General features: G+C 70.8%; 441 protein-coding genes, 6 tRNA genes, 2 pseudogenes and 1 riboswitch (1 of these 450 only partly in view). Of the genes and pseudogenes, 209 read left to right on the top strand and 240 right to left on the bottom strand.

What is annotated here, in order from left to right; translation table 11 throughout:
* Window positions 1-123 precede the first annotated feature (123 nt).
* From A4R43_RS33180 to A4R43_RS33150, 7 genes are all read right to left on the bottom strand, one after another.
* The gene (locus A4R43_RS33180; RefSeq protein ID WP_113698049.1) at window positions 124-867 is read right to left on the bottom strand and encodes a phosphoglyceromutase; all 744 of its coding nucleotides are present in this window, start codon (window positions 865-867) and stop codon (window positions 124-126) included.
* Between the two features lie 716 nt (window positions 868-1,583).
* Complete coding sequence (locus A4R43_RS33175; protein WP_113695691.1) at window positions 1,584-2,489, bottom strand: DUF4349 domain-containing protein; 906 nt, start codon at window positions 2,487-2,489, stop codon at window positions 1,584-1,586.
* Window positions 2,490-2,544: 55 nt separating this feature from the next.
* Window positions 2,545-3,057 carry a type III secretion system chaperone family protein gene (locus tag A4R43_RS33170; RefSeq protein WP_113695690.1) on the bottom strand — a complete coding sequence of 171 codons (513 nt, stop codon included), beginning with the start codon at window positions 3,055-3,057 and terminating at the stop codon, window positions 2,545-2,547.
* Complete coding sequence (gene mshA / locus A4R43_RS33165; protein WP_205215121.1) at window positions 3,054-4,349, bottom strand: D-inositol-3-phosphate glycosyltransferase; 1,296 nt, start codon at window positions 4,347-4,349, stop codon at window positions 3,054-3,056. The genes A4R43_RS33170 and mshA overlap by 4 nt, the downstream gene beginning before the upstream one ends.
* Window positions 4,350-4,378: 29 nt before the next feature.
* Window positions 4,379-5,209 carry an alpha/beta fold hydrolase gene (locus tag A4R43_RS33160; protein WP_113695689.1) on the bottom strand — a complete coding sequence of 277 codons (831 nt, stop codon included), beginning with the start codon at window positions 5,207-5,209 and terminating at the stop codon, window positions 4,379-4,381.
* A 20-nt stretch (window positions 5,210-5,229) separates the two neighbouring features.
* Complete coding sequence (locus A4R43_RS33155; protein WP_236808433.1) at window positions 5,230-6,408, bottom strand: L,D-transpeptidase; 1,179 nt, start codon at window positions 6,406-6,408, stop codon at window positions 5,230-5,232.
* A 78-nt stretch (window positions 6,409-6,486) separates the two neighbouring features.
* Window positions 6,487-7,560, bottom strand: coding sequence for a UDP-N-acetylmuramate dehydrogenase (locus tag A4R43_RS33150; protein ID WP_113695688.1), 1,074 nt, complete (start codon window positions 7,558-7,560; stop codon window positions 6,487-6,489).
* 25 nt (window positions 7,561-7,585) lie between these two features.
* On the opposite strand from A4R43_RS33150, the gene A4R43_RS33145 reads away from it, so the two are divergent.
* The 4 genes from A4R43_RS33145 to purU all read left to right on the top strand — a co-directional run bounded on the left by A4R43_RS33145 (window position 7,586) and on the right by purU (window position 10,551).
* Window positions 7,586-8,083: a DUF2505 domain-containing protein gene (locus A4R43_RS33145; protein WP_113695687.1), complete on the top strand. Its 498-nt coding sequence runs from the start codon at window positions 7,586-7,588 to the stop codon at window positions 8,081-8,083.
* The gene (locus A4R43_RS33140; RefSeq protein WP_113695686.1) at window positions 8,065-8,865 is read left to right on the top strand and encodes a class I SAM-dependent methyltransferase; all 801 of its coding nucleotides are present in this window, start codon (window positions 8,065-8,067) and stop codon (window positions 8,863-8,865) included. The genes A4R43_RS33145 and A4R43_RS33140 overlap by 19 nt, the downstream gene beginning before the upstream one ends.
* 217 nt (window positions 8,866-9,082) lie before the next feature.
* The gene (locus A4R43_RS33135) at window positions 9,083-9,712 is read left to right on the top strand and encodes a DedA family protein (protein ID WP_236808432.1); all 630 of its coding nucleotides are present in this window, start codon (window positions 9,083-9,085) and stop codon (window positions 9,710-9,712) included.
* The gene (gene purU / locus A4R43_RS33130) at window positions 9,685-10,551 is read left to right on the top strand and encodes a formyltetrahydrofolate deformylase (protein ID WP_113695685.1); all 867 of its coding nucleotides are present in this window, start codon (window positions 9,685-9,687) and stop codon (window positions 10,549-10,551) included. The genes A4R43_RS33135 and purU overlap by 28 nt, the downstream gene beginning before the upstream one ends.
* A 19-nt stretch (window positions 10,552-10,570) precedes the next feature.
* Here the strand turns inward: purU and A4R43_RS33125 are convergent, their stop codons facing one another.
* From A4R43_RS33125 to A4R43_RS33095, 7 genes are all read right to left on the bottom strand, one after another.
* The gene (locus A4R43_RS33125) at window positions 10,571-10,810 is read right to left on the bottom strand and encodes a glutaredoxin family protein (protein ID WP_113695684.1); all 240 of its coding nucleotides are present in this window, start codon (window positions 10,808-10,810) and stop codon (window positions 10,571-10,573) included.
* Window positions 10,803-11,813 carry an NADP-dependent oxidoreductase gene (locus A4R43_RS33120; RefSeq protein WP_236808431.1) on the bottom strand — a complete coding sequence of 337 codons (1,011 nt, stop codon included), beginning with the start codon at window positions 11,811-11,813 and terminating at the stop codon, window positions 10,803-10,805. The genes A4R43_RS33125 and A4R43_RS33120 overlap by 8 nt, the downstream gene beginning before the upstream one ends.
* A 76-nt stretch (window positions 11,814-11,889) precedes the next feature.
* Window positions 11,890-12,321 (bottom strand): SRPBCC family protein, encoded by a 432-nt coding sequence (locus A4R43_RS33115; RefSeq protein WP_113695682.1) that lies wholly within the window; start codon window positions 12,319-12,321, stop codon window positions 11,890-11,892.
* A 188-nt stretch (window positions 12,322-12,509) separates the two neighbouring features.
* The gene (locus A4R43_RS33110) at window positions 12,510-13,064 is read right to left on the bottom strand and encodes a YbaK/EbsC family protein (protein ID WP_113695681.1); all 555 of its coding nucleotides are present in this window, start codon (window positions 13,062-13,064) and stop codon (window positions 12,510-12,512) included.
* A 64-nt stretch (window positions 13,065-13,128) separates the two neighbouring features.
* Window positions 13,129-13,410, bottom strand: a complete 282-nt coding sequence (locus tag A4R43_RS33105; RefSeq protein WP_418190863.1) for a DUF2516 family protein — start codon at window positions 13,408-13,410, stop codon at window positions 13,129-13,131.
* Between the two features lie 102 nt (window positions 13,411-13,512).
* Complete coding sequence (locus A4R43_RS33100) at window positions 13,513-14,220, bottom strand: hypothetical protein (protein ID WP_113695679.1); 708 nt, start codon at window positions 14,218-14,220, stop codon at window positions 13,513-13,515.
* An 8-nt stretch (window positions 14,221-14,228) separates the two neighbouring features.
* Complete coding sequence (locus A4R43_RS33095; protein WP_113698045.1) at window positions 14,229-14,633, bottom strand: helix-turn-helix domain-containing protein; 405 nt, start codon at window positions 14,631-14,633, stop codon at window positions 14,229-14,231.
* 134 nt (window positions 14,634-14,767) lie between these two features.
* On the opposite strand from A4R43_RS33095, the gene tgmC reads away from it, so the two are divergent.
* Window positions 14,768-15,913: an ATP-grasp peptide maturase system methyltransferase gene (gene tgmC / locus A4R43_RS33090; protein WP_113695678.1), complete on the top strand. Its 1,146-nt coding sequence runs from the start codon at window positions 14,768-14,770 to the stop codon at window positions 15,911-15,913.
* On the opposite strand, the gene A4R43_RS33085 is transcribed toward tgmC, so the two are convergent.
* From A4R43_RS33085 to A4R43_RS33075, 3 genes are all read right to left on the bottom strand, one after another.
* A complete protein-coding gene (locus A4R43_RS33085; RefSeq protein WP_113695677.1) occupies window positions 15,902-16,537 on the bottom strand; it encodes an AAA family ATPase in 636 nt (211 codons plus the stop codon). The two genes, tgmC and A4R43_RS33085, sit on opposite strands and share 12 nt — an antisense overlap.
* A gap of 13 nt (window positions 16,538-16,550) precedes the next feature.
* On the bottom strand, window positions 16,551-16,907 hold the full coding sequence (locus tag A4R43_RS33080) for a TFIIB-type zinc ribbon-containing protein (RefSeq protein ID WP_236808429.1): 357 nt from the start codon (window positions 16,905-16,907) through the stop codon (window positions 16,551-16,553).
* Window positions 16,908-16,975: 68 nt separating this feature from the next.
* Window positions 16,976-17,353, bottom strand: coding sequence for a VOC family protein (locus tag A4R43_RS33075; protein WP_113695675.1), 378 nt, complete (start codon window positions 17,351-17,353; stop codon window positions 16,976-16,978).
* Between the two features lie 89 nt (window positions 17,354-17,442).
* Between A4R43_RS33075 and A4R43_RS33070 the strand changes: the two genes are divergently transcribed.
* Window positions 17,443-17,916: a CGNR zinc finger domain-containing protein gene (locus tag A4R43_RS33070; protein ID WP_236808427.1), complete on the top strand. Its 474-nt coding sequence runs from the start codon at window positions 17,443-17,445 to the stop codon at window positions 17,914-17,916.
* Between the two features lie 319 nt (window positions 17,917-18,235).
* Here A4R43_RS33070 and A4R43_RS33065 read toward each other — a convergent pair whose 3' ends face one another.
* The 4 genes from A4R43_RS33065 to A4R43_RS33050 form a co-directional block, all read right to left on the bottom strand.
* Window positions 18,236-19,426, bottom strand: coding sequence for an RNA polymerase sigma factor (locus A4R43_RS33065; protein WP_113695673.1), 1,191 nt, complete (start codon window positions 19,424-19,426; stop codon window positions 18,236-18,238).
* Window positions 19,426-19,773, bottom strand: a complete 348-nt coding sequence (locus A4R43_RS33060; RefSeq protein WP_113695672.1) for a YciI family protein — start codon at window positions 19,771-19,773, stop codon at window positions 19,426-19,428. Before A4R43_RS33060 ends, A4R43_RS33065 begins: the two co-directional genes overlap by 1 nt.
* A gap of 29 nt (window positions 19,774-19,802) precedes the next feature.
* A complete protein-coding gene (locus A4R43_RS33055; RefSeq protein WP_113695671.1) occupies window positions 19,803-20,201 on the bottom strand; it encodes a DUF6069 family protein in 399 nt (132 codons plus the stop codon).
* A gap of 94 nt (window positions 20,202-20,295) precedes the next feature.
* A complete protein-coding gene (locus A4R43_RS33050) occupies window positions 20,296-21,582 on the bottom strand; it encodes a DUF445 domain-containing protein (protein ID WP_113695670.1) in 1,287 nt (428 codons plus the stop codon).
* Between the two features lie 29 nt (window positions 21,583-21,611).
* On the opposite strand from A4R43_RS33050, the gene A4R43_RS33045 reads away from it, so the two are divergent.
* Window positions 21,612-22,778, top strand: a complete 1,167-nt coding sequence (locus A4R43_RS33045; RefSeq protein WP_113695669.1) for a pyridoxal phosphate-dependent aminotransferase — start codon at window positions 21,612-21,614, stop codon at window positions 22,776-22,778.
* Window positions 22,779-22,803: 25 nt separating this feature from the next.
* Here the strand turns inward: A4R43_RS33045 and A4R43_RS33040 are convergent, their stop codons facing one another.
* Window positions 22,804-23,361, bottom strand: a complete 558-nt coding sequence (locus A4R43_RS33040; protein WP_113695668.1) for an RNA polymerase sigma factor — start codon at window positions 23,359-23,361, stop codon at window positions 22,804-22,806.
* A 353-nt stretch (window positions 23,362-23,714) separates the two neighbouring features.
* Here A4R43_RS33040 and A4R43_RS33035 point away from each other — a divergent pair, with 353 nt between their 5' ends.
* On the top strand, window positions 23,715-24,806 hold the full coding sequence (locus A4R43_RS33035) for a hypothetical protein (protein WP_162788673.1): 1,092 nt from the start codon (window positions 23,715-23,717) through the stop codon (window positions 24,804-24,806).
* A gap of 422 nt (window positions 24,807-25,228) precedes the next feature.
* On the opposite strand, the gene yczR is transcribed toward A4R43_RS33035, so the two are convergent.
* The gene (gene yczR / locus A4R43_RS33030; RefSeq protein ID WP_236808425.1) at window positions 25,229-26,671 is read right to left on the bottom strand and encodes a MocR-like transcription factor YczR; all 1,443 of its coding nucleotides are present in this window, start codon (window positions 26,669-26,671) and stop codon (window positions 25,229-25,231) included.
* A 61-nt stretch (window positions 26,672-26,732) separates the two neighbouring features.
* On the opposite strand from yczR, the gene yczE reads away from it, so the two are divergent.
* Entirely contained in the window at window positions 26,733-27,374 is a 642-nt protein-coding gene (gene yczE / locus A4R43_RS33025) for a membrane protein YczE (RefSeq protein ID WP_113695666.1), read from the top strand.
* On the opposite strand, the gene A4R43_RS33020 is transcribed toward yczE, so the two are convergent.
* Together A4R43_RS33020 and A4R43_RS33015 are read right to left on the bottom strand one after the other, a co-directional pair.
* The gene (locus A4R43_RS33020; RefSeq protein ID WP_113695665.1) at window positions 27,351-27,899 is read right to left on the bottom strand and encodes a Clp protease N-terminal domain-containing protein; all 549 of its coding nucleotides are present in this window, start codon (window positions 27,897-27,899) and stop codon (window positions 27,351-27,353) included. The genes yczE and A4R43_RS33020 overlap by 24 nt on opposite strands.
* Window position 27,900: 1 nt before the next feature.
* Complete coding sequence (locus tag A4R43_RS33015) at window positions 27,901-28,110, bottom strand: RNA polymerase sigma factor sigma-70 region 4 domain-containing protein (protein WP_113695664.1); 210 nt, start codon at window positions 28,108-28,110, stop codon at window positions 27,901-27,903.
* A gap of 62 nt (window positions 28,111-28,172) precedes the next feature.
* On the opposite strand from A4R43_RS33015, the gene A4R43_RS33010 reads away from it, so the two are divergent.
* Together A4R43_RS33010 and A4R43_RS33005 are read left to right on the top strand one after the other, a co-directional pair.
* Window positions 28,173-28,934: a hypothetical protein gene (locus tag A4R43_RS33010; RefSeq protein ID WP_113695663.1), complete on the top strand. Its 762-nt coding sequence runs from the start codon at window positions 28,173-28,175 to the stop codon at window positions 28,932-28,934.
* A 73-nt stretch (window positions 28,935-29,007) separates the two neighbouring features.
* Window positions 29,008-29,682 (top strand): DUF998 domain-containing protein, encoded by a 675-nt coding sequence (locus A4R43_RS33005; RefSeq protein ID WP_113695662.1) that lies wholly within the window; start codon window positions 29,008-29,010, stop codon window positions 29,680-29,682.
* Here the strand turns inward: A4R43_RS33005 and A4R43_RS33000 are convergent.
* Window positions 29,675-30,637: a D-cysteine desulfhydrase family protein gene (locus tag A4R43_RS33000; RefSeq protein ID WP_113698043.1), complete on the bottom strand. Its 963-nt coding sequence runs from the start codon at window positions 30,635-30,637 to the stop codon at window positions 29,675-29,677. The genes A4R43_RS33005 and A4R43_RS33000 overlap by 8 nt on opposite strands.
* Window positions 30,638-30,694: 57 nt before the next feature.
* Here A4R43_RS33000 and A4R43_RS32995 point away from each other — a divergent pair, with 57 nt between their 5' ends.
* The 4 genes from A4R43_RS32995 to A4R43_RS32980 are packed head-to-tail and all read left to right on the top strand — an operon-like array spanning window position 30,695 to window position 33,910.
* Window positions 30,695-32,068, top strand: coding sequence for an amidase (locus tag A4R43_RS32995; protein ID WP_113695661.1), 1,374 nt, complete (start codon window positions 30,695-30,697; stop codon window positions 32,066-32,068).
* Window positions 32,065-32,613, top strand: a complete 549-nt coding sequence (locus tag A4R43_RS32990; RefSeq protein WP_205215120.1) for a TetR/AcrR family transcriptional regulator — start codon at window positions 32,065-32,067, stop codon at window positions 32,611-32,613. The genes A4R43_RS32995 and A4R43_RS32990 overlap by 4 nt, the downstream gene beginning before the upstream one ends.
* Before the next feature lie 9 nt (window positions 32,614-32,622).
* Window positions 32,623-33,471, top strand: a complete 849-nt coding sequence (locus A4R43_RS32985) for an oxygenase MpaB family protein (RefSeq protein WP_113695660.1) — start codon at window positions 32,623-32,625, stop codon at window positions 33,469-33,471.
* A gap of 10 nt (window positions 33,472-33,481) precedes the next feature.
* On the top strand, window positions 33,482-33,910 hold the full coding sequence (locus A4R43_RS32980; RefSeq protein WP_113695659.1) for an acyl-CoA thioesterase: 429 nt from the start codon (window positions 33,482-33,484) through the stop codon (window positions 33,908-33,910).
* On the opposite strand, the gene A4R43_RS32975 is transcribed toward A4R43_RS32980, so the two are convergent.
* Together A4R43_RS32975 and A4R43_RS32970 are read right to left on the bottom strand one after the other, a co-directional pair.
* A complete protein-coding gene (locus A4R43_RS32975) occupies window positions 33,855-34,682 on the bottom strand; it encodes an SdrD B-like domain-containing protein (RefSeq protein ID WP_113695658.1) in 828 nt (275 codons plus the stop codon). The genes A4R43_RS32980 and A4R43_RS32975 overlap by 56 nt on opposite strands.
* Window positions 34,683-34,771: 89 nt before the next feature.
* Window positions 34,772-35,218 (bottom strand): nitroreductase family deazaflavin-dependent oxidoreductase, encoded by a 447-nt coding sequence (locus A4R43_RS32970; protein ID WP_113695657.1) that lies wholly within the window; start codon window positions 35,216-35,218, stop codon window positions 34,772-34,774.
* 159 nt (window positions 35,219-35,377) lie between these two features.
* On the opposite strand from A4R43_RS32970, the gene A4R43_RS32965 reads away from it, so the two are divergent.
* Together A4R43_RS32965 and A4R43_RS32960 are read left to right on the top strand one after the other, a co-directional pair.
* The gene (locus tag A4R43_RS32965) at window positions 35,378-36,052 is read left to right on the top strand and encodes a TetR/AcrR family transcriptional regulator (RefSeq protein WP_113698041.1); all 675 of its coding nucleotides are present in this window, start codon (window positions 35,378-35,380) and stop codon (window positions 36,050-36,052) included.
* A 166-nt stretch (window positions 36,053-36,218) separates the two neighbouring features.
* Window positions 36,219-39,245 carry a PQQ-dependent sugar dehydrogenase gene (locus A4R43_RS32960; RefSeq protein WP_162788672.1) on the top strand — a complete coding sequence of 1,009 codons (3,027 nt, stop codon included), beginning with the start codon at window positions 36,219-36,221 and terminating at the stop codon, window positions 39,243-39,245.
* 51 nt (window positions 39,246-39,296) lie between these two features.
* Here the strand turns inward: A4R43_RS32960 and A4R43_RS32955 are convergent, their stop codons facing one another.
* The 5 genes from A4R43_RS32955 to A4R43_RS32935 form a co-directional block, all read right to left on the bottom strand.
* Window positions 39,297-41,183 carry a lyase family protein gene (locus tag A4R43_RS32955; protein WP_113695655.1) on the bottom strand — a complete coding sequence of 629 codons (1,887 nt, stop codon included), beginning with the start codon at window positions 41,181-41,183 and terminating at the stop codon, window positions 39,297-39,299.
* Between the two features lie 222 nt (window positions 41,184-41,405).
* Window positions 41,406-41,482: transfer RNA gene (locus A4R43_RS32950), tRNA-Phe, on the bottom strand.
* A 31-nt stretch (window positions 41,483-41,513) separates the two neighbouring features.
* Window positions 41,514-41,587: transfer RNA gene (locus tag A4R43_RS32945), tRNA-Asp, on the bottom strand.
* Between the two features lie 29 nt (window positions 41,588-41,616).
* A tRNA-Glu gene (locus tag A4R43_RS32940) sits at window positions 41,617-41,689 on the bottom strand.
* Window positions 41,690-42,705: 1,016 nt separating this feature from the next.
* On the bottom strand, window positions 42,706-42,957 hold the full coding sequence (locus A4R43_RS32935) for a hypothetical protein (RefSeq protein WP_113695654.1): 252 nt from the start codon (window positions 42,955-42,957) through the stop codon (window positions 42,706-42,708).
* Between the two features lie 695 nt (window positions 42,958-43,652).
* On the opposite strand from A4R43_RS32935, the gene A4R43_RS32930 reads away from it, so the two are divergent.
* Window positions 43,653-44,096 carry a hypothetical protein gene (locus A4R43_RS32930; protein ID WP_113698040.1) on the top strand — a complete coding sequence of 148 codons (444 nt, stop codon included), beginning with the start codon at window positions 43,653-43,655 and terminating at the stop codon, window positions 44,094-44,096.
* A 64-nt stretch (window positions 44,097-44,160) separates the two neighbouring features.
* On the opposite strand, the gene A4R43_RS32925 is transcribed toward A4R43_RS32930, so the two are convergent.
* A complete protein-coding gene (locus A4R43_RS32925; RefSeq protein ID WP_027941311.1) occupies window positions 44,161-44,364 on the bottom strand; it encodes a cold-shock protein in 204 nt (67 codons plus the stop codon).
* A 387-nt stretch (window positions 44,365-44,751) separates the two neighbouring features.
* Between A4R43_RS32925 and A4R43_RS32920 the strand changes: the two genes are divergently transcribed.
* From A4R43_RS32920 to A4R43_RS32890, 7 genes are all read left to right on the top strand, one after another.
* Window positions 44,752-45,936: a L,D-transpeptidase gene (locus A4R43_RS32920; RefSeq protein WP_113695653.1), complete on the top strand. Its 1,185-nt coding sequence runs from the start codon at window positions 44,752-44,754 to the stop codon at window positions 45,934-45,936.
* A 91-nt stretch (window positions 45,937-46,027) separates the two neighbouring features.
* On the top strand, window positions 46,028-46,378 hold the full coding sequence (locus A4R43_RS32915) for a hypothetical protein (RefSeq protein ID WP_113695652.1): 351 nt from the start codon (window positions 46,028-46,030) through the stop codon (window positions 46,376-46,378).
* Between the two features lie 4 nt (window positions 46,379-46,382).
* Window positions 46,383-46,934: a SigE family RNA polymerase sigma factor gene (locus tag A4R43_RS32910; protein ID WP_113695651.1), complete on the top strand. Its 552-nt coding sequence runs from the start codon at window positions 46,383-46,385 to the stop codon at window positions 46,932-46,934.
* Window positions 46,931-47,404 carry a hypothetical protein gene (locus A4R43_RS32905; RefSeq protein ID WP_113695650.1) on the top strand — a complete coding sequence of 158 codons (474 nt, stop codon included), beginning with the start codon at window positions 46,931-46,933 and terminating at the stop codon, window positions 47,402-47,404. The genes A4R43_RS32910 and A4R43_RS32905 overlap by 4 nt, the downstream gene beginning before the upstream one ends.
* 32 nt (window positions 47,405-47,436) lie before the next feature.
* A complete protein-coding gene (locus A4R43_RS32900; protein WP_113695649.1) occupies window positions 47,437-48,834 on the top strand; it encodes an MFS transporter in 1,398 nt (465 codons plus the stop codon).
* A 43-nt stretch (window positions 48,835-48,877) separates the two neighbouring features.
* Window positions 48,878-49,456 (top strand): PaaI family thioesterase, encoded by a 579-nt coding sequence (locus A4R43_RS32895; protein WP_113695648.1) that lies wholly within the window; start codon window positions 48,878-48,880, stop codon window positions 49,454-49,456.
* On the top strand, window positions 49,456-50,598 hold the full coding sequence (locus A4R43_RS32890; protein ID WP_113695647.1) for a metallophosphoesterase: 1,143 nt from the start codon (window positions 49,456-49,458) through the stop codon (window positions 50,596-50,598). Before A4R43_RS32895 ends, A4R43_RS32890 begins: the two co-directional genes overlap by 1 nt.
* On the opposite strand, the gene A4R43_RS32885 is transcribed toward A4R43_RS32890, so the two are convergent.
* The 4 genes from A4R43_RS32885 to A4R43_RS32870 all read right to left on the bottom strand — a co-directional run bounded on the left by A4R43_RS32885 (window position 50,595) and on the right by A4R43_RS32870 (window position 57,096).
* Complete coding sequence (locus A4R43_RS32885; protein WP_236809295.1) at window positions 50,595-52,985, bottom strand: serine/threonine-protein kinase; 2,391 nt, start codon at window positions 52,983-52,985, stop codon at window positions 50,595-50,597. The two genes, A4R43_RS32890 and A4R43_RS32885, sit on opposite strands and share 4 nt — an antisense overlap.
* A 513-nt stretch (window positions 52,986-53,498) precedes the next feature.
* Window positions 53,499-54,554, bottom strand: coding sequence for an iron-containing alcohol dehydrogenase family protein (locus tag A4R43_RS32880; RefSeq protein WP_236808424.1), 1,056 nt, complete (start codon window positions 54,552-54,554; stop codon window positions 53,499-53,501).
* Complete coding sequence (locus A4R43_RS32875) at window positions 54,551-55,990, bottom strand: aldehyde dehydrogenase (protein WP_113695646.1); 1,440 nt, start codon at window positions 55,988-55,990, stop codon at window positions 54,551-54,553. Before A4R43_RS32875 ends, A4R43_RS32880 begins: the two co-directional genes overlap by 4 nt.
* A complete protein-coding gene (locus A4R43_RS32870) occupies window positions 55,990-57,096 on the bottom strand; it encodes a mandelate racemase/muconate lactonizing enzyme family protein (protein ID WP_113695645.1) in 1,107 nt (368 codons plus the stop codon). The genes A4R43_RS32875 and A4R43_RS32870 overlap by 1 nt, the downstream gene beginning before the upstream one ends.
* Window positions 57,097-57,211: 115 nt before the next feature.
* Between A4R43_RS32870 and A4R43_RS32865 the strand changes: the two genes are divergently transcribed.
* A complete protein-coding gene (locus A4R43_RS32865) occupies window positions 57,212-57,997 on the top strand; it encodes an IclR family transcriptional regulator (protein ID WP_113695644.1) in 786 nt (261 codons plus the stop codon).
* Here A4R43_RS32865 and A4R43_RS32860 read toward each other — a convergent pair.
* The 15 genes from A4R43_RS32860 to lanKC all read right to left on the bottom strand — a co-directional run bounded on the left by A4R43_RS32860 (window position 57,988) and on the right by lanKC (window position 74,233).
* Window positions 57,988-58,956, bottom strand: coding sequence for a glutamate ABC transporter substrate-binding protein (locus A4R43_RS32860; RefSeq protein WP_113695643.1), 969 nt, complete (start codon window positions 58,954-58,956; stop codon window positions 57,988-57,990). The genes A4R43_RS32865 and A4R43_RS32860 overlap by 10 nt on opposite strands.
* Window positions 58,953-60,398 (bottom strand): hypothetical protein, encoded by a 1,446-nt coding sequence (locus A4R43_RS32855; RefSeq protein ID WP_162788671.1) that lies wholly within the window; start codon window positions 60,396-60,398, stop codon window positions 58,953-58,955. The genes A4R43_RS32860 and A4R43_RS32855 overlap by 4 nt, the downstream gene beginning before the upstream one ends.
* 211 nt (window positions 60,399-60,609) lie before the next feature.
* Entirely contained in the window at window positions 60,610-61,248 is a 639-nt protein-coding gene (locus A4R43_RS32850) for a response regulator (RefSeq protein WP_113695642.1), read from the bottom strand.
* On the bottom strand, window positions 61,245-62,357 hold the full coding sequence (locus A4R43_RS32845; protein ID WP_113695641.1) for a sensor histidine kinase: 1,113 nt from the start codon (window positions 62,355-62,357) through the stop codon (window positions 61,245-61,247). Before A4R43_RS32845 ends, A4R43_RS32850 begins: the two co-directional genes overlap by 4 nt.
* A gap of 129 nt (window positions 62,358-62,486) precedes the next feature.
* On the bottom strand, window positions 62,487-62,690 hold the full coding sequence (locus A4R43_RS32840) for a cold-shock protein (RefSeq protein WP_113695640.1): 204 nt from the start codon (window positions 62,688-62,690) through the stop codon (window positions 62,487-62,489).
* Between the two features lie 249 nt (window positions 62,691-62,939).
* The gene (locus A4R43_RS43000) at window positions 62,940-63,116 is read right to left on the bottom strand and encodes a hypothetical protein (protein ID WP_162788670.1); all 177 of its coding nucleotides are present in this window, start codon (window positions 63,114-63,116) and stop codon (window positions 62,940-62,942) included.
* Between the two features lie 101 nt (window positions 63,117-63,217).
* Window positions 63,218-64,828, bottom strand: coding sequence for a thiamine pyrophosphate-dependent enzyme (locus A4R43_RS32835; protein WP_236809294.1), 1,611 nt, complete (start codon window positions 64,826-64,828; stop codon window positions 63,218-63,220).
* A 143-nt stretch (window positions 64,829-64,971) separates the two neighbouring features.
* Window positions 64,972-65,511, bottom strand: a complete 540-nt coding sequence (locus A4R43_RS32830) for a hypothetical protein (RefSeq protein WP_113695638.1) — start codon at window positions 65,509-65,511, stop codon at window positions 64,972-64,974.
* A gap of 34 nt (window positions 65,512-65,545) precedes the next feature.
* Window positions 65,546-66,775, bottom strand: coding sequence for a hypothetical protein (locus A4R43_RS32825; protein WP_113695637.1), 1,230 nt, complete (start codon window positions 66,773-66,775; stop codon window positions 65,546-65,548).
* Window positions 66,775-67,392, bottom strand: coding sequence for a DUF3558 domain-containing protein (locus tag A4R43_RS32820; protein ID WP_113695636.1), 618 nt, complete (start codon window positions 67,390-67,392; stop codon window positions 66,775-66,777). The genes A4R43_RS32825 and A4R43_RS32820 overlap by 1 nt, the downstream gene beginning before the upstream one ends.
* Window positions 67,392-67,862, bottom strand: a complete 471-nt coding sequence (locus A4R43_RS32815) for a hypothetical protein (protein WP_113695635.1) — start codon at window positions 67,860-67,862, stop codon at window positions 67,392-67,394. The genes A4R43_RS32820 and A4R43_RS32815 overlap by 1 nt, the downstream gene beginning before the upstream one ends.
* Before the next feature lie 118 nt (window positions 67,863-67,980).
* Window positions 67,981-69,696, bottom strand: coding sequence for an ABC transporter ATP-binding protein (locus A4R43_RS32810; RefSeq protein ID WP_113695634.1), 1,716 nt, complete (start codon window positions 69,694-69,696; stop codon window positions 67,981-67,983).
* Window positions 69,693-71,354 (bottom strand): ABC transporter ATP-binding protein, encoded by a 1,662-nt coding sequence (locus A4R43_RS32805; RefSeq protein ID WP_113695633.1) that lies wholly within the window; start codon window positions 71,352-71,354, stop codon window positions 69,693-69,695. Before A4R43_RS32805 ends, A4R43_RS32810 begins: the two co-directional genes overlap by 4 nt.
* 140 nt (window positions 71,355-71,494) lie before the next feature.
* Window positions 71,495-71,641, bottom strand: coding sequence for a SapB/AmfS family lanthipeptide (locus A4R43_RS32800; protein ID WP_113695632.1), 147 nt, complete (start codon window positions 71,639-71,641; stop codon window positions 71,495-71,497).
* Between the two features lie 21 nt (window positions 71,642-71,662).
* Window positions 71,663-74,233 carry a class III lanthionine synthetase LanKC gene (gene lanKC, locus A4R43_RS32795; RefSeq protein WP_113695631.1) on the bottom strand — a complete coding sequence of 857 codons (2,571 nt, stop codon included), beginning with the start codon at window positions 74,231-74,233 and terminating at the stop codon, window positions 71,663-71,665.
* A gap of 465 nt (window positions 74,234-74,698) precedes the next feature.
* Here lanKC and A4R43_RS32790 point away from each other — a divergent pair, with 465 nt between their 5' ends.
* The 5 genes from A4R43_RS32790 (at window position 74,699) to A4R43_RS32770 (ending at window position 77,433) form a co-directional block, all read left to right on the top strand.
* The gene (locus A4R43_RS32790) at window positions 74,699-75,028 is read left to right on the top strand and encodes an ArsR/SmtB family transcription factor (protein ID WP_236808423.1); all 330 of its coding nucleotides are present in this window, start codon (window positions 74,699-74,701) and stop codon (window positions 75,026-75,028) included.
* Window positions 75,025-75,267 (top strand): hypothetical protein, encoded by a 243-nt coding sequence (locus A4R43_RS32785; protein ID WP_113695630.1) that lies wholly within the window; start codon window positions 75,025-75,027, stop codon window positions 75,265-75,267. Before A4R43_RS32790 ends, A4R43_RS32785 begins: the two co-directional genes overlap by 4 nt.
* A 113-nt stretch (window positions 75,268-75,380) precedes the next feature.
* Entirely contained in the window at window positions 75,381-76,106 is a 726-nt protein-coding gene (locus A4R43_RS32780; RefSeq protein ID WP_113695629.1) for a GNAT family N-acetyltransferase, read from the top strand.
* Complete coding sequence (locus A4R43_RS32775) at window positions 76,103-76,819, top strand: lysophospholipid acyltransferase family protein (RefSeq protein WP_113695628.1); 717 nt, start codon at window positions 76,103-76,105, stop codon at window positions 76,817-76,819. The genes A4R43_RS32780 and A4R43_RS32775 overlap by 4 nt, the downstream gene beginning before the upstream one ends.
* Entirely contained in the window at window positions 76,804-77,433 is a 630-nt protein-coding gene (locus A4R43_RS32770; RefSeq protein WP_113695627.1) for a DedA family protein, read from the top strand. Before A4R43_RS32775 ends, A4R43_RS32770 begins: the two co-directional genes overlap by 16 nt.
* On the opposite strand, the gene A4R43_RS32765 is transcribed toward A4R43_RS32770, so the two are convergent.
* Entirely contained in the window at window positions 77,420-78,016 is a 597-nt protein-coding gene (locus A4R43_RS32765; RefSeq protein WP_236808422.1) for a TetR/AcrR family transcriptional regulator, read from the bottom strand. The genes A4R43_RS32770 and A4R43_RS32765 overlap by 14 nt on opposite strands.
* Before the next feature lie 44 nt (window positions 78,017-78,060).
* Here A4R43_RS32765 and A4R43_RS32760 point away from each other — a divergent pair, with 44 nt between their 5' ends.
* A complete protein-coding gene (locus A4R43_RS32760; RefSeq protein ID WP_113695625.1) occupies window positions 78,061-79,020 on the top strand; it encodes a hypothetical protein in 960 nt (319 codons plus the stop codon).
* Between the two features lie 27 nt (window positions 79,021-79,047).
* Window positions 79,048-80,652, top strand: coding sequence for an Hsp70 family protein (locus A4R43_RS32755; protein WP_113695624.1), 1,605 nt, complete (start codon window positions 79,048-79,050; stop codon window positions 80,650-80,652).
* A gap of 42 nt (window positions 80,653-80,694) precedes the next feature.
* Here the strand turns inward: A4R43_RS32755 and A4R43_RS32750 are convergent, their stop codons facing one another.
* The 3 genes from A4R43_RS32750 to A4R43_RS32740 all read right to left on the bottom strand — a co-directional run bounded on the left by A4R43_RS32750 (window position 80,695) and on the right by A4R43_RS32740 (window position 87,569).
* Window positions 80,695-82,539 carry an OmpL47-type beta-barrel domain-containing protein gene (locus A4R43_RS32750; protein ID WP_113695623.1) on the bottom strand — a complete coding sequence of 615 codons (1,845 nt, stop codon included), beginning with the start codon at window positions 82,537-82,539 and terminating at the stop codon, window positions 80,695-80,697.
* Window positions 82,540-82,609: 70 nt separating this feature from the next.
* A complete protein-coding gene (locus A4R43_RS32745; protein WP_113695622.1) occupies window positions 82,610-86,566 on the bottom strand; it encodes a ThuA domain-containing protein in 3,957 nt (1,318 codons plus the stop codon).
* 28 nt (window positions 86,567-86,594) lie between these two features.
* Window positions 86,595-87,569, bottom strand: a complete 975-nt coding sequence (locus A4R43_RS32740) for a multicopper oxidase domain-containing protein (protein ID WP_113698035.1) — start codon at window positions 87,567-87,569, stop codon at window positions 86,595-86,597.
* 513 nt (window positions 87,570-88,082) lie between these two features.
* On the opposite strand from A4R43_RS32740, the gene A4R43_RS42995 reads away from it, so the two are divergent.
* Window positions 88,083-88,643 carry a dihydrofolate reductase family protein gene (locus A4R43_RS42995; RefSeq protein WP_162788669.1) on the top strand — a complete coding sequence of 187 codons (561 nt, stop codon included), beginning with the start codon at window positions 88,083-88,085 and terminating at the stop codon, window positions 88,641-88,643.
* Window positions 88,644-88,825: 182 nt separating this feature from the next.
* A complete protein-coding gene (locus tag A4R43_RS32730; protein ID WP_162788668.1) occupies window positions 88,826-89,086 on the top strand; it encodes a hypothetical protein in 261 nt (86 codons plus the stop codon).
* On the opposite strand, the gene A4R43_RS32725 is transcribed toward A4R43_RS32730, so the two are convergent.
* Window positions 89,070-89,696: a maleylpyruvate isomerase family mycothiol-dependent enzyme gene (locus tag A4R43_RS32725; protein WP_113695619.1), complete on the bottom strand. Its 627-nt coding sequence runs from the start codon at window positions 89,694-89,696 to the stop codon at window positions 89,070-89,072. The two genes, A4R43_RS32730 and A4R43_RS32725, sit on opposite strands and share 17 nt — an antisense overlap.
* 114 nt (window positions 89,697-89,810) lie before the next feature.
* Here A4R43_RS32725 and A4R43_RS32720 point away from each other — a divergent pair.
* Window positions 89,811-89,883: transfer RNA gene (locus A4R43_RS32720), tRNA-Lys, on the top strand.
* A 162-nt stretch (window positions 89,884-90,045) separates the two neighbouring features.
* On the opposite strand, the gene A4R43_RS32715 is transcribed toward A4R43_RS32720, so the two are convergent.
* Window positions 90,046-90,660, bottom strand: coding sequence for a TetR/AcrR family transcriptional regulator (locus A4R43_RS32715; protein WP_113695618.1), 615 nt, complete (start codon window positions 90,658-90,660; stop codon window positions 90,046-90,048).
* Between the two features lie 53 nt (window positions 90,661-90,713).
* Here A4R43_RS32715 and A4R43_RS32710 point away from each other — a divergent pair, with 53 nt between their 5' ends.
* The 3 genes from A4R43_RS32710 (at window position 90,714) to A4R43_RS32700 (ending at window position 92,520) form a co-directional block, all read left to right on the top strand.
* Window positions 90,714-91,352, top strand: coding sequence for a lysophospholipid acyltransferase family protein (locus A4R43_RS32710; protein WP_113695617.1), 639 nt, complete (start codon window positions 90,714-90,716; stop codon window positions 91,350-91,352).
* Window positions 91,353-91,356: 4 nt separating this feature from the next.
* Complete coding sequence (locus A4R43_RS32705) at window positions 91,357-91,785, top strand: hypothetical protein (RefSeq protein WP_162788667.1); 429 nt, start codon at window positions 91,357-91,359, stop codon at window positions 91,783-91,785.
* A gap of 93 nt (window positions 91,786-91,878) precedes the next feature.
* Window positions 91,879-92,520, top strand: coding sequence for a GGDEF domain-containing protein (locus A4R43_RS32700; RefSeq protein ID WP_113695615.1), 642 nt, complete (start codon window positions 91,879-91,881; stop codon window positions 92,518-92,520).
* Between the two features lie 297 nt (window positions 92,521-92,817).
* On the opposite strand, the gene A4R43_RS32695 is transcribed toward A4R43_RS32700, so the two are convergent.
* Window positions 92,818-93,456 (bottom strand): hypothetical protein, encoded by a 639-nt coding sequence (locus A4R43_RS32695; protein ID WP_162788666.1) that lies wholly within the window; start codon window positions 93,454-93,456, stop codon window positions 92,818-92,820.
* Between the two features lie 79 nt (window positions 93,457-93,535).
* On the opposite strand from A4R43_RS32695, the gene A4R43_RS32690 reads away from it, so the two are divergent.
* The 4 genes from A4R43_RS32690 to A4R43_RS32675 all read left to right on the top strand — a co-directional run bounded on the left by A4R43_RS32690 (window position 93,536) and on the right by A4R43_RS32675 (window position 100,191).
* Window positions 93,536-94,972 carry an LCP family protein gene (locus A4R43_RS32690; protein WP_113698034.1) on the top strand — a complete coding sequence of 479 codons (1,437 nt, stop codon included), beginning with the start codon at window positions 93,536-93,538 and terminating at the stop codon, window positions 94,970-94,972.
* Between the two features lie 88 nt (window positions 94,973-95,060).
* A complete protein-coding gene (gene phoU / locus A4R43_RS32685; RefSeq protein WP_113695613.1) occupies window positions 95,061-95,729 on the top strand; it encodes a phosphate signaling complex protein PhoU in 669 nt (222 codons plus the stop codon).
* A 203-nt stretch (window positions 95,730-95,932) separates the two neighbouring features.
* On the top strand, window positions 95,933-97,678 hold the full coding sequence (locus A4R43_RS32680) for an SDR family NAD(P)-dependent oxidoreductase (protein WP_113695612.1): 1,746 nt from the start codon (window positions 95,933-95,935) through the stop codon (window positions 97,676-97,678).
* Window positions 97,678-100,191, top strand: a complete 2,514-nt coding sequence (locus A4R43_RS32675) for an acyltransferase domain-containing protein (RefSeq protein ID WP_113695611.1) — start codon at window positions 97,678-97,680, stop codon at window positions 100,189-100,191. The genes A4R43_RS32680 and A4R43_RS32675 overlap by 1 nt, the downstream gene beginning before the upstream one ends.
* On the opposite strand, the gene A4R43_RS32670 is transcribed toward A4R43_RS32675, so the two are convergent.
* A complete protein-coding gene (locus A4R43_RS32670) occupies window positions 100,106-102,604 on the bottom strand; it encodes a helix-turn-helix transcriptional regulator (protein ID WP_113695610.1) in 2,499 nt (832 codons plus the stop codon). The two genes, A4R43_RS32675 and A4R43_RS32670, sit on opposite strands and share 86 nt — an antisense overlap.
* 320 nt (window positions 102,605-102,924) lie before the next feature.
* Between A4R43_RS32670 and A4R43_RS32665 the strand changes: the two genes are divergently transcribed.
* Together A4R43_RS32665 and A4R43_RS32660 are read left to right on the top strand one after the other, a co-directional pair.
* Window positions 102,925-103,743, top strand: coding sequence for an AfsR/SARP family transcriptional regulator (locus tag A4R43_RS32665; protein ID WP_113695609.1), 819 nt, complete (start codon window positions 102,925-102,927; stop codon window positions 103,741-103,743).
* Window positions 103,744-103,797: 54 nt separating this feature from the next.
* Window positions 103,798-104,454 carry a ScbR family autoregulator-binding transcription factor gene (locus A4R43_RS32660; protein WP_113695608.1) on the top strand — a complete coding sequence of 219 codons (657 nt, stop codon included), beginning with the start codon at window positions 103,798-103,800 and terminating at the stop codon, window positions 104,452-104,454.
* Here the strand turns inward: A4R43_RS32660 and A4R43_RS32655 are convergent.
* Window positions 104,441-105,082: a ScbR family autoregulator-binding transcription factor gene (locus A4R43_RS32655; RefSeq protein ID WP_113698033.1), complete on the bottom strand. Its 642-nt coding sequence runs from the start codon at window positions 105,080-105,082 to the stop codon at window positions 104,441-104,443. The genes A4R43_RS32660 and A4R43_RS32655 overlap by 14 nt on opposite strands.
* 222 nt (window positions 105,083-105,304) lie before the next feature.
* Between A4R43_RS32655 and A4R43_RS32650 the strand changes: the two genes are divergently transcribed.
* Both A4R43_RS32650 and A4R43_RS32645 read left to right on the top strand, forming a co-directional pair.
* Entirely contained in the window at window positions 105,305-106,282 is a 978-nt protein-coding gene (locus A4R43_RS32650; RefSeq protein WP_113695607.1) for a ScbA/BarX family gamma-butyrolactone biosynthesis protein, read from the top strand.
* A 3-nt stretch (window positions 106,283-106,285) separates the two neighbouring features.
* Window positions 106,286-107,287 carry an NAD-dependent epimerase/dehydratase family protein gene (locus tag A4R43_RS32645; protein ID WP_113695606.1) on the top strand — a complete coding sequence of 334 codons (1,002 nt, stop codon included), beginning with the start codon at window positions 106,286-106,288 and terminating at the stop codon, window positions 107,285-107,287.
* A gap of 3 nt (window positions 107,288-107,290) precedes the next feature.
* Here the strand turns inward: A4R43_RS32645 and dusB are convergent, their stop codons facing one another.
* From dusB to A4R43_RS32630, 3 genes are all read right to left on the bottom strand, one after another.
* On the bottom strand, window positions 107,291-108,436 hold the full coding sequence (gene dusB / locus A4R43_RS32640) for a tRNA dihydrouridine synthase DusB (protein ID WP_113695605.1): 1,146 nt from the start codon (window positions 108,434-108,436) through the stop codon (window positions 107,291-107,293).
* 41 nt (window positions 108,437-108,477) lie between these two features.
* The gene (locus A4R43_RS32635) at window positions 108,478-108,849 is read right to left on the bottom strand and encodes a hypothetical protein (protein ID WP_113695604.1); all 372 of its coding nucleotides are present in this window, start codon (window positions 108,847-108,849) and stop codon (window positions 108,478-108,480) included.
* 180 nt (window positions 108,850-109,029) lie between these two features.
* Entirely contained in the window at window positions 109,030-109,581 is a 552-nt protein-coding gene (locus tag A4R43_RS32630; RefSeq protein WP_113698032.1) for a superoxide dismutase family protein, read from the bottom strand.
* Between the two features lie 116 nt (window positions 109,582-109,697).
* Between A4R43_RS32630 and A4R43_RS32625 the strand changes: the two genes are divergently transcribed.
* Window positions 109,698-110,612, top strand: a complete 915-nt coding sequence (locus A4R43_RS32625; protein ID WP_236808419.1) for a DMT family transporter — start codon at window positions 109,698-109,700, stop codon at window positions 110,610-110,612.
* On the opposite strand, the gene lysA is transcribed toward A4R43_RS32625, so the two are convergent.
* The 3 genes from lysA to A4R43_RS32610 form a co-directional block, all read right to left on the bottom strand.
* Window positions 110,609-111,931, bottom strand: coding sequence for a diaminopimelate decarboxylase (gene lysA, locus A4R43_RS32620; protein WP_113695602.1), 1,323 nt, complete (start codon window positions 111,929-111,931; stop codon window positions 110,609-110,611). The genes A4R43_RS32625 and lysA overlap by 4 nt on opposite strands.
* Window positions 111,932-112,052: 121 nt before the next feature.
* A complete protein-coding gene (locus A4R43_RS32615) occupies window positions 112,053-112,808 on the bottom strand; it encodes an SDR family NAD(P)-dependent oxidoreductase (protein ID WP_113695601.1) in 756 nt (251 codons plus the stop codon).
* Window positions 112,805-114,271 carry a phytoene desaturase family protein gene (locus tag A4R43_RS32610; RefSeq protein WP_113695600.1) on the bottom strand — a complete coding sequence of 489 codons (1,467 nt, stop codon included), beginning with the start codon at window positions 114,269-114,271 and terminating at the stop codon, window positions 112,805-112,807. Before A4R43_RS32610 ends, A4R43_RS32615 begins: the two co-directional genes overlap by 4 nt.
* 70 nt (window positions 114,272-114,341) lie before the next feature.
* On the opposite strand from A4R43_RS32610, the gene A4R43_RS32605 reads away from it, so the two are divergent.
* On the top strand, window positions 114,342-114,758 hold the full coding sequence (locus A4R43_RS32605) for a MarR family winged helix-turn-helix transcriptional regulator (protein WP_113695599.1): 417 nt from the start codon (window positions 114,342-114,344) through the stop codon (window positions 114,756-114,758).
* Here the strand turns inward: A4R43_RS32605 and A4R43_RS32600 are convergent.
* Window positions 114,741-115,322, bottom strand: coding sequence for an alpha/beta hydrolase (locus A4R43_RS32600; RefSeq protein ID WP_113695598.1), 582 nt, complete (start codon window positions 115,320-115,322; stop codon window positions 114,741-114,743). The genes A4R43_RS32605 and A4R43_RS32600 overlap by 18 nt on opposite strands.
* A 102-nt stretch (window positions 115,323-115,424) precedes the next feature.
* Here A4R43_RS32600 and A4R43_RS32595 point away from each other — a divergent pair, with 102 nt between their 5' ends.
* From A4R43_RS32595 to A4R43_RS32570, 6 genes are all read left to right on the top strand, one after another.
* Complete coding sequence (locus A4R43_RS32595; RefSeq protein ID WP_236808417.1) at window positions 115,425-115,961, top strand: ATP-binding protein; 537 nt, start codon at window positions 115,425-115,427, stop codon at window positions 115,959-115,961.
* A gap of 96 nt (window positions 115,962-116,057) precedes the next feature.
* Window positions 116,058-117,584 carry a carboxylesterase/lipase family protein gene (locus A4R43_RS32590; protein WP_113695597.1) on the top strand — a complete coding sequence of 509 codons (1,527 nt, stop codon included), beginning with the start codon at window positions 116,058-116,060 and terminating at the stop codon, window positions 117,582-117,584.
* Window positions 117,544-117,900, top strand: a complete 357-nt coding sequence (locus tag A4R43_RS32585) for an ArsR/SmtB family transcription factor (RefSeq protein WP_113698030.1) — start codon at window positions 117,544-117,546, stop codon at window positions 117,898-117,900. The genes A4R43_RS32590 and A4R43_RS32585 overlap by 41 nt, the downstream gene beginning before the upstream one ends.
* The gene (locus A4R43_RS32580) at window positions 117,897-118,139 is read left to right on the top strand and encodes an SRPBCC domain-containing protein (RefSeq protein ID WP_113695596.1); all 243 of its coding nucleotides are present in this window, start codon (window positions 117,897-117,899) and stop codon (window positions 118,137-118,139) included. Before A4R43_RS32585 ends, A4R43_RS32580 begins: the two co-directional genes overlap by 4 nt.
* A gap of 13 nt (window positions 118,140-118,152) precedes the next feature.
* Window positions 118,153-118,422: an SRPBCC family protein gene (locus A4R43_RS32575; RefSeq protein WP_113695595.1), complete on the top strand. Its 270-nt coding sequence runs from the start codon at window positions 118,153-118,155 to the stop codon at window positions 118,420-118,422.
* A 153-nt stretch (window positions 118,423-118,575) separates the two neighbouring features.
* The gene (locus A4R43_RS32570) at window positions 118,576-120,579 is read left to right on the top strand and encodes a glycogen debranching N-terminal domain-containing protein (protein ID WP_113695594.1); all 2,004 of its coding nucleotides are present in this window, start codon (window positions 118,576-118,578) and stop codon (window positions 120,577-120,579) included.
* Here A4R43_RS32570 and A4R43_RS32565 read toward each other — a convergent pair.
* The gene (locus tag A4R43_RS32565) at window positions 120,536-121,165 is read right to left on the bottom strand and encodes a TetR family transcriptional regulator (RefSeq protein ID WP_205215119.1); all 630 of its coding nucleotides are present in this window, start codon (window positions 121,163-121,165) and stop codon (window positions 120,536-120,538) included. The genes A4R43_RS32570 and A4R43_RS32565 overlap by 44 nt on opposite strands.
* A gap of 129 nt (window positions 121,166-121,294) precedes the next feature.
* Here A4R43_RS32565 and A4R43_RS32560 point away from each other — a divergent pair, with 129 nt between their 5' ends.
* Complete coding sequence (locus tag A4R43_RS32560; RefSeq protein WP_113695593.1) at window positions 121,295-122,461, top strand: alpha/beta hydrolase family protein; 1,167 nt, start codon at window positions 121,295-121,297, stop codon at window positions 122,459-122,461.
* On the opposite strand, the gene A4R43_RS44270 is transcribed toward A4R43_RS32560, so the two are convergent.
* The 13 genes from A4R43_RS44270 to A4R43_RS32495 form a co-directional block, all read right to left on the bottom strand.
* Window positions 122,451-123,236, bottom strand: coding sequence for a hypothetical protein (locus A4R43_RS44270; protein WP_236808416.1), 786 nt, complete (start codon window positions 123,234-123,236; stop codon window positions 122,451-122,453). The genes A4R43_RS32560 and A4R43_RS44270 overlap by 11 nt on opposite strands.
* 36 nt (window positions 123,237-123,272) lie before the next feature.
* Window positions 123,273-123,833, bottom strand: coding sequence for a GreA/GreB family elongation factor (locus tag A4R43_RS32550; protein ID WP_113695592.1), 561 nt, complete (start codon window positions 123,831-123,833; stop codon window positions 123,273-123,275).
* Between the two features lie 2 nt (window positions 123,834-123,835).
* A complete protein-coding gene (locus A4R43_RS32545; protein ID WP_113695591.1) occupies window positions 123,836-125,080 on the bottom strand; it encodes an NAD(P)/FAD-dependent oxidoreductase in 1,245 nt (414 codons plus the stop codon).
* 66 nt (window positions 125,081-125,146) lie between these two features.
* Window positions 125,147-126,691, bottom strand: a complete 1,545-nt coding sequence (locus tag A4R43_RS32540) for a PucR family transcriptional regulator (protein ID WP_113695590.1) — start codon at window positions 126,689-126,691, stop codon at window positions 125,147-125,149.
* 75 nt (window positions 126,692-126,766) lie between these two features.
* Window positions 126,767-127,249 (bottom strand): helix-turn-helix domain-containing protein, encoded by a 483-nt coding sequence (locus A4R43_RS32535; protein WP_113695589.1) that lies wholly within the window; start codon window positions 127,247-127,249, stop codon window positions 126,767-126,769.
* Complete coding sequence (locus A4R43_RS32530; RefSeq protein WP_162788665.1) at window positions 127,246-127,383, bottom strand: hypothetical protein; 138 nt, start codon at window positions 127,381-127,383, stop codon at window positions 127,246-127,248. Before A4R43_RS32530 ends, A4R43_RS32535 begins: the two co-directional genes overlap by 4 nt.
* 415 nt (window positions 127,384-127,798) lie before the next feature.
* Complete coding sequence (locus A4R43_RS32525; RefSeq protein WP_113695587.1) at window positions 127,799-128,707, bottom strand: EamA family transporter; 909 nt, start codon at window positions 128,705-128,707, stop codon at window positions 127,799-127,801.
* Window positions 128,708-128,808: 101 nt separating this feature from the next.
* Window positions 128,809-129,585 carry a phosphate ABC transporter ATP-binding protein PstB gene (gene pstB / locus A4R43_RS32520; RefSeq protein WP_113695586.1) on the bottom strand — a complete coding sequence of 259 codons (777 nt, stop codon included), beginning with the start codon at window positions 129,583-129,585 and terminating at the stop codon, window positions 128,809-128,811.
* Between the two features lie 7 nt (window positions 129,586-129,592).
* Window positions 129,593-130,519 (bottom strand): phosphate ABC transporter permease PstA, encoded by a 927-nt coding sequence (pstA, locus tag A4R43_RS32515; RefSeq protein WP_113695585.1) that lies wholly within the window; start codon window positions 130,517-130,519, stop codon window positions 129,593-129,595.
* Between the two features lie 3 nt (window positions 130,520-130,522).
* Window positions 130,523-131,443, bottom strand: coding sequence for a phosphate ABC transporter permease subunit PstC (gene pstC / locus A4R43_RS32510; protein ID WP_113698027.1), 921 nt, complete (start codon window positions 131,441-131,443; stop codon window positions 130,523-130,525).
* Window positions 131,444-131,624: 181 nt separating this feature from the next.
* On the bottom strand, window positions 131,625-132,764 hold the full coding sequence (pstS, locus tag A4R43_RS32505; protein ID WP_113695584.1) for a phosphate ABC transporter substrate-binding protein PstS: 1,140 nt from the start codon (window positions 132,762-132,764) through the stop codon (window positions 131,625-131,627).
* Window positions 132,765-132,985: 221 nt separating this feature from the next.
* Window positions 132,986-133,876 (bottom strand): mycothiol synthase, encoded by an 891-nt coding sequence (mshD, locus tag A4R43_RS32500; protein ID WP_113695583.1) that lies wholly within the window; start codon window positions 133,874-133,876, stop codon window positions 132,986-132,988.
* A gap of 10 nt (window positions 133,877-133,886) precedes the next feature.
* Window positions 133,887-134,633, bottom strand: coding sequence for a response regulator transcription factor (locus tag A4R43_RS32495; protein ID WP_113698026.1), 747 nt, complete (start codon window positions 134,631-134,633; stop codon window positions 133,887-133,889).
* Between the two features lie 186 nt (window positions 134,634-134,819).
* Here A4R43_RS32495 and A4R43_RS32490 point away from each other — a divergent pair, with 186 nt between their 5' ends.
* The 7 genes from A4R43_RS32490 (at window position 134,820) to pxpB (ending at window position 139,431) form a co-directional block, all read left to right on the top strand.
* A complete protein-coding gene (locus A4R43_RS32490; RefSeq protein ID WP_162788875.1) occupies window positions 134,820-135,698 on the top strand; it encodes an LmeA family phospholipid-binding protein in 879 nt (292 codons plus the stop codon).
* 1 nt (window position 135,699) lies between these two features.
* Entirely contained in the window at window positions 135,700-136,131 is a 432-nt protein-coding gene (locus A4R43_RS32485; RefSeq protein WP_113695581.1) for a TlpA family protein disulfide reductase, read from the top strand.
* Between the two features lie 261 nt (window positions 136,132-136,392).
* The gene (locus tag A4R43_RS32480) at window positions 136,393-136,827 is read left to right on the top strand and encodes a DUF4395 domain-containing protein (RefSeq protein WP_113695580.1); all 435 of its coding nucleotides are present in this window, start codon (window positions 136,393-136,395) and stop codon (window positions 136,825-136,827) included.
* Between the two features lie 45 nt (window positions 136,828-136,872).
* Window positions 136,873-137,709, top strand: a complete 837-nt coding sequence (locus tag A4R43_RS32475) for a sulfurtransferase (protein WP_113695579.1) — start codon at window positions 136,873-136,875, stop codon at window positions 137,707-137,709.
* Window positions 137,709-138,017: a DUF1416 domain-containing protein gene (locus A4R43_RS32470; protein WP_162788664.1), complete on the top strand. Its 309-nt coding sequence runs from the start codon at window positions 137,709-137,711 to the stop codon at window positions 138,015-138,017. The genes A4R43_RS32475 and A4R43_RS32470 overlap by 1 nt, the downstream gene beginning before the upstream one ends.
* A 176-nt stretch (window positions 138,018-138,193) precedes the next feature.
* Window positions 138,194-138,808, top strand: a complete 615-nt coding sequence (locus A4R43_RS32465; RefSeq protein WP_113695577.1) for a heme-binding beta-barrel domain-containing protein — start codon at window positions 138,194-138,196, stop codon at window positions 138,806-138,808.
* 11 nt (window positions 138,809-138,819) lie between these two features.
* Complete coding sequence (gene pxpB, locus A4R43_RS32460) at window positions 138,820-139,431, top strand: 5-oxoprolinase subunit PxpB (RefSeq protein ID WP_113695576.1); 612 nt, start codon at window positions 138,820-138,822, stop codon at window positions 139,429-139,431.
* 334 nt (window positions 139,432-139,765) lie between these two features.
* Here pxpB and A4R43_RS42990 read toward each other — a convergent pair whose 3' ends face one another.
* Both A4R43_RS42990 and A4R43_RS42985 read right to left on the bottom strand, forming a co-directional pair.
* Window positions 139,766-140,026, bottom strand: coding sequence for a hypothetical protein (locus A4R43_RS42990; protein ID WP_162788663.1), 261 nt, complete (start codon window positions 140,024-140,026; stop codon window positions 139,766-139,768).
* A tRNA-Asp gene (locus A4R43_RS42985) sits at window positions 140,016-140,089 on the bottom strand. Before A4R43_RS42985 ends, A4R43_RS42990 begins: the two co-directional genes overlap by 11 nt.
* Window positions 140,090-140,290: 201 nt before the next feature.
* On the opposite strand from A4R43_RS42985, the gene A4R43_RS32450 reads away from it, so the two are divergent.
* Window positions 140,291-141,013 (top strand): hypothetical protein, encoded by a 723-nt coding sequence (locus tag A4R43_RS32450; RefSeq protein ID WP_335645123.1) that lies wholly within the window; start codon window positions 140,291-140,293, stop codon window positions 141,011-141,013.
* On the opposite strand, the gene A4R43_RS32445 is transcribed toward A4R43_RS32450, so the two are convergent.
* Window positions 141,004-141,852, bottom strand: coding sequence for an aminodeoxychorismate lyase (locus A4R43_RS32445; protein ID WP_113695574.1), 849 nt, complete (start codon window positions 141,850-141,852; stop codon window positions 141,004-141,006). The genes A4R43_RS32450 and A4R43_RS32445 overlap by 10 nt on opposite strands.
* A 173-nt stretch (window positions 141,853-142,025) precedes the next feature.
* Here A4R43_RS32445 and ygfZ point away from each other — a divergent pair, with 173 nt between their 5' ends.
* The 3 genes from ygfZ (at window position 142,026) to A4R43_RS32430 (ending at window position 144,764) form a co-directional block, all read left to right on the top strand.
* Window positions 142,026-143,153, top strand: a complete 1,128-nt coding sequence (ygfZ, locus tag A4R43_RS32440; RefSeq protein ID WP_113695573.1) for a CAF17-like 4Fe-4S cluster assembly/insertion protein YgfZ — start codon at window positions 142,026-142,028, stop codon at window positions 143,151-143,153.
* Window positions 143,154-143,238: 85 nt separating this feature from the next.
* Entirely contained in the window at window positions 143,239-143,811 is a 573-nt protein-coding gene (locus A4R43_RS32435) for an RsiG family protein (protein ID WP_113695572.1), read from the top strand.
* The gene (locus tag A4R43_RS32430; protein ID WP_113695571.1) at window positions 143,808-144,764 is read left to right on the top strand and encodes an asparaginase; all 957 of its coding nucleotides are present in this window, start codon (window positions 143,808-143,810) and stop codon (window positions 144,762-144,764) included. Before A4R43_RS32435 ends, A4R43_RS32430 begins: the two co-directional genes overlap by 4 nt.
* On the opposite strand, the gene A4R43_RS32425 is transcribed toward A4R43_RS32430, so the two are convergent.
* Entirely contained in the window at window positions 144,761-145,672 is a 912-nt protein-coding gene (locus A4R43_RS32425; RefSeq protein WP_113695570.1) for a DUF8083 family protein, read from the bottom strand. The genes A4R43_RS32430 and A4R43_RS32425 overlap by 4 nt on opposite strands.
* A 185-nt stretch (window positions 145,673-145,857) precedes the next feature.
* Here A4R43_RS32425 and A4R43_RS32420 point away from each other — a divergent pair, with 185 nt between their 5' ends.
* Together A4R43_RS32420 and A4R43_RS32415 are read left to right on the top strand one after the other, a co-directional pair.
* Entirely contained in the window at window positions 145,858-146,046 is a 189-nt protein-coding gene (locus A4R43_RS32420) for a DUF3073 domain-containing protein (RefSeq protein WP_113695569.1), read from the top strand.
* Between the two features lie 97 nt (window positions 146,047-146,143).
* Window positions 146,144-147,001, top strand: a complete 858-nt coding sequence (locus tag A4R43_RS32415) for a 3-hydroxybutyryl-CoA dehydrogenase (protein ID WP_113695568.1) — start codon at window positions 146,144-146,146, stop codon at window positions 146,999-147,001.
* Here the strand turns inward: A4R43_RS32415 and A4R43_RS32410 are convergent.
* Genes A4R43_RS32410 through A4R43_RS32395 form a run of 4 tightly spaced genes read right to left on the bottom strand, consistent with a single transcriptional unit; the run spans window position 146,992 to window position 151,178 of the window.
* On the bottom strand, window positions 146,992-147,834 hold the full coding sequence (locus tag A4R43_RS32410; protein ID WP_113695567.1) for an ECF transporter S component: 843 nt from the start codon (window positions 147,832-147,834) through the stop codon (window positions 146,992-146,994). The genes A4R43_RS32415 and A4R43_RS32410 overlap by 10 nt on opposite strands.
* Entirely contained in the window at window positions 147,831-149,432 is a 1,602-nt protein-coding gene (locus A4R43_RS32405) for an ABC transporter ATP-binding protein (protein ID WP_113695566.1), read from the bottom strand. The genes A4R43_RS32410 and A4R43_RS32405 overlap by 4 nt, the downstream gene beginning before the upstream one ends.
* The gene (locus tag A4R43_RS32400; RefSeq protein ID WP_113695565.1) at window positions 149,429-150,511 is read right to left on the bottom strand and encodes a CbiQ family ECF transporter T component; all 1,083 of its coding nucleotides are present in this window, start codon (window positions 150,509-150,511) and stop codon (window positions 149,429-149,431) included. Before A4R43_RS32400 ends, A4R43_RS32405 begins: the two co-directional genes overlap by 4 nt.
* A complete protein-coding gene (locus tag A4R43_RS32395) occupies window positions 150,501-151,178 on the bottom strand; it encodes a flagellar hook-length control protein FliK (protein ID WP_113695564.1) in 678 nt (225 codons plus the stop codon). Before A4R43_RS32395 ends, A4R43_RS32400 begins: the two co-directional genes overlap by 11 nt.
* Before the next feature lie 69 nt (window positions 151,179-151,247).
* Window positions 151,248-151,361, bottom strand: a riboswitch (cobalamin riboswitch).
* Window positions 151,362-151,389: 28 nt separating this feature from the next.
* Between A4R43_RS32395 and A4R43_RS32390 the strand changes: the two genes are divergently transcribed.
* Both A4R43_RS32390 and A4R43_RS32385 read left to right on the top strand, forming a co-directional pair.
* Window positions 151,390-152,337 (top strand): Gfo/Idh/MocA family protein, encoded by a 948-nt coding sequence (locus A4R43_RS32390; protein WP_113695563.1) that lies wholly within the window; start codon window positions 151,390-151,392, stop codon window positions 152,335-152,337.
* 51 nt (window positions 152,338-152,388) lie between these two features.
* On the top strand, window positions 152,389-153,024 hold the full coding sequence (locus A4R43_RS32385) for a TNT domain-containing protein (RefSeq protein ID WP_113695562.1): 636 nt from the start codon (window positions 152,389-152,391) through the stop codon (window positions 153,022-153,024).
* 65 nt (window positions 153,025-153,089) lie between these two features.
* Here the strand turns inward: A4R43_RS32385 and A4R43_RS32380 are convergent, their stop codons facing one another.
* The 3 genes from A4R43_RS32380 to A4R43_RS32370 are packed head-to-tail and all read right to left on the bottom strand — an operon-like array spanning window position 153,090 to window position 156,129.
* Window positions 153,090-154,604 (bottom strand): tripartite tricarboxylate transporter permease, encoded by a 1,515-nt coding sequence (locus A4R43_RS32380; RefSeq protein WP_113695561.1) that lies wholly within the window; start codon window positions 154,602-154,604, stop codon window positions 153,090-153,092.
* On the bottom strand, window positions 154,604-155,146 hold the full coding sequence (locus A4R43_RS32375; RefSeq protein ID WP_113695560.1) for a tripartite tricarboxylate transporter TctB family protein: 543 nt from the start codon (window positions 155,144-155,146) through the stop codon (window positions 154,604-154,606). The genes A4R43_RS32380 and A4R43_RS32375 overlap by 1 nt, the downstream gene beginning before the upstream one ends.
* Window positions 155,143-156,129 carry a Bug family tripartite tricarboxylate transporter substrate binding protein gene (locus A4R43_RS32370; protein ID WP_113695559.1) on the bottom strand — a complete coding sequence of 329 codons (987 nt, stop codon included), beginning with the start codon at window positions 156,127-156,129 and terminating at the stop codon, window positions 155,143-155,145. The genes A4R43_RS32375 and A4R43_RS32370 overlap by 4 nt, the downstream gene beginning before the upstream one ends.
* Window positions 156,130-156,297: 168 nt before the next feature.
* Between A4R43_RS32370 and A4R43_RS32365 the strand changes: the two genes are divergently transcribed.
* From A4R43_RS32365 to A4R43_RS32355, 3 genes are all read left to right on the top strand, one after another.
* A complete protein-coding gene (locus A4R43_RS32365) occupies window positions 156,298-157,914 on the top strand; it encodes a sensor histidine kinase (protein WP_113695558.1) in 1,617 nt (538 codons plus the stop codon).
* Window positions 157,911-158,600: a response regulator gene (locus A4R43_RS32360; protein WP_113695557.1), complete on the top strand. Its 690-nt coding sequence runs from the start codon at window positions 157,911-157,913 to the stop codon at window positions 158,598-158,600. Before A4R43_RS32365 ends, A4R43_RS32360 begins: the two co-directional genes overlap by 4 nt.
* A gap of 120 nt (window positions 158,601-158,720) precedes the next feature.
* The gene (locus A4R43_RS32355) at window positions 158,721-159,329 is read left to right on the top strand and encodes a VanZ family protein (protein ID WP_113695556.1); all 609 of its coding nucleotides are present in this window, start codon (window positions 158,721-158,723) and stop codon (window positions 159,327-159,329) included.
* Here the strand turns inward: A4R43_RS32355 and arfB are convergent.
* From arfB to A4R43_RS32325, 6 genes are all read right to left on the bottom strand, one after another.
* Window positions 159,317-159,754 carry an alternative ribosome rescue aminoacyl-tRNA hydrolase ArfB gene (arfB, locus tag A4R43_RS32350; RefSeq protein ID WP_113695555.1) on the bottom strand — a complete coding sequence of 146 codons (438 nt, stop codon included), beginning with the start codon at window positions 159,752-159,754 and terminating at the stop codon, window positions 159,317-159,319. The genes A4R43_RS32355 and arfB overlap by 13 nt on opposite strands.
* Window positions 159,735-160,805: a phosphoribosylformylglycinamidine cyclo-ligase gene (gene purM / locus A4R43_RS32345; RefSeq protein WP_113695554.1), complete on the bottom strand. Its 1,071-nt coding sequence runs from the start codon at window positions 160,803-160,805 to the stop codon at window positions 159,735-159,737. The genes arfB and purM overlap by 20 nt, the downstream gene beginning before the upstream one ends.
* A gap of 44 nt (window positions 160,806-160,849) precedes the next feature.
* Window positions 160,850-162,388, bottom strand: a complete 1,539-nt coding sequence (gene purF, locus A4R43_RS32340) for an amidophosphoribosyltransferase (protein WP_113695553.1) — start codon at window positions 162,386-162,388, stop codon at window positions 160,850-160,852.
* A 153-nt stretch (window positions 162,389-162,541) separates the two neighbouring features.
* The gene (locus A4R43_RS32335) at window positions 162,542-162,964 is read right to left on the bottom strand and encodes a hypothetical protein (protein WP_236808415.1); all 423 of its coding nucleotides are present in this window, start codon (window positions 162,962-162,964) and stop codon (window positions 162,542-162,544) included.
* Entirely contained in the window at window positions 162,951-163,166 is a 216-nt protein-coding gene (locus A4R43_RS32330) for a DUF397 domain-containing protein (RefSeq protein WP_113698024.1), read from the bottom strand. Before A4R43_RS32330 ends, A4R43_RS32335 begins: the two co-directional genes overlap by 14 nt.
* A 238-nt stretch (window positions 163,167-163,404) precedes the next feature.
* Window positions 163,405-164,280: a helix-turn-helix domain-containing protein gene (locus A4R43_RS32325; protein WP_418190760.1), complete on the bottom strand. Its 876-nt coding sequence runs from the start codon at window positions 164,278-164,280 to the stop codon at window positions 163,405-163,407.
* 157 nt (window positions 164,281-164,437) lie between these two features.
* Between A4R43_RS32325 and A4R43_RS32320 the strand changes: the two genes are divergently transcribed.
* Window positions 164,438-165,274 carry an SAM-dependent methyltransferase gene (locus A4R43_RS32320; RefSeq protein WP_113695551.1) on the top strand — a complete coding sequence of 279 codons (837 nt, stop codon included), beginning with the start codon at window positions 164,438-164,440 and terminating at the stop codon, window positions 165,272-165,274.
* Here the strand turns inward: A4R43_RS32320 and A4R43_RS32315 are convergent, their stop codons facing one another.
* Window positions 165,275-165,655, bottom strand: coding sequence for a sterol carrier family protein (locus tag A4R43_RS32315; RefSeq protein WP_113695550.1), 381 nt, complete (start codon window positions 165,653-165,655; stop codon window positions 165,275-165,277).
* 63 nt (window positions 165,656-165,718) lie between these two features.
* On the opposite strand from A4R43_RS32315, the gene A4R43_RS32310 reads away from it, so the two are divergent.
* From A4R43_RS32310 to A4R43_RS32280, 7 genes are all read left to right on the top strand, one after another.
* A complete protein-coding gene (locus tag A4R43_RS32310; protein WP_113695549.1) occupies window positions 165,719-166,339 on the top strand; it encodes a type VII secretion system-associated protein in 621 nt (206 codons plus the stop codon).
* A 95-nt stretch (window positions 166,340-166,434) separates the two neighbouring features.
* Window positions 166,435-167,280: a lysozyme gene (locus tag A4R43_RS32305; protein ID WP_113695548.1), complete on the top strand. Its 846-nt coding sequence runs from the start codon at window positions 166,435-166,437 to the stop codon at window positions 167,278-167,280.
* Between the two features lie 149 nt (window positions 167,281-167,429).
* The gene (locus A4R43_RS32300; protein WP_113695547.1) at window positions 167,430-168,347 is read left to right on the top strand and encodes a lysozyme; all 918 of its coding nucleotides are present in this window, start codon (window positions 167,430-167,432) and stop codon (window positions 168,345-168,347) included.
* A 121-nt stretch (window positions 168,348-168,468) separates the two neighbouring features.
* On the top strand, window positions 168,469-169,041 hold the full coding sequence (locus A4R43_RS32295; protein ID WP_113695546.1) for a hypothetical protein: 573 nt from the start codon (window positions 168,469-168,471) through the stop codon (window positions 169,039-169,041).
* Between the two features lie 120 nt (window positions 169,042-169,161).
* On the top strand, window positions 169,162-169,995 hold the full coding sequence (locus tag A4R43_RS32290) for a Twin-arginine translocation protein TatA (protein WP_113695545.1): 834 nt from the start codon (window positions 169,162-169,164) through the stop codon (window positions 169,993-169,995).
* Between the two features lie 141 nt (window positions 169,996-170,136).
* Entirely contained in the window at window positions 170,137-171,180 is a 1,044-nt protein-coding gene (locus A4R43_RS44265) for a hypothetical protein (protein ID WP_236808414.1), read from the top strand.
* Between the two features lie 4 nt (window positions 171,181-171,184).
* Window positions 171,185-172,240 (top strand): pentapeptide repeat-containing protein, encoded by a 1,056-nt coding sequence (locus A4R43_RS32280; protein ID WP_113695544.1) that lies wholly within the window; start codon window positions 171,185-171,187, stop codon window positions 172,238-172,240.
* A 3-nt stretch (window positions 172,241-172,243) separates the two neighbouring features.
* Here the strand turns inward: A4R43_RS32280 and purL are convergent, their stop codons facing one another.
* Complete coding sequence (gene purL / locus A4R43_RS32275) at window positions 172,244-174,514, bottom strand: phosphoribosylformylglycinamidine synthase subunit PurL (RefSeq protein ID WP_113698023.1); 2,271 nt, start codon at window positions 174,512-174,514, stop codon at window positions 172,244-172,246.
* A gap of 121 nt (window positions 174,515-174,635) precedes the next feature.
* Between purL and A4R43_RS32270 the strand changes: the two genes are divergently transcribed.
* Both A4R43_RS32270 and A4R43_RS32265 read left to right on the top strand, forming a co-directional pair.
* A complete protein-coding gene (locus A4R43_RS32270) occupies window positions 174,636-176,261 on the top strand; it encodes an ABC transporter transmembrane domain-containing protein (RefSeq protein WP_236808413.1) in 1,626 nt (541 codons plus the stop codon).
* 50 nt (window positions 176,262-176,311) lie between these two features.
* Entirely contained in the window at window positions 176,312-177,979 is a 1,668-nt protein-coding gene (locus A4R43_RS32265; RefSeq protein ID WP_113698022.1) for an ABC transporter ATP-binding protein, read from the top strand.
* 191 nt (window positions 177,980-178,170) lie between these two features.
* Here A4R43_RS32265 and purQ read toward each other — a convergent pair whose 3' ends face one another.
* The 3 genes from purQ to A4R43_RS32250 form a co-directional block, all read right to left on the bottom strand.
* A complete protein-coding gene (gene purQ / locus A4R43_RS32260) occupies window positions 178,171-178,857 on the bottom strand; it encodes a phosphoribosylformylglycinamidine synthase subunit PurQ (protein WP_113695542.1) in 687 nt (228 codons plus the stop codon).
* A complete protein-coding gene (gene purS / locus A4R43_RS32255) occupies window positions 178,854-179,093 on the bottom strand; it encodes a phosphoribosylformylglycinamidine synthase subunit PurS (RefSeq protein WP_113695541.1) in 240 nt (79 codons plus the stop codon). Before purS ends, purQ begins: the two co-directional genes overlap by 4 nt.
* Before the next feature lie 139 nt (window positions 179,094-179,232).
* Window positions 179,233-179,676 (bottom strand): L,D-transpeptidase, encoded by a 444-nt coding sequence (locus tag A4R43_RS32250; protein WP_113695540.1) that lies wholly within the window; start codon window positions 179,674-179,676, stop codon window positions 179,233-179,235.
* 235 nt (window positions 179,677-179,911) lie between these two features.
* Here A4R43_RS32250 and A4R43_RS32245 point away from each other — a divergent pair, with 235 nt between their 5' ends.
* Window positions 179,912-181,504 (top strand): GMC family oxidoreductase, encoded by a 1,593-nt coding sequence (locus A4R43_RS32245; protein ID WP_113695539.1) that lies wholly within the window; start codon window positions 179,912-179,914, stop codon window positions 181,502-181,504.
* On the opposite strand, the gene A4R43_RS32240 is transcribed toward A4R43_RS32245, so the two are convergent.
* Window positions 181,479-182,975 (bottom strand): aldehyde dehydrogenase family protein, encoded by a 1,497-nt coding sequence (locus tag A4R43_RS32240; protein ID WP_113695538.1) that lies wholly within the window; start codon window positions 182,973-182,975, stop codon window positions 181,479-181,481. The genes A4R43_RS32245 and A4R43_RS32240 overlap by 26 nt on opposite strands.
* A 38-nt stretch (window positions 182,976-183,013) precedes the next feature.
* The gene (locus A4R43_RS32235) at window positions 183,014-184,174 is read right to left on the bottom strand and encodes an MFS transporter (protein WP_113695537.1); all 1,161 of its coding nucleotides are present in this window, start codon (window positions 184,172-184,174) and stop codon (window positions 183,014-183,016) included.
* A 64-nt stretch (window positions 184,175-184,238) separates the two neighbouring features.
* Here A4R43_RS32235 and A4R43_RS32230 point away from each other — a divergent pair, with 64 nt between their 5' ends.
* On the top strand, window positions 184,239-185,183 hold the full coding sequence (locus A4R43_RS32230) for a DUF5937 family protein (protein ID WP_113695536.1): 945 nt from the start codon (window positions 184,239-184,241) through the stop codon (window positions 185,181-185,183).
* A gap of 36 nt (window positions 185,184-185,219) precedes the next feature.
* Window positions 185,220-185,855 (top strand): MBL fold metallo-hydrolase, encoded by a 636-nt coding sequence (locus A4R43_RS32225; protein ID WP_113695535.1) that lies wholly within the window; start codon window positions 185,220-185,222, stop codon window positions 185,853-185,855.
* Here the strand turns inward: A4R43_RS32225 and A4R43_RS32220 are convergent.
* The 13 genes from A4R43_RS32220 to A4R43_RS32170 all read right to left on the bottom strand — a co-directional run bounded on the left by A4R43_RS32220 (window position 185,827) and on the right by A4R43_RS32170 (window position 195,962).
* Window positions 185,827-186,534 (bottom strand): DUF2334 domain-containing protein, encoded by a 708-nt coding sequence (locus A4R43_RS32220; RefSeq protein WP_162788872.1) that lies wholly within the window; start codon window positions 186,532-186,534, stop codon window positions 185,827-185,829. The genes A4R43_RS32225 and A4R43_RS32220 overlap by 29 nt on opposite strands.
* A 178-nt stretch (window positions 186,535-186,712) precedes the next feature.
* Window positions 186,713-187,657 (bottom strand): sulfite exporter TauE/SafE family protein, encoded by a 945-nt coding sequence (locus A4R43_RS32215; RefSeq protein ID WP_113695534.1) that lies wholly within the window; start codon window positions 187,655-187,657, stop codon window positions 186,713-186,715.
* Window positions 187,658-187,745: 88 nt separating this feature from the next.
* Window positions 187,746-187,841: a putative leader peptide gene (locus A4R43_RS44670; protein WP_335645121.1), complete on the bottom strand. Its 96-nt coding sequence runs from the start codon at window positions 187,839-187,841 to the stop codon at window positions 187,746-187,748.
* A gap of 66 nt (window positions 187,842-187,907) precedes the next feature.
* Window positions 187,908-188,738 carry an MOSC domain-containing protein gene (locus A4R43_RS32210; RefSeq protein WP_205215118.1) on the bottom strand — a complete coding sequence of 277 codons (831 nt, stop codon included), beginning with the start codon at window positions 188,736-188,738 and terminating at the stop codon, window positions 187,908-187,910.
* Window positions 188,739-188,850: 112 nt separating this feature from the next.
* Window positions 188,851-189,579: an amino acid ABC transporter ATP-binding protein gene (locus tag A4R43_RS32205; RefSeq protein WP_113695533.1), complete on the bottom strand. Its 729-nt coding sequence runs from the start codon at window positions 189,577-189,579 to the stop codon at window positions 188,851-188,853.
* On the bottom strand, window positions 189,576-190,331 hold the full coding sequence (locus tag A4R43_RS32200; protein WP_113695532.1) for an amino acid ABC transporter permease: 756 nt from the start codon (window positions 190,329-190,331) through the stop codon (window positions 189,576-189,578). Before A4R43_RS32200 ends, A4R43_RS32205 begins: the two co-directional genes overlap by 4 nt.
* Window positions 190,332-191,099, bottom strand: coding sequence for an ABC transporter substrate-binding protein (locus A4R43_RS32195; RefSeq protein ID WP_113695531.1), 768 nt, complete (start codon window positions 191,097-191,099; stop codon window positions 190,332-190,334).
* Between the two features lie 14 nt (window positions 191,100-191,113).
* Window positions 191,114-191,926, bottom strand: a complete 813-nt coding sequence (locus A4R43_RS32190) for a substrate-binding periplasmic protein (RefSeq protein WP_113695530.1) — start codon at window positions 191,924-191,926, stop codon at window positions 191,114-191,116.
* Between the two features lie 123 nt (window positions 191,927-192,049).
* Window positions 192,050-193,489, bottom strand: a complete 1,440-nt coding sequence (gene purB, locus A4R43_RS32185; protein ID WP_113695529.1) for an adenylosuccinate lyase — start codon at window positions 193,487-193,489, stop codon at window positions 192,050-192,052.
* Window positions 193,490-193,748: 259 nt separating this feature from the next.
* The gene (locus A4R43_RS42980; protein WP_162788661.1) at window positions 193,749-193,919 is read right to left on the bottom strand and encodes a hypothetical protein; all 171 of its coding nucleotides are present in this window, start codon (window positions 193,917-193,919) and stop codon (window positions 193,749-193,751) included.
* Between the two features lie 169 nt (window positions 193,920-194,088).
* A complete protein-coding gene (locus tag A4R43_RS32180; protein WP_113695528.1) occupies window positions 194,089-194,682 on the bottom strand; it encodes a TetR/AcrR family transcriptional regulator in 594 nt (197 codons plus the stop codon).
* Window positions 194,683-194,719: 37 nt separating this feature from the next.
* On the bottom strand, window positions 194,720-195,448 hold the full coding sequence (locus A4R43_RS32175; protein ID WP_113695527.1) for a hypothetical protein: 729 nt from the start codon (window positions 195,446-195,448) through the stop codon (window positions 194,720-194,722).
* Window positions 195,441-195,962 (bottom strand): SigE family RNA polymerase sigma factor, encoded by a 522-nt coding sequence (locus tag A4R43_RS32170; protein ID WP_113695526.1) that lies wholly within the window; start codon window positions 195,960-195,962, stop codon window positions 195,441-195,443. The genes A4R43_RS32175 and A4R43_RS32170 overlap by 8 nt, the downstream gene beginning before the upstream one ends.
* A 148-nt stretch (window positions 195,963-196,110) precedes the next feature.
* Here A4R43_RS32170 and A4R43_RS32165 point away from each other — a divergent pair, with 148 nt between their 5' ends.
* Genes A4R43_RS32165 through A4R43_RS32155 form a run of 3 tightly spaced genes read left to right on the top strand, consistent with a single transcriptional unit; the run spans window position 196,111 to window position 198,652 of the window.
* On the top strand, window positions 196,111-197,145 hold the full coding sequence (locus A4R43_RS32165) for a threonine aldolase family protein (protein ID WP_162788660.1): 1,035 nt from the start codon (window positions 196,111-196,113) through the stop codon (window positions 197,143-197,145).
* A gap of 23 nt (window positions 197,146-197,168) precedes the next feature.
* Complete coding sequence (locus A4R43_RS32160) at window positions 197,169-197,783, top strand: HAD family hydrolase (protein WP_113695524.1); 615 nt, start codon at window positions 197,169-197,171, stop codon at window positions 197,781-197,783.
* 59 nt (window positions 197,784-197,842) lie between these two features.
* A complete protein-coding gene (locus A4R43_RS32155; protein ID WP_113695523.1) occupies window positions 197,843-198,652 on the top strand; it encodes an SAM-dependent methyltransferase in 810 nt (269 codons plus the stop codon).
* Here the strand turns inward: A4R43_RS32155 and A4R43_RS32150 are convergent.
* From A4R43_RS32150 to A4R43_RS32145, 3 genes are all read right to left on the bottom strand, one after another.
* On the bottom strand, window positions 198,649-199,008 hold the full coding sequence (locus A4R43_RS32150) for a DoxX family protein (protein ID WP_205215117.1): 360 nt from the start codon (window positions 199,006-199,008) through the stop codon (window positions 198,649-198,651). The genes A4R43_RS32155 and A4R43_RS32150 overlap by 4 nt on opposite strands.
* A gap of 70 nt (window positions 199,009-199,078) precedes the next feature.
* Entirely contained in the window at window positions 199,079-199,252 is a 174-nt protein-coding gene (locus A4R43_RS43495; RefSeq protein ID WP_205215116.1) for a hypothetical protein, read from the bottom strand.
* A 77-nt stretch (window positions 199,253-199,329) separates the two neighbouring features.
* Window positions 199,330-200,505 carry a pyridoxal phosphate-dependent aminotransferase gene (locus A4R43_RS32145; RefSeq protein WP_113695522.1) on the bottom strand — a complete coding sequence of 392 codons (1,176 nt, stop codon included), beginning with the start codon at window positions 200,503-200,505 and terminating at the stop codon, window positions 199,330-199,332.
* Between the two features lie 263 nt (window positions 200,506-200,768).
* Between A4R43_RS32145 and A4R43_RS32140 the strand changes: the two genes are divergently transcribed.
* The gene (locus A4R43_RS32140; protein WP_113695521.1) at window positions 200,769-201,380 is read left to right on the top strand and encodes a L,D-transpeptidase; all 612 of its coding nucleotides are present in this window, start codon (window positions 200,769-200,771) and stop codon (window positions 201,378-201,380) included.
* 7 nt (window positions 201,381-201,387) lie between these two features.
* On the opposite strand, the gene A4R43_RS32135 is transcribed toward A4R43_RS32140, so the two are convergent.
* Together A4R43_RS32135 and A4R43_RS32130 are read right to left on the bottom strand one after the other, a co-directional pair.
* Entirely contained in the window at window positions 201,388-202,512 is a 1,125-nt protein-coding gene (locus tag A4R43_RS32135) for a transglycosylase SLT domain-containing protein (protein WP_113695520.1), read from the bottom strand.
* 25 nt (window positions 202,513-202,537) lie between these two features.
* Window positions 202,538-202,849, bottom strand: coding sequence for a hypothetical protein (locus tag A4R43_RS32130; protein ID WP_113695519.1), 312 nt, complete (start codon window positions 202,847-202,849; stop codon window positions 202,538-202,540).
* Between the two features lie 156 nt (window positions 202,850-203,005).
* Between A4R43_RS32130 and A4R43_RS32125 the strand changes: the two genes are divergently transcribed.
* Genes A4R43_RS32125 through A4R43_RS32115 form a run of 3 tightly spaced genes read left to right on the top strand, consistent with a single transcriptional unit; the run spans window position 203,006 to window position 207,392 of the window.
* Window positions 203,006-204,889, top strand: a complete 1,884-nt coding sequence (locus A4R43_RS32125) for a serine/threonine-protein kinase (protein ID WP_113695518.1) — start codon at window positions 203,006-203,008, stop codon at window positions 204,887-204,889.
* Between the two features lie 9 nt (window positions 204,890-204,898).
* Window positions 204,899-206,725 (top strand): serine/threonine-protein kinase, encoded by a 1,827-nt coding sequence (locus tag A4R43_RS32120; RefSeq protein WP_113695517.1) that lies wholly within the window; start codon window positions 204,899-204,901, stop codon window positions 206,723-206,725.
* A gap of 10 nt (window positions 206,726-206,735) precedes the next feature.
* Window positions 206,736-207,392 carry a maleylpyruvate isomerase N-terminal domain-containing protein gene (locus A4R43_RS32115; RefSeq protein ID WP_113695516.1) on the top strand — a complete coding sequence of 219 codons (657 nt, stop codon included), beginning with the start codon at window positions 206,736-206,738 and terminating at the stop codon, window positions 207,390-207,392.
* On the opposite strand, the gene A4R43_RS32110 is transcribed toward A4R43_RS32115, so the two are convergent.
* The 7 genes from A4R43_RS32110 to A4R43_RS32080 all read right to left on the bottom strand — a co-directional run bounded on the left by A4R43_RS32110 (window position 207,389) and on the right by A4R43_RS32080 (window position 215,329).
* Complete coding sequence (locus A4R43_RS32110) at window positions 207,389-208,111, bottom strand: ESX secretion-associated protein EspG (RefSeq protein WP_418190862.1); 723 nt, start codon at window positions 208,109-208,111, stop codon at window positions 207,389-207,391. The two genes, A4R43_RS32115 and A4R43_RS32110, sit on opposite strands and share 4 nt — an antisense overlap.
* Window positions 208,112-208,173: 62 nt before the next feature.
* Entirely contained in the window at window positions 208,174-209,856 is a 1,683-nt protein-coding gene (locus A4R43_RS32105) for a hypothetical protein (protein WP_236808409.1), read from the bottom strand.
* A gap of 24 nt (window positions 209,857-209,880) precedes the next feature.
* A complete protein-coding gene (locus tag A4R43_RS32100) occupies window positions 209,881-210,477 on the bottom strand; it encodes a DUF3558 domain-containing protein (protein WP_236808407.1) in 597 nt (198 codons plus the stop codon).
* The gene (locus tag A4R43_RS32095; RefSeq protein ID WP_113695512.1) at window positions 210,461-210,877 is read right to left on the bottom strand and encodes a hypothetical protein; all 417 of its coding nucleotides are present in this window, start codon (window positions 210,875-210,877) and stop codon (window positions 210,461-210,463) included. The genes A4R43_RS32100 and A4R43_RS32095 overlap by 17 nt, the downstream gene beginning before the upstream one ends.
* A gap of 98 nt (window positions 210,878-210,975) precedes the next feature.
* Window positions 210,976-212,238, bottom strand: a complete 1,263-nt coding sequence (gene purD / locus A4R43_RS32090; RefSeq protein ID WP_113695511.1) for a phosphoribosylamine--glycine ligase — start codon at window positions 212,236-212,238, stop codon at window positions 210,976-210,978.
* Between the two features lie 69 nt (window positions 212,239-212,307).
* Window positions 212,308-213,294 (bottom strand): TAXI family TRAP transporter solute-binding subunit, encoded by a 987-nt coding sequence (locus tag A4R43_RS32085; RefSeq protein ID WP_113695510.1) that lies wholly within the window; start codon window positions 213,292-213,294, stop codon window positions 212,308-212,310.
* A gap of 10 nt (window positions 213,295-213,304) precedes the next feature.
* The gene (locus tag A4R43_RS32080) at window positions 213,305-215,329 is read right to left on the bottom strand and encodes a TRAP transporter permease (RefSeq protein ID WP_162788659.1); all 2,025 of its coding nucleotides are present in this window, start codon (window positions 215,327-215,329) and stop codon (window positions 213,305-213,307) included.
* A gap of 155 nt (window positions 215,330-215,484) precedes the next feature.
* Between A4R43_RS32080 and A4R43_RS32075 the strand changes: the two genes are divergently transcribed.
* Window positions 215,485-216,588, top strand: a complete 1,104-nt coding sequence (locus tag A4R43_RS32075) for a glycerophosphodiester phosphodiesterase (protein ID WP_113695508.1) — start codon at window positions 215,485-215,487, stop codon at window positions 216,586-216,588.
* A 123-nt stretch (window positions 216,589-216,711) separates the two neighbouring features.
* Here the strand turns inward: A4R43_RS32075 and A4R43_RS32070 are convergent, their stop codons facing one another.
* Window positions 216,712-217,644 (bottom strand): TIGR03564 family F420-dependent LLM class oxidoreductase, encoded by a 933-nt coding sequence (locus A4R43_RS32070; protein WP_113695507.1) that lies wholly within the window; start codon window positions 217,642-217,644, stop codon window positions 216,712-216,714.
* A 43-nt stretch (window positions 217,645-217,687) separates the two neighbouring features.
* Window positions 217,688-218,974 (bottom strand): adenylosuccinate synthase, encoded by a 1,287-nt coding sequence (locus tag A4R43_RS32065; RefSeq protein ID WP_113695506.1) that lies wholly within the window; start codon window positions 218,972-218,974, stop codon window positions 217,688-217,690.
* Window positions 218,975-219,029: 55 nt separating this feature from the next.
* Here A4R43_RS32065 and A4R43_RS32060 point away from each other — a divergent pair, with 55 nt between their 5' ends.
* Together A4R43_RS32060 and A4R43_RS32055 are read left to right on the top strand one after the other, a co-directional pair.
* Window positions 219,030-219,713 carry a hypothetical protein gene (locus tag A4R43_RS32060; protein ID WP_236808405.1) on the top strand — a complete coding sequence of 228 codons (684 nt, stop codon included), beginning with the start codon at window positions 219,030-219,032 and terminating at the stop codon, window positions 219,711-219,713.
* A gap of 100 nt (window positions 219,714-219,813) precedes the next feature.
* Window positions 219,814-220,458 carry an HNH endonuclease family protein gene (locus A4R43_RS32055; protein WP_113695504.1) on the top strand — a complete coding sequence of 215 codons (645 nt, stop codon included), beginning with the start codon at window positions 219,814-219,816 and terminating at the stop codon, window positions 220,456-220,458.
* On the opposite strand, the gene A4R43_RS32050 is transcribed toward A4R43_RS32055, so the two are convergent.
* Window positions 220,455-221,093: a TetR/AcrR family transcriptional regulator gene (locus A4R43_RS32050; protein WP_162788658.1), complete on the bottom strand. Its 639-nt coding sequence runs from the start codon at window positions 221,091-221,093 to the stop codon at window positions 220,455-220,457. The genes A4R43_RS32055 and A4R43_RS32050 overlap by 4 nt on opposite strands.
* 117 nt (window positions 221,094-221,210) lie before the next feature.
* Between A4R43_RS32050 and A4R43_RS32045 the strand changes: the two genes are divergently transcribed.
* The gene (locus tag A4R43_RS32045; protein WP_418190861.1) at window positions 221,211-222,389 is read left to right on the top strand and encodes a lipase family protein; all 1,179 of its coding nucleotides are present in this window, start codon (window positions 221,211-221,213) and stop codon (window positions 222,387-222,389) included.
* Window positions 222,390-222,460: 71 nt separating this feature from the next.
* Here A4R43_RS32045 and A4R43_RS32040 read toward each other — a convergent pair whose 3' ends face one another.
* Window positions 222,461-222,871, bottom strand: coding sequence for a DUF3151 domain-containing protein (locus A4R43_RS32040; RefSeq protein ID WP_113695502.1), 411 nt, complete (start codon window positions 222,869-222,871; stop codon window positions 222,461-222,463).
* Between the two features lie 230 nt (window positions 222,872-223,101).
* Here A4R43_RS32040 and A4R43_RS32035 point away from each other — a divergent pair, with 230 nt between their 5' ends.
* Window positions 223,102-224,310, top strand: coding sequence for a hypothetical protein (locus A4R43_RS32035; protein WP_113695501.1), 1,209 nt, complete (start codon window positions 223,102-223,104; stop codon window positions 224,308-224,310).
* Between the two features lie 215 nt (window positions 224,311-224,525).
* On the opposite strand, the gene fbaA is transcribed toward A4R43_RS32035, so the two are convergent.
* Window positions 224,526-225,557: a class II fructose-bisphosphate aldolase gene (fbaA, locus tag A4R43_RS32030; RefSeq protein ID WP_113695500.1), complete on the bottom strand. Its 1,032-nt coding sequence runs from the start codon at window positions 225,555-225,557 to the stop codon at window positions 224,526-224,528.
* Window positions 225,558-225,659: 102 nt separating this feature from the next.
* Here fbaA and A4R43_RS32025 point away from each other — a divergent pair, with 102 nt between their 5' ends.
* Window positions 225,660-226,226 carry an HD domain-containing protein gene (locus tag A4R43_RS32025; RefSeq protein WP_113695499.1) on the top strand — a complete coding sequence of 189 codons (567 nt, stop codon included), beginning with the start codon at window positions 225,660-225,662 and terminating at the stop codon, window positions 226,224-226,226.
* Here the strand turns inward: A4R43_RS32025 and A4R43_RS32020 are convergent.
* Complete coding sequence (locus tag A4R43_RS32020) at window positions 226,211-227,032, bottom strand: LLM class F420-dependent oxidoreductase (RefSeq protein ID WP_113695498.1); 822 nt, start codon at window positions 227,030-227,032, stop codon at window positions 226,211-226,213. The genes A4R43_RS32025 and A4R43_RS32020 overlap by 16 nt on opposite strands.
* A 115-nt stretch (window positions 227,033-227,147) precedes the next feature.
* On the opposite strand from A4R43_RS32020, the gene A4R43_RS32015 reads away from it, so the two are divergent.
* Window positions 227,148-228,032, top strand: a complete 885-nt coding sequence (locus A4R43_RS32015; RefSeq protein WP_113695497.1) for an SDR family oxidoreductase — start codon at window positions 227,148-227,150, stop codon at window positions 228,030-228,032.
* Here A4R43_RS32015 and A4R43_RS32010 read toward each other — a convergent pair.
* The gene (locus tag A4R43_RS32010; protein ID WP_113695496.1) at window positions 228,029-228,310 is read right to left on the bottom strand and encodes a YciI family protein; all 282 of its coding nucleotides are present in this window, start codon (window positions 228,308-228,310) and stop codon (window positions 228,029-228,031) included. The genes A4R43_RS32015 and A4R43_RS32010 overlap by 4 nt on opposite strands.
* A 168-nt stretch (window positions 228,311-228,478) precedes the next feature.
* Between A4R43_RS32010 and A4R43_RS32005 the strand changes: the two genes are divergently transcribed.
* The 4 genes from A4R43_RS32005 to A4R43_RS31990 all read left to right on the top strand — a co-directional run bounded on the left by A4R43_RS32005 (window position 228,479) and on the right by A4R43_RS31990 (window position 231,410).
* Window positions 228,479-229,054, top strand: coding sequence for a SigE family RNA polymerase sigma factor (locus A4R43_RS32005; RefSeq protein WP_113695495.1), 576 nt, complete (start codon window positions 228,479-228,481; stop codon window positions 229,052-229,054).
* A 124-nt stretch (window positions 229,055-229,178) separates the two neighbouring features.
* Window positions 229,179-230,315 carry an N-acetylglucosamine-6-phosphate deacetylase gene (gene nagA, locus A4R43_RS32000; RefSeq protein WP_113698017.1) on the top strand — a complete coding sequence of 379 codons (1,137 nt, stop codon included), beginning with the start codon at window positions 229,179-229,181 and terminating at the stop codon, window positions 230,313-230,315.
* A 19-nt stretch (window positions 230,316-230,334) separates the two neighbouring features.
* Window positions 230,335-230,691, top strand: a complete 357-nt coding sequence (locus A4R43_RS31995; RefSeq protein ID WP_113695494.1) for a hypothetical protein — start codon at window positions 230,335-230,337, stop codon at window positions 230,689-230,691.
* Window positions 230,692-230,750: 59 nt separating this feature from the next.
* Complete coding sequence (locus tag A4R43_RS31990) at window positions 230,751-231,410, top strand: DedA family protein (protein WP_113698016.1); 660 nt, start codon at window positions 230,751-230,753, stop codon at window positions 231,408-231,410.
* A 111-nt stretch (window positions 231,411-231,521) separates the two neighbouring features.
* On the opposite strand, the gene A4R43_RS31985 is transcribed toward A4R43_RS31990, so the two are convergent.
* The gene (locus tag A4R43_RS31985; RefSeq protein ID WP_113695493.1) at window positions 231,522-232,910 is read right to left on the bottom strand and encodes an FAD-binding oxidoreductase; all 1,389 of its coding nucleotides are present in this window, start codon (window positions 232,908-232,910) and stop codon (window positions 231,522-231,524) included.
* A gap of 665 nt (window positions 232,911-233,575) precedes the next feature.
* Here A4R43_RS31985 and A4R43_RS31975 point away from each other — a divergent pair.
* Both A4R43_RS31975 and A4R43_RS31970 read left to right on the top strand, forming a co-directional pair.
* Window positions 233,576-234,181 (top strand): RNA polymerase sigma factor, encoded by a 606-nt coding sequence (locus A4R43_RS31975; protein ID WP_113695491.1) that lies wholly within the window; start codon window positions 233,576-233,578, stop codon window positions 234,179-234,181.
* Window positions 234,178-234,660: a peptidase associated/transthyretin-like domain-containing protein gene (locus tag A4R43_RS31970; protein ID WP_113695490.1), complete on the top strand. Its 483-nt coding sequence runs from the start codon at window positions 234,178-234,180 to the stop codon at window positions 234,658-234,660. The genes A4R43_RS31975 and A4R43_RS31970 overlap by 4 nt, the downstream gene beginning before the upstream one ends.
* 21 nt (window positions 234,661-234,681) lie before the next feature.
* On the opposite strand, the gene A4R43_RS31965 is transcribed toward A4R43_RS31970, so the two are convergent.
* On the bottom strand, window positions 234,682-236,178 hold the full coding sequence (locus tag A4R43_RS31965; protein WP_418190860.1) for an MFS transporter: 1,497 nt from the start codon (window positions 236,176-236,178) through the stop codon (window positions 234,682-234,684).
* Between the two features lie 61 nt (window positions 236,179-236,239).
* On the opposite strand from A4R43_RS31965, the gene A4R43_RS31960 reads away from it, so the two are divergent.
* The 5 genes from A4R43_RS31960 to A4R43_RS31940 all read left to right on the top strand — a co-directional run bounded on the left by A4R43_RS31960 (window position 236,240) and on the right by A4R43_RS31940 (window position 241,589).
* Window positions 236,240-236,764 carry a TetR/AcrR family transcriptional regulator gene (locus tag A4R43_RS31960; RefSeq protein ID WP_113695488.1) on the top strand — a complete coding sequence of 175 codons (525 nt, stop codon included), beginning with the start codon at window positions 236,240-236,242 and terminating at the stop codon, window positions 236,762-236,764.
* 166 nt (window positions 236,765-236,930) lie between these two features.
* Entirely contained in the window at window positions 236,931-237,467 is a 537-nt protein-coding gene (locus A4R43_RS31955) for a MarR family winged helix-turn-helix transcriptional regulator (RefSeq protein WP_113695487.1), read from the top strand.
* A complete protein-coding gene (locus A4R43_RS31950; RefSeq protein ID WP_113695486.1) occupies window positions 237,464-240,061 on the top strand; it encodes an MFS transporter in 2,598 nt (865 codons plus the stop codon). Before A4R43_RS31955 ends, A4R43_RS31950 begins: the two co-directional genes overlap by 4 nt.
* Complete coding sequence (locus A4R43_RS31945) at window positions 240,058-240,885, top strand: YceI family protein (protein WP_113695485.1); 828 nt, start codon at window positions 240,058-240,060, stop codon at window positions 240,883-240,885. Before A4R43_RS31950 ends, A4R43_RS31945 begins: the two co-directional genes overlap by 4 nt.
* Before the next feature lie 56 nt (window positions 240,886-240,941).
* Window positions 240,942-241,589: a DedA family protein gene (locus tag A4R43_RS31940; RefSeq protein ID WP_113698015.1), complete on the top strand. Its 648-nt coding sequence runs from the start codon at window positions 240,942-240,944 to the stop codon at window positions 241,587-241,589.
* On the opposite strand, the gene A4R43_RS31935 is transcribed toward A4R43_RS31940, so the two are convergent.
* Together A4R43_RS31935 and A4R43_RS31930 are read right to left on the bottom strand one after the other, a co-directional pair.
* Window positions 241,586-241,996 carry a VOC family protein gene (locus A4R43_RS31935; RefSeq protein WP_113695484.1) on the bottom strand — a complete coding sequence of 137 codons (411 nt, stop codon included), beginning with the start codon at window positions 241,994-241,996 and terminating at the stop codon, window positions 241,586-241,588. The genes A4R43_RS31940 and A4R43_RS31935 overlap by 4 nt on opposite strands.
* Window positions 241,997-242,125: 129 nt before the next feature.
* A complete protein-coding gene (locus A4R43_RS31930; protein WP_113695483.1) occupies window positions 242,126-242,992 on the bottom strand; it encodes a methyltransferase domain-containing protein in 867 nt (288 codons plus the stop codon).
* Between the two features lie 132 nt (window positions 242,993-243,124).
* On the opposite strand from A4R43_RS31930, the gene A4R43_RS31925 reads away from it, so the two are divergent.
* A complete protein-coding gene (locus A4R43_RS31925; RefSeq protein ID WP_113695482.1) occupies window positions 243,125-243,886 on the top strand; it encodes a GntR family transcriptional regulator in 762 nt (253 codons plus the stop codon).
* Here the strand turns inward: A4R43_RS31925 and A4R43_RS31920 are convergent, their stop codons facing one another.
* The 6 genes from A4R43_RS31920 to A4R43_RS31895 are packed head-to-tail and all read right to left on the bottom strand — an operon-like array spanning window position 243,887 to window position 248,932.
* Window positions 243,887-244,627, bottom strand: coding sequence for an SDR family oxidoreductase (locus A4R43_RS31920; protein ID WP_113695481.1), 741 nt, complete (start codon window positions 244,625-244,627; stop codon window positions 243,887-243,889).
* An 18-nt stretch (window positions 244,628-244,645) separates the two neighbouring features.
* Window positions 244,646-245,281 (bottom strand): nucleoside/nucleotide kinase family protein, encoded by a 636-nt coding sequence (locus tag A4R43_RS31915; protein ID WP_113695480.1) that lies wholly within the window; start codon window positions 245,279-245,281, stop codon window positions 244,646-244,648.
* 9 nt (window positions 245,282-245,290) lie between these two features.
* Entirely contained in the window at window positions 245,291-246,121 is an 831-nt protein-coding gene (locus tag A4R43_RS31910; RefSeq protein ID WP_113695479.1) for a PfkB family carbohydrate kinase, read from the bottom strand.
* Window positions 246,118-246,936 carry an ATP-binding cassette domain-containing protein gene (locus tag A4R43_RS31905; RefSeq protein WP_113695478.1) on the bottom strand — a complete coding sequence of 273 codons (819 nt, stop codon included), beginning with the start codon at window positions 246,934-246,936 and terminating at the stop codon, window positions 246,118-246,120. The genes A4R43_RS31910 and A4R43_RS31905 overlap by 4 nt, the downstream gene beginning before the upstream one ends.
* Window positions 246,933-247,922 (bottom strand): ABC transporter permease, encoded by a 990-nt coding sequence (locus tag A4R43_RS31900; RefSeq protein ID WP_113695477.1) that lies wholly within the window; start codon window positions 247,920-247,922, stop codon window positions 246,933-246,935. The genes A4R43_RS31905 and A4R43_RS31900 overlap by 4 nt, the downstream gene beginning before the upstream one ends.
* The gene (locus tag A4R43_RS31895) at window positions 247,919-248,932 is read right to left on the bottom strand and encodes a substrate-binding domain-containing protein (RefSeq protein WP_236808404.1); all 1,014 of its coding nucleotides are present in this window, start codon (window positions 248,930-248,932) and stop codon (window positions 247,919-247,921) included. Before A4R43_RS31895 ends, A4R43_RS31900 begins: the two co-directional genes overlap by 4 nt.
* A 115-nt stretch (window positions 248,933-249,047) precedes the next feature.
* Here A4R43_RS31895 and A4R43_RS31890 point away from each other — a divergent pair, with 115 nt between their 5' ends.
* The 3 genes from A4R43_RS31890 to A4R43_RS31880 all read left to right on the top strand — a co-directional run bounded on the left by A4R43_RS31890 (window position 249,048) and on the right by A4R43_RS31880 (window position 252,044).
* Window positions 249,048-250,085: a LacI family DNA-binding transcriptional regulator gene (locus tag A4R43_RS31890; protein WP_113695475.1), complete on the top strand. Its 1,038-nt coding sequence runs from the start codon at window positions 249,048-249,050 to the stop codon at window positions 250,083-250,085.
* 124 nt (window positions 250,086-250,209) lie between these two features.
* On the top strand, window positions 250,210-251,100 hold the full coding sequence (locus A4R43_RS31885) for a LacI family DNA-binding transcriptional regulator (RefSeq protein ID WP_113695474.1): 891 nt from the start codon (window positions 250,210-250,212) through the stop codon (window positions 251,098-251,100).
* Window positions 251,101-251,258: 158 nt separating this feature from the next.
* Entirely contained in the window at window positions 251,259-252,044 is a 786-nt protein-coding gene (locus A4R43_RS31880; RefSeq protein WP_113695473.1) for a transposase family protein, read from the top strand.
* A 242-nt stretch (window positions 252,045-252,286) separates the two neighbouring features.
* Here A4R43_RS31880 and A4R43_RS31875 read toward each other — a convergent pair whose 3' ends face one another.
* Window positions 252,287-253,300, bottom strand: a complete 1,014-nt coding sequence (locus tag A4R43_RS31875) for a glycoside hydrolase family 76 protein (RefSeq protein WP_113695472.1) — start codon at window positions 253,298-253,300, stop codon at window positions 252,287-252,289.
* A 50-nt stretch (window positions 253,301-253,350) separates the two neighbouring features.
* On the opposite strand from A4R43_RS31875, the gene A4R43_RS31870 reads away from it, so the two are divergent.
* Complete coding sequence (locus A4R43_RS31870; RefSeq protein WP_113695471.1) at window positions 253,351-255,498, top strand: molybdopterin-dependent oxidoreductase; 2,148 nt, start codon at window positions 253,351-253,353, stop codon at window positions 255,496-255,498.
* Here the strand turns inward: A4R43_RS31870 and A4R43_RS31865 are convergent, their stop codons facing one another.
* From A4R43_RS31865 to A4R43_RS31830, 8 genes are all read right to left on the bottom strand, one after another.
* Window positions 255,499-256,146, bottom strand: coding sequence for a TrmH family RNA methyltransferase (locus A4R43_RS31865; RefSeq protein WP_113695470.1), 648 nt, complete (start codon window positions 256,144-256,146; stop codon window positions 255,499-255,501).
* Window positions 256,143-256,802: a hypothetical protein gene (locus A4R43_RS31860; RefSeq protein ID WP_113695469.1), complete on the bottom strand. Its 660-nt coding sequence runs from the start codon at window positions 256,800-256,802 to the stop codon at window positions 256,143-256,145. The genes A4R43_RS31865 and A4R43_RS31860 overlap by 4 nt, the downstream gene beginning before the upstream one ends.
* Window positions 256,803-256,814: 12 nt before the next feature.
* Window positions 256,815-257,219 (bottom strand): DUF2784 domain-containing protein, encoded by a 405-nt coding sequence (locus tag A4R43_RS31855; protein WP_113698014.1) that lies wholly within the window; start codon window positions 257,217-257,219, stop codon window positions 256,815-256,817.
* A gap of 129 nt (window positions 257,220-257,348) precedes the next feature.
* On the bottom strand, window positions 257,349-257,912 hold the full coding sequence (gene pyrE / locus A4R43_RS31850; protein ID WP_113695468.1) for an orotate phosphoribosyltransferase: 564 nt from the start codon (window positions 257,910-257,912) through the stop codon (window positions 257,349-257,351).
* A gap of 43 nt (window positions 257,913-257,955) precedes the next feature.
* Entirely contained in the window at window positions 257,956-258,720 is a 765-nt protein-coding gene (locus A4R43_RS31845) for an SDR family NAD(P)-dependent oxidoreductase (RefSeq protein WP_113695467.1), read from the bottom strand.
* 4 nt (window positions 258,721-258,724) lie between these two features.
* Window positions 258,725-259,444 (bottom strand): type III secretion system chaperone family protein, encoded by a 720-nt coding sequence (locus tag A4R43_RS31840; protein ID WP_113698013.1) that lies wholly within the window; start codon window positions 259,442-259,444, stop codon window positions 258,725-258,727.
* 91 nt (window positions 259,445-259,535) lie between these two features.
* A complete protein-coding gene (gene clpB / locus A4R43_RS31835) occupies window positions 259,536-262,130 on the bottom strand; it encodes an ATP-dependent chaperone ClpB (RefSeq protein WP_113695466.1) in 2,595 nt (864 codons plus the stop codon).
* A gap of 118 nt (window positions 262,131-262,248) precedes the next feature.
* Window positions 262,249-262,713 (bottom strand): MarR family winged helix-turn-helix transcriptional regulator, encoded by a 465-nt coding sequence (locus A4R43_RS31830; protein WP_113695465.1) that lies wholly within the window; start codon window positions 262,711-262,713, stop codon window positions 262,249-262,251.
* Window positions 262,714-263,086: 373 nt separating this feature from the next.
* Between A4R43_RS31830 and A4R43_RS31825 the strand changes: the two genes are divergently transcribed.
* Window positions 263,087-264,262, top strand: a complete 1,176-nt coding sequence (locus tag A4R43_RS31825) for a globin domain-containing protein (RefSeq protein ID WP_162788657.1) — start codon at window positions 263,087-263,089, stop codon at window positions 264,260-264,262.
* Window positions 264,263-264,346: 84 nt separating this feature from the next.
* Window positions 264,347-265,453, top strand: a pseudogene (locus A4R43_RS44870) (globin domain-containing protein).
* 675 nt (window positions 265,454-266,128) lie between these two features.
* Here the strand turns inward: A4R43_RS44870 and A4R43_RS31815 are convergent.
* The 7 genes from A4R43_RS31815 to A4R43_RS31785 all read right to left on the bottom strand — a co-directional run bounded on the left by A4R43_RS31815 (window position 266,129) and on the right by A4R43_RS31785 (window position 273,356).
* Window positions 266,129-266,566, bottom strand: a complete 438-nt coding sequence (locus tag A4R43_RS31815) for a heat shock protein transcriptional repressor HspR (RefSeq protein ID WP_113695463.1) — start codon at window positions 266,564-266,566, stop codon at window positions 266,129-266,131.
* A 1-nt stretch (window position 266,567) separates the two neighbouring features.
* Complete coding sequence (gene dnaJ / locus A4R43_RS31810) at window positions 266,568-267,737, bottom strand: molecular chaperone DnaJ (RefSeq protein ID WP_113695462.1); 1,170 nt, start codon at window positions 267,735-267,737, stop codon at window positions 266,568-266,570.
* A gap of 27 nt (window positions 267,738-267,764) precedes the next feature.
* Window positions 267,765-268,508, bottom strand: coding sequence for a nucleotide exchange factor GrpE (gene grpE / locus A4R43_RS31805; RefSeq protein ID WP_113695461.1), 744 nt, complete (start codon window positions 268,506-268,508; stop codon window positions 267,765-267,767).
* Window positions 268,505-270,385: a molecular chaperone DnaK gene (gene dnaK, locus A4R43_RS31800; RefSeq protein ID WP_113695460.1), complete on the bottom strand. Its 1,881-nt coding sequence runs from the start codon at window positions 270,383-270,385 to the stop codon at window positions 268,505-268,507. Before dnaK ends, grpE begins: the two co-directional genes overlap by 4 nt.
* A 133-nt stretch (window positions 270,386-270,518) precedes the next feature.
* Complete coding sequence (locus tag A4R43_RS31795) at window positions 270,519-271,898, bottom strand: alpha/beta hydrolase (protein ID WP_236808402.1); 1,380 nt, start codon at window positions 271,896-271,898, stop codon at window positions 270,519-270,521.
* A complete protein-coding gene (locus tag A4R43_RS31790; protein WP_113695459.1) occupies window positions 271,895-272,557 on the bottom strand; it encodes a DUF4097 family beta strand repeat-containing protein in 663 nt (220 codons plus the stop codon). Before A4R43_RS31790 ends, A4R43_RS31795 begins: the two co-directional genes overlap by 4 nt.
* A 25-nt stretch (window positions 272,558-272,582) precedes the next feature.
* Window positions 272,583-273,356, bottom strand: coding sequence for a DUF4097 family beta strand repeat-containing protein (locus A4R43_RS31785; protein WP_113695458.1), 774 nt, complete (start codon window positions 273,354-273,356; stop codon window positions 272,583-272,585).
* A gap of 163 nt (window positions 273,357-273,519) precedes the next feature.
* On the opposite strand from A4R43_RS31785, the gene A4R43_RS31780 reads away from it, so the two are divergent.
* Window positions 273,520-274,053: a YbhB/YbcL family Raf kinase inhibitor-like protein gene (locus tag A4R43_RS31780; protein ID WP_113695457.1), complete on the top strand. Its 534-nt coding sequence runs from the start codon at window positions 273,520-273,522 to the stop codon at window positions 274,051-274,053.
* A 56-nt stretch (window positions 274,054-274,109) separates the two neighbouring features.
* Here the strand turns inward: A4R43_RS31780 and A4R43_RS31775 are convergent, their stop codons facing one another.
* The 3 genes from A4R43_RS31775 to A4R43_RS31765 form a co-directional block, all read right to left on the bottom strand.
* Window positions 274,110-275,030 carry a serine hydrolase domain-containing protein gene (locus A4R43_RS31775; RefSeq protein WP_113695456.1) on the bottom strand — a complete coding sequence of 307 codons (921 nt, stop codon included), beginning with the start codon at window positions 275,028-275,030 and terminating at the stop codon, window positions 274,110-274,112.
* 167 nt (window positions 275,031-275,197) lie between these two features.
* Window positions 275,198-275,758 (bottom strand): TetR/AcrR family transcriptional regulator, encoded by a 561-nt coding sequence (locus tag A4R43_RS31770; RefSeq protein WP_113698011.1) that lies wholly within the window; start codon window positions 275,756-275,758, stop codon window positions 275,198-275,200.
* A gap of 5 nt (window positions 275,759-275,763) precedes the next feature.
* Window positions 275,764-276,090 carry a DMT family transporter gene (locus tag A4R43_RS31765; protein WP_113695455.1) on the bottom strand — a complete coding sequence of 109 codons (327 nt, stop codon included), beginning with the start codon at window positions 276,088-276,090 and terminating at the stop codon, window positions 275,764-275,766.
* A 151-nt stretch (window positions 276,091-276,241) separates the two neighbouring features.
* On the opposite strand from A4R43_RS31765, the gene A4R43_RS31760 reads away from it, so the two are divergent.
* Both A4R43_RS31760 and A4R43_RS31755 read left to right on the top strand, forming a co-directional pair.
* A complete protein-coding gene (locus tag A4R43_RS31760) occupies window positions 276,242-278,539 on the top strand; it encodes a (Fe-S)-binding protein (RefSeq protein ID WP_113695454.1) in 2,298 nt (765 codons plus the stop codon).
* An 11-nt stretch (window positions 278,540-278,550) separates the two neighbouring features.
* Window positions 278,551-279,306, top strand: coding sequence for an MBL fold metallo-hydrolase (locus tag A4R43_RS31755; protein WP_113695453.1), 756 nt, complete (start codon window positions 278,551-278,553; stop codon window positions 279,304-279,306).
* Window positions 279,307-279,313: 7 nt separating this feature from the next.
* Here A4R43_RS31755 and A4R43_RS31750 read toward each other — a convergent pair whose 3' ends face one another.
* The 3 genes from A4R43_RS31750 to A4R43_RS31740 form a co-directional block, all read right to left on the bottom strand.
* Window positions 279,314-279,787, bottom strand: coding sequence for a carboxymuconolactone decarboxylase family protein (locus tag A4R43_RS31750; RefSeq protein WP_113695452.1), 474 nt, complete (start codon window positions 279,785-279,787; stop codon window positions 279,314-279,316).
* An 82-nt stretch (window positions 279,788-279,869) separates the two neighbouring features.
* Entirely contained in the window at window positions 279,870-282,032 is a 2,163-nt protein-coding gene (locus tag A4R43_RS31745) for an esterase-like activity of phytase family protein (protein ID WP_113695451.1), read from the bottom strand.
* A gap of 39 nt (window positions 282,033-282,071) precedes the next feature.
* Complete coding sequence (locus A4R43_RS31740) at window positions 282,072-282,575, bottom strand: Lrp/AsnC family transcriptional regulator (RefSeq protein WP_113695450.1); 504 nt, start codon at window positions 282,573-282,575, stop codon at window positions 282,072-282,074.
* Window positions 282,576-282,670: 95 nt separating this feature from the next.
* Between A4R43_RS31740 and A4R43_RS31735 the strand changes: the two genes are divergently transcribed.
* The 6 genes from A4R43_RS31735 to A4R43_RS31710 all read left to right on the top strand — a co-directional run bounded on the left by A4R43_RS31735 (window position 282,671) and on the right by A4R43_RS31710 (window position 288,591).
* Window positions 282,671-283,849, top strand: coding sequence for an MFS transporter (locus A4R43_RS31735; RefSeq protein ID WP_205215115.1), 1,179 nt, complete (start codon window positions 282,671-282,673; stop codon window positions 283,847-283,849).
* Window positions 283,850-284,231: 382 nt separating this feature from the next.
* Window positions 284,232-284,594, top strand: coding sequence for a DUF742 domain-containing protein (locus A4R43_RS31730; protein ID WP_113695449.1), 363 nt, complete (start codon window positions 284,232-284,234; stop codon window positions 284,592-284,594).
* Window positions 284,595-284,615: 21 nt separating this feature from the next.
* Window positions 284,616-285,599 carry a cation diffusion facilitator family transporter gene (locus A4R43_RS31725; protein ID WP_113695448.1) on the top strand — a complete coding sequence of 328 codons (984 nt, stop codon included), beginning with the start codon at window positions 284,616-284,618 and terminating at the stop codon, window positions 285,597-285,599.
* 40 nt (window positions 285,600-285,639) lie between these two features.
* On the top strand, window positions 285,640-286,242 hold the full coding sequence (locus tag A4R43_RS31720) for a TetR/AcrR family transcriptional regulator (protein WP_113695447.1): 603 nt from the start codon (window positions 285,640-285,642) through the stop codon (window positions 286,240-286,242).
* Entirely contained in the window at window positions 286,226-287,833 is a 1,608-nt protein-coding gene (locus A4R43_RS31715) for an acyl-CoA dehydrogenase family protein (RefSeq protein WP_113695446.1), read from the top strand. Before A4R43_RS31720 ends, A4R43_RS31715 begins: the two co-directional genes overlap by 17 nt.
* Window positions 287,830-288,591, top strand: coding sequence for a crotonase/enoyl-CoA hydratase family protein (locus tag A4R43_RS31710; RefSeq protein ID WP_113695445.1), 762 nt, complete (start codon window positions 287,830-287,832; stop codon window positions 288,589-288,591). The genes A4R43_RS31715 and A4R43_RS31710 overlap by 4 nt, the downstream gene beginning before the upstream one ends.
* Here the strand turns inward: A4R43_RS31710 and A4R43_RS31705 are convergent.
* From A4R43_RS31705 to A4R43_RS31690, 4 genes are all read right to left on the bottom strand, one after another.
* Entirely contained in the window at window positions 288,588-289,283 is a 696-nt protein-coding gene (locus A4R43_RS31705) for a CAP domain-containing protein (protein ID WP_236808399.1), read from the bottom strand. The two genes, A4R43_RS31710 and A4R43_RS31705, sit on opposite strands and share 4 nt — an antisense overlap.
* A 58-nt stretch (window positions 289,284-289,341) precedes the next feature.
* On the bottom strand, window positions 289,342-291,420 hold the full coding sequence (locus tag A4R43_RS31700) for a DUF7507 domain-containing protein (RefSeq protein WP_162788656.1): 2,079 nt from the start codon (window positions 291,418-291,420) through the stop codon (window positions 289,342-289,344).
* Window positions 291,421-291,489: 69 nt separating this feature from the next.
* Window positions 291,490-292,071, bottom strand: coding sequence for a dCTP deaminase (gene dcd, locus A4R43_RS31695; RefSeq protein ID WP_113695443.1), 582 nt, complete (start codon window positions 292,069-292,071; stop codon window positions 291,490-291,492).
* Window positions 292,072-292,091: 20 nt separating this feature from the next.
* The gene (locus tag A4R43_RS31690) at window positions 292,092-293,291 is read right to left on the bottom strand and encodes an oxygenase MpaB family protein (protein ID WP_162788655.1); all 1,200 of its coding nucleotides are present in this window, start codon (window positions 293,289-293,291) and stop codon (window positions 292,092-292,094) included.
* A gap of 123 nt (window positions 293,292-293,414) precedes the next feature.
* Between A4R43_RS31690 and A4R43_RS31685 the strand changes: the two genes are divergently transcribed.
* Window positions 293,415-293,485: transfer RNA gene (locus A4R43_RS31685), tRNA-Gly, on the top strand.
* A gap of 75 nt (window positions 293,486-293,560) precedes the next feature.
* Here A4R43_RS31685 and A4R43_RS31680 read toward each other — a convergent pair.
* From A4R43_RS31680 to A4R43_RS31655, 6 genes are all read right to left on the bottom strand, one after another.
* Window positions 293,561-294,259, bottom strand: coding sequence for a class I SAM-dependent DNA methyltransferase (locus A4R43_RS31680; protein WP_113698008.1), 699 nt, complete (start codon window positions 294,257-294,259; stop codon window positions 293,561-293,563).
* A gap of 44 nt (window positions 294,260-294,303) precedes the next feature.
* Window positions 294,304-294,627: an MmcQ/YjbR family DNA-binding protein gene (locus tag A4R43_RS31675; RefSeq protein ID WP_113695441.1), complete on the bottom strand. Its 324-nt coding sequence runs from the start codon at window positions 294,625-294,627 to the stop codon at window positions 294,304-294,306.
* 39 nt (window positions 294,628-294,666) lie between these two features.
* On the bottom strand, window positions 294,667-294,999 hold the full coding sequence (locus A4R43_RS31670; protein WP_113698007.1) for a YnfA family protein: 333 nt from the start codon (window positions 294,997-294,999) through the stop codon (window positions 294,667-294,669).
* Window positions 294,996-295,979 (bottom strand): hypothetical protein, encoded by a 984-nt coding sequence (locus tag A4R43_RS31665; RefSeq protein WP_113695440.1) that lies wholly within the window; start codon window positions 295,977-295,979, stop codon window positions 294,996-294,998. Before A4R43_RS31665 ends, A4R43_RS31670 begins: the two co-directional genes overlap by 4 nt.
* Entirely contained in the window at window positions 295,976-296,473 is a 498-nt protein-coding gene (locus A4R43_RS31660) for a SigE family RNA polymerase sigma factor (RefSeq protein ID WP_113695439.1), read from the bottom strand. Before A4R43_RS31660 ends, A4R43_RS31665 begins: the two co-directional genes overlap by 4 nt.
* A gap of 64 nt (window positions 296,474-296,537) precedes the next feature.
* Window positions 296,538-298,241, bottom strand: coding sequence for a bifunctional metallophosphatase/5'-nucleotidase (locus tag A4R43_RS31655; protein ID WP_113695438.1), 1,704 nt, complete (start codon window positions 298,239-298,241; stop codon window positions 296,538-296,540).
* 202 nt (window positions 298,242-298,443) lie between these two features.
* Here A4R43_RS31655 and A4R43_RS44660 point away from each other — a divergent pair, with 202 nt between their 5' ends.
* Window positions 298,444-299,433 carry a VanZ family protein gene (locus A4R43_RS44660; protein WP_113695437.1) on the top strand — a complete coding sequence of 330 codons (990 nt, stop codon included), beginning with the start codon at window positions 298,444-298,446 and terminating at the stop codon, window positions 299,431-299,433.
* On the opposite strand, the gene A4R43_RS31645 is transcribed toward A4R43_RS44660, so the two are convergent.
* Window positions 299,427-299,801 (bottom strand): VOC family protein, encoded by a 375-nt coding sequence (locus A4R43_RS31645; protein ID WP_113695436.1) that lies wholly within the window; start codon window positions 299,799-299,801, stop codon window positions 299,427-299,429. The genes A4R43_RS44660 and A4R43_RS31645 overlap by 7 nt on opposite strands.
* Window positions 299,802-299,844: 43 nt before the next feature.
* Here A4R43_RS31645 and mug point away from each other — a divergent pair, with 43 nt between their 5' ends.
* The 4 genes from mug to A4R43_RS31625 all read left to right on the top strand — a co-directional run bounded on the left by mug (window position 299,845) and on the right by A4R43_RS31625 (window position 303,847).
* Window positions 299,845-300,402 carry a G/U mismatch-specific DNA glycosylase gene (gene mug / locus A4R43_RS31640; protein WP_418190759.1) on the top strand — a complete coding sequence of 186 codons (558 nt, stop codon included), beginning with the start codon at window positions 299,845-299,847 and terminating at the stop codon, window positions 300,400-300,402.
* A gap of 257 nt (window positions 300,403-300,659) precedes the next feature.
* Complete coding sequence (locus A4R43_RS31635) at window positions 300,660-301,457, top strand: response regulator transcription factor (protein WP_113695434.1); 798 nt, start codon at window positions 300,660-300,662, stop codon at window positions 301,455-301,457.
* Window positions 301,458-301,613: 156 nt separating this feature from the next.
* Window positions 301,614-303,458 carry an acyl-CoA dehydrogenase gene (locus A4R43_RS31630; protein WP_113695433.1) on the top strand — a complete coding sequence of 615 codons (1,845 nt, stop codon included), beginning with the start codon at window positions 301,614-301,616 and terminating at the stop codon, window positions 303,456-303,458.
* Between the two features lie 113 nt (window positions 303,459-303,571).
* Complete coding sequence (locus A4R43_RS31625) at window positions 303,572-303,847, top strand: GlsB/YeaQ/YmgE family stress response membrane protein (RefSeq protein WP_113695432.1); 276 nt, start codon at window positions 303,572-303,574, stop codon at window positions 303,845-303,847.
* A 43-nt stretch (window positions 303,848-303,890) separates the two neighbouring features.
* Here the strand turns inward: A4R43_RS31625 and A4R43_RS31620 are convergent, their stop codons facing one another.
* Window positions 303,891-304,265, bottom strand: a complete 375-nt coding sequence (locus tag A4R43_RS31620) for a hypothetical protein (RefSeq protein WP_236808397.1) — start codon at window positions 304,263-304,265, stop codon at window positions 303,891-303,893.
* Between the two features lie 90 nt (window positions 304,266-304,355).
* Between A4R43_RS31620 and A4R43_RS31615 the strand changes: the two genes are divergently transcribed.
* Together A4R43_RS31615 and A4R43_RS31610 are read left to right on the top strand one after the other, a co-directional pair.
* Window positions 304,356-305,000 (top strand): leucine-rich repeat domain-containing protein, encoded by a 645-nt coding sequence (locus tag A4R43_RS31615; RefSeq protein ID WP_113695430.1) that lies wholly within the window; start codon window positions 304,356-304,358, stop codon window positions 304,998-305,000.
* Between the two features lie 110 nt (window positions 305,001-305,110).
* Window positions 305,111-305,668, top strand: a complete 558-nt coding sequence (locus A4R43_RS31610; protein WP_113695429.1) for a dihydrofolate reductase family protein — start codon at window positions 305,111-305,113, stop codon at window positions 305,666-305,668.
* Here A4R43_RS31610 and A4R43_RS31605 read toward each other — a convergent pair.
* The 10 genes from A4R43_RS31605 to A4R43_RS31560 form a co-directional block, all read right to left on the bottom strand.
* Window positions 305,665-307,536: a VanW family protein gene (locus tag A4R43_RS31605; RefSeq protein ID WP_113695428.1), complete on the bottom strand. Its 1,872-nt coding sequence runs from the start codon at window positions 307,534-307,536 to the stop codon at window positions 305,665-305,667. The genes A4R43_RS31610 and A4R43_RS31605 overlap by 4 nt on opposite strands.
* A gap of 17 nt (window positions 307,537-307,553) precedes the next feature.
* Window positions 307,554-307,847 carry a GroES family chaperonin gene (locus A4R43_RS31600; protein ID WP_113698006.1) on the bottom strand — a complete coding sequence of 98 codons (294 nt, stop codon included), beginning with the start codon at window positions 307,845-307,847 and terminating at the stop codon, window positions 307,554-307,556.
* A gap of 69 nt (window positions 307,848-307,916) precedes the next feature.
* Entirely contained in the window at window positions 307,917-309,677 is a 1,761-nt protein-coding gene (locus A4R43_RS31595; protein WP_113695427.1) for an NHL domain-containing thioredoxin family protein, read from the bottom strand.
* 57 nt (window positions 309,678-309,734) lie between these two features.
* Window positions 309,735-310,205, bottom strand: a complete 471-nt coding sequence (locus tag A4R43_RS31590; protein WP_113695426.1) for an SRPBCC family protein — start codon at window positions 310,203-310,205, stop codon at window positions 309,735-309,737.
* Window positions 310,206-310,224: 19 nt separating this feature from the next.
* Window positions 310,225-312,585, bottom strand: coding sequence for an oxidoreductase (locus tag A4R43_RS31585; protein WP_113695425.1), 2,361 nt, complete (start codon window positions 312,583-312,585; stop codon window positions 310,225-310,227).
* Window position 312,586: 1 nt separating this feature from the next.
* Window positions 312,587-313,342: an amino acid ABC transporter ATP-binding protein gene (locus A4R43_RS31580; RefSeq protein ID WP_113695424.1), complete on the bottom strand. Its 756-nt coding sequence runs from the start codon at window positions 313,340-313,342 to the stop codon at window positions 312,587-312,589.
* On the bottom strand, window positions 313,339-314,148 hold the full coding sequence (locus A4R43_RS31575) for an amino acid ABC transporter permease (RefSeq protein WP_113695423.1): 810 nt from the start codon (window positions 314,146-314,148) through the stop codon (window positions 313,339-313,341). The genes A4R43_RS31580 and A4R43_RS31575 overlap by 4 nt, the downstream gene beginning before the upstream one ends.
* A 78-nt stretch (window positions 314,149-314,226) precedes the next feature.
* Entirely contained in the window at window positions 314,227-315,048 is an 822-nt protein-coding gene (locus A4R43_RS31570) for a transporter substrate-binding domain-containing protein (protein ID WP_113695422.1), read from the bottom strand.
* 144 nt (window positions 315,049-315,192) lie between these two features.
* Window positions 315,193-316,596: a M20/M25/M40 family metallo-hydrolase gene (locus tag A4R43_RS31565; RefSeq protein ID WP_236809290.1), complete on the bottom strand. Its 1,404-nt coding sequence runs from the start codon at window positions 316,594-316,596 to the stop codon at window positions 315,193-315,195.
* Between the two features lie 47 nt (window positions 316,597-316,643).
* Window positions 316,644-318,056, bottom strand: a complete 1,413-nt coding sequence (locus A4R43_RS31560; protein WP_113695420.1) for a M20/M25/M40 family metallo-hydrolase — start codon at window positions 318,054-318,056, stop codon at window positions 316,644-316,646.
* 354 nt (window positions 318,057-318,410) lie between these two features.
* Here A4R43_RS31560 and pdhA point away from each other — a divergent pair, with 354 nt between their 5' ends.
* From pdhA to A4R43_RS31545, 3 genes are read left to right on the top strand one after another with little or no spacing between them, the layout of a single operon-like run.
* Entirely contained in the window at window positions 318,411-319,616 is a 1,206-nt protein-coding gene (pdhA, locus tag A4R43_RS31555; RefSeq protein WP_113695419.1) for a pyruvate dehydrogenase (acetyl-transferring) E1 component subunit alpha, read from the top strand.
* Entirely contained in the window at window positions 319,616-320,644 is a 1,029-nt protein-coding gene (locus A4R43_RS31550; protein WP_113695418.1) for an alpha-ketoacid dehydrogenase subunit beta, read from the top strand. The genes pdhA and A4R43_RS31550 overlap by 1 nt, the downstream gene beginning before the upstream one ends.
* A gap of 14 nt (window positions 320,645-320,658) precedes the next feature.
* Window positions 320,659-321,996 carry a dihydrolipoamide acetyltransferase family protein gene (locus A4R43_RS31545; RefSeq protein WP_113695417.1) on the top strand — a complete coding sequence of 446 codons (1,338 nt, stop codon included), beginning with the start codon at window positions 320,659-320,661 and terminating at the stop codon, window positions 321,994-321,996.
* An 88-nt stretch (window positions 321,997-322,084) separates the two neighbouring features.
* Here the strand turns inward: A4R43_RS31545 and A4R43_RS31540 are convergent, their stop codons facing one another.
* Complete coding sequence (locus A4R43_RS31540) at window positions 322,085-323,812, bottom strand: ATP-binding protein (RefSeq protein ID WP_113695416.1); 1,728 nt, start codon at window positions 323,810-323,812, stop codon at window positions 322,085-322,087.
* A gap of 155 nt (window positions 323,813-323,967) precedes the next feature.
* Here A4R43_RS31540 and A4R43_RS31535 point away from each other — a divergent pair, with 155 nt between their 5' ends.
* Both A4R43_RS31535 and A4R43_RS31530 read left to right on the top strand, forming a co-directional pair.
* Window positions 323,968-324,522 (top strand): TetR/AcrR family transcriptional regulator, encoded by a 555-nt coding sequence (locus A4R43_RS31535; protein ID WP_113695415.1) that lies wholly within the window; start codon window positions 323,968-323,970, stop codon window positions 324,520-324,522.
* Between the two features lie 41 nt (window positions 324,523-324,563).
* The gene (locus A4R43_RS31530; RefSeq protein WP_113698005.1) at window positions 324,564-326,477 is read left to right on the top strand and encodes an ABC transporter ATP-binding protein; all 1,914 of its coding nucleotides are present in this window, start codon (window positions 324,564-324,566) and stop codon (window positions 326,475-326,477) included.
* Here the strand turns inward: A4R43_RS31530 and A4R43_RS31525 are convergent.
* Window positions 326,459-327,817: a pentapeptide repeat-containing protein gene (locus A4R43_RS31525; RefSeq protein ID WP_113695414.1), complete on the bottom strand. Its 1,359-nt coding sequence runs from the start codon at window positions 327,815-327,817 to the stop codon at window positions 326,459-326,461. The two genes, A4R43_RS31530 and A4R43_RS31525, sit on opposite strands and share 19 nt — an antisense overlap.
* A gap of 53 nt (window positions 327,818-327,870) precedes the next feature.
* Between A4R43_RS31525 and A4R43_RS31520 the strand changes: the two genes are divergently transcribed.
* On the top strand, window positions 327,871-328,338 hold the full coding sequence (locus tag A4R43_RS31520) for an FxsA family protein (protein ID WP_113695413.1): 468 nt from the start codon (window positions 327,871-327,873) through the stop codon (window positions 328,336-328,338).
* 8 nt (window positions 328,339-328,346) lie between these two features.
* Here A4R43_RS31520 and A4R43_RS31515 read toward each other — a convergent pair whose 3' ends face one another.
* Window positions 328,347-328,949: an SCP2 sterol-binding domain-containing protein gene (locus A4R43_RS31515; RefSeq protein WP_113695412.1), complete on the bottom strand. Its 603-nt coding sequence runs from the start codon at window positions 328,947-328,949 to the stop codon at window positions 328,347-328,349.
* 68 nt (window positions 328,950-329,017) lie between these two features.
* Window positions 329,018-329,455: pseudogene (locus A4R43_RS31510) on the bottom strand (SCP2 sterol-binding domain-containing protein); the annotation flags it as partial.
* 186 nt (window positions 329,456-329,641) lie between these two features.
* On the opposite strand from A4R43_RS31510, the gene A4R43_RS31505 reads away from it, so the two are divergent.
* On the top strand, window positions 329,642-330,298 hold the full coding sequence (locus A4R43_RS31505; protein ID WP_113695410.1) for a TetR/AcrR family transcriptional regulator: 657 nt from the start codon (window positions 329,642-329,644) through the stop codon (window positions 330,296-330,298).
* A gap of 5 nt (window positions 330,299-330,303) precedes the next feature.
* Here the strand turns inward: A4R43_RS31505 and A4R43_RS31500 are convergent, their stop codons facing one another.
* Complete coding sequence (locus A4R43_RS31500; RefSeq protein ID WP_113695409.1) at window positions 330,304-331,158, bottom strand: MaoC/PaaZ C-terminal domain-containing protein; 855 nt, start codon at window positions 331,156-331,158, stop codon at window positions 330,304-330,306.
* Window position 331,159: 1 nt separating this feature from the next.
* On the bottom strand, window positions 331,160-332,497 hold the full coding sequence (locus tag A4R43_RS31495) for a 3-oxoacyl-ACP reductase (protein ID WP_113695408.1): 1,338 nt from the start codon (window positions 332,495-332,497) through the stop codon (window positions 331,160-331,162).
* Between the two features lie 99 nt (window positions 332,498-332,596).
* Between A4R43_RS31495 and A4R43_RS31490 the strand changes: the two genes are divergently transcribed.
* The gene (locus tag A4R43_RS31490) at window positions 332,597-333,886 is read left to right on the top strand and encodes an acetyl-CoA C-acetyltransferase (RefSeq protein WP_113695407.1); all 1,290 of its coding nucleotides are present in this window, start codon (window positions 332,597-332,599) and stop codon (window positions 333,884-333,886) included.
* Window positions 333,887-334,003: 117 nt separating this feature from the next.
* On the opposite strand, the gene A4R43_RS31485 is transcribed toward A4R43_RS31490, so the two are convergent.
* On the bottom strand, window positions 334,004-334,540 hold the full coding sequence (locus A4R43_RS31485) for a DoxX family protein (protein ID WP_113695406.1): 537 nt from the start codon (window positions 334,538-334,540) through the stop codon (window positions 334,004-334,006).
* Between the two features lie 91 nt (window positions 334,541-334,631).
* On the bottom strand, window positions 334,632-335,669 hold the full coding sequence (locus A4R43_RS31480) for a glycerophosphodiester phosphodiesterase (protein ID WP_113695405.1): 1,038 nt from the start codon (window positions 335,667-335,669) through the stop codon (window positions 334,632-334,634).
* 59 nt (window positions 335,670-335,728) lie between these two features.
* Here A4R43_RS31480 and A4R43_RS31475 point away from each other — a divergent pair, with 59 nt between their 5' ends.
* The 8 genes from A4R43_RS31475 (at window position 335,729) to A4R43_RS31445 (ending at window position 342,991) form a co-directional block, all read left to right on the top strand.
* Window positions 335,729-336,937: a GNAT family N-acetyltransferase gene (locus A4R43_RS31475; RefSeq protein WP_113698004.1), complete on the top strand. Its 1,209-nt coding sequence runs from the start codon at window positions 335,729-335,731 to the stop codon at window positions 336,935-336,937.
* A gap of 78 nt (window positions 336,938-337,015) precedes the next feature.
* The gene (locus A4R43_RS31470) at window positions 337,016-337,762 is read left to right on the top strand and encodes a MerR family transcriptional regulator (RefSeq protein ID WP_113695404.1); all 747 of its coding nucleotides are present in this window, start codon (window positions 337,016-337,018) and stop codon (window positions 337,760-337,762) included.
* A gap of 96 nt (window positions 337,763-337,858) precedes the next feature.
* A complete protein-coding gene (locus A4R43_RS31465) occupies window positions 337,859-339,055 on the top strand; it encodes an ATP-binding protein (protein WP_113695403.1) in 1,197 nt (398 codons plus the stop codon).
* Window positions 339,056-339,273: 218 nt separating this feature from the next.
* Entirely contained in the window at window positions 339,274-339,423 is a 150-nt protein-coding gene (locus tag A4R43_RS42975; RefSeq protein ID WP_020669193.1) for a hypothetical protein, read from the top strand.
* A 338-nt stretch (window positions 339,424-339,761) separates the two neighbouring features.
* On the top strand, window positions 339,762-340,709 hold the full coding sequence (locus tag A4R43_RS31460) for a bifunctional helix-turn-helix transcriptional regulator/GNAT family N-acetyltransferase (RefSeq protein WP_113695402.1): 948 nt from the start codon (window positions 339,762-339,764) through the stop codon (window positions 340,707-340,709).
* A 74-nt stretch (window positions 340,710-340,783) separates the two neighbouring features.
* Window positions 340,784-341,143 carry a YciI family protein gene (locus A4R43_RS31455; protein WP_113695401.1) on the top strand — a complete coding sequence of 120 codons (360 nt, stop codon included), beginning with the start codon at window positions 340,784-340,786 and terminating at the stop codon, window positions 341,141-341,143.
* Entirely contained in the window at window positions 341,140-342,342 is a 1,203-nt protein-coding gene (locus A4R43_RS31450; RefSeq protein WP_113695400.1) for an RNA polymerase sigma factor, read from the top strand. The genes A4R43_RS31455 and A4R43_RS31450 overlap by 4 nt, the downstream gene beginning before the upstream one ends.
* Before the next feature lie 31 nt (window positions 342,343-342,373).
* Complete coding sequence (locus tag A4R43_RS31445; RefSeq protein WP_113695399.1) at window positions 342,374-342,991, top strand: hypothetical protein; 618 nt, start codon at window positions 342,374-342,376, stop codon at window positions 342,989-342,991.
* 4 nt (window positions 342,992-342,995) lie between these two features.
* Here A4R43_RS31445 and mctP read toward each other — a convergent pair whose 3' ends face one another.
* Both mctP and A4R43_RS31435 read right to left on the bottom strand, forming a co-directional pair.
* Complete coding sequence (gene mctP, locus A4R43_RS31440; protein ID WP_113695398.1) at window positions 342,996-344,639, bottom strand: monocarboxylate uptake permease MctP; 1,644 nt, start codon at window positions 344,637-344,639, stop codon at window positions 342,996-342,998.
* A complete protein-coding gene (locus A4R43_RS31435; protein ID WP_113695397.1) occupies window positions 344,636-344,917 on the bottom strand; it encodes a DUF3311 domain-containing protein in 282 nt (93 codons plus the stop codon). Before A4R43_RS31435 ends, mctP begins: the two co-directional genes overlap by 4 nt.
* A gap of 171 nt (window positions 344,918-345,088) precedes the next feature.
* On the opposite strand from A4R43_RS31435, the gene A4R43_RS31430 reads away from it, so the two are divergent.
* Together A4R43_RS31430 and A4R43_RS31425 are read left to right on the top strand one after the other, a co-directional pair.
* Window positions 345,089-345,964 carry a septum formation family protein gene (locus tag A4R43_RS31430; protein ID WP_113695396.1) on the top strand — a complete coding sequence of 292 codons (876 nt, stop codon included), beginning with the start codon at window positions 345,089-345,091 and terminating at the stop codon, window positions 345,962-345,964.
* A 178-nt stretch (window positions 345,965-346,142) separates the two neighbouring features.
* Window positions 346,143-347,759, top strand: a complete 1,617-nt coding sequence (locus A4R43_RS31425; protein ID WP_113695395.1) for an alpha/beta hydrolase — start codon at window positions 346,143-346,145, stop codon at window positions 347,757-347,759.
* A 28-nt stretch (window positions 347,760-347,787) separates the two neighbouring features.
* Here A4R43_RS31425 and A4R43_RS42970 read toward each other — a convergent pair whose 3' ends face one another.
* The gene (locus A4R43_RS42970) at window positions 347,788-347,949 is read right to left on the bottom strand and encodes a hypothetical protein (RefSeq protein WP_162788653.1); all 162 of its coding nucleotides are present in this window, start codon (window positions 347,947-347,949) and stop codon (window positions 347,788-347,790) included.
* Window positions 347,950-348,126: 177 nt separating this feature from the next.
* On the opposite strand from A4R43_RS42970, the gene A4R43_RS31420 reads away from it, so the two are divergent.
* Window positions 348,127-348,393 (top strand): helix-turn-helix domain-containing protein, encoded by a 267-nt coding sequence (locus A4R43_RS31420; RefSeq protein WP_113698003.1) that lies wholly within the window; start codon window positions 348,127-348,129, stop codon window positions 348,391-348,393.
* On the opposite strand, the gene A4R43_RS31415 is transcribed toward A4R43_RS31420, so the two are convergent.
* From A4R43_RS31415 to A4R43_RS31375, 9 genes are all read right to left on the bottom strand, one after another.
* The gene (locus tag A4R43_RS31415) at window positions 348,390-348,980 is read right to left on the bottom strand and encodes an EndoU domain-containing protein (RefSeq protein WP_113695394.1); all 591 of its coding nucleotides are present in this window, start codon (window positions 348,978-348,980) and stop codon (window positions 348,390-348,392) included. The two genes, A4R43_RS31420 and A4R43_RS31415, sit on opposite strands and share 4 nt — an antisense overlap.
* 39 nt (window positions 348,981-349,019) lie before the next feature.
* The gene (locus A4R43_RS31410; protein ID WP_113695393.1) at window positions 349,020-350,357 is read right to left on the bottom strand and encodes a hypothetical protein; all 1,338 of its coding nucleotides are present in this window, start codon (window positions 350,355-350,357) and stop codon (window positions 349,020-349,022) included.
* Window positions 350,354-350,968, bottom strand: coding sequence for an ABC transporter ATP-binding protein (locus A4R43_RS31405; protein WP_113695392.1), 615 nt, complete (start codon window positions 350,966-350,968; stop codon window positions 350,354-350,356). The genes A4R43_RS31410 and A4R43_RS31405 overlap by 4 nt, the downstream gene beginning before the upstream one ends.
* A gap of 156 nt (window positions 350,969-351,124) precedes the next feature.
* The gene (locus tag A4R43_RS31400) at window positions 351,125-352,948 is read right to left on the bottom strand and encodes a phosphoenolpyruvate carboxykinase (GTP) (protein WP_113695391.1); all 1,824 of its coding nucleotides are present in this window, start codon (window positions 352,946-352,948) and stop codon (window positions 351,125-351,127) included.
* Between the two features lie 1,111 nt (window positions 352,949-354,059).
* Window positions 354,060-354,767: a DUF6802 family protein gene (locus A4R43_RS31395; protein WP_113695390.1), complete on the bottom strand. Its 708-nt coding sequence runs from the start codon at window positions 354,765-354,767 to the stop codon at window positions 354,060-354,062.
* 135 nt (window positions 354,768-354,902) lie between these two features.
* Entirely contained in the window at window positions 354,903-355,400 is a 498-nt protein-coding gene (locus A4R43_RS31390; RefSeq protein WP_113695389.1) for a hypothetical protein, read from the bottom strand.
* Window positions 355,397-357,253 (bottom strand): dynamin family protein, encoded by a 1,857-nt coding sequence (locus A4R43_RS31385; protein WP_113695388.1) that lies wholly within the window; start codon window positions 357,251-357,253, stop codon window positions 355,397-355,399. Before A4R43_RS31385 ends, A4R43_RS31390 begins: the two co-directional genes overlap by 4 nt.
* Before the next feature lie 13 nt (window positions 357,254-357,266).
* Complete coding sequence (locus A4R43_RS31380; protein WP_113695387.1) at window positions 357,267-357,737, bottom strand: nucleotide exchange factor GrpE; 471 nt, start codon at window positions 357,735-357,737, stop codon at window positions 357,267-357,269.
* Between the two features lie 45 nt (window positions 357,738-357,782).
* Window positions 357,783-358,472: a TetR/AcrR family transcriptional regulator gene (locus A4R43_RS31375; protein WP_236808395.1), complete on the bottom strand. Its 690-nt coding sequence runs from the start codon at window positions 358,470-358,472 to the stop codon at window positions 357,783-357,785.
* Window positions 358,473-358,561: 89 nt separating this feature from the next.
* Between A4R43_RS31375 and A4R43_RS31370 the strand changes: the two genes are divergently transcribed.
* A complete protein-coding gene (locus A4R43_RS31370; RefSeq protein WP_113695385.1) occupies window positions 358,562-359,746 on the top strand; it encodes an FAD-dependent monooxygenase in 1,185 nt (394 codons plus the stop codon).
* On the opposite strand, the gene A4R43_RS31365 is transcribed toward A4R43_RS31370, so the two are convergent.
* Window positions 359,706-361,331 carry a dynamin family protein gene (locus tag A4R43_RS31365; protein WP_472240945.1) on the bottom strand — a complete coding sequence of 542 codons (1,626 nt, stop codon included), beginning with the start codon at window positions 361,329-361,331 and terminating at the stop codon, window positions 359,706-359,708. The two genes, A4R43_RS31370 and A4R43_RS31365, sit on opposite strands and share 41 nt — an antisense overlap.
* A gap of 79 nt (window positions 361,332-361,410) precedes the next feature.
* On the opposite strand from A4R43_RS31365, the gene A4R43_RS31360 reads away from it, so the two are divergent.
* From A4R43_RS31360 to trmB, 6 genes are all read left to right on the top strand, one after another.
* Window positions 361,411-362,619, top strand: coding sequence for a sensor histidine kinase (locus A4R43_RS31360; RefSeq protein WP_418190758.1), 1,209 nt, complete (start codon window positions 361,411-361,413; stop codon window positions 362,617-362,619).
* On the top strand, window positions 362,616-363,272 hold the full coding sequence (locus tag A4R43_RS31355; RefSeq protein ID WP_113695382.1) for a response regulator: 657 nt from the start codon (window positions 362,616-362,618) through the stop codon (window positions 363,270-363,272). The genes A4R43_RS31360 and A4R43_RS31355 overlap by 4 nt, the downstream gene beginning before the upstream one ends.
* A 167-nt stretch (window positions 363,273-363,439) precedes the next feature.
* Complete coding sequence (locus tag A4R43_RS31350) at window positions 363,440-364,381, top strand: ATP-binding cassette domain-containing protein (protein WP_113695381.1); 942 nt, start codon at window positions 363,440-363,442, stop codon at window positions 364,379-364,381.
* A gap of 34 nt (window positions 364,382-364,415) precedes the next feature.
* On the top strand, window positions 364,416-365,186 hold the full coding sequence (locus A4R43_RS31345) for a hypothetical protein (protein WP_113695380.1): 771 nt from the start codon (window positions 364,416-364,418) through the stop codon (window positions 365,184-365,186).
* Between the two features lie 397 nt (window positions 365,187-365,583).
* Window positions 365,584-366,078, top strand: coding sequence for a hypothetical protein (locus tag A4R43_RS31340; protein ID WP_205215551.1), 495 nt, complete (start codon window positions 365,584-365,586; stop codon window positions 366,076-366,078).
* Window positions 366,079-366,098: 20 nt separating this feature from the next.
* Window positions 366,099-366,794, top strand: a complete 696-nt coding sequence (gene trmB / locus A4R43_RS31335; RefSeq protein WP_113695379.1) for a tRNA (guanosine(46)-N7)-methyltransferase TrmB — start codon at window positions 366,099-366,101, stop codon at window positions 366,792-366,794.
* Window positions 366,795-366,832: 38 nt separating this feature from the next.
* On the opposite strand, the gene A4R43_RS31330 is transcribed toward trmB, so the two are convergent.
* Together A4R43_RS31330 and A4R43_RS31325 are read right to left on the bottom strand one after the other, a co-directional pair.
* Complete coding sequence (locus A4R43_RS31330) at window positions 366,833-369,052, bottom strand: FtsX-like permease family protein (RefSeq protein WP_113695378.1); 2,220 nt, start codon at window positions 369,050-369,052, stop codon at window positions 366,833-366,835.
* On the bottom strand, window positions 369,049-369,750 hold the full coding sequence (locus A4R43_RS31325; protein WP_113695377.1) for an ABC transporter ATP-binding protein: 702 nt from the start codon (window positions 369,748-369,750) through the stop codon (window positions 369,049-369,051). Before A4R43_RS31325 ends, A4R43_RS31330 begins: the two co-directional genes overlap by 4 nt.
* 179 nt (window positions 369,751-369,929) lie before the next feature.
* Here A4R43_RS31325 and A4R43_RS31320 point away from each other — a divergent pair, with 179 nt between their 5' ends.
* From A4R43_RS31320 to A4R43_RS31310, 3 genes are read left to right on the top strand one after another with little or no spacing between them, the layout of a single operon-like run.
* Window positions 369,930-371,690, top strand: coding sequence for a sensor histidine kinase (locus A4R43_RS31320; protein WP_113695376.1), 1,761 nt, complete (start codon window positions 369,930-369,932; stop codon window positions 371,688-371,690).
* The gene (locus A4R43_RS31315) at window positions 371,687-372,340 is read left to right on the top strand and encodes a response regulator (protein ID WP_113695375.1); all 654 of its coding nucleotides are present in this window, start codon (window positions 371,687-371,689) and stop codon (window positions 372,338-372,340) included. Before A4R43_RS31320 ends, A4R43_RS31315 begins: the two co-directional genes overlap by 4 nt.
* 22 nt (window positions 372,341-372,362) lie before the next feature.
* Window positions 372,363-373,667, top strand: a complete 1,305-nt coding sequence (locus A4R43_RS31310; RefSeq protein WP_113695374.1) for an amidohydrolase family protein — start codon at window positions 372,363-372,365, stop codon at window positions 373,665-373,667.
* On the opposite strand, the gene A4R43_RS31305 is transcribed toward A4R43_RS31310, so the two are convergent.
* Both A4R43_RS31305 and A4R43_RS31300 read right to left on the bottom strand, forming a co-directional pair.
* Entirely contained in the window at window positions 373,642-374,304 is a 663-nt protein-coding gene (locus tag A4R43_RS31305) for a response regulator transcription factor (RefSeq protein ID WP_205215549.1), read from the bottom strand. The genes A4R43_RS31310 and A4R43_RS31305 overlap by 26 nt on opposite strands.
* A gap of 5 nt (window positions 374,305-374,309) precedes the next feature.
* On the bottom strand, window positions 374,310-375,389 hold the full coding sequence (locus A4R43_RS31300; protein ID WP_236808394.1) for a sensor histidine kinase: 1,080 nt from the start codon (window positions 375,387-375,389) through the stop codon (window positions 374,310-374,312).
* Window positions 375,390-375,503: 114 nt separating this feature from the next.
* Here A4R43_RS31300 and A4R43_RS31295 point away from each other — a divergent pair, with 114 nt between their 5' ends.
* Window positions 375,504-375,728 carry a hypothetical protein gene (locus A4R43_RS31295; RefSeq protein WP_113695373.1) on the top strand — a complete coding sequence of 75 codons (225 nt, stop codon included), beginning with the start codon at window positions 375,504-375,506 and terminating at the stop codon, window positions 375,726-375,728.
* On the opposite strand, the gene A4R43_RS31290 is transcribed toward A4R43_RS31295, so the two are convergent.
* The gene (locus A4R43_RS31290; RefSeq protein WP_113697999.1) at window positions 375,700-376,383 is read right to left on the bottom strand and encodes an SDR family oxidoreductase; all 684 of its coding nucleotides are present in this window, start codon (window positions 376,381-376,383) and stop codon (window positions 375,700-375,702) included. The genes A4R43_RS31295 and A4R43_RS31290 overlap by 29 nt on opposite strands.
* 57 nt (window positions 376,384-376,440) lie before the next feature.
* On the opposite strand from A4R43_RS31290, the gene A4R43_RS31285 reads away from it, so the two are divergent.
* A complete protein-coding gene (locus A4R43_RS31285) occupies window positions 376,441-377,766 on the top strand; it encodes an MFS transporter (protein ID WP_113695372.1) in 1,326 nt (441 codons plus the stop codon).
* Here the strand turns inward: A4R43_RS31285 and A4R43_RS31280 are convergent.
* Window positions 377,760-378,194, bottom strand: coding sequence for a MarR family winged helix-turn-helix transcriptional regulator (locus A4R43_RS31280; protein ID WP_236808393.1), 435 nt, complete (start codon window positions 378,192-378,194; stop codon window positions 377,760-377,762). The genes A4R43_RS31285 and A4R43_RS31280 overlap by 7 nt on opposite strands.
* Before the next feature lie 166 nt (window positions 378,195-378,360).
* Between A4R43_RS31280 and A4R43_RS31275 the strand changes: the two genes are divergently transcribed.
* Together A4R43_RS31275 and A4R43_RS31270 are read left to right on the top strand one after the other, a co-directional pair.
* Complete coding sequence (locus A4R43_RS31275; protein ID WP_113695370.1) at window positions 378,361-379,305, top strand: ATP-binding cassette domain-containing protein; 945 nt, start codon at window positions 378,361-378,363, stop codon at window positions 379,303-379,305.
* An 11-nt stretch (window positions 379,306-379,316) separates the two neighbouring features.
* Entirely contained in the window at window positions 379,317-380,057 is a 741-nt protein-coding gene (locus A4R43_RS31270) for an ABC transporter permease (protein ID WP_113695369.1), read from the top strand.
* Window positions 380,058-380,128: 71 nt separating this feature from the next.
* Here A4R43_RS31270 and A4R43_RS31265 read toward each other — a convergent pair whose 3' ends face one another.
* The 3 genes from A4R43_RS31265 to A4R43_RS31255 all read right to left on the bottom strand — a co-directional run bounded on the left by A4R43_RS31265 (window position 380,129) and on the right by A4R43_RS31255 (window position 385,735).
* Window positions 380,129-382,219 (bottom strand): PhoX family protein, encoded by a 2,091-nt coding sequence (locus A4R43_RS31265; RefSeq protein ID WP_113695368.1) that lies wholly within the window; start codon window positions 382,217-382,219, stop codon window positions 380,129-380,131.
* Between the two features lie 163 nt (window positions 382,220-382,382).
* On the bottom strand, window positions 382,383-384,428 hold the full coding sequence (locus A4R43_RS31260; protein ID WP_113695367.1) for a PhoX family protein: 2,046 nt from the start codon (window positions 384,426-384,428) through the stop codon (window positions 382,383-382,385).
* 89 nt (window positions 384,429-384,517) lie between these two features.
* Window positions 384,518-385,735, bottom strand: coding sequence for an MFS transporter (locus A4R43_RS31255; RefSeq protein WP_113695366.1), 1,218 nt, complete (start codon window positions 385,733-385,735; stop codon window positions 384,518-384,520).
* Window positions 385,736-385,834: 99 nt separating this feature from the next.
* Between A4R43_RS31255 and A4R43_RS31250 the strand changes: the two genes are divergently transcribed.
* Together A4R43_RS31250 and A4R43_RS31245 are read left to right on the top strand one after the other, a co-directional pair.
* The gene (locus A4R43_RS31250; RefSeq protein WP_113695365.1) at window positions 385,835-386,485 is read left to right on the top strand and encodes an HAD family hydrolase; all 651 of its coding nucleotides are present in this window, start codon (window positions 385,835-385,837) and stop codon (window positions 386,483-386,485) included.
* Window positions 386,486-386,652: 167 nt separating this feature from the next.
* Window positions 386,653-387,297 (top strand): hypothetical protein, encoded by a 645-nt coding sequence (locus A4R43_RS31245; RefSeq protein ID WP_113695364.1) that lies wholly within the window; start codon window positions 386,653-386,655, stop codon window positions 387,295-387,297.
* 244 nt (window positions 387,298-387,541) lie between these two features.
* Here A4R43_RS31245 and A4R43_RS31240 read toward each other — a convergent pair whose 3' ends face one another.
* Window positions 387,542-388,627, bottom strand: a complete 1,086-nt coding sequence (locus tag A4R43_RS31240; RefSeq protein WP_113695363.1) for an inositol-3-phosphate synthase — start codon at window positions 388,625-388,627, stop codon at window positions 387,542-387,544.
* Window positions 388,628-388,685: 58 nt separating this feature from the next.
* Complete coding sequence (locus A4R43_RS31235) at window positions 388,686-389,261, bottom strand: PadR family transcriptional regulator (RefSeq protein ID WP_113697998.1); 576 nt, start codon at window positions 389,259-389,261, stop codon at window positions 388,686-388,688.
* Between the two features lie 266 nt (window positions 389,262-389,527).
* On the opposite strand from A4R43_RS31235, the gene A4R43_RS31230 reads away from it, so the two are divergent.
* A complete protein-coding gene (locus A4R43_RS31230; protein WP_113695362.1) occupies window positions 389,528-389,932 on the top strand; it encodes a DUF5318 domain-containing protein in 405 nt (134 codons plus the stop codon).
* A 79-nt stretch (window positions 389,933-390,011) separates the two neighbouring features.
* Window positions 390,012-392,684 carry a transglycosylase domain-containing protein gene (locus A4R43_RS31225; RefSeq protein ID WP_113695361.1) on the top strand — a complete coding sequence of 891 codons (2,673 nt, stop codon included), beginning with the start codon at window positions 390,012-390,014 and terminating at the stop codon, window positions 392,682-392,684.
* A gap of 73 nt (window positions 392,685-392,757) precedes the next feature.
* On the opposite strand, the gene A4R43_RS31220 is transcribed toward A4R43_RS31225, so the two are convergent.
* Both A4R43_RS31220 and A4R43_RS31215 read right to left on the bottom strand, forming a co-directional pair.
* A complete protein-coding gene (locus A4R43_RS31220; RefSeq protein ID WP_205215114.1) occupies window positions 392,758-393,600 on the bottom strand; it encodes an amidohydrolase family protein in 843 nt (280 codons plus the stop codon).
* A 44-nt stretch (window positions 393,601-393,644) separates the two neighbouring features.
* On the bottom strand, window positions 393,645-394,703 hold the full coding sequence (locus A4R43_RS31215) for a Gfo/Idh/MocA family oxidoreductase (protein WP_113695360.1): 1,059 nt from the start codon (window positions 394,701-394,703) through the stop codon (window positions 393,645-393,647).
* Between the two features lie 54 nt (window positions 394,704-394,757).
* Between A4R43_RS31215 and A4R43_RS31210 the strand changes: the two genes are divergently transcribed.
* Together A4R43_RS31210 and A4R43_RS31205 are read left to right on the top strand one after the other, a co-directional pair.
* Entirely contained in the window at window positions 394,758-395,828 is a 1,071-nt protein-coding gene (locus A4R43_RS31210; RefSeq protein WP_236808392.1) for an ROK family transcriptional regulator, read from the top strand.
* A 45-nt stretch (window positions 395,829-395,873) separates the two neighbouring features.
* Window positions 395,874-397,439 carry a glycosyltransferase family 87 protein gene (locus A4R43_RS31205; RefSeq protein WP_113695359.1) on the top strand — a complete coding sequence of 522 codons (1,566 nt, stop codon included), beginning with the start codon at window positions 395,874-395,876 and terminating at the stop codon, window positions 397,437-397,439.
* Here the strand turns inward: A4R43_RS31205 and A4R43_RS31200 are convergent.
* Together A4R43_RS31200 and A4R43_RS31195 are read right to left on the bottom strand one after the other, a co-directional pair.
* Window positions 397,399-398,730 (bottom strand): glycosyltransferase family 87 protein, encoded by a 1,332-nt coding sequence (locus A4R43_RS31200; RefSeq protein ID WP_236808391.1) that lies wholly within the window; start codon window positions 398,728-398,730, stop codon window positions 397,399-397,401. The genes A4R43_RS31205 and A4R43_RS31200 overlap by 41 nt on opposite strands.
* Window positions 398,727-399,503, bottom strand: a complete 777-nt coding sequence (locus A4R43_RS31195; protein ID WP_113695358.1) for a deoxyribonuclease IV — start codon at window positions 399,501-399,503, stop codon at window positions 398,727-398,729. The genes A4R43_RS31200 and A4R43_RS31195 overlap by 4 nt, the downstream gene beginning before the upstream one ends.
* Window positions 399,504-399,599: 96 nt before the next feature.
* Here A4R43_RS31195 and A4R43_RS31190 point away from each other — a divergent pair, with 96 nt between their 5' ends.
* The 16 genes from A4R43_RS31190 (at window position 399,600) to A4R43_RS31110 (ending at window position 412,537) form a co-directional block, all read left to right on the top strand.
* Window positions 399,600-400,421, top strand: coding sequence for a hypothetical protein (locus tag A4R43_RS31190; RefSeq protein WP_113695357.1), 822 nt, complete (start codon window positions 399,600-399,602; stop codon window positions 400,419-400,421).
* A gap of 132 nt (window positions 400,422-400,553) precedes the next feature.
* Window positions 400,554-401,429 (top strand): hypothetical protein, encoded by an 876-nt coding sequence (locus A4R43_RS31185; RefSeq protein WP_205215113.1) that lies wholly within the window; start codon window positions 400,554-400,556, stop codon window positions 401,427-401,429.
* Between the two features lie 79 nt (window positions 401,430-401,508).
* Entirely contained in the window at window positions 401,509-402,396 is an 888-nt protein-coding gene (locus A4R43_RS31180; protein WP_113695355.1) for a hypothetical protein, read from the top strand.
* Between the two features lie 79 nt (window positions 402,397-402,475).
* Window positions 402,476-402,796: a 30S ribosomal protein S6 gene (gene rpsF / locus A4R43_RS31175; RefSeq protein ID WP_205215112.1), complete on the top strand. Its 321-nt coding sequence runs from the start codon at window positions 402,476-402,478 to the stop codon at window positions 402,794-402,796.
* Window positions 402,797-402,812: 16 nt separating this feature from the next.
* Window positions 402,813-403,313: a single-stranded DNA-binding protein gene (locus tag A4R43_RS31170; RefSeq protein WP_113695353.1), complete on the top strand. Its 501-nt coding sequence runs from the start codon at window positions 402,813-402,815 to the stop codon at window positions 403,311-403,313.
* Window positions 403,314-403,347: 34 nt separating this feature from the next.
* Window positions 403,348-403,596 (top strand): 30S ribosomal protein S18, encoded by a 249-nt coding sequence (gene rpsR / locus A4R43_RS31165; RefSeq protein ID WP_113695352.1) that lies wholly within the window; start codon window positions 403,348-403,350, stop codon window positions 403,594-403,596.
* Window positions 403,597-403,610: 14 nt separating this feature from the next.
* Entirely contained in the window at window positions 403,611-404,066 is a 456-nt protein-coding gene (rplI, locus tag A4R43_RS31160) for a 50S ribosomal protein L9 (protein ID WP_113695351.1), read from the top strand.
* Between the two features lie 154 nt (window positions 404,067-404,220).
* Complete coding sequence (locus A4R43_RS31155) at window positions 404,221-404,574, top strand: hypothetical protein (protein WP_113695350.1); 354 nt, start codon at window positions 404,221-404,223, stop codon at window positions 404,572-404,574.
* Window positions 404,574-405,221 (top strand): DUF3558 domain-containing protein, encoded by a 648-nt coding sequence (locus tag A4R43_RS31150; RefSeq protein ID WP_113695349.1) that lies wholly within the window; start codon window positions 404,574-404,576, stop codon window positions 405,219-405,221. The genes A4R43_RS31155 and A4R43_RS31150 overlap by 1 nt, the downstream gene beginning before the upstream one ends.
* Before the next feature lie 9 nt (window positions 405,222-405,230).
* Entirely contained in the window at window positions 405,231-406,607 is a 1,377-nt protein-coding gene (locus A4R43_RS31145; protein WP_113697994.1) for a hypothetical protein, read from the top strand.
* A gap of 86 nt (window positions 406,608-406,693) precedes the next feature.
* Complete coding sequence (locus A4R43_RS31140; protein WP_113697993.1) at window positions 406,694-407,488, top strand: ESX secretion-associated protein EspG; 795 nt, start codon at window positions 406,694-406,696, stop codon at window positions 407,486-407,488.
* A 371-nt stretch (window positions 407,489-407,859) separates the two neighbouring features.
* Window positions 407,860-409,284, top strand: a complete 1,425-nt coding sequence (gene dnaB / locus A4R43_RS31135; RefSeq protein ID WP_113695348.1) for a replicative DNA helicase — start codon at window positions 407,860-407,862, stop codon at window positions 409,282-409,284.
* A gap of 128 nt (window positions 409,285-409,412) precedes the next feature.
* Window positions 409,413-409,826 carry a hypothetical protein gene (locus A4R43_RS31130; protein ID WP_113695347.1) on the top strand — a complete coding sequence of 138 codons (414 nt, stop codon included), beginning with the start codon at window positions 409,413-409,415 and terminating at the stop codon, window positions 409,824-409,826.
* Between the two features lie 144 nt (window positions 409,827-409,970).
* Window positions 409,971-410,567 (top strand): SLATT domain-containing protein, encoded by a 597-nt coding sequence (locus tag A4R43_RS31125; protein ID WP_113695346.1) that lies wholly within the window; start codon window positions 409,971-409,973, stop codon window positions 410,565-410,567.
* The gene (locus A4R43_RS31120) at window positions 410,564-411,856 is read left to right on the top strand and encodes a nucleotide-binding domain-containing protein (protein ID WP_113695345.1); all 1,293 of its coding nucleotides are present in this window, start codon (window positions 410,564-410,566) and stop codon (window positions 411,854-411,856) included. The genes A4R43_RS31125 and A4R43_RS31120 overlap by 4 nt, the downstream gene beginning before the upstream one ends.
* A gap of 264 nt (window positions 411,857-412,120) precedes the next feature.
* A complete protein-coding gene (locus A4R43_RS31110) occupies window positions 412,121-412,537 on the top strand; it encodes a VOC family protein (RefSeq protein ID WP_113695343.1) in 417 nt (138 codons plus the stop codon).
* Here the strand turns inward: A4R43_RS31110 and A4R43_RS31105 are convergent.
* Window positions 412,525-413,208: a hypothetical protein gene (locus A4R43_RS31105; RefSeq protein ID WP_162788652.1), complete on the bottom strand. Its 684-nt coding sequence runs from the start codon at window positions 413,206-413,208 to the stop codon at window positions 412,525-412,527. The two genes, A4R43_RS31110 and A4R43_RS31105, sit on opposite strands and share 13 nt — an antisense overlap.
* Window positions 413,209-413,259: 51 nt before the next feature.
* Window positions 413,260-413,847: a PadR family transcriptional regulator gene (locus A4R43_RS31100; RefSeq protein WP_113695341.1), complete on the bottom strand. Its 588-nt coding sequence runs from the start codon at window positions 413,845-413,847 to the stop codon at window positions 413,260-413,262.
* A 121-nt stretch (window positions 413,848-413,968) separates the two neighbouring features.
* Here A4R43_RS31100 and A4R43_RS31095 point away from each other — a divergent pair, with 121 nt between their 5' ends.
* On the top strand, window positions 413,969-414,748 hold the full coding sequence (locus tag A4R43_RS31095; protein WP_113695340.1) for a dioxygenase family protein: 780 nt from the start codon (window positions 413,969-413,971) through the stop codon (window positions 414,746-414,748).
* Window positions 414,749-414,811: 63 nt separating this feature from the next.
* Here A4R43_RS31095 and A4R43_RS31090 read toward each other — a convergent pair whose 3' ends face one another.
* Together A4R43_RS31090 and A4R43_RS31085 are read right to left on the bottom strand one after the other, a co-directional pair.
* On the bottom strand, window positions 414,812-418,000 hold the full coding sequence (locus A4R43_RS31090; RefSeq protein ID WP_113695339.1) for a beta strand repeat-containing protein: 3,189 nt from the start codon (window positions 417,998-418,000) through the stop codon (window positions 414,812-414,814).
* 203 nt (window positions 418,001-418,203) lie between these two features.
* Window positions 418,204-419,181, bottom strand: a complete 978-nt coding sequence (locus tag A4R43_RS31085) for a hypothetical protein (RefSeq protein ID WP_113695338.1) — start codon at window positions 419,179-419,181, stop codon at window positions 418,204-418,206.
* Window positions 419,182-419,491: 310 nt separating this feature from the next.
* Between A4R43_RS31085 and A4R43_RS31080 the strand changes: the two genes are divergently transcribed.
* From A4R43_RS31080 to A4R43_RS31060, 5 genes are read left to right on the top strand one after another with little or no spacing between them, the layout of a single operon-like run.
* Window positions 419,492-420,646: an AI-2E family transporter gene (locus A4R43_RS31080; protein WP_236809289.1), complete on the top strand. Its 1,155-nt coding sequence runs from the start codon at window positions 419,492-419,494 to the stop codon at window positions 420,644-420,646.
* Window positions 420,643-421,785 (top strand): MacS family sensor histidine kinase, encoded by a 1,143-nt coding sequence (gene macS / locus A4R43_RS31075; protein WP_113695336.1) that lies wholly within the window; start codon window positions 420,643-420,645, stop codon window positions 421,783-421,785. Before A4R43_RS31080 ends, macS begins: the two co-directional genes overlap by 4 nt.
* Window positions 421,782-422,432 carry a response regulator gene (locus tag A4R43_RS31070; protein ID WP_113695335.1) on the top strand — a complete coding sequence of 217 codons (651 nt, stop codon included), beginning with the start codon at window positions 421,782-421,784 and terminating at the stop codon, window positions 422,430-422,432. Before macS ends, A4R43_RS31070 begins: the two co-directional genes overlap by 4 nt.
* Window positions 422,433-422,487: 55 nt before the next feature.
* Window positions 422,488-423,189 carry a DUF1707 SHOCT-like domain-containing protein gene (locus A4R43_RS31065; protein WP_113697991.1) on the top strand — a complete coding sequence of 234 codons (702 nt, stop codon included), beginning with the start codon at window positions 422,488-422,490 and terminating at the stop codon, window positions 423,187-423,189.
* Window positions 423,186-423,800 carry a DUF1707 SHOCT-like domain-containing protein gene (locus A4R43_RS31060; protein WP_236808390.1) on the top strand — a complete coding sequence of 205 codons (615 nt, stop codon included), beginning with the start codon at window positions 423,186-423,188 and terminating at the stop codon, window positions 423,798-423,800. Before A4R43_RS31065 ends, A4R43_RS31060 begins: the two co-directional genes overlap by 4 nt.
* Here the strand turns inward: A4R43_RS31060 and ptsP are convergent.
* From ptsP to A4R43_RS31045, 3 genes are read right to left on the bottom strand one after another with little or no spacing between them, the layout of a single operon-like run.
* Complete coding sequence (ptsP, locus tag A4R43_RS31055) at window positions 423,784-425,427, bottom strand: phosphoenolpyruvate--protein phosphotransferase (RefSeq protein ID WP_113695334.1); 1,644 nt, start codon at window positions 425,425-425,427, stop codon at window positions 423,784-423,786. The two genes, A4R43_RS31060 and ptsP, sit on opposite strands and share 17 nt — an antisense overlap.
* Before the next feature lie 3 nt (window positions 425,428-425,430).
* Complete coding sequence (locus A4R43_RS31050) at window positions 425,431-426,243, bottom strand: hypothetical protein (RefSeq protein ID WP_236808388.1); 813 nt, start codon at window positions 426,241-426,243, stop codon at window positions 425,431-425,433.
* Window positions 426,244-426,281: 38 nt separating this feature from the next.
* Window positions 426,282-427,151: a ribokinase gene (locus A4R43_RS31045; protein WP_113695333.1), complete on the bottom strand. Its 870-nt coding sequence runs from the start codon at window positions 427,149-427,151 to the stop codon at window positions 426,282-426,284.
* Between the two features lie 98 nt (window positions 427,152-427,249).
* On the opposite strand from A4R43_RS31045, the gene A4R43_RS31040 reads away from it, so the two are divergent.
* The 3 genes from A4R43_RS31040 to A4R43_RS31030 all read left to right on the top strand — a co-directional run bounded on the left by A4R43_RS31040 (window position 427,250) and on the right by A4R43_RS31030 (window position 430,487).
* A complete protein-coding gene (locus tag A4R43_RS31040) occupies window positions 427,250-429,079 on the top strand; it encodes a DUF2339 domain-containing protein (RefSeq protein WP_113695332.1) in 1,830 nt (609 codons plus the stop codon).
* A 356-nt stretch (window positions 429,080-429,435) separates the two neighbouring features.
* Window positions 429,436-429,726, top strand: a complete 291-nt coding sequence (locus A4R43_RS31035; RefSeq protein WP_113695331.1) for a hypothetical protein — start codon at window positions 429,436-429,438, stop codon at window positions 429,724-429,726.
* Between the two features lie 20 nt (window positions 429,727-429,746).
* The gene (locus tag A4R43_RS31030) at window positions 429,747-430,487 is read left to right on the top strand and encodes a TetR/AcrR family transcriptional regulator (RefSeq protein ID WP_113695330.1); all 741 of its coding nucleotides are present in this window, start codon (window positions 429,747-429,749) and stop codon (window positions 430,485-430,487) included.
* A 27-nt stretch (window positions 430,488-430,514) separates the two neighbouring features.
* Here the strand turns inward: A4R43_RS31030 and A4R43_RS31025 are convergent, their stop codons facing one another.
* The 3 genes from A4R43_RS31025 to A4R43_RS31015 form a co-directional block, all read right to left on the bottom strand.
* Entirely contained in the window at window positions 430,515-431,252 is a 738-nt protein-coding gene (locus A4R43_RS31025; protein ID WP_113695329.1) for an SDR family oxidoreductase, read from the bottom strand.
* A gap of 98 nt (window positions 431,253-431,350) precedes the next feature.
* The gene (gene leuS / locus A4R43_RS31020) at window positions 431,351-434,188 is read right to left on the bottom strand and encodes a leucine--tRNA ligase (RefSeq protein ID WP_113695328.1); all 2,838 of its coding nucleotides are present in this window, start codon (window positions 434,186-434,188) and stop codon (window positions 431,351-431,353) included.
* A 173-nt stretch (window positions 434,189-434,361) separates the two neighbouring features.
* On the bottom strand, window positions 434,362-435,378 hold the full coding sequence (locus A4R43_RS31015) for an esterase-like activity of phytase family protein (protein ID WP_113697990.1): 1,017 nt from the start codon (window positions 435,376-435,378) through the stop codon (window positions 434,362-434,364).
* 66 nt (window positions 435,379-435,444) lie between these two features.
* Between A4R43_RS31015 and A4R43_RS31010 the strand changes: the two genes are divergently transcribed.
* Window positions 435,445-435,873, top strand: a complete 429-nt coding sequence (locus A4R43_RS31010) for an SdpI family protein (RefSeq protein ID WP_113695327.1) — start codon at window positions 435,445-435,447, stop codon at window positions 435,871-435,873.
* Here the strand turns inward: A4R43_RS31010 and A4R43_RS31005 are convergent.
* On the bottom strand, window positions 435,842-436,423 hold the full coding sequence (locus tag A4R43_RS31005; RefSeq protein ID WP_113695326.1) for a YqgE/AlgH family protein: 582 nt from the start codon (window positions 436,421-436,423) through the stop codon (window positions 435,842-435,844). The two genes, A4R43_RS31010 and A4R43_RS31005, sit on opposite strands and share 32 nt — an antisense overlap.
* Window positions 436,424-436,760: 337 nt before the next feature.
* On the opposite strand from A4R43_RS31005, the gene A4R43_RS31000 reads away from it, so the two are divergent.
* The 8 genes from A4R43_RS31000 to A4R43_RS44255 all read left to right on the top strand — a co-directional run.
* Entirely contained in the window at window positions 436,761-437,426 is a 666-nt protein-coding gene (locus A4R43_RS31000; RefSeq protein ID WP_236808386.1) for a YbaB/EbfC family nucleoid-associated protein, read from the top strand.
* The gene (locus A4R43_RS30995; RefSeq protein ID WP_113695324.1) at window positions 437,426-437,764 is read left to right on the top strand and encodes a WXG100 family type VII secretion target; all 339 of its coding nucleotides are present in this window, start codon (window positions 437,426-437,428) and stop codon (window positions 437,762-437,764) included. The genes A4R43_RS31000 and A4R43_RS30995 overlap by 1 nt, the downstream gene beginning before the upstream one ends.
* Window positions 437,765-437,779: 15 nt before the next feature.
* A complete protein-coding gene (locus tag A4R43_RS30990; protein WP_162788651.1) occupies window positions 437,780-445,387 on the top strand; it encodes a WXG100-like domain-containing protein in 7,608 nt (2,535 codons plus the stop codon).
* Complete coding sequence (locus A4R43_RS30985; protein ID WP_113695322.1) at window positions 445,387-445,821, top strand: hypothetical protein; 435 nt, start codon at window positions 445,387-445,389, stop codon at window positions 445,819-445,821. The genes A4R43_RS30990 and A4R43_RS30985 overlap by 1 nt, the downstream gene beginning before the upstream one ends.
* A 99-nt stretch (window positions 445,822-445,920) precedes the next feature.
* Complete coding sequence (locus tag A4R43_RS30980; protein WP_205215111.1) at window positions 445,921-447,693, top strand: TNT domain-containing protein; 1,773 nt, start codon at window positions 445,921-445,923, stop codon at window positions 447,691-447,693.
* A gap of 2 nt (window positions 447,694-447,695) precedes the next feature.
* Complete coding sequence (locus A4R43_RS30975) at window positions 447,696-449,819, top strand: YrhB domain-containing protein (RefSeq protein WP_113695321.1); 2,124 nt, start codon at window positions 447,696-447,698, stop codon at window positions 449,817-449,819.
* The gene (locus A4R43_RS30970; protein ID WP_113695320.1) at window positions 449,792-451,858 is read left to right on the top strand and encodes a YrhB domain-containing protein; all 2,067 of its coding nucleotides are present in this window, start codon (window positions 449,792-449,794) and stop codon (window positions 451,856-451,858) included. The genes A4R43_RS30975 and A4R43_RS30970 overlap by 28 nt, the downstream gene beginning before the upstream one ends.
* 3 nt (window positions 451,859-451,861) lie before the next feature.
* Window positions 451,862-452,973, top strand: the start of a protein-coding gene (locus tag A4R43_RS44255; RefSeq protein WP_236808384.1) for an ADP-ribosylglycohydrolase family protein. The gene runs 2,446 nt beyond the window's last position; 1,112 of the gene's 3,558 nt are visible here — the first part of the coding sequence; it begins with the start codon at window positions 451,862-451,864; its stop codon lies beyond the right edge, outside the window.

The raw sequence follows: 452,973 nt of genomic DNA, 5'->3' as shown, positions 1-452,973 counted from the left end.
TGAACCGGATCGGACCCATCGCTCTCACCTCTTCCTCGTCCCAGCGGGCGTCACGGACACCGTATCCCGATGTCCGTGACGCCCGTCAAGTGACTTTTGCCAGCGTGGTCAACCGGAAGGGCCTCAGCGGCCCTGGTTGGCGACCGCGGCCGCGGCCTCCTTGGCCGCCTCCGGGTCGAGATAGGTGCCGCCGGGGGTGACCGGCTTGAGGTCCTCGGTGAGGTCGTAGCGCAGCGGGATGCCGGTCGGGATGTTCAGCCCGGCGATGTCCGCGTCGGAGATGCCGTCGAGGTGCTTGACCAGCGCCCGCAGCGAGTTGCCGTGCGCGGCGATCAGCACGGTCTTGCCGGTGCGCAGGTCCGGCACGATGGTGGACTGCCAGTACGGGATGAGCCGGTCGACGACGTCCTTGAGGCATTCGGTCAGCGGCGCGTCGATGTCGGCGTAGCGCGCGTCGCCGGCCTGGCTGTACTGGTCGCCGGGGTCGATTTCCGGCGGCGGTGTGTCGTACGAGCGGCGCCAGAGCATGAACTGCTCCTCGCCGAACTCCTCCAGGGTCTGCTTCTTGTTCTTGCCCTGGAGCGCGCCGTAGTGGCGCTCGTTGAGGCGCCAGTCCCGGCGGACCGGGATCCAGTGCCGGTCGGCGGCGTCGAGCGCGAGGTTCGCGGTCGAGATCGCGCGGCGGAGCAGCGACGTGTGCACGAGGTCGGGCAGCAGCCCCGCTTCGGCGAGCAGCTCACCGCCGCGCTTCGCCTCCGCGGCGCCCTGCTCGGACAGCGGCACGTCCACCCAGCCGGTGAACAGGTTTTCCGCATTCCACGTGCTCTGCCCGTGTCGGAGGAGCACCAAGGTCCCTAGATCGGCCATGGTGGTCAGCCTGCCAGCCGGGCCACGGCCGGGCACGGTCGGGTGCGGGGTGAACAAAGTTCTACCCACAGTGCGTTACCGCCGGGTAGCGGTATCACCCGAATGCCCGAAGTGACACGCAGGTCCGCATTCGGTTGCCGACCGAACTGCACTCAGTGAGCGCCAGCGACAGATTTCACTCGAATGGAGTAGCCAGTAGTCTTGTGATTACAGACCTGCTTCTGCCAAGTTGGCTATCGACTCGCTCGGCCGGATCCACGCACTCCCCGGCCTGAGCGAGCTAGGACGCAGCTCGTCTCCCCCCTGCCGAGCTGCGGCCCGCCGGCCCCGTTGGCACCCCCCTCGTCACCGGGTCCAGAAGCGGCGGGAACGTTAAGCGGGGCGGCTCGAGTTCGCGACTCCCCCCTCCCTCGAGCCGTCCCGCCTTTCCTCGCGCGTGTTCGTGGCTTCGCCACTTCCCGCGCGCGGCGGGACGACGTGCTGGTAGCGGGGGGCCGAGCCCCCGGACCCCCACGGTGCGAGCTCCTTGCGCTGGCGAGCGCTGGGCGCGATGGGCATGAACCAGCGATTGTGTTGGACCAGCGCCCGGCCCCTACTCCGAACGTTCGCGGCTTCGCCGCATCACTCGGTGCAGCTGGAGTGTCACGAATGTGGCTTTCGAGACGTCCGGCGTCTCGAAAGCCACATTCGTGACATCCTCACCCGGGTTGGCCGCCTCAGGAACTCTCCGGCGGAACGGCCGCGACGCGGCGGCGCCGGGCTAGGAAGAAGCGAATCGCGAAGAAGAGCGGCACGCCCAGCAACACCGCGAAGGGCAGGACCGCGCCCAGAACAGTCAGCAGGCCGATGCCGAAGTCCAGGAAGGCGTCCCAGCCGCCGGCCAGGCCGCCCACGAAGCCGCGGTCCTCCTCGACCGTGGACGGGCCCGGCACCATGCTGACGTTCAGTGAAATGGTCGACATCGCCACGCTCCCCGCCAATGCTTTCTGCCGCGCCTGTAACGACTCCAGCTCCGCTTCCCGCGAAGTCAGCTCCCGCTCCACCGAAGTGATCTCGCTGATCGAGCTCGCCTGCCCGAGCAGCGCCCGCACCCGCTCCACGCTCGCGCGCTGCGTGCTCAGCCGCGACTCGACGTCCACCACCTCTTCGGTGACGTCCTTGGTCTGCAACTCCCGCCGCAGCACCTTCTCCCCGGCACCCGCGAGCTCGGTGAGCACCTGGTCCAGCTTCTCCGCGGGCACCACGATGCTCAGCGACGCCGACTTCTCGTCGGTGCGTTCCTGGCCGGTGTAACCACCCGCGCCGACCGCGATCTGGGCGGCCTTCTGCACGGTCCCGCCGACATCAGCCGAACTCAGCGAAAGCGTCGCGGTCCGCGCCAGCTTCCGGTCCGTGTTGGCGATCGCCTGCCCCGGCGGCACCCCGGCGGCCCCGGCGTCCTTGCCCGGCGCGCTTTCCCCCGCCTGCGGCTTGCCCGCCCCCTTGTCGGCCGCGGCACCCGGCGCGGCCTGCGTCTGCGCCTCCGGCGCCGCCGTGCCCGACGACGACTTCTCGGCGGTGCACCCGCCCAGCACGATGGCCCCCAGCACGAGCGCCGCTACCGCAAAACGTCTCTGTCCCATGCGCTTCATGGGCGAGTAGACGGACCGCGGGCTCAGCCCAGTTGCACGCCCGGCATCACGAATCCATCACCGGACCGGACGACGGCGCCGCCGGCTCCATCAAGTGCTTGAACGCCTGCAGGTTCGCCAGCGACTCCCCGCGCGAAACCCGCCAGTCCCATTCACGCCGGATCGAGGTGGCGAAGCCGATCTCCAGCAGCGTGTTGAAGTCCCCGTCGGCGGCCTCCAGCACCTGGCCGAGGATCTTGTCCAGCTCGGCCTCGGTGACCGACTCCAGCGCCAGCCTGCCGACCAGGTAGATGTCCCCGATGGCGTCCACCGTGTAGTGCACCGAGTACAGCTTCGCGTTGCGGCGCAACAGGAACCGGTAGACCTCTTCGTGGGCCTCGTCGGGACGGCGGCAGACGAACGCCTCCACCGAGAACGCGTGCTCACCGGCGACCAGCCAGCAGTTCGTCTGCAGCTTCTTGGTCCCGGGCAGCGTGACGAAGTAGCGACCCTCGCCCTTCCGCTCGTACTTGAGCCCCGCCGCGTCCAAAGTGGACTGGATAACGCCGTCCACGGTCAAACCGCCACCTCCGTCCGCAACGCCCCGAAGGACACCGACGCCGAAGCGTAGGCGTCCAGCAGCGCGTCGGTGGTGCGCCGCCAGGAAAAGCGGCGCGCGTGCGCCACGGCGTTCGCCGCGAGTTCCCCGTGCCGCTCGGGCCGCAGCGCGACCGAGGCCAGCGCCCCGGCCCAGTCCCGCGCGCGGTGCGTGGGCACCAGCAGGCCGGAGACCCCGTGCGCGACCGCCACCGGCAGCCCGCCGACCTCGGCCGCCACCACCGGCGTGCCGCACGCCTGCGCCTCGACCGCCACCAGGCCGAACGACTCGTTGTAACTGGGCACGGCTACCACATCGGCCGCCCGGTAAACCCGCACCAGTGCCGGACCGGGTTGCGGTGGCAGGAACCGCGTCTGCCGCTCGATACCGAGGGTGACCGCCAGCTCCTTGAGCGCCTGCGGCTGCTCCAGCCCGCTGCCGGACGGCCCGCCGACGATCAGCACCACCAGCCGGTCGGCCAGCGACGGATCCCGCCGCAGCATCGCGGCGGCCGCGTGGAGCAGCACGTCGGGCGCCTTCAGCGGCTGGATCCTGCCCGCGAAAGCCAGGATGACGGCGTCCGCGGGCAGGCCGAGCTCGGCACGCGCGGCGGCCTTCGAACCGGGCGTGAAGCGGTCCAGGTCCACCCCCGGCGACACGGTGTGCACGGCCTGCGGTGCCGCGCCGTACAGGCCGACCAGCTCACGCGCCTCGACCGCGGTGTTCGCCACCAGCCGGTCGGCCTCGGCGACGATCTGCTCCTCGCCGATCACGCGGGTCCGCGGCTCCGGGGTGTCGCCATCGGCGAGCGCGGCGTTCTTGACCTTGGCCAGCGTGTGCGCGGTGTGCACCAGCGGCACGCCCCACCGGTCGCGCGCGAGCCAGCCGACCTGGCCGGACAGCCAGTAGTGCGAGTGGATGACGTCGTAGTACCCCGGCTCGTGGAAGGCCTCGGTGCGCAGCACCCCCGAGGTGAACGCGCACAGCTGCGCGGGCAGTTCGTCGCGGCCCAGCGGCTCGAACGGGCCAGCCGGCACGTGCCGCACCAGCACACCGGGCGCCAGCTCGGCCACCGGCGGCTGGTCGGAGGAGGTGGCGCGGGTGAACACCTCGACGTTGATCCCGCGGCGGGCCATCTCGGTGGCGGTCTGGCTGATGTAGACGTTCATGCCGCCGGCGTCACCGGTGCCCGGCTGCTCCAGCGGTGAAGTGTGCACCGACAGCACCGCAACCCGGCGTGGCCAGCGCGTGGCCCTGTGCAACGTGACCGTCACGTGGTCGCTCCTCGTTCACTCCGCGCAGCTCAGTGGGCGAATCGCTCGCCGGCGAACTGCTCGAGCGCGGAGTTGAACTCCGCGGCGGCCTCGACGAACGGAAGGTGCCCTGTCCCTGGCATCCAACGCGTCCGTGCCCCCGCTATCTTCCCGGCCGCGTACTCCCCGGCCGAGAGATCCACCACTTGGTCCTGGACCCCGTGGATCACCAGCGTCGGCACGTCCAGCCCGGCGAGCACCGCCGAGCTGTCCACGTCCCGGCGGAACAGCGCCGCGCGCACCGCGGGCGGCACCGACAGGCTGGTGCCGAGCAGCGACTGGGCCAGCGGGCCGTCGACCGGGCGCGAGGACATCCCGGCGCACAACGCGGTCAGCGCGGGCACCGCCTCGGCGGGGTCGTCCGACAGCGCGGCGGGCAGCGCGTTCCGCATCGCCGGGCCGACCCGGCCACCCGGCCGGTCCCGCCCGATCTCGGTGATCGCCCCGGCGAACACGATGCCCGCGACGTTCGTGGTGCCGTGCACGCGCAGGTAGTCGGTGATCACCAGGCCGCCGTAGGACCAGCCGACCAGCAGCACCGGGGCACCCGCCCCGGCGAAGTCGATCACCGCGGCCAGGTCCTCGGCCCAGACGCGCGGCTCGTCGTAACCGAGCGCGGGCACGTCGGAGCCGCCGTGGCCACGCAGGTCCACGCCGACCAGCCGGTACCGGGCGGTCAGCCCGGGATCGGCCAGCTGCGGTGACCAGGCCAGCGACGACTGGGCCCAGCCGTGCACAAGAACGATGGCCGAGGTGTTCGCCGCGCCCGCCACACGCAGGCCGAGACGCACACCACCGGCACCGATGACTTCGGTGAGCAAGGGACCGGTCCTTCGGGGAGCTACAGAGCCGACTTGGACTGCCAAGTCTTCCAGTCGAGCAGCCAGTCCATCACGTCGGAGGTGGTCGGCATGTTCGCCTTCGAGCCGGTGATCTCCACCGGGTCGCCGATCAGCGCCGAGTCGAAGTAGGCCTTGGCGTCGGTTTCCAGCAGGTTGATGCAGCCGTGCGAGGTGTTCGCCTTGCCGATGTTGCCGCGGTTCTCCTCGTTCTCGTGGATGAACTCGCCGTGGTTGGAGATGCGGCAGCACCACTTCTTCTTCACGTTGGTGTAGCCGTAGCGCGCGTTGTCGAAGATCGAGGTGGGTTCCTTGGTCATCACGATCAGCGTGCCGTTCGGCGTGTTCAGGTTCGGGTCGGCGTCCTTGCCGTTGCTGCACGGGTAGCTCGCGTGCTCGGAGCCGTCGCGGTAGACCTTCATCACGTGGTCCGGCGTGTGCACCTTGACCACCTGGTTGCGGCCGATCTTGAACTTGGTGGTCACGTCGGACTTGGCGTAGACGCCCTTGCCGAGGTCCACGCCGTACAGCTTGGCGCTGACCTCGACCTGCGTGCCGGCCGGCCAGTACTCCTTCGGCCGCCAGTCGACCTGCCGGTCGGACAGCCAGGCCCAGGCGCCCTCGACCTCCTTGGAGGTCTTCACCTCCAGCGCGGCCTGGGCGGCCTTGCGGTCGCCGACCGCGGCCTCGAACTTCACGCTGATCGGCATGCCGACGCCCACCTCGGCGTCGTCACCGGGGTTGAGCGTGGCGCGGATGACCTTGGCGGGCTTGACCGTGTCGAACTTGCCGGTCAGCTCGACGGGCTTGCCGTCGCTGCCCGCGGCCTTCGCCGCGTAGGTGTAGGACTTGCCGTACCCGAGCTGCTCGGAGCTGGTCCAGACGGTCTTCTCCGGGTTCAGCGCGCCCTCGAGCACCTTGCCTTCGGCGTTGGTCACCTTGACCTCGGTGAGCGTGCCCTCGGTGACCTTGACCGTGACCGGCTTGGCCACCGGCGCGTCCTTGGCGTCCACGGCGGGTTCGGCGGTGAGCACGGCCTTCGGCGGTTCGGGCGCCTGCCCCTGCCCGCCGCCCGGGTTGTCACCGCCGCCCTCGTCACCGGAGCAGGCGGCCAGCGCGATGGGCGACAGCACCACCGGAGTAACCATCGCCGCCCGCAGAACCGTCCGCCGTTCGAACACCGCACACCTCCATGTCCCCGAAAAAAGCACTCGCCCCCTAGACGCCCCCGGGCCGTTCCCGGTTGCTTGCGGCCCAGGTCACAGGCCGCAATTGATCAAGAGAGGCTCCGGGTGGAGTTCCACGCCGAAGCGGGTCTCAACCCCGTCACGCACCTCGCGCGCCAGCGACAGCAGCTCGGCCGTGGTCGCCGAACCGCGGTTGGTCAGCGCGAGCGTGTGCTTGGTGGACAGCGAAACGCGGCCACCGGCTCCAGTGTGCCCCTTGCCGAACCCGGCCCGTTCGATCAGCCACGCGGCGGACAGCTTCACGCCGTTGTCGGCGGGGTACTGCGGCACCGGCACGTCGTCGCCGACCACCTCGGCGATCCGTGCCAGCACCGCGGTGACCCGCGATTCGGGCAGGATCGGGTTGGTGAAGAAGGACCCGGCGCTCCAGGTGTCGTGATCGGCCGGGTCGAGCACCATGCCCTTGCCGCGGCGCAGTTCGAGCACGGCTTCGCGCACCGACGCGGTGGGCACGCGCGCGCCGATCTCGACGTCGAGCTTCTTCGCCAGCTCGGCGTACCGGATCGGGCTGGACAGGCCGTCGCCGTGCAGGTCCAGCTCGACCGAGAGCACCACGCCGTGATCGGTGCCCTTGAGCACGCTGGTGCGGTACCCCAGCCGCAGCTGCTCCTTGGCCAGCGTGCGGACCTCGCCGGTGCGGCGGTCGTACAGGCGCACCGAGCGCAGCAGGTCGGCGATCTCGAAGCCGTAGGCACCGACGTTCTGGATCGGCGTGGCGCCGACCAGGCCGGGAATGCCGGACAGGCACTCCAGCCCGCCGAGCCCGGAACGCACGGTCCAGGCGACGAACTCGTCCCAGTTCTCCCCGGCCTCGGCGGTGACCCGCACCACCGGCCCGTCCGGCTGGAAGGTGCGCCCGGTGGTGGCGATCTTGAGCACGGTGCCGTCGAAGCCCTCGTCGGCGACCACCAGGTTGGAGCCGCCGCCGAGCAGCAGCAGCGGTTCGCCGGCGGCGTCCGCGGCACGCACCGCGGCGACCAGCTCGTCGCTGGTGGTGGCCTCGGCGAAGCGGCGGGCCGGGCCGCCGAGCCGCAGCGTGGTGTGCTCGCTCAGGGCCGCTTGGGTGGGAGTTTGGAGAGTGCTCACGCCCTTGAACGGTACTGTCCCGCTCATGGCATCCCGTATCGAGCACCGCGCGGAGTTCGCGCAGGGCGTGGCCGAGGTCTACCACGCGCAGTCCGCGGAAGAGGTGCTGCGCGCCCGCCTCGACCTGCTGGGCGGCAAGCACGCCGGGCTGCCGGAGCACGCGGCTGACCAGCGGCGGGCCGCCTACAAGCTGGTGCAGGGCATCGGCGCGGACCAGCTGCCGCAGGCCGTGCGGACCTTCCACAAGGGTGACCTGATCGTGCACCGCGAGCAGGTGTGGGAGGCCGCTGGCGAGGGCTACACGGGTACCGCGAAGGCCACTGTGGACGGCGTGCCCGGTGAGATCACCGCGCGCACCGAGCTGGTGCCGAACGGCACCGGCGCGACGCTGGTCACCAGCGGTGAGGTGCGCGTCCGCATCCCGCTGGTCGGCGGCAAGCTGGAACAGGTGATCGCCGAGCAGGTGACGAAGCTGCTGGTGCGGGAAGCGGAATTCACCGCGAAGTGGCTCGCGGACGGCTGAGCGCACCCGTTGGCGCACCGACCAGGGGAACCACCAATCCGAACCGCCTCCGCCGCGTCGATCGCTGGCTGACCGGCACGCCCGCGATCGGCGCGGTGCTGCGGGCGGCGCCCGACCCGCTGGTGGTCGATCTCGGTTACGGCGCGTCACCGGTGACCACGGTGGAACTGGCGCACCGCCTCCGCTCGGTGTGCCCTCCGGTGCGTGTGCTGGGCCTCGAACTGGACCCCGAGCGGGTCGCGGTGGCAGCGGCCGCCGCCGACCCGCCGCGGCTGGACTTCCGGCGCGGCGGGTTCGAGCTGGCCGGGACGCGGCCGGTGCTGGTGCGCGCGTTCAACGTGCTGCGGCAGTACGCGGAGCACGAGGTCGAGGCGGCCTGGCAGCGGGTGCTGGACCAGCTCGCGCCCGGTGGCCTGCTGGTCGAGGGGACCTGTGACGAGATCGGCAGGCGGTGCGCCTGGATCACCTTGTCCGCGGCGGGCCCGCGGACGCTGACGCTGTCGTGCCGCGCGGCGAGCCTGGACCGGCCGTCCGGGCTGGCCGAGCGGCTGCCGAAGTCGCTGATCCACCGCAACGTGCCGGGCGAACCGGTGCACGAGTTCCTGGCGTTGTTCGACGCCTGCTGGGACACCGCCGCCGGATACCAGGCCTTCGGCGCGCGGGCGCGGTGGGCGGAGGCGGTGCGCCTGCTGGCCGAGCGGGGCTGGCCGGTGCTCGACCGGCGGTCGCGGTGGCGGCTCGGCGAGGTCACCGTGCCGTATTCGAGCGTCGCCCCGCGCTGAGAGAGCGCGCAGACAGGGTCGGTGGTTGCCCGTCGTGATCGAGGTGATTCCGGGCGGTGCCGCGCCGGCATCGCCGTACTGGACCGTGCACTCGATACGAGCCCCTGGTGGCCAGTGGCCGCCTCGGCGCGGCGGGCGCCATGCCCTGACTTGCGCACCCGCCAAATATTCACTCCGATCATCCCGGGCCGTCACCGCGGTTGCCGACGATGGGTGCGTGCTCGAATTCCTGCAGGCCGCGCTCGGTTCGCCGTGGTTGTGGCTGCTGGTTTTCGCGGTCTCCGCACTGGACGCGCTGCTGCCGTTCATGCCGAGCGAGACCGCGGTGGTGGGCCTAGCAGTGCTAGTCGGATTCGACCTCGGCGCGCTAGCACTGCTAGCCGCGGTGGCGGCCGCCGGCGCGTTCGGCGGTGACCTGCTCAGCCACACCATCGGCCGCACCGCCGGCCCGGCCGTGGTGGCCCGGCTGCAACGCGGCGAGAAGGGCGCGCGCCGGTACGCCTGGGCGCGGCGGAAGGTGACCGAGCGGGGTGCGCTGCTGATCGTCGCCGCGCGGTACCTGCCGGGCGGGCGGGTGGCGACCGGGCTGGCCACCGGCAGCATGCGGTACCCACTGCGGCGGTTCATCGCGCTCGACGCGCTCGGCGCCTCGCTGTGGGCGGTCTACAGCGTGCTGCTCGGCCTGCTCGGCGGCGCGCAGTTCGGCGGCGAGCCGGTGAAGGGCCTGCTGCTGGCGTTCGGCATCGGCTTGGCGGTGGTGGCCGCTTTGGAGGTGGCCCGCCGCGCCGTGCCGGGGCGCACGGGGAAGGATGGGCAACCGTGCCACCGTCAGAACGCAGATATGTGATCACCTTCGGCTGCCCCGACCGGACCGGGATCGTCGCGCGCATCGCCGCCTTCCTGGCCGAGGCCGGCGGCTGGATCGTCGAGGCCGCCTACCACACCGATCCGGAGACCGGCTGGTTCTTCACCCGGCAGGAAGTGCGCGCCGACTCGCTGCCGTTCGACGTGGACGAGCTGCGTGCCCGGTTCGCCGGGGTGGCGCGCTCGCTGGGCAGCGACACCGACTGGGCGGTCGCCGACACCGCCGAGCGGCGGCGCGTGGTGATCCTGGTCTCGAAGGAGGGGCACTGCCTGTACGACCTGCTCGGGCGGGTCGCCTCCGGGGAGCTGGACGTGGACGTCAGCGCGGTGATCGGCAACCACGAATCGCTCGGCGACATCACGCGGGCGCACGGCATCCCGTTCCACCACGTGCCCTTCCCGGCCGACGGCAAGGCCGAGGCCTTCGCGCGCGTGCGCGAGCTGGTCGACTCGCACGACCCGCACGCGATCGTGCTGGCGCGGTTCATGCAGATCCTGCCCGCGGAACTGTGCGAGGCCTGGGCTGGGCGGGCGCTGAACATCCACCACAGCTTCCTGCCCTCGTTCATCGGCGCGCGGCCGTACCACCAGGCGCACGCGCGCGGCGTGAAGCTGGTCGGCGCGACCTGCCACTACGTGACCGCGGACCTGGATGCCGGGCCGATCATCGAGCAGGACGTGATCCGCGTCGGCCACGGCGACTCGGTCACCGACATGGTGCGCAAGGGCCGCGACATCGAGAAGTTCACCCTGGCCAAGGGCCTGCGGTGGCACCTGGAGAACCGCGTCCTGGTGCACGGGAACCGCACCGTCGTCTTCTGACGCCGGTGCGGCCCGCCGCCTACCTGGCCAGGTGCGCGGAAAGCGCGTCGTCCGACGGTTCGACCAGGAAGGTGCCGTCGCCGAAGACGATGGTGGGGATGCGCCGGGCGCCGTCCTGCAGCTCGCGCACCTTCGCTTCGGCTTCGGCGTCGGCTTCCACGTCGACATAGCGGTATTCGACGCCCTCGCGGTCGAGGAGCGCCCGGCTGCGGCGCACGTCGGGGCACCAACCGGCCCCGTACACGATCAGTTCAGACACGGACCAGCATCTTCCCGGTGTTGGCGCCGCCCAGCATGTCGATGAACGCCTGCGGCGCGTTGCGAATACCGTCCACCACGGTTTCGGAGTACTTCAGCTGCCCGCCAGCGACCAGCGGCGCCACCTCGGCGACGAACTCCGGCTGCTTGGCGCCGTGGTCGAGGACCAGGAAACCGTGGATGTTCAGCCGCTTCCCGACGATCTTCATCAGGTTCCGCGGCCCCGGCACGGCTTCGGTGTCGTTGTAGGTCGAAATCATGCCGCACACCGCGAAGCGCGCGTGCAGGTTCGCCGACTCGATGGCCGCTTCGAGGTGCTCGCCGCCGACGTTGTCGAAGTACAGGTCGACGCCGTCCGGCGCGGCTTCCGCCAACTGCGCGGCGACCGGGCCGTCCTTGTAGTTGAACGCGGCGTCGAACCCGAGGTCCTCGGTGAGCCACCGGACCTTCTCCGCCGAGCCCGCGCTGCCGATGACCCGCTTGGCGCCGTTGAGCTTCGCCAGCTGACCGGCGACCGAGCCGACCGCACCGGCCGCGCCCGAGATGAACACGGTGTCGTCCGGCGTGAGATGCGCGATCTCGTGCAGCCCGACCCAGGCGGTGTGCCCGGTCATGCCGAGCACGCCGAGGTAGGTGCTCAGCGGCGCCAGTTCAGCGTCGACCTTCAGCGCGTGCTTCGCGTCGACCACCGCGTGGCTGCGCCAGCCGAGCTGGTGCACCACCTTGTCCCCGGGCGCGAATCCGTCCACAGTGGACTCGACCACCTCGCCGGCCGCGCCGCCGTGCATCACCTTGCCCAGCTCGTACGGCTCGGCGTACGACTTGGCCTCCGACATCCGGCCGCGCATGTACGGGTCGACGCTGACGAACTCGTTGCGCACCAGCAACTGCCCCGGCCCCGGCGACGGGATCTCGGTGTCCACAATGGAAAAGTCCGCCGGCGTCGGCAGGCCGTGCGGGCGGGCGGCGAGCCGGATCTCGGTTGCCTTGGTCGGTGCGGTCACCACGGAACTCCTGTTCGTCGAGGACGTGCCTGTCTGCCAGAACGGGTCCGGCGGACCCGGCATTCCGGCTTGTGGCTCAGACCGCCTTTTCGAGGTTCTGGAGCACGCCGTCGTAGATCCGCTTGAGGCCCGCGGGCGCGAAGGTCTTCTCGAAGAAGCCGCCGATGCCGCCCGCGCCGGTCCAGGTGGTCTCGATCCGGACCAGGGTGCCCCCGCCCGCCTCGCGCACGGTCCAGGTGGTCACCATCGACGAGTTGGCGTCGGTCTCGACCAGGGTGCCGGGGGCGGGCTCGGAGACGGTGGCCGCGACGTCGCGCACGCGCTTCGAGGTGGCCTGCAGCTTCCACTTGGCGACCGTGCCCGCGCCGGTGCCGCCCTCGACGACCTCGTAGTCGCGGTACTGCTCGGTGAGGATCTCCGGCCGCGCGCTGTAGTCGGCGACGAGTGCCCGCACCTTCTCCACCGGCGCATCGATCCGGCGCTCGGCGGTGGCGGTGACCTTGCCCATAGAACTGCTCCTTCACGGACGGTTGCTGGCTGCGCCCAGCCTGCCACCGCCGGGGCACCCCCACCCGGCCACCCCCGCCGCGGGTTCGCGCCAGCCACCAGGCCATGGCACGGCAGGCCCCCAACTTCCAGCCCAGCCAACGTCAGCCGCCCCGCACGCGAGGTCGCGCCGAAGGCGCGGCAGACAACTCAAACCTTGCCCAGGTCCTCGACCACCTCCGCGCCCGGCAGCGAAGCCAGCAGCGCACCGCTGACCAGCAGCTTGCTGCCGCGGATGCCGCTGCCGACGACCAGTTCGGGTGCCTCGGCCACGGCCTTGTCCACCAGGATCGGCCAGCCCTCCGGCAGTCCGACCGGGGTGATGCCGCCGTACTCCATGCCGGTCAGCTCGACCGCCTCGGCCATCGGCGCGAAACTGGCCTTGCGCACGTCGAGGCGGCGCTTGATCACGTTGTTCACGTCCGCGCGCGTGGTGGCGAGCACCATGGCGGCGGCGTAGCGGACCTCACCGGCGCGCTTGCCGGAGACCACCACGCAGTTGGCGGAAGCGGCGAGCGGGGAGCCGTAGGCCTCGCAGAAGGCGGCCGTGTCGGCGAGTTCGGGATCGATCGGGGCGACGCCGGCCTCTTCGCGGTGGTTCTCCAGCGCGGCCAGTGCCTTGGCCACGGGCTCGGCGAGCAGGTCGGTGCGCTGCGTGGCCGGTTCGACGGACAGGGAACCGGCGATGGTCCAGGTGCGAGTCACCCCGCCAGGTTAGTAACGCGCGAAGCGTCCGTTGAGGGTGGTGGTGGGCGAGGGGCAGGCCTAGTCACCAGTTGTGGCCGCCGCGCTGGACCTCGATCAGTTTCGGGCGGACGTCCACGATGTAGACCAGCGAGGCGACCAGCCCGGCCAGCCAGAAGATCATGCCCGGCCCGTAGAAGCCGAACAGCGCCATCGCCGCGGTGCTGCCACCGGTGATGGCCATCCAGATCGGCTTGGTCTTGCGGTCCGCCGCGGTGTAGGCGTCCGCCCGCTGGGTCAGCGAATGCAGGAAGGCGAACGCGCCAGCCACCACCCCGGCCCAGTGGATGATGTCGACGATCCACATTGCGATTAACGGCACGCTGCCAGGGTACGGCAAACCGGGCGAACACCTCAGGCCCCGGCTCCTCAAGGGGGCCGGGGCCTGCGGAAACCGTGCCGGAAGACCCTACTTGTCGGTCTTCGGGGCGGCGGTGTTGCCGGTGCTGCCGGTGCTCTTCTTGGTGGTGCTGGTGGCCGCGGTGCGACGGGCGGCGGTGGCCGGCTTCGGCGCGGTCCGGTTGGCGGCCTTGCGGCTGGCGCTGCGGACCTCGTGGGCCACGTCCTCACCGAGGTCCTCGACGGACTCGGCGGCCTCGTCGGCGACCTTCTCCACGGTGCGGGCGGTCTTCTCGCCCACCGAGCGGGTCTTGCGGGTCACCTTGCCCAGCACGTCCTCGACGCGCTCGCGGGTCTCGGTGGTCACGCCCTCGACGCGCTCCTCGACCGTGTGCACGACCTCTTCCAGCTGGTCGATCACGTTCTTGACCTGCGGCTGCGCGGCGAAGCGGTCCCACGCCTGCTCACCGGACTCGGCCAGCTTGTGGTACAGCTTCAGCGCCGCGTCGGTGTACTCGTCGATCAGCTTGCGCAGCTCGGCCGGGTCCAGCTTCCCGCGAAGGCTTTCCACGTCGGCGGGCAGCTCTTCGATGTTCTTGCGGGCGGTCTCGCTGCCCTCGGTCACGCGGGCCTTCGCCTTGTTCACGGCCTCGGCCACGGCCTCGGCGGCCAGGTTGCCGGCGCCGAGCGCGGCGAGCAGCGGCGTGCGGACCTGCTCCAGCGCGGTGTTCAGGTTCTTGCGGGCTTCTTCGGTGCGGTTGCTGGTGGGGGTGCTCATCTGGTTCCTCACTCCTTGCTGGTGGTCTCTTCGCCAGCGGTGGCTGGTGGCTTGGCGGTCGCTTCGGCCACATGGTTCTCGCGGCGGAAGGACTCGTACACGTCGAGCAGGACCTGCTTCTGGCGCTCGGTGAGCTCGGTGTCGGCGCGGATGGCGTCGCCGACCGGCCCGCCCTTCGGCAGGTCGAGAATCCCGGCCTGCACGTAGAGCGCTTCGGCGGAGATGCGCAGACCCTTCGCGATCTGCTGCAGGATCTCCGCGCTGGGCTTGCGCACCCCGCGCTCGATCTGGCTCAAGTACGGGTTGGAAACCCCGGCGAGCTTGGACAGCTGGCGCAACGAGATCTTCGCGCTGTTGCGCTGCTGCCGGATGTACTCGCCGATGTCGGAAGCGATGTCCGCGACCTTCTCCATCGGCTTGCCCTGGTCGGTCATCCGCGGAACCTCTCCTCTCGACACCACCGACGGTACGCGGCAGTGCTAGCTATTGCAAGCACTCTGCTTGCAACCATCGAGTGAGGTGTGCGTCACCGGACTAACCTGGGTGGATGGATCGGTGCCAAGCACTGGCGGCCCGGCTGCGGCGGACCGGTGCGCTGACCGAGCCCGCCTGGGCCGAGGCCTTCGCGGCGGTGCCGCGCGAGCTGTTCGTGCCGCGGTTCTTCGCCGCGACCGGCGGCGGCTGGCGCGCCGTGGCCGAGGGCGACGACGGCTGGCTCGACCAGGTCTACGCCGACCAGGTGCTGGTCACCCAGCTCGACGGCGACGAGTCGGCGTGGGAGCGGGCACGGGCGGACGGCCCGGTGCCCGGCACGCCGACCTGCTCGTCCAGCATGCCGACGATCATGGCGATCATGCTCGAGGAGCTGCGCACCGGCGACCGGGCACGCGTGCTGGAGGTCGGCACCGGCACCGGGTACAACACCGCGCTGCTGTGCCACCGCCTCGGCGACGCGAATGTGTCCACTGTGGACATCGACCCGGCACTGGTGCGCACCGCCTCCGCCGCACTCGCCAAAGCGGGCCACCATCCGGACTGCGTCACCGGCGACGGCGCACGCGGGTTGCCTGACAGCGCGCCGTTCGACCGTGTGCTGTGCACCTGCGCGGTGTCGGCCATTCCACCGGACTGGGTGGCGCAGACGCGGCCGGGCGGGCTGATCGTCACCACGCTGAACCGGCCGATCGGCGCGGGCCTGGTGCGGCTGGTCGCCGAGGAGGGCGCCCTCGCGCACGGGCGGGTGCTGACGAAGGACGGCCGCTTCATGCCGCTGCGAGCCCACCGGCTCGACGACCCGCTCGACCTGCTGTCCCGGTTGCGCGACGCCGAACCGGACGAGACGCGCCGGACCTCGCTGCCGATTTCGGCGGTGCTGAGCCCGTCGAGCCCGCTGGAGTTCTTCGCCAGCCTCGAACTGGAGGGCGTGCTGCCCGCGTATCCCGGCGACGCGGGCGTGGTCTACCTGGTGCACCCGGACGGTTCCTGGGTGCGGCACGCCGAGCAGCACGGTCGCCTGGTGGTTTCCCAGGGCGGCCCGCGTCATCTCTGGGACCGCGCCGAGCAGGCACGGGTGCGCTGGCGCAGGCTCGGCAAGCCCGACCGCGGGCGGTTCGGCCTGACCGTCGACGGTGACCGGCAGGAGTTCTGGCTCGACGCCCCGGACAGCCCGCACCGCTGGCCGTTAGGCGGGTAGCCGGGCCTCGATCCAGCGCAGCGCGTGGTCCACCGCGTCGTCAATGGTCGCGGTGGTGGTGTCGAAGAGGTCCACCGGCGGGTCGAGCGTGGCCGCCGATTCGCGCAGCCAATCGTTGAATTCGAGCATCTCCGCGATGCGGGGCTCGTCCCATTCGCGCCACGCGGGCCGCGCGCGCAGCCGCTCGGCCAGCGCCGCGGGCTCGGCGACGAACGCGAGGTAGTGGATGCGGTCGAAGTAGGCGCGCTCGGGCAGCGGCTCGAACTCCGGCGGCGCGACCGTGCCGCAGAGCACCACCGGCCGTCCGCTCTGGTGGATCATCGCGGCCATCCGCAGCCAGGTCGAGCGGAACGCGCCGGTGCCGTAGCCGTCCGGCGAGCTTTCCCGCAGCACGCCGGTCCAGAGCACGTCCTGCTCCAGCGCGACGACCCGGCCGCTCAGCTTCTCCGCCAGCCGCGGGCCGACCGTGGACTTGCCCGCGCCGCTGGGCCCGGTGAGCGCGAACAGCGGCAGGCGCCGGAACGGCCAGTGGTGACCGCAACGCGGGCACGACAGTTCGCCCGCGGCGGTGACCGGGTAGTCGCCCCGGTCACCGCAGCCAGGGCAGATCTTCAGGTCGAGCACGCGTACTCGGTGCTCAGTCGAAGAGGTTTTCGAGGAAACCCTTGCGGCGCTTGTGCCCGTGCCCGCCGTAGGCACGCGGCGAGTCGCCGTAGCCGTGACCGCCGCGGTACCCGCGAGGCGAGTCCGAGTAGCCGTGACCACCGTGCCCGCCGTAGGGGCGCGGGGAGTCACCGTGCCCGTGGCGGAACGGCTTGGGGGAGTCGCCGTAGCGCGGGGCGTGGCCGCCCGGCGCGTAGGCGGGCGGGGCGCCGTGGCCGTAGTAGGAGCCCTCGGCCGCGACGATCTGCTCCAGCTCCCCGGCATCGAGGAAGATGCCGCGGCAGCCGCCGCACTGTTCGAGGTGGACGCCGTTCTTGTTCAGCGTCCTCATCTGGTTCTGGCACTTCGGACAAATCACGTGTCACAGCCTACGCATAACCGGGGCCGCATGGGTGCGCCTCAGCACGCGCAGAGGCAGAACGGGTGCCCGGCCGGGTCGGCGTAGACGCGGAAGCCCTTGCCGTCGTGGTCGTTCGAGTCGTCGAGCAGGCGGGCGCCGAGGTGCAGCGCGCGCTCGTGCGCGGCGGCCAGGTCGGTGACGGTCAGGTCGAGGTGGAACTGCTGCGGCTTCTTCGGCGACGGCCAGTCGGGGGCGCGGAAGTCGGCCACCCGCTGGAACTCGATCTTGGGACCGCCCGCCGGGTTGCTCAGGGTCCGCCACTGTTCGTCGCCGTCGGCGTCGGGCCAGTCGAGCAGCTTGGCGTAGAAGGCGGCCAGCTCGGGCGCGTCCGCGCAGTCGAGCACCACCGAGCCGAACGTGGGTACCGCGGTGGTCATCGTTGTTCCTCCCGTGGTCGGTAACCGGTGTTTCGATTATGGCGGTTAGCGCGGGCGGGCACAACCGGTTCGGTGCCTACACTGGGAACGTGCGCACCACGCCGGAAGCCGACGTCACGCTGGTGCTCGACTTCCTGAACACGGTCGATGTGGAAGAGGGGACCGACGAGCTGCGCGGCGCCGACTCGTGGCACGCCTGGGCCGCGGCCCGCGACCTGCGGCCGGGCCCGGTCGGCGAGGCGCGTTCGACGCGGGAATCCCTGCGCGCCCTGGCCGGTGATCCGCACGCGACCGCGGGCGAGGTGGACGTGCCGGTGCGGATCGCGGTGACCCCGGCCGGCCCGTCGCTGGTCGCGGACTCGGCGGTGGGCGCGGTGCTCGCGGCGGCGGCGCGGCTTTCGCTGCTCGGGGAGTTCGCGCGGATCAAGATCTGCCCGGCGGACAACTGCCGGTGGGCGTTCTACGACCGTTCGCGGAACCGCTCGCGGGCGTGGTGCTCGATGAGCGCCTGCGGCAACCGGGAGAAGGCCCGGGCGTGGCGGCAACGCGCCACCCAGTCGTGAGCCGGGGCCCTACCACACCGTTCGAACCTGTGGACAACCCGGGGGATAACTCGGGTTTCTGTGGATAACTCCCCCGCTGGAGGGTCACCCGGAGGGCCGCCAACCGCCAACCAGGTGATGCCCAGCGTGAACTTCCGACCGGGCGGGGCGGGTGTCACGAATGTGGCTTTCGAGACGTTTGGCGTCTCGAATGTGGCTTTCGTGACGTTGGCGGGGGGCGAGCCGCCCAGCGCCGAACCGCCCGGCGGGCGCGCCGAGGCAGGACACGAATGTGGCTTTGGGGGCGGATTCGGCCCCGGAAGCCACATTCGTGTCCGCGTCAGGCGAGTGTGGCTCGCCGCCCTTTCAGGAAGGCGCGTTCCGTCGGGTTCTTCGCCAGCTCGATCGCCTCGTCGTAGGCGGCGGCCGCGTCCGCCGTGCGGCCGAGGCGCGCCAGCAGATCCGCCCGCGTCGCGGGCAGCAGGTGGTAACCCGGCAGGTCCAGGTCCTCGATGGTGGCCAGCGCCATCGCCGGGCCGTGGACCTCGGCGACGGCGACCGCCCGGTTCAGCGCCACGATCGGCGTCGGCGCGTGCTGCAGCAGCTGGTCGTACAACGCCAGCACCTGCGCCCAGTCGGTCGCCTCGCCATCGGTGTGCACGGCGTTGATCGCCGCCTGGAGCTGGTACGGGCCCGGCTGGTTCCGCCGCAGGCACCGCCGCACCAGCTCGTGCCCCTCCGCGATCAGCGCCCGGTTCCACAACGACCGGTCCTGCTCCGCGAGCACCACCAGCTCCCCCGACGGCCCCACCCGCGCCGGCCGCCTCGCCTCGGTGAGCAGCAGCAACGCCAGCAACCCGAGTACCTCCGGCTCGTCGGGCATCAGCTCGGCCAGCGCCCGTGCCAGCCGGACCGCCTCCGCGCACAGATCCGTCCGCACCAGCTCACCCGAGGTCGAGGTGTACCCCTCGTTGAACACCAGATAGAGCACGGTCAGCACGGGCGCCAGCCGATCGGGCAGCTCCGCCGCCTCCGGCACCCGGTACGGGATGCCCGCGTCCCGGATCTTCTTCTTCGCCCGGACGATCCGCTGCGAGATGGTCGCCTCCGGCACCAGGTACGCCCGCGCGATCTCCGGCACCTCCAGCCCGCCGAGCAGGCGCAGCGTGAGCGCGGTCTGCGCGAGCGGCGAGAGCGCCGGGTGGCAGCAGGTGAAGATCAGGCGGAGCTGGTCGTCGCGCACCGGGCCCACCTCCTCCGGCTCGTCGGATTGGTGCAGCAGCAGGGCTTGCGCGTGCCGCGCTTCGCGGGTGGACTCCCGGCGCAGCCGGTCGATCGCCCGGTTGCGCGCGGTGGTCACGATCCACGCGCCGGGATTGGCGGGCAGCGCCTCTTCCCACTTCTGGACGGCCACCGCGAACGCGTCCTGCACAGCCTCCTCGGCGAGCCCGATGTCGCCGAGGAGGCGCGTCAGCGTGGCCACGCACCGGCCGTACTCCGCCCGGTAGACGCCGTCGAGATCGACGCTCATCACACGACGTCGTCGAACGGCCGCACCTCGATCGGGCGCGCGCACGCCAGCGCGCACCTGTCCGCCCAGGCCAGCGCCTCGTCGAGGTCCTCGCACTGGATCACCCAGAACCCGCCGAGCTGCTCCTTCGTCTCGGCGAACGGGCCGTCGGTCATCGTGGTGGTGCCGTTGCCGGGGCGGACGACCGTGCTGGCGTGCGAGGGCAGCAGCCCACCGGCGAACACCCACGCCCCGGCGGCCTTGATCTCGTCGCTGACCTTCGCCGTCCTGGCCAGCTGCTCCCGCAGCTCGTCCTCCGGCTCCGGCACGGTTTCGTCGATCTGGACGGCGAGCAGGTAGTGCTTCATCTCGGAACTCCTCACGGGAAACGGGGGATTCAGGCGGGCAGGCGACGGGCGACGGCCGGGATGACGATCGCGGCGGCGACCACGTGGGTCAGCATGAGCAGTGCCTTCGTGGTCACCAACGCGTCCGCGAGCACGTCCGGCGCCAGTGACAACACGGTCAGCGCGACGGTGGCGCGGACGAACGCGCGGCGCGGGTGGCTCGCCGTGCGCGCCAGCACCAGCGCCAGTACCAGGCCGAGCACCGAGCAGATGGCGGTCAGCACGGCGAAGCCGAACGCGGGGATCGGCGTGCCGCCGACCACCGGGGCGATCCCGGCGAACTCGGCGGCCGCGGCGACGGTCGCGGTCGCGGCACTGGCGACGGCCGCGGCGGTGAGCCCGCCGCCGGTCACGGTCGTGGCGGCGGGAGCGGCGGTGGTGACGGACATGGTGAGCCTCCGGTGAGCGGCGACCGGCCCGTTGCCGGTCTCTCACCTTGGCTACGAACGGACGCGCCGCCATTCGACACCACGGCCGCGGAAATCAGAAGAGCAGTTGCGCGATGGTGTAGATGACCAGCCCGGCCAGCGCGCCGACCACGGTGCCGTTGATCCGGATGAACTGCAGGTCCCGGCCCACCTGGAGCTCGATCTTGCGCGAGGTCTCCTCGGCGTCCCAGCGCTCCACGGTGTCGGTGATGATCGTGGTGATCTCGCTCGAGTAGTTCAGCACGACGTGCGCCGCCGCGCCCTCGACCCAGCCGTCCACCTTGTCGCGCAGGCCGTCGTCGGACTTCAGCTTGGCGCCCAGGCTGAGCAGGCCGTCGCGCACGCGCTTGCGCAGTTCGCTCGACGGGTCCTCGGCGGCGGTGAGCAGCATGGCCTTCGCCGTGCCCCACGCCGAGCCGATCAGCTTCTGCACCTCCTGGTGCTCGATCACCTGCTGCTTGACCTGCTCCGCGCGTTCCATCGTCTTCGGATCGGTCTGCAGGTCCTGCGCGAACTCGGCGAGGAACTTGTCCAGCGCGAGGCGCATCGGGTGGTTCACGTCGGTCTTGATGGCCCACGCGAACGACAGCACCTCGCCGTAGACCTTGTCCGCGAGCATCTCGTCGACGAACTTCGGCGACCAGCTCGGCGCGCGGTCCGAGACCACCCGGAGCATCGAGGTGTGGTTGTCGCGCACCCATTCGTACCCGCGGTCGCACAGCAGGTCGACCAGCTTGTGGTGGGCGCCGTCGGCGAACACCGAGGCCAGCAGCCTGCCCAGCGGCGGCCCCCACGGCCGGTCCAGCAGGCGGCGGGTGACCGCCTGCTCGACCACGGCCTGCACGTCGTCGTCCCGGAGCACGGTCACCGCGCCACGCAGCACGGTGGCCAGTTCGGAGGTCACGCGGTCCGCGTTCTCCGGTTGTGCGAGCCAGCCGCCGAGGCGCTCGGAGATGCCGACGCGGCGCAGCTTGTCGCGGACCACGGCCTCGGACAGGAAGTTGCTGCCGACGAAGTCGCCGAGGCTCTTGCCCAGCGCGTCCTTCTTGTTCGGGATGATCGCGGTGTGCGGAATCTTGATCCCGAGCGGGTGCCGGAACAACGCGGTCACCGCGAACCAGTCGGCCAGCGCGCCGACCATGCCCGCTTCGGCGGCCGCGCGGACGTAACCCACCCAGCCCGGCCAGCCCGCTGACTGCGCCCAGCTGGTCAGCAGGAAGATCACGAACGCGCCGCCGAGGAAGGACAGCGCGACCAGCTTCATCTTCCGCAGCCCGGCGCGCTTGGCCTCCTCGCCGGCCAGTCCGCCCGGGGGGTCGGCGGGTTTCGTCAGTTGCTCCACACCGCCATTCTCCGTGAAGATTCACCCTTGTGCGTCAACCAGCTCTAGTCCCTCGCCTGCAGCCGTTCACCTCGACCATCTTCGCGGAGATGACCGCCTTGGCCACGGCCACCGGCGCGATCAACCTCGGCCAGGGTTTTCCCGACACCGACGGCCCGGCCGCGATGCTCGACGCGGCGAAGGACGCGCTGTTCGGCGGCCTGAACCAGTACCCGCCGGGCCCCGGCCGCCCCGAGCTGCGCCGGGCGATCTCGGCGCACCGCGCCCGCTACGGCCTCGAATACGACCCCGATGGGGAGATCCTCGTCACCGCGGGCGCCACCGAGGCGATCGCCGCCAGCCTGCTGGCGCTGACCGAGCCCGGCGACGAGGTGATCGTGATCGAGCCGTACTACGACTCGTACGCGGCCGCCGTCGCGCTCGCCGGCGCCTCGCGGCGGGTGGTTTCGCTGGTCGAGCGGGACGGCCGGTTCGCGCTGGACACCGACGCCGTGCGCGCGGCGGTCACGCCCAAGACCAGGGCGATCCTGGTCAACTCGCCGCACAACCCGACCGGCACGGTGTTCACCCGAGCCGAGCTGGCCGAGCTGGCCGCGATCTGCGTGGACCGCGACCTGCTCGCCATCACCGACGAGGTCTACGAGCACCTGGTCTTCGACGACGCCGAGCACCTGCCGCTGGCCGGCTTCCCCGGGATGCGCGAGCGCACGGTCGGGATTTCCAGCGCGGGCAAGACCTTCAACTGCACCGGCTGGAAGATCGGCTGGGTCTGCTCGACGCCGGAGCTGGTGGCCGCGGTGAAGGCGGCGAAGCAGTTCATCACCTTCGTCTCGGGTGGTCCGCTGCAGCCCGCGGTGGCGTACGCGCTGGAGCACGAGCTGGACTGGGCCGAGCGGCTGCGGACCTCGCTGGCGGCCAAGCGCGACCGGCTCGCCACCGGCCTGGCCGAGGCCGGATTCGCCGTGCGCCCGAGCGCGGGTACCTATTTCATCTGCGCGGACGTGCGCCCGCTCGGCTTCACCGACGCCGCGGAACTGGCCTGGCAGCTGCCGGAGCGGGTCGGCGTGGCGGCCGTTCCGGTCAAGGTGTTCACAGACCACCCGGACGAGTGGCAGCACGTGCTGAGGTTCGCGTTCTGTAAGCGCGACGAGGTGCTCGATGACGCGATCGAGCGACTCCACAAACTGGCGACCTAGCCCCTCGACAAGCCGCCGCGTGGGGTCAGGGCGCTCGGGGGTCCCAGCCTGCCTCGGTCAGCAGGCGGCGCATTCGGTCGAAGCATCGCCGCCGGAGGGGGCCGACGCTGCCGGGGGCGACGCCGAGTTCCGCCGCGAGTTGTGCCTGCGTCAGCTCCGGACGCTCGGCGAGCAGCCGCAGCAACCGCCGGTGCCGCGCGGGCAATCGCCCGGCCAGGGCCCAGAAAACGCGACCGCGTTCCGCGGCGAGCGCCTCGGCTTCCGGCCCCGGCGAGCCGTCGGGCCGGTCCGGCGGCAAGCAGAGCACTTCCCGGCGCCGCCCGGCGAGCACCCGCAGCACGCACCGGCGCGCGGTGGTGACCAGCCACCCCGGCAGCCGCGCCGGTTCGCGGACCGTGGCCAGCCGCGCGGCGAGCGCGATCCAGGTGTCCTGGCCGACGTCCCACGCGTCGGCGTCGGCGAGCCGGTGGGCACGCGCGACCCGGAGCGCGAGCCGCACGCAGGCCCGTGCGAGCAGGTCGAGCGCGCCGCGCTCGCCGGTGAGCGCTTTCGGCACCACCGCACCGAAGTCCACATCGGACACCGTGGCCCCTTCCGCCGGTCGACGAACTCCGGGCGATGGGACGACACGCGGGGCGGGCGGGATCCGGCGGACGACTCCGGACAGCCGATCGGGTAGTTACACTCAGCGCAACCGGGTGGCCGAGCGGCCCCCCGGGCGGGCAACGGTGAGTGATCAACAACCAGCGGAGAGCCACCGGGCACGGTAGCTCTGTTCCGCCTTCCGGGGTGGATCGAACGCGATCGAAGTGAAACACTCCACTCGAATGCTAGAAAGAAGGCGAACCCGGGGGTCCGTCGTTGGTTCGGAGCTTCCCCCGTCCCCAGCGAACCGAAGATCTTCCGGGCACCCGGTCCAGGACGGTGGTGATGGCGGTGCACAGCACGACGGAAACGGAGCGCCGCTCCGTCGTCCGTGCTGCCGCGCGCCGCGTGCTGATCACCGCGGGCCTCACCGTCGCCGGCGCCACGCTCACCGTCGCCTTCACCTCGTCGGCCTGGGCTGACGACACCAGCACCTCCAGCGGCACCGGCCAGACCAGCACCACGGCCTCCGCCGAACACACCGAAAGCTCCGGAAGCACCGCAGCCCCGGCGAGCAGCGATCCCGCCACCGAGAAGCCGTCCGAGGCCTCCGAGCCCACGCAGGCGACCGGGAAAACCAGTACCCAGGCGGCAAAACCGAAGCCCACCAAGACCAGCACGCCAGCCGAGAACGCCGAAGACGACCCAGCGGGCACCCTGATGACCACCAGCGCGGCCACCGAGGCGGAACCAGAGCCGGAGCCGGTGAAGAAGTCCAGCGGTGGCGGCCTGCTCGGCGGGCTGGTGAACACCGTCGGCGGTGTGCTGAACGCGGTCACCAGCACGGTCGGCTCGGTCGGTGACGCGGTGCTCAAGCCGATCGTCGCGCCCATCGTGGCGCCGATCCAGCACTGCCCCGGCCCGGACGTGGTGGTCACCCTTCCCGACCTGGACAGCGGTTTCGACGCCTGGCCCGCCCCGGCCACCGCCGACTCGCGCGGCAGCACCAGCACGGTCGCGGTGGTCGAGCCGGTCAGCACGAACGACGCCGAAAGCACCACCCAGGTGCCGGTCGACAAGCCGGAGCCAGCCAGGGTCACGCCCGCGCAACCGGTCACCGTCACCGCACCCGTCAAGCAGCACCAGCCCGTCCCCGCGGCGCCCGCGCCCAAGCCGGACGAGAACACCACGAAGGTTCGCGCCGGTGGTGGCGGCGGAGGCGGCGCCCCCGGTGGCGGCGCTCCGGCGGCCCCACCCTGCGCGCCCGCCGGGCATTCCGCGTCCGCGCATCCCGGTCAGGACAACAACGGCGGCCGCGGCCACTTCGGCGTGCTGCCGTCCGCGGACAGCACCACCCAGCTCCGGCTGATCGGCACCAGCCGCGACCACGCGGCCGACGGTGCGGGCAGGGACGCCGCCCTGCCGACCACCTCCCCCGACTGACGCCAACCCGGTCCCACGGGGAGAACTGCGTTCAGTTCAAGATCAACTTCTCCGTGGCTGAGCCGTTCGGAGTCTTGTTCCTGCGCCATTCACCGGGGTGCTCGTTGTTCCATTCGCCCACCATTCTTCCCGTTCGGCCGACCGCGCCCGGCCGGTTCGGGACCTGGCCCCGGCGCCGCACTGCCCCTGCGGCGCCGGGGCCCGCACCGGGCTCATACCGGGCGTCGCTGCTCACCGCGCCGAGCAGCGGCAACCACCCGGTACGAGCCTGAGGCCGCGCGCTTCCCGGCACGTCGAGGGGCTGTGCCGGGAAGCTGCGGCGGCCGTGCGGCCGGTGCGCTGGATTCCATCGCCGTTTCACCTCCCTGGAAGCGACGGACCAGATCCAGCGCACCGGCCGCATCGTGCTTTTCCGGCCCGGTTCAGGCCACCGGCACGTCGAGGCCGGAGCGGTCGCCGCCGCGGACCGCGGCCGCCGCGGTGCTCAGCCGCCGCACCGCGTCGTGGATCTGCTCGGCGGGCAGCGCGAACGGCAGGCGCAGCCGCCGCTCCAGGCCGCCGTGCACCCCGAACCGCGAACCGGGCGCGATCTGCAGCCCGTGATTGGCCGCGGTCACCGCGAGCCGGGTGCTCATCGGCTCCGGCAGCTTGCACCACACCGACAGCCCACCGGACGGCACGCGGAACTCCCAGTCCGGGCAGTACCACCGCAACGCGCCGACCAGCGCGTCCCGGCGGTCGCGCAGTTCCTCGCGGCGTTCGGCCATGCGCGGTCGCGGGTCGGCGAGCAGCTCGGCGAACACCAGCTGCTCCAGCACCGGCGACCCGAGATCGACCGCGTACCGGGCCGACCGCAACCGTCCGAGCAGTTCCTCCGGCGCCCGCATCCAGCCGATCCGCAGTCCGCCCCAGTGCGATTTGGACGCCGAGCCGATGGTGATCGTCCAGTCCGGCGCGAACCTGCCCAGCGGCGGCGGCCCGTCCACCGGATCGCCTTCGAGATCCAGCTCCACCAGGGTTTCGTCGACCACGGCCGGCGTGCGGGCGCGGGTCAGCAGCGAGCCGAGCCGTTCGCGCCCGGCCGCGTCGAGCCGGTGCCCGGTCGGGTTGTGGAAGTCGACGACCAGGTACGCCAGCCGGGGTGACGCCTGCCGCAGGACCGCCTCGATGCCGTCGAGGTCCCAGCCGTGGTCGCCGAGCGCGACCGGCACCGCGGTGGCGTGCACCCCGCGAATGGCCTCCAGCGCGTTCGGATAGGTGGGCTGCTCGACCAGCACCCGGTCGCCCGGCCCGGCCAGCATGCGCAGGGCCAGCACAAACGCGTGGTGCGCGCCGTTGGTGATCATCACCTCGTCCGGCGTGGTGGGCAGGCCGCGTGCGGTGAACCGCGCCGCGATGCGGTCCCGCAGCACCGGCAGGCCCTGGTCGAAGTAGCCGTGTTCGGGCAGCTCGGCGGCGAGCAGCTGCCGTGCGGAATCCACCGCCGGGATCAGCCCGGCCACCGCGGGCGGGGCCGCGCGCGCGAAGTCGATCAGGCCGCGGCCGGACAGTTCGGGATCCGGGAACGCCTTGCGCGGCGAGGTGATCCACGAGCCGGAGCCGCGGCGGCTGGCCACCACGCCGTCCGCCCGCAGCCGGTCCAGCGCGGCGCCGACCATGGTCCGGCTGGCGCCGAGTGCCTCGGCCAGCTCCCGCTCGGCGGGCAGCCGGGTGCCCAGCGGGAGCTGGCCGTCGAACACCTGCAGTTGGATGGCCGCGGCGAGATCGGCCGCGCCCTGCCGTGAGCCGCTTTTGCGCCACACCCCGAGCATCTTGGCCAGCCGGCTGCCCGATATCCGTCCACCTGGCGGGATCGTCTCGTTCACCAGGCCAATTATTACCAATTGGTCATGGTAAATCGAGCCAATCCTCTCGATAGTGGGACATGTGGCCCAGTTGGAACTGCACCCCGTCAAGGCAACCGTCGATCCCGCACGCCGGTTCACGCAGCTGATCGGCGGGCTCGCGCTGTACGGCGCGAGCATGGCGATGCTGACTCGAGCCGGGCTTGGCCTGGACCCGTGGGACGTGCTGCACGAAGGCGTGATGAAGCAGGTCGGCCTGTCGTTCGGCCTGGTCACCGGGCTGGCGTCGCTGGTGGTGCTGCTGCTGTGGATCCCGCTGCGCCAGCGGCCCGGCATCGGCACCGTGGCCAACGTGCTGATCATCTCGGTCACCGTGGACGCGGTCCGGCTGGTGCTGCCCGATCAGCACGACCTGTTCTGGCAGGTGGTGCTGCTGGTCGGCGGCGTGGTGCTGAACGCGCTCGCCACCGCCACCTACGTCGGCGCCCGCCTCGGCCCCGGCCCGCGCGACGGGCTGATGACCGGGCTGGCCGCCCGCACCGGCTGGTCGGTCCGGCTGGTGCGGACGCTGATCGAGATCACCGTGCTGGCCGGCGGCTGGCTGCTCGGCGGCACCGTCGGCCTGGGCACCGTGCTCTACGCGGTCTCGATCGGCCCGCTCACCCAGTGGATGCTCGGTTACCTCGCCTGGCGGCCGCGGTCACGCGGTCCGGCGGCGGGCTAGCGCCAGTCGCACGCCCGCGTGGTCGATGCCGTGCGCGGCGAGCTGGTCGGCGGCGAGGCCGGGCTGAGTGGTCAGCGCGAGCAGCAGGTGCTCGGTGCCGATGTGCTTGTCGCCCATTTCGACCGCCTCGCGCAGGCTGCGCTCCAGCGCGGACTTGGCCTCGCGGGTGAACGGCAGGTGCCCGAACCGGCGCCGCGGCGGCGGCACCCGGCCGGCCAGCGCGTACTCGCCGTGCGAGCGTTCGACCGCGTCCACGATCTTGAGCACGTCGATCCCCAGTTGCTCCAGCGCTTCGGTGTCGGCGTCACTGAGCCCGCCGCGCCGCCGGATCTCCTCGAACTGCGCGACGAGCCCGGCCTGGTCGGGCAGCCGCGCGTCGAGCAGCTCCGCGATCGGGCCCTGCGCGTTGCCGCGCAAGGCGATCAGCAGGTGCTCCGGCCGGATCTCCCCGGTACCGGCCTCCCGCGCCACCTCCCGCGCGGAGACCACGGTGTGCCGCGCTTCCGCGGTGAACCGCTCGAACATCTCAGCTCCTCCCGTACTTCTTGTGCACGGCCTGGCGGGTCACGCCCAGCTCGCCCGCGATCTCCTGCCACGACCAGCCGTGCACCCGCGCACTGCGCACCTGCACCGCTTCCAGTTGTTCCAGCAACCGGCGAAGCGCCGCGACCGCGCGCAGTCCCACCCGGGGATCGCGGTCGCCGGCCCGCTCGGCCAGATCCGTCGCTTCCGTCATGGCTGTCAATGTAGGTTGACAACGCCGCCGTGTCAACCGCCGTTGACGGCTATCGTCTCCGCATGCCCGTGATCGAGGTCGCCGAACAGGCCGGCGTCGGGGCGGACGGTGAGCCGCGCCCCAGCGAGGACCACCTGGTGGTGCTCGACAACGCGGTGGTGCTGCTGGACGGCGCCACCGCCCCGAGCCCGGACGTGCCCAGCGGCGGCTGGTACGCCGGGCTGCTCTCGGCCCGGCTCGCGGACGGCCTGCGTGCCGCGCCCGAAGCCGATCTCGCCGCCGTGCTCGCCGCGTCGATCGCCGCCGTGGCCGAGGAGAACGGCCTCCGGCCCGGCGAGTCACCGTCGAGCACGGTGGCCATCGTGCGCTGGACGGCGGACCGGCTCGACGGGCTGGTGCTCGCGGACAGCCCGATCGTGGTGTTCGGCCGCGGCGGGCCGCAGCTGCTCGCCGACCACCGCATCGCGTCCCTGCGCGACAACGGAAAGCTCCAGACCGGGCGGGACGTCCGGTTGCGGCGCAACGCCGAAGGCGGGTTCTGGGTCGCCGAAGCCGATCCGGCCGCGGCGGGCCAGGCGGTCACCGCGAGCTGGCCGCTGCCGGTGGTGGAAACCGTGCTGCTGGCCACCGACGGCGTTTCCTGCGGGATCGACGACTATCACCTGTTCGACTGGCCGCGGGCGCGGGCGCTCGCGCGGGAGCGGGGTGCGCACGCGGTGCTCAAGGCGGTGCGTGAAGCCGAGGAGAGCGATCCGGACCGCGTCCGCTGGCCGCGCCCCAAGCGTCACGACGACCAGGCGCTGGCCGTGCTCGACTTCCGGTAGCCGGTAGTCATATCGGGGGATATCAGGGACTTACCCGGATCTCACCGCGCCCGGAAAGCGGGACTATTTCCGCATGGGGAATCCAGGGGCGAGAAAACTCGCCGCACCCGCGATCACCGCGGCCAGGGCGAAGCGCTGGGTGGTGATCGCGGGTGCGGCGATCGGGTGGGCGTTGTTCACCCTGGTCATTCTGCACACGGTCAGCGGCAGAAATCCGGTGACGGACACACTGAGCAGTTACGCGCATTCGGAGCGCGGCGGCGGAATGCTGGAAGCCGCGCTGCTTTCCCTCGCGGTCGGCACGATCGCCGTGCTCGGTGCCCTGCGCGCCACCGGGATGCGGCTCGGGCTGACCACCCACATCCTGTTCGGGGCCACCGCGCTCGGGCTCAGCTTGGCCGCGTTCTTCCCGGCCACGCTGGATTCCGGCGGTGACGTCGCTTCCGGGGTGGTGCACCAATACGCGAGCCTGATCGCGTTCCTGTGCCTTCCCGGTATCGGAATGTCGTTGCGGGAACGCGCCGAACTCGAACACACCCGGATTCTGCTCAACCGGATCTGCGTGGTCTATGCCGCCGGGCTGTTCCTGTTCGGCCTCAGCTACGTCACCCGGGATTTGTCGGGGCTGGAGTGGATCAACGCGATGCTGCCGGTCGGCTTCGCGCAGCGGATCTCCTTCGGCACCGGATTCGCATTGCTCGGCGCGCTCGCGCTGGCGGCTTCCCGCTCGGCGAAAGCACTCAGCTGAACGCGGCCAGCGCCTCCGGGCCGTAACCGAAAACCCCCGGCAGGCCACCGGTGTGCCAGAAGACCACGGGACCCTCCTCCGGCCGCGGTTCGGCGATCAGCGCCGCCGCGGCCTTGCCCGTGTAGACCGGGTCGAGCACCACGCCCTCGGTCCGCCCGAACAACCGCAGCGCCTCCCACACGGCGTCGGTCGGCACGCCGTAGCCGGGGCCGAGCGTGCGGTCGGTGATCCGGACGTGGTCGAGCGACGGCGGCTCGATACCAAGATGCTTCGCCCCGTCGGCGACCAGCGAGCCCAGGGTTTCCGCGGACTCCGCCGTGTCGTGACCGACGCAGGCGACGTCCAGCCTGCCGTCCCAGCCGAGCGCGAGCCCGGCCGCGGTGCCGCCACTGCCTTGCGGCACCAGGATTCGCGCGGGTCCGGTGAGCTGGCGCCGGATCTCCTCGGCGGCCGCGACGTACCCCAGCAGGCCGACCGCGTCCGAGCCGCCGACGGGCAGCGTCGCCACCTTCCGGCCCTCGGCCGCCGCCTCCGCGACCAGCCGCTCGTAGGTGGCGGCGGTTTCCTCCGCGTCGGTGCAGCGGTGCACGTTCGCGCCGAAGAGGTGGTCGAGAATGATGTTGCCGGAGCGCTCGTAGGCCTCGCCGTCGCGCGGCACCTTCGCGGTCAGCACCAGCTCGCAGCGCAGGCCGAGCTTCGCGCACGCGGCGGCGGTCTGGCGCCCGTGATTGGTCTGCAGCGCGCCGAAGGTGATCACCGTGTCGGCACCGTCCGCCAGTGCCTGCCCGAGCGAGAACTCCAGCTTCCGCAGCTTGTTGCCGCCGACGCCGAGGCCGTTCAGGTCGTCGCGCTTGAGCAGCACGGTGGTCCCGAGCGCCTCGCTCAGCCGCGGTGCCTCCTCCAGCGGGGTGGGCCAGTTGCCGAGCGTCACGCGGGGGAACCGATCGAGCGTCATGGCCGCCAGCATGCCAGACGGCTGGTATCGTTCGTTCGAACGAACGAGGAGGTCGAGATGACCGGCACGCTCACGTTCCCCGGCTTGCTGGAGCAGGCCGCGCGCCTCGCCGCGGGCGAGGTGACTTCGGTCGAACTGACCGAGGCGGCGCTCAAGCGCATCGAAGCCGCCCAGCCGAGGCTCAACGCGTTCCGGCGGCTGCGCACCGAGGACGCACTGGCGGACGCCGCCCGCGCCGACCGGCTGCTGGCCGAGGGCAACCAAGCGCCACTGCTCGGTGTGCCGCTGGCGATCAAGGACGACGTCGACATCACCGGCCTGCCGACCGCCTTCGGCTGCCGCGGTGACTTCCTGCCCGCGAAAGCCGATTCCGCCGTGGTGCGCAACCTCCGCGACGCGGGCGCAGTGATCGTCGGCAAGACGAACACGCCCGAGCTGGGCCAGTGGCCGTTCACCGAGGGCCCGGAGTTCGGCGCCACCCGCAATCCGTGGCAGCCGGAGCACACCCCGGGCGGCTCGTCCGGCGGCTCGTCCGCCGCGGTGGCCGCCGGGCTCGTGCCCGCGGCGCTCGGCTCGGACGGCGCCGGCTCGATCCGCATCCCGTCGGCGTGGACGAACCTGGTCGGCATCAAGCCGCACCGCGGCCGGGTGCCGACCGCGCCGGATCCGGAGTTGTTCCACGGGCTGACCGTGCTCGGGCCGCTGGCCAGGACGGTCGCCGACGCGGCCGCGCTGCTCGACGCGGCGTCCGGCACCACCAGCATGTTCCGCCAGGCCGCCGAGCGTGAGCCCGGCAAGCTGCGGATCGGCCTGTCCACCCGGATCGCGTTCACCGCCACCCGCACGCAGCTCGATCCCGAAGTGCGCCGGGCGGTCGAGCGGCTGGCGGAGTCCTTGGCCGGGCTAGGGCACGAGATCGTCGAGATCGAGCCGAACTACGGCATGGTCGGGCTCAACTTCCTGCCGCGCTCGCTCACCGGGGTGCGCGACTGGTGCCGCCGCGTGCCCGACCACGCCCTGCTCGACCCGCGCACCAGGGCCAACGCGCGCCACGGCACCGCGCTGGCCGGTCCGGCGCTGCGCCTGGCCAAAGCCACGGAACCGGTGCTGCGCCTGCAGATCGGCGCGGTGTTCCGCAAGGTCGACGTGCTGCTGACGCCGACAACGGCCACCCCGCCGCCGAAGATCGGCAGCTTCGACGGGCTGTCCGGCTGGGCCACCGACCAGGCGATGATCGCGGCCTGCCCGTACGCCTGGCCGTGGAACGTGCTGGGCTGGCCGGGCGTGAACGTGCCGGCTGGCCTGACCGGTGCCGGGCTGCCGCTCGGGGCCCAGCTGCTCGGGCCCGGCGAGTCGGAGCGGCTGCTGATTTCGCTGGCCGCGCAGCTGGAAGTGGTGGAGCGCTGGCAGGATCGACGGCCGCCGGGATGAGCGCTCGCGAAGCCATTCTGCGTGCCGCGTTGAAGGTGGTCGGGGAGCAGGGCGTCGCCGGGCTGACCAATCGGCGGATCGTCGCCGAGGCCGGGGTGTCGCTCGGCTCGCTGACCTACCACTTCCCGAGCCAGACCGAGCTGCTGCGCCAGGCCATGCTGTTGTTCGCCGCGGAAGAGGCGAAAAAGCTCACCGAACTCGCCGAAACCCACCGCACCGACGGCATTTCGGTCGAGGAGGCGGCGGTGGCGGTGGAGCAGGTGCTGACGCGGATGACCTTCACCACCGACGACATCGCACCGCTGGAGCTGTACCTCCAGGCTGGCCGCGACCCGGAACTGCGCGACGCCACCCAACGGTGTTTCGCCGCGTACGACGAGCTGGCCACCACCGTGCTCACCGCGCTCGGGGTGCCCGATCCCCAACGGCTGGCCGGTCCGGTGGTCGCGCTGATCGCCGGGCTGCAACTGCGCCGCCTGGCCACCGGCGAAGCACCGCCCGCGGCCACCGCGCTGACCATGCTCATCCACGGCTCGAACGCCTAGGCTGGTGGCATGGGCGCGCCACTGATCCACGCCCCGCCGGTGCTGCGCGGCACGGCCGCGTGGAAGTACTTCGGCGACTTCCGCGGCTCGCTGCTCGCCGGGCAGGTGCTGTTGCTGCAGGTCGCGCACCCGGTGGTGGGCGCGGGCGTGCAGGACCACTCGGCATACCGCGAGGACCCGTGGACGCGGCTGATGCGCACCGCCGGTTCGCTGTCGATCTGCGTGTACGGCGGCCGTCGCGGCGCGTTGTACGAGGCGCGGCGGCTGCGCGAGCTGCACCGGCCGTTCACCGGGGTGGACTTCGCCGGTCGCCGCTACAGCGCGCTGAACCCGGGTGCCTACGCCTGGGTGCACGCCACGCTGGTGATGCTTCCCGTTGACGCGCAACGGTTCTTCGGCCGCGAGATCCCCGATGCGGAACTGGCCGAGTACTACGCGCAGATGTGCGACATCGGCCGGATCCTCGGCCTGCGAGAACGCGACCTGCCGCCGGACTGGCCCGCGTTCGAGCGCTACTACGCGGAGATGATCGACGGTTTCGACCCGAACCCGGCGATCGACACGCTGCTGGAAACCATTCGCACGGTGCCGAACCCGTGGCGGTGGCTGCCTGCTCCACTGTGGACACGGCTGCGGCTGGCGCAGCACCGGTTCCAGCTCTTCCTGATCGGCGGCACGCTGCCACCGGTGCTGCGCGAGCGCATTGGTCTACAGTGGACGGACGAGCAGCAGGCGCGGTTCGACCGGTTCCGGCGGGTGCTGCGCCTCGCCGACTACGTTCCGGCGCCGGTGCGCTCGGCGCACGTGCGCTCGATCGGCTGGCTCAACGTCTGGTTGCGGGAGCGTCGCCTCGGCTAGGCTGCCGATCATGGAGCCGGTCCGGATGCCGCTGCGGGTGCGGTACCACGAATGCGATCCCCAGGGCGTGGTGTTCAACGCGAACTACCTCGCCTACTTCGACATGGCGAGCTTCGAGTTCCTCACCGCGGTGCTCGGCAAGTCCACCGGGCTCAACGACTTCGGTGTCGACTTCGTGGTCGCCGAGTCGAACGTGCGGTTCCTGCGCGCGCTGCGGTTCGAGGACGAGGTGGTGGTCAGCGTGCGCATCGGCCACCTCGGCAACACCTCGCTGGTGCTGGAGTTCGAGCTGTGGCGCGGTGAAGAAACCGTGGCCACCGGCACGAACCGGTACGTTTTTGTCAACGCCGAAACGCTCACCAAGCAGGCGCCGCCGGAGGAGATCAGGGCGAAGCTGCTGGAGTACCAGGCGCTGGGAGCAAGCCCAGATCCAGCGTGAGGTCCTGCCGGGCACCGAGGCCGACGGTGACCGCTTCGGTGCAGCCGGTCGACGGGTCGGCGTCGGAATCCACGCTCTCGTCGCCCGCGCCCGGCGTGGTGGCCTGGCGGCCGTCGAGGTCGAAGCAGACGAGGTACGTGCCGTCGCGCAGGTTGCTGAAGGTGTACCGGCCGTCCGTGCCGGTGGTGACCGCGATGCCGGTCGGCGTGCCGTCGCCGTGGTGCAGCGCGGCCCGGACGCCTTCGACCGGCAGCTCGGCCGGGTCCTGCGTGCCGTCGGCGTCCTGGTCGAGCCAGGCGTAGTCGCCGAGTTCGTTGCCGGGCGCGCTCAGTCCGGCGTCCAGGGTCAGGTCGGTCGCGGTGAGCGCGGGCCCGGTGCAGCCGGTGGCCGGGTCGACGTCCGAATCGACCGCGTCGTTGCCCGCGTTCGCGCTCGTCAGGTGGTGGTCGGCGACGTGGATCGGGAGCGCGTCGAGCGCGAAGCACACGTGGTAGCTGCCCTCGGGGAGATCGCCGAACAGGTAGCGGCCGTTCTCCCCGCTGCGCGTGGTCTCGACCGCGGTGCCCGAGGCGTCGAGCAGCGTGGCGCGCACACCTTCGACCGGTGGTTCGCCCGGGTCCTGCAGGCCGTTGCGATCGGTGTCGAGCCAGACGTAGTCGCCGACGAAATGCGGTGTGGCCGCGGCCGCCACCCCACCGCACGAGGTCAGCAGGCAGGCCAGTGCGGCCAGCACGCCAAAAACCACCCAGCGACGCCATCTTCTGCTGTTCATCGGCTCGAACCCCCGCCCAGTCGGCGGTTGGAGCGTAAGCAGCCGGACGCCGCCGGAAAAGCACGGCCGGGCAGCGTCATCCGTTCGTGTTACCCCACCCGGAACACCGGATAACCAGGCGCGATGCGTCGGAGATCGGCTTCGGGGGAATTCGCGTCGACGCCGTCGAAGAAAACGCCGACCTCGAACTTCCAGCGCTTCAAATAGGCGCGGAGCAATTCCGGCTTTTCCTCGTCGGGCAGTTCGACGGCGCGGAATTCCTCGATTTTCCGGCCGACGCGCAGGCGGCCTTCACCGGCGACGCGGAGGTTGCGCACCCACTGGGTCCGGCCGCGCGGGGAGACGAGGTAGCGCTCGCCGTCGACGGTCAGCAGGTTCACCGGGACGCTGCGCCATTCGCCGGATTTGCGCCCGCGGACGGACAGCTCGCGGCTGCCCCAGACGCTCAGGCCGAGCCGGGTCAGCCCGCCGACGAGCTTGTTGAACAGCGCCATGACCCGGCCGGGTGCCAGGTAGCGGTTGCCTGTGGTGGTCATCGGGTCCTCCAGCGGTCGGGAGGCGCGTTGGCAGAGAGCACCGCGCCGGTTGCGAGAGCACTGCTCTCGTTTGAGATCAGTGAACACGGAACCGCGTCCCGCGTCAAGAGCAGTGCTCTCGAATTTGTGCAGCGCTCTCGGGCGACTACAGTGATCACCATGCCGGCAACGCGTACCGCCCGTGACCGGGCCAGGGTCGAGCTCACCAGGGAGATCAAGGAGGAAGCCCGCAGGCAGCTCGGCGATGCCGGGGGCGGCGGCCTCTCCCTCCGCGCGGTCGCGCGCGAGCTGGGCATGGTCTCCTCGGCGCTCTACCGCTACTTCCCCAGCCGCGACCACCTGCTCACCGCGTTGATCATCGACGCGTACGACGCCATCGGCGCCGCGGCCGAGGCCGCCGACGACCATCTGGCCTCACCCAGGCAGCGCTGGCTCGACATCTGGGCCGCCACCCGGGCGTGGGCACGCGCCCATCCGCACGAGTACGCCCTGATCTACGGCTCGCCGATCCCCGGCTACCAGGCCCCGCAGGACACCGTCATGCCGGCGGCGAGGGTGGCGATGGCACTGGTGCACGTGATCCGCAGCGCCGCGGTCAGCCCGCCGCCCGGCCCGCCGCTGCCCGCCGAACTCCGCGGGCAGGCGACCACGCTGCTCGCCGCGCTCGGCGACGACCTGACCCCGGAGTTGATCGCGCGGCTGCTGATCGCCTGGACCCAGCTGTTCGGCATGATCAGCTTCGAGCTGAACGGCCAGTACGTCGGCAGCGTGGACCCCGCCGACTCGTTCTTCGCTTATACCACGCAGCAGATGGCGGATTTTGTCGGGTTGTGACGCCGGTGGGCAAATCACCCTGATTCCCCGGCGCTGACTCGATTGAGCTGGGGAATCGGTTTTCGCCCAGTCGCCAACCTCGTCACAATTCGATAACCAGCCCCCAACCCTGCAACGAAATCACCCTTTCGAGCGAGAAGTGTTCGACGCTGGTGAAGGGGACCACATGAGATTTTCCAAGCTGGGGAGGGCTGCGCTCGGCTTCGCCTGCTCGGCCCTGATCGCGGCCGGGCTGGCCGTCGCCGTTCCGGCGACCCAGGTCGCCGTCGCACAACCGCCGAACCCGGGCGAGCCGCTCAAGCTGCCGCCCGGCTTCGCGCTGCAGGACACCGGAACCGGGCTGGGGGCCTGGAACCTGACCGACTTCGGCTACCTGCCCGACGACACCTTCATCGCCACCGGCAAGACCGGTGACGTGAAGTGGATCGGCCCCAACGGGCCGAAGCAGCTGATCCACCTGCCGGTCGAGCACTGCTGCGACATCGGCCTGACCGGGCTGGAGGTCGCGCCCGACTACGCGACCACCAAGCACATCTACCTGGCCAGGACGATCGCCGCGCCCGGTGGCTTCACCAGCCGCATCTCGCGCTGGACGGTCACCGGCACCACCGAGCCGACCGGGCTGGCCAACGAGCAGGTCCTGCTCGACGTGCCCGGCACCATCCAGCTGCACAGCGCGTCGGGCATGGTCGCCGACGCCGCCGGCAACCTGTGGGTCTCGGTGGGCGACAACACCGACACCGACACCTGGCACGCCGAGGCGTTCCGCTCGCAGGACCTGAACTCCGTCTACGGCAAGATCCTGCGCATCACCCCGTCCGGCGCGGGGGTGCCGGAAAACCCGTACTACGACGCGGCCAACCCGAACTCGGCCAAGAGCAAGGTGTTCGCACGCGGTTTCCGCAACCCGTTCCGGCTCTCGCTGGACAAGACCAGCGGCCTGCCGGTGGTCGGCGACGTCGGCTGGGGCACCTGGGAAGAGCTCAACTACGTGGTGCCCGGCGGCAACTACTCGTGGCCCTGCTTCGAGGGCAACGCCCCGACGCCGGGTTACAGCACGCAGCCGCAGTGCAACGGCGTGACCAACAACCCACCACTGTGGACCTACCAGCACGGCATGGCGCCGGGCCAGGGCAACTCGGTGGTGGCGGGCTTCGTCTACACCGGCGACAGCTATCCCGCCCAGTACAAGGGCCAGTTCTTCTTCGGCGACTACGTCAGCCAGCGCATCTGGACCCTCCAGTACAACGCACAGGGCCAGCTGACGCAGGCGCCGGCGGCCGACGCGCCGTTCGGCACCGGCCTCGGCGGCCCGGTGGAGTTCGCCGCGGCGCCCAACGGCGACGTGGTCTACGCCGACATCGCCTCGGGCAGCGTGCGCCGGATCGTCTACGTCACCGGCAACATCCCGCCGGTGGCCAAGCCGACCAGCACCACCGACCCGGCCACCCGCACGGTCACCTTCGACGGCTCGAAGTCGATGGACTTCGACGGTCCCACCAAGGACCTGACCTACACCTGGGACTTCGGTGACGGCACCACCGGGACCGGCGCGGTCGTGTCGCACACCTACCCGGCCAGCCCGGCGAAGTTCACCGCGAAGCTGACGGTGACGGACAAGTCGGGCGGCTCGCACAGCGACACGCTGACCGTGGCGCCGTCGAACCACTCGCCGGTGGTCACGCTCGGCACCCCCGGTGACACCAAGAAGTTCCGGGTGAACGAGCCGATCAACCTGACCGCGACGGCCACCGACAACGAGGACGGCGCGCTGCCGATCACCTGGACCACCCAGGTGGTGCACTGCTCGGAGGAGACCACCTGCCACGTGCACGCCGACGCGGGCGGCACCGGCGGCTCGTTCTCCATGCCGTTCACCTCGCACCCGGACTCGCGCCTGGAGTTCACCGCCACGGTGACCGACTCGCAGGGCGTCAAGGGCAGCAAGACCTACGTGGCCAGGCCGAACGAGTTCAAGCTGACGCTGAAGAGCAACTTCCCGGCCTCGCTGGTCATTTCCGGCGAGAGCAACGGGAACGTGGCGATGGTGACCGAGGGCGCCACGCCGAACCTGATCGCCGGGGCGAAGGCCACCGACGGCGTCGCCTCCTTCTCGAAGTGGGACGACGGTTCGACGAACCTGTCGCGGGCGTTCACCATGCCCGCCGCGGACACCGTGGTGAACGCGACCTACCTGACGCCGATCGACAGCCGGTACAACTCGGACGCCGGGCTCCGCAGCCTGCTGGGCGCCCCGACCGGGGCCGAGGTCAACGACAGCGGCACGCGGTACCGGGCCTACGAGCGGGGACGCCTGTACTCCTCGCCGCAGACCAGCGCGGTGGCCATCTACGGTCACATCCTGAGCAAGTACCTGGCCCTCGGCGGGCACCAGGTGCTCGGCCCGCCGCAGAACGACGAGACGGGCACCCCGGACGGGGTCGGCCGGTACAACGCGTTCACCGGCAACTGGTCGATCTACTGGACCCCGGCCACCGGCGCGCACAACATCGGCGGGCCGATCCGCGACAAGTGGGGCTGGATGGGCTGGGAGAACGGCATTCTCGGCTATCCGCTGACCGACCAGGTGGCCACGCCGACCGGTGGCGGGCAGTTCGTCGACTTCACCAACAACGCGTCGATCTACTGGCTGCCGACCACGCCGGGCAACGGCACCGCGGCGGTCTACTCCCAGATCCGGTCCAAGTGGCTGGCCATGGGCGGCGCGACCGGTGTGCTCGGCATGCCGATCACCGACGAGCTGGCCGGCCCGAACGGCGGGCGGTACAACAACTTCAGCAACTACGCCTCGATCTACTGGCACTACAACTCGCCGGGCAGCGGGGCGTGGTCGATCATGTCGCAGATCCGGGACCGCTGGTACTTCGACGGTGGCGCCGGGGGCTTCCTCGGCTACCCGGTCACCGACGAGCTGACCACGCCGGACGGCATCGGCCGGTACAACCACTTCTCGAACAACGGCTCGATCTACTGGACGCCGGCCTACGGCGCGCAGTCGATGTGCTGCCAGATAAAGAACAAGTGGGCGTCACTGGGCTGGGAGAAGGGTTATCTCGGCTACCCGACCAGCAGTGAGTACACGGTGCCGGGTCAGCCGACCTGGCGGCGGCAGAACTACCAGGGCGGTTTCATCACCTGGACGCCGAACACCGGGGCGTACGACCACAAGTAGGCGCTGAACGAGAAACGCGGGGCCGCTGCGGCGGTCCCGCGTTTTTCCTGCCTACGGTGACGCCTCCAGCAGGCGGCGCAGCAGGTCGCCGAACTCCTCCCACCAGGGCAGCTGCTCGGAGCGCGGCAGGTACTTGCGCCGCTGCTCGCGCAGTGTGTCCACTTTGGCCTGGAGCGCTCGCACCACCTCCGGGGACAGCCCCAGTTCCTCGCTCAGCTGGCTGAGCAGGGCGACTTCCCGCGCCTCGGTCACCGAATCGGCGCCGGCCAGCCAGGCGGCCGCGGCGTAGACCAGTTCGCGGTCCGCCTCGGACAGCGCCGCGATCGCCACCGGCACCAGGTCCTCGCTCTCGGCCACCGGGATGCCGTTGAGCCCCAGCGCCTCGGCCACCACCTTGAGCGCCTGCTCCTCTTGGCGGGACACGTCTTCGTCCGCTCGGGCGACCAGGCGGGCCGCGTGGAAGATGGCCTGGCGGGCTTCGGTGGCCAGGCCGTGCACCAGCGCCCTGGTGGCGGACCGCTCGTCGGCCACCATCTGGTCGAGCAGGTTCGCGCTGCGGGCGGCGTCGGTCAGCACCATCGGGTCGAGCAGCCGTTCCGCCGTGGCGCGTGGCGCGATCCCCAGCTCCACCACCGCCTCCTTGACCGACACCCCCCGGTGGGCGGCGTGCTGCGCGGCCCGGATCCCGGCGTCGTGGCCGAACACACCACCGACCACAGTGGACAGTCCGAGCGCCTCCTCGGCGTGGCGGCGGTTGGCTTCGGTGTCGATCTCCAGGCCGCGGAGGCACTTGTCGGCGAACAGCGGCATGGCGTTGGTGAGCAGGTGCGCCGATTCGAACAGGTTCTTGGCGATCACCGCGGTCCAGGCGTTGAAGTCCAGTTCCGCGCCCTCCACGGCCATGGTGACCACGGTGTCGTTGCCGCACACCTGGAAGCCGACCTGCACGACGAGGTCGGCCATCACCGGGCTGACGTTGCCGGGGGTGAACACCGAGCCCGGCTGGACCGCGGGCAGGCGGACCTCGGTGCCGCTGGCCAGGATGCGGAGGTCCCTGGCGACCTTCATCAGGCCGCAGGCGAGCGCCTTGAACACGGTCGAGACGTACTGGAAGACGTCGCCGTTCTGGAAGGCGTCGAAGAAGTTGGTGTGCCTGCGCAGTTCCAGCCCGGTGGTTTCCCGCAGGCGCGGGTAGATCCGGTCCAGGTAGCGGGCGCCGACGCCGATCCCGGTGCCGGCGACCGTGCCGCCCATCGGCACCTCGAGGCAGTGCTCGGCGGCGTCCGCGAGCCGCTCACCACCGCGCCGCGCGACGGCGAGGTACGCGCTGAACGCCTGGCCGAAGGTGACCGGCACGGCGTCGTGGAGGCAGGTGCGGGAGAGCTTGACGGTGTCGCGGTATTCCTCGATCTTCTGTTCCAGCACCCCGGCCAGGTAGCCGACGGATTCCTTGAGCCGCACGATGTCGCGGTGCAGCGCGATGTTCACCGCGGTGGCCATGGCGTCCGATGTGGACTGTCCGGCGTTGACGTGGTTGGCCGGGTGCACGAACTCGTAGCCGCGGCGGCCGGAGAGCAGCTCGTTGGCGCGGTTGGCGAGCACCTCGTTGACGTTCATGTTGGGCGAGACCCCGCCGCCGGCGCTGAGCACGTCGACCGGGAACTCCTCGGGCCCGAGCAGCCCGGCGACCACCTCGTCAGCGGCCTGGCAAATGGCCTCGGCGACCGGTTCGCGCAACACGCCCGCGTCCAGGTTCGCCAGCGCCGCGGCCTTCTTGACCTCGGCGATCGCGGCCACCAGGCCGGGCTGGGAGCCCAGCGTCTGCCCGGACACCGCGAAGTTGCGCCGCGCCCGCTCGGACTGGACGCCGTAGTACGCCTGGAAGGGGATCTCCACCTTGCCGAGCGCATCCTCCTCCACGCGATACCGAGCGGTCATCACGGCACTCCCACCGGCCTCGTCCTACCCCGGACCTACCGATGTTGAGCCCCGGCACCCGCACCCGCCACGCCCCACCCCCACATTTCACCCGTCGGCACCCCCCACCCCAACCCGAACGGCCCAGACCCGGTCACGCAGCCGAACCACCCGCCGGACCTGCGCGAACACCGGCGGAGTGGGCATGAAAAAACCGCCTTGGCGAACCAAGACGGTCTGGGCTGGTGGCCAGGGCCGGGGTCGAACCGGCGACCTTCCGCTTTTCAGGCGGACGCTCGTACCAACTGAGCTACCTGGCCGGGAACGCCGGCAAGGAGCCGAACGATCTTGCGACCCTGACGGGACTCGAACCCGCGACCTTCGCCGTGACAGGGCGACGCGCTAACCAACTGCGCCACAGGGCCTTGCATACTGCGTTTACTACTGTACTGCGTACTCCCAACGGGATTCGAACCCGCGTTGCCGCCTTGAAAGGGCGGAGTCCTAGGCCGCTGGACGATGGGAGCCCGGCCGGTTTCGGTAAACCGACCCGACCGCGCTCTCAGGTCGTCCCTGGGAGCGAACATAAGCATAGGGCACGCCCCAACCGCCCTTCAAAGGGGTATCCCTTAAGCCGATCAGGAGCCCGCGAGCTGCGGTTTCCCGCCTGTGGAGCCCTCCGAGGCGACTGCCGCTCGATCGAGCGGCAGTGGGCGCGGCGAGCGGCAGGGACGGCGCCACGACCCGACGGCGGACTTGGGAGCGACCTTGGCGGCGACCCGAGAGCGAGCCAGGGGGCGAGCCGAGGGCGCGGCGAGGGCGAACTTGGAGCGGGCTGAGGGCAGACCCGCGGCAGGCCGCGCCCAGCCCGGCTCCCGGCTGGGCGCGGGCAGACAGGGGACGGCGACCGAGAGAGCGGCCCCGCGGCGAACTGGGGACGGGCAGACGGGGCAGGGCGGCCCAGAGTGGACCGGCTGCGGCCTGAGCGGGCTGACGGCGGCCTGCGGGCAGGCTGGCGACGGGCGGGGCGGGCTGACGGCGAGCCTGAGAGCGGAGCGGTGGCGACCCCAGGGGAAGCCCCGGGCCAAAGGTGGGCCGGGGCGGCGAACCAAAGGCGGGCCGGGGCGGCAGGCCAAAGGCAGGCCGGGGCCGGATCAGCGGCGAGCCGGGGCGACGGGCCAAAGGCAGGCCGGGGCCGGATCGGCGGCGAGCCGAGGCTGGCCGAGGGGGCGTACCGAGCGGCGAGCCGGGGGCGTACCGAGTGGCAGCCCGGGGCGTACCGAGTGGCGGGCCGCGGGGCGTACCGAGTGGCGGGCCGGAGGGCAGGCTGAGGGCCGAACCAAAGGCCGCACTGCGGACGCGACGAAGAGCCGCTCCTCGCAAAGCGGACATAACGGTGTTACCGAAGGCGCGCGAGTAAAACTGCTGTGAGAAATCGATTGCTTTGCCCGATGGGTGCCACTACGTTCCGAAGACAGCGCCCAGGTGCGCCACCAGGGGGTGTGCACCTGGGCCCCACTACTTCACGGGCCGGGCACCGCGATCACCGTTGAACCGGCAATCGTCCGTCTTCGTCGGGTGTCAGGCCCAGCATGTCCAGCAGCTCCGCGCAGTCTTCGACACCGTTGGCGCCCTGCGCCACCGCGAGCCTCGCCCGGCGGACCTGGTCATCCGAGATCCTTGGCGCGTCGGCGTTGCCGGACCGCTGCGCCGGCACCCCGCCGGACGCCGAACCGCTTCCGCCGTCGCCTTCATAGCGAAGGAGGAACTGTCGAACTTCGAGAGACCCGCTCATTGGCTCCTCCTCAGGGTTTCCGAAAAGCTTGGCCGCGAGGCTAGCGACCGGAAGTCGCCCCCCACAGCCCCCCGCAGGGTGAACCTCCCATCACCGGATGTTCGCTCTGCGCGACGATGACGCGTGCCCGCCACGACTGCCCACAATGAACGCCGGGCAAACCAAAAGTGACACGCCAGCCGGATTTTTCGCCCCTACCACTCGCCCAACCCCGCCGACTCGTGTAACAATCGACTTGCTGACACACCCCCGGTCAGCGCCTGTGGAGATCCCCTCCGGCCCCCGCGTTCCTCCCCCTGGCGCGGGGGCCTCTCCATTGGTGTTCGCAGGGCGTTTGCCCTGCTCCCACCGTCCTTGTGCTGCTTGGGGGGTCGACCCCCCAAACCCCCCGCGGTGCGTGCTCCTTGGCTTGGCGGGCGCTGGTCGAGGTGGGTTTTGACTAGCTTGATCGAATTGGGGGCGGGCAATCGATTTCTGTGGGGTTGAACATTGTCCAGTGGTCAATGGGTGCGCGGGATAAGGGGCGATTGCGGCCGCGTGATTGGTTTCGGGGTGGGGTTGGGGGTTTACGGAGGGTGCGGTTTTCTTGATCGGGATTAGCGCGGATGGACTATTGCGCGGAAAAGGTGGCAACGGACGGTGTGTCGCGCGCCACACTCGACACGTTCCCGAAACCTTACCGTTATCCTGTCCGGGTGCCTCTTCCCTCACTTGGACGCCTGAGCACCAAGACGAACCTCAAGGCGGTCAACCCCGGACGTCACCGCAACAGCCCCGCGCGCGAGGCGGAGGCCACGGTCGACGACCACGAGCTGACCAGCTACCTCGCCGCGCTCGCCCCCGATGCGGACGACCCGGAGAGCACTGGCACCGGCCGCCGGTTCGGTGAGGCCCAGGTCTTCCAGATCCGGATGAACACCATCGCCAGCGAACAGTTGAAGGACCTCGCCGCCGAGCGGCAGACCTCCCCGCAGGCGCTCGCCATGGAATGGGTGCTCGAGCGCCTCTCCTGGGAGGCACAGGCCTCCTCGGTGCAGGACCAGACCCAGACCCGCCACAACCGCGTCAGCGACGCCCACACCGACCAGTTCACCTTCGACCAGAACTGGGAGCAGCCGATCTCCGGCCAGCTCCGCTGAACCAGCGAAAAACCGGGGCCCCGGCGGAAGTTCCGCCGGGGCCCCGGTTTGCTTTCAGGTGACCTCAGATGACGCGCACCTTCTGAGCCTGCGGGCCCTTCTGGCCCTGGCCCACCTCGAACTCCACCCGCTGGTTCTCCTCGAGGGTGCGGAAGCCGCGCCCGTCGATCTCCGAGTAGTGCACGAACACGTCGCCCTCGCCGCCGTCCTGGGCAATGAAGCCAAAGCCCTTTTCAGCGTTGAACCACTTCACAGTGCCTTGCGCCACCGCTTACTCCTCGTTACAGATCCGCTTCGGGCCTCCGCCGGAGCGGTACCCGGGCCGTCCCGGGCGGTTCCAACGAGTCGAGCGAAGAGCACTGGAGCGGCTCATGGCCCGCGTCAGAAGTTCCGCGAGTGTGAAGCCACGAACACGCAAAACGACGGCCTGTGGGCAGCGTACCGGGATCTCACGGAATCTGAACCCCACAAACCAGTCTTGGGCAGAACAGCGGCACCAAGTCACCGAAACGTTGTAAGCATCCGCCCGCCCGGCGGACCGCCCTTAGCGCGTTCGACGGCCGCGTAGAAAGTGATCCTCATCACGTTTACCGGGATCAACGCCCAGCCTCCGCCAGGCGTCAGAAGGGCGTCAGGGGACGATAAGGGGACATCTGTGACACACCACTTCCGAAGGCGGGCACTGGCGGGGCTCGCCCTCGTCGCGGCGCTGGGGCTGAGCGCCTGCACCGGGGAAACCGGCACCAGCGCGGCGGGCAGCGACGGCGCCCAGCCGGCGCCGCCCGGCCCGGCCAAGATCGCCGTGCAGCCCGCCGCCGGGGCCAAGGAGGTCTCGCCGGGCGAACCGGTCCAGGTGACCGTCACCGACGGCACGCTCGAGCGGGTCACGCTGACCAATCCGGACGGCAAGCAGGTCGCCGGCCAGCCCGCGCCGGACAACCGCAGCTGGACCACCACCGAACCGCTCGGCTACGGCAAGACCTACACCTGGGGCGGCACCGCGGTCGGCACCGACGGCTCGAAGACCCCGGTCGGCGGCGCGTTCACCACGGTCACGCCGAAGCGCCAGCAGCACGGCCAGCTCAACGTCGGCGACGGCCAGACCTACGGCATCGCGATGCCGATCAGCCTGACCTTCCCGGACCAGAAGGTCACCGACAAGGCCGCCGTCGAGCGCGCACTGACCGTGGAAACCAATCCGAAGACCGAGGGGTCCTGGGCCTGGCTGGAAAACGACACCGCGGTGCACTGGCGGCCGAAGGAGTACTGGCAGCCCAACACCGAGGTCAAGGTGACCGCCAAGCTGTACGGCGTGAAGCTGGCGAACGGCGTGTACGGCAAGGACAACGTCAGCGCCTCGTTCAAGATCGGGCGCTCGCAGATCGTCAAGGGCAACACCCAGACCCACCGCATGCAGGTGATCCGCGACGGGCAGCAGGTCGCCGACTACCCGGTCAGCTACGGCCTGGACAGCGATCCCGGGCGGGTCACCAAGAGCGGCACGCACGTGGTGATGTCCAAGCACGACACGTACTTCATGAACAACGCCCGCTACGACTACGAGAACTTCAAGGTCAACTGGGCGGTGCGCATCTCGAACAACGGCGAGTTCACCCACGCCGCGCCGTGGTCGGTCGGCGACCAGGGCAGGCGGAACGTCTCGCACGGCTGCCTGAACCTGTCGGTGGAGAACGCCAAGGAGTACTACGACAGCGCGCTGACCGGCGATCCCGTCGAGATCGAAGGCAGCACGCAGCAACTCGGCCCGAAGGACGGCGCCTACCACGACTGGACCTACTCGTGGGAGCAGTGGCGCGGGATGTCCGCGCTCAACAGCTGAAAAATCGATGCAACCCGGGAGGTGCGGCGGCGCATGTCTGACTGTGCAAGTGCCGCCGCACCCCGGCGGCTTCCGTTGAGTAGGAGCCGAATTGCGTACTCGAATCGTGCTCGGGGCCGGAGCCCTGCTGCTCGCCGCCGGTGCGGCGATCACCGTGCCCGCGCTGGCCAGCACCACCTCGCCCGAGGTCGCGCCGCCGGTCCCGGCGCCCGTCCAGCCGGCGCCCACCGCGCAGCCAGCCCCGCCCACCCAGGTCACGCCGCCCGCCCCGGTGCCCACCGTGCCGCCGGCGCCCACGGCCGAGCCGACCTCGTCGAAGCCCGCCGAGCCGCAGCCCGTCGACCCGAAGCCGTCCGCGGCTCCAGCGCCGCCGTCGCAGAAGCCCGCCGTTCCCGGTGTGCCGAAGGCGATCCCGGCCGGGCCGACGGGCGACAACCGCTGACCCGTTGAAGCACCGGACCGCACCGACCGGGCCGGGCTCGTCGTACGACGACGAGTTCGCCCGGTTCTTCGGCGAGCGCGCGCACCAGCTGCGGTCCACCGCCTACCTGCTCTGCGGCGACTGGCACCACGCCGAGGACCTGACCCAGGCGGCGTTGCTCAAGCTCTACCTGGCGTGGCCGAAGCTCGACCGGCACGACCGCCTCGACGCCTACGCCCGCCAGGTGGTCACCAGGACCTTTCTCGCCGAACGCCGACGGCCGTGGCGCCGCCGCGAGCAGCTCACCGACCTGCCGCCGGAGCAGGCGGGCGAGGAGGGCGGTCCCGAGCAGCGCATGCTGGTGCTGCGTGCGCTCGCGGCCGTGCCGCCGAAGCAGCGTGCCGTGCTGGTGCTGCGGTTTTGGCACGATCTGAGCGTGGAGGAGACCGCCGCGGCCCTGCGCTGCTCCACCGGCACGGTGAAGAGCCAGAGCGCACGCGGCCTGGCCACCCTGCGCGACCGGCTCGGCCCGCACTTCCACGAACTCTCGCTCACGTCGAAAGGAGGCAGCGCATGACCGAACACGAAGACATCCGGCGGCTGCTGGCCACCACCGGCGCGGGCGAAGGGCCGCCGCTGGGGCTGCGCCCGGAGGAGATCGCCGCCCGCGGCACGCGGATCCGGCGGGTGCGCAAACGGCTCGCGATCGCCGCGAGCGCCGGCACCACGATCGGCGTGGCCGTGCTGGTGGTCTTTTTCACCGGCGGTGCCGCCACGCCCACGCCACCGGCTCCGGTACCGCCTGCCGGGCCGGGACTGACCATCGAAACACCGTCGTCGACAACCGTGCCGGAATTGCCGGGAGATTCCGTTCCGCCCGCACCATCCGAAAAGTCCACCGAAAGCAAGCCCACGATTCCCGACCCGCCACAGCAGGCCCCGGTGAAGAGCTCCTCACCTGCGGCGATGCCGCGATCGTCGGAACCGCGGATACCGAATGTCGCGCCTTCGACGCAACCGCCACCGCCCACTTCTGCACCCGGCTAGAAAGTTTCCAACAGCCGTTTTAGGGTCGACGGATGAGCGATCAGGCGGTGGGCGCCACGGACTCGGCGCCGCGGGAAGCGGATCCGAAGCAGATCCGGAAAGCCGTCGCCGGTTCGGCGATGGGCAACTGCATCGAGTGGTACGACTTCGGGGTCTTCGGCTTCATGCCGGCCATCCTCGGGCAAGTCTTCTTCAACGCGAGCAGCACCTCCGAAGGCGCGCTCGCCACGTTCGCGCTGCTCGCGGTCACCTTCGTGATCCGGCCCTTCGGCAGCTTCGTGCTCGGCCCGCTCGGCGACAAGCTGGGCAGGCAGCGGGTGCTCGCGCTGACGGTGATCCTGATGTCGGGCTCCACCTTCGTGATCGGGCTGCTGCCCTCGTGGGAGACCATCGGGCCCGCGGCCGCGGTGCTGGTCATCCTGCTGCGCGGGCTCCAGGGCTTCTCCGCCGGTGGTGAGTACGGCGGTGCGGCCACCTTCATCGCCGAGTACGCGCCGGACCGCAAGCGCGGTTTCCTCGGCAGCTGGCTGGAGTTCGGCACGCTGGTCGGGTTCTTCCTCGGCGCCGGCACGGTGACGCTGGCGACCGTGCTGCTCGGCAACGAGGCGATGGCCGAATGGGGCTGGCGCATCCCGTTCCTGCTCGCCGGGCCGCTCGGCCTGGTCGGGCTCTACCTGCGGAACCGGCTCGAGGACACGCCGGTGTTCCAGGAGATCGAGAAGGCCAAGCAGGTCTCGAAGTCGCCGCTGAAGGAGCTGTTCAGCAAGCACTGGCGCTCGATCCTGCACCTGATCGGCCTGGTCATCCTGCTCAACGTGGGCGACTGGATGATGTTCGGCTACATCGAGACCTATCTCAAGGACGTGCTCCAGCTCGACGGCCACGCGCCGCTGCTGATCGTGATGGCGGTGATCCTCGGCATGCTGGTGGTGATCGTGCCGATCGGCTCGCTGTCCGACCGGATCGGCCGGAAACCCATCCTGATCACCTGCTGCGCGGGCTTCCTGGTGGTGCCGATCCCGGCGTTCACCCTGATGGAGCACAGCAAGACCGAGACCGGCGTGAACGTGCTGATGCTCGGCGGCGGGCTGGCGATGTTCGGGCTGTGCCTGGTGCTGTTCCTGTCGGTGGTGGCGTCCACGCTGCCCGCGATGTTCCCGACGCAGGTCCGCTACGGCGCCTTCTCGATCGGCTACAACTTCTCCACCGCGGCCTTCGCCGGTACCGCGCCGTACATCGTCGGCTCGCTGGTCGACGCCACCGGCAACACGCTGTGGCCCGCCTTCTACCTGATGGCGGCCGGGGCGATCGCCGCGATCCCGATCCTGCTGCTGCCGGAAACGGCCGGGGTGTCGCTGCGCGGCATCGTCAGCTCGCGGATCGCGCGGCGCGGACAGCGGGCCGCCGTGGCCGAACAGCCCGCGAAATAAGTGCGCTTTCAACCACTTCGCGTAGTCGTATTACCGTGGGCGCATGACGAAGTCCGCCCAGCCGTGGCCTCCGGTGGAGACCGAGCCCGCGGTTCCGCACCCGCAGGCGCCGCCGGCGGGCACGAAGCTCGGCATGCACTACGAGCACTGCTTCGGGTGCGGTGACCAGCAGGACGCCGGGCTGCGGTTGCGCTCGACCGTCGGCGACGGCGGCACCGTGCACTCGCAGTTCCTGGTCACCGAGGCGCACCAGGGCGCGCCAGGCCTGGCCCACGGCGGGCTGCTGGCGTGTGCCTTCGACGAGGCGCTCGGCGCCACCGTCGGGCACCTGCTGCGCCGTCCCGCGGTCACCGGGAAGCTGGAGACCGACTTCGTGCAGCCGGTGCCGGTCGGCTCGACGCTGTTCATCTGCGCCAAGCTCGACGGGGTCGCCGGGCGCAAGATCTACGTCAGCGCGGACGGCCGCCTCGACGCCGAGGACGGCCCGATCGCGTTGCGGGCACGGGGTTTGTTCGTCCAGGTGGGCTTCGAGCACTTCGCGAAGCACGCCGGTGAGGAGTCGGTCGAGCGGCTGAAGGCCAGCGGCCGGGCGGCGGAGCGGGACTGGGACATCAACCCCTGATGTTCCTGCTCGTCGTCGGCGGGGGCCTGGCGCTCCTGCACATCTACATTTGGAAACGGCTGGTCCGCGACACCACTTCACCGGGGCTCGTGCGCCGGGTGGCGGCGGTGGCGCTGATCCTGCTCGTGGCGTTCATGATCGCCGCGTTCGTCTTCGGCACGCAGGCCGATCCAGCGGTGGCGCAGTGGTTCGCCTGGCCCGGCTACCTGTGGCTGGCGTTGTTCTACTACCTGATGCTGGCCACGCTGGTGCTCGAGGTGCCACGCCTGTTCCTGCGGAAGTGGGCGAAGTCCGACGAGCCGATCGCCGGCGTGAGCCGCCGGGTGTTCCTGGCCCGCGGCACCGCGGCGATCGCCGGTGCGGCCGCGGTCGGCATCGTCGGCTACGGCACCACGGTGGCGATGGGCGGGCCGAGCGTCACCCGCGTGCCGATCACCCTGCGCCGCCTGGACCCGCGGGCGTCGGGCTTCCGGATCGCGTTGATCAGCGACGTGCACCTGGGGCCGCTGCTGGGCCGGTCGTTCACGCAGCGCGTGGTGGACCTGGTCAACGAGCAGCGCCCGGACGCGGTGGCGATCGTCGGCGACCTGGTGGACGGCAGCGTCGAGCACCTGGCCGAGGCCGCGGAACCGTTGCGGGACCTGCGAAGCACGCACGGCACCTTCTTCGTGACCGGCAACCACGAGTACTACTCGGGGTACACCGAGTGGGTCGACCACGTGCCGACGCTCGGCATCCGCCCGCTGCGCAACGAACGGGTGTCCATCACGCACCACGGCGGCACCTTCGACCTGGCCGGGGTCAACGATGCGACGGCGTACCAGTGGCAGGACGACGCCGACGTCGGGAAGGCGTTGCGGGGCCGCGATCCGGCGCGGGCCGTGGTGTTGCTGGCGCACCAGCCGGTGGACGTGCAGGACGCCGTGGACCACGACGTGGACCTGCAGCTTTCCGGGCACACGCACGGGGGCCAGATCACGCCGTTCGAGCTGCTGGTGAGCCTGCAGCAGGGCGCGGTGGCGGGGCTTTCGCAGCACGGGAACACGCAGCTCTACGTGACGCGGGGCGCCGGGTTCTGGGGTCCGCCGGTACGGGTGGGCGCACCGCCGGACATCACCGTCGTGGAGCTGCGCGCGCCTTAGGTCAGCGTGCGGGGGCGGATCGCGTTTGCCTTGTCCACCAAGGCGATTCGCTGGTCCGCCGTGCCCGCGAGCCGCGCGAGCGTGCGGTAGCAGCGTTCCAGCCCGAACCGCAGCTCCCGCTCCGAGCCCAGCTCGCAGCCGAGCACCTTCATGCCGCGGTGCGTCTCCGGCTTCGCCCCGCCCGCGCGCACGAAGCCGTACGCCGCTTCCAGCACCTCGGCCGAGAGCTGGGTGCGGCGTTCCGCGTCGAGCGACAGGCGTTCCAGCCGCGCGCCGGCCTCGACCAGGTCGCGGTCCGAGGCCATCCCGGACTCGCGGTTCGGCCGGGACTTGATCTTGATCGCGGCCACCTGCGCGGCGATGTAGTGCGAGGACGAGGACGAAACCGACTCGAGCACCTCGATCGCACCCGCTCGCGCGCCCTGCGCCAGGTACACCCGCGCCAGCCCGAAAGCCGCGCTGACGTAGCTGTGGTCGGTTTTCCACACCAGCTCGTAGAACCGCGACGCGCCGAAGTGGTCACCGTTGGCCTCCGCGCTGATCGCCAGCGCCAGCTTGGGTGCGATCTCACCGGGCAGCTCGTCGTAGACGGCGTCGAAGGCCACCTGCGCCACCCGCGGCCGCCCGCCCGCCAGCTCGATCAGCCCGCGGTACCAGTCGATCCGCCAGTCGTGCGGGAAGCCGTTCTTCACCGCGAGGTACTGCGCGGCCTGCAGCTGGCGGTTCGCCTCGGCCAGCTCGCCCAGCTCGATCCGCGCCCGCACGATCCGCAGCCGCACCTCGATCGAGTTGTGCGGCGCGTTCACCAGCGCCTCGATCGCCTCCCGCGGATCGGCCGCCGCGGTGGTGGCCAGCACGCCCGCCGCCGGGTCGTCGGTGTCGACCTGCGGCACCGGCAGCCCGGCCACCACGTCGTCCGGGCTGGGCAGCGGCACCGGCTGACCGGTCTCGGGCACCACCATGTCCACGCCGAACGAGCGGGTCTCCGGCCCGAACACGGTGGACGCGCCGGGCCGCGGTTTCCCGGTGCCCATCGCCATGATCTCGCGCAGCACGCCGGTGAGCTGGTCGGCCATCTCCTCGGCGGAGAGGAACCGGCGGTCCGGGTCGGCGTGCGTGGACCGCTTCAGGAACCGGTGGTACGAACCGAAGAGGGCGAACAGCGGCACCTGGTCGGCAGGCGGCAGCGTGGTCTTGTACTTGTTGGTGTAGCCGGTGAACTCGAAGCTCAGCACGGCCAGCGTGCGGCCGACGGTGTAGAGGTCAGAAGCCACCGACGCGCCGTGCGTGGCCAGCTCCGGCGCGCTGTAGCCGGTGGTGAAGAACAGCGGGCTCTCGTAGTCGTCCATCCGCCGCACCGCGCCCATGTCGATCAGCTTGAGCTGCTCGTGGGTCTGGATCACATTGTCTGGCTTGAGGTCGCAGTAGAGCAGGTTCTGGCTGTGCAGATAACCCATGGCGGGCAGGATCTCCAGCCCGTACGCGATCACCTGGCCGATCGGCAGCGGCTCGGCGCGCCCGGCGGTGCGGTGGTGCGCCAGCGCCAGCTGCCGCAGCGACTGCCCGCCGATGTACTCCATCACGATGTAGCCGACGGAGTTGCCGGTGACCGAGTCCGGGTGCTGCACGAAGTTGTAGATCTTGACGATGTTCGGGTGCTCGACCTCGGCCAGGAACCGGGTTTCGTTCACCGCGGCGGCCATCGCGGTGGCGTCGCCGGTGTCGATCAGTCCTTTGAGGACAACCCAGCGGTCGCTGACGTTGTGGTCCTGGGCCAGGTAGATCCAGCCGAGCCCGCCGTAGGCCAGCGCGCCGAGCACCTCGTACTGCCCGCCGACGATCTCGTGGGGGCGCAGCTTCGGCTTGAACGAGAAGGCGTTGCCGCACTTGGCGCACACGCCCTCCGGCGCGCCGGGCTTGCCGTCCTTGCCGCGGCCGACCTTGGCGCCGCAGTTGCCGCAGAAGCGCTTCTCCTCCGACACCACCGGATCGGTGAGCACGGCGGAGGCCGGGTCGCGGTAGGGCACCTGCGGCACGTCGACCAGTCCCGCGCCGAGGCGGCCGCGGCGGGAGGTGCGCGAGCCGGTGCGGCGGGAGGTGCCGGGGAAGGCGCCGGAGCCGGTGTGCGGGCCGGTGCCCGTGCCGGTGCCGGTTCCGGTGCCCCGGCCGGTGCCGGGGGCGATGCCGTCGCTGCTGCTGGGCGGGAGCACGCTCTCGGTGCCGGGGTCGGGCAGCTGCATCGGGCCGCTCGGCTCGGGCATCGGCGGGGGTGGCGTGATGCTCTGGGTCGCGGGGGCAGGAGCGGCCAGGACGCTGGTCGGCTGCGGGTCACCCGCGGGCTGCTGGAGCTGCTGGGGCTGGCGGCGCGGCACCTGGCCGGGACGCACCCCCTGCGGCTGGCTGGGCTGCCCGGTCTTGCTCGGCTGCCCGGACTGCGCGCTCGGCTGCTGCGACTGGCTCGGTTGGCCGGTTCGCTGGGACTGGCTGGGCTGCCCCGCCTGCGGGGGCTGGCTGGTCTGCGACGGCTGGCCGGTGGGTGACTGCCCCGCCTGCTGGCTCGGTGCCGCGGCCTGACCGTGCGCCGCGAACGGCTGGCTGGGTGGGCCCTGGCGCTGCACCGGACGCAGGCCCTGCACGGTCGGCTGGTCCTGCGCCGGGCGCCGCCCGGGGTGGTGGGTGGTTCGGTCGTCCTCGGGGGCCTGGTCACCGCCGCCGAGCACGTTCGGGGACAGGCGCCAGCCGGTGCCCGGCTCGCCGTCCGCGGGCGGCTCGGTCCAGCCACCGCCGGACTCGTCCGGCGCGGCGTGCCTCGGCCGGCGTGGCTCCTCCGACACTGCGTACCTCCAAGCGACCGCGGATCTCCCGCCCGATCCTAGATGGTCGCCCGCCCCACGAGTGGCTCATAGCGCCGATGCGAGCAGCTCGATCGCCTCCTGGTCGCTCGGCCGCAGCGGCGCGTTGTCGGTGACCGGATCCGCGAGCGCCGCCGCGGCCAGCTCCGGCACCAGCTCACGGGTCACGCCCAGCTGCGCGAGCGTGGGCCGCACGCCCACCCGGTCCAGCAGCTCACCGGCCAGGCCGAGCGCCGAACCGTGCCCACCGGCCAGCGCCACCTGCGCGTACGCGGGCGCCGCCGCGCTCGCCGAATACCGCATCACCGGCTCCAGCACGCCGGAGAGCGCCAGCCCGTGCGAGACGCCGAGCCGCGCGGTGATCGCGTGGCCGAAGCCGTGCACCAGGCCCAGCCCGGACCTGGTCAGCGCCAGCCCGGCCAGGTGCGCGCCGAGCAGCATGCCCGCGCGTGCCTCCAGGTTCGCCCCGTCCCGCACGGCCACCGGCAGCCACCGCGTCACCTTCGCGATGGCCCGGCCCGCGTACCGGATCGACTCCGAGTCCGCACGCGGCGACGACAGCGACTCGATCCCGTGCACCAGCGCGTCCACGCCGGTCACCGCGGTGACCCGCGGCGGCAGCCCGACGGTCAGCTCCGGGTCCAGCACCACGGCCACCGGCCGGACCGACTCGTGTCCCCAGTAGACCTTCCGCCCGGCGTCCTCGAACACGCCGAAGCCGTTGGTCTCCGCGCCCGTGCCCGCGGTGGTCGGGATGGCGATCACCGGCTGGCCGTCCGCACCGGGCCCGGCCGCCTGCAGCGAAATCGCCTTGGCCGCGTCCAGCGCCGAACCACCACCGACGCCGATCACCGCGGCTTCGCCGTACCGACGCAGCACCTGCCCGCCCTCCTCGATGATCGAGACCGACGGATTGGCGCGCACGCTTTCGTAACAGCCGTAAGGAATTCCGGCGCGTTCCAGCGTTCGCAGCACCCGCCCGAGCACACCGGTGGCCCGCAACCCGTTGTCGGTGACCACGAACGCGCGCCGGTACCCGAGGTCATCGACCAGCGCGGGCAGCGCGCCGGTGGCCCCGATGCCGAACTCCACCCGCGTTTTCACGACAGATCGAACCAGGTCGTCTTGAGCCCGGTGTAGCCGTCGAGCGCGTGCAGCGACTTGTCGCGCCCGCCACCGGTTTCGCCGAACCCGCCGAACGGGGTGATCACGTCGCTGGCGTCGAAGGTGTTGACCCACACCGTGCCCGCCCGCAGCCGGGCGGCCACCCGGTGCGCGGTGCGCAGGTCGGCCGTCCACACCGAGGCGGCCAGGCCGAACCGCGTTTCGTTGGCGATCCGGACGCCCTCGTCCAGCTCCTCGAAGGTGGTGGTGGCCAGCACCGGGCCGAAGATCTCCTCCTGCGCCACGGTCGCGGTGTTCGGCACGCCCTCCAGCACGGCGGGTTCGACGTACCAGCCGCCGGTTTCCTCGTGCAGCCTCCGTCCACCGTGGACGACTGTCGCCTCCTCGCGGCCTACGTCGAGATAACCGAGCACGGTGCCGAGCTGGGTGTCGTCGATGAGCGGGCCGAGCGTGGTCGCCGGGTCCAGCGGGTCGCCGACGGTGAACCCGGCCAGCACCTTGCGCACCGCTTCGACCAGGTCCGCGGCGATTGACGAGTGCACCACCAGCCGGGACCCGGCGTTGCAGGTCTGCCCGGCGTTGTAGCAGAAGCCCCAGGCGATCGCCTCCGCCGCCTTGTCCACATCGGACACATCGGGCAGCACCAGCTGCGGCGACTTGCCACCCGCCTCGACGGAGACCTGCTTGCCGTTGGACGCGGCGGCGTACCCGAGGAACGCCCGGCCCACCGGCGCCGAACCGGTGAACGCGATCTTGTCCACGTCCGGGTGCAGTCCCAGCGCCCGGCCCGCGGTCTCCCCGAACCCGGTCACCACGTTGAGCACGCCGTCCGGCAGCCCGGCCTCGGCGGCCAGCCTGGCCAGCACCAGCGCCGACAGCGGCGACTGCTCGGCCGGCTTGAGCACCACGGAGTTCCCGGCGGCCAGCGCGGGCGCCAGCTTCCACGAGGTGATCATCAGCGGGTAGTTCCACGGGACCACCGCGCCGATCACGCCCAGCGGCTCGCGGCTGACCAGCGCGAGCGTGTCGCCGCCGGTGGGCGCGATCTCGCCGTAGACCTTGTCGATCGCCTCCGCGTACCAGGTGAAGGTGTCGGCCGCCTTGGCCACGTCGACGCGGCTCGCCTCACCGATCGGCTTGCCGGTGTCCATGCTCTCCACGCGTGCCAGTTCCTCGCTGTTGGCACGCATCAACTCCGCCAGCTTCAGCAGCACGCGCTTGCGCGCGGCCGGCGGCTGCGACCGCCATCGTCCGTCCTCAAAGGACTGGCGGGCGGCACGCACCGCGAGGTCGACGTCCTCGCTCTGCCCCGAAGCCACTTCCGCGAGCAGGCTGCCGTCGCGTGGCGCCCGCGTCTCGAACGTCTCACCGGCTACCGGGTCCACAAAGGACCCGTTGACGAACAGGCGTTCCATCAGCGCGTCCTGGTCGCGTCGATGGCGGATTCGTCCAGCTCGATCCCGAGCCCTGGCGAAGCGGGTACCACCAGATCACCGTCCACATCGATCATCAGCGGCTGGGCGAGCATGAAGTCCCGGCGAGCCGGGGTCCAGCCGGGCGGGTCGTACGGGAACTCGAAGTACGGGGTGGCGCCCACCCCGGCGGCCACGTGCAGGTTGGCCAGCACGCCGATGCCGTTGGTCCAGCTGTGCGGGGTGAACTGGCGGTGCTTCAGCCGCGCCAGTTCGGCGAGCGTGCGGGCCCGGTGCATGCCGACCGAGAGCACCACGTCCATCTGGTACACGTCGAGCGCGTCGGCTTCCAGGTACGCCAGCAGTTCCGGCACCGACGACTGCATCTCACCGGCCGCGACGCGCACCCCGGACGAGCGCAGCGCCTTGAACCCGGCGACGTCGGCGTACGGCAGCGGTTCCTCCACCCAGAACACCCCGAGGTCGGCCAGCCGCCGGACCACCTCGCGCACCTTCGCGAAGTCCATCGCCGGTTCGACGTCACCCGGCATCCGCCACGACTGGTTCAGGTCGACCATCAGGTCCACGCCGTCACCGAGCGCCTCGCGCACCGCCCGCACCACGTCCACGCCCTCGTCGAGCCGGTGCCGGTCGATCCGGATCTTCAGCGCGCGGAACCCGGTCTTCGCCATTTCCAGCGAGGCTTCGACCCGCTGCTCCGCGGTTTTCAGCTCACCGGTGGAAGCGTAGGCAGGCAGGCGTTTCGCCGCGTTGCCGAACAGCATCGACACCGGCTGCCCGCTGGCTTTCCCGATGATGTCCCACAACGCCGCTTCCAGCGGCCAATAGCTGGCACCGTGGAAGTTCGCCGATTCGATGGCACGCACGTGCCGCGAGATGTCCAGCGGGTCGGTGCCGAGGAACAGGTGGCGGTAGGCGTCGAACCCGGCCATGGTGTCGCCGGAGCCGATGCCGGTCAGCCCCGCGTCGGTGTGCACGCGCACCACGGTCGCGTCGAAAGCGGTGCGTGGAACCGGATCCCACGCCGCGGCGAACGGCGGGTCCAGCTCCAGCCGGAGCTGGTCCACGGTGATCTCGACGATCTTCATCGGCGCGGTCCCCCCTTGGCGGCGAACGCCGAAGTTACGTTCACGGCCGACCGGTCACAAGGGGCATAGGCCGAATCGGAATGGACGTTGCGCTGGTGGCAACTAAGCTGGGCGGGTGCCCCGGGATCCGCAGCGAGGAGCTGGTCTCCGCCGGGATTTCGCCCTGCTCGAGGCGCTCGCCTCCCCGGAGGCCGCCGCCGAGGGCGGGCTCGGCGTGCTCCGGCTGGCCGAGCTGACCGGCCGCGAGAAGAGCCAGGTGTCCAGGGCGATGCGGGCGCTGGCCGAGGAGGGCGTGGTCGAGCGGCACCCCGGCACGCTGCGTTACCAGCTCGGCTGGCGGCTGTTCGCGCTGGTCTCCCGGGCCGCCCAGACCCGGCTGGAGCGGCAGGCCGAACCGGTCATGCACCGGCTCGCCGCCGAGGTCGAAGAGACCACGCACCTGTGTGTGCTGCGGGAAAACGGCGTGCTGACGGTGTTCTCGGTGTCGCCCGGGCACTCGTTCCGGCTGGCGGGCAGCGAAGGGCATTCGACGCACTCGGCGTGCACCTCGGTCGGCCGGGTGCTGCTGACCGAGCTCAGCCCGGACGAGCTGCACATCCGGTTCGGCACCGACGAACCGCTCTGCGCCGAGCACCCGATCCGCCCGCACAGCATCGCCGAGCTGTGGGTCGAGCTGAACCGGGTGCGCGAGCAGGGCTACGCCGTGGTCGACGAGGAGTACGAACCGGGCCTGGTCGGCGTTTCGGCGCCGATCCGGGACTTCCGCGGCCGCGCGGTGGCGGCGCTGAACATCGCCGCGCCCAAGTCACGCCTCGGCGACCGCCTGCACGACGCGGGCCGCCGCACCCGGCGCGCGGCGGGCGAGATCTCGCTCCTGCTCGGGCACCGGCCTCAGCGGTAGGTCGGCGGCGGCGGGTTCGCCGGGCCGAGGCTTTCCGACAGCCAGCGGTTGTAACTCTCCTGCCACGGCCCCGCGCGCACGGTGTCCAGCACCGCGTTCACGAACTTGATCATGTCGGTGTTCTGCTTCGGCACCCCGATCCCGTAGGACTCCACGGTGAACGGCTCGCCGACCACCTCGGTCGTCGGGTCCTGCTCGGCCATGCCGGCCAGGATGGTGTCGTCGGTGGAGATCGCGTCCACCTGGTTCTGCTGCAGCAGCACCACGCAGTCCGACCAGTTCTCCACGGTCACCAGCACCGGGTTGTTCGGATCCGCGGCGATCATCTTCGACGAGGTCGAGGTGCTCGTCGCGCACACCTTCTTGCCCGCGAGGTCGGCCAGGCTGCGCACGTTCGCGTTCTTCGGCGCGAGCAGCCGCTGCCCGGCGGTGTAGTAGACCGACGAGAAGCCGACGTCCTTGAGCCTGCTGCAGGTGATGCTGAACGTCCGCACCACGATGTCCACCTCGTTCTGCTTCAGCAGGTCCACCCGCTGGGCCGAGGAGATCGCGCGGTACTGGATGTGCGAACGCCACGCGTTGCCGAAGATGGCCTTCGCCACCTCGTTCGCGATGTCGATGTCGAAGCCCTCGAGCGCGCCGCTGGTCGGGTTGCGGAACCCGAACAGGTAGGTGGTCTGGTCCACGCCGACGATCAGCTGCCCGCGTTCCTTGATCTTGTCCATGGTGGAGCCGGGCGGCATGCCGAGGCCCTCCGGCCGCAGGCTGGCCGTGGCGTTGCAGTCCTCGCCCTTGGGGTCGGGCGGTGGCTCGGCACCCACCACCACGTTCGCCGGGAGCGGCCGTTCCACCGACGCGATCGGCGCCGGTTCCACCGGGGTGCCCGCCCCGCCGCAGCCTGCCAGCAGCGCCCCCGCGGTGAGCAGCGCCAGTGCGAGCCGGGTCCTCTTGCGTGTCATCGGTACTCCATCAGCCTTTCCCGGATCCCCATCGTCGCACCGGCCGCGGCGATCACCGCGAGCACCGCGATCCCCGGTGCCAGCAGGGTCAGCGCGCTGTCGGCGAACGAGGTCTCGTCGACGAACTCCTGCCGGGCGTCCTTGATCACCGCGACCAGGCTTTCGTCCATCCGGAGGAACGCGCCGGTCGCGCCCCCGTTCACCCGCTCGTCGATGGCCAGGCTGACCGCCTCGGCGTACTTCCCGCTGTCGTCGTTCTCCCGCACCTTGCGGTGCGCCTCCAGCCAGGCGCCCGCCTCGTTGATCGCGCGGTCGACCTGCTCGGTGTTGCCCCCGTCGGCGGCCAGCGTGCGCAGTTCCCCGAGCAGCCCGCCCCTGCCGTCCTGGCCGACCATCTTCGCGGTCAGCTCGACGAATTCCTTCTCGTACTTGGCCCCGTCGCCACGGGCGACCAGGGTGAGCGTCTCGTCGGCGCGGGCCTGCTGCGCGGCGATCCGCGCCTGCACCGCGAGGTCCACCTGCCGGGTGCCGTTCTCCCCGCCGCTGCCGACCGCGATGCCCTGCACCACCAGGGCCACCGCGCTCCAGAGCAGCGCCAGCACCACCGCGCCGGTGGCCACCAGCAGCCCGACGTTGAGCACGCGGTTCGTCCGGCGCTTGAGGTAGATCTGCGTGGTGATCAGCGAGCCGAGCAGCGCCAGGATGAGCACGCCAGCCACCCACGGCACGCCGGTGGCGTCGTCCTGCTCCGCCATCAGCCGCTCGGTGTCGATGCGGTACAGGTCCGCCGCGGCGGGCAGGATCTTCGTCCGCATCAGCTCGGAGGCCTCGCGCAGGTAGGAGGCACCGGCCGGGAAACCCTGGCGGTTGTTCGCGCGGGCCGTCTCGATCAACCCCGTGTAGACCGGGAACTTCTGGTTGATCATGTCCACCTGGGCGGCCGCCTCGGGCACCCCGCCCGCGTCCGACGCCGCCTTCGCCAGCGCGGAACCGGCCTGCGCCACGTCCAGCTCGTACCGCTCGCGCAGGGCGGGCGGCTCGGTGCCGGTGGCGAGGAACGCGCTGGCCGCGGTCGCGTCGGCGTCCGACAGCGAGCGGTACACCTGCTGCGCCGCCACCGCCAGCGGTTCCCGGTGGTCGATCAGCTCGTTGATGGTGTCCTTCTTGTCCTGCACCGAGATCGCGCCGATGATGCCGGTGATCAGGGCGAGCAGGACCAGGCCGACGGCGAAGACCGACAGCCTGCCCGGGGTGGTCGCCGCCGACCGGACCACCGCGCGCACGGCCAGTCCCGGCAGCGCGAACAGCCCGGCGATCCCGGTCCGCGTCTCGGCGCCGGGGGCCCGCGGTGGTGGTTCGGCCCCCGGCCCGCGCTGCGGTCCGGGCGGGCGGGCAGGCGTCGCCACGGTGCCGGTGCTACCGGGGCTGCCGGTGCTCGTCATCGGATTCCTCCACCCCTCCTACGTCCGGCATGAACGTATAGGAGATCCGGTTGCCGGGACCACCGACCTGCGGGCCACAACCGAATTTTTGGCCGCGCCTCCGGCACGGCGGCGAGGTCGCCGTTGAGCCGGTCACTGGACCGGGGCACACCCGCCGGTCGGGCGGAGTCGATGTGCCCCGGTCCAGTGACCGGCGCGACCTCGCACGCAATCAGCTCAGCTCGTGCCGGTACGCATAGCGCACGGCCTCCGCGCGGTTGCGCACGCCGATCTTGGCGAAGGCGTTGTTGATGTGCGTTTTCACCGTGGTTTCGCCGATGAACAGCTTGGCCGCGATCTCGGCGTTGGTCAGCCCGCCGCCGATCAGGCCCAGCACCTCGGCCTCGCGGGCGGTCAGCCGATCGGGCGGCACCCGGGAGACCGGCGGGCCCGCCTCGAACGCTTCGACCAGGCGCTGGGTCACCGCGGGGTCGAAGGCCGACTGGCCGGCCGCCGCGCAGCGCAACGCCGAGGCGATCTCCGTGCGCCCGGCGTCCTTGGTCAGGTAACCGCGGGCCCCGGCACGCAGCGCGCCGCCGATCGAGTCGTCGTCGGCGTAGGTGGTCAGCACCACCACCGCGACGCCGGGGTGCTCGGCGCTGATCCGGGTGGTGGCCTCGACGCCGTCCAGCACCGGCATGCGCAGGTCCATCAGCACCACGTCGGCCTCGGTCCCGGCGGCGAGCAGGTCGAGCACCTGGCGGCCGTTCGCCGCGGTGCCGGTGACCAGCACGTCCCCGGCCATGCCGAGCAACGCGGCCAGCCCTTCGCGCACCGCCTGCTGGTCGTCCGCGACGATCACCCTGATCATCGGCGCACTTCCGCCGTCACCAGCCATCGATCTCCCCCGTCCGGTCCTGCGTTCAGGGTGCCACCGGCCAGCTCCAGTCGCTCGCGCATGCCGGTCAGCCCGAACCCGGTCCCGCGGGCGGGCCCGTCCGGCAGGTCGTTCGCCACCTGGAGGCGGACGCCCTGGTCACCGGCCCGCAGCTCGACCGCCACCGGCGTGCCGGGGGCGTGCTTGGCCGCGTTCGTCAGGGCTTCGCGGGCCACCGCGGTCAGCGCGACGGCAGCCACCGTCGGCACGGCGACCTCCCCGCACAGGTCCAGCTCGACCGGGCCGCGGTCACGCCGGTGCACCTCGACCAGCCGGGTCACCGCCTCCGGCAGCGACGGCAGGTCCTGTCGCAACGCGGCGACCGCCTCACGTGCCTCGCCGAGCCCGTCCACCGCCAGCCGCCGCGCCCGGCGGATGGTGGTGAGCGCGGCCTCGCGATCGTCGCGCTCGGCCAGCAGCGCTTCGGCCAGTTCGAGCTGAACCCCCAGCGCGCCAAGGGAATGCGCGAGCACGTCGTGGATTTCGCGGGCGATCCGGGTGCGTTCGTCGAGCGCGGCGGCCCTGGCGTGTTCGGCGTGCGCCCGGCGGGTCTGCTCGAGCAGCTGCTCGGTCTGCACCACGCGGAAGTCGGTCTGGCGGCGGCTCAGCCCGCACAACGCGGAGACGGCGACGGCGGCCGTCGCACCGCCGACGTCCCAGGCCGTCCGGTCCCAGAGCAGGCAGCCACCGCAGACGAGCACCAGGTCGGCGGCCACCACCACGCCGATCAGCCGGCCGCTGGCCACGGTGAGCCCGGCGAAACGGCCGATGGTGAGCAGGGTGATGATCGTCGCCGTCATGCCGGCGGCCGGACCGGCCAGCGCGGCGGCCGTCACGGTCGAGGCGATCAGCGCCGGCACGGCGATCCGCGGCCGGCGGCCGATGGTGGCCACGAAGACGAGCCAGGCCGCGGCCGACACCGCGTACCCGGCCCAGATCCAGGGGTCGCAATCCTCGGCGACCACCAGGAAAAAGGCGATCAGCACCGTGCCGACGCCCTGGATCACCACCCACGACGGCGCGATGCCACCGGAAAACTTCACCTGGTCAGCCTAAGCCGCGAACCGGCTCACCGGACCCGCCCGAGGGTGGAGAAACAGGTGGAGAAACGGCGAAGGGGCCGCCACCGGTAGCACGGTGACAGCCCCTTCGACGAAGAGCTGAGGGTCAGGTCAGAGGACGTTGACCGAGGTGGCCTGCGGGCCCTTCTGGCCCTGGCCGATCTCGAACTCGACGCGAGCGTTCTCCTCCAGCGTGCGGAAGCCGTTGCCCTGGATCTCCGAGTAGTGAACGAAGACGTCGCCGCCGCCGTTGTCGGGAGTGATGAAGCCGAACCCCTTCTCGGAGTTGAACCACTTCACGGTGCCCTGAGTCATATAAAACAATCTCCATGCGTAAAAACAAACGAGGGGCCAGGCCGGCACCCCGGGTCAAAACGGGACGGTTTGCCTTCCCCAGACCGGGGACGCACTACGCCCGCTAAGTCTTGCGAGCGGGCTGAGAAGAACGGGTGTCAGCACCCAGCACGAACACAAAAGCTTGAGACCACCAGAAGTAAAGCACACAACCGGGGCCGTCCGCCAGTGATGAGCCCGTCCGGGTGATCCAGCCCGCTCAACGGCGTGTCACTCCGCCGCCCGTCCACCGGCCGCGGCCTCCGCCGCGAACGGGGACCTGGTCACCGCGTCCCGGTCGGCCGCGCTGGTCATCGTCTTGATCGGCTCCGGCGCCTCGGTGTTGCTGAAGGCCACCGGCGCCACGCCCGAGGTCCTCGCCGGGTGCCCCGCTGCTTCGTTCCCCATGTTCGCCACCCTCTCTCGCGGACCCCGTACCACCGGTCCGTATGAGGCCGATTGTGCCACGCGAGACCGACAAAAACCGGTCAGCGAGAAGGCGTCGCGCGTCAGCTTTCCAGCCGAGACCGCAGCATGTTGCTCAGCCGCTGGTCGGGCGCGACCACGTCCGGATCGGTGCGCACGTCGACCACGCACGGCCGCTGCCGCATCAACGCGCTGGCCAGCGCCGGTTCCAGTTCCTCCTGGTCGTTCACGGTGTACCCGGCCGCGCCGAGACCCCTTGCCCAGGAAGCGAAATCCACCGTTCCGACGGCCACAGAGGACAATCGGCCGTGCGAGCGCGCCTGGTGCGCGGCGATCGCGCCGTACAGCCCGTTCTGGAACACCACCACGATCACCGGGGCGCGGTGGCGCACCGCGGTTTCGATCTCCTGCCCGGTCATCAGCGCACCGCCGTCACCGACCATGGCGACCACCGTCCGGTGCGGTTCGGCCAGTTTCGCGGCCACCGCGGCGGGTACCGCGTACCCCATCGCGCCGTTGCACGGGCCGAGCTGCGTCCGCGGCTGGGTGAAGCACCAGTACCGGTGCACGAAGGCGGCGAAGTTGCCCGCGTCGCTGGTCACCACGGTGTCCTCGGGGGCCAGCTGCCGCAGCGACCGCACCACGTCCGCCGGGTGCACCGGGCCGGAGGTGCCGCGTGGGGGCGGGCGCATGAACTCCTTGACCGCCTGGTGCGCCACCGTCCAGTTGCGCCGGCGTGGTTTGGCCGCCTGGCGCAGCTCGCTGAGGAACCGCGCGACGTCGGTGTCGACGTGGAAGGTCAGCCCCCGGCGGCGCGGGCCGGGGCGGCCGCCGCCGACCATCACCAGCGGCTGGGTGTAGGCCGGGTAGCGGTACCGCTGCGTGGTCACCTCGTCCAGCCGGGTGCCCAGCGCGAGCACCAGGTCCGCCTGCTCCAGCGCGCGCAGCTGCTCGTCCGGGATGCCGTGGCCGAGGTGGCCGAGGTAGTTCGGGTGGTTCTCCGGGAAGGCGTCCTGCCTGCGGAAGGCGGTGTAGACGGCGAGGCCGAGGTGGTCCACCGCGTCGATCAGCTGCTTGCGGGCCAGCCGCACGCCACCACCGGCGATGATCACCGGGTACCGCGCGTCGTCGACCAGCCGCGCCACCTCGCCGGCGAGCCGTTCCAGCGAGCCGGGCGGCACGGCGGCTTCGGCCGGGCGCTGCACCACGCTTTCGAAGGGGCGCGCCCAGAAATCGGCGGGCACCGAAAGCACCGCGGGGCCCTGGCGGCCGGTGTTCACCGCGTGCAGCGCTTCGGCGAGCAGGCCGGGCACCTCGTCGGAGGTGGCCGCCTGCGCGGTCCACTTGGCCAGTGGTGCGTACAACCGGACCAGATCGACCTCACCGAAGGTCTCCTCGCCGAGGTCGCCGGACGGCACCTGGCCGAGCAGCACCACCATCGGCGTCTCGTCCTGGAAGGCGGTGTGCACGGCGGCGGTCATGCTCGCCGCGCCGGGACCGCTGCCCGCCACGGCCACCGCGGGCGTGCCGCAGAGCTTGCCGTCGGCGTCGGCCATGAACGCGGCACCCGCTTCGTGGCGCGCGGAAACCAGGTTCAACCGGGGTTCCACCTGGAGCGCGTCGAGCAGATCGACCACGGATTCCCCGGGCACCGCGTACGCCCGCCGCACCCCGGCCTCGGCCAGGAGGCGCACCACCGTGCGCGCAACGGTCAACCCCATGCGGCGTGCCACCCTTCGGTCCGCCCGAGCCGGGTTAGCCTACCCGCTTCGAGCCGGAGACGATCAGGAAAATTGTGCCAGTCTTACTGGTGAGTAACAAGGGGCCGGAAGTCGGCTCAGCGGTCGGGAGCCGGGTCCACCAGCGGTCGCAGCGGGACCACCACGTGCTCGTTGAGCCATTCGCCGAGCCTGCTCAGCAACACCAGCGCCGCCGGATCCGGGCACCGCGCGCCGTCCACCTCTTCCCCGCGCGACCAGCACTGGACCCATTCGGTGAGCGCGATGCAGACGTCGAGCGCGGCCGAACCCCAGCGGTACCGGTCCTCCCAGCCGCGCAGTTCCACCACGCCGCCGCTGTCCGGCACCGCCGCCTCCACCTCGGCGAGCCGGTTCACCACCGGGAAAAGCAGTTCCAGTTCGGACAACCCGGCGGAACCACGCAACCGCAGGATCGCCGCCACCCGCGGATCCGGTTCGGGGTCCGGCAGCCCGGCCGCGTGCTGGTCGAGGCGGCGCCGGATGAGCGCGCGCACGGTGCCGACGTGCTCGCGGAACAGGCTCAGGTACCCCGGGTGGAAAACCCCGACCCAGTGCTCGCCGCGCCGGTCCCAGCTGACGCCGCCGTCGAAGGGATTCCCGTCCGTTTCCGCAGTCACCGCGGTAGGTTACGAGGCCTGGGCCACCACCCGGTTATTCGGGCTGCTGCTTCGATTCGCCGATCACCGGCGGGACCGGTTTCTCGGTGTCACCGCCGAACAACTCCTCCGGATCGGGGCCGGTCAGGTAGGGCGGGCGCTCGCGCTCCTTGTTGTCCTCACCGCGATTCCCACCGGGTGGGAGGCCGGTCATCGGGATGCTGGTGGCGGGTTTGGTTCCGGTGGTTGCACCACTGCGCGGGACGGCGGCGGCGGCCGGTTCGCCGGGGGTTCCGCCGACGAAGCGTCCCGGGGCAGGTGGGGTGGGCGGTTGTCCAGGGCCGCCTGTGGGTGTGGCGCTGGGAGTGTGGGGCGGTGTTACCGGCGGCGATTTTGGGCCTTCCGGTAGTGCGGCTGGTTGGTATGCCGCCGCTTTTGTGCCGTCCTGGGGAAGCGGTGTTTGCTGGCCGGGCAATTTTTCTTGTGGGAAACCGGTTTTTGGCGGTGGCTCGGGACTGGGGTGGTTGCCGATGGGGTGGGTCACGGGTTGATTGGTGCCGGGTTTCCCGGGTCTGGGGTGATTCGTGCCGGGGTGATTTGTGCCCGGTTGATTCGTGCTGGAGTGGCTGGCGTCGGGTTGCCCGTTGTCGGGTTGGCTCGAGTTGGGCAGACCGCCGCCAACTCCACCGGTCGGGCCGCCGGGCTGGCTACCGGCGGGAGGCGCGCCCTTGGCACCTCCGGCTTCGGCGAGTGAGATGGGCGCGCCGGGGTCAACCAATGGGGTGAACGAATTCGGCATGGTGTCGCCGTTGTCCATGCTCGTCGCGTGGTAACCGGCGAAGGCGTCGATGTTCTGCTGGGTTTTCGCCTGCCACTCGCCGAGCTTGTGGTTGTAGGTGTTCCAGTTGCCGGTGGTGATGGCCTCGACGACGTCGGCCGAAGTCAGCTCGGGCTTGTTCGGCGGCACGGGCACCACGCTGTTCTTCACCGTGCCGAAGGCGGACCCCTGATTGGCCACGGCCTGGTCTGCGTCGGACAACAGATCCGCGTCCTGGATCGACGCCTTCGCCAGCGGCGCGGCGGCGTTCGCGGCGGTGTTGCCCGCTTCGCCGGTCCAGCCATCCTGGATCTGGGCGGCCAGCTCGCCGACCATCTGCGCGCTCAGCATCAGATTCGTGCGCAGCACGTTGACCGCGTTCTGGGCTGCCTCGAGGTAACCGGTGCCGAGACCTCCGTTGATCTGCTCGTAGATCTGCGACGCGGTGAGCGACCCTTCCTCCACCATCACTGGGCTCCCTTGATGTTGCCGATGACCATCTCGGCGATCCCGTGCGCGTCCTCGCACGGATCCTTCTTCCCGATCTTGTCGTCGGACTGACCAACCACGATGTCCACCACCTGACGATCGGTAACCCCCACCGCCACATGGCAGCGGCCGTGCTCCCAGTCGCCATCCACCCCCGCGGCCGTCACACCCCAGGCCACCGCGGGATAACCACCGGCCGGAGACAGCACCCGGAACAGCCCACCCTTGTCCTTGCCAAGGTAGAAGTTGCTGATCCCCAACTCGGTCGTTTTGAGGAAGGTAACCGTGACGTGCGGGTTGACCCCATCACGGCGCCAAGTGCACGTGGGACCGGCGGCATTCTTGACCTCACCAGTCGGTGTAGCCCCGAACAGTCCGGCCAACTGCTCCTCGGTGAGGCTGTCGCACGGGGCCAGCTCGAACCGGCCGGTGTCCAGCGGGCTCTCCACCTTGGGCGCACCAGCGGTGGGCAACTGGGGCTCAGCCGCCGAAGATGTCGGCGTCATCGAACCGGGCGCCAGGATCGGCTTGCCTGGTTCCATGCCGCACCCGGCGATGACCACAAGCAGCGCGGCCAGCGCGATGCCGCGGCGCATCAAAGCGTCCCGCCTTCCTGGTTTTCGAGCTCTTCACGGGCTCGCGTTTCGGCCTCGCCGTATTGGCCCGCGGCCGCCAAGAACTTCTCGGCTTGCACTTGGCAGTAGTCACGTCGAACGATCAGCATGTGCCAGAGGGCCCCGCCGGTGCCGCGCACCTTCTCCGCATGACCCGCACTGGCGTAGTCGGCTCCCGGCCCTTGAGTCGTCTCGATCTGCTCGGCCAACTCCAGGGAATCGTCGAACAGCTTGGCCAAGTCCTGCCATTTCTTCGAGATGGAGACCAGGAGGTCCGGGCTGAACGAGTAGCCACCGGGCGGTGCGTGCACTGCCTCGCCAGTGGCATATGCCACTTTACCCAGGTTTGCCGCAGCTTCGGCGAGGGGGTCCAGGAAACCGCTGCTCGTGGCCGGCGTGTAGGGCGGCGGGCGGTCGGGAGCAGTCAAGATGGTCGCCTCCCCCGTGACCATCGGTGATCAACATATTGCTATGCGTCACTTGCCTTCTGCAATTTACCCGACCGCCGGGGAGGTGGCGTGAGATTCAACACAACGGCCGCGAGATTCAACACAACGGTCTACGAAAGGATTAGGAAGCCTGCACTCGGGCGGGTTTCCACGCGGCCATCATCGCCGCGTAGCGGGCTGAGCTGGCGATCAAACCCTCGTGGGTGCCGAGCAGGGTGTGGTCGCCGTCCATCACCAGGAGGCGGTTCGCGCGTAGCGCCGAGCTGAGCCGGTGCGCGATGACGACCAGAATACCGCCCCGGGCCGCGAAGGCCCGTTCGGCGTGGGCTTCGGCGGCGGGATCGAGGTGGGCGGTGGCCTCGTCCAGGATGATCACCTCGGCCCGGCTGGCGTAGACCCTGGCCAGCCCGAGCAACTGCGCCTGCCCGGCGGAAAGTCCTTCGGCGCCGTGGCCGATTTCCCCGTACAGCCCGCCCAGTGCGTCCACCAGGTCCCCGGCGCCGACCGCGCACGCGGCTTCGTACAGCCGTTCGTCGGTGGCCTCGGGGGCCAGCAGCGCCAGGTTCTCCCGCACGGTCCCGGCAAAAACGTAGGCCTCCTGCGGGATCAGCGCCACCATCCGGTGCACGGTCGCGGCCCGCACCGAGCGCACCGGCACCCCGCCGAGCCGCACCTGGCCGTCCTGCGGTTCGAGCTGCCCGGTGAGCAGGCCCGCCAAAGTCGACTTGCCGATCCCGCTCGGGCCGACCACCGCGAGGTGGTCACCCGGCACCAGATCGAGATCCAGCCCGCGCACCACCGGTTCCGCGTGCTCGCCCCAGCCGAAAGTCAGTCCACGCACCGAAATCGACGCGCCCACCGGTTCGGCGTCACCACCCGGCGCGGGTGGTTCACCGGCCACTTCGGACAGTCGGCGGACCGCGACCAGCAGGCGCAGCACCACCGTGCTCGCGGTGGACGCCAGGCCCTGCAACGCGGGCTGCATGGTGGTGGCCAGGTAGACCAGCGAACCGAGCGCGGCCCCCGCGGTCAGCTCCCCGGCGGCCACCATGCCGGGCGCGTTCAGCAGCACCAGCACCAGCGGGCTGAACCCGCCGACGGCGATCACCAGCGTGCGCATCGCGGTCGCCTGCGCCATCCGCACCGCCGCCCGTGCCTGGTCGTCGACCGCCTCGAACACCGCCATGCCCGCGGTCTGCTCGGCCCCGCAGGCGACCACGTCCCGCATGCCGACGAGCACACCCCCGGCGACCTCCGCCGTGCGTTCGTCGGCGATGGCCACCGCGCGCTGGCGTGCCGCGAGCGCGGGCAGCAGGCAGGCGAACAACGTCAGCGCGGTCAGCACCGGGATCGCCACCAGCCACGCCAGCCCGCCTGCGACGGTGAACAACCCGGCGAGCGCGGCGACCGTGGTCACCAGCATTCCCCGTGCCTGCACCAGAAGTCCGGCGGTGGCGTCGCGGATGACCTCGACGTGCTGCGTGATGCGTGCGACCCCGCTGGCGTCGGGCGCGTTCCGGCTGGTGGCGCCGTTGCGCAGCACACCGCCGACCACCGCGGTGACCAGCGCGTCGCGAATGGGCTCGATCACCATGCCGAGCTGCCGCCACACCAGCCGCGACCCCAGCGCGCCGAGCACCGCGACCAGCGCGAACACCAGCAGCCACAGCACGCCGGTCAGCGGCGCGCCAGCCGCGAAACCCCGGTCGACGGCGAGCGCGACCAGCCGCCCCGACAGGAACGCGGGCACGCTTTCCAGCACCGAGCAGCCGAGCAGCACCAGCCCGCCACGCCACTGCCTGCCCAGCGACCCCCAATACAACCGAACGACGCTCATGCATCGTCCTCGGTGAAAACCGAGCGGTAGCCGGGTTCCTGCCACAGCACCTCGTGCGGACCGACCGCGCGCACCCGGCCGTTTTCCAGCCACGCCACCAGATCCGCGCGTGCCGCCGTGGCCGCGCGATGCGTGACCACCAGCCGTGTCCGGCCCGGCAGCGCGTTCTCGATGGCCTCGTCGACCCGCACCTCGGTGACCGTGTCGAGGCTGGCCGTCGCGTCGTCGAGCACCAGCACCCGCGGGTTGCGCACGAGCGCGCGGGCCAGGCCCAGCCGTTGTGCTTCCCCGCCGGACAACGGGGTTTCCGACAGTGGCGTTTGGTAACCGTCGGGCAGGCGCACCACCAGATCGTGTACTTGCGCGGTCCGGCACGCGTTGCGCACGGCGATCTCACCCGCCCACGTGCCGTACGAAACCGCGTCGGCCACCGTGCCGCCGAGCAGCGCGGGCCGTTCGAACGCGTAAGCCACGTAGTACCGCAGCACCTCGGGACGCAGGCGGCCGGTGGACACGCCGTCGAGCAGCACGCGCCCCTCCTCCGGCCGGATCAGCCCGCCGACCACCCCCACCAGCGCGGACTTGCCCGAGCCCGATTTCCCCACCACGGCCAGAAAAGTACCGCCGGGAATGGTCAAGTCCACTTCGGACAGTGCGCCCGGCACGGTCACCCGCCGCAGTTCCACCGAGCCGGGACCGGGCCGCACGTCGGCGCGCCCGCGGTGCGGCAGCGGCGTGGCGAGCACCTCGCTGATCCGCTCGGCGCACGACCGCGCCCTGGCGAGCGTGGTGAGCAACGGGATCTGGCCGACCAGGCCCATGCCGAGCGCGACGTACCCGAGCGCGGCGAGCACGTCCCCGACGGTCAGGCGGCCGTGCAGCACCCCGAACCCGGCGGCGACCAGCACCGCGACCTCGACCGCGGGCAGCAGGAGCGCGGCACGCCAGATCATCCGAGCCTGCGTCTGCCACATCCCGGCCCCGGCGCGGGCGAGTTCGGGCAGCGGGCGCAGCACCCGGCGCGTCTCCCGGTCGGCGGTGCCGGAGGCGGCGATGGTCCGCAGCCCGCGCACCGCGTCGAGCAGGCGCGCGGAGATCTCGCCGGACACGCGCTGGTAGGTCAGCACGTCGTCGGCGGTGTGGCGCAGGTGGGAGCGGGCCAGCCAGAGCGCGACCGGCACGCTGCCGAGGAAAACCAGCGCGAGCCGCCAGTCGAGCACCGCCAGCAGCACGATGGCACCGGCGGACAGGCAGGCCGCGGAACCCAGCTGCACCAGGATGGAGGCGACCGAACCGGCGCTCACGCAGTCGCCGGTGAGCCTGCTGATCGCGTCGCCGTCGGCGAACCGCGACCGCGTGCCGAGGCCGAGCAGGTGCCGGGTGAGCCGTCGCCGCAGTGCCGCGGTGGCCGTGCTGGTGACGGCGACGGTGAGCAGTCCGCCGAGCACGTCGGCGGTGATGTCGACGGCGCCGAGGCCGAGCAGCCACAGCACCCGCGGCCAGCTGCGCTGACCGGAGATCGCGGCGTCCACCGCGTTCGCGAGCGCGCCCGGCAGCAGCAGGCCCGCCGCGGTGGCGGTGAGCGCGGTCAGCAGGACCAGGCCCAGCCGGGTGCGGTCCGCGCCGGCCACCTCGGCCAGCAACCGGTCACCCCGCATCCGCGTGTCCCACCTTCCGAACTCCGCTGTTGCCCAGCCACGCCATGGGGTTGGATGGCGAACGCGGGAGCGGCGCACTTGGCCTGTGCCGCTCCCGCGTCCCAGCCAGCCGTGGTCAGCCGCGACTAGCCCTGACTAGCTCAGTGGCAGGTCAGCAGCGAGACGGTGCTGTTGTTGCAGGAGGCGAGCAGGCTCAGGTTCGAACCGCCACCGCCGCCACCGCTGCCGCCGCCCAGCTGGGGGGCCTCGGTGTCTTCCATGGCCTGCAGGTCCAGAACGAGCTCCATGGGAGTTCCTTTCGTTGGTGTTCATCCGCCGGTCGTGCTCGACCGGGGTCCGTGGGACAGGAACGGCAGCACCGCGCCGTGCCCGTCGAGGGTGGCGGCCAGGGCGAGGAGCACCCCGGCACCGCCGGTGTAGAGGTCCATCGACAACCGGAGCAGCTGGTTGCCGGGGAAGGCGAGCCCGTCCCGGTACGGCAGCGCGTACCAGGCGAACCGCGAAAGGTGCAGGTCCACCGCGGCGCGCGCGACCGGGTCTCCGGTGCGCCTGACCTCGGCGTTCAGCGTGGCCAGCAGCCCGGCGCGGCCGAGCATCAGGCCGGGGTGGATGACGAACTCACCGCGGCAGGCGTCCAGCAGCCGCGGCAGGTTCGCCAGGCAGTCGGCGTCCGGCCGGTGCGCGGCCAGTTCCTCGGCCGCCAGCGCCACGCCGGCGCTGCCCATGCCGACGTAGGGCAGGGTCCGGGATTCGCCGTCGCGCACCTGGAGCGAGCCGTCGTCGGCGGGCACGCACTCCTGGAGATCACGTTCGACCGCCTGCTCCGCGAGGTCCAGCCAGGTCCGCTCGCCGGTGGCCTCGAACAACCGCACGAACAGCAGGCCGGGGCCCGACCAGCCGCTCATCAGCCCGGCCCTGGCGAACTTCAGCGGTCCGGCGTCGGCGGCCAGCGCGCGGCCGAGCCGTTCGCCGATGTCCAGCGCGGTCTGCCGGAACTCGCCGTCCTGCCGGGTTCCGGCGAAGTGCAGGTAGTTCAGCCCGATCCCGGCCAGGCCGCCTTCGAGGTTGTGGTCGGTGGTCGCCTCGACCAGGTGCCGCGAGGCCGCGATCAGCTCGTCGGCCCGCTCGTGGTGGCCGAAGTTCTCCAGCACGTAGGCGATGCCGTGGGTGCCGTCGTAGAAACCGGGGCGGCTGGGCGGGTTCCGGCGCACCGTTTCGAGCAGCCACTGCTCGTGCTCGGGGTAGCGGCCTTCACCGGTGACGTGCAGCGCGTGCAGCACGCCCGCCGCGCCGTAACCGAAGCCGAGCCCGCCGACCTCGAACTGCTGGATGTCCCCGGGGAACAACCGGTCGTGCCGGTCCGGCGTGGCGCTGGCCAGGATCGCGGTGGCGATCGACTTGCGGACCACCGCCCAGTCGGGCTTGGGCTCGTCGAGCTGGGTGAGCGCGGGCGGCACGTCCTCCCCGCGTGGCGCGAGCACGTCGAGGATGCGGCGGCCGTACCCCTCGGGCAGCGGGAACCGGCGCTCGGCGAAGTCCACCAGCGGCGCGAGCTTGGCGGGCGCCAGTTCGAGGATCGTGTTGAGCGGCAGGAACAGCCACAGCCGGAGCGCGGCCAGCGCGTACTCGTCGATCTCGAACCCGGTGCGGTCCCGCTGCGCCCGGAAACCGGGGGCGCCGAGCGCCGGCTTGGTCTCCTCCTCGATCCCGGCCGCGAGTTCGAAGTCGATCAGCGAGACCGTGTCCTGCCCGTCGGTGTCGTCGACCAGGATGTTCAGCGCGTGCAGGTCACCGAAGACCACCCCGCGTTCGTGCACCGCGGCGACCAGTCGCTCGACGCGGCCGATCAGGGCCAGCGCGCGCTCGGTGTAGTCCGCGATGTCCTGCTCGGTGGCATCTCGCCTGGTCAGCGGGTAGTTGCGGGCCAGCCAGGCGCCGACCGGCTTGCCGGGTACGAACCGCATGGCCAGGAAGTGGTGCTCCCAGACCTGGAACCGGTCGTAGACCTCGGGAATGCCGGGAATGTCCGCGAGCCGCCGCAGGATCCGGTGCTCGCGCTCGAGCCGGGCCACCGCGTCCACCAGGTCGCGGTCCAGGCCGGCGTGCGGGCGGGCCTCCTTGAGCACCAGCTCGTGGTCGTCGGCCAGCCGGTTCGCCAGGTAGACCCCGCCGCCGTTGGAAAAGTGCAGTGATTTGGACACGCGGTACGGGAACTGCGCCGGGTCGCCGCCCTTGCGGGCCGCCAGGTGCGGGGCGAGACATTCCGGCAGCTCGACCCAATCCGGCACGGAAAACGTCGGACCGCGCTTGTCCGGCACCAGCGTGCCGTCCGGCTTGCTGATGGCCAGCACCCGGGTGCCGTCGGCTTCCACCCACTGCTCGGCAAAACCACCGTAACGGGTGTAGAGCGGCCCCTCGCCGTAACGCAGGTCGCTGAGAATGTACGGGCCGGCTTCACCTGTCAACTCAGCGGAAAGGTCGGCGAGCACTCGTTCGAGGCACTCTTCGTCCGGCGGGTAAATTGTTACCAGTTTGCCGCTTCCGTCCCGCGGCGCATATTTCGAATTGCGCGCGAGCAGGATCGACCTGGTGCGCAGGTGCTTGAAGGCGATGCGGTGCTCGAAGCAGTAGGCGGCCACCGCCCGCAGCACCCGGTCGGCGTTGTCCATCACCGCCGACACGTGGACCTTCCAGCCCTGAGCAGGCAAAACCGCGTCGTCCGGGGACAGCGAGCGCCAGATGCCGCGCTCACCGGACCGCCAGTGCGGGCCCGCCGGCGGCACCACGGCGGCAAAATCGTCGTCCGCCTTGCCGACGTCGCGCTGTTCGTCGAAGAACAGCGGATCCGCGAAGCAGAATGCTTCGTACCGGAGGTCCATCCAGCAGGAACCTTTCTCAAGGGCGATTTCCCGGCGCCGATCGGCTTTGGGATGCCGCAATATTCCCGCATGCCGGGGGGCCGGTGGCCAATCCGCCATTTCGGCGTTTCGGCCGAGCCGTCCGGACCATCGGCACTGGGCGTACTGACGAGTAAGTCAACACTGCGTCAGCACCGGCAGAAGTTGGTTCACCCGGTCGGTGCGTAACGAGCGAGGTCATCAGCGAAGCCGCTGGTAGGACCGCTTAAGGAATGCGCACTAATTCATTCTAACGAGGAGGCCCGATTTGGTGATCGCTTTTCCGGTCGTATCGTACGATCGCCGTAATCGGCGTCAACCCCGGTGACGGCAGAACTACCCACACGCGCCCGGCTCAGGGGTGAACCCTGAGTTCTCCCGGAGATCCACCGCGAGCGATGGCCGCGACCCCCGTGGACCTGTCAGCCTCTCCTTACACGTGAGGGGATGAGCTCGATGCCCGAGACCGGGGACGCGCTGCTGCGCGTGCTGACCGCGCTGGCGAACCCCCACCGGCTGCGCGTGCTCGGCGCGCTGGCCGGTGGCCGCCAGTACGTCAGCAGGCTGGCCAGGGAACTCGGCATCAGCAGGCCGCTGCTGCACATGCACCTCCAGCGGCTGGAAGCGGCGGGGCTCGTCACCGGCACGCTGGAAACCGGTGAGGACGGAAAACTCATGAAGTACTTCGAGGTCACGGAATTCACGCTCCGGCTGAGCCCGGCGGTGATCGCCGCCGCGGTGCCGACCCTGTCCGACCGGCCGGGGGAGGACCGATGAGCTGGCAGGAAACCGCCATCACGATGGTCGCCATCACCTTCGGCATGACGCTGCTCATCGTGCTGGTGCTGCAGCTGAGCAAGATCATCGGCACGGTGGTGTCGGCGCGCCGCGAGCGGGTGCTCCGCGAACTGGCCACCGAGCTGCGGGCGGGCCAGGAACACCTCAGCGCCGAAGTCGCCGAAATCCGCCGCGTCGTCGAAGAAACGGGACGGAGGGTGCGCGAAGTCGACTACTAACCAGACCGCACAAAAAGGGGCCGCCGAGCGGGAACTCGGCGACCCCGGACGAAGACACCGCACGCGCGCAGCGCTGACCACGATCCGCGCGTGTGTTACCGAGAGAGGCACACATGTCTTCCTTGTCGATGCTACCCGTGCGCGCCGGGGTCTACACGACCTCCATCGCGCACACCGGCGAGCAGCTCCGCGCCGCGCAGCGGCTGCGGCACCGCGTGTTCGCCGGTGAACTCGGCGCCCGGCTGGCCGGCGAATTCGACACCGACGAATTCGACCGGTGCTGCGACCACCTGATCGTCGAGCACGAGCCGACCGGCGAAGTGGTCGGCACGTACCGGCTGCTGCCGCCCGGCCGCAGTGATTTCCTGTATTCGCAGAGCGAATTCGAGTTGGGCGCGCTGGACCCGTTGCGTGGTTCGCTGGTGGAGCTGGGCCGGTCCTGCGTGCACCCGGACCACCGCGGTGGTGCGGTGATCGGTCTGATGTGGACAGCCGTGGCGCGGTACGCGCACCTGGCCGGGCACCGCTACCTGGCTGGCTGCACCTCCGTTCCGCTCGCCGACGGCGGGCTGGCGGCGGCCTCGGTGCTGGCCCTGTCGGCGAAGCACGCCGGGCCGTACGAAGTGACGCCGCACCTGCCGTGGATTCCCACGGTCACCGGCCGTCCGGCGTATGCGCTGGTGCCGCCGCTGTTGCGGGGTTACCTCCGGCTGGGCGCGTGGATCTGCGGAAAACCCGCGCACGACCCGGATTTCGGCGTGGCGGACTTCTTCACCCTGCTGCCGCTGGACCGGATCGACGACCGCTACCTCCGCTACTTCCTCGGTGCGGCGCGATGATCCACAGCCCGTGCACACCCCTGTGCATAACCGATCCGCTGCCGCCGGTCGACGCCGCCGTCTCCGCCCGCCGTGCCGCCCGGCTGGTTTCCGCCGCGGTACACGGAGATCTGCGTGACCGGTCGTGGCGCGCGTTGCGCGCGCTGGACGTGGCGCTCGACGATTCCGCTTACACCCCAAGTGAACCCGGCACGCTGGTGGTCGCCAACCACATCTCGTGGCTGGACATCCCGGTGTTGCTGGCGGTGACCGACGCGGTGTTCGTGGCCAAGCGCGAGGTGGCCACGTGGCCATTCATCGGCGGGCTGGCAAAGCGCGCCGGGACCCGGTTCATCGACCGGCACAGCCTTCGCGGACTGCCGGGAACGGTGGCGGAACTGGCGCACACCCTGCGCTCCGGCCGGTCCGTGATGGTCTTCCCGGAGGCCACCACCTGCTGCGGAGTGCATTCGGTGCCGTTCCGCCGGGCGGCCTTCCAGGCGGCGCTGGACGCGGGCGCGCCGGTCCAGCCGGTGCACATTTCCTACTGGCAGGGCGAATTCCCCAGTACCGTGCCCGCGTTTGTCGGCGACGACACCGTGGTCACTTCGCTGCGCCGGGTGCTGCGCGCCCGTGCTCTCGGCGTCCGGATCAGCTCCAGCCCGCCGCTGGCCCCGTTCGGGGACCGGCGCCGCCTCGCCGCACTGGCCCAGCGCCCATGCTTGATCTCCTGAACTCGTTCGCCGCGCTGGTGTCCGGCGCGCTGGGTTCGCCGTGGCTGTGGGTGCTGGTGTTCTTTGTGTCCGCTTTGGACGCTCTGCTGCCGTTCATGCCCAGTGAGACCACGGTGATCACCGTCGCGGTGCTGCTGGGCCAGGACGCACCGAGCCTGGTGGCGCTGGCCGTGCTGGCGGCGGCCGGGGCGCTGGCCGGCGACTGCCTGAGCCACGGCATCGGCCGCCGGGCGGGCCCGCGTGCGGTCGCGCGCCTGCAACGCGGCGAACGCGGGCGGCGGCGGTACGCGTGGGTGCGGGACAAGCTGGCCAGGCACGGCACCACGCTGATCATCGCCGGGCGGTACCTGCCCGGTGGACGGGTCGCGGTCGGCCTGGCCACCGGCAGCCTGCGGTACCCGCTGCGGCGGTTCGTCGCGCTGGACGCGCTCGGGGCGTCGATCTGGGCGGGGTACAGCGTGCTGGTCGGCTACCTGGGCGGGGCGAGCTTCGCGGGCAAGCCGGCGATGGGCCTGCTGGTCGCGTTCGGCATCGGCCTGGCGACGGTCGCCGTGGTCGAAGTGACCCGGCGGCACTACACGCGACGGGACCGCGGCAAAGTCAGCCAGTCGTGAGGGAGCCGCCGGTGAGCCAGGTGAGGAGCTGGCGGAATTCCGCCAGCTGTTCCGCCGCGTTGAAGCCCTCTTCGTCGGCGGCGAGATAGGTGGCGTCCGCGACGCGCTGAATCCACGAAGCCACCCTGTCCGGCGCGAAGGCCAGCCGCGACGGGTCCATTCGCGCGAGCAGTTCGGTGAGCGTGGCGCGGATGCGCAGCTCGTCCGCCGCGACCAGCTCGGCGAACTCCTCGTCCTGGTTGATCTGCAGCAACGCGGCCGCCATCAGGCCGGGCACCAGCGGGTCGGCGAGGTCGGCCATCAGGTGCTCGGTCACCTGGCGCAGCCCGTCGGCCGGGTCGTCGGCGGCCAGCGCCCGCTCGCACACCTCCGCGTTGCGTGCCAGGTCGTCGCTGAACAGCGCGTGGAAGATGTCCCGCTTCGTCGGGAAGTAGTGGAACAGCGTGCCGGAGCCGATGCCCGCGCGACGGCAGATGTCCGCGGTCGAGGTGCCCTCCAGCCCGGCCAGCGCGAACTCCTGGGCGGCGGCTTCGAGGATCCGGGCTCGCTTGCGGGCGTGCTCCTCGGGATTGACGGTGCGCATCGGCACCAGGATAACCCATTACTAGAGCAGGTACTCTGCTTTACATGGACATCCGGGGCATTTCGTACACCGTGGGTGAGCGTGACCCGGCCGAGGACCTGCGGGTCATCCGCGAAGAACTCCACTGCACCACGGTGTTGCTGGCGGGCACCGACAGCGCGGCCCAGCTCGCCGCCGCCGAACGGGCGCTGGACCTCGGGCTCGACGTGTGGCTCGAACCGCAGCTCGGCGACCGGCCCTTCGACGAGGTCCTCGCCTGGATCGCCGAGACCGCGACCGGCGCCGAGGCGCTGCGCAAGCGGTATCCGGGCCGGGTCACCCTGGTGGTGGGCTGCGAGTACTCGCTGCGCCTGTCCGGCATGCTTCCCGGTCCGCGCGAATTCATCCGTCTCCAGGTGTTGATCCGCTGGCGAAGGTTGTTCGACCGCCGGATCACGCGTGTGCTCAACCGCCTCCTCGCCCGCTCGGTGGCCGTCGCCCGCGGTGCCTTCCACGGCCCGATCACCTACGCGGCCGGGTACTGGGAGCAGGTCGACTGGTCGCCGTTCGACCTGGTCGGCGTCAACCTCTACCGGATGGGCGCCGACCCGGCGGCCTACGAACGGCGGCTGCGCGAACTCGTCCAGTGCACCAGCAAACCGGTCGTCATCACCGAGTTCGGCTGCGGCGCGTTCACCGGCGCCGACCGTCGCGGCCCCGCCTCGTTCCTCATCGTCAACTGGTTCGCCACCCCACCGCGCATCCGGAAGGGCCACCGGCGCGACGAGCACACGCAGGCCGCCTACCTGGGCGAACTGATCGACCTCTACGAACGCGCGGGCGTGCACGGCGCCTTTGTGTTCACCTACTGGATGCCGGACTTCCCGCACCACCCCGACGATCCCGAGCACGACCTCGACATGGCCGGGTTCGGCGTGGTGAAGGTGACCGCGGACGGCACGCACCACCCCAAGGCGGCGTTCACCGAAGTGGCACATCGCTATTCGGCCACAACGGCCTCCTGACGACCATCGGCTCAGTACCGTCGCGCCGTGCGAGAACTCGCTGTCGACTTCGGGACGTCCAACACCGTGGCCGCACTGCGGACCGGCGGCGGACCGGCCCGGCTGCTGTTGTTCGACGGGTGGCCGGTGCTGCCGTCGGCGGTGCTGCGCGGCCGTGACGGCGGCCTGGTGGTCGGCCGCGAAGCGATCCGCGGCGCGCGTCTGGATCCGGCGCGGTTCGAACCCCATCCGAAGGAGCGCGTGGACGACGGTGAGGTGCTGCTCGGCGACGCCGCCGTGCCGGTGGTCTCGCTGATCGCGGCGGTCCTGCGCCGGGTCGCCGCCGAAGCCCCCGCACCCGACCGCGTGGTGCTCACCCATCCGGCCGACTGGTACAGCACGCGCCGCGCGGTTCTGCTGGCCGCCGCGCGCGAAGCCGGTTGGCACGGTGACGTGCGGTTGGTCGCCGAGCCGGTCGCGGCCGCGTCCCAGGGCGCCGACGTTCCGCCGGGGCAGGCGGTCGCGGTGTTCGACATGGGCGGCGGCACCACCGACGTCGCGGTCCTGCGGCGGACGGCCACCGGCTGGGACGTGCTCGCCGAGGCTGGCCTGCCCGACTTCGGCGGCCGCGACCTCGACCAGCTGCTGCTGGACCACCTCGGCGTGCACCAGCACCAGGACCTGCGCGCGGCCAGGATGCTCGCCGAGGACGTGCGGGCGGGCAAGGAAGCGTTGTCGCAGTACGCGCAGACCGACATCCCGCTGCCCGAGCCGCTGCCCGACGCGCACGTCACCCGGCAGGAGCTGGAAACCCTGGTCGAACCGGCGCTGCGGCGGGCGGTCGAGCTGCTCGCGGAAACCGCCGGTTCGACGCCGCTCACCGCGATCCACCTGGTCGGCGGGGCCACCCGCATGCCGCTGGTGGCGCGGCTGATCAACCAGCGCCTCGGCGTGCTGCCGACCATCGTCGACTCGCCGGAAACCTGCGTGGCACTGGGCGCACTGGGACCCGCGAGTCCACAGTGGACCCACCCACCACACGGAGTCCGTCCGCCCGTGCCCGTTCGCCAGCCCGAAGCCAAGAAGAAGCCGGTGGCGGCGGCGATCGTGGTGGCCGCCCTGCTGGCCGCAGGCGGCGTGACCGCGGCGGTCCTGCTGCGCCCGGACACCGTCGGCACCGCGGTGGCCGGGCCGTCCTCGGCGCCACCCAGCCCGGCGCCCGCGGCCTTCCGCGACGACCAGGACCTGATCGCCTTCGCCGGACCGGCCGCCGCGAAAGCCGCCGACTGCGTCAACGCCATGGGCACCGCCAGCCAGGGCGACCTCTATTCGGCCCGCAACCACGTGCGCTGCCGGTTCGAGATCGACGGTGTCGCCTACTTCGCGAACTACCTGTCGTCGGACAGCCCGCAGACCTGCCAGCAGCTGAGCCAGGAGTTCCTCGAACTCCCCGGCGCGCAGTGGCTGAGCGAACAGGACTGGAGCGAGGGCGGCCTGCGCGGCAAGGCGCACGACATCACCGCGGACAGCGGGAACACCGTGCTCTGGTACACCGCCACCAACTCGGTGTGCGCCTTCTTCGGCCCCGGCACCGACCACAGCCCGTCGATGCAAGTGGTCCACCAGGCCTGGAAAACGACCGTGGGTGCGTAGGAAACCCTACGCACCCACGGATCAGGAAGAACTCAGAAGAACTCAGACGGCCTTCGCGGTCTGCGTGCCGACGTCCGAGTTGATCGCCGCGGTGACGATCCGGTCCCGCTGATCGCTGGTGATCACGCCGTTGGTGACCAGTTCCCTGGTCACCGCCTTCACGTGCCGCACGAACTTGGTGTGCGTCGCGTACTCGGCGTTCTCGGCGATCACGTCGTTGATCGTGCAGCCGTTGCCGATGTCCACGTTCTTCACCTGGCTGTCGATGCCGCCGATGATCACCGTCGCCCGCAGGTCCGAATCCGGGCAGACGTCCTGCCCCGGCCCGGAACCGCCCTTGACCACGGTGAACGTGCCGGTGCGCGCGTCGGCCACGTTGCCTTCCTTGTCCGACGCCCGGTACGTGACCGTGTGCGTGCCGACCGCGGTCACCTCGAGCGGCGCGGTGTAGGCGGCCCACGCGGTCCCGTTCAGCTGGTACTCGACCTTGTCCACGCCGGATCCGGTGTCGGTGGCGGTCAGCGTCACCGTCGCCTTGTCCACGTAGGCCCAGTTCGAGTTCTGCACCCCGGTCACCGCCATCGAGGTCTTGGGCGGCTCGACGTCCCCGCTGCCCTCGACGATGGTGAACGCGGACGAGCCCTCGGCGGAGGCGTTGCCCGCCTTGTCCGTGGCACGGAACTTCACCGTGTGCTCGCCGAGCGCGGTCACCGGAACCGGTGCCGTGTAAGCGGTCCACGCGCCGCCGTCGAGCGCGTACTCCACCTTGTCCACGCCCGAACCCTCGTCGGTGGCGTTCAGCTTGACCGAAGCCGAGCCGACGTAGGCACCCTCGGAGTTCTGCGTGCCCTCGATGACCGCGGCGACCACCGGCGGTGTGGTGTCCTCGCCGCCGCCCTCTTCGACGACGGTGAAGTGCGCCATGCCTTCGGCCGAGGTGTTGCCCGCCTTGTCGGTCGCGCGGTGGTGCAGCATGTGCGCGCCCGGCGTGGAGACCACCACCGGTGCGGTGTAAGCGGTCCACGCACCACCGTCGAGCTGGTACTCCACCTTGTCGACGCCGGAACCCTCGTCCGTGGCGGACAGTTCCACCGAAGCGGAACCGACGTAGTTGCCGTCGGGATCCTGCGTGCCGGTCACCTTCGCGGTGACGACCGGCGGTGTGGTGTCACCGCCACCGCCGTCCTCGACGACGGTGAACGACGCCATGCCTTCGGCGGAGGTGTTGCCCGCCTTGTCGGTCGCGCGGTAGTGGACCATGTGCGCGCCCGGCGTGGAGACCACCACCGGTGCGGTGTAGGCGGTCCACGCGCCGCCGTCGAGCTGGTACTCGACCTTGTCCACGCCGGAGTTGTCGTCCGTGGCGGACAGTTCGACCGCCGCCGAGCCGACGTAGTTGCCGTCGGCGTCCTGCGTGCCGGTCACCTTCGCGGTGACCACCGGCGGCGTGGTGTCCTCCCCGCCACCGCCTTCGGTGACCACGAACTCGCCCTGCATGGAGCTGTGCCCCGGCAGCGCGCAGAAGTACCGGTACTTGCCCGGCGTCAGGTTCACCGTGAGCTCGTGGCGGCCGTTGTTCGCGTCGGTCGGGCTCGCCGTGATGTTCACCTGGGCGTCGTGGTTGTACCCGGGCGTGGAGGTGTCGAAGGTCAGCGTGTGGAGCATCCCGGTGTCGTTCCCGGTCGCCGCGCTGTTCTCGAAGACGATGGTGGTCTCGCCGGCCACCGCGGTGGTGGGGGCGGAGGTGTAGTGGGTGACGTTCTCATCCGAGGTCCAGGTCAGCGTCTGGGCCGCGGCGGCCACTGGCGACGACGCCGACGCCGGCACCACCACCAGCCCCAGCATGGTCAGCGCCGCCGCCAGCGCGGCGAGCATTCGTCGGGACATAGCGGGAAAACCTTCCTGAAGGCCCGGCCGGCGCGCGGGGCCGCGCGCCGGCCGGGGAGGATCACTGGAACTACAGCGGCCGCACCCGGATGTCGCGGAACTCCATCAGGTCGTTGTTGCCGTGGTTCTGCAGGCCGATGAACCCGTCGGCGAACTGGCGGAGATCGGTGGGCGGATCACCCGGCCGCGAGGACTGGATCCCCGGGTTGTTGTCGAACTCGTTGATCACCTTGCCGTTGCGGATGATCGTGTAGTGCTGGCCGACAACCCTGATCTCGTACTCGTTCCACTGCCCCTTCGGCGTGGCACCGGCCGCGTCGAGCGGGTTCGGGTCGAAGTTGTAGACCGACCCGGTCTTCTGCGGTTCCCCGGTGTCCCCGTCGTAGAGCTGGATTTCGTGGCCGCAGTAGATGGCCACCCAGGCCTGTGACGTGGCCGCGGAACCGGTGGTCCCGCAACTACCGGGAGGCCGCTGGTCCAGCGGGGTGCGCGGATCGGGGAAGCGGACGAAGACGCCGCTGTTGGCGCGGAAGCCCTCCGGCGCGATGTCCTTGAACTTGAGCTTCAAGGAGTAGTTGCCGAACTGCTGCCCGGCGTACCAGAGCATGCCGAGCCCGCCGCTGGGCCGCAGCGAACCGTCCGGCTGGATGGTGAACTCACCGGACGGCGCCATTTCCCAGCCCTTGAGCGAGGTCCCGTCGAAGATCGAGGTGTACCCGAAGTGCCCGGGCGTCCCGATCGGCGAGTCCTGCGCCACCTGGTTGATCTTGTCGCGCTGCTTGTCGTTGATGATGCCGAGCTGCTTCAGGTTCCGCGTCGCGTTCTTGACGTGGTCCATGAACCCGGCCTTGGTCGGCCAGGTGCTCTCGTCGTCGATCATGTCGTCGACCTTGCAGCCGCCACCGGCGTTGCGGTTGGGCACACCGGTGTCGGTGTCCCCGACGGTCACCGTTTCCCCTGGGTCGGCCACCAGGCAGCCGACGTTCGCCGTGGTCCGCGAGACCACCTGCTCACCGTCGGCGTAGGTGGTGGTCAGCTTCGCGGTGAACGGACCGGTGCGGGTGTAGGTGTGCCGCGGGTTGGCCTCGGTCGACATGGTGCCGTCGCCGAAGTCCCACTCCCAGGCCACCCCACCGGACTTGAGCCCGTTGAACGCCACCGTCAGCGGCTTGCTCTGCACGTTGGTGTTCGTGGCCGTGGGCGCCGGGGTGGCCGCCCCGCCGGTGTAGGTGATCCGGATCAGCTTCTGGTTCGGGTCGAGGCTGAAGAAGCCGTTGCCGTAGTCCAGCAGGTACAGCGCGCCGTCCGGGCCGAACTTGGCGTCCATCCAGCTCAGCAGCTTCCCGTCCCCGCTGCCCGAGGGGATGATCTGCCGCAGCGTCTCGGCGAAGGCGGGCGGCTGCTGCGTCGGAACGCCGGCCGGGTCCACCGTCACCGCGACGCGGTTCTGCGAGTTGGACTGGTCACCGATGAACCACTTGTTGTCCCAGTACTCCGGCCAGGCCACCCCGCTGTTGGTGTTGACCAGTTCGCGGTGGTAGGTCGGACCGGACATGACCGCCTGACCGCCACCCTTGAGGTAGGGCTGGGTGTAGGTCGCGTCCGCGGCGTTGTAGGTCGGCACGGAGCTGTTCGGGCGGTTCGGGAAGATCGGGCCGCCGCCGTCCGGCGAGTACCAGATCATGTTGTCCTTGATCGGCGGCAGGTTCACCAGGCCGGTGTTGCGCGGCGAGGTGTTCACCGGGTTGTTGCAGTCGTACCAGCCGGTCAGCACCGCGGCGTCGGAGCTGCTGCGGTCGCGGTACGGCTGCCGGTTGCCCATGCAGTACGGCCAGCCGTGGTTGCCGGCTTCGGTGATCACGGTCGCCGTCTCGTACTTCGCCGGGCCGAGTTCCGGGCTCGGCGAGCCGGCGTCCGGGCCGACCCAGCCCGCGGTGACCCAGTTGGTCACCGGGTCCACCTGCAGGCGCGAAATGTTCCGCACGCCCATCACGTAGATCTCCGGGCGCGTCTTGTCGGTGCCCGGCGGGAACAGGTTGCCCTGCGGAATGGTGTAGGTGCCGTCGGCCTCCGGGTGGATCCGGATGATCTTGCCGTTCAGGTCGTTGGTGTTGCCCGAGGTGCGGCGCGCGTCCTGGAAGGAAACGCCCTTGTAGTCGGCGGTCCAGTTGTTGCCGGAGTAGCCGTTCGAGCCCTGCGACGAGTTGCTGTCACCGGAACCGATGTAGAGGTTGCCGTCCTTGTCGAAGGCCATGCCACCACCGGCGTGGCAGCAGCTGTGGATCTGCGTGTCCCACGACAGCAGGTCCTTGCGGGTGGACTGGTCGATGGTGGCCTTCGCGGCGTCGTAGGTGAACCGCGAAACCGTGCGCTTGCCGATCCGCTTGTCCTTGTCGATGGACTCCCAGGGCATCCAGTAGACGTAGAACCAGCCGTTCTCGGCGAACTTCGGGTCCAGGGTCATGCCGACCAGGCCCTCTTCGTTCTTCACCAGCTCGTCACCGGAACCCCGGTTGCCCATCACCTTGAGCGTGGTGAGCAGCTTGACCTGCTTGGTGGCCGGGTCCCACTGGTGGATCGTGCCGCAGCCGAGGCCGACGTTCGGGTCGTCCCAGCTGGGCACCGGGCCGGTCGCGCAGGCGGCCTTGCCGATGTAGAACACGCGGCCGTTCGGCGCGATGGTCAGCCCGTGCGGCTCGCCGATCTGGTCCATCTGCCCGGCGGCGTTCGCCTTGGACAACCGTTCCACCTTGTAGTTGGCGGCGATGGTGGCCTTGCAGTCACCGCGCACCATGCCGGTGGTCCACTTCAGCGCGCCGAGCAGGTGGCCGCGGAACTGGTCCTCGCCGTAGCTGCCCTCGGTGCGGCCCATGCCGGTGTAGAAGGAGCGGCCGCCGTCGTAGTCGCGGCACCAGGAGATCGGGTGGAACGGCCCGTTGGCGCCCGGCCCCGGGTTGTACCCCTTCTCCTCGACCTGCGCGATGGTGTGCACCTGGCCGACCGGGTTGACGTCCCAGTTCAGCCAGCGGTCGGTCCGCTTCCAGTTCAGCGGCAGGCCCTCGTTCGCCGGGTGGTGGCGGTCGAGCACGTTGACCGTGGCCTCGGCGGGCGCGGGCTCCGGCGGCGGCGGGGTCTGCGAGTTCGCCTTGTACAGCTCGAGGTCCGCCAGCTGGGTGGCCGTCTCACCGCCGTTCGCGGTGATGTTCAGCCGGTAGTGCGGGTAGCTGGTGGTGTTGGTGAATTCGAAGGTCCTGGTCTGGAAGCGGTCACCGAAGACCTCGCCGGTGCGCTTGTCCAGATCGGTCCAGGTGGTGCCGTCGGCCGAACCCTGCAGGGTCCAGTCCTTGGGGTCGCGGCCGGGGAAGTCGTTGGCCGAGGTGAGTGAGTAGCTGCTGATCGCGGCGGGCGCGGCCAGCTGGTAGCTGATCCAGCCGGTCTTGGCGAACGCGAGCCACTTGGTGTTCTCGTTGCCGTCGGTCAGCTTGTCCTTGCCCTCGTTGGGCGGGTTCTCCGCGCTGACGGTGACCGCCGAAACGGCCTCCGGAGCGGGACGGGCGCCGACCGGGCGGGCCCCGATCAGCCCGGTGAACCAGGTGGAGTCGTCCTGCGCCTTGGCGGCGTCGGACAGGCCGAGGAAGCCGCCGCCCGCCTTCATGTAGTTCTTCAGCGCGGTTTCCTGCTCGGTGGACAGCGTCACGCCCTCCGCGGACAGGAACACCACACCCCGGTAGTTCGCCAGGTTCGCCGCGGTGAACACACCCGGGTCCGAACTCGAGGTGACGGCGATGCCGTTGTCCTGCCCGAGCCGCGCGATCGCGTCACTGGCCCGCAGCACCGGGTCCTTCTGCTCCGCCGCCGGGCCGTGGAACACCAGCACGGAGACCGGTACCGCCGCGGCGGCGGCCGGTGCCGCCTGCGCGACGACGGTGGTGGCCAGCGGCGCCGCGAGCGAGACCACCGCCCCGACGGCCAGCGCGGCCGCCGATCGTCGCCGTTTCGACCAGCCTGCCGAAACTCTTCGCCCCATCCCTGACTCCTTCATTGGTGGTTGGGAACTAGTGGTTGCTGTGCGCGGTCGCGCCGGACTGGGCGGTGTGCCCGGTGTGGTCGTGGTGCTTGAACCGGTCGATCGCCTCCTGCGCGCCGGCGGGCATGCTGCCGTCGGGGTTGCGGACCAGGAAGATGCCCGCCATGCCCATGTCCGAGTGGTTCTGGACGTGGCAGTGGTACATCCACGCCCCCGGCCCGACGCCCTCACCGGCGATCACCTGGAAGCCGAAGGACGCGCCGGGGTCGAGGTTCTTGTTGTCGATCACGTTGGCGTGGTCGTTCTCGCCGTTGAGCATCCCGGTGCGGGTGTCCGCCCAGCGGTGCGCGTGCAGGTGGAAGGTGTGCGGGAAGATGCCGTGGCCGATGCAGATCCACTCCACCCGCTCGCCCTGGTTGGCCTCGAACATCGGGGTGTCGGGGGCGACCTTGTTGTTGATCATCATGTCGTTGAAGACCACGGTGTACTGCCTGCTCGGCAGCAGGTCGCCCCGTTTGCGCACGATCAGCCCGCCGTAGAGGCCCTTCTGCAGGCCGACGGTGCCGTGGTCGGTGCCCATCGCGTGGTCGTGGTACTGCCAGTAGCCCGCACTGCCCGGCATCCAGAACCCGTTGGCGGCCTTGTACTGCGTGCGGGTGCGCCAGATGTAGGTGCGGGTCTCGCCGGGCTTGTTGAAGGAGTTGTTCAGCGGGGCGCCGTCGGAGTTGGTGTCGTAGTTGACGCCGTGCGGGTGGATGGACAGCCGCTGGTCGGTGTTGTTGACCAGTTCGATCTCCAGGGTGTCGCCCTCGTAGATCTCCAGCAGCGGGCCGGGAATGCTGGCCTTGCCCGGTTCGAGGCCGTAGCCGAACTGGCCGCCGGGCAGCGGCTCGGCGTAGATGGTGAGCTTTCGGGTCAGCCCGGCCGCCGCGGCGGCGTGCGGGGCGGCGGCACCGGCCACCATGCCGGGGATCAGCACCCCGGCCGCGGCGGTGGCCAGCATCGAGCGGCGCGACAACCCGGAGCGGGGGGCGGCGTTGCCGGTTCTATCCATGACGGATCTCCGTTCGGGGACGAGGAGAGGCGGGGAGCGGGGAACGTCAGGGCTGGGCCCGCGCCGGGGGTTCCACCCCGGGGGCGTCGACGGGAAATGCGGGGGCTCGGGCCGCGGGACGGCCGCATCGCCCGTGCGGCGACGTCGGCGACATCACTGACATCGTTGACACCATTGCCACGTGCCTCGCCTTTCGACCCGGGCGTCCCTCGAGAGGCGCACGGACATCGTTCTTCCGACGAAATGAGAACAACTTATGTTGACTCGTGGCAAAAGTTAAGGGCCAAATGGTCTAACGGCCAGCACACGTACGTTCTGCTAGCAGCGGTAGCGCTGTGTCATCGGAAAGTCACCGGAAAGTCACGGAAAAAAGTTCGTCGAGCCCTGTCGATGCCGGGCCGTCCCGCTCGACGCACTGGCGAACACACCCCGAGACACACTCCGGACACCGAGGAGCTTCCGATGGGCAAGATCGTCAACGCCACCTACCTGACCCTCGACGGCGACATCAGCAACATGATGGACTGGCACTTCGACTACTTCGGCGAGCAGGCGCAGAAGGCCGCCACCGCGCAGCTGGCCGACGCCGACGCGCTGATCATGGGCCGCGAAACCTACGAGGGCTTCGCCGGCGCGTGGTCCTCGCGGGCCGGGGTCGACGAGTTCGCCGACCGGATGAACAACATCAAGAAGTACGTGGTCTCGACCACGCTGACCGAGCCCGAGTGGACCAACACCGAGGTGATCAGCGAGAACGTGGCCGAGAAGGTCCGCGAGATCAAGGAGTCCGGCACGAACCTGCTGCAGTACGGCTTCGGTGACGTCAGCAGGCTGCTGCTGGAGCACGGCCTGCTCGACGAGCTGCGGCTGTGGCTGCACCCGGTGCTGTCGGGCAAGGCGCAGCCGTCGGAGCTGCTCTACCGCGACACGCAGCAGGCGAAGTTCCACTACAACGGCGTCGAGGTGCACGACACCGGCCTGCTCATCCTGAGCTACACGCCGGTCAACGCCGCCCGTCCCTGACCCGGCGACCGAGTTAGACACGCGTTATACGTCCATTGTGGACTTTCGTAGGGTGCTTCGTGTGGCACGATTACCGGCGAGCACCCTGGGGAAGTGGGACCATGACGCGAGCGTGCACTCGAGCGGAAGACTGGCCGCGCGTCGATGCCTCAACGGGATCGCCGACGTGGAACGTGACCATCGTGGCCGGCACACTGGACCGGCCGATCGACGCCGGGACGGCGCGGGCGGTGGCCGAGCGGGTGCACGGAGAGCACCTGCTCGACCTGCTCGTCGACGGCGCCCGTTTCGGGGTGGCCGGCCGCAGCGGGCTGTCGGTGTACCCGGCGCTCGAACAGGCGGGCGCGGACTTCGTCGACGCGCTGGCCGAGGCCGGTTACACCCTGCGGCACTGGGACCGCGTCGAATGGGTCGCGGGCGCGGCGGTCAGCGACGGGCCGTGAGCACCGGGAGCCCGGGCCCGGTCAACTCGGCCAGCGCCTCCCGGCGGCCGGCGATCGCCATCAGCACGGCCTCGCCGGGGCCGCGCACCTCGGGTCCGCGGCCGTGGCGCCAGCCGACGTCGGTGGCGACCAGCGTGACGCCGCGGGAGCGCTGGAAGCCGCGGATCGGCGGGGCCCGGAGCGAGAGGTGGAGCGCGCGGCGGAGCCGTTCGGGCGGGATCTCGCGGGTCAGCCCGAGCGGGCGCCGGATGTCCTGGTGGTGGATGGTGGCGTCGAGCAGCGCGATCATGCCGCCGAACGCCGCCGGCAGCCCGCGCGGCCGCAGGTTCGCGCGCAGGATGGCGATCAGCTGTTCCGGCGGGCAGGGGTACTCGTCGATCCCGAGCTGGTTGACCACGCCCGCCCGGAACCGCCCCCGCACGAACCGGCGGAGGGTGCGGGGCCAGCCCAGTTCGTCGTAGCTGACCGCGTGGGCGACCAGCTCACGCACGGTCCACTGTGCACACAGGGTGGGCCCGGCCCACTGCTCGGGGGTGAGCGTCTCGAGGAAGTCGGCGAAGTCGGCGCGCTCGCGCACGGCCATGCTCATGGTGTCCGCCGCCCCGGTCATGCCCACACCCTGCCCGGGTCGCCGGTGGTGGTCAACTCCACTGTGGACAGTGCCGGTGCCGGGTCGGGACCACCCTGCCCACCACCCCGGCCGGGCCCGCTAGACTCCAGGTGCGGGCCGTTAGCTCAATTGGTAGAGCTGCGGACTTTTAATCCGTAGGTTCTGGGTTCGAGCCCCAGGCGGCCCACTCGATCTTGGCTACCCCTTTGTCGGCGGGCACGCCTTCCCCCGTGTCGATCGTCGTTCCTTTGTCTGGGGGCCGGGCCCCCAGGCCCCCGCCGGGGGCTTGCCCCCGGACCCCCATCGCTGCTGGTCACCTATCGCTGTGCGGTCGCCTGTTGCTGTGCGGTCACGGTTGCTGCCGCGTGAGTGTGGGTGGACTAGTGGGCAGTTGGGTTTGCAGGGCGTGGCGGGCGTGGGGTAGGGCTTGCGCGTCGCCGGTTAGGTGTAGGGCGTGGTTTGCCGCGAGCACGGTGCCGACCAGGTTGAACAGGATCTGGTCGGCGTCGCCCGTCAGGTCGCCGTCGGCGAGGGCCAGGGTGATGTGCATGCGCAAATCGCGTTGCCACAGGGCGCTCATGCCGGCGATGGCGTCGCGGACCGGGCCTGGCCGCCGGTCGAACTCGGCGGCGGCCGAAAGGAAGAACCCGCCGCACGGGTGCGTGAGGTAGACCAGCCACGCCTCGCACAAAGCACGCAGTCGTGGCAGGCCGGGGGTGGTGCCGGCGCTCGGCTCCACCACCTCCCGGCCGAACTGCTCCGCCGCCGTGTCGATCACCGCCAACTGCAGCGCCTCCTTGGCGCCGAAATGCCCCAGCACACCCGATTTGGACAGGCCGAGGTCCGCGGCGAGACGTCCGATGGTCAGGCCATCCAGACCTTCGACGGTCGCCAGCTCCACCCCGCGCGCGAGGATCGCGGACCGGGTTTCGCGGGCATCGGTGACAGACCTGCGCGGGCTCATCCGCCGAGTTTAGCGTCCGAACGATCGGACGTTAAACGCGCTATAGTGCGCACGTGATCGTTCTCCGGCTCCTCTTCCGCCTGCTCTTCCGGCCCCTCGTGCGCGGCCACGAGCACCTGCCCCGCACCGGCCCGGTCATCCTCGCCAGCAACCACCTGTCCTTCATCGACAGCGTGGTCCTCCAGCTGGTCACCCGGCGCCAGGTGCACTTCCTGGCCAAGGCGGAGTACTTCCAGGGCACCGGCCTCCGTGGCCGCGTGATCCGCTGGTTCTTCACCGCCACCGGCGCGGTGCCGGTCGAACGCGGCACCCACCGGGCCGCTCAGGGCGCGCTCGAGACCGCGCTCGGCGTGCTCGCCGACGGCAAGGTCTTCGGCATTTATCCCGAGGGCACGCGCTCGCTCGACGGCAGGCTGTACCGCGGCCGCACCGGCGTCGCGTGGCTGGCGCTGACCGCGGGCGTGCCGGTGGTGCCGGTCGCGCTCACCGGCACCGACCGCCTCCAGCCGGTCGGGCGGCGGCTGCCGCGCCCGCACCGCGTCACGGTCACCTTCGGCCCGCCGATCCACGGCAACGGGCAGCCGAAGTCCGGGCCCGCCCGCCGCGAGGTCACCGACGAGGTGATGGGCGCGATCCAGCGGATGTCCGGCCAGGAAACCGCGCCGGACTACAACTCCGCCCCGCTAACCTGAACGCATGCGGAAAGCCGTGGCGCTGGCGCTCGCCCTGCTGGTCAGCGGCTGCGGGGTGACCCCGCTCAAGCCGCGCCAGGAGACCGACACCGACCTCGTCGGCCGGTACTTCGACCTCCTCAACCGCGCCGGCGACCAGGGCCCCGAGGAGCAGGAACGCTTTCTCGAAGCCACGCAGCACCCCGACTTCACCGGCCAGGACTGCGCGCTCGGCGACCTCACGCTCGACATCTACCCGGCGATGTCCACCGTGCGCCCGGACCCCGAGTGGTCACCCGATGGTGATGACCCGCCGCGCGGTTCGGTGTACGTGGTGGCGGTGTCGCTGACCATTCGCCGCGCGGGTGCCGCGATCGGTGAGCAGATCGGTTCCCAGCGCGTAGTTCTGCTCGATCGCCGGGTTTACGGCTTCGCTCCGTGTCCGAAATCGTGAACCGGTTACGCTTCGTCGTCCGGTTGAGCGATTTTCGCCTTCGCCGCGTCCCGATATCTCAAGCGCCGCCTCTTGCACGACGACGAACATCAAGTGGCGGAGGTGAAAGCGGTGTCCAAGGACGGGATCGCAGTCCACACCGAGGCCGCGGATCTGCCCGCGCTGCACGAGACGATCGCCTCGCTCTTCGCGGCCCAGGGCAACTGGGAGCGCGCCTACCAGCACCTCCGCTCCGCGCTCGAGCGTGACCCGCTCACCTCCGGCTACAACCGCCGCTTCCTCGACCAGCGGCTCGCCCAGCTCGACGGCCACCACGTGGCGCTGGCGATGGTCGACATCGACCTGTTCAAGGACGTCAACGACACCTTCGGGCACCTCGTCGGCGACCGCGTGCTGCAGCGCGTGGCCGCGCTGCTGAAGCAGGAACTGCCGCGCGACGCCTTCTGCGCGCGGTACGGCGGCGAGGAGTTCGCGCTGGTCATGCCCGGGTTGACCGCACGCGAAGCGCTGACCACCGTGGAGCGCGCGCGGCTCCGGGTGGCTCGGTACCCCTGGCACCGCATACGGCCGGGCCTGGTGGTGACGGTCAGCGCGGGCTTGACGGCGCGGCGGGGCCGGGCCGAAGAGCGCCTGCGTGAGGCCGACGCGCTCCTTTACGCGGCCAAGCGCGCGGGCCGCAATGTGGTGGCTTGTCCGGATTCGGAAATCCCCGGTCAGATTCGACACTCTCGGTAACCCGCACTGGCCCGATTTCCCACTGCGGGTGATAACGGACGTACTGGAACCTGCCGGTAACCCGCCGAACTCACACCGTGTGTAAAAACATCACGGGATGGTGTCGTCACGAACGGCGGGTATCCGTAGGATAACGAAAGCCGTCCGGCTGGCGATGATCCACCGGAGTCCGCCGAGTCAAGTCGAGGAACGTGGTCGACTCACCACCGCTGTGCTGAAGGGAGACTGAGTGCCTGACGATCACCTCTCCTCTGGCACCGGTCGTTCCCGCAGGTCGCGGCGCCGTTCCATGGACACCTACGGCGGCATCAGCGTCAACGAGGTGATGGCCAAGGCGACCGGCAAGTACCCGGTCCCGCCGGTGGCCGAGCCCGAACCCGAGCCGGACCCCGAGCCTCCGCCGCCACCGCCGCCCGCGCGCCCGCGGCCGCAGGCACACCCCAGTTCGCCTGGGCTTCCGCGCCCGGTGCCGCCGCCGCGGAACAAGCACGAGGAGTTGCCGCCGCGTCGGCCGACGGGCCCCAACCCGGTGCCCAACGGGGTACCGCCGAGGCGGACGCCCACGCGTCGCCCGTCGGGGCCGCCCGCCAACGGGGTGCCGCCTGCCGCGCAGGCGCCGTCGCCACCCGCGCCGCCGCGCACGCCACCGGCACCGCCGAGGCCGCCGCGCCGCCAGCCGCCACCGGCGACGGCACGGCCAGGGGCATCGGCACCCGCCACACCACCGCCCGCACGCCCGGCACCCTCCGCAGCCGCCCGGCCAGCGTCGGAGCCCTCCACCCCGCGTCCGGCGGCATCCGCGCCGTCGGCGGCACGGCCAGCGGCAGCGGCGCCCGCGCGTTCGGCGCCGTCCACGCCGCCGCCCGCGCGTTCGGCCCCGCCTGCCGCGGCACCGACCGCGGCGGTGCCGTTGCCCGAGGCCAAGACCGCGGTCACGCCGCCGGTGGCCAAGCCGCAGCCGCCGCGGCCGAAGCCGGTGCGGCCGGAGCGCCCCTCCGCCGAAGACCGGCTGATCATGACCGACCAGATGGAGCCGGTCGACGACGCGACGAAGTACCGCCGCAAGATCGACAACACGCTGGCCCGGTTCTCCGCCGCGCACGACGAGATGGCCGCCGAGGAGGCCAAGCGCAAGGAACGGCTGTCCCGGCTGACCGCGGCGCCGGTCAAGCTGATCGAGCAGACCCGCACCAAGCTCCAGCGGGTGGTGCACCCCGGGGAGGGCGCCGCGAAACCGCGGCCGCACCCGCTCGCGCACCTGCGTGCGGGAAGCGCCGAGGAAACCGAAGCCGAGCCCGACGAGAACTCGGCCGCCCCGCAGACCCGGTTGCAGGAGAAGAAGCAGCGCCGGGTCGACCGGTCGGCCAAGGCCGGCCGGATCACCGCGATCGTGCTGGCCTGCCTGATGTTCGTGCTCAGCGCGGGCGGCTGGGGCATGAAGACCTGGTTCAACAGCAAGTTCAACCAGATCGCCGCGCTCGACGAGAACTCGGCGGACATCCAGAACGCGGCCGGGCAGCTCGGCGACGAGAACTTCCTCATCGCCGGCTCGGACACCCGGGCGGGCGCGGAGGCCGAGGAAGGCGTCGGCACCGCGGACTCGGTCGGCGGCGCACGCTCGGACTCGCTGATGATCGCGCACATCCCGGCCGACCGGAAACGCGTGATCGTTGTCGGCTTCCCGCGTGACCTCGAGGTCAACCGGCCGGACTGCAAGCGCTGGGACTCCAACACCGGCCAGTACCTCGAAGAGGTCGTGCCTGCCAAGTCGAAGGCCAAGCTGAACGAGGCCTACGCGATCGGCGGGCCGCAGTGCACCACCAAGCAGATCCAGCAGCTGACCGGGATGAAGATCAACCACTTCGTCGGCATCGACTTCCACGGCTTCAAGGACATGATCAACGTGGTCGGCGGGGTGCCGGTGCACATCGAGGAGCCGGTGATCGACGACGTGCTCGGGGTGATCGTGCCGCAGGCGGGTGAGCAGGTGATCACCGGCGACCAGGCGCTCAACTTCGTCCGCGCGCGGCACGTGAAGGGCGACGTCACCTCCGACTACGGCCGGATCAAGCGCCAGCAGCTGGTGATCGGCTCGCTGCTGAAGAAGACGATGTCGCAGGAAGTGCTGTTCGACGGCGGCAAGCTGACCGGGTTCGTCAACGCCTTCACCGCGGCCACCTTCGGCGACAACCTCGGCGTCGACCAGATGCTCACGCTGGCGCAGTCGATGAAGGGGCTGAACCCGGACACGGTGAAGTTCATCACCGTGCCGACCACCGGTGAGGCGAACAACCGCGGCAACGAGGTCCTGCTCGAGAAGAAGTCGAAGGAGCTTTTCGCCGCGCTCATCGAAAACGGCCCGCTGCCGGACGAGAAGGCCGCCGCACCACCGCCGTCGACACCGTCGAGCACCGGAACCACTCAGCAGGGCCAAGCCAAGCCGGGCAACTAGGGTGTCCGCGTGATTCGTTAGGCCGGGTTCACGCCGGGTTCACCCGGCGATGCGGCGTTCGCGTGGTCCTGGCCGTATGGTTGGCCGCATGCGCGAGGCTTACCACGTCGAACTCGAACAACTGGCCGACAAGCTGGCGGCCATGTCCGTGCAGGTGGCGGACGCCATGGAGCGGGCGACCCAGGCCCTGCTCGACGCCGACCTCGCGGTCGCCGAGCAGGTGATCAGCGACGACGCCAAGGTCGACGACGCCAGGGCGGCCTGCGAGGAGCAGGCCTACGCGCTGCTGGCGCTGCAGGCCCCGGTGGCCACCGACCTGCGCACCGTGCTCGCGGCGATCCACGCGGCGGAAAGCCTGGAGCGCATGGGCGACCTGGCGCTGCACGTGGCGAAGGCCGCGCGGCGGCGGCACCCCGAGCCGGTGCTGCCGGAGCAGGTGCGCGGCTACTTCGCCGAAATGGGCCAGATCGCGGTGCGGCTGGCGCGGCAGGCCGAGCAGGTCATCAAGACCAAGGACGTGGGCGCGGCCAAGGAACTGGAGTCCGACGACGACCAGGTCGACGACATCCACCGTCACCTGTTCACCGTGCTGATGGACCGCGAGTGGCCGCACGGCGTGGCCGCCGCCGTGGACGTCACGCTGCTGGGCCGGTTCTACGAGCGCTTCGCCGACCACGCGGTGTCGGTGGCGCGGCGGATGATCTTCGTGGTCACCGGCCGCATGCCCGGCTACGGCCCCGGCGACGACGAAATCTGAACAGTACCCCCTCATCCCGTGCCGCCACGTGCGCAACGCACGCGCGGGCGCATGCGTTCCACTGTGGACCCCGCGTGGAATTCGCATGGGTGGCCCGGTAAGTAGGGGCGCGGCACGGGATAGGGGTGGGCGCGCCGTCGAGTCGGCCGGATGCTGTTCCCAGAGTGAGCGGGAAGCCGTTCTCATGGGGAGGGGCCGCGCCAATGACCAACAGGATCGACAACGCGCTCGACTGCTGGCGTCACCGGCTGGAGTGGCGGCCGGTGCAGGGCAGGCCGGCGCTGTCCGGCCGCTGGGCCGTGGTGGTGCCGGATCTCGACGACGGCGAGCGGTTCGCCGCGGCGCTGCGTCAGTACGGCGCCGAGCCGATCCTCATCCCGGCCGGCGATCGCGGCGCGATGGCCGACTGCTTCCGCATCTTCCGCGAACTGTCCGGTGTGGTCTCGTTGCTCGCGCTGGCCGAAGCCGGTGACGGCGACCAGCTCCCGCCCGGCGTCGCGTCCACCGTCTACCTCATGCAGGCGCTCGGTGACGCGGGGCAGTCGGTCCCGCTGTGGTGCGTGACGCGCGGCGCGATGGCGACCGGCGGTGATCCCGGGCAGGCGCTGCTCTGGGGACTCGGCCGCGCCGCCGTGCTGGAGAATCCACACGGCTGGGGCGGAACGGTCGACCTGCCCGCCGAGTTCGACGCGCGGACCGCGCGCCTGTTCGTCACCGCGCTTTCCCACCGCGGCGGCGACAACCGCTTCACCGTCCGCGACGGCAACCTCTACGCCGCGCGGACCGTGCGCGAGCCCGGGCACGACTGGGCACCGCGCGGCACCGTGCTGATCACCGGTGGCACCGGCGCGCTCGGCACCCGCGTCGCCCGCTGGGTCGCCGAGCAGGGCGCGAGCCACCTGATCCTGGTGAGCCGCCGTGGTCCCGGGGCCGCCGAAGCGGCGGAGCTGCGCAAGCTGCTGGCGGGCACCCGGGTCACCATGGCCGCCGCCGACGTCACCGACGAGGCCTCGCTGGCCAGGGTCAAGCGGGAGCACGGGCCGATCGACGCGGTGGTGCACACCGCGGGACACGACGCCGTCGGCCCGCTGCCCGAGCTGCGCCCGGCCGACCTGCACACCAGGGTGCTCGGTGCCCGCAACCTCGACCGCGTCTTCGCCGCCACCGAGCTGGACGCCTTCCTGCTGATGTCCACTTTGGACGGCGTGCGCGGGCGGACCGGCCAGGGCGCGGCGGCGGCGACGAGCGCCTACTTGGCCGCGCTCGCCGAACGCCGCCGCGCCCGCGGCGGCCACGCCCAGGCGCTGGCCTACGACTGCCGGGCCACCGACGACCTGCGGATCTTCGTGTTCCCGGACGTGCTCGGCAAGCCGGGGCTCGCCGAGGACCTGCGTGAGCGCTCCCCCGAGTTCGCCGCCACCTACGCCGAATGCGAGCGGCGGCTGGCCCGGTACACCGATCCCCGGCACGGCCACGACTGGGCGACGATGGTCGCGCTCGCCGCGATGTGGCAGGCCACCGGGGTGCGCCCGGCGCGGGTGCTCGGTCACGGCGCCGGTGAGATCGCGGCGGCCGTGGTCGCCGGTTCGCTCACCGTGGAGGAGGGCGCGAAGGCGATTGCCGTGCGCTCGCAGGAAATGGTCGCCGTGTCGCTGCCGGAGAGCGAGGTGGCCGACCGGATCGCCCGCTGGCAGGGCCGGATCGGCGTGCTCGCGGTCGACGGCCCGGATTCGGTGGTGGTTTCCGGGGATCCCGCGGCGATCGACGAGCTGACCTTCCGGTTCCGCGCGGGCCGCATCACCGTGCGGCGCCTGGTGCGGGCTTCGGCGGGCAATCCCGAGTCGTTCGAACGAACCCTGACGGCGTACCGGCGCCACGGGTACCGGCTCATCGAGATCAGCGGGCCGCCGCTGCCCGTGCGCTCGCCGCGGTCGCTCGGGGTGGCGTGATGGTGTTCGACCTGGTCGAGCCGATCGCCGGGACCGGCGCGCTGCTGTGCTGCGGTGATCTGGACGAGGGCACGCATCCCTGGCTGGCCGGCAAACCACTGCCGCTCGCGTTGCTGACCGAGCTGTTCGCGCTCGCCGGTGCCGAAGCCGGCTGCGCGCGGGTGCGGGAACTGCATCCCGAGGCGGATCTGCTGCTGCCCGCGCGGTTCCAGTTGCGCGTCGGCGCGCTGGAGAACGGCATGCGCGTGGTCCACCTGTACACGCGGACCGGTGAGGACTGGACCAGGCACGCGACCGGGGTGGTCGAACCGGCGGTGGTCACCGAGCCCGCCGACGACGGCTGGCACCCGCGGCCACCGGCACCGAGAACCACCGGGCCGGAGCCCAGGATCGTGCCGTTCACCACCACCGAGCAGGCGAGCGCGCGGGTGCGGGGTGGTGAGCGCCAGCTGGTCTTCGCCGACGAGCACGAAGCCACCGCGCGGGTGCTGCCCGAGGTGCTCGGCGCGGCGGCCCCGCCGCTGATCGTGCGTGCCGGGGTCGCCTACGCCATGGACGGCACGGAAGCCACCGGAGACGAGCCGATCGTGGTCATCGGGCTGAGCGGGCGTCTTCCCGAGGGAATCGGGCCGGTACCGGAGGACCGCGGCTGGGACATCGCGCCGCGCGGGGCTTTCCTGCGGGCGCCGGGTGAGTTCGACGCGGCCTTCTTCGGGCTGTCCGGTGAGCAGGCGGTGGTCATCGATCCGCAGCAGCGGCTGCTGCTGGAAACCGCTTGGGAAGCCTTCGAAACCGCCGGGATCGACCCGGAACGGATGCGCGGGGAGCGGGTCGGCGTGTTCGCCGGGGTCCAGGGCAGGCACTACGAATCGCTGGTGTGGGCGGCTTCGATGGACACGCGGCCGATGCCCGCCGCGGTGCGCGTGGCGCAGGCGTTCGGCCTCGCCGGTCCGGCGGTGGACACCCCGGATGCCTGCCGCATGGCGGTCGAATCGCTGCGACGCGGTGAGTCGGCCATGGCGCTGGCAGGCTGGGCGAACGTGCTGGCCACCCCCGACGCGCTCGACGGCGAACCGGCCGAAGGCGCCGGAATCGTGGTGCTGCAACGGCTTTCCGACGCCGAACGGCTCGGGCACCCGGTGCTGGCGACGGTCTCCGAACAGCCGGAGCCGGTGGCCGCGCTGCTCGGTTCGGTGCGCCGGGTCAGGCCGGAGCCCGCCGAGCCGATCGCCGACCTCCCGATGGCGTGGCCGCTGTCGGCGAAGTCCGAAGGGGCGCTCCGCGAGCTGGCCACCCGGCTGCTGTCCTCTTTGGACACCGACGCGCCCGCCGACATCGGTCTGTCACTGGCCTCCCGCACGGAGTTCACGCACCGGGCGGTGGTGATCGGCGAGAATCCCGCCGAGTTCCGCGCGGGGCTGATCGCGCTCGCCGACGGCCGGACCGCGCCGAACCTGGTGCTGGGCACGGCCGCCGAGGCCACCGCGCCGGTGCTGGTCTTCCCCGGTGGCGAACTGGACTGGCGGACCAACGAGCTGCTGGAGCACCCGGTGTTCGCCGACCGGATCGCCGACTGCGAGCGGGCGCTGGCCGCGCACGTCGACTGGTCGCTGACCGAGTTGCTGCACAACGAGCTGGTGCCGGACCGGGTGGACGTGGTGCTGCCGGTGCACTGGGCGGTGCAGGTGGCGGTGGCCGCGCTGTGGGAGTCGTTCGGCGTGCGGCCGTCGGCGGTGCTCGGGCACGGGGACGGCGAGATCGCCGCCGCCGTGGTGTGCGGCGCGTTGTCCATTGAGGACGGTGCGAAGGTGGCGGCGCTGCGGGCGCGGGCGCTGCGCGGCATCGTCGGCCGCGGTGGTGTGGTCGCGGTTTCCCTGCCGGAGCACGAGGTGGTCGACCGGATCGCGTACTGGCCGGGCCGCCTGGGCGTGGCCGCGATCGACGCCCCCGACTCGGTGCTGGTCAGCGGGGACGCCGGGGCGCTGGACGAGCTGATGTACCGGTTCAAGGCCGACCGGATCCGGGTGCGGCGGCTGCCGGCCGGCCACGCCGCGCATTCGTCCCATGTGGACGAGATCGAGCAGCTGGTCAAGGACCTGCTCGCCGAGGTGGCGCCCGGTCCGGCGGCGGTGCCGTTCTTCTCCGCGGTCACCGGCGACTGGTTCGACACCACCGAGCTGACCGCCGACTACTGGTACTGGAACCTGCGGCAGCCGGTGCTCTTCGCGCACGCACGCAAGGCACTGGCCGACCAGGGCTGCGTGTTCGCCGAGGCGGGCGCCCCCGCTGGGCTGCGGCCGTTCCTCGCCGAGGTGGCGAAGGCGCACCTGCGCGGGGTCGCGGTGGACTGGCGCGCCTGCTTCCCCGGCGCCCGCCCGGCCGAGCTGCCCACCTACCCGTTCCAGCGGGAGCGGTACTGGGCGGACCTCACGCACTCCGTGTCGTCCCAGTCGTCCCAGTCGTCCCGGTCGCCAACGCCCGCAGCTCGATCGGCAGATCACAGCGCCGCTTGATGCCCAGCTTGCGGTAGGTCCTGGTCAGGTGCTGCTCCACAGTGGACACCGTGATGTAGAGCTTGCCCGCGATCTCCCGGTTCGAGCAGCCGCACACCGCGAGCGCGGCGACTCGGCTTTCGGACTCGCTGAGCTTGTCCAGCCCGCGCACCACCTCCCCGGCCGGCCGGGCGGGCTGCGGCTTGGCCCGCGGCACCGGACGGCGCCGGTCGTGCCGGTCGTGCCGGTCGCCGGTCAGCAACTGCAGTGCCTTGGCCCGTTCGAGCCGGTCACCGCAGGCCTCCAGCAGCTTCACCGCTTCGGCGACCAGCTGCGGGCGCTGCGCCGGTTCGCTCGCCGCGGCCAGTACCCGCAACGAGATCCCCCGCACCCGCGGTTGCTCGGTGCCCGCGAGCGCGAGCTGCGCGTCGACCAGCTTGCGTGCCTGGCCGCGGTTGCCCAGCGCCAGCCAGGCCTGCGCGGCGCCGGTCCGCCACGGCACCACCGACGGCTGGTCCATGCCCCACTGCTGCATCAGCTCACCGCAGAACAGGAAGTCGGCGAGCGCCGCCTGGTGCCTGCCGATGGCCTGGCTGTAGCAACCGCGCGCGTACGCGTAGTGCAGGCCGAACCGGGTGTCGAACATGGCCTGCGGCACCGGCCGTTCGGCGATCTCGGCGGCCTCCTCCAGCCTGCCGAGGCCGATCAGCGCGAGCAGCAGGTTCGCCAGCGGGAAGCCGATGCCGACCCCCCAGCCGCGTTCGGACAGCACCCGCAGCGCCTCGCTCGCCTCCCGGTGCGCGATGGTCAGTTCCCCTTGGCGCACCGCGATTTCCGCGCGGACCGAGGCCAGCAGCGCCTGCCCGGTGCGGCTGGTGGTGCGCAGCCGGAGGTGGTGCAGCCTGCCCCAGTGCGCGGCGGCGTCGAGCCGTCCGGCGTAGATCAGCGTGAGCAACGCGCCGAACTCCTCCTGGGGTGAGATCTGGTCGCGTTCCCCGAACTGCGACCGCTGCAGCAGGTGCTCGGCACCGAGCACGGTCGGCCTCGGCGCGGTCACCGGCTGGCCGCCGGGCAGCAGCTGGTCGAACCGGATCCGCCGCTTGAGCCCCGGATAGGTGGTGCTGAGCCAGAGTTCGGCCTCCGCGAGCTGCTGCGCGTCCCCGGCCAGGCCGCGGATGGTGGCCAGTGCCTCGTCGTGCTTGCCTTGCCAGAGCAGGTATCCCGCCAGCGCGGTGGTGTCACGACCGGCCAGCCTGCCGTCGCGGGCGGCGGTCATCAGCGGTTCGAGGTGCCGCGAGGACTGCCCGGGGTCGAGCCGCCAGGTCACCCTGGCCAGCAACGCGGACAGGTCGAGCCGGAGCGCGGGATCGGTGGTGCTCGCGCGGGCCAGTTCCAGGTAGCGGACGGCATCCGCGGGCCGCTGGTCGCGCAGCGCGGTGTCGGCCGCGTCGGTGAGCACGGGCGCGGCCCAGTCCGGGCGCAGGTGCGGGGCCCGCAGCAGGTGCCCGGCCACCACCTCGGGGGCGGCGCCCGCGGTGTGGGTCAGCACGGCCGCGCGCTCGTGCAGCTCGGCCGCGGCCGCCGGGGTGAAGGTGCCGAGCGCCGCCGCCGCGACGTCCGGGTGTGCCTGGTCGCCCGCGTTGATCAGCCCGCTCGCCCGCAGCGCCAGCAGGTCGGCGTCGATCTCACGGCCGAGCAGCTCGGCCACGTCGTCGGCCGAACCCAGCACGCCGATGGCGCCGAGCACCTCGACCGTGGACGGCGCCGCCCGGTGCAGGCAGCCGAGCAGTGCCTCGGTGAAGCGACCCTCGGCCAGCCCGTTCATCAGCTGCGGGTTGCCGCCGGTCAGCGGCAGGTCGTTCCCGGCGGTCAGTGGTTCGACCGGCAGCGCGTGGAAGTGCGGCTGGCGCGAGAGTTCCGCGCGCACCCCCGGATCGAGGGCCAGCGGCCCGGCGCCTTCGGTGAGCACCACGGTCACGCGCTGCCCGGGGAGCCGCCGCACCAGGTACAGCAGGCAGCTCATCGAAGGCGCGTCGCAGTACTGGGCGTCGTCGAGCAGGATGGCCAGCGGCCGTTCGGCGGACAACGCGAACAACGCGGCACCGACCGCACGCGAGACGCGCAGCAGTTCGTTGTCCGCCACCGTCCGGTCCGGGTCGTGGTCGAGCGCCTTCGCGATCCGTTCGTCGGCGAGTGCGGGCGGCGGCAGCAGCTGGCCCAGCGCGCCGAAGGGCAGGCCCTGCTCGGCGCGGGCGCAGCCGGCCCGCAGCACCAGCGCGCCGGAGTCCTCGGCGAGTTCGGCGAACCGGGTCAGCAGCGTGGTCTTCCCGCACGCGACGCCCCCGGTCAGCACCGTGGTGGTCCCGAGGCCCGACTCCGCGCCGGCCAGCCGCGCCTTGAGCGCCGCGACCTGCTCATCCCGTGCGATCAGCATGATGTCCCCTTTGCGTCGTGTGCGGGGTTCAGGGCGAAATTAGCCCAGGAAAAGGGGTCGCTCCCGGGAATCGAGGGCGGCTCGAGTGGGGTCCGACAAGCCGTCGAGGCGCCGTCGACGGCGAAGATCGGCAGCTTCCGGCCGAACCGGCGGGCATCGTGGCTGCTCAGGAGTAGGGTGAGGGGGTCGACCGCTCAACGAAAAAACCGACCGACCGGTACCGAAACCGTTGACAAAACCGACCGCCCGGTTTTGAATTTTGGGTATCGGGCCGCTGGCAGGGGTGACCACCGGCTCGCCGACGAGCTGAGGGAGCTGTGATGGACATCCGGGTGCTGGGGCCGCTTGAAGTCCAGTTTTGCGGCAGAACGGTGGCGCCGACGGCGGCGAAGGAGCGCAAGCTGCTCGCCATGCTGACGGTGCACGCCGGGGAACTGGTTCCCGACACGGCCTTGTTCGAGGAGTTGTGGGGTGGGAAGGTGCCGCGGAGCGCACGCACCACCCTGCAGACCTACGTGCTGCACCTGAGGTCCATGATCGGTGCGGCGGGGGCGGGCGCCGAAGACGGTCGCGCCCGGGATCCGAAAGCGATCCTGGCGCGAGAAGTAGGGGGCTATGTTCTTCGTGATGAGGGGTTCACGATCGACGTCAAGGAGTTCGACCGGCTGGCCGAGTCCGGTCACCGCGCGCGCGAGGCCGGTGACTTCGCCGGGGCGTCGGAGAAGTTCGGGCGCGCGCTGGCGCTCTGGCGCGGTCGCGCGCTGGCCGACGTGATGCCGGGCGGGTTGCTCGAGGTCGAGGTGCACCGCCTGGAGGAGGCCAGGTTGTGCGTGCTCGACCGCCGCATCGACGCCGATCTCCGGCTCGGCAGGCACCACGAGCTGCTCGGTGAACTCACCGCGCTGGTCGCCCGCAACCCGACGCACGAGGGCCTGCACGGGCACCTCATGCTCGCGTTGCAGCGGGCCGGCCGCCGGGGTGACGCCATCGAGGTCTATCTGCGGCTGCGCACCCGCCTGGTCGAAGGCCTGGGACTCGAGCCGTCCTTGAGCCTGCGCCGACTGCACCGGTGCATCCTCACCTCCGATCAGGAGCCGACCCGGCCCGGGGACCCCCTGTTCCCCGCGCTCACCGCGTGAGGCGGGCCGGGATGAGCCGTCACGCCGTTCGTCCCAGCAGTCGAGGAGCCCCCTGTGGCCAAGCAGCATCGGTCAGAGCAGACCAGGAACGAGATCGTGAGGTGTGCCGCCAGGCTGTTCGACCGTGACGGCTTCCCGACCGCCAGCATGTCCGAGATCAGCCAGGCGGCCGGGGTGACCAAGGGGGCCGTCTACTTCCACTTCGCCTCGAAGGACGAGCTCGTCGGCGCGGTGCAGGAACTCGGCTGCGTGATGCTCGAGTCGCACGCGGCCAAGCTCGCCTCCAACGAGAACTCCCCGCTGCAGACCGTGATCGACCTGACCCACACGCTCGCCGCCTGGCTCGACGCCAGCCCGGTGATCCGCGCCTGCATGCGCACCGCGCGCGAGTGCGCCGATCGCGGCGCCCCGTTCAGCGACTTCTACCAGGCGTTGCTCAAGACCATCAGTGACGCGCTCGCCCGCGCCGACGCGGCGGGCGAGCTGAAGCCGGGCGTCGCCCAGGACGCCGTGCTGACCCAGGTGGTCGCGGCCAGCACCGGGCTCGAGGTGCTGTGGTGGGCGGGCACGCTGCCCCGGCCGCGCACGGTCGCGGTCAGCAAGGCGTGGGAGGTGCTGCTGCCCGGCATCGCCGTGCCCGCGCGCACCGCCGGCCTCGACCGCACCGGCAGTTCCGCCGCCGCCGCGCGGCCCCCGGTCAGCTTCGGCTGACCCCGTTCGCTTCGGCGACCTGGCTGCCCTCCGGGCGGAACTTGTGCAACCGCCGCGGCGGCACGATGCCCGGCAGGGTGATCCGCCACATCATGGTGACCCGCTCGGTGATGTCCTCGCGCTGCGTGAGCACCTCCGAACTGATCTGCACCCCGGTGAACGACGCGATGACGAACGTGGCGACGTCCACCGGGTCCAGCTCCGGGCGCAGATCTCCTTGGCGCGCGGCGCTTTCCAGGCAGGTCTGCACCAGCCCGATCCAGTTCTGGTACGCGTCCGGGGTCGGCGTGGAGAACGTGCCCTGCTCGATCACCAGCCGGATGCCCGCCCGCACGCGCGGGTTGTTCCGCAGGCTGATCGCCATGCCGTGCGACAGGTCGATCGCGGTCTGCAGGGTCACCAGGTCCGGGTCCTCCGGCGGGGTCCAGATGGTGAACTGCTCGGAGATGATCGCCTTGGCGATCTCCTCCTTCGAGGAGAAGTGGAAGTACAGCGCTCCCTTGGTGACGCCCGCGCCCGCGATGATGTCGGTCAGCGTGCCGCCCTGGAAGCCGCGCTCGTCGAACACCATGGCCGCCGCGTCCAGGATGGCCGTTCGGGTGAGCTCGGCCCGTTCCTGCTTGGGCACGTACAACTCCCTGGGTTCTTGGGGGATCCAGTCGCCATTCCTTCGGCTGTTCGGAGGACACAGGTGCCGGGTCCCTGGTCTGTTCGGACGACGTAGCGGCCGAGATCCTACGGCCGGTGAGCAGTTAACCAGGAATTTATCATCCGAAGGGGTTGTAAAAAAAACCGGGCAGTCAGTATGTTCAAAACGGTCATAACGTGAGCTTCCACACAAGGAGTGCTGATGACAGCGATGATGACCCGGCCGGGTGGGGATGTGGTCACGGCGGCGCCGGAGTTCGGTAACGCGGTGGTCTCGCAGCGGTCCGACGTCCTCTTCGATCAGACGATTCCGCGGGCGCTGGTGCACCGCGCGGCGGTTTCCGAGGTGTTCCTGACCGACCTGTGCACGCTCGGCGACACCGAGTTCCAGGTGGGCGCCCAGTGGCCGCGTGGCCACAGCTTCTTCAGCCTGCTGAGACCGGACCACCACGACCCGATGCTGATGGCGGAGACCATCCGCCAGGCCGGGCTGCTGATCGCGCACTCCGAGTTCGGGGTGGCGCTGGACTGGAAGTTCATCGTCCACCGGCAGAGCTTCTCGCTCGGCTCGGACGGCCTCCGGCTGGGCGCGCGCCCCGCCCACATCGTGCTCGCGGTGACCAGCCACGACCACAAGCGGCGCGGGAAGCGCATCGCCGGCGGGCGCCTGGAAGTCGGCTGCTACCGCGACGGTGAGCGCATCGGCTCGGGCGGCGCGGTGTGGAGCGCGGTCTCGCCCTCGGCGTACCGGCGGCTGCGCGGGGAGCGCGCCGACGTGGTGACCGAAGTGGAGCCGCTTGCCGGGGTTTCGCCCGCGTCCGTCGGCCGCGACCGCGTGCGTGACGTCGCGCTCGCCCCCGGCACCCGCGACCGCGAATGGGTGCTGCGGGTCGACCAGTCCCACCCGGTGATGTTCGACCACCCGGTGGACCACGTGCCCGGCATGGTCACCATGGAAGCCGCGCGCCAGGCGGCGAAGCTGGCCATCGGCAGGCCGCACGCGCTGCCCGTCGGCGCCGACTTCCACTTCGAGCACTACCTGGAGACCGATCTGCCGACGCTGGTCAGCGCCACCGAAAGCGCCACGCAGCGGTCCGGCGTCACCTCGGTCGAGGTGGTCTTCGGCCAGGCCGGGCGCACCGCCGCGTTCGGCACCGTCGACCTGCTGGTGCACGGCTGAAACATGGGGACGACTGGGGGAAGACCGGTCCTGCTGACCGGGGCGACCGGGTTCATCGGCACCGCGGTGATCCGGGAACTGCACCGGGTGGGCTGGTTCGACTGGGGGCCGCCACTGGTGGTGCTCACCCGATCCCCGCCGCAGTGGCTGGCCGAGTCCGGGGTCGAGGTGGTCAAGGGTGATCTGTCCGAACCGGACGGGCTGCGCGGGCTCGTCGACGGGATGTCCACGGTCATCCACATCGCCGCGCAGATCGGCGGTGACGCCGGGCGGTGCCGCCGGGTGAACCGGGACGGCACGAAGTTCCTGCTGGCGGAGGCCGAACAGGCCGGGATCCAGCGATTCCTGTACATGAGCACGACGGCGGTCTACGGGCACGGGCCGCACCGCGGGATCAGCGAGTCGCTGCTGGCGCCGGAACCGGTGTCGGCGACCAGCCTGAGCCGCGCGCAGGCGGAGCGGGAGGTGCGGCGGTTCGGCGGGACCGTGCTCCGGCCGCACCTGGTCTACGGGCACGGCGACACCTGGTTCGTGCCCGCGCTGTGCCGGCTGGTGCGCGCGGTCCCGGCGTGGATCGACCGGGGTGCCGCGCTCACGTCGGTGATCGAGGTGAACGACCTCGCCGCGCTGGTGGTGCGGTTGATGGGGTTGTCGTGGGGGAAGAGCCGGGGCGCGGTGTTCCACGCCAACGACCCGCGGCCGGTGCGGATGCGGGAGGTGATCGGCACGGTGTGCCGGGAGCTGGGGGTGCGCCCGCCGTCGCGGAACCTGGGGTGCGAGGCGCACCGGGAGCGCACTCGGAAGGTGCTGCCCGGGTTGACGGACCACCAGTTCGAGCTGCTGGCCAAGGACCACTGGTACGAAAGCGAACGGCTGTGGCGGCGCACGGAACTGGACCCGGGCGGCGGCTTCGCGGAGAAGTTCGCGCGCTCCGCCGACTGGTACCGCGCGCACGTTTCGCCGGACGCCACGGATCCGGTGGACCTGGGGTATTCGGAGAAGTGAGGCTCAGCCGCCCGAGTGCATGTCCTCGGTTTCGGGCACGCAGTTGTCGTCGGGGTCGTCGAGCCAGCCATGCGGCAGCGTGACCTTGCCCGGCGAGCCCTGGCGGCCGCGTGGCCCCTCGGCGTCGGCGGGGAACGGCGCGGTGTGGTCGAGGCGGGCGATCAGGTCGTCGAGCTCGTCCATGCTCGACACCATCGCGAAGCCGCGGCGGAGTTCGGAGCCGACCGGGAAGCCCATCAGGTACCAGGCCATGTGCTTGCGCAGGTCGCGCATGGCCTTGGCGGCGCCGTCGTGCTCGACGAGCAGCTCGGCGTGGCGGCGCAGCACGCGGGCGACCTCGCCGAGGTTCGGCCCCTCGGGGATCTCGCGACCCTGGAAGGCGGCTTCGAGTTCGCCGAACAACCACGGCCTGCCGAGGCAGCCGCGGCCGACGACCACGCCGTCGCACCCGGTCTCGCCGACCATGCGCAGGGCGTCGGCGGCGGAGAAGATGTCGCCGTTGCCGAGCACCGGGATGGTGGTGACGGCTTCCTTGAGCGCGGCGATCTTCGTCCAGTCGGCCTGGCCGGAGTAACGCTGAGCGGCGGTGCGCGCGTGCAGGCTGACCGCGGCGGCGCCCTCGGCCTCGGCGATGCGCCCGGCGTCGAGGAAGGTGTGGTGGTCGTCGTCGATGCCGACGCGGAACTTGACCGTGAACGGCACCCCGGCCTCGGCGGCGGCCGCCGCGGACTCACGCACGATGGCGGCGAAGAGCTTGCGCTTGAACGGCAGCGCGGCGCCGCCGCCCTTGCGCGTCACCTTGGCGACGGGGCAGCCGAAGTTGCTGTCGATGTGGTCGGCCAGCCCCTCGCCGACGATGATCTTGACGGCTTCGCGCATGGTCTTCGGGTCCACCCCGTAGAGCTGCATGGACCTGGGCTTCTCGTGCTCGCCGAAGGTCATCATGTGCATCGTGCCGGGATGCCGCTCGACCACCGCGCGCGCGGTGATCATCTCGCAGACGTAGATGCCGGCGCCGTACTCCTGGCACAGCCTCCGGAAGGCGACGTTGGTGATCCCGGCCATCGGCGCGAGCACCACGGGAGGATCGACTTCGTAGGGTCCGATCCTCAACGCGGGCTTGCTCAGGGTGGCGGTCACGCCCTTCATTGTCGCCTGTGCCGCCGATCACGTCGACGAGGGCGGCCGGTTCAGGACTTGACCAGCTGACTGACCCGCTGGGGCGAGACGTGCAGCACCTTGGCGACGTCCTGCTTGGACAGCCCGCTGTCCAGCAGGCGGCGCACCACGTCGCGGGTCCGCTCGGCCGCCCTCCGCTGGGCGAGGTCGGCCTCGCGAGTGGCTTCCTTCGCACGCCGGACGTCTTCCCCCAGCGGGCCGGGGAGGTCGAAGTCGATCGAGACCGTGAATTCGCCCGGTGTGAGTTCTTCCATCATCTCCACGAGATCCGCGGCCATCCGCTGCGCCTCGGCGGTGGAGCGGCCCTGGGTCGCCCCGACCCCTTCCACCTCGACCACCCACCACTTCTCCTCGCGGTGAGCTGTCGCCCGGTAAGTCTTCATCGCAGCCACCCCTCCGGGAGACAAGCCATCTGCTTGCCGATGCACGGACACACCCGTGTCTGGCTCGAAAGAGCGGCGGTGCCACTTCCGGGCGGGGTTCGCGCGGCGTCGGCGGCCATGAACGGTCTGCCGCGCGCCTGGGCGGCAGACCGTTCATGACACCCGCGCCACGCCAGGAGGTCAGAAGGCGACGCTCAGGCAGGCGAGCCTGGCGCCCGCGGTGCCGGCGTGGCCGGGGTGGGTGTGAGTGTGCGTTTCGTGCACCACGACCGAACCCGCGCGCCGGTCGGCGTCGAACTGCCATGGCACGCGCGTGGTGCTGAAGCCGGTGCCGAAGCGGTCCGTGGTGAAGTCCAGCCAGATCTCGTTCGACGGGTTCGCGTACGCCGGGTCGACCGACGGCGAGACCGGGTCCACCCGCTTCTGGTAGTGCGGCCCGGCCGCCGCGCCGTCGGGGCCGCAGGGCTTGGTGTGCGCGTGCGCGCCGTACTCGCGGTTCGGCAGCAGGCCGCGCACCACCAGGGTCACCCCGGTGCCGAACTCCGGCGCGGACAGCGAGAACACGCTCGCCTTCGCGCCCACCGGCACCAGGTCCGGCTCATAGGTGGGCGCGGACGAACCGAACTCGCCACGCGCGGTGACCACTTCGAACTCCGCTTCGGCTGCCGAGGCGGGGGTGGTCAGCGCGGGAACGGACAACAACGCAAGCAAGGCGGGGACCAGACGTCGCATGGACACTGCCTATCGCTCCACCAGGCAACCGCGCCACCGCTCCTGCCTGATGAGGTGAATCCCACGGCAGCCCTTGACAGCTCCCTCAATTCGATGGACGTCGTACTATCGGCGGTGTGACTGCGGAACGAACTCCGGCTGACCGGACCTGGCTGGTGGCCATCGCCGCCGCGCTCTGGGGCACCGACGGCCTGCTGCGCCTCCCACTGGCCAACGCCCTGCCACCGGCCACCGTGGTGTTCTGGGAACACCTCATCGTCGTGCTCGTGCTGTCCCCGTTCGTGCCGCGCGCGCTGCGGGCCCTGCGCGGCTGCGGCCCGCGTGAATGGATCGCGGTGCTGATCATCGGCGGCGGCTCGTCGGCGCTGGCTACCGCCCTGTTCACCGCGGCTTTCCGCACCGGGGACCCGGTCACGCCGCTGGTCCTGCAGAAGCTGCAGCCGGTTTTTGTCGTGCTGGCCGCCTTCTTCCTGCTGCGCGAACGCATCCGCCCCGGCTACGCGCTCTTCGCCGTGCCCGCGCTGCTCGGCGCCTGGCTGCTGGCGTTCAAGAACCCGTTCGACATCGAGGTCGACGCACTGCGCGCGGCCCTGCTCGCGATCGGCGCGGCGGTGCTGTGGGCGGCGGGCACCGTGCTCGGCAGGCTCGTCTCGCACAGCCTGCCCGCGCGGGACGTCACCGTGCTCCGGTTCACCGTCGGCCTGCCGGTTTCCGCGGTGATCGTGGCCGTGCAGGGCGTTTCCTTCGTACCTGGTTGGGCGAACGCGCCCGGCCTGCTGCTGCTCGCGTTCATCCCCGGCCTGCTCGCGCTGAGCCTGTATTACGCGGGCCTGCGCACCACCCCGGCTTCGCGCGCGACGCTGGCGGAACTCGCCTTCCCGGCGACGGCCGCGATCATCGGCGTCGCCTTCCTGAACACCACGCTGACCGCCACGCAGTGGATCGGCCTGCTGGTCGTGGTCGCCGCGGTGACCTCGCTCGGCTGGCACGAGCGGGTGCGCGCGAAGCCGATGGTGCTCGAGACGGTCTAACCCACGTCGCGGGCCAGCAGGTCCTCCTCGGTTTCGCGGCGGACCAGCAGGGACGCGACACCGTCGCGCACGCCGACCAGCGGCGGCCGTCCGACCTGGTTGTAGTTCGACGCCAGCGAGTGGTGGTAGGCACCGGTGCCCGGCACCGCGATCAGGTCGCCGGGCCGCACGTCCGCGGGCAGCGGCACGTCGTGGGCGAGCACGTCACCGGCTTCGCAGTGCCGCCCGACCACCATCATCGGCTGCCGCTCCGCGCGTGAATACCGGTTCGCCAGCCGCGCGGTGTAGCGCGCGCCGTACAACGCGGGACGCGGGTTGTCGCTCATACCACCATCGACCGCGACGAACGTGCGGCTGCCGCGCTTCACCGCGCACACCCGGTACACCGTGATGCCCGCGCGCGCGACGATCGCGCGTCCCGGTTCGACGGTCAGCCGCGGCATCGGGAAGTCGCGCACCGAGCACTCGTACCCGAGCGCGACGCGCAACCGCCGGGCGTATCCGGCGAGGTCGAAGTCGACGGCGTGCCCACCGCCGAGGTCCAGGTGGGTCAGCTCCAGCCCGTAGGTCTCGCGGACGTGCGCCAGCGCCTCGACCATCCGCCGTGCCGCCCGCTCGTAGGCGTCCACTCTGGACACTTCCGAGCCGAGGTGGCAGTGCAGGCCGGTCAGCCGCAGCGACGGCTGCGCGAGCACGGCGGCGACCGCGCGATCGAGGTTGTCGGTGACCCGCGGCAGCAGCGAGAAGCCGAACTTCTGCCCCTCGGTGCCGGTGGTGATGGCGGCGTGCGTGCCCCCATCGACGCCGGGCACCACGCGGATCAGCACCTCCTGCCGTCCGTGTGCCAGCGCCCCGAGCTGCTCGATCTCGTCCAGCGAGTCGAGCACGATGCGGCCGACGCCGTAGCCGAGCGCGGTCTTCAGGTCTTCCGAGGTTTTCACGTTGCCGTGCAGCAGAATCCGGGAAGCGGGGAACCCGGCGGCGCGGGCCACGGCGATCTCACCGCCGGAGCAGGTGTCCAGCGAAAGGCCCTCCTCGGCGACCCAGCGCAACACGGACCTGGTGCACAACGCCTTGCCCGCGAAGGCGACTTCCGCCTCCGGCAGCGCTTCGCGGTACGCCCGCGCCTGGCGGCGCACGTGGGCTTCGTCGAGCAGGTACGCGGGGGTGCCGAACCGGGCGGCCAGCTCGGTGACCGGTGCGCCCGCGAAGAGCAGTTCGCCGTCACGCCCGATGCGAGTGCCGGGCGGCCATTCGGCGGGATCCAGCCGGTCCGCGACGGCACAGCCCAGGCTGGGCAGCAGCTCGGCGAGTGTCACGACTACCTCCGGGGGTCGGGGTTCCTACCCCGACAGCACAACCCCGTTCAGTCCGGAGTGGACGGCTCGCCTACACGCTGCTGACACCGCGGCGCGCGTTGTTGACGCGGTGTTGACGGGGTCAGAGCGCGTGCCCGCCCGCGACCTGCACCACCTGGCCGGTGATCCACCTGGCCTGGTGCGAAGCGAGGAAAACCACCGCGTCGGCGATGTCCTCCGGGGTGCCTTCGCGGCCGAGCGGCACGATCCGGCGGACCTCGCCGAGCAGTTCGTCGTCCATCCAGCCGGTCTGCACGGGACCGGGCGCGACCGCGTTGACGCGAATGCCGCTGGCCGCGAGATCGAGCGCGGCGGCCCTGGTGAACGCCTCCAGCGCGGCCTTCGACGTGCCGTAGCCGAGCTGGCCGGGGAACGCGCGGGCGGCGTCGGTGGAGATGTTGACCACGCACGGCGGGCGGCCACCGCGGTGGCGGCGGGCGAGTTCGGCGGTGAGCAACGCGGGCGCGATGGCGTTGACCCAGTAGTGCCTGCTCAGGCTGCCGCCGTTGATGGTCTCGATGGTGTCCGGCGTTTCGCAGTGCGCGGCGTTGTTGACCAGCACGTCCACCGGTCCCAGGCGTGCTTCGACGCGGTCGAGCAGACGCACCGAGGCTTCGTCGTCGGCGAGATCGGCCTGGAAGCCTTCGCCCTCGACGGAGCCGACAGGGCCGACGCTGTGTGCCCATTGCACACCATCGGGTGGAGCGTCCTGTTCACCCAGGTAGTGGCTGGCGACGCGGGCGCCTTCCGCGCCGAACGCACGGGCGATCGCCGCGCCGATCCCGCTGTGGGCGCCGGTCACCAGCACCACCCGGCCGGCGAGTCCGGTGTCGATCATGGGGCCGGACGATAGGACAGTTCCGGCATCTCCCGCACCCCGAATTCGCGGCGCAGCGCGTTGCGCGCCGCGAAGTAACCACACATGCCGTGCACGCCGGGGCCCGGCGGGGTGGCGGCCGAGCAGAGGTAGACGCCGCCGAGCGGGGTGCGGTACGGGTCCCAGCCCGGGAAGGGGCCGGTGACCAGGCGCAACGGCGTGACCGCGCCAGCGCCGATGTCACCGCCGACGTAGTTCGGGTTGTACTCGCCGAGTTCGTGGGCGCTGACGCCGCGCGCGGCGAGCACGGTGTCGGCGAAGCCGGGCGCGTACCGCTCGATGCGGCGGGTGACCAGTTCGACCGGGTCGGCGCGGTCGTCGTTCGGCACGTGGCAGTAGGCCCAGACCGGGCGCCGGTCGGGGCGGCCGCGCGTGGGGTCGGTGACCATCGGCTCGGCGACGAGTGTGAACGGCTCGGCGGCCCGGCGGCCGCGGGCGACCTCGGTCTCGGCGGCGTACACCTGCTCGCGCGTGCCGCCGAGGTGCACCGTGCCCGCGCGCGCCAACTCGGGGTCGAGCCACGGGATGGGCGCGGACACCAGGAAGTCCACCTTGGCCGCCCCCGGCCCTTCTTTTGCCCGCGAAAGCCGCCTGCCTGCTTTTGCGGGCAAAAGACGGTCGCCCAGGTCAAGGAGGGTTTTGGGATGGACGTCGAGCAGGATCGCGGGCGTTTTGCGCAGTTCGCGAAGATCGGTGACCGGGGCCTCGGTGCGCACCGAACCGCCGTGCGCGGTCAGGTCGGCGATCAGCGCGTCGGCGATCCGGCGGCTGCCGCCGACCGGGATGGGCCAGCCGGTCGAGTGCGCGAGATGGCCCAGCAGCAGGGACGCGCCACCGCCGGCGAGGCTGGGCAGGGCGGTCACCGAATGCGCCGCCACCCCGCTCAGCAGCGCCGGCGCTCTTTTGCCCGCAAAAGCATGGTTGGCCAGGAGCGTGCCGTGGGCCAGGACGCGCGGGGGCAGGAGCAGGGCGGCGGCCGGGTCGCGCGGCAGGTGCCTGCCGTCGCCGAGCAGGAGGTCGACGAGCTGCCTGCTCCGCACCGCGAGCGGGCCCATCAGCCGTCGCCAGCGCGGGGCGTCGATGCCGAGCCGCGCGCAGGTTTCGTCCAGGCTCGAGTACGCGATGGCCGACTCCGCGCCATCGATCGGGTGCCCGTACGCGACCGGCGGCACCCGCAGTTCGACCCCGCGCGCGGCCAGGTCGAACTCGCGGAAGAAGCGGGAGGCGGCGGCCATCGGGTGCACGGCCGAGCAGATGTCGTGCACGATCCCGTCGTCGAACAGGGGGAGCGAGCGCAGCCCGCCGCCGGGTTCCGCGGCGGCCTCGCGGACCTGCACCCGCAGCCCGGCCCGCGCCAGCACCACCGCCGCGACCAGGCCGTTCGGTCCCGAGCCGACCACCACGGCGTCCGGATCAGCGCTCATACCACCGGCACGCTACCCCAGCCACTAGTTTGTTTTGCGAACTAAGGGGGTCTTCAACTAGTGTGCGCGCGTGAGCACCTTCGACGAGCTGATCGCCCTCCTGCTGGCGGTCGCGGACCACACCAGTTCGCGAATGGAGCGCACGCTCGTCGAGCTGTCCCTGACCGCCCCGCTGGCGCAGGCGCTCTACGCGATCGACCCGGAGCAGCCCCCGCCCGCGATGAAAACGCTGGCCGAACGGCTGCGCTGCGACCGCTCCAGCGTCACCTTCCTGGCCGACCGGCTCGCCGAACGCGGCCTCGCCCAGCGGGTGCCCGGCCACCGCGACCGCCGGTCGAAGGCGCTCCAGCTGACCCCGGAGGGCGAGCGCGTGCGCACCGCGATGCTCTACGCGGTGGCCGAGGCCTCGCCGCTCGCCAAGCTGAGCGAGGCCGACCAGGAGACCCTGCGGCTCCTGCTGCGCCGCGCGCTAGCCGCGGCAGAGTGACAGCGCGACCGGCCGGAAACCGAGGTTCAGCCGCGGCCGCACCAGGTCGGCGATGACCTGGCCGAGACCGGCCGACCAGTTCTGCCCGGCCGAGACGATCAGGTGACCCGGCTGGCCCAGCGCCAGGTTCAGCGCGTTCATCGCCGACCACCGCCAGGACCGGTCCGCGCTCCACAGCAGCGATACCGGCAGTTCGCGCCGCCGCAGGCCTTCCAGCGCCGGGCGCAGCGCCGACGCGCCGATCGAGTCGACCAGCACCAGCCGCCGCACGGTGTGCAGGGTGGCGTGCGCGGTCCGGACCGCCACCGCACCGCAGAGCCGGTGGCCGACCAGCGTGACCGGTTCACGCACGCCGGCCGAATGTAAAAATTCGGTCACCCATTCGGGAGAGCTGCCCGGGTGCTCGGGCGCGAGCACGCGAATACGCCGCGTAGTCATCACTTCGAGCGCCTCCCGGAATCCGGCGCCCTCGTCGTGCAGAAACACCACCGGTGTGCCGATGCCACCCGTGGTGTACCGGACCCGGCGACCACACACCGTGGTGGACAGTTCTTCCAGTGCCATCACACGTCCCCCTCGCATCACTGAGAGGAGGCGCGAAACCGGCCCCAGATACCACCAGGAATGTAACCCCGACGGGTGACACCGAGTGGGTGAGCTGGCATTATGCCGGTCACCGTGGTCGGGGACGAAGGGAGCACGGTGAACGCGCAAGCCGCCCAAATCGACGACATCCGACTGGTCGCGCTGCCGAGTGCGGTCAGCTGCTCGGCGATGTTCGTCAGATTCACGCTCGGTGAATGGTCGCTCGACCCGTTGATCGACCAGGCCGAGGAACTGGTCGCCCAGCTGGTCACCGCCTCGGTCGAGGGCGCCGCCCCGGACACGCCCGGCTTTGTGCTGGTGCGGCTGCAGGTGCGTGGTGACTGCCTGGTCATCGAGGTCGAGGACGGGCAGCCGCCGGAAACCGCTCCCGAACTCGACGGTGACCACGCCGGCGTCGAACCGCTGCGTGGCGGTGGCAAGCGCATCTGGTGCGAGCTGCCGCTGCCGATCGGCATCACCGCGGGCGCGGTCGCGTTGCCGCGCCGCGACGTGCGCCGGTCCGTCGTGCCGGAGCCGCTGATGACCGGCGAACCGATCGGCGCCGACGCCGACTTCCTCGGCCGCATCCTCACCGGGCTCACCCGCACCGACGCCTGATCCACCGATCGGGCGACCTCCGGCTGACCGCACAGGTGATTCGCCGGAGGTGCCGTCGCGGCGAAGCTGGGTTCCTCAGCAACGAGGGAGGGGCCCATGAGAAAGCGGACGGCCGTGTGCGCCGGCCTACTTGCACTGTCCACAGTGGTCACACCGGCGGCCGCCGCCGGTGCTCCGACGGTGGTGCGCACCGACGCCGGTGCGGTGCGCGGCACGGTGACCGAGCAGGTGCGCACGTTCCAGGGGGTGCCGTACGCGGCGCCGCCGGTGGGTGAGCTGAGGTGGCGGCCGCCGCAGCCCGTGCGACCGTGGCCAGGGGTTCGTCACGCCACCGCGCCGGGCAGCGTCTGCCCGCAGGAGAAGAACCCGGAAGCACCGCAGGGCAGCACGAACGAGGACTGCCTGTACCTCAACGTGACCACGCCCGCCGGGGGCGCGAAGCGCAAGCCGGTGGTGGTCTGGACCCCTGGCGGCGGCTTCTTCATGGGCGCCGGGAGCAACTACGGCCCGGAGCGCCTGGCCACGCGCGGGGACGCGGTGGTGGTGACGATCAACTACCGCCTCGGCATCTTCGGTTTCTACGGCCGGCACGGCCTGCCCGGTTCGGGCACCTTCGGCCTGCAGGACCAGCAGGCGGCGCTGCGCTGGGTGCAGCGCAACATCGCCGCGTTCGGCGGCGATCCCGGCAACGTGACCCTGGCCGGGGAGTCGGCGGGCGGCATGAGCACCTGCGCGCAGCTGACCTCGCCGCGCTCGGCCGGGTTGTTCCACCGCGCGATCATGCAGAGCGGTTCGTGTGATTTCAGCTGGGAGAACGCAAGCCAGTACCCGAACCAGAAGGCGGGTTCGTACTGGGTGCCGCGGGAACGGATCGAGGCCGACGGCGACGCGATGGCCGCCGAACTCGGTTGCCCCACGATCGACTGCCTCCGGGCGCGGCCCGCGGCCGAGTTGATGGGCCAGTTCACCCGGTTCACCAGTTCCGCGACCGGCACGCCGGTCCTGCCGCGGGATCCGGGGCAGGCGTTGCGGGACGGGCGGTTCCACCGCGTGCCGGTGCTCTCCGGCAACAACCACGACGAGGCACGCAGCTACCTGGTCTCGTTCGGCCCCATCGACGCGGCGAAGTACCAGGAACTGCTGGTCAACATGGCCGGGCCGGAGCAGGCGGCGCGGATCGCGGCGGAGTACCCGCTGTCGGCGTACGAATCGCCCGCGCACGCGTGGGCCGCGGTGACCACCGACCGGATCTGGTCGTGCACGCAGCTTTCGGCGGGCCGGGCGCTGGCGCGTGAGGTGCCGGTGTACGCCTACGAATTCGCCGACCGGCATTCGCCGCTGGCCGAAGGGGGGCCGATCCCGCTGGGGGCGGCGCACGGGGTGGAGCTGCCGTACCTGTTCGCGCTCGGCGGGATCGAGTTCCCGCTGGCACCGGACCAGCGTCGGCTGTCCGAGCAGATGATCGACTACTGGACCGCCTTCGCCCGCGACGGTGACCCGAACGGCCCCGGCAGGCCGCGGTGGACGCCGGAGCAGGCGCTTTCGCTGGCACCGAGCGGGCAGGGTGACATCCGCCCGGTCGATCTGGCCGCCGAGCACCACTGCGCCTTCTGGCAGTCTTGACCCGGTGCGGCGCCGCATCCTGGAGCTGCTCGCCACCGGTGAGCAGACTTCGGGTGCGGTGACCGCGGTCATCCGCGAGGAGTTCGGGATCTCGCAGCCGGGGGTCTCGCAGCACCTGCGTGTGTTGCGGGAGAACGGGTTCGCGACCGTCCGGGCCGATGGCACGCGGCGGCTGTACGCCGTGGACGCCACCCCGCTGCACCAAGTCGACGAATGGCTGGAGCACTTTCGCGGCTTCTGGAACCAGCGCCTGGACGCGCTGGGCACCGAACTCGCGCGCGGCAAGCGCGAACGGCGGAAGGGACAAGGGAAATGATCGACCTCGTCCACGAGATCAACGCGGTCCGGCGCGAGGTCGCCAACCAGCCCGGTCCCGCCGGGGAGGTCCGGGCGCTGCGCCTGACCCGGACCTACGACGCCGAGGTCGAGGACGTCTGGGACGCGCTCACCAACGAGGAGCGCATTCCGCGGTGGTTCCTGCCGATCACCGGTGAGCTGAAGGTGGGCGGCAAGTACCAGTTGGAGGGCAACGCGGGCGGCGAGATCCGCCGGTGAGCACGACACCACGGTGCTGGTGCTGGAGCACACCGTGCCCGCCGGGGTTTTCCCCGATTCGGGCGCGCTTTCCGTGGGACCGGGCTGGGACCTGTCGGTGCTCGGCCTCCACTGGCACCTGCGGGGCGAGTCGTTCGAGCAGGACACGCCGGAGATACGCGAGTACGCGGGCGCGTCGGTGCACGCCTGGGTCGCCGTGCTGGAAGCCGAAGGCCGCGTCGAGGCGGACGAACTCAAGACGGCCGCGGAAGCCGCTTACGAGCACTACAACCCGTCGTCCTGACCCTCGGCGAGGCGTTTGAGCGCGGCCGCCTGGTTTTCGGCGTGCTCCGTGCGCTCGGCTTCGAGCGCCCAGGCTGGTTCGCCGCGCGCAACCGGTGAGTTGCGTCTTGGGCGTTGTGGCACTGTGGGCAGCTGTCCAGGAAGGAGTCGTCGTATGGGACGACAGCCGTTGCTGCACGAACTCGCGATCGCGCTACGGGCGCCGACCGTGGTGCTTTCCGGGCGCGACGGCCAGCTCCGCGCCCAGGGCACCCAGGGCGTACTGCATGGCGACGTGCGCGTGCTCGGCGAAGCGGTGGTGACCGTCGACGGCCGGGAGCCCGAGCCGATCGGGTTCGCCGAGGCGTCCGCCGCTCGCGGGGAGTTCACCGGGCTCCTGCGTGACCTCGGCGACCCCAGCCCCGATCCCACGGTGTGGCTCCGCCGGTACCGGACCGCCGACGCGCACGGCATGCGCGAGGAACTCGAGCTGGCCAGCACCGCGTCGAGCCCGGTGCAGTGCGTGGTCGAGTTGACGTTGTCGGCCGACTTCGCGCCCATCGAGGAGATCAAGGGCGGCGGCGCACGCGCGGCGCTGCCTCCGGTGCTCGACGGCTCGGGCGCCCGCTGGAAATCCGGCCGCGTGACCAGCCGGGTCACCGCCGAGGGCGCCGAATTCTCCCTGCGGGACGGCAAAATCGTGGCCAGCTGGACGGTCGAAGCCCCGGCGACGCTGCGCTGGTCGGTCGAAGCCACCGACGAAGAACCGCTGTTCGTGCCGGGTGCGTCCGTGCTCGCGGGGCCCGGAATCCGCGCCGACGACCGCCGGTTCACCACCTTCCTGAACCGCTCGCTCGCCGATCTCGACGGCCTCCTGCTGGCCGAGCGCGAGCACCCCGGCGACGTTTTCACCGGCGCGGGCGCGCCCTGGTACCTCACGCTGTTCGGGCGCGACAGCATCTGGGCCGCGCGCCTGCTCCTCCCCGTTTCGACCGATCTCGCCGCCGGAACGCTGCGGACGCTCGCCCGGTCACAGGGTCGCGAGCACGATCCGGACACCGGTGAAGCGCCGGGCAAGATCCTGCACGAACGCCGCCGCGCCGGTTTCCAACTGCGGGGAATGTCGCTGCCCGCCTGGTATTACGGCACCATCGACGCGACCTCGCTGTGGGTGTGCCTCCTGCACGACGCGTGGCGCTGGGGCCTGCCCGAGGACCGCGTGCGCGAGCTGCTGCCGAACCTGCGCGCCGCGCTGACGTGGATCACCGAACTCTCCGACACCGACGGCGACGGGTTCGCCGAATACCTGGACGAATCCGGGCGCGGTCTGGCGAACCAGGGCTGGAAGGACTCCCCGGACGCGGTCCGCTTCGCCGACGGCAGGCGCGCCGAACCGCCGGTCGCGCTGTGCGAGGTCCAGGGGTACCAGCACGAAGCCGTGCTCCGCGCGGCCGACCTGCTGACCGCGTTCGGCGAACCGGCCGACGGCCTCGCGGACTGGGCCGCCGAACTGCGCACGCGCTTCCGCGAACGGTTCTGGGTCAACGGCTTCCCGGCGCTGGCGCTCGACCGCGCCAAAACCCCGGTTGACGCGCTGACCAGCAACATCGGCCACCTGCTCGGCACCGGCCTGGTCGACACCGCGGAGTCGGCCGCCATCGCCGAGCGCCTGCTCTGCCCGGACCTGGCGGCCGGCCACGGCCTGCGCACCATGTCGTCCACAATGGACGGATACGCGCCGCTGAGCTACCACTGCGGCTCGGTGTGGCCCCACGACACGGCCATCGTGGTGCGCGGCCTCTCCCGCGCGGGGCACCACGAGGCGGCCGTGCGGCTCGGCGCGCAGCTGGTCGCCGCGGCGGGTGCGTTCGGCGACCGGATGCCGGAGCTGTACGCCGGATTCGGCGCCGACGAGTCCCCGGTTCCGTTGCCCTACGGGGCTTCCTGCCGTCCGCAGGCGTGGTCGGCAGCGTCCGCGGTGGCCTTGCTGCAGGCGTTCCTCGGGCTGGAGGCCGATGTCCCGGCGGGCACGATCACGCTGGCACCACCGCCGTCCCCGATCGGTGCCTTCGAGGTGCGCGGGCTGCCGGTCGGTGGCGGCACGCTGGATGTCGCGGTCGCCGCCGACGGCTCGATCAGGGATTTCTCGCTGCCGCCCGGTTTCCGTCGCGTGAGTTGAGCCCGGCGAGCGCGAGGTCGGCGGCGCGGCGCACGGCTTCCTCGGTCGCCCCCGGATCGTCGCCGCGGCCCCGGCTCGCCGCGATCGCCATCTTGATCGCGCCGACCAGGGCGCCGACCATGGCCGCCGCCTCGACCAGGTCCACTTCGGCCGGGCAAGCGCGGTGCAGCGCGTGCGCGAGCCGCCGCTGCGTGTCGAACAGCAGGTGCAGCTCGCGGGCCTGCAACGCGGGCACCGACTCGATCAGCCGCGCCCGGTCGAAGTCGGTGTCGTCGGCCACGCTGAACACGCTCTGCTCCAGCACCCGCCGCAGCAGCTCGCCGGCGCTCTCGCCGGGCGCGCGCCTGCCCAGCAGGTCCAGCGACCGCTGGAGCCGCGCGTGCGCGTCGTAGAAGACGATGTCGTCCTTGCTCTCGAAGTAGCTGAAGAAGGTGCGCGCCGAGATGTCGGCCGTGGCGGCGATCTCCGCGACCGTGGTCTCGTCGAACCCCTTGTCGTGGAAGAGCCGGAGGGCGCCCGCGATCAGCGCCTTCCTGGTGCGCAGCTTCTTGCGCTCGCGCATGCCCAGCTCCAGCTCGTTCTCCACCCGCGCGAGCCTAGTGGGCTATCCCGATTAATCGTACCGACCGTGATTCCGGTGTGACTTCACCATCTCCGGGGCGGGGTCGGTGATCATCCGGATGTGCCGGGGCCCCGCGCTCCCTAGCTTCGACGCATGAGGAAACGAGCATTGGCGGCGGGTCTGCTCGCCGCGACCGTGCTGGGCGTCCCGGCCGCTTCGGCCGAAACCGGGTCCGCGTTGCCGGAGCCGGGCGGGCGGTACCCGGTCGGCGTGACGGAACTGCACCTCGTCGACCACACGCGGGCGGATCCGTGGGTGCCGGGTGCGGTCCGGGAACTGATGGTGACGGTGCGCTATCCCGCCCTGCCCAGCGGAAACCCGCAGGCGCCGTACATGGCGCCCGGGGTCGCCGCGGCCGCGGCCGAAGCGGACGGTCGCCTGATCGGCGTAGACCCCGCGCGGTTCGACTACCGGTTCGCCACCCATTCCCGCCGCGACGCCGCGGCCTTCGGACACCGGCCGGTGGTGTTGTACTCGCCCGGGGTGAAGCAGTCGCGGGCGCTCGGCACCGCGCAGGCCGAACACCTGGCCAGCCGGGGCTACGTGGTGGTCGCGGTCGATCACACGCACGAGGCGGTGGCCGTGGAGTTCCCCGATGGCCGGGTGGCCGGGCACGCCATGCCCCCGCAGTCGGTCGAGGTGTCGAAGCTGATGATGGCGACCAGGGTGCGGGACACCCGCTTTGTGCTGGACCAGCTGGAAGTGCTGGCACAGGGCGGAAATCCGGACGCCGGGCACCGCCGCCTGCCACCGGGCCTCGGCCGCGCGCTGGACCTCGACCGGGTTGGCATGTTCGGCCATTCGGGTGGAGGTTTCACGGCTGGAGAGACCATGGTTTCCGACCAGCGCATCGACGCGGGCGTCAATCTCGACGGCAGCATGGCCTACCACCAGGGCAACCGCGACTTCGGCCGCGTGGCCAACGAAGGTCTGGACCGGCCGTTCCTGCTGATGAGCGCCGGTGACCACAGCACCGCGTCCGACCTGTCGTGGCAGGAGTTCCAGCGTCACCACCGCGCCTGGCTGCGTCAGCTGCACCTGCCCGCCGGCGAGCACTTCAGCTACACCGACCAGCAGCTGCTCGCGCCGAAGCTCGGCGTGGACACCACGCCGTTCCTGGGCACGGTGGACCCGGCGCGCAGCATGGCGTCCCAGCGCGCCTACCTCACCGCGTTCTTCGACGAGCACCTGCGGCACCGGCCGCAGCCCTTGCTCGACGGGCCGTCGCCGGACCACCCCGACTTCGAATTCAGGGGCTGAGCCGGGGATCGACCGGGATGCGGTCGCGGTCGATGGTGAAGGTGGCGAGGAAGTGGTTCGCCGTGGCGCAGTTCGTGCCGTCGCCACCGGTCGCCTTCGCGGTCAGCGTGGTGCGGTCGACCACCAGCACCGCGGCCAGCTCGGCGCAGCCGGTCAGCACGAACGCGAACCCGCGGCGGCGCTGCGGCGGGGTGCTCGCCAGCGTCGCGCCCGCGCGGACCAGGTTCGTGCTGCCGGCGCGTTCGAGCGCCTGCTGCAGGTCGCGCGCCTGATCGGTGCCGAGTTCGGCGTGCCGGACGTCCACCGGGCGGCTGCCGAGCGGAATGAACTCCTCCAGCGTGCCCGGCCCGGCCGGGGACAGCGGCTGCCTGCCGCCGATGGTCCGCACCCCGCGCACCGCGTCGGCGCTGACCGTGAACTGCGCGATCCAGCCCGACTGGGCCGCGCAGTCCACCTCCTTGCCCTCCTCGACAAAGCGGGCACGCAGGTCGTCGCCTTCGCGGATCAGCTCGGATCGTTCCGGCAGCGTGCAGCCGCGGCCGGAGACCACCACGTAGTTGCTGCCGGGCTGAGCCGTGGCGAGGTGTCCGAGCGTGGAGCCCTGGCCGTACCAGCCCTGGAACACACCGGTGTCGATCGGCTGGTCGCTGAGGGCGCCGTCGGACGCGGGCACGCCGGGGACCACCGCGACCTTCGCGTCCAGCGCTTCACCGGGTTCGGAGCACCCCGGAACGAGGAACAGGACCAGCGAAAGCAGCACGCCAGGGCGTTTCATGCCTCCAGGACGGAAGCGGGTGACCGCCCGGTTGCCTCAGCCGGCGCGATGGTGGCCGTACGGCACCGCGGTGAGCAGGGTGACGTGGAAAGTTCGCCCGTTCGGGGCCTGGTAGGTGCGTTGCTCGCCGGGTCGCGCGCCGATCAGCGCGGAGCCCAGCGGTGACTCCGGCGAGCAGATTTCCAGGTCCTCGCGCCCGGCGGCGCGGGTGCCGAGCAGGAAGGTCTCGGTGTCGTCGGCACCGCCGTCGGTGTAGCGGACGGTGAGCACCATGCCGGGCTCGGCCACCCCGTCGTCCGGCGGGTCCTCGCCGACCACGGCGCGCGCGAGCAGGTCTTCGAGTTCACGCACGCGCTGCCGGTGCCGCAGCCCGGCCGGGTCGTCCAGCTCGTCGCCGGGACCGGCGGCACGCAGCGCGGCCAGTTCCGCGCGCAGCTGCTCGTGGGCGTGCGGGGTGAGCCAAACGGTTCGGGTCATGGTTGCTTTCTCTTCGAGTGCCTGGAATTCGGTGGCGAGGCGCAGGAGCATGTCCCGCTCGACGCGCAGCAGCGCGTTCTCCGAACGGAGCCACGCCAGTTCGGTGTCCCTGGTGTCCATGCTCAGCGCAGCGGGTCGAACTCGCGCAAGGCTTCCGGCTGCTTGCCGGTGGTGATCCGCTCGGCCAGCAGCCGCCCGGTGGCCGGGCCCTGCGCCAGTCCCCACATGCCGTGCCCACCGGCGACGTACACGCGGTCGTGCACCGCGCCGATCAGCGGGCGGCCGTCCGGGGTGACCGGGCGCGGGCCGACCCACAGGTCACGGCGCTCGTCCCAGCGCACGCCGTCCAGCAGCGGCCGGGCGGAGGCGGCGATCGCGGCCACCCTCGCGGGCGCGGCGGGATCGTCCGGCCCGCGGAACTCCATCGTGCCCGCGACGCGCAACGCGCCCCGGTACGGCGTGCAGGCCACGCGCGCGTCCGGCAGGTAGATCGGGCCGGGCACCGGGCGGTCCACCGGCACGGTGAACGAGTAACCGCGTCCCGCCCGCACCGGCACCCGCACTCCCCAGCGGGCGGCGAGCCGCGACAGCCAGGCACCGGTGGCCATCACCGCCACGTCGGCCTTCGCCTCCGCGCCACCACGTCCGTGCACGACGACTTCCCCGTCCCGGGCGTCGACGTCGGCCACCTCGAAGGTGCGGAAGGTGGCGCCGCGGGCCCGCACGGACTCGGCCAGCGCGTGCACGAAGCCGCCGGGGTCGAGGTGCCGCTGGCCGTCGATGCGCACTCCGGCGGTGAGCTTGCGGGAGGCGAGCGGAACGTACTCGCGCAACGCGTCGGCCTCGAGGGCAACGTGCTCGACGGGCTGCCCGGCGTCGGCCATCCGGCGCAGTTCGCGCAGCAGGCCGGCCGCCTGCCGGGGTGTCTCGAAGGCGGCGGTGATCGGCGCGTCGGCCACGGGCGCCACCACGCCGTTCGCGGTGAGCACCTGGTAGGCCTCGATGGCCTCGTCGTTCAGCGGCCGGTTGGCCTGGACCGCCCTGGTCCACGACGGCCACCGGCAGTTCAGCGCGAACCGGGCGAGGAAGGACCACAGCGCCGGGTCGGCGGTCAGCGGGATGCGCAGCGGCGCGGCCGGGTTCAGCATGGCCCGCAGGCCGTAGCGCAGCACGGAGGGCTCGTTGAGCGGGATGGCCAGGCCGGGCGCGATCCAGCCGGCGTTGCCCCAGGACGCGCCCGCGGCCACGCCGGTCCGGTCGACCACGGTGACCTCCAGCCCGCGTTCCTGCAGGAACCACGCGGCCGACAGGCCCACGATGCCCGCACCGGCCACCACGGCCGAGCGCGGCCCGCCGTCCATGCCCATGACTTCACCTCCGAAGACCTCTGGGCCAGGATCACCCGGACAACGACCGAGCGGCTTGTCCGATTCCTACAAACCGGACTGCTCATCTTGTTCAGAATCGACAGTAGCCAGTTCGATCATCATGGCCAGCCGCTTGCGCGGGTCGTCCAGGTCGAGCGCGGCGACCTCGGCCATCTTGCGCAGCCGGTAACGAATGGTGTTCTGGTGCACGCCGAGCCGCTCGCCCGCGGCGGCCAGGTCGCCCTGCGCCTCCAGCCACGCGCGCAGCGTCGGCACGTGGCTGGTGCCGTGGGCCGCGTCGTGGCGGCGGAGTTCGGCGACCGGCCCGCGTGCCGGGGTGCGGCCCGCGCGCGACGCCGTTCGCAACCGCTGGAGCAGGATGTCGTGCCACGACTCGTCGTAGGCGGGTGGCGGGGTGCCGGGAGGCCGGGTCTCGTGCAGCGCCAGGCATTCGTCGGCCTCCTGGCGGCTGGCGGGCAGTTCGGCGGCGGCCGCGGTGCCGCCGATCCCGGCGGTCAGCACGACCTGGCTGGGCAGCGCGTCCCGCAGGCCGGTCACCCAGCCGCGGGCGGTGGTGCCGTGTTCGCCGGGCAGCACGGTGTAGAGCGTGTTGCCGGACAACGCGCTGCGCCCCGGCCGCGACCAGCCGAACCCGGTGGTCGCGCGGTCGAAGGCGAGCAGCAGCGCCGCGTGCCGCTCGGCCGCGATGTGCGCGCGCACGGCGACCACGCGCAGCGCGCCAGGGGGCAGGCCGAGCCTGCTGACCACCGTGGTGGCGTCGGCGGTGCCGTCGAGCAGGCTGATCACCAGGTCGGATTCGACCTGGCGCTCGAGGTCCGCGCTGGCGCGCGAGCGCAGCAGGTGCAGTGCAACGGTGCGCGCGCCGTCCTCGAGCGCGGTGCGCCGCTCGCCGGTCAGCGGGCTGCCGCAGGTCACCCACACCGAGCCGAGCAGCTCGCGGCCCGCCCGCACGGCGACCACCATGCGCCCGGTGAGGCCGTGCGCCTGGTCGGCCTCGACGAAGAAGGGCCCGTCCTCGGCGGCGAGCCTGGCGAACACGCCGCGCTCGTCGAAGAGCACGCGCACCCCGTCGGGTGCCTGCCGCCCGAGGATCGTGTCCAGCCGGGCGGGGTCGGTGCCCTGCTGCGAGCGGGAGTAGGCGAGCAGCCGGGACAGCCTGTCCTCGATGGTCACCGCGCTGCCGACCGCCTCGGCCAGGCTGTCGGCGAGCGCGAACAGGTCGGTGGGTCCCCGGCCGGACTCGGTCTCGCGGCCCTCGAGGACCAGGCCGTAGACCACCCCGGCCAGCTGACTCCACGACACGGCGGGGTCCACGAGGAGCACGGCTATCCCGGCGGCTTCACCCGCTTCGGCCGCTTCGCGCGGTGCGTCGCCGTGGATGAGGACGACACTCGCACGCGCCTCCACCGCCCAGGCGATCCCCTCGGCGACGGACCGCGCACCAACGGCGAGGAACACGTCGCCGCTGGTGGGCGTGTCCTGCTCGCGCAGCACCACACTCCGCAACTTCACCGCCCGAGGCACGGGGCAGCACACCAGGCGCACCCCGTAGCCGCCCAGCACATTGACCAGCCGATCCAGCCCGACCATCGCACCCCCCTCCGCGACCACGCAGTCTAGGAGTGCACGACCTGACGGGCCCGTGTGCTGCGCGCGGACACTTGGTCATTCGAGCTGTTCCCGGAGGCGGTGCAGCACCTCGGCCACGGTCATGCCGCACAGCGTGGCGGCCTGCCGCAGCACGGCTTCGTCCAATTCGATCTCCGGGTCCGGGCCCGGCGGCAGCGTGGCGGCTCTCGCGATCGCCCAGGCCTGGAGCGGTCTCAGCGCCGGATCGTTTGCCTGGGTGATCACCTTGAGCCGCACGCGGATGCGCGGGCCGGACGGCCGGAGGTCGCGATGGACGGCCGCGAGCACCTCGTGCGCGGTGGTGCCGAGCGCTTCGCACAGCTCCACCAGCCGCGACACCGTCAGCCGCCGGGCGCCGGACTCGTAGCTGCCGAGCGTGCCGATCGACATGTCGTTGTGCAGCAGCGCGCACAGCTGGTCGCGACTCAGCCGCCGCGCCCGTCTGAGCTGGCGCAGCCGCTCGCCGAGTGCCTCCCGGAACGGCCGGTCGAAGTCCGGGTCCACGGCGCTGCCGCTCATCGGCCCGCTCCTTCGATCCGTTCGGCCCGCTCGCGCGCCTCGTCGGCCAGGCCGGTCAGCAACTCCGCGACCTGGCGCAGGTCGGCAGCACTGCACTCGGCGTCGTCGATCTCCCTGGCCAGGCGCACCATCACGGCGCCCACCTCGCGATTGGCCCTCAGCAACCGAACGAAGGCCCGCTGATCCCGTTGAACCATGTCCACCCCCTCGTACCTGATACTGGCATATGCCACTATCAGGTACGAGGGACAGGTGCTCCCGGAGATGACGCGCTGGACAAGTCCGTGTCGTCGGCCGCCGGTGCCAAGGTTTGTTGCTGGGCAACGACTCCGGTCGGGAACACGCCGACCTCTTCCTGGCCGTGAGCCAGTTGCCGTGGGCAAGGGTTGCTTGGCGGGCAACGGTTTGCCGGGGTGTCACGAATGTGGCTTTCGGGACGTCAGGCGTCTCGAAAGCCACATTCGTGACAGGGCAAGGGTTTCGCGCGGTGAGCCGCGCCGGGTCGGCTGGGGGCACGTGCTCGTGCTTAGGGGGAGAGCGCGGCCGCGGTTAGATTTCTGGTTTGGCGGTGCGGGTGGCGCCGATGGAGGCGGCGACGACGCAGCAGATGGCCAGCCATTGGGGCAGGTGGAGCGCCTCTCCCAGGAGCAGGAGGCCGGCGATGGCGGCGACCGCGGGTTCCAGGCTCATCAGCACGCCGAACACCCGCGGCGGGATCTTCCGCAGCGCTTCCAGCTCCAGCGAGTACGGGATCACCGACGACAGCAGCGCCACCATCAGCCCGATGAACAAGACCCACGGGTCGAGCAGGCCGGTCCCCGTCTCGATGATGCCGGTGGGCATGGCGACCAGGGCACCGAACGCCATCGCCAGCGCCAGTCCGTTGCCTTCACTGGTCCGGCTCCCCAGGGCCGCGCCGAGCAGGATGTACGCGCCCCAGCAGACGCCCGCGGCCAGGGCCAGGGCCATGCCGACCAGGGAGATGTCCCCGCGCGTCTCGGACAGCAGGATCACGCCGCCCGCGGCGAGCAGCGCCCACAGCGCGTCCCGCCAGCGGCGGGAGCCGGCCAGCGCCACGCCCAGTGGGCCCAGGAACTCGATGGTCACCGCGATGCCCAGCGGGATCCGGGCGATCGCCTGGTAGAAGAAGATGTTCATGGCGGCCAGCACCAGCCCGTAACCCAGCACCACCGGCAGGGCACGACGGCCCATCCGCAGCGCCGGGCGCCACAGCAGCAACAGCACCACGGCCGCGAAGAACAGGCGCAGCGTCACCGTGCCCGCCGGGCCCGTGACCGCGAACAGCTGCTTCGCGAAAGCGGCCCCGACCTGCACGCTCACGATGCCGATGAGCACCTGGAGCGTCGGCGGCACCGCGCCGAGCGTGCGCCCGGCGAGCGCGAGCAAACCGGGCCTGGGCAGCGGTTCTCCCGCACCGCCGATGTACGCACTGACCATGGGTACGAACGTACCAATCCGGTCCGGCATTCCCGGCGGCCCGCCGAAAACGCGAACGGCGGCGAGCCAGGCTCGCCGCCGTTCACACGATCAGGTGAACCTCAGCCGAAGCGGCCCGAGATGTAGTCCTCGGTGGCCTTCTGGTCCGGGTTCGAGAAGATCTTCTCGGTGTCGTTCAGCTCCACCAGCTGCCCCGGCCTGCCGACGCCGGCCAGGTTGAAGAACGCGGTCTGGTCCGACACGCGCGCCGCCTGCTGCATGTTGTGCGTGACGATGACGATGGTGAACTCCTTCTTCAGCTCGGCGATCAGGTCCTCGATCGCCAGCGTGGAGATGGGGTCCAGCGCCGAGCACGGCTCGTCCATCAGCAGCACGTCCGGCTGCACGGCGATCGCCCGCGCGATGCACAGCCGCTGCTGCTGACCACCCGAGAGGCCACCGCCCGGCTTGTTCAGCCGGTCCTTGACCTCGTTCCACAGGTTCGCCCCGCGCAGCGCCCGCTCGGCCACCTCGTCCAGCTGCTTCTTGCTCTTCGTGCCGGCCAGCTTCAGCCCGGCCACCACGTTGTCCCTGATCGACATGGTCGGGAACGGGTTCGGCCGCTGGAACACCATGCCGATGGTGCGCCGGACCTGCACCGGGTCCACCGAACTGGCGTAGATGTCCTCGCCGTCCAGCAGCACCTGGCCCTCGACCCTGGCCCCGGGGATCACCTCGTGCATGCGGTTCAGCGTCCGCAGCACGGTCGACTTCCCGCAGCCGGACGGCCCGATGAACGCCGTCACGTTCCGCGGCGGCACCGACAGCGTCACGCTGTCCACCGCGTGGAACTTGCCGTAGTAGATGTCCACATCCTTGACATCGATGCGCTTGGCCATGGGGTTCCTACTTCTTCTTGGGGGCGACCAGGCGCCCGATGAGCGTGGCCGCGAGGTTGATCAGGGCGATGATGAGCACCAGCGTCAGCGCGGCGCCCCAGATGCGTTCGAAGCCGACGCTGCCCTCGGTCATCGAGTTCGTCGCGCGCTCGTTGTTGATCAGCAGCGGCAGCGACGCCATTTCGCCCTGGAACATGTCCCAGTGCACGAAGGACGAGTAGCCGACCAGCACCAGCAGTGGCGCGGTCTCGCCCATCACCCTGGCCAGCGCCATCATGATGCCGGTGATGATGCCGGACAGCGCGGTCGGCAGCACGATCTTCACGATCGTCTTCCACTTCGGCACGCCCAGCGCGTAGGAGGCCTCACGCAGGTCGTCCGGCACGATCCGGAGCATCTCCTCCGAGGACCGCACGACCACCGGGACCATCAGCAGCACCAGCGCCAGCGACACGGAGAAGCCGTTGCGCGGCAGGCCCAGCGTGGTCACCCAGAGCGCGTAGATGAACAACGCGGCCACGATCGACGGCACCCCGGACAGGATGTCGACCATGAACGTGGTCACCTTGGCCAGCCGGGTCCGGCGGCCGTACTCGACCAGGTAGATCGCCACCAGCAGGCCCAGCGGCACCGCGATGATGGCGCAGACCAGGCCCTGCAGCAGGGTGCCGACGATGGCGTGCAGCACACCGCCGCCGACCTCGTCGGACAGCACCAGCGAGAAGTCCTCGGTCCACCAGTTGGTGTACGGGATGCGCGTGATGCCGCTCTCGACCACCGTCCAGAGCACCCAGACCAGCGGGATGACGGCGATCAGGAAGGCCAGCCACACCAGGACGGTGGCCACCCCGTTCTTGGTCTTGCGAGCCAGGCTGACCTGCTGGAACGCCGGTGTGACGGCCGGCCGGTCGGCGTCGGGAATCGTCGCGGTCATGGCTCAGTCCCCCTTCTTGTCGCCGATGATGGACCGGGCCGCGAAGTTGACCACGAAGGTCAGCAGGAACAGCACCAGGCCGGCGGCGATGTAGGCGCCGGCCGACGTGACGTCGTTGAACTCCGCGTAGTTCGACGCGATCTTGGAGGCGAAGGTGGCGCCGCCGTCGAACACGCTCCAGTCGAAGGTCCGCCCGACCGGGATGAACAGGATGATCGACAGCGCGATCGTCTCACCCAGCGCGCGGCCGAGGCCGAGCATCGAGGCGCCGATGTACCCGGCCTTGCCGAACGGCAGCACGGTGGTCCGGATGACTTCCCAGCGGGTGGCGCCCAGCGCCAGCGCGCCTTCGATCTGCGCGGTCGGCGTGCGCTCGAAGACCTCGCGGGTGAGCGAGGTGATGATCGGCAGCAGCATCACCGCGAGCACCACGCCGGCGGTGAAGATGGTGCTGCGGATGTTCGGCGCGATGTTGCCGTCCCCGAAGATCGGGATCCAGCCCAGCGTGTCGTTGATCCACTGCGCCACCGGCTCGAGGACCGGGGCCAGGAACAGCAGGCCCCACAGGCCGAAGATGATCGACGGCACGGCGGCCAGCAGGTCGATCACGTAGGCGAACGGCCTGGCCAGCCGCGGCGGCGCGTACTGGGTCAGGAACAACGCGATGCCCAGCGACACCGGCATGGCGATGACCAGCGCCACCAGCGAGGTGGCCACGGTCACCGCGAGCAGGTCGGCGATGCCGAACCGCAGGTTCTTCGAGTCGCCGGTCTCCCACACGCTGGAGAAGAAGCTGACCTGGTTGGCCTGCAGCGCGGGGATGGCCTGCAGCAGCAGGAACAACCCGATCAGCCCGATCAGGATGACCACGAAGATGCCGGCGCCGGTGGTGAGGTTCTTGAAGATGCGGTCACCCGGCCGCACCTTGCCGCCCTTGGACGAAGCGACGGGCGTTGGTTGCTCGGAAATCGGACCCTCCGGCGCGGATGCGGACGGCGGACGCCCACCGGTGTCACCGGTGGGCGTCCGCGTCGAGATTGGCTCGTTCATCGGCTTGGTTGCCTTGGCCTGTCTCTACCCTCGTCTCAAGCTGCCCGCAAGCAGATCAGGCGATCGCCTTGACCGCGGTCAGCACCTTGTCCTGCAGGCTCTGCGGGATGGACACGTAGCCCTTCTCCGCCAGCGGCTGCTGACCGTCGGTGGCGGCGACGTTCAGGAACGCGCGCACCGCCTTGGCCACCTCGGGGTCGGTGTACTTCGAGCAGACGATCTCGTAGGTGACCAGCAGCAGCGGGTAGGTGCCCGCGGCCTTGGACGAGTAGATCGCCTCCAGGTCGAGCGCGAGGTCGTTGGTGCCCTCGGTCTTGAACTTCGCGCCGTCGAGCGTCTTGGCGACGTTCTCCGGGGTCAGCTCGACCGCGCCGGCCCCGCTGTCGATCAGGGCGGGCTTGACGCCGTCCTTGGCGAACGCGGCCTCGACGTAGGTGATCGCGCCGTCAGCGGCCTTGGCGGCCTCGACCACGCCGTTGGACTTCTCCGCGCCGTTGCCGACGCCACCCTTGAACTGCTTGCCCGCACCCTGGGTCCACGCCTGCGGCGCGGCGGCCTCCAGGTACAGCTGGAAGTTGTCGGTGGTGCCCGACTCGTCGGAGCGCGAGACGACCTGGATCGGCTTGGCGGGCAGGTTCAGGTTCTCGTTGCCCTTGACCGCCTTGATCGCCGGGTCGTCCCAGGTCTTGATGCCGCCGTTGAAGATCTTGGCGGTGACCTCGGGGGTGAGCACCAGCTTGTCCACGCCCTGCAGGTTGTAGGCGACCGCGACCGGGCCGACCACCAGGGGCAGGTTCCACGCCTCGGTGCCGGCGCAGCGGGCCTTGGCCTGCTCGACCTCGCCCTTCTCGGCGCTCAGCGGCGAGTCGGAGCCGGCGAAGTCGACCTGGCCGGCGATGAACTGCTTGACGCCCGCGCCGGAACCGCTGGGGTTGTAGTTCAGCTGCTGGCCGGCGCACTTGCGCTGGTACTGCTGGGAGAAGATGTCGATCGCCGCCTTCTGGGCCGACGAACCTTCAGCCGACAGCGGGCTCTTGCCACCGCAATCGACCTGGGCGGTGCCCGAGGGCGCCGCGGCGGCGCCGGTCTGCGGGGCGCTGGTGTTGGTCGCCGCGGGGTCGGAGCCACAGGCCGTCAGCACGAGGGCGGCGCCCGCCACCAGGCCGATGACCGCGTGCGGCCGCTTGATCTTCACTGCATTTCCTCCGCATGGAAGAGAGTCCGGGGGTTTGGGCCGCGGCGGCTGGCCGCGCCGATTCCGGACAGTAGGCAGCGACAGTGGACGGCTGGCCGTCAACAAATGAACGGAAGGTGAACAAGGCCGCCATTGTGAGCAGTACTACTAGTCTCGACAGCTGCTCGTGTCCTGGCCGTGACCTGGGCGTTTGCCCACCGTGACGGGCTGCTGGCTCCGGGTTAACGGGAGTATTGGATGTCGGCCTCGTGGCGGCCGAAACCGAGTTTTGTGTACACGGCCACGGCTGGCGCGTTGTCCCCTTCGACGTACAAGATCACCTGCTTGAGCCCGCGCTCGCGCAGATACCGCAGCCCGGCCAGGGTCAGGGCCTTGCCGAGCCCGCCGCCCTGGGCGCCGGGGTCCACGCCGACCACGTAGACCTCGCCGACCGGCTCGCCGCCGAACCGGGCCGGGTTCGGCGGGTGCACCTTGGTCCAGTGGAAGCCGATCACGGTGCCTTCCGCGCCGTCGCGCTCGGCGAGGAAGAAGCCGTCGGCGTCGAACCACGGCTCGCGTTCGGTGGCCCGCAGTTCGTCGACGGTCAGCGCGCCCTGCTCGGGATGCCAGTCGAAGGCACGCGCGTTCACCGCGATCACGGCCTCCTCGTCGCGGCCGGGCTCGAAGGTGCGCAGGGAGACGCCGTCGGCGAGCTTCGGTTCCGGCCACTCCTGGCCGTCGACGTCCGCGCTGAGCACCAGCAGTTCCCGCGCGCGCTGGAGCCCGAGCTTCGCGGCGATCCGCGCGGCACCGGGGTGGTCGCCGTGTGCCCAGATGCGCAGGTCACCGTCACGTGCCAGGAGTGCCCGCGTCAGCTCGGTGCCGTGCCCGCGGCGACGGTGGTCCGGCCGCACGATCAGCTCGGCGACCTGGCGGCCGAAGGAATCCCCGGCGGTGTCGAGGTGGGTGTAACCGACCAGTTCCCCGTCCTCGTGCCTCAGCAGGTGCAGCCCACCGGACGGCGGCTCGATCTCCTCGGGGCGCCCGTCCGCCTCACGGGCGGCGTGCAACAGCGCACGCACCTGCCCGGCTTCGGCTTCGTCCAGTTGCTCCGACCACCGCGCGTTCGACATGCCGCCGAATCTACCGGCGGGTGTACTCCTGCTGCGGAAGCTCGACCGGCTGCTCGGCGGTCATCGGCTTGCTCGCGCCCTTGACCGGCCGCTCGAACTTGTAACCCACGTTCCGCACGGTGCCGATCATCTGCTCGTGCTCCGGGCCGAGCTTGGCGCGCAGCCGCCGGACGTGCACGTCGACCGTCCTGGTGCCGCCGAAGAAGTCGTAACCCCAGACCTCCTGCAGCAGCTGGGCGCGGGTGAACACCCGGCCCGCGTGCTGCGCGAGGTACTTGAGCAGCTCGAACTCCTTGTAGGTCAGCTCGAGGGTGCGCTTGCGCAGCCGGGCGGTGTAGGTGGCCTCGTCGATCACCAGGTCACCGATGCGGACCTCGGCGTCGGCCTGCTGGCCGCCGCCGTCGCGGGTGCTGACCAGCCGCAGCCGGGCGTCCACCTCGGCCGGGCCGGCGGTGGGGAGCATGATGTCGTCGGTGCGCCACTCCGAGCTGACCGCGACCAGCCCGCCCTCGCCCACCACGGCGATCACCGGGGTGGCGGTGTCCTCGTCACCGGCGCCCTTGAGCAGCCGGCACAGGCTCTTCGCCGAGGCCAGGTCGGTGCGGGCGTCGAGCAGGATCACGTCGCGGTGGCCCGCGTCGAGCAGGGCGGTGACCTCCGGCGGCCGGACGCGTACGGTGTGCGGCAGCAGATCCAACGCGGGAAGCACCGAAGTGGCCTCGGGTTCCGCGGTCAGCACCAGCAGGTCCAGGCTCATCGCCACACCGCCTTATCGTTGTCGCGAGCACGCCGCTTCGGAGAACGGCTCGGGTCGGTGCTGAGTGAGAATAGCGACTGAACACGGGAAAGACATAGCGCTGCCGCGTTGGTCACATCCGATCGCGGCAGCTTGCGTCGATCCAGAACCCCTGGTGAGAGGAAGCGCGGACGAGTGAGCGGCCCGGTGACCCAGTACGACACGACCGCCCCACGGCCCCACGAGCGACCCCGCGGGAGGCGCGCGCGACGGATCATCATCGTGGTGGTGGTGCTGGCCGCGATCCTCACCGCGGCCGACTTCGGCGCCGCCGCGTTCGCCGAGCACACGGTGTCGCAGAAGGCACGTGAGCAGTTCAAGCTGACCGAGGACCCGTCGGTGACCGTGCACGGCTTCCCGTTCCTGACCCAGGCGCTCGGCGGTGAGTACGGTCACATCTCGCTGTCCGCCGCCGGGGTGCCGGTGCAGGACGTGCTGCGTGACGTGGAGCTGCAGGCGCACCTGCGTGACGTCGAGGCCCCGCTGTCCGACCTGGTCGGCGGCAAGGTGGACACGATCAAGATCGGCACGCTCGAGGGCCAGGTGAAGCTCAAGGACAGCGACATCGCCAGGGTCGAGCCGCTGACCAAGATCGAGAACCTGAAGATCGACCCGGCCAGCGACGACTACGTGCTCAACGGCGGTTCGGACCCCGACACGCCGACCACCATCGAGCCGCCGGACGAGTCGGAGGACGACGCCTCGGCGGGTGTCCGCATGTCGGGCACGCTGCAGCTGGCCGGTGAGAAGCTGGAGCTGTACTGCTTCGCGATGATCGAGCTGGACGGCACCGCCATCCACATCACGCCCGAGCGGCTCCAGTTCGGGAATGACGGCGAGACCACCGTCGTTCCCCCTCAGGTGCAGAAGGCGCTGCTGCCGAACTTCAAGGCCACGGTGGACACCGGGAGCCTGCCGTTCGAGGTGACCCCGAAGGCGGTCCGGGTGGAGCAGGGCGCGGTGATCCTGAAGGGCGAGGCGAAGAACGTCTCGTTCGCCGGCGCCGGAGCGAACGCGGGAGGCTGACTTGGCGGGCATCTGGGTGCTGCTCGGCACGCTGGTCGTGGCGACCGCGGCCGGGCTCGTGCTGCAACGGCGCAACGGCCGCATCAAGGCGGCCAAGCCCGTGACCGTGCGGCCGGAGCTGCCCCAGCCGGTGGCCGAAGCGCTCGACCCGGGCGCTCCGGTCACGCTCGTGCAGATCTCCACCACCTTCTGCGCGCCCTGCCGCCAGACGCGGGCCCTGCTGTCCCACCTCGCCGACCGGACCGACGGCCTGCGGCACGTCGACCTGGACGTGACGAACCAGCCCGAGGTCGCCCAGCGCCTCGGTGTGCTGCGGACGCCGACCACGCTGGCCTACGCCCCCGACGGCCGTGAACTGCTGCGCATCGGCGGCATTCCAAAGGGCCCTGACCTGCTGGAAGCTCTCGCGCCGCACCTGAAACTGTCCGCATAGCGGGATCCGTCCCATCAGGTGAGCAGTGTTCCCACTCTGAGGGAAGCGTGGGTACCCTGGCGCTCGTGCACTCGCCACGGCCCGACACCTCGATGCGGCGCTGGTTCCTGACCCAGCGGCGCGCGGTCGACCTGTGCCGGGTCCGCAGCAGCCTCTGTCGCCGCTGACCGCGTTCACCGCCCGCGTGGTGAACCGCTTTCTCCCCAGCTCATCCCGTGCGCATTCGCGCGCGCTCGCGTTCCACCGAGCCCAGGAGGTGACATGCCGGCAGGACCAGCGGTCGATCCACGAGGCCCGCGCTTCGCGGCGATCCTGACCACGATCGTGCTCGCCGTGGTGCTGGTCACCGGGTGGTGGCCGCTGCTGGCCGCCCAGACGGTGGTCTTCGCCATCGGCGCCTTCATCGGCCTGAAACCCGCCCCCTACTCCCTGGTCTACCGCTACCTGGTCGCCCCGCGGCTGAAGCCGACGAGCGAGCGCGAGGACGCGGCGCCGCTGCGGTTCGCGCAGGCCGTCGGCTTCGTGTTCGCGCTCGTCGGCACGATCGGCTACGCCACCGAGGTCACCGCGCTCGGTGTGGTCGCCACGGCGTTCGCGCTGTTCGCGGCCTTCCTCAACGCGGCGTTCAACTTCTGTCTCGGCTGCGAGATGTACCTGCTGATCCGGCGCATCACGCCGACGGCGAAACCCACCTAGAACGCAGAAACCCAGTCCCGAACCCAAGAAAGGCAGTGCCGCTCCATGAGCCGTGAAGACGTGCTGGTCACCACAGCATGGGCAGAAGAGAACCTCGACACCCCCGGTGTGGTCTTCGCCGAGGTCGACGAGGACACCACCGCCTACGACGGCGGGCACATCCGTGGCGCGGTGAAGTTCGACTGGCGCAAGGACCTGCAGGACCCGGTGCGCCGCGACTTCGTCTCCAAGGAGGGCTTCGAGGCCCTGCTGTCGGAGAAGGGCATCAGCAACGAGGACCGCGTCATCCTCTACGGCGGCAACAACAACTGGTTCGCCGCGTACGCCTACTGGTACTTCAAGCTCTACGGCCACGAGAACGTGCAGCTGCTCGACGGCGGCCGCAAGAAGTGGGAGCTGGACGGGCGCCCGCTCGACACCGGTGACGTCAAGCGCGAGCGCACCGAGTACAAGGCCAAGGAGCAGGACCACTCGATCCGCGCCTTCCGCGACGAGGTCGTGCAGGCCATCGGCCAGAACAACTTCGTCGACGTGCGCTCCCCCGACGAGTTCTCCGGCAAGCTGCTCGCCCCGGCGCACCTGCCGCAGGAGCAGTCCCAGGTCCCCGGCCACATCCCGGGCGCGCTGAACGTGCCGTGGGCGAAGGTGGCCAACGAGGACGGCACCTTCAAGACCGAGGAAGAGATCAAGGAGCTGTACGCCGCGGAGGGCCTCGACGAGTCGAAGCCGACCATCGCGTACTGCCGGATCGGGGAGCGCTCCTCGATCGCCTGGTTCGCCCTGCGCGAGTTGCTCGGCTACCAGAACGTGAAGAACTACGACGGATCGTGGACCGAATACGGCTCGCTGGTCGGCGTGCCGGTCGAGACGGGAGCTAAGTGATGGCTGACGACGGTTGCGGCGCCCCGGCGCAGGAGGCCACCCCGGCCGACTTCGACACCAACGGCCAGGTCGTGCTGGCCGGCAAGGTGACCGGCGACGGCGGCCCGATCGGCGGTGCCTTCGTGCGCCTGCTCGACTCGGGCGGCGACTTCACCGGCGAGGTGGTCTCCTCGGCCGACGGCGACTTCCGCTTCTACGCGGCGCCCGGCGAGTGGACCGTGCGGGCGCTGCACCGCACCGGAAACGGTGAGGCGAGTGTCACCGCCGACGGCCCCGGCCTGCACCGGCTGGCGGTTGCGGTCTCCTGACCACGGCTTTTGCCCGAGGGGCTCTCCCGGCCGGGAGAGCCCCTCGTTTTGTCTCCGGTTATCCTGCACGCGTGCATATCTTCTTCACGGTGCTGCTGGTGCTGTCGGGAGTCCTGGTGACGTGGTTCGCCGCGTACGTGGTGTACCGCCTCTACACCGACAACCGCTGATCCCCGATGTCTTCCGGCGACGACGCCATCCAGGCCGCGGCTGACCGCGCGGAGCACACGCGCGCGCTCAACCTGCCCCAGTTCGACGACCTCCCGATCCCGGTGGACACGGCGAACCTGCGCGAGGGCCCCGAGCTGCATGCCCAGTGCCTGCCGCTGCTGCCGCTGGTCGGTGTCTGGCGCGGGGAAGGCGAGATCAACTACCCGACCATCGACGGCCCGCGCAAGTTCGCGCAGCAGCTGACCATCGCGCACGACGGCCGCCCGTTCCTCTACCACGAGGCGCGGTCGTGGCTGCTCGACGACAACGGCGAGGTCGTCCGTCAGGCCGCCCGCGAGACAGGCTGGTGGCGGCCGCAGCCGGACGACTCGTTCGAGCTGCTGCTCGCGCACAACACCGGCATCGTCGAGCTGTTCTACGGCGAGCCGCGCAACCTGACTTCGTGGGAGATGGCCACCGACGCGGTGGTGCGCAGCACCTCGGCCAAGGAGGTCACCGGCGCGAAGCGGCTGTACGGCCTGGTGAACAACACCGACCTCGGGTACGTGGAGGAACGCGCCATGGTCGGCCAGGAGATGCAGCCGCACGTCTCCGTCTACCTGCGCCGCGTGGTGGGCTGAGCCGCGGCCCGATGCGCTGGCTGCCGTACGGTCCCGACGCGACGCTGATCGAGTGTTCCTCGCTCGAGGAGGCCGGTGCGGTCCGCGCCGTGGTCGCGGCCGCCGAACTGCCCCGTGTGGTCGAGATCGTGCCGGGCGCGCGGACCGTGCTGGTCGCGGCCGAGCCCGGTTCCGGTGTGCTCGCCGAGGTCCGCTCGCTGGTCGAAGCCGCCGATCTGGACCATCCGCCAGCCGGTTCGCCACGGGAGATCACCATCGACGTGCACTACGACGGCGACGACCTCGACGAGGTGGCGCGGACCGCGGGCCTCAGCACCGCCGAGGTGGTCGAACTGCACACCGGCGCCGAGTACACCGTCGCCTTCACCGGGTTCGCGCCCGGTTTCGGTTACCTGACCGGGCTTCCCGAGCCACTGCGGCAGTCGCGTTTGGACACTCCGCGGACGCGGGTGCCCGCCGGGTCGGTCGGCCTGGCCGGTGAGTTCACCGGGGTCTACCCGCGTTCCTCGCCCGGCGGCTGGCGGTTGATCGGGCGCACCGGAACGGTGTTGTTCGACCCGCGTGCCGAACGGCCCGCCCTGCTCTCCCCGGGTGACCGGGTGCGTTTCCGGAGCGTCCATTGAGGACTCTCGAGGTAGTCGAACCCGGCCCGTCGGCGCTGGTCCAGGACCTCGGCAGGCCGGGGCTGGCGCATCTGGGCGTGCCACCGTCCGGGGCGCTGGACGTACCCGCGCTGCGCCTGGCGAACCGGCTCACCGGCAATCCCGAGTCCGCGGCGGGCATCGAATCGCTGCTCGGCGGCCTGCGGTTGCGCGCTGGCGCGTCCTGCACGGTCGCGGTCACCGGCGCGCCGGTGACCGTCACGGTGGACGGCAGGCCGATGGGCTCGCACGTCCCGCTGCACCTGCGGGCCGGGCAGACCGTCGCGCTCGGCACCCCGGCTCGCGGACTTCGGTGCTACGTGGCGGTTTCCGGCGGGATCGCGGTCGAACCGGAGCTGCGCAGCCGGTCGCGGGACGTGCTCTCGGAGATCGGGCCGCCGCCGCTCGCCACCGGTGACGTGCTGCCGGTCGGCACCCCGGCCGGGGTTCCGGCGGGCGTGGACGTGCTGGCGCCACCGGCGTTCCCGGACGAGCTGAGCATTCCGGTGACGCTGGGCCCGCGCGACGACTGGTTCGACAACGCGGCCGAGCAGTTGGCCGGGCCGTGGACGGTCACGCCGGAGTCGAACCGGGTCGGCCTCCGGCTCGACGGACCGGCGTTGCGCCGAACGGCTGACCGTGCCGGGGCGGAACTACCCAGCGAAGGCATTCTCACCGGGGCCGTCCAGTTGCCGCCGAGCGGCCTGCCAGTGGTTTTCCTCGCCGACCACCCGAGCACCGGTGGTTACCCGGTACTCGGTGTAGTGCGAGCGAAATCACTCGCCGCGCTGGCGCAGGCACGCCCAGGAACCAAGCTGCGCTTCCGGTCGTCAGCCTGAGTATGGAAGAGGTCACGGTGGTCGGCGGCGAAGGCGTCGTCGACATCAGGGGGAGCGTCACCGAACACGGTTATGTGGAAAGCATGCTGTACCTCGGTGGCGCCGTGGCATTGCTGGACAGCTCGGCGTACGAGGGGTCGATCGGGCGGCTGATCGCGCGGGCGCCGGAGCCGCCGGTCCGGCCGGAGGTGGCGGACCGGCTGCGGATCGCGCTGGCCACCGGGCAGATCCGGCGGCCGCTCACCGAAACGCTGGCGCCGCTGACCGCGTTGCTCGCGGACGGCCGGTACCAGCTGAGCGGCCCGGAACCGCTGTTCACCGCGGGTCCGGACGAGCGCGACTGGTACGTGGTCAGCGTGGCGCCGGACGAGCCGCAGTGGCTCTACGAGGACCACGACGACCGGTACCTGGTGCCGACCGACGGCTGGCCGCCCGCCGACGAGCCGCGCGTCGCCTACTACCGGACGGCGATCCGCGCCGGGTACCGCCCGACCGCCGTGCTGCTGCACGTGGCGGGCAAGCAGCGCTACAGCGGGTTCATCCTGGACGGGCACCACAAGGTGGCCGCGTACCTGGCCGAGCGGGTGGTGCCGCAGGTGGTGCGCATCTCGCGGCTGGACGCGCCCGCGATCACCGCCACCGAGGTGCGCGGTGCGTTCAGCGACCGGGCGCTGGCGCACCGCGACTTCGGCAGCCTGCTGCGGGTGCTGGACCGTCAGGCGTAGACGGCTTCGTAGGCCGCGCTGAGTTCCCGGTGCAGGGCGGTCGCGTCGGGCAGCACCTTGCCGTCGAGGGTGTGCACCCTGGTCAGCTTGCGGACGGAGGAGGCGAGGAACAGCCCGTCGCCCGAGTGCAGGTCGTCCACGGTCAGCGACTCGATCTTGGCGGTGAACCCGGCGCGCTCGGCGCCGCGGTACACCGCCGCCTGGGTGGTGCCGGGCAGGATGCCGACGTTCGCGGGCGGGGTGTAGAGCGTCCGCCCGCGCACCAGGACCACGGTCGCGGTCGGGCCTTCGAGCACCGATCCGTCGGTAGCGGTGAAAATCACATCCGACGCGCCACGCCGGTCGGCCTCGCGCAGCGCGGCCATGTTCACTCCGTACGACAGGGACTTCGCGCCGAGCAGCAGCCAGGGCGCGCGCTCGGCGAGACCCGGGTCGATGCCGCGGTCGAGCGTCACCGCGGCGACGCCCTCGGCACGCGCGCGCAACACCTTCGGGTCGATCTCCAGGCCCAGCGCGAACGCGGTCGGGGCGGCCTTCGGATCGCCCTCCAATCCCCTGGTGTAGACCAGTTTCACCGCGATTTCGCCGTCGCCGGGCCAGTTGTCGATGACCAGCCGCACGGCCCGCTCCCAGGCCGCGGCGTCCGGTTCGGGCAGGTCGAGCATCGACGCCGAACGGGCCAGCCGGTCGAGGTGCGGCCCGAGTTCCCTCGGTTCACCGCCGGCCACCAGGATCGTCTCGAACACCCCGTCACCGCGGAGCAGACCCAGGTCGGCGACCTGGATGTGCGGGGCGCCGGGTTCGGCCAGGGTTCCGTCCAGGAAAGCAAGCACGCGCATGGGGCGACCCTACTCACCAGGCGCGGACCGGCGAGTCCGGCCGATGGGCGCACCCCGGGAGGTGTCACGAATGTGGCTTTCGAGACGTTCTGCGTCTCGAAAGCCACATTCGTGACATCGAGCCGGGCCGCCGGGTTCGGCCGAACCAGCCGGACTGCGCCTAGCATGGGGGCATGCCCTACAGCTCACCCTTGCTCGAACTTCCGCGTGCGGTCGCGCCGCCGGACCACCACCCGGAGGCGGGCGTGCCTTGGCACTGGGGTGATCCGTTCGCCGAGCAGCGCACCGCGGCCCGCTCGGTGGCCGTGGTGGACCGGTCGCACCGCGAGGTCATCAGCGTCAGCGGGCCGGAGCGGCTGTCGTGGCTGCACCTGGTGATTTCCCAGCACGTGACCGAGCTGCCGCCGGACAGCGGGACCGAGGCGCTGGTGCTGGACACCCACGGCCGCGTCGAGTCGCACATGGTGCTCGCCCACACGGCCGAAACCGTGCACCTGGACACCGATCCGGGCGCGGTGGCCACCAGCGCGCTGCCCAAGGGCGGGCAGCAGCCGCTGATCGGCTACCTGGAGGCGATGAAGTTCTGGTCCCAAGTGGACATTCGCGACACCACCGCCGACCACGCGCTGCTCACCCTGCTCGGCCCGGAAACCGGCAAGATCCTGGACGCGCTGGGCATTTCGCTCGGCGAGGCGCCGTACAGCGTCGCTTCCTTCGAGGGCGGGTTCGCGCGGCGCATGCCGTGGCCCGCCCGCAACAGCGTCGATCTCGCCGTGCCGCGAGCCGACCTCGCCGCCTGGTGGACGCGCATCACCGACGCGGGCGCGCGGCCCGCGGGCTCCTGGACCTACGACGCGCTGCGTGTCGAATCGCTGCACGCGCGCGTCGGCGTGGACACCGACGAGCGCACGATTCCGCACGAGGTCAACTGGATCGGCTCCGCCGCGCACGTGGCGAAGGGCTGCTACCGCGGCCAGGAGACGGTCTCGAAGGTGCACAACGTCGGCCGCCCGCCACGCCAGATGGTGCTGCTGCACCTGGACGGCTCGCCCGAGATCACCCCCGAAACGGGTGACCCGGTCCTGCTCGGTGAGAAGACCGTCGGCCGGGTGGGCAGCGTGATCCAGCACCACGAACTCGGCCCGATCGCGCTCGCCCTGCTCAAGCGGTCCGCGCCGACCACCGAAGAGCTGCTGGCGGGAGCCGGGGACCGGCGCATCCAGGCCACCGTGGACCCCGATTCGGTGCCCGCGGAAAAGGCGGCCCCGGGCCGCGAAGCGGCTGCCCGGCTGCGAGGCTGAGACGAGTGGTCCCTTCCGCACGCGAAATTTTGCGCCACACTGGTACCTCATCGCGGAACCGGGGGGCAGCACGAAGGATGATCACGTGATTGAAGTCCGGCCTGGTGGGCGCCGTCGCATCGACCGCGTCCTCGACCCCGAGTACGTGCGCGGGCTCGACGAACTCACGCTCAACACCCTGCGCGCGCGCCGGGACGAGGCCGCGCAGGAGGAGACCGACCTGTCCTACCTGCGCCGCGTGCTGCACGCCCGCATCGACATCGTGCGTGCCGAGCAGCAGCGCCGCTCCAGCGGCGGACTGTCCGGCAGCGTGGTCGACCAGCTGGCCAGCATTCTCGCGGACAACGCGCTCGGCCCGGCCGCGCTCGGCAGGCTCCAGCAGCTGGAGCCCTCCCGCGCGGGTGACTACCGGCGGCAGGCCGAGGCGCTGGCCGGGGACTCCGGGCTCACCGACGTCACCGAGCTGACCGACGAGAAGCTGGCGGGCACGCTCGCCGACTACATCCGCGCCGAGGAGTCCGTCTCCGCGCGCCGCCGCGAGGTGCAGGTGGTGGTCGACGCCATCAACGGCGAGATCGCCGGCCGCTACGCCGAGGGCCTGGCCTCGGTGGACGAACTGCTCGCCAGTGAACGAGGGAAACGCGAGGACGCTTCTTGAACCCCACGCTCGTCGAGGTGGTCCGCTCCGGTTTCACCGAGAGCATCCACCGCGGGTCGTTGCTGGTCACCGGTCCCGGCGGCGAGCCGGTGCTCGACCTCGGTGCAACGCGGGTCCCGGTGTACCCGCGCTCGTCGAACAAGCCGCTGCAAGCGCTCGGCATGCTGCGGGCCGGGCTGGAGGTCGGCGACGAGGACCTGGCGATCATCTGCGCGTCGCACAACGGCGAGCCGGAGCACGTCCGGCGGGTCGCCGAGCTGCTGGCGCGGCACGGACTGTCCGAAGCGGACCTGCGCTGCCCGGCCGACTACCCGCTGCACGGTCCGAGCCGGATCGACGCGATCCGCGCCGGTGAGCCGAGCAGGCTGGCGATGAACTGCTCCGGCAAGCACGCGGGCATGCTGGCCGCCTGCGTGCAGCGGGGCTGGCCGACCGAGGACTACCTGTCGCCGGACCACAAGCTCCAGCGGATCATCGGCGAGACCATCGAGGACCTGATCGGCGAGGAGATCGCGCACACCGGCGTCGACGGCTGCGGCGCGCCGCTGTTCGCCTTCTCGCTGGCCGGGCTCGCGCGCTCGTTCTCGCGGCTGACCACCTCGGCCGACGAGGCGGAGCGGCGGATCGACCGGTGCATGCGCGCCAACCCGTGGCTGATCGGCGGCACCAGCCGCGAGGACACCGTGCTGATGCTGGCCGTCGACGGCCTGCTGGCCAAGGGTGGCGCGGAAGGCGTGCACGCGGCGGCCCTGCCGGACGGCTCGGCGATCACCATGAAGATCGACGACGGCGGCCAGCGCGTCCGCGAGGCCGTGCTGGTGACCGCGCTGCGGCGGCTCGGGCACACGCCAGGCTCCGACGCGGCCGCGGCTGTGCTGGACGGTCTCGCACGCGGCGCAGGCTGGGTACGCGGCGGTGGCCACGAGGTGGGCGAGTTCCGCGTGACCTTCTAGTTGAAGCGCTCGCGGGCGGCGAGTTCGCTCCAGTAGTCACGCAGCTCGCCGAACAGCTCCGCCAGCTCCTCGACGTTGCCCTCCCGCAGGGCGTCGAGAATGTTGTGCACGTCTTCGGCCGATTTGTCCGACTCCAGGATCGGGTCGGCGATCAGCTGCACCAGGCCGCCGTAGTCCAGCTCGACCGCCGACGCGGGGTGGAAGTGCGCGAGCCAGCGCCCGGTCTCCTCCAGCACGCGGCCCGGCCCCGAGTCGCCGAAGGTCTGCTCGACCAGCTCGTAGGCGTCCTCGACGCGGCGCTGCGCGTCACCCATGGCCACCCGCCACGACAGCTCGCGGCGAGGGTCGTGCCGGGACGAGCCGAGCACCAGCCGCCGCTGGTCGGGATCGACCAGCGCGAACCACGGCAGCGGCACGGTCCAGGTGGTCGACAGCACGTGCACCACCGAGCCACGCAGCTCCCCGAGCGCGGCGGTGGTCTTGGCCCGGACGGACTCGGCGGTCACCCCGCCCGCGGTCAGCACGGCGGCCCGCAGCGCGGGATGGGCGTCCCCGAGGAAGTTGACCAGCGCGGCGGCCGAGCGGGCACGCAGCTCCAGCGGGCAGACGAGCGGCCCGGGGCCGACCTCCGCGCCACTGCCGGGCACCACCGGCACCTCGGCCGGGTCGAGCACCAGCACGTCGGTCTTCGCGCTCGGCGCCGGGCGACCGTCGATCAGCTCGGCGGGCAGCAGCCGGGCCGGCGTGGTGACCTGTGACCTGAGCCACATCCGCTGCTCGCGCTCGCCCACGCTGGCGCGGGTCAGCTTCGCCTGCTCGACCGCCTCGGCCAGGCGCTCGTCCACCGGGTCACCGAACGCGGACAGCGGCTCGTACACCCGGAGGTAGGCCACGAACGGACGAAGCACCCGTGAATCGTGACACGGCTACCAGCGCGGATCACCACCGGAGGTCAATGTCGCGTCTTGCACACCGTGCCGCGTCGCATTCCACCCCCCGGACACGGTACGGTGTGTTCAGGAAAGAATTGTCGAGACGATGCGGGGCCGCCGCTACCCCCGGCCGCCCCGCCCCTGTGCGAGGGGGTCGAGCCATGGGGCGCGGCCGGGCTAAGGCTAAGCAGACGAAGGTGGCGCGGGAGCTCAAGTACTCCACCCACGACACGGACTTCGACGCTTTGCAGCGCGAGCTGTCTGGTAGGTCCTCCGACGGCGAACAGCGCGAGGACGATCAGCGATACGAAGACCCGTACGCCGACGAGTACGACGAGTATCGCCGCTGAACGCGAGACGCGAGGGTGGGTTGGCCGGTTACCCCGGCCGCCCACCCTCGCCTCACGCTTGCTGCCTCCGCGAACAGGGTTCAGTTAGGAGGCAACGATGCGGATCGAACGGGTCGGAGTGATCGGCGCGGGCCTGATGGGCTCGGGTATCGCCGAGGTACACGCGAGGGCTGGCCTCGACGTGGTGGTCAACGAGGTGTCCCAGCCTGCGCTGGATGCTGGGCGCAAGCGCATCGAGAAGTCGCTCGAGCGCGGCACCCGCAACGGCAAACTCTCCACAGAGGACGCCGAGGCGGCGCTCGGCCGGTTGACCTTCACCACCGACCTCGACGCCTTCGCCGACCGCGACCTCGTGGTCGAGGCGATCCTCGAGCAGGAGCAGGCCAAGGTCGAGGTGTTCAGCTCGCTGGACAAGGTGGTCGACCGGGAGGACGCGGTCTTCGCCTCCAACACCTCGTCGATCCCGATCATGAAGCTGGGCATGGCCACCAAGCGGCCGGCCCAGGTGGTCGGCATCCACTTCTTCAACCCGGTGCCGGTGCTGCCGCTGGTCGAACTGGTGCCCTCGCTGCTGACCAGCGAGGAGACGGTCAAGGCCGCCGAGGAGCACGCCACCGGCACGCTGGGCAAGACGGTCATCCGCTCGCAGGACCGCGCCGGGTTCATCGTGAACTCGCTGCTGGTGCCGTACCTGCTCTCGGCGATCCGGATGATCGAGTCGGGCTTCGCCTCGGCGGAGGACATCGACCGCGGCATGGAGCTGGGCACCGCGCACCCGATGGGCCCGCTGCGGCTGTCCGACCTGATCGGGCTGGACACCATCAAGGCGATCGCGGACTCGATGTACGCCGAGTTCAAGGAGCCGCTGTACTCGTCGCCGCCGCTGCTGCTGCGCATGGTCGACGCCGGCCTGCTCGGCAAGAAGACCGGCCGGGGCTTCTACTCCTACGACTGAGCCCGCGCCTCGAAGGTCGCCGGAGCGCTGAACGCGGCGCGCCGGGCGGCCCGGCGCAGGGTGGCCAGCACGGCCGGGCCGACCAGCACGATGGCCACCAGGTTGGTCAGCGCGCGGCCGGTGTCCCAGCCGAAGGTCGAGGTCAGCAGGGTGAACACGAGGAACCGGTGCAGGTTCGCGCCGACGTCGTCGCCGGGCACGAACGCCAGCCCGGCGGTGTTCGGGTCCATCGAGGCCCCGGCCAGGAACGGCCACGACCACAGGTTCATCACGAAGCCGAAGAAGTAGGCCGCGACCACCCCGTACGCGCCGAGCATGGCGATCTCCCACCGGCCGCGGACGCGGTTCGGCAGCAGTCCCGCGCCCAGTCCCAGCAGCGAAGACGACAGCATCTGGAACGGCAGCCACGGCCCCACGCCCGCGGTGAGCAGCGCGGAGGCGAACATCGAGGTCGAGCCCAGCACGAACCCGAACCCCGGCCCGAACACCCGCCCGGCCAGCACCAGCAGGAAGAAGATCAGCTCGACGCCGCCGGTGCCCGCGCCGAGCGGCCGCAGCCCGGCGTTGATCGCCGACAGCACACCCAGCATGGCCAGCGCCTTCGAATCGATGCCGCCGCCGGAGACCTCGGCGAGCACGATCAGGATCAGCACCGGCAGGGTGAACAGGAAAACGAACGGCGCGTCCACCGTGTGCGCCTGCGTACCCGGCGGCGGCGCCGCGAACAGCGGCCAGAAGAACATCGACAGGCCGAGCACCGCGGCGACGGTCAGCACCAGCGCCGACCGCGGGGTGAGGCGGACGGCCCGTGGTCGCGCCAGGAACTCGGTCACGTCGCCAGCGCCTTCGCCACCTGGTCCACGGTGAGCCATTCCGCCGGTGCGAGCACCTTCGCCACCTGCGGCGCGAAGGCGGGCGAGGCGACCACCACATCGGCGGTCGGGCCGTCGGCGACCACCTCGCCTTCGGCCATCACCACCACCCGGCCCGCAGCCGTCGCGACGAACTCCACGTCGTGCGTGGCCAGCACGATCGCCGCGCCACCGGCCGCCAGCTCGGTGAGGATCGCGCCGAACTGCCGTTTCGCGTGGTAGTCGAGGCCGCGGGTGGGCTCGTCGAGCAGCACCACACCGGGCGCGGCGGTCAGCTGGATCGCCAGCACCAGCGCCAGCCGCTGCCCCTCGGACAGGTCACGCGGGTGCTTCCCGCCGTCGATGCCGGGCGTGAGCCGGTCGAGCAGCGCGCGGCAGCTGCCCGGCTCGGCGCCCGATTCGACGTCGGCCTGCGTGCATTCGGCGTCGACGGAATCGAGGTAGAGCAGGTCACCCGGGGTCTGCGGGACCAGGCCGACCAGTTGCCTGGCGCGATGCGGCTTGAGCGCCTTCGGGTCCTGCCCGGCCACGTCCACCTCGCCGCCGCTGCGCGGGCCGCTGCCCTGCAACGCCCACAGCAGCGACGACTTGCCCGAGCCGTTGCGGCCCATCAGCGCCACGACCTCACCGCCGCGCAACTCCAAGCTGACCTCACGCACGGCCGTGTGGTCGCCGTAGCGCACCACGATCTTCTCGGCCGTCAGCCGGACCGACGTGTTCCCGCGCTCCTGGACCGCGGGCTTCCGCCCGGCCAGCCGCTCACGCAGCGGCCCGGCCCGGCGGCGCGCGTCCCGCACCGACAACGGCAGCGGCGACCAGCCCGCCAGCTTGCCCAGCTCGACCAGCGGCGGCGCTACGTCGGCCTCGGCCAGCACCTCGGCCGGGGTGCCCGAGCGGATGGAGCCGTCGCCGGGCAGGTAGAGCAGGCGGTCGGCGTACTGCGCCACCCGTTCCATCCGGTGCTCGGCGACCACCACCGTGGTGCCGAGGTCGTGCACCAGCCGGGTGATCGCGGCCAGCACCTCTTCGGCGGCGGCCGGGTCCAGCGCCGAGGTCGGCTCGTCCAGCACCAGCACCTTCGGGTGCGCGGTGAGCACCGAGCCGATCGCCACCCGCTGCTGCTGCCCGCCCGACAACGTCCGAAGTGGACGGTTGCGCAGCTCGGCGACGCCCAGCAGGTCCAGCGTCTCCTCGACGCGCTTGCGCATCACCTCGGGCGGCACGGCCAGCTGCTCCATGCCGTAGGCCAGTTCCTCCTCGACGGTGTCGGTGACGAACCCGGCCAGCGGGTCCTGCCCGACCACACCGACCAGCTCGGCGAACTCACGCGGCGGATGCCGGGCGGTGTCCTTGCCCGCCACGCGCACGCTCCCGCGCAGGTGGCCGCCGGTGAAGTGCGGGACCAGGCCGTTGATCGCGCCGAGAAAGCTCGACTTGCCCGAGCCGGTCCGGCCGGCCACCAGGCACAGCTCGCCCTCCTCGACCACGAGGTCCACTTCGGACAGCACCGGCGTGGTGGCTTCGGCGTAGGTGATGCTCACCCGTGAGAACTCGATCATGCCCGGACCCCCGCCCCGGTGAGCTGCGGCAACGGCGCCAGCCATGCGGGCAGCACGCCGAGCAGCAACGCCCCGGCGTGCCACGGCGATACCTCCGGCCAGCGCAGCGGGTTCAGCGACGGATACAGGTTCGCCGCGTCGATCTTCGCGGTGGCGACCAGCAGCGCGACCGCGCCGATCCCGGACGCGGCGACCGCGGTCTCCGGCCAGCGCCACGGGTCGGGCCGGTAACTGGTGCGCCGGACACGACGGCCGCCGAGCAGGAACCCGGCCACCGAAACGACCAGCCCGCCCACCAGCAGCGGCGTCCCCAGCCAGGTGGACGTGCCGTCGAGCACGCCGTAGATCCCGGCGCAGACGCCGGTCAGCCCGGTCAGCACGCAGACCCCGACCACGATCCGCACCGACCGCGGCAGGTACCCGCGACGGCCGTAACCCCGCGAGTCCATCGCCGACGCCAGCATCAGCGAGCGGTCCATCGCGTCTTCGAGCACCGGGACGATGATGCCCTTCAGCGCCCGCAGGCCCCGCTGGCGACCGGCCCGCAGCCGCCGCGCGCGCCGCACCCGCAGCACGCTCTCGGCGAGCTGCGGCGCCACCGACAACGCCACGGTGACCGCCGTGCCGACCTCGTACAAGGCGCCGGGAACCGCCTTGAGCAGGCGTTTCGGGTTCGCCAGCGCGTTCGCCGCGCCGACGCAGAGCACCATGGTGGCCAGCCGGAGGCCGTCGTAGAACCCGCCGAGCAGTTCCTCCGCCGAGGCCGGGCCGAGCAGGGTGACCCCGCCCGCGATCTCCGGTAGCGGCAGCTCCGGCAGGTGGAACAGCACGTGCCCGCCGTCCTCGCCGCCGATCAGGATCCGGAACAGCACACGCAGCACCACGATGAACAACCCGATGTAGGCGTACAGCCGGAAGGCCAGCGCCCACGGCGCGTCACCACGCCGGTTCACCACCACGAACGCGACCACCGCGATGATCAGCCCGAGCAGGACCGGGTTGGTGGTACGGCTGGCGGCGACCGCGAGCGCGAGCGCCCACAGCCACCACGCGGCCGGGTGCAGGTTCCTACGAAGCACGCTTGCGACGGTAAGCGGTCACCCCGGCGGCCCCGCCGACCAGGAGCACCGCGGCCCCGCCGAGCACCACGCCCCACGGGAAGCCGGAGTCCTGCGCGGCGGGCTGCGCCACCGCCCCACCGGTCCAGGCGACGCCCTCCGGCGTGACCCCGGAAGTCCCGGCGGGCGCGTTGGGCCGGACCGGCGCGATCCGCGGGGGCGGGCTGGTCTCGAAGCTCTTGTCCTTGGCGAACGACCAGCCCTCGAAACTGCCGGCGGGCGGCTTCGAATCCTGCACGCCCGACTGGGCGAAGCCCCAGGTCCCGCCGTTCGGGGCCTGCCAGTAACCCCAGTACGCGGTCATCGGCGGGCTGTCCACGCAGGCCTCGGCCTCCGGCGCCGGCTTGCCCTCGATGCGGCAGAGGGAGGCCATGCCCCAGCGCTGCGAGCCGGTCAGCTCGAAGCCCGCGTTCTGCAGCGCGGTCAGGCCGCTGGCCTGCTCGCCGGGGGCGCAGCGGATGATCGGGTCGCCGCCCAACTCGTGGAAGTCGACCACCACGGTGACGCCGGTGGCGTCCGGGCAGTACCCCGGCGTGCCCTTGCCCTGGTCCACCGCCGAGGCGGTGGTCACCGGGGTGAGGGCCGCGGCGAGCGCCGCGGCCGCGAGAACCGAACGAAGCCGGCGCATGGAACGACCTTTCCCGGGGCGGGCCCCGGGCGCGCGAGCCCCAGGGCTCCGCCCGTAATCCTCGACAGTGGAGCCACAACCACCCCGGCGGGCATTCCGGCTCACGCCGCGAGGCGGCGTCCACGGTTGCGGGTCAGCGCCGGCTTCGAACCGGCTTCCCCCACCAGGGCACTTGACGGTAGCCCACACCGCTACGGCACGGTAGGGCAGGATGTGCCCCGTGGATCAGCAGTTGCGCGTGGGTCTTGTCGGTGGCGGTCCGTGGGCGAGGACGGTGCACGCACCGGGTCTGGCCGAGCATCCCGGCACCGCGCTGACCGCGATCTGGACCCGCCGCCCGGATGCCGCTCGCGAGCTGGCCGAGGCGCACTGCGCCACCGCCGTCGAGACCGTGGACGAGCTGCTCGGCCAGGTGGACGCGGTGGCCTTCGCGGTGCCGCCGTCGGTGCAGGCAGAGATCGCGATCCAGGCGGCGGCCGCGGGCAAGCACCTGATCCTGGAGAAGCCGATCGCCGCCGACCTGCCCACCGCGGAACGGCTCGCCGCGGCGGTGGCCGAGTCGGACGTGGCCGCGCTCGTCATGTTCACGCTGCGCTACGCCATCCAGACCCAGGAGTGGCTGGCCGGGCTCAAGGAGGCGGGCGGCTGGGCGGGCGGCAGCGCGCGCTGGCTGTCCGGCGCGCTGCTGAACGAGACCTACCGCGATTCGGCGTGGCGGCACGAGGACGCGGGCGCGCTCGCCGACGTCGGACCGCACGCCTTCGACCTGCTCGACGCGGCGCTCGGCCCGATCACCGGGGTGCGCGCCGCCCACCGCACCGACCGTGACCTGTGGACCGTGCTGCTCGAACACGAAGGTGGCATCACCAGCACCGCGGTGCTCACCCTGCGGTTGCCGATCATGCCGACCGTGGTCGAGCTGGCGGTGTTCGGCGAAAACGGGTTCCGCAGCGTCAACCAGCGGCCGGGCACCCCGCAGGACAGCTACACCGCCCTGCTCGACGACTTCGCCGCGCTCATCGCCAGCGGCACCCGCGAGCACCCGTGCGACGTGCGGCGCGGGCTGCACATCCAGCGTGTGATCGACCAAACCATCCGGGTGGTTCGGGGGTCCGGGGGTCGTCCCCCGAGCGGACAACACAGCGTGGTTTCGAAGTAGCCCGTAACAGGCGGTACCCGGTGCGTCACGCTCCCGGAAGAATTCCGGGACATGCGCTGGCTCAAGAGTTTCGCGACCGCGGTCGCCCTGCTCGCCGTGGTACTGGTGGCACCGCCGACCGCTTCGGCGTCCACCGACTCCCGCCTCACCGAGTGCTCCGCCACCTTCTTCCGCGACGACAAACGCCTCGGCCCGGAACGCCTGCCGAAGTTCGGCGTGGTCGGCTGGCAGTTGCTGGGCTACCACCGCACCGGGCACCTACCCGATCAGCGGTTCCTCGCCGAGTACTACGACACGGCCGCGGGCAGCTGGCGGTACCCGCCGGCCGACGGATACGTGATCGGACCGGACGGCGAGCCCGAACGTGAGGTCGGCCGGCTGGAACCCGGCGAGCGGATCGACCGCTACGGCAGCGAGTACGGCGGTTTCCTCGCCCCGAAGGGCGTGCACTACGCCACCCGGGCGATCCCGCCGCAGAACCTCGTCGGCACCCCGGCCGAGCTGTGCAACTACCGCGCCTACCAGGTGCTGCGGGAGTTCTCCGTCTACGAAGGCCCGATCGCCCCGTGGTTCGCCCAGCCGGGTGGTGGCAGGCAGTACCAGCTGAACGGCGCACTCGTGCCGGGCGCACCCGCTCAGCTGAACGTGCTCTGGCTGGTCGACAACGGTTATCTCGCCCGGCTCTGACCACACGAGACAAAACACGAGCGGGGCACCACCGCCCGGTGGGTGCCCCGCTCGCCGGTCTCGCGTCAGGCGTCGATGCGTTCGTGGTCCCGCGACGGCTCCGGCTTCCGGCGCAGCTTCCGCAGCAGCGGCCAGGCCAGCAGCACCGCGATGATCGCGTACACCACCACCGCCATCGGCGAGTTCACCAGGCCGACCAGCTCACCGTCGGACAGCTGGAGCGCCCGCCGCATCTGCTGCTCGGCGCTCGGCCCGAGGATCACGCCGATCACCGCGGGCAGCACCGGCAGCCCGTAGCGGCGCATGGCGAACCCGATCAGCCCGATGATGAACAGCAGCACCAGGTCGATCACCTCGCCACCGACCGCGTAGGCCCCGACGCTGGCGAAGAACAGGATGCCCGCGTACAGGTAGGGCCGCGGGATCCGCAGCAGCTTCGCCCACACCGGCGCCATCGGCAGGTTGATCACCAGCAGCAGCACCGTGCCGACGAACAAGCTCGCGATCAGGCCCCACACCAGCGCCGACTCGCGCTCGAACAGCAGCGGCCCCGGCTGGATGCCGTACTGCTGGAACGCCGCCAGCATCACCGCGGCCACCGCCGTGGTCGGCAGGCCCAGCGTCAGCATGGAAACCAGCGTGCCCGCCGCCGAAGCGCTCGCCGTCGACTCGGGACCGGCGACGCCTTCGATGGCGCCCTTGCCGAACTCGTCCTTGTGCTTCGACAGCCGCTTCTCCGTCACGTACGACAGGAAGGTCGGGATCTCCGCGCCACCGGCCGGGATCGCGCCGAACGGGAAGCCGATCACCGGCCCGCGCAGCCACGGCTTCCAGGTCCGGCGAAGGTCCGCCTTGGACAGCCACGGCCGCCCGACCGGGATCGGCTTGAGCTGCTTCTGCCGCAGGTGCGCGGCCACCCACAGCGACTCGCCGACGGCGAACAGGCCGACCGCCACGATCACCACGTCGATGCCGTCGGACAGGTGCAGCGAGCCGAAGGTCAGCCGCGACTGCCCGGTCATCTCGTCCAGCCCGACCAGGCCGATGGTCAGCCCGATCAGCAGCGACGCGAACCCGCGGACGCGCGACTTGCCGAGCACCGAGGTCACCGCGATGAACGCCAGCACCATGATGGCGAAGTAGTCCGGCGCGCCGATGTCCACCGCGAGCTTGGCCACCATCGGCGCTAGCAGCACCAGCGCGGTGGTGCCGATCAGCCCGCCGATGAAGTGCCCGATCGCCGCCGCGGCCAGCGCCTGCGAGCCGCGGCCCTTGCGGGCCATCGGATTGCCTTCGATCGCGGCCACCACCGCCGCGCTCTCACCCGGCGTGTTCAGCAGGATCGAAGTGGTCGAACCACCGAACATGCCGCCGTAGTAGATGCCGGCGAACATGATGAACGCCGCGGTCGGGTCGAGGCCGTAGGTCACCGGCAGCAGCAGCGCCACCGCCATCGCCGGGCCGATGCCCGGCAGCACGCCGATCGCGGTGCCGAGAATGACACCGATCGCGGCGAAGAGCAGGTGCTGCGGGGTGAGCGCGGTGCCGAACCCGTCGAGCAGATTGGTCAGCGCGTCCATCACAGCACTCCCATCAGCGGGCCACCGGGCAGCGGCACCCCGAGCAGTTCGTTGAACGCCAGCCAGGTCAGCACCGAAACCCCGGCGGCGATCAGCGGGTCGCGCACGAAGTTCCGGCTGCCCAGCGCGAAGGCCGCGCCCCAGAACATCAGCGCCGACGAGATCGGGAAGCCGACGGTGTCGATCAGCGCGGCGTTCAGCAGGAACGCCCCGGCCAGCAGGAGCACGGTGCGCCAGTCGGTCGGCGCGTCGAGGTCGATGTCCTCACCGGCTTCGGCCTCGCCCTTGCCGCCACGCAGCACGTTGACCGCGAGCAGCGCGGCGACCAGCACCAGCGCCGAGCCGACCAGCACCGGCACCGCCTTCGGCCCGACCGGGCCGCGCTGGGTGAAGTCGGTGGGAATGCTCAGCGCGTCGGTCAGCACCAGCACGCCGGTGGCCAGCAGCAGCACGCAGATGCCGAGTTCGGAGTGCGCGCGCCACCAGCTCTGCTTCTCCGGCGGGCGCTCGTCCACCGGCTCGTTGTCCACTGTGGTCGTCATGCCAGCCCCAACTCCTTCAGCACCGAAGCCACCCGGTCGTTCTCCGCCTTGAGAAAGGCGCCGTACTCGTCACCGGCGGAGAAGGCGTTGGTCCAGCCGTTGAGCCGCAGCGCGTCCTGCCACTGCTGGGTGTCCTGCAGCCGGGTGAACAGCGAAACCAGCTTTTCCTTGTCCCCGTTGGAAATCCCGGGCGGCGCGACGATGCCGCGCCAGTTGGTGAAGCTGACGTCCACTCCGGACTCGCGCAGCGTCGGCGCGTCCAGGCCGGGCACCCGGTTCGGGCTGGTCACCGCCAGCGCACGCAGCTCGCCCGCCGCGATCTGGTCGCGGGTCTCGCCGATGCCGGAGACGCCGAAGCCGACCTTGCCGCCGAGCACCGAGGCCATCAGCTCGCCGCCGCCGTCGAACGGCACGTAGTTCACCGTGGGCGGGGCGATGCCGGCGGCCTTGGCCATCAGCATCGGCGCCAGGTGGTCGGGTCCGCCGGGGGCCGAGCCGCCGCCGACCGGCACCGCGCCGGGATTGGCCTTCCACGCCTCGATCAGCTGCCCGATGTGCTGGTACGGCGAGTCCTTGCCGACCACCACCACGTCGGATTCCTCGGTCAGCTTCGCGATCGGCGTGGTGTCCTGCAGCGAGGACGGTGACCGGTTGGTGTACACCGCGCCGACCACGCCGAGGCCCATCGACATCGCGAGCTTGCCGTTGCCGCGTTCGTTGACCAGCCTGCCGAGGCCGACCGTGCCGCCGGCACCGGGCAGGTTGAACACCTCGGTGGTGCCGTTGAGCCCGGCTTCCTCGATGGCCTTGACCGCGGTGCGCGCGGTGATGTCGTAGCCGCCGCCCGGCGAGTTCGGCACCATCACCCGGAAGTTGCGGATCTGGTCGCCGGTTTCGTCGCTGCCGGTGGACACCAGCGGGGGGATGAGCAGGACCAGCGCCGCGGCGACCAGCACCGACAGCCAAGTCTTCTGGTTCTTCATCAGGCACTCCGTTGTACGCCTGCACGGGGGTGACCTCGGTTACACGAGGCCGGTTAGCGAGTCATCGTGCCTCCGGGGCGGCGGTCTGTCTCGCTTGCGCGCTTATCGGTACTTGTGTTCGTTTTGCTCACGACGGCACCGCGCGCGAAAGGTGTCATAGTGAGCCCCATGCAGCGTGGATCACTGGCGCGCCAGCTGCTCGGATGGCAGCTGGTGATCGTGTTCGCCCTGCTCGCGTGCGTCGCGCTGTTCTCGGTGGCCCAGTCGAACAAGTCCTTCACCGACGTCGAAGGCCGCCGCCTGCTCTCGGTCGCGGAGAACGTGGCCGCCACGCCGGGGGTCCGCGAGAACCTGCCCGACCCGCTGCGCCGCGACCCGCTGCCGGTGTTCGCCGAGGGCGCGCGCAGCCTGTCCGGCGCCGACTTCGTGATCATCACCGACCGCGCGCACCGGATCATCACCTCTCCCGATCCCAAGCAGGTCGGCACCACGCTCGACCTCGGCGACAGCATGATCACCAGCGGCCGTGCCTGGGTCGGCGAGATCGGCGGCTCGCTGGTCGCGCACGTCCCGGTGATCAGCGACCGCGGCACGGTCGACGGCATCGTCGCGGCGGGCAAGGCCACGCCGGGTTTCTTCGAGGGCTTCGGCAACTCGGCGAGCGACGCGCTGGCGTTGCTCGGCATCGCCACCGTGCTCGGCATCGCCGGTTCGGCGCTGCTGGCCTGGCGGGTCAAGCGGCAGACGCTGGGCATGGAACCGCGCGAGATCGCCGGGCTGGCCGAGCACCGCGAGGCACTGCTGCACGGCATCAAGGAGGGTGTGCTCGGGCTGGACCAGCAGCACCGGATCACCCTGGTCAACGACCACGCGCGCGAGCTGCTGGCGTTGCCGGAGGACTGCGTCGGCACCGCGGTGGCGGACCTGGACCTCAACGAACGGCTGCAGGACGTGCTCACCGGCCGGGCCGAGGGCGTGGACCAGATCGTGCTGCGTGCCGGGCGGGTGCTGGTGCTCAACCGGCTGCCGATCGCCGGGCTGGGCGCGGTGGCCACCCTGCGCGACCGCACCGAGCTGGTCAACCTGCGTGAGGAGCTGGCCGCCAGCTCGCGGGCCACCGACACGCTCCGCGCGCAGGCCCACGAGTTCTCCAACCGGCTGCACACCATCGCCGGGCTGATCGAGCTTGGCGAGTACGACGAGGTGCGCGAGTACGTCGACCTGGTGGCCCACGAGCAGGGCGAATGGCAGGACAAGGTGACCAGCCGGGTGTCCGACGTGGCGGTGGCGGCGCTGCTGATCGCCAAGGCCAGTCTCGCCGCCGAGCAGGGCGCCGGACTGCGGCTGACCGACGACAGCAGACTGGACCCGGTGGACGAGCGGCTGTCCGGTGACCTGGTCACCGTGGTCGGCAACCTGGTGGACAACGCGCTCGACGCGCTGCGCGCGGCCGGTCCCGGCCACGGCGACTGGATCGAGATCGGCATCCGGCAGGACAGCGAGCGGGTGGAGGTGGTGGTGCGGGATTCCGGACCGGGCGTGGCGCCGGAGATCGCCACCGAGGTGTTCGCGCACGGGTTCACCACGAAGGCCGCCGAGCACGGCGGGCAGCGCGGGCTCGGCCTGGCGCTGACCCGGCAGACCTGCATCCGGCGCGGTGGTTCGGTCGAGGTACACAACGCTGCGCCACCCGCACGGGGGACGACCCCCGGACCCCCGAACCGATCGGGAGGAGCGGTGTTCACCGCGCTACTGCCGCTGGTCCCCGAGCGGGTGGCGCGATGATCCGGGTACTGGTGGTGGACGACGACTTCATGGTCGCGAAAGTCCACAGTGGATACGTCGAACGGGTGACCGGGTTCAGCGTGGTGGGGGTGGCGCACACCGGCGCGGACGCCCTGCGCGCGGTCCGGGACCTGCGCCCCGACCTGGTGCTGCTGGACATCTACCTGCCGGACATGGACGGCATCGCGGTGTTGCGCGCGCTGCGCGCCGATCCCTCCACAGTGGACACCGATGTGGTGATCATCAGCGCCGCGCGTGACGTGGACACGGTGCGGAACGCGATGCGCGGCGGGGTGCTGCACTACCTGATCAAACCGTTCTCGGCGGCGGCGCTGCGTGACCAGCTGCTGCATTTCGCCGCATTGCAGGCAAAACTCGCGCGCCTGTCGGAACGGCGCGAAGTGTCGAACCAGGAGGACGTGGACGACGTGTTCGCCGCACGTCCGCGTGGCGCCGGCGTATTGCCGAAAGGGCTCACGCAGCAGACCGCCGAGTTGGTGGAACAGGCGCTGCGGGCCCGCCCGGACGGGTTGTCCGCCACCGAATGCGCGCAGGCCACGGAGCTTTCCCGGCCCAGCGCGCGGCGTTATCTGGAGTATTTCGCGGATACCGGAAAAGCCGAAGTCCGGCTGCGGTACGGCGGCACCGGACGGCCGGAACGGCAATACCACTGGACCGCCGAATAACCACGAGCTGATCAAGATCACCTATTCGGGCGGGTTCCTTGGCGTGCCGATCCGAACGCCGAATGCGATGGTGATCTTGCCACCCGCATTTGCCTTGATGCGTTCGGGAAAGGGGAACGCGTGGATGCGCTGCTGCGAGATTTCGGCATCCTGATCACGCTCGCTTTCATGGCCCTGCCCTTCGCCGCCGCCGGCTGGTTCGTGCTCGCGACCCACCGGCATCGCCGAAGAAGACCGGTGCGCTTCGCGGTGCTCACCGCGGGCGCGGACGCGGCCATCACGCTGATCGCCACGCTCGCCTTTGTCCTCGTGGCGATGCCGATCCCCGGCGCGAGCGGGAGCGCACTGCACCTGGCGCCGGGCGCGGACCTCGACCTCGCGCTGTCCGGGCACGGGTCGTACTGGCAGCTCGCCGGGAACCTGGTGCTGTTGCTGCCACTCGGCGCGCTGCTGCCGTTGCGGGTGGACGCGCTGCGCACGGTGCCGAGGGTCGCCGTGGCCGCGTTGAGCGTTTCGCTGCTGGTGGAGACCATGCAGTTCGTCATCCAGTCCGGCCGGGTCACCTCGGCCGACGACGTGCTGCTGAACACCGCGGGCGCGACCATCGGCGCGGCGCTGACCCGGAACTGGTGGCCGCGGCCGCCGGTGATCCCGCGGCAGCTGCGGCGCGAGCTCGGCGAGCGCACCGGAAGCCAGCTGCCGGTGGTGAGCGGGCGTCAGTCGTCGTAGCGGGAACGCCGCGACTTCTTGACGTCCGACCGCCGTTTCTTCGCGGCGATCCGGCGTTCCTTCGAGCCACGCGTCGGCTTGGTCGGGCGTCGCGGCGGAGGTGGCGGGGCGGCGGCGTCCGAAAGCGTCGCCGCCAGCCGCGCCCGCGCGGCCTCACGGTTCGCCAGCTGCGCGCGGTGCTCGCTGGCCGCGATCGTCAGCACGCCGTCCACCAGCCGCCCGGCGAGCCGCTCCAGCAGCCGCGGCCGCAACGACTCCGGGATCGAGGGCGACCGCGCCACGTCGAACGAAAGCTCCACGCGCGAGTCGGTGGTGTTGACGCCCTGCCCGCCGGGCCCCGACGAGCGCGAGAACCGCTCGGCCAGCTCCCCGGCCGGGATCACGAACCGGGTACCGACGCGGAGGTCAGAACCGGGGGTGGTCACCGGAGAGCACCGCCCGCGGACCGTCCGGGTCCTCGGCGGGGCGGACGTCCCCGAGCACCCAGGCCGGCACGTGTCGCGCGGTCAGCACGGCGAGCGCCCGGTCGACGTCCTCCGGCCCCACGATGGCGACCATGCCGACGCCCATGTTGAAGGTCTTCTCCATCTCGGCGCGCTCGACCCGGCCGCGGTGCGCGATCAGCGGGAACACCGGCGCCGGCGTCCAGGTGCCGCGGTCCAGCGAGGCGACCAGCCCGCGCGGCATCACGCGCGCGAGGTTCGCCTCCAGGCCACCGCCGGTGATGTGCGCGAACGTGCGCACCTCGGTCTCGGCGGCCAGCGCCAGGCAGTCCTTGGCGTAGATCTTGGTCGGCTCGAGCAGTTCCTCACCGAGCGTGCGGCCGAACTCCTCGACCTGCCCGTCCAGCGGCATCCGCGCGATCTCCAGCAGCACGTGCCGCGCCAGGGAGTACCCGTTCGAGTGGAGCCCCGAGGAGCCCATCGCGATGACCACGTCACCGGGGCGCACCCGCTCCGGCCCGAGCACGTCGGCGGCCTCGACCACGCCCACCCCGGTCGCCGAGATGTCGTAGTCGTGCTCGCCCATCAGCCCGGGGTGCTCCGCGGTCTCGCCGCCGAGCAGCGCGCACCCGGCCTGCACGCAGCCCTCCGCGATGCCGCCGACCAGCGCCTCGATCTTCTTCGGCACCACCTTGCCGACGGCGATGTAGTCCTGCAGGAACAGCGGCTCGGCGCCGGTCACCACCAGGTCGTCGACCACCATGGCGACCAGGTCGATGCCGACCGTGTCGTGCTTGTCCAGCGCCTGCGCCACCGCGATCTTGGTGCCGACGCCGTCGGTGGAGGAGGCCAGCACCGGCTCGGTCCACCGGTCCAGCTTCAGCGAGAACAACCCGGCGAACCCGCCGACCCCGCCGAGCACCTCCGGCCGCGTCGCCCGCTGGGCATGCGGTTTGAGCAGCTCGACGGCCTCATCACCGGCGTCGATGCTGACGCCGGCGGCGGCATAGGTTGCGTTCGTGGACTCGCTCACGAAAGCGGTCTCCGTCCTTGGGGAGAAACGACTAGTGGGTGGCACTAGGGACGCCGGACGGCGTCTTCGGCACCGTACCCCGCAGGAGTGACGGGTTTGGCGGCACCGTCCGCGGCATCCAGGCTTTCCAGCAGATGCTTGCCGATCAGCGCGTCATCCGGCAGCGCGATCGGGTACTCCCCGTCGAAGCAGGCCGAGCACAGGCGCGACTTCGGCTGCTCGGAGGCCGCGATCAGCCCTTCGAGCGAAACGTAACCGAGCGAGTCGGCGCCGATGGACCGGCGCACGCCGTCGGCGTCGACCCCGTTGGCGATCAGCTCGGCGCGCGAGGCGAAGTCGATGCCGTAGAAGCACGGCCAGCGCACCGGCGGCGACGCGATCCGGACGTGCACCTCCAGCGCACCGGCCTCACGCAGCATGCGCACCAGCGCGCGCTGGGTGTTGCCGCGCACGATCGAGTCGTCGACCACCACCAGCCGCTTGCCGCGGATGACGTCGCGCAGCGGGTTCAGCTTCAGCCGGATGCCCAGCTGGCGGATGGTCTGCGAGGGCTGGATGAAGGTCCGGCCCACGTAGGCGTTCTTGACCAGGCCGGAGCCGTACGGGATGCCGCTGGCCTGCGCGTACCCGATGGCGGCCGGTGTGCCCGACTCCGGCACCGGGATGACCAGGTCGGCGTCGGCCGGGTGCTCCTTGGCCAGCCGCTTGCCGATGTCGACGCGGGTGGCGTGCACGCTGCGCCCGGCGATCGAGGTGTCCGGGCGGGCCAGGTACACGTACTCGAACACGCAGCCCTTGGGCTCCGGGTTGGCGAACCGCGAGGACCGCAGGCCCTCGGCGTCGATGGCGATCAGCTCGCCCGGCTCGACCTCGCGCACGAACGAAGCGCCGACGATGTCCAGCGCCGCCGTCTCGCTGGCGACCACCCAGCCGCGTTCGAGCCTGCCGAGCACCAGCGGGCGCACGCCGTGCGGGTCACGGGCGGCATAGAGCGTGGACTCGTCCGCGAAGACCAGGCAGAACGCGCCACGCAGGGTGGGCAGCAGCTCCAGCGCGGCGGCTTCGATGCCGCGGTCGGCGGCGGTCGAGGCGAGCAGCCCGCAGACCAGGTCCGAGTCGCTGGAGGAGCCGGTCAGCCCGGCGTGCGGCTTGAGCCCGGCGGCCAGCGTGCGCTCGCGCAGCTCGGCGGTGTTGACCAGGTTCCCGTTGTGGGCGAAGGAAAGCCCGCTGCCGGTGTCGGTGGTGCGGAAGATCGGCTGCGCGTTCTCCCAGATGGTCGAGCCGGTGGTCGAGTACCGGCAGTGGCCGACCGCGATGTGGCCCTGCAGCGAGGACAGCACCTGCTCGTCGAACACCTGGCTGACCAGGCCGAGGTCCTTGAAGACGACGATCTGGCTGCCGTCGGAGACGGAGATGCCCGCGGCTTCCTGGCCGCGGTGCTGGAGCGCGTAGAGCCCGTAGTAGGCGAGCTTCGCGACCTCCTCGCCGGGCGCCCAGACGCCGAACACACCGCATTCTTCGCGAGGTTCGGGATCGGGCTGATCGGTTACGGCAGGTCCAGCAGACGACTGGTCGGATACCACCGAGGAGCTCCCTGGAGAAGTGGTCGGGCACGGCCAGTGTAAACGCTGATCCGCCGGATCCGCCGGGCTGCGCGCGGCATCACAACGCGGGGTGTCCGCACACGAAAGCCCCGGGTGACCAGGTCAGCCGGGGCGTTCGGAACAGTTCGGGATTCAGGCGGTCGCGGGGAGCCACTTGGCCACGCCGGCGCGGCCCGGGACCCAGCAGCCCTTGCTGCCGGACTCGGCTTCGGCGGGTCGCTCGGGCAGGGCGAGCAGCTGGTCGATCACGGTCAGCACGGAACCGCTGACCTGCCACAGCGTGGTGCGCGGGGCCAGGATGTCCGGTTCACCGCCGGGCATGCGGGTGGCGATCACGTCGTCCTCGGCGTGCAGCCGGACCACGTCGATGACGTCCTCGTGCGCGCGGATGCCGACCACGGCCAGCACCTCACCGTCGGGGCTGCGCGGGTGCACGAACTGGAAACCGCGCTCGATCAGTCGCCGCAGGCCGGTCTCGGTGTCACTGAGCGTGTCAGCGCCAGAACCACTGACCGAGGACGCCGGGGCGGCTTCCGCCAGCTCAGCTGAGGACATCGTCGAACTCTCCGTCCTTGGCTCCGGCCAGGAAGGCGGCCATCTCGGCCCGGGTGTAGACCAGGGCGGGGCCGCCGGGGAAGCGGGAGTTGCGGACGGCGACCTCCCCGGTGGCCAGCGGGGCGACCTCCACGCAGTTGCCCAGGGCACCGCTGCGGGAGCTCTTGCGCCACTGGGCGCCGTCGAGCAGGTCGGCAGGCATACCGTTCGAGATCCGCGGCACCGCGATCCCCACCTTCCCGGCTTAGATGTTCAGCGGGTGCAAATGCACGTGCATTTGACTTGTGCCGATGACTTTAGCACGCGGTTCCGCAGATGAGGATGCACGTGCAGAAAATCCTGCACCTGTTCTCACAGCGTGAGGACACCTTCTGCCAACTTCCCACGAAGGTGTGAACTCACCCTGAACGGGACCGGTCAGGGATTACGAACAGTGAGTTTCAGAGTTCCGCACGAGCCTTCGCGATGGTGGCACGACTGCGTTCCGGCGTTTCCGCGTCCACCGCGAGCCGGTCCAGCGCGCGGCTGTACAACTCGAAGTCCGCCAGTTTCTCCAGGTAGAGCGCACCGGCCAGGTGTTCGATGTAAACGATGTTCGGCAGTTCCGGCTCGGCGAAGCGCAACAGGGTGAACGCGCCCTCGGCCGAATACCCGCTCAGCCGGTACGGCACCACCTGCAGCGAGATGTGCGACATGGTGGTCATCTCGAGCAGCTTGTCCAGCTGCTCCTTGAACACCTTCCGGCCGCCGATCGGGCGGTGCAGCACCGACTCGTCGACCACCGCCCACAACCGCGGCGCCTCCGGCCGGTTGAGCAGCTTCTGCCGCCGCATGCGGATCGCCACGCGGCGCTCCACGTCGTCGTCACGCGACTCGGGCCTGCCGTGGCTGACGATCGCCCGCGCGTAGTCCTCGGTCTGGAGCAGCCCCGGCACGAACTGCAGCTCGTAGGTCTGGATGCGCTGCGCGGCCTCTTCCAGCCCGACGTAGTCGTCGAACCAGCGGGGCATCAGGTCGTTGTAGCGGTTCCACCAGCCCGGCTGGTTGGACTGCTTGACCAGCTCGACGAAGGCCTCGCGCTCCTTCGGGTCGTCGACGCCGTACATGGTGAGCAGGTCGACGACGTCGCGCTCCTTGAAGCCGACGCGGCCCAGCTCCATGCGGCTGATCTTCGATTCCGAGGCGCGGATGCTGTAACCGGCTTCGGCTCGCGTCACGCCCTCGCGCTCGCGGAGACGGCGGAGCTGGGTGCCGAGCACCATGCGACGCGCGGTAGGTCCGAAGGACTCACCACCAGGTCCCTCGATCGAGGTCACTTGCGCTCCGCTCCCTGTTCACTCACACCAGCAGTGAGGCGACCACCCAACGTACATACCCATTGTGCACTGTCAAGCCCGCCCTCGTTTACCCGCTGGACGTACCCCCCTACGCTACGTGGAACGTGCCCCAGTTCACAATCCCAGGAGGTTCGCCATGCCTGCCGGAACCGCTGCACCGTCCGAACGCGTACCGGTGGGGGTGGATCCCACGCGGGCCAGCATCGCTCGGGTCTACGACGCCTTCCTGAACGGGAAGGACAACTACGAGATCGACCGCGAGGTGCTCCGCGGGGTGCAGAAGAAGGCCCCCGAGGCGCAGGACCTGGCCACCGAGAACCGCGGCTTCCTGATCAGGGCGTGCCGGTTCCTGGCCGCGCAGACCGGCGTCACCCAGTACCTCGACCTCGGCTCCGGCCTGCCCACCGCGGAGAACACCCACCAGGTGGTGCAGCGGCTGGTGCCCGAGTCGACCGTGGTTTACGTGGACAACGACCCGGTGGTACTCGCGCACGGGCGCGCGCTGCTGGAAGAGAACGACCTGACCCACCTGACCTCGGCGGACATCTTCAAGCCGCGGGAGGTGCTGGAGAACGCCGACGTGCGGGCGAACCTCGACTTCAGCCAGCCGGTCGCGCTGCTGCAGGCGGGCACCCTGCACCACCACGTCGGTGACCCGGACGAGCCCGCCCGGATCATGCGCGAGTACATCGACGCGCTGGCGCCGGGTTCGTACGTGGTGATCAGCCACTTCCTCGATCCGGAGAACGAGCACAGCGCGGTCGCCAGGAAGATGGAGGACGTGTTCGTGCACAGCCCGATGGGCTCGGGCACGTTCCGCACGCACGACGAGCTGATGGAGCTGTTCGGCGACCTGGAGATGGTGCCGCCGGGCCTGATCCGCTGCGCCGACTGGTGGCCGGACGGCCCGCGGATCAAGCCGCTGAACCAGGTCCAGCACTGCATCGCGGGCGGCATCGGCCGCAAGAAGTAGTCACACCCGGAGGATCGGCAACCAGCGGGCGAGGTCGGCGCGGCTGCCCGACGCGCTGACCCGCCCGCCGTCCACCGCGGCCGCCCAGTCGAGGCGCCCGGTGGCCAGCTCCAGCCAGGTGCGCGGATCGGTCTCCACCACGTTCGGCGGGGTGCCGCGGGTGTGCCGGGGCCCCGCCACGCACTGCACCGCGGCGAACGGCGGCACCCGCACCTCCACCGACCGCCCCGGCGCGTCGGCGGCCAGCGTGCGCAGGCTCAGCCGGACCGCCTTGGCCAGCTCGGGGCGCGCGGGTTCCGGGCCGTCCCCGGCCAGCCACGGCGTGAGCGCACCGACCGCGGCACGTAACTCAGCGGGGTCGACCGAACGCGAAGCGGGCATGCCTCCCACAGTAGAGTGGGCGCCCAGGCGGCTTGCCAAAACCCAGGATTTCGAAGGAACGACATGGCGCAGCGCGATGACTCGGACCGGGCCACGGCCGACGGCCGCCCGGTGGCGGTCCCGAAGATCACCGACGAGATGCGCGCGAACGCGAGGGCCAATCCGGACAGCTGGCTGTACGTGATCGACGAGGCCTTCGACCCGAACGGCCCGGTCCCGTCGTGGGCCGTGGTCGGCGCGTACCCGGTGAACACCGCGGGCCAGGTGGTCGAGGACTTCCACCCCAACGACCGGTACCGCCCGTCGCCGAAGGCGCTCGGCTTCCCCGAGCCGCGCAACGACCTCGAGCGGCTGCTGCAACTGGTCCGGACCAAGCACCGCCCGGCGGCCGACCTGCCGCGGGTCATTCTCGACTCGACGTTGTTCGTCTACGCCATGTCGCCGGTCCAGCGCACGGTGATCGGCTTCCACAACACCGACGGCCGGGTGCTGGTGCCCGCCTACACCGCGAAGAACCTGGTGCCGAAGGACTGGCCGCACGCCCGCGCGGTGCTCGGCAGGGACATGGTCGAACTGCTCGCCGGGCACCCGGTGGCGATCAACCCGCACGACGTGGTGACCGCCGTCGTGCCGGCCGAGCACCTGCTCAAGGCGCTCGCCGAGGAAGCCGCTGACCAGGGCTGATTCACTCGATAGCGGGACGCTCGCCGCGCGAAGTTGGCTCGATGGAGGCATCGTGTCGACTGGATGATCAGCCCCTACGCGGCAGGAGCGATGCGATGCGCCCGTTTCCGTGTCTCGCGGTGAGCGCCGGGCTCGCGCTGACAGTGCTCAGCGCCGTCCCCGCCACCGCCGACTACTCAGCGCTGTCCGCTCGGGGGACGACCCCCGGACCCCCGAACTACTCCTTGGCCGAGGACAACCGCGCCGGTTCCCAGATCGCGGCGGTCGAAGGTGTGCACGGCGTGCCCGACCACGGCCGGTACGCCGCCGAGGGCCAGACCCTCGGCCACGACGTCAGCGGGCACCAGGGCGCGGTCGACTGGCCCGCCGCCGCGGGTGCCGGTGCCAAGTTCGTCTACGTCAAGGCCACCGAAGGCACCGGCTTCACCAATCCGCAGTTCGGCCAGCAGTACAACGGCGCGCACGGCGCCGGTCTGGTCCGCGGTGCCTACCACTTCGCCCGCCCCGACGTCTCCGGCGGCGCCGAGCAGGCGAACTACTTCGTGGACAACGGCGGCGGCTGGGCCGGTGACGGCCGGACGCTGCCCGGCGCGCTGGACGTGGAGTACAACCCGTACAGCGACGACAAGTGCTACGGCCGGGACGCGGCCGGCATGGTCGCGTGGATCAAGGACTTCTCCGACACCTACGCCCGGCGCACCGGCCGCGCGCCCGCCATCTACACCTCGACCAGCTGGTGGCGGAAGTGCACCGGCGACAGCCCGGCCTTCGGCGGCGCGAACCCGCTCTGGCTGGCCCGCTACGCGCCGGAGATCGGCCCGCTGCCCGCGGGCTGGGCGCACCAGAGCATCTGGCAGTTCGCCGACGCCGGAACGCTGCCCGGCGACCAGAACTACTTCAACGGCACCGAGGACCGGGTCACCGCGATGGCGGGCGCCTGAACGCCCGACGAAGGTACCGAAAATTACTCACCGCAGACAGATCTTCCACGCGATTTCGTGACAAACCCGATCCGGTCGTCAACAATCAACGACCGAACGGTCACCTGCAGTGATCCGTTCACCGCGAGGGTATATGTGAAGGGATTCCTATGTCCGTGCGAAGAAGCCGTCGCCTGTTCGGCACGGCCGTCACCATCTCGGCAGGCCTGCTCCTGCTGGGCACGCTCGCTCCCGCGTCCGCGAGCACGTACAACGACGACACCGGCACCGCCCCTGCTGAAGCGGTCCCGGCGTACGTCGACGGCATGCCGGTCGACGAGTACGTGAAAACCTACGACCACCCGCTGGGCTCGCAGATCCGGCGGGTGGAGGGCGACCACTCCACCGAGGAGACCAAGGCCGCCGCCCGGTCCGAACCCGCGATGGGTCCGGACGGGTACCAGATCACCGCCAGCGTCGAAGGCATCGACGTCAGCGGGCACCAGGGCAACGTCAACTGGCAGAACTGGTGGAACCAGGGCAAGCGGTTCGCCTTCGTCAAGGCGACCGAGGGCACGGGCTACAAGAACCCGTACTTCGCCCAGCAGTACAACGGTTCCTACAACATCGGGATGATCCGCGGGGCGTACCACTTCGCGTTGCCGGACCGCTCGTCCGGCGCCGCGCAGGCGGACTACTTCGTGAACAACGGCGGTGGCTGGTCCGGGGACGGCAAGACGCTGCCGGGTGCGCTCGACATCGAGTTCAACCCGTACGGCGCGACCTGCTACGGCAAGTCGCAGGCGTCGATGGGGGCGTGGATCCGCGAGTTCCACGACCGCTACCACGCGCGCACCGGCCGCTGGCCGGTGATCTACACGAACACCAACTGGTGGAACCAGTGCGTCGGCTCGACCCAGAACTTCGGCAGCACCGTGCCGCTCTGGATCGCGCGGTACAGCTCCACCGTCGGCCCGCTGCCGCACGGCTGGGGCTTCTACTCCTTCTGGCAGTACACCTCGACCCCGATCGACTTCAACCGGTGGAACGGGGACTACACCCAACTGAAGAAGATGGCCACGGGCTGACCGCGGCCACGGGGGATCCCGCTCCGGCGGGGTCCCCCGGTTTTCTCAGCCGGGCTAAGGGCCCTCCAAGGCGGCTTCGGTAGATCTGCCCACCGGACACGCCGACCGGGAGGGCAGCCAGATGACCTTCGAAGAACCGCCGGAACCAGCACGGAAACCGGCGCCGACCGCACTGCTGGCCGGCCTCGCCGCGGCCGTGCTCGTGCTTGTCGTGCTGGGGTTCACCGCCTTCGTCGCGCCCGGCTTCCTGGTCGGCGATCCCGGGCCGGTGGCGGCTCCGGCGACCACCACGAGCAGCGCCCCGGCCCGCACCACCACGTCCGCGCCTTCGCCGCGGCCCGCCGAAACCGCGGCGCCGACCTCCGCCGAGCCGGCGCCGGGTGGCCGCGGCGGCTCCGGGCCCGCCGACGCCAGCGTCGAAAAGGTGATCAAGGACTTCGTCGCGGAGCTGAACGCGGGTGATGCGAACGGCGCGAAGCAGCTGATGTGCGCGGGCGGGCGCGGGGACGACTCGGCCGTGGGCGCGCTCGCCGCGCAGCAGCCGTCGCTGGAGGTGGGCGAGCTGACCGCCAAGTCGTCGAAGGTGCTCACCGGCACGGTCACCGGTACCGCGGGTGGTCAGCCGGTCACCGCCAGCGTCACCGCCACCGCGGCCATCGGCGAAGCCTGCGTCGGGCTGTTCACCGTGTCGTGACCAGTCATTTCCGGGAGGCGGTGTGCTTCTGCCCCGGGCAGCCGGGAGAATGGGCCACGCCACGGGCTCGCACTGTGGTGAGATGCGACCCGCAACGCCCGCTTCACGGAAGGCAGCCTGATGACCTACCCACCGCAGCCGGGGCAGCCCTACGGTGACCAGCCCGATCCGTACGGCCAGGGCGGCTATGGCCAGGGCGGCTATGGCCAGCAGGGCCAGCCGGGTCAACCGCAGTCGGGCGGCTTCCCGCAGCAGGGCCAGCCGTACGGGCAGCAGCCCGGGTACGACCCCTACGGCCAGCAGCAACAGCAGCCGTACGGCCAGCAGCCCGGCTACGACCAGTACGGGCAGCCGACGCAGCAGTACCAGGGCTACCCGGGCGGGGGCGACGGTTTCGGCGGCCCGCCGCCGAAGAAGAGCAAGGCGGGCCTGTGGATCGGCCTCACCGTCGGGCTCGTGGTCCTGGTGGCGCTGGGCATCACCGGCTTCGTCGCGCCGGGCTTTTTCCTGAGCGACGACGAGCCGACGAACACCGCCGGCGGCCAGACCACCAGCCAGGCCCCGCCCAGCGAGGAGCCGAGCAAGGCGCCCTCGTCGCGCAAGCCGACGGCCAGCGCGCCGAGCAAGCCCCCGACCAGCAAGCCGGGCACCGGCGGCAGCGGGGACGCGGCGGTGGAGAAGGTCATCCGCGACATGGTCGACAAGATCAACGCGGCGGACGCCAGCGGCGCGATGAGCTTCGTCTGCGACGGTTCCGAGGGCTCGACCCAGTCGACCGTGGACGAACTGGTCGCCAAGAAGCCGAACCTGCAGATCGAAGAGGTCACCTCGGACACCCCGGGCACCGTGGTCGCCACCGCGACCGGCTCGTCGGGCGGCAAGCAGGTGCACGCCACCTTCGGCGCCGGCGACCTGAGCACCGGCCCGTGCGTGGCCGCGGTCTTCGCTTTCTGATCCCTGTTCGCCCGCGTTCCGGCCCGGCCAGGCAGAATGCGGGCAGGGGCAACGCGCACGGACTCGGGGAACCCGGGCCTCCGTCACCGCGTCGCAGCTTTGGGGCGCAGCTCGCGCACGCAGTACTCACGGAGGCTTGACATGACCTACCCACCTCAGCCGGGGCAGCCGTACGGCCAGCAACCCGACCCGTACGGCCAGGGCCAGGGCGGGTATCCCCAGTCAGGCGGCTTCCAGCAACCGGGTCAGCAGCCCGGGTACGACCAGTACGGTCAGCAGCAACAGCAGCAGTACCCGGGCTACGACCAGTACGGCCAGCAGCAGCAACAGCAGTACCCCGGCTACGACCAGTACGGTCAGCAGCAGGGCGGCTACGGCACCCCGCCGCCGAAGAAGGGCAAGGCCGGGCTGTGGATCGGCATCACCATCGGCGTGGTGGTGCTGGTCGCGCTGGGCATCACCGGTTTCGTCGCGCCGGGCTTCTTCCTCGGTGACGACAAGGAAGGCCCCGAGGGCACCACGAACGCGATCGTGGCGGCGCTGAACACCCAGGACCGCACCGCGATCCAGGGCCTGATCTGCGCCGACGCCGACGAGGTCGTCAAGAACGTGCCGGACAACCTCAACGAGCTGAGCGCGGCGAAGCTGGTCAGCGGGCCGACCAAGAAGACCGACACCGAGTACACCGCGACCGTCGAGGTGACCGAGAAGAAGGACGGCGACACCAGCCAGTTCGACGGCACCCTGGTGCAGGCGGGCGACAAGTGGTGCTGGAAGGGCCTCGGCAACGCCACCAACAGCGGCAGCGGCAAGTCCTCGTCCAAGCCGTCCGAGCCGAAGTCGTCCAGCCCGAAGTCCTCGTCGAAGCCGACCAGCAGCCCCGGCGGCTCCGGCAACACCGACGGCAAGGCCGTGATCGACGAGTTCATCTCGAAGGTCAACGCCGGTGACAAGTCGGGCGCGCTGTCGATGGCCTGCTCCAGCACGGCGAGCCTGCTCGAGACCACGGTCGGCTACGCGATCGACGGCCAGGGCAGCTACACCGTCGCCTCGGCCCCGCCGGACGAGACGCTGGTGAGCGCGGACATCACCGGCACCGAGAGCGGGCGTTCGGTCTCGGGTTCGGTCAGCGCGACCAACTTCGACGACGCCGGCTTCTGCATCAGCACCTTCTACGCGTTCTGATCCCGTGCGGCGCGCGCTGAAGTCCCCGCTGGCACTGACGATCGGGCTCGCCGTCGCCGCGCTGGTGGGGATCAGCGTGTGGCTGCTCACCGATCCGAAGACCACCCGTGCCGACGCACTGCGCACGGGTGGTCTCGCCGGTGCCTCCATCGTCGCGTTGTACGCGCTGTGGCTCAACGACCGGCGGCGCAAGGTCGAAGAGGGCAGGCAGGAGATCGAGCGGCAGCGCCACGACCTGGAGAGCCACCGGGCCGAGCGCGACCTGGAACGCGTGGCCGACGAACGGTTCGCGAAGGCCGTCGAGCTGCTCGGGGACTCCGCGGACCAGGTTCGCGTGGGTGCGCTGCACGCGCTGGCGGGGCTGGCGCGGAGTCGCGTGGCGTACCGGCAGACCGTGCTCGACGTGCTGTGTTCCTATCTGCGGCGCCCGTTCGAGCACAAGGAAGAAAACACCCGGGATCCGGAGAACTCCCGTGAGCACGTGGTCCGGCAGACCGCCCAGCGGCTGATCGCCGAGCTGCTCCCCGCCCGCGACGATCTCGACGCCGAGGCCTACAACCTCGACCTGACCACCGCCACGCTGGACCACTTCGACCTGTCCGGCCGCCGCGTCGGCGAGCTGACCCTGCGGCACGCGCACCTCCACTCGACGGCGCGCTTCCACGAGATGCGCATCGAAGGTCCACTGTGGATGACCGCGGCGGAACTGCACGGCAAGCTGCGGATGCACGACTCGCACCTGAACCGGGGCTGGTTCACCGGCACCAAGTTCATGGAGAAGGCCGTTTTCGTGCGCAGCGAATTCGGGGCCGAGGTCTCGTTCGAAGGTGCCGTGTTCAGCGGTGAGGCGCTGTTCGAGGGCACCACCTTCGGCGATTCGCTGACCCTGCTCCGCACGAAGTTCGACGACTACGCCGACCTGCGCTTCAGCGCCCGGCCGTCGCGGCTGGAGCTGAAGCACACGCTGGTCCGCCCGGACCGCGAGCACGCGCTCCCGGACTGGCTGAGCACGCAACGCCAGCCGAACGGCGACGTGCGCATCGCCGCCGTCCGGGCCTGAGCGTCAGTCGAACAGCGCGGGGAGCGTGCGCTCCCAGGTCTCCCGCAGCTCGTCGAGGCCGAAGCTGGTCACGCCCTGGATCTCCAGCGCGCCCGACTCCGGGTCCACCACGCCGGTCTTGCGCCACGGCAGGCCGCGCGCGGTGCACATCTCGGTGAACCGCAGTTCCTCGGTGCGCGGCACGGCGACCAGCACCCGGCCCGCCGACTCGGAGAACAGCTGCACGAACGGGTCCTGCTCGTCGTCCAGCACCACCCGGGCGCCGCACTGTCCGATCAGGACGGTCTCGACCAGCGTCTGCGCCAGCCCGCCGTCGGACAGGTCGTGCGCGGCGGAGACCATCCCGTCGCGGGAACCGGCGACCAGGATCTCGGCGAGCAGCTTCTCGCGCGCCAGGTCCACCTTCGGCGGCACGCCGCCCAGGTGCCCGTGCACGATGTGCGCCCACGCCGAACCGTCCAGCTCGTCGTGCGTTTCGCCGAGCAGCAGCAGGGATTCGCCCGCCTCCGCGCCGATCCCGGTCGGGATGCGGCGGCGCACGTCGTCGATCACCCCGAGCACGCCGACCACCGGCGTCGGCAGGATCGCGGTGTCCCCGGTCTGGTTGAAGAAGCTGACGTTGCCACCGGTCACCGGCACACCCAGCTCGGCGCAGCCGTCGGCGAGGCCGTGCACCGCGCGCTCGAACTGCCACATCACGCCGGGGTCGGTGGGCGCGCCGAAGTTCAGGCAGTTGGTCACCGCGACCGGGGTGGCGCCGCTGGTGGCCACGTTGCGGTAGGACTCCGCGAGCGCCAGCTGCGTGCCCAGGTACGGGTCGAGGTAGACGAACTTGCTGTTGCAGTCGGTGGACACGGCGACACCGCGGCCGGTCGACTCGTCGATCCGGATCACGCCGGAGTTGGCGGGCTGCGCCAGCACGGTGTTGCCGCGCACGTAGCGGTCGTACTGGCTGGTGACCCATTCCTTCGACGCCTGGTTCGGCGACGAGATCACCTTCAGCACGGTCTCGCGGATCTCGTCACCGGTGGACGGGCGCTTCAGCGACGCCGTGGTGTCCGCCTGCAACGCGTCCTGAGTGGACGGACGTGCGTACGGCCGCTCGTACACCGGGCCCTGGTGCGCCACCGTGCGCGGCGGCACGTCGACCACGGTCTCCCCGTGCCAGGTGATCACCAGGTGCTCGCCGTCGGTCACCTCGCCGATCTCGGTGGCGGTGACGTCCCACTTCGCGCAGACCGCCATGAAGGCGTCCACATCGGACGGTGCGACCACGGCGCACATGCGTTCCTGCGACTCGCTGGACAGGATCTCCGCCGGGGTCATGCCCTCGGCCCGCAGCGGCACCCGGTCCAGCACGATGTGCATGCCGCCGTCACCGGCCGCGGCCAGCTCGGAGGTGGCGCAGGAGAGCCCGGCCCCGCCGAGGTCCTGGATGCCGACCACCAGCTTCTGCGCGAACAGCTCGAGGCAGCACTCGATGAGCACCTTCTCGGTGAACGGGTCGCCGACCTGCACGCTGGGCAGCTTCTTGCGGCCGGTGTTCTCCGAGAAGCTGTCGCTGGCCAGCACCGAAACGCCGCCGATGCCGTCGAGCCCGGTGCGCGCGCCGAACAGGATGATCTTGTTGCCGGTGCCCGACGCGTGCGCCAGGTGCAGGTCCTCGACCCGCATCGCGCCCACGCACAGCGCGTTCACCAGCGGGTTGCCCGCGTAGCTCTCGTCGAAGACCACCTCGCCGCCGATGTTCGGCAGGCCGAGGCAGTTGCCGTACCCGGCGACCCCGGCGACCACGCCGGGCAGCACGCGGCGGGTGTCCGGCGCGTCGGCCGGGCCGAAGCGCAGCGGGTCGGCCACCGCGAGCGGGCGGGCGCCCATCGCCAGGATGTCGCGCACGATGCCGCCGACGCCGGTGGCCGCGCCCTGGTAGGGCTCCACGTAGGACGGGTGGTTGTGGCTCTCCACCTTGAAGGTGACCGCCCAGCCGTCGCCGATGTCCACCACGCCGGCGTTCTCGCCGATGCCCGCGAGCATCTTCGACTGCATTTCGGGCGTGGTCGTCTCGCCGAAGTACCGCAGGTGCACCTTCGAGGACTTGTACGAGCAGTGCTCGCTCCACATCACCGAGTACATCGCCAGCTCGGCGTCGGTGGGACGGCGGCCGAGGATTTCCCGGATCCGCGCGTACTCGTCTTCGGCCAGGCCGAGTTCGAGGTAGGGCTGCGGCACGTCGGGCGTCGCCGCGGCGTGCTCGGTGGTATCGGTGCTGGTCACGGTGTCCGCGTTGGGGGAGGCCACGAGCCAGAGGATACGGGTGTGGTGACGCGCACCCTGGAGGGTGGTGGCCGGAAAATCGGTCGCTCGCGCGGGCGGCTCCCGCATACCGTCGAAAACCGTGTCCGGAAAACCTTATCCCGCACCCGAGGTGCGGTTGCCCGCCCGGCTGACCCCGCTCCGCTACCTGCTGGCGGTGCTGCGGTCGCGGCCGTGGCTGGCCGGGTCCACGGCGGTGCTGGGGGCGCTGTGGCTGGTGCCGGGCGCGTTGCTGCCGCTGGTGGTCGGCCGGGCGATCGACACCGGCGTGGCCGGCGCGGACACCGCCGAGCTGGCCTGGAACGTGGGGCTGGTGGTCGGGCTCGGGGTGCTGCAGACGGTGTTCGGCGCCGGGCTGCTGTTCGGCGCGCACGGCATGTGGCTGCACGCCGCGTCCACCACGCAGCGCCTGGTCTCGCACCACACGCTGCGGCTGGGGGCCGCGTTGCGCGGGCAGGCGGACACCGGCGACATGATGGCGATCGCCTCCTCGGACGAGAACCGCGTCGGCGCGGTGTTCGAGGTGTTCGGCCGCGTGCTCGGCGCGGTGGTCGCCTTCCTGACCGTGGGCATCGTGCTGCTGGGCACCTCGCCGCTGCTGGCCGTGGTCGCGCTGGTCGGCGTACCGGTGGCGGTGGCCGGGATCGGCCCGCTGATCGCGCCGCTGCAGCGTCGCCAGGAGGCCCAGCGTGAGGACCTGTCCACGGTGAACGCGCTGGCCGCGGACATCGTGTCCGGCCTGCGGGTGCTGCGCGGGGTCGGTGGTGAGCGGCAGTTCGCGAACCGGTTCGCCGCGGCCAGCCAGCGGGTGCGCAGGCAGGGCGACGCGGTGGCGAACAGCACGTCGTGGCTGGTCGGCGCCGAGGTGCTGCTGCCGGGACTGGTCACCGTGGCGATCACCTGGCTGGGCGCGAAGCTGGCCGTCGCGGGCACGATCACCGTCGGCGAGCTGGTCGCCTTCTACGGTGCTTCGGCGTTCCTGATCATCCCGGTGAGCACCACCACCGAGGCGGCGGGCGCGTTCTCCGGCGCGATGGTGGCGGCGCGGAAGGTCTGCAAGATGCTGAACCTGCGGCCGACGCTGGAGGACGCGGCCGACCCGGTCGCGTTGCCGTCCGGACCGCTGGAGCTGCACGACACCGCGTCCGGCTTCACCGCGGTCGCCGGGAAGCTGACCGTGGTCGAGTCGCCGGAGGCCGAGGAACTGGCCGCCCGGCTGGCGCGGTTCACCGATGCGGCCGAGCCGGTGCTGGTGTCCGGGGTGGACGTCCGGCGCGCGGCGCTGGCCGACCTGCGTTCGCGGGTGGTCTACGCGCACAACCAGGACGTCTGGTTCTCGGGGGTGCTGCGGGAGCAGATCGTCACGCCGGGCTCGGTCACCGTGGCCGGCGCGCTCACCGCCGCCGACGCCGACGACATCGTGGACGCGCTGCCGCTCGGGCTCGACGAGCTGATCGGCGAACGCGGCCGCGAGGTCTCCGGCGGACAGCGGCAGCGGCTGAACCTGGCCAGGGCGCTGGCGCTGGACGCCGACGTGCTGCTGCTGGACGAGCCGACCTCGGCCGTGGACGCGCACACCGAGGCACGCATCACCGAACGGGTCGCCGAACTGCGGCGCGGCAAGACGACCGTGGTGTTCAGCCAGAGCCCGCTGTGGCGGGCGGTCGCCGACGAATACGTGGTCAAGGAGAGACAACCGTGCAGCTGAAGCTGCCGCTGGCCGACGTGGCGCAGGCCCGCGGCTGGGCGATCGGCACGATGAAGGCGTTCCGCCGGGAGTTCGTGCTGGTGATCCTGTTCTTCTGCCTGGCGGGCGCCGCCGGGCTGGCCGGGCCGCAGCTGCTGGGGTTGCTGGTGGACTCGGTGGTCGAGGGCGGCGGGCTGTCGCTGGACCTGCTGGCGCTGGTTTTTGTCGTGGTGCTGGTGCTGCAGGCCGTGTTGAAGAAGGCGGCGAACCGGCGCGCGGGCGTGCTGGGCGAGCGCGTGCTGGCGAAGACCCGCGAGGAGTTCGTCGGGGACGCGCTGAAGCTGCCGCTGGGCACCGTGGAGGCGGCGGGCACCGGCGACCTGCTCAGCCGCGCGACGTCCGATGTGGACAAAGTCGACTACGCGATGCGTTACGCGGTACCGGAAATCACCGTCGCGTTGATCACCGTGGCGCTGACGGTGGTGGCCATGGTGGTGACCTCGCCGCTGCTGGCGCTCGGCCTGCTGGTCGCGGTGCCGGTGCTGTACTTCCCGACGCGGTGGTACTGGCGGCGGGTGCCCTCGACCATCGAACGCATGCTGGACGCCTGGGGCGACGTGCAGTCCGGCCTGCACGAATCGACCGAGGGCGCCCGGACCGCGGACGCGCTGGGCATGATCGAACGCCGCGTGGCCGACGGCGACCGGCGGCTGGCCCGCGCCGTGGACGGCGAGCGTGACCTGCGGAAACTGCAGGTGCGGTGGGCGCCGTGGCTGGAGCTGTCGCACGCGCTGCCGGTGGCCGCGATGCTGCTGATCGGCGCGTGGGCGTACACGCAGGGCTGGGCCGGGCTGGGCACGATCACCACGATGGTGCTGTACATGCAGATCCTGGCCGGTCCGCTGGACGAGCTGCTGTGGTGGCTGGAGGACGTGCAGGTGTCGGCGACCGCGCTGCGCCGGGTGATCGGCGTGCGCGGAGCCGTCGCCGCGCCGCCTTCCGGCGCCGAGGTGCCCGCGGGCACCGAGATCGAGGTGCGGGACGTGCGGTTCGGGTATTCGCCCGACCGCGAGGTGCTGCACGGCATCACGCTGTCCGTTCCCCGCGGGCAGCGGCTGGCGATCGTCGGGCCGTCGGGGGCCGGGAAGTCCACGCTGGGCAGGCTGCTGGCGGGCATCGCGGCCCCCGATTCGGGCTCGGTGACCATCGGCGGCGCGGAGGTCTCGCGGCTGCCGGAGGACCTGCTGCGGGGTGAGGTGCTGTTGCTCACGCAGGAGCACCACGTGTTCGCGGGCACGCTGCGGGAGAACCTGACGCTGCCCGCGGGCTCGTGGTCGGATGCGGAGTTGCTGGGCGCGCTGGACTCGGTGGGCGCGGGTTCGTGGGCGCGGTCGCTGCCGGACGGGCTGGACAGCAAGGTGACCCCGGCCTCGGTGCCCGCGGCGATGGCGCAGCAGCTGGCGCTGGCGCGGGTGGTGCTGGCGGACCCGCACACCCTGGTGCTGGACGAGGCGACGTCGCTGCTGGACACCGGCTCGGCGCGGGAGCTGGAACGCTCGCTTTCGCAGGTGCTGGCCGGGCGGACGGTGATCGCCATCGCGCACCGGCTGCACACCGCGGCCGCCGCCGACCGGGTCGCCGTCCTGGACGGCGGCACCATCACCGAACTCGGCAGCCACGCGGAGTTGCTGGCGGCGAACGGCCCCTACGCCCGCCTGGTCCAGGCGGCAGGCGCCTGAGGTGCCGGGGTTCGGGCGGGGCTCAAGCGACACGAATGTGGCTTTCGGGGCGGATTCGGCCCCGAAAGCCACATTCGTGTCCAGGGGCAGGCGATGTCCAGAGCAGCGAGGCCCTGGCGGCGGCGTCCTGCGAGGCTGGTTGCGCGAGCGGGTGCTGCGTGGACGGGTGCCGCGAGAAGGGCGCCCAGCGGTCAGCTGGTGAGGGCGCCGGCCAGGGTGTCGACGGCGGAGTAGAACATGCCGAGCCCGTCGTCCGAGGGGCCCGTCAGGGCGTCGATGGCGTGTTCCGGGTGCGGCATCAGGCCGACCACGCGGCCGTTCGCGCTGGTGATGCCCGCGATGTCGTTGCGCGAGCCGTTCGGGTTGACGCCCACGTACCGGAACACCACCCGCCCCTCGCCCTCCAGCATGTCCAAAGTGGACTTGTCGGCCACGTAGCCGCCCTCGCCGGACTTCAGCGGGACCAGGATCTCGGCGCCCTGCTCGTACCGGGTGGTCCACGCCGTGGTGTTGTTCTCCACCCGCAGCCACTGGTCGCGGCAGACGAAGTGCAGCTTGTGGTTGCGCACCAGCGCCCCCGGCAGCAGCCCCGCCTCGCACAGGATCTGGAAGCCGTTGCAGATGCCGAGCACCGGCATGCCCTTGGCGGCCGCCTCGACCACCTCGGTCATCACCGGGGCGAACTTCGCGATCGCCCCGCAGCGCAGGTAGTCGCCGTAGGAGAAGCCACCGGGCACGATCACCGCGTCGACCCCGCGCAGGTCGTGGTCGGCGTGCCAGAGCGGCACGGCCTCGGCGTCGGAGTACCGGGCGGCGCGTTCGGCGTCGACGTCGTCGAGCGTGCCGGGGAAGGTGATGACCCCGATGCGCGCGCTCACGCCTCCACCCGCCGCACGGTCCAGTCCTCGATCACCGGGTTGGCCAGCAGGCCCTCGGCGATCTTGGCCAGCGTCTCGTCGTCGACGGAGTCGTCGACCTCGAGCACGAAGTGCTTGCCCTGGCGGACGTCGGTGACGCCCTCGAAGCCGAGGCGGGGCAGCGCGCCCGCCACCGCCTGTCCTTGCGGGTCCAGGATCTCCGGCTTGGGCATGACGTCCACGACGACTCGGGCCACGGCTGGTCGGCTCCCTATGTGTGCAGGTCAGCGGTACACCCAGAGCGTACTTCACGGTCGCGGGCAAACCGGTGGGTAGCCCCCCGACAGAAGCCACCCACCGGACTGCTCCGCGCTCAACCGGCGGCGCGGTGCCGGTTCAGCGCACGACCTCGACCACCTCGCCCGGCTGCAGGGCGCGGTAGAAGGTGACGGCCGCGTTGTGCGTCAAGCGAATGCAGCCGTGCGACTGCTGCTTGATGTCGCCTTCGTGGAAGGCGATGCCACTCTTGGTGAAGAACACCGAATAGGGCATGGGCCCGTCGAAGGCCTTGCTCCAGTGGTCGATGTCCTTGTAGGTGACCTTGAACGTCCCCGGCGGGGTCCGGTAACCGGACTTCCCGGACGCCATCGGCACCGGGCCGTAGGTGACCTCGCCACCTTCGGCCAGCCACGCCTGCTTGGCGCTCAGGTCCACGCAGGCCGACGCCGCCGAACTGCACGGCATCGAAGCGGCGCTGGCCGATGGGGCAGCGAACAGCCCCAGCGCGCTCATCGCCGCCGTACCCGCGACCACACCGGTGATCTTGCGCAGCGTCCCCATGACGGGCCTCCCATCCGCTCGCGGCTGCGAGCTCGTGTTTGGTGTGCTGCTGATGTCGGGACGTGGTGACCGGGGAAACGGTTGCTTGCGGCTCGGTAATTAACCGGAACGGCCCGGCGGCCGGTACGCAGCGTGGCCAAACGCCGCCATCTGGGCGACACTCGGTTCCCCCCTTCCACCCGGGCCCGAACCGGACCATCATCGGGTTGGCAGAAGGTCAACAACAGGAGGCAGCGTGGCCGAGCGGGAGACTTTCGACTACGTCATCGTCGGGGCGGGCAGCGCGGGCTGCGTGCTGGCCAACCGGCTCAGCGCGGATCCGGCGGTCACCGTGCTGCTGCTCGAAGCGGGCGGTGAGGACACCGACGACGAGTTCCACATCCCGGCCGCCTTCCCCGCCCTGTTCAAGACCCAGCACGACTGGAACTACGAGACCGTCGAGCAGAAGTTCCTCGGCAAGTCCACCTACTGGCCACGCGGCAAGGTGCTCGGCGGCTGCTCCTCGATCAACGCGATGATCTACATCCGCGGCAACCGCGCCGACTACGACCGCTGGCGCGATCAGCACGGCGCGGTGGGCTGGGGTTACGACGACGTGCTGCCGTACTTCGTCCGTGCCGAGGGCAACACCCGGCTCGGCGGGCCGCTGCACGGCACCGACGGCCCGCTGCACGTCGAGGACCGCGTGTTCACCCACGAGCTGTCCCACGCCTGGGTGGACTCCGCGACCACCTGGGGCATGAAGCCGACCGACGACTTCAACGGCGAGCGCCAGGAGGGCGCCGGGCTCTACCAGGTCACCTGCCGCAAGGGGCGCCGGTGGTCCACCGCCGACGCCTACCTGCGCCCGGCGCTGACCAGGCCGAACCTGACCGTGCGCACGCACGCGCAGACCACCAGGGTGCTGCTCGACGGCACCACCGCGATCGGGGTGTCCTATTTGGACAAGGGCGCCGAGCGCCCGGTGTACGCCGAGCGCGAGGTGCTGCTCTCCGGTGGCGCGGTCAACTCACCGCAGCTGCTGATGCTGTCCGGCATCGGGCCCGCCGAGCACCTGCGCGAGCACGGCATCGAGGTTGCCGTGGCCCTGCCCGGCGTCGGCGAGAACCTGCACGACCACCCGGCGGCGGGCGTCATCTGGGCCACCAAGGGCACCACCGACCTGGTCGACGCGGGCACCCCGGCCGGGCTGGTGCGCTACAAGATCACCAAGCGCGGCCCGCTGGCGTCCAACGTCGGGGAGGCGGGCGGCTTCCTGCCCACCATCGACGGGCTGGACGCGCCCGACATGCAGTTCCACGTGGCGCCGACGCTGTTCTACGACAACGGCATGCGCGAGCCGACCACGCCCGGCTTCACCTCCGCGGCCACCCTGGTCGAGGTGGCCAGCCGGGGACGGCTGCGCCTCCGGTCGTCGAACCCGTTGTGGCGCCCCGAAATCGACCCCGCCTACTACGCCGAGCCCGCCGACTTCACCGCCATGCTGGCCGGACTGCGCATGCTGATGGACATCGGCCGCGGTGGGGCGCTGAAGCGCTACCTCGACCGGCCGTTCCTGCCCGACCGCCACGACCTCGACGACGACGCGCTCGCCGAGCACGTGCGGGACAAGACGCAGACGCTGTACCACCCGGTCGGCACCTGTGCGATGGGCACCGGCGAGCAGGCCGTGGTCGACCCCGAACTCAAGGTGCGCGGCGTGGAGAACCTGCGGGTGGTGGACGCGTCGATCATGCCCGTGGTGCCCAGGGGCAACACCAACGCGCCCACCGTGATGGTCGCCGAGAAGGCGGCCGACCTGATCAGCGCTTCCCGTGCAGGACGGTGATCAGCTTGGCCACCAGCGCGTCGGTTTTCTCCTTGCGGTCGAAGGTGGTCAGCGCGATCGGCGCGGTGAACCGCTGACGGGCGATGGCCTTGGTGCGGGCGAACTCGCGCAGGCCCTCCGGACCGTGGATGCGGCCGAAGCCGGAGTCGCCGACCCCGCCGAAGGGCAGGGAGGCGATGCCCGCGAAGGACAGCGGCGCGTTGATCGCGGCCATGCCGGTGCGCAGCCGCCGCGCCAGCTCCATGCCGCGTGACTTGGAGAAGACCGTCGCCGCCAGGCCGTAGCGGGTGGCGTTGGCCTTCTCCACGGCCTCGTCCATCGAGGCCACCTTCGCGATGGTCACGGTCGGGCCGAAGGTCTCCTCGCGCACGGCATCGGCGTCCTCCGGCACGTCGACCAGCACGGTCGGCTGGGCGTACCGGTCACCGACCGCCTCGGCCCCGCCGACCAGCGCCTTGCCGCCGCGGGCGAGCGCGTCGGTGATGTGCTGCTTGATCACCTTGAGCTGCGAGGGCATGGTCACCGGGCCGTACTGCGCGTCGTGGTCGGAGCCCGCGCGCACGGCCTTGCTCTTCTCGACCACCTTCGCGACGAACTGGTCGTGCACCCGTTCGTGCACGTAGACCCGCTCGACGCCGATGCAGGTCTGGCCCGAGTTGGAGAAGGCGCCCCACACCGTGGCGTCGGCGGCGGCGTCCAGGTCGGCGTCCGCGTCGACCAGCACCGGGTCCTTGCCGCCCGCCTCGATGACCACCGGGGTGAGCGTCTCCGCGCAGGCCGCCATGATCTTCTTGCCGGTGGCAGTGGACCCGGTGAAGGCGATCTTGTCCACGCCGGCGCGGGTCAGCGCGGCGCCGGTGGCGCCGTAGCCGGTGACCAGCTGCAGCACCGGCTGTTCGGGCACCACCTCGGCGAACGCGTCGACCAGCCACTTCCCCACGCCGGGGGTGAACTCGCTCGGCTTGAACACCACGGCGTTGCCCGCGGCGAGCGCGTAGGCGATCGAGCCCAGCGGGGTGAACACCGGGTAGTTCCACGGGCCGATCACGCCGACCACGCCGAGCGGCTGGTACTCCACGGTCGCCGCCTGGTTCGACATCAGCAGACCGGCCGGGCGGCGCTTGCGGCCGAGCACCTTGCGGGCGTTCTTCGCCGCCCACGCGATGTGCTCGATGGCCAGCACCGACTCCAGCTGCGCGTCGGCGATCGGCTTGCCGGTCTCGTCGCGCACCACCTGGCACAGCTGCTGCAGCCGCCGGGTGAGCACGCCCTTCCACTGCTGGAGGCGCTGCGCGCGCCCGGCGAAACCGAGCGAATCCCACCAGACGGCCGCGTCGCGCGCCCTGGCGACGGCGGCCTCGACCTCTTCGGCGGTGTGCACCGGATAGGTGCCGACCACCTCGTCGGTGGCCGGGCTCAGCGAGTCGAAGGTCTCCTGCGTGCGAGTGCTCGGTTGCTGGACGGCGGTCATCGGCGTCTCCGGAGTTGTCTCGGCTTGAGGACCCCAGGCTACGACGTTGCTGGCAAGGTGCCAACTACTCGCGCTGGGCCTTTGCCCAGAATGGCACACGCGAGCACCGCGCTGGCCACTCCGAACACCGGTGCCAGCCACAAGGGGAGCACGCCCACGGTGAGCGAGCCCAGCCCGAAGCCGCTCGCCTGCACCACGAACGACAGCGAGAACCCCTCCGACCGGCGGCCCTGGGGCAGCAGCTCCTGCATCTGCACCGAGGCCACGGTGACCAGCGGACCGGTGCAGAACCCGATCAGCACCACCCCGGTGAGCAGGCCGGTCCAGCCGAGGTCCAGCGCCACCGTGCAGCCACCCGCGATGAACCCGCACAGCAGCACGATCGCCTGCGTGCGAGGTGCCACGGTCAGCCGCACGCCACGCCAGGCGTACAGCGCACCACCGACGATGCTCGCGCCGGACAGCACGGTGATGATCAGCGCCGCCGCGCCCTCGGCCCCGCCGAGCCGCTGCGCCAGCGCGTAGGGCGCGACTTCGACCGTCGAAAGCAGGTGCCCGATGGTGAACTGGCAGGCCAGCCAGGGCACGGCCGCCCGGATCGGCAGCGGCGGCCGCTCCCCGGTGACCCGCACCGGCGCGGTCCGTCGCGGCACCAGCAGGGCGGACAGCGCGAAGACCACCGCCATCGCGGCGATCGGCAGCACCGCACCGAACCCGGCGAGCAGCGCGACCAGCAGCGGCCCGCCGATGATCACCGCGTCGATCAGCATCGCGTCCACCGAGACCGCCCGCGGCAGCAGCGGTCCCGAAACGGTGCCCGCGAGCAGCGACCGGAACCCGCCGGACAACCCGCCCGCGATCAATCCCGGCAGCACAACCAGCACCAGCAGCACCGCGGACGGCGCACCCGCCGAAGCCGCGAACGCCAGTCCGCCGAGCCCCGCCGCCGCGCACAGCAGGAAGGCGACGAGCCCGCGGGTCGGCCCGATCCGGTCGAGCAGCCGTCCCGCCGGGACCGAACCAGCCAGTTCGGCCACCACAAAAACCGCCATCATCACGCCCCCGAGGCGGTAGGAACCGGTGGTCGCGATGGTCAGCACGGTGAACGCGAGCGGGGCCATGGTGGCCGGCAGGCGGGCCAGCTGCACCCCGATCGACCAGCGCCAATAGGAGCGGTGGCGGAGCAGGCTTTCGGTCATGCGCCGAGCCTGCGGTGCGGCGCGGGCAGGCGATAATGATTCGGCCATAGCCGAAAGGACGCCGATGATCGAGCTGATGCTCACCGCGACCGGCGCCCAGCGCCTGCGCTTCGCGATCTCCCCGCTCGAGGAGGTGCTCGGCGCGATCCAGGTGCTGGAAGGCGTCCGCCATCACCCGGCGTACGGCCCGTGGCTGAGCACCACCGCCGAGCACGCGCGGTCGCTGCCGATCGGCGAACTGCGCACGGTGTTGAGCGCGACCCGGTACATCACGGAGTTCCTCAGCCCGCCGCCGCAGGGCCCGCGCACCACCGTCGAGGCCCAGCTGGCCGAACTGCGCCGGACGCCACCCGAGCAGGTCGCGCTGGAACTGGCCATGGTCGACGCCGACCTCAGCGCCCTGCCCGAGGACCCGGCCACCGCCCGCGACCTGCTCGGCGACCAGCTCGAACTGGCCTGGCACGAGTTGATCGAGCCCCTGTGGCCACGGCTGCACGAGGTGCTCACCGCCGACATCGACCACCGGACGCGGCGGCTCGGTGAGGGCGGCATCGAGCTGGCAGTGGCCGACCTGCATTCCCGGGTGAAGCTGACCGGCGGTGTGCTCACCGTCGACAGCACGACGCGCACCCGGCACGCGCTCGACGAACGCGGACTCCTGCTGCTGCCGAGCGTGTTCGCCTGGCCGAAGGTCGGCGTGATCCTGGTGCCGCCGTGGCAGCCCGCCCTGCTGTACCCGGCACGCGGGGTGGCCCAGCTGTGGCGGCCCGCGCAGGATCCGGACCCGCGGCTGGTGGCGGTGCTCGGCCGGACCAGGGCGCTGCTGCTCCAGGTGCTCGCCGAGCCGTCGACCACCACCGCGCTGGCGCGGCGGCTGGGCCTGGCGCCCGGCACGGTGTCCGGCCACCTGCGGGCGCTGGCCGGGGCCGGGCTGCTCGCCGCCACCCGCCACGGCCGGTCGGTCCGGTACGCGCGGACCCGACTTGGCGGCGACCTGATCGGCGCCTAACCTGGGATTTGACCTGACCAGACAAAGGATACCGTGATGCAATTCGTCCATTTTGGACATTCATGCGTGCTGGCGGAGACCAATCGCGCCCGGATCCTGTTCGACCCGGGTTCGTTCTCCGGCGGCTTCGAAGACCTCCGCGACCTGGACGCGGTGCTGATCACCCACCAGCACCACGACCACCTCGACGGCGAGCGCCTGACCGCCCTGCTCAAGGCCAATCCGCGGGCCGAGCTGATCATCGACCCCGGTTCGCAGGACGCCGTCGAGAAGCTCGGGCTGGCCGCGAAGACCGCACTGCCGGGCGACACCTTCTCCTTCGGCGGCACCGAGGTGGACGTGGTCGGCGGGCAGCACGCGGTGATCCACCGCGACCTGCCGGTGGTGCCCAACGTCGGCTACCTGCTCGACGACGGCGCCTTCTACCACCCCGGCGACGCGCTTTTTGTGCCCGACCAGCAGATCGACGTGCTCGGCCTGCCCACCGCGGCGCCGTGGCTGAAGGCCGCCGAAGCGGTCGACTTCCTGCGCGCGGTCGGCCCGCGGGTGGCGGTGCCGATCCACGAGAAGGTGCACGCCATGCCGGAGATGATGTACGGCATGTTCACCAACCTCGGCCCGGACGGCACCGAGGTCCGGGTGCTCACGCCAGGCGAGCCGGCGAAGCTGTGAGCGTGTAGGTGCTGCCGGTGGCGCCCGCCTCGAGCGCCACGTCGACCGCGTCCAGGAAGGCCTGACGGCGGCTCGGCCGCAGCAGGTCGCTCGCGTCCACGCCCAGGCGCAGCAGGCCACCCCGCCGCGCGACGCGGGCGGCGGTGAGCACCAGCGCGAAGCAGCGCAGCGTTTCGGTCCGCTGCTTCTGGCTGCCGAACCCGTGCACGCGGGCGCGCCGCACCTCGCCGGTTTCCAGGTCCCGGATCGAGGTGAAGTCCGCGCAGAAGCGGAAGCCGCGTTCACGCAACGCGGCCAGCGTGCCACGCGACGCCAGCCAGCGCGGGGGCGCGAACCCCTCGGTGCGCAGGCCGGCGCGGTCGAGCGTGGCCGTCGCCGCGGTCAGCCGCAGCCGGGCCTCGTGCGCGGGCAACGCGGCGAACTCCGCCTTGCGGCCGAGGCTGACCGCCCGGTGCGTGGGCGGCACCGTGTGGTCGTAGCCGTGCAGCAGCAGGTCGTCACCGCCGTCCACGCGCTCCTTGAGCCAGGAGGTCACCCCGGTCGCGGAGGTTGCCGGGGTTGCCGGGGTTGCCGGGGTGAACAGCATGGACAGCGGCACCGCCCGCCGGTCCAGCTCCTCGGCCAGCTCGGCGCAGCGGTGCAGCGTCCTCGGATTCATGCCGGACAGCGAAACGAGCAGCTTGGTGTCCACGCCACCAGTAAGCACGCTGAGAGTGACCGCGTGCTGACCGCGAAGTAACCGGCACACCTATTGAGCACAAAGACTCTCGGCGCCCCCGGGAGAGGGTGGCGCGCCACGACGGGGTCGCGATCGGCTCAAAAGCGACCCCGCGCGCCGCGCCGGAGGCGCGGCCATGTCACTGCGCGACGGTTTCCTTCGAGGGGGCTTCGCCCTCGTCCGCCGAAGGGGCGTCGTCCTCGCCTGCGGCGGCGTTGAGCTTGCGCTCCTCCCGCAGCGACCGGACCGCGGCGAACACGCCGACCGCCCACAGCACCACGATCGCGGTGTAGGACACCGTGTAGACCCAGTCCGCGGCGTCGAACTCCTTGAGCAGCGTGCGCGCGTTGGTGAACACGATCAGCCCACCGGCCAGCGCACCGAGCAGCCGCGGCGGCAGGTGCCGGACCAGCCACGCGGCCACCGGCGCGGCGATGATGCCACCCAGCATCAACCCGGCCACCACGGTGTAGTTGAGGTTGTCCTCCTGCGAAAGGGTGAACAGGAAGCCGAGGCTCGCGGCCAGCGCGACGATGAACTCCGAGGTGTCCACCGAGCCGACCACCTTGCGCGGCTCCAGCCGGCCAGAGGACAGCAGCGTGGTGGTGGCCACCGGCCCCCAGCCACCGCCGCCGGTCGCGTCCACGAAGCCCGCCACCAGGCCGAGCGGCGCGAGGAACTTCGCGCCGGGGCGCTTGCCGGTGATCAGCTTGCCCAGCTTCAGGAAGGCGAACCGGATCAGCACGTACAGCCCGAGCAGCAGCAGGATCAGCGTGATCCACACCGTCGCGTCCTCTGTGGACAGTGAGGTCAGCACGTAGGCGCCGAGCACCGCGCCCACCGCGCCCGGCAAGGCCAGGATGCCCACCGTGCGCCAGTCGATGTTCTTGAACTTCCAGTGGGACAGGCCGGACGCCAGCGACGTGCCGACCTCGGCGAGGTGCACCGCGGCCGACGCGGCGGCCGGGGCGGTGCCGACCGCGAGCAGGGTGGTCGTCGCCGTCACCCCGAACGCCATGCCCAGGGTGCCGTCGACCAGCTGGGCCAGCAGGCCGGCCAATCCGAACAACAGGAACGTGCGCATGGAAACCTCGGTTCGCAGGGTGGCGGCAGGGTTGCGGGACCGCCGTGAACGGGAGGGAGGGGTGCTACGGGAGAAGAAGGGCCGCGATTCAGCGGCGGCAGAGAGCGGAATCGACGCGCACGAGGTCGATGTGCCTGCGCTGGACCAGCGCGATCACATCGAGGAGGTGCACCTGCGTCGTCACGATCTCGATGGTCTCAGACGCCCACGTGCTGATCCAGCGCTTCCCAGATGCTGAACTGGGGTACCGCTACTCCGGCGGTTCGGTCTCCCAGGTCCGCACGGCGACCTCGTCGCCGACGGCGAGCCGGCCCGGCCTGGTCACCGCCGCCTTCATGCCGAAAGCCACCTTGCCCGCCGGCACCCGGCGGTACTTCGCCAGCGAGCGGATCGGCTCGGACCCGGCGCGCCTGCCGGTCTCCTGGTCGACCAGCGGGACCGTGCAGCGCAGGCACTTCTTCGCGTAGCCGAGTTCGATCTCACCGGCGGCGAAGGTGCGCACGGTGTCCTCGACGTGCGGTTCGGCCCAGCCCGACACCACGATGTTCGCCCGGAACCGGTCCATCGGCACCGGCTCGCCGCCCGCCGAGGCGATGCGCTCGTTCAGCGAGTCCAGCGAGGCCTCGGAGGTGACCAGCACGGCGTGACCGTCCGCGAAGGCCGCCGTGCCCGCGGTCACCCCGCTGGTCAGCCGCTCGTGCTCGGGCGTGACGCGGAGCAACACCGACGGCTCGCCGATGACCTCGGAAAACCACTCGGCGGCCTCAGCGCCCTGGTGCACGCCCTTGCCGTCGAAGGTGAACACCGACGCGGCGTGCCGCGGGCCGTCGAAGCGCACCTCGTGCTCCAGCTCCTCCACGCCCGGCGCACGCAGCCGCAGCCGGGCGCCGTCGTCGAGCACCGCCACCCGCACCGCGGCCAGCACTGGGTAGCGCCGCTGGCTGCGGAAGGTGCCGTCCGGCGCGGCCGCCATGAACGTGCGGTCGTGCCGGATCCCGGCTTCGGTCAGCTCGGCGACGGGCAGCTCGATGCCGCCACACCCCTTGACCGGGTAGTGCACGAGCTTCGCGATCTTGGCCACCACACCAGGCTAACCCCGCCCTCGCGGGCGAAAAAATAAACTCCTGCCTCGAACGTAATACGGCGTATTACGTTCGAGGCAGGAGGATGAAAATTTGCCCACCCCGGCCCGGCTAGAGGACCTGGGACAGGAAGCGCTTCAGCCGCGGGCTCTCCGGCGCCTCGAAGACCTGAGCGGGCTCACCGAGTTCGACGATGCGGCCGCGGTCCATGAACGCCACGTGATCGGCCACCTGCCTGGCGAACCCCATCTCGTGGGTCACCACGAGCAGCGTCAGCCCGCGCTCGGCGAGTCCGGCCATCAGCTCCAGCACGCCCTTGACCAGCTCGGGGTCCAGCGCGCTGGTGGCCTCGTCGAACAGCATCACCTCGGGGTCCATCGCCAGCGCCCTGGCGATGGCCACCCGCTGCTGCTGGCCGCCGGACAACGCGGCGGGCCGATAGGGCGCTTTGTCGGCAAGGCCGACCTCGGCCAGCCGGTCGCGGGCGATCTGCTGGGCCTCGGCCTTGTCCAGCCCCTTCACGCTGCGCAGCGGCAGCGTGATGTTGTCCAGCACGGTCCGGTGCGGGAACAGGTTGAAGTGCTGGAAGACCATGCCCACGCGTCGCCGGAGCTGGTCGGCGTCGGTGGCCACCACGCTCTCGCCGTCGAGCAGGATGTCGCCGGAATCCGGCTCCTGCAGCCGGTTGACCACCCGCAGCAGGGTGGACTTGCCGGAGCCGGACGGCCCGATCACGCAGGTGGTCTCGCCCTTGCCGACGCTCAGGTCGACCCCGCGCAGCACCTCCAGCGTGCCGAAGGACACGTGGATGTCACGCAGTTCCACGCTCGCCGCGCTCATGCCCCGACCTTTCCGCCGGCCACCAGGTCCAGCTCGTCCTCGTCGGCCCGGTCCACCTTGCGTCCCTGCCGCAGCCGCTTGTCGATGAAGTTGACCAGGTGCGTCAGCGGAATGGTGATCACCAGGTAGAACACGCCCGCGGCGACCAGCGGCGAGAGGTTGCCGGTGTTCGCCGCGAGGTCCTGCCCGATCCGGAACAGGTCGCGCTGGCTGGACAGCAGGCCGAGGAAGTAGACCAGGCTGGAGTCCTTGATCAGCGCGATGAACTGGTTCACCAGCGCGGGCAGCACCCGCCGCACGCCCTGCGGGATGACCACCAGCAGCATCGCCCTGCCGTAGCTCATGCCGAGCGCGCGGCTGGCCTCCAACTGTCCTTTTTCGACACTCTGGATGCCGGCGCGGAAGATCTCGCCGATGTAGGCGGCGGCGATCAGGCTCAGCGCCAGGATGCCCAGCGGATACGGGTTGTTGCCGACCACGTCGCGCGCCAGCACGCCGAGACCCTGGCCGATCAGCAGAATGGTCAGGATGGCGGGCAGACCGCGGAAGATGTCGGTGTACACCCGGGCGGGCCAGCGCAGCCAGCGCTTCGCCGACAGGCCCATCACCGCGAGCACCATGCCGAGCAGCGTGCCCAGCACCGCCGAGCACACCGCGAAGATCATCGTGTTCAGCAGCCCGGTGCCCAGCAGGTCGGGCACGACCGCCCAGATGTACTCCCAGTTCAGGAAGGTGTCCAGTAGAACGTCCACTTAGGACGCCTGGAACTCGGGAGCGGCCGGGGCGGTGGGCAGGAACTGCTGGTGCAGCCGCGTCCAGGTGCCGTCCGCGATCACCTGCTTGAGCCCTTCGTTGAGCTTGCCGAGCAGCTCGGTGTTGCCCTTGCGCACGGCGAACCCGTGCGGCACGTCGGTGGTGAACGGCTTGACCACCTTCAGCTTCGCGTCCGGGTTCTCGGTGACGTTCTTCTCCGCGATGGTCAGGTCGAGGATGTAGGCGTCGACCGAACCGGTCTTCAGCGCGGTGAGCGCGGCGGCGTAGTCCGGGAAGCGCACCGCCTGCGCCGCGGGCACGGTGGTGGTCAGCCACTTGTCGCCGACGGTGGCCTGGATCACCGCGACCCGCTTGCCCGCCAACGAGTTCTCGTCGGTGACCGGCGAGCCCTCCTTGGCCTGGATGCTCATCACCTCGTAGTTGTACGGTGCGGTGAAGTCCACGTTCTTCTTGCGCTCCTCGGTCTGCGCGATCGCCGAGCTGGCCAGGTCGAACTGGCCGTTGGCGACCTGGCCCAGCAGCGAGGAGAACTCGGTGGCGGAGAACTCGAGCCGGAGGTTCTGCTTGGCCGCGATGGCCTTGAGCAGCTCGTTGTCGAAGCCGGTGTAGTTGCCGTTCTCCAGGTAGATGTTCGGGGGCGCGTCGCTGAGCGTGCCGACGCGCAGCGCGGCCGGGCCGTCATCGCCGCTGCCGCACGCGGTGAGCAGCAGTGCGGTCGCGAGGGTCGCGAGAATCGCCTTCTTCATTTTTCGCTTTCCCTTCACGGATTCTGCACCGGCAGACCGGGGCCGCCCGGTTCCAGTTCGGCGGGCAGCGGCTCGGTCTTGAAGAACTGCCCGTGCAGCCGCTTCACCGTGCCGTCGGCGATCGCCGCGGACAGGCCGCGGTTGAGCTTGTCCAGCAGCTCCTTGTTGTCCTTGCGCACGGCGAAGGCGGACGGGGTGTCCTTGGTCTCCACCGTGTAACCGAACTCCAGCGCCACGTCCGGGTTCTGGTCGAGGTACTTCTGGCCGATGTCCTTCGGCACCACCCAGCCGTCGAGCGTGCCGTTGCGCAGCTGCGCGAAACCCGCGTTGTAGTCCGGGAAACGCACCACCTCGGCGCCGGGCACCTTCTTGCTCGCGAAGTCGTCCTGCACCGAGGCCTGCACCACGCCGAGTCGTTTTCCGGAGAACCGCGGAACTTCCGTCAGCCCGGCGTCCTTTTTGGTCACGATGGTGGTGAATCCGGTGCTGTAGCCGTCGGAGAAGGCGACGGTCTTCTTGCGCTCGTCGGTGGTGGAGATGGTGGAGCTGCCGATGTCGAAGGTGCGGTTGTTCACGCTGGCCAGCAGGCTGGCGAACTCGGTGCCGACGAACTCCACCGAGAAGCCCTCGCGGCGGGCGATGTCGCGCAGCAGTTCGTTGTCGTAGCCGGTGAAGGTGCCGTTCTCCAGGTAGATCGACGGCGGCGCGTCGGCGAGCGTGCCGACCCGCAGGGTCTGCCCGGCGGGGTCACCGGCGGACGACCCGCAGCCGGCCAGTGCGACGAGCGCGGCGGCGGTGGCGAGCGTTTTGGACAGCGTGGATCTCATGCTTCTTTCCGGGGTTCGGGCGCGTGTCGGCGCGGCAGGTTCGCGCCAACACTAAGGATTTCGCCCGTCCCGGAAATGCCGTCCCACACCGTGGACGCGCCACGGTGCCGTTGCTCACACGGGTCAGAGGATCGGCGCCGGCGCGTAGTTCGCGTGCTCGGGGAAGCGCTCCAGCACGGTCTCGATCCGCTTGACCACCGCGCCGACCTGAGCCGTGGCGACCCCGGTGAACGAGATGCGGTCGGCGAGCAGTTTCTCCAGCTCACCGGCGTCCAGCGGGATCCGCGGGTCGGCGGCCAGGCGCTCGACGAGGTTGTTCTCGCCGGTGCCCTCCTCGCGCATCGCGAGCGCGACGGCGACCGCGTTCTCCTTGATCGCCTCGTGCGCCGTCTCGCGGCCGACGCCCGCGCGGACCGAGGCCATCAGCACCTTCGTGGTGGCCAGGAACGGCAGATAGCGAGCAAGCTCACGGTCCACCACGGCCGGGTAGGCGCCGAATTCGGTGAGCACCGTGAGGAAGGTCTCGAACAACCCGTCCAGCGCGAAGAACGCGTCGGGCAGCGCGACCCGGCGCACCACGGAATCGGAGACGTCGCCCTCGTTCCACTGGTCGCCCGACAGCTCGCCGATCATCGACAGGTAACCGCGGAGCACCACGGCGAGCCCGTTGACCCGCTCGCAGGAGCGGGTGTTCATCTTGTGCGGCATGGCCGAGGAGCCGACTTGGCCGGGCTTGAAGCCCTCGGTGACCAGTTCGTGCCCGGCCATCAGCCGGATCGTCTTGGCCAGGCTGGACGGCGCGGCGGCGAGCTGGACCACAGTGGACAGCACGTCGAAGTCCAGCGAGCGCGGGTAGACCTGACCCACGCTGTCGAACCGGTTGGCGAACCCGAGGTGGGCGGCCACCTTGTTCTCCAGTTCGTCCAAAGTGGACTTGTCGCCGAGCAGGTCGAGCATGTCCTGGCCGGTGCCGACCGGGCCCTTGATGCCGCGCAGCGGGTAGCGCTCGATGAGGTTTTCCAGCCGGTCGTGGGCGACGAGCAGCTCGTCGGCGGCGGTGGCGAAGCGCTTGCCGAGCGTGGTCGCCTGCGCGGCGACGTTGTGCGAGCGGCCGGCCATGACCAGGTCGGTGTGCTCGACGGCGAGCTGGGCGAGGCGGGCGAGCGTGGCCACCACGCGGCCGCGGACCAGTTCGAGGGAGCGCTTGAGCTGCAGCTGCTCGACGTTCTCGGTGAGGTCGCGGGAGGTCATGCCCTTGTGCACGTGCTCGTGGCCGGCGAGGGCGTTGAACTCCTCGATGCGGGCCTTCACGTCGTGGCGGGTGACGCGCTCCCGCTCGGCGATGGACGCGAGGTCGACCTGGTCGAGCACGCGCTCGTAGTCCTCGACCACCCCGTCGGGCACCTCGACACCCAGCTCACGCTGCGCGCGGAGCACGGCGAGCCAGAGCTCACGCTCGAGGCGGACCTTGTTCTCCGGGGACCACAGCGCGACCAGCTCGGCGGAGGCGTATCGGGCGGCGAGCACGTTCGGAATGGCGGGCTTGGCGGGCTTCTCACTCACCGGCCAAGGCTACCTTTCCGGCCGCGCCACCCCTGGTGGGCGGGGGTGCTGGCTACGTGCGCCGTTGGCGGGCCGCGTACGCAACGGGCTCGTGCCCCAGCGGCCCGTGCCGTCGCCACGGCGCGGGCGCAACGGGGCCGTTGCAATGGGGGGGCCCGTGCAATGGGGGGCCCGTGCAATGAATGTGGCTTTCATTGCACCTGACGCTATGAAAGCCACATTCATAGCGTCGGACCCAGCCGAACCGGGCCCACTGGGCTCAGCCGTCCACCGGGTGCCCACGAGCACACAACCGCCCGGTGACGAGTGCGCCCGCCACGGGGAACGCGGCCAGCCGCGAAGGTTTGCTGCCGGTACTGATCGCCGCGTTGCCGAACAGCCACCGGCACCCGCGGCACGTCGGCGCGGTGAACGGGCTGCCGTTCGGCACAGCCGCAGACCTGGGTCCGCGCGTGCTCAAGGGCCCGAGCCCCGGCGCCACCAACAGGTACATCCCCCACCCGCCTCGGGGGGCGTCCCTAGGCCAGTCTAGCGCTCCGCTCTGGCGGGCTGGGTTGTGCACAGGGGTTGTCCACAGGGACGGCTTGTTGTGGACAACTTCAGGTGAGGGCCTCGCCGAGCATGCGGGCGGCGGCGGCTCTCGGGTCCGGGTCGATTTCGATGAGGGCGTTCACCACGGCACCGTCGACCAGTGCGACCAGCCGTTCCAGTTCCGCGGCGTCCACCGGCTTCCCCGAGCGGGCGAAGATCTCCAGCAGCAGGTGGTCCAGTTCGGCCGAGAGGGTGCGCATGAGCGGCCGCAGGTACTTGCGGCGGCCCGTCGCGACCAGGCGTTCGTACCGCAACAACACCGCCTCGGCATCGGCCTCGCGGTCGTCCCGCGCGGGGCCCAGCAGTAGTTCCAGCACCAGTTCGACCAGCGCGTCCCGGCCCCGGTCGCGGGTGGCCAGGTCCTCCAGGCACTGCCTGCCCTGCACCAGCTCCAGCCGCGCGTGGTGCTCCACGGCGGCGGTCACCAGTTCCTCGAGCGAATCGAAGTAGTACGTGGTCGACGCCAGTGGCAGCCCGGCGCGTTCGGCCACCGCGCGGTGCCGGATGGCGTCGAAACCGCTTTCGGCCAGCAGCTGCGAAGCCGCTTCGATGAGCGCGGCGCGGCGGCGCTCACCCTTCGGCGTGCTCGCGGCAGTGGTCATGGGCGGACATTTTGCCAGCACGCGAGCGGCCCGCCGGTCAGAACCGCTTCGCGAGCGCGTCGGCGACACCCTGCATGTCCTTGGCGAACGGGGCGTCGGTCGAGCCCGCCGCCGGGATGCTCAGCACCAGCACGGTGGCCCCGGTGGCCGACTGCGCTTCGGCCCGCAGCGTGCCTTCCGGCTGGGTGGCCAGGGTCAGCGTGACGCCGGGCGGCACCACCGAAGCGGAGACAACGCCACCACTGACCGGGAACGAGGCGGACCGGAAATCCGTCGAACACACGCGACCGGGCATCGCCGTCCCGTCCGGGACGGGGACCGGGAGCTCGCCAGCGAGGGCGGTGGCGAGCTCCCGGTCCGCCTGGTCGCACCCGTGGGTGCCTTCGGCCCGAGGGCCGGTCTCCCCGGTCGTCTCGCCCCCCTGCATGGGCGAGTCGGACGGGAAGCTTTCTGGTGCCGCGATCGGAGGACGTCCGGGCACATCCCCAGGTTGCCCCATGGGGCCGAGCTGGGTATTGCCATTCACCTCTTCGGTCGAACCGGGAGCCGCGGCGGTGGACGCCTGCTCGGCGCCGCGCTGCGAAATCCCGACCACCCCGACGCCAACGAGTACCACCAGCACGGCACCGCAAACCGAGGAGATCGCGGTCCGCCGGCGCACGGTCGCCCGGCGCGACGCCCTGGTCACCTGCCCGATGTCGAACGTCGGCTCGGGGGGCTCGCCCGGCGCGTCGCGGAACAGGGTCTCGAGCTGCCGGTCATCCACGGGAGTCCACCTCCTCACCGAGTCCACCCAGTACCTTCCGCAGGTTTTCCAGCCCGCGGGCGGTCTGGCTCTTCACCGTCCCTTCGGAACACCCGAGCGCCTTCGCGACGCCGCTCACGTCCAGCCCCTCGAAGTACCGGAGCACCAGCACCGCCCGCTGTCTCGACGGCACCCCGCGCAGCCCGGCCAGCAGGTCCTCCCTGGTGGCGACCTGCTCGTCGAGCCGTGGCCCGGACTGGACCGCGGGCTCGGGCAGCTCTTCGACCTGCCGTTCCCGCCGCCACGGCCGGCGCGACTCGTCGATCGACGCCCGCACCAGCGTCTTGCGCAGGTAGGCGTCCGTCGCCGCCCGGTCGCGGATCTTGCGCCACCGCCGGTGCAGCGAGACGAACGCCGTCTGCGCGAGATCGTCCGCGCGATGCCAGTCGCCGCAGAGCATGTACGCGGTTCTACGCACGGAGTCCCGCTTGGCGGCGAAATACTCCGCGAACTCCTGCTCCTCGCGCTGGTCCACGCGGTTGGCTCTCCGCTCCTCGGGTGTTCGACAGGGTAGACGGAACCCGGCTCGTCCACGGTTGCACGGGTTCGCGCACCAATCCACCGGAACCGGGATTCCACCAGACTGTTTGAAAGCGCAACGAACGATGTGGTGTGATCCGGCCGTGACCTTCGCAACGAGCCCGACCATCGATCTTCGATCGGACACCGTCACCCGCCCGGATGAAACCATGCGTGCCGCGATGGCCTCCGCGGAGGTCGGCGACGCGGTGATCGACGTCGACCCCACCCTGCGCCGGCTCGAGGAGCGCACCGCCGAACTGCTCGGCCTGCCCGCCGCGCTCTGGGTCCCGAGCGGGACCATGGCGAACGTCATCGCGCTGGCCCTGCACCTCGGCCGCGGCGACCGCTTCCTCGCCCCGCGCGACGCCCACGTGCTGGTCCGCGAGCTGGGCTCGTCGGCTTGGCTGGCCGGTGGCATGCCGGAACCACTCGAACCGGACGCCGGACCCGGCCGTCCCACCCCGGCTTCACTGGCCAAGGCGATCGGCCCCCGCGTGTCCGACTACCTGCTGCTGCGGACCACCCTGCTCTGCCTGGAGAACACGCACAACGCCGCGGGCGGCGCGGTCATCCCGCCGCACGAGCACGCCCAGCTCGCCGCGACCGCGAAGGAAGCCGGGCTCAAGGTTCACCTGGACGGGGCACGGCTGTGGAACGCCGCGGTCGCGCTCGACCTGCCGGTGGCCGCGCTCGCCGTCGGCGCCGACACCGTTTCGGTCTGCTTCAGCAAGGGCCTCGGCGCGCCGGTCGGCTCCGCGCTCGCGGGCGGCCGCGAGTTCATCGAGCAGGCCCGCCGCATGCGGCAGATGCTCGGCGGCGGGGTGCGCCAGGGCGGCGTGCTCGGCGCCGCCTGCCTGCGCGCACTGGACAATGTGGACGATCTGGCCCACGACCACGACAACGCCCGGCGCCTGGCCGAGGGACTGGCCGAGATCGGCTGGTCGGTGCACGCGCCGCAGACGAACATCGTGCTGGCCGGGGTGCCGGACGTGCCGCTGACCATTTCCCGGCTGGAGAACGCGGGTGTGCTCGCGTCGCCGATGGCGGGCAAGGTGCGGTTCGTGACCCACCGCGACGTTTCCACCCCCGACATCAACGAGGCGCTGAACCGCATCAAGTCGGTTGCCAGTCAGTGAACGGGACCTCGAAAGGAACATCGATGAACTGGGTGGTCTTCGATTTCGGCGAGGTGATCGTGCGGCGCACCGAGGCGCTGCCGGAACTCGCCACGCGGTACCGCGCCTCGCTCGGCGAGTTCGAGCCCGCTTACTGGAAACACCGCGACGCCTACGACGCCGGTGCCAGCGACCTCGAATACTGGGGCCGGATCGGCGCCGATCTCGGGGTCGAGGTGGACGCGGACCTGTCCGCCGAACTCACCGCGCTGGACCTGGCGGGCTGGTCGCGGACCGATCCGGAAACCCTGGCGCTGCTGGCGGAACTGGACGAGGCCGGGGTGCCGCTGGCGCTGCTGTCGAACGCGGCTTCGTCGATGGGCAGGCACGTGGAACGGCAGGACTGGGCGCGGCATTTCCGGCACCTCGTTTTTTCCGGTGACCTCGGCGTGATCAAACCCGATCCGGCGATTTTCACCGCCTTGCTCGACCGGCTCGGCGCGCGCGGGGAGGAATGCCTCTTCTTCGACGACCGGCAGGTCAACGTCGACGGCGCGATCGCCGCCGGGCTGCGGGCCGAAAGGTGGACCGGGAGTGGAAAAGCCCGCGCGGTATTGGGCTGGAAGGGTGCTGAGGGGCCGCTGCCGTTCAGTTGTTGAGCAGCACGTCATAGAGTGAGTACGAAGTGTTGCCCCCGTCACAGTTCTGAGGTGCCCGCATGACCGGCCCCCGCCCGGTGCCGATCGACTACTCGCAGCCCAGCCAGGCCCGCGTGCAGGACGCCCTGCTCGGTGGCATGGACAACTACGAGGCGGACCGGGCGATGGCGCGGCGCATCCTCGAGGTCGCGCCGGGCGCGCCCGAGGCGACCAAGGAACTCCAGCAGTGGGTGCTGCGCGCGGTGCGCTTCCTCGCCGAACGCGCCGGCGTGGCGCAGTTCGCCGACCTCGGGGCGGGCCTGCCCGCGCGGCACACCCTCCACCAGGTGGTGCAGCAGTTCCACCCGCGCGCGCGGGTGGTCTACGTGGACAACGACCCGCTGGTGCTGGCCCACGGCCGCGCCCGGCTGGCCGACTACGACTCGACGCTGTTCCTGGGCTGCGACTACACCGACCCGGCTGGCACGCTCGGCGAAATGGCCGTGCACCTGGACCTGGACCGGCCGATGGGGCTGGTGGTCAGCGCCATGCTGCACCACCTCGACGACCTGGACCAGGCGAAGAAGGTGCTGCACGGGTACGTGGAGGCGCTCGCGCCCGGGTCGTATGTGCTGCTCACGCACCTCCACGACGCCGACGACGGCAGTGCGCCGAGCCTGGTCACCAAGGAGCTGCTGAAGCTGTACCGGGACACGCCGCTCCAGGCGGTCGCGCGCTCGCGTGAGGAGATCGCCGCGTTGTTCGACGGGCTGCCGATCCTCGACCCCGGCCTGGTCCACGCCCACGAGTGGTGGCCGGACGGGCCACGCATGCGGCCGCTGACCGACGCGCACCGGCTACTGCTTTGTGGAGTTGCCCGCAAGGATTAGGCGAGTACCAGCAGGACCACGTTGGCCGCCGCGAGCAGGCCCAGCACCAGCGCGGGCATGTACCGGCCGAGCTGGTCGTGCACCCGCCGGTGGACCAGCACCGCCCCGGCCATCAGCAGGGCCAGGCCCGCCGAGGCGGCGATCGCCAGCCCGACGGCCCAGAACCCGATCAGCAACCCGGCCACGGCGGCCAGTTCGAGCGCCCCGACCACGCGATCCGTCACCGGGCTGATCCGCAGGTGGGCGGCCGTTTCCCGCATCGCGGGCGCGCCCGCGAGCTTCGACCCGCCCGCCGCGCAGAACACCGCGGCGAGCACGATCGACAGCGGCGAAAACACCAGCCCGGTCGACGTCATCGCCCCGCCCCTTCCGCAGCGTGTACGTGCGCGTACAGCTTGTCAGGCGACGAGGACAGCTGACAACGGCTCAGGAGCCGATGCGCTTCGGGTCCTTCTTGCCCTTGATGGCGCCGTAGGCCGCGGTGCCGACGAACAGCACACCGCCGATGACGGCCAGCCAGAACAGGCCCTTGACCACAAAACCGAGCACGGTGAACGCCAGCCAGATGACGATCAGCGCCCCGACGATCTTCCAGAACATGGCATCCTCCGCTTGGGTTCGACGTGCCTCCAGGCTCCCACGCCGGGTGGCCGGTCGGCCCGTCATCGGGCCAACGTTCAGGGAAAAGCCGGGGTTCCCCCGAGCCAGCCGCCCAGCCGCCGCACCGCTTCGGTGATGTCTTCACGAGCACCGGCGAAGGACAGCCGGATGAACCGGCCGCCGTCCACCGGGTCGAAGTCGATGCCGGGGGTGATCGCGAGCCCGGTGTCGGCGAGCAGCCGCTGGCACCAGCTGAGGCTGTCGTCGGTGTGCGCGGAGACGTCGACGTAGGCGTAGAAGGCGCCGTCGACCGGGGCCGCGACCTCCAGGCCGATGCTCCGCAGGCCGTCCAGCAGCAGGTCGCGGTTGGCGCGGTAGTGCGCGACGTGGCCGTCCAGCTCGGTGTAGGAATCCGGGGAGAAGGCGGCGACCGCGGCCTGCTGGGCGAGCGCGGGCGGGCAGATGGTGAAGTTGCCGGTCAGCACGTCGACCGCGCGGTGCAGCCGCTGCGGCACCAGCATCCAGCCCAGCCGCCAGCCGGTCATCGCGAAGTACTTGGAGAACGAGCCGAGCACCAGTGCCTCGCCGGAGCTCTGCCAGGCGCACGCGGCCTCGGTGTCGTAGGTGATGCCGTGGTAGATCTCGTCGCTGATCAGCTGCACGCCGTGCGAGGAGCACCAGCCGGCGATGGCGGCCAGCTCACCCGGCGGCAGCACGGTGCCCGCCGGATTGGTCGGGCTCGCCACGATCAGGCCCTTGATCGGGCCGAGCTGGTCCAGCAGGTCGACGGTCGGCTGGAAGCGGGTGCTCGCGTCGACGCCGAACTCGACCACCTCGCAGCCGAGCGAGGTGAGCAGGTTGCGGTAGGCGGGGTAGCCGGGCCTGGCCATCGCGACCCGGTCGCCGGGGTCGAAGGCGGACAGGAAGGACAGCAGGAAGCCGCCGGACGAGCCGGTCGTGACGATCACGTCGTCGGCGCTGACCTCGAGCGAGTACTGGCGGTCGTAGTGCTCGGCGATGGCTTCGCGCAGCTCCGGGATGCCGAGCTGGACGGTGTAGCCGAGGTTGCCGTCACGCAGGGCCTTCTCGGCGGCCTCGCGCACCGGGCGGGGCGCGCCGGCGGTGGGCTGACCGGCCGCGAGCGAGACGACGTCACCGTGGGACCGCTGCCGCGCCTGGGCGGCGGAGAGCACATCCATCACGTGGAACGGGGGAACGTCGGCGCGCCGGGCCGGACCGGGGAACGTGGCCATGGGCAGAGCGTAGGGCGCGTCTGACGGCTCTGTTCGATGAGCTTCGGGATCCAGGTGGTTCCTGGTGGTGCGGCGGGTTCGGCCTCGTACTGGACGTACTCGGCCGAAGCCCGCCGTGCCGCCAGGGGCCGCCTGGGCCCGAAGATCGCGAACTTGAGCCGTCAGACGCGCCCTGGGGCGTTGCGCAAGCGTGATCTGACTGGATGCAACTGAACTGGGGTTATGGCGTCCTGTGTGATGTAGGCAACTTTCTGGGGGTAACGGTGCGGAAGCTGATCATGGCGGTGACCGGGGTGGCCGCGGCGGCGGTGCTGGGGGCGTGCTCGGCCGGGGAGTCGGGGGCCCCGGCCGGGGCGGCCGCGCCCGCCGGGGAGGTGGCGCCCCCGGTGACCACCACGACGACCGTGCCGCCGCCCACAACCAGTGCGCCGCCCACGAGCAGTGCGCCGCCGACGACCACGACCACCACGAAGAAGAAGCCGAGCACCACCAAGCCCAAGCCGAAGCCGGTGGAGAAGCCCGCGGCCGGTGTGCCGTGCTCGATCAGCTCAGGGGCGTGCGTGGACCTGTCGGCGAAGAAGACCTGGATCCTGCGGGACGGGCAGGTCGCCTACGGCCCGGTGCCGATCACCGCGGGCAAGAAGGGCTATCCGACGCCGGTCGGCACGTTCAGCGTGACCTCGAAGGTGAAGAACTACCACAGCAGGCAGTTCGACGCGCCGATGCCGAACTCGGTGTTCTTCGTGCCCGGCATCGCCTTCCACACCGGCAGCCTCTCGCAGCAGTCGCACGGCTGCATCCACCTGTCCGCGAAGGCTTCGGCGAAGTACTTCTCCACGCTGAAGGTCGGGGACCCGGTGCAGGTCGTGCGCTGACCCGGGCTCAGTAACCCTGGTAACCGCCGCCGCCCGCCATGGACTTCAGGCCCGGGTGGCCTTCGAAGCCGCCGTAGCGGTCGAAGGTGTAGCGGACCCCGGCGATGATGTTGTCCACCGGGTTGTAGATGTCGTCGTGGCCGGGCAGCTTGTGCGCCTGGAAGGTCGGGTCGATGCACTGCATCAGGCCCTTGGACGGGGTGCCCTTGGCCGCGTTCGAGTCCCAGTTGTTGATCGCGTGCGGGTCGCCGCCGGACTCCTTCTCGATGATCGTCCAGATCTCGTCGATGTTGTCCTCGGTCACCGGGATGCCGTTGGCCTGCAGGATCTTGATGGCTTCGCGGATCCACTGGTCCACGTTGCCGGGCGGCGGGCCGCTCGACGGCGGGCCACCGCTCGGGCCGAGGCCGCCACCACCGGAGGCACCCCCGCCCCCGCTGGACGAACCGCCACCGCCGCTGGAACTGCCACCGCCGCCGCTGGAGCTGCTGGACCCGCCGCTGCTGCCGTTGCCACTGGCGCTGCCGGGCGGGGTGACCGAGGAGAAGCCCCCCTCGATCTCCTGCTTCATCAGCTTCTGCGCTTCACCGATCTTGACGTTGGCGTCGTCGAGCAGCGCCTGGATGTCGGTTTTCGCGTTGCTCGCGATGGTGTCGTTGGTGTCCTTGGCGGCCGCGATGATCTGCTCGGGGCCCGGGTTGGGCTGCTCACCCCGGTCGACCGCCTGCTGCGCGGTCGCGGCCGCGGAGTTGGCCTGCGAGATGTTGCTCTCGATCTTGCCCTTCGCGTCGCTGAACTTGCTCTCGACCTGCTGCTTGATCGTGCCGAGGTCCTTCTGCAGGGCCTCGAGCTTGTCGGCGACCTCGTCGAGCTTGTCCTTGAACTTCTTGCCTGCTTCGCCGACCTTGGCCACGTAGGCGAAGAACTCGTCGGCGGCCGGGCCGTCCCACACCTTGCCGTCCTGCAGGGAGGCGGCGGCGTTCTTCAGCTCGGCGGCGTGGTCCTCGGTGCCGGCGGAGGCCTCACGGAATTCATCGGCCGCCTGCTGAATGGTGGCCGGTTTGACCTTTTCGACCTCTTTGGCCTTGCTTTCCACTTCCGGCCAGATGGCCGGCATGCCCAGTGCCAAGATTCCGCCCCTTTACGCCAAAGAAATGTCAGGCCTGGCGTTGCTGCCGGGCAATGGTCTCGCCGGAGGCCTGGTCGTTCTCCGCGATCAGGCCCGCCGCGCGCAGCAGGGCGTCGCTGAGTGAGGTCATCAGCTTTCCCCCGGCCTCGAACTCGGAATGCACCCCGCTCTGGAAGCCGCCGAGTGCGCCCTTGACGTCCTCCGAGCCGCCCATCTCGCCGAAGGGATTGTGCTCCCCTTCGACCGGCATGACCTTGCCCTTGGACTTGTCGAATTCGTCGCGCAGCTTCGCCACCCGCCGCGCCGCGATCCCCATCGACTCCGCGTCGTACACCGGCACGTCTGGTCATCCCCTTCAGCAAGCCTTCGTCCGCCGATCAGACGTGACAGCCCGGGCGGCGGTTCCGCGAGTTACTTTAGAACTTCCGGCGCACCTCGCGCCTGCTTTCCCCACTGAGGTGTTTGTAGCATCTGGGCCTGGAACGTGGGGAGAGTCGTGAAGGCGTTGAATCCGGGTGAACCGGGGCAGGTCGGGCGTTATCGGCTGGTGGCTGCCCTGGGTGAGGGCGGCATGGGCCGCGTGCTGCTCGGGGTCGCGCCGGACGGGCGGCTGGTGGCGCTCAAGCAGATCCACCCCGGCCTGGCCCACGACCCCGGGTTCCGTGAGCGCTTCCGCCGTGAGGTGGACACCTCGCGCATGGTCTCCGGCGCGTACACCGCCGCGGTCATGGACGCCGACCCCGACGCGCCCACGCCCTGGCTCGCGTCGGTCTTCGTGCCGGGGCCGTCGCTGACCGAGGCCGTCGCGGCCGGTGGGCCGCTGCCGCCCTGGTCGCTGCACCACCTGGCGGCCGGGCTCGCGCTGGCGCTCGGCGAGATCCACCGCGCCGGGCTCATCCACCGCGACCTCAAGCCCAGCAACGTCATTCTCGCCGCCGACGGGCCCCGCGTGATCGACTTCGGCATCGCCCGCGCGGTCGAGGGTTCCTCCGAACTCACCCACACCGGCTCCATCATCGGCTCACCCGGGTTCATGTCCCCCGAACAAGCCGAGGGCCGCGCGCTCACCTCCGCCAGCGACGTCTTCTCCCTCGGCGCGCTGCTCGCCATGGCCGCCAGCGGGCAGAGCCCGTTCACCGGCACCTCCACCCCGCACACCCTCTACAACGTCGTCCACAACCAGCCCGACCTGCGGGCGCTGCCGCCCGGCATCCGCCAGATCGCGGAGGCGTGCCTGGCCAAGGACCCCGAGCAACGCCCGGCCCCGGCCTGGATCCTCGAGCAGCTCGGCCCGATCGCGCCCAACCCCCACCCCTGGCCGCCGGTGGTGCCGCAGCTGATCGAACGGCAGCGCGTCGCCGTGCACCAGGCGCTGCACCCGCCGAAACCGCGCAAATCCCGCCGTGGCCTGGCCATCGCGGGTGCGGCGGCCGGGGTGGTCGCGCTGGTCGCCGGGTCCATCGTCGCCGTCGAGCTCACCTCCGGGGACGAGCCGCCGCCCGCCCAGCCCGCCGCGCAGTCGGCCCCGCCCGCGCCCGCGCCCAGCACGCCGCCCAACCCGGACCCGCTGGGCACCGACAAGCTGCGCACGGTCGACCCGTGCCAGGTGCTCGACGGCAAGTCGGTGGCGGGCATCGGCGTGCTCAAGCCCAAGATCGACGTGCACCTGTGGGCGTGCACCTACACCGGGCCCGACGGCGACTGGGTCGATCTCGAGCTCGGCAACCACAACCCGATCGACGGCGTGCCGTCCGGGGAGCTGGCCGGGCTGCCGCTGACCGTCAAGGAAGGCGCGAACTGCGAGGCGGCGGTGCCGGTCAACGGCCGCGCCGACAGCGCGATCAAGGCCTCGACCAGCGCCAGCGCGAAGCTCGCCCAGCCGTGTGACGTGGCGAAGGCCATGCTCACCGACGCGATCACCCGCCTGCGTGAGAACCCGCCGCAGCACGAACAGCCACCGGGCACGCTCATCCCGGTCGACCCGTGCTCGCTCGCCTCGGCCACCGAGGTGCAGCCGTTCCTCGGGCCGGTGGTCAAGGTCGAACCGGAGGACCTGCACGGCTGCCGCTGGACGGTCTCCGGCTTCCTGAAGCTCGACCTGGTCAAGAGCCATCCGCCGGTGCAGTCGAAGGACAGCTCCTACGACGTCACCGGCACCGTCGACGTCAACGGCACGCCGGTGTACCTGACCAAGGAGTACCGGAACGGCGCCGGCGCGAGCTGCACGCTGACCTGGCAGCACCGGCCCATCGACGAGCGCAGCGCCGAGGTGGTCGAGATGCACCACAGCATTTCCGGCCAGAAACCCGCACCCGAGCAGGTCTGCGGCCCGTCGCTGGAATTCGCCAAGCTCATCATGCCGAAACTGCCGAAACCGTAGAGTCTCGCCGTGCAGCCGCTACGCCCCGACGAACCACGCCAGCTCGGCCCGTACCGCCTGATCGCCGCGCTCGGCGAGGGCGGCATGGGCCGGGTGCTGCTCGGCATCGCGCCCGACGGGCGATTCGTCGCGGTCAAGCAGGTGCACGCCCAGTTCGCGCACGATCCCGGGTTCCGCGAACGCTTCCGCCGTGAAGTGAACACCTCCCGCTTGGTCTCCGGTGCCTACACCGCCGCCGTGATGGATGCCGATCCCGAAGCCGAAACCCCTTGGCTCGCCTCGGTTTTTGTCACCGGGCCGTCGTTGAAGGAAGCCGTGGACGCGGCCGGGCCGCTGCCGGTGGCGGCGTTGCGGCACCTGGCGACCGGGCTCGCCGCGGCGTTGCACGACATCCACCGCGCGGGCCTGATCCACCGCGATCTCAAGCCCAGCAACGTCCTGCTCACCGAAGACGGCCCGCGGGTGATCGACTTCGGCATCGCCAGGGCGGTCGAGGACGGCCAGGAACTGACCGGCACCGGCGCGATCATCGGCTCACCCGCGTTCATGTCGCCCGAGCAGGCCGGGACCGCGCCGGTCACCCCGGCCAGCGACGTGTTCTCCTTCGGCGCGCTGATGGTCATGGCCGCCACCGGCCGCGGGCCGTTCACCGGTGCCACCACCGCGCAGACGCTCTACAACGTCGTGCACCACCAGCCCGACCTCAGCGCGGTGCCGCCGGACATCCGGCGACTGGTCGAACCGTGCCTGGCCAAGGATCCGGCGTACCGGCCCACCCCGGCGCAGCTGCTCGACTTCCTCGGCCACCTGCCGCCCGGCGCCACGCCATGGCCCGACGCCGTGCACGCGCGCATCCGGCAGCAGGACGCCGAAGTGCGCGCCGCGCTTTCCCTGCCACTGCCCGCGTGGCAACCACCGCCGCCCAAGCCCAAGCCCGCGAAGAAGCGCCGCCGCTGGGTGTGGGCGGTCGGCGCGGCCGTGTTGTCGGTGCTGCTGGTGGCGGGCACGGTCACCGTGTACCGGCTGGCGCAGTCGGCGAAGGCCGAGCGCGAGACCCCGCCCGCACTGTCCATTCAGGACGCTCTGACGCCGGAACGCCTGCTGCGCGTGGATCCGTGCCGGGTGCTCGACGGCGACTACGAGCCGGACGACCGGGCCGTCCGCACCTACAGCTGCCCGTACCAGGGCAAAGGTGACGTGAACGTCGAACTGGTGCTCGGCAATCCGCTGGAGACCACCGGCATCCGCACCTCGCCGACGGTGATCGAGGGCCAGGGTGTGCTGCTCAACGACATCAGCGGCGGCTGCGAGGCCATGGTCCGGCTGCCGTCGCGGCCCGGCTCCAGCGTGATGGTCACCAACTCCTCGCGGGACGGCGATCCGTGCGCGGTCGCCGAAACGGCGCTGACCAGGGCGCTGCACCGGCTGCGGGACCCCGCGGTCGATCGGCAGGTCCCGCCGGGCAGCGTGCTGCCGGTCGACCCGTGCGCCGTGCTCGACGACGCGACCACCCAGCGGATCCTCGGCGCGGCGGTGAAACCCGAGTCGAAGGCGCTGCGCCGGTGCGAATGGGCCGGGCAGGACACCCTCACCCTGCACCTCGACGTGATGTACCCGGACACCGAGGGCGTGGGGATCGATCTGGGCGGGATTCCCGCGCGGCGCACGGAGGCCACCGGCGGCGGGCCGGTGACCTGCACGATCAACTGGACGCACCGGGGTACCGGCGACGGCGAGACCGACCAGGTCCGGGTGAGCTACACGTCGAGCGTCAACGCGTGCGGGAAGGCGGAAGAGGCGGCAAAATCGGTTATCCCCAAGCTGCCCAAGCCCTAATCTGGCCGCTGTGGATCTCTTTTCGCGGTCGTGGACGGCGTTGCTCGCGGTGGTCGCCGACCTCGGCGACGAAGACTTCGCCCGCCCGTCCGGCTGCGCCGGGTGGCTCGTCCGCGACCTGGTGTGCCACCTGGTCATCGACGCGCAGGACGTGCTGATCACCCTGGTCACGCCCACCGAAGCCGAACCGACGCGCGACGCGGTCACCTACTGGGCGGTCTCCCGGACCCCGCCGACCGGTGACGACCCGCTCGACGCGCTGATCGTCCGGCTGGCCGCCGCGTACCAGGAGCCGGGGCTGCTGAAGTTCCACCTGGACGACGTCGGTTCCGCGGCCGGTCGCGCGGCCGTGCTCGCCGACCCCGCGCTTCGCGTCAGCACGCAGGACATGGTCCTCACCGCGGGCGACTACCTCTCGGCGTATGTCCTGGAGTGGACGCTGCACCACCTCGACCTGATCGCGCACCTGCCCGGCGCGACGCCACCACCGGCGGAAGGCCTGGCGCGGACACGCGAAATGCTGGAGCAGATCGCCGGGGCCGCGTTCCCGGAGTCGTTCTCCGACCGGGACGCGCTGCTGATCGGCACGGGCCGCCGGGCGCCGACCGACGCGGAAAGGGCCGAACTCGGCGAGCTGGCGGCCAAGTTGCCCCTGGTCCTCGGCTAGATCTCTTCCAGCAATTCCCAGACGCGCTGCGAGAGCAGGGTGTTGTCGGCGGGGGCGACCGTGGCCCAGTCGCGGTTGTCGGTGTTGCGTGCCAGCTGGAACAGGTAACGACCGGCGTCGGTGTCGTGGAAGGCGACCACCCGCGGCGCCCGGCGCATGCCGTCGCGGCCCTGCCGCTCCGCGCCGAACTGGCCGCGTGCGACCGTGCCGATCAGCATGCCCGCCAGCTCCTGGCACTGCCACAACGGCACACCACGATCCTCCAGCGCGGTGACCAGCGCTTTCGCGTCACCGCGGGCGTCGGCGTCGGCTTCGACGAGCACGTCGTGCGGCAGGCTCACCGACCGGCCGACCCCGGGGTGCAGCTCACCGGTGACCGACACCGCGGCCTCGGCGAGCGAGCTGTCCCTGGCCGGGATGAGCCACACCTCGTCACCGTCGACCACGCCGAGCAGCGCCTCGCTGCCCACGCTCACCGCGAGCCCGTGGATCTCGCGTTCCGCCCACACCCAGACGTCGATGCTCACCTTCGGCCGGGCGAGCAGGTTCAGCATGTCGAGCAGCTCGCCGTCGGCGCGGCGGCCTCTGGCCAGGCGCCGGTCGGCGAGCGTGCGCCACGCCCGCTCGACCAGCGCCGCCCGTTCGGCGTGGGTGTGGCCCGGCGTCGGAACGTCGAGCGCGACATGGCGTTCCGGCAGGCCCTGTGCTTCCCAGAGCATGTCGAATTCCAGCGCGGACAGCACCAGGCTGCCGTTGGGCGAACCCACGTTGTCGTTACTCCTCAGCGTGCGTCGCCGGCATCGTCGCGGCCGATCACGTCGGGCGCCACCATCCGCTGGTCGGTGAACAGGTCCTTGTCGTCGATGCCGAACTTGCGGACGTGCTCGGCGTCGCCCTCGCCGTCCTGCGTGGCGGCCTGCTCGAGGAAACCGCGGCGCTTCTCGGTCTCGGCGCCCTGGCCGGACCGGCGCAGCGCGCGCTGCTCCTCTTCGGGCAGATCACCCATTGGCACCTGGCCGGAGCGCGGGAAGTTGCCGGGGGACCCGCTCTTGCCAACGCCACGGCCGCGCCGGTCGCCCTCACCACCGGCCATCGCACCGCCGACCGCACCGGCCCCGATGGCCGCCGCGCCGGAGGCGAAGTCGCCGACGCCGCCCGGTTTCGGCACCGCGGTGAACCCGCCGCCGGGCGGCATCGCGCCGGGCGCCTGCGGGCCGGAGCCGAAGATCTTGCCCTTGCCGAGCGGGCCGTCACCACCGCCGGGCACACCGCCGCCCGGGGCACCGCCCTTGCCGCCGACCAGGTTGTCGGCGCCGCCACCACCGCCGGGGAGGCCACCGCTGAGCTTGCCCGCGATGCCGCCGGGAGACCCGGGAGAACCAGGCGTGCCCGGTGTTCCCGGGGTGCCCGGCGAAACCGGCGTGCCGATGTTGTTCGGGAACGGCCTGCCCGTGCCCTGCCCGCCCGGCGGGTTCTGCCCGATCACGCCGGGCGAGTTCGGCACCCCGGGGTGACCCGGCTGACCCGGCCCTGGCTGACCCGGACCCGGCTGACCGGGGTGGCTCGGCTGGCTGGGCTGGTTCGGCTGCGTGTGCTGCGGCACCCGGCCACCCGGGACCACCGGCCCCGGCGCCACCACCGGCGGCGCGGACGAAGGCGGCGTCGCCGAGCTGGGCGCGGTCGAGGAGTCCGGAATGGACACGCTGGGACGGCTGCCACCGGACTGCTGCGGCAGGCCCATCGGCGGCGTCGGCGGGTCGAACCCGCCGGCCCCCGACTGGGTGGTCGGCAGCGGGCCCTTGCCACCGCTGGCCGGCGGCGGGCCGTCGGTGATCGGCGAGCCGCCCGCGTGCACGTTGGCGGCCTGCGTGCCGATGTCCAGCGGGCTGGGCCCGCCCGGCGTGCCGGTCAGGTTGAGCGCCTCGGGCGCGTTCAGCGCCTCGGTCCACGACAGGTTGTCGCCGCTGGCCTTGGCGTAGTCGTTGAGCACCCCGACGGCCTGGTCCTTCGCCTCACGCGAGGCCTTGACCGCCTTGGCGTGGTCGGTTTCGTAGCCGATCAGGCTCATCAGCCCGTCACCGAGCGAGTAACCACCGGAGCCGGCGCGGATCGCGCTCGATTCCGGCAGCTTGTGCAGGGTCCGGGTGAACGCCTCGCCCTGGGCGAAGATCAGCTCCGCGGACTGGGTGACCTTGTCCCCGGCGTCGGCGGAGAACCCGGCCTGCTCGACCAGCACCGCGCTGGCCCGGCCACCCGCGCCGCTGGTCCACGCCACGCCGAGCTTCGACAGCTCCTCACGCAGCGTCTTGTCGGTGTTGGCCAGTTCCCTGGCCACCGCCTTCAGCGCGTCGACCGCCTCCCCGATGCCGCCGACCCCGGACCCGGAGCGGAACTTGTCGATCTCGTCCGCGATGCCGTTGGGGCTGTACCCGTCGAACCGGTGGCCGCGGATCCGCTCCACCATCGCCGAAATGTCCACGTTCTTCCCCTAACCCCTGGAACCCAAGGTCTTCACCGCGAGCGCCGCCGCGCCCGCCGAAAGCTCGCACAGTTGCCGCTGGTCGAACGCGCCCCTGGTGACCGGGTAGAGCTGCACCCGCAGGGTCTGGCCCGCCGCCACGCCGACCAGCGTCTCGCAGTCGCTGGGCGAGCTGCCGCGGCCGTGGTGCGTCAGCGCCGGGAACCGCTCCACCTGGCGCGGTTCGGTGATCTTGCTGCCGTTGCGGCGGTCGCCGGTCACCCAGGCCTCGAGATCGGCCCCGGTGATCGCCTCGACGTAGTAGGTGTAGTGCGGTTCGCCCTTGGCCACCGGCAGCGAGCAGGTCGGGCCTTCGCGCTGGTTGTCCGCGGGCAGCGGCTCCGGCTGCTCGGTGATCTTCAGCTCGTCCAGCTGCGCTTCGGTGAACAGCGTGCACGGGTCGATCCCGTCCAGGCGCAGCTCCGCCGGGCGCGGGGCGGGCACCGGCGCCGGCGCGGACGGGGGCGTGACCGGCTCGGGCAGCGTCCCGGAGGTGGATTCGCAGCCAGCCACGGTCGCCAGGCCGGCGGCGGCCAGGCACAACACGGGCCTAAGCCGGGTGGACACGCCGGTCCTCGAGGGCGCCGACGGTCGCGTCCTCGTTGCCCTGGTACGTCTGCGAGGCGGTGCGGAGCTGGTCGGCCAGCGTCCGCAGGCCCTCGACATACGAGCGGACCTGCTTCTCGTACGAGCTTTCACCGGCCACCACGACCTCGTTCCAGGCCTCGACGGCGTGCTTGCTCACGATGTCCTCGGACGGCGGATCGATCCACAGCTGGCCGAGGCGCTGCGCGAGCCGCTGCTCGAGCTGCTCCGCCTGGTCGTGGATGATCTTCGCCACCGCGTCCACCTGGTCGGGCTGGACCTGGAGGTCCTTCACGCCGGGCACCGACGGCACGGCCGCGGGCAAGCCCGACGAGGACTGGCGGTAGACCGCACCGGTCACCGACGGCTCGTTCTCTGACATCTGCGCACCCCACCTACGGTTGCCTGTGCTGGCAGGCTACCAACGCGCGAACAACGGCGGACTGCTCTTGGACGCGGAGAACGGCATGCCGGTTCCGCTCAGTTCGCGGGAACCGCGATTTCGCCGTGGACCGCCTTCAGCGCGATGTCGGTCCGGTGGTGCGAGCCGGGCAGGTGGATCTTCTCCACCTTGGCGTAGACCTCCTCGCGCGCGGCGGCGAGGTCGTCCCCGACGCCGACCACCGACAGCACGCGGCCGCCGTGCGCGACCACGGCACCGTCGTCGCGGCGGCGGGTGCCGCCGTGCAGCACCCCGTCGGCCTCGGCCCCGGTGATCACGTCACCCGAACGCGGCACCCCGGGATAACCGTCGGCGGCGATCACCACGGTGACCGCGGCACCCCGCTCCCATTCGAGCGGCGGCTGCGCGGCCAGCTCACCGGTGGCCACCGCGTGCAGCAGCCCGGCCAGCGGGGTGTGCAGCAGGGCCAGCACGGCCTGGGTCTCCGGGTCGCCGAAGCGGCAGTTGAACTCGATCACCTGCGGACCGGTCGAGGTGAGCACCAGCCCGGCGTAGAGCAGGCCGGAGAACGGGGTGTCCCGGTCGGCCAGCTCGTCGACCACCGGCTGCACCACGGTGCGCACGATCTCGTCGACCAGCCCGGGCGGGGCCCACGGCAGCGGGGCGTAGGCACCCATGCCGCCGGTGTTCGGCCCGGCGTCGCCGTCGCCGACCCGCTTGAAGTCCTGCGCGGGGAGCAGCGGCACCACCGTGCGGCCGTCGACCAGGCAGAACAGCGACAGCTCCGGCCCGTCCAGGAACGACTCCAGCAGCACCGGGTGACCGCCGTCGAGCAGGGTCATCGCGTGCGCTCGGGCGCGGTCGCGATCGGCGGTGACCACCACGCCCTTGCCCGCGGCGAGGCCGTCGTCCTTGACCACCCAGGTGGGGCCGAACCGGCCGAGCGCGGCGTCGAGGTGCGCGGGGTTGTCCACGATCTCGCTGTGCGCGGTCGGCACGCCGGCGGTGTTCATCACGTCCTTGGCGAAGGACTTCGAGCCCTCGATCCGCGCCGCGGCGGCGGACGGGCCGAAGCACGGGACACCCGCCTTGCGGACCGCGTCGGCGGCCCCGGCCACCAGCGGGACCTCGGGGCCGATCACCACCAGGTCCGCCTTCCAGCGGGTGGCCAGTTCGGCGACCGCGGCGGCGTCGGAGACGTCGACGGCGAGCGGCTCGGCCAGCGCGGCGATGCCCGCGTTGCCCGGAGCGCAGGCGATCGCGGTCACCGCCGGATCGTGCGACAGAGCCAGGACAAGGGCATGCTCACGGGCACCGGACCCGATTACCAGGACACGCACGGGGCTCAGGGTATCTGGGGCGCCGGAGCCGCCGCACGTTGGTCACCCGCGCGGCGGCTTGACGGGCGATCAACCCCCGAGTGCCTGCTTGGCGCCCGCGTGCAGCGGGACCGGGTCGGTGTGGGCCGCGTGCTCCTTGACGATCTGCTTCGCCGCCGGGTGCACCTGCTCCAGCTCCGCCTTGCGGTCGAAGATCAGCTTGGTCAGCGCGCAGCCGTCCGCGGTGGGGAAGTCGTCGCGGACCACCAGCAGGTTCGGCACCACGATGGTCGGCACGTCGGCGGGCAGCTGGTAGGTGGCCGCCGGAATGGTGCCCGCCTCGTACACCGGGTTGATCTGCTGCAGCTTCGGCAGCAGCGGGGTGATGTCGACGAACTTCACCCCGGCCCCCATCGAGGTGGTCAGGTCGGTGATCTCCGGCGTGGGCAGCCCGCCCGACCAGACCAGGCCGTCGATGGTGCCGCCCTTCATGCCCTCCACCGACTTGCCCAGCGCCAGCCGCTGCGCCTGGATGTCGGCGTCCGGGTTCAGCCCGGCCGCGGTGAGCAGCCGGTTCGCGATCACCTCGGTGCCCGACTTCGGCGAGCCGGTGGAGATCCGCTTGCCGCGCATGTCCTCGACCGAGTTGATGCCGGCGTCCGCGCGCACCACCACCTGGGTGGAGTTCGGGTAGATCCGCGACAGCGCCTGGATCTTCTGCGGCTTGCCCTCGAAGGCGCCCTTGCCGTTGACCGCGTCGGCGGCGGTGTCGGCGAGGGTGAAGGCCACGTCGTACTCGCGGCCGGTGAGCTGCTGGATGTTCTGCACCGAGGCGCCGGTCTCCGCGGCCGTCGCCTTGAGCTTGGTGTTGTTGCTGAGCAGCTGCGCGATGCCACCGCCCATCACGTAGTAGACCCCGCCGACGTTGCCGGTGGCGATGGTGATCCGGCCGTCGGCCGCCTCGCAGGCCACCTGGCCGCCCTGCCCCTGCGCAGGTTCCGCGGTCTGCTTCCCACCGCACGCGGTCGCCGAAAGCGCGACGGCCAGCGCGCCTGCCAGCAAAAGCTTCGAACGCATGACTCTCTCCTTAAACGGCTTCACGAGCGGGTTTCTCGCGCCAGACGAGGTGGGCTGCCGCGGCCACCAGGCAGAGCCCGATGCCCACGGCGATCGCGATCGGTTCGAGGTAGAGCAGGCAGACCGCGGCGGGCACGCACAGCGCCCGCACCTGCCAGCGGACCGGGCCGGCCACCCAGCCGCCGGTGACCACGGCGAGCACGGCCACCGCGAGCGCGGACACCGCCGCCACCCACAGCACGGTGCCGAAGCTCGCCTGCAGCAGCAGGGCCGAACCGTTGTCGGTGAGCACGAAGGCGATCGGCACCAGGAAGGCGGGCAGCGTGTACTTCCACGCCTGCCACATGGTGCCGATCACCGAGCCGCCGGTGATCGCGGCAGCGGCCACCGCGGCCAACGCGGTCGGCGGGGTCACCTCGGACAGCACGGCGTAGTAGAAGATGAACATCGCGCGCTCGGCGTCCGCGACGCCGACGTCGGCCAGCGCCGGGCCGAGCACCACCCAGGCGATGATGAACGACGCGGTCACCGGCACCGCGAGGCCGAGCACGCCGACCGCGACCGCCGAGAAGAACACGGTGAGCACCAGCACCGCCGTCGGATTGCTGGAAATCGCCTGCGCCGCCTGCACGAGCGCGTCCGCGAGCACCTGGCCCAGCCCGGTTTTGGTGATGGTCGAGGTGATGATCCCGGCCGCCGCGCAGACCGCGATGACCGGCAGCGCGCCCCGCACCCCGAGCGACAGCGCGACGGCCATCTCCTTCAGCCATGCCTTCAGCGCCTCACCGCGGTTCTCACCGGAACCGGCCAGCTTGGCCAGCAACGCGAACAACGCGGCCACGCCGGTGGCGTAGACGACCGCGGCGAACGGCGGGATGTCCAGCGCCAGGAACACCACGATGATCGCCAGCGACAGGAAGTGGTAACCACCGCGCAGCAGCAGTTTCCCGGCCTTGCCGTGGGCCACCTCGACGGCCTTGGCGCCGAAGCGGCGGGCGTCGGCCTCGACCGCGAGCACGATGCCGAGGTAGTAGAGCAGCGTCGGCACGATCGCCCAGACCAGCACGGTCAGGTACTCGGTCTGCAGGTACTCGGCGATGATGAAGGCCGCCGCGCCCAGCGTCGGCGGCGAAAGGATGGCGCCGATGCCGGAGGCGGCCAGCAGCCCGCCCGCGTTCTCCTTGGGATAACCGGCTTTGCGCAGGATCGGCCAGGTGATCGAGCCGAGGCTGACCGCGGTGGCCGTGCCGGAGCCGGAAACCGTGCCGAGCAGGAATCCGGAAAGGACGGTGGTGCGGCCGGGTGCCGTGCGCGACCGCTTGAACAACGCGAAGCTGAACTCGACGAAGAACTGCCCGGCACCGGAGGCGTTGAGCACCGCGCCGTAGATGGTGAACAGCACGATGTAGCTGGCGGCCACGTCCAGCGGGGTGCCGTAGAACCCGCTCGCGTCGTTGTACAGCGCGTTCACGATCTGGCCGAAGTCGATGCCCGCGTGCGCGATGCCCCAGCTCTGCGGCAGGAAGCCGCCGTAGTAGGCGTAGGCCAGGAAGGCCACGCAGACCAGCGGCAGCACCAGCCCGGTGGTCCGCCTGGTCGCCTCCAGCACCAGCACCAGCAGTAGCGCCCCGGCTACGATGTCCACAGTGGACAAGACGCCCTGCCGGTCCAGGAAGTCGTCGAACCCGCCGCCGGGAAAGGGCAGCACCGGGTACAGGCCGGTGAGCAGGGCGATCACCGCGAGCACCCAGTCGAGCACACCCGGGTCGTCCGTCTCGGCGCTGTCCTTTCGCGACCGCGGCCGGTAGCAGAGGAACACCGCGGGCAGCGTGCAGCCGAGGAAGATCACCAGGTAGTACTGCACGCCCTGGGCGAACGGGAAGAACACCTGCTTGAGCACCAGCAGCGAGACCGCGAAGCAGACCACGCCGACGAGGAGGTCGGGCCGCCGCGAAAGCTGCCTGGCCGGCCGTTCCTCGTCTTGAACAGCGACCACGTCCGCTGTTCCCGGTGACTTCTCTGTCGTTTCGGCCAAGGCACACTCCGCTCGCACGCCACCACGCTGAATGCACGCTACGGTGTCCCGGCTCACAGATGAAGGGTTGATCCAGATCGCGTTAACCCGTATTTAAGCGGCCGGACTTCCGGGGCGGTGAAGGTAGCGCCGACCCACACACGAGGAGGACGAAGATGGTGCGCAGAAGACTCGCCGTGCTGGCGCTGAGCGGGCTGGCGGTGCTCGGCATGGCGGCGGTGCCCGCGGCGGCGCAGGCCGAGGTGCGGGCCGGCATCGGCAAGGGGCACGATGAGCCGGTGATCGTCGGACACCGCGGGGCGCCGGGCTACCGGCCGGAGCACACACTGGCCTCCTACGAGCTGGCCTACCGCCAAGGCGTCGACTGGGTCGACGTCGACCTAGTGCCGACCAAGGACGGCCAGCTGGTCGCCCGGCACGAGAACGAGATCGGCGGCACCACGAACGTGGCCGACCACCCCGAGTTCGCCGACCGCAAGACCACCAAGGTGATCGACGGCACCAGCTACACCGGCTGGTTCACCGAGGACTTCACCCTGGCCGAGCTGAAGACGCTGCGGGCCAAGGAGCGCATCCCGGACCTGCGGCCGCACAACAAGATCTACGACGGCCGGTTCGAGATCGCCACCTACCAGGAGGTGCTGGACCTGACCCGCGAGCTCGGCCGCGAGCTGCGCCGGGAGCTGGGCACCTACCCGGAGATCAAGCACTCCACCTACTTCCGCAAGATCGGCAACCCGACCGAGCCGAAGCTGGTCGAGCTGATCAAGCGCAACGGGCTCGACCGCAAGAACGCGCCGGTGATCGTGCAGTCGTTCGAGGTGTCGAACCTCAAGGAGCTGAACCGGCAGCTGCGCGTGCGGCTGGTGCAGCTGACCTCGGCCAGCGGCGCGCCCGCCGACTTCGTGGAGAACGGCGACCCGCGCACCTACGCCGACCTGGTCACCCCGGCCGGGCTGAAGGAGATCGCCGGCTACGCCGACTCGCTCGGGCCGGAGAAGAACCAGGTGATCGCCCGTGACGCGGCCGGCAACCTCGGCTCGCCGACCGCGCTGGTCACCAACGCGCACAACGCGGGCCTGCCGGTGGTGCCGTACACCTTCCGGAACGAGAACAACTTCCTGCCGCTGAACCTGCGCTCGTCGGCCGACCCGGCCGCGTGGGGCAACGCGTTCGGTGAGTTCGAGGCCTTCTTCGCCGCGGGTGTGGACGGCGTGTTCGCCGACCACCCGGACACCGCGCTGGAAGCCGCCAAGTAAGGCGTTGAGGGCGCTGACCTGAACACGAATGTGGCTTTCGGGGCGGGTTCAGCCCGCCCCGAAAGCCACATTCGAGACGTTTGGCGTCTCGAAAGCCACATTCGTGACAGCGCCGTCGACGGTTCAGGTCAGGGCGCGGGTGAGTTCGCCGACCAGGCGCCAGGTGCGCAGCTGGTCCGCGGTCCCGGCCAGGTCCGACTGCGTGATCACCACTTCCGTGGCCCCGGCGTCGAAGTAGCGCCGGATCTCCGCCGCGACCAGTTCCTCGTCGCCGATGACCGCGAGCTCGGCGGCCTTCGTGGCCCCGCTCAGCTCGATGATCCGCTGGTACGACGGGATCGAGTCGTAGAACGCGGTCTGTTCGGCCATCCGGCGGCGCGCGGTCTCCAGGTCCGAGGTGACCAGCGCGGGCAGCGCGGCGATGACCTTCGGCGCCGGGCGGCCCGCGGTGTCCGCGGCCGCCCTGATCGTCGGCACGATGTGGCCGGCCAGCGCTTTTGGCCCGGCCAGCAACGGCAGCGTGCCGTCCGCCAGCTCGCCGGTGACGCGCAACGCCTGCGGTCCCATCGCGGCGACCACCACCGGCACCGGTTCCGCCCCCGCCACCTTCGCGCTCATCGGCGGCTTCGCGGTGATCAGCTCACCTTCGAAGGAGGCCGTGCCGGTCTCGAACACCGAGCGCACCACGGTCAGGAACTCCCGCAGCCGCGCGATCGGCCGGTCGTTCGGCACGCCGAAAACCGGTTCCGCGAAGGCGGGCGCACCCAGGCCCAGCCCGAGCGTGAACCGCCCGCCGGTGGCCGCCTGCGCGGTCTGCGCCTGCGACGCGACCAGCAGCGGGTGCCGTCCGGCGATCGGCACCACCGAAACCCCGACGGTGATCTCCGGCACCGCGCGCCCGGCCACGGTGGCCAGTGTGATCGCGTCGTAGCTGAACACCTGGCCGAACCAGGCCGACCGGACACCCGCGGCCGCCGCGCGGCGCGCCTGGCCGACCACGTCGTCCACGGCGTTGACCGCGCCGGCGGCCGGGGCGATGGCGATTCCCAGTGTCATGTCCTGGGCAACCCCGGCCACCACGCCAAGATTCCCGCGTGGCTCAGAGGAACTGGTGCCGCACGATGGTCTGCTCGCGGCCCGGTCCGACACCGATCGCCGAAATCCGCGCGCCGGACAGCTCTTCCAGCCGCTCCACGTACGCCCGCGCGTTCGCCGGCAGGTCCTCGAAGCTGCGGCAGTCCGACAGGTCCTCCCACCAGCCGGGCAGCTCTTCGTAGATCGGCACCGCGTGGTGCACGTCGGTCTGGGTCATCGGCATGTCGTCGGTGCGCACGCCGTCGACCTCGTAGCCGACGCAGACCGGCACCTTCTCCAGCCCGGAGAGAACGTCCAATTTGGTCAGGAAGTAGTCGGTGATCCCGTTGACCCGCACCGCGTAGCGCGCGATCACCGCGTCGAACCAGCCGGTGCGGCGGGACCGCCCGGTGGTCACGCCGAACTCGCCGCCCGCCTTGCGCAGGTTCTCGCCCGCCTCGTCGTGCAGCTCGGTCGGGAACGGCCCGGAGCCGACGCGCGTGGTGTAGGCCTTGAGAATGCCGAGCACCGTGGTGATCCGGCCCGGCCCGATGCCGGACCCGGCGCTGGCGCCGCCCGAGGTCGGGTTCGACGAGGTGACGAACGGGTAGGTGCCGTGGTCGACGTCGAGCAGGGTGCCCTGCGAACCCTCCAGCAGCACGGTTTCCCCGCACTCCAGCGCCTTGTTCAGCTCCAGGCGGGTGTCGGCGATCCGGTACGCGAACTTCTCGCCCGCCGCGAGCACCTCGTCGGCCACCTGCTCCGGCTCGAGCGCCTTGCGGTTGTACACCTTCACCAGCACCTGGTTCTTGAACTCCAGTGCCGCTTCCACCTTCTGGCGCAGGATCTTCTCGTCGAGCAGGTCCTGCACGCGGACGCCGACGCGGGCGATCTTGTCCTGGTAGCACGGGCCGATGCCGCGCCCGGTGGTGCCGATCTTCTTCGCGCCGAGGTAGCGCTCGGTGACCTTATCGATGGCCACGTGGTACGGCATGATCAAATGCGCGTCGGCGGAGAGGAGCAGCCGCGAGGTGTCCACCCCGCGTGCTTCGAGCCCGGCCAGCTCGTCGAGCAGCACCCCGGGATCGACCACCACGCCGTTGCCGATGACGTTGGTCACGCCGGGGGTGAGAATGCCGGACGGGATGAGGTGCAGCGCGAAGTCCTGGCCGTCCGGGAGCACCACGGTGTGCCCCGCGTTGTTGCCACCCTGGTACCGCACGACCCACTGCACGCGGTCGCCGAGCAGGTCGGTGGCCTTTCCCTTGCCTTCGTCGCCCCATTGGGCACCGATGAGCACGATGGCCGGCATGTGACACTCCAGGATGTTTCGGCGACAAGGACTTGGCGCTGGTAAATGCCGGTGCATGACTGTAACGGAGGACCTGGGCGTGCGTGGAGTGGTGCTGGTTTGCGGGCCCGGCGCGCCGGATTTCCCGGCGGTGGACGGCCTGCGCACCGAGGTGGTGCCCGCCCGTCCCGGCAAGGCGGAAGTGGACCCGTTGCTGCCGGATGCCGGGCATCTGGTGGTCGCCGGGACCGACGCCGACCTGGCCGCGGTGGTGTTGCGGCTGCTGCGGAAGGACCGCCTCGGCGGCACCACGGTCGGCTTCGTGCCGCTCGGCGGGGAGTCGGAGGTCGCCGGGCTGTGGTCGTTGCCTTCCGACCCGGCGCACGCCTTCCGGCTGGCCGTGCGCGGCGACGTCGACCCGGTGCCGTTGATCCGCGACGACGCGGGCGGTGTGCTGCTCGGCCGCGGTGAGGTCGCGCCGGTGCAGGGCGTCGGCTACTGCGACGACCAGGTCGCGCTGCGCGGCCGGGCGCGCTCGATCGTGGTCACCCCGGACACCGAGGGCGGCGCGGGCCTGGTCGTCCAGGTCACCAAGGGCGTGTTGTTCCGGCGGCCGGTCACCTTCTACGGGCGCGCCTTCCAGCTCGGCTGCATCCCGGCGGTGCCGGTGTCCGACGGGGTGCCGTACCCGCGCGAGATGAAGCGCTGGACCTGGTACCGCCACACCGAGGACCTGCGGCTGGTGCGCGGACTGGCCTGAGCCGCCCGACGAAAGCACCTACTGTTCACGTCAGCGCGTTGCTAGCTTCACCCATGTGAGTCAAGGTCAGAAAGTTCCCAACAGCTGATCGAGAGGTGACATGGTGACCCTGCATCGCCGCACCGCCCGCACCGCACTGACCACGCTCGGAGTCTCCGCCCTGCTCGTCGCGGGCCTGCCGGGGATCGCCTCCGCCGAGCCGCCGAACATCCCGGACGCCGGCACCGCGCAGACCCAGCTCAGCGAGCTGACCGTGGCACCGGACGGCTCGCCGGACGGCTACGACCGCGACAAGTTCCCGCACTGGAGCGACCAGGGCGACAACTGCAACACGCGCGAGGTGGTGCTCAAGCGCGACGGCACCGACGTGGAGACCGGCACCGACTGCGCGGCCACCTCCGGCAGCTGGTTCAGCCCGTACGACGACGCCACCTGGACCGAAGCGTCCGATGTGGACATCGACCACGTGGTGCCGCTGGCCGCCGCCTGGCGCACCGGCGCGGCGAGCTGGACCGACGACAAGCGCGAGCAGTACGCCAACGACCTCGACGCCCCGCAGCTGATCGCGGTGACCGACAACGTCAACCAGGAGAAGGGCGACAAGTCGCCGGAGGCGTGGAAGCCGCCGTCGACCGGCTACTGGTGCACCTACGCGCGGATGTGGATCGGCGTGAAGCACAAGTGGGAACTGACCGTGAACGACGCCGAAAAGACCGCGCTGTCGGACATGCTCGGCAGGTGTTAACGCAGCCTCGCGATGATCTCCGGGGCGTGCCCCTGCAACCGCAGGACGCCGCCCACGGTGAACTCGGTGAGCAGGTCGATCAGCGCCTCCGGGTCGGGCGCCGGTTCGTCCCAGCTCATGCCGACCAGTGCTTCGGTCATCGCGAAGTACATGGCCACCAGCGCCTTGTCGGTGCGGCCTGACTCCACCCCCTGCGCGGCCCACCGGGCCCGGCTCGCCTCGGCGTAGATCGTGGCGAGCCGGGCCCGCACGCGGTTCAACGCCGGATCGCCCGCGCGCTCGGCCTGCTGCAGCAGCGGCAGCGCGTCCGGGTGCTCGGCGACGAAGGCGAACATCGCCGCGTAGTTCGCGCGCGCCCACACCCGCAGCTTCGGCTCCGAGGCGTCCAGCGCGGGCTTGCCGACCTTGGCGTGGATCAGCTCCTCGGTGGCCTTGACCGCCTCGGCGAAGAGTTCCTTCTTGCCGCCGTAGGTCTCGTAGACGGCCTGCCGCGTGACCCCGGCGGCACCGGCGATCTGCTCGACGGTGGCGGCCTGCGGCCCGCTCTCGGCGAACACCCGCCGGGCGGCACCCAGGATCAGCGCGCGCTGCTCGTCCACCGGCAGCTTGCGCGGCCTGCCCACCCGCCTTGACATGTGCGCCACCTCACCTGAACATATTTCCGACACTGTCGTCGAAAAAGCCGCGCAGCTCACCGGGGAGCCACCTTGCGCCGATCACTCAGCCGGGCGTTCGCCACGGCCCTGTCCGCCATCACGCTCACCGGCCTGGTGTCGTTCGCCGCCGCACCAGCGACCGCGGAATCCTTCTACGATCCGCCGTCCCCGCTGCCGGCGGGCGACAACGGCGACATCATCAAGCACGAACCCGCCGACTTCTTCATCGACCCGGTGAAGCTGATCCGGGCACCGGCCGAGGTGCGGCGGATCATGTACCGCAGCCGTGACACGCACGGCGAGCCGATCGCGGTGACCGGCACCGTGCTCACCCCGCACCAGGCGTGGACCGGCGGCGGCGACCGGCCGATCATCGGCTACGCGGCGGGTACCCAGGGCGTCGGCGACAACTGCGCGCCGTCGCGGGCGATGGCCGCGGGCATGGAGTACGAGGGGCCGTTCATCTCGGGCCTGCTGCTGCGCGGGTACGCGGTGGTGGTCACCGACTACGAGGGCCTCGGCACACCGGGCATGCACACCTACGCCAACCGCGAATCGCAGGCGCACACCGTGCTCGACTCGATCCGCGCGGCACAGCGGCTCGACGCGGCGAACCTGCCCGACGCCGGACCGGTCGCCATCGCCGGGTACTCGCAGGGCGGCGGCGCCTCCGCGGCGGCGGCCGAACTGCAGCCGTCGTACGCGCCGGAGTTGAAGCTCAAGGGCGCGTACGCGGGTGCGGTCCCGGCGGACCTCGCCCGCGTGGCGCGGAACCTCGACGGCGCCTACGCGGCGGGCTTCCTCGGGTACGCGCTGCTGAGCATGGACGAGGCCTACCCGGAGCTGAACATCCGCGGGGTGCTGAACGACAAGGGCAACAAGATGCTCGACCAGGTCGCGACGCAGTGCACCGTCGAGGCGATCGCGGCGCACGCGTTCACCAGGTCGACCGCGCTGACCAAGGACGGCAGGCCGCTGGCGGACTACCTGGACGAGGAGCCGTACGCGTCGCGGCTGGCGGAGCAGAAGATCGGCGAGCGGAAGCCCGCGGTGCCGATGCTGGTGGTGCACAGCACGCTCGACGACATCGTGCCGTACGCGCAGGGCCGCGACATGGCGCGTGAATGGTGCGGGCAGGGCGCGAAGGTGCAGTTCAGCAGTTCGGTGGTGCCCACGCACGTGGGCGGCGCGATCCGGGCGTTCCCGGAGGCGTTCCTGTGGCTGGAAGGCCGGTTCGGCGGGAAGCCGGCGCCCGCGAACTGCGGCTGGTTCTAGCACTGGCCGATGTCACGAATGTGGCTTTCGAGACGTTTCGCGTCCCGAAAGCCACATTCGTGACAGGGGCGTCAGGCGAGGCCGGTGGCTTCGGCGGCGGCCGGGTCGGAGTCGGTGATGAACTTGCGGCACCGCTCGTACTCCTCGGTCTCGCCGATGCGCTGCGCCGCCTTGGCCAGCACGGCGAGCGCGCGCAGGAAGCCCTGGTTCGGCCGGTGCGCCCACGGCACCGGGCCGAAGCCCTTCCAGCCCGCGCGGCGGAGCTGGTCGAGACCGCGGTGGTAACCGGTGCGCGCGTAGGCGTACGCGGCCACCGTCTCGCCGCCGTCCAGCGCCTTCTCCGCGAGCGCGGCCCACGCCTCGCTGAAGTCCGGGTGCTCGGCGGCGACCTCGGCGGGATCGGTTCCGGCGTCGAGCGCGGCCTGTGCGGCCGTGCGCTCGGGAAGTTCGGTCGGGTCGGGTCCCAGCAGGTTCTGCGTCATGCCGACATTCTGCTCGCTACAGGAACAGGCTCGTCACGATCCCACCGGCGCCCAGGATGAGCGCGGCGACCAGCACGGCGGCGACCACACGTTTTGGCATCATCGCCCGACACCATGCCGTCGCCACCCGGCCGAAGGCAAACCCGGAACCCTTACGGGTGAACCCTGGTTTCCGCGCCGATTGCCCGCCCGCCCTATCGACGGTGACCTTGACCAGGGATGATGACCTTGTGACGAAGGCAGTGAGTGCGTCTGGGGAAGCCGAGCCCGACGTCATCCCCAAGAACCCGATCGCGAAGACGAAGCTGTTCTTCCGCCTGTACTGGAAACGCGGCGCGCCAGGGCAGCCGACCGCGCCGTGGGCGCTGAACTTCGCGTACTCGATGTGGCTGATCGCGTTCGCCTTCAAGCTGATCGGCTCGTCGTGGGACATGTCGTGGCACTTCATGTGGCTGCGTGACGACCTCGCCCCGCCGCACCTGATCAACACCGTCGGCACCGGCATCGTGGTGGTGCTGGTGGCCATCCACAGCTACACCGGCCTCGGCTGCGACCGGCGCTCGCTGCGGTTGATGCAGGCGGGCACCGTCGTGTTCCTCATCGCCGGGCCGCTCGACGTGCTCAACCACCGGGTCAACGGGCTGGACCTGACCGCGTGGAGCCCGTCGCACCTGCTGCTCTACATCGGCACCGGCATCATGCTGGCCGGGGCGATCGACGGCTGGCTGAAGACAGCGCCGCCAGGGCGCACGCGCTCGCTGGTGCTGACCGGGCTGTGGTTCTTCTTCCTGGAGAACACCTTCTTCCCGAACGGGCAGCAGGAGTACGGCATTCTCGAACTGCGCTCGTGGGAACGCGGCGAACCGTACGCCGAGCCGACGCTGCTGGAGTTCGCCGCCGAGCAGATCGGCCGCCCGGTGGACCGCGAGGCCGTGGTGCACTTCGCGATGCCGATCGAGGACTGGGTGTACCCGGTGTGGGGCATCGGCGTGATGGCGCTGATCCTGGCGATGGCGCGGCACACCCTGCGCAAGCCGTGGACCGCGACGACGGTGGCCGTGGCGTACGTGGCCTACCGGGCGCTGATCTGGCCGATGCTGCTGGGCGCGGGCTTCCCGACCTCGACGGTGCCGTTCTACCTGGTGTTCGTGGGGCTCGCGGTGGACCTGGCGTACCGGATCGGGCGGGGGCACCGGGTGCTCACCGCGGGCGTCGGCGGCCTGCTGGTCACGGCCTTCGGGTACGGCGCGCTGTGGCTGCAGTCGCAGGTACGGCCGCTGCTGGTCGGCGAGGACGCGATCACCGAATCGGCGCCGCCGGTGGACTACGTCACGGTGCCGTTCGTCCTGGTGGGCGTGGCCCTGCTGTGGGCACTGGCCGGCCCGGTCGCGCGGCGCTTCGACCCGCCCAAGCCGCACCTGCCCGCCCAGGTCGTCTGACCGGACCTGGCCGGCAAACCCGGCCCAGCCCAACGAAACCCGGGCGCAAGCGAGGGGGCCCAGCCAGCCTCCCCTCCCCACCCCGGTCCACAGCCAAAAACACGGCGAAGACCCCGATGTCAAGGCATCTTTCCCGCCTTGACATCGGGGTCTTCGCCGTAGTCACACTGAAAAACCGGGGTGGCCTCCGCCACCGGGAAGCCCCGGCCCCAGCCCTACTTGAGCTTCTGGCCAGCCGACTTCAGGGATTCGGCGGCTTCGACCACGCGGGCGGCCATGGCGCCCTCGGCGACCTTGAGGTAGCTGCGCGGGTCGTAGACCTTCTTGTTGCCGACCTCGCCGTCGATCTTCAGCACGCCGTCGTAGTTCTTGAAGAAGTGGTCCGCAATCGGGCGCGAGAAGGCGTACTGCGTGTCGGTGTCGACGTTCATCTTCACCACGCCGTACGACACCGCCTCGTGGATCTCCTCCAGCAGCGAGCCGGAACCGCCGTGGAACACCAGCTCGAACGGCTTCGAACCGGCCGGGAGGCCCAGCTTCTCGGCGGCCACCGCCTGGCCGTTCTTGAGCACCTCCGGGCGCAGCTTCACGTTGCCCGGCTTGTACACGCCGTGCACGTTGCCGAAGGTCGCGGCCAGCAGGTAGCGGCCCTTCTCACCGGCACCCAGCGCGTCGATCGTCTTCACGAAGTCGCCGTCGGCGGTGTACAGCTTGTCGTTGATGTCGTTGGCGACACCGTCCTCCTCACCGCCGACCACGCCGATCTCCACCTCGAGAATGATCTTCGCGGCGGCGGTCTTGGCCAGCAGCTCCGCCGCGATCTCCAGGTTCTCGTCCAGGTCGATCGCCGAGCCGTCCCACATGTGGGACTGGAACAGCGGGTTCTGCCCCTGCTTGACCCGCTCGGCGGAGATGTCGATCAGCGGCCGGACGAAGCCGTCCAGCTTGTCCTTCGGGCAGTGGTCGGTGTGCAGCGCGACGTTGATCGGGTACTTCTCGGCGACCACGTGCGCGAACTCGGCCAGCGCGGTCGCCCCGACCACCATGTCCTTGACCTTCTGCCCCGAGGCGAACTCCGACCCACCGGTGGAGAACTGGATGATCCCGTCGCTCTCCGCCTCGGCGAAGCCGCGGATGGCCGCGTTCAGGGTTTCCGAAGAGGTCACGTTGATGGCGGGATAAGCGAACTCGTTCGCCTTGGCCCGGTCCAGCATTTCCGCGTAGACCTCGGGGGTGGCGATGGGCATCGTTGGTCCTCCTCGAAGCAGGGTTCGCCGTTCAAGCGCATCTTACGAGCCACCTGCAGACCACCGACCGGCTAGCCTGATCAGGCGAAAAGGGGGTGCGCGATGCGCGTTTTCGGGTCCTGGCGCGACTGGCCGTCCGCGGCGGCCGCGCTGGACGGTGCGCTGCCCGCGGAAACCGTCGAACGGCTGGCCCGCGCGTACGAATTCGCCGTGGCGCACCACGGCGACCAAACCCGGCCCGCCGGTGAGCCGTACGCGTGGCACCTGCTGGAAGCGCTGGAGATCGCCATCGACGCCGGGGCCCGCGAACCGGACGTGCTGGCCGCCGCCCTGCTGCACGACGTGGTCGAGGACACACCGTGCAGCCTGGGCGAGGTCCGCGACGAGTTCGGCCCGCAGGTGGCCGAGCTGGTCGACTGGGTGACCAAGGCGGGTTCCCGCGAGAGCTACCTCAGCCGGTTCGTCACCGCGCCGGAGGAGGTGCTGACGATCAAGCTCGCCGACCGCTACAGCAACGTGCAGCGGCTGCACACCCATCCGCGACCGGCCAAGCAGGCGAGCTACTACGCCGAAACCGTGCGGGTTTTCCTGCCACTCGCCGACCGGCTGCCGTACTTCCGCGACCGGTTCGCCGAGTGGCAGGAGAACTACGCCTACCTGGCGAGCTGAGCCAGCGCTTCGAGGGCGGGCACCGGGTCGTCGCCGAGCGGCTGGATGGCCACGTGATCGGCACCGGCGTCGAGGTGCGCCTTCAGGCCCGCCGCGATGTGTTCGGCGTCACCGTGCAGCGCGAGCGCGTCGATCAGCCGGTCGCTGCCGTCCCCGGCGACGTCCTCGTCGGTGAAGCCGAGGCGCTTGAGGTTGGTCGTGTAGTTGCGCAGCCGCAGGTACATCTTGACCATCTCGCGGCCGGTGGCGCGGGCCCGCGCCTCGTCGGTGTCCAGCACCACCTTGTGCTCGGCGACCAGCAGCGCGTCCTTGCCGAGCAGCTCACGCGCCTGCCGGGTGTGCTCCGGGGTGGTCAGGTAGGGCAGCGCGCCGAGGGTGCGCTCGGCGGACAGCTTGAGCACCTTGGGCCCGAGCGCCGCCAGCGCACGGGCCCGCACCGGCACCCCACCGGCGTCGAGCTGGTCCAGGTATTCGACGATCTTGTCGTACGGCTTCTGGTACTCCTGCGTGGCTTCCGGGTGCCCGATGCCGACGCCGAGCAGGAACCGGCCGGGGTAGCGCTCCTCGATGCGGTGGTAGGAGCGCGCCACCTCGGTGGCGTCGGCGGACCACATGTTCACGATGCTGGTGGCCACGGTCAGCGAGCTGGTCGCGGCCAGCAGCTGCTCGACGATCTCCAGTTCCGCGGGAGGCGAGCCGCCGATCCACCACGTGCCGTAGCCGAGTTCCTCCGCCTTCGCGGCGAGTTCCGGGGTCGAGGTCCAGGCGGGGCGCCAGACCCCGATCTTGCCGAGTTCGAATGCCATGCCCGTGCCAACCCGGGCGGTGATCGGTTCATTCCAGCGCGTTGCTACCGACCAGTAGCCTACTGGCGGTAAGGTGAGGTACCGTGCCGGTCGAGGAACTCGACGAGGAGGCACCATGGCTCGCAAGGTCAGCGGAAAGGTCGTGCTCATCACGGGTGCGGCGCGCGGAATCGGCGCCGGGCTCGCGGAGCGGCTGGCGGCGCGGGGCGCCAAGGTGGCACTGGTCGGCCTCGAAGCCGAGGAGCAGGCGAAGGTGGCCGAGCGCATCGGCTCCGCGGCCCGGTCCTGGGAAGCCGACGTGACCAGCTGGGACGCGCTCGAACGCGTCACCGCCGAGGTCGTCGCGCACTTCGGCGGCATCGACATCGTCATCGCGAACGCGGGCATCGCGACCACCGGCTTCGTGCGCTCGGTCGACCCGGCCGCCTTCGAGAAGGTGATCGAGGTGGACCTGCTCGGCGTCTGGCGCACGTTCCGCGTGACGCTGCCGCACGTCATCGAGCGCAAGGGCTACCTGCTGGCGATCTCCTCGCTCGCCGCGATCACGCACGCGCCCGGCATGGCCAACTACGCGGCCGCGAAGGCCGGGGTGGAGGCGTTCTCGAACAGCCTGCGCGCCGAAGTCGCCCACCTCGGCGTCAAGGTCGGCGTCGCGCACCCCACCTGGATCCGCACGGACCTGGTGGAAAGCGCCGACGCGCACCCGGTGTTCGGCAAGCTGCGCGCGGGCATGCCGGGGCTGATCGGCAAGACCTACCCGCTGTCCACCGCGCTGGACTGCCTCGAAGCGGGCATCCTGCGCCGGGGCCGCACGATCCACGTGCCGCGCTGGGTCGGCGGGCTGAAGCTGCTCAGGGCCTTCCTGCCGCCGATCATCGAGCTGGGCTCGCGGTCGCGGGTGCCGTCGGCGGACAAGGCGGCGCTGGAGGACATCGCCAGGCGCGGCGCCAAGGAGGCCTCCGTGACCGGTCACGGAGGCCGCGCCGCCACCGGCGTCTAGTCCTTGGGCAGCCAGGCGCCGATCTTCGGCTCGAACCCGCGCACGGTCCGCTCGGCCACCGCGCCTTCGAGGAAGTACGGGTCCTGGTCGATGATCTTCCGCAGGGCTTCTTCGTCCTCGGCTTGGTAGAGGGTGATCCCGCCGGTGCCGTCGGTCAGCGGGCCGCCGATCGCCACCACGCCCTGGTCGGCCAGCTCGGCCAGGAAGGCGCGGTGCGCGGGACGCACCTCGGCGTACTTCTCCTGCACATAGCGGATTTCGACGAGGAACCAGGCCATGACGCCTCCGGATCGCGGGGTCTCGGGGTTCGGGCAGTGGCGCCGCCTGGCCAACCCGATACGCTTTGCGTGCGTGTTGCCGGTGTGAGCAGGCAGGCGCGGCAAACGGTAACCGACCCGGCGAACACACCCGGGTACGGGCGGAGACCAGCAGGGGACGGGCGGACCATGCACGAGGCGAGCGCTGAGCAGAGCGTGGAGCGCACGCTCGGCCACCTGCGCGCGGTCGACGGGCCGGCGGCACCGCCGCCCCCCGCCGCACCACTGACCCTGGAGGACCTCTACCGCACGCACCGGATGCGCCTGGTCCGCCTGGCCATCCTGCTGGTCGACGAACCGGCCACCGCGGAGGACGTGGTGCAGGAGGCGTTCACCGGCCTGCACCGGAACTGGGGACGGCTCCGCGACGCCGCGGCTGCTGTTGGTTATTTGCGAACCGCTGTGGTCAATGGCTCACGCAGCGTGCTGCGCCGCCGCAAGACCGCCCGCGAGTACGTGCCGCCGCACGCGGTCAACGCGCGGTCCGCGGAGAGCCTGGCGATGCTGTCCACCGAGCACCAGGCGGTGGTGAACGCGCTGTCCAAGCTGCCGCCGCGCCAGCGCGAGGTGCTGGTGCTCCGTTACTATGGTGGCCTGTCCGAGGCGGAGATCTCCGAGGCCGCCGGCATCTCCAAGGGCACCGTGAAGTCGACCGCGAGCCGGGCGCTGGAGGCCCTGCAGCGGGCGATGCAATCACCCAACTAGCCCTGGTGAACCCCGGGAACCACCCCTCGAACGGCGTATCTGCGCACATGGTTGGCGGGTTGTGACCCATCAGCTGGTTTAGACCAATATGCTGGAACGCGTGACGGGTGCCGAAATCGATTTCGTGATCACCGGGGGCCGGCTGGCCACACCGGAAGAGGAGACCAACGACGCCACCTGGCTGGCCGTGTCGGGCGGCTCGATCAGCGCGGTCGGCAGCGGCACACCGCCGGCGGGCAGACACCTCGACGTCGGTGGCGCGCTGGTCGTACCGGGCTTCGTCGACACGCACTGCCACGGCGGCGGTGGTGGATCATTTTCCAGTGGGCAGCCGGAACAGCTGCTCCGCGCGGTCCACGCGCACCGCAGGCACGGCACCACCACCCTGCTGGCGAGCCTGGTCTCCGAGGCGGTGCCGGAGCTGGGCCGCCAGGTGGGCGCGCTCGCCGAGCTGGTCACCGACGGCGAGCTGGCCGGGGTGCACCTGGAAGGCCCGTTCATCTCGAAGGCCCGCTGCGGGGCACACGATCCGGGCGCACTGCTCGAACCGGACACCGCCACGGTGAGCAGGCTGCTCCGCGAGGGCAAGGACGCCATCCGGATGATCACGCTGGCGCCCGAGCTGCACGGCGGGGTCAAGGCGATCCGCCAGCTCACCGAGGCCGGGGTGATCGCCGCGATCGGGCACACCGACGGCGTCGAGGAGCAGATCCGCCCGGCCATCGACGCCGGCGCCACGGTGGCCACGCACCTGTTCAACGGCATGCGCCCGCTGCACCACCGCGAGCCCGGCCCGATCGGCACCCTGCTGGACGACGAGCGGGTCACCGTCGAGCTGATCTGCGACCTGGTGCACGTCCACCCGACCATGCTGCGGCTGGCCGCGCGGCACGCCGGTCCGGATCGGACGGTGCTGGTCACCGACGCCATGTCGGCCACCGACGCGGCCGACGGCAGCTACCGGCTGGGCAGGCTGGAGGTCGACGTCACCGGCGGGGTGGCCACGCTGGCCGAGAACGGCTCGCTGGCCGGGAGCACGCTCACCATGGACACCGCCTTCCGCAACCTGGTCAAGGGCGCGGGCCTGTCGGTGGCCGAGGCGGTGCGCGCCACCTCGACGCGGCCGGCGGAACTGCTCGGCATCGAGAAGGAGACCGGCTCGCTGCGACCGGGGCTGTCCGCGGACCTGGTGGTGCTCGACGACGAGCTGCGCCCGGCCCGGGTGCTGCGCCGGGGCCAGTGGATCCCGGACGCCGGATGACCCCGATACGCTGGACGGCGTGAGCGAGCCGGAAGACCCCGAGCGCCTGCTGGCCGAGGCTCTGCGGGCGCAGGCCGTGCGGGCACCGCAGCCCGCCCGGCAGGCGGAACCGGTGGCGGAGCCGCCGACCCAGCACCTGGCCGCGCCGTCGTTCCCGGCGCCAGCCGGATACGGGCTGCTGTCCGGTGCTGACGCCGGTTCGCTGGAACGCGAGCGCGCGGCGCTGGAGCCGCCCGCGCCTTCGCCGGAGCCGTCCGTCACGGCGACCCGACAGGCGGAAGCACCGGCGCCGATCGCCGCGTGGTGGGTGCTGCTGCTCGCCGTGCTGCTGGGCCTGGCGGCGGGTGCGGTGGCGGGCCTGCTCACCCTGCTCTAGTGACCTCGGGTGACGCTGTACCGTGTTCCGGCGTGAGCGCAGCGCAGAACATCGACCAGATGAGCATCATGCCCGACTGGCTCAACCCCGAGATCCTGCTGTCGGGGCTCGGCCCGGCCGTGCTCGGCGTGCTGTGCCTGATCATCTTCGCGGAGAGCAGCGTGTTCCCGGTGCTGCCGGGTGACTCCCTGCTGTTCACCGCCGGGCTCTTCGTCGCCAACGGCAGCATCGACCTGCCGCTGTGGCTGGTCTGCACCTGCGCCACCGCCGCCGCGCTGATCGGCAACGTGGTCGGCTTCGGCATCGGCTGGAAGGTCGGCCCCGCGCTGTTCAAGAAGAACTCGAAGTTCTTCAAGCAGGAGTACGTCGACCAGACGCACGCGTTCCTGGAGAAGCACGGCCCGAAGGCGGTCGTGCTGGCGCGGTTCGTGCCGTTCGTGCGGACCTTCATCACCTGGATCGCCGGCATCGGCCGGATGGACCCGAAGAAGTACTTCACCTACACGGTGATCGGCGGCATTCTCTGGGCCGCCGGCCTGATCGTGCTGGGCTCGCTGCTGGGCACCATCCCGTTCATCCGCGACAACGTGGACGCGATCTTCATCCTGATCGTGCTGGTCTCGGTGCTGCCGATCGTCTTCGAGTACCTCAAGGCGCGGCGCGAGAAGAAGCGCACCGCCGGGGCCCCGGAGATCGCCCCGGAGCCCCAACAGCCGTGAGGTCGCGCCGGTCAACGGATCGGGGTGCGCCGGGCCGCCCAGCGGCACGGCGTGCCCCGGTCCGTTGACCGGCTCAAAAGCGACCTCACCGCCGTGCCGGAGGCACGGCCATTACACAGAGAACATGGAACCGGGGTTGAACAGGTTCTCCGGGTCCAGTGCGCGCTTGATCTCCCGGTGCACCCGCATGCCGACCGGGCCGATCTCCCGCTCCAGCCACTCCCGCTTGATCTTGCCGACGCCGTGCTCACCGGTGACCGTGCCGCCCAGTGACAGGCCGACGTCCAGGATCGCGTCGAACGCCGTGCGTGCCCTGGCGAACTCCTCCTCGGAGTCCGGCGCGTAGACGATCGTCGGGTGCATGTTGCCGTCGCCGGCGTGCCCGACCACGGCGATCCGCAGCCCGACCTCCTCGCTGATCCGCTGGCACCCGGCGATCAGCTCGGCGATCCGGGTGCGCGGCACGGACACGTCGTCGGTCAGCCACACGCCGTAGGTCTCCAGCGCGGTCAGCACCACCCGGCGGGCCTGCAACAGCATGTTGCCCTCGGCGAGGTCGTCGGTGGCGTAGGTCATGTCGGCACCGCAGTCGCGGCAGATCTGCTCCAGCGCCGACAGCTCCCGCCTGGCCACCTCACCACCGGCGTCCGACTGGCACAGCAGCAGCGCCTGGCAGTCCGAACCGGCGCCGATGTCGGTGCGCAGATAGGTCTCGGCCGCCTTGATCGAGGCGGCGTCCATGATCTCCATCAGCGACGGCACCAGTCCCTCGCGCACCACCCTGGCCACCGCCTCCCCGGCGGCTTCGGTGGTGGTGAACCCGGCGACCAGCGTGCCCGGCGCCTGCGGCAGCGGCTTGAGCGCCACGGTGGCCTGGGTGATCACGCCGAGCGTGCCCTCGCTGCCGACGAACAACCGCGCCAGGTCGTACCCGGCCACGCCCTTCACCGTGCGGCGGCCGGTCTTCAGCAGCGACCCGTCGGCCAGCACCACTTCCAGGCCCAGCACCGCGTCGGTGGTCACGCCGTACTTCACGCAGCACAGCCCGCCGGCGTTCGTGGACAGGTTGCCGCCGATCGTGCACCAGTCGTAGCTCGACGGGTCCGGCGGATAGAACAGCCCGTGCTTCTCCACCGCGTTGCGGAAGTCGAGGTTGACCACGCCCGGCTGCACCACGGCGAGCCGGTTGCCCGCGTCGATCTCGACGACCTGGTCGAGCTTGGTCAGCACCAGCACCACGCACCCGTCGATCGCGTTGGCCGCGCCGGACAGCCCGCTGCCCGCGCCCCGCGGCACGATCGGCACCTTCGCCTCGGCGCACGCGCGGACCACCGCCTGCACCTGCTCGGTGTCCGCGGGCAGCACCACCGCCAGCGGGGTGCCCGCCTCGGCGAGCGGCATCATGTCGCGTGAATACGCGGCCGTGACGTCGGTGTCGGTCAGCACGGCGTCCTTGCCGAGCGCGTCGCGGAGCCTGGTCACCAAAGCCTCGTTGCTCATCACCCCACGGTATGCGCTTCCCCCCAATGGAAGAAGTCGCCGGAAAATCTGGCGGCGGAATGTATCTGCGCACCCGGCTGCTGCGTCATATGGGGCAACGATCACCTCACCGCCGGGGACGCCCGGTGCCCGGTGATCGCCGACCAGGGTCCGGGACTCCTCCGACAGCCGAGGGGGCCGCCGGAGGGCTCCGGCCCTGGAAACCCGATAGCCCTGAGGAGGAGGTGCAGTGCTCGCACGGAGCGGGGAGTCCCGGCAACCGGGGCCGGTGTGGCCGGAAACGGCCCGAAGGGGGTCATCGGCCCGGCCGGGATCGGGGACGGCGAGCAGCGCACGGGGGAACAGGGCCACCCGGGAAGGGGGCAGGCGGCCGCGGGGGCGGGGCCGCCTGGGATGGGTGGGGTTCGCCGGCCGGCGCCGGAGGTGGTCGACCAGACCGCCGTCACGCGCCGGCCGGCACCCACTCCGGCTGACCGGAGTGGCTGAGCACACCGCGAGGTGTGCTCTTTTCCGTGTCCGAGAACTACGCTGTCTAAGCTCCTACTACGCCAAGTAAGTGACAAATGTATCCAGTGCTAGCCCAAGTGCTCTCTAGTCCCGATGGTCCCGCGATACTGCGAGCGCCAACTTGAGGAGCAGCGGACACCCGTTGGGGGGTCGATGCAGTGACCGAAGTGCGAACCGCGGAGGCGGATCCACCGTGGGAAGGCCTCCAGGGCAACGACCTGTACGCGGCCTGCATGCGGGCCGCGAGGGCCGGTGACCGGGTGGCCATGGATCGGCTCGTCGCCGAACTCACCCCGTTGGTCTGGCACGTGGCCAGGGCCAACGGCCTGGACCGGCACACCGCCGAGGACGTGGTCCAGACGGTGTGGCTGGCCCTGTTCAGCCACCTCGACCAGCTGCACGAACCGCGGGCGCTGGCGGGCTGGCTGATCACCACCGCGCGGCGGGAGGCGCAGCGGCCGTACGGCCGCAAGACGCCGCCCGTCCCACTGACCGAGGAGATGGCCGAGCGGGTGGAGAGCACCCAACCGGCACCGGAGGCCGAGGCCGTGCGCACCGACCGGGACAACCGGATGTGGCGGGCGTTCCTCAACCTGCCGCAGAACTGCCAGGACCTCCTCCGGCTGACCGTCCTGGCGGGCCGCGCCGAATACCACTCGGTAGCCGAAGCACTGCGGATACCGCGTGGCAGCATCGGACCGACCAGGCGACGCTGCCTGACACGGTTGCGCACATTGTTCGAGGCCGAAGGGGGCAGCCAATGAACGGAATCGAGGAATTCGGGGGGAGCGCGAATCCCGAGGACGAGGCGCTGCTCGCTGATCTGGACCGGCTGATGGACCAGCTCGACCCGCCGCCGGGCGACCTGGTCGAGCGGGTGCAGTTCGCCATCGCACTGGAGAGCCTGGACGTCGAGGTGGCCCGCTGGGTGCACGCGAACGCGCTGGAAGGCGTCCGCGGCGGCAGCGACGAGGGCACCATCACCTTCACCGTCAGCGACCTGACCGTGATGATCAACCTGACCAAGATCGGGAAGCACCACCGGATCGACGGCTGGCTGGTGCCGGCCGGCGAGCACGGGGTGGAGGTGCGCGTCGCCGAGCACGGCACCACCTCCACCACCGCCGACGAAGGCGGCCGGTTCGTGCTGGACGACGTACCGCGCGGCACCACGCAGATCGTGGTCTACGTCGGCACCGAGACCTCCCGGCGCACCGTGGTCACCCCGACCGTCGTGCTCTGACCCCCGCCCCGCGGGGGTGGCTCAGCCAGCCACCTCCGCGGGTTCGCGACGGCGGCGCAGCAGGAGCATGGCCTGCACGCCCGTGTAGGCGAGCAGCACCGTGCCCAGCACGGCCGTCACGTGCAGCCCGTTCACGAAGGCCTCGCGAGCGGTGTGCAGGAGGTCCCCGCTGACCGTCGCCGCGGCCCCGCCGAGCGTCTCGCGGGCCGCTTCGCCCGCGCTCTCCGGCACACCCGCCCGGTACACGGCGGTCGCCACGCTGCCGATCACCGCGGTGCCCAGCGCACCGCCGAGTTCGAAGCCGGTCTCCGAAATCGCCGACGCGGCACCCGCGCGCTCCGGCGGCGCGGCCGTGATGATCAGGTCGTTCGTCAGCGTTTCCGACAGCGCGATGCCCAGGCTGACCAGCACGAACCCGGCGACCAGCGCGGCCAGTCCGGAGTCGGCGCCGAGGCCGAGCAGGAACGCGAACCCGCCGGCCGCGATCAGCAACCCGACGCCGATCAGGGTGGCCACCGGGATCCGCCGGGCCAGGCGCGCGGCGAGCAGCGCCCCGGCCACGCCCGCCACCGTCGTCGGCAGCAGCCACAGCGCGGCGACCATCGGCCGCAGCCCGAGCACCAGCTGCAGGTACTGCGGCACCAGGAAGAGCAGCCCGGTCAGCGAGAACACGCCGAGCAGGTTGGTCACCACCGAGGTGCTGAACGAGCGGTTGCGGAACAACGCGAGGTCGAGCATCGGGTCGGCCAGCACCTGCTGGCGCCGGACGAACACCACGCCGATCCCGGCCCCGGCCAGCACGCTGACCACGGCCTTCACCCCGAACCCGTGCTCGGCGAACAGCTTGATGCCGTAGACGATCGGCAGCATCGTGGCCAGTGACAGCACGGCGGACAGCGGGTCGAAGCGGCCCGGCTTCGGGTCACGGGCTTCCGGCAGCAGCAGCGGACCGGCGACCAGCAGCACCAGCATCACCGGCACGTTGATCAGGAACACCGAGCCCCACCAGAAGTGCTCCAGCAGCCAGCCGCCGAGCACCGGGCCCAGCGCCATGCCGCCGGAGAAGCCGGCGCCCCACACCGCGATGGCCGTCCGGCGCTGCGCCGGGTCGGTGAAGATGCCGCGGATCAGCGACAACGTCGACGGCATCAGCGTCGCGCCGCCGATGCCGAGCAGCGCGCGGGCGGCGATGAGCAGCCACGGGGTGGTCGCGAAGGCCGCGAGCACCGACGCCACCCCGAACGCGACCGCGCCGGCGAGCAGCAGTTTCCGCCGCCCGATCCGGTCGCCGAGCGTGCCCATCAGCACCAGCAGCCCGGCCAGCATGAACGAGTAGATGTCCACGATCCACAGCTGCTCGGTGCCGGTCGGTGCCAGGTCCTCGCTGAGATAGGGCAGCGCGAACCCGAGCACGGTCATGTCCACGCTGATCAGCAATACCGGCAGCACCAGCACAGCCAGCGCCGCCCACTGGCGGCCCCCTGCCTTGACCACGATCTCTCCCCTGTTACTAAACAGTCCAGACGGTACAGTAACCGCCCGATTCGAAAGTAAACCGTCCAGACGGTATAGTCAACTCGTGCCCCGGCCCTCCGCCCGCGAAATCGTGCTCGACGCCTACGTCGACATCCTCATCGAGCACGGACCCGGCTCGGTCACCCTGGACGCCGTCGCCGCGAAGGCGAAGGTCTCCAAGGGCGGCCTGCTCTACCACTTCGGTTCGAAGGAAGCCCTGCTCGAGGGCCTGCTGGACCGCGTATGGCGACTCAGCCTCGCCGACGTCGAATACGCCAGGACCGCGCCAGAGGGCCCGATCCGCTACTACCTCAGCTCGTCGGTGACCGACGCCTCGATGGACAAGCCGGCGCACCGGGCGTCGATGGCCGCGCTGCGCCAGGTCGGCTCAGACGACCGCGTGGTCGAGGTGATCCGCGACTGCTCGCAGCTGTGGCGCGACCTGCTGGCCGAGCACATCGCCGACCCGCTGACCGCCGAGATGGTCGGCACCCTCGGTGACGGCCTCTACCTGCGCGCCACCATGGGCGAGGAGACCGCCACGCTGGCCGGCCAGCTGGACGAAGTCCTCCGCCGCCTCGGGCTCTGAGCTTTCTGAGGTTTCTGGGCTTCCGCCACCCGATCGAGGGTGTGCTCAGCCACAACCAGGGAAATCAGGTTGCGCGCACCCCTGCCACGGGCACATTCTTGCTACAGGCAACTAGTTGCAGAGCTCAAACAAGTCAAAGCCGACATTCCCCACGAAAGACCCGCTCATGGCACCTCTTCACGGCGACCCGCCCGCGGCCAGCGAAGCCGACCTCGACGTGGCCGACCAGCTGGGCTTCCAGCTCGTCCGGTTCATGCGGCTGGTCAACCGCGCCAAGGCGCAGGTCGCCAAGCAGGGACCGGACGGCATCGAACGGGCCGCCTACGCGATCCTGTTCACCCTCATCCACGAGGGCCCGCAGCGCACCAGCAAGCTCGCCGAATCGCTCCACTCGGAGATCTCCACGATCAGCAGGCAGAGCAGTTCGCTGGTGCAGCACGGCCTGGTGGAACGCACCGCCGATCCCGAGGACGGCCGGGCCTGCCTGCTCGCCCCGACCGCCGAGGGCCTGCGGGTCTTCGAGGAGAACCGCAAATCACGCAACCAGTGGATCGCCGAGCTGCTCGCGGACTGGCCGGAGGAGGACCGGCACACGCTGATGCGCCTGCTCGACCGGCTCAACGTCGGGATCGAGCGCCAGCAGCAGCAGGTCCAGCAGCAGCAGGCCGAAGAGAACGCACAGCCCAAGGGGGGCACCAGATGACCCGCGCCGCGAACCCGGTGCAACCACCACAGCACGCCGCGAAGGAACCGGAACGCCTGTCGCACCGGCAGATCGTCACCATCCTGATCGGCCTGATGTCCGGCATGTTCCTGGCCGCGCTGGACCAGACCATCGTCGGCACCTCGATCGTGCGGATCGCCAACGACCTGCACGGCTTCGACCTCCAGGCGTGGATCACCACCGCCTACCTGATCACCTCGACGATCGTCACGCCGATCTACGGCAAGCTGTCCGACATCTACGGGCGGCGGCCGTTCTACCTGGCCGCGATCTCGATCTTCGTGATCGGCTCGGTGGCGGCCACCTTCGCCGACTCGATGTACCAGCTCGCCGCCTTCCGCGCGGTGCAGGGCCTGGGCGCCGGCGGCCTGATGTCGCTGGCGATGACCATCATCGGCGACATCGTGCCGCCCCGGGAACGCGCCCGCTACCAGGGCTTCTTCCTGGCCGTGTTCGGCGTGTCCACGGTGCTCGGCCCGGTGCTCGGCGGCTTCTTCGCCGACATCGACTCGATCGCCGGCCTCACCGGCTGGCGCTGGGTGTTCCTGATCAACGTGCCGATCGGCCTGATCGCCTTCGCCGTGGTGGCCAAGGTGCTCAACGTGCCGCACGAGCGCCACGACCACCGCATCGACTGGTGGGGCGGGATGGCGCTGGTGGTGGCCGTGGTGCCGCTGCTGATCATCGCCGAGCAGGGCAACAAGTGGGGCTGGGGCTCGGCCGAGGCGATCGCCTGCTACGTCATCGGCGGCGTCGGCATCGTGCTGTTCCTGTTCGTGGAACGGCTGATGAAGGACGAGGCGCTGATCCCGCTGCGGTTGTTCCGCAACGGCACCTTCACCGTGGCCATCGCGGGCAGCTTCATCGTCGGCATCGGCATGTTCGGCGCGATCATGATGATCCCGCAGTACATGCAGGTGGTGCAGGGCTACTCGCCGACCGAGTCCGGGCTGCTGATGCTGCCGCTGATGGTCGGCATCATGGCCGCGTCGGTGATCTCCGGGCAGATCACCAGCCGCACCGGCCGGTACAAGATCTTCCCGGTGCTCGGCACGCTGATCATCACCGCGGGCTCGGTGTTCTTCGCGCAGGTCGAGTACGACAGCGCGCTGTGGCACCCGCTGGTGGCCGCGGGCATCATCGGCCTCGGCCTCGGTAGCTGCATGCAGACCCTGGTGATCGCGGTGCAGAACGCCGGGCCGCGCAGCGACATGGGCGTGTCGACCGCGACCGCGACCTTCTTCCGCCAGATCGGTGGTACCGCGGGTGTCGCGGTGTTCCTGACCATCCTGTTCAACACCCTGGCCGACAACATCGCGAAGGCCTTCGGCGGCGCGCTGCCGCCGGAAGCGGGTGCGCAGTTGGGCAACTTCCAGGCCGACACCTCGGGCATCGCGAATCTGCCGGAGGCGCTGAAGATCCCGGTGCTGACCGGGTTCACCGAGTCGATCACCACGGTGTTCTGGTGCGCGGCGGGCGTGACGCTGGTGGCCTTCGTGGTGCTGCTGTTCATGCGGGAGATCCCGCTGGCCGGTGGCGCGCCGTCGGCGGCGGCTTCGGTGCTCGAAGGCGGCGAGGCGCTGGTGGACGACGAGCCGGAGAAGCAGGCCACCGCGGTCTCGGCCAAGGCCGACACCTGGGACGAGGTCGACCAGGCGCTGCGCGAGCCCGAGCTGGTGGGCGCGCACGCCCGGCCGGAGGAGAACGGGCACGCCAGAATGCAGGCCATGACGCAGCCGATCAGCAACCCGGCCAACTCCGTGGTCAGCGGCAGGCTCGACACCGGGCAGCCGATCACCGGTTACGTCCGGCGGCAGGACGGCAGCCCGGTGGTCCGGGCCGCGCTGACCCTGATCGACCAGAGCGGCCGCCAGGTTTCGCGGGCCACCGGCGGTGGCGACGGCGAGTACTCCATCGCCACCCCCGGCTCGGGCACCTACGTGCTGATCGTTTCGGCCGCCGGGCACGAGCCGCAGGCGTCGAGCGTGGTCGTCGGTGACGGCCCGGCGAAGCTGGACCTCACGCTCGCCGGTTCGGGCGAGGTCAGCGGCGTGGTCACCGCCGAGCGGTCCGGTGAGCCGCTGCGCGGCGTGACCGTGACACTGACCGACGAACGCGGTGAGGTCGCCGGGGCTTCGTCCACCGACGAAGAGGGCCGCTACGCCTTCCACGGCATCGGCGCCGGCAACTACACGCTGGTCGCCAGCGGTGAGCACCTGCGCCCGCTCGCGGTCACGCTGGCCGTGCCGGACTGCGGGGTGCTGCGGCACGACGTCAGGCTCAGCGGGGCGGTGGTGCTCTCCGGTACCGCGCTGAACGAGGCGAACCAGCCGGTGCCGGACGCGCGGATCACCGTGCTCGACGACGAGGGCCGCGTCGCCGCGGTGTCGCGCACCAACGACTCGGGCAACTACGTGATCAGTGATCTTCCCGAAGGGGCGTACACGGTGGTGGCCAGCGGGTACCCTCCGGCCACCAGCCGGGTCGAGCTGGCGGGCGGCGGTGATTCCACCCACGACGTCCGGCTCGGCTACGACCAGGTGATCGACGAGCTGACGAACGGACGGGCATGAGCACAGCGGGACTGCGCGCGCAGGTCAGCGGCGCCGAAGGCTGGGCCGTGGCGCACGCCGTGCTGACCGTGACCGACCTGACCGGCAAGCAGGTGGCCAGGGTGGAGGCCGACGAGCTGGGCGTGGTGGCCACCCCGCCGCTGGCCCCCGGCGTCTACACCGCGGTGCTGACGGCGGCCGGGTTCGCCCCGGTCGCCCGCACCGCGCGGGTCGGCGCGGACGGTTCCGGCTCGCTCGGCGAGATCATGCTCGAGTCGGACGCGGAGACGGTCGAGCTGCCGCCGGCCGGGCCGTGGGTGATCGACCCGGCGCACTCGTCGGTCGTGGCCACCGCCCGCCACCTCGGCATCGCCAGCATCAAGGCGCGGTTCTCCGAGCTGTCCGGGCGGATCACCGTGGCCAGGCCGGCCGAGCGGTCGTCGGTGCAAGCCGAGATCAAGGCGGCCGCCATCGACACCGGCATCGCCATGCGGGACGACCACCTGCGCTCGGCGGACTTCCTCGACGTGGAGCGGTACCCGGTGATCGGGTTCGCCAGCACCGGGCTGCGTCAGCACGGGCCGGTGAACTGGACCCTGCACGGGGTGCTCACGCTGCACGGGCAGCAGCGCGAAGTCGAGCTGGACCTGCGTTACGGCGGCTGCGAGGCCGATCCGTGGGGTGGGGTCCGGGCCGCCTTCCACGCCGAGACGCAGCTGCGCCGCGACGACTTCGCGATCAACTACAACGCGATGGTGCGCGCGGGCGTGGCGGCCATCGGCACGGTGGTCAAGGTGGAGCTGGACATCCAGGCGGTCCAGGGGGAGGCCCTGCCCCGGATGTGACCGGAATTCAGGCTGGTCTTGGGTTCGGGACGTAGGCTGCTGGTGTGACGGAGCTGATGGCCGCGGGTACCGGCGTGAGCTGGCTGGACACAGCCGGGCCCACGCTGGTGTGGATCATCGTGCTGAGCTTTGTTTTTGTCGAGTGCGCGCTGATCGTCGGGTTGTTCCTGCCCGGTGACTCGCTGCTGTTCGGCGCGGGCGTGGTGCTGGCGCAGCACCACGCCGAGCTGAGCGCCTGGCTGCTGTCCTTGGCGGCGCTGATCGTGGCGGTGGTCGGGAACCAGGTCGGGTACTACATCGGCAAGCACACGGGGACGCGGCTGATCGCGCGGCGTGGCGGCAAGGTGCTGAACCGGCGCAACCTGGAGCGGGCACGCGCTTTCCTGGACCGGCGGGGTTTCTTCGCCATCGTGGCGGCCCGGTGGATCCCGTGGGTGCGCACGCTGGCGCCGCTGATCGCCGGGGCCGCGCGCATGGACCCGAAGCGGTTCGCGCTGGCGACCACGGCCGGTGGCGTGTTGTGGGTGCCGACGCTGGTGCTGCTGGGGTACTACGGCGCCGGGTTGCTGGACGCGCTGCCGTGGCTGAAGACGCTGGTGGTGTGGCTGAGCATCGCGTTCTTCGTGCTGGGCACCGCCTGGGGTGTGTGGCGGTACCGGCAGGAGATGAAGAAGCCGGTGGACGAGGACCCGGTGCGGGCTTAGTCGATCTCAGCCCAGACCTCGAGCTGGATGCCGTCGGGATCGCGGAAGACGACGACCTCGGAGCCGGGCAGCGTGCGCGACGCCTTCGCGGCGCTGTAGGTCACCCCGTGCTCGGCGAGGCGCTTCTCCCAGTCCTTGAGCTCGTCGCGGGTGTCCACGCAGAAGGCGACGTGGTCGAGCCCGGTGCGCCGCTCGTCGAACCAGGGGCGCTCGGTGTCGGGGTGCTGGACGAGGACCACGGAGAAGCTGTGGTCGGCGGACTTGAGCACGACCTTGCGCATCCCCGTCTCGGGATCCTCCCGGCGGGCGGCCTCCTCGAGCTCGAGGACCCGCACGTACCACGGCACGCTCCGGTCCACGTCGGTGACCGTCAGGGCGAGGTGGTGCACGGACTTCAATCTCGGCATCGCGTCGCGGCCGTCCTTCCACTGTTCGGGGACCGGCTAAGACCTTCACCCACCCTCCGTGAATTCCCCGTTGCCGCCCACTTACCCGACCTTCTCGACCACAAAACGTGACCTCCCCGTGCCCGGCTATCACCGTGGTTCGGGCCGCAGGCGCACGTGCTGGCGTCCACGTGTCACCACCCATTCCCAGTCCTGGGGCTTCGGGGTGCCACGGTCCAGCCACCACCGGTAAGCGGCCTCGGTCTCGTCCCACAGTCGGCGGGGTCCGGTCTGTCGCACCAGGTAGGCACCGTCCTGGGGCGCGACCGACGCCCACGAACTGGTGAACGGATCGCGCAGCCAGGCGCCTTCGGCGGCCATTTCGTACTCGCACGACGGCACGGTCGCGGCGAGCGCCCAGCGCGGCCCCGGCTTCAGCAACATCCCCGGCTCGGTCCGGGTCACCGACCGGGTGGTCTTGCGCTCGTCCCAGCGAAGTCGCCAGTTCGCCTCGGACAGTCCGGTGTGCGCGAGCACGGGACGCCCGGTGGCCGTGCCGTCGTCGTGCACGGTGAACCGGACCAGGAAGTTCCGCACCGGCACGAGGAGGAGCGCACCGGGTTCGGCCTGCTCGACCCAGGCGTACGGAAGGCGCCGAAGCGGGATGTCGTGGTGCGCGACGACCCGGTCGAACGGCGCGTACTTCGACGCCCCGGCGACGGCCTCGCGATGGAGCACGGACACGTGCCCGTAGTGCCGCACCAGCCGTTTTCGCGCCAGCACCACGCGGTCAACGTCACTGTCCACAGTGGTCACCAGCCCACCGTGCCCGACGGTCTCCGCCAGCACCGCGGTCGTCACCCCGGTGCCGACGCCGATCTCCAGAACGGAGTGGTCGCGCTGCAACTCGAGCGGCTGCAACGAATGCACGGTCCTCGCCGGAATCGTCGGCGACCCGATCTCACCCGCGACCACCAACTCGTCGAGAAACGCCTTGAGTCCACGTTCCCTGCCCATAGCCACCCCTCCAACTGGTCATGACGTCTTTACCAGAGAGTCGCCGCGAGCTGGTACTGATGTCAAGACCAGTTGGCGCCGCCGATAGAGTGATACTGGTAGTGACGTCCTGACCAGGTGGGAGGTGTCTCCGTGATCGACCGGGCGAGCGGCCTCCCCGCTTATCGCCAGGTGGCCGACGAGCTGCGGAAGAAGATCAACGCGGGCGAATACCGGCCTGGCGACAAGTTGCCGTCCGAGCGGGTGCTGGTCGACACCTACCAGGTCTCCCGCATCACCATCCGTGAAGCGGTCGGCCTGCTCCGCGCGGAAGGGCTCGTCAGCGCCGAACACGGGAAGGGCGTGTTCATCCGCCCACCGCAGAAGGTCGAGCGGTTGAGCCGCAGCAGGCTCAGCAGGGCGGCGCGGTCGGCTGGCCAGGCCGCGTTCCTCGCCGACGCCGCCAGCAACCGGTTCACGCCCGCGGTCGAGGTCGACATCCGCGTCGAGGCGGCCACCACGGAGGTCGCACAGGTGCTCGGGATCGGCGAGGGCGACGAGGTGCTCGTCCGTGAGCGGGTGATGAGTGCGGACGGGCAGCCGATCCAGCTCGCCACCTCGCGACTTCCGCGGTCCATCACCGCGGGCACCGCCATCGAGCAGACTGACACCGGGCCCGGCGGCACCTATGCCCGGCTGGAGGAGGCCGGGCACACGCTGGCCCACTTCAGCGAAACCGTCGGCGCTCGCATGCCGACGCCGGACGAAGCGTCCTTGCTGCGACTCGGGGCGGGCACGCCGATCCTCGTGGTGCGCCGCGTCGCGGTGGACACCGAGGGCGCCGCGGTCGAGGTGAACGACATGCGCCTGGCCGGGGATCGCTACGAACTCGCGTACGAGTTCCCCGCCGACTGATCAGCGGCCGCCCGAGATCGGCAGGACCGCGCCCGTGGCGAACGAAGCGGAAGCCGAGAGCAGCCACACCACTCCCGCGGCGATTTCGGCGGGGTCGCCCGCGCGGCCCATCGGGACCCCGGGGCCCAGCCGGTCCACCCGGTCCGGGACGCCCGCCGTCTCGTGGAAGCCGGTGTTCACCAGGCCGGGCGCCACCGCGTTCACCCGGATGCCCTCCGCCGCCACCTCCTGCGCCAGGCCGAACGTCAGCGTCTCCACCGCCGCCTTGCTCGCCGCGTAGTGCACCCATTCGCCCGCCGAGCCGAGGCGCGCCGCGGTCGAGGTGACGTTCACGATCGCCCCGCCGGAGCCGCCGTGGCGCGTGGACAGGCGGCGCACGGCCTCCCGGCAGCACAGGAACACGCCGGTCACGTTCACGTCCAGCACCCGGCGGACCGTCGAAACGTCCTGGTCCTCCAACCGCGCCGCCCGCCCGACGATGCCCGCGTTGTTCACCAGCCCGTACAGCGGCCCCAACTCGGCAGCCGCCTCGAAGAGAGCGGCCACTTCCGACTCCGACGAGACGTCGGCCCGCACGGTCAGCGCACGTCGGCCGCTGGCCTCCACCCGCGAGGCCACCGAAGCGGCGGCCGCGGCGTCTCCGGCGTAGTTGACCACCACGTCGTAGCCGCTCGCGGCCGCCTGCGCGCAGATTTCCGCGCCAATGCCGCGACTTCCCCCGGTGACGATCACCACGCTCATGAACGCCACCCTAAGCGCCTAGAGCGAGAAGTTCGCCAGTGACATGTCCTCGACGATCAGGTCGGCTCGCGAAGCCGTGGTGGCGATCAGGTCGGCGTTGCGCTGGTCCGAGCCCCGCGCCCGCTGCTGCGCCTCCACCAGCGAACGGCCGTAGTGCCGGTGCCGCGTGACCAGGCGCTCGATCCGCTCGTCCTCGTTCGGGCGCAGGAACCACGCCTCGGCCAGCAGCGGGCGGATCCGCGACCACGGGTCCTCGTCGAGCAGCAGGTAGTTGCCTTCGGTGATGACCAGCGGCACGTCCGGCGGCACCGCCACCGCGCCGGCGATCGGCTCCTCGATCTCACGCCGGAATTCCGGCGCGTACACCGTCTCGCCGCCCGCCGCGAGGCGCGACACCAGGCTGACGTACCCGTTGGCGTCGAAGGTGTCCGGCGCGCCCTTGCGCTCGGTCCGGCCCAGCCGCCGCAGTTCCACCTGAGCCAGGTGGAACCCGTCCATGCCGACCACCGCGGCCCGGTTGCCCAGCGCGTTCGCCAGGCCCCACGCCAGCGTGGTCTTGCCCGACGCCGGCGAGCCGACGATGCCCAGCACGGCCCGCTCCCCGGACTTGATCAATCCCTGCGCGCGTGCCAGCAGGTCCTCGAACGAGGTCATCGCACTCCTCTATTTCCTCATTTCGCGGACCGCGGGCACCCACGCCCGCGGCCCCGCATGCCACACCCGTTCGGCGGCCACCTCGTTGGCGAAGCGGATCCGCTCCACCAGCGGAAGGCCGGCCCCGTAAGCGAAAGCGCCGTGCCAGACGTCCCCCGCGCCCAGCGTGTCGGCGGCTTCCACCTCGGGTACCGGCACCGAACCCGAATCGTCCACAGTGGAATAACGCACCGGCCCCGCGCCCGCGGTGGTGATCACCACGGGCACGTCCAAAACCCCGTCCGGCGCGCGGAAATGCGCCGAACACGCCGCGACATCCACCAGTGGCAGCAGATCCGTCAGCACCGGCTTCCAGCTCCCGGCATCGAGAACCACCGGCACCCCGAGTTCCCGCGCCCGCCGCGCGACCGCCAGAGCCAGCTCCGGGTGATGCCCGTCCAGCAGCACGCAGTCGCCGTGAACCTCGTCCAGCAACGGGGAAACCGGGAACTCCGGCACGTCGGCCGCGTTGTGCGAGACCACCGTCCGCTCGCCGTCCGCGTCCCGTACCGAAACCGCGCTCACCGGGGGCGGCTCCACTCGCGACGGCAACGCGTCGACCACCCGCACGCCGTGGGCTTCGAGGTCCGCGCGCGCCAGGTCGGCCAGCGGGTGGGCGCCGAGCACGGTCAGCAGGACCGCCTCGCCGCCCAGCGCCGCCACCGTCACCGCCGCGTTCGCCGCGGGCCCGCCCGCGGCCACCTCGACCGCCTGTGACTGCACCTTCTCGCCGGGCGACGGCAGTTCCGCCACCCGCTGCACGAGATCCACAGTGGACAGTCCGGCCAGCACCACCCTCATCCGGACAGCCCCGTGTGCACGGCCGCCTCGACCTCTTCCACGTCACCGTGCTCGCCGATCCGCAGCGCCCCGGTGATCAGCCCGACCACCTGGTTCATCGTGTGCGTCCGCGGCGACACCACGGCCACGCGCCTGCCGAGCCGGTGCACGTGGATGCGGTCGGCGATCTCGAACACGTGCGGCATGTTGTGGCTGATCAGCACCACCGGCAGGCCGCGCTCGCGGATGCGGTCGATCAGCGCGAGCACCTTGCCGGACTCGGCCACACCGAGCGCGGCCGTCGGCTCGTCCATGATCACCGCCTTGGTGCCGAACGCCGCCGCGCGCGCCACCGCGACACCCTGCCGCTGCCCGCCGGACAGCGTCTCGACCGGCTGCGTGATCGACTTGATCTGGATGCCCAGCTCGTCGAGGATCCGCTGCGCCTCGGCCCGCATCGTCGCCGTGTCCAGCTTCCTGATCAGGCCGAACGGCCCCGACCGGCGCTTTTCCCGCCCCAGGAACATGTTCGACGCGATGTCGAGCGCGGGCGCCACCGCCAGGTCCTGGTACACCGTCTCGATGCCGTACTTGCGCGCGTCGATCGGCGTGCGGAAGTGCACCGCCTTGCCGTCCACCCGGATCTCGCCCTCGTCCGGCACCAGCGCGCCGGACAACGCCTTGATCAGGCTGGACTTCCCGGCGCCGTTGTCACCGACCACAGCGAGCACCTCGCCCGGGTACAGGTCGAAGTCGGCGCCGTCGATCGCGGTCACCCGGCCGTAGCGCTTGACCAGGCCGCGCGCGGACAAGGTCGGCTGTTCCGTCGAACTCATCGCTGCCTCCTGGCGAATCGGTCCACCGCGACGGCCGCGATCACCAGCGCACCGGTCGCCACGTCCTGGTAGAGCGCGTCCACGCCCAGCTGGGTCAGCCCGGACCGCAGCACCGCCACGATCAGCGCGCCCATCATCGTGCCGAGCACCGAGCCGCGGCCGCCGAACAGGCTGGTGCCGCCCAGCACCACGGCGGTGATCGAGTCGAGATTGCCCAGCTGGTAGGCGTTCGGGTCGGCGTTGGGCACGCGGCCGAGCGCCTGCCACGCGGCGATGCCGAAGATCACCCCGGCCACCAGGTACACCGACAGCACGGTCCGGTTGACCTTGATGCCGGACAGCCGCGCGGATTCCGGCGCGTTGCCCACCGCGTACACGTGCTTGCCCCACGCCGTCCTGGTCAGCGCGTACCACATGACCAGGTACATCACCAGCGCCAGCGTCATGCCGTAGGTGATCTCGATGCCGCCGAACAGGTAGCGGCGGGTGCCGAGCCAGTTGAGCAGCCCGTCGGCCACCGGGACCGCCTCGCCACCGGCGAACAGCCTGCCCGCCGCGGTGAGCATGGTCAGCGCGCCGAGCGTGACGATGAACGGCGGCAGCTTCACCTTGGTCACCAGCGTGCCGACCACCCCGCTGACCAGCACGGTCGCCACGATTCCCAGCAGCAGCGCGAAGATCCCGGTCACGCCGCCGGCGAGCAGTTTCGCCATGATCAGCGTGGCCAGCACCATCGACGCCGCGTTCGCCAGGTCGATGCCCGCGGTCAGGATGATCAGCGTCTGCCCGAGTGCCAGCGTGCCGATCACCAGCGACTGCTGCACCACCAGTGAGATGTTGTCCAGGTTGAGAAAGGTGTCGGTGGAGAAGGAGAACACCAGCACCGCGACCACCAGCGCCAGCGCGGGCCCGACGGCCGGGGCGCGCAGGAAGAACTCACCGATGGTCGGCCGGTCGGAATTGGCCGTCGCCGTCGCGGTCGTCATTTGTCACCCCAGCAGTTCTGCAGACCCCATTCGGTGGTCTGGCTCTCCACGCCCGGCATCGGCTTGTCGGTGATCACCACGGATCCGGTGTTGTTGAACCCGGTCGGTTTCTTGCCGCTCTTGGCGTACTCGACGGCGGCGAGCACGCCCTGCTCGGCCATCTTCTTGGGGAACTGCATGACGGTGGCCGCGTACTGGCCGTCGCGCACGTTCTGCACGCCCTCGCAGCCGCCGTCGATCGAACCCATCACGACCTGGCCGGTCAGCCCGCGGGCCTTCAGCGCCGCGTAGGTGCCGCGGCCCATCGGCTCGTTCATCGTGTAGACGGCGTTGATGTCGGTGGTGCGCTGCAGCAGGTTCTCCACGCCCTGCTGCGCGGTGCTCTGGTCACCGTTGGCCGGGGTCGAGCCCTTGATCTCCGGGGCGCCGTCGGCCAGGCCGATGCCGGAGAGGAACCCGGTGTGCCGCTGGGTGTCCACCGTGCTGCCCGCGGTGCCGTCCACCATGAACAGCTTGGGCGCGGCACCGCCGAGCGCGGCCTTGACGTAGGCGCCCTGCTGCTGCCCGGCCACGAAGTTGTCGGTGGCGAAGGTGGCGTCCACCGCCTCGGCCGGTTCGGTGGCGGTGTCCAGCGCGATCACCAGCACGCCCGCCTTGCGCGCGCGGTCGATCGCGTCGAGCACGCCGGTGGACGAGCTGGGCGTGATCAGGATGGTGGTGGCGCCCTGCTGCATCAGGTTCTCGATGGCCCGGACCTGGCCGTCGTTGTCACCGTCGAACTGACCGGCGAGCGCGCTGAAGTCGGCGCCGTTGGCCTGGGCCGCCGCGCTCGCCGCGGCCCGGAGTTCGACGAAGTAGGGGTTGGTGTCGGTTTTGGTGACCAGGCCGACCTTGGCCTTGCCCCCGCCGCCACCGGAGCCGGTGTTGCCACCCCAGTGCCGTTCGACGGTGCACCCGCCCGCCGACACCAGCACCGCGGCCGCCAGCCCCGCGGTCAGAATTTTTCGCACGACATCCTCCGCGTTGAGGATCGGAACAAGATGACCCGGGACGGTAGATCGGGCTATGCTGCCGCGCAAGCGTTTGCGCAAACGCTTGCCAACCGCCATCGGTGAAGGGAGCCCAGTGCCACCAGGACGCTCATCCCGCCCGACCCAGCGCGACATCGCCGAGATGGCCGGGGTTTCGATCACCACCGTTTCACACGTGGTCAACGGCACGCGCGCGGTGGCGGAGGAGACGCGGGCCGCGGTGCTCCGCGCGATCGAGACCACCGGCTACACCGGCGACGCGATCGCGCGCTCGCTGGTCACCGGGGGCACGCGGTCGATCGGCGTGGCGATCTCCCTGATGGCGAACCCGTACTTCGCGATGCTGATGCAGGCGGTGGAACGCGAGGCGGCCGCCGCCGGGTACACCGTGCTGCTGGCCGACACCCACGACGAGCTGGAGACCGAGCAGTCGACCGTGCGCGCCCTGCGGTCGCGCCGGGTCGAGGGCCTGCTGATCACGCCGGCGCCGGGGGACGGCCAGGTGGTCGGCGAGCTGGTCTCGCTGGGCGTGCCGACGGTGCTGGTTGACAGGCTCGCCACCCGCGGTGACGTGGACCAGGTCGGCGCGGAGAACATCCAGGCCACCTCGGCGCTCACCGAGCACCTCGCCTCGCTCGGCCACCGCCGGATCGGCCTGATCAGCGGCGCCGCCGGGTTGTCCACCAGCGAGGAGCGCACGCTCGGCTACCGGCTCGGGCTGGGCCGCGGCGGGCTGTCGTGGAATCCCGAGCTGGTCGAATGCGGGCACTCCTCGCGTGACGGCGGGGCCGCGGCGCTGCGCACGCTGCTCGCGCTGCCGGAGCCGCCGACGGCGCTGGTCGTGGCGAACGACGGCATGATGGTCGGCGTGCTGCACGAGGCCCGCAGCCGCGGCCTGAAGATCGGGCGTGATCTGCCGGTGGTGGTCTACGACGACGTCGAGTGGGCGGATCTGGTCGACCCGCCGCTGACCACCATGGCGCAGCCGATCGAGGAGATCGGCCGGCGCGCGGTGCGCCTGCTGCTGGCGAGGATCGCCGATCCGGATCGCAAGGCCGAAGTGGTCCGGCTGCCCCCGACGCTGCGACACCGAGAGTCGTGCGGTTGCGCGGGAATTCACCCGGTGCGCTGAATTTCTGCTTCATCGAGTGACTCCCGACCGGATGACGCCCGAATCGGGGATATCTTCGGCGCCTGTATTCGAGAGCGTCTATCGGGCGGGCACGTTCTCATCAGGCATCGAGGGGCCGGGAGAGATGACCGCACTGACACACGACATGCCACTTTGGGGCGCGCCCGTCACCCATCGGCTGGGCGTCGCGATGGCGTTCGACGCCACCCCGTACGCGACCGAGCTGTCCAAGGCGATCGAACGCGCCGCCGCCGACGCGGGTTGCGCGGTAACCTTCGCCGAAACCGAGGACGCGGCGGGCGTCGAGATGGACGCCGTGCGCTCGCTGCGGGCCGGTGGCATCGACGGCATCCTGCTCACCCCGGCCGCCGGGGACGACGTGGTGATCACCAGCCTGGTGCGGCTGGGGGTGCCGACCGTGCTGATGGACCGGCTGGCCACGCGCGGGGACGTGGACCAGGTGGGGACCGAGAACATCCAGGCCATGTGCGACCTGGTCCGGCACCTGGCCGAGGCCGGGCACCAGCGGATCGGGCTGGTCTCGGGCGCGCTGGGCGTGGCGGTGAACGACGAGCGCGCCCTCGGCTACCGGCTGGGTTTGGGACGGGCCGGGCTGGCGTGGCAGCCGGACCTGGTGGCCTGCGGCGAGTCCACCGCCGGCGGCGCGGCCGCGGCGGCCGGGCGGCTGCTCGACATGGCCGACGCCCCGACCGCGCTGGTCGTCGCCAGCGAGGCGATGATGATCGGTGTGCACTACGAGGTGCACCGGCGGGGCCTGCGAATCGGCGAGGACCTGGGCCTGGCCGGCTACGGCGACGCGGACTGGATGGGCGCGGTGGACCCGGCGCTGACCACGATGGCGCAGCCCATCGAGGAGATCGGCAGGCGCGCGGTGCACACGCTGATCAACCGCATCAGCAACCCGGACCGCCGCCCGGACTCCGTCCGGCTGGCGCCTTCGTTCCGGCACCGCTCCTCCTGCGGCTGCACCCGAGCCCCACGCCGCCACACCTGAACCGCCGCCTCCCCCGCACACCGCAATGAATGTGGCTTTCATAGAGCCTTTTCCAACTTGATGTGGGTTGGTGAGGGTGTGTCGCTGGGCTGGACATGGCGAAGCTCCTGGTAGATGCGTGTATCGACCAAGAAACATGCGCTACCAGGAGCTTCGTTGTGCTTTCTTACCCCTCGGTGATCCCGGTGTCCACCCAGACACTGCGCGAGCTGACCCGGATCATCCGTACCCACCGCCGCGCGATCGGCTCACGCTGGCGCAGGCTGTCCCCGCAGCGCCAAGCCCTGCTCACCCTGGCCCACCTGCGCAACGGCGACACCTACCACCGCCTCGCCGCCGGGTTCGGCATCGGAGTGGCCACCGTGTGCCGCTACCTGCACGAAACCATCACCCTGCTCGCCCACCAGGCTCCCACCCTGACCGACGCCCTCCGACGGCTGGCCCGCACCCGGCACAACTACACCATCATCGACGGCACCGTCGTCCGCATCGACCGTGTCGCCGCGAACAAGCCCTTCTTCTCGGGTAAACACCGCTACCACGGCATCAACTTCCAGGCCCTCACCGATCCTGATGGCCAGCTGCTGTGGCTCTCGCCCGGGCTGCCCGGCGCGATCAACGACACCGCCGCCGCCCGCCACCACCGCATCTGCGAGCAGGTCCGCCAGGCCGGGCTGCGGCTGCTGGCCGATGGCGGCTACGACCAGGTCGCCCCCGGGGTGATCACCCCGTACCGCAACCGCCGCAACCGCCACCAGCCCAAACGTGAACTAGGGCCCGCCTACAAAGCCGCCAACAAAGCCCTGGCCAGGGTGCGCAGCCGCGGCGAACGCGGATTCGCCACCCTCAAAAACTGGCGCGTCCTCACCCGAGCCCGCTGCAGCACCCACCGCGTCACCACACTCGCCCACGCCATCCTCACCCTCGAACACCTCCCCAACTAACCAAGATGGAAAAGGCTCATAGCACCAGCCGCAATGAAAGCCACCTTCATAGCACTGGCCCCACCCACCCCCACGGCCCAAAAGGCGAACCCGGACACCAAACCCAGGGACCACCCAAACCCCCCTCCCCACCCCGGTCCACAGCCCAAAACCCGGCGAAGAACTCGTTGTCAAGGTACTCTCCCCAGCCTTGACAACGAGTTCTTCGCCGTAGTCACAATAAAAAACCGGGGCGGGCCCCCTCATTCAAGAGTGGCTGCAGCCTCCAAAAGCATCCAACCCCCCACCTGCACCGACAAGTCCCGCGCCGAATCCCCAGGAGGTGGCGAACAACTCGCCCCCTCCGTCCACACTGGACCAAACACCGGCCCACCCGGTCCCGCAGCCGCGTTCCCGTAACAAGCATCAGCCGAAGCCAGCACCAGCTCCCGCGCCACCCCCGCAGCCGGCCCCTCCAGCCGCAGAGCCGCCAACGCCAGGTACCGCGCCAGAATTCCCGCGAACAACCCGCCATCCCCGCCGCCCTGCGCCCGCAGCACCCCGCCCGGCGCACAGTGCTCGGCCACCGCCGAAATCGTCCGCGCCGCGGCGTCCACTTCGGACAGTTCGAGGCAGGTCCCGAGGAAAACCCCCTGGCAGTACGTGTAAATGTGCTTCACCAGCTCCCCGGTGTCCACCCGGAGCCCGTCCCACACCAGCCCGGTCTCCGGATCGACCAGCCGCGAATCCATCCACGAGAACAGTTCGCGCGCCCGCACCAGGTCCCCGAGCCGCGCGTGCAGGATCGCCGCCGGGCCGTTCGCCGGGGCGTTCTTGAACTGGTCGTTCTTCCGCCACCAGATGCCGCCGCCCGCGTCTTCGGTCCAGCCCGACCGCAGTTCCGCGGCGATGGCGTCCAGCGCGGGCGAGCACTCCAGGTCCACCAGCCGCCGCGCGCGTTCCAGCGCGAGGCCCAGCCACGCCATGTCGTCGTAGTACTCGTTGGTCCACCGCCCGAAGTTCCGCAGCTTGATCGAGCGCGCGTACCGCGCGATCAGCCCGGCGCGCTCCTCCGACGGCGCGCGGAGCTGCGCGTCGACCAGGCAGTCCAGCACGTGCGCCTGCCACCAGTAGTTCCAGTGCCAGTGCACGCGCTGCCCGGGATCGGCGGGCCAGCCGCTGCGCGCGAGCACCGTCGACGGCACCCCCCACACCCTCCGGAAGTGCCGCGTACGCAGTGCGTTCTCCGCCTCACCGGCTCGTTCTGCCGCCGTCATGGCGCCCATTCTCCCTTGTTCGACGACATACCAGTCGGTATGTTCAGGCGATGGCTGCCGTCACCTGTCCACTGTGCGAAGCGACCTGCGGGCTCGACGTCACGTTCGAGGGAACGCGCGTGAAGAAGGTGCGCGGAGACAACGCCGACGTCTTCTCCAGCGGGTACATCTGCCCGAAGGGCGCGTCGCTCGGCGCGCTGCACCACGACCCCGACCGCCTGCGCGCGCCACTGGTCAAGCGCGACGGCGAGTTCGTCGAAGTCAGCTGGGACGAGGCGTTCGCCGAGATCCACCGGCGGCTGCCGCCGCTCATCGAGGCACACGGCAAGGACGCGGTGGCGCTCTACGTCGGCAATCCCAGCGCGCACAACCTGGGCAACCTGCTCTACGGCCGGGTTTTCTACAAGGCGCTCGGCACCAGGAACATCTTCACCGCGGGCACGGTGGACCAGGTGCCGAAGCACTTCTCCTCCGGGTACCTGTTCGGCAGCGGGCTGTCCATCCCGGTACCCGACCTCGACCGGACCGGCCACCTGCTGATCCTCGGCGCGAACCCGCTGGTGTCCAACGGCAGCCTGATGACCGCGCCGGACGTGCGCGGCAGGCTCAAGGGCATCCAGCGGCGCGGCGGCAAGATCGTGGTGGTCGACCCGCGGCGCACCCGCACCGCCGAGCTGGCCGACGAGCACCACGCCATCCGGCCGGGCACCGACGCGCTGCTGTTGTTCGCGATGGTCCACGTGTTGTTCGACGAGGACCGCGTGCACCTCGGCAGGCTCACCGAGCACGTCAACGGCGTCGAAGAGGTCCGCGAGCTGGCCAGCCAGTTCACCCCGGAGGCCGTCGCCGGGCCGACCGGGATCGCGGCCGAGGAGATCCGGCGGCTCGCGCGGGAACTCGCCGAAGCCGACCACGCCGCGGTGTACGGCCGCATCGGCACCACCACGCAGGCCTTCGGCACGGTCGCCAGCTGGCTGGTCGACGTGCTCAACACGCTCACCGGGAACCTCGACCGCCCCGGTGGCGCGATGTTCCCGCTGGCCGCCGCCGGGCAGCCGAACAGCTCCACGCCGAAGCCGAAGCCGTTCCGCACCGGACGCTGGAAGACCCGCGTGCACGGCCTGCCCGAGGTGCTCGGTGAGGTGCCGGTCGGCGTGCTGGCCGACGAAATCCTCACCCCCGGCGAAGGTCAGGTGCGCGCGCTGATCACGGTCAGCGGCAACCCGTGCCTGAGCACCCCGAACGCCGAACGGCTCACCGGCGCGCTGGAGCAGCTCGACTTCATGGTGTCGCTAGACGTCTACCTGAACGAGACGAGCAGGCTCGCCGACGTGATCCTCCCCGGCCCGAGCGCGCTGGAACGGCCGCACTACGACGTGGCGCTCTACCAGTACGCCGTCCGGGACGTGGCGAACTGGACGCCCGCCGCGCTGCCGACGGACCTGCCGCAGGAGTGGGAGACCATGCTGCGGCTGACCGGCATTGTCACCGGTCAGGGGCCGGACGCCGACATCGCGGCGCTCGACGACTTCGTCGCCGCCGAAGCCGCGCGGCGTGCCGGGCTGGATCCCGCGGTCGCCGCCAGGCGCACCGGGCCGGAGCGGCTGCTCGACCTGATGCTGCGTGCCGGGCCGTACGACCTGACGCTGGCGGACCTCGAAGCCGCCCCGCACGGGGTCGATCTGGGACCGCTGAAGCAGCGCGTGCCGGAGGTGCTGACCACGGCCAGCGGCAAGATCGAACTGGCGCCCGAGCCGATCACCGAGGACGTGCCGCGCCTGGCACGGGAACTGGGCAAGGAGCCCAACGGCGAACTGGTGCTCATCGGACGGCGGCACCTCAGCTCGAACAACTCGTGGATGCACAACCTGGAACCGCTGGTGCGCGGGCAGAACCGGTGCACGGTCCAGGTGCACCCGGACGACGCGACGCGGCTCGGCCTGACCGACGGCGGGCAGGCGGTGGTGCACTCGCGCGCGGGCAAGATCGAGGTGCCGGTGGAGGTCACCGACGTCATCCGGCCCGGCGTGGTCAGCATTCCGCACGGCTGGGGCCACGACCCGGCCGGCATGCGGACCGCCGTCGCCACCGCGCACCCCGGCGCGAACACGAACCTGCTCTCCGACGAAACCCAGATGGACGCGCTGTCCGGCACCAGCGTGCTCAACGGCATCCCGGTCGAGATCGCGCCCGCCTGATCACCAGGCCTGGCCGAGGTCCGCGTGCTGCCGGATCCAGGTGTGCATGACGATGCCCGCCGCGACCCCGGCGTTGATCGAGCGCGTGGTCCCGAACTGCGCGATCGAGACCACCAGCGAGGCCGCCTCCTGGGCCTCGGCGGACAGGCCGGGGCCCTCCTGCCCGAACAACAGCACGCATTCGCGGGGCAGCTCGGCGGTTTCCAGCCGGACCGCGCCCGGGGTGTTGTCCACGGCCACCACCGCCAGACCCGATTCGGCCGCGTAGGCGGTGAACTCGGCGACGGTCGGGTGGTGGTGCAGGTGCTGGTAACGATCGGTCACCATCGCGCCCCGGCGGTTCCACCGGCGGCGGCCGACGATGTGCACGGCGGCCGCGGCGAAGGCGTTCGCCGTGCGCACCACCGTGCCGATGTTGTGGTCGTGCTGGAAGTTCTCGATGGCCACGTGGAACGGGTGCCGTCGGCTGTCCACATCGGACACAATGGCCTCGCGCCGCCAGTAGCGGTAGGCGTCCACCACGTTGCGGCGGTCGCCCTCGGCGAGCAGTTCCGGGTCGTAGCGCTCGTCGGACGGCCACTCACCCGGCCACGGCCCGACGCCGACCTCGTGCTCGGCCACCCATTCGGTGGGTCCCGCCTCGGTCATCGCACCGCCAGCCGCTGCGAGACGTCCAGCAGCAGGTCGGCGGTCTGCGCCACCGCCTGCTGCTGCGTGATCGAACCGGGGAAGCTGGCCGCGAGATCCCGCTCCCCGAAGAACAGCATCCGCTCCTGCATGCGGGGATCCTCCGCCAGCAGCCCGGCCACCGCGGGGGTCAGCGTGGCGCGTGCCTGCTCGTCGCTCTTGGCGTGCACGTGGTACCGGCCGTCGAACGGGGGATAGCCGACCTGCCGGTCCGCGGCCAGGAAGTTCGCCCACGACATGCCCTGCGGCGTGAGCGCGACCACCGGGCCGGGCACCGGCCGCGGCACCATGATCATCGTCATGGTGTGCCAGGTGTAGGTCGCCATGCCCTCGGTGCCGTAGGCCAGCTGCAGCGCCACCACCGGCACGCCCCGCCACTGGCCGGTCAGCTGCGCCGTCGCGCGGATGCCGGTGTCCTCGTTGAACATGCCGCCGATCGGCAGCCTGGCCCGGATGTCGGGCACCGCGCGCCGGTCGATCTGCCAGCCGAACGAGGCGGCCACCGCCTGCAACGCGTCCACGTGCGCCCGGGCCCGTGCCTGCACCTTCGGCCGCATGACCAGGCCGATCACCAGGCCCAGCAGGATGATGCCGAGGAAGATCGCGACGATGACCACGCCGCGATTCTGTCACCCCAGGCCGACCGGGTGGGGGTGCGTGCCCTCGGCCTCGCCGTCGTCGCTGTCGCGGTGCTTCCAGTGCACGTACGCGCCGACGTAGGAGACCACCAGCACCACCAGCGCGAGCGCGGCGACCACCGGCATCATCTCGCGCGGGAAGACGGTGTCGTAGATGTAGTACGCGTTGAAGCCGCCGGGCAGGTCGCCGAGCCCCTGCTGCGCGCGGAAGTAGTTCTCCAGCGCGGTCAGCGGGCAGGGAATCGGGAAAACATTGACCAGGATTCCCCAGGCGGCGAAAAATATGTGCACAAAAATCGTCTTGGGCCACCGCCAGGCGACAAAGCCGCCCAGGCCGATGTACAGCAGGGCAACCACGTGGATCGCGACCGTGACATCCGCGAGAAATCCGGCCACCGGCTCCGTCACCCCTCCCCTTCACGCTCCCCTTACCTCACCAACGTACTCCTGCCCGCTGGAGAACCGCTGGTGAAATACGGCGTCCGCCCCACAAACGGGGGAAGACCCGTAGGGGAAACCCGGGGATCAGGACAGGCCGAGGTCGTGCGCATCCAGAAGGTAGCGGTACGCCAGGCCTTCCTTCTCGATCGCTTCCCTGGCTCCCGTGTCGCGGTCCACCACGGTGGCCACACCCACCACCGTGGCACCGGCCTCTTCCAGTGCTTCCACCGCGGTGAGCACGCTGCCGCCGGTGGTGGAGGTGTCCTCCACGGCGAGTACCCGCTGCCCGCGGACCTCAACCCCTTCGACCCGGCGCTGCATGCCGTGCGTCTTGGTGGCCTTGCGGACCACGAACGCGTCGAGCACCACGCCGTCCGCGGCCGCCGAATGCAGCATGGCGGTGGCGACCGGGTCCGCGCCGAGGGTGAGCCCGCCCACCGAGACGAAGTCCCAGTCGGCGGTGAGCTGGCGGAGCAGCTTGCCGATCAGCGGCGCCGCCGCGTGGTGGAGGGTCGCGCGCCGCAGGTCGACGTAGTAGTCGGCCTCGCGGCCGGAAGCCAGGGTCACCTTGCCGTGCACCACGGACAGTTCGGTGATGAGCCGGGCGAGCTCGAGTTTCGCCGCTTGATCAATGCCAGGAATCGCCACGGCGCTCAGCCTCTCACACGCCACCGACGAAACCGCTCAGCGCCTAAGTACGGCCGCGTCCGGCGAAGCGGCCCGCGGCGAAGCGGATCAGCGAGCGCGGCACCACCCGCAGCACCGCCACCAATGCCTTGTACTGCGGGCTGGGGATGGACACCCAGCGCCCGCGGCGCAGATCGGCCAGCCCCTCGTCCACCACCCGCTCGGCGTCGAGCCAGAACAGCTTGGGGCCCGGCTTGTCCAGCCCGGCCCGCTGGTGGAACTCGGTGTGCGTGAACCCGGGGCACAGCGCCATCACGCGCACGCCGGTGCCCTGCACCGAACCCGCGACGCCCTCGGTGAACGAGGTGACGTAGGTCTTGCTGGCGGTGTAGGTGGACCCGCGGCCGGGCAGGAAACCGGCCACGCTCGACACGTTGATCACGTCACCGCGGCCGCGTTCCAGCATGCCGGGCAGCGCCGCGCGGGTGAGCCGAAGCACCGCGGTGACGTTGACGTCGAGCTGCGCCTGCAACTGCTCGAGCGAGGCGTCCTGGAGTTCGCCGTCGAGCCCGAACCCGGCGTTGTTGACCAGGAGATCGACCCCGGCGGACACCCGCGCTTCGACCTTCTCGCGGCCCTCGGCGGAAGCCAGGTCAGCGGTCAGCACCTCGGCGCCGACGCCGTGGCGTTCGGTCAGCTCGGCGGCCAGCCGCTCCAGGCGCGCGGTGTCCCTGGCGACGAGCACCAGGTCGTAACCTTCGGCGGCGAGCCTGCGTGCGAACGCGGCGCCGATGCCGGCGGTGGCGCCGGTGACCAGTGCGGTGCCCACGGCCTCAGTCGCCTGCCTGCGGGCGGTACTCGGAAGCGGCGGAGCCCTGGCTCTGCCAGTGCCTGCCCTCCGGCTCGGCCTCGACGGCGTCGTCGAACGGGTCCACGATGTCGGCGATCTCACCGAGGTCGCGCAGCAGCCGCTCCAGCCGCGACGGGCCCGCGTTGGGCGCGACACTGGCAAGCACCCACTCGTTCTCCAGCCAGGCCACGCCGACGTCCCCGCCGAGCGCGTCGGCCGCGTCCACCAGGTCCTGGGTGATCACCGCGCGGGCGCCTTCGGCGTCGTCCGCGAAGGCGTAGCGCTGGCCGACCGGGCCGAGCAGCTCCGGCATCTCCGCGCGCTGGAACGGCACGCTGGCCAGCCACAGCTCGACCAGCACCTGGTGCACGCGGTTGCAGCGCACCGCCACGATCACCGCGGGGATCTGGCCGTCGGACTCGATGTCGAAGACAAAAACCGGACGGCGGCCGTCCGAGGTGAAGGTGGACCCGGCCACCACGTTGACCGCGGCCTCGGCCCCGAAGTAGCCGATCGCGCCGCCGGACCACTGCCGCGGCAGGCGTTCGTCCTCCTCGACGAACTCCCAGCCGCGCAGGTCCGCCCAGCGCATTCGCTCCCGGTTGCGCGAGCCCTCCCGTGCCCGGTCGGCACCGAGCAGCCCGAGCCCCGCCACCAAGGCGACGGCGGCGATGACGAACCAGATCCACGCCGGAATACCCACGAACACCAGCGTATCGCCCTGGCCCCGGGGACCGGGATCAGCACGCCGTGTCGCCCCCACCCGATCGAGTGGGGGCGACTACGCGCGTAACTCAGACCCGGGTCACGGTGAGCGAATCGCTGGCTTCCTCGGCCGGGATGTCCACCCGGACCGTGTCGCCGTCGCGGACCTCACCGCCGAGCAGCAGCCGCGCCAGCTGGTCGCCGATCGCGGACTGCACCAGCCGCCGCAGCGGCCTGGCCCCGTAGATCGGGTCGAAGCCGTTGAGCGCCAGCCACTCGCGGGCCCCGTCGGTGACCTCCAGGGTGAGCCGCCGCTGCTGCAGCCGCTTCGCCAGCCTGTCCACCTGGATGTCCACAATGGACGTCAGCTGCTCGGTGCCGAGCGCGTGGAAGACCACCAGGTCGTCCAGCCGGTTCAGGAACTCCGGCTTGAAGTGCCGCTGCACCACCGAGAGCACCGCGTCGCGGCGCTGCCGGTCGTCCAGCGCGGCGTCGGCGATCGCCTGCGAACCGAGGTTCGAGGTGAGCACCAGGATGGTGTTGCGGAAGTCGACCGTCCGGCCCTGGCCGTCGGTCAGCCTGCCGTCGTCGAGCACCTGCAGCAGCACGTCGAACACGTCCGGGTGCGCCTTCTCCACCTCGTCCAGCAGCACCACGCTGTACGGGCGGCGGCGCACCGACTCGGTCAGCTGCCCGCCCTGGTCGTACCCGACGTACCCGGGCGGCGCGCCGACCAGCCGGGCCACCGAGTGCTTCTCGGCGTACTCGCTCATGTCGATCCGGAGCATCGCGCGCTCGTCGTCGAACAGGAACTCGGCCAGCGCCTTCGCCAGCTCGGTCTTGCCGACGCCGGTCGGGCCGAGGAACAGGAACGAACCGGTCGGGCGGTCCGGGTCGGCCACCCCGGCACGCGAGCGGCGCACCGCGTCCGAGACGACCTTGACCGCCTCGTCCTGGCCGATCACGCGCCTGCCCAGCTCCTCCTCCATCCGGAGCAGCTTGCCGGTCTCGCCTTCGAGCAGGCGGCCCGCCGGGATGCCGGTCCACGCGCTGACCACGTCCGCGACGTCGTCCGCGCCGACCTCCTCCTTGAGCATCACCTCGGCCTGCACCGCCTTCTCGGTGGCGGTGGCGGCCTCCAGGTCCTTCTCCAGCGCGGGGATCTTGCCGTAGCGCAGCTCCGCGGCCCGGCCGAGGTCGCCGTCGCGCTCGGCACGCTCCGACTCACCGCGCAGCTGCTCGAGCTGCTCCTTGAGGTCGCGGACCCGCTCGATCGAGCCCTTCTCGTTCTGCCAGCGCGCGGTCAGCGCGGTCAGTTCCTCACGCTTCTCGGCCAGCTCGGCGCGCAGCGCCTCCAGCCGCTGCTTCGAGGCGGCGTCGTCCTCTTTGGACAGCGCCATCTCCTCGATCTCCATCCGCCGCACCGCGCGCTCGACCTCGTCGATCTCCACCGGCCGCGAGTCGATCTCCATGCGCAGCCGGGAGGCCGCCTCGTCGACCAGGTCGATCGCCTTGTCCGGCAGGAACCGGGCGGTGATGTAGCGGTCGGACAGGGTGGCCGCGGCAACCAGCGCGGCGTCGGTGATGCGGACACCGTGGTGGACCTCGTAGCGCTCCTTGAGCCCGCGCAGGATGCCGATGGTGTCCTCGGCCGACGGCTCGCCGACCAGCACCTGCTGGAACCGGCGCTCCAGCGCGGCGTCCTTCTCGATGTGCTGGCGGTACTCGTCGAGCGTGGTGGCGCCGACCATGCGCAGCTCACCGCGGGCGAGCATCGGCTTGATCATGTTGCCCGCGTCCATCGCGCCCTCACCGGTGGCCCCGGCACCGACGATCGTGTGCAGCTCGTCGATGAAGGTGACCACCTGGCCGGCGGAGTCGGTGATCTCCTTGAGCACGGCCTTGAGCCGCTCCTCGAACTCACCGCGGAACTTCGCGCCGGCCACCATCGAGCCGAGGTCGAGCGCGACCACGCGCTTGCCGCGCAGCGATTCGGGCACGTCACCGGCGACGATCCGCTGGGCGAGCCCCTCGACGATGGCCGTCTTGCCGACGCCGGGCTCACCGATCAGCACCGGGTTGTTCTTGGTCCGGCGCGAGAGCACCTGCACCACCCGGCGGATCTCGGTGTCGCGGCCGATGACCGGGTCCAGCTCACCCGCGCGGGCGCGCGCGGTGAGGTCGACGCCGTACTTCTCCAGCGCCTTGAACGTGCCCTCCGGGTCCGGGCTGGTGATCCTGGCCGAGCCGCGGACCGCGGTGAACGCCTCGCGCAGCGCCTCCGGCGTGGCGCCGTGGCGCTTGAGCAGGTCGGCCACCTGGCCGCCCTCCGCGGCCAGGCCGACCATCAGGTGCTCGGTGGAGACGTACTCGTCGCCCAGCTCGGTGGCCAGCTTCTGCGCGTGGGTGATCGACTTGACCGCGTGCGTGTCGAACTGCGGCTGCGAAACCGTGGCACCGACCGCGGACGGCAGCGCCTGGGTGATCGGCTCGAGTTCCTTGTGCACCTGCTCCGGGTCCGTCCCGACCGCGGTCAGCAGCGGCCCGGCGAGCCCCTCGCCCTGGGCCAGCAGCGCGCCGAGCAGGTGGGCGGGCGCGATGTCGGGATTGCCGGCGACGGTCGCCGCCTGGGCAGCCGACGAGATCGCCTGCTGGGTCTTCGTGGTCGGGTTGAAAGCGTCCATCCCTCACCTCATGTCGTGCGTCCCTTGACGCAAGCCTTCCGGAAAAGTCCTCGACATGCTCAACGTCAGGAAAGTTGAGTCTGTTCCACTCAACTCTGGATTGAGGGAAAGTCGCAGGTCAGCGCGAACCGGAGCGGCGATCGAGGGTGGTGCGCAGGCTGTCGTTGGCTGCTTTCAGCCGTTCGGTGAGCGCCTGCAGCTCGTCGGGGTCCCAGCCGGACAGCGCGTCGGTGAGGAAGTCGGTGTACTGCCGCCGCCAGCGGACCAGCTCCTGCTCGCCGCGCTCGGAGACCCGGATCAGCGCGGCGCGGCCGTCCTCCGGCGCGGGGCGGCGCTCGATCAGCCCGGCCGCGGTCAGCTGCGCCACCTGGCGGCTGACCACCGAGACGTCGACCATGCGCCGCTTGGCCAGTTCCGACGGCCGCGACTCGCCGAGCTGGGCGAGTTCGGCGAGCAGCCAGGCGGAGGCGGGGTGCAGCCCGTTCTGCGCCTGCCACAGGTGCGTGGTCCACGCCTGCTGCAACTGCGCGTTCACTTTGAGTTGCCGCACCAGCTCCAGCGCGGCCTCGTCCGTCGGACCCATGGGTCCAGCCTCCCCGTCACCCCGGCCGGTGGAAAAATCCGGACGGTTACTAGTTGCTTGTTACAACTATTTTACCAGTGATCCATCACACGTCCGCGCTACCTACTTTGACCCGGACGGAGCAACGTAACCGAGGTTTACCCGGCCTGCGACTACCCTCCGAGGTGAACCACTGGCCTGTTTACCTCGATCGACTTATTCCGAAAGGGGGAATATTCCCTACACCACAACCCCTGGGTCAAGCCGCTGGCCTGCCCCGGTCGGCGGAACCCACAGCGACACGCATTAATGAATAATCCAGGCCACAATCGGCGTGCGGACCACCCCGCCGAACACGCCGAGCAACCGGACGAGGAGCCGACACCCGCCAGCGATGACAGCAGAACCGGTCAGCCCAGTACCCAGGTCCTCCTCGCCGAGGGAGACGCCGCCCGCCGTCGCGGCGATGGTGCGGCTGATTCGTGACACCTGGGCGAAGGCCGAGCCGTACACGCCGGAGATCTCCCAGTTCTTCTACGGCATGCTGTTCACCCTCGCACCGGCCACCAGGGACTTCTTCCCGATCAACATGGAGGTCCAGCGGGGCAGGCTGGTGCGCGCGCTGGTGCACATCGTGCAGATGGTGGACCGCCCCGACGACCTGGTGCCGTTCCTGCGCCAGCTCGGCCGCGACCACCGCAAGTTCGGTGTCATCCCGAACCACTACGAGGCGGTCGGCACCGCGCTGCTCGCCGCGCTGAAGACGAACCTCGGCCCGGAGTGGACGCCCGAGGTGGAGCGCGCCTGGGCCGAGGCGTTCACCATCATCGCGCGCGCGATGCAGGAGGCCGCCGCGGCCGACCGGCACCCCGGCTCGTGGACCGCGACCGTCGCCGAGCACCGGCGGCTCACCTGGGACCTCGCGCTGGTGCTGGTCGAGCCCGACCAGCCGGTGCCGTACCAGGCCGGGCAGTACCTGAGCGTGGAGGTGCCGCAGCGGCCGCGGCTGTGGCGGTACCTCTCGCCGGCGAACGCGCCGCGCGAGGACGGTTCGATCGAGTTCCACATCCGCGCGGTCGACGGCGGCTGGGTGTCCCGCGCCATCGTCAGCCACACCGCGCAGGGCGACCGCTGGCGCCTCGGCCCGCCGCTCGGGCGGCTGACCGTGGACCGCGAGTCCGGCCGCGACGTGCTGATGATCGCCGGTGGCACCGGGGTGGCGCCGCTGCGCGCGATGCTCGACGACCTGGCGCAGTGGGGCGAGAACCCCAAGGTGAAGCTGTTCTACGGCGGCCGCGACCGCGAGGACCTCTACGACCTGGAGGAGCTGCGCTCGCTGGCCGCGGTGAACCCGTGGCTGACCGTGGTCCCGGTGGTGGAGAACAATCCCGGGTTGCCCGGGTTCGAGCAGGGCACGCTGGCCGAGGTGGTCACCAAGTACGGCGCGTGGCCGAAGCACGACGTGCTGGTCTCCGGTTCGCCGGGCATGATCCGGGCCACCGTTTCCCGCATGCTCGTCGCCGGCACCGCGCTCGACCAGATCAAGTACGACCCGTTCACCATCGACTGAGCGCCCTTTTTACCGCGCGTATCGATATTGCTCCATTCGAGCTGAAAGCACGGCGATCCGGCGCCGTTTCCCGACCCACTACCCGTGACCATTTCGGCGGACTGGAGCACAACCAGCGGAACCAGGCTGATCAGGGAAAGCTTTGCCAAGATCGAATCGAAGGCGCCCGGACTGGCGCAGTTCTTCTACGGGTGCTGTTCACCGTTTTCCCGGAGACGAGAGCGCTTTCCCGGCCAACATGAGCACCCAGCGGGACCGGTTGCTGCGGGCGCTGGTGCACGTGGTCCGCCTGGCGGACCAGCCGGAGCGGCTGGGTCGCGACCACCGGAAGTTCGACGTGGTCGCGCATCATTACGACGCGGTCGGGGTGGCGTTGCTGACCGCGTTGAAGCGGTACCTCGCCGACGACTGGACCGCGGAGGTGGAGCGCGCCTGGACCGACGCGTACGGGGTGATCGCGAAGTCCATGCGCGAGGCGGCGGAGGCCGAGCAGGGTCCGGCGTGGTGGCCCGCGCGGGTGCTCGAGCACCGGAAGGCCACCGCGAACGTGGCGGTGATCCGGGTGCTGCCGAAGCACCCGGTGCCGTTCCGGGCGGGCAATTACGTCAGCGTGCAGGTGCCGCAGCGGCCGCGGATGTGGCGGTATTTCTCGCCGGCCACCGCGCCGCGCACGGACGGGGTGCTGGAGTTTCATGTGCGCGCGGTGGACGGCTGGGTGAGCCGGTCGATCATGCACCACACGAAGCCCGGCGACGAATGGCGCATCGGCCCGGCGCTCGGCACGCTCGCCGTGCGGCGGGCGGAAAAGCGGAAACTACTCCTGATCGGCGGCGGCACCGGCCTGGCCCCACTGCGGGCGATCGCCGACGATCTGGCGCGGTGGAAGCAAACCCGGCCGTGCACCTGTTTTTCGGCGGCCGGGCGCCGGAGGACCTCTACGACCTGCCCACCCTGAAAATGCTGGCGGCAACCAATCCGTGGTTGACCGTGGTGCCGGTGACCGAGGAAGGCAACCTCCCCGGTGGGGAACACGGCACCCTCGCCGACGCGGTGCTGAAACGAGGCCCATGGCCGAACACGGATGTCCTGCTTTCGGGCTCGCCGTCGATGATCAGGGCGACCATGGCGCGCTTGGTGGCGGCAGGCGTGCCAGCCGCCCGAATCCGGTACGACCAGTTCACCGTGGACTAAGCGAGCGTGCGGCGGACATCCCGCGGGATTGCGATCAGGCACCGCAGCTTGATGCGAACATTGATGGCACGAGTGCGCGGGGCGGCACGGGCAGTGGCGGGGCCGGTTGGAGCGGTCCCACCCGCTGCCCCTAGCTAGCGGCAGCGATCAGCCCAGTACGACCAGGATGGCTACGGCGGCCAGCAGCCCGGGTACGACCAGGGCGGATATGGCGGTGGTCAGCGTTCGGCCGTGGGCACGGACACCTGAAAACACTCGACGGCTCGGCCCAGTGCCCACCGCCGATTCACGACGCATCGGGCCGGGCGCGAGTGACCCCACGCGCGCCTTCCGCGAAGACTTGTTGTGCCTCAAGGGATACACCGCACCCGCCACCGGGCTCAGCGAGCATCGCGGTGAGGATCTTCGAGGCAGCGGGGCAGATCGAGGTGATCCACCGAACCCGGCGCGCATCCTCGACCCAGAGCCCCAGAAAACCGGCAGCCCCAAACACCGGCAACCCCCGCCCACCTCGGGGGGACGTCCCTAGGCCAGTCTACGGCGTGGCGCCCTCGTGGGATGGGTGCTCGCCGGGGCGCTGTGGACGGGTGGGCGGGTGTGGATAGGTGGGTGGGTGTGGGCAGGTGGGTGGGTATGGGATAAACCCGGGTGGCGCGCCTCGGTGGGGGAGTCCGGTCAGCGGCGCGGGCGGGGGCGCCAGACGACCAGGGCGGTTTCGTTTCGCATGGGGACGAGGTCCTTGCGGTACGAAGCGTGCACCGCGGCCGCGGCCTGTTCGGCGGCGGCGTAGGCGGCGGCCAGTTCCTCCGTCAGTTCGGTCACCCGCGCACGCAACGCGTCCACCTGGTTTTCGAGTTCGATGATGCGCTTGATCCCGGCGAGGTTGACGCCGTCCTCCTGGGACAGCCGCTGGACTTCGCGCAGTAGGGCGATGTCCCGCAGTGAATACCGCCGGCCGCCCCCGGCCGTGCGGCCGGGGGAGACCAGCCCCTGGCGGTCGTACGACCGCAGGGTTTGCGCGTGCAGCCCGGAGAGCTGGGCGGCCACTGAGATGACAAAAACCGGGGTGTCCTCGTCCTGCGGCATGCCGCCCGGCAACGACGAACCGAACATGTCAGCTCCGTTCCCTGATCAGCGCGGTGATCTCCGGACGCGGGTCGTGCTGCGCGGAGGCCTCCGCGTAACTCTCCAATGCCGCCCTGGCCTTGTCGTCCAGCCGGGCGGGCACCGCCACCTGCAGGGTGACCAGCAGATCGCCCTGGGTGCCGTCGCGCTTGGTGATGCCCTTGCCGCGCACCCGCAGCACCCGGCCGCTCGCGGTACCCGGCGGCACCTTGACCGAGACCTTGCCGTCGAGCGTCGGCACCGTGATCGTGCCACCCAGCGCCAGCTCGGTGAAGCTCACCGGCACGGTGATGGTCAGATCATTGCCCGATCGGCCGAACACCGCGTGCGGGGCCACGTGCACCCGGACGTACAGGTCACCCGGTTGCGCACCGCCCCGGCCCGGCTCGCCCTGACCGGCCAGCCGGATGCGCTGGTCGTCGTCCACCCCGGCGGGGATCCGGACGGTCAGCGTGCGGGTGCGGGTGCTGATGCCCTCGCCACCGCACTCCCCGCACGGGTTGTCGATGATCGTGCCGCGGCCACGGCAGTCCCGGCACGGCTCCGAGAAGGCGAACGCCCCCTGGCTCCGGCTGACCAGCCCCGAACCACCACAGGTGCCGCAGGTCCGCGGTGTGGTGCCCGGCTTGGCGCCATTGCCACCGCAGGTGGCGCAGGTCGCCGGGCTGGACAGGCGCAGCGGCAGGGTCGCGCCCTTGACCGCCTCGACGAAGTCGATCCGGACATCCGTTTCCACGTCGGCGCCGCGCTGCGCGCGGTTCGCCGTGGCACCGGCGGCACCACGGCGGCCGAACAGGCCGCCGAGGATGTCACCGAGGCCACCGAAGCCCCCGCCTTGTCCGGCGGCGTTTCCGAAGATATCGCCGAAGTCGGTGCCACCGGCTCCGCCTCCGGGAAACCCGAAACCCCCGGGGCCGCCCGACCCGAAAAGGCGCCTCGCCTCGTCGTACTCCTTGCGCTTGGCACTGTCGGACAGCACCCCGTACGCCTCGGACACCGCCTTGAACTTCTTCTCGGCTTCGGCGTTGCCCGCGTTGGCGTCCGGGTGGTTCTCCTTCGCCAGCTTGCGGTAGGCCTTCTTGATCTCGTCCGCGGAGGCGTCGGAGGAGACGCCCAATTCACGGTAGAAGTCCTTACCGATCCACTCCCGAGCACTCATCGGGCGTCTCCTCCCTCCGGCTTGTCGCTATCGGCTGTTCTCATCAAGGGGCAGCTCACCGGACTGCGTGGCGTCCAGCTCCGGCTCGGCCTCGGCGGACGCGGGAGCCTCGGCGGCCGCGGGGGCCTCGCCCGGCTCGTGGTCGGTCACGCCGACCAGCGCCGCCCGCAGCACCCGATCCCCGAAGCGGTAACCCCGGCGCATCACCAGGGTCACCGTCGGACCGTCCACTTCGGACGAGGTGTTGTGCTGCACGGCCTCGTGCACGCTCGGGTCGAAGGGCTCGCCCTCCGCGCCGAACGGCTCGAGCCCGGCCCGCTGCAGGCTGGCCACCAGCTTGTCGGCCACCGCCTTGAACGCGCCGGTGAGGTCACCGTGCTGCTCGGCCCGCTCGAGGTCGTCGAGCAGGGGCAGCAGGTCACCGACCACCCCGGCCTTCGCCGCGTTCACCACCTGCTCGCGGTCGCGGTCCACCCGGCGCCGGTAGTTGGTGTACTCGGCCTGGAGCCGCTGGAGGTCGGCGGTGCGCTCCTCCAGCTGCTTCTCCAGGTCGGACACCGGCTCCACCGACTCGTCCACAATGGACTCGCCGAGGGAGGGGCCGGCGTGCTTGCCGTCCGCCGCGGGCTCCTCCGCTTCGGGCGAAGGCCGCAGCTCACCGGTCACCGGGTCGATCTTGCGGCGATCGCGCACCACGACTCGCGGCTCCTCTGGCTCTTCACCGGTCCCGTGCCGGGGACCCTCGGAGTTTTCGCGATTCGCGTGGGTCACTTCTTCTCGCCCTCCGCGCCCTTCTTGTCGTCCTCGTCGACGATCTCGGCGTCGACGACGTCGTCGGCCTTGGCCGAGGACCCGGCACCCGCGTCACCGCCGGGCGCACCGGCGCCCGCCGCGTCCTGGGCGGCGTTCGCGTTGGCGTACAGCGCGGTGCCCAGTTCCTGCGAAGCCGCGTTCAGCTTCTCGATGGACTCGCGGATCTTCGCGGAGTCGGTGCCCTTGAGCGCCTCGTTCGCCTCGTCGATCGCGGTCTTGACCTTGCCCTTGAGCTCGTCGGGCAGCTTGTCCTCGTTGTCCTTGACGAACTTCTCGGTCTGGTAGACCAGCGTCTCGGCCTGGTTGCGGGTCTCGGCCTCCTCGCGGCGGGCCTTGTCCTCCTCGGCGTGCGCCTCGGCGTCCTTGACCATCCGCTCGATGTCCTCCTTCGGCAGCGCGGAGCCACCGGTGATGGTCATCGACTGTTCCTTGTTGGTGCCGAGGTCCTTCGCGGTCACGTGCACGATGCCGTTGGCGTCGATGTCGAAGGTGACCTCGATCTGCGGCACGCCACGCGGCGCCGGCGGCAGCCCGGTCAGCTCGAACATGCCGAGCTTCTTGTTGTGCGCGGCGATCTCCCGCTCACCCTGGAAGACCTGGATCTGCACCGAGGGCTGGTTGTCGTCCGCGGTGGAGAAGATCTCCGAGCGCTTGGTCGGAATGGTGGTGTTCCGCTCGATGAGCTTGGTGAACACCCCGCCCTTGGTCTCGATGCCCAGCGACAGCGGGGTCACGTCGAGCAGCAGGACGTCCTTGACCTCACCCTTGAGCACACCGGCCTGCAGCGCCGCGCCGACCGCGACCACCTCGTCCGGGTTCACGCCCTTGTTCGGCTCGCGGCCGCCGGTCAGCTCCTTGACCAGGTCGGACACCGCGGGCATGCGGGTGGACCCGCCGACGAGCACCACGTGGTCGATGTCGCCGACGCTGATGCCGGCGTCACGGATCACGTTGTTGAACGGCTGGCGGGTGCGCTCGAGCAGGTCGTTGGTGATCCGCTGGAACTCGGCGCGCGACAGCGTCTCGTCCAGGAACAGCGGGTTCTTGTCCGCGTCCACGGTGATGTAGGGCAGGTTGATGCTGGCGCTGTTCGAGCTGGACAGCTCGATCTTCGCCTTCTCCGCCGCCTCGCGGATGCGCTGCAGCGCCATCTTGTCCTTGGTCAGGTCGATGCCGTTGGAGGCCTTGAACTTGTCGACCAGCCAGGTGACGATGCGCTCGTCCCAGTCGTCACCACCGAGGTGGTTGTCACCGGAGGTGGCGCGGACCTCGACCACACCCTCGCCGATCTCCAGCAGCGACACGTCGAAGGTGCCGCCACCGAGGTCGAAGACCAGGATGGTCTGCTCCTTCTCGCCCTTGTCCAGGCCGTAGGCCAGCGCGGCCGCGGTCGGCTCGTTGACGATGCGGAGCACGTTCAGCCCGGCGATCTGGCCGGCTTCCTTGGTGGCCTGCCGCTGCGCGTCCTCGAAGTACGCGGGCACGGTGATCACCGCGTCGGTGATCTCCTCACCGAGGTAGGACTCGGCGTCGCGCTTGAGCTTCATCAGCACGCGCGCGCTGATCTCCTGCGAGGTGTAGTTCTTGCCGTCGATCTCGGTCTTCCAGTCGGTACCGATGTGCCGCTTCACCGAGCGGATCGTCCGGTCGACGTTGGTGACGGCCTGGTTCTTGGCGGGCTGCCCGGTCAGCACTTCGCCGTTCTTGGCGAAGGCGACGATGGACGGGGTGGTCCGAGAACCCTCCGAGTTGGCGATGACCGTCGGCTCGCCGCCCTCCAGGACGGCGACGACCGAGTTGGTCGTACCGAGGTCGATGCCGACCGCTCGCGCCATGGTTTGTTCCCTCTCTCTGTCTCACGCTGGGCTGTGCCGCCGCGTTGAGCGGAGCACACTCAAGTTCTATCCGGAGCCGCTTTGCCAGGTCAACTTGGACTTGAGCGAGGGCGACTCAACCTTTCTGCCTGGCTCAACGTACCTGGGGTGCCGCTTGTTCCCGGCAGACGGCACCGATTTCCGGAAGCACCCCGTTGACCAGGTAGTCCGCCGCGTGCGCGCGGGCGCACGGCGAGTGGAGCAGGGCGGCGTGCCCGTCGCGGTCGTCCATCAGCAGGCGGCTGCCGTCGATCCGGGCGCTCAGGCTCTCCGCCCAGCGCAGCGGGGTGGCCGGGTCGTGGGTACCGCCGATCACCAGCACGGACGGAGTACCCGTCACGTGGCGATATGACGGTGGGTTGCGTGGTGACATCGGCCACGCGGCGCAGCCGGTGGCCATCTCCCAGAACTCCGAGTACCGCCACGTCCGCGGCGCGACCCGCCGGAGTTCGTCGGCCCACCGGCGGTGGACGCCCGCGGTCAGCACCGCGGGGAAGTCCTGGCAGGAGACCGCCCGGTAGGAGCCGTACTCTGGGGAGTTGAACCGCGCGGTCCGCAGCAGCGGGCCGGTGTCCCCGGCGTCGGCGGCCGCAAGCGCTTGCGCCAGCTGTGGCCAGGCGGCCTTGAGGTTGAGGTAGTCGTAGAAGCCGTCGGTCAGGTCTTCGGCGTCCGGCCTGGTCATCAGCCGGTCGAACTGGGCCGCGCACTCCCCGCAGGTGGCGAAGAAGCGGTTGGCCGAATCCTCGATGGCGACGGCCTCGTCGCGGGCGGCGACCAGCGTCGGCAGCGCGTGGTCGACCGGCGCGTCCAGCACCATCGACCGCACGCGTCCCGGGTGGAGGTCCGCGTACAGCTCACCGATCTCGGTGCCGTAGGACATGCCGTAGAAGGAGATGCGCTCCTCACCGAGCGCCCGCCGCAACGCCTCCACGTCCTCGGCGACGCTGAGCGTGTCGACGTGCCCGAGCAGCGGGCCGGTGCGGTCGAGGCAGTCCTGCCCGGCCCGGCGGTTCGCCTCGGTGAGCCGGTCGAAGTCGCCGAACCGGCTCACCGACGGGTCGTGCAGCGACGCCGGAGCGCACCGGACCGGCGAGCTGTGGCCGACCCCGCGCGGGTCCAGCCCGACCAGGTCGAACCGCTCGGCGAGCACCGCACCCTCGGGATTCCCGGCGACCATTCCGTTGTAGGCCACCACGTCCACCGCCGAGCCACCCGGCCCGCCCGGGTTCACCAGCAGCGAGCCGATCCGGTTGGCCTGGTCGCGCGCCGGGGTCCGGTTGACCGCGAGGTCGATGCGCCGGCCGTCCGGCCGCGACCGGTCCAGCGGCACGCTCAACGTGGCGCACTGCAGGTCGGGCGGGGTCTGCGGGGTCGCGCACGACCGCCACTCGAGCGCACCTTCCGCCCCCTGCGCGGTGGGTACGACCAGCGTGGTCAAGCCCAGTGCGGCAGCCCCGGCCAGTGCCCGGATCATGCGGTGCGGACCGTCACGTCACCGGCCGAAGCGTCGACTTCCACCGCGTGCGGGGCGCCGGGCGTGTTCGGCACGGAAACGTTGCTGTTGCCCGCATTGGCGTCGGTGCGCACGCGGTAGGTGCCCTGCGGCACGGTGACCGTCACCTTGCCCGCCGACGCCTTGACCGTGGTGTCGGCCGGTGTGACCAGCCCGACCTCGACGTTCCCCGCGGAGGCGTGCACCTTCGCCGCGCCGGCGAGCTGCTGGAGCACCACGTTGCCCGCGGACGCCTCGACGTCGGTGGCGCCCGCGCCGGTGACGGTCACGTTCCCCGCTGCCGCCTTGCCGGTGACCGGCAGCGCGGCCGGGATGACCACGTCGTAGTTCACCGAGCATTCGTCGCCGCACCGGTCGAGCACCAGCGTGTCGCCCTCGACGCGGTGCGAGTGGCCCGGCCTGGTGCCGCGGTAGTGCACGTCGCGCCGCAGCGAAACCGGCGCGCCCGGCTCCACCCGGATCTTCACCTCGCCGGCCGGCACGTCGAACCGCACCTTGCTGATCTGCTCCGGCACCGGCGTGCCGTCGCTGAAGCTCTCCTGCGGGGTGAGCGCGTCACACCCCGACAGCACCAGCGCCGACGCCGCCACCCCGGTCAGCACCCAGCCAGTCTTTCGCATTTCCCCGTGATCCCCTTCAGTTGTTTCAGGCCTGGCGAACGGTGACGTCGCCGCTGTCGGTGTCCAGCTGCAGCAGCACGCTGGTGCCACCGCCACCGGTCGGGATCGAGATGTCCCGGCTGCCGCTGTCGGTGTCGCCGTCCACGCGGTAGCTGCCGGGCGGCACGGTCACCTCGACCGAGCCGCTGTCGGCCTGCGCGCGCACTTCCTGCGCGGCGGCCATCACCAGCTCGATGTCGCCGGAATCCGCCTGGGCGTCGACCCGCCCCCGCAGGCCGGTGCCCTGGACCGCGCCCGAGTTGGCGACCACCTTGACCGCGTCGCCGATGCCGGCGAGCGTGACGTCCCCCGAAGAAACCTGCACGGTGACCGCCCCCGGCACGTCGCGGACGTCAACGCTGCCCGAATCAGCGGTGACGTCCGCGGCGGCCACCCCGGTCAGCACCAGTTCGCCGGAATCGGTGTCCCCCGACACCGTGGTCCCGAACGGCACGACCACGTCGTAGTCCACCGAGCACCAGTTGCCGCAGTCGGCGAGCACCAGGTCTTCCCCGTCGACCGAGTAGCTCTGCTCCGGCTCGCCCCAGCGGTAGTCGAAGCGCTGGACCACGGTGCTCTGCTGCACATCCGCGGCGCGGATGTGTACGTCGCCCGAATCCACGGCGAGGCGCACCCGCTGGATCCGCTGGTCGACCTGGGCGGTCGCCTCGCTCGTCGACGGCCACCACCAGCCGAAACCGATGGCCGCACCGGCCACGATCAACGCGATGCCGCCGATGGCTAGCCCGGGCCGCCCCATTGAGTCCTCCCCATGCAGGTTTCTTCTGCGGGAAACGCTAAGGCGTGGCACGGGTGCGGACATCCGGGTGAACCCCCGAATGTCCCCTGAGGTTGTCCCTACCCTGCCCTGGCCCCGGCGCGCCGATAGCCTGTGCCGGGTAGCCGACGCACAGGAGGATCGCATGCCTCAACCGCCCAACCCGTACGACTTCCTGCCCGCGGTGCCGCAGTTCACCGTGCGCAGCGGCGACCTCGCCGACGGCGCCGCACTGGGCACGCCGCAGCTGAGCGGCATCTTCGGTGCCGGTGGCGACGACGTCTCGCCGGAACTGTCGTGGGAGGGCTTCCCCGCGGAGACCAAAAGCTTCGCGGTCACCTGCTACGACCCCGACGCCCCGACCGCCAGCGGGTTCTGGCACTGGGCCGTGTTCGACATCCCGGCTTCGGTGACCTCGCTGCCGACCGACGCGGGCAAGAACCCGGAACCCGCGCCCGGCGCGGTGACCCTGAAGAACGACGGTGGCCTGAACCGGTTCCTGGGCGCCGCCCCGCCGCCGGGGCACGGGCCGCACCGGTACATCTTCACCGTGCACGCCGTCGGCGTGGAGTCGCTGGACATCCCGGACAGCTCGACCCCGGCCTTCCTCGGCTTCAACCTCTTCTCGACCACGCTGGGCCGGGCGCACCTGACCGGCATCCACGAGAACAAGGGCTGACCCCGCGAAGCGCATGAATGTGGCTTTCATAGCGTTTGGCGCTATGAAAGCCACATTCATTGCACGAGGGCGGCCAGGGCGGTGGAGACGGCCATGACGCCGCCCGAGTTCGCGATGGCGGTGTAGGTGACGTGCCTGCCGGGCAGGTGCACGCTGCGGAAGTTCACCCCGGCGTCACCGCCTTCCAGTGCGAACCCGCCCGGGACGAGCCACAGGCCCATGCCGTACTCCGTACCTTCGAACATCCGCTCCGGAGTGGAAATGATCCGGCCGCCCAGCAACGCGTCCCAGAAGGCGTGGATGTCGGCGACCGTCGAATAGATGCCGCCGTCGCCGTGGCCCCGCACCGGGACCTCCAGCACGTTCGTGCGGCCGTCCTCCAGATATCCGGTCGCCGCGTTCGCCGGCAGGTCGTCGGACCGCAGGAAAGCCGTGTCCACCATGCCCGCCGGCTCGCAGATCCGCTCCCGCACCAGCTCGTGGAACGACTTCCCGGCCACCCGCTCGGCCAGCACGCCGAGCAGCACGTAACCGCCGTTGTTGTAGGAAAACCGCGTGCCGGGCGGGAATTCGGCGGGATGTCCGGCCAGCGCCGCCAGGTAGTCCGAAGTGGACGCGAGCAGGCACTGCCCCGGCGGTGCCGGGCCGTCGTCGGGGCAGTAGTCGCCGATGCCCGAAGTGTGCCGCAGCAGGTGCCCGACCGTCACCTCCGGGTGCACCAGCGGCAGTTCGTCCCCGAGCACCGAGCGCACCGTGGTCGCTTCGGCCAGCAGCCCGGAGTCGATCAACGACAACACGGTCGCCGCGGTGAACCCCTTGGTACCGCTGGCGAGCGCGAACCGCGTCTCCAGCGTGTTCGGCACTTCGTACGCCCGGTGCGCGTAGCCGTACGCCTGCGCGAAGACCGTCTCGCCGCCGCGGTCCGCCCGCGCCACCCCGGCGAACGGAGAGCCGGGCACCACAACCGAAGAACCCACCCAAACTCCCCCTTCCCCATCCCGGTCCACAGCCAAAACACGGCGAAGGACCCCTTGTCAAGGTACGCTTTCCAGCCTTGACAAGGGGTCCTTCGCCGTCGTCACAATAAAAGAGCCCGGGTGGGATCCCGAATGCACCAGACGGGTCTGCGGGTTGATCCCGAACATCAGCGCGGCTTCAGCAGGTAGTCGACCACCGGCCGCAGTTCCTCCGCCGACGGCGGTTCGTCGTCGATCAGGCCCTGCACCAGCAGCCCGTCGATGCCGGCGAGGAACACCCTGAACGCCACCTCGTCATCATGCCGGACCATCGAGGTCAGCACGTCCAGCCAGCGCCGCGCCGCGGGCCGCAGTTCCGGGCGCCGCGCGGCGAGCAGGTACAGCTCGTACTCCGCCATCGTGCGACCGCGCTGCGGGCCGAGCGCCTCGGCGAGCAGGGACGCGACCTCCTCGGCACCGCGGCTCCCGCGCGAGCGCGCGCGGTCGATCATCCAGTACACCTCGGTGGCCATGTCGCGCGCGCACGAGATGAGCGTGGCGATCAGCAGGTCGTCGAGGCTGTCGAAGTGGTACGTGGTCGAGGTCAGCGGCACCCCGGCCTCGGCGGCCACCGTGCGGTGGGTGACCCCGGCGACGCCGTCGCGCTCGATCACGCGCAGCGTGGCGTCGATGATCTCCGCGCGCCGCTTCTCCCCGCGTGCCTTGCGGCCGTCCGTCTGCCGTTTCAGCGTGGTCAATGCGCTCGCCCCACTTCCAGCAGGACCACACCCGCCATCACCAGCACCAGCCCGGCACCCATCGTCCAGTTGAAGCCCTCGTTGAGGAAGACCGCGCCGATCAGGGCGACCAGCGCGACCCCGGCCGCCGCCCAGATGGCGTAGGCGACGCCGATCGGCAGCCCGGCCTTGAGCACCTGCGCGAGCATCGCGAAGGCCAGCCCGTACCCGAGCACCACGATCACCGAAGGGATCGGCTTCGAGAAGCCCTCGGACAGCTTCAGTGAGATGGTGGCCGTCACCTCGCCCGCGATGGCGACGGCCAGGAGAAGGTACGCGCCCATGCCCCGAAACTACCGGAACGATCGTCCCACTAACCAGCGAGTTGTGCGCCACATCCGTGGGACTTCTCGCGCGCCAATTGGTTACTGATGAGTAATCAGCGCTACCCTCCTCGCACCACCACATGCCAGATGAACCCCGGAGGCCCCCGACATGGGTGCTGTACAGCTCACGCTCGGGCTGATCGCCGTCGCGCTCAGCCTGGTCGCCTGGAGCATGTTCGTCGCGACGATCGTGCGTTTCGTCAAGATCATCCGCCTCGGCCAGCCGGACCCGACCCGGCGCGGGCCGTTCGTGCCGCGGCTGAAGACGCTGATCAAGGAGTTCGCCGCGCACACGCGGATGAACAAGCTCAAGCACGTCGGCCCGTGGCACTGGCTGGTGATGTGGGGCTTCCTGATCGGCTCGCTGGCCCTGTTCGAGGCCTACGGTGAGGTCTTCGTGCCGACCTGGGGCTGGCCGATCCTGGACCACTGGACGCTGTGGCACCTGCTGATGGAGATCCTCGGCGTCGGCACCGTGGTCGGCGGGATCGCGCTCGTGCTGATCCGCCAGGCCAACCACCCGCGCCGCGCCGACCGCGTCTCGCGGTTCTCCGGCTCGGACTTCAAGTCGGCCTACTTCGTCGAGGCCGTGGTGATCATCGAGGGCCTCGGCATTCTCGGCGTGCGCGCGGCGAAGTCCGCGATGGGCTCGCACGACCTGCCGCTGTGGGCCGGTTTTGTCTCCGAGCCGCTCGGCAACCTGCTGCCCGCCAGCGGCGACCTGGTCTCCGCCTTCGCCTTCGTCAAGCTGATGAGCGCGGTGGTCTGGCTGTACGTGGTCGCCAGGAACATGACCATGGGCGTGGCCTGGCACCGGTTCAGCGCCTTCTTCAACATCTACTTCAAGCGCGAGAACGACGGCGGGGTGGCGCTCGGCGCGCTCAAGCCGATGATGAGCGACGGCAAGCCGCTCGACTTCGAGGAAGCCGACCCGGAGAAGGACGTCTTCGGCGCCGGCAAGATCGAGGACTTCAGCTGGAAGGGCTGGCTGGACTTCACCACCTGCACCGAATGCGGCCGCTGCCAGTCGCAGTGCCCGGCGTGGAACACCGGCAAGCCGCTGTCGCCGAAGCTGGTGATCACGCAGCTGCGCGACCACGCCTACGCGAAGGCGCCGTACCTGCTGGCCGGTGGCCGCAAGGACGCCACGGGCGAAGAAGTGGGCCTGACCGGCGACAACCCGCACGCGGGCATCGACGTGCTGGCGCTGGCCGAGGCCGAGCGCCCGCTGATCGGCGGCCCGGACGAGCTGGGCGTGATCGATCCCGAGGTGCTGTGGTCGTGCACCAGCTGCGGGGCCTGCGTGGAGCAGTGCCCGGTGGACATCGAGCACGTGGACCACATCGTGGACATGCGCCGCTACCAGGTGATGATCGAGTCGAACTTCCCGACCGAGCTGAACGGGATGTTCAAGAACCTGGAGAACAAGGGCAATCCGTGGGGCCAGAACGCCAAGGACCGGCTGGCCTGGGCCGAGGACCTGGACTTCGAGGTGCCGGTGTTCGACGGGGAATTCGGCGACACCGAGTACCTGTTCTGGGTCGGCTGCGCGGGTGCCTTCGAGGACCGCGCGAAGAAGACCACCCGCGCGGTGGCCGAGCTGCTGCACATGGCCGACGTCAAGTACACCGTGCTCGGCCCGGAGGAGACCTGCACCGGTGACCCGGCGCGCCGCGCGGGCAACGAGTTCGTCTTCCAGATGCTCGCGCAGCAGAACGTCGAGGTGCTGAACTCGGTGTTCGAAGACGTCGAGCCGCTCAAGCGCAAGATCGTGGTGACCTGCGCGCACTGCTTCAACACGCTCGCGAACGAGTACCCGGAGCTGGGCGGGCAGTACGAGGTCGTGCACCACACGCAGCTGCTGAACCGCCTGGTGCGGGAGAAGCGGCTGGTGCCGGTGGCGCCGATCGCCGAGGACGTCACCTACCACGACCCGTGTTACCTGGGCAGGCACAACAAGGTCTACGACGCGCCGCGTGAGCTGGTCGGCGCTTCGGGGGCCGCGCTGCGGGAGATGCCGCGGCACGGCGACCGGTCGATGTGCTGTGGTGCCGGTGGCGCGCGGATGTGGATGGAAGAGCGCATCGGCAAGCGGATCAACGTGGAGCGCGTGGACGAGGCGCTCGGCACCGCACCCTCGAAGATCGCCACCGGCTGCCCGTTCTGCCGCGTGATGCTGACCGACGGGGTCACCTCGCGCCAGAGCGACGGCATGGCGAGCGAGAAGGTCGAGGTGGTGGACGTGGCGCAGCTGCTGCTCACCGCGGTCAAGCGCAAGCCGGCCCCCGCTCCGTCCGCTGTGGACACTTCGCTGCCGCGGAACGGCTCGGACCCGCTGGAGGAGAAGCAGGACATCCCGACGGACAAGGTGCCCACCGGCACCCTACTGTCCGAAGAGGACAAGTAGGAAGCCCGGGAGTGGGTGCGGAACTCCGGCTGACCGTGCTGGGCAGCGCGACGCCGTACCCACTTCCCGGCAATCCCTGCTCCGGCTACCTGGTCTCGGCCGGCGGCACCAGGTTGTGGCTGGACGCCGGTACCGGCTCGCTCGGCGAGCTGCGGCGGCACACCCGGCTCGACCAGCTCGACGGCATCTGGCTTTCCCACCTGCACGCCGATCACAGCGCCGACCTGCTGACCGCCTACTACGGCGCGTTGTCCGCCGAAATCCGGCTGACCAGGCCGATCCCGTTGTTCGAGCCGCCGGGCACGGCCGATCGGCTGGCGCACTTCCTGACCAACGGCCCCGAGCGCAGCCCGGTCGAATCGGCCTTCGCGATCACCGAACTCCACGACGGCCACACCGCCCGCGTCGGGGAGCTCACCCTGACCACGGCGGCCGTGGAGCACGGCATGCCCGCCTTCGCCGTACGCATCGAAGGCGGGGGCCGCAGCCTCACCTACTCCGGCGACACCGCGCCCTGCGCGAAGCTGACGGCACTGGCCCAGAACTGCGACGTGCTGCTCTGCGAAGCCGACAGCGACACGGAAACCCCGGTGCACCACACCCCGGAGGACGCCGGGGAAACCGCGCGCCGGGCCGGGGCGGGACGGCTGGTCGTCACGCACGTCGGCCCCTTTGTCACGCCCGAAGACGCGGTGGCCCGTGCGGTGACCCGCTTTCCCGGCCCGGTCGAGTACGCGGACCCCGGCCGTTCGTTCACCATTCAGTGAAACCGGCTCAGCCGAACTGGCCGACCACGTAGTCACCGGCGGGCTGCCGCACCGCGACGTTGAACCGGTTGAACGCGTTGATGATGGCAATCGACGCCACCAGCGCGCCGAGCTGTTCCTCGTCGTAGTGCTTCGCCGCGTTGGCCCACACCTCGTCGCTGACCCCGCCCGCCGCGTCGGCGATGCGGGTGAGCTCCTCGGTCAGTTCCAGCGCGGCCCGCTCGGCCTCGGTGAACACGGTGGCCTCCCGCCACGCCGCCACCAGGTTCAGCCGGACCGTGGTTTCCCCGGCGTGCAGCGCGTCCTTGGTGTGCATGTCGGTGCAGAAGCCGCAGCCGTTGATCTGGCTCGCGCGCAGCCGCACCAGTTCCTGCGTGGCCAGCGGGACCGACGAAGCGTCCACCGGCTTGCCCGCCGCGATGAGCCCCTTCATCGACTTGATGAGGACCGGGTTCTCGAAGACGTTCAAGCGAGCTTCCATGATGCTGTCTCCTTTTGAAGTCGAGTACACCGATAGGACACGGCGGCTCGACCGGATGTGACAGCACGGGATGTGACCTGAGTCACCGCCCCAAGCGCAGCAGGACCGACTCGCCGGGCGCGTCCTCCAGGCCGTCGTTGTCCACCGCGGCGAACAGTTCACCACCGGCGACGGCCAGCCCCTCCGGCTTGTCGGCGACCACGCCGCCGCCCGCGCGCAACGCGGGCAGCAGGTCCCGGTGCTCCTGCTTGCCCACCAGCGGCTTCAGCGACCCGGCCGGCACCGGCACCAGGCTCGAAGTGTCCACTTTGTACACCTTCTTGACCTGTGCCTGGGCCCCGCGCCGGTTGTCGCGCTCCAGGACCAGCAGGGTGTGTGAGTCGAGCGCGGTCAGCTCGGACAGTCCGACCCAGCCGCCCGCGGGCGCGGCATCCAGCGGGTAGGCGGCGAACGCCCATTCACCGGTCGCCGGGGTGTAGCGGGCGAGTGTGGTCTGACCCGGCTGGTTGTCCTTCCAGCCGCGCTGCACGGCCGCCCAGACGTGCTCACCGAGCACCGCCACGCCTTCGAACCCGTTGCTCGTCGCGCCCGCGGCGATCGTGCCGGGCAGCGGGACCTCCTGCTGCACGCGGCCGCGGTCGTCCGTCCGGACCAGCAGGTTCTCCGTGCCCTTGCCCGGGTCACCTTCGACCGCCAGCCAGTAACCGCCCCTGGTCGCGGCGATGCCTTCGAGGTCGTACGAAACCGGCTGGCCGTCCTTGGTCACCACCTTCTCGCGGAGCACGGTCGCGGGCGCGCGGTTCACGTCGACGGTGAGAATCCGGCTGGGGGTGTACGCGTCGTCGGTCACCGCGGCGAGATGGCGGCCGTCGGCGGAAAGTCCCGACAGCGCCCCGAAACCGATGCCCCGCGAGGTGATCGACGGCGCGCCTTCGTTGCGCTGGAGCGAGCTGGCCAGCGGTTCGGACGTGAGCTGGTAGCGGCTGAGCGAGGACCGCACCTTGTCGTCGGCCGAATCCTCCTCGGCCGAGACCACCAGCGCGCCGCGCGCCGGGATCGGCAGCAGCCCCTCCGGGCCGACCCCGGTGGGCAGGCCCTGCACCAGGCGCGGTTTCCGCGGGTTGTCCACGTTGTACACCGCGACCAGGTTCGCCCGCTCCAGGCCGACAAAGGCGTAGCGGTGCTCGCCGTAGGTGGCGACGGCCAGGCCCTCCGGCTCGACGCCCTTGTTCTCGGCGCGCCCCTCCGGGTACTGGCCCTGCCTGATCGCCAGGTTCTCCAGATCCGCGCCGGAGCTGAACACCACTTCGCCGGAGCGTGCGTCGAAGGCGGTCCACGTCCGGCTGCCGCCCTGGTAGTCGCCTTCGTCGGCGGTGGCGAGCGTGCGGTCGTCGAGCCAGCCGACGGCGTCCGGCTCACGCGGCGCGGTCACCACACCACGCGGGTCGATCCGGCCGTCCTCCACCGTGTCCACACCGTCCACAGTGGCCACTCCGGCGGAGAAGTGCCGCCGGACGGCGCCGGTGGCCAGGTCGGCGACCACCAGGTGGTTGTTCTCCTGCAGGGTCACCGCGACCTCGTTGCGGGAGTTGATCGAGACGTACTCCGGCTCGGGGTCCTCCGGTGCCACCGCGGCGAGCCCGGTCAGCTCGGTGCGCCGCACGGACCAGTCCGCCGGGGCGCCGGTCAGGTCGGCGATCGCCAGGAACCCGGCGGGCGGCTGCGGGAGCGCACCGTCGTTCACGTCCTCGTCGCGCTCGTTCTCCACCGCGATCGCGGCGTACCGGCCGTCGGGGGAGATGTCGATCGAGTCCGGCTGGCCGCCGAGTTCGTGGGTGGCGACAACCTGCCTGCTCGCCAGGTCGACCACCTGCAGCACGCCCGAGGGCGCGGTGAACGACTCCGAAGTGTTCACCGCGACCAGCGCCAGTCCGTCGCGGATGTCCACCGAGGTGGGTTCACCGGGCATCGGCAGCACTCCCTGCGGCACGAGCCCGCCGTGGTCGTCCACCCCGGCGAAGCCGATCCGCTCGGCGGGCGAATCGGTGTAGACCACCGTGCGGCCGTCCGGGGTGGCGGCCGCGATCTCGGCCGCGGTGTGCTCGTCCGGCGAGGAGTTGAGGTACACGGGGAGCGTGGACACCCGTTGGAAGCGCTGGTCTTCGCCGCGTGCGCTCGCCGCGGGCACGGTCACCGCGAGCGCGAGTGTGACGACGAGCACACCCGTTTGCTGGAGTCTGTTCACGCGAGCTTCTTAGCCCGCCCGGGTGAACAGCAGGCCAACTCAGCGCCGCCAGCCCTCCGACCGCGACGCGCGCAGGAAGTCCTCGGCCGGCGGCTCGACCGGCCTGCCCTCGTACTGCGTGGACAGCACCACAGTGGACCGGATCTCACCGTGGTTGCCGAGCCGCTCCTGCACGCCTTCGAAGTGCTCCAGCGAAGCCGTGCGCACCTTGAGCATCGCGCAGCGGTCGCCGCTGACCTTGTGGATCTCCACCACCTCGGGATAGTCCTCGGCGCGGCTGGTCTTGAGCAGGCACTTGCCGAGCGAGCACCGCATCTCCACGAACGCGGTCAGCGGGTACCCGGCGCGGCCCGGTTCGACCTGCGCGCGGTAGCCGCTGATCACGCCCGCCTGCTCGAGCCGCCGCACGCGCTCGGCCACCGCGGGTGGCGAAAGGCTGATCCGGCGGCCCAGTTCCTTGAACGACAGCCTGCCGTCGCCCTGCAGCTCGGCCAGGATGCGCCAGTCGAGCTCGTCCAGCGGTCTTTCCATGCGAAAGCTCACCCCCGCCCCGCACTTTACGCGCGACAGGCAACTGGCTGGGAACTCCGCTTTCCGGCCATTCGAATCGCCGTTGTTCCTGCCTAACCTTGATTCCCATGACACTGCCGACGACCCCCGTGGTCAGCCGACGCCGCGTGATGGCCGCCCTGTTCACCGGGGTCGCGTGCATGAACATCGCGATGGCGGGCGCGAGCACCGCCGGCGTGCTGATCGCCACCGAGTCGCCCGGTCCGGGGTGGAGCGGGGTGCCGTCGGCGGCCGGGGTGCTCGGCACCGCGGCGGGCGCGCTCGGCTCGGCCCGGCTGGTGGTCAGCCACGGGCGGCGGCGGTCCCTGCTGATCACCTACGGCCTCGGCTCGTTCGGCGCGCTGCTCGCCGCGGCGGGCGCGGTGACCGGGCTGTTTCCCGTGCTGCTGGTGGGTTTGCTGGTGCTCGGGCTCGGCAACGGCGGCGCGCAGCTGTCCCGGTACGCGGCCGCCGACCTCTATCCGGACGAGCGCAAGGGCCAGGCGTTGTCCGCGATCGTCTGGGCGGGCACGGTCGGCGCCTTGGCCGGGCCGCCGCTGATCGCGCCGGCCGCGCGCACCGCCGATCTGCTCGGCCTGCCGGGACTGGCCGGACCGCTGCTGGTCGCCGCGCTGGTGACGGCCGCGGCCGCGGTGGTCAGCGCCGCGCTGCCACGGTCCATCCCGGACGCTCACCCGCGAACGCCGGAAACCTCTGGGAGTGAAGGATTCGCGGTGGCCTTCGCGCAGCGCGCGGTGCGCGGGCCACTGCTCGCCATGGTCGCCGCGCAGGTGGCGATGGTCGCCATGATGACCATGTCGGCGCCCCAGCTGCACCAGCACGGGCACGGCCTCGACGTGGTCGGCTGGATCCTGACCGCGCACATGATCGGCATGTTCGCGCTGGCACCGCTCTCCGGCCGGATCGCGGACCGCTGGGGTGGCCGCGTCACCATCTTCGCCGGCATCGGCACGCTCGCCGTCGCCTCGGCCGCGGCGGTGGCCGCGCCGACCTCGCACACCGCGGGCATCCCGCTGTCGTTGTTCCTGCTCGGCTACGGCTGGAACCTGGTTTTTGTCGGCGGGAGCAGCCTGCTCAGCACGCAGCACCGGAAGCTGCAGGGCACAGTGGACGCGGTGGTGTGGTCGACCTCGGCGCTGGCCGGGCTGGCCGCCGGTCCGCTGTTCGCGCTCGGCGGCTACGTGCTCGTCGCGGTGGTCGCCGGGGTGGCCGCGCTCATTCCGCTGGTAGCGCTGACCGACCACTGAATTGCCGCGCACCGCGAGGTCGCGCCGGTGTCTTCGCTTCCGATTTCGATCGGCCCCCAAGGCCGAGCGGAATCGGGAGGGAAGACACCGGCTCCCCAGCGACCTCGCCGTCCCGCCGGAGGCGGGACAGATGACATTGTCCGCAACAGACAAGTGGGACGACCGAAATTCAGCTCGCGAAACTTTCCAATGGATCAGTGCGGGTCGTTTTCCCATTTGGCGGATAGACAAGGGCAGTAGCATGAAGTTTCCTCACTGCCAACGTCGCCGGTGAGGCTCATTTGTGCGAGCGGAGGGGCGGCGAATTGTGAACGATTCATCGGGCAGACGGGCCGGCTTGACAATTCCGCACGAGCGGGTCCAGCCACACCGCCGGCCGCAGATGATCCCGGAACCGGTTCCCGAGCAGCGGTCGCTGGTGCGCCCGTACGTGCTGACCAAGGGCCGCACCAAGCCCAAGCGGCACCTCGCGGTGGAGACGATGATCTCCACCAGGGCGTGCGCGCAGTGGCGGGACAGCAGGCTGGGGGCCGAGTACCACTCGGTGCGGGCGGTGTGCGCCGAACCGCGGTCGGTCGCCGAGGTCGCCGCGCGGCTGCGCGTGCCGCTGGGGGTGGCCAGGGTGCTGCTGGGGGACATGGCCGAACAGGGCCTGGTGTCGGTGCACGGCGCGGTCACCACCCCGGGCACGCGGCCCGATCTCGCGCTGATGGAACGCGTGCTCACCGGCCTGCGGCGACTCTGAACCGCGCTTACCATCGCCCGCGTGGCAAGCGAGAACGGTGGGGAAAGCACGCTGACCGTGCTGCTGGCCGGCGGGGTGAACCTGGCCATCGCGGTGCTGAAGGCGATCGCCGGGGTGATCACCGGCTCGTCGGCGATGATGTCCGAGGCCGCGCATTCGGTGGCCGACACGATCACCGAGGTGCTGCTGCTCACCGCGTTGCGCCGGTCAGGCAGGCCGGCCGACCGCGTGCACCCGTTCGGGTACGGCAAGGAGCGGTACTTCTGGGCGTTGCTGGCCGCGGTTTCGATCTTCGCCTCGGGCGCGATGTTCGCCTTCTACCAGGGCGTCACCACGGTGTTCGGCGAGCCGGTCGAGCAGGAGAGCCCGCTGGTCGCCTACGGCGTGCTGGCCATCGCGTTCGCGCTGGAGTCGGTGTCGTGGCTGCAGGCGCTGCGGCAGGTCCGGCGCGAGTCGGCGGAGGAGCACCGCTCGGTCGCCGAGCACCTGCGGCTGATCGACGACCCGGCGCCGAAGACCGTGTTGTTCGAGGACTCGGCCGCGTTGCTCGGCATCCTGCTCGCCTTCGCCGGGATCGGCCTGCACCACGTCACCGGGTCCGCGATCTGGGACGGGCTCGCGTCGATCGCCATCGGCGCGCTGCTGGCGGTGGTCGCCTACACCCTCGGCCGCACGAACCGCGGGCTGCTGATCGGGCGGCAGGCGGATCCGGTGCTGGTCCGCGGTGTCCGCGACCACCTGGCCGCCGCGCCCGAGGTGGAGGCGCTGGTCGACCTGCAGACCATGCTGCTCGGCACCGACCAGGTGCTGGTCTGCGCGCGGCTGGACTTCGTGGACACGATCAACGCCGGTGAGCTGGAACGGGTCTGCGTCCGGCTGGCGGCCGAGTTATCCACGCGGTTCCACGACGTCACCGAGGTCTTCCTGGAACCCGTGCCGCGGACCGACGCGGCACTGCGGTCGGCGGTGCTCGAGCGGTACGGCGACTGGAAACCGTCGGCCTGACCCCCTTGCGCGAAGGAATGAATCGTCGTTCAATCCTTGCATGCCGTATCGCCGCACGCCCAAGGTCCAGGCACGCCTGGACTCGCAGCGCGACCGGATCCTCGCCACCGCGATCGAGCTGCTCGCCGAGCACGGGTACGCGGGCTGCTCGATGGCGGCCGTGGCGAGCCGGGCGGGGGTGGCCACGGGCAGCGTGTACCGGCACTTCCCCGGCAAGGCCGAGCTGGTGGTGGAGGTCTTCCGCGAGGTGGTGACCCGCGAAGTCGCCGCGGTCGAGGCGGCCTCGGCCCAGCCGGGTGAGTTCACCGAGCGCATCGTCGCGGTGTTCGACACCTTCGCCACCCGGGCGCTCAAGGCACCCCGCCTGGCCTACGCCCTGCTCGCGGAACCCGTGGACGCCCCGATCGAGGCCGAGCGCCTGGTCTTCCGCCGGGCGTTCCGCGACGTGGTCGCCCGCCGGATCACCGAGGGGATCCGCGCCGGGCAGCTGCCACCGCAGGATGCCGAGGTCACTGCGGCCGCACTGGTCGGCGCGGCCGCGGAAGTCCTGATCGGACCGCTCACCGGCGCGGAGAACGCGCTGCCCGCCCTGCGAACCTTCGTCCAGCGCGCACTAGGAGGACCCGATGCCAGCCACCCATGAGGTCACCAACCAGGTCCCGGTGCTCACCGGCTACAACGTGGCCGACGACCCGGCGCTGCTGGCCGGGCTGCACCGCGAAGGCGCCGGATGGGCCGAGCCGGAGCTGCGTGAGCTGGGCGCGCTGGCCGGCGGTGAGCAGGCGCAGGAGTGGGGCAGGCTGGCCAACGAGAACCCGCCGAAGCTGCGGACCCACGACCGCGTCGGCCACCGGATCGACGAGGTCGAGTTCCACCCGCACTGGCACGACCTGATGAACGTCGCGGTGTCGCACGGGCTGCACGGAACGCCGTGGCAGGACGACCGGCCGGGCACGCACGTCGCGCGGGCGGCCAAGTTCTACACCTGGGGCCAGGTCGAAGCCGGGCACAGCTGCCCGATCTCGATGACCTACGCGGCCGTGCCCGCGCTGCGGCACAACCCGGAGCTGGCCGCGGTCTACGAACCGCTGCTGGCCGCCCGCGAGTACGACTACGGCCTGCGTGAACCGCGCGGCAAGCGCGGGCTGATCGCGGGCATGTCGATGACCGAGAAGCAGGGTGGTTCGGACGTCCGCGCGAACACCACGACCGCGCGGCCGGTGGCGGACGGGTACGTGCTCACCGGGCACAAGTGGTTCACGTCGGCGCCGATGTCGGACCTGTTCCTGACGCTCGCGCAGGCCCCCGGCGGGCTGTCGTGCTTCCTGCTGCCGCGGGTGCTGCCCGACGGCACGCGCAACCGCATCCACCTGCAGCGGCTGAAGGACAAGCTGGGCAACCGGTCCAACGCCTCGGCCGAGATCGAGTACGACAACGCGGTCGGCTGGCTGGTCGGCGAGGAGGGCCGCGGGGTACGGACCATCATCGAAATGGTGAACATGACCCGCCTGGACTGCGTGCTGGGCAGCGCTTCCGGCCTGCGGTACGGCGTGGTGCGCGCGGTGCAGCACGCCGAGCACCGCAACGCCTTCGGCAGGCGGCTGGTGGAGCAGCCGCTGATGACCAACGTGCTGGCCGACCTGGCACTGGAGGCCGAAGCGGCGACAACCGTCGCGATGCGACTCGCCGGGGCCACCGACCGGCCCGGCGAAGCGGCGTTCCGGCGGCTCGGGCTCGCGGTGACGAAGTACTGGGTGTGCAAGCGCGCGCCCATGCACGCGGCCGAAGCGCTGGAATGCCTCGGCGGCAACGGTTACATCGAGGAATCCGGCATGCCGCGGTTGTTCCGCGAATCACCGCTGATGTCCATTTGGGAGGGTTCCGGAAACGTCGCCGCACTGGACGCGTTGCGCGCGATGGCCAAGCAGCCGGATTCGGTGGACGCGTTTTTCACCGAGGTCGAATCGGCGGCGGGCGCGGATTCCCGATTGGACGATGCGATCGCCGCGGTGCGCAAGGAACTCGCCGATTTCGAGCAGATCGAATACCGCGCGCGGCGCATCGTCGAATCGCTCGCCCTGGTGTTGCAGGGCTCGCTGCTGGTGCGGCACGCGCCGACGGCGGTCGCGGACGCGTTCTGCGCCTCGCGCTTCGGCGGTGACTGGGGCATCGCGTTCGGCACGCTGCCGCCGGGGTCCGATGTGGACGCCATCATCGAGCGGGCCCGGGTATGAGCGTGGTCCGGACCGAGTCCACCGGACCGGTCACCACGATCATCCTGTCCCGGCCGGAGAAGCGGAACGCGGTGGACGGGCCGACCGCCACCGCGCTGGCGGACGCCTTCCGCGCCTTCGACGCCGATCCGGAGGCGCGGGTGGCGGTGCTGTGGGGCGAGGGCGGCACGTTCTGCGCCGGTGCCGATCTGAAGGCGATCGGCACGCCGGAAGGCAACCAGGTCACCGAATCCGGCGACGGGCCGATGGGCCCGACCAGGTTGCGCCTGGGCAAGCCGGTGGTGGCCGCGGTGGCCGGGCACGCCGTGGCGGGCGGGCTGGAGCTGGCGATCTGGTGCGACCTGCGGGTGGCCGAGGAGGACGCGGTGTTCGGTGTCTACTGCCGCCGGTGGGGCGTGCCGCTGATCGACGGCGGCACCGTCCGGCTGCCGCGGCTGATCGGCACCAGCCAAGCGATGGACCTGATCCTGACCGGCCGCGGAGTGCCCGCCGACGAGGCGCACCGGATGGGCCTGGTCAACCGGGTGGTGCCGACCGGGCAGTCACGCGCCGAAGCCGAGCGGCTGGCCGCGCAGATCGCCGCCTTCCCGCAGACCTGCCTGCGCGAGGACCGGCTGTCCGTGCTGGAGCAGGAGGGTCTGTCCGAAGAGGACGCCATGGCGGGCGAGCTGCGGCACGGCTTCGTGTCGCTGTCGTCGGGCGCGCTGGAGGGCGCCCAGCGGTTCAGCGCCGGGGCCGGTCGGCACGGGGAGTTCTAGTAGCCGAAGTTCTGCGTCCAGTACCAGCCGTCGGTGGTCACACCGACCCCGATCATGGTCAGCTCGCAGTTGAGGATGTTCCGCCGGTGGCCGTCGGAGTTCATCCACATCTTCATCGTCTGCTCGGCGGTGGTGGAGCCCTTCGCGATGTTCTCCGCGCCCGGCTTCGGATAACCGGCCTTCTTGATGCGCTGGTCGAAGGTGACGCCCTCGGGTGTGGTGTGCGAGAAGTAGTTCCGCGCCGACATGTCGTCGCTGTGTGCCTGCGCGGCCTGCACCAGGCGGTTGTCCACGCCCACGTCACCGCAGCCCGCCTTCGCGCGCTCCTGGTTCACCAGCGCGACGACCTGCGCGCCCTTCGAGCTGTCCGCGGGCTTGGCCTTGGTGGTCTTCTCGGCCGACGAGCTGGGAGCGCTGCTGCTTTCCGGCGGCGGTTCGCTGCTGCTCGGCGGAGCCGTCGAGGACGAGGGCGGTGGGGTCGTCGTGGTGGTGACCGGCGGCGTGGTCGCCGTGGTCTGCTGCGCCGCGCGGAAGGCGCTGAGGTCGTCGGTGACCCGCTGGTCGTGGAGAGCCTGCGCGTCGGCCTGGGCGTGCTGGTCCAGCGTCAGGTAACCACCGGCGGCCAGCGCGCCACCCAGCAAAACGCCCAGCACCACGGAAAGTGACTTCTTGCGCGGGTTCACGGCAGGCACGAGCCGGGAAATTACCACCAAAGCATGATCATGTAACCCCTACGGAAGCAGAGGGTGTTTAGTTCACGTGCTTTTGACCACGCCGTGAAACCAGCACCAGCGCCGCCCCCGCGAGCAGCAGGACCAGCCCGCCGGCCACCGTCGGCAACGCGTCGACACCCGTGCTGGCCAGCGACTTCGCCGCGGTCTGCTTCGGCGTGCCGCTGCCGCCCGACTGGTTGGCCGCCCCGCCGCCGACCTGCACGACCGCGGTGTCCGAGTCGGTCAGCTCGGCTGCCTTCCCATTGGTGTCCGGGCTCGCCTTGGCGTTCGCCGTGTTGCTCAGTTCACCGCTGCTCGGCGCCGGGGTCGTGCAGGTCCAGGTGCGTGCCTCGCCGGGGTCGAGCGCCTCGAACGAGCGGTCACAGGCAGCCAGGGTGGGATCGGTCACCGCCACCGGCGCGAGCACGGTGTTGCCGGTGTTCTTGGCGGTCAGCGTGAAGGTGACGGTGGCGCCGGCGGCCACCTTCGCCACGTCGGCGTCCTTGGTCAGCTCCAGGCCGGGCTTGGCCGCACGCAGCATCAGCTCGTCGGTCGAGTGGAACTCGCCGCCGAGCGGGTCAGTGCCGACGACCTTGACGAAGTAGACCAGGTCCTGGTCGGCCATGGTGAACTCGCACGGCACCTCGTGCCGCTGACCCGGCTCCAGCTTGCCGATCTCCGCCGCGCAACCGGTCAGCGGATCCTCGACGGTGACATCGGTCAGCACCGCGTCCCCGCTGTTGGTCACCTCGACCACCAGCGCGGCCTGCTGCCCGGGGTTCACCGGCTTCACCGGCCCGGTCAGCTTCGCGGTGATGCCCGGCCCGAGCACGTCGATCTCGACGTCGTCGGCCGTCTTCGCCACCTTGCCGCCGAGCGGATCGACCGCGGTCGCCGCGGCCTTGCTGGTCACGTCCTGCTCGGCGACGAAGGTGCAGGTGCGGGCCTCGGTCGCCTGGGGCGCCAGCTCGGCCAGCTCGAACACGCAGGACGGGCCACCGGTCACCTGGACGTCGGTCAGCGGCACGTCACCGGTGTTGGACACCTTCAGCTCGACGGTCACTTCGCCGCCCGGGTACAGCTGCTTGGGCGTCACTTCCTGAACCAGGTCCAGCCGCGGGTGGATCACGTCGAGCTGACTGGTCGCCGCACTGCTCAACGGCTTCCCGTCTTCTTGGACGATGGCGCTCGCGAGCGTTTTGGCCTCGGTGTCCTCCTTGGCCGTCATCGCGCACGGGTACGCCTGGGAGGTGCCAGCCAGCAGGAGCGCGATCGTGCGAGCGCACTCGGGCGCCTGCTCGTCGGTGATCTTCACGTCCGTCAGGTCGAGATCGCCGGTGTTGGCCACCTCCACCTGGAACACCACGGAATCGCCGACCCGGAACGGCCCGCCCGCCATCTTCTTCGTCAGGGACAGGCCTGGGTTGATCACCGTCAGGTGCTGCTCGGCCGAAGCCACCACCACCCGGTTCGTGCCGTCGGCGCCGTTGGCTCGAATCGTTTTGTCGATGCTCTCCGTGGCGGTGAAGGTGCACTTCTCGGTCTTCGAAGCCCCGGCTTCGAGCTTGCCGAAGTTCCGGGCGCAGTTCGGGTCCACCGTCTTGACGCCCCAGAGCGGGGAGTCGCCGGTGTTGGTGACCGTCAGCGTGAGATCGGTGGTTTCGCCCTTGCGAGCGGTCTTCGGGCCGTTCACCTCCAGTGCCAGTCCGGGGTGGATCACGTCCACCGCGGCGCTGGCCGTCGCCTCCACGCGGCGACCGGCGGGCGGGCGCGCGGTCACCGTCGCCACGTTGGTGAAGTCCGCGTCGGGCGCGGCGGCGAAGCAGCCGTAACCCCAGACCCCGCCCGGTTCCAGCGGCTCGACCCGGCTCTGCGCGCATCCCGGCGTGCTCGGGTCGGCCACCGTGACGCGCGCGAGCGGCACGTCACCGGTGTTGCGCACGGTGAGCTGGAAGGTGACCTGGTCGCCGGTGCGGAACGGCCCGCCGACGACCTCCTTGGTCAGTTCGATGCCCGGTTGGTCCGCGGCGGTCGCGGGGGTCACCGCAAAAACCGCCGGGCCGCCGAGTGCCACCAACAACGCCACGCCCATACGGGCCAGCCCGGCCTTGCGCACGAAACCCCCATCGCCAGCCAGTGGATACTGCCGACTATTCGCCGGAATGGGGGAACTCGTTACAGCCGATCAGCGTTTGGTGTCGATTCGGTGAAAGTTCTGGTAGGCGCGGCTCGGCGTCGGGCCCCGCTGGCCCTGGTACCGGGAACCGGCCTGCGCCGAGCCGTACGGGTGCTCCGCCGGGCTGTTCAGCATGAACAAGCACATCTGGCCGATCTTCATGCCCGGCCACAGGGTGATCGGCAGGTTGGCCACATTGGACAGTTCGAGGGTGATGTGGCCGGAGAAGCCGGGGTCGATGAACCCGGCGGTGGAGTGCGTGAGCAGGCCGAGCCTGCCCAGCGACGACTTGCCCTCGAGCCTGCCCGCGAGGTCGTCCGGCAGCTTGAAGCTCTCGAAGGTGGAGCCGAGCACGAATTCGCCGGGGTGCAGCACGAACGGCTCGTCGCCGTCCTTCTCCACCATGGAGGTCAGCTCGTCCTGCTGGAGGCGCGGGTCGATGTGGGTGTACTTGGTGTTGTTGAAGACCCGGAAGAAGCGGTCGAGCCGGACGTCGATGCTGGACGGTTGCAGCATCGACGGGTCGAAGGGGTCGACGCCGAGCCGTCCGGATTCGACGCCTTTGCGGAGGTCTCGGTCACTGAGCAGCACGGGCCCAGGTTAGCCGGGCCTCAGGCGGCGGGCCGCATGTGCTGGGCGTAGGTGGTGTCGATCTCGAACAGTTTCGCGAGGTGGGTGACGTAGGCGCGGCGCTCGGCCAGCCCGATGCGCTCCTGGAGCGCGGTCAGGCCGGGCACCGAGCGGCGGACGGTCTCGGCCGCGAAGACGGCCCCGGCCGCGGCGACCACCGCGCCCTGCGCGATGCGGTCGTCGGGCAGTCCGAGGAAGTCGGCGTTGGCCTTGCCGAGCACCAGCCTGCTGATCGAGGAGTGCACCCGGACCGAGACGTGCGACAGCACCTTGCCGACCGCCCCGCGCCCGCGGCCGACGTCTGCGTGGGCCTTGAGCAGGGCCTTGGCCAGGCGTTTCGAGTCGTCGTCGGGAATGAACTCGGTGACGGCGAGCAGCCAGAGCAGGCGCCAGGCGTCGCGCTCGCCGGCGGGCAGCAGTTCCTCGTCGACGCCCATCAGCCAGCCGGCGTAGCGCCAGAGGTGCAGGATGTCGGCGCGTTCGCGGGCGGTGTAGCGGATGCCGAGCAGCTGGGTGCCGAAGACGAAGACCAGGGAGAACAGCAGCAGCGTGCCGGTGGTCTGCACCTGGTTGATCGGGCGGTCCCAGTTGGCGTAGTCCCAGTCGGCCCGCCGGTTCATCGCGGCGCGGACGTGCGCGTGCACGAGCCGGACACGCAGCGCGGCGGCGTAACCCTGGGCGCCGGGCTTGAGCGCGCCGGGCGTGGTGACCTCGATCCACCAGGTCGCCGTCTCGACCAGTCGCTTTGTCGCCATGTGCTCGATGGCCCCGGTGCCGACCAGGGATTTGGTCGCGCGTGACGCGAGGTAACCGCCCATCAGCGCCATGTCGCCGAGCGGGAAGAGGCCGAGCAGCCCGGTGCGCACGATCGCCCGCGCGCCGCGCTCGATGCTGGCCCGGTCGACCCAGTACGGCGTCGCCTCGACTGAGCGGAAGAACCTGGCCAGTTCCTCGGGCGGGTCTTCGATGCTGTCGATGCCGTCGGTGAGCGCGCGGTCGAACAGGGGTCGCGTTCCGGGGTGCTCGCGCATCATCGTCACCACCGCGTCGGCGGCGGGATCCTCGGCCTGCGCGAACTCCCGCAGGCGGCGGATCTGCCGCTCGTCACCGCGGAGGTCACCGTCGGCGAACCGGGCCGCCAGCCGGAAGCCACCATGGCGGAACAACTCGGGATCGGTCACCACGCGCCTCACCACCTTCAGACAACAAGTGTTGTCACTTGCCGGGGGCCACGTCAAGGCGGTAGGTTCCAGGGAGGCCGGAGCAGACCACGGAACGGCACCGTGTATGCTCGGTCGAGTACTGCGGATGTAGTTCAATGGTAGAACATCAGCTTCCCAAGCTGAATACGCGGGTTCGATTCCCGTCATCCGCTCGGCAAAAGGCCGGGTGTGCATTCTTGGAATGCACACCCGGCCTTTTTTGCGCCGCCCTAGTCCGAAGTGGACGGTCAAGGTTCCTTGTGGAACACGTAGGCCGCCGATACCGGGTGGTTGCGGTACTTCGCCCACTTCGGTTTGAGGGTGGTCCAGCGGTCGTCCACCACGGCTTCGCGGAATTCGGCCAGGCGCCAGCCGGCGGCCAGTGCGGCGGTGATGTGGTCGCTCACCAGGTGCACGGTGGTGGAGATGGCGATCGACTCGCCCGACGCGTCGGTGAAGTGGGTGGGCATGCCCGACGCCATGATGAAGTGCGGGTGCAGCCCCACCAGTGCGAAGTGCGCGTCCGGCGCCGCCACCCGGTAGGCCTCGCGGTACAGCGGGGCGAGGTCCGGCAGGTGCTCGTCGATCAGGGAGGCGATCAGCAGGTCGTAGGTCCCGCCCGGCAGACCGGTGTTGGTGACGTCGCCTTCCGTCAGGTTGTCGTGCGCGCCCCGCGCCCGCGCGGCCGCCAGCATTTCCGGGGTCAGGTCCACGCCGTCGATCGACGCCACGCCGTGCCGCCGCAGCCACGCGCCGGTCCGGCCGGTGCCGCAGCCCAGGTCCAGCGCCCTGGTCGCCTTCGACCACCGCGGCACGGTCAGCTCGTCCAGCACCGCGATGTCCATCTCGTCCTGGACGGTGTCCTCGTAGGTACCGACCCACTGGCCGTACCCCGTGCGCACGTCGACCGTGCGATACCCGCGTGAATCGAAGCTGTCGAACTCCATGCGGCCGAGTATGGCGATCACGCCACGCCCGCCCAAACCGAATATCAGCGCAGCCGCGCCGGTGCCTTCAGCCGCCACGCGTCCTCGATCAGCTCGGCCAGCTGCCGCTGGTCCACCTTCGCCAGGTCGACCAGGATCGCGCCGTAACCGTCGTAGTGCGGGGTGGTGTAGAACGCCGGATCACCCGACGCCAGCAGCGCTTCCTTCTCGCTCAGCTCGCACATCAGCACGAGCCCGCCGTCGGCCTCGGTGCGCAGCCGGGCGAACGACTTGCCGGCGACCTTCAGCGACGGCGTCCGGTACGAAGTGGACTCTTCGACCTCCGGCAGCCGCTTCGCCAGCGCGACCGCGTCTTCCCAGGTAGGCATGCCCCCATTCTCCGCACGGTGGCTTGGAAGAACGGGAACTCACGACCGCGGCGAGTACATGATCACCGCGACCCCCACCAGGCAGATCGCCGCGCCGGCCAGGTCGTACCGATCGGGCCGGTAGCCGTCCAGCACCACACCCCACAGCAGCGAACCGGCCACGAAGATCCCGCCGTACGCGGCGAGGATCCGGCCGAAGTGCGCGTCCGGCTGCAGGGTGGCGACAAAGCCGTACGCCCCCAGGGCCACCACACCGCCGAGCATCCACAGCCACCCGCGCTGCTCCCGCACGCCCTGCCAGACCAGCCACGCGCCGCCGATCTCGGCCAGCGCGGCCACCACGAACAGGGCCAGCGAACGCACCACCGTCAACGCGCACCCACCCACGAGAAATCGACCGCCGAATTGAGCACGATCTTCTCAGCCACCTCGACCAGCGCCGACTCCCAGGCCGGTCCCTGGACCCCGTACTGCGCGGGTGGTGTGCGCAGCACCAGCCACCGGCCGTCGCCGAGCGGCACGCTCAGCGCCGCGCCGGTCTCCGGCTGGAACGGCACGAAGGTGCCGCGGAGGCCGCGCACCGGCACCTCGTAGCCACCGGGGAGATCCGACGGCGCCGGGGCGATCACGGCGTCCAGTTCCTTCCAGTTCCCGCCGATCCCGGAGTCGCTCACGGTGGTGGTGGCGGTCGCGGGCGAACTGCCGCCGACCGTGACCTCCACCCGTTCCGGCGCCAGCCCGAGGTCGAACTGGGGGGTGAGCACGTCCTCGGACTCGTGCACCGATTCGGCGACTCGCTGCGCGAACGACCGCGCGCCGGGCACGGCGGTGAACAGCAGCCCCAGCCGGACGTCCGGCTTCGGCAGCCAGCTGAGCAGGACCCGGTCGGGATCGTCGGTCCGCTCGAAGGCGCCGGGCGAACCGTGCACGCTCACCCTGTCCGCGGGCGGTGCGTCGGCGAGGTCACCGGTCCACACCGGATTCCGGCCGCCCACCTGCACCATCAGGGAGATCGTGGCCGGGCCCGAGGTCCAGGTCCGGGTCTGGAGATGGCCGTACGACGAGGTCCGGCTGGTCTCGGCGTACCCGTCGGGCAGCCAGCCGGCGTCGTAGCGCATCGGCAGCCCGGCCAGCTCGCGCTGGGCGAACCCGGCCACCGGCGCGGTGGTCGAAGGGGCGAGCAGGGAGGTCGCGACCAGCGCGAGCGTGACCACCAGCGCCGCGACCACACCCACCACCAGCCCGCGCCGCGACGACGGGCGTTCGGCGGCCAGCGCGTACCGGATCGGATCGCCGTGCGGCGCGCGGTCGGCCTGCTTCGCCAGCGCGTCCCTGATCAGCTCCTCGGTCATGCTTGCTCCGCCTCCAGCTCGATGGCCCGCAGGGTGGTCAGCGCACGGGAGATGTGGCTGCGCACGGTGCCTTCGCGGCAGCCGAGCAGGACCGCGATTTCGGCGTCGGAGCAGTCCTCGTAGTACCGCAGGACCACGGCCGCGCGCTGCTTCGCGGGGAGCGCGGCGATCCCGGCGAGCATCGCGTCCCGCGCGTCGTAGTCGTCGGCGGGATCGTCGCTGCGGCGGCCCAGCGCCTCCAGTTCGGTGTGCGACAGCGACACGTCCGCCCTGGCCCGGCGGCGACGCCAGGACAGGTACTCGTTGGTCACCATCCGCTTCACGTACGCGCCCGGCTGCCCCGTCGCGGCGATCCGCGGCCAGCGCTGCTGGGCCCGCAGCAGCGACTCCTGCACGACGTCCTGCGCCAGGTGGGAGTCGCAGGTGAGCACCGTCGCGTAGCGCAGCAGCGGATCGAGGCGCTGCGCGACGAACTCGTCGAAAGTGGGGCCCACCCCTCAATAACGCACCGGCCCCCCGTTCTGTTGAACGAGGGGCCGGGCGAATTCCGCCGAAAGGTTACGGTTTGACCGTGATGCGGTCCGCTGGCGGCGGGTTCACCCCCGGGTGGGCGCCGAAGTAGGCGATCAGCGCGTCCAGGTCGACCGGGCCACCGGCCAGGTCGGTGCCCTTGGTGAACTCGGTGAAGCCGTCCCCGCCGGCGGCGAGGAAGTTGTTCACCGACACGCGGTAGGTGCCCGCCGGGTCGACCGGCTGGCCGTCGATGGTCAGGCCGGAGACCTTCGACCCCGGCGCCGCCGACGACGAGTACGCGTACTTCAGCGTCGACGAGATCTGCAGGATCCGCGGGGAGGCCTGCTGCCACTGCTGCTCCAGCACGGCCTTCAGGTTCTCGCCGGTCATCGTGATGGTCTGCATGATGTTCGCGAACGGCTGCACGGTGAACGCCTCGCCGTAGGTGACCACGCCGTCGCCCTCACCGGCGGGCGAGGACGCGTACACCAGGTCCGCGCGCACGCCGCCCGGGTTGGTGATGGCGATCTGCGCGCCGTTCGACTTGGTGGCTTCGAGCTGGGCGTCGGCGATCACGCTGCCCAGCGGCATCTCACCGGACGGCGCCGCCGCGCGCAGCAGGTCGCCGGAGATGGTGCCGACCTGCTTGTTCGCGATCGGGGCCGCCTTGACCTTGGCCTCGTCGATCAGCTGCTGCGTGGCCGCGTCCGGGGTGCCGGTGCGGGTGACGATCTCGTTGTGCGCCGTGGACTGCTCCCGCACGACGTCGCGGCTGCGGCGGTCCACCTTGAGGTCCACCACGGACAGCAGGCGGCCGAACGACGCACCCTGGATCATCGTGCGCGGCTTGCCCGACGGGTCGTTGATCGTGCAGTTGTACTGCTGGTGGCTGTGCCCGGTGAAGATCACGTCGACCGACGGCGTGACGTTCTCGGCGATCTTGGTGGCCGGGCCCGGCAGCGTCTTGCAGTCGTCGGGGCCGCCGCCCTCGGTGTTGTCGCCCTGGTGCAGCAGCACCACCTGCGCCTTGATGCCGAGGCGGTCGAGCAGGCCGGCGGTGCGGTTGATCGCCGCCACCTCGTCGCCGAACTTCAGGCCCTTGATCGCCTCGGGCGTGACCACCGTCGGCAGGTCCTTCAGCGTGGCGCCGATGACGCCGATCGGCACGCCGCCGGAGAACTCCACGCTGAACGGCAGCAGCGCCGGGATGCCGTTGTCGAAGGTGACGTTGGCGCCGAGGAAGGGGAACTTCGCACCGCGGTAGCTCTCGCGGAACTGGCAGCCGTCGTCCGGGTGGCAACCGCCGAACTGCATGCGCTGCAGCTCGGCGTAGCCCTCGTCGAACTCGTGGTTGCCGACCACCGACGCCTTCACGCCGATCGAGTTGAGGAACTCGATCGTCGGCTCGTCGTGGAACAACGCGGAGATCACCGGCGAGGCGCCGACGCTGTCCCCGGCGGAGAGCACCACCGAGTTCTTCACCTCGCCACGCAGCCGCTTCACGTGCGACGCCAGGTGGGCGGCGCCACCGGCGTCCACAGTGGACCCGTCCGGCAGGGTGACCCGGCCGGACGAGCCCGACGGCGGTTCGAGATTGCCGTGCAGGTCGTTGAAGGTGATCAGGCGGACATCGGTGGTGGCGGCGGGCGCGGCTGACGCGGGCGCACCCGCCGCGACCAGGCCGAGCGAGGCCAGCACGGCCACCCCGAGGGCGCCTGCTCGCCCGCGCAGGCGGGTAGACGAGATCATTTTTCCTCCGTTTCCGGGCTGGCAGTTTGCCGAACCGGAAGCGGATCCACCAGGGGCGAACGGCGGCCAGTGGGTGAATTCGCGTCCCGGTGCCCCGGCCACCCGGCCGGTGGCCGCCTCGGCCATCTGGCCGACCACCCGGCGGAGCGGGCAGCTTTTCGACTGAAGCGGCCGCGACCTGCGAATTCCTAACGTTCTTGGCATGACGCACGCACAGGCCACCGCCCTCCAGTACGGACTGCTCGCCTTCCTCGCGGTGTGGGGAACGCTGGTCATCCCGCAGGCGATCGTGCAGCACGCCAGGCACGGCCGGATCCGGCCGAAGGGCCTGCTGGCCAGCGCGGTGTTCACCCTGTACGCCTGCCTCGGGCTGGCCGTGGTGCTGCTGCCGCTGCCCGGCCCGGACACCCCGCGGCTGAGCCAGACGGTGCAGCTGGTGCCGTTCCAGTGGGTGGCCGACATCGGCTCCGAGATGAGCAAGCACGGCATGGCCGGGTGGCAGGCGCTGACCACGCTGACCTTCCAGCAGCTCGCGATGAACGTGCTGCTGCTGGTCCCGCTGGGCGTGGTCGCCGGGCTGGCCTGGAAGCGGAGCTTCGCCGGGACCGCGGCGATCGGCTTCGGCGTGTCGCTGGCCATCGAGTTCACGCAGGTGACGGCGAACTTCGGCACCGCGCCGTTCGTCTACCGCATCTTCGACGTGGACGACCTGTTCTCGAACACCATCGGGGCCGCGCTGGGCTGGGTGCTCGCGGCGCTCTACCTCACCCTGCGGGCGGGGGCGGCGTCAGCGGTCGAAGCGCCGGTCGCCCATCGTGGCGGCGAGGCGCGTGGGCGCCAGGGGATCCACTTCGCCGAGCCGCGCCAGCCGAGCCCGGCGCTGGGCCGCGTGGCGGCGGGCCGCACGCCTGTCCTCGCGCAGCACCAGGAACGCGGCGGCCGCGAACACCGCCAGTACCAGGGCCACGACCAGCACAAGCTCCACCACGCCACCTCCACACGCCGCTGTGCGTCAGATCACACAGGCTACGCATTTCGTGGCGACTTGGCCACCGGCCGCAATTTTGGCCGCGCCTCCGGCACGGCGGGCGAGGTCGCTTTTGAGCCGGTCTCCGGGCCGAGGCACGCCATGCCGCTGGGCGGCCTGTCGCGCCTCACCCCAGAGACCGGCGCGACCTCGCGCAATTACTGATCCTGCTGGGGAAGCACGCAGAACTCGTTTCCCTCCGGATCGGCCAGCACGATCCACGGGTGTTCGGGCGCCTCGTCGAGCAGCGAGGCGCCCAGTCCGATGAGCCGGTCGACCTCCGCGCGCTGGTCCCGCTCCACCGGGCCGAGGTCCAGGTGCAGCCGGTTCTTCACCTGCTTCCCCTCCGGCACGGGCTGGAACAGCACCCGCAGCCCGTCCGCGTCGGCCGGGTCGCCGATGGTCAGGTACTCGACACCGTGCGCGTCCTGCCACCGCTCGATCTCGCGGTAGTCCAGCGCGGCGCACCAGAACCCGGCCAGCCGGCCGGCGTCGTGGCAGTCGATGGTCAGTGCCAGAACTTTGGTGGACATCACACCAACGTATCCAGGTGGTCCGCTGTGCACACTTGTTCGCGTGAGACCGACCAGGGAGCAGTTGGCAGCGGCAGGCGGCGGCGAGATCGACGACGTGCTCGCCCCGGGGCTGAAGGTGCTCTTCTGCGGGATCAATCCGGGCCTGTACTCGGGCGCGACCGGGCTGCACTTCGCCAGGCCGGGCAACCGGTTCTGGCCCGCGCTGCACGCGAGCGGGTTCACCCCGCGCCGGTTCCGCCCCGAGGAGCAGCGCGAGCTGCTCGACCTCGGGCTCGGCATCACCAACCTGGCCTCGCGCACCACGGCCAGGGCCGACGAACTGAGCCGGGACGAGCTGCAGCGGGGCGCGCTCGTGCTCACCGAAAAGCTCGCGCGTCACCGCCCGCGCTGGCTGGCGGTGGTCGGCATCACCGCGTTCCGCACGGCGTTCGGCCGTCCGAAAGCGACGGTCGGGCCGCAGGCCGAGCCGATCGCGGAAACGAGGGTCTGGGTGTTACCCAATCCGAGCGGCCTGAACGCACACTGGACGCCCACCGCGCTCGGCGGGGAGTTCCGAAGACTCCGCGTGGCGAGCGAGGCGGAAGACCACTCTCAGTAGCACCCGGCAGGCCGATCCCGCGCCCAGCTTGCGCCGTGGTGGGCCAGGTCACCCAGGTAACTTACTGACAGTCGAATCCGGTAACCCGGATGCGGCCATGAGGGGGATCTCGCGTCACAAGGTCTCCGGCGGTGAGTCACACAAACCAGGAGGTACATCGTCGGCCGGTCCCGGCAGGGGGGACCGGCATGTGGTGCTGGACGGCCGGGGGGCCGGGCGGCACCGGGCGGCGATGCGCGCACGAAGATGGAGATCGCATGACCCGCAGCACCGACCCCAACCGGGCATATCCGCCGGGGCCGATGACCGCCCCGCCGATACCCCCGGTGACCGGCGGCCGCGGTTTCACCGTGGCCGCGGTGGAGTCGGTGCCGATCTTCCGCGACGGCCTGTCCGCGCTCATCCAGCGTTCGCACGGCATGACCTGGGTCGGCCACGCGGCCAACCACCACACCGCGCTGCAGCTGTGCGAGCAGCTGCGGCCGGAGATGATCCTGCTGGACTCCGGGCTGGACCCGAACTGCCACCTGACCCGGCTGCTGGCCTCGGCGGAGCACCCGCCGATCGTGGTGGTGCTGATCCGCGAAGCCACCCGCACCTCGCGGTACCTGACCGCCGCCATCGGCGCCGGTGCGCGTGCCGCGGTGCCGCGGTCCGCCGAGCCGAGACGCGTCATCGAAGCCATGCGGCGCGCCCACCTCGAGACTCGCTACGTCGACCCGGCGCTGGCCGCGCTCGCCGCGCGCCCCAAGCGCCAGCCCGCCGCGGACGGCCGCCCGGCGACCGGCCCGCGTGCGCAGATGCCGCTGTCCCGCCGCGAGTACCAGGTGCTCCAGCTGATCGCCGAGGGCATGGAGAACTCGGCGATCGCCAAGGTGCTCTACCTGTCGGTGGAGACGGTGCGCACGCACGTCAAGAGCATCCTGCGCAAGCTGTCCGCACGGGACCGCACGCACGCGGTGACCACCGCCTTCCGCTCCGGAATCCTCATCACGCACGCCGACGACAGCGCCACCTGCGCGCAGCTTTCGGAGGCCACCCCACCGGCGAAGTGACCGGCATCACATCCATTGGGGAGGATCGTCGATCACATCTGGCTGGTTTCGCTTGCCGCCAGTTACCGACAGGTAATATCCTGAAGTTACCGGCCAGTAGGGCAAGACGGCTAAGGCGTGCCCAACCGGAAACCCCGAGCGACACGGAGCGACGAAATGGGCCACTACAAGAGCAACGTCCGAGACCTCGAGTTCAACCTCTTCGAAGTGCTCGGCGTGCAGGAGCGCCTCGGCAAGGGCGTGCTCGCCGAGTCCGACGAGGAGACCGCCCGCGGCGTGCTGAGCGAGCTCAACAAGCTCGCCGTCGGCCCGCTGGCCGAGTCCTTCGCCGACGCGGACCGCAACCCGCCGGTGTACGACCCCAAGACCTTCTCGGTGAAGCTGCCCGAATCCTTCAAGAAGAGCTACGAGCAGCTGTACGAGGGCGAGTGGTGGCGCCTCGGCCTGACCAACGACCTCGGCGGCTTCGGCCTGCCGCCGACCGTGCAGTGGGCGGCCTCCGAGCTGATCCTCGGCGCGAACCCGCCGCTGTTCATGTACATGGCGGGCCCGAACTTCGCGATGATCGTGAACAAGAACGGGACCGAAGAGCAGAAGCGCTGGGCGCAGCTGATGATCGACAAGTCCTGGGGCGCCACCATGGTGCTCACCGAGCCGGACGCCGGTTCGGACGTGGGCGCCGGGCGCACCAAGGCCGTGCGGCAGGAGGACGGCTCCTGGCACCTCGACGGCGTGAAGCGGTTCATCACCTCGGCCGAGCAGGACCTGACCGAGAACATCATGCACCTGGTGCTGGCCCGTCCCGAGGGCCCCGGCATCGAGACCAAGCCGGGCACCAAGGGCCTGTCGCTGTTCCTGGTGCCGAAGTTCCACTTCGACGGCGAGACCGGTGAGCTGGGCGAGCGCAACGGCGCCTTCGTCACCGGCGTCGAGCACAAGATGGGCATCAAGGTGTCCACCACCTGCGAGCTGACCTTCGGCCAGCACGGCATCCCGGCCAAGGGCTGGCTGCTCGGCGAGGTGCACGACGGCATCGCGCAGATGTTCCAGGTCATCGAGTACGCCAGGATGATGGTCGGCACCAAGGCCATCGCCACGCTGTCCACCGGCTACCTGAACGCGCTGGAGTTCGCCAAGGAGCGCGTGCAGGGCGCCGACCTGCCGAACATGCTGGACAAGACCGCGCCGCGGGTGACCATCACGCACCACCCGGACGTCCGCCGGTCGCTGATGCTGCAGAAGGCCTACGCCGAGGGCCTGCGCGCGGTGTACCTCTACACCGCCTCCTTCCAGGACCAGCTCTGGACCGGCGAGGGCAGCGAGGACGAGCTGAAGCTGGCCGAGCGGGTGAACGACCTGCTGCTGCCGATCGTCAAGGGCGTCGGCTCCGAGCGGGCCACCGAGCAGCTGGTGCAGTCGCTGCAGACGCTGGGCGGCTCCGGCTTCCTGCAGGACTACCCGATCGAGCAGTACATCCGCGACGCGAAGATCGACTCGCTGTACGAGGGCACCACGGCCATCCAGTCGCTGGACTTCTTCTTCCGGAAGATCGTCCGCGACAAGGGCCAGGCGCTCGGCTACATCGCGAACGAGATCACCAAGTTCATCGACGCCGAGAGCGGCAACGGACGGCTCAAGAACGAGCGCGCGCTGCTCAAGCAGGCGCTCGAGGACACCCAGGGCATGCTGGGCGCGATGATCGGGCAGCTGACCTCGTCGCAGGAGGACCCGAAGAACATCTACAAGGTGGGCCAGCACACCGTGCGCCTGCTGATGTCGGCAGGCGACCTGCTGGTCGGCTGGCAGCTGCTGCGCGCGGCGGAGGTGGCCATCGCCAAGCTGGACGGCGGCGCCACGGCCAAGGACACCCCGTTCTACGAGGGCAAGATCGCGGTGGCCTCGTTCTTCGCCAAGACCGTGCTGCCGGAGCTGACCTCGCGGCGCGCGATCGTCGAGGCGGCGGACAACGACCTGATGGACGTGCCGGAAGCCGCGTTCTGATCCTGGTCTCCACTCGAAAGAGCCGGGCGGGGTTCACCCGCCCGGCTCTTTTGTGGTTTGCCCGTCCCCGGCGGAGGTACCCCTGGTCCAGGACGGTGTAAGGGAGACGGCTAATGGAAATCGCAGGCATCATCAGCGCGATCATCGTTGGGCTGATCATCGGCATCCTCGGCCGCCTGGTCGCGCCCGGCAAGCAGGGCATCCCGATCTGGCTGACCCTGATCGTCGGCATCATCGCCGCGTTCATCGGCACCGCGATCGCACGCGGCCTCGGCTACGCGGACACCAAGGGATTCGACTGGCTCGAGCTGATCACGCAGGTGGTCGTGGCGGCCATCGGCGTTTCGCTCGCCGCCGGCCTGTACGGCAGGCGCCGGGTGACGCACTAGGCATGTTGGGCGGCGCGGGAACCCCGCGCCGCCCAACTCCGCGTCACTTGCGGAAGCTCGCGCAGGCCGCGGCCACGTACGACGGCTTCGGCGCCCGCCAGGCCACTTCGAGCCAGCGGTTGTCCTTGACCTGCGTGTTCTTCCCGCCGACGCAGGTGTACTCACCACCGACGACCGGCTTGCCGCACGGCTCTTCGGGTGCGGTCTCGAGATTCACGCAGGTGGTGTAGTTGACGCAGGTCAGCGTGGCCAGCAGGGTCCCGCTGAGCTGCGGCTCGGTACGGACGTTGAGCTTGCAGTCGTTGGTGACCGTCGCGTGCACCAGCGCCGGTCCCTCCCCGGCGCTCGCGGCGGGCGCGAGCCCGATCGACAACCCCACCGCGGCGGCAACCGCCAGCACCTTCCCCAACCTGGACACCCAGCCTCCTCGTACTCCACAACGGACCTCACCCACAGTAGCCATCCGAGGGCCGAGGGCAATTACTCGATAGGGCGGTAGGTTGGCCAGGTGGAGCTCGATTTCTACCGCCACGGCCTGGCGGAAATCCCGGACGAGGTGTGGTCGGCCCCGGGGTTGGCGGTGCTCAACCTGGCGGACAACCGGCTGACCGCGGTGCCCGCCCGGATCGGCACGCTGACCGGCCTGCACACCCTCGACCTGGGGCACAACCAGCTGGAGTCGGTGCCGGCCGAGCTGGGCTCGCTGCCGAACCTGACCGAGTACCTGTACCTGAGCGACAACCAGCTCACCGAACTGCCGGATGCGTTGTGCCGCTTGGAAAAGCTGCGGTACCTGAGCGCCACGGACAACCAGCTGACCGCGCTGCCCGCGTCGATCGGCTCGATGCGCTCGCTGCGGGAACTGCGGCTGTACCACAACCAGCTCACCGCGCTGCCGGACTCGATCGGCTCACTGCACGCGTTGCGGGAGCTGTACCTGCGGGGGAACCGGCTTTCCACGCTGCCGTCGTCGATCGGCGCGCTCCGGGACCTGCGGCACCTGGACCTGCGGGAGAACGAGCTCCGCACGCTGCCGGACGAGCTGCTTTCCCTGCCCCGGCTGGCCAAGCTGGACCTGCGCTGGAACCGGCGGCTGGAACTGCCGTCGTGGTTGCCGGAGCTGGAGGCCCAGGACTGCGTTGTCCTGCGCTGAGCTTGTTCTCAGCTGTGGCACAGGTCACTTCGGGACCACCGGTGACTTTTCCCGCCGTCCGTGGTCTTCCTGAGCGACAACGCTCGACCACGACCAGAAGGCCGGTTCCCATGCGCAAGATCATCCACTTCGTCCACACCTCCCTCGACGGCTACATCGAGGGCCCGAACGGGGAGTTCGACTGGCCGGCCATGGGGCCGGAGCTGTCCGACTACTCCTTCAGCCAGCTCGAACGGGCCGACACCTTCCTGTACGGCAGGCCGGTGTGGGAGATGATGTCGAGCTACTGGCCGGACGCCGAATCCGTCTCGGACGATCCGCACGACCTGAAGTTCGCCCCGGTCTGGCGCGCTGCGCACAAGGTGGTGTTCTCCCGCACCCTGACCGAGCCGGGACACGGCGCGCAGGTGATCAACGGGGCGAACCTGGTGGAGGAGGTCACCGCGCTCAAGTCCGCGCCGGGCAAGGACCTGCTGCTGACCGGCGGAGCCGCACTGGCGGCCGAACTCACCGCGCACGGCCTGGTCGACGAGCACCAGGTCGTCGTCCACCCGGTGGTCCTCGGCGGCGGCAAGCCGCTCTTCGCCGCCTCGCCGGAGCGCCTGAACCTCGAGCTGATCGAGTCGCGGACCTTCGACTCGCGCGCGGTGCTCCTGAGCTACCGCTAGGGGCAGATGGTGGTCGGGCGCGGCTGGTAGGTGACGGTGCGTGGTTCCCGGCGGACTTCGGCGCCGCTGCCCAGGTCGTAGAGCACGCGGGTGTCCGTGACGGTGAAGCCCGGCACACCCGGCGTCGGCTCGCAGCGGCCGGCGTCGCCGGTGCGCACCGGCGGATCGACCACATCGGACTGCGGGCCGGTCAAGCTCTCCACCCGGTACCGCTTGGTGCCCCAGATCTTCACCGTCACGGTGTTCCCGCTGGTCAGCGTCTGGATGGCGATCCCGGTCGGCGCGTCGTTGGTGAACCGCAGGTCCACCGCGGAACCGTTGTCCTGCAAGGAACGCGCGTCCCGGCCGGGCGGGAAGCGGTCGATGTAGAAGCTGTGCGGGCTGTGCCCGGCGTCGGCGAGGCCGGCGAAGTAGACCGCGTTGTACAAAGTGGACGTGAACTGGTTGATGCCGCCGCCGTAGACCTCCGCGCCGGTGCCGTCCTCGTGCACCGGCGCCTTCAGGTAACCCTGCGACGCCGTGCGCGGGCCCACGTGCTCGTCCAGGCTGAACGTGTCGCCCGGGCGCACGATCGCGCCCGCCACCTTGTCCGCGATGGTCTTCACGTTGCGCGTCACGTCCCCGGAGAAGCCGCCGGTGGTGAACTCGCCGATGACCTCCTTGACGCCCAGCGAGTTCGCCGCCTGCGTGGTCACCTTCGGCTTGCCGGGCTCGTACACCGCGCGCAGCTCGTGCACGTCCGGCCGCTTCACCGCCTCCAGGAACGGCGCGAAGGTCTTGGTCCAGGCGACCTTCCGGCCGTCCTCGGACGGCTGCACCGTCGGCGACGCGCCGGTGAACACGATCTGCGCGTCCTTCGGCTCCCGCTCGGTCCCGGCCAGCTGCGGCTGCGCCAGCTGCTGCAGCTTGCCCTGGTCCAGCCGCACTTCCAGGGCACCGCCGTCGACCGCGGCGAACTGCATGGCGCCCGCGATGCCGTCCGGCTTGAGCACGGCGTCCTGGCCGTCACCGCGGATGTGCATCGGCAGCGCGACCGTCGGCTTGACGATCTGCTCCAGCGTCGCCCGCACGCCCTCGGCCGTCGCCTTCGGCGGGCTCGCCCGCACGGGCAGCTCCACCGCCGCGTGCCCCAGCCAGTTGTCCTTGATCAGCTGCGTGGCGGCGTCGATGTCGGCCATCTCCTGCCGCTGCCGCGGCTCCACCGCGATCGCGGTCACCCCGCCGTCGCTGCCCGGGATCGACTCGAAGCGGATGCTGCCCTCGGTCATGTCGTGGTTGAGCTTCTCGGCGGCGAACGTGGTCACCGACTGCTTGAGCACGTCCGGATCGCTGGTGGTCACCACGCCGACCTCGCGGGTGGTGAAGAACGAGGCGATCCGGGTGATCGGGTCGAGCGGCTGGGTGCCCGCCTGCGTCACCGTGCCCGGCCAGTCCAGGCCGAGCCCGGAGGCGATCGGGTCCAGCTCGGCGTCCACGTCACCGGCACGCACCCGCACGGGCGCGGTCAGCCGCGGTTCGAGTTCCTTGCGCAGCACGGCCTCGGCGTCGTCGCGGGCCAGCCCGCCGACCGGGATGCCGACCACGGTCACCCCGCGCGGCACGGTACCGGCGCTGAAGATCAGGTCCGCGGTGTAGAGCACCACGAACAACGCCAGGAAGGCGCCGATGCCCAGGAAGACCCGGCCGACCGCGTACCGCCGGCGGGTGGCGCGGCTGCGCGGGCGCTCCAGCACCACCGGCCCGTCGAGCAGGGCCCCGACCAGTTCCTCGTCGTTCTCCTCAGCCGGCTCCGGCTCGGTCTCGATCGCGTCGGAGTCGAACTCCGGCCAGTAGTGCTCCTCCCGCAACCCGCACCTCCCGAAGGTCACCGGCGGCGGGCGAGCACCTACAAGTACAGCCCCGTGCCGTGCTCCGTGCGCTCGCTCGCCATGGCGTGAATGTCGCGCTCACGCATCACCAGGTACCCCTCGCCCTGGATCTCCACCTCCAGTTGGTCGTCCGGGTTGAACAGCACCCGGTCGCCAACCTTCACGTTGCGCACATTATTGCCCACCCCGAGTACATCACCCCAGGCAAGCCGGCGCGCGACCTGAGCGGTCGCGGGGATCACGATGCCGCCGCTGCTGCGTCGTTCCCCGTCCTCGCCGGACAGCTTGGCCAGCACCCGGTCGTGCAGCATCTGGATTTCGAGTTTGGCCGCGGCAGTCGTGTTGGTCTCGGACACGCCCCGAATGCTACGCGGCGGAAATCACCCCGCCGGGGTACCCGCCATCATCAGCTCCAGCACCCGTTCGCCACCCGGTTCCAGCCGGACCGGCACGCCCCAGTCCTGCCGCGTCACCCGGCAGACGGGGTGCTCGGTGGCGCTGTCGCAGCTGGCCGCCTGCGCCACCACCTGCAGCACGCCCTCGGTGATGCCGTCGGCGAGGCGGATGCGGCGAGCCAGGTCGGTGCCCACGCCCGCGCCTTCGACCAGCAGCTCCGGCGGTGACGCGCTGATCTCGAGCCGGGTCGACGGGCCATAGCGGTCGTCGAGCTTCTCACCGGGCGGCGGCGTGAACACCACGCTGAACTCCAGCTCACCCGGCGCCAGCACGGACGGCGGCCGCCGCACGGCGTGCACGTCGTCCGCCACGGTCTCGACGCCGTCGTGGGCGACCGGGGTGATCCGGTGCCCGGCGGACTCGACCACCAGCAGCTCGCCGCCGCGCACCAGCAGCCCCGACGGCTCGGCCAGCCCACTGACCACAGTGGACACCTGCCCGGTCTCCGGGTCGTACCGGCGGACGGCGCCGTTGTAGGTGTCGGCGATGGCGATCGTGCCGTCCGGCAGCGCGGCGAGGCCGAGCGGGTGCTGGAGCAGCGCCTCGGCGGCGTCGCCGTCGCGGTGGCCGAAGGAGAACAGGTCGATGCCGATCGCGGTGTGCACGGACGACGCTTCGTCGATCCAGCGCAGGGCCGAGGTCTCGGCGTCGGCCAGCCACAACCGGCCGGGCGTCACCGCGAAGCCGGAGGTCTGCGCGAAGAACGCCTCGCCGACGTCACCGTCGCGCAGGCCCTCGACGGTCGTACCGGCGAAGCGGCGGATGGTGCCCGCGACCGGGTCGAACGCGGACAGCGTGTGGTTGCCCGCCATCGCGACGACCACCTCGTCACCCCACCAGACGACGTCCCACGGGCTGGTGAGGTCGACCTCGCGCGCGTCGCCGGAGGAAATGCCGTCGCGCCACTGGTTCCCGGTGCCCGCGACGACGGTGCTCTCGCCGGTGTCCAGGTTGAGGCCCTGGAGCAGGTGAGCGGCGGTGTCGGCGACCACCACGTGGTAGCCGGCGCGCTCGGCGACCTCCGGCGGCAGCAACGCGAGGCCGGACGGCTCGGTGAACGGCTCGCCTCGCCTGCCGGTGCCGAACCGGCGGACCAGCCGGTCCCCGTCCAGCTCGACGATCGAATGGTTGCCCGTGTCGGCGACCAGCAGGTGGCCGTCCGGGCTGGTGACGGCCTTGCTGGGGAAGCGCAGCAGGGTCTCGGCCTCGTCGAGCGGCACATACGGGCTGCCCCCGCGGCGCAGCGTGTCAGCGTGCTTCGCGACCAGCTCGGTGAGCACCCGGCGCAAGGCCTCCGCATGCCCCTCACCAGCGGCGACGTGCACGACGTAGCCCTCGGGATCCACCACCACCAGCGTCGGCCACGCCCGCACGGCGTACTGCGACCAGGTGGTCAGGTCGGGGTCGTTCAGTACCGGGTGGTGCACCTCGTAGCGGCGCACCGCGGCCTCGATCGCGGCGGCTTCGCCCTCGTGCAGGAACTTCGGCGAGTGCACGCCGATGGTCACCAGCACGTCGGCGAACTCGGCCTCCAGCGGGCGCAGTTCGTCCAGCACGTGCAGGCAGTTGATGCAGCCGGAAGTCCAGAAGTCCAGCAGCACGATCTTGCCGCGCAGATCGGCGAGGCGCAGGCGCTCACCGCCGGTGTTGATCCACTCGCGCCCGGCCAGCTCCGGCGCCCGCACCCGGGCCTGACGATTGCTCACGTCCCACAGCTAACACGAACCGGCGGCGCTGCCCAGTCAGTGGGAGCGCTCGGCGCGTTCCTTCAGGCGGCGCAGGGTGGCTTCGATGTTGCGCTGGTTCTCCTCGTCGCGCTGGAAGACGCCGGTGACCGCCGAGGTGGGCAGCTTCAGCCAAGCGGGGCGCCGCTCCCACGTGCTTTCGGTCACCACGCAGCCGGTCTCGGTGGCGGCGATGTCGTACTGCCAGCGCGACACCGGCAGCCCGCCGACCGAGGTGACCTCGAAGGCGAACCGGCGGCCCGCCCAGGCGTCGGTGATTTCCGAGGTGGTGCTCCAGCGGCGCAGCCCGCGCCGGTTGCTGCCCTTGAACCGGGCGCCGACGACGGCCTTGCTCGCGCCGTCCAGCCACTTGTGCCCGGAGTACTCCTCGGCCAGCTCCGCCAGCACGGCCGGGTCGCTGACCAGCTCGTACACCCGCTGCGGACTGGCGTTGACCTCGATCCGCGCCGTCGCGTTCGGTTCAGCCATAGCAGCGAAGATACAAGCCTCAGTTGCGGCGCAGGGCCCTGGTGACACCGGCGGCCACGGTGGTGGCCAGCGTCCAGCCCATCGCGGTGAACCCGACCGCGACCCACTTGTCGGCGCCCTCCATGAACCAGCGGCCCTTGTTGCCGAAGTCGACGATCGGCACCAGCAGGTCCACCGTGTACAGCACCGGGCTCCACTCCAGGCCCTTGTCGTCGCTGTTCACCGCGCACCGGCCGCCGCTCTGCGCGTAGTTCTCGGTGTCGGTCAGGCACGGGTGGTCGGTGTGCCCGGTGGCGAACCACACGCTGCCCGCGATCAGCAGCAACAGCAGCCAGCCGACCGCGCGTCCCGGCCGGTAGCCGTAGCCGACCATCGAGCGTTGCAGCCAGCTCCACAACCGGACCAGCGGTCCGAGGAACCGGTAGCCGTCGGCCAGCGACTCGTACCGGAACTGCTGCTTCTTGAACAGCACGGTCGAGGCGTGCTCCTCGTTACCGCTGGTGCGCAGCATCTCGGCGAGCTGGTCGTACGGGCCGGGCCGGTAACCGCCCATCGCCCGCCGCAGCAGCCGGATCCGCTGGTCGACCGCGGCGTCGTCCTTGATGCCGATCGGCACCTTCATCGAGTCGTAGCGGAAGTCCTCCAGGTCCAGCCCGCCGGTGGCCTCCCAGAGCTCCGGGTTGTCGTCGAGCGTGACGCAGTGCGCCCCGGCCAGCACCACCTGGCCACGCGGCGCGATGTCGGGCATCAGCGCGAACTCGTCGGCGGAGACCGAGCCGAGGTCGAGCGCGATGCCGTCGCGCTCGCTGGACTGGAGCACCGCGCCGCTCAGGTCGACGCGCCTGGCCACCACCGCGCCGTCCAGGTTCACCCCGCCCTCGGCGTGGAACCGGCGCTCGCGATTGGCGGTGAACACCAGGTCGCGGCCGATGCGCCCGGCTCGCACGTCCACCGAGAAGCTGGTGTTCGGCCGGACCGCCGGCTTGCTCACGTCCGTGCCGTACAGGTCGATGCTGCCGCCGACCTCGATGCCCTGCAGCCGGAGCGTGCCCTCCACGGTGGCGTCGGTCAGGTGCAGGTTGCCCGCGATCTTGGCGCGGCGGGCGGAGAACACGTCGCGCTCGTGGTGCTGCAGGGTGGCGTTCCAGGCGAGCACGTTGCCGCCGACGGTCACGTCGGACAGGCGGCACTGGCCCATCGGCACGGTCAGGCTGGTCGCCTCGATGTCACCGTTGATCTCGGTGCCGTCGATGTGCAGCGCGCGGTCGTAGTACGGCTCGACGTACCCGCGTGCCACGGAGATCTCCGCGTGCGCGAGGCGCAGCGTGCCGCCGATGTGCGCGTTGACCATGCGGATGGTGCCGGTGGCGCGGAAGTCGTCGCTGAGCTCGACGTTGCCGTCCACGCGCAGCCGGTCGGCGCTGATCGCCGGGCGCGGGTCGAGGTAGGGGTCGCGGGACTTCCACTGGTCCACCACGATCGGGCCGTGCTGGCTGGTGTGCAGCCGGGCCCCGCGCAGCACGATGTCGCTGTCCACCTTGGCGCTGGGCAGGTAGATGATGCCGTTGGCGGAGAACCGCTTGCGTGCCTTGGGCGGGCCGTAGGTGTCCACCTCGCAGAGCAGGCTGCCGCCGATGTGCAGGCCGTTGCCGTTGAGCGCGAAGCCGTCCGGGTTGTGCAGGGTGGCGCCGGAGAAGTTGACGTTACCGCCGGTCTTCAGGCCGGGGACGCGGATCTCGCCGTCGGCCTCGAGCCGGTAGGCCAGCAGCGCGCCGGTGATCTCCAGCCGGTCGGCCTGGATGGCCTTGCCGCGCGAGTGCTCGATCCGGGTGCGGGTGAGCACCACGGACCCCTCGATGGCGGCGTCGGTCAGGTTGATCGCCGCGTCCGGGCGGCCGCGTTCGCGGTCGTCGCCGCGCTGGACCGCGGTCTCGCTGTGGCCCTTGACCGTGTGCTCGACCTCGACCGCGCAACGGATCAGCCGGACGTCGTTGCGGCTGCGCATGTTGCGGGCCTTGAGGCCGGGCAGCCAGCAGCGGCGGAACACCAGCCCGAGCAGGGTCGCCTCACGCACGTCCGGCGGCTCCTCGAACCGGCAGCGCTCGAACCGGAAGAGGTACTCCAGGTCGAGCGCGCGCAGGTCGAAGCGCCCGGTGATGTAGGCGTCCTCGACCTGCACCAGCGGCGCGTTGGTCGGCTGCTTGCGCAGGCGCAGCAGGCGGCCCGGCTCCGGCATGATCAACGGCCGGATCAGGTCCTCGGCGCGGATCTCGTACCGCAGATCCGGCTCGGGGTCGAACGGGTCGAAGGCGTCGGCCGGTTCGGGTGGGTCGCCGGGCTCGTGGTCGTCACGAGCCCCGCCCCGGCGAAACACCACCAACTCAGTCGTCCACGTGAGTGGGATTCAGCACGCGCGACAGGAAGGTCTTCGTGCGCTCGTGCTGCGGATCCCCGATCACCCGCGACGGCGGACCCTGCTCGACCACCACGCCGCCGTCCATGAACAGCACCACGTCGGCCACCTCACGCGCGAACTGCATCTCGTGCGTGACCACCAGCATGGTCATGCCCTCCTCGGCGAGCTGGCGCATCACGCTGAGCACGTCGCCGACCAGCTCCGGGTCCAGCGCCGACGTCGGCTCGTCGAACAGCATCACCTCGGGATTCATCGACAGCGCCCGCGCGATCGCCACCCGCTGCTGCTGCCCCCCGGACAGCTGCGACGGCATCGAGTTCGCCTTCTCCGAAAGCCCGACCTTCTTGAGGTTGTCGCGCGCGATGCGCTCGGACTCGGCCTTGTCGCGCTTGAGCACCTTGCGCTGCGCGATGGTCAGGTTGTCCAGCACGGACAGGTGCGCGAACAGGTTGAACGACTGGAAGACCATGCCGATGCCGCGGCGCGCGTGGTCGATGTCCACGTCCGGGTCGGTGATCTCGTGGCCGCCGACCACGATCGTGCCCTGGTTCGGCTCTTCGAGCAGGTTCACGCAGCGCAGCAGGGTGGACTTGCCGGAGCCGGACGGCCCGATGACGCAGACCACCTGCCCCCGGCGCACCCGCAGGTCGATGCCCTTGAGCACCTGGAGCTCGCCGAACGCCTTGTGCAGTCCGGAAATCTCGACGATCACGTCGCTCATGCCTCGACCTCCAGGCCGCGGTTCTGCTTCCGGCCGGTGCGGCGCTCCAGGTACCGCGAGAGATAGCCGAGCGGGATGGTGATGATCAGGTAGCAGAGCCCGGCCAGCAGGATCGGCGTCATCGAACCGGTCGCGTTGAGGCCCTCGCGGCCCCACTTGGTCAGCTCGTACTGGTCCCTCGCCAGGCCCAGCAGGTAGATCAGCGACGAGTCCTTGGTGAGCAGGATCAGCTCGTTGGTCAGCGGCGGCAGGATGATGCGGAACGCCTGCGGGATGACGATGGTGATCATCGCGCGGCCCTGGCTCATGCCCAGCGACCTGGCCGCCTCGACCTGGCCGGGCGGCACCGCCTGGATCCCGGCGCGAATGGTCTCCGCCATGTACGCCGCGCCGACCGCGCCGAGCGCGAGCGCGGCGGTGGAGTAGATGTCGAACTTCAGGCCGAACGCGAGCGGCACACCGAAGCCGAGCGCGATGAACACCAGCAGCGCCGGGATCCCGCGGAAGAACTCGATGTAGACCGTGGCGATCCACCGGTACGGCGGCACCGACGACAGCTTCATCAGCGCCAGCACGAGCCCGAGGGCCAGGCCCAGCGCGAAGCCGAGCAGCGTGTAGATGATGGTGTTCTTCAGCGCGATCGTGATGATGCCGGGGAACTGCTCGGCGGCGGCGTCGAGATTGAAGAACGCGCGCTGGATCGTCGCCCAGTCCGCGACGAACGCCAGCACGGCGATCACGATCACCAGCAGCGCGTACTGCACCAGCTGGATCACCTGGCGCCGTTTGCGCTTGGACATGGCCATGGGAAGAAGGCTCCTCGAAAGTGGCTGGCAAAACTAGGGGGAACGACCGCCGTGGCGGCCGTTCCCCTCAGTCGCGGATCAGGCGGTCGGCTTCTTGCCGAACCACTTTTCGTAGATGCGGTCGTAGGTGCCGTCGCTCTTCGCCTTCTGCAGGGCCTCGTTGACCTTGGCCAGCAGCGCGCCGTTGCCCTTCTTCACCGCGATGCCGTAGTTGTCACCGGTGTCGAAGGTGGCGGTGACCTCGACGTCCTGGTTCGCCTTGAGGAAGTCCAGCAGCACCACGTCGTCGTTGATGCCCGCGTCCACCTGACCGGTCTGCACCGCGGTCTGCTCGAGCGCGAGGTCCTCGAACTGGATGACCTCGTAGCCGAACTTCTCCTTGTTTTCGTTGGCGTAGGTCTCGCCGGTGGTGCCCTGCTGCACGCCGAGCTTCTTGCCGCGCAGCTTCTCGAGGCTGTCGTACCCGGAGCCCTTCTTCACCAGCAGCGCCTGCTTGGCGTTGAAGTACGGCTCGGAGAAGTCCATCACGGCCTGGCGCTCGGGGGTGATGGACATGGCCGCGGCGGCCACGTCGCACTGCCCGATGTTCAGCGACTCACCGGACTTGATGCCCTCGAACGGGGTGTCGAAGATCTTCTGCTCGTTCGCGCCGACCAGGGGCAGCACCAGGTCCACCAGCTCCACGTCGAAGCCGACGGTCTTGTCGCCCTCGGTGAACTGGAACGGGGCGTAAGGCAGGTGCGTGCAGGTGGTGAGCTTGCCCGGCTCCTTCAGCGTGATCTGCCCACCGGCCTGGGTGTCGGCTCCGGTGTTGACCGATTCGGCGCAGCCGGCCGCGGTAACGGCCAGGGCGAGCGCCGGCAAGATGGTGAGCGCTCTGCGTATGTGTCGACGCGCCACGGTGTCACTCCTAGTAGTCAGAACTCGGCGAGATTTTGCATCCTGCCATCCACTCGGGTCAACTGCCCAGCATTGGGACGTTACAGCGCCGTTTCGACTGAGTCCTTCCAGTGTTTTCCTGGTAGCGGCGGCGCCAAGCCGATGTCACGCGGTGGCGTGGGCGTGCAGGATGTGCGCCACCGCGGTGGTGACGCGTTCCGCCTGCGCCAGGTTCAGCCATTCGTCCGGCACGTGGGCGTTCGAGTCCGGGCCGAGTGCGCCGGTGACCAGGAACTGCGCCTCCGGGTACTTCTCGCCCAGCAGGCCCATGAACGGGATCGAGCCGCCGAGGCCCATGGCTCGCCAGGGCGCGCCGAACACCGTGGAGCTGACCTCCTCCAGCGACGCCGCCAGCCAGGGCGCGGTGGCCGGGGCGTTCCAGCCGTCGGCGTGTTCGAGCCCGGCCAGTTCCACGGTGGCCGAGTACGGCACGTCCGTGGTCAGCACCTTCTCCAGCGCGCCGAGCGCGGCCGCCGAGTCGGCCGTCGGCGGCAGGCGGAAGCTCAGCGCCAGCGTGCTGTGCGAGCGCAGCACGTTGCCCGCGTCGACCGGCTCGGGGAAGCCCGAGGCGCCGATCACCGACAGCGTGGGCCGCCAGCTGTTGTTCAGCAGCAGCTCGACCTCGTCCTGGTCGACCGGCTGGGTACCGCCGTGCAGCGGGAACGCCTTCTTCATCGAACCGGGCGCGGCGGCGGCCGCGGCCTCGGCTTCGGCGGCGCGGTCCGCCGGGATGTCCACGTACAGCTCGTCGAGCAGCAGGTGCCCGGTCTCCGCGTTCTCCACCCTGTCCAGCAGCTCGCGCAGGATGCGGAACGAACTCGGCACCACGCCGCTGGCCAGGCCGGAGTGCTGGCCGGAGTCGAGCACCCGCACGGTCACGTGCACCTGGACCATGCCGCGCAGGCTGGTCGTCAGCCACAGCCGCTCGTAGTCGTTGCCGCCGGAGTCCAGGCACACCACGAAGGTGACGTCGCCGAGCCGGTCGCTCAGGTGCTCCAGGTACGCGGGCAGGTCGGGACTCCCCGACTCCTCACCGGTCTCCAGCAGCACCACGGCCCGCGCGTGCGAACCGCCCGCCGCGCGCAGGGCCTCCAGCGCGGCCGTCGCCGCGTAACCGGCGTACCCGTCGTCGGCCGAGCCGCGGCCGTACAGCTTGCCGTCCTTGACCACCGGTTTCCACGGGTCCAGCCCGTCGGACCAGCCACCGAGCGGCGGCTGCTTGTCGAGGTGCCCGTAGAGCAGCACGGTGCCCTTGTCCTCGGCACCCGGGGTGGCCGGCACGTCCAGCAGCAGCACCGGGCTGCGGCCGGGCAGTTCCACCACGTCGATCGAGGCGCCGGGGATCGCCCGGGTCCCCAGCCAGTTCCGGACGTGCTCGACGGCCGCGGCCAGGTGGCCGCTGTTCGCCCAGTCCGGATCGAAACCGGGGGACAGGGCGGGGATCGCCACCAGCCCCGACAGGCTCGGCAGGATGTCGTCCGCCCAGAGCCGCCGCACGGTTTCACGCATCGCGGTCGCATTCACAGTCTGATCCACCCCGCCATCCTGCCACCAGGTCATTCGCCGGCGTGCGCGTGCAGAATCCTGGCCACCGCCTCGGTCACCCGCTCGGTCTGGGCCAGGTGCAGCCACTCGTCCGGCACATGCGCGTTGTTGCCCGGCCCGCGTGGCCCGGTGACCACGAACTGCGCGTCGGGATAGGTCTCGGCGAACAGGCCGAGGAACGGGATGGTGCCGCCGAGCCCGAGCGCCCGCCACGGCTGGCCGAACACCTCCGCGCTCACCTGGTCCAACGTGGCCGCCAGCCAGGGCGCGAGCTTCGGCGCGTTCCAGCCGGACGCGGCGGCGGCCCGGCCGATCTCCACCTTCGCCTGGTACGGCACGTCGGTGGTCAGCGCGTCGACGACGGCCCGCAGCGCGACCGCGGAATCGGCCGTCGGCGGCAGGCGGAAGCTGAGCTTGAGCCCGGTGAACGGCCGCAGCACGTTGCCCGCGTCCTCCAGCGACGGCAGCCCGCTGGCGCCGGTCACCGACAGCGTGGCGCGCCAGGTGTTGTTGAGCACCAGCTCGACCGGGTCGTCACCGGCCAGGCGCACGCCTTCGGTGAGCGGCAGCTCCGGCCGCAGCCCGCCTTCGGCCACCGCCTGCCGCACCTCGGCGAGCCGGTCCTCCGGGATCTCCACGCTCAGCTCCGGCAGCAGCACCTCACCGGTTCGCGAATCCTCGATCCGGTCGAGCAACTGCCGGATCACGCGGAACGAGCTGGGCACCAGCCCGCTGGAATGCCCGGAGTGCACGCCCGCGTCGAGCACACGCACGGTCAGGTCGAGGAAGGCGATGCCGCGCAACGAGGTCGCCAGCCACAGCCGCTCGTAGTCGCCACCGGCCACGTCCAGGCAGACCACCAGGCCGACCGGGCCGATGCGGTCACGCAGGTGATCGAGGTAGGCGGCCAGGTCCGGGCTGCCGGACTCCTCGCCGGTTTCCAGCAGCACCACGGTTCGCGCGTGCCTGCCGCCCGCGCGGTGCAGCGCCTCCAGCGCGGTCGCGGCGGCGTAACCGGCGTACCCGTCGTCACCGGCACCGCGGCCGTAGAGCCGCCCGTCCTTGAGCACCGGCGTCCACGGGTCGAGACCGGGCGACCACTCGCCGGCGGCTGGCTGCTTGTCGAGGTGGCCGTAGAGCACCACCGTCTCCCCGGTCGCCACCCCGGCGCTCGCCGGGATCTCCAGCAGCAGCAACGGGGTCCGGCCGGGCAGCTTGACCGCCTCGAGCTCCGCGCCGGGCAGCTCACGCGCGGCGAGCCAGGCCCGCACGTGCTCGACCGCCGCGTGCAGGTGGCCGTTGCTCGCCCACAGCGCGTCGAAGGCCGGGGACAGCGCCGGAATGGTGACGAACTCCGAAAGGCTCGCCAGTGCGCTGGTGCGCCACGTGTCCTGAATCGTCTCCCGGAGCAGTCGCTGGTCCATTCCCCGATCCTGACAGAGGGCGTGGGCTACGTCACACGAGGCGGGCGGCCAGTCCGGTCCGCCCGGCCGGGTGCCCGTGCGCGGGTGCGGCCGCCGCTGGTCCAGGCGTACCAGTGCGCCCTACTTTCGGCGGCCCCATCATCGGGTTTCCTAGTGTTTTCCCTGTTCAGCAGGGTTTTCCGGGCAACAAATCAATCTCCGGACCTCACCATCGGCCGGTTCTCGTGCCAGGATGTGCGCGAGAACCGTCACCGCCGACGGGCCGGGTGCTCGACCGAGTCCCCAGGGCCGCCGGCGAAGTCGCGGCGGCTGCCACAAGCGGCTGCGCGGCACCGAACTGAGGAGAACGAGCGAATGTCGTCCCCGGAACAGTGGACGCATCCCGAACCGGGCGCCGGACCGGCCGCGACAGCGGCGGAACCTACTCCGGAGCAGGTGATCGCGGGTTTGCGCGCAACAACCGAGGGTGGAGCCGAGCTCACCCAGCTGTTGACACCCGAAGGTGAACGCGTCGCTTCGGCGCAGTTCGACCCCTACGTCTCCGACGTCGACGACGAGGCACTGCGGAACCTCTACCGCGACATGGTGCTGGTCCGGCGGGCCGACCGCGAGTCGAACGCCATGCAGCGCCAGGGCCAGCTCGGCATCTGGGTGCCGCTGCTCGGCCAGGAGGCCGCGCAGATCGGCTCCGGCCGCGCGCTCCGCCCGTCCGACATGGCCTTCCCGAGCTACCGCGAGCACGGCGTGGCGTGGACCCGCGGGGTCGACTTCCGCGAGCTGATCGGCATCTTCCGCTGCTCCGACCACGGTGGCTGGGACTTCAGGCACCACGGCTTCCACCCGTACACGATCGTCATCGGCAACCAGGTGCTCAACGCCACCGGGTACGCGATGGGCCAGAAGTTCGAGGGCAAGGTCGGCGACGACAACGGCGAAGCCACCATCGTCTACTTCGGTGACGGCGCCACCAGCCAGGGCGACGTGCACGAGGGCTTCGTCTGGTCCGCGGTCTACGACGCGCCCGTGGTGTTCTTCTGCCAGAACAACCAGTGGGCCATCTCCGAGCCCACCGAGCGCCAGTCGCGCCTGCCGCTGTACCAGCGCGCCCGCGGTTACGGCTTCCCCGGCATCCGGGTGGACGGCAACGACGTGCTCGCCTGCCTCGCGGTCACCCGCTGGGCGCTGGACGAGTGCCGCCACGGCAACGGGCCGGTGCTGATCGAGGCGTTCACCTACCGGATGGACGCGCACACCACCACCGACGACCCCACCCGCTACCGGCTCTCCGACGAGCTGGAGGAGTGGAAGCTCAAGGACCCGATCGAGCGGGTGCGCGCGCACCTGGCCCGCGGTGGCGGTGCCGACCAGGAGTTCTTCGACAAGATCGACGCCGAGGCGGACAGCTTCGCCGCCGAACTGCGCGACTTCGTGTTCAACATGCCCGATCCACCGCCCGAGCGGATCTTCCGCAACGTCTACGCCGAGCCGTCGCCGGTCCTGGAGGCCCAGCGGCGCGAGTACCTGGCCTACCTCGACGGTTTCGCGGGGAGTGAGCACTGATGGCCGCACCCGTGAAGTCCAAAGTGGATGGTGCCGTCGGCGCGGTGCAGCACCTGACCATCGGCAAGGCGATCAACCTCGCCCTGCGCACGGCCATGGAGGCCAACGACAAGGTCATCGTGCTCGGGGAGGACGTCGGCAAGCTCGGCGGCGTCTTCCGGATCACCGACGGCCTGCAGAAGGACTTCGGTGAGCAGCGCGTGCTGGACACGCCGCTGGCCGAGTCCGGCATCATCGGCACCGCGGTCGGCCTCGCCGTGCGCGGGTTCCGGCCGGTGTGCGAGATCCAGTTCGAAGGCTTCATCTTCCCCGGCTTCGACCAGATCGTCAGCCAGGTGGCGAAGCTGCACTACCGCACCCAGGGCCGGGTGAAGGTGCCGATGGTGATCCGCGTGCCGTTCGGCGGCGGCATCGGCGCGGTCGAGCACCACTCGGAGTCGCCGGAATCGCTGTTCGCGCACGTCGCCGGGCTCAAGGTGGTGTCGTGCTCGAACCCGGTCGACGCGTACTGGATGACCCGTCAGGCCATCGACTGCGACGACCCGGTGCTGCTGTTCGAGCCGAAGCGGCTCTACCACTCCGGCAACCTGCGTGCCGAGGTGGACACCACGGCCACACCGGACCCGCTGTTCGCCTCGCGCGTGGTGCGCACCGGTGACGCGGCCACGCTGGTCGCCTACGGGCCGTCGGTGAAGGTCTGCCTGGACGCGGCCACCGCCGCGCAGGAGGAGGGCACCTCGCTGGAGGTCATCGACCTGCGCACGCTCTCCCCGCTGGACCTGGACCCGGTGTTCGAGTCCGTCCGGCGCACCGGCCGGCTGATCGCGGTCAGCGAGGCGCCTTCGGAGTCGTCGCTGACCTCGGAGATCGCCATGCGCGTGCAGCAGGAGTGCTTCTACTCGCTGGAGGCGCCGGTCCTGCGGGTCACCGGGTTCGACACCCCGTACCCGCCGGCCAAGCTCGAGGAGGACTACCTCCCCGACCTGGACCGGGTGCTGCACACCGTCGACCGCTCGCTGGCCTGGTAGGGGGATAGCCGAACATGCCGCAGTACAAGCAGTTTCCCCTGGCCGACACGGCGGAGGGGCTGACCGAGGCCGACATCCTCAACTGGCACGTGAAGCCGGGTGACGAGGTGAAGGTCAACCAGATCGTGGTGGAGATCGAGACCGCGAAGGCGGCCGTCGAGCTGCCCATCCCGTGGGCCGGGGTGATCACCGAGCTGCACGTGGAGCCGGGGCAGACGGTCGAGGTCGGCACGCCGATCCTGACCATCGACACCGATCCGGGCGGGGCGCCCGCGGAAGCGCCCTCGCCGAACGGCACCGCGGCGGCTCCGGCGGCAGCTCCGGCCGCATCGGCTGAGGAGGAGATGAAGCCGCTGGTCGGCTACGGCTCCAAGACGGTCACCGCGAAGCGGCGGGCCCGCAAGGACGCGCCCGCGCCCGTAGCCGCCGCACCCGCTGAACCGGTGGCCGCGCCGGCTGCTCCGGCCGCGCCGGTGAAGGGCGGGTACGTGCCGCTGGCGAAGCCGCCGGTGCGCAAGCTGGCCAAGGACCTCGGCGTCGACCTGCACACGCTGGCCGCGGACGGCCGGGTGATCACGCGGGAGGACGTGCAGCGCGCGGCTTCCGGCCCGGCCGAACCAGTCGCTACGCCTAGTGTGTCCACTGTGGACGCCGCCGGTGAGCGCCGGGTGCCGATCAAGGGCGTGCGCAAGGCGACCGCGAAGGCGATGGTGGACAGCGCGTTCACCGCGCCGCACGTGACGGAGTTCCTGACCGTCGACGTGACGCCGATGATGGAGTTGCGGGAGAAGCTGAAGAAGAGCCCGGCGTTCGCCGGGATCAAGCTGACCCCGCTGGCGTTCGCGGCGAAGGCGGTGTGCCTGGCCGCGAAGCGGACCCCGGACGTGAACGCGAGCTGGGACGAGGAAAACCAGGAAATCGTCTACAAGAGCTACGTGCACCTGGGCATCGCCGCGGCGACGCCGCGCGGGCTGATCGTGCCGAAGATCCGCAACGCCGAGCAGCTGTCGCTGCCGGAGCTGGCCAAGGCGCTGAGCGAGCTGACCGACGTGGCACGGGACGGCAAGACCGCGCCGGGCGACATGATCAACGGCAGCATCACGATCACCAACGTGGGCGTGTTCGGCGTGGACACCGGCACGCCGATCATCACCCCCGGCGAGTCGGCGATCCTGGCCTTCGGCGCCATCCGCGACACGCCGTGGGTGGTCGACGGCGAGATCAAGGTGCGGAAGGTGCTGCAGCTGGCGCTGAGCTTCGACCACCGCGTGGTCGACGGGCAACAGGGTTCGCAGTTCCTCGCCGACGTCGGCATGCTCCTCGCCGACCCGGCAAGCGCGTTCATCCTCTGACGAGGCCCCCACAGAACACGAATGTGGCTTTCGGGGCGAATTCCGCCTCGAAAGCCACATTCGTGTCCGGGCCCCGCCTGACCGCGGGTCAGCGGCGGTCTTCGTCGAGCAGCGCTTTGCCCGTGCGCCGATAACGCACGTTCGGGCTGCGCACGGCGGTGCCGATCAGCTCGACCAGCCCTTCCTTGCGGAGAATGCGCAGCCAGCGCGCCAATGCCTTGTCGGACAGTCCGGTCACCGCGGCGATTTCGGTCCGGTTGCGGTCGCCGTCCGCCAGCGCGGCCAGCACGTCCGCCCGGCGGTCGGCCCTCGATGGCGCCGACGCGGCCGAAGCCGCCTCCGGTGTCAGTTCGTACCGGGTCCACCGGCTGCCACCGAGTTGCGCTAGCAGTCCTCGCCCGACCAGGTCGCCGAGTTCCGCCGTCGCCCGGCGGGAGTCCAGTCCGCTCGCGCTCCGGTACGCCTTGTTGTCGAGCACATCGCCGTTCTTCGCCATGGCCAGGCCGAGGCACTGGCTGTCGGTGAGCCCGCGTTCGCCGAGCCGGCGGATCCAGTCCACGATGTCCGGCCCGAACAACGCGTGGTTCGGGAAGGTGACCTGGAAGAACGACACCTTGTCGGCGAACCTCGGCGGGCTGAGCGACGCCTGCCGCAACGCGGTGATCATCGTCCGGATGCCGGACCCGCGGTTCTCGCAGACAGTCCTTCCCGTACCCGGGATAACCACGTCTTCGAGGAGCCTGAGCAGCGTCGCGTTCCTGGTCGACGAGAGGCCTTCCTCACCGAGGTCGTCCTCGGTGACCGGGCCGAACAGGCCGCCGGGGTTCCGGACGAGCAGCCGGTCCGGATACATTTCGACCTGCACCTGGGTGCCGCGGGCCGCCGGTGAATAGTCGCGGTGCGCCAAGGCGTTCACGATCGCCTCGCGCAAGGCCGCCTCCGGGTACTCCCAGGTGTCGACGCGACCGGCACCGCGCACGGTGGCACGACGGCTCATGTTCCGCCGGAGCGCCGCGAGCGCGTCGCCGACCATGACCGGGATCGCCCCTTCGAACGGCACGTTGTCGAGGAAGCGCTCGCCGGAGGCGACATCGGCGCCATCGGGCGTGGGGTAGTGGACGAAGGTGACCAGCAACTGCGGGAAATGTTCCTGCGGGTACGCGCCGAGCGCCAGCAGGCCGCCGAGCGTGACCCGGTCACCGGCGAGCACCTTGGCCCGCCGCAGCACCTCCTCCGTGGCAAGCCCGGCGAACGCGTGCGGCCGGCGATCGCGCAACCGGGCGGCGAACTCGTCCACCGCCTTCGTGTCGAGCGATTCGATCCCCGCGGTGGGCACCGGTTCTTCGTCATATCTCGGCTGTCCGCGACTGGACAGCATCAGCTGGACCTCGTAACTGCTCAGCTTCCGGTCGCCGTCACCGACCCGGAGATAGCTGCCCTGGGTCATGCCCGCGCCCTTGGCGAAGCAGGGACGCCGTTCCGGTTCCAACGCCGGCACCTCGGCGACCACCAGGTCGGCGCCTTCGAAGCGGTGCACCCGGATCACCGGGCGGATCGGGGGCTCCAGGTCCTCACCGCAGAGCGCGCCGAGGTCCGCGCTCAGCTTGGCCGCGTCCTCGACACCGACCGCGGCGAATCCGGCGGCCTCGTCGAGTCCGAGCACCAGTACGCCGCCACGCGTGTTCGCGAAGGCCGAAACCGTTTCGCGCACCGACTTGGGAAGCTTGGTCGCCGCGCGCTTGGCCTCGACCTCCACGTCGTCCGCACCGAGTTTTCGCAGGTGGCGTACGATCTCGGCGAGTTCTTCGTCAGTCACCGCGTCACCTTGCTGGCTAACATGCTAGCTATCATGCCAGTCGGCTTACTAGTTAGCATGTTACGCGCGTAAGGTTATCCGGTTGACGGAGTGAGTGCTCACTCCGCACACTGGTCGGCATGACCCCTCCTCCGGCCAGGCGGCGTGCGCCCGCGATGAGCACCGAGCAGCGGCGCGAGATGATCGTGCGGGCGGTGCTGCCGTTGGTGGCCGAGCACGGTGCCGCGATCACCACCAGCCAGATCGCCAAGGCGGCCGGTATCGGCGAGGGCACCATCTTCCGCGCCTTCAAGGACAAGGACGAGTTGCTCGACGCCTGCATCGCCGAGGCTGTGCGCCCCGACACCGCGTTGCAGGCCATCGCCGAGATTCCGCTCGATCAGCCGTTGCGCGATCGCCTGGTGGAGGCCGCCGCGACGTTGTCCGCTCATTTGGAGCGCCTTGGCTCCGTGGTCGGCGCCATGTTCACCGCCGGGCGGCCGATGAGGCGCCCCGGTGAGCGCGATCCCCATGCCCGACGTGAGTCGTTCGCCGTCATGCGGACGGCGATCGCCGAGCTCTTCGAGCCCGAGCGCGACCGGCTCCGCCTTCCGCCGGAGAAGCTGGCGGGGCTGTTCTCCTCCCTGCTGCTCAGCGTGCACCGCGACGCCGGGCACACGGCGACCGTCGAGGAGATCGTGGACGTCTTCCTCAACGGGGCGTGCCAGTGACCGACTTCGGCGGCGGGGGACCGCCCGGGCTGCGCCGGCTCATGCGCCGGGCGGGCAAGGCCACCGAAAGCGGGCTCACCGGGCCGATCACCATCCCCGATCCCCGCCAGCGCCCCGACGAACCCAGGGACCTGGCCGCCCGGTTCAAGCGCGTGCGCGAGGCGGTCGGCGGCACGGTTCGCGGCCTGCCCCGCGTCGCGCGGCTCACCTGGGGCGCCGGTCGCCTGCTGACCATCGGCATCGCGCTGCTCACGCTGATCGCCGGCCTCCTGCCGACGGTCACCGCCTACGCCGCCAAGCTGCTGATGGACGCCGTGGTCGCGGCGCTGTCCGGGCACGGCGGCACCACCACGATCGTCTGGCTCGCGGTGTTCCAGTTCGGCGTGTTTACCGCGAGCGCGGTCACCACCGCGCTGACCAACATCTGCCAGCAGCTGCTCACCGAGCGCATGGTGCTGACCATCCGGCACCAGGTGATGGACCACGCGAGCCGCCTGCACCTGGCCTTCTTCGAGGGCTCCGAGTCCTACGACCTGCTGCGCCAGGCCGACCGCGAGGCCCCGCAGCGTCCGGTGTCCATGCTGACCTCCGGCCTCGGCCTGATCCGCACCTCGATCACCTTCGGCAGCATGATCACCCTGCTGATCACGGTCAGCCCGCTGCTGGCGCTGGTCGCGCTGGTCGCGCCGATCCCGGCCTTCATCGCGCAGTCGAAGTACGGCGCCCGCGCGTTCACGCTGACCCTGATGCTCTCGCCGTTCCGGCGTCGCATGGAGTACCTGTCCATGCTGGTCACCACGGACAACCACGCCAAGGAGACCAAGCTGTTCGGCCTCGGCCCGTACCTGGTCGACCGGTTCCACCGGATCAGCACGGCCGCCTACGAAAAGCAGCGCAAGCTGATCCGCAACCGGAACCTGGCCGGTGCCGGGTGGAGCCTGCTGTCCACCTTCGCCGGTTCCGCGATCGCCCTGTACATCGCGCTCGAAGCGGTCGCCGGGCGGCTGACCCTGGGCGACCTCGCGCTGTACACCGCGGCCGCGACCGCCGTGCAGACCTCGGTGCAGGGCCTGTTCAACGCCTTCACCGGGATGTACGAGAACAACCTCTACCTGGACACGCTGTACAAGTTCCTCGCCACCGAACCGGAGATCGTGGCGCCGCCGGACCCGAAGCCGCTGCCGTCGCCGCTGCTCGGCCGGGTCACCTTCGAACGGGTCAGCTTCCGCTATCCCGGCGCCGACGAACCCGCACTCGACGACGTCAGCTTCACCATCGAACCGGGCACCAGGGTGGCCGTGGTCGGGCGGAACGGCGCCGGGAAGTCGACGCTGCTCAAGCTGCTGTGCCGGTTGTACGACCCGACCGGCGGGCGCATCCTGCTCGACGGCGTGGACATCCGCGAGTTCGATCCGGAGGAGCTGCGGAGCGCGATGAGCGCGATGTTCCAGGACTACGTCAGCTACCACGCGACGGCGGCGGAGAACATCGGGCTCGGCGACATCGACCACGTCACCGACCGCGAGCGCATCGAGGATTCCGCCCGCCGCGCCGGGGTGGCCGAGCGCATCGAGCGGCTGCCGAAGACCTACGACAGCCCGCTCGGCCGCTGGTTCGACCAGGGCGTCTCGCTGTCCGGCGGTGAGTGGCAGAAGCTGGCGCTGGCCAGGGCGTTCCGGCGGGACGCCCCGATCCTGCTGCTCGACGAGCCGACCTCGGCGCTGGACGCCGAAGCCGAGCACGAGCTGTTCGCGCGGCTGCGCGAGCTGGCCAAGGGCCGGACCACGCTGTACATCTCGCACCGGTTCTCCACGGTCCGCCGGGCGGAGAAGATCCTGTTGCTGGACAAGGGAAAGCTCGCCGAATACGGCACGCACGACGAGCTGATGGCGCTGGACGGCGGCTACGCGGAGCTGTTCACCCTGCAGGCCGCCGCCTACCTGGACGAGGCGTGACGCACCCGCAGCCAGCCCTCGGGGATCTCGGTGCCGCCGACGAGTTCGCAGTCGCGCAGGTTGAGCCAGGCGTCGCCGGACCGGTCGCCGGGGAACTCGACGCGGTCGAACCGCGAGCGCACGATCCAGAACAGCAGCGGCGACCGGCTGCCGTCCCGTAGGTCCACCGTGGACTCTTCGAACCGGCAGCGCTGCATGGTGATCCGGCCCGTGGCCACCTCGTCGTCGTACAACATCCCGTTCGCGCGGGAGAGGTCCAGCTCGGCGGAAACGAAGTCGCACCGGACGAACCGCAGCGTGCCCCCGCGCACGGTCGCGCGCGAGAAGTCCACCTTGGCTTCCGAGAAGTCCACGCGGTAGAAGTCGATCGCGATGCTGGACAGGTCGATCCGCGAGAAGTCCGCGACCCCGGCGAACCGGGCGCCGACGAACTCGGCCCTGGCGTGCTCGAAGGTGGCGTTGGCGAAGGTGGTGCGCTCGGCGAGGAAGTCCGTGCCGTGGCAGCTCAGGGTGCCGCTGAAGGCGGTGTCCTCGAAGGAGCAGAGCGCGCCGGTGAAGTCCGCCCGGTCGAGCACCAGCGAGCCCTCGAAGGTCAGCCCGCTGAAGTCGGCGTTCTCGAAGGTCACGCCGGAGAAGTCGAAATCCAGGTGGGTCCAGCCGCTGGCCCGGCTGGCGGTGTGCTCCCGGATCACCTGCAGGATCGCGGCCCGCACCTCGGCCTCGCCCGGCGCGTCGGGCTCGGTGGACAGGCGCAGGTAACCACACAGCACGTCCACGCAGACCTGGTTCTTCGCCGACCAGTCGTCCGCCGGCCCGGCCATGGCGTAGACCCCGGCCAGGCGCACCGCGGAACTGGCGTGGGCGAGCTGTTCGGCCGCCGCGCCGAAGCGCTCGTTGAACGCCTGCGTCTTCTCGCGCTCACCGCGTTCCACCGCGAGTTCGTGCTCCTGCTCGGCCACGCGCTGCTTGCGCAGGTTCACCGCCAGCAGCACCACCCCGCCGAGCCCGGCCACCACGGCGAGCGCGATCTTGAGCAGCTCGAGCAACTGGGTGGCGGTGAACGCGGCTCCCGGCGGCAGCGACGGCCACCCCAGCAACCAGAGCAGGCCGGTCATCACCCCACCGGCCACCAGCAGCGCCAGCAGCAGCCAGCCGACGACCATCCTGGTCAGCCCGCCGGGCAGCACCCGGTCGAAGGCCCGGCCCAGCCCCGAGCGCACCAGCCAGCCCGGCCAGTGCGGCACGAACTGCCCGCGGATCCTGGCCAGCGAGAGGGCGGCGAGCACGAGCGCCCCACCGCCGATCCAGCGCACCACGTCCCAGGTCAGCCAGTTCCACACGATCGATGACCCTAGCGGGGAGCAAATCGGGCGGACCGGTCGTTGGACAGGACATGGCTGTGGTTTTCCTGCTCTACGTGGTAGCCGAGGTGGCGGCCGTCTGGGCGGTCAGCTCGGCCATCGGCTTCTTCGGCACGATCGGCCTGCTGCTGGCGGGCGCGTTCCTCGGCTCGTGGCTGGCCCGCCGCGAGGGCGGCAAGGCGGCGCGCGCGTTCATGGAGACGGCGCGCTCGGGCCGCTCGGCGCACAACGAGGTGACCGACGGCATGCTGATCGGGCTCGGTGGCCTGCTGATCATGCTGCCGGGCTTCGTCAGCGACGTCGCCGGGCTGCTGATGATCCTGCCGCCGACCCGCGGCGTGTTCCGGCGTGCCTGGCTGCGCCGGATCGAGAAGCGCGCGCGGATGGCGCCGAACCTGCGCTCGCCGTTCCAGAGTGACGTGATCGTGGTGGACAGCGAAGTGGTCGAGCCGGAGGAACCGCGGCAGCAGCCGAAGAACCACCCCGTCATCGAGGGCTAGGTCGAAGGTCAGCCGGGGCCGGCCTTCGGGATGTCGAAGTAGCTGCTGAACCGCACGGCCAGCGCGTAGTCGCCCTTCACCCGGACCTTGCCGGTGACGAACATCGCCGCCGCGGCGGTCACCCCGGTGGCCATCCGGATGAAATCGGCGGCGGAAACGGTGACCGTGGCGTCCGGGGTGCGGCCGAGATCACTGCTGGAAACGCAGACGCCGTCCTCGACCACGGTCTGATATCGGTCGAACGGTTCCTCGCCGTCACCGCGGTGAAACCGCCAGCCGATCACAAAATCCACATTCTTGGTCTTTTCCTCGATGAGGTGGTCCGACATTCTGCGGAATATCTCGTCGAGAAACACCGAGCGCAGTTCGTCGTGCGCGGCCAGCTCGTTGATCTGCTCTTTCGAGGCGCTGTTGACCACGTTCACCAGCAACTGGGTGGACAGCGAGGACAGCTCGATGCCCGCGCCGACCGAACCGAGCATGTGCAGGGTTTCCAGCACCTGCACGAACTGCGCCGGGCTGAGCCGCCGGATCTCCAGCTCGCCGGCGAAGGCGTCGAGCACCGAATCCGCGCGCGGGCGCTCGGCGGGCAGGCTGCCGCGCCGGCGCATTGTCCCGCGCCAGCGCTCACGCCACGAGACGGGTTCGGAGGACACGGGAAACGAGTGTAGGTCGCCGTTCAGGGCTTGGGAAGATCGAAATAGCCGATCAGCCCGGCGGCGAATGCCAGATCCCCTTTTACCTTGAGCCGTCCGGTGACGAACATTACCGCGGGCGTCGCCTGATGGGTGATGAGTTTGAAAAAGTCGACCGGCGCCACGGTGATGGTCACGCGTGGTTTCTCCCTCGGCTCGCGGCTGACCGCGCACTCACCGTTCCGGATGACGGTTTCGAAGCGGTCGTAGCCGTCCGCGTCCGCGCCGCCGGTCAGCCGCCAGCGGACCACCGCGTCCAGCTCGGCGGCGCGCTCGGGCCGCAGGTGCGCGCTCATCCGGCGGAAGATCTCGCCGAGCACCTTCTCCCGCAGTTCGCGGTCGGCGACCACGGTGTCCAGCTGCGCCTTCGACGCCCCGGCGATGATCCGCGCGAACTGCCGCGGCTCCACCTGGCCGAGGTCGGCCGAGCGCAGTGCCTCCAGCAACGCCGGGCCCTCGAGCAGCTCGATGTCCTCCACGCCGACCTCCCGCTCTACCTACTCCACAGTAAGGCTACCCACGAGTAGGTACCTGGGCAAGCCGATGCCCGCGTGCCGTCACACCAGCGGGCCCGCGCCCGGTAGCGTTCACCGGACGAGGAGGTCGAGGTGTCCGAGGAAGTGCAGACAACGGGGCGTGCGAAGCGACTGCCGCGGGCGGTCCGGGAACGCCAGATCCTGGACGCCGCCGTCCAGGTGTTCGCCCAGTACGGCTACCACTCGGCGTCGATGGACGAGATCTCCGAGGTGGCCGGGGTCTCCAAGCCGATGATCTACACCTATCTCGGCTCCAAGGAGGACCTGTTCGCGCAGTGCATCCGCCGCGAGGCCACCCGGCTGCTCGAAGCCATCCAGGCCGGCGTCCAACCGGACCTGCCGCCGGACATGCAGCTCTGGTACGGCCTGCGCTCCTTCTACCGGTTCGTCGCCGAGTACCGCGAGTCGTGGACCGTGCTGCACCGCCAGGCGCTGGTGGTCGGCGGCCCGTTCGCCGCCGAGATCACCGACATGCGCAAGCGCGCGATCGAGCTGGTGGCCGCGCTGGTGGTCTCGGCAGGCACCCGCAAGGGCCTCGCCGAGCAGGCCGAGTTCTCCGGTGAGGGACTGTCCGCCGCACTGGTCGGCGCCGCGGAATCGCTGGCCGACTGGGCGCTGGACCACCCCGCCGTCTCCGACGGGGTGCTCGCCTCCTGGCTGATGAACCTAGTCTGGCTCGGGTTCAACGACCTGGTCGAGGGCGCGGTCTGGAAGCCCGCCGAGTCCTAGGCCTTCTAGAGAGCCGCGATCGAACCCGCCAGGTGCGGCTTCGGCTTCTTCACGCCCCACAGCTCGAACGCCCAGCCGTCGCCGGTGGCCCAGCTGGTGAAGGCGACCTTGCCGGGCAGCAGGACCGGGAGCTTGAACTTCACGTCCACGGTGAACGCGTCCGGCAGCCTGCCCTCGAAGGCGGCCAGGCTGTGCGCCTTGGTCCACATGCCGTGGGCGATCGCGGCCGGGAAGCCGAACGCCTTCGCGGTCAGCGGGTGCAGGTGGATCGGGTTGCGGTCGCCGGAAACCTCGGCGTACCGGCGGCCGATGTCCCCTGGCACCCGCCACACCGCGCTCGGTGACGGCGGCGCGAGCCGTTCGCCGGAGCCCTTGCCGCCCTCGCCACCGCCTCGGCGCAGGTAGGTGCTCACGTCCGTCCACACCGGACTGTCTTCGGTGTCCGCGACCAGCTCGCTGAGCACGTCGAACTGCTGGCCCTTCTCGTGCGGGCGCAGGTTCTCCGCGCGCACGCGCACGGTGAACCGCTCGTCGAGGCGGACCGGGCGGTGCTGGGTGATCCGGTTCGCCACGTGCACCATGCCCAGCAGCGGGAACGGGAAGTCCGGCTCGGTCATCAGCGCCATCTGCAGGCCGAAGGCGAGGATGTGCGGATAGGTGGCGGGCAACTCGTCACCGAAGCGGAAGCCGCAGACCCGGTTGTAGGCGGCCAGGTGCGCCGGATCGACGGTGACGCCGGTGCGCACGAACTCGGTGTCCGGCAGCCGCCCGCCGGACGAGCCCGGCCGCAGCCCGCCGAGCAGCGCCTTCGGGTACAGCGTGCCCAGGCTGGGCGCCGCGCTCAGTTCCTTGGTGACCATCTCACGCTCCCAGGAAGGCTTGGCCGCACACGCGCACGACGTTGCCGTTGACCGCACCCGAAGCCGGGTTCGCGTACCAGGCGATGGTTTCGGCCACGTCCACCGGCAGCCCGCCCTGCGCCAGGCTGGACAACCGCCGCCCGACCTCGCGGATCATCACCGGCACCGCGGCGGTCATCTTGGTCTCGATGAAGCCCGGCGCCACGGCGTTGATCGTGCCGCCCTTCGCCGCCAGCTCCGGCGCGCCGACGTCGACCATGCCGATCACGCCCGCCTTGCTGGTGGCGTAGTTGGTCTGGCCGAGGTTCCCGGCGATGCCGGCGATCGAGGAGACCCCGATGATGCGGCCGTTGTCGTTGAGCACCCCGTCGGCGAGCAGCTTGTCGTTGACCGCGAGCTGCGCGGCGAGGTTCACCGAGAGCACCGCGTCCCAGTGCGCCTCGGTCAGGTTGCCGAGGGTCTTGTCGCGGGTGATGCCCGCGTTGTGCACCACGATGTCGACGCCGCCGTGCCGCTCGGTGAGGTAGCCGGCGAGCTTCTGGGGCGCGTCGGCCGCGGTGATGTCCAGCTGCAGCGACGCACCGCCGACCCGATTGGCCACTTTGGACAGATCGCCGCCCTGGGCCGGGATGTCGAGCGCGACCACGTGGGCGCCGTCGCGGCCGAGCACCTCGGCGATCGCCGCGCCGATGCCGCGGGAGGCGCCGGTGACCAGCGCGACCTTGCCCTGCAACGGCTTCGCCCAGTTCTCCGGCGCGGTGGCGGCCTTGCCGTGCGTGCCGACGCGGATCACCTGGCCGTCCACGAAGGCGGACTTGGCCGAAAGCAGGAACCGCAGCGTGGACTCGGTGGCCTCTTCGGCACCTTCGGCCACGTAGACGAGCTGGGCGGTGGCCCCGCGCTTGAGTTCCTTGCCGACCGAGCGGACAAAACCTTCGAGTGCGCGCTGCGCGATGCGCTCACGACCCTCGACCGCCTCCGGTGGCGTACCGAGCACCACGACCCGGCCCGACGGCACGAGCTGCCGGATCACCGGCTGGAAGAACTTGTAGACCTCGCGCAGTCGGCCGGGCTCGGTGATGCCGGTGGCGTCGAAGACCAGTGCGCCGTGCTTGCCTTCGGCCGGGGTGGTGACCACCTCGATGCCCGCGTCGGCGAGCTGGGTGGACACGGCCTTCTCCAGCCGTCCGCCGGGGGCGGCGCCGAGCAGCGCGGGACCGTCGAGCGGCGGCTGGCCCGGGGTGTAGCGCCGCAGCGGGTACGGGTTGGGCAAGCCGAGCCGGGGCACCACGAACCGCCCGAGCTGGCTCTTCGCGAACTGCTGGTACCTGTCGGCCATGACCGTCCCTCTCCTGCGTCCGGTGTCACTGTGCAGCCTAACCTACTAGCGAGTAGGTTACACTCCGAAGTACCTCACAAAACTCGCCTCGGAGGAAAGATGGCCACGAAGAAGGCACCGCAGGTCCGCAGGGTCGCCATCGTGGGCGGCAACCGGATCCCGTTCGCGCGGTCGAACGGCCCGTACGCGCGGGCCTCGAACCAGGACATGCTGACCGCTGCGCTGGACGGCCTGGTCAGCCGCTTCTCCCTGCAGGGCGAGCGGATCGGCGAGGTGGCCGCCGGTGCGGTGCTCAAGCACGCCCGCGACTTCAACCTGGCCCGCGAATGCGTGCTGGGCAGCAAGCTCTCGCCCGAGACCCCGGCCACCGACCTGCAGATGGCCTGCGGCACCGGGTTGCAGGCGATCGTCACGGTGGCGAACAAGATCGCGCTCGGGCAGATCGACTCGGCTATCGCCGGTGGCGTGGACACCACCAGCGACGCGCCGCTCGCGGTGAACGACGACCTGCGCCGGATCCTGGTCCAGCTGAACGCGGCGAAGACCGCGGGTGAGCGGCTCAGGCTCGCGGCGAAGATCCGGCCCGGCCACATCGTGCCGGAGATCCCGCGCAATGCCGAGCCGCGCACCGGCCTGTCGATGGGCGAGCACGCGGCGCTGACCGCGAAGGTGTGGAACGTTTCGCGCGCCGAGCAGGACGAACTCGCCGCCGCCAGCCACCGGAACCTGGCCGCCGCCTACGACCGCGGCTTCTTCGACGACCTGCTGACGCCCTTCCTGAAGCTGTCGAAGGACCAGAACCTGCGCCCGGATTCGAGCGTGGAGAAGCTGGCGAAGCTGAAGCCGACCTTCGGCGGTCCCGAGGGGACGATGACCGCGGGCAACTCGACGCCGCTGACCGACGGCGCCTCGACCGTGCTGCTGGCCACCGAGGAGTGGGCGAAGGCGCGCAAGCTGCCGGTGCTGGCGTACCTGACCTTCTCGCAGACGGCGGCGGTCGACTACGTGCACGGTGACGAGGGGCTGCTGATGGCGCCCGCGTACGCGGTGCCGCGGATGCTGGAGCAGGCGGGCCTGACCCTGCAGGACTTCGACTTCTACGAGATCCACGAGGCGTTCGCGTCGCAGGTGCTGGCGACGCTGAAGGCGTGGGAGGACCCGGCTTTCGCGAAGGAGAAGCTTGGCCTGGACACGCCGCTGGGCTCGATCGACCGGGCGAAGCTGAACGTGAACGGCTCGTCGCTGGCCGCAGGTCACCCGTTCGCGGCGACCGGCGGGCGGATCGTGGCCACGCTGGCGAAGCTGCTCGCCGAGAAGGGCTCCGGGCGGGGCCTGATCTCGGTGTGCGCGGCCGGTGGCCAGGGCATCACCGCGATCCTGGAGCGGTAGCCGCCTAGTGTCACGAATGTGGCTTTCGAGACCCGGCAGCACAGCGCGAAGCTCCGTTGAGGGTGGCGGCGGGCGACGGGCGGGAGTCCCGAAAGCCACATTCGTGACATCCCATGGCTAGCTGGTGAGCTGCTTCGCGCGCTTGCGGGCCTTGCGGGTCTGCTTCCCGGCGGTTTTCTGCAGTGACTGGGCCTGCTTGCCCGCCACCTTCGCGGCCTTCTTGGCGCGCCAGCCCAGCGACGGCTTGCCGTGCGTGTCGGCGGCGGCGAGCAGCAGGCCACCGGCCAGGCCGGCGTTCTTCAGGAAGTGGATCAGCTGCTGCTGCTTCGCCTGCTCGTCCTTCTCCGCCCAGAACGGGTGCCCGGCCACCGTGGTCGGCACCAGGCTGCCGAGCAGCACCAGCGCGGACAACCTCGGCGCCTTGCCCAGCGCGAACAGCGAACCGGCGGCGATCTTCGCCACCGCGTCCACCCGGACGAGGGTCACCGGGTCGGTGGGCACCTGCTCGGGCAGCCGGTCGGCGTACCGGCCGACGGTGCTGTCCAGCAGCGGTTTGGCGGCTTCGGCGTGGCCCTCCGCCTGCCGCAGCGCGTTGATGCCGCCGCTGATGAAGATCGACGCGAGGAGGGGGCGGGCCAGACGACGCAGAATCATGCGTTGAACGTACCCAAATCCCCGCGTTCTCACCCCTCACTACCAACCTATGGGGCTTTCTAGTCCTGACACTAGAAAGCCCCATACCCCGTTATCGAACGGAATAGGACCGCGGCAGGGCGAACCCGCGCTCGGCGGCCACCTCACGCAGCCGGTTCGGGTAGTCGGTGATGATGCCGTCCACGCCGTCGTCAATAAGCTTGTGCATGGTCGGCTTGTCGTTGATGGTCCACGGGATCACCTTGAGCCCGGCCCGGTGCGCCTCGTCCACCAGCGCCTTCGTGGTGAACGGCAGGTAGTTCGGGTCGTTCACCGAGCCGCCCTGCGGATTGCCGTGGACCGGTGAGAGCGCGCTCGCGCCGAACGACTTGACCGCGCGCACCGGGCTGCCGCCGAAGTCGTCGATGTCCAGCCCGCCCAGCCACGGCGACTTGCCCGGCTGGCCGGCCTGCAGGAACTCCGGCTGGGTGAGCGCGACCGTCTTCAGCCAGGGCGCGGTCTTCCGCATCAGCATCAGCGCGCCCCAGTCGAAGCTCTGCACGGTGGTCCGGTGCGCGAACCCGGAGAAGGTGATCTCGCGCGCGGCCCGCTCGACGAACTGCTCACGCGGCGCGGTCTCGTGCGGCGCGGCCGCCTCCACCTTGGTCTCGATGTTGAACCGGATGCCCCAGGCGCGGTATTGGCGCGCCAGGTCGAACACCTCGCGCAGCGTCGGCATCTTCGCGCCGGGGGAGAGCTGCTGGTCCGGGTAGTTCGGCAGCTTCTGCGAGCCGCAGTCGAGCGTGCGCACCTGCGCGAAGGTCAGGTCCTTGACGTACTTGCCCGCGTACGGGAAGGCCGGGTCACCCGGGAAGGCGGGCTGGGTGTCGGCGCACTTCGCCGGGTTCGTCTTCCGGTCGTGCGTGACCACGTCCCGGCCGTCCTTGGTGATCTGGATGTCCAGTTCCAGCGTGGTGACGCCGAGTTCCAGCGCGGTGGCGAAGGCGGCGAGCGTGCCTTCGACGGTCAGCCCGATGCCGCCGCGGTGAGCCTGGATGTCGAAGTCCTTGCGGGGATGCGCCTGCGCGGCGGAACCGCCGAGCACGGTCACCACCAGTGCCGCGACCAGCGCCTTGGGGAGGAGTCTCATGGCCGGCGAGCTAACCAGCTCAAGGCGACTTCGAGGTGAACCCTGGAAGGATCATGACCATGACCGACTTCACCGTCCGGCATCCGGAGGACCACGAACGCCGGCCGACCCTGGACATGGTCGCCCGCGCCCTGCACCACCCGCCGCTCACCGACCGGCAGTGGAGCGCCGCCCAGCACCTGTTCGGCACCGAGCGGACCTTCGGCGCCTTCGAGCGGGGCGAGCCGATCGGGATGACCGCGTCCGCCGCCGTCGAGCTGGCGGTGCCCGGCGGACGGGTGCCCGCGGCCGCGGTGGCGTGGGTCGGCGTGCGCGCGGACCGCACCCGGCGCGGCGTGGTCACCGAGCTGCTGACCACGCAGCTGCACGACTGCCGTGACCGCGGCGAGCCGGTGGCCGTGCTGCACGCCAGCGAAGCCACCATCTACGGGCGGTTCGGCTACGGCGTCTCGTGCCAGGCCAAGCACCTCATGGTCGAGCGGACGCGGGTGCGGGCGGACGTGCCGGTGACCGGTTCGGTGCGCCTGCTGTCCGGTGCCGAGGCGCTGACCGTGCCCCGCGAGCTGTATGCGGCGACCGTCCCGTACCGGCCGGGCATGATCACGCGGGACGAGTCGTGGTGGCGGTGGGGGCACGACCGGGTGCTCGACCGCGACGGCTACCTGGTCGCCGTGCACCGCGACCACCACGGCGCCGACGACGGCTTCGCCACCTACCGCCCGGTTTCGCTCGACACCTTCGAGCAGCCCGGCGCCGGCACCGCGCTGGAGGTCCTCGACCTGCACGCGGCGAACCCGGGCGCGCTCGCCGGGCTGTGGCGGTTCCTGCTGTCGATCGACCTGGTGACGAAGATCCGCGTGAAGTCCCGGCCGCTCGACGAGCCGCTCGAACTGCTGCTGGAGAACCCGCGTGCGGTGGGCGTGCTGGCGGTGAAGGACCACCTGTGGCTGCGGCTGGCCGACCTGCCGCAAGCGCTTGCGTCCAGGGGATACCAGCCCGCCGAGCCGGTGGTGATCGAGGTGCGCGACCCCCGGCTGCCGGAGAACGACGGCCGCTACCGGATCAGCGAGGACGGCGCCGAGCGCACCACCGCCGACGCGGACCTCAGCCTGGACGCCGACACGCTCGGCATGCTCTACCTCGGCGGCTGGCGGGCGAGCACGCTGGCCGCCGCCGGACGCGTTCACACCACCGATCCGAAGGCGCTGGCCAGGGCGGACGTCCTGTTCGGCGGCACCGCCGTGCCCTGGTGCGGGACGGATTTCTGATTCGGGGTTGACCTTGACGTTGCGTCAACTTCTACCGTGGGTCTGGTCAGCGAACGAGGTCTGAGGGAGGCGGACGCGGTGGAGTGGTCGATCCAGGACATCGCCCGCACGGCCGGGACCACCAGCCGGACCCTGCGCCACTACGGGCAGGTGGGGTTGCTGGAACCGACCAGGGTCGGCCGCAACGGTTACCGCTACTACGACGAACGGGCACTGGTGCGCCTGCAGCGGATCCTGCTGCTGCGCGAACTGGGGCTCGGGCTGCCCGCCATCGCCGAGGTGCTGGCGGGCGAGCGGGACCCGGCCGCCGCCCTGCGCACCCATCTCGAGCTGCTCGAACGGGAACGGGACCGGATCGGGCGGCAGATCGAGTCGGTGCGCACGACCCTGCGGAAAACGGAAGGAGGTGAGCAACTGATGGCGGAAGAGGTTTTTGACGGGTTCGACCACAGCCGGTACAAGGACGAGGTCGTCGAGCGCTGGGGCAAGGACGCCTACGAGAAGGGCGACCGCTGGTGGCGGTCACTGAGCGACGCCGAGAAGAAGGCGTTCCAGCAGGAGCAGGTCGACATCGCCCGCGACTTCGCCGGCGCGCTGCGGGCGGGGGAGCCCGCGGACGGGCCGGTCGCGCAGGCCATCACCCAGCGTCAGCACGACTGGCTGGCGAAGACCGTCGAGGTGAGCAAGTGCTACTTCATCGGCCTGGGTGAGCTGTACGTGTCCGACGAGCGGTTCACGGCCAACTACGACCAGCACGGCAAGGGAACCGCGGCGTACATCCGCGACGCGATGAAGGTCTACGGCGAGCGCAACCTCACCGACTAGACCGGAGTGGCCAGGGCTGCAGACCTGGCCACGACACGCCTTGGCATTTCTGCCGGATTATCGGCCGGACGCTATAAAGGCCGATACGGTTCGAGAGTGGACCCCATCCGCAACCCGTTCGCCCCCGGCGCCGGCCAGCGCCCGCCCGAACTCGCGGGGCGGGAGCGCGAACTGCGTGCCTTCGAGGTCGTGCTGGAACGGGTGGCCCGCGGCCGCCCGGAACGCAGCCTGGTGCTGACCGGCCTGCGCGGGGTCGGCAAAACGGTGCTCCTCGGGGAGCTGCGCTCGATGGCGGTCCGGCACGGCTGGGGCGCGGGGAAGATCGAGGCACGGCCGGACGCCGAACTGCGGCGGCCGCTGTCGGCCGCTTTGCATCGGGCCATCCGTGATCTCGCCGTCCGTCACCGCGCGCCCGATCGGGTGGAATCGGTGCTGGGCGTGCTCAAGGCGTTCGCGCTGCGGGCCGCCAAGCCGGACGCGAAGCTGCGTGACCGCTGGCAGCCGGGCATCGACGTGCCCGCCGCGCAGGGGCGCGCGGACTCCGGTGACATCGAGATCGACCTGGTCGAACTGTTCACCGACGTGGCCGAACTGGCCGCGGACGTCGGCACCGGGGTCGCACTGCTGATCGACGAGATCCAGGACCTCGGCCCGGACGACGTGTCCGCGTTGTGCGCGTCGTGCCACGAGCTGTCGCAGTCGGGCGCGCCGCTGGTGGTGGTCGGCGCCGGGCTGCCGCACGTGCCCGCGGTGCTGTCGGCGTCGAAGTCCTATTCGGAGCGGCTTTTCCGGTACGCCCGGATCGACCGGCTGGACCGGGAGGACGCCGACCGCGCGGTGCTCGCGCCGATCGACCGGGAAGAGGCCGGGATCGAGCCCGAGGCGCTGGACGCGCTCTTCGACGCCTCCGGCGGTTACCCGTACTTCATCCAGGCCTACGCGAAGGCGGCCTGGGACGCCGCGCCGGACGACCCGATCACGGTCAAGGACGTGCAGGTCGCGGCACCGGAGGCGGAGTCGGAGCTGGCCGTGGGCTTCTTCGGCTCGCGGTACGAGCGCGCGACACCCGCCGAACGCGAGTACCTGCTCGCGATGGCCGAGCTGACGCAGGGCCGCGACGAGGCGGCGAGCACCTCGGATGTGGCCGTCTACCTGGGGCGGAAGCCGTCCAGCCTGTCACCGGCGCGGGACAGCCTGATGAAGAAGGGCCTGGTCTACTCCGCGGAACGCGGGCGCATCGCGTTCACCGTGCCGCACTTCGGCCACTACCTGCTCAGCCGCATCGACGACTGAAGTTCAGGTCTTTATTTCGTTTTCTAGCGTTTGAGCTAGATAGCACCAGAGAGTCCGATGAGGACAATGCATTGGGCTTAATGGGGGATCTGCCGACGATTCGTCGGCTCGTGCGCCAGATCACCGGATAATCATTGGCGATCTTCGGCGAAGTCGGGCATACTAGACCACGTCAGCCGAGAGATCCAGCGAAACCCTTGAAGGGGATGCACACACCGATGAACAACATCGCCGCCAAGCTCCGTGCCCGCCGCGCCGAGGCTCGCACTCGCCGGGCACTGAACCGGGCGATCGACACCGCGGCCACCGCGACCGTTCGTCAGGAGCTCATCGCGATCGCCCAGGCCCGTCAGCCCCACATGCGCTGACCCCTCGTGACCAGGGTGGAGCTTCACCCACACGAGTGACCTAGAACACAATACGACTGGGGTGTAACGCCACAAGACATGGCGTCGATACCCCCAATGACCCCGTGATGCTGGCGGACCCCCGACCTGGCAGCATCACGGGGTTTCCACGTGTTTGGGCTCGCCTTCGGCATCGCCCTGCACCGTGGCCGTGAGCTGCGTATACCCCGGGGGCCGAGCCCCCGGACCCCCGCGGTGCGAGTTCCTCGCCTTGGCGGGCGCTGGTGGCGTTTGGTGAGGAACCAACGGAAGTTCGTGACTTGGTTTGTAGCTCTGTGGTGGGGCCTTCTTGTGGGGTAATGGTTGACTTAGGCAAGGGTGTTTGTTGTGGTGGGCAAGTGAGTAGGGTGCAGCGGGTTCGGGCGTTCAACAGGTTGTATACGCGCGTGATCGGGGTGCTGAACGAAGGGCCGGTGGACGCGGAGTACTCGCTGAGCGAGTCCCGGGTGTTGTTCGAGCTGGCTCGGCGTGAGTGGACTGAGGTCGGCGAGCTGCGCCGCGTGCTGGGGTTGGACGCGGGGTATGCGAGCAGGCTGCTGGGGCGGCTGGGCGAGCGCGGGCTGCTGGTGCGCGAGCGGAGTGCCGAGGACGCCCGCCGTCAGGTGGTCCGGCTGACCGACCGCGGCCGCGAGGTTTTTGCGGTGCTCGACCAGCGCAGTTCCGCGCAGATCGGTGAGCTGCTCGCGCGGTTCGGCGAGGACGAGCAGCGCGAACTGCTCGACGCGATGGCCACCATCACCAGGATCGTCGGCGGCGAGCACGACCCGACCGTGGTGCTGCGCGCGCCCCGCGCCGGGGACCTCGGCTGGGTGGTGCACCGCCACGGCGCGGTCTACACCCAGGAACACGGCTGGAACGACGGCTTCGAGGCGCTGGTCGCCCGGATCGTCGCGGACTACCTGGCCCATCGCGACCCGGTGCGCGAGGCCGCCTGGATCGCCGAGCTGAACGGCGAGCGCGTCGGGTCGATCATGTGCGCCCGCGGCCAGGACGAGCAGACCGCCAAGCTGCGCCTGCTCCTGGTGGAGCCGAGCGCGCGCGGGCACGGCGTCGGTGCGCGGCTGGTCGCCGAATGCGTGTCGTTCGCGAAGTCGGTCGGATACACCACGATGGAGCTGTGGACGGTCAGCCTGCTCGCCTCGGCCCGCCGGATCTACCAGGCGGCCGGGTTCGAGCTGGTCGACGAGCAGCCGAACAGCGATTTCGGGCCCGTGCTGACCGGCCAGACCTGGCGGCTGAAGTGGTAATAGGGGCGGTGTCGATTCCGGCCGGGGCCCGTTCGTCTTCGGAGCACCTGACCACCGAACCTGGAGGGAACCCCATGCCCGACTACATCGGCCTGCTCCGCCGCGAAGAGAAGGCCGTCGAGGACCTCAGCCCGGACGAGTCGCAGCGCGTGCTCGAGCGGTACCTGGCCTGGACCGACCGGATGGACCGGGAGGGCCGCCTGCGGGCCAGCCACCCGCTGACCAGGACCGGGCGCGTGCTCCGGCAGACCGGCGGCGCGCTGAGCACCACCGACGGCCCGCACACCGAGTCCGCCGAGGTGGTGGGCGGCTACATCGTCGTCACCGCCGACGACTACGACCAGGCCGCGAAGATCTTCGGCACGCATCCGCACCTGCGGTACGGGCCGATCGAGGTGCGCCGGGTCGCGGACGAAAGCTGCTCGGAGGAATGAGCGGGGCGGCCGGCGTGGTGGAGCACCTGTTCCGGCACAGCGCCGGGCAGATCACCGCCACGCTGGCCCGCACGCTCGGCCCGGCCAGGCTCGACCTCGCCGAGGAGGCGGTGGCCGACGCGATCGAGCAGGCCCTGCGCACCTGGCCGCACCACGGCGTGCCGGACAACGCGCGCGGCTGGCTGTTCCGCGCGGCCCGCAACCGCGCGATCGACCTGATCCGCCGCGAGGACTCGCTGCGCGCCAAGCTCCCCTTGCTGCTCGACCGGCTCGAAGAACCGGCGGGAGCCGACGACGAGCTGACCATGATGGTGCTCTGCTGCCACCCCGAGCTGCCGGTGCCCGCGCAGGTGGCGCTCACCCTGAAAACCGTCGGCGGGCTGGGTGTCGGGGAGATCGCCGCCGCGTTGCTGGACAAACCGGCGACCGTGGCGCAGCGGCTGGTCCGGGCCAAGCGGTGGCTGGCGGGGAAGTCGTTCGCGCTGCCGCCCGGCGAAGCCATCGAGTCCAGAGTGGACAGTGTGCTGGCGGTGCTCTACCTGTTGTTCAACGAGGGTTACCAGGCCAGCGGCGGGCAGGACGCGATCCGCGGTGAACTGTGCGGTGAGGCCATCCGGCTGGGCAGGCTGGTGCTGGCCGATCCGCGCACCGACACCCCGCGTGCCCGCGCGCTGCTGGCGTTGATGCTGCTCCAGGCGAGCCGGCTGCCCGCCCGCGTGGACGCCGACGGTGATCTGCTGTTGCTGTCCGAACAGGACAGATCACGCTGGGACCACACGATGATCACCGAGGGCACCCGCGTGTTCGCCACCGCGTGCACCGGGCCGGAACTTTCGGCGTACCACGTGGAAGCGGCCATCGCCGTCTGCCACACCACGCCCGAGACCGACTGGCCGCGGGTGGTCGGCCTGTACGACCAGTTGCTCGAACTGCGGCCGTCCCCGGTCGGCAGGCTGAACCGGGCGATCGCGCTGGCCATGGCCGAAGGCCCGCGGGCGGGCATCGCCGAACTGGAACTGCTCGAAGACGAGCCGAAACTGGCTGCCTATCCGCTGCTCCCGGCCGCGCTCGGGGCGCTGTGGCTCCAGGCGGGCGAGCCGGAGAAGGCGGCTCGTTACTACCGCGCGGCGCTGGCGCTGCCCGGATCCGAGCCGCAGCACCGGTTCCTGCGTCGCCGGTTGGCCATCTGCGAGACATGAGCCGGTGAACTGGCGCTGGTAGACCGCGTTCGTGGACGCATATGTGGACGGTTACTGCGAGCGCGTGGCGCCGGGGCTGTGGGGCGAGCCGCTCAACACGGTGAGCAACGTGGCGTTCCTGATCGCCGCGGTGCTGATCTGGCGGCGGGCGCAGGGGCCGGTGGCCCGCACGCTCGCCGTGCTGCTCGGGCTGATCTGCTTGGCGAGCACCGCGTTCCACGCGCTGGCCACCGGCTGGGCCGGCGCCGCCGACACCGGCTTCATCCTGGTTTTTGTGCTGTACTACGCGGTCGCGTTCACGCACCTGTTCCTGGGCGTGCCGTGGCGCCGGGCCTGGCTCGCGGCCCCCGCGTTCCTCGCCATCACGGTCGGCGTCGCGGCGCTGACCGGCAGCATGTACCTCTCGGCGCTGCTGGGCCTGTTCGTCTTCGCGGCCCTGCTCGCGCGGACGCCGCACTGGCCGCGGTTCGCCGTCGCCGGTGGGGTTTTCGCCGTCTCGCTCGGCCTGCGCACCGCGGACCACAGCGTGTGCGGCAGCTTCCCGCCGGGCACGCACTTCCTCTGGCACCTGCTCAACGGCGTGGTGCTGTACGTGGTCTCCGCCGGGGTCGTGCGGGTCGAAACCCCCACGACCCCGGCGAAGGCCTAGCGACTCAGTGCACGCCGACCGCGCGCAGGTTCTTGTCGCCCTCGTCGACGTGGTAGTCGGCGTTGTCGGTCTGGTCGGTGCCGTTGGCCACCTTGAGCCGCCGCGCCACCAGCGTGACCAGCACCGCCACCAGCAGGTTCGCCGCCAGCGCCACCACACCCACGTAGATCTGCACCTGTGAACCGGCGAACGGCTGCCAGCCGAACAGGTTGAGCTTGTCCAGCGGCAGCGCCGAACCGCCGAAGTGCGCCTTGCCGGTGGCCGGGTTCGGGATGTCGTAGAGCAGGATCATGCCCCAGCCCATGCCGACCACCCAGCCGCTGACCAGCCCCCAGATGTGGAACCACCTGGTGTAGAGCGACAACGCCACCGCGGGCAGCGTCTGCAGGATGATCACACCGCCGATCAGCTGCAGGTCGATGGAGAACTGCGGGTCGATGAACAGGATGAACGCCACCGCGCCGAACTTGACGATCAGCGAGGCGAGCTTGGCCTGCTTGGCCTCCTGCTTCGGCGTGGCGTCCTTCTTCAAGAACTCCTTGTAGACGTTGCGGGTCCACAGGTTCGCCGCGGCGATCGACATGATCGCGGCCGGCACCAGCGCGCCGATGCCGATCGCGGCGAAGGCGATGCCGGTGAACCACGACGGGAACTGGTCGGCGAACAGCTGCGGGATGATCGTGTTGCCGTCCGGCCGCCCGGTGGCCTGGTTGGTGATCGCCTTGGTGCCCGCGGCGATCGCCGCGAAGCCGAGCAGCGCCAGCAGGCCGAGCAGCAGCGAGTAGGCCGGCAACGCCGACATGTTCCGCTTGATCACGTTCCGCCCGCGCGAGGCCAGCACGCCGGTCACCGAGTGCGGGTAGAGGAACAGCGCCAGCGCCGAGCCGAACGCCAGCGTCGCGTACTGGAGCTGGTTGTTGGCGTTGAGGAAGATGCCGTCCGCGGCCGACGGGGTGGCGTCGAACTTGGCGTCCGCCTTGTCGAAGATGGACTCCCAGCCGCCGAGCTTGCTCGGCAGGTAGACCACCGCGGCCAGGATGACGATGTAGATCAGGATGTCCTTGACGAAGGCGATCAGCGCCGGGGCGCGCAGCCCGGACTGGTAGGTGTAGACCGCCAGGATGATGAAGGCGATCAGCAGCGGCAGGTGGCCGAGGAAGCCGCCCGCGTTGAAGCCCAGCGTGCGCAGCACCGACTCCAGGCCGACCAGCTGCAGCGCGATGTAGGGCATGGTGGCCACGATGCCGGTGACCGCGACCAGCGTGGCCAGCAGCGGCGAGCCGTAGCGGCCCTTCACGAAGTCGGCGGGCGTGACGTAGCCGTGCGAGCGCGAAACCGACCACAACCGCAGCAGCGGCAGGAAGACGATCGGGTAGGCGATGATCGTGTACGGCAACGCGAAGAAGCCCATCGCCCCGGCACCGAACAGCAGCGCGGGCACCGCGACGAAGGTGTAGGCGGTGTAGAGGTCACCACCGATCAGGAACCAGGTGATCCACGAGCCGAACTTGCGCCCGCCGAGGCCCCATTCGTCGAGGTGGTCGAGGGTCTCCCCGGCCTTCCACCGCGACGCGACGAAACCGAGCACCGTGACCAGGGCGAAGAGCAGCACGAAGATGACCAGTTCCGGCCATTGGATCTGGCTCACCGGGCGCTCCCCTCGTCCAGCTCGTCCACGTCGGGCTGGACGGTGTCGGGCTTGGTGGTCGGCTTGCTCTTGGTCATCAGGAAGACCGTGGAGGTGCACAGCACGCCGACGGCGATGCCGGCGAACTGGAACCAGTAGAAGAACGGCATCCCGAACAGGCGGGGTTCTTCGAAGTTGTAGAGGGGGGTGATCAGGACCCACAACGGGATGATCAGCAGCAGGTTCCACGGGCTGAACACCAGCCCGGACACCCGGCCCCCGGCTTTACCGGTCGACATGTGGCCTCACCAAACTCCTCTTCGAGCACAACGCGGCGGAGATCGCGTTGACCTTAGAACCTCCGCCCCGCCGCGTCACCCGTGTCGGGTATCGATTTGCTCCCGGCGCCCGCGAGCTGGGGAAAACCGGTCGGATAGGGTCGGCGGCGAACGAGATCGGGGGTGGCTGGAATGGCTTCGCGGACACCGGCCCGCCGGACGCTGACCACCGGGCTGCTCGCCGCCGCGCTGGTGCTCTCCGGCTGCGCCACCGAGGTCGGCGGCCGCGCGGTGGCCGGTTCGACCGGCGGCACCCAGCCCGCGCCGTCGAAGGCACCGGCACCGAGCAAGGGGCCCGTCGCCGAGCCGGGGCAGTGCGTGCTGGGCACCAGCCCGGCCCCGGTCGACTGCGCGAAACCCCACCACGTCGAGGTGACCAAGGCGGGCACCTTCGGCCCGGAGCTGCCCGCCGCCCGTCCCGAGGCGGACGTGATCTTCAAGGCGGCGCTGCCCGAATGCCGTGCCGAGGCCGCGAAGTACCTCGGCAGCACCGATTTCGACGCCTCGACGCTGGCCGCCTGGATGCTCTGGGCGCCGGCCGACGAGTGGGCCGCTGGCAACCGCTGGTACCGCTGCGGGGTGGCGCAACTGGCCACCGACGGAAAAGCGGTCGAGCGCACCGGTTCGGTCAAAGGCGCGCTCACCGGCGAGAAGTTCTTCGAATTCCAGGTGTGCTCCGCGGTGAAACCGCTGGAGGCGGCGGTGAAACGAATCGCCTGCACCGAACCGCACCATGCGGAGGGTCTCCGCGTGGTCACCATGGGCAAACCCACCGATCCGCTGCCGAGCCCGGAGGAATTCAATGCCGCGGCCCGTCCGGTCTGCGGTGAAACCCTCACCAAATATCTCGGTACCGCCACCCGCGAAGACGTGGTCGCGACCTGGCGCTGGCCCAGCCAGACCGAGTGGGAACAGGGATTCACCAACCTGACCTGTTTCGCGCAAACCGATGTCGCCGTAACCGGAACGTTGCGGAACATCGGCACCGCGCCGCTGCCGGGTGGTTGAGCCGATATCCGACGAACGGCCGTTGCCGCCGGGTGTCACCGGCCGATATCAATGACCCGCCATTGACTTTTTGACCCAGCTCGGAAACGGGCAAAGAGCAGTTCGGGGGTCCGGGGGTCGTCCCCCGTGCAAACGACACTGTGTGACCGGCACACCGAAGAGACAAGTGGGGCAACACATGAAAAGACTGCGCACAGCCGTGGTCATCCCGATGGTGGCGGGCGGCCTGCTGGCCGGGGTCACCCCGGCACTGGCCGCGCCGGCCGCGGCCGGGGCGCAACCGCTGAACTCGACCGGCATCCCGGCGGAGTACGCCGGCCAGGTGCTGGACTGGCACACCTGCACCGGTGACGAGCTGCCCACCGCGCCGCCGCCCGGGGCGGAGGGCATCGAGTGCGCGACCTACCGGACCCCGCGCAACTGGGACCGCACCGGCGACAAGATCGACCTGACCATCGCGGTGAGCAGGCTCAAGGCGACCGGTGGCGAGGCCACCGCCAGCGTGATCACCAATCCCGGTGGTCCCGGCGCGCCCGGCCGCAGCTTCCCGACCCGGCTGCGCAACCAGAGCAAGCTGCGCGCGAGCCAGGAGATCGTCGGCTTCGACCCGCGCGGTACCGGCAAGAGCACCAACATCACCTGCGGTGGCGCCATCGGCACCGGTGGTGACCTGGACCCGCGTGACCGGTCCCTGCCGAACCTGAACCTGATCCTGGACGCCACCAAGTACGCGGCGGACTCGTGCCAGGTGAAGTCCGGCGAGCTGGGTCCGCTGATCAACACCTACCAGACCACCCGCGACATCGACCTGCTGCGCGTGCTGCTCAAGCGCGACAAGATCAACTGGGTTGGTTACTCGGCGGGCACCTGGATGGGCGCGCACTACGCCACCCACTTCCCGACCCGCGTCGGCCGGTTCGTGCTGGACTCGGCCACCGAGTTCACCACCACCTGGCAGAAGTCGTTCGACTGGCAGCCGCTGGGCTTCGAGCGCCGCTGGCGGCAGGACTTCCTGCCGTGGCTGGCCAAGTACGACTCGATCTACCACTTCGGCAACACCGGTGAGGCCGCGCGCCAGACCTACGAGCAGGTTCGCGCCTCGCTCACGCAGAACCCGGTCGAGCTGGACGGCGAGAAGGTCAGCGCGGCCAAGCTCGACTCGACCATTCCCGGTTACCTCTACGCCAAGCGGAACTTCCCGGTGCTCGCCGAGTACCTGGTGGCCGTGCGCACGCTGACCGAGGGCAGCACCACCGCCGACCAGAAGTCGGCCGCGGCGCGGAAGGTCAAGGCGGAGCAGTCCAGCAAGGACGTGATCGGGCCGCAGCCGCTGATGGTGCCGACCGACTACGACGACGCCTACGACGCGAGCTTCTGGTCCATCCCGTGCAACGAGGGCCCGTGGACCGGGAACCGCAGCAGCGTGATCAAGCAGTCGCAGAAGCTGATCGACCAGGACCTGCCGCTGCTCGGTGCGGGCTGGCTGATCCAGCCGTGCATCTTCTGGAAGAACAAGCCGATCGCGCTGCCCAAGGTCAACGGCCAGGGCGTGCCCCCGGTGGTCATCGTGCAGTCGGTGCACGACCCGGCGACCCCGCTCGAAGGGGCGCAGCGCGCGCACGCGGCGTTCGCCAACTCGCGCATGCTGACCGTCACCGACGAGGGTGACCACGGCATCTACGCCGGTGGCAACGCGCCGGTGGACAAGGTCGTGGAGGAGTACCTGGTGGACGGCATCGTGCCGAACGACCAGAGCCTGCCCGGCCTGCCGCTGCCGGTGCCCGCCGGCGCGTAAGCAGCCAGTTCGGCTGGTTTCAGCCGCTTCAGCCGCTTCGCGGCCGAGGGATCCAGGCCCCGCCGAGTTCACGCTCGGCGGGGCTTTTTTCCGCGCGCATGCAGGGTTGCTCGTGGCGGAGCGCGCCGCTGGCCAGTACCAGCAGCGTCACCCCGAGTCCGAGGACCAGCAGCGCCAAACCCGCGATCACGACCTTCGACCTCCTCCTGGGGATGGTTTCGAGCGGGGCCGTTACTAGAGAGACGTGCGACGCGGGCGGCTGGATACAAGATTTTGGGTGTCGTTCAGGTTGCGGCCGAGTTACCCCCAACCTGTGCACAGAGTTGTCCACAGCCTGGGGATGGTGTGGACAGCTAGGATGGAGCGCATGGTGCGGGTTCCGTTGACCGAGGCAGAGCGAGTACGCGGCGAGCGGCTCGGCGCCGCGCTGCGGGAGGCGCGTGGGGCCCGGAGCATGGTCGAGGTGGCCGCCGAAGCCGGGATCTCGGTGGAGACCCTGCGCAAGATCGAGACCGGGCGCATCCCGACGCCGGCCTTCTTCACCGTCACGGCCATCGCCGCCGCGGTGCGGTTGCCGCTGGACGTGCTGCGCGAGGCCGCCGAGCCGGAAGAACCGCTGACCAGGGTGTCCTAGCGCGGCACAGAGCCGGGCTGCAGCGCGGCGAGCACGCGCTCGCGGTCGTTCAGGAAGTGGCAGCCGGGCTGCGGGGTGTCGTACGAATTGAGCAGCCGCTCGAAGTCGGCCAGTTCGTCCACGGTCAGCGGCGTGCGGTCGGCGATCAGGTGCGCGGCGAGCACGTCGACCAGTTCTTCCCACTCACCGGCCACGTACAGCTCGTGGTAGGCCGCCAGCTCCACCGAGGGCACCCGGTTCGCCAGCTGCGTGATCAGCTTTTCGGCGTAGAAGCTGACCCGGCTCTCGGTGAGGTCGGCGACGGTCGGATTGGCCGGGTCGGCCGCGGTGTCCGGATTGCGCACCACGCCGGGGCCCGCGGTCGGGAAGCCGGTGTGCACCCGGCCGTCCGGCTCGACCAGCACCACGATCGACACGCCCTCGCGCACGCCCGCCGCCCGCCAGCGGCCGTTGCGCAGCCGCCGCGGCGGCTCGTCCGGCCGGTTGGCCACGTCGGTGACCAGCTCGAGGATCCGGCTGCCGGACCAGGCGGCCGGGAATTCGGTGGTCGCCCGCCGACCGGTTCCCGCTGCGTGCCCACCACCCACGGTGATCTCCCTTCGCCGCCCCGAGACTAACCCGGGTGCTCAGCGCAGGCAGGACCACGCGGTCAGGGCCAGGATCACCACCACCGGAACCGGGCCGATCGGTGCCACGCTGAGTAGCAGTACGCCGACCAGGGCGAGGTCGGGTCCCCGGATCGCCTGGGTGACCAGCCGGACCGGTGCCTGCCCGAACGGGGTGTCGGTGACGCCGACGTTGTCGTAGCTGATCGGCGGCCGGGTCGCGGTGCGCAGCACCGCGGCCGCGGCCAGCGGCAGCACCAGCCACGCGGCCGGGTCGAACGACACCCCGAGCAACGCCACCACCAGCGCGAGCACCGCCGCCCACGCCACCACCAGGCCACCGAAGACCAGCGCGTGCGCGGCTCGGATGCGCAGGTCACGGTCGTCGAGCCAGCGGCGGAGGCCGGGACTGCGCCACAGCTCGCCGATGCCACCGGCGAACGGCATGAGCGCCGCGTACACCGCCACCGCGACCACCGCGACCTCGGGCAACGCCGGGAACGCCAGCTTGGCCACCCCGGCCGCGCAGGCCAGCAGCACCGCGGCCGCGGTGTACCGGCGGCGCCCGAGCACCCCGGCCAGCGCCAACCACCGGATCGACGTAACCCGCACGCCGACCGGCCGCGCCGAAGGGAGCATCAGCAGCGGGTCGAGGAAACTCACCGCAACCACGCGAACCACCCGTTCGCGCCACGCGGCGACCAGCTCCTCGCGGCCAGCCACCTGGGCGGCGAGCGGTCGCAGCGGCGAACCGGAGCCCCACGCCAGCACCACCGCGGCCAGCAGCAGCGCCACCCCGAAGCCCGACAGCACGATCGGTGGCGGGCTCGCCAGCGCCACCAGCACCCCGGACCCGGCCAGCGCGACCGGCCCGGCCGCGTTGCCGGTCTCGACCGGACGCCGCGCCAGCGCCAGGGTCAGCGCCGCGCTCCCGGCCAGCAGCAACCCGGCGGCGGTCCACACCTCGGACGGCGCGCGGTAGACGGCGGCGCCGAGCGCGGTCGCGTACCCGACGGCGAGCAGCCAGCCCAGCCACACCCGCCAGACCCGGGCGCCGAGCGCGGGCACGCGGTCCACCTCGAGCCAGGTCAGCTCCGACGGGTCGGCCCAGCGATAACCCCGGCGCAGCTGCGAGCGGGCGGCCAGCGCGGACAGCACCAGCACCACCGCCACCAGCCCGGAATAGTCCACAGTGGACTCCGAACCGAGCAGGAACCGCCGCCACCACGGGAGCTTGGCGAAGGCGGTGCCCAGCGCGCCGAGTCCGAAGAGCACCAGGAAGCTGGTGGTGTCACCGCTGAACACGCCACCGAACCGCGGCCGCCCGGGAATGCGGACCCGGGCCGGGGTAGTGGTCATTCGGCGCCGGGAAGGGTGATCACCGACTCCGCGGTCTCCAGCAGGGGCTGGTGGTGGGTGGCCAGCACGATCGCGGCACCGTCCTCCTTGGCTCGCCGCACCAGCCCGGCCAGCCAGTCGCGGCCGTCGGCGTCGAGCGCGCGTTCGGGTTCGTCGAGCAACAGTACCTCGAACGGCCTGGCGGTGGCGCCGAGCAGCATCAGGCGCCGCCGCTGCCCGGCCGAAAGGCTGCCCGCCGCCACTCCGGCCCGTTCCCCGAGCCCGGCCTCCGCGAGCAGCCGCGCCCCATCGGTTTCGGTACCGAAGCTCCCGGCGAGCAGTTCGATGTGCTGCTCCGGGGTCAGTTCGGCGAACACGTCGGAATCGTCCAGCAGCACCGAAACCCGCCGCCGGAACGCCACACTGCGCTCGTCGGGAATTTGCCCGGCCACCTCCACCCGTCCTTCGGTTGGCGCCTGCATACCGTAAAGAACGCGCAGCAGGCTCGATTTCCCGCTGCCGTTCGGGCCGACCAGTGCGAGGCACTCACCCGGACCCACCGCGCAGTCGAGCCCGCGGAACAGCCATTGCCTGCCCACGCGGATTCCCATGGATTCGGTGATGATCCCCATGCGGCGACCATACTCGCGATTCCCCGGCCGGAATCGAATAGCCCTTTTGGCCGAAAAAATGTCCAAAAGGGCTATTAAGGCCGACAATCAACACGGTGGGCCCGGAACGCGAAAACGGCCCGCCGGGCAGGCGGGCCGTTTTGGTGTCGCGGAGCCTCAGCCGAGGCGCTGGCGCAGCGCAGCCAGCTCGTCGTGCAGGTTGGACGGCACCTTGTCGCCGATCTTCGCGAACCACTCCTCGATCAGCGGCAGCTCCTGGCGCCACTCCTCGGGGTCCACGCGCAGGGCTTCCTCGACGTCGGACTTGGGCTCCTCGATGCCCTCGATGTCGAGGTCGTCGGCGGTCGGCACCCAGCCGATCGGGGTCTCGGTGGCCGAGGCCTCGCCCTCGATGCGGCCGATGACCCACTTCAGCACGCGCGAGTTCTCGCCGAATCCCGGCCACAGGAAGCGCTTGTCGTCGCCGCGGCGGAACCAGTTCACGTAGAAGATCTTCGGCAGCTTCGCCGCGTCGGCGTCCTTGCCGAGCGAGATCCAGTGCTTGAAGTAGTCGGCGGCGTGGTAACCGAGGAACGGCAGCATCGCCATCGGGTCGCGCCGGACCTCGCCGACCTTGCCCGCGGCGGCGGCGGTCTTCTCCGAGGACATGGTGGCGCCCATGAACACGCCGTGCTGCCAGTCGCGCGACTCGGTGACCAGCGGCACCGTGGTGGCGCGGCGGCCGCCGAACAGGATCGCCGAGATCGGCACGCCCTTCGGGTCGTCCCACTCCGGCGCCAGGATCGGGCACTGCGACATCGGCGTGCAGTAGCGGGAGTTCGGATGGGCCGCCTTCTCCTCGGACTCCGGCGTCCACTCCTGCTTCTTCCAGGAGGTGGCGTGCTCGGGCGTGCCCTCCATGCCCTCCCACCAGATGTCGCCGTCGTCGGTCAGCGCGACGTTGGTGAACACCGAGTTGCCCTGCTCGATGGTGCGCATGGCGTTCGGGTTGGTGTGCCAGTTGGTGCCCGGCGCGACGCCGAAGAAGCCGAACTCGGGGTTGACCGCGTACAGGCGGCCGTCCTCACCGAAGCGCATCCAGGCGATGTCGTCGCCGAGGGTCTCCACGCGCCAGCCGGGAATGGTCGGCTGCAGCATGGCCAGGTTGGTCTTGCCGCAGGCGCTGGGGAACGCGGCGGCGATGTAGTACGCCTTGTCCTCGGGCGAGATCAGCTTCAGGATCAGCATGTGCTCGGCGAGCCAGCCCTCGTCACGGGCCATCACCGACGCGATCCGCAGCGAGTAGCACTTCTTGCCGAGCAGCGAGTTGCCGCCGTAGCCGGAGCCGTAGCTCCAGATCATCCGCTCCTCGGGGAAGTGGGTGATGTACTTGGTCGAGTTGCACGGCCACGGCACGTCCTGCTCGCCGGGGCCGAGCGGGGCGCCGACCGAGTGCAGCGCGGGCACGAACTCGCGCTCGGTGCCGTCCTCGGTGACGAACTTGTCCAGCGCCGCCTGCCCCATCCTGGTCATCACGCGCATCGAGGCGACCACGTAGGCGAAGTCGGTGATCTCGATGCCGAGCTTCGGGTCGTCGTCGCCGAGCGGCCCCATGCAGAACGGGATGACGTACATCGTGCGACCCCGCATGCACCCGCGGTACAGCTCGGTCATGGTCGCCTTCATCTCACCGGGGTGCGCCCAGTTGTTCGTCGGCCCGGCGTCTTCCTCGCGCTCGGAACAGATGAACGTGCGCTCCTCGACGCGGGCGACGTCGTCCGGGTCGGAGGCGGCCCAGAACGAGTTCGGCTTGGCCTTGAGCGGCACGAAGGTGCCGGCCTCGACCAGTTCGGCGTTGATCCGCGCGGACTCCTCTTCGGACCCGTCCACCCACACCACTCGGTCGGGCGTGGTCAGCTCAGCGACCTCCCGCACCCACGCCAGGACCTTGCTGTGCGTGGTCGGGGCGGCGTCGAGTCCGGGGATGGCTACTGCAGTCATCTCTTCTCCTGAACTCCGACGAAAAAGCCCACACCGAACTGACGTCCGGGGCGGGCTCCTTCGCCGGCGACCGAATGGCTTCGCACACCGGCTGCGGAACCGGTGTGCTGGTTTGGGGATTCTTGGAGAGTAACCGGATGGACGCCGAGTAACCGAGAGGTGGCCTGTCGGTTCTCTCACAGGAACGATAAGGGAATCGATTCAGTTGTCGCCGGAACGGCCGAACGGCAAAGTTTTTCCGGTGGCCCACCCAGGCCGGAGGCCACTTCCGCGACTCGAAATAGTGCGCTGCGTCTCACTCGAACGCGCGTTATGGCCGCGTTTTGCCCGTTTTATCGGCCGCCGCGATTGTCCGGAGAGGACAAGGCCAGCACGGCGGGCGACGTCCGGGGGCACTGGACGCGAATGTGGCTTTTGGGGCGGATTTCGCCCCGGAAGCCACATCGGTGTCCAGCGGCGAAGGCCGGAGGGCGGGGGACGGAGGGCGGACGCCGGGCTGGGCGGAGGCGGGTGGTGCGGAGGCGGAGGCCGGACGAATGCGGGGGGCCGGGCGAAGGTGAACGCGAGGCCAGGCGAACGCGGGGCTGCCCGCAGGCGGGAACGCGGGCCGGGCGAACGCGGGGCTGGGTGCGGGCGGAGGCCAGGCGGAACGCGCGGAGCCAGGCGAACACGGGCCAGGTGAACGCAGGGCTGCCCGCAGGCGGAACGCGGGCCAGGCGAACGCGGGGGCCGGGCAGACGCGGGGCTGGGCGCGGGCGGAGGCCAGGCGAACACAGGCCGGGCGAACGCGCGGAGCCAGGCGGAGGCGCGGAGCCAGGCGAACACGGGCCAGGCGAACGCGGGGCTGCCCGCAGGCGGAACGCGGGCCAGGCGAACGCGGGGGCCGGGCAGACGCGGGGCTGGGCGCGGGCGGAGGCCAGGCGAACACAGGCCGGGCGAACACGGAGGTGGGCGCAGGCGAACGCGGGCCAGGCGAACGCGGAGGCCGGGCAGACGCGGAGGCCGTGGCGCAGGCAGGCCGTGGCGCAGGCGGGCTGGGCGCAGGCGGGGCAACAACAAGCGGGCCCGGCACGCGTGATGCGTGCCGGGCCCGCCGTGGCGAAAGGACGGATCAGTTGGGGCTGATCCACTGCCCGGTGCTGGAGTCGATCTTGGCGACCCCTTCCACCGGCTGCGAGCCGTCGCCACCCCAGGCGGCGTCGCTCGCGGAGGCGGCGGCGGGCTCGCCGACCGCGTTGGAGCTGCCGGTCTCGGTCCACTCGCCGTCGCCGGTGTGCTCGTAGGTGGTGGACGCCCCGCTGGAGTCGATCACCACGGCAAGATCGGCCTCGCCGTCGCCGTCGACGTCGGTGAAACCGATGGTGTTGCCGGAGGAGTCCTCCACGATCGCGGTGTCGTTGACCCCGTCGTTGTCGGTGTCCACGGTGGCCGGTCCGACCTCCACCTCACCCTCGGGCAGGTCGGCGGTGATCCCGCCTTCGCTCCCGGTCTGGGTGCCGGGGTCGGTGTCGTCACCGGTGCTACCGCCGGAGCTGATGTCCACCCAGTCACCCGACGCTTCGTCGTACGCCGCGTGGGAGACCACCTCGCCCTGCGCGTCCAGCTCGATGAACTCGTCGGCGTCGCCGTCGGCGTCGGTGTCGACGAAGGCCTGGACGCCACCGTCCTCGGTCTCGATCGTCGCGGTGTCGTTGACGCCGTCTTCGTTCATGTCGAAGTTGACGTCAGCGGTGTACTCCTCGCCGTCGACGGTCACCGTCATCTCTTCCGCGGCAGCGGTGTCGGTGGTGTCGGTGCCACCGCTCTCGTCGACCCACACGGGAATTCCCCCTTCGCCAGGAGTGGCCCCGGCAGCTCAAAGGATGTTGTCTTCAGCGGTTATGACTCACCGTATGCCGGTTCGGTTCCCCGGCACAACAGCCGGTCACTCCGACAACCAACCGGGTCACGCGCACTACGCGGGCAGGCCCCGCGCCCCCAGCGTCACGCACCAGCGGTCGTTCGTGGTGCCCAGGTTGAGACGGTAGCGCAGCTCACCGTCCTCGTAGCTGTCCGGGTTCGCCAGCTTGCCGTCGAGCCAGAACCCGGCGCTCGCGGCGGACTCGGTGCCCTCCTCCGGCGACAGGGTCAGCTCGACCCCCTTGGCGGTCAGCTCCTCGAGGATGTCGTCCACGTACTGCGGGCTGAGCGAGCAGCTCAGCGCCACGATCCGCTCGGCGTCCCTGTTGTTCACCGCGTCCACGTACTGCTGCGCGGTCTCGCGCGGGTCACCGCTGGTCCCGCTGTCGCTCAGCAGCACCACCAGCAGCACCGCACCCCCGCCGAGCAGCACCACCAGCCCGACCACCAGGCCGACGATCAGCCCGGTCCGGCTCTTCTTCGGCGGCTGTTGCGGATACCCGTAGGGCTGCTGTCCGTAGGGCTGCTGTCCGTAGTACGGCTGCTGGTTCACGACGTCTTGTCCCTCAGCGTCCGGATCCGGGACAGGAACCCTTCGGCGCGCTCGCGGCCCTCGTTCACCTGGGTGATCCGCTTGGTGACCAGGCTGAGCTTCTTCGCGCGCTCCTGGGTGCCCATCTTGATCGTCTTGTCGACTTCCTTCAGCTCGGCCTCGATCGCCTCGATCCGGCGGCCGAGCGCCTCGTCGAGCGCCAGCGACAGCTGCTGCTCCGCCTCGATCAGCTGCTCGGCGACCAGCTGGTCCAGCGTCGAGCGGGCGTCCGCGATGGACTCCACCAGCCACTGCTTCATGTGCTGCTTGTCCGCCGCGTGCCGCCTGGTCCTGGCCATCCACCAGCCCGCGCCCAGCCCGATCACGATGGTGGCCGGCAGCACCACCGGGTTGAACAGGGCGAACCCGGCCAGCGGCGCGGCCACCAGCTTGCCCGCGCCGACCCCGCCGGACACGCCCATGAACACCAGCAGCTTGTCCTCGGCGGTCGGCGGGCGCTTGTCCGGCGGCCGCAGCACCACCGGCGGCCCGCCCGCCCTGGCGAACTGGGCGCGGATGACGTCCAGCTCCTCCGGTGAGAACAGCTCGGCCAGCGCCACGTCGGTCACCTGGTTGAGCCGCTGCGCCAAGGCCAGCGACATGCGCTGCGAGATGGTCTGCAGCGCGACGTCGACCTGGCCGGGCAGTTCCTGGATCTGCTCGCGCTTGGCCGCGTCGATCTGCTGGCGGAAGTAGGACTGGGCGTCGCGCATCTGCCGGTTGCCCTCGTGCCCGATCTCCACCCTGGTCCGCTGGATCTCGCCACGCAGGCGCAGCTGCCAGCCGCGGGTGGACGAGCGGCGCTCGGCGGCGAGCTGGTCGCGGCGTTCACGCAGCACCTCGGCCTCGGCCTCGCCGGCGGACAGCGCGCGGCGCTCGGCCTGCAGCTTCGAGTGCTGCTCGGCGAGTGCGCTGGACAGCGCGCGCAGCGTGTTCGCCTCCCCGAGCATGGCCGACCGGCCGACCAGCATCTCCTGCATGGCCGACTGCAGCGCGGCCACCCCGGACTGCTCCCGCAGCATGGTCTTGGCCTGCTCGTTCGGCGCCTTCGCGGCCAGCTCGAACATGCGCGCCGAAACCGGGTGGAACACCGCGTCGGCGAACCGGGGCGCGTGCTCGTTGAGCAGTTCGCGGTCGGCGTCGAGCACCTGCCGCCAGCCGCGGAACTGGTCGGTCTTGGTCAGCGCGAACAACACGGTCTCCACGCGGTCGCCCATGCTGCGCAGGAAGTTCAGCTCGCTGGAGGTGAACGGCGCCGAAGCGTCCACCACGAAGAGCAGCGCGGTGGCGTTGGCCGCCGCCTCCATCGCCAGCTCGGCGTGCATCGAGTCCAGGCCACCGACCCCCGGGGTGTCCACAATGGACACGCGCTCGAGCAGCGGGACCGGGCCGCTCACCTCGACGTACCGCGGCGGGAGCTGGCCCTCCGGCAGCTCGTGGCTCGCCGACACCCAGCGGACCAGCTCGTTCATCTCGACCCCGACCGGGGCCAGCTGACCGGGGTAGCAGGCCTGCGCCGACCACTCCTCGGCGTGCTCGAAGACCAGGTAGGTCGCGGTGGCCACGTTCGCGTCGACCGGGGACAGGCCCGGCATCGCCAGCAGCGCGTTGACCAGTGAGCTCTTGCCGCGGTTGGTCTCGCCGACCACCACCACCGACGGTTTCTTCGGCCGCGCCTTGCGCAGGTCGTCCACCCATTTGGCGGCCTGCGGATCCAGCTCGCGCAGCAGTGCCAGCAGGGTCTCCCTGGCCTGCTTCACCTGCGCGGGCAGGGTGGGCTTACCGATCGATCCGAGTGCGGCTGGTGCGGTCACGCACCGACCTTAGCTATTTCCGCGTGTAGACGGTGACAATCGGGGCACGAAGGAGCCGGTCGCGATCGGCGAAGCCGACCACCTCGGTCTCCGCGACGATGCCGTCGAGTGCCGGGTCCTCGGTCGGCACCGCGCCGCCCGCCTCGTGCACCGCCGGGTCGAAGCGCTCACCGTCCGGGCGCAGCGCCCGCACCCCGACCTCGGCCAGGCCCTGCTCCAGGCGTTCCACCACGCCGCCGCTGCGCGCGCGGTCCAGCGCGTACAGGCACAGCTGGATCAGCGTTTGCCGTTCGACGGACGCCTGGTCCACGTCCCCGCCGGGCACGATCACTCCTACGGGCTCCACATCGGGTTCCGACGCCGGGGGGCGCGACTCGGTTCCGTCCACCGAGCCGATGATTTCGGCGAGGCTGGTCGCGGTGATCTTGCTGGTCGGCTCCTCGGCCGGGTCGACCTGGTCGTGCTTGCGGGACCACAACGACATCCCTGCCACCCCCACACCCCGAATTCCGTCGACGGAGAAAGTATCTCAGCGGGTGCGGCGGCTCTCGATGAGTACGGCGAGACCGTCGAGGATGCGGTCGAGGCCGAAGTCGAGCGCGTTGTCCTGACCACCATCAGCCGCCTCCGCCATGGCCGCGGCCATCGACGGGAAGCGCTCCGCGTGCTCGGCCATCAGCGCGCCGAGGGTGCGCGCGAAATCGGCTTCCGGCGTGGCCGAGTTCCTGGCCTGCTCGGCGATCGCGCGCAGGTGACCGGACAGCGTGGCGACCGCGTCCAGGCGTTCGCCACCGGTCAGGCCGGTGCCTTCGAGCGCGACGAGCGCGCGTTCGACCCAGCCCAGCTCGAACGGCCCCCACACGCGCGGGCACAGGGAGCTGTCGAGCAGCCACGGGTGCCGCTCCAGCGCGGCGTACATCAGCCGGCACCATTCGCGCAGTTGCGTGCGCCAGTCGCCGTCGGCGAGCTCGACCGGCTCGCCGAAGGCCCGGTCGGTCATCACCGCGACCAGGTCGGCCTTGCCGGGCACGTGCCGGTAGAGCGACATCTTGGTGAAGCCCAGCTCGTCGGCGACCCGCTGCATGGACACCGCGGCCAGGCCCTCGGCGTCGGCCACCTCGGTCGCCACCGCCACGATCCGGTCCACGCTGAGCACCGGTTTCGGGCCGCGGGCGCCGGGCGTGCGCGGTTCCCACAGCAACTTGGCGCCCGGGGCCACCGCCACTCCCTGAAATCCGCTTGCCAGACAACTGCTTCCACTGTACACAGTAATAACTGTTTCCGATGGATACTGTTTGAGGGAGCTGCATGAGCGGCAAGAACGTGCTGATCTCCGGCGCCAGCGTGGCCGGACCGGCACTGGCCTACTGGCTGGGTCACCACGGTTTTCACCCGACCGTGGTGGAGATCGCCCCGGCACCGCGCGAGGGCGGGTACGCGGTGGACTTCCGCGGAGAAGTGCACCTGACCGTGCTGGAGCGGATGGGCGTGCTCGAGCGGATCCGCACCCAGCAGACCGGCGGCACGCCGATCCGGTTCGTCGACGAGCACGACCGCAAGCTGCTGGAGCTGCCGGTCGAATTCGCCGGTGGCGCGGTGGAGATCCGGCGCTCCGACCTGTCCGCGATCCTGCGGGAGCACAGCGCCCACACCACCGAGTACGTCTACGGCGATTCGATCAGCTCGCTGACCGACACCGGCGACGGCGTGCACGTCACCTTCGAAAGCGGCACCGAACGCACCTTCGACCTGGTCGTCGGCGCCGACGGGCTGCACTCGAACGTGCGCAGGCTGGCCTTCGGCCCCGAGGACCGGTTCGTCAGCCACCTCGGTTACTACGTCGCGGGCTGGGAACTGCCGACACCGTCCTGGCTGGGTGACGCCGCGGTCGGGCACAACACGCCGGGCAAGTACGCCTCGGCCGCGATCGACCACCTGAACCCGGCGATGGCGGGCAGTTACGTGCTGTTCGCGTCACCGGAGCTGGCGTACGACCGGCGGGACGTCGAGCAACAGAAACGGCTCATCGCCGAGGGGCTGGCCGGAATGGGCTGGCGGGTGCCGGAACTGCTCGGCACGCTCCCGGCGGCGAAGGAGCTGTACTTCGACTCGATCAGCCGCGCCGACGTGCCCAGCTGGTCGACCGGCCGGATCGCGTTGCTCGGCGACGCGGCCTGCGGCGCCACGCTCGGCGGCATGGGCACCGGCACCGCGATGGTCGCCGCCTACGTGCTGGCCGGGGAACTGGCGCGGGCCGACCACCGCACCGCGTTCACCCGCTACGAGCGGCTGCTGCGGGACTTCGCGACGGAATGCCAGAAGGGCGGCGACCGCACGGGCAAGTTCCTCGCACCGCGCTCGGCGCTCGGCATCTGGCTGCGGAACAAGTCGCTGAGCAACAAGCTGCTACTCAAGCTGATGCTGAAGGCGGGAGAGGAGGTCAGCTCGAACCTCAGCCTGCCGGACTATCGGTCCGAATCTGCTGCCAGATGAGGAAGTACGCCCGGTGCACCACGTGCGCGACCCGGCTCTGCGCCGGGGTCGCGCCGAAGGAGGCGAACGACCGCCACCACCCGGCGCGTTCGAGCGCGTAGGCGGCCAGTTCCGCGCGCGGGCGGCCGGGCATGCCGAGCTGGGCGCCGATGTCGGCGTTGCTGCCCACCCGCAGCACCTCTTCGGAGAGGTCTTCCGGCATGTCGACCGCGCCGGAGGCGACCAGGGTCAGCGCCTCCAGCAGGCGCAGCTGGTGCGCCTCGGGCTTGGCCAGCAGCACCTCGATCGCGTCGTGCACGCGCTGGCGTTCGGCCGGGTCGCCGGAGGCGTGCGCGAGCGCGGTCACCGAAGCCAGCGCGGCGGCGGCCTTGATGCCGTCGGCACGCGCGGCGAACACCATGGCCAGCCGGGCACGCACGGCGGCCAGCCCGGAGGCGTCGAGCAGCTTGCGGCGCAGCGCGCCCGCGGTGATCTCCGGCTCGGCGCGGATCGCCTCGATCGCGCAGCGGATGCCGTACAGGTCGAGCTTCTCCAGCAACCGCAGCCGGATGCCGGACGGGACGTCGCACTCCCAGGTGGTGAAGATGTCCGCGGAGATCAGCATGGTCTCCAGTGAGGCGTCGTCGACCTCGGAGAGCTGGCGCAGCGCGTCGGCGTCGGCCGAGGTGAAGGCACCCGACTCGGCGGACTCGGCGAGCAGGCCGATCACCGGCAGCACGTCGGCCACCCGCGGCTTCAGCGTGGCGGCCTGCTTCTCGGCGAGCATGGTCGCCGCCTTCCACACGTCGTCCCCGGCGCCGTCCACCGACTCGGGCGCGATCGTGTCGGCCTTGTTGAGCACGGCGATCGCGTTCACCGGGCCCGCCTCACGGCTGGCCGTGGCGGCGGTGAACGCGGCGAGCGCCTGCTGGTCGTCGGCACGCACGCCCTGGGTGACCACGTAGAGCACGGCTTCGGCGCCGGCCACCGCGTTGCGGGAGGTGTCGTCCAGCTCGTCGGAGCCGGTCTCCTCGCCGTCTTCACCGTCCTTGCGGTGCTTGGCCGCGCCGAGCAGCTCCTCGGTCCGCGACACCGACGCGGCGTCGAGCGAGCCGAGGCCGGGCGTGTCGATCACCGTCATGCCCTGCAGCACCGCGTTGGTCAGGTAGGCCTCCAGGTGCGACACCTCGTCGATGTTCACGCCCAGCTCGGCGGGAATGCTGCCGTCCGGCGCGAACGGCAGCACCTGCTTGCGGCCGTCGGTGAACACCACCTCGACGCGGTCCACCGTGCCGTACTGGAAGCGGGTCACCAGCCGCGTGCACTCACCCACGTCGGTGGGCGCCACGCGGCGTCCGATCAGCGCGTTGACCAGGGTGGACTTACCGGACTTGATCCGGCCGGCCACGGCCACCTGCAGTGGCGCGCCGAGCCGGCGCATCACCTCGGCGAAGCCGGCCGCGGTGCGTGCGGAGACCTGGGACTGCAGCCGGTGGCAGAGATTGCCGACCGAGGTGGACAGCGGGCCCGCGAGCCGCCCGCCCTGTTCCGCCGGTGCCGTCACACGCGTCCCTCCCCGAAGCCTCGACCTGGTGGGGGTAATCATGCCCGTCATCCTGCGGTCGCATCGAAGGTGGTCCCGGCGGGCGACGCGGCTTTCCGGCCAGCGGACATACGCTGATCCGGTGCGCCGGCTCAGTCTCTGGTTACGGAAACACCCGATGGTCGGGGACAGCTGCATAGCCCTGTTGCTGCTGTTGTTCGACCTGCTGTTGTTCGTGGTGTCCGCGACCGAGGAAACCGGGCTCGCGGTCCACCCGTGGTACGTCACGGTCCCGGTGGACCTGCTGGTCGTGCTGCCGGTGGTGTTCCGCCGCAAGCACCCGGTGTGGGCGGCCTACGCGGCGCTGCTGATCGGCAGCGTGCACGGCGGGCTGATGCTGGGCGTGGCCGGGTTCTTCGCCGGGATGATCGCGGTCTACACGCTGGTGGTCTACGCCGGACGGCGGCACGGCGCGCTGTACCTGCTGATCAGCCTCTCGGCCAGCTCGATCCAGCTGTTCGTGCAGACCAGCGACGAGCTGACGATGAACCTCATCCTGGTGGTGCTCGCCTACGCCCTGTGCTGGCTGCTCGGCGAGTTCGTCGGGGCACGGCGCGCGTACCACGTGGAAGTGGAGGCCAGGTTGCATCTCCTGGAAACCGAACGAGACCAGGCCACCCGCATCGCGGTGGCCAACGAACGCGGCCGGATCGCGCGGGAACTGCACGACGTGGTCGCGCACGCGGTCAGCGTGATCGTGGTGCAGGCCGACGGCGCCTCCTACGCCATCCGGTCCAATCCGGACCTCGCCGAGCGCGCGGTGCAGACGATCTCCGAGACCGGCCGCGGCGCGCTCGCCGAGCTGCGGCGGCTGCTGGACGTGCTGCGCAACGAGGACGCCGAGAGCGAACCGCGCGTGCCGCAGCCCAACGCCAGCTCGCTGACCGAGCTGGCCCAGCGGGTCGGCGCCGCCGGGCTGCCGGTGGAGGTGGAGGTCGACGAGAACTTCGACGACCTGCCAGCCGGGGTGTCCCTCGGGGTCTACCGGATCGTGCAGGAGTCGCTGACGAACACGCTCAAGCACGGCGGGCCCGGCGCGAAGGCGGTGGTCAAGGTGCACCGGGAAGCCGACGGCGTGCGGATCGAAGTGGCCGACAACGGCAGTGGCGCACGGCCGGTGCCGGTGCCCGCGCGCGGTGCCACGGCCGCACCCGCGCCGCTGCCCGGCGGGAACGGGCTGATCGGCATGCGCGAACGGGCGAACGTGCTCGGCGGCAAGCTGGAGGTCGGCCCACGGCCGGGTGGTGGCTGGCGGGTGCACGCCACGCTGCCGGTTAGGTTGGACCCGTGATCCGGGTGGTGCTGGTCGACGACCAGGAACTGATGCGCGTCGGCTTCCGCATGGTGCTCGGCGCCCAGCCCGACATCGACGTGGTCGGGGAGGCGGGCAACGGCGAGGAAGCCGCCCGGCTGGCCGCCGAGCTGCGGCCCGACGTGGTGCTGATGGACGTCCGCATGCCGGTGCTCGACGGGGTCGAGGCGACCAAGCTGATCGTCGAGGCCGGTACCGCGCGGGTGCTGGTGATGACCACCTTCGACCTGGACGAGTACGTCTACGCCGCGTTGCGCGGCGGGGCCAGCGGGTTCCTGCTCAAGGACACCCCGCCGGACCACCTGGTCTCCGCGCTGCGGTCGGTGGCCAGCGGCGAGGCGGTGGTCTCGCCGTCGGTGACGCGGCGGCTGCTGGACCGGTTCGTCGGCTCCGGGGACGCGCCGCTGCGGGACGCCTCCGTGCTGAACGTGCTCACCGAGCGGGAGCGCGAGGTTTTGGTGCTGATCGCCAAGGGAATGTCGAACACGGAGATCGCCGAGGCGCTGTTCCTGTCCGAGGCGACGGTGAAAACGCACGTCGGCCGGATTCTGGCGAAGCTGGACCTGCGCGACCGGGTGCAGGCCGTGGTGCTCGCCTACGAAACCGGCCTGACCCGTCCGGGTGTTTCGTAGCCATTTCAGGGTCCCCTCAGGGGGATCACCGATCGCCTACGACCCGCGGGCACGCCAAGCTACGACTGCAGTCGGGTGGGAAGTTCGATCCCAGGGATGACGCGCGAAGGTGCGGCGCCGGGAAACGATGGGTCTCGCATCCGGCGATCCGCTGCCGAGGAGGAGACATGATCGAGGCAGAAGGCCTCACCAAGAGGTACGGGAAGACGCTCGCCGTCGACCAGCTGTCGTTCAGCGTGGCGGCCGGCCGGGTCACCGGCTTTCTCGGCCCGAACGGCGCCGGGAAGTCCACCACCATGCGCATGATGCTGGGGCTGGACAACCCGACCGCGGGCCGCGTGCGCATCGGCGGCAAGCCGTACCACGAACTGAAGAATCCACTGAGGACGGTCGGCGCGCTGCTGGACGCCAAGTGGGTGCACCCGAACCGCTCCGCCCGCGCCCACCTGGCGTGGATGGCGAAGTCGAACCGGATCGCCGCGAGCCGGGTGGACGAGGTGCTCGACATCGTCGGGCTGACCTCGGTGGCCGGCAAGCGCGCCGGCGGGTTCTCGCTCGGCATGTCGCAGCGGCTCGGCATCGCCGCGGCGCTGCTCGGCGACCCCGAGGTGCTGCTGTTCGACGAGCCGGTCAACGGGCTGGACCCGGAGGGCATTCTCTGGATCCGCAAGTTCATGCACCGCCTGGCCGACGAGGGCCGCACGGTCTTCGTCTCCAGCCACCTGCTCTCGGAGATGGCGCTGACCGCCAGCGAGCTGGTGGTGATCGGCAAGGGGAAGCTGATCTCGCAGAGCTCCACAAAGGACTTCGTGGCGCGGGCTTCGGAGAACACGGTGAAGGTGCGCAGCCCGCAGCTGGCCGACCTCGGCCGGTTGCTGACCGGCGCGAGCGCGCAGGTCACCGAGGACGACGGCGCGCTCATAGTGTCCGATTTGGACAGTGCGAAGATCGGGGAGATCGCCGCCCACCACGGCATCGTGCTGCACGAGCTGAGCCCGCTGCAGGGCTCGCTGGAGCAGGCGTTCATGCAGATCACCGGGGACTCCGTGGAGTACCACACCGGACTGGAAACCGAAGCGGCGCAGGTGCTCGCGCCGACCGGTCAGTGAGCTCGCGGACCATTTCGAGGATTCGGGGATAGCCATGACTCTGCTCGCAGTCGAGCGCATCAAACTGTTCACCACGCGGTCACCGTGGTGGTGCGCGCTGATCACCCTGGTGGTCACCATCGGGTTCGCCGCACTGGTCACCGGAACCGCCGAGGACGCCCGGTTCGTCTCGGTGGGCAGCGCCGAGTTCGGGTACTCGTTCGGCCTGGCCGTGGTGATGGTGCTGGCCGCGCTGGCGGTCACCACCGAGTACCGCTTCGGCACCATCCGCACCACCTTCCAGGCGGTGCCGCACCGGGGTTCGGCGCTGCTGGCCAAGACCGTGGTGGTCGCGCTGCTGGCGCTGGTGGTCGGCGAGATCGCGGGCTTCGGCTCGTGGGGCATCGCCACCCTGCTGCAGCCCGAGGCCGACCTGGCGCTGAACACCACCGCCGAGTGGATCAACGTGGCCGGCATCGGCCCGGTGTTCGCGCTGGCCGCGGTGGTCGCGGTGGCGGTCGGCATCCTGATCCGCCACAGCGCCGGCGCGATCTCGCTGCTGCTGATCTACAACCTGGCGGTCGAGGGCCTGGTGCCGCTGATCCCGTCGATCGGCGACGACATCCACAAGTGGATGCCGTTCAACGTGGCGCACAAGTTCATCACCGGCGACGGCTCGGCCAACGGCGCGCTGGCCGGTGAGGCGGCGGGGCCGCCCCTGTCGTCCTCGACGCTGAGCCCGGGGTGGGCGCTGGCCTACTTCGCCGGGTTCGCGGTGATCATGCTGGCCATCGCCATCACCACCGCGAAGAAGCGGGACGCGTAAGACCTCTACAGGGGAAATCCGGCCGCGGCACGGGGGTGCGCAGACCGGAACGGGGGAAAGGGACCCGGGTCGCCGTTCGGGGGGCGACCCGGGTCCCTTTTTGCCCGCCCGGCGAAAAGATCACCGGAAAGCACCATAAACGGGTGGTAACGAATTCCAAGATCTGAACGACGTACTGAACACGCACTACTGCACGCGGCCGGGTTAAGACCACGTTAATGGCCTGTGGGTTGCCTCACACCGGGCGGACATCCAGCCGCTGACCAGGCATTTTCAAGAGTGAACCCGTCACGGAAACCTACGGAGGTGACCCTTGACGGTGGTGGAAACCGATCGAGGAGTCGAAGGCAGCATCCCCGCCCAGCGACCGGCCTCACGGCAGCCCCGGCTCGAGGCGATGGTGGGCCTCGAATGGTCGCAGGCGATCGAATTGCCCCGCATCGTGGCGGGGGCGGCGAAACCGTCCGACATCCGGCGCGCGTGGGTGCACCGCGCCCCCGAGGACCAGGTGCTCGCGCTCTACCGGGCCACCGCGGCCGGTGGTGACGTGGTGCCCGCGCCCTGGTGGCTGCGTGCCGTGGTGGCCGGTGAGCTGGACTCGCGCGAGAGCGGGTTCCGGGTGGAGGACCGCATCGGCCAGCTGCTCAGCCGCCGTCCCGGCTGGGAGTACGTGCCGTGGGCGGCCGACGGGGAATCCGGCTACTGGGAGTTCATGCCGTCCGAGGGCGGTCCCGCCGGGCACCGGATCCCGACGACCATTCTGAACACCGACCGCCACCCCGGCTGGATCGACGTGCTGCCCGCGCACAGCGGCGCCACGCCGAACCCGATCGCGGTGTCCGGGCTGGCCGGGCTGCGCGCCCGGCTGGGGGAGTTCGAAGCGGTCCGCTGACCGGCAGTTAGGTTTGCCGGGTGGAAAGCGAACACCAGCCGCGGCTGCGCAGCGTGGTCAGCTACGTGCAGCGCGGCGGCCGGATGACCGTCGGGCAGCAGCGCGCGTGGGAAGAGCACTGGCCGGCACTCGGCCGCAAGGTGGCCGAGCTGCCCGAGGGCCCGATCGACTTCGGCGCGTGGTTCGGCCGTGAGGCCCCCGTGCTGCTCGAGATCGGCTCCGGCATGGGCGAGACCACCTCGCAGCTGGCCGCCGCCGCGCCGGAGCTGAACTACGTCGCCGTCGAGGTGTACGAGCCGGGGCTCGGCCAGCTGATGCTGCGTGCCGAGAAGCTCGGCGTGCGGAACCTGCGGTTGATCAACGGGGACGCGGTGGTGCTGCTCACCCGGCACGTCCCGGAGAACTCGCTGCACGGGGTGCGCATCTTCTTCCCGGACCCGTGGCCGAAGAAGCGCCACCACAAGCGGCGCCTGGTCCAGCCGGAGTTCGTCGCGCTGGTGGCCTCGCGGCTCGAACCGGGCGGCACGCTGCACCTGGCGACCGACTGGGAGAACTACGCCGAGCAGATGCTCGAGGTCTGCTCGGGCGAGCCGTCGCTGAAGAACCGCTACGACGACTGGGCGCCCCGGCCCGGCTGGCGCCCGGTGACCAAGTTCGAGAACCGCGCCCGCGAAGAGGGCCGGATCAGCCGGGACCTGATCTTCGAACGCCGCTGACCGCGTCCTGCGCGCAGGACGCGGTCAGCGACTTCCCCTCACTCGTCGGCGAGGGGTTCGGCACGCACCCGGTTCAGGGCCGGGGTGCACACCGAAGCAGCCAGCACGGCCACCCCGGCACCCAGCACCACCGGCGCCAGTATCCACGGGCTGAACACCACCGAACCGTCGTTGACCAGGCTGAACAGCCCGAGCCCGACGATCACGCCGACCACCCCGGCACCGATGGTGGCGACCAGCGCGGGTAGCGCGGCCTCGGTCCGCAGCGCCCGCGCGAGCGTGCGCACCGGCGTGCCCGCCGCGATCAGCGCGCCGAAGGTGCGCCGCCGGTCCATCACCGAGCCCGCGGTCGCGATGGCCGCGCTGCACCCGGCGAGCACGCCCGCGGCGACCAGGCCGATCACCGTCACGCGGCGCAGGTCGGCCAGCTCGACCTGCTGGTTGCCCAGGATCAGCTCACGGCTGTTGATCTGCGTCCCGGCCGCCGCGTTGACCAGTGCCGTCCGCACCACCTCGCGGGTTTCCGGCGTGGTCGGCGCGGCCAGCGTGTAGTACTGCGGCTGGACCCCGGCGGGCACCGCCGACGGGTCGATGAACACCGAGGTGAACCGGTCCTCCCCGCGGGCGGACACCGTTCGCGAGACCGTGCCGTCGGCCAGCGGCTGGCCCGCGCCTTCGCCACCGGACACCTGCAGCCCGGCCAGGCCCATCGGCGTTCCCGAGTAGACGGCGGGCTTGCCGTCGCAGGCGCCGGGGTCGAACCGCAGCAGGCTGCGGGCGCTCGCGCAGTCGAGCACCAGCGCGTACCGGCCGTCGTCGGGCGAGGTGCCCAGCGAGACCTGCGGAATGGTGGTGACCCGCTCCGGCACGCCGTAGCGCGTCAGCTCGGCGTTCGCCTTGTCCGCGATCTGGTGCACCCCGGCCGCGTCGCTGTCCAGGTAGAGCACCGAGTCGTGGAACGAGCGCCCGCCACCGGCGAGCGATTCGAGGCTCGGCAGCAGGGTCAGCGCCATCGAACCGGCGAAAACCGCCAGCACCACACCCGCCGACGCGCGGTAGGCGCCCTTCGGATCGTCACGCAGGCGCCGCCCGGCGAGCAGCCCGGCCGGTTTCCGCCACACCCGGACGAAGATGCCGCCGACCGCCGAGGTCACCCACGGTCCGATCACCGCCGCCGAGGCGACCAGCACGAACAGCCCGCCGAGCACGATCAGCACGCCGCCGGTGTCCTTCGCGGTGGAGATCGCGAAGAAGAAGAACAACCCGGCTGCGGGCAGCGCGAGCAGGCGCCACCAGTGCAGCGGCTTCTTGGCGTGCCCGCCGGTGGCGCCCAGCGGCGCGGTGACCACCCGCCGCAGCCCGGCGACCGCGGCCAGCACCACCAGCGCGGGCAGTGCCACCGCGATGCCGATGCTCAACGGCAGTGGCAGCGCGAAGTCATCGGCCTGCCAGGTGCCGCCCGCCCACGGCACCACCGTGGCCAGCATGTTCGCCAGCGGGCTCACCGCCAGGCCGAGCAGCGCACCGGCCACCGAGGCGAGCGCGGTTTCCGCGCCGACCATGCCGATCACCTGCTTCGGCGTGGCACCGGCGAGCCGCAGCGCGGCCAGCCGCTGCTCGCGGCGGGCGGCGGTCAGCCGGGCCGACGACGCGACCAGCACCAGGCTCGGCACCAGCAACACCACCACGCCGACGCCGGAAAGCAACTGCAGCAGCGGATCGGGTTCGGCGCCGGTGGTCGGGAAGCCGCTGACCGGCATCGCGTTCATCGGCATGTCCTCGGGCGTGTGGCCGACCAGCGCGACCAGCTGCTCCGGGAAGGCCAGCGCCTCCTCACCGAGCAGCGACCGCGGCCCGGTGCCGAAGCGGTCGGACAGCTGCGAGGCCATGCGCGAGTCCATCAGCTGCGCCAGTTCCGGGGACACCAGCGCCTCACCGGGACCGGGCAGCCGGTCGATGCCCGGCGGCAGTGAGTCCACTTGCGACAGCTGAGCCACGTCGACGCGGGTGATCTCCCGGCCGTCGAAGTAGTCCTTGGAGATCGCCTTCGACAGGTTGGCGGTGCCCTGAGCACCCGAGTCGCGGGGGTAGTCCTGCCACAACGCGCGCTCCGCCCGCGCCTGCGTGCCGAACGGCAGCCCGATCAGCAGCAGCACCAGCGCGGTCGCCACGGCCACACCGATCCCGGTGAGGATGGCCGAAACCCGCGTCCGCCGGTCGCCACGCAACACGCGCATGGCCATCTGGAACGCGTTCACGCCGCCACCCGCACATCGATCCGGCCATCGCGGATGGCCACCGTGCGCGGCATCGACTCGGCCAGCTCGCGGTCGTGCGTCACCACGATCACCGCGGCCCCGGTCTCGTGGGCGGTGGCCAGCAGCGCGCTCATCGTTTCGCGGCCGGTCCGGGTGTCCAGCGCGCCGGTCGGCTCGTCGGCGAAGATCACCTTCGGCCGGTGCGCCAGCGCACGGGCGATCGCCACCCGCTGCGCCTCCCCACCGGACAGCTCGCCCGGCCGCCGCTGCTCCTTGCCCGCCAGGCCGAGCCGGGCGAGCCAGCCGCGGGCGGCGGTCAGCGCCTCCTTGCGGCCGGTCCCGGCGAGCAGCTGCGGCAGCGCCGCGTTCTCCTCGGCGGTCAGCTCGGCGACCAGCATGCCCGACTGGAACACAAAGCCGAACTCGGTGCGCCGCAGCTCGCTGCGCTTGGTTTCGCTGAGCTGGTCGACCCGCTGCCCGCCGAGGAAGATCGCGCCGTCGTCGGCCTTGAGAATGCCGGCCAGCACGTGCAGCAGCGAGGTCTTGCCGGAACCGGACGGCCCGACGATGGCGATCGCCTCCCCGGCGCGGACGTCGATGTCGACGCCCGCCAGTGCGTACTGGGTGCCGTAGCGCTTCACCAGCCCCCTGCCGGACAGCACGGGCGCGCCGTCGTTCGTCCACTGTGGATTCTGCACCGGATTTCTCCCTGGTTTCTCGGACCTCGTGTCTTGCCGAGAAGACTCGCCCAGCCGGGGGCCGCCGGGCTTCGGGCAGACGGCCACGGCGACGGCGGTGAACCTCGGCCGATCGGCCGAGGGGGAGCTGGCCAGGCGGCCGGGGTGCGGACCACGCGCGATCCTCTACCGTCGCTTCCGTGCCCACCGTCGACCAGTCCGCCGCCAAGGTCACCGCGTTCCTGCGGTGGCTCGGCGCGCCCGGCATCGTGCTGCTCGCCGCGGTGCTGGCGGACACCGCCATCATCGTCGACGCCGCGTTCGACGAAATCGGACCGCGCTACGACGACCTCGCCATCCTGCCGGGCCTGCTGCTGATGGCCGGGTGCGCGGTCTGGGCCCGCACGCAGCCGGTGGCCGCCGCCTTCACCGGCGCGGTGGTGCTGGTGTGCTCGTCGCTGGTGCTGAACCTGGCCCACGTGCCGACCTACTCGACGGTGCTGGAGAACCTGTCGCTGGCCGAAACGGTCGCCGGGGTCGAGCTGGTCATCTACGTGGTCCGCGCGGCCCGGCCCGGTGTGGCCTTCGCCGGGACGTTCTCCCTGGTCGTGGCGTGTGTGCTGGCCATCGCCGCGCGCGCGAACACGGATTCGCTCACCACGCTGGCCTACGGCCGGAACGGGATATTCGGCGCCGGCCTGCTGTTCGCCGCGGTGTTGTTCGGCATCGGCGCCAGGAGCCCGGCCCAGCAGCAGCGGAAGAGCAAGCTCGGTGAGCTGGTCAGCGGGCAGTGGCCGATGGTCGGCCTGCTGTCGCTGCTGTTGTTCATCGAACTCGGCGAAGCGGTCAGCGTGGGCCCGCGTGCCGCGCCGACCCTGCTCTGCTCGCTGGCCGCGGCCGGGGTGGCGCTGGTGGCGAAGCGGCGGCCGGTGGCCGCGGCGTGGGTGATGGCCGCGCTGCTGCTGCTCTCCGCCGCGGCCACCCGGCTGCTGCTGCGTGACTTCTCCAGCTACGTGCTGGCCGGTGGGGTGCCGATCGGGCAGGTCGGCGCGGGCGCGGTGATGGTGGTGCTGCTGATCCGGCACACCACCAACACGCGGGCGTGGCCGTCGATACTGGCGCTGTCGGTCGCGGTCGCGCTCAGCGCGATGGCCAACGTCCGGCGTGACGGCCCCACCCTCGACTTCGACGACCTGCAGCCGCACATCCTGTCCGCCTTCCTGGTGCTCGGCCTCTCCGTGGCGACCGGCCTGTTCCTGCGGTCTCGCGACTCCGAGCGCAAGCAGGTGGTGCAGTCCGCGGTCACCGACGCGCAGACCGCCGAGCGCATGGCGCTGGCCCGCGAACTGCACGACGTGGTGGCGCACCACGTGACCGGGATCGTGGTGCAGGCGCAGGCCGCGAAGGTGGTGGCGCAGAAGGACCCGCAGGTCGCGGTGGACGCGATGGACCGGATCGAGACCGCGGGCACCGAAGCGCTGGCGGCCATGCGGCGGCTGGTCCGCAGCATGCGCGGCGACAACCCGGCCGGCACCACCGAGTTCAGCGAGCAGGCCACCATGAGCCTGGCCGCCGACCTGCACCGCATGGTCGAGAAGGCCAACCACGGCGTGTACACCAAGATCGAGCTGAACCTGCCGGACGACCTGCCGCAGGAGGTCGCGCGGTCGGCGCTGCGGCTGGTCCAGGAGTCGCTGACGAACATCGGCAAGCACGCGGCCGGCGCCACCATCGCCTGGGTGTCGGTGCGAGAGGAGAACGGCGAACTGCACATCAGGGTGAGCGACAACGGCCGCGGGGAGAGCCAGCGCACCACCCCGATCCCCGGCGGATACGGTCTGGTCGGCATGCGCGAACGGGTCGCGCTGCTGCACGGGCGGCTTTCGGCCGGGCCGGCGCCGGAGGGCGGCTGGCTGGTCGAGGCCTGGCTGCCACTGGCCGCACAACAGGGAGCGGAATGATCCGGGTGCTGATCGCCGACGACCAGGAGATGGTGCGGATGGGTTTCCGCATGATCCTGGACGCGCAGGACGACATCGAAGTGGTGGCCGACGTGGCGAACGGGGTGGACGCCGTGCGCCAGGCCCGCGAGCTGCGCCCGGACGTGTGCCTGCTGGACATCCGGATGCCCGAGCTGGACGGGCTGGCGGTGACCAAGCAGCTCGCCGGGCCGGACGTGGCGGACCCGCTGAAGGTGGTCGTGGTGACCACCTTCGACCTCGACGAGTACGTGCACACCGCGTTGCGCAACGGCGCCAGCGGCTTCCTGCTCAAGGACGCCGGGCCCGCGCTGCTGATCGAGGCGGTGCGCGCGGCCGCCCGCGGGGACGCGCTGGTGTCCCCGCAGATCACCGTGCGCCTGCTCAAGCACTTCGACAGCAAGCCGGCGCGCAAGGAGACCGAGCCGCCGTCGGAGGCGCTGACCGCGCGGGAGATCGACGTGGTGAAGGCGACCGCGCGCGGGCTGACCAACACCGAGATCGGCGCCGAGCTGTTCCTTTCGCTGTCCACGGTGAAAACCCACCTGGCTTCGGTGCAGGGCAAGATCGGCGCGCGCAACCGGGTGGAAACCGCGGCCTGGGCATGGCGCTCCGGCTTGATGGACGACTGAGGCGGGGATCTAGAATCCCTCGATGCGCCGTCGTCTTCACGCTCCCGTGGTCCTGCCCGCCGATCCGGCCTGTTCCGTGCTCCGCGACGCGGTGGTCGACATCGGTGAGGACGGGCGGATCACCTACTGCGGTCCGGCCGCGACCGCGCCGGAGAGCGGCGCCCCGCGCACCGAGCTGACCGGCATCCTGCTGCCCGGGCTGGTCAACGCGCACGCGCACAGCCCGATGGTGCTGCTGCGCGGCATGGGCTCGGACCTGCCGCTGCTGCGCTGGCTGAGCGAGGTCATCTGGCCCGCCGAAGCGCGGCTGCGCCCGGCGGACATCCGCACCGGCATGCTGCTGGGCTCGGTCGAAATGCTCCGGCACGGGGTCACCACCAGCGCCGAGATGTACTTCCACGGCGAGCAGCTGGCCGACGCGGTGCTCGACACCGGGGCCAGGGTGTTCATCGGCGCGCCGATCATGGACCTGCCCGGCATGGACTGGCGCGGGCAGCTCACCGCGATCGACGACTGGATCGACGCCGACGGCGTGCGCTCCGGTCCCGGTGAGCGCATCGAGATCGGCTACGGCCCGCATTCGGCGTACACGCTGCCCGAAGAAGCACTGCGGCTGACCGCCGAGTCCGCCGTGCACCGCGACGCGCTGGTGCAGATCCACGTGGCCGAAGCCCGCGCCGAGGACGAGAAGCAGCGCGCCGAACACGGTTCGGTGCCGAAGCTGCTGGCCAAGGTGGGCCTGCTGGACACCAGGCTGATCGCCGCGCACGCGATCCACCTGTCCGATGAGGACATCGCGCTGCTCGCCGGGCACGGCGCCGGGGTGGCGCACTGCCCCGGCTCGAACGCGAAACTGGCGTCGGGCATCGCGCGGGTGGCGGAGCTGCGCGCGGCGAAGGTGCCGGTCGGCCTCGGCACCGACGGCCCGGCCAGCAACGACGACCTGGACCTGTGGGAAGAGGTGCAGCTCTCGGCGATGCTGTCGCGGCTGGCGACCGGCGATTCGACCGCGTTGAGCGCGGCGGACGCGCTGCTGCTGGCCACGCGCGGTGGGGCGGACGCGCTCGGCCGGTCGGACATCGGCGTGCTGGAAGCCGGTCGCTGGGCGGATCTGGTGCACGTCGACCTGGACGACCCGGCCTTCGCCACCGGCCTCGACGTGCCGGACTCGCAGCTGCTGGCGAACCTGGTGTGGGGCGCGGGTTCGCGGCGCGTGCGTGAGGTGTGGGTGGCGGGCGAGCAGGTGGTCGCCGCCGGTGAATCGACCAAAGTGGACCGCGCCGAGGCACAGGCGGCGGTCGCTACCGCGTCGGCTCGTCTTCGCTGAGCAGCCCGGCGTCGTGCACCAGCAGCGCGATCTGCACGCGGTTGTTCAGGTCGAGCTTGGTCAGGATCGCCGAAACGTGGGTTTTCACCGTGGACACGCCCAGGTGCAGGGTCCGGCCGATCTCCGCGTTGGACCGGCCGCGCCCGACCTCGAGCGCGACCGCCCGCTCGCGCTCGTTCAACCGCGCCAGCCTGGCCCGCGCTCCGGAGCCGCGGCGGTCCTCGCCGGCCTCCGCGACCCGGTCCATCAGGCGGCGGGTGACCGCCGGGGACAGCACCGGGTTGCCCTGGACGACCTGCCGGACCGCGGCCACGATCTCGGCGGGCGGCGTGTCCTTCAACAGGAATCCGGCGGCACCGGCCCGCAGCGCGCGGAGCACGTGCTGATCGGCGTCGAAGGTGGTCAGCACCAGCACCTCGGGCGCGGACGGGCGGCCGCGCAGCGCCTCGGTCGCGGTGAGCCCGTCCATGCCCGGCATGCGGATGTCCATCAGCACCACGTCCGGTGTGTGCGTGTCGACCAGCGGCAGCACCTCGGCGCCGTCACCGGCTTCGGCGACCACCCGCAGGTCGCCGGCACCACCGAGCATCATCCGCAGCCCGGCGCGGACCAGCGGATCGTCGTCGACGAGCAGCACCCGGATCACGGCGGCCACGGTAGCCAGGCGGTCACCCGCCAGCCGTCACCGGGCTCCGGTCCGTAGCTCAGCCGCCCACCGGCCAGCGCCGCGCGCTCGGTCAGCCCGAGCAGGCCCTGGCCCTCGCCGGCGGACCTGCTCGCGGAGTCGTTGCGCACCTCCACCCGCAGCCCGTCGCCGGGCGCCCCGGTCACCTCGACCTCGACGGCCGCACCCGGCGCGTGCTTGCGGGCGTTGGTCAGGCTCTCCTGCACGATCCGGTAGGCGGTCCGGCCGATCGTCGCCGGTGGCTCGCCGGTGAGTTCCCAGCGGACCTCGATCCGCATGCCCGCCTGCCGCGATTCGCCGATCAACGCGGGCAGGTCGCCGACGCCCGGCTGCGGCAGCTCACCGACCGGCGCGCGCAGCACCCCGACCACCTCGCGCAGGTCATCCAGCGCCTGGTGCGAGCTTTCCCGGATCACCTTGGCCGCGCGGGCGATCTCCTCGGCGGGCGCGTCGGGCCGGAACTCCAGCGCGCCCGCGTGCACGCTGAGCAGGGACAGCCGGTGGCCGAGCACGTCGTGCATCTCGCGGGCGATCTCCTCCCGTGTGGCGCGGGCCGCCCGCTCCTGCAGCGAGACCAGCAGCTTGCGCCGGTGGTGGATGGCCAGCCCCCAGCCGACCACCGCGCTCTGCACCACCAGGCCGAACAACAGCATCACGTACGCGGGTGCGTCGGGATCGGGCCGCAGCAGCTGGTAACCGACCGCGGCGAGCAGCCCGCCGCCGAACAGCAGCCCGGTGATCCGCGGCGGCCGGTGCACGGCGACGGTGAACAACGCGGCCATCGCCGCGCCCGCGATCAGCTCGGAAAAGGTCGACAAAGCGATCAACGCGACGGCCAGCTGCACCGGCCACCGGCGCCGGAACCACAGCGCGGCGCAGCCGAGCGCACCGGCGACCTGGTCGAGGGTGAACAGCCAGACCGGCTCGGGCTGCGGCCACCACCGCAGCCGCGCGGTGGCCATGCCCAGCCCGAACGCCGCGGCGAGCGCGAACAACGCGCTGTCCACGACCCAGTCGCGGCGGCTCCGAGTGCGCACCCGCCGAACCTACCCAGGCTTCCGGTTCCCGTGCCCGGATCCGGTACCGAAGTCGGCCCGCCCGGTACCTTCGGCCGATCTCCGCGCGGCCTGGCGCGCCCTACCGTCTCCACCATGCGGAAGTCGCTGGAAACCGTGGGCGGGCTGCTGGTGCTGATGGGCCTCAGCGGCACCATCGACCACCTCGCGTACCAGCCGATCCTCGGCCCGTTCCTGAACGCGTTCAACCGGTACGTCTTCCCGTGGTTCGAGGCGCTGCACGGGTACGAGGTCTACGCGAACCTGCTGGTCGCGGTGGTCGGCGTGGTGGTCATCGCGGCCGGACGATCAGTTCGGTGAGGTGCGCGTCCGGGCTCGCGGACACCGCGGCCAGCACGGCCATCGCCACCGAGTCGGGCCGCAGGTACTTCTCCGGCCGGTACTCGCCGCCCTCCCCGGCCACGATCGCGCGCTGCATCTCGGTGTCGGTCCGTCCAGGGTGGACGGACGTGACGCGGACGCCGTTCGGCTCCTCCTCGGCCCGCAGCACGTCGGCGAAGGCGCGGGCGGCGAACTTGCTGGCGGCGTAGGGACCCCAGCCCGCGCGCGCGGTGAGCCCGGCGCCGGAGTTGATCACCACCACGTGCCCCTTGGCGGCACGGAGCGCGGGCAGCAGCAACCGCGTCAGCTCGGCGACCACCACCACGTTCACCTCGAAGTTGCGCCGCCAGTCCTCGGCGCCGGCCTCCTCGACGGTGCCCAGCTCGGCCACCCCGGCGGAGTGGACCAGCACGTCGAGCCGGTCGATGTCGGCGACCGCGGCCCGCACGGCGTCGAAATCGCTCAGGTCCACCGGCCACGGCCGCGAGCCGGGCAGCTCCGCCGCGCGTTCGGCGAGCGCGGCGGTGTCGCGGCCGCCGAGCAGCACGCGGTGGCTGGGTTCGAGCGCGTGCGCGACGGCGGCGCCGATGCCCCGTGAAGCGCCGGTGACCAGTGCGAGCGGCAAATCAGTCATGGTCACACGGTAAGAGGCTCTTGACTCCCGGGCCCGCCGGGCTTCTGATGTTCGATCATGAAGTCGACGAAGACCGATCCGGGCGACCGCGTGCTCCGCAAGGTGGCGCTGCGGCTGATGCCGTTCCTCTGCCTGCTGTACTTCGTGAACTACCTGGACCGGGTCAACATCGGCTTCGCCGCGCCCAACGGGATGAACGAGGACCTCGGGCTCACCGCGACGGTGTTCGGCTTCGCGTCGGGCATCTTCTTCCTCGGTTACCTGCTGCTGGAGGTGCCGAGCAACCTGGCGCTGCACCGGTTCGGCGCGCGGCGGTGGATGGCCCGGATCATGATCACCTGGGGCGTGGTGGCCACCGCGATGGCGTTCGTGCCGAACGCGACCACGCTGGTCATCCTGCGCTTCCTGCTCGGCGTCGCGGAAGCGGGCTTCTTCCCCGGCATCATCCTGTACCTGACGTTCTGGTTCCCCGCCGCGCAGCGCGCGAAGGCGGTGGCCATGTTCATGGCCGCGGTGCCGATCTCGTCGGCGGTCGGCTCGACCGTCTCCGGCCTGCTGATCTCCGGCGGCGAAGGCGTGTTCGGCCTGGCGGGCTGGCGGTTCATGTTCCTGGTCGAGGGCATTCCGGCGATCCTGCTGGCCTTCGTCACCTGGTTCTACCTGACCGACCGCCCGGAGAAGGCCAAGTGGCTGACCGAGAGCGAGCGCGAGTGGCTTTCGTCCACTTTGACCGCGGAGCGGGAAAGCACCGAGCAGAAGCACCACTGGCCGCTGCGCAAGGCGCTGACCCACCCGCGCATCCTGATGCTGGCGTTCGTCTACTTCGGAATCGCCTACGGCCTGTACGCGCTCGGGTTCTTCCTGCCGACCATCATCAGCGGCTTCAAGCAGCAGTTCGGCGTGCAGTTCTCGATCACCGAAACCGGGCTGATCACCGCGATCCCGTACGTGGTCGGCGCGGTGGTGATGGTGCTGTGGGCGCGGCACGGCGACCGGACCGGCGAGCGCACCTGGCACGTGGCGATCCCGATGCTCGTCGGCGGCGCGGCCATCCCGGTGGCGCTGTACCTGGGCAATCCGATCATGGCGATGGTCGCGGTGACCATCTGCGCCACCGGGGTCTGCTCGGCGCTGCCGACCTTCTGGGCGCTGCCCTCCACCTTCCTCTCCGGCGCCGCCGCGGCCGGTGGCATCGCGATGATCAACTCACTGGGCAACATCAGCGGGTTCGCCGCGCCGTACATCACCGGCTGGCTCAAGGACGCCACCGGCAGCCAGCGGACCGGGCTGTGGGCGGTCGGCGTGTGCATGATCGCCGCGGCCGGGGTGGCCATCGTGCTGGGCAGGCGGATCCGGCAGGAGCAGCTTCAGCAGCTTCAATAGCGCAGCCAGCTTTCGTCGTCGGTGGCCCGCGCGAGCAGCTTCTGCAACAGGCCGCGCAGCGCCTCGGTCTCGCGGGCGTTGAGGCCGCCGACGAGATCGCGTTCGGCGAGCATCATCGGGCCTTCGGCGGCGGCGAGCAGCCGTTCGGTGCCCTCGGTGAGCACCAGCCGCACGGTCCGCCCGGTGGCGCCGGGCACCCGCCGCAGGTGCCCGGCGTCCTCCAGCTCACCGACCATCTCGTGCAGTGACTGCCTGCTGACGCCGAACTGCCGCGCCAGCTCCGACATGGTCAGCTCCGGTTCCAGCTGCAACTGCACGAGCACGCCGAACTGCCGCGCGGTCAGCCCGAACCGCCGCAGGCGCTCGGCCACCCGCCGCGACGCGAGGGTGTGCGCGTACGCCAGCAGGTACGGGATCGGTGGCTTCACGGTGCTCACAATAACGCCGGATTGTCAAGGCTCCTGACGTTTTCCGACGTATTCGAAGTAAGCTTTTTGAGCTTCAAATCGGAAGAAATCCGGCAAATCCACTACCGAGATCGCTTTCGTGCTGCCCTCGACCGGGGCAGCTCAAATTTGAGCAAGGAGTTCACCCATGATCCATGCCCGCGGTCTGACCAGGCATTTCCGGGTCAAGAAGGAGACCGTGGCAGCCGTGAACGGACTAGATCTGGACGTCGAGGAAGGCGAGCTGGTCGCCTTCCTCGGCCCCAACGGCGCCGGCAAGTCCACCAGCCTGCGCCTGCTGACCACCCTGCTGCCGCCGACGGCGGGCACCGCCACGGTGGCGGGGTACGACATCCGCGCCGAGCCCGCCGCCGCGCGGGAGCGGATCGGGTACATCGGCCAGGGCAAGAGCTCCGGCGACTACTTCCGGGTGGCCGACGAGCTGTTCAGCCAGGGCCGCTGTTACGGCCTGAGCCGGGCCGAAGCCAGGAATCGAGCCGGTGAGCTGCTCGCCATGCTGGACCTGGAGGCGCTCGCGAAGCGGTACGCCAACACGCTTTCGGGCGGTCAGCGGCGGCGGCTCGACATCGCGCTCGGGCTGATCCACCGGCCGAAGCTGCTGTTCATGGACGAGCCGTCGGCCGGGCTCGACCCGCAGAACCGGGCCAACCTGTGGGAGCACATCCTGCGCCTGCGGCAGGAGTACGGCACCACGATCTTCCTCACCACGCACTACCTCGACGAGGCCGACGCGATGGCCGAGCGGGTGCTGGTGATCGACCACGGCCGCGTCATCGCCGACGACACCGCGGCGAACCTGAAGGCGAACCTGGCCGGTGACCTGATCAACGTCGTGGTCGACGAACCGGCGAGGGCGGCCGAACTGGCGCCACCGGCGAAGGAAGTGCTCGTAGACGGCGACCTGGTGACCGTGCGACTGGCCGGGCAGGCCACCGCCGCGCTGCCGAAGTACCTGCGGGAGTTGTACCGGGACGGCATCACCGTGCGGTCGGCCGACCTGCGCCGCCCGACCCTGGACGACGTGTTCCTCGGCCTGACCGGCCGCACCCTCCGCGAATCCGACGCCGCCTGAAGGAGGCCGAGATGAACCTGCTCACCCACACCGGCGTGGTCTTCGGCCGGGAGATCAAGCCGAGCCTGCTCAGCCCGTGGGGCCTGGTGATCACCATGGTGCAGCCGTTGGTGTTCCTGCTGCTGTTCGGCCCGCTGCTGCCCGGCGACGGTTCGCCGTGGCAGTGGTTCGTGCCGGGCATCCTGGTGATGCTCGCGTTGTTCGGCACCATGGCGTCGGGCTTCACGCTGCTGCTGGAACGCGGCGGCGGCTCGCTGGAGCGGCTGCTGGTCACCCCGGTCAGCCGGACCGCGATGCTGCTCGGCCGGGTGCTCAAGGAAGTGGTGCTGCTGGTGGTCCAGGCGGTGCTGATCACGCTGGTGGTGCTGCCGCTCGGGTTCGAGCTGCACCCCGTCGGCGTGCTGGCCGGGCTGGCGCTGTTGGCGGTGCTCGGCGTCGGCATGGGCGCGTTGTCGTTCGCACTGGCGATCGCGGTGCGCAAGGAGGAAGGGCTGTTCTGGGCGATCCACCAGACGGTGGTGTTCCCGCTGCTGCTGCTTTCCGGCGTGTTGCTGCCGATCGACGGCGCGCCGGGCTGGCTGCACACCGTGGCGCGGCTCAACCCACTGTCCTATGTGGTCGATGCGGAACGGGCGCTGTTCCGCGGGGAGCTGGCGAGCGCTTCGGTGCTGCACGGGAGCGTGGCGGTCGGGTGCATCGCCGTGCTCGGGCTCTACCTGGGCACGGTGACCATGCGGAAGGCCACCGAGTAGCCAGCGTCACGAATGTGGCTTTCGGGACGGATAACGTCTCGAAAGCCACATTCGTGACAGCAGGGCACCGGTTAGCGGGTGCCGATCTTGCCGGGGCGGCCACGCGGGCCCTTGCGCCACACCGAGACGATGGACGGGCGCGGCTGCGAGTCGCCGCCGTCCGGCCAGTGCGAGGTGGGGCTGCCCGAGTTCGGCGCGTCCTCACCGGGGTGCTGCACGGCGACCAGCACCACGTCCGAGGTGACCACCGGGCCGCAGGCCTCGCCGCCGGCGGGCACCGAGAGGAACTGCTGCACCTTGCCGCGTTCCGGCCCGGTCACCGGCACCGAGAACAGCCCGTCGTTCGAGCCGAGCGCGTTGCCGTCGGTGGAGATCCACAGGTTGCCGTGCGGGTCGAAGGCCACGTTGTCCGGGCACGAGATCGGCGAGACCTGCGCCTTGTCGAAGCCGCCGAAGTAGGTGTCGGCGGTCTTCGGGTCACCGCAGACCAGCAGCAGGCGCCAGTTGAACCTGGTCGCCGTGGCGCCGCCGACCTCCTCGAACTCCAGCACGTGCCCGTTGCGGTTGCCGTTGCGCGGGTTGACCTCGTCCGGCCCGCCCTTGCCGGCGGCACCGCGGTCGGAGTTGTTGGTCAGCGCGCAGTAGATGCGGCCGTTGACCGGGTTCGGCTCGATGTCCTCCGGGCGGTCCATCTTCGTCGGCATCACCTTGTCCGCGGCCTGCCGGGTGAAGACGTACACCTCCTCGGCGGTGAATCCGTCCACAAAGGACTTGTTGCCGGCGGCCAGCGGGATCCACTCGCCGGTGCCGTCGAACTCGCCGTCGGCGGGCAGCTTGCCGGTGCCGTCGATCTCGCCGACCGGGCTGTCGCCGGTGAACCGGCCGACGTACAGCGTGCCGTCGTCGAGCAGGCTCGAGTTGTGGCGGCGGGCGTGCGCGCTGTTGCCCTTCTTGAACTTGCCGTTCGACACGTACTTGTAGATGTACTCGAAGCGCTCGTCGTCACCGGAGTAGGCGACCACGCGGCCGTCCTCGGCGATCTTCACCGCGGCGCCCTCGTGCTTGAACCGGCCGAGGTGGGTGTGCTTGATCGGCTTCGAGTGCGGGTCGTGCGGGTCGATCTCGACCACCCAGCCGAACCGGTTGGGCTCGTTCGGCTCCTTCGTCACGTCCCAGCGCTTGTCGAACCGCTCCCACTTGCGGGTGCTCGCGGCACCGGAGAAGCCGTAGCGCTTGAGCCGCGCGGCCTGCACCGGGTCGGTCACCGCGCCCGCGTTGGCGAAGTACTGGTTGACGTTCTCCTCACCGGAAAGCACGGTGCCCCAAGGGGTCACGCTGCCCGCGCAGTTGTTCTGCGTGCCGCGCACCACCTTGCCGGTCGGGTCGGCGGAGGTCTTCAGGTACGGCGAACCGGCCGCGGGCCCGCGCACCTCGAACTCGGTGTTCAGCGTGATGCGGCGGTTGAAGTAGCTCGGCACCACGCGCAGCCCGCCGTGCACCGGGTCGCGGAACGCCTGCACCACGGACAGGCCGTGCGCCGCCCAGGCGATCTTGACCTGCTCCTCGGTCGGGTTCTGCGGGTCGTACTGGTCCACCGGGAACATGTGCACCTCGGTGGTGTACTCGTGGTTGACCACGAGCAGGTTCGAGATGCCCAGCGGGTCCTGCGGGATCAGCCCGACGAAGTCGTTGTTGTAGCCGAACTGCTTTTCCTGCGCGGCCGCGGTCTGGTTGCGGAAGTCGAATTCCGGCGCGCCGGGCAGCACCGGGTCGCCCCAGCGGATGACAACGCGCTGGTCGTAGCCTTCGGGAATGACGACCGCGTCGGTGGTGTTCGGCGGCACCGGGTCGAAGTCCGTGCCGGGCACCGACTGCGCGGGCTTGCCCGGCTTGCCGCGCCCCTCCGCGTGCACCGGGGCCGCGGCGGCGGTGCCCGACAGCGCGGCGAAACCACCGGCGGCCGCGGCCATCACCGCGCTGGCCTTCAGCGCGCCACGGCGCGAAAGCACGTTCTTCGCGACGTCGCCGAAGTACTCGTTGTCGGAGGTGTTCGGTTCGGGGTGCGCGCAGGCGTTGCCGCAGCGGTACTCACAGGTGACCGACGAGCGGCCCCCTGGGTGCGACGTGAGCAACGGCAGAAGCCGCTGAGGCTCGACGGACACGGTGCCTCCATGGTGGTCCAGTCAGGGGAACGCCGTGACGTTAAGCGACCAAGGAGAGCCCGCTCCGACTTGCACGTGAACAGCAGGCGAACGCGGTGTGGCACGCGCCACGCGCCCGCGCCTGCCACCCCGCGATGACCAGGTCATTCCCGTTGAACCGAGGTCAACCGCCGATATCGGACAACCCGTGCCGACCGGGCTTCCAGACCGCCACCACCGACGGCCGCGGCACGCTGGCGCCGCCGTCCGGCCAGTGCGAGACGGGGTTGTCGGCACTCGCGCCGTCCAGTTCACCCGGATGCTGAACACAGACGGTGACCACTTTGTCGCCGACGATCGGGCCGCAGGTCTCCGCGCCCTTCGGCACGGTCAGGAACAGCTTGAGGTTGCCGCGCTGCTTCCCGTCGAGCGGCACGCCGTAGAGCCCGTCGTTGATGCCCAGCGCGCCCGCCGAGTCGGTGGAGATCCACAGGTTGCCGTGCCGGTCGAAGGCCACGTTGTCCGGGCTGGAGATCGGCGAGACCTGGTCCTTCGGGAAACCGGCGAAGTAGGTGTCCGGCGCGGCCGGGTCCCCGCAGACCAGGAACAGCCGCCAGCTGAACTTCAGCGCCAGCGCGTCCCCGCCGGCTTCTTCGAACTCGAGCACCTGGCCGTGCTTGTTGTTCAGCCGCGGGTTCGGCTCGGTCGCGCCCTCCTTGCCGGGATTGCCGCGCTCGACGTTGTTGCTCAGGGCGCAGTAGATCCGGCCGGTCTTCGGGTGCGCCTGGATGTCCTCCGGGCGGTCCATCTTGGTCGCGCCCACCTTGTCGGCGGCTTCGCGGGTGAACACGTACACCTCTTCGGCGGTCATTCCGTCCACAAAGGACCTGTTGCCCGCGGCGAGCGGGATCCACTCGCCGCTGCCGTCGAATTCGCCGTCGCTGGGCAGTTTCCCGGTGCCGTCGATCTCGGCGGCGGGGGAGTCACCGGTGAACCGGCCGACGTACAGCGTGCCGTCGTCGAGCAGGGTCATGTTGTGGCGGCGGGCGTGCGTGCTGTCGCCCTTCTTCACCTTGCCGTTCGAGACGAACTTGTAGATGTATTCGAAGCGCTCGTCGTCGCCGGAATACGCGACCACCCGCCCGTCCGCGACGATCCGGATGTTCGCGCACTCGTGCTTGAACCGCCCGAGGTGCGTGTGCTTGACCGGCGTGGATTCCGGGTCGTGCGGGTCCAGCTCGATCACCCAGCCGAACCGGTTCGCCTCGTTGACCTGCTTGGTCAGGTCGAACCGCGAGTCGAAGCGCTCCCACTTGCGGACCGTCCCGGTGCCCTTGATGCCGTAGCGCGCCAGGCGTTTCCTGGTCTGCTCGTCGGCCACCAGGTCGGCGTTGGCGAAGTACTGGTTGACGTTCTCCTCGCCGGACAGGATCGTGCCCCACGGCGTGACGCCGCCCGCGCAGTTGTTCATCGTGCCGAGCACCACGGTGCCGGTCGGGTCGGCGGAGGTCTTGAGCAGGTCGCTGCCCGCGGCCGGGCCGGTCACCTGGAACGGCGTGTGCAGCGTGATGCGCCGGTTGAACCTCGACGGCTTCGGCCGGTACTGCCCGCTCCACGGCGACCTGGTCACCAGCACCACGGTCAGCCCGTGTGCCGCCCACGCCACCTTGACCTGCTCCTCGGTCGGGTTGTTCTCGTCGTAGCCGGGGAACATGTGCGTTTCGGTGGTGTACTCGTGGTTCGTCACCAGCAGCGCGGCCAGCCCGGCGTGGTCGAACGGCAGGAGGGCGGCGAAGTCGCAGTTGTAGCCGAACTGCTTGGCCTGCGCGTCCCCGGTCTGCCGGGTGATGTCCCACGCGGGCGCGCCCGGCAGCACCGGGTCGCCCCACCGGATCACGATGCCCTGCTCGTAGCCGTCGGGCACGACGACCGCGTCGAGCGTGTTCGGCTCGACGCGCTCGAAGTCCAGTCCCGGCGGCGGCTTGGGCTTGCCCTGCTCGGGCTCGGCGAGCGCGGGCGCGGTGGTGGCGGCGAGCCCGCCGGTGGCCAGCGCGACCACCGCGCCCGCCTTCAGCGCGCCGCGGCGGCTGACCTCGGTCAGCACGTCGGCGAAGGTGGGGTTCGCCGAGGTGTTGGGCACTTCGTGGAAGCAGGCGTCACCGCAGCGGTAGGTGCAGGTGACGGCCGCGCGGCTGGATGAGTGGCCGGTGAGCAGCGGCAGGAGTTTCAACGCGGACCTCCAAGTTCGGAGATTCGACGCTAGGCCAACCGACCGGCGGAGGCCATCCCTCCGTTGGTCGGTTGTTCACCTCTCGTTCACTAAAACTCTTCGCCGACCAGCGCCGCGGTGGCCGGAACGCGGTGTTCGTCCGGTGTGCGCTGCCTGATCGCGAGCAGCGCGCCCGCCAGTACACAGAGGACAGCGGCGGCCAGGAACGGCGCCTGCGGCGAACCGAACCACTCGGCCACGTGCCCGACCACGGTCGCCGCGACCGCGCCGCCCATCCAGCGCAGGAAGTTGTAGCCCGCGCTCGCCACCGGCCGCGGCGCGTCGCTGACCGACATCGCGGTGCCGGTGAACAGCGTGTTCAGCAGGCCGGACACCAGCCCGGAGGCGATGATCGCGACCACCAGCACCGGCTTGCTCGGCACCATCATCACCGCCAGCAGCACCGCGTAGGCGAGCACCGCCACCACGGTCGCGTGCCGTTCGCCGAGCCGGGCCGCCAGCTTCGGGGCGAGCACCACCCCGGCCACCGCCACGCACAGGCCCCAGCCGCAGAACACCAGGCCGACCGCGATGGCGCTCCACTCCAGCACGAACGGGGACCACGCGAGCACGGCGAAGAAGGCCGCGGTGTAGAGCGCCGAGCCGATCGAGGTCCGCAGCAGGCCGCCGTGCCCGAGCGCGCGGATCGGGTCCAGCAACCGCACCCGCGGCCGCCGCTCGTGCTTGTCGCTGCTGAGGAACACCGAGCACAGCACCAGCGCGCCCGCCATCAGCACCGCGGTGCCGAGGAACGGGCCGCGCCACGAGATGTTGCCGAGCAGCGCGCCCAGCAGCGGGCCGACCGACAGGCCGACGCCGAGTGCCGCCTCGTACAGCAGGATCGCGCCAGCCTGCCCGCCGGTGGCGGCACCGACGATCACCGAAAGCGCGGTCGCGATGAAGAAGGCGTTGCCGAGTCCCCACACCGCCCGCAGCCCGACCAGCTGCTCGATCGAACCGGCGGCCGCGCACAGCGCGGTGGCCACCACGATCAGCGTGAGCCCGGTGAGCACGGTCCGCTTGGCGCCGAACCGCGCGCTCATCGCGCCGGTGAACAGCATCGCCACCACCTGCACGCCCAGGTAGGAGGAGAACAGCAGGGTCACCTCGGACGGCGTGGCGTGGAGCCCTTCGGCGATGGACAGCAGGATCGGGTCCACCAGCCCGATGCCCATGAAGGCGATGACCGCGGCGAACGCGGTGATCCAGACCTGCTTGGGCTGGCCCTTGATCGCGGCCAGCAGGCTCCCGTGGTTTCCGGCGCTCATCAGCGCGTTGCCTCCTCACGCACGACGGTGTTACTTAGCCATGCTAATTAAATTTGCTGAGCATGTCCAAGTAATCCGCCGCACAGGTACGGTCACCGCATGGACGCGGTGGTTTTTGATCTCGACGGGGTGCTGGTCGACTCGGAGCGGACCTGGGACGAGGTGCGGCGCGCGGTGGTCGCCGAGCACGGCGGCACCTGGCAGGACGGGACGACCAGGGCGCTGCAGGGCATGAGCACCCCCGAATGGGCGCGGCACCTGGTGGACGAACTCGGTGTCCGGCTCACCGCGGACGAGGTGGCGAAGGCGGTCGTCGACGGCATGCGGCAGCGGTACGCCGAAGGCCCGCCGGTGATCGCGGGCGGTCCGGAAGCGGTGCGCGCGGTCGGCGAGCGGTACCCGATGGCCATCGCGAGCTCGTCGCCGCCGGTGCTGATCCAGGCGTTCCTCGAAGCCACCGAGCTGACCGGACTGGTGCGCGTGGCGTTGTCCAGCGAGCAGGTGGACGCGGGCAAACCTGCCCCGGACGTGTACCTCGAAGCCGCGCGGCGACTCGGCGTCGACGCGGCGGAGTGCGCGGCGGTGGAGGACACCACGAACGGGTTGAAGTCCGCGCTGGCCGCGGGCATGCGCGTGCTCGCCGTGCCGAACCCGCACTTCCCGCCGGACCCGGCGGTGCTGGCACGGGTTTCCGCGGTGCTGCGCGACATCGGCGACCTGCCGCGGGCGCTCGGCCTGGCGGTGCGCTAGGCGCGGGCCAGCAACGGTCAACCCAGCCAGGTCACCCGTGGGCGCGCGCACGAACGAGCGAACTGCCCGGTACCGACGGGTGATCACCGCGGAGATCGATAACGGCCCCCGTCCCGGCGCGACTACCTGGTGCGAGCACCGGCAATCGGCGCGGGAAAGGGGCTGTGATGTTCATTCGGCGAATCGGGGTCACGGGTGCGGTGGTCGTCGCGGCGATGAGCGTCGGGGCACCCGCCTACGCGGTCGGTGAGGACGGGGTGGGAAACGCCGGGGTGGCCGCGGTGCCCGCGAGCAGCGGGCAGGTCACCCCGGTCGGCCCGCTCGCGGAATGCGACGTCTACGGCACGAACCAGGCGACGTCGGCCGAAGTGCGGCAGACCGGCGTCGTGCGCTACGGCGAAGCGACGGCGTCCTGCGTGCAGGACGAAGAAGCGGAGAAGAACCTGGTCCAGATCGAAGGCGACAGCTTCCAGCTCGACGCCTTCGTGACCGCGAGCAGACAGCGCATCCGCACCGGCGAGTACTCGGTGCGCTGCGAGGGCACCGCCACCGGCACCACCTACGCGCAGTTCACCATCCGCAACATCCGGGGCGTCACCCCGCCGAACCCGGTGGGGGAGAACGCCACCGTCTGGGTCAACGGCACGCTGCACGGCACCCCGGCGAAGGCGAAGGTGGTCTTCCGCGAAACCCTCAAGGACGGCACCGGCGGCCTCGACCTGACCGCCATGCACGTCTATCTCTACGGAGCGGACGACACCTCGCGCGGCCACGCGGCGATCGGCCGGGCGTCCTGCTCGCCGTTCGCCTGACGGTTTCGAGAACACGAATGTGGCTTTCGGAGCGGAAACGCCCCGAAAGCCACATTCGTGTTCCGGGCAAGGCACCGGGCCGGCGGCCGGCAACGGGAGACGACCACGCCCGCCAGCCCCACCTCCCCCATCCCGGTCCAAAGCCAAAAACACGGCGGAGGCCCCTTCGTCAAGGTACGTTTTCCAGCCTTGACGAAGGGGCCTCCGCCGTAGTCACAATCCGAAACCGGGGTGGAGTACCCGATCAGTTTTCGCCGGCGATGAACTTTTCGACGGCGTCGCGGGCGGTGGCGTCGTCGTACTGCTCCGGCGGCGACTTCATGAAGTACGAGGAGGCCGACAGGATCGGCCCGCCGATGCCGCGGTCCTTGGCGATCTTCGCGGCCCGCACCGCGTCGATGATGATGCCCGCCGAGTTCGGCGAGTCCCAGACCTCGAGCTTGTACTCCATGTTCAGCGGCACGTCACCGAAGGCGCGGCCTTCGAGGCGCACGTAGGCCCACTTCCGGTCGTCGAGCCACTGCACGTAGTCCGACGGCCCGATGTGCACGTTGCTCTTGCCGAGGTCGCGGTCGACCTGCGAGGTCACCGCCTGGGTCTTGGAGATCTTCTTCGACTCCAGCCGCTCGAGCTCCTTCATGTTCAGGAAGTCCATGTTCCCGCCCACGTTGAGCTGCATGGTGCGGTCGAGCTGCACCCCGCGGTCCTCGAACAGCTTCGCCAGCACGCGGTGCGTGATGGTGGCGCCGACCTGCGACTTGATGTCGTCACCGACGATGGGCACCCCCGCGTCGGTGAACTTCTTCGCCCATTCGGGGTCGGAAGCGATGAACACCGGCAGCGCGTTGACAAAGGCGACGCCCGCGTCGATGGCGGCCTGCGCGTAGAACTTGTCCGCCTCCTCCGAGCCGACCGGCAGGTACGAGACCATGACGTCGACCTCGGCCTCACGCAGCACGGAGACCACGTCGGCGGGCGACTCGTCGGACTCCTCCACGGTCTCCCGGTAGAACCGGCCGAGGCCGTCGAGCGTGTGCCCGCGCTGCACGGTGACGCCGAGCGGCGGGACGTCGGCGATCTTGATGGTGTTGTTCTCGCTGGCCACGATGGCCTCGCTGAGGTCGCGCCCGACCTTCTTGGCGTCGACGTCGAACGCGGCCGCGAACTCGATGTCCCGGACGTGGTACTCACCGAACTGGACGTGCATCAGCCCGGGCACACGCGAGGCGGGATCGGCGTCGCGGTAGTACTGCACACCCTGCACCAGCGATGCGGCACAGTTGCCGACGCCAACGATGGCCACCCGAACGCTGCGGCGGTTCTCGCCCATGCCGGATTCTCCTTTGGTTTCGTTCTTCACGTAGGTAGTCGCAGTGGTCGCCGAGCGCTCAGGGCTCCTGTGCCCGCTGCTCGGCCTGCTCGTGCGCGATCAGCTCGTTGAGCCAGCGCACTTCTCGTTCGCTGCTTTCCAGGCCAAGCCGGTGCAGCTCGCGGGTGTAGCGGTCGATCCTCTCCTCGGCCCTGGCCATGGCCGCCCGCAGTCCCTCACGCCGCTCCTCGACCCGGCGGCGGCGGCCTTCCAGGATCCGCATCCTGACGTCGGCCGGTGTCCGGGAGAAGAACGCGAGGTGGACGCCGAAGCCCTCGTCGTCCCAGGTCTGCGGACCGGCGTCGCCGAGCAGTTCGGCGAAGCGCTCCTTGCCCTCGGCGGTCAGCTTGTACACCCGTTTCCCGCGGCGGGCCGCCCACGCACGGCTCTGTGCTCGAGCGCCGGGATCGGGCGCCGGGGCTTCGCCGGCCTCCTCGACGATGAAGCCCGCCCGCTGCAACCGCCGCAAGGTCGGGTACAGCGAACCGTAGGAGAAGGTGCGGAACATGCCGAGGGTTTCGTGCAGCCGCTTGCGCAGCACGTAACCGTGCATGGGTGCCTCGTGCAGCAGTCCCAGCACCGCGAACTCCAGCACGCCGGCCACCCCCTTCCGGGAACAAACGACGCGCTCCGGCGTTGCTCCGTATTACTCCATCCGCGCGTCGCAACCTACCGGTCCACTATATCGCGCCGATACATCGAAGTGGCGTACGTAACCCTGTGGATCACCCGTTGGTTGCCGAATGACAGTGGTGGAATTCACCAGAGCGTTATCAGGTCGTCGGCGTGTCGCGTCCGGGCCGCGGGGCGCTAGGCAGAACGGCTCATCGTCACGGCCGCCGGGACACGTACTCTGTCAGCGTGCGAACCCACCGGCAGATCGTGGACTACGCGTTGCAGCGCCGTGCGCTGCTCGCCGAGGTCTACTCGGGACGCGTCGGCACCGCGGAGGTGTGCGACGCGGGCCCGTACCTGCTCAGGGCGGCCAAGTTCCACGGTCACCCCGGCCAGGCCGACTGCCCCGTGTGCCGCAAGGAGGTCCTCACCGAGGTCTCCTGGGTGTACGGCGACGAGCTGAAGCACGCCTCGGGTTCGGCGCGGGCTCCGGAGGAACTGGCGAGAATGGCCAACCATTTCGCCGAGTTCACCGTGTACGTGGTTGAGGTCTGCCGGACGTGCGGCTGGAACCACCTGGTGCAGTCATACGTCCTTGGGACCGGACAACCACATCCACGAACCCGGCCGCGGAGGTCGGCCGGGCAGTGATCCCAGCGTCACAGGGGCAAGCGAGAACCGATGACCACAGAACGGCGTCCCCCGAAACGCCGATCTGGGAGGCCTTTCCGTGAATGATCAGTACGGCCGAGGTTGGCCGGAAGAGGAGCCGGGGCAGTGGGACAACCCACAGAGCCCGCAGTGGCCCGGCGGCGGCGACCACCGCGCTCCCCGGCAACCCCAGCGTGGCAACCCCGAGTGGCCGGCCGCTGACGAACCGCAGTGGCCTGGCGAGCAGGGCGGCCGAGGCCGCCCGCGCAACGGCCCGCCGCCCGGCGGCCAGCCCGGCTGGCCGCAGGAGGACAGGCAACCCCCGCCCCCGCGTCAGCAGCACGGCGGCGGGTACCGCCCGCCACCGCCGGGGCAGCCGCCGCTGCCGCCACGCCGCCAGCCGCCGCGCCAGGAGGAGCCGACGAGCTTCGTGCCGCCGACCCCCGAGCGCGAGCCCGAGCTGATCACGCACCACGAGCACAACGGCACCGGTTATCCCGACGACCCGTACGACGAGTACGACCGCCGGGACAGCTGGCCGTCCGACGAGCACCAGGCCGCGTTCAACGAGTTCGGCGCGGACGACGGTGACGGGGACGGCGACAAGAAGCAGCTGCTGAGCCCCGCCCTGCGCAAGCGGCGCCGCTGGAAGCGGGTGCGGCGGGTGCTGTACGTGCTCGTCGGCCTCTTCGTGGTGGTGCCGGCCGCGGCGTTCACGGTGCTGTACTTCACCGTCGACGTGCCCACCCCGCAGGAGGTGGCGGCCAAGCAGGACAAGGTGGTCACCTACTACTTCGCCGACGAGTCGGAGCTGGGCAAGGACATCCCGCAGGGCGGCAACCGGGTGATGCTCCAGCCGGAGGACATCCCGCAGCACGTGCGCCGGGCGATTTACGCCACCGAGGACTCCACCTTCGAGACGAACTCCGGGTTCGACATCACCGGCATCCTGCGTGCGGTCTACAACCAGGTCACCGGCGGTGTCGGTGGTGGTTCGACGATCAGCCAGCAGTACGTGAAGAAGGCCACCGAGAACGAAGAGGGCACTCTCACCCGCAAGGCCACCGAGCTGGTCAAGTCCTTCAAGATGAACAAGCAGTACGACAAGGACGAGATCATCACCGCGTACCTGAACACGATCTACTTCGGGCGCGGCGCGTACGGCATCGAGACGGCGGCTCAGTCGTTCTTCGGCAAGCAGGCCAAGGACCTGACCACCTCCGAGGCCGCGCTGCTGGCCGGGCTGATCCAGCAGCCGGGCCGGTCGGAGAACCGCGCGGTCGCCGAGGAGCGCTGGCGGGTGGCGATGGACCGGATCGTGGACAACCAGTGGATGACCCCGGCCGAACGGGCGCAGGCCACCTTCCCGGTGCCGCGGCCGGTGGACGAGGTGCGCCAGCAGACCATCACCGGGCCGAACCTGCTGATGAAGAACCGGATCGTGGACGAGCTGGAGTCCAAGGGCATCACCGAGGACAAGATCCAGTCCGGTGGTTACAAGATCTACACCACGGTCGATCCGAAGGCGCAGGACCTGGCGATCAAGACGGTCGACGAGGTGATGAAGGGCCAGCCGGAGGACCTGCGGGAAGCGCTGGTCGCGATCGATCCGAAGACCGGTGGCGTGCTCGCCTACTACGGCGGCCCGAACACCAAGGAGGACCAGCGCGACTGGGCGAACACCCCGCGGCCGCCGGGCTCGTCGTTCAAGCCGTTCGACCTGGTCGCACTGCTGAAGACAAACAAGGGCCTCGGTGAGGTCTACGACGGCACGTCACCGCGGAAGATCCAGGGCGCCACGGTCCGCAACTCCGAGGGCGTGGACTGCAGTGCGCAGTGCTCGGTCGCGGAGGCGATGGAGAAGTCGGTGAACACCGTGTTCTACGACTTCGTGGCCAGGCAGACCGGGGTCGAGGAGGTCGTCGACGCCGCGCACCAGGCCGGGGTCAAGGCGCCGCTGACCGACGCCGACAACAACCTCTCCATCGGTGGTGGCCGGGGCGCGGAGGTGACGCCCGCCGAGATGGCGGCGGCCTACGCGACCTTCGCCGCGGACGGCATCCAGCGCGACTACCACTTCGTGTCGAAGGTGGTGAACTCGCGCGACGAGGTGGTCTACGAGGCCGAGGTCGAGGAGAAGCCGGCGTTCGCCGAGAACGACCCGGAGAAGAGCAAGCAGATCGCCGGGAACGTGACGAAGTCGCTGGTGCCGGTGCTGCCGTACTCGAAGCTCGCGTGCGCGGGCGGGTACGACTGCGCCGGGAAGACCGGTACGCACCAGTACACGCCGAAGGCGGGTGAGCCGGACAGCCTCGGCAACGAGAACTCGCAGGCGTGGATGGTCGGCTACGCGCCGACGGTGTCCGCGAGCGCGTGGGTCGGCACCGAGGCCGACAAGGTCATCCGGATGGCGAACAAGAAGAAGATCTACGGCAAGGACCTGCCCGGCGAGATCTGGAAGAAGTTCATGGACGGCTACCTCAAGGGGAAGCCGAAGGAGAAGTTCTCCGACGTCAAGCTGATCGGCAGGCAGGTGCCGACGGCGCCGCCGTCGAACTCGCAGAAGTCGCAGCCGCCGAGCCAGACGCCTTCGTCCGCGCCGCCGAGCGAGTCCACGAACCCGTCGGAGCCGCCGGACGAGGACCCGTCGGGCAAGCCGAGCAGCTCGGGCAGGCCGTCCATTCCGGGCGTCCCGAACCCGGGCCACGGCAACGGCGACCCGGCGAACGGCCGAGATCCCGACGACAACTGAACAGGCCAGAACACGAATGTGGCTTTCGGAGCGTTCTTCGCGCCCCGAAAGCCACATTCGTGTTCGGGGGTCCTCAGGCGGCCGCGGCGGTGCTGAGGAGCTGCGCCCGGTCCGCCGGGGAGACGTACGCGCCACCCGCCACGATCGAGTGAATCTTGCGGGTGTTCCGGATGTCGGCCAGCGGGTCGGCGTCGAGGACCAGCAGGTCGGCGACCTTGCCGCGGGTGACGGTGCCGTGGGTGGCGGACCGGCCGAGGTGGCGCGCGGGTTCCTTGGTCGCCGCCTGCAGGGCCTGCATGGGCGTGCACCCGGCGTCCACCAGGAAGGCGAGTTCGTCGTGGAGCGCGAAGCCAGGGAACACCCAGGGCGCCCCGGTGTCCGTGCCGGCCAGGATCGGCACGCCCGCCCGCCGCAGCGCGCCGGTGAACCGCAGCCGGTGTTCGAAGAGCGCCCGCTGATCGGGTTTCCGCCGCAACCGCGCCAGCGTCCACCGCCAGCTCTCCCGGATCGAAGGCGGAAGGTACTTCAGCCGGTAGTCGTCCGCCGAGAGCAGCGACGGCCGGTCGAGCACGAGGTGCCGCGCAAGCGCGGGCACGTGGGGCGGCGCCGGGCGGACGAACTCGGCCGGGTCCAGCGCCACGCGCCGCGGCGGCAGTGGTGGCGGCACCGTGGTGATCCCGTTCGCCAGCAGCAACGCCGGGTCACCGCCGTGCACCCGCACATCGCACAACCCCGGTACGACGAACTTCCCGCGCAGGTCGAGCTTGCGCACCCCGCGCGGCACGTGCGTGTCACCGAACCGCCCGAGCGCGGTGATCCGCCCGGCACGCACGACCACCGTCGCGTCCGGCCGCGGGCGGCCGCCGGTGGCGTCGATGACGGTGGCGTGCAGGAGCGCCAGGTCCGTTGGGGTCACCCATCGACTGTCCGTGATCCCGGCGCCGGAATCCCTACCGTGCGCTACCCCTTCCGCGGTGGGGTGGGCACCACACGCCGTTCCACGCCGGACACACCGGCCGCTTCGATCACCGCGAGCGCCTCGACCGCGGAGGCCGGGTCGACCGGGTACGCGCCTTCGCCACGCAGCGCGGCCGCGACCTCCAGGTAGAACTGCTCGTACTGCCCGGTCTCGGTCGGCACGCGGCGCGTGTCGTCCCCGGTGCCGAGCACGCCGTAGTCGCTTTCCGGCTCCACGCCCCAGCCGGGCTCACCCGGCTTCATGCCCGCCTTGATCTGCGGTTCCTGCACGTCCAGGCCGTACTTGGTGAAGGTGGCGCGGTTGCCGAGCACGCGGAACCGCGGGTTCAGCGTGGCGGCGAGCGCGGAGGTCCACAGGTGCGAGCGGACGCCGTTCGCGTGCGTCAGCGCGACGAAGACGTCGTCGTGCACCGCGCTGCCTTCGCGCCGCTTGTCCAGTTCGGCGTAGACCTCGGTGACCGGGCCGAACAACTGGAGCGCCTGGTCGACGATGTGCGCGCCGAGGTCGTAGAGCAGCCCGCCCGCCTCGGCGGGGTCGGCGAACTCGCGCCAGCTGTCGCGCAGCTTCGGCACCCAGCGGTCGTAGCGCGATTCGAAGCGGAAGACCTCACCCAGCTCACCGGAGTCGAGCACCTTGCGCACGGTCCGGAAGTCGGAGTCCCAGCGGCGGTTCTGGAACACGGTCAGCCCGACGCCGGCCGCGGTGGCCGCGTCGATCACCCGCTGTGCCTCGGCGGCGGTCGGCGCGAACGGCTTGTCCACCACCACGGGCACCCCGTGCTCGATGGCCTGCAGCGCGAGCGGCACGTGCGTCCGGTTCGGCGTGCTGATCACCACCAGGTCGAGCCCGCGCGAATACAGCTCGTCGGCGTCACCGAGGATCTCGGCGCCGGGGTGGTCGGCGGCGGCCTGCTCCGCCCGCGCGGGATTGCCGGTGACGATCGCCGCCACGCTCAGGCCCGGGGTCGCGGCGACCAGCGGCGCGTGGAACACCCGCCCGCCGGTGCCGTAGCCGATGATTCCCGCTCGCAAGTCAGCCATGCGCCCATTAAAACAACACTGTTTATTAATGGCAACACATGCGAGGATCGGCGGGTGGAGAGCGAGATCAGGGCCGGGGTGAACCTGCGTGGCCTGCGTGAGCACAACCAGGCGCTCCTGCTCGGCGAGATCCGGCGCGCGGGCGGGCTCAGCCGGATCGAGCTGGCCGAACGCAGCGGGCTGACCCAGCAGGCCGTCTCCAAGATCGTGCCCGCGCTGCTCGACGCGGGAGTGCTCGACGAGGAACGCGAGCCGTCGCGCGGGGTGGGCAAGCCACGCACCCGGCTGCGCATCCGGCCGGGCGCGCGGCACGCGCTCGGCGCCCAGCTCGACCGGGACGAACTGCGCGTGGTGCGCACCGACCTGCTCGGCGCGGTCGTCGCCGAGGAAACCCGCGAGCTGCCGCACGAGTTCACCCCGGACGACGCCATCGCCGCCATCGGGTCCTGTGTGGACGGTCTGCGGGACGACTCCGTGCTCGGCCTCGGCGTCGGCGCGCTCGGCCCGCTGGACCACACCACCGGCGTGCTGCGGGAGGCGACCAACCTGCCCGGCTGGCACGAGGTCCCGCTGCGCGAGCTGCTCGCCGCCGCCACCGGGTTGCCGGTGCTGCTGGACAAGGACACCAACGCGGCCGCCGCCGGGTACGCCTGGCACGCCGCCACCCCGGCGCGCGCGGTGGCCGTGGTGCTGGTCGGCACCGGCATCGGCGCCGGGCTGCTGATCGACGGCCGGGTCTACCGCGGCCCGCGCACCAACGCGGGCGAGTTCGGGCACACCACCATCGCGCACGACGGCCCGCGTTGCCCGTGCGGCCGGCGCGGCTGCGTCGAGGTGCTGCACAACGCCGCCGTCCGCCGGGGTGATCCGGGGGAGGCCGCGCGCCTGCTCGGCGTCGGCCTGGTCGACCTGGTCCAGCTGCTCGACCTCGAGCAGATCGTGCTCGCGGTGCGTGACCGGCCGGAGCTGTACCGCGCCCAGATCGAGGCCCAGCTGAGCGCGTCCCTGCCGCTGCCGGGGTGGCAGAAGATCGACCTGGTGCTCGCCGAGCACGACGATCGCCTGGTCGCGGCCGGTGCGGCCACCGAAGTGCTGGCGAAGTTCTACGCGGGCACGCGGTGGTGACCGGTTCACCGGCGTGTCACCGGCGGCGCCGATACCATCCGGCCCGTGCCCACCGAGCCCGAGCAGACCACCGTGACCGAACCGGTCTCACTGGACCCGGCGCACAGAGTCCTTCCCAGCCACACCAGCCCGCTGGCGGCCGGCGCGAGCAAGCCGTTCGGCGGTCCCGTCGGTGAGCACGCGGCGCTGGGCAGGCACTGGTTCTGGTCACCGCTGCGGGTGGCGCTGCTGCTCGCCGTGGTGGGTCTCACGCTCAGCTGGTTCGGCAAGGCCGCCTGCATCCAGCAGTACCCCGGCGCGGACGGCACCCCGGAGCTGGACTGGCGATCGGGCCGCCCGTACGTGGCGATGTGCTACTCGGACGTGGTCCCGCTCTACAGCGCGGAACGGCTGAACGAGCCCGGCACCTTCCCGTACAAGACCAGCTGGGTGGACAACGAGGGCACCTCCGAGGCGCAGGTCCGGTACATGGAGTACCCGGTGCTGTCCGGGCTGTTCCAGTGGGTCAACGCGAAGCTGACCGACGCGTGGCTCGCCGGAGCGGAAGCGGGGTTCCTGCCGGGCGCCATCCCGGTGGCCGTCTACTTCAACATCTCCGCGTTGTGGCTGGCCATCGCCTGGCTGGTCACGGTGTGGGCGGTGGCCATGACCAACCGGAGACGACCGTGGGACGCCGCGCTGGTCGCGGTGTCACCGCTGATGCTGGTGCACGCGTTCACCAACTTCGACACGCTCGCCACCGCGTTCGCCGCGGGCGGGGTGCTCGCCTGGTCGCGGCGGCGGCCGATGCTCGCCGGGCTGCTGATCGGGCTGGGTGCCGCGGTGAAGCTGTACCCGTTGTTCCTGCTCGGGCCGTTGCTCATCCTCTGCATCAGAGCGGGGAAGGTGCGCGCGTGGACCACCGCCGCGCTGACCGCGGCCGGGGCGTGGCTGGCGGTGAACCTGCCGATCGCGCTGGCCTACCCGGTCGGCTGGCGCGAGTTCTTCCGGCTCAACGGCGAACGCGGGATGGACCCGGACTCGCTGTACAACGTGATCTCCTACTTCACCGGCTGGCCGGGCTTCGACGGTCTGCTGCGGTCCGGGGAAACCCCGGTCTGGCTGAACACGGTGACCGCCGTGCTGTTCCTCGCCTGCTGCGCGGGCATCGCCTTCCTCGGCCTCAACGCGCCGATCCGGCCGCGGTTCGCGCAGCTCGGTTTCCTGGTGGTGGCGGCGTTCCTGTTGACGAACAAGGTGTGGAGCCCGCAGTACTCGCTGTGGCTGGTGCCGCTGGCGGTGCTGGCGCTGCCGCGCTGGCGGCTGCTGCTCGGCTGGATGGTGCTCGACGCGCTGGTGTGGGCGCCCCGCATGTTCTTCTACCTCGGCGAGGACAACCGCGGTCTGCCCGAGGGCTGGTTCCTCGGCACCGTGGTGGTGCGGGACATCGCCGTGCTGGCGTTGTGCGCGCTGATCATCCGCGACATCCGGCGCCCGGAAAAGGACCTGGTGCGTGCCTCCGGCGACGACGACCCGGCCGGTGGCGTGCTCGACCGGGCCAGGGACGTGCTGATCTACCGCGGCGGGGTGTTCAGCCGCAGGTCACCAGCCGCGAGTGCGCGAAGCCGCTGACCCGCTCACGGCCGTGCACCACCGGCTCGGCCCGCAGGAACACGAAGAACAACGCGACCAGCAACGCGGCCCGTCCCCACACCCCGACGGCCACGGCCTGCGCGGCGAAGCCGTCGTAGATCCCGCCCGCGTTCTGCGGCACCATCGCGAACCAGCGGAAGATGCCGATGCCCATGGCCAGGTCGGCGACCAGGTACGCGGCGATCCAGGTCCACCGGATCCGCAGCAGCACGAACATCGGCAGCAGCCACAGCGTGTACTGCGGCGAATGGACCTTGTGCAGCAACAGGAATCCGCACAGCATCGCGGCCGCGACCGGGAGCAGCGGGTACACCCCGTCCCGGCGGTAGCGCTGCCAGCCGAGCACGCACGCGAGCGCGAACGACGCCAGCATCAGCGTCGGGGACACCACGTTCATCACGCTCTGGAAGGTGTCGTTGTCCGGATCGGACAGTGGCCGGAAACCCCAGAACCAGATGGAGTTGGTCGACACGTCGACCTTGCGGTCGCCCTGGAACTGGAACGAGGCCCACCAGCCCTCGAACCCGGCCAGCATGAACGGCAGGTTCGCGGCCACCCCGGTGCCCGCCGCGATGGCGATCACCCGCAACGCGCCGCGGAGGTCGTAGCGGCTGTGCTCGCGTTCGCCGTTGGTCAGCACGTACAACGCCAGCGGCACCACGAAGATCGCCGGATACAGCTTGAGCGCGAAGCCGATGCCGAGCAGCACCGCGGCGATCGCCGCCCGCTGCGGCAGCGGCCGTTTCCCGAGCAGGGTGACAAAGAACGCGGCGACCGCGGTGAGCACCACCGGCAGGTCCCAGTTGTGGAAGGCGTAGAGCACCAGCGGCGGGCCGATCGCCCACCACAGCGCGCGCCAGCCCGCCATTCTGCCCAGCAGCCACGCGGTGAGCAGGCCGAACGGCGCCAGCAGCAGCGCCGAAGCCAGCAGGAACCCGGCGTCGGTGTCGACGAAGAACGCGCCGGCCCAGATCAGCACCCCGGTGAGCACCGGGTATTCGACCGAGCCGCCGGTCAGCTGCCCGTTCTCCAGCGCGCCGTCGACGTACGGGAACACGTGCCGGTCGATGTCGCGGCCGATCCACAGGTGCTGGATGTCGGAGTAGCAGACGTCGGCGTAGCTGCGCTGGGTGTAGTCGGGGCCGCTGCGGCCCCAGACGTCGAACTCGGGCCCGGTGCAGCGGTCCTTGTTGGCGAAGCCCAGCACCATGGTCACCCCGCACAACACCACGAGCGCGGCGAGCGCGGCCCGGCTGAGCTGCTTGGTCACCTCGCCAGTGCCTCCCGCAGATAGGCGATGTCGGCGGCCTGGCCGTCACCCGGTGTCTCCACCACCACCGGCGCCCCGGCGGTGCGGGCCACCTCGGCCAGCAGCTCCGGGTCGATGGTGCCGTCGCCACCGACCACGTTCGCGTGCCGGTCGCGGGTGGAGCCGAACTCGTCGCGGGAGTTGTTGAGGTGCACCAGATCAATCCGGCCGGTGATGGCCTTGACCCGGTCCACCACGCCGTCGAGCTGCCAGCCCGCCGCGTAGGCGTGGCAGGTGTCCAGGCAGAAGCCCGCGCCGAACTCGCCGACCTGGTCCCACAGCCGGGCGATCATCTCCAGGTCCTTGGTCATCGCGCCGTCACCGCCCGCGGTGTTCTCGATCAGGATGGGCACCGCGAACCCGCCGCTCTCGGCTTGGCGCTCGAACAGCTTGCGCCAGTTCGCCAGTCCCTCGGCCGGATCCTCGCCCTTGCGCACGTGCCCGCCGTGCACGATCAGGCCCTTCGCGCCGACCTCGGCGGAACCGGCCGCGTGCTGCGCCACGCCCTTGCGCGACGGGATGCGGATGCGGTTGTTCAGCGAAGCCACGTTGATCAGGTAGGGCGAGTGGATGAACACCTCGATCTCGTCCGCGGCGATCTCGTCCGCGCTGGGGTGGCGCTTCGGCGCCTTCCAGCCCTGCGGGTCGGAGAGGAAGAACTGCACCACCTCGGCGCCGCGTTCCCTGGCCGCGGGCAACGGGTCGTCGTCACGAACATGCGCACCGATCTGCATGTGAGCACGCTACAGGCGGAAAACTTTCCACTCGAAGCACCGCCGATCACGTAGATGGGCTACCTTGGGCGCGGTGCGTGAACAGGGAGGCGGCGCATGAGCAGGAACGTGAATCGGATCGGTGCGGTCGGCTTCATGGTGGCGGTGTCCGCCGCGCTGACGCTGCCCGGCACGGCGAACGCCGCGGAAGGCGTCGACCCGGTGATCGTCGGCGAATGCGACGCGACCCTCAAGGGCGAGAACGGCAAGCCGCTCACCGTGGACCTCGGTGCCGCCGCCAACGCGCCCGGCCTGCTCGACCTCGGCCTCAGCTCGAAGTCGCCGGGTGGCAACGGCAAGGCCAAGCCGCTGCTGTCGCTGCCGGTGAAGGAAGCGCTCGACGGACTGGGCATCAGCAAGACCGGTCTGGTGGTGGACACCGCGGGCACCATCTGCGACACCGCGCAGACCACCACGAACGCCGTCGGCGCGACCACCCAGGGCCTGCTCGGTGGCGACGGCGCCGAACAACCGCCGCCGGACGACAACAACCCGGGCCCGAAGCCGCCGCCCGCGCCGAACCCGCCGGAAGAGGACGACGACGACCCGGCCGAGGACGCACCGATCCAGACCAATCCCGGCACCGGTGGCGGCAGCGCGAACAGCGGGGTCGACTCCAGCTTCCTGCCGCTCGGCCAGGCGCTGATCGGCCCGGCCGCGATGATCGGCCCGGTCCTCCCGCCCGGGGTCGCGCCGCCCGCCGCGCCGAACCTCGGCGAGCAGCTCCCGCCGCAGGTGCTGGCGGAGAACTCGGGCACCGCGGAAGCGCTGCCCGGCGCCACCCCGCCCCAGCGGGTGCCGCTGCTGATCGCCGTGCTCGCCGTGGTCGTGGTCGCCGCGCTGCTGGCCAGGACCTGGCTGCGCCGCCGCGCCGCCTGAGCGCCGGTAACTCTCCGCTACCGGTATTCCACCCGTTCGCCGGGCTTCTTCGGCGCGCGCGCCGTCACCCGGTCCCGTTACCGTCGTTGTTCCGGGTGAGCAGGGCACGGGCAGGGTGAGAGGGCTGTGGCGATGCGCAGGCGTATCCAGCGAACGGCCGCCGTGGGGGCGGCGACATTCCTACTGGCGGGCTCCGCCGCGATCGCCACACCGGCCACCGCGTCGGCCGCCGCCACCAAGAAGGTGCCGTGCGGCAGCTCCGTCACCGCCAAGCCCGGTGACACCATTCTCGGCACCACCCCGCTGCTCGGCATTCCGCTCAACCTCGGTGTGGTCAGCGAGGCCACCAAGGTGCTGACCGGGGTGGTCGACGGCCTGCTCGGCACCCTGTGCAAGGTCACCGTGAACGTGGTCGACACCGTGGTCGCCCCGGTGCCCGGTGTCGGCGCGCCGCTCGCGGACGCCACGAAGGGCGTGGTCGACGGTGTGCACAGCGGCGCGGTCGGCGCGCTGGGCGGCGGTCAGCAGGCGCCCGAGAACAAGCCGGGCAGCCCGCAGACCCCACCGGGCGGCGGCACCGGCGGGGCGCCCCAGACCGGTCCCGGCGGCGGCGGGGTCGCGCCGATCCCGCAGTCGAACAGCGAGGTGCTCGGCGGCAGCGCGCCCGCGTTCGCGAGCCTGCCGACGAACTTTGCCTCCGGCTACGCGCCGATGCGCGACTACAGCACCATCCCGATGGCCGCGCCCGGCATCTACAGCCCGTCACCCGGCGTCCGCTACGGCGGGCAGATCCCCGGGTACGCGCCGGAGTTCGGCATTCTCGGCGCGGACGGGCAGCCGCCCGCGCCGGACGCGGTCCAGAACGCCGGTGGCGCCGAGGCGCTGGCCGGGCCCGACGGCGGGTTCACCGACGGCACCGGGCTGCCGGTGCTGATCGCGGTGCTCGCCCTGTCCGGGGTGACCGCGGCGCTGGTGCGGACCTGGGTGCTGCGCAAGGCCACCGCCTGAGTATCTTTTGCGTACCCGGCTCGTTATCGTGTGCAACGCCTTCCGATCTCCCCATTCCCCGAACCGGAGGACAGCGCTCGTGCAGCACCGACTGACCAGGACCTTCCGCTCGGTACTGACGGCCACCGCCATCGCCGCACTGACCACCGGCGGGCTCGCCCTGTCCACGGGCACCGCCGCGGCGACCACGCTCCAGGCCGGCAGCTGCACCGCCGGGGTCACCGGCGTCTCCGGCGACACCGTGGCGATCACCGGTTCCTCGGTCAAGGCGCTGGTCAAGGCCGGGGCGCAGGAGGCGGGCACGCTCGCCGTCGGTGACTGGGCCGCCAACGACATCGCGAAGGTGTCCACGATCGAGGTCGGCCAGGTCGGCACCGGTTCCGCCAGCACGCAGGTCTCCGGCTCGGCCATCGGCCTCGCCGTGGCGAAGGCGCTCGAGGACACCGGCTCGTGGGGCCTCGGCATCGACCGCAAGAAGACGCTGGCCAGCGTGGAGCGCAAGGTGGCTGGCAACTGCGGGCTGACCGCCTACGCCAGCGACTACCGCGAGCCGACCAGCGAGCAGCAGCCGGCCACACAGCCCGGCGGGTCCACCGGCACGCAGCCCGGCACCGGCGGCAACCAGGGCTCGGTGCCCGGCACGCTGCCGCTCGGCACCGGCAGCACGATGGCGCCGCCGCCGGACTACAGCAACATCCCGGCCGCCACGCCCGGTGTCGCCCTGCCGCCCGGCGCGCGCTACGGCTCCGCCGCCCCCGGCCCGACCTCACCCGAGTTCGGCATTCTCGGCGCGGACCCGAACACCACGCAGGCGCCCGAGGTGCAGAACGCGGGCAACGCCGACTCGCTGGCCGCCTCCGGGCAGCCGGACAACACCGTGCAGCTGCCGATGCTGCTGGCCGTGGTCGCGCTGGCCGGGGTGACCGCCTCGCTGGTCCGGACCTGGGTGCTGCGAAAAGCGTCGTAGCGGCCAGGTACTCTTCCTCCTGACAAACCCTCCTGCCATGGAACGTCCATGGCCGTGAGCCCACAGGAGGTGAGTGGTTGTGTCACGCCATTACGAGGTAATGGTCATCCTGGATCCCACCCTCGACGAGCGGACCGTCGCCCCGACGCTGGACACGTTCCTCAACGTGATCCGCACTTCGGGCGGGGCCGTCGAGAAGGTCGACGTCTGGGGTCGCCGCCGGCTCTCGTTCGAGATCAAGAAGCACGCCGAGGGCATCTACGCCGTGCTCGACCTGAACTCGACGCCGGAAGCCGTGAAGGAGCTCGACCGGCAGCTGTCGCTGCAGGAGTCGGTGCTGCGGACCAAGGTCATGCGCCGCGAGGTCAAGCGCGCCGCCAAGCCGGCCGTCAAGGCCTGACGGAGGGTACGAGCCCATGGCTGGAGACACCGTCATCACGGTGGTCGGCAACCTGACCTCCGACCCGGAGCTGCGGTTCACCCCGTCCGGTGCGGCCGTCGCGAACTTCACCGTCGCGTCGACCCCGCGCACCTTCGACCGCCAGTCCGGCGAGTGGAAGGACGGCGAGGCCCTGTTCCTGCGCTGCAACATCTGGCGCCAGGCGGCGGAGAACGTCGCCGAGTCGCTGACCCGCGGGGCCCGCGTGGTCGTGCAGGGCAGGCTCAAGCAGCGGTCCTTCGAGACCAAAGAGGGCGAGAAGCGCACGGTCGTGGAGCTCGAGGTCGACGAGATCGGCCCCTCGCTGCGCTACGCCACCGCCAAGGTGAACAAGGTCAGCCGCGGTAGCGGCGGCGGCGGTGGTGGCGGCTTCGGCGGTGGCCAGGGCGGCGGGAGCGCCCCGGCCGACGACCCGTGGGGTTCGGCCCCGCCCGCCGGTGGCGGCGGCGGCGGTTTCAACGACGAACCCCCCTTCTGATCCAGATCACTTTTAGCTATTCCAGGAGTCGACAGTGGCCAAGCCACCCATTCGTAAGCCGAAGAAGAAGGTCTGCGTTTTCTGCAAGGCCGAGAAGAAGGGTCGCCCCGAGGCGATCGACTACAAGGACACCAACCTGCTGCGGAAGTACATCTCCGACCGCGGCAAGATCCGTGCCCGCCGGGTCACCGGCAACTGCAGCCAGCACCAGCGTGACGTCGCCATCGCGGTCAAGAACTCCCGCGAGATGGCGCTGCTGCCCTACACCTCGACCGCCCGCTAAGGAGGTTCACACTCATGGCGAAGATCATTCTCACCACTGACGTGGCGAACCTGGGCGGTCCCGGCGACCTCGTCGAGGTCAAGGACGGCTACGCGCGCAACTACCTGCTGCCGCGCGGGTACGCCATTCCCGCCACCAAGGGCGCGGAGAAGAACGTGCGGACCCTCCGCCGGGCCCAGGAGGCCCGCCGGATCCGCGACCTCGACCACGCCAAGGAGGTGCGGACCGCGCTGGAGGGCCTCGGCCACATCCAGCTGTCCGCCAAGGCGGCCGAGGGCTCGAAGAAGCTGTTCGGCTCGGTGACCACCAACGACATCGTCGCGGCGATCAAGTCGGCCGGTGGCCCGCCGCTGGACAAGCGCGTGATCGAGCTGCGCGAGCACATCAAGACCGTCGGCAAGCACCAGGTCACCGCCCGGCTGCACCCCGACGTGAAGGCCGACCTCCGCCTCGAGGTCGTCGCCAAGTAACACGTGTCCACCAAAAGGGCCGCCCTCCACCCGGAGCGCGGCCCTTTTGGCGTATATACGTGGGGAACGGCTTCCGCCGCCGGTACGTCAGAGTGGTTGACGACCGGAACTCAACTGTGGGGTACTCGGGGTTGTCGAAAGGGGACGAACCGGAATGACTGGCCCAGTCAGCATGTCCGCGCCGGGGGGAAACGGCGGAGGGTTCACCTTCCAGGCTGACCAGATCGACGCGGTCATCAAGAAGTGGCAGGACCTGCTGGACGATCTGAAGACCGACGCCGAGGACGCCAGGAACATGGCGGCGGTCAAGGCGCCGGGCAAGGAGTTCGCCAGCGGCGACTTCGCGAAGCTCGCCATCCCGTCGGTCAAGGCCTTCATCGACCAGAACACGAAGATGCAGGAGTACGTGGAGAACTACGTCGAAGCGCTCGAATCGGCGAAGAAGTCCATGACGAACAACGAGGCCGACACCGAGGCCGCGCTGAAGAAGACGGGTGAGCAGGCCTGATGAACAGCCAGCGTCTTGTCGGTCTGACGGCGGCCGCGCTCGCCACCGGTGCGCTGCTCGCGGGTTGCGGGGGTGGCGAGGAACGCAGTGCCGGGGACATCCCGACCGCCACCGTGCCCGGTGGCAAGCCCCCCGCCTCCAGTGCGCCGACCGGGGAGGAGAGTTCCGCCCCCGGCGGTTCCACCGGCTCGGCACCCAAGGTGTCCAGCCCCATCGACACCGAGAAGTTCGCCAGTGACGTCTGCGCCATGCTCTCCGAGGCGAAGGTCTCCGAACTGGGGCTCACCGACGCCACCCCGCGCGACTCCTCGACCGGCCCCACCTGCAACTGGAACTTCACCGACGCGGCCACCAACCGCATGGACATCTCCGCGCAGGCCAAGAACCCGAACGGGCTGAGCGACATCTACGACCAGAAGGATGAATTCGCCTACTTCGAGCCGATGGAGGTCGCCGGTTATCCGGCGGTGTACGCCGACGTGACCGATGCCCGCGGCGGCGGGGACTGCTCGCTCTACGTCGGGCTGAACGACCAGTTCGCGGTGCGGGTCAGCTCGTCGCTGTCCACCGGCCCGGACGAGTCGAAGCCCTGCCCGGTGGTCGAGAAGACCGCCGAAGCGATGATCGACACCGTGAAGGGCGGTTGAGCCATGCCCCTGTTCCTGATCCCGATCGTGGCCGGTGCGGCCGCCTACGGTGCGGCCACCCAGGACGAGTCCGGCAACTACACCGCCGGCGAGGGCGACCGCAAGATCGACTGCTACCAGATCTGGGAGCAGATCACCACCGGCGAGGGCCCGCAGTCGCTGTCCGAGGGGCAGGCCGCGGCCGGTCGACTCAAGGGCAACTACGAGTCGCGCATCGCCACCATCGACCAGCTCACCGCGGAGATGGACGCCGCGTGGACCGGGACCTCCGGTGAGGCGGCGAAGTCCGGCGGCCACCCGCTCAAGGTGTGGATGCAGGACTCCAAGGACAAGCTGAACGACAGCGACAAGTACCTCGGCGAGCAGTACAACGCGTTCACCACGGTGCACTCCAAGGTGCAGGAGGTGCCGAAGGAGCCGCCGGAGAGCGGGTTCCTCAACGACATCACGCCGTGGGAGACCGACACCGACCGCGCGATCGAGGAGTACAACACCAAGGGCCAGCAGAACGTCGACGCGTTCAACGCCTACTTCAAGGCCAGCGGTGACAACGGCCAGGGCATGCCGACCTACAACGCGATCTCCGGCCAGGTCCAGGCCGTCGACGTGAACGACGACGGCAGCGGGGGCGACGGCGACGGCAAGGACAAGGACGGCAACGGGGGCGGCGGCAGCGGAAGCGGCGGCGGCTCGGGCAGCGGTGGCGGGTACACGCCCGGCAACATCCCCGGCGCCAGCATTCCCGGTGGCGGTGGTGGACCGGGCAGCGGCGGGTACACCCCCGGGAACATTCCCGGCGCGGGCGGCAACGTGCCCGGCGGCAGCTACCAGCCCGGTGACATCCCCGGCTACAACCCGGGTGACATCCCCGGCGGGCCGGGCAGCCCCGGTTACAAGCCGCCGACCTGGGACGACGGCACCGGCGCTGCCGGGTACACGCCGGGCAAGATCCCGTCGGCCGGTGGTTTCGGCCCGGGTGGTTCCGGTGGCGGCGGCTTCGGGCCGGGCAGCGTGGGCGACATCCCCGGTGCCGAGGGCTTCGGCCCCGGTGGCGGTGGCGGCTTCGGGCCGGGCAGCGGCGGCAACATCGGCGCGGGTGGCGCGGGCTTCGGCCCCGGCGGCCAGTCGGGTTCCGGTGCGGGCGCGGGTGCCGGTGCCGGCAAGGCCATGGGCGGTGCCGCGATGGGCGGTGCGGCGGCGGCCGGTGCCGCCGGCAACCGCGGCATGGGCATGGGCGGCATGGGCATGGGCGGCATGGGTGCCGGTGCCGGTCGTGGCCAGGGTGCCGAGGACGAGGATCGCCAGTCGCGCTTCCTGGTCGGCGAGGACCCGAACGAGGTCTTCGGCACCGACGAGCTGACCGCGCCGCCGGTCATCGGCGAGTAATATCCGGGCCAATATCCGCTTTTCGTTCGCCCGGCCCGCCTCGCGCGGGCCGGGCGACGCGCGTCGATCACTAGGGGATGGCGAAGTTGCTGGAGAAGCAGGTCACGCTGACCACGGGCACCCTGCTCAACCTGATCCGCCGGCGCAACGGCGAGCCGCACACGGTGCTCTCCAGCACGCCGACCTGGCTCAGCGAGGAAGCCCAGCGCGCGGAGGACGAGCGCGCCAACGCCGAGCTGGCCAAGTACGGCCTGGCGGGCAGGCGTGGCATCGATCCGGGGTTCGTCGCGGTGGTCGAGGCGATCACCCGGCCGCAGCTGGAGTACTTCGCCTGGATCGACGGCGGGTTCGAGGGCAAGCCGCTGAAGTACACGCTGCTCGCCGGTTCGGCGGGCGGGGAAGCCTTCGTGCTGGCGCGCAATCCGGAGGCCGAGGGCGTGGTGCTGGCCTCGGTCCGGCCGGAGGAACTGCTCACCGAGTTCCTCGGGCAGATCCCGAACCTGGCGCCGGGCAAGGGAAACCGGCTGGTGGTGCCAAAGAGCGAGGCCACCGGCACGCGGCGCGGCCCGTCGCCGTCGGACGACGGCTTCTCGGTGATGCGGGACTCGCGGCCGAGCGCGGGCGCGGTCGAAGCGGAAGAGCTGCGGCGGGTGCTGAGCCTGCGCCGGCTCGGCGGCGGCAGCCTGTACGTGGCGGCGCGCAACCGCGCGGGCAGGCGGCAGCGGATCGACCGGCCGGTGAACTACATCGACACCATCGAGGGCCGCTGGCTGACCGAAGAGGTGCCGGGCGCCGGAGAGCCGTCGATCGCCTTCACCCCGGCCACGCCGCAGGAGCTGGCGGGCCGGTTGCGGGCCGCGCAGAGCCGCCTGACGGCCTGACCACGCGGTCACTCACATAGCGCAGCCGAGTTGTCCACAGGAGTTGTCCACAGCCGGGGGCGCCCCGGTGCACGACACGCCGAACGATCGGTTTACCGCGACACGCCGAACGAATGTCCACGAGTTTTTCCACAGCTTGCCCACATGGTCTGACCTGCGGCTTTCTCCCAGTGGTGGAGTTTTGCCCCCAGGGTGTCCACAGGTAGCGGGCGGCCTGTGACTGGATGGCCCCAGCCATCCCCAAGTTGTCCACAGGTTGTCCACGGGACGATTTGGCTAGGGCCATCCGGGGGATCTAGCGTGCCGGTGGATCCGGCGTACAATCGAACACCTGTTCGTACGCACGACAGCGAGAAAGGGAGGCTCGGGCAGTGGCCCTGACCGACGATCGCGGCTCCGGTGGTGGCTACGAGCCCGACGACCCGGGCCCGCCCGACCCCGGCGCCGGTGGCCGCGCCAGCGAGTTCGACCGGCAGCCACCGCAGGACGTGGCGGCCGAGCAGTCCGTGCTCGGCGGCATGCTGCTGTCCAAGGACGCCATCGCCGACGTGGTCGAGGTGCTGCGGCCGAACGACTTCTACCGGCCCGCCCACCAGGCGGTCTACGAGTGCATCCTCGACCTCTACGGCCGGGGCGAGCCCGCCGACCCGATCACCGTCTCGGCCGAGCTGGAACGCCGCGGCGAGCTGGGCCGGGTCGGTGGCGCGCCGTACCTGCACACGCTGATCGCCACCGTGCCCACCGCGGCGAACGCGGGGTACTACGCGGAGATCGTCTCCGAGAAGGCGGTGCTGCGGCGGCTGGTCGAGGCGGGCACGCGGATCGTGCAGTACGGCTACGGCGCCAACCAGGACAACGCCGGTGGCAACATCGACGAGGTGGTCGACCGCGCGCAGGCGGCCATCTACGAGGTGACCGAGCGGCGCACCAGCGAGGACTACGTCGCGCTGGAGGAACTGCTCCAGCCGACCATGGACGAGATCGACGCGATCGCCTCGCGGGGTGGCTCGGCGCAGGGCATCCCGACCGGCTTCGCCGATCTCGACGAGGTGACCAACGGCCTGCACCCGGGTCAGATGATCATCGTCGCGGCCCGGCCGGGTGTCGGGAAGTCGACGCTGGGGCTGGACTTCGCCAGGTCGTGCTCGATCACGCACGGCATGAGCAGCGTCATCTTCTCGCTGGAGATGAGCCGGACCGAGATCGTCATGCGCATGCTCTCGGCCGAGGCGAAGATCCGGCTGGCCGACATGCGTGGTGGCCGCATGTCCGACGACGACTGGACGAGGCTGGCGCGGCGGATGAGCGAGATCAGCGAAGCCCCGCTGTTCATCGACGACTCGCCGAACATGACGATGATGGAGATCCGTGCCAAGGCGCGGCGGCTCAAGCAGCGCAACGACCTCAAGCTCGTGGTGCTGGACTACATGCAGCTGATGTCGTCGGGCAAGCGCGTCGAGTCGCGGCAGCAGGAGGTCTCGGAGTTCTCGCGGCAGCTGAAGCTGCTGGCCAAGGAGATCGAGGTGCCGCTGGTCGCGATCAGCCAGCTGAACCGTGGTCCCGAGCAGCGCACCGACAAGCGCCCGATGCTGTCGGACCTGCGTGAGTCGGGCTCGCTGGAGCAGGACGCGGACATCGTGCTGCTGATCAACCGCCCGGACGCCTGGGAACGCGACGACCCGCGCGCCGGGGAGGCCGACCTGATCCTGGCCAAGCACCGCGCGGGGCCGACCAGCACCGTGGTGGTCGCGCACCAGCTGCACTACAGCCGCTTCGCGGACCTCGCCCAGAGCTGATCCGCACCCCCGGTAGGGGCTCAAATTTGACTTCATTTCTCAGAACCGACTTCATCTGCACTTCATAAACGAATTAGAAATGAGATTTACCGCGTTCCAGTACTTGATCAATCTCGAAGGAGCACCACGTGCCTGTTCCGACCCCAGGCGGCTTCGTCTTCGACCGCCACGGCGGCTCCCTCACCACCGACAAGACCAGCACCAATGACGATGCAGACGCTCGTCGTGAGCAGTGGTCGAACGGTGCTGGCGCGGCTGCTCAGGAGGCAGCCGCCTGGACGACGTTTGGCAATGAACTCGCTGAGTTGGGCAGCAAGCTCCAGGCGTGCCCTGCCTTCGGCCCTCTGAGTGGCTTGACCAACCTGCCCGAGGTCGAGCCTGGCGTCTTCGGTTATGGCACCGAAGTGCCACGTCATGGGGTCAACGGCGAGGAAATGATTGGTCACCTCACAGCGCTGATGCGTGACTCCCGGGCTATCGGCGCTGCCTACGAGGCCGCTGGCCATCGGCTCGCGGCAGCCGTCACAGAACCCGCCGCGTAGGCGCGACGCCCATGGTCCCAGCCATGCTGAAAACCCGAGTGCAGCGAACGTCCAGTGACCGTCGCTCTTCCGCAGGTCTACAGCCTGGGAGGAACCGACCTTGGGTGCACCTCTTGGTCGAGTACTCAGCGGGGAGAAGTGGCGATGGAGCCCGCAGTTAAGGTAGAGGGAGAGGAGTACCTGCTCGCGCAGGTCCGCGAGGCGTTCGGCCGGGTGGTCTACAGCCACAAGACCCACGAGAAACAAGCGGACATCTGCTTCGGGCGATACAGGTGGCAACAGGGTGTGCTGGTTGCTTTCACGGCTGTCAGCACCGGTACGTTCCTCGCGTCCGTGCTCGGCATGCTGGGCAACCAGGTCCTGACCAGCCTCGCGACCTCGTTCATCGCCCTCGTCGTCAGCACGCTGAGCCTCGCCTCCAAGAGCTTCAAGTTCAGCGAGGAGTCTGAAGCCCACCGCAAAATCGCCTCGCGGCTGTGGGACGTGCGCGAATCGTACCTGTCGCTGATCGCCGACCTGATGTCCGGCGCGACGGTGCCTGCGGATGCTCGTTTGCGCCGGGACGGACTCCAAGAAGCCACACGTGCGGCTTACGCCGACGCGCCCCGGACCACGTCAAAAGCTTACGGACGAGCGCAGGTCGGGCTCAAGAACAACGAGGAGCTGACCTTCACCTCCCGCGAGCTCGACCTGTTCCTCCCAGAGGCGCTTCGTCTCAATGAAGGTGAGGCCGGACGATGAAGGTGGACAAGATTTTTGATGCCCTGCTCGAGAACCTGAAGGTCGGCGACGCTAGCACCACCGTCGCCGCACGCCGCGGCGAGATCACGAAGGCGTTGAACAAGGACTTCCGGTCGGTCGAGGGCTCCACGGCGAATCGGGTGATGGTCGGCTCCTACGGCCGACACACTGCGATCCGCGGCGTCTCAGACCTGGACATGATCTACATCCTCCCAGCCAGCCTCCGCTCGAGCTACAGCACCGAGACGGGACCGCGGAGGATGCTCAACCGTGTTCGGGACGATCTGACCGCGCGGTACCCGAACACCGACATACGCGTCGACCAGTGCGTCGTGCGTGTGCAGTTCACAAGCAACAAATTCAAGTTTGAGGTGCAGCCGGCCTTCGAGAACAGCGATGGCAGCTTCGACTACCCCGACACGAAGGCCGAGGGCTGGAAGGTCACTAAGCCGCGCGAGGAGATCGCTGCGACGAAGGACTGCAACGACCGTACATCGACGAACATGCGCCACCTCGCTCGGATGGCCCGAGCGTGGAAGGACACGAACGGCGTAGTGATTGGTGGCCTGCTCATCGACACGCTCGTCTACCGGTTCTTCTCGGCCACGTCCGAGTATGACGACAAGGGGAGTCTCTGGTTCGACTTCATGGTCAGGGACTTCTTCGAGTTCCTCATGAGCGAGCCGAACAAGGACTACTACCTCGCGCTGGGCAGCAACCAGCGGGTAAACGTGAAGAAGCGGTTCCAGCCGAAGGCGGAGAAGGCGTACAACCTCTGCATCGAGGCCATCGCCAAAGAGGGCAAGGCTTCCGCGAACAAGAAATGGCGAGAGGTATTCGGGTCAGCGGTTCCGCTGGAGGTCACCGAGTCCGCCCGCTCGTTCAAGGACACCGAGGAGTTCATCGAGAGCCGGTACCCCATCAACGTCAGCGAGTCGCTCGCGATCGACTGCAATGTCACGCAGAACGGATGGCGAACAGCGTCACTCCGGGAGATGCTCAAGAACAAGACCCTGCTGCTCCCGAACAAGGAGCTCGACTTCACCATCACCGAGTGCAGCGTCTCGTACCCGTATGACGTGAAGTGGAAGGTGCTGAACTGCGGAAACGAGGCCGAGCGTCGGAACAACATCCGCGGGGAGATCATATCGCCCAATCGTGCCGGCAACGCTCGACACGAGCGGACCAGCTTCCGTGGTAAGCACGTCGTCGAGTGCTACATCATCAAGGACGGGATCGTGGTCGCACGGGACGTCATCGACGTGCCGATCTGCACTAACGCCGCTTAGAGCGGTCGACGAGGTCACCTCCGCGGCGATCGCGCTCCGGCTGGTTGACGTGCCGGAGTTCCACGACTTCCCGCGCTGGCTATCCTCGTGCGGCGCCATCGCCGACGGCGATCTCACCGGCTTCCCGTTCCGCGAAGCGCCGCTTCCGCCGCCGGAGGACACCGCCATCGAGTCGGCTCCCGGACTCTGGACGCTCGCCGCCCGGCGCCAACCCGGGGTTGAACGCGGAACGAAATGGACCGCGTTCACTGGTGGACTGCGGTCATGACCAACACCCTCCACGCTTACTTCGGTTATCGCGACGCACCGGCCGCGCTGGACTGGTTCGAACGCGCCTTCGGCTTCGAGCGGACGGTGGCCTATCCCGACGACAAGGGCGGCCTCGCGCACGCGGAGCTGCGGTTCGGCCCCGGTGTCAGCTTCAGCCTCTTCACCGACGAAGCCGGTTATGACCGCGCCGCGGTGAAAGGGGAGACCGTCGGCCACGGCCTCTGCATCCGGATGGGCACCAACGAGGAGGTGGATGCCTTGTACGCCAAGGCAACCGCCGCCGGCGCGCGGGTGATCTGGCCGCCGGAGGCCACCGAGTGGGGCACCTACCGGTTCCGGGTGCTCGATCCCGAGGGCTACGAGTGGACCTTCGGCACCTACCCCGGGATCTGGACCGATCAGCCCGCCTGACCGAGGAAGTACATCGCGGCGACCGTGGCCACGCCGATCGCGCTCCACCGCACCACCACCGGAGCGGCTGGCCACGGGCGTTCGCGCAACACGCGCACCCCGAACGGCACCAGCGCCACGCACAGTCCCACCGCGGCGAGCACCGAAAGCCATTCGGTGCCCTTCAGCACACCGACCGGCATCGCGGTCATCGATCCGAGCGCCACCGCGCCGGCCCGGCCCAGCGCCCGCGACCGCCACGCGCCGATCGCCAGCACCACCCAGCCGGACAACACGGGCACGGTGAACACCCGCATCACGTGGTAGGCGCCGTACGAATCCGCGATCACCTCGGTCGCCCCTTCCACGCCCAGTACCCGCACCAGCTGGAACGCCAGGTGGTCGATCCCGGCGTGGAAGGTGCGCGCGAACAGCCCGCACACCACCAGAATCCCGCCCCAGCGCCCGAATCCACCGCCGACGCGACGGGCCAGCAGCAGGATTCCCGGCCACAGCAACACCGTGCCGAGCAGAAAGCAGCTGTACGCGGCGAACATCCGCTCCGGCGCCTGCGCGGACGCCTCGAGCTGGGCCGGGAAGAACAGGTCGTGCGGCAGGCGAAGCAGCACCCCGGCGAGCAGCAGCGGTGGCGCCAGCAGCAGGGAAATGGCCCCGGGCAACAGGTTTCTCATGCCCGGGGACTCTGCGGCACCACGCCGCCGTCCACATCGGACCGCGGTAGCTCAGACCTGGGTCGGAGTCCAGGTGCCCGGCATGCCGAACCCGGCGGGGTCCTCACCGGCCATCGTGTGCGCGCCCGCCTTCAGCCGCTCGATCAGCCCGCGCGTCCAGTCGGCACCGCTGCTCGTGTTGTGCACCCACAGGTCGAACAGCTCCTGCACGTGTCCGGGATCGGTCCACGCGCTGGTCTGCTCGATGATGTCCGCGCGCCCGCTTTCCAGTGCGTGCAGCCGTTTTTCCAGCAGTTCGATCGCCTCGGCCCTGGACAGCGCGGGCAGCAGGGCGAGGCCGGCGGTGAGCATGTCCGGCCGGAGTTCTGGCCGGACCAGCGCGGTGCGGAGCAGCCGGAAGAACTCCTCGTCACCGGCTTCGGTCAGCTCGTAGTCGACCCGGCCACCCGAGTCCGGGACGTCGATCGCGCGCAGCAGCCCGTCCTTCGCCAGTTGCCGCAGCGCGTGGTAGAGCGAGCCCCATTTGACGTTGGCCCATTCGTCGGCGCCCCAGGTCAGCAGTTCGGTGCGGACCAGGTAACCGTGGGCCCGGCCGAAGCCGCGGACCGCGCCGAGCACCAGCAGCCGCGTCGCCGACATGAACCCTCCCACCTGGTGATCCGCCCCAGCGTAAAGGCCCGGCTCCGGCCACCGCATGGCCGCCGACCCGGCCGGGGCGTATAGTTGAATTTTCAACTAGCAGCAGTCTCCAGGAGCCAGCATGACCGCCGCCCCCGTGCTCTACCTCAGCCACGGCGCGCCCCCGCTCGCCGACGACGCGACCTGGAGCCGTCAGCTCGCCGACTGGTCGGCCGGACTGGCGAAGCCGGCCGCGATCCTGATCGTGTCGGCGCACTGGGAGGAGGCGCCGCTGACCATCGGCGCGACCACCACGGTCCCGCTGATCTACGACTTCTGGGGCTTCCCCGACCGCTACTACCAGGTCGAATACCGGGCGCCCGGTGCTCCAGCCTTGGCCGAGAAGGTGCGGAAACTGCTGCGCTCGGCGGAAACCCCGGTGCACGACGACCCGGCCCGCGGGCTCGACCACGGCGCGTACGTGCCGCTCGTGGAGATGTTCCCCGACGCCGACGTGCCGGTGCTCCAGATCTCCATGCCCTCGCTCGACCCGGAGCAACTGTTCGACCTCGGCAGGAAGCTGGCGCCGCTGCGTGACGAAGGCGTGCTGATCATCGGCAGCGGCTTCTTCACGCACAACCTGAGCGGGATGAGCATGCACCGCGGTGCCGACCACGAGCCGCCGGCCTGGTCCGCCGAATTCGACGACTGGGGCGCGCGGGCGCTGGAAAAGAACGACGTGGACGCGATCCTCGACTTCACGCACAAGGCACCCGCGCCCGGCCTGGCGCACCCGCGGATCGAGCACTTCGCGCCGCTGTTCGTCTCGCTCGGCGCGGGCGGCGAAGCCGGTGACGCGCCGAAGACGGTGATCGACGGATTCTGGTACGGGCTGGCGAAGCGGTCCGTGCAACTGGGCTGACACACGAAAAAACCGGGCCCCGGAGCTGGCTGCTCCGGGGCCCGGTTCTCGTTACGCGTCAGCTCACTTGCCGCTGAAGATCGACAGGAACTTCTGGAAGATGTTCAGCGGGCCGCCGGCCTCCTCGATGGCGGGCACGTCGGCCGTCGGCAGCAGTTCCTGCGGGTCCATCGGAACCGTGGTGGCCGGGTCGACGGGCAGGCCGCCACCGAGCACCGCGTCCGCCGGCAGCACACCGTTGGTCGGGTCGACCGGCAGGCCGCCACCCAGCAGGGCGTCGGTCGGCAGGCCGCCGCCACCGAGCACGTTGCCCGAGGCCAGGTCCAGGCCCGACAGCTCGATCGGCAGGGTGCCGGTCGAGGGCAGGTCGGTCACCGTGCCCAGGTCGGGCACGCCCGGCGCGGAGGGCAGCGGGGCGTCGGCGCGCTGCGCCGCACCCGGCAGACCCGGGAGACCCGGCAGGGACGGCAGACCCGGGGTGGGCAGCCCGTCGGTGGGCAGGCCACCGGTGGGCAGGCCCGCGTCACCGTCACGGCCGAGGCCGGTCGGCACGCCCGGCACGCTGGGCAGCGACGGCCAGTTCAGCGACGGGACCGCGTCGAGCGGCAGCTCCGAACCGTCGATGATCGGGTTGAACTGCGGCTCCTGGTTGTCGACCATGATGTCGGTCGCGTTGGTGGCCTCGGCGTTCGCCACGCCCAGCAGGGCCAGCGGGACGTCGAAGATCTGCGCCACCACGCCGACCGGGACCTGGCCGTCGAAGCCGGACAGGCTGTCCATGGTGCCGGCGGTGGTGGTGTCGCCACCGACCTTGCCGCTGGTCACGTTGTCGGCGGTGGCGTCGGCCACCCCGGCGGCCGCGACCGCGTTGCCGAAGACCTGCGCGACCGCGGCGGCCGGCACGTCCAGGATGTTGCCGGAGAAGGCACCGTCGACACCCGAGGTGGTGATGTCCCCGCCCGAGGTGGCGTCGGTGGTGTTCGACGCCGAGCCGGTGGCCTTGGCGGCCGCGGCCACCGCGTTGCCGAAGACCTGCGCGATGGGCAGGCCCTGCGCGCTGACCACGTTGCCGGCCAGGCCGCCACCGTCGCCGTTGGTCACCGAGTCGCCGCCGGCTTCCGCGACCACGTCGTTCTCGGCGGTGTCGCCACCGACGAGCGCGGCCAGCCCGGCCGAGGAGCCGAACAGGGTGGCGGCACCGGCGAACGGCGCCTGCACGATGTTCCCGGCGACCGCGCCGTCCTCACCGCCGGTGGTGGCGTCGCCGCCGGCCACCGCGTCGGTCAGGTTCTCGCTGGTGCCGAAGCCGGTCCCGATGAAGGACGCGCCGAGGCCGTGGGCCTGCACCGGCAGCGCCACCGGCACGAAGCCGATGTTGCCCGAAGCGCCGGCCTCGTTGCCGGTCGCCTTGACGTCGTCGCCCGCGGTGACCTGCGTGTCGGTGGTGGCTTCACCGGTGCCGCGGCCGATGTGCGAAGCGCCGATGCCGAAGACCTGCGCCGGGATGGCCAGCGGGCTGGCGACCAGGTTCGAGCTGCCGAACCCGTTGTCGTCGTCGGTGTTGCCACCGCCGCCGGCGGTGATCTCCTTGGTCTCGGACGCGGTGCCCTCGCCCTGCCCGATGTACGAGCCGCCGATGCCGAAGACCTCGGCGGGCACGGCCAGCGGGACCTGCACGATGTTGCCCGAGCCCGAGCTGTCGTTGCCGGTGCTGCCGTTGTAGCCACCGGACTGCACGGTCTTGGTCTCGGTCGCGGTGCCCGAGGCGTTCCCGATGTGCGAACCGCCGATGCCGAACACCTCACCGGTCAGCGCGGGCTGCCCGGTCACCGTGTTGGCGGACAGGAACGAGCCGTCGCCGGTGGTGTAGGTGCCCTCGCCCGCGGTGGCCGAGGTCTCGTTGTCGTGCGCGGCGTGCGCGTTGCCGATGTAGGTGCCGCCGATGCCGAAGGCCTCGACCGGGACCGCGACCGGCAGGTCGACGATGTTGCCGGTGCCCGCGCCGTCCTGGCCCGTGGTGCTGGAGAAGCCACCGGCCTCGACCTCGCTGGACGAGGAACCGGCGCCGGCGTACTCGCCCTGGGCGTTGCCCGTGGTGGCGTTGCCGATCCAGGAAGCCGCGTTGCCCGCGACGTTGGCGACGAGCGCGCCCTGCGGCTGGACCACGGTCCCCGCCAGGAACGCCTTGTCGCCTTCGGTGGTGATGTAGGCCGGGATGTCGTTGAGCCCGGGGGTGGTGTCACCGGCGGTGGCGTCGGCCTCGGAGTGCGACACCGAGTCGGCGTCGGAGCCCCAGGCGCCGGCGGCGTTGCCGTTGAACTTGACCGGGAGCGCGATCGGCACGCCGACCACGTTGCCGGTGGCCGCGCCACCGTCACCGTTGGTCTGGATCCAGCCGCCCGACTCGGCCTCGGTCTCGGCGTCGAACTCGCTGTAGGCGTTGCCGAGGATCCACGAGGCCGCGTTGCCGGTGACCTGCACCGGGGTGGCGAACTGCGGGGCGACCACGTTGCCGGAGCCGCCGGAGCCGGTGCCGTCCGTGCTGATGTCGCCGGTCTCGGTCACCTCCTGCTCGGCCGTGCCCGAGGCGTAGCCCGAGCCGCCCGCGACGCCACCGGCGTTGCCGGCGATCTGGATGGGCAGCGCCCAGTCCAGCGCGACCACGTTCCCGGCCAGGCCGGAGTGCTTGCCGTCGGTGGTGGTGTCCTCGTTGTTCGAGTACGACTGCGTGCAGTTCGCGTCCTCGACCACGGCGTCGCCGATGACCCCGATCGCGTTGCCGCAGATCTGGATCGGCGCCGTGACGTCGAGGTCGACCTTGTTGCCCTTGAAGACGTCGTCGGTCTGCTCGATGTCGAGCCCGGAGACGTCCTGCGCGGTGCGCGAGGCACCGGTCTTTCCGGCAGCCGAAGAGACCGCGCTGGTGGCCTTGTCCGTCACGCCCGCGAGCGGGGCGGTCGCCTTCGAGGCGGGAGCGGCGGCCTTCTGCAGCGGGTCGGTCACGCCCTTGAGCGGCTTGGTGACCGGCTTCGTGCTGATCTCACCGGTGTACCCGGGGAGGTTGACCTGCCCGGCGGGGGTGCCGAGCGCGTTCTTCTCGATCTGAACCGGGAGGTTCAGGTTCACGTCGAGCGGACCGGCGGGGCTGTCGGGACTGACGTTCTCGTCGGCAGAAGCGATGCCGGTACCCAGCATCAGCAAACCACCCGTGACCAGCGCGGTCTTGATTCCGCGCTTCGCCCAGGTCTGCATTGAGGGGTTCTCCTTTTCCTTGGGTTCCCTTGCGGGTTCGTGGCTCCCTGGCAACCTGCGTTCTGCAGCTTGCGGTGGGGAGGAGGGCTGCGATCGAACGGCGATCGCGGGAAGCCGCGGGGTGGTTCAAGGAGGGAACGCGCACGAACCGGCACTGCGAAGTGACCGGCGGGGGACGCGAACCGTCCTACCCCGCGCGGTGATCAGTCAGGCGTGACGCCGGGCTGCGCGCCCGGTTCCACCATGAGGTGCCGGACACCGGATCGGACGGAGCCGATCGGAGCGGTGTCGAAAGCGGCGGCCGAACCGGCGGGAACGCCGGCCAGCAGCCCGTCGAAGTGCCCGCCGGCGGAGTTGCCGCCACCGGGAACGGTGGGCACGGTGAGCGGCGCCAGCGGCGCGCGCAACGGGGAGAAGGGAGAAGGCAGTTCGCGGTCGCCCGCGTCGCCTTCGTCAGTGGAGCCGCCGACGCGCGAAGCGTCGAACGCGGCGAGCCAGGAGCCCTCGCGCGGCGAGGGCACGGAGACCGTGTGCACGCCGACGGTGCCGGCTTCGGGCACCACGGTGACCGGCTGCTCGGGCACCACCGGGTCGGCGGCGCCGGTGCCGGAACCGGTACCGAGCGGAAGCGGCGCCAGCTCGGCCAGCGCGTCCTCGCCCTTCGGCTGCAGGAAGTCCCAGAACTTCTTGCCGAAGTCCTGCACGCCCTGGTTGGCCGGGGCCAGGCTCTGCTCGATGACCTTCGGCGCGTCCTCGGGCTTGCGCGCGATGTGCTCGAAGGCACCGAGCGTGCGCTCGACCGGGCGGACCACGGCTTCGCTGGTGAACTCATCGACCGCGGCGGTGACGTCCTGGCGGACCGCGCGCGAGGTGCCGGTGGACGGGACCTCGGTCGCGTGGGCGGCGGCACCGGCCGCGTCGCCGGTCAGTTCGGAGACACCGCCGGTGAGGTCATCCAGGCCCTGGACGGTCGCGTCGGTGACCGGGGTGAGGTCGGCGGTGCCGGACTCGGGAGCGTCGGGAGCCGCAGGAGCTACCGGGGATTCCGTGGCGGAAGCGCCGGTGGCGAAGGTCCACGCGGCGGCCGTACCGGCCAGCACCCCACCGGCGAGCAGGAGGGCGCGCGAAGCCCAGCGACCGGCGCGCTTCGCGCCTCGCTGGTTCGCCGCCACGTCCGTCACCTGTGTGCTCCTCCGTGTCTGTGTTCCGGGCGCCAGTGATCCGAACTCGGATACTCAGGGTGTGAAGTGATCACGTTCTGTCGGCGCGACACCGAGACTGGACCACCGGGCCCCGCGAATGCATCTTCGAAGCACCTTGATGGCCCGAAAGTGTGAAAAACACGCGGTGTTGCCAACTCTGACCGAAAGTGATCGGCTCCGGCGTTTCCCGCCGTCTGCCTGCTGGCCGGACCGCGTGCCGACTAAGTTGTCGGATGTGCCGGAGCAGGAGAACAAGCCCGCCCACCTCCCCGCCCCCGACTACCCGGGTCTGCCGGTGGAACTGGACGTGACCACCGTCGTACCCCGCGGTCTGCGGATCGGCGCCGCCCTCGCCTGGCGGTTCCTCGTGGTGATCGCCGCGCTCTACGTGATCGTCTGGCTGGTCGGCTACCTGTCGGTGGTGGTCATCCCGCTGTCGATCGCGTTGCTGCTGGCCGCGCTGATGGCGCCGGGTGTCGGCTGGCTGGTCCGCGTCGGGCTGCCGAGGGGGCTCGCCGCCAGCATCGTGCTGATCGGCGGCCTCGGCCTGCTCGGCGGGCTGCTCACCTTTGTCGTCGCGCAGTTCACCAGCGGCCTGCCCGCCCTGCAGAAGCAGCTCACCGAGAGCCTCGACCAGATCGAGGACTGGCTGGTCAACGGCCCGCTGCACCTGCGGCAGACGCAGATCCAGGACTTCATCAACGAGGCCATCGAGTTCCTCAAGAAGAACCAGGCCACCATCACCGACAGCGCGCTGACCACCGCGGGCACCGTCGGCGAGGTGCTCACCGGCTTCGTGCTGACCCTGTTCATCCTGATCTTCTTCCTGGCCGGTGGGGAGCAGATCTGGACCTTCCTCACCCGCGGGGTGCCGCGCCAGGTGCGCAACCGGGTGGACGTGGCGGGCCGTCGCGGGTTCGCGTCGCTGGTCAGCTACGTGCGCGCGACCGCGGCGGTGGCCGTGGTGGACGCCGTCGGCATCGGCATCGGGCTGTGGATCCTGGGTGTGCCGCTGGTCATCCCGCTGTCCACTTTGGTCTTCCTCGGCGCCTTCGTGCCGATCATCGGCGCGGTGCTGACCGGGGCGGTGGCGGTGCTGGTCGCGCTGGTCACCAACGGCTTCGTCACCGCGCTGATCGTGCTCGGCGTGGTGGTGCTGGTGATGCAGCTGGAAAGCCACATCCTGCAGCCGCTGCTGCTGGGCCGGGCGGTCAAGCTGCACCCGCTGGCCGTGGTGCTGGCGATCACCGCCGGGCTGGTCACCGCCGGCATCGCCGGTGCGCTGCTCGCGGTGCCGCTGCTGGCCGTGCTCAACTCCGGGATCAAGTCGCTGCTGCACGAGCGCGACCCCGATCCGGCGACGGTGGACGTGCTCGACGACCGGGGTGCGCAGCCGAACACCACGCCCGACGACGACGAAACCGGCGGAACCAAGGAAAAGTGAGCGCGCGGTTCGGCCCCACAACCCGCGACCTCGCCTCCCCGCTGTGGTGGGGCGCGATCGGGCTGCGGGTGCTGACCTGGTTGTTCGCCGCGGGCATCGTGGTGGTGCACCAGGACGAGTACCGCCGCGCGTGGCTCGCCTGGGCGGTGCTCGGCGTGATGGCCTGCTGGACCGTGCTGACCAGCCTGGTCTACGCCCGCGAGGCGCTCCGGTGGCGGTGGCGCTGGCTGGTGGTGGCCGACGTGGTGGTCACCGCCGGGCTGATGCTGACTTCGCCGCTGATCCTGTCCGACGCGCAGTTCGCCGCCGCCGATCCGCTGATCACCACGGTCTGGGCGGCCGTGCCGCCGCTGGTCGCCGGTGCCCGGTTCGGGGCCGTCGGCGGGCTCGCCGGCGGGCTGGTGATCGCGGTGTGCACCGGTGCCGCGCGCGGCGAGTTCACCGTGGACGTCGCCCGCGACGGGGTGTTGCTGCTGGCCAGCGGCCTGCTGATCGGGATGACCGCAACAACCGCGCGACGGTCGGGTTCCGCGCTGGCCCAGGCGTTGCGCACCGAGGCGGCGACCGCGGAACGCGAGCGGCTGGCCCGCTCGATCCACGACAGCGTGCTGCAGGTGCTCGCGCGTGTCCGCAAGCGCGGGGCCGAACTGGGCGGCGAGGCGGCCGAACTCGCCGAACTGGCCGGTGAGCAGGAGATCGCCCTGCGCGCACTGGTCACCACCGAGCCGACGCGGCCCACGGACGAGACCGCCGACCTGCGCGCGGCGTTGCAGCTGCTGGGCACGTCCACCGTGCACATCTCCAGCCCGGCGGGCCCGGTTTCGCTGCCCGCGCACGTCACCACCGAACTGGCCGACGCCGTGCGCGAGGCGCTGGCCAACGTCGCGAAGCACGCCGAGGGCGCCCAGGCGTGGGTGCTGCTGGAGGACCTGGGTGACGAGGTGATCGTGTCGGTGCGCGACGACGGTCCCGGCATTCCCGCCGGGCGGCTGGAACGGGCGGCGGCCGAGGGACGTCTAGGGGTGGCGAAGTCCATCAAGGACCGGGTGGCCGGACTGGGTGGCACGATCAGCCTGGACACCGCGCCCGGAGCGGGCACGGAATGGGAGATCCGCGTGCCGAAGGGAGCCTCGGGATGAGCGCGATTTCGGTGATGGTGGTCGACGACCACCCGATCTGGCGGGACGGCGTGGCCAGGGACCTCGGTGAGCAGGGGTTCGAAGTGCTGGCCACCGCGCCCGACGGCGACGCGGCGATCCGGATCGCCAAGACCGTGCGCCCGGACGTGGTGCTGATGGACATGAACCTCGGCGAGACCTCCGGGGTCGACGCGACCAGGGCGATCACCGGCGCGCTGCCGGAGACCAAGGTGCTCGTGCTGTCCGCGAGCGGGGAACACGAGGACGTGCTGGAAGCGGTGAAGGCGGGCGCCTCCGGGTATCTGGTGAAGTCGGCGTCGTCGGCCGAGCTGGCCGAGGCGGTGCGCCGGACCGCGGCGGGTGATCCGGTGTTCACCGCCGGGCTCGCGGGCCTGGTGCTCGGGGAGTACCGGCGGATGGCGGACGCGCCGGGCACCAGCGGCGAACCACCGCGGCTGACCGAGCGCGAGACCGACGTGCTGCGCCAGGTCGCGAAGGGTCTGACCGCGCGGCAGATCGCCGAGAAGCTGGTCATCTCGCATCGCACGGTGGAGAACCACGTGCAGTCCACGCTGCGGAAGCTCCAGCTGCACAACCGGGTCGAGCTGGCCAGGTACGCCATCGAGCACGGGCTCGACACCGACTAGAAGTCGGGGAAAATCCCGGATTCGCCGGGGGCGCCCCGGTCCTAGCATGGACCGCATGGGTGAGCCGCAGACCGATCAGCTACCGGTACCGGCCGAATCGAATGGTGATGAGGCGGAGAAGAAGCCCGAGGCGCCGAAGGAGTTCAGCCCGCGCGACCTCCGGGTGTCCGACGCCGAACGCGAGCACGTGGTCGGGGTGCTGCAGAAGGCGATCGGCCGGGGCATGCTCGACCTGGACGAGTTCACCGAGCGCACCGACAAGGCACTGGCCTCCCGCACGCGCGGCGAGCTGAACTCCGTGCTCGCCGACCTGCCGGGGCTGGTGCATCGGGACGCCGCTCCGGTCTTGGCCACCGGAGCGGCCCCGGTGCCCCCGAACCCGTACGCGCCGCCGTCCGCCGGCAAGCCGCTGGAACTGCGGGCACACGGCTCGAACCTCAAGCGCAGCGGGCAGTGGCAGGTGCCGTCACACCTGCGGGTGCGCAACAAGTACGCGAGTACGAAGCTCGACTTCACCGAGGCGGTGCTCACCTCGCCGGTGGTCTACATCGAACTGGACACCAAGTGGGGCGGCGTCGAACTGGTGGTGCCGGAGGAAGCGGGTGTGGACCTGAACGCCATCACCGAGATCAAGTGGGGTTCGGTGGAGGACAAGCGCAAGCGGCAGCCCGCCTCCGGCTCGCCGACCATCATCGTGACCGGGCGGGTGCACGGCGGCCCGCTGGTGGTCCGCAACGGCCGCCGCTCCTTCTGGTGAGTGACCGCGACCTGCGGGTTTCCGACGCCGAGCGCGAGCACGTGGCGGCGTTGCTGCAGAAGGCGGTCGGGCACGGCCTGCTCGACCTGGACGAGTTCACCGCACGCACCGATCTGGCACTGGCCGCGCGCACGCGGGGTGAGCTGAACCGGGTGCTCACCGATCTGCCCGGCCTGGTGCACCACGGCGCGAACGGCACCGTGCCCGCGCGCCGGGACCGGCTGGTGCTGCGGACCCTGATGGGCAGCTCGAAGCGCGACGGGCGCTGGCGCGTGCCGCACGAAATCCTGGTGCGGAACCAGATGGGCTCCACCGACCTGGACTTCACCGAGGCCGAGTTCGGCCACGCCGAGGTGCGGATCGAGCTGAGCGTGGCCGCGGGCTCGGTGCGGTTGCTGGTGCCCGCGCACGCGTCACTGTCCACTTCGGACGTCAAGGTGCTGGCGGGCTCGCTGACCGACCGGACCGAGTTCGAGCGCGCGTCCGGGCGGCCCCGGTTCGTGCTGAGCGGTTCGGTGTTCGCGGGGTCCGTGGAGATCCGGACCCCGCGTTACTTCCGGTTCGGGCGGGTGCAGGTACGGGTGCCCTGGCGGGTCACCTGGGGTTCGTGACCGCCTGACGGGCCGCCGCCGGATCAGCCGCGGCGAGCGCCGCGTTGGCCGCCGCTTCGCAGTCCTCGCGGGTGACCGCGGCCAGGCTCGCGCCGACCGCGCGCACCGCCGCCGCGTTCATCGACAGGCTGGTCAGCCCGAGCCCGGTGAGCACGCGGGCCAGCCGCGGGTCGGCGGCGGCCTCCCCGCAGACCCCGGCCGGCTTGCCGGTTTCCTTGGCCGCCTTGCCGATCAACGCGATCAGCCGCAGCAACGCGGGCTGCCACGGGTCGTTCAGCGCGGCGACCGCGCCGAGCTGGCGGTCGGCGGCGAAGGTGTACTGGGCCAGGTCGTTCGTGCCGATCGAGACGAAATCGACGGCGTCGAGGATCTCGCGGGCGGCCAGCGCGGCGGCGGGGATTTCGATCATCACGCCCGCCCTGGCGATCCCGGCGGCGTGCACACGCTCGGCGAACCACGCGGCCTCGGCGGCGGTGGCCACCATCGGCGCCATCACCGACACCTCGGCACCGGAGTCCCGCGCGGCGAGCGCGATGGCTTCCAGCTGGCGGTCGAGGATTTCGGGCCGGTCGAAGGCGATCCGCAGCCCGCGCACACCCAGCGCCGGATTCGGCTCGGTGTCGGGGGCGAGGAAGGCGAGCGGCTTGTCGGCACCGGCGTCGAGCGTGCGGACGATGACCGGCTTGCCCGCGAACGGCGTGAGCACCGCGGCGTAGGCGGCGCGCTGCGCTTCGACGGTGGGTTCGGTGGACGCGTCGAGATAGCAGAACTCGGTGCGGAACAGGCCGACGCCCTCGGCGCCCGCGTCCGCCGCGGCCCGCGCGTCGGCGGCCGAGCCGACGTTGCCGAGCACCTTGACGCGGTGGCCGTCGGCGGTGACGCCGGTGCCGTTCCACTCGGCTGGCCCACCGGCGGTCGCGGCCAGAATCGGCGCGTCGGCATCGGCAAGGCCGACCTCACCGGTGTCGCCATCGACCACCAGCGCGTCGGCCTCGAAGGCGAGCAGCCCGCGCACGGCGACCACGGCCGGAATGCCGAGCGCGCGGGCGAGGATCGCGGTGTGGCTGGTCGGGCCGCCCTCCTCGGTGACCAGCGCGAGCACCTTCGCCGGATCGAGTCCGGCGGTGTCGGCGGGCGCGAGGTCGCGGGCGACCAGCACGCTCGGCCCGGTCAGCTCGGGCACGCCGGGCGGGGCGAGGCCGAGCAGCTCGGCGACGATGCGGTCGCGGATGTCGTGGATGTCGCGCACCCGCTCGGCCATGTAGCCACCGGCCGCGGCGAGCATTTCGGCGAAGCCCTCAGCGGCCTGGTGCACCGCGCGCGCGGCGGGCAGGCGCTCGTTCTTGACCAGCGCTTCGGCCTGGCTGACCAGGGTCGGGTCGGCGGCCATCGCGGCGGTGGTCTGCAGGATCGTGGCGGCTTCACCGGTGGCCGTTTCGGCCTGCTTCTCCAGGCGGGCGGCGACCAGCTGGGCGGCGGGCTCGATGCGCGCGGCCTCGGCGGCGGGGTCCGGCGGGGCGGGGGTGCTCGGCGGGGCCTCGAGCGGCTCGGCCACCCGGACCACCGGGCCGCTCGCGCGCCCCGGACTGACCGCGACCCCGGAAAGTAACGCCCTCTGCTGCGACATGGTCTAGACCATACCGTGCCACTCCGGACCAGTGTAGTCCCCGATCAGCCGACGCCGGATGTCCGCGACCACGGCGTCGTCGAAGCAGGTCACGCCGAGGGACTCCCGGTGCTGGAGGGCGCGGTGGTAGGCGCGGACGTCGTACGGCTCGATCCCGCGCAACGCCAGCCCGGCGACCACCGGGCGGACCTCCTGGTCCCACCAGGTTTCGGCGAGGCGCACGCGGTCGTGGAGGCGGTTGCGGAAGCCCCAGGCCTCGGCGGCGTCAGCGAGCTTGAGCCAGTCGGCGGGGTGGTCGAGCCAGAGGCCCCAGCGCACGTCGTCGGGCAGCGGAACACGTTCGAGGAACACCCGCTCGGCGGCCTTGACCGGCAGGTCGGCGACGGTGAGGCAGCGGGTCGCGCAGGAAATGGTGCAGATCTTGCGCACGTGCGCGCGCACGCCGTCCAGTCCGCGCGCCCTGGCGAGCGCGACACGGTGGTGACCGTCCTCGACGAAGTACAACTGCCCGAGGCGGACGAGCCGGACCGGTTCGGTGGTGGTGATGTCGGCGAGGGCGTCCCAGCGGTGACGCAGCGCCCGGTTGCGCGGGCGGAACTGGCGGTCGAAGTCACCTCGGCGGGCTATCGTGCCGACGATGTCGGCCACCGGCACGTCCTGGTGGCCGAGGTCGATCTCGCCCTGGTGCCCCAACGCCGCGACGGTGTCCTCGAGGGGCATCAGCTCGAGTTCGCCGGGCCTGCGGGCCGCCACCACGTCCTTCAGCCGCGCCACATACCCGCGCCGCCACGCCGCGTCGAACCGGTCGGACCCCACACGGGGACCAACACGGCCGCGCTACCGCGCATTCCGCCTCAGTCGACTTCACCCGCGCGGGGGTACGACGGCTGGGCGCCCTGGCGGGTCACCGAGATCGCCGCGACCTTCACCGCGAGCCGGGCGGCGTCGGCGAGCGTGGAGCCCTCGGCGAGGGCGGCGGCCAGCGCGCCGGTGAAGGCATCCCCGGCGCCGGTCGTGTCCACGGCTTCGACCCGCGGCGACGGCACCTCCACCACCTCGTCCGCGGTCACCACCAGCGCGCCTTCGGCGCCTCGCGTGAGCACCGCCGAGTACGGGCCCAGTTCCAGGAGGTTGCGGGGGTCGGTGTTGTTGCTGTTCAGCAGCCAGGCGGCTTCGTGCTCGTTGACCAGCAGCACGTCCACCGCGGCCAGCGCACGCTGGCTCACCTTCGCGACCGGCGACAGGTTCAGCAGCACCCGCGCCCCGGCCTCGGCACCGGCGATCACCGCGTGCTCGACCGTCGGCAGCGGGATCTCCATCGACGTGACCAGCACCCGCACCCCGTCGAAGGCACCGTCCAGCGCCGACGGCTCCAGCGCGCTGTTCGCGCCCGGGGACACCAGGATCGAGTTCTCGCCGTCGGGCGTCACCACGATGTAGGCGGCACCCGTCGGCCGGTCCACCGTCCGGACCAGGTCCACGCTCACCCCGGCCTCGCGCAGGGAACCGAGGAGCAGCCTGCCGTTCGCGTCGTCGCCGACGGCGCCCGCCATCGCCACCTCGGCGCCGAGCAGCGACGCCGCCACCGCCGTGTTCGCGCCCTTGCCCCCGGGCAGCAGCACGGTGTCACCACCGAGCACGGTCTCACCCGCGCCGGGCCGTCGATCGGCGGAAACCACCAGGTCGGCGTTGATCGACCCGGCAACGAGGACTTCTGCGGTCATGCCCCCAAGCCTGCCAGGAGGCCCCGTCACCCAATCGTCACGGTGGTTTGAGTAGAGCTACGGATCCGCGGGCAGGCCCCGCGCCCGACGCTGGAGGCATGGGCAACACAAGCGGCACCACCGACCCCCTGCCGCGAATCGCCGACGCGCTCGGCGAGATCGCCGGCCGCCTGAGCACCCTCAGCGACGAACTGCGCGCACTGCCGTCGGCGCAGGTCAGCGCGCCACCTCTGGCACCGGTGCCCGAGCCGGTGCTGCCGCCGCCACCGGCACCCGCGCCGCCGGGCATGGCTCCGCCGCCGTACCCGGTGCCTCCGATGGCCCCGATGCCGCAGTGGCAACCCCGGCCACCCCAGCCTCCCCGGCCGACGCTGTCCGAGAAGCTCGCCAAGGACGGCGCGGGCAGCAAGGTGCTCGCCTGGATCGGCGGCGCGGTCACCCTGCTCGGCGTGGTGCTGCTGCTGGTGCTCGCCATCCAGCGCGGCTGGGTCGGCCCGGTGCCGCGTGTGCTGCTCGGCGCCCTGCTCGGCGGCACGCTGACCGGGCTCGGTCTCCGGCTGCACCGCAACCCCGCCGCCCGCACCGGCGCCTTCGCGCTGGCCGCGACCGGCGTCGCCGTGCTCTACGCCGACATCGTCGCGGCCACCACCTTCCTCGAACTGATCCCGTCGTGGGGCGGGCTGCTGCTCGGCCTGCTGGTCGCCGTCGGCGGGCTCGCACTGGCTGGTCACTGGAAGGCGCCGGGGCTCGCCGTGTTCGTACTGCTCGGCTGCGCTGTCTGCGCGCCGGTGCTCACCTCGGGCTTCACCGTGTCGCTGATGACCTTCCTGCTGATCCTGGCGGTCGCCGCGGCGCCGATCCAGCTGAGCCGCGAGTGGCCGGGCGTGGTGCTGGCCGCCGGCCTGCCGCCGATCGCGGGCAGCGCGCTGACCGTGTCGTTCGCCGCCGGTTCGTGGTTCGAGACCGGCAGTGATCTCGGTGTCGCCGTGCTCGCGGCGCTCACCTCGCTGCTCGTGCTCGCCACGGCCACCGCGACAACCGCGCTGCACCGCAACGACGTCACGCCGATCGCGTTGATCGCGGTGGCCCCGCTGCCGGTGATGCTGCTGCCGTTCCTGCTGGACCGCCCGCTCGCGGCCGCGTTCACCGGCGGGCTCACCGCGGTGCTCGCCGGGCTCTGGGCAGGCGGCCGCAAGCGTTTGCCTTCCGGGGTTTCGATGACCGCCGGGGTGCTGGCGTCCGTGCTCGCGTTCGAGACGACGACCGTCGCGCTCTCCGGTGAAACACGCGTGATCGTGGTGCTCGCCGAGGCGATCGCCTTCGGCGCGGTGGCGATCCGGCTGCGGAGCGGGGGCATGGTCGCGGCCGGAGCCGCGTTCGGGGCGGCCGGGCTGCTCGCCGCGATGGGGAGCGTCGCGTCGCCGGTCATGCTGCTGCGGAAGGCCGCCATGGCCACCGACGTGCTCGTCACCGGGGCCGCGGTGTCCCCGCTCATCGCGATCGCCGCGGTGCTGCTGGCCGTCGCGGCTTTCCGCACCGAAGCGGCGAAGTCCGTGGCACCGCTGGTCGCCGTTGTCGCTGGCATGGCGGTGCTTTACGGCGCGGCGGGTACGGTGCTCTACCCGGCGCGCCTGCTGGTGGACGGCGAGCCCGGGTTCCTGCTCGGCCACGCGCTGATCACCGTGTCGTGGACGGTCGCCGCGCTGGTCCTGCTGCTGCGCGGCATCCAGCGGAAGGCGTTCCGGGTCACCGGGCTGGTGCTGGTCGCCGCCGCACTGGCGAAACTGGTGCTGTTCGATCTGGCGTCCCTCGACGGCATGGCGCGCGTCGGCGCCTTCCTCGGGGCCGGATTGGTGCTGCTCGCGGCCGGTACGCGGTACGCGAGGCTGGTCGGCGCGACCCGTTCAGCCCAAGACAGCGGCTCGTGATCTATGCGAATGTGAAGGACTTTGTAACTTATCCGCTCCCGAATGCGACAATCAGGCGAGTGCTAGCCGAGCGTCACCCGTTCGGAGTGATTTCCCCGCCCGGACGTCACTTCTCGGTGGGGCTCAGCTCTACAGACACGCCACCGCGTTCGCGCGGGGGCGTTGCCCGACCAGCGGCCTCCGGCCGGCGGAACGGCATCGGGTCGCCGGCACCGATCACGTAGCCCCCCGAGTGATCGGTGCCGGCGGCGCCCCGGGTTTTCCCCACCCCGGTCGGGGGCGCACCGGGTTCTCGCCGCCCATCCGCGGGCCTAGCGTGGGTTTTCCCACGTCAGCACGAGGAAAGGGGATCGGCGATGACCGCCGCGACCAGGGCACGCACTCCGTTCCGGCTACTGCTCGCCGGGTTCTGCACCGTGGTCCAGGTGCTGTTGCTCGGCCTGACCGCGTACCTGATCGTCCGCGTGGTCACCTACGGCGTCTTCTGGGACGCCGACGCCGACCAGAGCGGCACCTGGGGCGGGCCGACGCTGCTCGGGGCGTGGCTGGTGCACGCGTTGATCGGCCTGCCCGGCGCCGCGGTGTCGGCCTGGCTCGCGAACCGGCTCGGCCGCGCGGCCGCCCGCCTTAGACTGCCCCCGACGTGAACAGTCCAGCGGGGTGACGAATGAGCAAACCCACACGGCGGGCGCGCCCCCGATCCGCGACGGAGATCCGGCAGGCCGCGCGCGCCCTCCTGGTGGCGGACGGGCCGGAAGCGGTGACGCTGCGGGCCATCGCCAGGGAGCTCGGCATCACCGCACCCGCGCTGTACCGGTACTACGGCTCACGGGACGACCTGCTCGCGCACCTGCGGCTGGACATCGTCGGCGATCTCGGTGACGAACTGGCCGCCGAGGTCGCCGAACTCGCCGACAGCGACGGCGTGGTGCAGCTTTTCGCGCTGTGCCGGGGTTTCCGGCGGTGGGCGCTGACGCACACGCGGGAGTTCGCCCTGGTCTTCGCCTCGCCGACCGGCTCGGTGGGCTCGGCGCCCAACAGCGCCGCCACCCTGAGCCGCGCCGACGAGCCGTTCGGGCGGATCTTCCTGACCACCGCCGGGCACCTGCTCGCCACCCACGACCTGAACACCCCCGACGACGAAGCCGTTCCCGTGGAACTGCGGGACGATCTGGCCGCCTTCCGCGGGGAACTGCTGTCGGTGCTGAGCGAATCCGGCCTCGATTTCCCGGCGGGCAAACTGGATCTGGGCACCACTTACCTGATGATCCAGTTCTGGGCGCGGTTGTACGGGCACGTGACGCTCGAGGTTTTTGGCAACTACCCGATCCCGGTCACCAAGCCGGACGTGCTGTTCGACGCCATGCTCGCCGACCTGGCCAGGGAAATCGGCGTCCTGCCCCGGTGACCACCAGGTGCTCACCGGGGCACTGACTCAGGCTGCGTGGCCGCCGTCTACGGAGAGGGTGGTGCCGGTGACGTAGCGGCTGCTTTCCGCGGCCAGGAACGAAACCGCCGAGGCGATCTCGTCCGGGGTGCCGTAGCGGCCGACGGCGGTCAGTGAGGCCTGCTCGGCGGCGTACGGGCCGTCCGCCGGGTTCATCGCGGTGTCGGTCGGGCCCGGCTGCACCAGGTTGACCGTCACGCCGTTCGCGCCGAGTTCGCGGGCCAGCGCCTTGGTCAGCCCGATCATCGCGGTCTTGCTCAGCGCGTACAGCGACATGCCCGGCCCCGGCACGCGGTCGGCCACGCAGCTGCCGATGGTGATCAGCCTGCCGCCGTGGCCGAGGTGCGCCGCGGCCGCCCTCGCGGCGAGGTACGGGGCGCGCACGTTCACCGCGAGCACCCGGTCGATGTCCTCCAGCGCGAAATCGCCGATCGGGCCGACCGCGCCCACGCCGGCGTTGTTGACCAGCACGTCGAGCCTGCCGAACTCGGCGACGGTCTCCTCGACCGCCTTCGCGCAGTCGGCGGCGTCGGCGCCGTCAGCGCGGATCACCAGGGCGCGGCGACCGGCGGCCTTGATCCGCTCGGCCACCTCGGTCGCCGCGGTGGCGTTGTCGCGATAGGTCAGCGCGACGTCGGCGCCATCGGCCGCGAGCCGCAGCGCGACCGCCGCGCCGATCCCGCGGCTGCCGCCGGTCACCAGTGCCACCTTGCCGTCGAGCGACATTTTCCGTTCCTCCGATTTGACTGGGTTTTCGTACGACACCCATCAAATCGGCGGCGCGGTGGCGAAGCTGGCGGCTTTCCGCCGTGGCGCTGCAGGGATCAGAGCACCACGTTGACCAGTCGGCCCGGCACCACGATCACCTTGCGCGGCGCGCCACCGGCCAGCAGCGCGACCACCTTCTCGTCGGCCAGCGCGGCTTCGGTCACCACGTCCTGGCCCGCGTCGGCGGCCACCGTGATGCGCGTGCGGACCTTGCCGTTGACCTGCACCGGGTACTCGACCGTGTCGTCGACCAGGTACTTCTCGTCGACCGCGGGGAACGGGCCGTGCGCCAGCGAACCCGTGTGGCCCAGGCGCTGCCACAGTTCCTCGGCCACGTGCGGGCACAGCGGCGCCAGCATCAGCACCAGCGGCTCGGCCAGCTCGCGCGGCGTGGCGTCAGCCGCGCCGTACGCCTTGGTCAGGTGGTTGTTCAGCTCGATCAGCTTGGCGCCCGCGGTGTTGAACCGCATCTGCGCGTAGTCCTCACGAACCCCGGCGATGGTCTTGTGCAGCTGCCGCCGGTCCACCTCCGTGGCGTCCACATCGGACACTCGCGGCTCGCCGGTGGTCTCGTCCACCACCAGCCGCCACAGCCGCTGCAGGAAGCGGTGCGAGCCGACCACGTCCTTGGTCGCCCACGGCCGCGACAGCTCCAGCGGGCCCATCGCCATCTCGTAGAAGCGGAAGGTGTCGGCCCCGTAGTCCGCCGACATCTGGTCGGGCGTGACCACGTTCTTCAGGCTCTTGCCCATCTTCCCGTACTCCTGCTTGACCTCCTGGCCGAAGTGGAAGTACTTGCCGTCGCGCTCCTCGACCTCCTCGGCGGGCACGTAGAACCCGCGCGAGTCCTTGTAAGCGAAGGCCTGGATGTAGCCCTGGTTGAACAGCTTCCGGTACGGCTCGTCCGAGGACACGTGGCCCAGGTCGAACAGCACCTTCTGCCAGAACCGCGAGTACAGCAGGTGCAGCACGGCGTGCTCGACACCGCCGATGTACAGGTCGACGCCGCCGGGGTCGTCCACGCCGTGCTCGGCCGGGCGCGGCCCGGTCCAGTAGCGCTCGTTCTCCGGGTCGACCAGTGCGTCGGCGTTCCGCGGGTCGATGTAGCGCAGCTGGTACCAGCAGGAACCCGCCCAGTTGGGCATGGTGTTGGCGTCGCGGCGGTAGGTCTTCGGCCCGTCGCCCAGGTCCAGTTCGACGTTCATCCAGTCTTCGGCCCGCGACAGCGGCGGCGACGGCTCGGTGTTCGGGTCGTCCGGGTCGAAGGTCTTCGGCGAGTAGTCGTCGACCTCGGGCAGCTCGACCGGCAGCAGGTGGTCGGGCAGCGCGTGCGCCCGGCCGTCCTCGTCGTAGACCACCGGGAACGGCTCGCCCCAGTACCGCTGGCGCGAGAACAGCCAGTCGCGCAGCTTGTACTGCACGGTGCCGTGGCCGTGGCCGTGCTCCTCCAGCCAGGTGATGATCGTCTTCTTGGCCTCGTCGACGCCCAGCCCGTCCAGGAAGCCCGAGTTGACCGCGGGCCCGTCACCGGTGAACGCCTTGCCGTCGAAGCCCTCGGTGGGCTGCACGGTCCGGATGATGTCCAGGCCGAACTTCTCGGCGAAGTCCCAGTCGCGCTGGTCCTGCCCGGGCACCGCCATGATCGCGCCGGTGCCGTAGCCCATCAGCACGTAGTCCGCGACGAAGATCGGGATGCGGGCGTCGTTGACCGGGTTCACCGCGTACGAGCCGGTGAACACGCCGGTCTTGTCCTTGTTCTCCTGCCGGTCCAGTTCGGACTTGCGGGAGGCGGCCAGCCGGTACGCGGCCACCGCTTCGGCCGGGGTCGCCGCGTCGCCGGTCCACGACTCGTTCACGTCGGCGGGCCACGCGTCGGTGGTCAGCTGGTCGACCAGCGGGTGCTCGGGCGCCAGCACCAGGTAGGTCGCGCCGAACAGGGTGTCCGGCCGGGTGGTGAACACCTCGATCTTCGCGTCACCGGCGGCGAAGGCCACCCGCGCGCCGTTCGAGCGGCCGATCCAGTTGCGCTGCATCGCCTTGACCTTGTCCGGCCAGTCCAGCCGGTCCAGGTCGTCGACCAGCCGGTCGGCGTAGGCGGTGATGCGCATCATCCACTGGCGCAGGTTGCGGCGGAACACCGGGAAGTTGCCGCGCTCGCTGCGGCCGTCCGGCGTGACCTCCTCGTTGGACAGCACCGTGCCCAGGCCGGGGCACCAGTTCACCGGCGCCTCGGAGATGTAGGCCAGCCGGTGCGAGTCGATGATGTCGCGCTGCTCGGCGCGGGTCAGCTCGCACCAGTTGCGGCCGTCGGGCGTACGCCGCTTGTCCTGCGCGTACTCGGCCTCCAGCTCGACGATCGGGCGGGCCTTGCCCTGCTTCTCGTCGTAGAAGGAGTTGAAGATCTGCAGGAAGATCCACTGGGTCCAGCGGTAGTACTCCGGGTCGATGGTGGAGACCCGGCGGCGCTCGTCGTGCCCCAGGCCCAGCCTGCGGATCTGACGCAGGTAGGTCTCGATGTTCTCTTCGGTGGTCTTGCGGGGGTGCGCGCCGGTCTGCACGGCGTACTGCTCGGCGGGCAGGCCGAAGGCGTCGAAGCCCATCGTGTGCAGCACGTTCCGGCCGATCATCCGGTGGTACCGCGCGAACACGTCGGTGGCGATGAAGCCCAGCGGGTGCCCGACGTGCAGGCCGGCCCCGGACGGGTAGGGGAACATGTCCTGCACGAACAGCTTGTCCGACGGCACGTCCACGCCGGGTTCGGCGAGCGCCCCGACCGGGTTCGGCGCGTGGTACGTGCCGTGGTCGGCCCAGTAGTCCTGCCAGCGCTGCTCGATCTTCCCGGCCAGCGCCGCGGTGTAGCGATGCTGGGGCGTGTCCGGGGTCGCCTCGGTCATGGCCCGTGTCCTCCGTGTCGCACTCCAGAAACAACTCGACCCCTCCGCCAGAAGGCGTGAGGGGTCGCCGCGCTCAACCGTCCGTCGGTTCAGCGCGGCAGGCCAAGAAGCAGCCGAGCCGTGTTCATGCCCACCATGATAGCCGCCATGGCCAGCGCGTTTGCGCCCGCCCGTCAGCGCAGCGCGAGGGTGATCACCTGGGTGACCTGGGTGGCGGAGAAGTTGTTGTCGCTGACGAGGACCAGGCTGCGTTCCCCGGACGGCAGCCGCGGGCCCCATGCCATCCCCTCCACGTTGTCCACAGTGGACAACCCGAGCGCGGACAGGTCGGTCACCAGCTTCTTCTTGCCCGGCTTGGCCAGGTCGATCTCGAAGATGCGCACCTTGTTGCCGACCCCGGTGACGAACGAGCGCTCCATCACCAGGAACCGGTTGTGCTCGGCGGCCAGGATCGAGGTGACGCCGTTGTTGGCGAACGCGCCCGGCGGGTTCGACGCCGCGAAGATCGGCTCCTGCTGGTAGCGGTACTGCGCGAACACCGGGCCGTAGCGGCCCTGCACCAGGATCCGCGAGACGGCGCCGCGCTCGGTGGTGGCCTCCGGGCCGTCCTGCAGCAGCGGGCCTTCGAACGCGGTCACCACCAGGGCGCCGTGCGCGGCGAAGGTCATGCCCTCCGGACCGTAGTTCTGCCGCGGCCCCGACTCCGGCCGCATCTTCACGTCCTCGGGCAGGGGCAGTTCGCGCAGGTGAGAACCGTCACGCCGGGCCTCGCGGACCGACGGGTCCAGCAGCACGGTCGGCGTGCGGTCACCCTCCTGCGACCAGTAGTAGGTGCCCAGCCACGGGTCGACCCGCAGCTCCTCGGGGTCCACGCCCTGTGGTGGGTAAATGGTGCCGTCGGGGCGCTTGAAGGGGTGCACGCCGGTGATCTCGAACGAGCCCGCCGGGTCGAGCTTGGCGGTGTAGAAGCGGGCGTTCACCCGGTCGTCGCTGATCAGCACGTATTCGCCGGTGCGCGGGTCGCGGTCGATGCTGGACAGGCCGCCGACGGTGGTGCCGTCGAAGACCAGGCCGTGCGGCACGATCTGCTCGCCGACCAGGCGGACCCGCTGGCCGGCGTGGGCGGCCGGGGTGATCAGTGACAGGGTGACGGCGGCCGCGAGCGCGGTGCCGAACAGGCGCTTGAGCATGGCGTGCAGCACAGCGGATCAGGGTGTCCGGCAGGTTGCCGGGTCATCACGCTTAAACTCGGTGCCGTGCTGGTAGTCGCGCTGATCCCCATCGTCTTCGGTGTCCTGGTCGGCTGGGGCGGAGTCCTCGGCTGGCGTGAGCGCCTGCCCAGGGAACGCGGCGCGGGCGTGCGCACCGCCGCCACCCAGCGCAGCGACGAGGCCTTCCGCGTCGGCAACAAGGTGGCCGGCCTGCCGACCATGGCCGGTGGCGCGATCGGCGTGCTCTCCGGGATCGCCGCGTTGTTCATGCCGACCGTCGGCGGGGTGATCATCGCCGCGGTGGTCGGCGTGGTCGGCACGCTGGTCCTGCTCGCGGCGGGTGGCGTGCTCGGCAACCGGGCCGCGCTGGCCGTGCCGGAGCCCGCTCCCGCGCCGTCCGGTTGTTCCGGTTGCGCGTGCGGTGCCGGTGGCTGCGGCGCGTTCAGTTCCGCTGCAAATCCCCAGGGTGCGTAGCCAGTAGCGCGGTCGGCACGCCCTGCCGCCGCAGCACCTGACCCCACAGGTCGCGGTTCGGCGTGGCCAGCACGTCACTGGGCAGCGCGGGCACGATCAGCCAGTCACCACGGGCGATCTCCCCGGCCAGCTGCCCCGAATCCCAGCCCGCGTACCCGGCGAACACGCGCAGCCCGCGCACCCGCGGCACCAGCGTGTCCGGGTCGGCGTCCAGGTCGACCAGCGCCACCGGGCCGCGCACCGCGATCACACCCGGCACGCTCGCCGCGTCCTGCCCGGTGCGCAGCGCGGCCAGGCACAACGCCGTTTTCTTCTCCACCGGGCCGCCGACAAAAACCGCCTGCGGCTCCACCACGTGCCTGCCCCAGACCGGCAGCACGTCGTCCACCGGCACCTCGCTCGGCCGGTTCAGCACCACACCGAGCGTGCCCTCTTCGCGGTGGTCGATGACGAACACCACGGTCCGCCGGAAATTGGGGTCGAACATGGTGGGGGCAGCGACCAGCAACGATCCCGGTTCCACCTCGGCGTCCGCTCGCACGCCGCCCATGATCCCACTCCCGCGGGGCAGCAGGTGGGCGGACGCGGGAACAAGAACGGCCATCCGCCCGTTGAGCCCAGTGGTCGGCGCACTTCCGTGTCCCCCGGGCTCACTGAAGAACCGCCTTTGTGGAATACCGTCCGGCTGGAGCCACACTGCGCCTAGCCGCCGAGAGGCGACCAAAGTGCGCCGGCCGACCAACTCGGGTATCGCCCCCGGCCCCGCCGGGCCGCCTTGATTAGCACAAGCGAATGATCGGACCCGGTTGACTGGACCTGCCCGTACCGGCCTAGGGCAACCACTAGGGTGGCGCCAGCACATCTTTTCGCTTGATTTCGGGGGCACTGTGACCACGCCAGGGGACGATCGAGCCCGGCTCGAGGCGCGCAACGCCGCCATGAAGGACCGGGTCGACGGCCTGCTGGAGCAGTTCAACCGGCAGACCGAGCAGCTGCGCGAGGCGCAGGCCGCGGCCGCCGAGGCGTCGGCGACGGTCACCTCCAAGGACGGCCTGGTCCGCGCCACCATCGACGCCAACGGCGTGCTGAGCAAACTGGACTTCGCGCCGACCGCGTTCGAGCGCAGCGGCGGTCCGGCCGCGCTCGCCGCGTCGGTGCTGGAAGTGGTGCGCACCGGCGGGCTGCAGGTCAAGCAGCAGGTCGCGGACCTGATGTCGCCGCTGACCGAGGGCATGCCGGACCTGACCGAGCTGTTCGAGGACGCGCCTTCGCTGGCCGGGCTGGTGCCGGCCATTCCGGACTTCTCACCGCCGCCGGAGCCGGAAGCCCCACCGCGGCCGGAGTCCTTCGAGGAGGAGGGCTCGATCTTCCAGAACCGCCAGCAGCAGGCGGCCCCGCCGCCGCCAGCGGCGGCACCACCGCCACCGCCACCACCACCGGCCGCGAAGCCTTCGATGCCGCAGCCCAAGCCGACCACGCGCCGCGCGCGACCGGCGCCGGTCGAGGATGAGGAAGAGCCGCCGGACAGCTGGCTCACCCGGGGGAACCGCTGATGTCCGCGGGGGGAGCCGGGGGCCAGGGCTTCACACTCGATCCGGATGCGGCCACCTCCGCCGCGGGAAAGCTGAACATCTGCGCGGACCAGCTCGAGGAAGCGGGCAAGGCGCTCGCCGACGCGCTGGCCGCCGAAGGCGAGTGCTGGGGTGACGACGAGTCGGGGCAGGAGTTCGCCAAGGACTACGTGCCCGGCGCCGAAGGATCGGTGAAAGCGTTCACTTCGATCGTCGAAGGGATCCGCGCGCTCAAAACGAACGTCGAAACCGCCGTGCAGAGCATGGAAGGCGCCGACGAAACGGTCCGCGGTGTGCTGAAAGAGGGCGGAGGCGTCTGACCCGTGGGTATGGAGATGCCCGACGAGGTCAAGTGGCTGCTGCCCATCGTCGTCGGGGAAAGTTGGCCCGAGGGCGACGAGGACAAGCTGCGGAACCTCCGCGACGCGTGGCACATGGCGGCGAAGGCGATCAATCCCGCCGCCGAGATCGGCACCAAGGGCGCCGACGAGGTGCTCAGCGCGTGGACCGGTGAGGGCGCCGAGAAGTTCGCCGAGGCGTGGAAGAAGTTCGTCGAGGGCGACGAGGCGTACTTCAAGTCGCTGGCCGAGGCGTGCCAGGCACTCGGCGACTCGTGTGACGCGACCGCGCTGGACGTCGAGTACACGAAGTACATGATCATCGCTTCGCTGATCATGCTGGCGATCTCGATCGCGAGCATGATCGCGGCGGCGGCGGTCACCTTCGGCGGGTCGACCGCGGGCATCGTGCCCGCGCAGATCGCCACCCGGATGACCGTGCAGATGATCTTCCGGCAGCTGCTGCAGAAGCTGATGCAGCAGGGCTTCAAGAAGATCGCGCAGGAAGTGCTCAAGCGGGTCCTCAAAGAGGTCCTGATCAACGTGGCCACCGGGGTGGCGCTGGACGCCGGTATCCAGGGGCTGCAGATGGCCAGCGGCGACCGGAAGTCGTGGGACTGGGGCAAGACCTCGGACGCGGCGATCGGCGGTGCGGTCGAAGGTGTGGTCGGCGCGGCCAGCGAGGCGATCCCGAAGGGGGCCACGCGCGGGGTTTCGGACAGCGTCGGCGGGCAGATCGCCGACGGCGCCATCCGGGGCGCGACCCGCGGCGCGGTCGAAGGCGCCGCGACCACCATCGGCGAGGCGGCGGTCACCGGGGAACTGGGGAACCTGAGCGCCTCGGACGTGCTGATGGGTGCGTCGGGCGGGGCCACCGAAGGCGCCGCGGGTGGCGCCAAGGGCAACATCGACGGAATCCGCGCGGCGAACGCACCCGATGTGGACGCTCCGGACGTCGACACCCCGAACAGCGGCTCTTCTAACGGCTCTTCCTCCAGCGGCGGCTCTTCGGGCGGCTCTTCTGGGGACTCTTCTTCCGGGGGCTCCTCCGGCGGTTCCTCGGGGGACTCGTCTTCCGGGGGCTCTTCGGGCGGTTCCTCGGGGGACTCGTCCTCCGGCGGGTCTTCGGGCGGTTCCTCTTCGGGGGACTCGTCTTCGGGAGGTTCCTCTTCGGGAGGCTCGTCCTCGGGCGGCTCATCGTCGGGGAGTTCCTCGAACGGCTCGTCGGGCGACTCCACCTCGGGCGGCGGCTCTTCGTCGAACGGCTCGTCCTCGAGTGACTCTTCGTCGGGTGGCTCCTCTGCTGGGGGCTCGTCCTCGGCAGGCTCTTCTTCGGGCGGATCGCCCTCCGGCGGCTCTTCCTCGGGAGGCTCGTCGGGCGGCGACTCTTCCGGTGGCTCGTCTTCTTCCGCGGGCGGCTCCACTTCGGGTGGGGGCTCGTCGTACTCGGGCGATTCCTCGTCGAGTGGTGGCTCGTCGTCTTCGGGCGGTGGCTCTTCTTCCGGTGACCCTTCGCCGGGTGGGCGGTCCGACCATGTGGGGCAGGCGTCCGCCGCCACCATGGAGCGGTCCGACACGGGTGCGGGCCAGCAGTCCTCCTCCCCGGCGCCCGCGTCGGCGCCGCAGCCCCAGCACTCGCCCGCTGCGGCCAGTGACGGTGGCCAGCAGCAGCAATCAGGCGCACCCCAGCAACAGGGCGCAGCGGCCACCAGCGGCGGCGCCCCGGCTGGCGGCGCACCTGCTGGTGGGGCTCCCGCCGGTGGCGCGCCGTCGGCAGGTTCCCCTTCGGGCGGCTCTCCTTCTGGTGGATCGCCGTCGGGTGGATCGCCGTCGTCGTCTGGTGGCGGGTATGGGATGTCGCCGCAGCAGCAGGGTGGCGGCGGCTACGGCATGGCGCCCCAGCAGGGTGGCGGCGGCAACAACCCCGGTGGTGGCGGCTACAACCCGCCCCCGCAGCAGGGTGGTGGGTTCGGCCCGCAGCAGCGCAACCAGGACTCGGTCGCCGCCGCGGGCTTCACCGGCGGGGGCTTCCCGCCGCCGGGAACGCCTCGTCAGGACGGGCCGCCGCAGGGGGCGCCGCCACCGATGACACCACCGCCGGCGCAGCAGGGTGGTGGTGGCTTCGCGCCGCCACCGCCGATGCAGCAGGGTGGCGGCCAGCAACCGGGCGGTGGACGTCCGGGTGGTCAGCAACCCTTCCCGCCGCAGGGTCCGCGGCCCGGTGGCCAGCAGCCGCCGCAGCAGCCCGGCCCGCCGCAACGTCCGCAGGGGCAGCGTCCGCCGGGTGCGCCTCCGCAGCAGCAGGGTCCCGCGGGGCCGCGTCAGGGCCCGCCGCCGCAACGGCCGTTCCAGCCGATGCGCGGCAACCTCGACCAGCCGCCACCAGGGCGGCAGGGGCCACCGCAACAACACCAGCAGCCCCAGCAACCGCAGCCGCCTCGGCCACCGCAGGGGCGTCCGCCGTTCCCGCCACAGGGACCACCTCAGGGACCGCCGCCGCCACGTCCGCCGCAGGCGGGCTACCAGCAGGGACCGCCGCCGCGCGGGCCGCAGCAGCCTGGGCCGGGTGGGCGTCCGCCGATGCCGCCGCAGGGGCCGCGGCCCGGTGGGCAGCTTCCGCCGCAGGGGCCGCCGCCCGGACGGCAGGGTCCGCCGCAGCCGTTCAACGCGTGGCAGAAGCCGTCGCTCGAGCCGAACCAGGTGCCGTCGCAGCAGCAGGGTCCGCCGGCCACCCGGCCGGACATCCCGCAGCAGTCGCCGACGCCGCGCGCCCCGGAACAGACGCCTCAGCGCACCCCGGAGCAGGGCCCGGCTCCCGAGCAGCGGGCACCCGAGCAGCCGACGCCGGAGAAGGCGCCCGACCAGCGCACGCCGGAGCAGGAACAGCGCGCGCCCGAACAGGACAAGGCCGACCAGGGCCCGCCCGAGCAGCCGACCCCGGAAAAGACGCCCGACCAGGACGCCCCCCAGCGCGACGCCGACGACGGCCGCATCCGCGAGGACTACGTCACGGATCCGGACTTCCGCAGCAACCGTCCCGAGGACATCCGGGCGCTGGCCGACGCGCAGATGGACACGCTCCGCTCCGACGGCCACGACAACAACGCCGAGCTCCCGCACGAGACGTCCCGCCGTGAGGCCTACGAGCGGCGCGCCGAGAACCCGCGGTTCGCGCACATGTCGGACGACGGCGTGTACGCGGTCCACACCTACACCCGGCCCGACGTCTTCGAGCAGCTCAACCAGTCCCTCCGCAACCAGGACGAGAACTTCGCGGATTCGGTCCGCCAGGCCAACGCGATCGCGTCCGGGCTGAACGAGCTGCCGCCGCACGAGGGGCTGGTCTCCCGCAAGGTCGGCGTGATGGGCCGCGCCGCCGAACTGCTCGCCGCCCAGTACAAGGTCGGCGAGATCGCGGTCGAGACCCAGTTCAACAGCTCCAGCAAGGTCACCGACTCGATGCCGAAGAGCAAGTTCGGCGGTCAGGTGGAGCTGCGCATCCAGTCGAAGACCGGTCGTGACATCGACCAGCTCGGCATGAAGCGCGAAGGCGAGGTGCTGTTCAAGCCGGGCACCCAGCTGCTCGTCACGCGGAACGAGAAGGTCGGCAACACCTGGATCATCGAGGCCGAGGAGATCGGCCCCGACGACCCGCGTTACCTCGACCCGGACACCGTCCGCGACAAGATGGACGAGCGCCGCCAGCTCAGCGCCGACCAGGCACGCGAGCTGGCCGAGGCCCCGGCGCGCAACAACGCCATGTGGGACCTGCTCGGTGGCGGGGAACCCACGCCGGACACCACCCCCGAACCCGAGCCCGCCCCCGAACCGCCGGAGAACCGCGGCGAGCCGGACGACGGCTGGGGCAGCCTCGCGCAGCCGACCAATCCGCCGAGCGTGCCCGCGATCCACGCGGGCACCGCGAACTCGCCGGAGCAGCAGGTCCGCTTCCTGATGGACACGCTGCCCGAGACGCAGCGCGTGAACTCGATCAACTTCCACGGCTGGGACGCGCTCGAACAGGGCTACCGGACCAACTCCGCGGAGTCGGTGGTCGCGTTCGAAGGCCGCATGCAGGGCGCGGACACCACCGCCGGCCCGGTGCCGCCGGACCAGGTCACCCACGAGCGGAACCTGAACCACGTCCAGCAGAAGCTGGGCGGCGAGTGGCAGCAGCACAACGACTTCGACTCGGCGTTGAGCGACCTGGCGGAGCGCCCGGTCGGCTCGCGGTCGGTGCTGGCCTACGAATACGAGACGCCGACCGATCCGAACCACCCGGACTCGCCGAAGCGCGTGGTCAGCCACCTGGTCACCGCGGTCAACACCGAACACGGCCTGGCGCTGGTCGATCCGCAGAACAACCGGTTGGCGGACCTGCCGAACCCGCCGTCGAGCGTGGCGACGCTGCCGTACCACCAGGGTGACGGCCCGACGCCGGACCACGCCGCCGACACCACCGACGTCACGGACACGGGTCACGGCCAGGACGCCACCCCGCACACCGACGCCCCGGAAACCCCGGAAACCCCCGAGCAGCCGGGGCCGCTGGGCGACCTGGTGGAGCCGGACACCGGGCGGCCCGACGAGGGCTACCTGTTCGACTCGGACTTCGAGGCCACCCCGGACGACCACCGCGCCGTCGCCGACGCGTTCCAGGGCGACGGCAGGCACGAGAGCGTCCAGGCCGACGCCGTCAAGGCGCGCAACGAGAACCCGCAGTACGCCAGGTTGTCCGACGAGGACGCCACGGTGATCCGCGGTTACACCGGCCACGACTTCTACTCGACCGCCAACGCGGCGCACCGCGAAGGCCCCGGACATCCGGCCTTCGACACCGCGCAGCAGCAGGTCAGGGCACTGGTCGGCGCGCTGAACAAGATCGAGCCGACGCCGGGCGAGCTGATCCGCGGGCTGAACTTCGACGGCGACCCGGTCAAGCTCCAGCAGTTCCGCGACCAGTACCCGGTCGGGCAGACCGCCGTCGAGACCGCGCCGGTGAGCGCGAGCAAGAAGCTCTCACCGGACCAGCGCACCAAGTTCGGTCCCGACGTCGAGATGCACATCGACTCGAAGACCTTCCGCGACGTGGAGCAGCTGTCGCAGAACCGGGCCGAGGGCGAGTCGCTCGGCAAGCCGGCCACGCAGCTCTACGTGCACGAGAACCGGATGATCACCGATCCGGTGACCGGCCGGGAAAAGCTGTACATCCGGGCCGAGGAGATCGTCGAGGGCGATCCGCGCTGGGTCGACCGGGACACCGCCGAGCAGAAGATGGCGGAGCGGCGCGAGCAGTGCGCGGCGAACGAGCGGGAGAACGCGGCCAGGGCGCAGTCGGCCCCGTCGCCGTTCGACGGCCTCACCACGCTCAACCCGCCGCCGGAGGGCAGCACGCCGTCGCCGTCGCCGCAGCGGGACATCGCCGATGCGCTCAACGGCAACGACGAGGGTGGTTACGCGGGCGCCGACCAGGGGCCCGACGGCCCGGCGATGGACTCCAGCCAGGTCGGCGACCACGACTGGGCACCGCTGGCGCGGGCGACCAACCCGCCGAGCGAACCGGCCATCCACGCCGACACCGCGAACCCGAACCAGCAGGCGAAGTACATCGCCGAGCGGCATCCGGAGATGGCCGGGGTCAACCCGAACTTCTACTCGCCGGACGCGTTCGCCAACGGGTACCAGACGAACTGCACGCGCGGCATGGTCGCGCACGCGCTGCGCCTCGGCGGCATCGACGCCGAAGCGGGCAGGCTGCTGCCCCAGGACATGGCGTCCATGGGCACGCTGGACTACGTGCGGGAGAACCTCGGCGGCGGGGACTGGCGCTCGCACGGTGATTACGACGACGTCATCCGCACCATGCGGGACCAGCCGATCGGTTCGCGCGCGGTGATCGCCGTGCAGTACCGCGGTGACGACGGCAACGTCTACGGGCACGTGGCCGAGGTGGTGCACACCAAGGAGGGTGTGGCCTTCATCGACCCGCAGAGCAACTCGCTGATGAGCCTGCCGCACCCGCCGGTCGACCTGAAGACGATGCCGTTCGACCCGGCGAAGGCGGTCGAGCTGCACAACGAGAAGCAGCAGGCCAAGACCGACACCGACACCACGGCGTCGGCGGACACCACGCAGCCGGTGCCCTCGCCGTCGCCGTCGCCTTCGCCGAAGCCGGACGCGCCGGTCGATCCGCGCATCGCCTTCCAGAAGCCGGACGCGCCGGTGGACCCGCGGATCGCGTTCCGGCAGGACCCGCCGGGTGCGGGGCTGCCGCCGCGGTCGGGTTACGAGGTGCGGCCGTCGCGGATCGGGCCGGACGGGCGTCCGGTGCCGTCGGTTTCGCACACCGTGCCGGACCTGACGCCGGCCGCGGACCGCGGTTACGGCATGGCCGAACCGCCGCGCCAGGACTCCACGCCCGGCCATGACCCCACGCCGGAGCACGAGAGCCCGCTGCCCACGCGCGAGGAAATCCAGGCATACCTGGAAAGCGACCGCATGCAGCAGGCGATCCGCGAAGGCAACGAGATCACCGCGCGGGACCCGGAAGCCACCGTCAAGGTCAACGGCCAGCAGCTGCCGATCGGCGACGCGATCCGGGCGATGATGCTGGATTCGGCCACCGGCCCGACCGTGGCCCGGATCATGCAGGAAACCCCGTTCCTGGAGAACTCGCTGACGCGGCGGCCGCAGACCCTGTGCAACGTGCTGCGGTACGAAGGCGCGGTCGAGGTGCTGGAGTCCTGCGTGCGCGAAGTGCGCGACTACAGCGGCGGCCCCGCCGAACTCGCCGACTCCTACAAGGCGGACCCGAAGCCCGCGCCCAGCGACCTCACCCCGGAGCAGGCCCGGCTTTCGGCCGAAGGCTTCGAGGAGATCAAGCAGGTCAGGCCCAAGGACCTGCGGCAGCCGGGCTTCGACGAAAGCCGGAAGGACGACCCCGACTACCGGCGCGAGTACCTCGACTCGCTGTACGAGGGTTGGGACGAAAAGAACACCATGCTGCGCGAGTTCGCGGAGCGGATCGCGGGTGACGCCGAGGGCGTCAAGGTCAAGTCGCGGGAAGTGCCGAAGAGCAAGGTCCGCGCGATGGACAAGATCGCCGGTTACGACGGGCACGCCGACAAGCTGAACGACCTGGTCGGCTCGATCGTGCAGTACCAGACGGTGGACCAGGCCTACGAAGGACTGGCGAAGGTGCTCGAGGAGAGCCGCCGCCCCGGGTCGAAGATCAGGGTGGTCGACTTCTCCGACCGGTTCGTGAAGCCGCAGAAGAGCGGCTACCGCGACCTGCAGATGAACGTCCGGCTGGACCTCGGCGACGGGAACTACCACATCGCCGAGCTGCGGTTGCACGTCAAGGCGATCGACGACGTGGCGGCCTACGAGCACGCGCTCTACGAAGTCCTCCGTGACTTCCAGGCGGTGGCGAACGAGGATCCGAGCCGTCCGGTCGGCGCGGACGGCGACCGGGAGCTGACCCCCGAGGAGCGGGCGATGATCGGCTCGATCCTCAACGAGGAGCGGATCCGGTTCGGCGAAGCCTTCCGGTTGGCGGGCGGTTCGGAGACCGAGCCGCGGAACTACACCCGAAGGATTGAGTGATGACCATCGAGACACCGTCGTACTTCCTGTACTTCGGGCGGACCTTCGTCATCGACTCGACACCGGACGGTGGGCTCGCCGGCTCCCTGCTCAACTGGGACACCGGCGAATTCGAACCGGCGAACGCCCCCGTCCAGAAGGCCCTCTTCGCCACCTCCGACAGCGACATCAGCCCGCTCGACCGCGAGCAGTTCGTCCAGCGCACCGAACGGATCCGGCAGCAACTCACCGGCGACGGGCCGATCTTCGCGCTGTACGACACGATCGACTCGATCTACGACCAGGCCGAGGCGGAAAACCGGCGGCTCTCGGACGAGGAGGTCGAGCTGATCAGCTCGATCCAGCGGCGCACCTTCGCCATGTGGGAGGACGAACTCGCCCGGCGAGCGGCCGGGGAGCCGCCGAGCTTCACGGTTCGCCGCAAGAACGTGTGATGCGTGAACTGGCCTGGCGATGTCTGAGGTCACCCCACGGCCGCGCCGAATCGTGGGAAGGTTCCCTACGGTTAGCTCTCCAGCTTCGAGGAACACCGCATGACCCAGCCGCATGAGCTGCACCAGGGCCTGGCAGGCCGGGCCTGGTTGCAGGCGTTCGCCACCTACAAGGACGAGGAGTTCCAGGTGGCGGGCTACACCGCCCCGCACTTCCTGCTGTCCTGGAGCAAGGACGACGCCGAGCGCGCGGCGGAACTCGGCATTCCCGAGGGCGAAGCGGGTGGTTATGTCGACAAGGCGACCCCGGATCAGCTGACCGCGCTCTGGCAGGTCCGCATCGACGTCACCAGCACCACCACGCCGCCGGTCCAGCCGCTGTCCGAGGAGGAGCGCGGCAAGCTGCTGATCGGCATCGGGCGCGCGCTCGTCCCGCTGCGGCCGGAGAACGGCACGGTGACCGTCGACTTCCGCCAGCTCGGCGGGTACACCGAGATCGAGGTCAGCGCCACCGGCGAGCAGGGCACCCTCTTCTGGTCCGCGCCGCCCGAGGTGGGTGAGCTGCTGACCGAGCTGCGTGCCGGCATGTACGAGAAGGGCGCCGGCGCCTGGCTGCAGGCGCGGTACACGCTGCGCGGCAGCCAGTTCGACTTCGACTTCGACCTGCTCAACCCGCCGGAGTGGAAGCGCCCGCCGGACCGGCCGGGGCTGCCCACCCGCACCGCCTTCGCCAGGGAACTCGAGCAGTTCCCCCGCGACGACGAGCACATTCCCCGCTGGCTGCGCCAAAAAGCGGGCCTGCCGCTGGCCGTGGTCTTCCAGCACGCGCGGATCGTGGACGCCTACACCCCCGGCGAGCGCCCGGTGGTCGACCGGCCCGCGCCCGCCGACGAGGAGATCCCGGCGATCCTGCACTACCTCGAACGCTCGCCCGTGGTGCTCATCGGCGACCAGCCGGGCCCGGACATCTTCGCCCCGGACGACGAGCCGGACGTGCCCGAGCGCTACCACACCGACGGCACCTGGATCTGGCACGCGTCGGCGGCCCACTACCTGCGCAAGCACGGCACGCCGCCGGACCAGGACCTGGTCGCGCACATCCGCGCGCAGCGGTACCAGACCCCGCACGTGGACCGGCTGCACCGGCTGACCGCGGCCGCCGACCTGCTCGGTGAGCCGCGCCCGAAGCCGGACCCCGAGCAGTTCGAGCCGAGCACCGGTGACCTGGCCGCCGAGCTGGAGACCCAGGTCGGCCCGGAGCTGGACGGCGCGGAGACGCTGGCGACCCTGCGTGCCCGCCTCGACGAGGCCGGCGTGTGGCCGAACGCCTACCGGCTGGGTGACTCCGCGGATGACGCGTGGAGCCTCAAGCACACCGAGCAGGGCTGGGAAGTCGCCCGCTACCAGGGCGGCGAGCCGGTCGATCCGTGTTACTTCACCCGGGTGGAGGACGCCGCGCAGCAGCTGCTCGGCGCGGTGCTGCTGCACCCGGCGCGGATCACCGCGGGCGCCGAGAGCCCGTTGGAGACCGCCCGCGAACTGGCCGACTGGCCGATCCAGCCGGTCGACGGCGAACCGCCGCTGACGTTGTTGCGGAACAAGCGCCTGATCCGGCTCGCCGCCGGTACGGTTGTCGTGCGTTTCGGTGACGAACACGGCAACCTGGTGCACCACACCGGGGTGCGGTTCCCCACCACCTCCCTGCCGCTGGAGCGGGAAAGCGCGGAACGCCGGTATCGGCTGGCCCGCCCGCTGTACGTGATCACCGGGATCACCGTGCCCTGGGCGAACCTGCCCGGGGGAGCGATCGCCTACGTTCTCCCCAGGACGATCACCGAGCACACCAGTGACGGAAGTCTGGAAGGAACGGTCTGAGCGTGGAAGCGGCTGAAGCGGTAGCCAGGGTCGAGGACTGGCTGCGTGCCGTGCACGGGCCGGACCAGCGCACGGTCCGGGTCGACACGGACAAGGTGCGCCGGGTGCCCGAGGGCTGGTCGGTGCCCTACAACGCGGTCGCCTTCCTGGACGGGGGTGACGCGGGCAAGGAGATCTTCCCGCCGCCGAACATGGTGGTGCGCGAGCCCGACGGGCAGGTGCGCCAGGCCGCGCCGCACCCGGGCGGGCTGAGCATTCCGGCGCGCTGGCCCGGTCAGGAGCACTGGAAGGAGCTCGTCGACCAGGAGTTCCGCGACTCCGGCCTCAGCCATCTCGGCGTGCCGCTCGCCGCGATCGGCGGCTGGCGGCAGGTCCTGCCCGACGGGACCGACGGCACCGAGCAGCGCGAGAACCCCGACTACCGGCCGGGCCCGGTGCGGCTGGGCAGGGAGCGCCCGCGCAACGCGCTGGAGTACCTGCTCGCCTTCCACGACGCCGGCTGGCTGGACCGCGAGCGCTTCCTGATCGGCCTGGTCAGCACCGAGGTCTTCATCCCGATCGGGGAAAACGACCGCGTCCCGCGCACCGCCTACGACCAGCGCGAACACCGGCTGCTCAGCTACAGCGACCCGCGGCACCTGCCCGAGCACGCGCACCGCTGGTGGCACGTCGACCTGGCCACGCTGATGAAGCAGGAGCCGGCGCCGAACCTGAACCTCGACGGCGGGCCGCAGTACCGCCAGCAGGTCAGCGCGGCCGAGCTGACCGCGGTGCTGGCCACCTACCCGCGTTACCGGCAGCCCGTGGACAAGAAGATCACCGGGCTGGCCGCGAGCGAGGAGCTCAGGACCTTCGCCGCCGAGGCCGCCGCGAAGATCGCGCTGCCGACCCCGGTCTCGCCGCCGATGCACGCGGTCGACTGGGCCCGCCGCAACGGGTATGAGCTGACCGACGAGGAAATCCGGCTGACCGTGCTCGGGCGGACCTGGCGTGAGCGGCTCCGGCTCGACGACGGCGCCCGCTGGCCGGTGGACCTGGAGTCGAACGGCCTGCAGCCGGGATACGGCGACGGTGGCGAGGCCGCGCCGCGGCTGAACACCTTCGGCAAGTACTTCGACAAGGGCAATCCCGGGTTCAAGCACGGCTGGCACCGGGTGACCGGCGCCTTCGCCGGGTTCGCGCTCGGTGAGGCGCTGGGCATCCACGGCCGGCTGGGCGAGGACGTGCCGCTCGGGCCGTTGACGCAGCAGCTGCTGTTCCTGACCGAAGGCATCATCCGGAGCCCGCACCGCGAGGACCCGCAACAGGAAGGTCAGTTCACCGTCGCCGCGGCTCGTGGCCTGCTGCGCTGGCTGCACACGCGGGGCGAGCCGGTGCCCGGTGAGGTCGATGGCTGGCTGGTCCGGGTGCCCGAGCTGCGTGCCGTCACCGAGCCGGACGCGGGTGAGCTGGCCGCGGTCCGCGAGCTGGCGAGGGAGAACCCGGGCACGGGCAGTGGCGCGGGCGCGCTGCTGGCCGCCCTGCCCGCCGCGCTGACCAACGGGTACGCGGGTGAAGGCATCACCGGTGGGGTCGCCGAAGCGGCCCGTCGGCTTGCCGGGCTGACCCACGGTTCGGAGCCGGACCTCGAGGCGGCCGCCTTCCTGGCGACGCTGTTCGACCAGTTGCTCACCAGCAACAAGGTCTGCCCGCCGGTCACCGCCGCGCGCGGCCTGTGCGCCGACGACGCCTGGCCGGGCCTGCGGCGGACGGTCGACGGCGCGCTGATGCGGCTGGAACCGCAGTCGAAGATCCCGTTCGTGCCGAAGCCGTCCGACTTCGGCTCCGGCACCGACAGCGACACCGTGCTGGCCCAGGCGCTCAGCGCGGTCACCGGGCACGAGAACTACCCGGAGCAAGCGCTGCGGCGGTCGATCGACCACGGCGGCAGGCGACCGCTGACCGGCGCGCTGGCGGGTGCGCTGATCGGGGCCCGCGTCGGCCTGCCGGGCCTGCCCTGGCTGTCCAGCCTGCGCTCGCGTTACCTGGTGGAGAACCTGGCCAGCGACGCGTTCTGGCACTTCGACCAGTTCAGCCCGGTTTTCGAGAGCACTTCAGGATGGGCGAGGCGGTACCCGCGATCGTGAGCACCAACAAGATCACCGAGAGCACCCGGGAGCAGGCGATCGGCCGCGCCGAGGCGTGGCTGCGCGAGCAGGACGGCGGCGAGGGCCTGCGTGTCCGCACCGAATACGTCGCCCGCAACGGCGACGGCTGGAACGTGCCCTACAACGCGGCCGCCTTCCTCGACGGCACGGACATCGGCGCGGGCATCTTCCCGACGCCGGTGCTGTTCGTGCCCGACGACGGGGGCGAACTCCGGCACGAAGCCGCCGCGATGGCGGTGCCGAACCCGCCGCAGGCCGTCGCCGACGAGAGCCCGTCAGCCTGGACGCCGGTGGTCGATTCGGACTTCGACCAGGCCGCGTTCCCCACCATGGCGCCGCCGGAGAAGGCGATCCTGCGCCGCGAGTCCGTCGACGGCGCCATCCAGCGGAACCCCGCCTACCGGCCCGGACCGCTGAAGATGGGCTACCCGCTGCCGCTGACCGACGCCGAGAAGCTGTGGCAGTACCGCTCGATCGGCTGGATCGACGACCAGACCTACTTCCGGCACCTCACCGAATGCGAGGTGCTCGACGTCGGGGACAACACCGCGTACACCTCGCCGGTGCGCGTGCCCGGCACGGTGAAGGCGTGGACCCGCAAGACCCTGCGGCGGTTGTTCCAGGAGCAGGACGGCGGCGGTTCGGTCGCCTTGGATCCCGAGACGTACAGCGTCGAACTGGTGCGCAACCACGTGCTGCCCGACCTCGGCGACGACCAGGGCCCCGAGCCGGTGCCCGGCACGCCCGCCGAGTACAGCGAGGCGGTGACCGAGGCCGTCGACGCCCTGGTCCAGGAGTTCGGCATCGACCCGCCGCGGTACCTGACCGGGCACCTGCCGTTCGTGGCCGAGCAGGCCAAGCAGTACGGCTACCTGCTGACCGAGGCGGAATGCCTCCAGTACGCGCGGGCGTACGCGCTGTGGTTCCGCAACCTGCGCGCGCCGGCCACCGGCGCCACCGTGAGCTGGCCGGCCGACCTGTGGGCCGCGGGCTTCGTCGAGCACCGCAACACCGACGGCTCGCCGTCGCCGCAGCCGTGGCACTTCGGCAAGTTCTTCCGCCGGATCTCGACCCAGCAGGGCAGCAACTTCCGCTGGAACCGGGTGGCGGGCGCGTACGTCGGCTTCGCGCTGGGTGACTCGATCGGCGGGCAAGCCGAGGCACACGGCAGTTGGGACGGCGGCACGCTGGACCGCGGCGGCCTCACCCGCCAGCTGCTGTTCCAGACCGAAGCGGTGATCCGCGGGCTGCCGCCGGTGAACGACACCGCCGAGGTCCCGGCGTCGCTGCCGCGCGTCGGCAGGCCGGAGAGCTGGCTGAACAACGCGACCGCGGGCACCGGTCCGGCGCCCGCCGAGTTCGCCGCGCTGCTCGCGCCCGCGCTGCCGGCCACCATCGCGGGCGGCACCCCGGTCGACGGCATCGACGTGGCGTATTCGCAGGCCATCGCGCACGAGCTGATCGGCGCGGCGGCCGGTCCGGACGTCACCGAATGCGCCGACCTGCTGGTCCGGGTGCTGTGGGGTGTGCTCAGCCCGGTCGAAGGCTTGCCGGACCAGCTCGCCATGCCGGTCTACCAGCAGCTGGTCGCGATCCGGAAGTCGTTGCCGGAGAACGACTCCCTGCGCGCGGAGCTCACCAGGGTGATCGAGCTGCGCGACGACTGGAACGGCGACGAGAAGGCTCAGCTCGAGTCGATCGGCGACGGCCGTTCGCCGCGATCGGTGCTGCTGCGGGCGTTGTTCGCCGCGGCCAAGCGCGGGCACGACCCGGGCGGCGCGATCCTGCTGGCCGCCAACCAGTCCGGCAGCTCGGTGGTCACCGCCGCGCTGACCGGCGCGCTGGTCGGCGCGCAACGCGGCATTCCGGGCCTGCCCTCGGCGTGGGTGGCGCGGCTGCCGCAGCTGGGGCTGATCGACAACCTCGCCGGGGACGCCTTCTACCACTTCCACCGTTTCGGCGTGGCGCGTGAGCCGTCGGCGCAGGAGGCGTGGGAAGCCAGATATCCGCGGGGGTAGCGCATGGACGACTGGCTCAGCGACGACGAACTGTCGGTGCTGGAGCGCCTGGTGCGCCGCCAGCAAACCGCGGGTGGAACCGAAGCGGTCCGTGTGGAACGGGTCGAACGGGTGGAGCTGTTCGTCGGCACCGACGCGCACGGACGCCGGTTCCTGACGCGGAACCCGGTGCCCGACTGGAATCCGGCCGGAGCCAAGGCAGTCGATCCGCGGCGCTGGCGAGGCAGCCTGCTCGCCGGTGCCTGCGGGGACGCGCTCGGCGCGCCGATCGAGTCGAAGTCGATGGAGCGCGTCCGCGCGATGACCGGCCCGGACGGCATTCTCGACTTCATCCCGGCCTACAACGGCATCGGGATGATCACCGACGACACGCAGATGACCCTGTTCACCCTGGAAGCGCTCATCCGCGCGCACGCCGAACAGCGTCGCACCGGCCAGACCGATCTGCGGTACAGCCTGCAGCTGGCCTACCAGCGCTGGCTGCACACGCAGGGCGTGCCGTGGGACAAGGCACGGGGGCCGCGGGACACCAGCGAGCGGCCGGACGGCTGGCTGATCACCGACGAGCGGCTGCACCACCGCCGCGCGCCCGGGCAGACCTGCTTCTTCGCGCTGAAGGGCTACGGCTCGGGCGTGCCGATGGGCACCTTTGACCGCCCGCTGAACGAGTCGAAGGGCTGCGGTGGCGTGATGCGCGCGGCCCCCGCGGCGATCTGGTCGGACGATCCCGCCGAGGCCTTCGAGATCGGCGCGATGAGCGCGGCGCTGACCCACAGCCACCCGAGCGGTTACCTGCCCGCCGGCACGTTCGCGGCGATGGTGCACCGGCTGGTCCGCGGGGCGAGCCTGGATTCCGCGCTGGCCACCGCGCGCGAACTGCTCGTGCGCCGGGACGGGCACGAAGAGACCTCCGCCGCCATCGACGCGGCGATCGCGCTGGCCGCGCGAGGTGAGCCGACGCCGGAGAAAACCGCGACCCTGGGCGGTGGTGGCGTCGGCGAGACGGCGTTGTCGATCGCGCTGTACGCGGCGATGGTCACCGACAACCCGAACGACGCGCTGCTGGTCTCCGCGAACCACGGCGGCGACAGCGATTCGACGGCTTCGGTCTGCGG

The organism is Amycolatopsis albispora (assembly GCF_003312875.1).
GTDB lineage: Bacteria > Actinomycetota > Actinomycetes > Mycobacteriales > Pseudonocardiaceae > Amycolatopsis > Amycolatopsis albispora.
The sequence above is the reverse complement of the archived record's forward strand: the minus strand, read 5'-3'. Positions and strand labels throughout refer to the sequence as shown.

Coding starts and splice junctions, on each gene's coding strand:
- A4R43_RS32150 (WP_205215117.1), bottom strand. CDS start 199,008: ATGACGTCGACCGGGCTGGTGTTTTCGCCGCTGTCGATCGTGCTCGCC.
- A4R43_RS32005 (WP_113695495.1), top strand. CDS start 228,479: ATGCACGAGGCGAGCGCTGAGCAGAGCGTGGAGCGCACGCTCGGCCAC.
- A4R43_RS31935 (WP_113695484.1), bottom strand. CDS start 241,996: ATGCCGAGATTGAAGTCCGTGCACCACCTCGCCCTGACGGTCACCGAC.
- A4R43_RS31545 (WP_113695417.1), top strand. CDS start 320,659: ATGCCGCAGTACAAGCAGTTTCCCCTGGCCGACACGGCGGAGGGGCTG.
- A4R43_RS31030 (WP_113695330.1), top strand. CDS start 429,747: ATGAGCAAACCCACACGGCGGGCGCGCCCCCGATCCGCGACGGAGATC.
- A4R43_RS32290 (WP_113695545.1), top strand. CDS start 169,162: ATGACCTACCCACCGCAGCCGGGGCAGCCCTACGGTGACCAGCCCGAT.
- A4R43_RS32250 (WP_113695540.1), bottom strand. CDS start 179,676: ATGGGGACGCTGCGCAAGATCACCGGTGTGGTCGCGGGTACGGCGGCG.
- clpB (WP_113695466.1), bottom strand. CDS start 262,130: ATGGACGCTTTCAACCCGACCACGAAGACCCAGCAGGCGATCTCGTCG.
- A4R43_RS31710 (WP_113695445.1), top strand. CDS start 287,830: ATGAGCGTGGTCCGGACCGAGTCCACCGGACCGGTCACCACGATCATC.
- A4R43_RS32895 (WP_113695648.1), top strand. CDS start 48,878: ATGACGAAGTCCGCCCAGCCGTGGCCTCCGGTGGAGACCGAGCCCGCG.
- A4R43_RS31455 (WP_113695401.1), top strand. CDS start 340,784: ATGCCCGACTACATCGGCCTGCTCCGCCGCGAAGAGAAGGCCGTCGAG.
- A4R43_RS31985 (WP_113695493.1), bottom strand. CDS start 232,910: ATGAGCAACGAGGCTTTGGTGACCAGGCTCCGCGACGCGCTCGGCAAG.
- A4R43_RS31900 (WP_113695477.1), bottom strand. CDS start 247,922: ATGACGACCGCGACGGCGACGGCCAATTCCGACCGGCCGACCATCGGT.
- A4R43_RS32860 (WP_113695643.1), bottom strand. CDS start 58,956: ATGACACGCAAGAGGACCCGGCTCGCACTGGCGCTGCTCACCGCGGGG.
- A4R43_RS32305 (WP_113695548.1), top strand. CDS start 166,435: ATGCGCCCGTTTCCGTGTCTCGCGGTGAGCGCCGGGCTCGCGCTGACA.
- A4R43_RS32770 (WP_113695627.1), top strand. CDS start 76,804: ATGCTTGATCTCCTGAACTCGTTCGCCGCGCTGGTGTCCGGCGCGCTG.
- A4R43_RS30980 (WP_205215111.1), top strand. CDS start 445,921: ATGACCCAGCCGCATGAGCTGCACCAGGGCCTGGCAGGCCGGGCCTGG.
- A4R43_RS32265 (WP_113698022.1), top strand. CDS start 176,312: ATGAAGGCGTTCCGCCGGGAGTTCGTGCTGGTGATCCTGTTCTTCTGC.
- A4R43_RS31190 (WP_113695357.1), top strand. CDS start 399,600: ATGAGCAGGAACGTGAATCGGATCGGTGCGGTCGGCTTCATGGTGGCG.
- A4R43_RS31025 (WP_113695329.1), bottom strand. CDS start 431,252: ATGTCGCTCGACGGCAAGGTGGCACTGGTGACCGGCGGCAGCCGCGGG.
- A4R43_RS31290 (WP_113697999.1), bottom strand. CDS start 376,383: ATGACTGATTTGCCGCTCGCACTGGTCACCGGCGCTTCACGGGGCATC.
- A4R43_RS31830 (WP_113695465.1), bottom strand. CDS start 262,713: ATGGGTCCGACGGACGAGGCCGCGCTGGAGCTGGTGCGGCAACTCAAA.
- A4R43_RS32630 (WP_113698032.1), bottom strand. CDS start 109,581: ATGCGACGTCTGGTCCCCGCCTTGCTTGCGTTGTTGTCCGTTCCCGCG.
- A4R43_RS32240 (WP_113695538.1), bottom strand. CDS start 182,975: ATGACCGCCGTCCAGCAACCGAGCACTCGCACGCAGGAGACCTTCGAC.
- A4R43_RS32300 (WP_113695547.1), top strand. CDS start 167,430: ATGTCCGTGCGAAGAAGCCGTCGCCTGTTCGGCACGGCCGTCACCATC.
- A4R43_RS31825 (WP_162788657.1), top strand. CDS start 263,087: ATGACAGCAGAACCGGTCAGCCCAGTACCCAGGTCCTCCTCGCCGAGG.
- A4R43_RS31795 (WP_236808402.1), bottom strand. CDS start 271,898: ATGATCCGGGCACTGGCCGGGGCTGCCGCACTGGGCTTGACCACGCTG.
- A4R43_RS32310 (WP_113695549.1), top strand. CDS start 165,719: ATGGCGCAGCGCGATGACTCGGACCGGGCCACGGCCGACGGCCGCCCG.
- pxpB (WP_113695576.1), top strand. CDS start 138,820: ATGCGCTGGCTGCCGTACGGTCCCGACGCGACGCTGATCGAGTGTTCC.
- A4R43_RS32160 (WP_113695524.1), top strand. CDS start 197,169: ATGAACTGGGTGGTCTTCGATTTCGGCGAGGTGATCGTGCGGCGCACC.
- A4R43_RS32820 (WP_113695636.1), bottom strand. CDS start 67,392: ATGCGCCGCGGCATCGCGCTGGCCGCGCTGCTTGTGGTCATCGCCGGG.
- A4R43_RS32690 (WP_113698034.1), top strand. CDS start 93,536: ATGACCGACCAGATGGAGCCGGTCGACGACGCGACGAAGTACCGCCGC.
- A4R43_RS31535 (WP_113695415.1), top strand. CDS start 323,968: ATGAGCACCGAGCAGCGGCGCGAGATGATCGTGCGGGCGGTGCTGCCG.
- A4R43_RS31655 (WP_113695438.1), bottom strand. CDS start 298,241: ATGATCTCGTCTACCCGCCTGCGCGGGCGAGCAGGCGCCCTCGGGGTG.
- A4R43_RS32525 (WP_113695587.1), bottom strand. CDS start 128,707: ATGGTCAGTGCGTACATCGGCGGTGCGGGAGAACCGCTGCCCAGGCCC.
- A4R43_RS32095 (WP_113695512.1), bottom strand. CDS start 210,877: ATGTCAGAGAACGAGCCGTCGGTGACCGGTGCGGTCTACCGCCAGTCC.
- A4R43_RS33095 (WP_113698045.1), bottom strand. CDS start 14,633: ATGGAGAAGGTCGCGGACATCGCTTCCGACATCGGCGAGTACATCCGG.
- A4R43_RS32545 (WP_113695591.1), bottom strand. CDS start 125,080: ATGGGCATGGACGGCGGGCCGCGCTCGGCCGTGGTGGCCGGTGCGGGC.
- A4R43_RS33005 (WP_113695662.1), top strand. CDS start 29,008: ATGGGGAATCCAGGGGCGAGAAAACTCGCCGCACCCGCGATCACCGCG.
- A4R43_RS32235 (WP_113695537.1), bottom strand. CDS start 184,174: ATGACCGAAAGCCTGCTCCGCCACCGCTCCTATTGGCGCTGGTCGATC.
- A4R43_RS31420 (WP_113698003.1), top strand. CDS start 348,127: ATGGTGCGGGTTCCGTTGACCGAGGCAGAGCGAGTACGCGGCGAGCGG.
- A4R43_RS32365 (WP_113695558.1), top strand. CDS start 156,298: ATGCAGCGTGGATCACTGGCGCGCCAGCTGCTCGGATGGCAGCTGGTG.
- pstB (WP_113695586.1), bottom strand. CDS start 129,585: ATGGCCAAGCGCATCGATGTCAAGGATGTGGACATCTACTACGGCAAG.
- A4R43_RS32610 (WP_113695600.1), bottom strand. CDS start 114,271: ATGAGCGCTGATCCGGACGCCGTGGTGGTCGGCTCGGGACCGAACGGC.
- A4R43_RS31990 (WP_113698016.1), top strand. CDS start 230,751: ATGAGCATCATGCCCGACTGGCTCAACCCCGAGATCCTGCTGTCGGGG.
- A4R43_RS32665 (WP_113695609.1), top strand. CDS start 102,925: ATGGACATCCGGGTGCTGGGGCCGCTTGAAGTCCAGTTTTGCGGCAGA.
- A4R43_RS32805 (WP_113695633.1), bottom strand. CDS start 71,354: ATGCGGGGTGACCGGTTGCTGGCCGAGGTGGCCGGCGCGGACCGCACC.
- A4R43_RS32405 (WP_113695566.1), bottom strand. CDS start 149,432: ATGATCGAGTTCTCACGGGTGAGCATCACCTACGCCGAAGCCACCACG.
- A4R43_RS32905 (WP_113695650.1), top strand. CDS start 46,931: ATGACCGAACACGAAGACATCCGGCGGCTGCTGGCCACCACCGGCGCG.
- A4R43_RS32790 (WP_236808423.1), top strand. CDS start 74,699: ATGAGCTCGATGCCCGAGACCGGGGACGCGCTGCTGCGCGTGCTGACC.
- A4R43_RS32155 (WP_113695523.1), top strand. CDS start 197,843: ATGACCGGCCCCCGCCCGGTGCCGATCGACTACTCGCAGCCCAGCCAG.
- A4R43_RS32195 (WP_113695531.1), bottom strand. CDS start 191,099: ATGAAGAAGGCGATTCTCGCGACCCTCGCGACCGCACTGCTGCTCACC.
- A4R43_RS32615 (WP_113695601.1), bottom strand. CDS start 112,808: ATGATCGACACCGGACTCGCCGGCCGGGTGGTGCTGGTGACCGGCGCC.
- A4R43_RS31675 (WP_113695441.1), bottom strand. CDS start 294,627: ATGCCTACCTGGGAAGACGCGGTCGCGCTGGCGAAGCGGCTGCCGGAG.
- A4R43_RS33055 (WP_113695671.1), bottom strand. CDS start 20,201: ATGTCCGTCACCACCGCCGCTCCCGCCGCCACGACCGTGACCGGCGGC.
- dusB (WP_113695605.1), bottom strand. CDS start 108,436: ATGAAGGGCGTGACCGCCACCCTGAGCAAGCCCGCGTTGAGGATCGGA.
- A4R43_RS31380 (WP_113695387.1), bottom strand. CDS start 357,737: ATGTCGTTGTGGTCCCGCAAGCACGACCAGGTCGACCCGGCCGAGGAG.
- A4R43_RS31760 (WP_113695454.1), top strand. CDS start 276,242: ATGGGTGCTGTACAGCTCACGCTCGGGCTGATCGCCGTCGCGCTCAGC.
- pstA (WP_113695585.1), bottom strand. CDS start 130,519: ATGACCGCGACGATTCCCGACGCCGACCGGCCGGCCGTCACACCGGCG.
- A4R43_RS42975 (WP_020669193.1), top strand. CDS start 339,274: ATGAACAACATCGCCGCCAAGCTCCGTGCCCGCCGCGCCGAGGCTCGC.
- A4R43_RS32470 (WP_162788664.1), top strand. CDS start 137,709: ATGGCTGACGACGGTTGCGGCGCCCCGGCGCAGGAGGCCACCCCGGCC.
- A4R43_RS31680 (WP_113698008.1), bottom strand. CDS start 294,259: ATGGAGTTCGACAGCTTCGATTCACGCGGGTATCGCACGGTCGACGTG.
- A4R43_RS31245 (WP_113695364.1), top strand. CDS start 386,653: ATGTTCATTCGGCGAATCGGGGTCACGGGTGCGGTGGTCGTCGCGGCG.
- A4R43_RS31275 (WP_113695370.1), top strand. CDS start 378,361: ATGATCCATGCCCGCGGTCTGACCAGGCATTTCCGGGTCAAGAAGGAG.
- A4R43_RS31155 (WP_113695350.1), top strand. CDS start 404,221: ATGACTGGCCCAGTCAGCATGTCCGCGCCGGGGGGAAACGGCGGAGGG.
- A4R43_RS32025 (WP_113695499.1), top strand. CDS start 225,660: ATGCGCGTTTTCGGGTCCTGGCGCGACTGGCCGTCCGCGGCGGCCGCG.
- lanKC (WP_113695631.1), bottom strand. CDS start 74,233: ATGGACCTCCGGTACGAAGCATTCTGCTTCGCGGATCCGCTGTTCTTC.
- A4R43_RS32475 (WP_113695579.1), top strand. CDS start 136,873: ATGAGCCGTGAAGACGTGCTGGTCACCACAGCATGGGCAGAAGAGAAC.
- A4R43_RS31565 (WP_236809290.1), bottom strand. CDS start 316,596: ATGCGTGAAACCGTGCGGCGGCTCTGGGCGGACGACATCCTGCCGAGC.
- A4R43_RS32825 (WP_113695637.1), bottom strand. CDS start 66,775: ATGGTGGAGGAAGGGTCGCTCACCGCGTCGCAGATCTACGAGCAGATC.
- A4R43_RS31460 (WP_113695402.1), top strand. CDS start 339,762: ATGGTTGACTTAGGCAAGGGTGTTTGTTGTGGTGGGCAAGTGAGTAGG.
- A4R43_RS31865 (WP_113695470.1), bottom strand. CDS start 256,146: ATGACCGAGGCGGGACCCACCGAATGGGTGGCCGAGCACGAGGTCGGC.
- rplI (WP_113695351.1), top strand. CDS start 403,611: ATGGCGAAGATCATTCTCACCACTGACGTGGCGAACCTGGGCGGTCCC.
- A4R43_RS31195 (WP_113695358.1), bottom strand. CDS start 399,503: ATGCAGATCGGTGCGCATGTTCGTGACGACGACCCGTTGCCCGCGGCC.
- A4R43_RS44660 (WP_113695437.1), top strand. CDS start 298,444: ATGACGCACGCACAGGCCACCGCCCTCCAGTACGGACTGCTCGCCTTC.
- A4R43_RS31520 (WP_113695413.1), top strand. CDS start 327,871: ATGGCTGTGGTTTTCCTGCTCTACGTGGTAGCCGAGGTGGCGGCCGTC.
- A4R43_RS32580 (WP_113695596.1), top strand. CDS start 117,897: ATGATCGACCTCGTCCACGAGATCAACGCGGTCCGGCGCGAGGTCGCC.
- A4R43_RS31435 (WP_113695397.1), bottom strand. CDS start 344,917: ATGTCGACCGGTAAAGCCGGGGGCCGGGTGTCCGGGCTGGTGTTCAGC.
- A4R43_RS31215 (WP_113695360.1), bottom strand. CDS start 394,703: ATGGCTGACTTGCGAGCGGGAATCATCGGCTACGGCACCGGCGGGCGG.
- A4R43_RS32445 (WP_113695574.1), bottom strand. CDS start 141,852: ATGCGCGTGCTTGCTTTCCTGGACGGAACCCTGGCCGAACCCGGCGCC.
- A4R43_RS31955 (WP_113695487.1), top strand. CDS start 236,931: ATGGCACCTCTTCACGGCGACCCGCCCGCGGCCAGCGAAGCCGACCTC.
- A4R43_RS32335 (WP_236808415.1), bottom strand. CDS start 162,964: ATGTCCTCAGCTGAGCTGGCGGAAGCCGCCCCGGCGTCCTCGGTCAGT.
- A4R43_RS32450 (WP_335645123.1), top strand. CDS start 140,291: ATGGAAGAGGTCACGGTGGTCGGCGGCGAAGGCGTCGTCGACATCAGG.
- A4R43_RS32050 (WP_162788658.1), bottom strand. CDS start 221,093: ATGTCAAGGCGGGTGGGCAGGCCGCGCAAGCTGCCGGTGGACGAGCAG.
- A4R43_RS32645 (WP_113695606.1), top strand. CDS start 106,286: ATGGGGACGACTGGGGGAAGACCGGTCCTGCTGACCGGGGCGACCGGG.
- A4R43_RS32705 (WP_162788667.1), top strand. CDS start 91,357: ATGCGGAAAGCCGTGGCGCTGGCGCTCGCCCTGCTGGTCAGCGGCTGC.
- A4R43_RS31575 (WP_113695423.1), bottom strand. CDS start 314,148: ATGGCCATGTCCAAGCGCAAACGGCGCCAGGTGATCCAGCTGGTGCAG.
- A4R43_RS31430 (WP_113695396.1), top strand. CDS start 345,089: ATGGCTTCGCGGACACCGGCCCGCCGGACGCTGACCACCGGGCTGCTC.
- A4R43_RS32995 (WP_113695661.1), top strand. CDS start 30,695: ATGACCGGCACGCTCACGTTCCCCGGCTTGCTGGAGCAGGCCGCGCGC.
- dnaK (WP_113695460.1), bottom strand. CDS start 270,385: ATGGCGCGAGCGGTCGGCATCGACCTCGGTACGACCAACTCGGTCGTC.
- A4R43_RS32855 (WP_162788671.1), bottom strand. CDS start 60,398: ATGACGAGCACCGGCAGCCCCGGTAGCACCGGCACCGTGGCGACGCCT.
- A4R43_RS31450 (WP_113695400.1), top strand. CDS start 341,140: ATGAGCGGGGCGGCCGGCGTGGTGGAGCACCTGTTCCGGCACAGCGCC.
- A4R43_RS31255 (WP_113695366.1), bottom strand. CDS start 385,735: ATGAGCGCCGGAAACCACGGGAGCCTGCTGGCCGCGATCAAGGGCCAG.
- A4R43_RS31645 (WP_113695436.1), bottom strand. CDS start 299,801: ATGTCCACCAAAGTTCTGGCACTGACCATCGACTGCCACGACGCCGGC.
- A4R43_RS33000 (WP_113698043.1), bottom strand. CDS start 30,637: ATGACGCTCGATCGGTTCCCCCGCGTGACGCTCGGCAACTGGCCCACC.
- A4R43_RS32040 (WP_113695502.1), bottom strand. CDS start 222,871: ATGACGCAGAACCTGCTGGGACCCGACCCGACCGAACTTCCCGAGCGC.
- A4R43_RS31400 (WP_113695391.1), bottom strand. CDS start 352,948: ATGACTGCAGTAGCCATCCCCGGACTCGACGCCGCCCCGACCACGCAC.
- A4R43_RS32075 (WP_113695508.1), top strand. CDS start 215,485: ATGGTGCGCAGAAGACTCGCCGTGCTGGCGCTGAGCGGGCTGGCGGTG.
- A4R43_RS32390 (WP_113695563.1), top strand. CDS start 151,390: ATGTGCCCCGTGGATCAGCAGTTGCGCGTGGGTCTTGTCGGTGGCGGT.
- A4R43_RS31485 (WP_113695406.1), bottom strand. CDS start 334,540: ATGATTCTGCGTCGTCTGGCCCGCCCCCTCCTCGCGTCGATCTTCATC.
- tgmC (WP_113695678.1), top strand. CDS start 14,768: ATGGATCGGTGCCAAGCACTGGCGGCCCGGCTGCGGCGGACCGGTGCG.
- A4R43_RS32375 (WP_113695560.1), bottom strand. CDS start 155,146: ATGACGACCACAGTGGACAACGAGCCGGTGGACGAGCGCCCGCCGGAG.
- A4R43_RS31950 (WP_113695486.1), top strand. CDS start 237,464: ATGACCCGCGCCGCGAACCCGGTGCAACCACCACAGCACGCCGCGAAG.
- A4R43_RS31250 (WP_113695365.1), top strand. CDS start 385,835: ATGGACGCGGTGGTTTTTGATCTCGACGGGGTGCTGGTCGACTCGGAG.
- A4R43_RS31885 (WP_113695474.1), top strand. CDS start 250,210: ATGACCGCACTGACACACGACATGCCACTTTGGGGCGCGCCCGTCACC.
- A4R43_RS32650 (WP_113695607.1), top strand. CDS start 105,305: ATGACAGCGATGATGACCCGGCCGGGTGGGGATGTGGTCACGGCGGCG.
- A4R43_RS31790 (WP_113695459.1), bottom strand. CDS start 272,557: ATGCGAAAGACTGGCTGGGTGCTGACCGGGGTGGCGGCGTCGGCGCTG.
- A4R43_RS31095 (WP_113695340.1), top strand. CDS start 413,969: ATGACCGCCGCCCCCGTGCTCTACCTCAGCCACGGCGCGCCCCCGCTC.
- A4R43_RS31120 (WP_113695345.1), top strand. CDS start 410,564: ATGAAGGTGGACAAGATTTTTGATGCCCTGCTCGAGAACCTGAAGGTC.
- A4R43_RS31500 (WP_113695409.1), bottom strand. CDS start 331,158: ATGGTCACCAAGGAACTGAGCGCGGCGCCCAGCCTGGGCACGCTGTAC.
- A4R43_RS31270 (WP_113695369.1), top strand. CDS start 379,317: ATGAACCTGCTCACCCACACCGGCGTGGTCTTCGGCCGGGAGATCAAG.
- A4R43_RS31495 (WP_113695408.1), bottom strand. CDS start 332,497: ATGGCCGACAGGTACCAGCAGTTCGCGAAGAGCCAGCTCGGGCGGTTC.
- A4R43_RS32550 (WP_113695592.1), bottom strand. CDS start 123,833: ATGGACACCAGGGACACCGAACTGGCGTGGCTCCGTTCGGAGAACGCG.
- ptsP (WP_113695334.1), bottom strand. CDS start 425,427: ATGTCGCAGCAGAGGGCGTTACTTTCCGGGGTCGCGGTCAGTCCGGGG.
- A4R43_RS31100 (WP_113695341.1), bottom strand. CDS start 413,847: ATGTCGGCGACGCGGCTGCTGGTGCTCGGCGCGGTCCGCGGCTTCGGC.
- A4R43_RS32360 (WP_113695557.1), top strand. CDS start 157,911: ATGATCCGGGTACTGGTGGTGGACGACGACTTCATGGTCGCGAAAGTC.
- A4R43_RS32970 (WP_113695657.1), bottom strand. CDS start 35,218: ATGACCACCACAGGCAACCGCTACCTGGCACCCGGCCGGGTCATGGCG.
- A4R43_RS31600 (WP_113698006.1), bottom strand. CDS start 307,847: ATGCTGCACGACCGGGTGCTGGCCAAGCTGTCCGGCGAGGACGGGGAA.
- A4R43_RS31045 (WP_113695333.1), bottom strand. CDS start 427,151: ATGACCGCAGAAGTCCTCGTTGCCGGGTCGATCAACGCCGACCTGGTG.
- A4R43_RS31720 (WP_113695447.1), top strand. CDS start 285,640: ATGCCGTATCGCCGCACGCCCAAGGTCCAGGCACGCCTGGACTCGCAG.
- A4R43_RS31515 (WP_113695412.1), bottom strand. CDS start 328,949: ATGCGCCGGCGCGGCAGCCTGCCCGCCGAGCGCCCGCGCGCGGATTCG.
- A4R43_RS32060 (WP_236808405.1), top strand. CDS start 219,030: ATGACTGTAACGGAGGACCTGGGCGTGCGTGGAGTGGTGCTGGTTTGC.
- A4R43_RS31875 (WP_113695472.1), bottom strand. CDS start 253,300: ATGACGGCGGCAGAACGAGCCGGTGAGGCGGAGAACGCACTGCGTACG.
- A4R43_RS31105 (WP_162788652.1), bottom strand. CDS start 413,208: ATGAGAAACCTGTTGCCCGGGGCCATTTCCCTGCTGCTGGCGCCACCG.
- A4R43_RS33175 (WP_113695691.1), bottom strand. CDS start 2,489: ATGGGACAGAGACGTTTTGCGGTAGCGGCGCTCGTGCTGGGGGCCATC.
- A4R43_RS32105 (WP_236808409.1), bottom strand. CDS start 209,856: ATGGTGGAGCGGATCCGCGGCCACCGGTTCGACGGGTACAGCCCCAAC.
- A4R43_RS31370 (WP_113695385.1), top strand. CDS start 358,562: ATGAGCGGCAAGAACGTGCTGATCTCCGGCGCCAGCGTGGCCGGACCG.
- A4R43_RS31530 (WP_113698005.1), top strand. CDS start 324,564: ATGCGCCGGGCGGGCAAGGCCACCGAAAGCGGGCTCACCGGGCCGATC.
- A4R43_RS32535 (WP_113695589.1), bottom strand. CDS start 127,249: ATGAGCGGCAGCGCCGTGGACCCGGACTTCGACCGGCCGTTCCGGGAG.
- mshD (WP_113695583.1), bottom strand. CDS start 133,876: ATGTCGAACGCGCGGTGGTCGGAGCAACTGGACGAAGCCGAAGCCGGG.
- A4R43_RS32595 (WP_236808417.1), top strand. CDS start 115,425: ATGCCGGTCACCGTGGTCGGGGACGAAGGGAGCACGGTGAACGCGCAA.
- A4R43_RS31285 (WP_113695372.1), top strand. CDS start 376,441: ATGAAGTCGACGAAGACCGATCCGGGCGACCGCGTGCTCCGCAAGGTG.
- A4R43_RS32990 (WP_205215120.1), top strand. CDS start 32,065: ATGAGCGCTCGCGAAGCCATTCTGCGTGCCGCGTTGAAGGTGGTCGGG.
- A4R43_RS31945 (WP_113695485.1), top strand. CDS start 240,058: ATGAGCACAGCGGGACTGCGCGCGCAGGTCAGCGGCGCCGAAGGCTGG.
- A4R43_RS32330 (WP_113698024.1), bottom strand. CDS start 163,166: ATGCCTGCCGACCTGCTCGACGGCGCCCAGTGGCGCAAGAGCTCCCGC.
- A4R43_RS32420 (WP_113695569.1), top strand. CDS start 145,858: ATGGGGCGCGGCCGGGCTAAGGCTAAGCAGACGAAGGTGGCGCGGGAG.
- fbaA (WP_113695500.1), bottom strand. CDS start 225,557: ATGCCCATCGCCACCCCCGAGGTCTACGCGGAAATGCTGGACCGGGCC.
- A4R43_RS33105 (WP_418190863.1), bottom strand. CDS start 13,410: ATGTGGATCGTCGACATCATCCACTGGGCCGGGGTGGTGGCTGGCGCG.
- A4R43_RS31625 (WP_113695432.1), top strand. CDS start 303,572: ATGGAAATCGCAGGCATCATCAGCGCGATCATCGTTGGGCTGATCATC.
- A4R43_RS32680 (WP_113695612.1), top strand. CDS start 95,933: ATGACCAACAGGATCGACAACGCGCTCGACTGCTGGCGTCACCGGCTG.
- A4R43_RS32380 (WP_113695561.1), bottom strand. CDS start 154,604: ATGGACGCGCTGACCAATCTGCTCGACGGGTTCGGCACCGCGCTCACC.
- A4R43_RS31735 (WP_205215115.1), top strand. CDS start 282,671: ATGACACTGCCGACGACCCCCGTGGTCAGCCGACGCCGCGTGATGGCC.
- A4R43_RS32230 (WP_113695536.1), top strand. CDS start 184,239: ATGATCGAGCTGATGCTCACCGCGACCGGCGCCCAGCGCCTGCGCTTC.
- A4R43_RS31110 (WP_113695343.1), top strand. CDS start 412,121: ATGACCAACACCCTCCACGCTTACTTCGGTTATCGCGACGCACCGGCC.
- A4R43_RS32415 (WP_113695568.1), top strand. CDS start 146,144: ATGCGGATCGAACGGGTCGGAGTGATCGGCGCGGGCCTGATGGGCTCG.
- A4R43_RS32635 (WP_113695604.1), bottom strand. CDS start 108,849: ATGAAGACTTACCGGGCGACAGCTCACCGCGAGGAGAAGTGGTGGGTG.
- A4R43_RS32815 (WP_113695635.1), bottom strand. CDS start 67,862: ATGGTCACGGGGGAGGCGACCATCTTGACTGCTCCCGACCGCCCGCCG.
- A4R43_RS32935 (WP_113695654.1), bottom strand. CDS start 42,957: ATGAGCGGGTCTCTCGAAGTTCGACAGTTCCTCCTTCGCTATGAAGGC.
- leuS (WP_113695328.1), bottom strand. CDS start 434,188: ATGACCGAGGCGACCCCGGACACGCCCCAGCATCGCTACACCGCGGCG.
- A4R43_RS30990 (WP_162788651.1), top strand. CDS start 437,780: ATGCCCGACGAGGTCAAGTGGCTGCTGCCCATCGTCGTCGGGGAAAGT.
- A4R43_RS31560 (WP_113695420.1), bottom strand. CDS start 318,056: ATGGACCAGCGACTGCTCCGGGAGACGATTCAGGACACGTGGCGCACC.
- A4R43_RS32955 (WP_113695655.1), bottom strand. CDS start 41,183: ATGACCGCTCGGTATCGCGTGGAGGAGGATGCGCTCGGCAAGGTGGAG.
- A4R43_RS31150 (WP_113695349.1), top strand. CDS start 404,574: ATGAACAGCCAGCGTCTTGTCGGTCTGACGGCGGCCGCGCTCGCCACC.
- A4R43_RS31035 (WP_113695331.1), top strand. CDS start 429,436: ATGACCGCCGCGACCAGGGCACGCACTCCGTTCCGGCTACTGCTCGCC.
- A4R43_RS31350 (WP_113695381.1), top strand. CDS start 363,440: ATGATCGAGGCAGAAGGCCTCACCAAGAGGTACGGGAAGACGCTCGCC.
- A4R43_RS30995 (WP_113695324.1), top strand. CDS start 437,426: ATGTCCGCGGGGGGAGCCGGGGGCCAGGGCTTCACACTCGATCCGGAT.
- A4R43_RS31580 (WP_113695424.1), bottom strand. CDS start 313,342: ATGAGCGACGTGATCGTCGAGATTTCCGGACTGCACAAGGCGTTCGGC.
- A4R43_RS31635 (WP_113695434.1), top strand. CDS start 300,660: ATGACCCGCAGCACCGACCCCAACCGGGCATATCCGCCGGGGCCGATG.
- A4R43_RS31185 (WP_205215113.1), top strand. CDS start 400,554: ATGCGCAGGCGTATCCAGCGAACGGCCGCCGTGGGGGCGGCGACATTC.
- A4R43_RS33010 (WP_113695663.1), top strand. CDS start 28,173: ATGCCCGTGATCGAGGTCGCCGAACAGGCCGGCGTCGGGGCGGACGGT.
- A4R43_RS31870 (WP_113695471.1), top strand. CDS start 253,351: ATGGCTGCCGTCACCTGTCCACTGTGCGAAGCGACCTGCGGGCTCGAC.
- A4R43_RS31310 (WP_113695374.1), top strand. CDS start 372,363: ATGCGCCGTCGTCTTCACGCTCCCGTGGTCCTGCCCGCCGATCCGGCC.
- A4R43_RS31590 (WP_113695426.1), bottom strand. CDS start 310,205: ATGGCTGAACCGAACGCGACGGCGCGGATCGAGGTCAACGCCAGTCCG.
- A4R43_RS32745 (WP_113695622.1), bottom strand. CDS start 86,566: ATGGGGCGAAGAGTTTCGGCAGGCTGGTCGAAACGGCGACGATCGGCG.
- A4R43_RS31170 (WP_113695353.1), top strand. CDS start 402,813: ATGGCTGGAGACACCGTCATCACGGTGGTCGGCAACCTGACCTCCGAC.
- A4R43_RS31750 (WP_113695452.1), bottom strand. CDS start 279,787: ATGGAAGCTCGCTTGAACGTCTTCGAGAACCCGGTCCTCATCAAGTCG.
- A4R43_RS33060 (WP_113695672.1), bottom strand. CDS start 19,773: ATGAAGCACTACCTGCTCGCCGTCCAGATCGACGAAACCGTGCCGGAG.
- A4R43_RS32965 (WP_113698041.1), top strand. CDS start 35,378: ATGCCGGCAACGCGTACCGCCCGTGACCGGGCCAGGGTCGAGCTCACC.
- A4R43_RS33145 (WP_113695687.1), top strand. CDS start 7,586: ATGGCATCCCGTATCGAGCACCGCGCGGAGTTCGCGCAGGGCGTGGCC.
- phoU (WP_113695613.1), top strand. CDS start 95,061: ATGCGCGAGGCTTACCACGTCGAACTCGAACAACTGGCCGACAAGCTG.
- A4R43_RS32785 (WP_113695630.1), top strand. CDS start 75,025: ATGAGCTGGCAGGAAACCGCCATCACGATGGTCGCCATCACCTTCGGC.
- A4R43_RS31815 (WP_113695463.1), bottom strand. CDS start 266,566: ATGTTCGGTTCGTCGTTGCCGGGCGGCATGCCGCAGGACGAGGACACC.
- A4R43_RS31715 (WP_113695446.1), top strand. CDS start 286,226: ATGCCAGCCACCCATGAGGTCACCAACCAGGTCCCGGTGCTCACCGGC.
- A4R43_RS31090 (WP_113695339.1), bottom strand. CDS start 418,000: ATGCAGACCTGGGCGAAGCGCGGAATCAAGACCGCGCTGGTCACGGGT.
- A4R43_RS32740 (WP_113698035.1), bottom strand. CDS start 87,569: ATGCTGGCCACCGCCGCGGCCGGGGTGCTGATCCCCGGCATGGTGGCC.
- A4R43_RS44265 (WP_236808414.1), top strand. CDS start 170,137: ATGACCTACCCACCTCAGCCGGGGCAGCCGTACGGCCAGCAACCCGAC.
- A4R43_RS32775 (WP_113695628.1), top strand. CDS start 76,103: ATGATCCACAGCCCGTGCACACCCCTGTGCATAACCGATCCGCTGCCG.
- A4R43_RS32055 (WP_113695504.1), top strand. CDS start 219,814: ATGGTGACCCTGCATCGCCGCACCGCCCGCACCGCACTGACCACGCTC.
- A4R43_RS43000 (WP_162788670.1), bottom strand. CDS start 63,116: ATGGGGAACGAAGCAGCGGGGCACCCGGCGAGGACCTCGGGCGTGGCG.
- ygfZ (WP_113695573.1), top strand. CDS start 142,026: ATGCCCTACAGCTCACCCTTGCTCGAACTTCCGCGTGCGGTCGCGCCG.
- A4R43_RS32850 (WP_113695642.1), bottom strand. CDS start 61,248: ATGATCAGGGTGATCGTCGCGGACGACCAGCAGGCGGTGCGCGAAGGG.
- A4R43_RS32215 (WP_113695534.1), bottom strand. CDS start 187,657: ATGCGCACGTTCCTGTTGTTCGGATTGGCCGGCCTGCTGGCCCAGCTG.
- A4R43_RS32385 (WP_113695562.1), top strand. CDS start 152,389: ATGCGCTGGCTCAAGAGTTTCGCGACCGCGGTCGCCCTGCTCGCCGTG.
- A4R43_RS32600 (WP_113695598.1), bottom strand. CDS start 115,322: ATGGCACTGGAAGAACTGTCCACCACGGTGTGTGGTCGCCGGGTCCGG.
- A4R43_RS32370 (WP_113695559.1), bottom strand. CDS start 156,129: ATGAAGAACCAGAAGACTTGGCTGTCGGTGCTGGTCGCCGCGGCGCTG.
- A4R43_RS32975 (WP_113695658.1), bottom strand. CDS start 34,682: ATGAACAGCAGAAGATGGCGTCGCTGGGTGGTTTTTGGCGTGCTGGCC.
- A4R43_RS32145 (WP_113695522.1), bottom strand. CDS start 200,505: ATGGCCACGTTCCCCGGTCCGGCCCGGCGCGCCGACGTTCCCCCGTTC.
- A4R43_RS32065 (WP_113695506.1), bottom strand. CDS start 218,974: ATGCCGGCCATCGTGCTCATCGGTGCCCAATGGGGCGACGAAGGCAAG.
- A4R43_RS32190 (WP_113695530.1), bottom strand. CDS start 191,926: ATGAGATCCACGCTGTCCAAAACGCTCGCCACCGCCGCCGCGCTCGTC.
- A4R43_RS32205 (WP_113695533.1), bottom strand. CDS start 189,579: ATGAGCGCGGCGAGCGTGGAACTGCGTGACATCCACGTGTCCTTCGGC.
- A4R43_RS31630 (WP_113695433.1), top strand. CDS start 301,614: ATGGGCCACTACAAGAGCAACGTCCGAGACCTCGAGTTCAACCTCTTC.
- A4R43_RS33065 (WP_113695673.1), bottom strand. CDS start 19,426: ATGAGCGTCGATCTCGACGGCGTCTACCGGGCGGAGTACGGCCGGTGC.
- A4R43_RS32015 (WP_113695497.1), top strand. CDS start 227,148: ATGGCTCGCAAGGTCAGCGGAAAGGTCGTGCTCATCACGGGTGCGGCG.
- A4R43_RS32495 (WP_113698026.1), bottom strand. CDS start 134,633: ATGAGCCTGGACCTGCTGGTGCTGACCGCGGAACCCGAGGCCACTTCG.
- A4R43_RS32675 (WP_113695611.1), top strand. CDS start 97,678: ATGGTGTTCGACCTGGTCGAGCCGATCGCCGGGACCGGCGCGCTGCTG.
- A4R43_RS31345 (WP_113695380.1), top strand. CDS start 364,416: ATGACTCTGCTCGCAGTCGAGCGCATCAAACTGTTCACCACGCGGTCA.
- A4R43_RS31475 (WP_113698004.1), top strand. CDS start 335,729: ATGACCGACTTCACCGTCCGGCATCCGGAGGACCACGAACGCCGGCCG.
- dnaJ (WP_113695462.1), bottom strand. CDS start 267,737: ATGAGTGCTCGGGAGTGGATCGGTAAGGACTTCTACCGTGAATTGGGC.
- A4R43_RS32180 (WP_113695528.1), bottom strand. CDS start 194,682: ATGACCACTGCCGCGAGCACGCCGAAGGGTGAGCGCCGCCGCGCCGCG.
- A4R43_RS32320 (WP_113695551.1), top strand. CDS start 164,438: ATGCCTGCCGGAACCGCTGCACCGTCCGAACGCGTACCGGTGGGGGTG.
- A4R43_RS30985 (WP_113695322.1), top strand. CDS start 445,387: ATGACCATCGAGACACCGTCGTACTTCCTGTACTTCGGGCGGACCTTC.
- A4R43_RS32465 (WP_113695577.1), top strand. CDS start 138,194: ATGTCTTCCGGCGACGACGCCATCCAGGCCGCGGCTGACCGCGCGGAG.
- A4R43_RS31480 (WP_113695405.1), bottom strand. CDS start 335,669: ATGAGACTCCTCCCCAAGGCGCTGGTCGCGGCACTGGTGGTGACCGTG.
- A4R43_RS31040 (WP_113695332.1), top strand. CDS start 427,250: ATGGGCAACACAAGCGGCACCACCGACCCCCTGCCGCGAATCGCCGAC.
- A4R43_RS32225 (WP_113695535.1), top strand. CDS start 185,220: ATGCAATTCGTCCATTTTGGACATTCATGCGTGCTGGCGGAGACCAAT.
- A4R43_RS32480 (WP_113695580.1), top strand. CDS start 136,393: ATGCCGGCAGGACCAGCGGTCGATCCACGAGGCCCGCGCTTCGCGGCG.
- A4R43_RS31930 (WP_113695483.1), bottom strand. CDS start 242,992: ATGGGCAGGGAACGTGGACTCAAGGCGTTTCTCGACGAGTTGGTGGTC.
- A4R43_RS33080 (WP_236808429.1), bottom strand. CDS start 16,907: ATGAGGACGCTGAACAAGAACGGCGTCCACCTCGAACAGTGCGGCGGC.
- A4R43_RS32715 (WP_113695618.1), bottom strand. CDS start 90,660: ATGAGCCCGCGCAGGTCTGTCACCGATGCCCGCGAAACCCGGTCCGCG.
- A4R43_RS32750 (WP_113695623.1), bottom strand. CDS start 82,539: ATGTCCCGACGAATGCTCGCCGCGCTGGCGGCGGCGCTGACCATGCTG.
- A4R43_RS31070 (WP_113695335.1), top strand. CDS start 421,782: ATGAGCGCGATTTCGGTGATGGTGGTCGACGACCACCCGATCTGGCGG.
- A4R43_RS32395 (WP_113695564.1), bottom strand. CDS start 151,178: ATGCGCCGGCTTCGTTCGGTTCTCGCGGCCGCGGCGCTCGCCGCGGCC.
- A4R43_RS31920 (WP_113695481.1), bottom strand. CDS start 244,627: ATGAGCGTGGTGATCGTCACCGGGGGAAGTCGCGGCATTGGCGCGGAA.
- A4R43_RS31410 (WP_113695393.1), bottom strand. CDS start 350,357: ATGACCACTACCCCGGCCCGGGTCCGCATTCCCGGGCGGCCGCGGTTC.
- A4R43_RS31730 (WP_113695449.1), top strand. CDS start 284,232: ATGATCCCGGAACCGGTTCCCGAGCAGCGGTCGCTGGTGCGCCCGTAC.
- A4R43_RS31405 (WP_113695392.1), bottom strand. CDS start 350,968: ATGGGGATCATCACCGAATCCATGGGAATCCGCGTGGGCAGGCAATGG.
- A4R43_RS32110 (WP_418190862.1), bottom strand. CDS start 208,111: ATGCTCTGGGAAGCACAGGGCCTGCCGGAACGCCATGTCGCGCTCGAC.
- A4R43_RS32540 (WP_113695590.1), bottom strand. CDS start 126,691: ATGGTCGGGCTGGATCGGCTGGTCAATGTGCTGGGCGGCTACGGGGTG.
- A4R43_RS32840 (WP_113695640.1), bottom strand. CDS start 62,690: ATGACTCAGGGCACCGTGAAGTGGTTCAACTCCGAGAAGGGGTTCGGC.
- A4R43_RS43495 (WP_205215116.1), bottom strand. CDS start 199,252: ATGTTCTGGAAGATCGTCGGGGCGCTGATCGTCATCTGGCTGGCGTTC.
- A4R43_RS33180 (WP_113698049.1), bottom strand. CDS start 867: ATGGCCGATCTAGGGACCTTGGTGCTCCTCCGACACGGGCAGAGCACG.
- A4R43_RS32070 (WP_113695507.1), bottom strand. CDS start 217,644: ATGACACTGGGAATCGCCATCGCCCCGGCCGCCGGCGCGGTCAACGCC.
- A4R43_RS42995 (WP_162788669.1), top strand. CDS start 88,083: ATGGGCAAGATCGTCAACGCCACCTACCTGACCCTCGACGGCGACATC.
- A4R43_RS31490 (WP_113695407.1), top strand. CDS start 332,597: ATGGCCACGAAGAAGGCACCGCAGGTCCGCAGGGTCGCCATCGTGGGC.
- A4R43_RS32960 (WP_162788672.1), top strand. CDS start 36,219: ATGAGATTTTCCAAGCTGGGGAGGGCTGCGCTCGGCTTCGCCTGCTCG.
- A4R43_RS31295 (WP_113695373.1), top strand. CDS start 375,504: ATGCGGAAGTCGCTGGAAACCGTGGGCGGGCTGCTGGTGCTGATGGGC.
- A4R43_RS32900 (WP_113695649.1), top strand. CDS start 47,437: ATGAGCGATCAGGCGGTGGGCGCCACGGACTCGGCGCCGCGGGAAGCG.
- A4R43_RS32085 (WP_113695510.1), bottom strand. CDS start 213,294: ATGCGTTCGAAGCTTTTGCTGGCAGGCGCGCTGGCCGTCGCGCTTTCG.
- A4R43_RS31340 (WP_205215551.1), top strand. CDS start 365,584: ATGGTGGGCCTCGAATGGTCGCAGGCGATCGAATTGCCCCGCATCGTG.
- A4R43_RS31365 (WP_472240945.1), bottom strand. CDS start 361,331: ATGATTACCCCCACCAGGTCGAGGCTTCGGGGAGGGACGCGTGTGACG.
- A4R43_RS31425 (WP_113695395.1), top strand. CDS start 346,143: ATGAAAAGACTGCGCACAGCCGTGGTCATCCCGATGGTGGCGGGCGGC.
- A4R43_RS31550 (WP_113695418.1), top strand. CDS start 319,616: ATGGCCGCACCCGTGAAGTCCAAAGTGGATGGTGCCGTCGGCGCGGTG.
- A4R43_RS32020 (WP_113695498.1), bottom strand. CDS start 227,032: ATGGCATTCGAACTCGGCAAGATCGGGGTCTGGCGCCCCGCCTGGACC.
- A4R43_RS31940 (WP_113698015.1), top strand. CDS start 240,942: ATGGCCGCGGGTACCGGCGTGAGCTGGCTGGACACAGCCGGGCCCACG.
- A4R43_RS31665 (WP_113695440.1), bottom strand. CDS start 295,979: ATGACCGAGGAGCTGATCAGGGACGCGCTGGCGAAGCAGGCCGACCGC.
- A4R43_RS32800 (WP_113695632.1), bottom strand. CDS start 71,641: ATGGAGCTCGTTCTGGACCTGCAGGCCATGGAAGACACCGAGGCCCCC.
- A4R43_RS31910 (WP_113695479.1), bottom strand. CDS start 246,121: ATGAGGGTGGTGCTGGCCGGACTGTCCACTGTGGATCTCGTGCAGCGG.
- A4R43_RS32985 (WP_113695660.1), top strand. CDS start 32,623: ATGGGCGCGCCACTGATCCACGCCCCGCCGGTGCTGCGCGGCACGGCC.
- A4R43_RS32780 (WP_113695629.1), top strand. CDS start 75,381: ATGTCTTCCTTGTCGATGCTACCCGTGCGCGCCGGGGTCTACACGACC.
- A4R43_RS32870 (WP_113695645.1), bottom strand. CDS start 57,096: ATGAAGATCGTCGAGATCACCGTGGACCAGCTCCGGCTGGAGCTGGAC.
- A4R43_RS32875 (WP_113695646.1), bottom strand. CDS start 55,990: ATGGAACGCCTGTTCGTCAACGGGTCCTTTGTGGACCCGGTAGCCGGT.
- A4R43_RS31315 (WP_113695375.1), top strand. CDS start 371,687: ATGATCCGGGTGCTGATCGCCGACGACCAGGAGATGGTGCGGATGGGT.
- A4R43_RS33020 (WP_113695665.1), bottom strand. CDS start 27,899: ATGTTCGAGCGGTTCACCGCGGAAGCGCGGCACACCGTGGTCTCCGCG.
- A4R43_RS33100 (WP_113695679.1), bottom strand. CDS start 14,220: ATGAGCACCCCCACCAGCAACCGCACCGAAGAAGCCCGCAAGAACCTG.
- A4R43_RS31125 (WP_113695346.1), top strand. CDS start 409,971: ATGGAGCCCGCAGTTAAGGTAGAGGGAGAGGAGTACCTGCTCGCGCAG.
- A4R43_RS32295 (WP_113695546.1), top strand. CDS start 168,469: ATGACCTTCGAAGAACCGCCGGAACCAGCACGGAAACCGGCGCCGACC.
- A4R43_RS31970 (WP_113695490.1), top strand. CDS start 234,178: ATGAACGGAATCGAGGAATTCGGGGGGAGCGCGAATCCCGAGGACGAG.
- A4R43_RS32590 (WP_113695597.1), top strand. CDS start 116,058: ATGAGAAAGCGGACGGCCGTGTGCGCCGGCCTACTTGCACTGTCCACA.
- A4R43_RS31065 (WP_113697991.1), top strand. CDS start 422,488: ATGGGTGAGCCGCAGACCGATCAGCTACCGGTACCGGCCGAATCGAAT.
- A4R43_RS32725 (WP_113695619.1), bottom strand. CDS start 89,696: ATGACCGGGGCGGCGGACACCATGAGCATGGCCGTGCGCGAGCGCGCC.
- A4R43_RS30970 (WP_113695320.1), top strand. CDS start 449,792: ATGGGCGAGGCGGTACCCGCGATCGTGAGCACCAACAAGATCACCGAG.
- A4R43_RS31785 (WP_113695458.1), bottom strand. CDS start 273,356: ATGGGGCGGCCCGGGCTAGCCATCGGCGGCATCGCGTTGATCGTGGCC.
- A4R43_RS31905 (WP_113695478.1), bottom strand. CDS start 246,936: ATGAGTTCGACGGAACAGCCGACCTTGTCCGCGCGCGGCCTGGTCAAG.
- A4R43_RS32810 (WP_113695634.1), bottom strand. CDS start 69,696: ATGAGCGTCGTTCGGTTGTATTGGGGGTCGCTGGGCAGGCAGTGGCGT.
- A4R43_RS31765 (WP_113695455.1), bottom strand. CDS start 276,090: ATGGGCGCGTACCTTCTCCTGGCCGTCGCCATCGCGGGCGAGGTGACG.
- A4R43_RS31015 (WP_113697990.1), bottom strand. CDS start 435,378: ATGCTCAAGCGCCTGTTCGGCACCGCGCTCGCGGCCGCCGTCACCCTG.
- A4R43_RS33075 (WP_113695675.1), bottom strand. CDS start 17,353: ATGACCACCGCGGTACCCACGTTCGGCTCGGTGGTGCTCGACTGCGCG.
- A4R43_RS32560 (WP_113695593.1), top strand. CDS start 121,295: ATGAGGAAACGAGCATTGGCGGCGGGTCTGCTCGCCGCGACCGTGCTG.
- A4R43_RS32670 (WP_113695610.1), bottom strand. CDS start 102,604: ATGCTGATCGCACGGGATGAGCAGGTCGCGGCGCTCAAGGCGCGGCTG.
- A4R43_RS33115 (WP_113695682.1), bottom strand. CDS start 12,321: ATGGGCAAGGTCACCGCCACCGCCGAGCGCCGGATCGATGCGCCGGTG.
- A4R43_RS33015 (WP_113695664.1), bottom strand. CDS start 28,110: ATGACGGAAGCGACGGATCTGGCCGAGCGGGCCGGCGACCGCGATCCC.
- A4R43_RS32765 (WP_236808422.1), bottom strand. CDS start 78,016: ATGCGCACCGTCAATCCCGAGGAGCACGCCCGCAAGCGAGCCCGGATC.
- A4R43_RS31005 (WP_113695326.1), bottom strand. CDS start 436,423: ATGGGCGGCGTGCGAGCGGACGCCGAGGTGGAACCGGGATCGTTGCTG.
- A4R43_RS32760 (WP_113695625.1), top strand. CDS start 78,061: ATGGACATCCGGGGCATTTCGTACACCGTGGGTGAGCGTGACCCGGCC.
- A4R43_RS31780 (WP_113695457.1), top strand. CDS start 273,520: ATGCCTCAACCGCCCAACCCGTACGACTTCCTGCCCGCGGTGCCGCAG.
- pdhA (WP_113695419.1), top strand. CDS start 318,411: ATGTCGTCCCCGGAACAGTGGACGCATCCCGAACCGGGCGCCGGACCG.
- A4R43_RS32570 (WP_113695594.1), top strand. CDS start 118,576: ATGGGACGACAGCCGTTGCTGCACGAACTCGCGATCGCGCTACGGGCG.
- A4R43_RS32315 (WP_113695550.1), bottom strand. CDS start 165,655: ATGCCCGCTTCGCGTTCGGTCGACCCCGCTGAGTTACGTGCCGCGGTC.
- A4R43_RS32980 (WP_113695659.1), top strand. CDS start 33,482: ATGGAGCCGGTCCGGATGCCGCTGCGGGTGCGGTACCACGAATGCGAT.
- A4R43_RS31610 (WP_113695429.1), top strand. CDS start 305,111: ATGCGCAAGATCATCCACTTCGTCCACACCTCCCTCGACGGCTACATC.
- A4R43_RS32010 (WP_113695496.1), bottom strand. CDS start 228,310: ATGGCCTGGTTCCTCGTCGAAATCCGCTATGTGCAGGAGAAGTACGCC.
- A4R43_RS31915 (WP_113695480.1), bottom strand. CDS start 245,281: ATGACCTCGTTCGAGGACCTGCTGGCACGCGCGCAGGGATTGATCAAG.
- A4R43_RS31240 (WP_113695363.1), bottom strand. CDS start 388,627: ATGGGCGAGAACCGCCGCAGCGTTCGGGTGGCCATCGTTGGCGTCGGC.
- A4R43_RS32890 (WP_113695647.1), top strand. CDS start 49,456: ATGTTCCTGCTCGTCGTCGGCGGGGGCCTGGCGCTCCTGCACATCTAC.
- A4R43_RS44270 (WP_236808416.1), bottom strand. CDS start 123,236: ATGAAACGCCCTGGCGTGCTGCTTTCGCTGGTCCTGTTCCTCGTTCCG.